The organism is Paenibacillus sp. J22P59 (genome assembly GCF_059383895.1).
In genome coordinates, this window is sequence record NZ_JBXENX010000001.1 from 1 (window position 1) to 461,373 (window position 461,373).

General features: G+C 46.1%; 415 protein-coding genes, 5 pseudogenes and 1 riboswitch (1 of these 421 only partly in view). Of the genes and pseudogenes, 364 read left to right on the top strand and 56 right to left on the bottom strand.

The features are described from left to right. From AC50YO_RS00005 to AC50YO_RS00020, 4 genes and pseudogenes are all read left to right on the top strand, one after another. Positions 1 to 291 (top strand): annotated as a pseudogene (locus tag AC50YO_RS00005) (N-acetylmuramoyl-L-alanine amidase); the annotation flags it as partial. Positions 292 to 465: 174 nt separating this feature from the next. Continuing rightward, positions 466 to 837, top strand: a complete 372-nt coding sequence (locus tag AC50YO_RS00010; RefSeq protein WP_494841791.1) for a helix-turn-helix domain-containing protein — start codon at positions 466 to 468, stop codon at positions 835 to 837. After that, the gene (locus tag AC50YO_RS00015) at positions 834 to 1,349 is read left to right on the top strand and encodes an ImmA/IrrE family metallo-endopeptidase (protein ID WP_494841793.1); all 516 of its coding nucleotides are present in this window, start codon (positions 834 to 836) and stop codon (positions 1,347 to 1,349) included. The genes AC50YO_RS00010 and AC50YO_RS00015 overlap by 4 nt, the downstream gene beginning before the upstream one ends. Before the next feature lie 221 nt (positions 1,350 to 1,570). Beyond that, a complete protein-coding gene (locus AC50YO_RS00020) occupies positions 1,571 to 1,795 on the top strand; it encodes a hypothetical protein (RefSeq protein WP_494841795.1) in 225 nt (74 codons plus the stop codon). A gap of 725 nt (positions 1,796 to 2,520) precedes the next feature. Here the strand turns inward: AC50YO_RS00020 and AC50YO_RS00025 are convergent. Then, the gene (locus tag AC50YO_RS00025) at positions 2,521 to 2,649 is read right to left on the bottom strand and encodes a hypothetical protein (protein ID WP_494841797.1); all 129 of its coding nucleotides are present in this window, start codon (positions 2,647 to 2,649) and stop codon (positions 2,521 to 2,523) included. Positions 2,650 to 2,783: 134 nt separating this feature from the next. Between AC50YO_RS00025 and AC50YO_RS00030 the strand changes: the two genes are divergently transcribed. The 5 genes from AC50YO_RS00030 (at position 2,784) to coaD (ending at position 5,014) form a co-directional block, all read left to right on the top strand. Next, the gene (locus AC50YO_RS00030; protein WP_494841799.1) at positions 2,784 to 3,002 is read left to right on the top strand and encodes a helix-turn-helix domain-containing protein; all 219 of its coding nucleotides are present in this window, start codon (positions 2,784 to 2,786) and stop codon (positions 3,000 to 3,002) included. 83 nt (positions 3,003 to 3,085) lie between these two features. Further along, a complete protein-coding gene (locus tag AC50YO_RS00035; protein ID WP_494841801.1) occupies positions 3,086 to 3,367 on the top strand; it encodes a LexA family protein in 282 nt (93 codons plus the stop codon). A 334-nt stretch (positions 3,368 to 3,701) separates the two neighbouring features. Continuing rightward, positions 3,702 to 3,911, top strand: coding sequence for a single-stranded DNA-binding protein (locus AC50YO_RS00040; protein ID WP_494841803.1), 210 nt, complete (start codon positions 3,702 to 3,704; stop codon positions 3,909 to 3,911). 13 nt (positions 3,912 to 3,924) lie between these two features. Beyond that, complete coding sequence (gene rsmD / locus AC50YO_RS00045; RefSeq protein ID WP_494841805.1) at positions 3,925 to 4,518, top strand: 16S rRNA (guanine(966)-N(2))-methyltransferase RsmD; 594 nt, start codon at positions 3,925 to 3,927, stop codon at positions 4,516 to 4,518. After that, positions 4,490 to 5,014: a pantetheine-phosphate adenylyltransferase gene (gene coaD / locus AC50YO_RS00050; protein WP_494841807.1), complete on the top strand. Its 525-nt coding sequence runs from the start codon at positions 4,490 to 4,492 to the stop codon at positions 5,012 to 5,014. The genes rsmD and coaD overlap by 29 nt, the downstream gene beginning before the upstream one ends. A gap of 8 nt (positions 5,015 to 5,022) precedes the next feature. On the opposite strand, the gene AC50YO_RS00055 is transcribed toward coaD, so the two are convergent. Beyond that, positions 5,023 to 6,273 (bottom strand): nucleoside recognition domain-containing protein, encoded by a 1,251-nt coding sequence (locus tag AC50YO_RS00055; RefSeq protein WP_494841809.1) that lies wholly within the window; start codon positions 6,271 to 6,273, stop codon positions 5,023 to 5,025. A gap of 131 nt (positions 6,274 to 6,404) precedes the next feature. Here AC50YO_RS00055 and AC50YO_RS00060 point away from each other — a divergent pair, with 131 nt between their 5' ends. Continuing rightward, positions 6,405 to 7,505, top strand: coding sequence for a YlbL family protein (locus tag AC50YO_RS00060; RefSeq protein ID WP_494841811.1), 1,101 nt, complete (start codon positions 6,405 to 6,407; stop codon positions 7,503 to 7,505). On the opposite strand, the gene AC50YO_RS00065 is transcribed toward AC50YO_RS00060, so the two are convergent. Continuing rightward, positions 7,495 to 8,739 (bottom strand): nucleotidyltransferase, encoded by a 1,245-nt coding sequence (locus tag AC50YO_RS00065; RefSeq protein ID WP_494841813.1) that lies wholly within the window; start codon positions 8,737 to 8,739, stop codon positions 7,495 to 7,497. The genes AC50YO_RS00060 and AC50YO_RS00065 overlap by 11 nt on opposite strands. A gap of 159 nt (positions 8,740 to 8,898) precedes the next feature. On the opposite strand from AC50YO_RS00065, the gene AC50YO_RS00070 reads away from it, so the two are divergent. The 10 genes from AC50YO_RS00070 to rnc all read left to right on the top strand — a co-directional run bounded on the left by AC50YO_RS00070 (position 8,899) and on the right by rnc (position 16,542). Next, on the top strand, positions 8,899 to 9,414 hold the full coding sequence (locus tag AC50YO_RS00070; protein WP_494841815.1) for a YceD family protein: 516 nt from the start codon (positions 8,899 to 8,901) through the stop codon (positions 9,412 to 9,414). A 41-nt stretch (positions 9,415 to 9,455) separates the two neighbouring features. Beyond that, entirely contained in the window at positions 9,456 to 9,629 is a 174-nt protein-coding gene (gene rpmF, locus AC50YO_RS00075; RefSeq protein ID WP_021880971.1) for a 50S ribosomal protein L32, read from the top strand. 183 nt (positions 9,630 to 9,812) lie between these two features. Beyond that, on the top strand, positions 9,813 to 10,385 hold the full coding sequence (gene fapR / locus AC50YO_RS00080; RefSeq protein WP_494843165.1) for a transcription factor FapR: 573 nt from the start codon (positions 9,813 to 9,815) through the stop codon (positions 10,383 to 10,385). A gap of 14 nt (positions 10,386 to 10,399) precedes the next feature. After that, entirely contained in the window at positions 10,400 to 11,389 is a 990-nt protein-coding gene (gene plsX, locus AC50YO_RS00085; RefSeq protein WP_494841818.1) for a phosphate acyltransferase PlsX, read from the top strand. A 10-nt stretch (positions 11,390 to 11,399) separates the two neighbouring features. Continuing rightward, on the top strand, positions 11,400 to 12,389 hold the full coding sequence (locus AC50YO_RS00090) for a beta-ketoacyl-ACP synthase III (RefSeq protein WP_494843167.1): 990 nt from the start codon (positions 11,400 to 11,402) through the stop codon (positions 12,387 to 12,389). A 13-nt stretch (positions 12,390 to 12,402) separates the two neighbouring features. Further along, positions 12,403 to 13,326 (top strand): ACP S-malonyltransferase, encoded by a 924-nt coding sequence (gene fabD / locus AC50YO_RS00095; RefSeq protein WP_494841820.1) that lies wholly within the window; start codon positions 12,403 to 12,405, stop codon positions 13,324 to 13,326. 56 nt (positions 13,327 to 13,382) lie between these two features. Then, the gene (fabG, locus tag AC50YO_RS00100; RefSeq protein ID WP_494841822.1) at positions 13,383 to 14,132 is read left to right on the top strand and encodes a 3-oxoacyl-[acyl-carrier-protein] reductase; all 750 of its coding nucleotides are present in this window, start codon (positions 13,383 to 13,385) and stop codon (positions 14,130 to 14,132) included. A 94-nt stretch (positions 14,133 to 14,226) separates the two neighbouring features. Next, on the top strand, positions 14,227 to 14,460 hold the full coding sequence (gene acpP / locus AC50YO_RS00105) for an acyl carrier protein (RefSeq protein WP_494841824.1): 234 nt from the start codon (positions 14,227 to 14,229) through the stop codon (positions 14,458 to 14,460). A gap of 152 nt (positions 14,461 to 14,612) precedes the next feature. After that, a complete protein-coding gene (gene fabF / locus AC50YO_RS00110) occupies positions 14,613 to 15,854 on the top strand; it encodes a beta-ketoacyl-ACP synthase II (protein WP_494841826.1) in 1,242 nt (413 codons plus the stop codon). Continuing rightward, the gene (rnc, locus tag AC50YO_RS00115; protein ID WP_494841828.1) at positions 15,844 to 16,542 is read left to right on the top strand and encodes a ribonuclease III; all 699 of its coding nucleotides are present in this window, start codon (positions 15,844 to 15,846) and stop codon (positions 16,540 to 16,542) included. The genes fabF and rnc overlap by 11 nt, the downstream gene beginning before the upstream one ends. 574 nt (positions 16,543 to 17,116) lie before the next feature. Here rnc and AC50YO_RS00120 read toward each other — a convergent pair. Further along, positions 17,117 to 17,647, bottom strand: coding sequence for a DoxX family membrane protein (locus tag AC50YO_RS00120; protein WP_494841834.1), 531 nt, complete (start codon positions 17,645 to 17,647; stop codon positions 17,117 to 17,119). 221 nt (positions 17,648 to 17,868) lie between these two features. Further along, positions 17,869 to 18,402: a DoxX family protein gene (locus AC50YO_RS00125; protein WP_494841837.1), complete on the bottom strand. Its 534-nt coding sequence runs from the start codon at positions 18,400 to 18,402 to the stop codon at positions 17,869 to 17,871. A gap of 164 nt (positions 18,403 to 18,566) precedes the next feature. On the opposite strand from AC50YO_RS00125, the gene smc reads away from it, so the two are divergent. From smc to AC50YO_RS00200, 15 genes are all read left to right on the top strand, one after another. Further along, complete coding sequence (gene smc, locus AC50YO_RS00130; RefSeq protein ID WP_494841839.1) at positions 18,567 to 22,157, top strand: chromosome segregation protein SMC; 3,591 nt, start codon at positions 18,567 to 18,569, stop codon at positions 22,155 to 22,157. A gap of 26 nt (positions 22,158 to 22,183) precedes the next feature. Beyond that, positions 22,184 to 23,179 carry a signal recognition particle-docking protein FtsY gene (gene ftsY, locus AC50YO_RS00135; protein WP_494841841.1) on the top strand — a complete coding sequence of 332 codons (996 nt, stop codon included), beginning with the start codon at positions 22,184 to 22,186 and terminating at the stop codon, positions 23,177 to 23,179. 112 nt (positions 23,180 to 23,291) lie between these two features. After that, entirely contained in the window at positions 23,292 to 23,693 is a 402-nt protein-coding gene (gene ylxM / locus AC50YO_RS00140; RefSeq protein WP_494841843.1) for a YlxM family DNA-binding protein, read from the top strand. Continuing rightward, the gene (ffh, locus tag AC50YO_RS00145; protein WP_494841845.1) at positions 23,680 to 25,062 is read left to right on the top strand and encodes a signal recognition particle protein; all 1,383 of its coding nucleotides are present in this window, start codon (positions 23,680 to 23,682) and stop codon (positions 25,060 to 25,062) included. The genes ylxM and ffh overlap by 14 nt, the downstream gene beginning before the upstream one ends. Positions 25,063 to 25,113: 51 nt before the next feature. After that, positions 25,114 to 25,386 carry a 30S ribosomal protein S16 gene (rpsP, locus tag AC50YO_RS00150; protein ID WP_015845058.1) on the top strand — a complete coding sequence of 91 codons (273 nt, stop codon included), beginning with the start codon at positions 25,114 to 25,116 and terminating at the stop codon, positions 25,384 to 25,386. Positions 25,387 to 25,411: 25 nt separating this feature from the next. After that, a complete protein-coding gene (locus tag AC50YO_RS00155; protein ID WP_494841847.1) occupies positions 25,412 to 25,642 on the top strand; it encodes a KH domain-containing protein in 231 nt (76 codons plus the stop codon). Between the two features lie 72 nt (positions 25,643 to 25,714). Then, positions 25,715 to 26,239: a ribosome maturation factor RimM gene (gene rimM, locus AC50YO_RS00160; RefSeq protein WP_494841849.1), complete on the top strand. Its 525-nt coding sequence runs from the start codon at positions 25,715 to 25,717 to the stop codon at positions 26,237 to 26,239. Positions 26,240 to 26,243: 4 nt separating this feature from the next. Further along, positions 26,244 to 26,978, top strand: coding sequence for a tRNA (guanosine(37)-N1)-methyltransferase TrmD (gene trmD / locus AC50YO_RS00165; RefSeq protein WP_494841851.1), 735 nt, complete (start codon positions 26,244 to 26,246; stop codon positions 26,976 to 26,978). 330 nt (positions 26,979 to 27,308) lie between these two features. Then, positions 27,309 to 27,650 (top strand): 50S ribosomal protein L19, encoded by a 342-nt coding sequence (rplS, locus tag AC50YO_RS00170; RefSeq protein ID WP_494841853.1) that lies wholly within the window; start codon positions 27,309 to 27,311, stop codon positions 27,648 to 27,650. A gap of 106 nt (positions 27,651 to 27,756) precedes the next feature. Continuing rightward, positions 27,757 to 28,428 carry a signal peptidase I gene (gene lepB, locus AC50YO_RS00175; protein ID WP_494841855.1) on the top strand — a complete coding sequence of 224 codons (672 nt, stop codon included), beginning with the start codon at positions 27,757 to 27,759 and terminating at the stop codon, positions 28,426 to 28,428. 37 nt (positions 28,429 to 28,465) lie between these two features. Next, the gene (gene ylqF / locus AC50YO_RS00180) at positions 28,466 to 29,353 is read left to right on the top strand and encodes a ribosome biogenesis GTPase YlqF (RefSeq protein WP_494841857.1); all 888 of its coding nucleotides are present in this window, start codon (positions 28,466 to 28,468) and stop codon (positions 29,351 to 29,353) included. A 26-nt stretch (positions 29,354 to 29,379) separates the two neighbouring features. Continuing rightward, positions 29,380 to 29,991, top strand: coding sequence for a ribonuclease HII (rnhB, locus tag AC50YO_RS00185; protein ID WP_494841859.1), 612 nt, complete (start codon positions 29,380 to 29,382; stop codon positions 29,989 to 29,991). A gap of 264 nt (positions 29,992 to 30,255) precedes the next feature. After that, positions 30,256 to 32,079, top strand: a complete 1,824-nt coding sequence (locus AC50YO_RS00190) for a TP0910 N-terminal domain-containing protein (protein WP_494841861.1) — start codon at positions 30,256 to 30,258, stop codon at positions 32,077 to 32,079. Further along, a complete protein-coding gene (locus AC50YO_RS00195) occupies positions 32,076 to 32,372 on the top strand; it encodes an EscU/YscU/HrcU family type III secretion system export apparatus switch protein (protein ID WP_494841863.1) in 297 nt (98 codons plus the stop codon). Before AC50YO_RS00190 ends, AC50YO_RS00195 begins: the two co-directional genes overlap by 4 nt. Beyond that, complete coding sequence (locus AC50YO_RS00200; protein ID WP_494841865.1) at positions 32,365 to 32,769, top strand: YraN family protein; 405 nt, start codon at positions 32,365 to 32,367, stop codon at positions 32,767 to 32,769. Before AC50YO_RS00195 ends, AC50YO_RS00200 begins: the two co-directional genes overlap by 8 nt. Positions 32,770 to 32,870: 101 nt before the next feature. Here the strand turns inward: AC50YO_RS00200 and AC50YO_RS00205 are convergent, their stop codons facing one another. Then, on the bottom strand, positions 32,871 to 34,436 hold the full coding sequence (locus AC50YO_RS00205; RefSeq protein ID WP_494841867.1) for a YifB family Mg chelatase-like AAA ATPase: 1,566 nt from the start codon (positions 34,434 to 34,436) through the stop codon (positions 32,871 to 32,873). A gap of 312 nt (positions 34,437 to 34,748) precedes the next feature. On the opposite strand from AC50YO_RS00205, the gene sucC reads away from it, so the two are divergent. The 100 genes from sucC to AC50YO_RS00705 all read left to right on the top strand — a co-directional run bounded on the left by sucC (position 34,749) and on the right by AC50YO_RS00705 (position 136,098). After that, the gene (sucC, locus tag AC50YO_RS00210) at positions 34,749 to 35,909 is read left to right on the top strand and encodes an ADP-forming succinate--CoA ligase subunit beta (protein WP_494841869.1); all 1,161 of its coding nucleotides are present in this window, start codon (positions 34,749 to 34,751) and stop codon (positions 35,907 to 35,909) included. Positions 35,910 to 35,943: 34 nt separating this feature from the next. Then, a complete protein-coding gene (gene sucD, locus AC50YO_RS00215) occupies positions 35,944 to 36,879 on the top strand; it encodes a succinate--CoA ligase subunit alpha (RefSeq protein WP_494841871.1) in 936 nt (311 codons plus the stop codon). 156 nt (positions 36,880 to 37,035) lie between these two features. Then, entirely contained in the window at positions 37,036 to 38,166 is a 1,131-nt protein-coding gene (gene dprA / locus AC50YO_RS00220) for a DNA-processing protein DprA (protein ID WP_494841873.1), read from the top strand. A 30-nt stretch (positions 38,167 to 38,196) separates the two neighbouring features. Further along, positions 38,197 to 40,293, top strand: a complete 2,097-nt coding sequence (topA, locus tag AC50YO_RS00225; protein ID WP_494841875.1) for a type I DNA topoisomerase — start codon at positions 38,197 to 38,199, stop codon at positions 40,291 to 40,293. 91 nt (positions 40,294 to 40,384) lie between these two features. Beyond that, entirely contained in the window at positions 40,385 to 41,716 is a 1,332-nt protein-coding gene (gene trmFO / locus AC50YO_RS00230) for an FADH(2)-oxidizing methylenetetrahydrofolate--tRNA-(uracil(54)-C(5))-methyltransferase TrmFO (RefSeq protein ID WP_494841877.1), read from the top strand. Positions 41,717 to 41,792: 76 nt separating this feature from the next. After that, positions 41,793 to 42,338, top strand: a complete 546-nt coding sequence (gene hslV, locus AC50YO_RS00235; RefSeq protein ID WP_494841879.1) for an ATP-dependent protease subunit HslV — start codon at positions 41,793 to 41,795, stop codon at positions 42,336 to 42,338. A 17-nt stretch (positions 42,339 to 42,355) separates the two neighbouring features. Continuing rightward, positions 42,356 to 43,759 carry an ATP-dependent protease ATPase subunit HslU gene (gene hslU, locus AC50YO_RS00240; RefSeq protein ID WP_494841881.1) on the top strand — a complete coding sequence of 468 codons (1,404 nt, stop codon included), beginning with the start codon at positions 42,356 to 42,358 and terminating at the stop codon, positions 43,757 to 43,759. 27 nt (positions 43,760 to 43,786) lie between these two features. After that, a complete protein-coding gene (codY, locus tag AC50YO_RS00245; RefSeq protein WP_494841882.1) occupies positions 43,787 to 44,557 on the top strand; it encodes a GTP-sensing pleiotropic transcriptional regulator CodY in 771 nt (256 codons plus the stop codon). A gap of 219 nt (positions 44,558 to 44,776) precedes the next feature. Then, the gene (flgB, locus tag AC50YO_RS00250) at positions 44,777 to 45,187 is read left to right on the top strand and encodes a flagellar basal body rod protein FlgB (RefSeq protein WP_494841884.1); all 411 of its coding nucleotides are present in this window, start codon (positions 44,777 to 44,779) and stop codon (positions 45,185 to 45,187) included. A 2-nt stretch (positions 45,188 to 45,189) separates the two neighbouring features. Beyond that, positions 45,190 to 45,648 (top strand): flagellar basal body rod protein FlgC, encoded by a 459-nt coding sequence (gene flgC / locus AC50YO_RS00255; protein WP_494841886.1) that lies wholly within the window; start codon positions 45,190 to 45,192, stop codon positions 45,646 to 45,648. Between the two features lie 21 nt (positions 45,649 to 45,669). Beyond that, a complete protein-coding gene (gene fliE / locus AC50YO_RS00260) occupies positions 45,670 to 45,978 on the top strand; it encodes a flagellar hook-basal body complex protein FliE (protein WP_494841888.1) in 309 nt (102 codons plus the stop codon). A 42-nt stretch (positions 45,979 to 46,020) separates the two neighbouring features. After that, a complete protein-coding gene (gene fliF, locus AC50YO_RS00265; protein WP_494841890.1) occupies positions 46,021 to 47,583 on the top strand; it encodes a flagellar basal-body MS-ring/collar protein FliF in 1,563 nt (520 codons plus the stop codon). A gap of 11 nt (positions 47,584 to 47,594) precedes the next feature. Next, positions 47,595 to 48,608, top strand: a complete 1,014-nt coding sequence (gene fliG / locus AC50YO_RS00270; protein WP_494841892.1) for a flagellar motor switch protein FliG — start codon at positions 47,595 to 47,597, stop codon at positions 48,606 to 48,608. Beyond that, positions 48,601 to 49,440 (top strand): FliH/SctL family protein, encoded by an 840-nt coding sequence (locus tag AC50YO_RS00275; protein ID WP_494841894.1) that lies wholly within the window; start codon positions 48,601 to 48,603, stop codon positions 49,438 to 49,440. Before fliG ends, AC50YO_RS00275 begins: the two co-directional genes overlap by 8 nt. Beyond that, positions 49,427 to 50,752 (top strand): flagellar protein export ATPase FliI, encoded by a 1,326-nt coding sequence (gene fliI / locus AC50YO_RS00280; RefSeq protein ID WP_494841896.1) that lies wholly within the window; start codon positions 49,427 to 49,429, stop codon positions 50,750 to 50,752. Before AC50YO_RS00275 ends, fliI begins: the two co-directional genes overlap by 14 nt. An 8-nt stretch (positions 50,753 to 50,760) precedes the next feature. Next, a complete protein-coding gene (gene fliJ / locus AC50YO_RS00285; RefSeq protein ID WP_494841898.1) occupies positions 50,761 to 51,207 on the top strand; it encodes a flagellar export protein FliJ in 447 nt (148 codons plus the stop codon). A 39-nt stretch (positions 51,208 to 51,246) separates the two neighbouring features. Beyond that, positions 51,247 to 52,158 carry a MotE family protein gene (locus tag AC50YO_RS00290; protein WP_494841900.1) on the top strand — a complete coding sequence of 304 codons (912 nt, stop codon included), beginning with the start codon at positions 51,247 to 51,249 and terminating at the stop codon, positions 52,156 to 52,158. A gap of 48 nt (positions 52,159 to 52,206) precedes the next feature. Beyond that, the gene (locus AC50YO_RS00295) at positions 52,207 to 53,556 is read left to right on the top strand and encodes a flagellar hook-length control protein FliK (RefSeq protein WP_494841902.1); all 1,350 of its coding nucleotides are present in this window, start codon (positions 52,207 to 52,209) and stop codon (positions 53,554 to 53,556) included. A 45-nt stretch (positions 53,557 to 53,601) separates the two neighbouring features. Continuing rightward, positions 53,602 to 54,102: a flagellar hook capping FlgD N-terminal domain-containing protein gene (locus tag AC50YO_RS00300; protein WP_494841904.1), complete on the top strand. Its 501-nt coding sequence runs from the start codon at positions 53,602 to 53,604 to the stop codon at positions 54,100 to 54,102. Next, a complete protein-coding gene (locus AC50YO_RS00305; protein WP_494841906.1) occupies positions 54,099 to 54,473 on the top strand; it encodes a TIGR02530 family flagellar biosynthesis protein in 375 nt (124 codons plus the stop codon). The genes AC50YO_RS00300 and AC50YO_RS00305 overlap by 4 nt, the downstream gene beginning before the upstream one ends. A 92-nt stretch (positions 54,474 to 54,565) precedes the next feature. Next, complete coding sequence (gene flgG / locus AC50YO_RS00310; RefSeq protein WP_494841908.1) at positions 54,566 to 55,378, top strand: flagellar basal body rod protein FlgG; 813 nt, start codon at positions 54,566 to 54,568, stop codon at positions 55,376 to 55,378. Positions 55,379 to 55,429: 51 nt separating this feature from the next. Further along, the gene (locus AC50YO_RS00315; protein WP_494841910.1) at positions 55,430 to 55,651 is read left to right on the top strand and encodes a flagellar FlbD family protein; all 222 of its coding nucleotides are present in this window, start codon (positions 55,430 to 55,432) and stop codon (positions 55,649 to 55,651) included. 2 nt (positions 55,652 to 55,653) lie between these two features. Then, the gene (locus AC50YO_RS00320) at positions 55,654 to 56,115 is read left to right on the top strand and encodes a flagellar basal body-associated FliL family protein (RefSeq protein ID WP_494841912.1); all 462 of its coding nucleotides are present in this window, start codon (positions 55,654 to 55,656) and stop codon (positions 56,113 to 56,115) included. Between the two features lie 36 nt (positions 56,116 to 56,151). Beyond that, on the top strand, positions 56,152 to 57,153 hold the full coding sequence (gene fliM / locus AC50YO_RS00325; RefSeq protein WP_494843169.1) for a flagellar motor switch protein FliM: 1,002 nt from the start codon (positions 56,152 to 56,154) through the stop codon (positions 57,151 to 57,153). Then, entirely contained in the window at positions 57,143 to 58,372 is a 1,230-nt protein-coding gene (fliY, locus tag AC50YO_RS00330) for a flagellar motor switch phosphatase FliY (RefSeq protein ID WP_494841914.1), read from the top strand. The genes fliM and fliY overlap by 11 nt, the downstream gene beginning before the upstream one ends. Before the next feature lie 21 nt (positions 58,373 to 58,393). Then, positions 58,394 to 58,756 carry a response regulator gene (locus AC50YO_RS00335; RefSeq protein ID WP_494841916.1) on the top strand — a complete coding sequence of 121 codons (363 nt, stop codon included), beginning with the start codon at positions 58,394 to 58,396 and terminating at the stop codon, positions 58,754 to 58,756. A gap of 36 nt (positions 58,757 to 58,792) precedes the next feature. Next, on the top strand, positions 58,793 to 59,398 hold the full coding sequence (locus AC50YO_RS00340; protein WP_494843171.1) for a flagellar biosynthetic protein FliO: 606 nt from the start codon (positions 58,793 to 58,795) through the stop codon (positions 59,396 to 59,398). A 22-nt stretch (positions 59,399 to 59,420) separates the two neighbouring features. Continuing rightward, positions 59,421 to 60,140: a flagellar type III secretion system pore protein FliP gene (gene fliP / locus AC50YO_RS00345; protein WP_494843173.1), complete on the top strand. Its 720-nt coding sequence runs from the start codon at positions 59,421 to 59,423 to the stop codon at positions 60,138 to 60,140. 22 nt (positions 60,141 to 60,162) lie between these two features. Next, positions 60,163 to 60,432, top strand: a complete 270-nt coding sequence (gene fliQ / locus AC50YO_RS00350) for a flagellar biosynthesis protein FliQ (protein ID WP_494841918.1) — start codon at positions 60,163 to 60,165, stop codon at positions 60,430 to 60,432. Positions 60,433 to 60,448: 16 nt separating this feature from the next. Then, positions 60,449 to 61,240: a flagellar biosynthetic protein FliR gene (gene fliR / locus AC50YO_RS00355; RefSeq protein WP_494841920.1), complete on the top strand. Its 792-nt coding sequence runs from the start codon at positions 60,449 to 60,451 to the stop codon at positions 61,238 to 61,240. A 13-nt stretch (positions 61,241 to 61,253) separates the two neighbouring features. After that, entirely contained in the window at positions 61,254 to 62,351 is a 1,098-nt protein-coding gene (gene flhB / locus AC50YO_RS00360) for a flagellar biosynthesis protein FlhB (protein ID WP_494841922.1), read from the top strand. Positions 62,352 to 62,373: 22 nt separating this feature from the next. After that, entirely contained in the window at positions 62,374 to 64,407 is a 2,034-nt protein-coding gene (flhA, locus tag AC50YO_RS00365) for a flagellar biosynthesis protein FlhA (protein WP_494841924.1), read from the top strand. Further along, positions 64,404 to 65,597 carry a flagellar biosynthesis GTPase FlhF gene (flhF, locus tag AC50YO_RS00370; RefSeq protein WP_494841926.1) on the top strand — a complete coding sequence of 398 codons (1,194 nt, stop codon included), beginning with the start codon at positions 64,404 to 64,406 and terminating at the stop codon, positions 65,595 to 65,597. The genes flhA and flhF overlap by 4 nt, the downstream gene beginning before the upstream one ends. Continuing rightward, complete coding sequence (locus AC50YO_RS00375) at positions 65,590 to 66,462, top strand: MinD/ParA family protein (protein ID WP_494841928.1); 873 nt, start codon at positions 65,590 to 65,592, stop codon at positions 66,460 to 66,462. Before flhF ends, AC50YO_RS00375 begins: the two co-directional genes overlap by 8 nt. A 29-nt stretch (positions 66,463 to 66,491) precedes the next feature. After that, entirely contained in the window at positions 66,492 to 67,760 is a 1,269-nt protein-coding gene (locus tag AC50YO_RS00380; RefSeq protein ID WP_494841930.1) for a protein-glutamate methylesterase/protein-glutamine glutaminase, read from the top strand. Between the two features lie 36 nt (positions 67,761 to 67,796). After that, a complete protein-coding gene (locus tag AC50YO_RS00385) occupies positions 67,797 to 69,863 on the top strand; it encodes a chemotaxis protein CheW (RefSeq protein ID WP_494841932.1) in 2,067 nt (688 codons plus the stop codon). Between the two features lie 13 nt (positions 69,864 to 69,876). Further along, entirely contained in the window at positions 69,877 to 70,338 is a 462-nt protein-coding gene (locus AC50YO_RS00390; RefSeq protein WP_494841936.1) for a chemotaxis protein CheW, read from the top strand. A gap of 1 nt (position 70,339) precedes the next feature. Next, positions 70,340 to 70,969: a chemotaxis protein CheC gene (locus AC50YO_RS00395; RefSeq protein WP_494841939.1), complete on the top strand. Its 630-nt coding sequence runs from the start codon at positions 70,340 to 70,342 to the stop codon at positions 70,967 to 70,969. Then, entirely contained in the window at positions 70,956 to 71,450 is a 495-nt protein-coding gene (locus AC50YO_RS00400; protein ID WP_494841942.1) for a chemotaxis protein CheD, read from the top strand. The genes AC50YO_RS00395 and AC50YO_RS00400 overlap by 14 nt, the downstream gene beginning before the upstream one ends. 5 nt (positions 71,451 to 71,455) lie before the next feature. Continuing rightward, on the top strand, positions 71,456 to 71,911 hold the full coding sequence (locus tag AC50YO_RS00405; protein WP_494841944.1) for a hypothetical protein: 456 nt from the start codon (positions 71,456 to 71,458) through the stop codon (positions 71,909 to 71,911). A gap of 4 nt (positions 71,912 to 71,915) precedes the next feature. After that, positions 71,916 to 72,686 carry a FliA/WhiG family RNA polymerase sigma factor gene (locus AC50YO_RS00410; RefSeq protein ID WP_494841946.1) on the top strand — a complete coding sequence of 257 codons (771 nt, stop codon included), beginning with the start codon at positions 71,916 to 71,918 and terminating at the stop codon, positions 72,684 to 72,686. A gap of 15 nt (positions 72,687 to 72,701) precedes the next feature. After that, positions 72,702 to 74,108: a flagellar assembly protein A gene (locus AC50YO_RS00415; RefSeq protein ID WP_494841948.1), complete on the top strand. Its 1,407-nt coding sequence runs from the start codon at positions 72,702 to 72,704 to the stop codon at positions 74,106 to 74,108. Between the two features lie 43 nt (positions 74,109 to 74,151). Continuing rightward, positions 74,152 to 74,472, top strand: a complete 321-nt coding sequence (locus AC50YO_RS00420; protein WP_494841950.1) for a hypothetical protein — start codon at positions 74,152 to 74,154, stop codon at positions 74,470 to 74,472. A 23-nt stretch (positions 74,473 to 74,495) separates the two neighbouring features. Beyond that, the gene (locus AC50YO_RS00425) at positions 74,496 to 75,056 is read left to right on the top strand and encodes a hypothetical protein (protein WP_494841952.1); all 561 of its coding nucleotides are present in this window, start codon (positions 74,496 to 74,498) and stop codon (positions 75,054 to 75,056) included. After that, positions 75,049 to 75,603 carry a hypothetical protein gene (locus AC50YO_RS00430; RefSeq protein ID WP_494841954.1) on the top strand — a complete coding sequence of 185 codons (555 nt, stop codon included), beginning with the start codon at positions 75,049 to 75,051 and terminating at the stop codon, positions 75,601 to 75,603. The genes AC50YO_RS00425 and AC50YO_RS00430 overlap by 8 nt, the downstream gene beginning before the upstream one ends. A 180-nt stretch (positions 75,604 to 75,783) precedes the next feature. Continuing rightward, positions 75,784 to 76,482: a 30S ribosomal protein S2 gene (gene rpsB / locus AC50YO_RS00435; RefSeq protein ID WP_494841956.1), complete on the top strand. Its 699-nt coding sequence runs from the start codon at positions 75,784 to 75,786 to the stop codon at positions 76,480 to 76,482. Positions 76,483 to 76,599: 117 nt separating this feature from the next. Continuing rightward, on the top strand, positions 76,600 to 77,250 hold the full coding sequence (gene tsf, locus AC50YO_RS00440; protein WP_494841958.1) for a translation elongation factor Ts: 651 nt from the start codon (positions 76,600 to 76,602) through the stop codon (positions 77,248 to 77,250). Between the two features lie 130 nt (positions 77,251 to 77,380). Further along, the gene (gene pyrH, locus AC50YO_RS00445) at positions 77,381 to 78,109 is read left to right on the top strand and encodes a UMP kinase (protein ID WP_494841960.1); all 729 of its coding nucleotides are present in this window, start codon (positions 77,381 to 77,383) and stop codon (positions 78,107 to 78,109) included. Next, positions 78,109 to 78,663 carry a ribosome recycling factor gene (frr, locus tag AC50YO_RS00450; protein WP_494841962.1) on the top strand — a complete coding sequence of 185 codons (555 nt, stop codon included), beginning with the start codon at positions 78,109 to 78,111 and terminating at the stop codon, positions 78,661 to 78,663. The genes pyrH and frr overlap by 1 nt, the downstream gene beginning before the upstream one ends. Before the next feature lie 64 nt (positions 78,664 to 78,727). Then, entirely contained in the window at positions 78,728 to 79,492 is a 765-nt protein-coding gene (uppS, locus tag AC50YO_RS00455; protein ID WP_494841964.1) for an undecaprenyl pyrophosphate synthase, read from the top strand. A 28-nt stretch (positions 79,493 to 79,520) separates the two neighbouring features. Further along, the gene (locus AC50YO_RS00460; RefSeq protein WP_494841967.1) at positions 79,521 to 80,315 is read left to right on the top strand and encodes a phosphatidate cytidylyltransferase; all 795 of its coding nucleotides are present in this window, start codon (positions 79,521 to 79,523) and stop codon (positions 80,313 to 80,315) included. Positions 80,316 to 80,397: 82 nt separating this feature from the next. Continuing rightward, entirely contained in the window at positions 80,398 to 81,534 is a 1,137-nt protein-coding gene (locus AC50YO_RS00465) for a 1-deoxy-D-xylulose-5-phosphate reductoisomerase (protein WP_494841971.1), read from the top strand. 85 nt (positions 81,535 to 81,619) lie between these two features. Continuing rightward, a complete protein-coding gene (rseP, locus tag AC50YO_RS00470) occupies positions 81,620 to 82,906 on the top strand; it encodes an RIP metalloprotease RseP (protein WP_494841975.1) in 1,287 nt (428 codons plus the stop codon). 7 nt (positions 82,907 to 82,913) lie between these two features. Continuing rightward, positions 82,914 to 84,362 (top strand): proline--tRNA ligase, encoded by a 1,449-nt coding sequence (gene proS, locus AC50YO_RS00475; RefSeq protein WP_494841977.1) that lies wholly within the window; start codon positions 82,914 to 82,916, stop codon positions 84,360 to 84,362. 48 nt (positions 84,363 to 84,410) lie between these two features. Continuing rightward, positions 84,411 to 88,733: a PolC-type DNA polymerase III gene (locus tag AC50YO_RS00480; RefSeq protein WP_494841979.1), complete on the top strand. Its 4,323-nt coding sequence runs from the start codon at positions 84,411 to 84,413 to the stop codon at positions 88,731 to 88,733. A gap of 187 nt (positions 88,734 to 88,920) precedes the next feature. After that, positions 88,921 to 89,382: a ribosome maturation factor RimP gene (rimP, locus tag AC50YO_RS00485; RefSeq protein ID WP_494841981.1), complete on the top strand. Its 462-nt coding sequence runs from the start codon at positions 88,921 to 88,923 to the stop codon at positions 89,380 to 89,382. 89 nt (positions 89,383 to 89,471) lie between these two features. Further along, positions 89,472 to 90,575, top strand: a complete 1,104-nt coding sequence (gene nusA, locus AC50YO_RS00490) for a transcription termination factor NusA (protein ID WP_494841983.1) — start codon at positions 89,472 to 89,474, stop codon at positions 90,573 to 90,575. 44 nt (positions 90,576 to 90,619) lie between these two features. Then, positions 90,620 to 90,934, top strand: a complete 315-nt coding sequence (gene rnpM / locus AC50YO_RS00495) for an RNase P modulator RnpM (protein ID WP_494841985.1) — start codon at positions 90,620 to 90,622, stop codon at positions 90,932 to 90,934. Further along, the gene (locus tag AC50YO_RS00500) at positions 90,927 to 91,274 is read left to right on the top strand and encodes a L7Ae/L30e/S12e/Gadd45 family ribosomal protein (protein ID WP_494843175.1); all 348 of its coding nucleotides are present in this window, start codon (positions 90,927 to 90,929) and stop codon (positions 91,272 to 91,274) included. The genes rnpM and AC50YO_RS00500 overlap by 8 nt, the downstream gene beginning before the upstream one ends. A 40-nt stretch (positions 91,275 to 91,314) precedes the next feature. Then, positions 91,315 to 93,954 carry a translation initiation factor IF-2 gene (gene infB / locus AC50YO_RS00505; protein ID WP_494843177.1) on the top strand — a complete coding sequence of 880 codons (2,640 nt, stop codon included), beginning with the start codon at positions 91,315 to 91,317 and terminating at the stop codon, positions 93,952 to 93,954. 7 nt (positions 93,955 to 93,961) lie between these two features. After that, positions 93,962 to 94,318 carry a 30S ribosome-binding factor RbfA gene (gene rbfA, locus AC50YO_RS00510; RefSeq protein WP_494841986.1) on the top strand — a complete coding sequence of 119 codons (357 nt, stop codon included), beginning with the start codon at positions 93,962 to 93,964 and terminating at the stop codon, positions 94,316 to 94,318. After that, positions 94,315 to 95,307 (top strand): DHH family phosphoesterase, encoded by a 993-nt coding sequence (locus AC50YO_RS00515; protein WP_494841988.1) that lies wholly within the window; start codon positions 94,315 to 94,317, stop codon positions 95,305 to 95,307. The genes rbfA and AC50YO_RS00515 overlap by 4 nt, the downstream gene beginning before the upstream one ends. Further along, complete coding sequence (gene truB, locus AC50YO_RS00520) at positions 95,308 to 96,210, top strand: tRNA pseudouridine(55) synthase TruB (RefSeq protein ID WP_494841990.1); 903 nt, start codon at positions 95,308 to 95,310, stop codon at positions 96,208 to 96,210. 67 nt (positions 96,211 to 96,277) lie between these two features. Continuing rightward, positions 96,278 to 97,210 (top strand): bifunctional riboflavin kinase/FAD synthetase, encoded by a 933-nt coding sequence (locus AC50YO_RS00525; protein WP_494841992.1) that lies wholly within the window; start codon positions 96,278 to 96,280, stop codon positions 97,208 to 97,210. Between the two features lie 157 nt (positions 97,211 to 97,367). Next, positions 97,368 to 97,637, top strand: a complete 270-nt coding sequence (gene rpsO / locus AC50YO_RS00530; protein ID WP_494841994.1) for a 30S ribosomal protein S15 — start codon at positions 97,368 to 97,370, stop codon at positions 97,635 to 97,637. A gap of 188 nt (positions 97,638 to 97,825) precedes the next feature. Beyond that, complete coding sequence (gene pnp, locus AC50YO_RS00535; RefSeq protein WP_494843179.1) at positions 97,826 to 99,907, top strand: polyribonucleotide nucleotidyltransferase; 2,082 nt, start codon at positions 97,826 to 97,828, stop codon at positions 99,905 to 99,907. Between the two features lie 195 nt (positions 99,908 to 100,102). Then, on the top strand, positions 100,103 to 101,104 hold the full coding sequence (locus tag AC50YO_RS00540) for a polysaccharide deacetylase family protein (RefSeq protein ID WP_494841996.1): 1,002 nt from the start codon (positions 100,103 to 100,105) through the stop codon (positions 101,102 to 101,104). A gap of 48 nt (positions 101,105 to 101,152) precedes the next feature. Further along, a complete protein-coding gene (locus AC50YO_RS00545) occupies positions 101,153 to 102,418 on the top strand; it encodes a M16 family metallopeptidase (RefSeq protein ID WP_494841998.1) in 1,266 nt (421 codons plus the stop codon). Beyond that, entirely contained in the window at positions 102,399 to 102,842 is a 444-nt protein-coding gene (gene dut / locus AC50YO_RS00550) for a dUTP diphosphatase (protein WP_494842000.1), read from the top strand. The genes AC50YO_RS00545 and dut overlap by 20 nt, the downstream gene beginning before the upstream one ends. Before the next feature lie 153 nt (positions 102,843 to 102,995). Beyond that, positions 102,996 to 103,895, top strand: a complete 900-nt coding sequence (gene dpsA / locus AC50YO_RS00555) for a dipicolinate synthase subunit DpsA (protein WP_494842002.1) — start codon at positions 102,996 to 102,998, stop codon at positions 103,893 to 103,895. Next, positions 103,892 to 104,485, top strand: a complete 594-nt coding sequence (locus AC50YO_RS00560; protein WP_494842004.1) for a dipicolinate synthase subunit B — start codon at positions 103,892 to 103,894, stop codon at positions 104,483 to 104,485. The genes dpsA and AC50YO_RS00560 overlap by 4 nt, the downstream gene beginning before the upstream one ends. A 50-nt stretch (positions 104,486 to 104,535) precedes the next feature. Beyond that, entirely contained in the window at positions 104,536 to 105,570 is a 1,035-nt protein-coding gene (locus AC50YO_RS00565; RefSeq protein ID WP_494842006.1) for an aspartate-semialdehyde dehydrogenase, read from the top strand. A 53-nt stretch (positions 105,571 to 105,623) separates the two neighbouring features. Beyond that, a complete protein-coding gene (gene dapG, locus AC50YO_RS00570) occupies positions 105,624 to 106,835 on the top strand; it encodes an aspartate kinase (RefSeq protein ID WP_494842008.1) in 1,212 nt (403 codons plus the stop codon). A 165-nt stretch (positions 106,836 to 107,000) separates the two neighbouring features. Then, positions 107,001 to 107,876 carry a 4-hydroxy-tetrahydrodipicolinate synthase gene (dapA, locus tag AC50YO_RS00575; protein WP_494842010.1) on the top strand — a complete coding sequence of 292 codons (876 nt, stop codon included), beginning with the start codon at positions 107,001 to 107,003 and terminating at the stop codon, positions 107,874 to 107,876. A gap of 246 nt (positions 107,877 to 108,122) precedes the next feature. Further along, on the top strand, positions 108,123 to 109,802 hold the full coding sequence (locus AC50YO_RS00580; protein ID WP_494842012.1) for a ribonuclease J: 1,680 nt from the start codon (positions 108,123 to 108,125) through the stop codon (positions 109,800 to 109,802). Between the two features lie 144 nt (positions 109,803 to 109,946). Continuing rightward, entirely contained in the window at positions 109,947 to 110,687 is a 741-nt protein-coding gene (locus AC50YO_RS00585) for a ClpP family protease (RefSeq protein WP_494842014.1), read from the top strand. Further along, positions 110,687 to 110,926, top strand: a complete 240-nt coding sequence (locus AC50YO_RS00590) for a YlzJ-like family protein (RefSeq protein ID WP_494842016.1) — start codon at positions 110,687 to 110,689, stop codon at positions 110,924 to 110,926. Before AC50YO_RS00585 ends, AC50YO_RS00590 begins: the two co-directional genes overlap by 1 nt. 60 nt (positions 110,927 to 110,986) lie before the next feature. Continuing rightward, on the top strand, positions 110,987 to 113,680 hold the full coding sequence (locus AC50YO_RS00595) for an FtsK/SpoIIIE family DNA translocase (protein WP_494842018.1): 2,694 nt from the start codon (positions 110,987 to 110,989) through the stop codon (positions 113,678 to 113,680). A 110-nt stretch (positions 113,681 to 113,790) separates the two neighbouring features. Beyond that, positions 113,791 to 114,588: a spore cortex-lytic enzyme gene (gene sleB, locus AC50YO_RS00600; protein WP_494842020.1), complete on the top strand. Its 798-nt coding sequence runs from the start codon at positions 113,791 to 113,793 to the stop codon at positions 114,586 to 114,588. Positions 114,589 to 114,733: 145 nt separating this feature from the next. After that, entirely contained in the window at positions 114,734 to 116,008 is a 1,275-nt protein-coding gene (gene yfmF, locus AC50YO_RS00605; RefSeq protein ID WP_494842023.1) for an EF-P 5-aminopentanol modification-associated protein YfmF, read from the top strand. Between the two features lie 6 nt (positions 116,009 to 116,014). After that, positions 116,015 to 117,298 carry an EF-P 5-aminopentanol modification-associated protein YfmH gene (yfmH, locus tag AC50YO_RS00610; RefSeq protein ID WP_494842025.1) on the top strand — a complete coding sequence of 428 codons (1,284 nt, stop codon included), beginning with the start codon at positions 116,015 to 116,017 and terminating at the stop codon, positions 117,296 to 117,298. Positions 117,299 to 117,316: 18 nt separating this feature from the next. Next, positions 117,317 to 118,045 carry an elongation factor P 5-aminopentanone reductase gene (ymfI, locus tag AC50YO_RS00615; RefSeq protein WP_494843181.1) on the top strand — a complete coding sequence of 243 codons (729 nt, stop codon included), beginning with the start codon at positions 117,317 to 117,319 and terminating at the stop codon, positions 118,043 to 118,045. Positions 118,046 to 118,145: 100 nt separating this feature from the next. Continuing rightward, a complete protein-coding gene (locus AC50YO_RS00620; protein ID WP_494842028.1) occupies positions 118,146 to 118,397 on the top strand; it encodes a DUF3243 domain-containing protein in 252 nt (83 codons plus the stop codon). Positions 118,398 to 118,565: 168 nt separating this feature from the next. Beyond that, on the top strand, positions 118,566 to 119,333 hold the full coding sequence (locus AC50YO_RS00625; RefSeq protein ID WP_494842031.1) for a DUF3388 domain-containing protein: 768 nt from the start codon (positions 118,566 to 118,568) through the stop codon (positions 119,331 to 119,333). Between the two features lie 18 nt (positions 119,334 to 119,351). Next, positions 119,352 to 120,251: a helix-turn-helix domain-containing protein gene (locus AC50YO_RS00630; RefSeq protein ID WP_494842033.1), complete on the top strand. Its 900-nt coding sequence runs from the start codon at positions 119,352 to 119,354 to the stop codon at positions 120,249 to 120,251. Between the two features lie 35 nt (positions 120,252 to 120,286). Then, complete coding sequence (locus AC50YO_RS00635) at positions 120,287 to 120,778, top strand: YajQ family cyclic di-GMP-binding protein (protein ID WP_494842035.1); 492 nt, start codon at positions 120,287 to 120,289, stop codon at positions 120,776 to 120,778. Positions 120,779 to 120,979: 201 nt separating this feature from the next. Beyond that, positions 120,980 to 121,555 (top strand): CDP-diacylglycerol--glycerol-3-phosphate 3-phosphatidyltransferase, encoded by a 576-nt coding sequence (pgsA, locus tag AC50YO_RS00640; RefSeq protein WP_494842037.1) that lies wholly within the window; start codon positions 120,980 to 120,982, stop codon positions 121,553 to 121,555. An 85-nt stretch (positions 121,556 to 121,640) separates the two neighbouring features. Further along, positions 121,641 to 122,903, top strand: coding sequence for a competence/damage-inducible protein A (locus AC50YO_RS00645; RefSeq protein ID WP_494842039.1), 1,263 nt, complete (start codon positions 121,641 to 121,643; stop codon positions 122,901 to 122,903). Between the two features lie 230 nt (positions 122,904 to 123,133). Then, a complete protein-coding gene (gene recA, locus AC50YO_RS00650) occupies positions 123,134 to 124,189 on the top strand; it encodes a recombinase RecA (RefSeq protein WP_494842041.1) in 1,056 nt (351 codons plus the stop codon). Positions 124,190 to 124,277: 88 nt separating this feature from the next. Further along, entirely contained in the window at positions 124,278 to 124,955 is a 678-nt protein-coding gene (locus AC50YO_RS00655; RefSeq protein ID WP_494842043.1) for a regulatory protein RecX, read from the top strand. A gap of 187 nt (positions 124,956 to 125,142) precedes the next feature. Then, entirely contained in the window at positions 125,143 to 126,684 is a 1,542-nt protein-coding gene (rny, locus tag AC50YO_RS00660) for a ribonuclease Y (protein ID WP_494842045.1), read from the top strand. A 91-nt stretch (positions 126,685 to 126,775) separates the two neighbouring features. Then, positions 126,776 to 127,573, top strand: a complete 798-nt coding sequence (locus AC50YO_RS00665) for a TIGR00282 family metallophosphoesterase (protein WP_494843183.1) — start codon at positions 126,776 to 126,778, stop codon at positions 127,571 to 127,573. A gap of 154 nt (positions 127,574 to 127,727) precedes the next feature. After that, on the top strand, positions 127,728 to 127,988 hold the full coding sequence (locus AC50YO_RS00670) for a stage V sporulation protein S (protein WP_028558349.1): 261 nt from the start codon (positions 127,728 to 127,730) through the stop codon (positions 127,986 to 127,988). A gap of 112 nt (positions 127,989 to 128,100) precedes the next feature. Next, positions 128,101 to 129,048, top strand: coding sequence for a dipeptidase (locus AC50YO_RS00675; protein WP_494842048.1), 948 nt, complete (start codon positions 128,101 to 128,103; stop codon positions 129,046 to 129,048). 173 nt (positions 129,049 to 129,221) lie between these two features. Further along, positions 129,222 to 130,991: a 2-oxoacid:acceptor oxidoreductase subunit alpha gene (locus tag AC50YO_RS00680; RefSeq protein WP_494842050.1), complete on the top strand. Its 1,770-nt coding sequence runs from the start codon at positions 129,222 to 129,224 to the stop codon at positions 130,989 to 130,991. Between the two features lies 1 nt (position 130,992). Next, positions 130,993 to 131,859 carry a 2-oxoacid:ferredoxin oxidoreductase subunit beta gene (locus tag AC50YO_RS00685; protein ID WP_494842052.1) on the top strand — a complete coding sequence of 289 codons (867 nt, stop codon included), beginning with the start codon at positions 130,993 to 130,995 and terminating at the stop codon, positions 131,857 to 131,859. Positions 131,860 to 131,954: 95 nt separating this feature from the next. Then, complete coding sequence (locus tag AC50YO_RS00690) at positions 131,955 to 132,527, top strand: phosphate propanoyltransferase (RefSeq protein ID WP_494843185.1); 573 nt, start codon at positions 131,955 to 131,957, stop codon at positions 132,525 to 132,527. A 209-nt stretch (positions 132,528 to 132,736) separates the two neighbouring features. After that, the gene (miaB, locus tag AC50YO_RS00695; protein ID WP_494842054.1) at positions 132,737 to 134,332 is read left to right on the top strand and encodes a tRNA (N6-isopentenyl adenosine(37)-C2)-methylthiotransferase MiaB; all 1,596 of its coding nucleotides are present in this window, start codon (positions 132,737 to 132,739) and stop codon (positions 134,330 to 134,332) included. Between the two features lie 24 nt (positions 134,333 to 134,356). Then, complete coding sequence (locus tag AC50YO_RS00700; protein ID WP_494842056.1) at positions 134,357 to 134,848, top strand: YlbF/YmcA family competence regulator; 492 nt, start codon at positions 134,357 to 134,359, stop codon at positions 134,846 to 134,848. Between the two features lie 86 nt (positions 134,849 to 134,934). Continuing rightward, the gene (locus tag AC50YO_RS00705; protein ID WP_494843187.1) at positions 134,935 to 136,098 is read left to right on the top strand and encodes an iron-containing alcohol dehydrogenase; all 1,164 of its coding nucleotides are present in this window, start codon (positions 134,935 to 134,937) and stop codon (positions 136,096 to 136,098) included. A gap of 205 nt (positions 136,099 to 136,303) precedes the next feature. Here AC50YO_RS00705 and AC50YO_RS00710 read toward each other — a convergent pair whose 3' ends face one another. Beyond that, complete coding sequence (locus AC50YO_RS00710; RefSeq protein ID WP_494842058.1) at positions 136,304 to 136,921, bottom strand: biotin transporter BioY; 618 nt, start codon at positions 136,919 to 136,921, stop codon at positions 136,304 to 136,306. 136 nt (positions 136,922 to 137,057) lie between these two features. Between AC50YO_RS00710 and AC50YO_RS00715 the strand changes: the two genes are divergently transcribed. From AC50YO_RS00715 to AC50YO_RS00750, 8 genes are all read left to right on the top strand, one after another. Next, positions 137,058 to 137,903 (top strand): energy-coupling factor ABC transporter ATP-binding protein, encoded by an 846-nt coding sequence (locus AC50YO_RS00715; protein WP_494842060.1) that lies wholly within the window; start codon positions 137,058 to 137,060, stop codon positions 137,901 to 137,903. Continuing rightward, on the top strand, positions 137,900 to 139,648 hold the full coding sequence (locus tag AC50YO_RS00720; protein WP_494842062.1) for an ATP-binding cassette domain-containing protein: 1,749 nt from the start codon (positions 137,900 to 137,902) through the stop codon (positions 139,646 to 139,648). Before AC50YO_RS00715 ends, AC50YO_RS00720 begins: the two co-directional genes overlap by 4 nt. A gap of 86 nt (positions 139,649 to 139,734) precedes the next feature. Then, positions 139,735 to 140,274, top strand: a complete 540-nt coding sequence (gene lepB, locus AC50YO_RS00725; RefSeq protein WP_494842064.1) for a signal peptidase I — start codon at positions 139,735 to 139,737, stop codon at positions 140,272 to 140,274. Between the two features lie 299 nt (positions 140,275 to 140,573). Next, a complete protein-coding gene (locus AC50YO_RS00730) occupies positions 140,574 to 142,022 on the top strand; it encodes a sensor histidine kinase (RefSeq protein ID WP_494842065.1) in 1,449 nt (482 codons plus the stop codon). A 9-nt stretch (positions 142,023 to 142,031) separates the two neighbouring features. Then, a complete protein-coding gene (locus AC50YO_RS00735) occupies positions 142,032 to 142,730 on the top strand; it encodes a response regulator transcription factor (protein WP_494842067.1) in 699 nt (232 codons plus the stop codon). A 25-nt stretch (positions 142,731 to 142,755) separates the two neighbouring features. Further along, positions 142,756 to 145,917, top strand: coding sequence for an efflux RND transporter permease subunit (locus AC50YO_RS00740; RefSeq protein ID WP_494842069.1), 3,162 nt, complete (start codon positions 142,756 to 142,758; stop codon positions 145,915 to 145,917). 227 nt (positions 145,918 to 146,144) lie between these two features. Next, complete coding sequence (locus AC50YO_RS00745; RefSeq protein WP_494842071.1) at positions 146,145 to 146,456, top strand: YbjQ family protein; 312 nt, start codon at positions 146,145 to 146,147, stop codon at positions 146,454 to 146,456. Between the two features lie 237 nt (positions 146,457 to 146,693). Next, positions 146,694 to 147,002: a rhodanese-like domain-containing protein gene (locus AC50YO_RS00750; protein WP_494842073.1), complete on the top strand. Its 309-nt coding sequence runs from the start codon at positions 146,694 to 146,696 to the stop codon at positions 147,000 to 147,002. Between the two features lie 59 nt (positions 147,003 to 147,061). Here AC50YO_RS00750 and AC50YO_RS00755 read toward each other — a convergent pair whose 3' ends face one another. Then, positions 147,062 to 150,349, bottom strand: a complete 3,288-nt coding sequence (locus AC50YO_RS00755; RefSeq protein WP_494842074.1) for a DEAD/DEAH box helicase — start codon at positions 150,347 to 150,349, stop codon at positions 147,062 to 147,064. Between the two features lie 286 nt (positions 150,350 to 150,635). Here AC50YO_RS00755 and AC50YO_RS00760 point away from each other — a divergent pair, with 286 nt between their 5' ends. Then, on the top strand, positions 150,636 to 151,145 hold the full coding sequence (locus tag AC50YO_RS00760; protein WP_494842076.1) for a hypothetical protein: 510 nt from the start codon (positions 150,636 to 150,638) through the stop codon (positions 151,143 to 151,145). 168 nt (positions 151,146 to 151,313) lie between these two features. Continuing rightward, positions 151,314 to 151,676 (top strand): hypothetical protein, encoded by a 363-nt coding sequence (locus tag AC50YO_RS00765; RefSeq protein WP_494842078.1) that lies wholly within the window; start codon positions 151,314 to 151,316, stop codon positions 151,674 to 151,676. Positions 151,677 to 151,770: 94 nt separating this feature from the next. Here AC50YO_RS00765 and AC50YO_RS00770 read toward each other — a convergent pair whose 3' ends face one another. Further along, positions 151,771 to 152,604: a cupin domain-containing protein gene (locus AC50YO_RS00770; protein WP_494842080.1), complete on the bottom strand. Its 834-nt coding sequence runs from the start codon at positions 152,602 to 152,604 to the stop codon at positions 151,771 to 151,773. A gap of 65 nt (positions 152,605 to 152,669) precedes the next feature. After that, a complete protein-coding gene (locus AC50YO_RS00775) occupies positions 152,670 to 152,891 on the bottom strand; it encodes a hypothetical protein (RefSeq protein ID WP_494842082.1) in 222 nt (73 codons plus the stop codon). 263 nt (positions 152,892 to 153,154) lie between these two features. Here AC50YO_RS00775 and AC50YO_RS00780 point away from each other — a divergent pair, with 263 nt between their 5' ends. From AC50YO_RS00780 to AC50YO_RS00815, 8 genes are all read left to right on the top strand, one after another. Next, positions 153,155 to 156,034 (top strand): Na+/H+ antiporter subunit A, encoded by a 2,880-nt coding sequence (locus tag AC50YO_RS00780; RefSeq protein ID WP_494842084.1) that lies wholly within the window; start codon positions 153,155 to 153,157, stop codon positions 156,032 to 156,034. A 2-nt stretch (positions 156,035 to 156,036) separates the two neighbouring features. Next, complete coding sequence (locus AC50YO_RS00785) at positions 156,037 to 156,375, top strand: Na(+)/H(+) antiporter subunit C (protein WP_494842086.1); 339 nt, start codon at positions 156,037 to 156,039, stop codon at positions 156,373 to 156,375. After that, positions 156,368 to 157,849 carry a Na+/H+ antiporter subunit D gene (locus AC50YO_RS00790; protein ID WP_494842087.1) on the top strand — a complete coding sequence of 494 codons (1,482 nt, stop codon included), beginning with the start codon at positions 156,368 to 156,370 and terminating at the stop codon, positions 157,847 to 157,849. Before AC50YO_RS00785 ends, AC50YO_RS00790 begins: the two co-directional genes overlap by 8 nt. 5 nt (positions 157,850 to 157,854) lie before the next feature. Beyond that, positions 157,855 to 158,334 (top strand): Na+/H+ antiporter subunit E, encoded by a 480-nt coding sequence (locus AC50YO_RS00795; RefSeq protein WP_494842089.1) that lies wholly within the window; start codon positions 157,855 to 157,857, stop codon positions 158,332 to 158,334. Further along, entirely contained in the window at positions 158,331 to 158,624 is a 294-nt protein-coding gene (locus AC50YO_RS00800; protein WP_494842091.1) for a Na(+)/H(+) antiporter subunit F1, read from the top strand. The genes AC50YO_RS00795 and AC50YO_RS00800 overlap by 4 nt, the downstream gene beginning before the upstream one ends. Beyond that, on the top strand, positions 158,599 to 158,991 hold the full coding sequence (gene mnhG, locus AC50YO_RS00805; protein WP_494842093.1) for a monovalent cation/H(+) antiporter subunit G: 393 nt from the start codon (positions 158,599 to 158,601) through the stop codon (positions 158,989 to 158,991). Before AC50YO_RS00800 ends, mnhG begins: the two co-directional genes overlap by 26 nt. Positions 158,992 to 159,193: 202 nt before the next feature. Next, complete coding sequence (locus AC50YO_RS00810) at positions 159,194 to 159,643, top strand: hypothetical protein (RefSeq protein ID WP_494842095.1); 450 nt, start codon at positions 159,194 to 159,196, stop codon at positions 159,641 to 159,643. 71 nt (positions 159,644 to 159,714) lie between these two features. Beyond that, on the top strand, positions 159,715 to 159,939 hold the full coding sequence (locus AC50YO_RS00815; RefSeq protein ID WP_494842097.1) for a helix-turn-helix domain-containing protein: 225 nt from the start codon (positions 159,715 to 159,717) through the stop codon (positions 159,937 to 159,939). A 132-nt stretch (positions 159,940 to 160,071) separates the two neighbouring features. On the opposite strand, the pseudogene AC50YO_RS00820 reads toward AC50YO_RS00815, so the two are convergent. Further along, a pseudogene (locus tag AC50YO_RS00820) lies at positions 160,072 to 160,233 on the bottom strand (IS1182 family transposase); the annotation flags it as partial. A gap of 1,141 nt (positions 160,234 to 161,374) precedes the next feature. Here AC50YO_RS00820 and AC50YO_RS00825 point away from each other — a divergent pair. From AC50YO_RS00825 to AC50YO_RS00915, 19 genes are all read left to right on the top strand, one after another. Further along, positions 161,375 to 162,496, top strand: coding sequence for an acyl-CoA dehydrogenase family protein (locus AC50YO_RS00825; protein ID WP_494842099.1), 1,122 nt, complete (start codon positions 161,375 to 161,377; stop codon positions 162,494 to 162,496). An 18-nt stretch (positions 162,497 to 162,514) separates the two neighbouring features. Beyond that, on the top strand, positions 162,515 to 163,687 hold the full coding sequence (locus AC50YO_RS00830; RefSeq protein WP_494843189.1) for an acetyl-CoA C-acetyltransferase: 1,173 nt from the start codon (positions 162,515 to 162,517) through the stop codon (positions 163,685 to 163,687). Between the two features lie 17 nt (positions 163,688 to 163,704). After that, entirely contained in the window at positions 163,705 to 164,565 is an 861-nt protein-coding gene (locus AC50YO_RS00835) for a 3-hydroxybutyryl-CoA dehydrogenase (RefSeq protein WP_494842101.1), read from the top strand. Positions 164,566 to 164,590: 25 nt separating this feature from the next. Further along, the gene (locus AC50YO_RS00840; protein WP_494842103.1) at positions 164,591 to 165,718 is read left to right on the top strand and encodes an acyl-CoA dehydrogenase family protein; all 1,128 of its coding nucleotides are present in this window, start codon (positions 164,591 to 164,593) and stop codon (positions 165,716 to 165,718) included. A gap of 31 nt (positions 165,719 to 165,749) precedes the next feature. Next, on the top strand, positions 165,750 to 166,634 hold the full coding sequence (gene prpB, locus AC50YO_RS00845; RefSeq protein ID WP_494842105.1) for a methylisocitrate lyase: 885 nt from the start codon (positions 165,750 to 165,752) through the stop codon (positions 166,632 to 166,634). Beyond that, positions 166,635 to 167,756 (top strand): citrate/2-methylcitrate synthase, encoded by a 1,122-nt coding sequence (locus tag AC50YO_RS00850; RefSeq protein WP_494842107.1) that lies wholly within the window; start codon positions 166,635 to 166,637, stop codon positions 167,754 to 167,756. 19 nt (positions 167,757 to 167,775) lie between these two features. Then, positions 167,776 to 169,218: a bifunctional 2-methylcitrate dehydratase/aconitate hydratase gene (locus AC50YO_RS00855; RefSeq protein WP_494842109.1), complete on the top strand. Its 1,443-nt coding sequence runs from the start codon at positions 167,776 to 167,778 to the stop codon at positions 169,216 to 169,218. Between the two features lie 194 nt (positions 169,219 to 169,412). Continuing rightward, positions 169,413 to 170,600, top strand: coding sequence for an MFS transporter (locus AC50YO_RS00860; protein ID WP_494842114.1), 1,188 nt, complete (start codon positions 169,413 to 169,415; stop codon positions 170,598 to 170,600). A 117-nt stretch (positions 170,601 to 170,717) separates the two neighbouring features. Further along, entirely contained in the window at positions 170,718 to 171,563 is an 846-nt protein-coding gene (locus tag AC50YO_RS00865; RefSeq protein ID WP_494842117.1) for an STM4015 family protein, read from the top strand. A gap of 2 nt (positions 171,564 to 171,565) precedes the next feature. Next, a complete protein-coding gene (locus AC50YO_RS00870) occupies positions 171,566 to 172,816 on the top strand; it encodes an STM4014 family protein (RefSeq protein ID WP_494842120.1) in 1,251 nt (416 codons plus the stop codon). Next, complete coding sequence (locus AC50YO_RS00875; protein ID WP_494842122.1) at positions 172,813 to 173,601, top strand: STM4013/SEN3800 family hydrolase; 789 nt, start codon at positions 172,813 to 172,815, stop codon at positions 173,599 to 173,601. Before AC50YO_RS00870 ends, AC50YO_RS00875 begins: the two co-directional genes overlap by 4 nt. A gap of 41 nt (positions 173,602 to 173,642) precedes the next feature. Beyond that, complete coding sequence (locus AC50YO_RS00880; protein ID WP_494842124.1) at positions 173,643 to 175,019, top strand: STM4012 family radical SAM protein; 1,377 nt, start codon at positions 173,643 to 173,645, stop codon at positions 175,017 to 175,019. Beyond that, the gene (locus tag AC50YO_RS00885) at positions 175,016 to 175,879 is read left to right on the top strand and encodes an STM4011 family radical SAM protein (RefSeq protein ID WP_494842126.1); all 864 of its coding nucleotides are present in this window, start codon (positions 175,016 to 175,018) and stop codon (positions 175,877 to 175,879) included. The genes AC50YO_RS00880 and AC50YO_RS00885 overlap by 4 nt, the downstream gene beginning before the upstream one ends. Before the next feature lie 74 nt (positions 175,880 to 175,953). Next, positions 175,954 to 176,283 (top strand): low molecular weight protein tyrosine phosphatase family protein, encoded by a 330-nt coding sequence (locus AC50YO_RS00890; RefSeq protein WP_494843191.1) that lies wholly within the window; start codon positions 175,954 to 175,956, stop codon positions 176,281 to 176,283. 513 nt (positions 176,284 to 176,796) lie between these two features. Then, a complete protein-coding gene (locus AC50YO_RS00895) occupies positions 176,797 to 177,231 on the top strand; it encodes a GntR family transcriptional regulator (protein WP_494842128.1) in 435 nt (144 codons plus the stop codon). Then, on the top strand, positions 177,224 to 177,913 hold the full coding sequence (locus AC50YO_RS00900; RefSeq protein ID WP_494843193.1) for an ATP-binding cassette domain-containing protein: 690 nt from the start codon (positions 177,224 to 177,226) through the stop codon (positions 177,911 to 177,913). The genes AC50YO_RS00895 and AC50YO_RS00900 overlap by 8 nt, the downstream gene beginning before the upstream one ends. Further along, complete coding sequence (locus AC50YO_RS00905) at positions 177,910 to 178,740, top strand: hypothetical protein (protein ID WP_494842130.1); 831 nt, start codon at positions 177,910 to 177,912, stop codon at positions 178,738 to 178,740. Before AC50YO_RS00900 ends, AC50YO_RS00905 begins: the two co-directional genes overlap by 4 nt. Positions 178,741 to 178,751: 11 nt before the next feature. After that, positions 178,752 to 180,020 carry a hypothetical protein gene (locus tag AC50YO_RS00910; RefSeq protein WP_494842132.1) on the top strand — a complete coding sequence of 423 codons (1,269 nt, stop codon included), beginning with the start codon at positions 178,752 to 178,754 and terminating at the stop codon, positions 180,018 to 180,020. A gap of 17 nt (positions 180,021 to 180,037) precedes the next feature. Beyond that, positions 180,038 to 180,292: a hypothetical protein gene (locus tag AC50YO_RS00915; RefSeq protein WP_494842134.1), complete on the top strand. Its 255-nt coding sequence runs from the start codon at positions 180,038 to 180,040 to the stop codon at positions 180,290 to 180,292. 60 nt (positions 180,293 to 180,352) lie between these two features. Here the strand turns inward: AC50YO_RS00915 and AC50YO_RS00920 are convergent, their stop codons facing one another. Both AC50YO_RS00920 and AC50YO_RS00925 read right to left on the bottom strand, forming a co-directional pair. After that, positions 180,353 to 181,003, bottom strand: coding sequence for a class I SAM-dependent methyltransferase (locus tag AC50YO_RS00920; protein WP_494842139.1), 651 nt, complete (start codon positions 181,001 to 181,003; stop codon positions 180,353 to 180,355). A 29-nt stretch (positions 181,004 to 181,032) separates the two neighbouring features. Next, positions 181,033 to 181,980 (bottom strand): CgeB family protein, encoded by a 948-nt coding sequence (locus AC50YO_RS00925; RefSeq protein WP_494842142.1) that lies wholly within the window; start codon positions 181,978 to 181,980, stop codon positions 181,033 to 181,035. Positions 181,981 to 182,147: 167 nt separating this feature from the next. Between AC50YO_RS00925 and AC50YO_RS00930 the strand changes: the two genes are divergently transcribed. From AC50YO_RS00930 to AC50YO_RS00940, 3 genes are read left to right on the top strand one after another with little or no spacing between them, the layout of a single operon-like run. Then, a complete protein-coding gene (locus AC50YO_RS00930) occupies positions 182,148 to 183,179 on the top strand; it encodes a glycosyltransferase family protein (protein ID WP_494842147.1) in 1,032 nt (343 codons plus the stop codon). A gap of 50 nt (positions 183,180 to 183,229) precedes the next feature. Further along, positions 183,230 to 183,763 carry a hypothetical protein gene (locus AC50YO_RS00935; RefSeq protein ID WP_494842149.1) on the top strand — a complete coding sequence of 178 codons (534 nt, stop codon included), beginning with the start codon at positions 183,230 to 183,232 and terminating at the stop codon, positions 183,761 to 183,763. Between the two features lie 35 nt (positions 183,764 to 183,798). Continuing rightward, a complete protein-coding gene (locus tag AC50YO_RS00940) occupies positions 183,799 to 183,999 on the top strand; it encodes a hypothetical protein (RefSeq protein WP_494842153.1) in 201 nt (66 codons plus the stop codon). On the opposite strand, the gene AC50YO_RS00945 is transcribed toward AC50YO_RS00940, so the two are convergent. Beyond that, positions 183,996 to 185,300, bottom strand: a complete 1,305-nt coding sequence (locus AC50YO_RS00945) for a glycosyltransferase family 2 protein (RefSeq protein WP_494842155.1) — start codon at positions 185,298 to 185,300, stop codon at positions 183,996 to 183,998. The genes AC50YO_RS00940 and AC50YO_RS00945 overlap by 4 nt on opposite strands. 179 nt (positions 185,301 to 185,479) lie before the next feature. Between AC50YO_RS00945 and AC50YO_RS00950 the strand changes: the two genes are divergently transcribed. The 7 genes from AC50YO_RS00950 (at position 185,480) to AC50YO_RS00980 (ending at position 193,158) form a co-directional block, all read left to right on the top strand. Then, positions 185,480 to 185,563: a putative holin-like toxin gene (locus tag AC50YO_RS00950; RefSeq protein ID WP_494843195.1), complete on the top strand. Its 84-nt coding sequence runs from the start codon at positions 185,480 to 185,482 to the stop codon at positions 185,561 to 185,563. A gap of 295 nt (positions 185,564 to 185,858) precedes the next feature. Beyond that, positions 185,859 to 186,800 carry a hypothetical protein gene (locus AC50YO_RS00955; RefSeq protein ID WP_494842158.1) on the top strand — a complete coding sequence of 314 codons (942 nt, stop codon included), beginning with the start codon at positions 185,859 to 185,861 and terminating at the stop codon, positions 186,798 to 186,800. A gap of 126 nt (positions 186,801 to 186,926) precedes the next feature. Beyond that, complete coding sequence (locus AC50YO_RS00960) at positions 186,927 to 188,573, top strand: M28 family peptidase (protein WP_494842160.1); 1,647 nt, start codon at positions 186,927 to 186,929, stop codon at positions 188,571 to 188,573. Between the two features lie 165 nt (positions 188,574 to 188,738). Then, positions 188,739 to 189,575, top strand: a complete 837-nt coding sequence (locus tag AC50YO_RS00965; RefSeq protein ID WP_494842162.1) for a YitT family protein — start codon at positions 188,739 to 188,741, stop codon at positions 189,573 to 189,575. Positions 189,576 to 189,604: 29 nt separating this feature from the next. Beyond that, positions 189,605 to 190,348, top strand: a complete 744-nt coding sequence (map, locus tag AC50YO_RS00970; RefSeq protein WP_494842164.1) for a type I methionyl aminopeptidase — start codon at positions 189,605 to 189,607, stop codon at positions 190,346 to 190,348. A 166-nt stretch (positions 190,349 to 190,514) separates the two neighbouring features. Further along, a complete protein-coding gene (locus AC50YO_RS00975) occupies positions 190,515 to 191,975 on the top strand; it encodes an eCIS core domain-containing protein (RefSeq protein WP_494842166.1) in 1,461 nt (486 codons plus the stop codon). A 37-nt stretch (positions 191,976 to 192,012) separates the two neighbouring features. Beyond that, on the top strand, positions 192,013 to 193,158 hold the full coding sequence (locus AC50YO_RS00980; RefSeq protein WP_494842168.1) for a hypothetical protein: 1,146 nt from the start codon (positions 192,013 to 192,015) through the stop codon (positions 193,156 to 193,158). 213 nt (positions 193,159 to 193,371) lie between these two features. On the opposite strand, the gene AC50YO_RS00985 is transcribed toward AC50YO_RS00980, so the two are convergent. Continuing rightward, a complete protein-coding gene (locus tag AC50YO_RS00985) occupies positions 193,372 to 194,073 on the bottom strand; it encodes a hypothetical protein (RefSeq protein ID WP_494842170.1) in 702 nt (233 codons plus the stop codon). A gap of 113 nt (positions 194,074 to 194,186) precedes the next feature. Between AC50YO_RS00985 and AC50YO_RS00990 the strand changes: the two genes are divergently transcribed. Both AC50YO_RS00990 and AC50YO_RS00995 read left to right on the top strand, forming a co-directional pair. Then, entirely contained in the window at positions 194,187 to 194,960 is a 774-nt protein-coding gene (locus tag AC50YO_RS00990; protein WP_494842172.1) for a gluconate 2-dehydrogenase subunit 3 family protein, read from the top strand. Between the two features lie 20 nt (positions 194,961 to 194,980). Further along, on the top strand, positions 194,981 to 196,696 hold the full coding sequence (locus AC50YO_RS00995) for a GMC family oxidoreductase (protein ID WP_494842174.1): 1,716 nt from the start codon (positions 194,981 to 194,983) through the stop codon (positions 196,694 to 196,696). A 91-nt stretch (positions 196,697 to 196,787) separates the two neighbouring features. Here AC50YO_RS00995 and AC50YO_RS01000 read toward each other — a convergent pair whose 3' ends face one another. Together AC50YO_RS01000 and tatC are read right to left on the bottom strand one after the other, a co-directional pair. Next, positions 196,788 to 196,988: a twin-arginine translocase TatA/TatE family subunit gene (locus AC50YO_RS01000; protein WP_494842176.1), complete on the bottom strand. Its 201-nt coding sequence runs from the start codon at positions 196,986 to 196,988 to the stop codon at positions 196,788 to 196,790. A gap of 18 nt (positions 196,989 to 197,006) precedes the next feature. Then, positions 197,007 to 197,744, bottom strand: a complete 738-nt coding sequence (gene tatC / locus AC50YO_RS01005) for a twin-arginine translocase subunit TatC (RefSeq protein WP_494843197.1) — start codon at positions 197,742 to 197,744, stop codon at positions 197,007 to 197,009. A gap of 172 nt (positions 197,745 to 197,916) precedes the next feature. Here tatC and AC50YO_RS01010 point away from each other — a divergent pair, with 172 nt between their 5' ends. Next, positions 197,917 to 198,315 (top strand): c-type cytochrome, encoded by a 399-nt coding sequence (locus tag AC50YO_RS01010; protein WP_494842178.1) that lies wholly within the window; start codon positions 197,917 to 197,919, stop codon positions 198,313 to 198,315. A gap of 137 nt (positions 198,316 to 198,452) precedes the next feature. After that, complete coding sequence (locus AC50YO_RS01015; RefSeq protein ID WP_494842180.1) at positions 198,453 to 199,040, top strand: hypothetical protein; 588 nt, start codon at positions 198,453 to 198,455, stop codon at positions 199,038 to 199,040. Positions 199,041 to 199,063: 23 nt separating this feature from the next. On the opposite strand, the gene AC50YO_RS01020 is transcribed toward AC50YO_RS01015, so the two are convergent. Next, the gene (locus tag AC50YO_RS01020) at positions 199,064 to 199,972 is read right to left on the bottom strand and encodes a DNA-3-methyladenine glycosylase family protein (RefSeq protein WP_494842182.1); all 909 of its coding nucleotides are present in this window, start codon (positions 199,970 to 199,972) and stop codon (positions 199,064 to 199,066) included. A gap of 151 nt (positions 199,973 to 200,123) precedes the next feature. On the opposite strand from AC50YO_RS01020, the gene AC50YO_RS01025 reads away from it, so the two are divergent. The 19 genes from AC50YO_RS01025 (at position 200,124) to serS (ending at position 225,099) form a co-directional block, all read left to right on the top strand. Beyond that, entirely contained in the window at positions 200,124 to 200,747 is a 624-nt protein-coding gene (locus AC50YO_RS01025; protein WP_494842184.1) for a bifunctional transcriptional activator/DNA repair enzyme AdaA, read from the top strand. Then, the gene (locus tag AC50YO_RS01030; protein ID WP_494842186.1) at positions 200,728 to 201,252 is read left to right on the top strand and encodes a methylated-DNA--[protein]-cysteine S-methyltransferase; all 525 of its coding nucleotides are present in this window, start codon (positions 200,728 to 200,730) and stop codon (positions 201,250 to 201,252) included. The genes AC50YO_RS01025 and AC50YO_RS01030 overlap by 20 nt, the downstream gene beginning before the upstream one ends. A 19-nt stretch (positions 201,253 to 201,271) precedes the next feature. Further along, positions 201,272 to 202,090, top strand: a complete 819-nt coding sequence (locus tag AC50YO_RS01035) for an SPL family radical SAM protein (RefSeq protein WP_494842188.1) — start codon at positions 201,272 to 201,274, stop codon at positions 202,088 to 202,090. 148 nt (positions 202,091 to 202,238) lie between these two features. Then, positions 202,239 to 202,736: a hypothetical protein gene (locus tag AC50YO_RS01040; RefSeq protein WP_494842190.1), complete on the top strand. Its 498-nt coding sequence runs from the start codon at positions 202,239 to 202,241 to the stop codon at positions 202,734 to 202,736. Continuing rightward, positions 202,733 to 203,815 carry a hypothetical protein gene (locus AC50YO_RS01045; RefSeq protein ID WP_494842192.1) on the top strand — a complete coding sequence of 361 codons (1,083 nt, stop codon included), beginning with the start codon at positions 202,733 to 202,735 and terminating at the stop codon, positions 203,813 to 203,815. The genes AC50YO_RS01040 and AC50YO_RS01045 overlap by 4 nt, the downstream gene beginning before the upstream one ends. Next, complete coding sequence (locus AC50YO_RS01050; protein WP_494842194.1) at positions 203,799 to 204,656, top strand: DUF8832 domain-containing protein; 858 nt, start codon at positions 203,799 to 203,801, stop codon at positions 204,654 to 204,656. The genes AC50YO_RS01045 and AC50YO_RS01050 overlap by 17 nt, the downstream gene beginning before the upstream one ends. A 158-nt stretch (positions 204,657 to 204,814) precedes the next feature. Continuing rightward, positions 204,815 to 205,648, top strand: a complete 834-nt coding sequence (locus AC50YO_RS01055; RefSeq protein ID WP_494842196.1) for a hypothetical protein — start codon at positions 204,815 to 204,817, stop codon at positions 205,646 to 205,648. A 148-nt stretch (positions 205,649 to 205,796) separates the two neighbouring features. Further along, entirely contained in the window at positions 205,797 to 206,222 is a 426-nt protein-coding gene (locus AC50YO_RS01060; RefSeq protein ID WP_494842198.1) for a pentapeptide repeat-containing protein, read from the top strand. Positions 206,223 to 206,279: 57 nt separating this feature from the next. Then, positions 206,280 to 207,068, top strand: coding sequence for an alpha/beta fold hydrolase (locus AC50YO_RS01065; protein ID WP_494842200.1), 789 nt, complete (start codon positions 206,280 to 206,282; stop codon positions 207,066 to 207,068). A gap of 38 nt (positions 207,069 to 207,106) precedes the next feature. Further along, positions 207,107 to 208,081: a sensor domain-containing diguanylate cyclase gene (locus tag AC50YO_RS01070; RefSeq protein WP_494842201.1), complete on the top strand. Its 975-nt coding sequence runs from the start codon at positions 207,107 to 207,109 to the stop codon at positions 208,079 to 208,081. A 158-nt stretch (positions 208,082 to 208,239) separates the two neighbouring features. Beyond that, positions 208,240 to 208,324: riboswitch (cyclic di-GMP riboswitch) on the top strand. A 158-nt stretch (positions 208,325 to 208,482) separates the two neighbouring features. Then, positions 208,483 to 213,627, top strand: a complete 5,145-nt coding sequence (locus tag AC50YO_RS01075; RefSeq protein WP_494842202.1) for an NPCBM/NEW2 domain-containing protein — start codon at positions 208,483 to 208,485, stop codon at positions 213,625 to 213,627. Positions 213,628 to 213,832: 205 nt separating this feature from the next. Next, positions 213,833 to 214,822 carry a substrate-binding domain-containing protein gene (locus tag AC50YO_RS01080; protein ID WP_494842203.1) on the top strand — a complete coding sequence of 330 codons (990 nt, stop codon included), beginning with the start codon at positions 213,833 to 213,835 and terminating at the stop codon, positions 214,820 to 214,822. Continuing rightward, positions 214,819 to 216,291 (top strand): sensor histidine kinase, encoded by a 1,473-nt coding sequence (locus AC50YO_RS01085; protein ID WP_494842204.1) that lies wholly within the window; start codon positions 214,819 to 214,821, stop codon positions 216,289 to 216,291. The genes AC50YO_RS01080 and AC50YO_RS01085 overlap by 4 nt, the downstream gene beginning before the upstream one ends. Further along, positions 216,269 to 217,624 (top strand): AraC family transcriptional regulator, encoded by a 1,356-nt coding sequence (locus AC50YO_RS01090; RefSeq protein WP_494842206.1) that lies wholly within the window; start codon positions 216,269 to 216,271, stop codon positions 217,622 to 217,624. Before AC50YO_RS01085 ends, AC50YO_RS01090 begins: the two co-directional genes overlap by 23 nt. 235 nt (positions 217,625 to 217,859) lie before the next feature. Then, positions 217,860 to 219,245 (top strand): sugar porter family MFS transporter, encoded by a 1,386-nt coding sequence (locus AC50YO_RS01095; protein ID WP_494842208.1) that lies wholly within the window; start codon positions 217,860 to 217,862, stop codon positions 219,243 to 219,245. A 257-nt stretch (positions 219,246 to 219,502) separates the two neighbouring features. Further along, positions 219,503 to 221,029: an MDR family MFS transporter gene (locus AC50YO_RS01100; protein ID WP_494842210.1), complete on the top strand. Its 1,527-nt coding sequence runs from the start codon at positions 219,503 to 219,505 to the stop codon at positions 221,027 to 221,029. Positions 221,030 to 221,169: 140 nt separating this feature from the next. Next, on the top strand, positions 221,170 to 221,835 hold the full coding sequence (locus tag AC50YO_RS01105) for an early set domain-containing protein (RefSeq protein WP_494842212.1): 666 nt from the start codon (positions 221,170 to 221,172) through the stop codon (positions 221,833 to 221,835). 146 nt (positions 221,836 to 221,981) lie between these two features. Next, positions 221,982 to 223,538: an ABC-F family ATP-binding cassette domain-containing protein gene (locus AC50YO_RS01110; RefSeq protein ID WP_494842214.1), complete on the top strand. Its 1,557-nt coding sequence runs from the start codon at positions 221,982 to 221,984 to the stop codon at positions 223,536 to 223,538. 280 nt (positions 223,539 to 223,818) lie between these two features. Further along, on the top strand, positions 223,819 to 225,099 hold the full coding sequence (serS, locus tag AC50YO_RS01115) for a serine--tRNA ligase (protein ID WP_494842216.1): 1,281 nt from the start codon (positions 223,819 to 223,821) through the stop codon (positions 225,097 to 225,099). Positions 225,100 to 225,198: 99 nt separating this feature from the next. On the opposite strand, the gene AC50YO_RS01120 is transcribed toward serS, so the two are convergent. Continuing rightward, positions 225,199 to 225,525 carry a YnfA family protein gene (locus AC50YO_RS01120; RefSeq protein ID WP_494842218.1) on the bottom strand — a complete coding sequence of 109 codons (327 nt, stop codon included), beginning with the start codon at positions 225,523 to 225,525 and terminating at the stop codon, positions 225,199 to 225,201. Positions 225,526 to 225,545: 20 nt separating this feature from the next. Continuing rightward, on the bottom strand, positions 225,546 to 226,004 hold the full coding sequence (locus tag AC50YO_RS01125) for a DinB family protein (RefSeq protein WP_494842220.1): 459 nt from the start codon (positions 226,002 to 226,004) through the stop codon (positions 225,546 to 225,548). A 165-nt stretch (positions 226,005 to 226,169) separates the two neighbouring features. Here AC50YO_RS01125 and AC50YO_RS01130 point away from each other — a divergent pair, with 165 nt between their 5' ends. The 6 genes from AC50YO_RS01130 to vanT all read left to right on the top strand — a co-directional run bounded on the left by AC50YO_RS01130 (position 226,170) and on the right by vanT (position 232,162). Next, complete coding sequence (locus AC50YO_RS01130) at positions 226,170 to 226,739, top strand: GNAT family N-acetyltransferase (RefSeq protein ID WP_494842222.1); 570 nt, start codon at positions 226,170 to 226,172, stop codon at positions 226,737 to 226,739. Beyond that, the gene (locus AC50YO_RS01135; protein ID WP_494842224.1) at positions 226,723 to 227,187 is read left to right on the top strand and encodes a GNAT family N-acetyltransferase; all 465 of its coding nucleotides are present in this window, start codon (positions 226,723 to 226,725) and stop codon (positions 227,185 to 227,187) included. The genes AC50YO_RS01130 and AC50YO_RS01135 overlap by 17 nt, the downstream gene beginning before the upstream one ends. Positions 227,188 to 227,276: 89 nt before the next feature. Further along, positions 227,277 to 227,927: an HAD family hydrolase gene (locus tag AC50YO_RS01140; RefSeq protein WP_494842226.1), complete on the top strand. Its 651-nt coding sequence runs from the start codon at positions 227,277 to 227,279 to the stop codon at positions 227,925 to 227,927. A 204-nt stretch (positions 227,928 to 228,131) separates the two neighbouring features. After that, positions 228,132 to 229,184 carry a D-alanine--D-serine ligase VanG gene (gene vanG / locus AC50YO_RS01145; RefSeq protein ID WP_494842228.1) on the top strand — a complete coding sequence of 351 codons (1,053 nt, stop codon included), beginning with the start codon at positions 228,132 to 228,134 and terminating at the stop codon, positions 229,182 to 229,184. A gap of 4 nt (positions 229,185 to 229,188) precedes the next feature. Then, the gene (locus AC50YO_RS01150; protein WP_494842230.1) at positions 229,189 to 230,028 is read left to right on the top strand and encodes a D-alanyl-D-alanine carboxypeptidase family protein; all 840 of its coding nucleotides are present in this window, start codon (positions 229,189 to 229,191) and stop codon (positions 230,026 to 230,028) included. Beyond that, on the top strand, positions 230,021 to 232,162 hold the full coding sequence (vanT, locus tag AC50YO_RS01155; RefSeq protein ID WP_494842232.1) for a serine racemase VanT catalytic subunit: 2,142 nt from the start codon (positions 230,021 to 230,023) through the stop codon (positions 232,160 to 232,162). Before AC50YO_RS01150 ends, vanT begins: the two co-directional genes overlap by 8 nt. A gap of 56 nt (positions 232,163 to 232,218) precedes the next feature. Here vanT and AC50YO_RS01160 read toward each other — a convergent pair whose 3' ends face one another. Then, the gene (locus AC50YO_RS01160; protein WP_494842234.1) at positions 232,219 to 233,028 is read right to left on the bottom strand and encodes an alpha/beta fold hydrolase; all 810 of its coding nucleotides are present in this window, start codon (positions 233,026 to 233,028) and stop codon (positions 232,219 to 232,221) included. 236 nt (positions 233,029 to 233,264) lie between these two features. Here AC50YO_RS01160 and AC50YO_RS01165 point away from each other — a divergent pair, with 236 nt between their 5' ends. The 11 genes from AC50YO_RS01165 to AC50YO_RS01215 all read left to right on the top strand — a co-directional run bounded on the left by AC50YO_RS01165 (position 233,265) and on the right by AC50YO_RS01215 (position 239,982). Further along, a complete protein-coding gene (locus AC50YO_RS01165) occupies positions 233,265 to 233,852 on the top strand; it encodes a sulfurtransferase TusA family protein (protein ID WP_494842236.1) in 588 nt (195 codons plus the stop codon). Between the two features lie 20 nt (positions 233,853 to 233,872). Next, a complete protein-coding gene (locus AC50YO_RS01170) occupies positions 233,873 to 235,027 on the top strand; it encodes an MBL fold metallo-hydrolase (protein ID WP_494843199.1) in 1,155 nt (384 codons plus the stop codon). 12 nt (positions 235,028 to 235,039) lie between these two features. Continuing rightward, positions 235,040 to 235,267, top strand: coding sequence for a sulfurtransferase TusA family protein (locus tag AC50YO_RS01175; protein WP_494842242.1), 228 nt, complete (start codon positions 235,040 to 235,042; stop codon positions 235,265 to 235,267). Positions 235,268 to 235,354: 87 nt separating this feature from the next. Then, positions 235,355 to 235,741 carry a rhodanese-like domain-containing protein gene (locus tag AC50YO_RS01180; protein WP_494842247.1) on the top strand — a complete coding sequence of 129 codons (387 nt, stop codon included), beginning with the start codon at positions 235,355 to 235,357 and terminating at the stop codon, positions 235,739 to 235,741. A 114-nt stretch (positions 235,742 to 235,855) separates the two neighbouring features. Beyond that, positions 235,856 to 236,641 (top strand): sulfite exporter TauE/SafE family protein, encoded by a 786-nt coding sequence (locus AC50YO_RS01185; protein ID WP_494842250.1) that lies wholly within the window; start codon positions 235,856 to 235,858, stop codon positions 236,639 to 236,641. Between the two features lie 34 nt (positions 236,642 to 236,675). After that, a complete protein-coding gene (locus AC50YO_RS01190) occupies positions 236,676 to 237,158 on the top strand; it encodes a DsrE/DsrF/DrsH-like family protein (protein WP_494842252.1) in 483 nt (160 codons plus the stop codon). A 72-nt stretch (positions 237,159 to 237,230) separates the two neighbouring features. After that, positions 237,231 to 237,497 carry a metal-sensitive transcriptional regulator gene (locus AC50YO_RS01195; protein ID WP_494842254.1) on the top strand — a complete coding sequence of 89 codons (267 nt, stop codon included), beginning with the start codon at positions 237,231 to 237,233 and terminating at the stop codon, positions 237,495 to 237,497. A gap of 34 nt (positions 237,498 to 237,531) precedes the next feature. Then, the gene (locus AC50YO_RS01200) at positions 237,532 to 237,849 is read left to right on the top strand and encodes a rhodanese-like domain-containing protein (protein WP_494842256.1); all 318 of its coding nucleotides are present in this window, start codon (positions 237,532 to 237,534) and stop codon (positions 237,847 to 237,849) included. A gap of 34 nt (positions 237,850 to 237,883) precedes the next feature. Next, the gene (locus AC50YO_RS01205) at positions 237,884 to 238,243 is read left to right on the top strand and encodes a rhodanese-like domain-containing protein (protein ID WP_494842258.1); all 360 of its coding nucleotides are present in this window, start codon (positions 237,884 to 237,886) and stop codon (positions 238,241 to 238,243) included. Between the two features lie 190 nt (positions 238,244 to 238,433). After that, positions 238,434 to 239,003 (top strand): sigma-70 family RNA polymerase sigma factor, encoded by a 570-nt coding sequence (locus tag AC50YO_RS01210; protein ID WP_494842260.1) that lies wholly within the window; start codon positions 238,434 to 238,436, stop codon positions 239,001 to 239,003. Beyond that, on the top strand, positions 238,993 to 239,982 hold the full coding sequence (locus tag AC50YO_RS01215; RefSeq protein WP_494842262.1) for a hypothetical protein: 990 nt from the start codon (positions 238,993 to 238,995) through the stop codon (positions 239,980 to 239,982). Before AC50YO_RS01210 ends, AC50YO_RS01215 begins: the two co-directional genes overlap by 11 nt. Before the next feature lie 126 nt (positions 239,983 to 240,108). On the opposite strand, the gene AC50YO_RS01220 is transcribed toward AC50YO_RS01215, so the two are convergent. Beyond that, a complete protein-coding gene (locus AC50YO_RS01220) occupies positions 240,109 to 240,579 on the bottom strand; it encodes a GlcG/HbpS family heme-binding protein (RefSeq protein WP_494842266.1) in 471 nt (156 codons plus the stop codon). Positions 240,580 to 240,744: 165 nt separating this feature from the next. Here AC50YO_RS01220 and AC50YO_RS01225 point away from each other — a divergent pair, with 165 nt between their 5' ends. Further along, positions 240,745 to 241,332, top strand: coding sequence for a TetR/AcrR family transcriptional regulator (locus AC50YO_RS01225; protein WP_494842269.1), 588 nt, complete (start codon positions 240,745 to 240,747; stop codon positions 241,330 to 241,332). Further along, complete coding sequence (locus AC50YO_RS01230) at positions 241,329 to 242,411, top strand: DUF418 domain-containing protein (protein ID WP_494842272.1); 1,083 nt, start codon at positions 241,329 to 241,331, stop codon at positions 242,409 to 242,411. Before AC50YO_RS01225 ends, AC50YO_RS01230 begins: the two co-directional genes overlap by 4 nt. Positions 242,412 to 242,471: 60 nt before the next feature. Here the strand turns inward: AC50YO_RS01230 and AC50YO_RS01235 are convergent, their stop codons facing one another. From AC50YO_RS01235 to AC50YO_RS01245, 3 genes are all read right to left on the bottom strand, one after another. After that, positions 242,472 to 243,347, bottom strand: coding sequence for an aminoglycoside phosphotransferase family protein (locus AC50YO_RS01235; protein ID WP_494842274.1), 876 nt, complete (start codon positions 243,345 to 243,347; stop codon positions 242,472 to 242,474). 40 nt (positions 243,348 to 243,387) lie between these two features. Further along, positions 243,388 to 245,514 (bottom strand): heavy metal translocating P-type ATPase, encoded by a 2,127-nt coding sequence (locus tag AC50YO_RS01240; RefSeq protein WP_494842276.1) that lies wholly within the window; start codon positions 245,512 to 245,514, stop codon positions 243,388 to 243,390. A gap of 245 nt (positions 245,515 to 245,759) precedes the next feature. Next, positions 245,760 to 246,521 (bottom strand): SDR family oxidoreductase, encoded by a 762-nt coding sequence (locus tag AC50YO_RS01245; RefSeq protein WP_494842278.1) that lies wholly within the window; start codon positions 246,519 to 246,521, stop codon positions 245,760 to 245,762. A 227-nt stretch (positions 246,522 to 246,748) separates the two neighbouring features. Here AC50YO_RS01245 and AC50YO_RS01250 point away from each other — a divergent pair, with 227 nt between their 5' ends. Then, positions 246,749 to 247,309 (top strand): GNAT family N-acetyltransferase, encoded by a 561-nt coding sequence (locus tag AC50YO_RS01250; protein ID WP_494842280.1) that lies wholly within the window; start codon positions 246,749 to 246,751, stop codon positions 247,307 to 247,309. 12 nt (positions 247,310 to 247,321) lie between these two features. Continuing rightward, positions 247,322 to 247,510: a hypothetical protein gene (locus tag AC50YO_RS01255; protein WP_494842285.1), complete on the top strand. Its 189-nt coding sequence runs from the start codon at positions 247,322 to 247,324 to the stop codon at positions 247,508 to 247,510. A gap of 56 nt (positions 247,511 to 247,566) precedes the next feature. Here AC50YO_RS01255 and AC50YO_RS01260 read toward each other — a convergent pair whose 3' ends face one another. Beyond that, a complete protein-coding gene (locus tag AC50YO_RS01260) occupies positions 247,567 to 248,046 on the bottom strand; it encodes a MarR family winged helix-turn-helix transcriptional regulator (RefSeq protein ID WP_494842289.1) in 480 nt (159 codons plus the stop codon). A gap of 155 nt (positions 248,047 to 248,201) precedes the next feature. Here AC50YO_RS01260 and AC50YO_RS01265 point away from each other — a divergent pair, with 155 nt between their 5' ends. The 9 genes from AC50YO_RS01265 to AC50YO_RS01305 all read left to right on the top strand — a co-directional run bounded on the left by AC50YO_RS01265 (position 248,202) and on the right by AC50YO_RS01305 (position 255,224). Then, on the top strand, positions 248,202 to 249,584 hold the full coding sequence (locus tag AC50YO_RS01265; RefSeq protein WP_494842292.1) for an MFS transporter: 1,383 nt from the start codon (positions 248,202 to 248,204) through the stop codon (positions 249,582 to 249,584). Positions 249,585 to 249,777: 193 nt separating this feature from the next. Beyond that, complete coding sequence (locus tag AC50YO_RS01270) at positions 249,778 to 250,386, top strand: YhcN/YlaJ family sporulation lipoprotein (protein WP_494842294.1); 609 nt, start codon at positions 249,778 to 249,780, stop codon at positions 250,384 to 250,386. Between the two features lie 116 nt (positions 250,387 to 250,502). Then, positions 250,503 to 251,240 carry a polysaccharide deacetylase family protein gene (locus AC50YO_RS01275; protein ID WP_494842296.1) on the top strand — a complete coding sequence of 246 codons (738 nt, stop codon included), beginning with the start codon at positions 250,503 to 250,505 and terminating at the stop codon, positions 251,238 to 251,240. 113 nt (positions 251,241 to 251,353) lie between these two features. Beyond that, positions 251,354 to 251,833 carry a GNAT family N-acetyltransferase gene (locus AC50YO_RS01280; protein ID WP_494842298.1) on the top strand — a complete coding sequence of 160 codons (480 nt, stop codon included), beginning with the start codon at positions 251,354 to 251,356 and terminating at the stop codon, positions 251,831 to 251,833. 73 nt (positions 251,834 to 251,906) lie between these two features. After that, positions 251,907 to 253,139, top strand: coding sequence for an aminopeptidase (locus AC50YO_RS01285; RefSeq protein ID WP_494842300.1), 1,233 nt, complete (start codon positions 251,907 to 251,909; stop codon positions 253,137 to 253,139). Between the two features lie 259 nt (positions 253,140 to 253,398). Next, positions 253,399 to 253,959 (top strand): P-loop nucleotide/nucleoside kinase family protein, encoded by a 561-nt coding sequence (locus tag AC50YO_RS01290; RefSeq protein WP_494842302.1) that lies wholly within the window; start codon positions 253,399 to 253,401, stop codon positions 253,957 to 253,959. A 32-nt stretch (positions 253,960 to 253,991) separates the two neighbouring features. Continuing rightward, positions 253,992 to 254,534 carry a hypothetical protein gene (locus AC50YO_RS01295; protein ID WP_494842304.1) on the top strand — a complete coding sequence of 181 codons (543 nt, stop codon included), beginning with the start codon at positions 253,992 to 253,994 and terminating at the stop codon, positions 254,532 to 254,534. 25 nt (positions 254,535 to 254,559) lie between these two features. Beyond that, the gene (locus AC50YO_RS01300) at positions 254,560 to 254,838 is read left to right on the top strand and encodes a hypothetical protein (protein WP_494842306.1); all 279 of its coding nucleotides are present in this window, start codon (positions 254,560 to 254,562) and stop codon (positions 254,836 to 254,838) included. Between the two features lie 98 nt (positions 254,839 to 254,936). Further along, positions 254,937 to 255,224, top strand: a complete 288-nt coding sequence (locus AC50YO_RS01305) for a hypothetical protein (protein WP_494842308.1) — start codon at positions 254,937 to 254,939, stop codon at positions 255,222 to 255,224. 84 nt (positions 255,225 to 255,308) lie between these two features. On the opposite strand, the gene AC50YO_RS01310 is transcribed toward AC50YO_RS01305, so the two are convergent. Next, a complete protein-coding gene (locus tag AC50YO_RS01310) occupies positions 255,309 to 257,081 on the bottom strand; it encodes a leucine-rich repeat domain-containing protein (protein ID WP_494842310.1) in 1,773 nt (590 codons plus the stop codon). Positions 257,082 to 257,290: 209 nt separating this feature from the next. On the opposite strand from AC50YO_RS01310, the gene AC50YO_RS01315 reads away from it, so the two are divergent. The 11 genes from AC50YO_RS01315 (at position 257,291) to AC50YO_RS01365 (ending at position 269,743) form a co-directional block, all read left to right on the top strand. Beyond that, on the top strand, positions 257,291 to 257,830 hold the full coding sequence (locus AC50YO_RS01315; RefSeq protein WP_494842312.1) for a TVP38/TMEM64 family protein: 540 nt from the start codon (positions 257,291 to 257,293) through the stop codon (positions 257,828 to 257,830). 81 nt (positions 257,831 to 257,911) lie between these two features. Beyond that, the gene (locus AC50YO_RS01320; RefSeq protein WP_494842314.1) at positions 257,912 to 258,604 is read left to right on the top strand and encodes a response regulator transcription factor; all 693 of its coding nucleotides are present in this window, start codon (positions 257,912 to 257,914) and stop codon (positions 258,602 to 258,604) included. Next, positions 258,601 to 259,662: a sensor histidine kinase gene (locus AC50YO_RS01325; protein WP_494842316.1), complete on the top strand. Its 1,062-nt coding sequence runs from the start codon at positions 258,601 to 258,603 to the stop codon at positions 259,660 to 259,662. Before AC50YO_RS01320 ends, AC50YO_RS01325 begins: the two co-directional genes overlap by 4 nt. 77 nt (positions 259,663 to 259,739) lie before the next feature. Continuing rightward, positions 259,740 to 261,002: a cell wall-binding repeat-containing protein gene (locus AC50YO_RS01330; protein WP_494842318.1), complete on the top strand. Its 1,263-nt coding sequence runs from the start codon at positions 259,740 to 259,742 to the stop codon at positions 261,000 to 261,002. A gap of 148 nt (positions 261,003 to 261,150) precedes the next feature. Next, positions 261,151 to 262,125: a phosphotransferase family protein gene (locus AC50YO_RS01335; protein ID WP_494842320.1), complete on the top strand. Its 975-nt coding sequence runs from the start codon at positions 261,151 to 261,153 to the stop codon at positions 262,123 to 262,125. Positions 262,126 to 262,497: 372 nt separating this feature from the next. Next, on the top strand, positions 262,498 to 263,841 hold the full coding sequence (locus tag AC50YO_RS01340; protein ID WP_494842322.1) for a lytic polysaccharide monooxygenase: 1,344 nt from the start codon (positions 262,498 to 262,500) through the stop codon (positions 263,839 to 263,841). 325 nt (positions 263,842 to 264,166) lie between these two features. Then, the gene (locus AC50YO_RS01345; RefSeq protein ID WP_494842324.1) at positions 264,167 to 264,724 is read left to right on the top strand and encodes a DUF4258 domain-containing protein; all 558 of its coding nucleotides are present in this window, start codon (positions 264,167 to 264,169) and stop codon (positions 264,722 to 264,724) included. A 22-nt stretch (positions 264,725 to 264,746) separates the two neighbouring features. Next, complete coding sequence (locus AC50YO_RS01350; RefSeq protein ID WP_494842326.1) at positions 264,747 to 265,145, top strand: hypothetical protein; 399 nt, start codon at positions 264,747 to 264,749, stop codon at positions 265,143 to 265,145. Positions 265,146 to 265,411: 266 nt separating this feature from the next. Beyond that, positions 265,412 to 266,161, top strand: a complete 750-nt coding sequence (locus tag AC50YO_RS01355) for a (S)-benzoin forming benzil reductase (RefSeq protein ID WP_494842328.1) — start codon at positions 265,412 to 265,414, stop codon at positions 266,159 to 266,161. Between the two features lie 272 nt (positions 266,162 to 266,433). Then, positions 266,434 to 268,044: a discoidin domain-containing protein gene (locus AC50YO_RS01360; RefSeq protein WP_494842330.1), complete on the top strand. Its 1,611-nt coding sequence runs from the start codon at positions 266,434 to 266,436 to the stop codon at positions 268,042 to 268,044. A 106-nt stretch (positions 268,045 to 268,150) separates the two neighbouring features. Then, a complete protein-coding gene (locus AC50YO_RS01365; protein WP_494842332.1) occupies positions 268,151 to 269,743 on the top strand; it encodes a basic secretory protein-like protein in 1,593 nt (530 codons plus the stop codon). 99 nt (positions 269,744 to 269,842) lie between these two features. On the opposite strand, the gene AC50YO_RS01370 is transcribed toward AC50YO_RS01365, so the two are convergent. After that, the gene (locus tag AC50YO_RS01370; RefSeq protein WP_494842333.1) at positions 269,843 to 270,361 is read right to left on the bottom strand and encodes a TlpA family protein disulfide reductase; all 519 of its coding nucleotides are present in this window, start codon (positions 270,359 to 270,361) and stop codon (positions 269,843 to 269,845) included. 271 nt (positions 270,362 to 270,632) lie between these two features. Here AC50YO_RS01370 and AC50YO_RS01375 point away from each other — a divergent pair, with 271 nt between their 5' ends. Then, positions 270,633 to 271,424 carry a GNAT family N-acetyltransferase gene (locus AC50YO_RS01375; protein WP_494842335.1) on the top strand — a complete coding sequence of 264 codons (792 nt, stop codon included), beginning with the start codon at positions 270,633 to 270,635 and terminating at the stop codon, positions 271,422 to 271,424. A 369-nt stretch (positions 271,425 to 271,793) separates the two neighbouring features. Beyond that, complete coding sequence (locus tag AC50YO_RS01380) at positions 271,794 to 272,861, top strand: ankyrin repeat domain-containing protein (RefSeq protein WP_494842337.1); 1,068 nt, start codon at positions 271,794 to 271,796, stop codon at positions 272,859 to 272,861. 140 nt (positions 272,862 to 273,001) lie between these two features. On the opposite strand, the gene AC50YO_RS01385 is transcribed toward AC50YO_RS01380, so the two are convergent. Further along, positions 273,002 to 273,220, bottom strand: a complete 219-nt coding sequence (locus AC50YO_RS01385; protein ID WP_494842339.1) for a YczO family protein — start codon at positions 273,218 to 273,220, stop codon at positions 273,002 to 273,004. A 485-nt stretch (positions 273,221 to 273,705) separates the two neighbouring features. Here AC50YO_RS01385 and thrS point away from each other — a divergent pair, with 485 nt between their 5' ends. The 4 genes from thrS (at position 273,706) to AC50YO_RS01405 (ending at position 280,105) form a co-directional block, all read left to right on the top strand. Then, positions 273,706 to 275,625, top strand: coding sequence for a threonine--tRNA ligase (gene thrS, locus AC50YO_RS01390; RefSeq protein WP_494842341.1), 1,920 nt, complete (start codon positions 273,706 to 273,708; stop codon positions 275,623 to 275,625). A gap of 151 nt (positions 275,626 to 275,776) precedes the next feature. Next, the gene (locus AC50YO_RS01395; RefSeq protein WP_494842343.1) at positions 275,777 to 276,253 is read left to right on the top strand and encodes a hypothetical protein; all 477 of its coding nucleotides are present in this window, start codon (positions 275,777 to 275,779) and stop codon (positions 276,251 to 276,253) included. Between the two features lie 484 nt (positions 276,254 to 276,737). After that, on the top strand, positions 276,738 to 279,146 hold the full coding sequence (gene helD, locus AC50YO_RS01400) for an RNA polymerase recycling motor HelD (RefSeq protein WP_494842345.1): 2,409 nt from the start codon (positions 276,738 to 276,740) through the stop codon (positions 279,144 to 279,146). Between the two features lie 197 nt (positions 279,147 to 279,343). After that, positions 279,344 to 280,105 carry an SDR family NAD(P)-dependent oxidoreductase gene (locus AC50YO_RS01405; RefSeq protein WP_494842347.1) on the top strand — a complete coding sequence of 254 codons (762 nt, stop codon included), beginning with the start codon at positions 279,344 to 279,346 and terminating at the stop codon, positions 280,103 to 280,105. A 72-nt stretch (positions 280,106 to 280,177) separates the two neighbouring features. Here AC50YO_RS01405 and AC50YO_RS01410 read toward each other — a convergent pair whose 3' ends face one another. Continuing rightward, positions 280,178 to 280,717, bottom strand: coding sequence for an NADPH-dependent FMN reductase (locus AC50YO_RS01410; protein ID WP_494842349.1), 540 nt, complete (start codon positions 280,715 to 280,717; stop codon positions 280,178 to 280,180). Positions 280,718 to 281,055: 338 nt separating this feature from the next. Between AC50YO_RS01410 and AC50YO_RS01415 the strand changes: the two genes are divergently transcribed. The 4 genes from AC50YO_RS01415 to AC50YO_RS01430 are packed head-to-tail and all read left to right on the top strand — an operon-like array spanning position 281,056 to position 284,150. After that, positions 281,056 to 281,499, top strand: coding sequence for a MarR family winged helix-turn-helix transcriptional regulator (locus AC50YO_RS01415; protein ID WP_494842351.1), 444 nt, complete (start codon positions 281,056 to 281,058; stop codon positions 281,497 to 281,499). A 50-nt stretch (positions 281,500 to 281,549) separates the two neighbouring features. Further along, positions 281,550 to 282,491, top strand: coding sequence for a ring-cleaving dioxygenase (locus tag AC50YO_RS01420; protein ID WP_494842353.1), 942 nt, complete (start codon positions 281,550 to 281,552; stop codon positions 282,489 to 282,491). A 21-nt stretch (positions 282,492 to 282,512) separates the two neighbouring features. Next, positions 282,513 to 283,568: an LLM class flavin-dependent oxidoreductase gene (locus AC50YO_RS01425; RefSeq protein WP_494842355.1), complete on the top strand. Its 1,056-nt coding sequence runs from the start codon at positions 282,513 to 282,515 to the stop codon at positions 283,566 to 283,568. 15 nt (positions 283,569 to 283,583) lie between these two features. Further along, positions 283,584 to 284,150 (top strand): NADPH-dependent FMN reductase, encoded by a 567-nt coding sequence (locus AC50YO_RS01430; protein ID WP_494842357.1) that lies wholly within the window; start codon positions 283,584 to 283,586, stop codon positions 284,148 to 284,150. Between the two features lie 72 nt (positions 284,151 to 284,222). On the opposite strand, the gene AC50YO_RS01435 is transcribed toward AC50YO_RS01430, so the two are convergent. The 3 genes from AC50YO_RS01435 to AC50YO_RS01445 all read right to left on the bottom strand — a co-directional run bounded on the left by AC50YO_RS01435 (position 284,223) and on the right by AC50YO_RS01445 (position 287,521). Then, positions 284,223 to 284,555, bottom strand: coding sequence for a hypothetical protein (locus AC50YO_RS01435; protein ID WP_494842359.1), 333 nt, complete (start codon positions 284,553 to 284,555; stop codon positions 284,223 to 284,225). 117 nt (positions 284,556 to 284,672) lie between these two features. Further along, entirely contained in the window at positions 284,673 to 285,689 is a 1,017-nt protein-coding gene (locus AC50YO_RS01440) for a hypothetical protein (RefSeq protein WP_494842361.1), read from the bottom strand. Next, positions 285,686 to 287,521 (bottom strand): AAA family ATPase, encoded by a 1,836-nt coding sequence (locus AC50YO_RS01445; RefSeq protein WP_494842363.1) that lies wholly within the window; start codon positions 287,519 to 287,521, stop codon positions 285,686 to 285,688. The genes AC50YO_RS01440 and AC50YO_RS01445 overlap by 4 nt, the downstream gene beginning before the upstream one ends. Positions 287,522 to 287,766: 245 nt before the next feature. On the opposite strand from AC50YO_RS01445, the gene AC50YO_RS01450 reads away from it, so the two are divergent. The 4 genes from AC50YO_RS01450 to AC50YO_RS01465 all read left to right on the top strand — a co-directional run bounded on the left by AC50YO_RS01450 (position 287,767) and on the right by AC50YO_RS01465 (position 291,713). Continuing rightward, positions 287,767 to 288,408 carry an SGNH/GDSL hydrolase family protein gene (locus AC50YO_RS01450; protein ID WP_494842365.1) on the top strand — a complete coding sequence of 214 codons (642 nt, stop codon included), beginning with the start codon at positions 287,767 to 287,769 and terminating at the stop codon, positions 288,406 to 288,408. Between the two features lie 197 nt (positions 288,409 to 288,605). Then, positions 288,606 to 290,165, top strand: a complete 1,560-nt coding sequence (locus AC50YO_RS01455; protein WP_494842367.1) for a glycine betaine uptake BCCT transporter — start codon at positions 288,606 to 288,608, stop codon at positions 290,163 to 290,165. Between the two features lie 836 nt (positions 290,166 to 291,001). Next, complete coding sequence (locus tag AC50YO_RS01460) at positions 291,002 to 291,340, top strand: VOC family protein (protein WP_494843201.1); 339 nt, start codon at positions 291,002 to 291,004, stop codon at positions 291,338 to 291,340. Positions 291,341 to 291,449: 109 nt separating this feature from the next. Further along, on the top strand, positions 291,450 to 291,713 hold the full coding sequence (locus AC50YO_RS01465) for a hypothetical protein (protein WP_494842369.1): 264 nt from the start codon (positions 291,450 to 291,452) through the stop codon (positions 291,711 to 291,713). Between the two features lie 71 nt (positions 291,714 to 291,784). Here the strand turns inward: AC50YO_RS01465 and pdxR are convergent, their stop codons facing one another. Next, positions 291,785 to 293,221, bottom strand: a complete 1,437-nt coding sequence (gene pdxR, locus AC50YO_RS01470) for a MocR-like pyridoxine biosynthesis transcription factor PdxR (RefSeq protein WP_494842371.1) — start codon at positions 293,219 to 293,221, stop codon at positions 291,785 to 291,787. 194 nt (positions 293,222 to 293,415) lie between these two features. Here pdxR and AC50YO_RS01475 point away from each other — a divergent pair, with 194 nt between their 5' ends. Together AC50YO_RS01475 and AC50YO_RS01480 are read left to right on the top strand one after the other, a co-directional pair. Continuing rightward, positions 293,416 to 294,372 (top strand): carbon-nitrogen hydrolase family protein, encoded by a 957-nt coding sequence (locus tag AC50YO_RS01475; protein ID WP_494842373.1) that lies wholly within the window; start codon positions 293,416 to 293,418, stop codon positions 294,370 to 294,372. Between the two features lies 1 nt (position 294,373). Continuing rightward, complete coding sequence (locus tag AC50YO_RS01480) at positions 294,374 to 294,511, top strand: hypothetical protein (RefSeq protein WP_494842375.1); 138 nt, start codon at positions 294,374 to 294,376, stop codon at positions 294,509 to 294,511. A gap of 86 nt (positions 294,512 to 294,597) precedes the next feature. Here AC50YO_RS01480 and AC50YO_RS01485 read toward each other — a convergent pair whose 3' ends face one another. The 3 genes from AC50YO_RS01485 to AC50YO_RS01495 form a co-directional block, all read right to left on the bottom strand. After that, positions 294,598 to 294,780 carry a hypothetical protein gene (locus AC50YO_RS01485; RefSeq protein WP_494843266.1) on the bottom strand — a complete coding sequence of 61 codons (183 nt, stop codon included), beginning with the start codon at positions 294,778 to 294,780 and terminating at the stop codon, positions 294,598 to 294,600. Continuing rightward, positions 294,740 to 295,075, bottom strand: coding sequence for a GyrI-like domain-containing protein (locus tag AC50YO_RS01490; protein WP_494842378.1), 336 nt, complete (start codon positions 295,073 to 295,075; stop codon positions 294,740 to 294,742). The genes AC50YO_RS01485 and AC50YO_RS01490 overlap by 41 nt, the downstream gene beginning before the upstream one ends. Before the next feature lie 234 nt (positions 295,076 to 295,309). Next, complete coding sequence (locus AC50YO_RS01495; RefSeq protein ID WP_494842383.1) at positions 295,310 to 295,450, bottom strand: hypothetical protein; 141 nt, start codon at positions 295,448 to 295,450, stop codon at positions 295,310 to 295,312. A gap of 261 nt (positions 295,451 to 295,711) precedes the next feature. Between AC50YO_RS01495 and AC50YO_RS01500 the strand changes: the two genes are divergently transcribed. From AC50YO_RS01500 to AC50YO_RS01580, 17 genes are all read left to right on the top strand, one after another. Continuing rightward, positions 295,712 to 296,722, top strand: a complete 1,011-nt coding sequence (locus AC50YO_RS01500; RefSeq protein ID WP_494842385.1) for an ABC transporter ATP-binding protein — start codon at positions 295,712 to 295,714, stop codon at positions 296,720 to 296,722. After that, complete coding sequence (locus AC50YO_RS01505) at positions 296,719 to 297,723, top strand: ABC transporter ATP-binding protein (RefSeq protein WP_494843203.1); 1,005 nt, start codon at positions 296,719 to 296,721, stop codon at positions 297,721 to 297,723. Before AC50YO_RS01500 ends, AC50YO_RS01505 begins: the two co-directional genes overlap by 4 nt. 21 nt (positions 297,724 to 297,744) lie before the next feature. Then, a complete protein-coding gene (locus AC50YO_RS01510) occupies positions 297,745 to 298,698 on the top strand; it encodes an ABC transporter permease (protein ID WP_494842387.1) in 954 nt (317 codons plus the stop codon). A 12-nt stretch (positions 298,699 to 298,710) separates the two neighbouring features. Then, positions 298,711 to 299,637 carry an oligopeptide ABC transporter permease gene (gene opp4C / locus AC50YO_RS01515; protein ID WP_494842389.1) on the top strand — a complete coding sequence of 309 codons (927 nt, stop codon included), beginning with the start codon at positions 298,711 to 298,713 and terminating at the stop codon, positions 299,635 to 299,637. A gap of 57 nt (positions 299,638 to 299,694) precedes the next feature. Then, the gene (locus AC50YO_RS01520; RefSeq protein WP_494842391.1) at positions 299,695 to 301,359 is read left to right on the top strand and encodes an ABC transporter substrate-binding protein; all 1,665 of its coding nucleotides are present in this window, start codon (positions 299,695 to 299,697) and stop codon (positions 301,357 to 301,359) included. 83 nt (positions 301,360 to 301,442) lie between these two features. Continuing rightward, positions 301,443 to 301,616, top strand: coding sequence for a lysine biosynthesis protein LysW (locus AC50YO_RS01525; RefSeq protein WP_494842393.1), 174 nt, complete (start codon positions 301,443 to 301,445; stop codon positions 301,614 to 301,616). A gap of 9 nt (positions 301,617 to 301,625) precedes the next feature. Continuing rightward, positions 301,626 to 302,513 (top strand): RimK family alpha-L-glutamate ligase, encoded by an 888-nt coding sequence (locus AC50YO_RS01530; protein ID WP_494842395.1) that lies wholly within the window; start codon positions 301,626 to 301,628, stop codon positions 302,511 to 302,513. A 28-nt stretch (positions 302,514 to 302,541) separates the two neighbouring features. Next, complete coding sequence (locus AC50YO_RS01535; RefSeq protein ID WP_494842397.1) at positions 302,542 to 303,204, top strand: degT/DnrJ/EryC1/StrS aminotransferase; 663 nt, start codon at positions 302,542 to 302,544, stop codon at positions 303,202 to 303,204. Next, positions 303,201 to 304,526 carry a DegT/DnrJ/EryC1/StrS aminotransferase family protein gene (locus tag AC50YO_RS01540; RefSeq protein WP_494842399.1) on the top strand — a complete coding sequence of 442 codons (1,326 nt, stop codon included), beginning with the start codon at positions 303,201 to 303,203 and terminating at the stop codon, positions 304,524 to 304,526. Before AC50YO_RS01535 ends, AC50YO_RS01540 begins: the two co-directional genes overlap by 4 nt. Beyond that, on the top strand, positions 304,523 to 305,575 hold the full coding sequence (gene argC, locus AC50YO_RS01545) for an N-acetyl-gamma-glutamyl-phosphate reductase (protein ID WP_494842401.1): 1,053 nt from the start codon (positions 304,523 to 304,525) through the stop codon (positions 305,573 to 305,575). The genes AC50YO_RS01540 and argC overlap by 4 nt, the downstream gene beginning before the upstream one ends. Next, the gene (locus tag AC50YO_RS01550) at positions 305,575 to 307,422 is read left to right on the top strand and encodes a M20/M25/M40 family metallo-hydrolase (RefSeq protein ID WP_494842403.1); all 1,848 of its coding nucleotides are present in this window, start codon (positions 305,575 to 305,577) and stop codon (positions 307,420 to 307,422) included. Before argC ends, AC50YO_RS01550 begins: the two co-directional genes overlap by 1 nt. Continuing rightward, positions 307,423 to 308,232 (top strand): thiamine pyrophosphate-binding protein, encoded by an 810-nt coding sequence (locus AC50YO_RS01555; RefSeq protein ID WP_494842405.1) that lies wholly within the window; start codon positions 307,423 to 307,425, stop codon positions 308,230 to 308,232. Next, complete coding sequence (locus tag AC50YO_RS01560; RefSeq protein ID WP_494842407.1) at positions 308,229 to 309,164, top strand: transketolase family protein; 936 nt, start codon at positions 308,229 to 308,231, stop codon at positions 309,162 to 309,164. The genes AC50YO_RS01555 and AC50YO_RS01560 overlap by 4 nt, the downstream gene beginning before the upstream one ends. Then, the gene (locus AC50YO_RS01565) at positions 309,154 to 310,368 is read left to right on the top strand and encodes an MFS transporter (protein WP_494842409.1); all 1,215 of its coding nucleotides are present in this window, start codon (positions 309,154 to 309,156) and stop codon (positions 310,366 to 310,368) included. The genes AC50YO_RS01560 and AC50YO_RS01565 overlap by 11 nt, the downstream gene beginning before the upstream one ends. Positions 310,369 to 310,400: 32 nt before the next feature. Next, complete coding sequence (locus tag AC50YO_RS01570; protein ID WP_494842411.1) at positions 310,401 to 311,675, top strand: ATP-grasp domain-containing protein; 1,275 nt, start codon at positions 310,401 to 310,403, stop codon at positions 311,673 to 311,675. Between the two features lie 36 nt (positions 311,676 to 311,711). Then, a complete protein-coding gene (locus AC50YO_RS01575) occupies positions 311,712 to 312,245 on the top strand; it encodes a flavodoxin family protein (protein ID WP_494842413.1) in 534 nt (177 codons plus the stop codon). Positions 312,246 to 312,496: 251 nt separating this feature from the next. Beyond that, entirely contained in the window at positions 312,497 to 313,474 is a 978-nt protein-coding gene (locus AC50YO_RS01580) for a LacI family DNA-binding transcriptional regulator (protein WP_494842415.1), read from the top strand. Positions 313,475 to 313,580: 106 nt separating this feature from the next. Here AC50YO_RS01580 and AC50YO_RS01585 read toward each other — a convergent pair whose 3' ends face one another. Beyond that, positions 313,581 to 315,524 carry a glycoside hydrolase family 19 protein gene (locus AC50YO_RS01585; RefSeq protein ID WP_494842417.1) on the bottom strand — a complete coding sequence of 648 codons (1,944 nt, stop codon included), beginning with the start codon at positions 315,522 to 315,524 and terminating at the stop codon, positions 313,581 to 313,583. Positions 315,525 to 315,788: 264 nt separating this feature from the next. Between AC50YO_RS01585 and AC50YO_RS01590 the strand changes: the two genes are divergently transcribed. From AC50YO_RS01590 to AC50YO_RS01630, 9 genes are all read left to right on the top strand, one after another. Beyond that, positions 315,789 to 317,321: an FAD-dependent oxidoreductase gene (locus AC50YO_RS01590; protein WP_494842419.1), complete on the top strand. Its 1,533-nt coding sequence runs from the start codon at positions 315,789 to 315,791 to the stop codon at positions 317,319 to 317,321. 112 nt (positions 317,322 to 317,433) lie between these two features. Further along, complete coding sequence (locus AC50YO_RS01595; RefSeq protein ID WP_494842421.1) at positions 317,434 to 318,690, top strand: hypothetical protein; 1,257 nt, start codon at positions 317,434 to 317,436, stop codon at positions 318,688 to 318,690. A gap of 399 nt (positions 318,691 to 319,089) precedes the next feature. Next, on the top strand, positions 319,090 to 319,827 hold the full coding sequence (locus AC50YO_RS01600) for a hypothetical protein (RefSeq protein ID WP_494842423.1): 738 nt from the start codon (positions 319,090 to 319,092) through the stop codon (positions 319,825 to 319,827). Between the two features lie 12 nt (positions 319,828 to 319,839). After that, positions 319,840 to 321,528, top strand: coding sequence for a vWA domain-containing protein (locus tag AC50YO_RS01605; RefSeq protein ID WP_494842425.1), 1,689 nt, complete (start codon positions 319,840 to 319,842; stop codon positions 321,526 to 321,528). 21 nt (positions 321,529 to 321,549) lie between these two features. Then, positions 321,550 to 322,689: a toxic anion resistance protein gene (locus tag AC50YO_RS01610; protein ID WP_494842428.1), complete on the top strand. Its 1,140-nt coding sequence runs from the start codon at positions 321,550 to 321,552 to the stop codon at positions 322,687 to 322,689. A gap of 27 nt (positions 322,690 to 322,716) precedes the next feature. Further along, entirely contained in the window at positions 322,717 to 323,175 is a 459-nt protein-coding gene (locus AC50YO_RS01615; RefSeq protein WP_494842430.1) for a ribosomal-processing cysteine protease Prp, read from the top strand. A 264-nt stretch (positions 323,176 to 323,439) separates the two neighbouring features. Continuing rightward, entirely contained in the window at positions 323,440 to 324,921 is a 1,482-nt protein-coding gene (locus tag AC50YO_RS01620) for an N-acetylmuramoyl-L-alanine amidase family protein (protein ID WP_494842432.1), read from the top strand. 156 nt (positions 324,922 to 325,077) lie between these two features. Beyond that, positions 325,078 to 326,166: a tetratricopeptide repeat-containing glycosyltransferase gene (locus tag AC50YO_RS01625; protein WP_494842434.1), complete on the top strand. Its 1,089-nt coding sequence runs from the start codon at positions 325,078 to 325,080 to the stop codon at positions 326,164 to 326,166. 119 nt (positions 326,167 to 326,285) lie between these two features. Then, positions 326,286 to 326,828 (top strand): hypothetical protein, encoded by a 543-nt coding sequence (locus AC50YO_RS01630; protein ID WP_494842436.1) that lies wholly within the window; start codon positions 326,286 to 326,288, stop codon positions 326,826 to 326,828. Between the two features lie 84 nt (positions 326,829 to 326,912). Here the strand turns inward: AC50YO_RS01630 and AC50YO_RS01635 are convergent, their stop codons facing one another. After that, the gene (locus AC50YO_RS01635; protein ID WP_494842438.1) at positions 326,913 to 328,172 is read right to left on the bottom strand and encodes a sensor histidine kinase; all 1,260 of its coding nucleotides are present in this window, start codon (positions 328,170 to 328,172) and stop codon (positions 326,913 to 326,915) included. After that, positions 328,172 to 328,849 (bottom strand): response regulator transcription factor, encoded by a 678-nt coding sequence (locus tag AC50YO_RS01640; protein ID WP_494842440.1) that lies wholly within the window; start codon positions 328,847 to 328,849, stop codon positions 328,172 to 328,174. Before AC50YO_RS01640 ends, AC50YO_RS01635 begins: the two co-directional genes overlap by 1 nt. 210 nt (positions 328,850 to 329,059) lie before the next feature. Between AC50YO_RS01640 and AC50YO_RS01645 the strand changes: the two genes are divergently transcribed. The 7 genes from AC50YO_RS01645 (at position 329,060) to csaA (ending at position 338,898) form a co-directional block, all read left to right on the top strand. Continuing rightward, entirely contained in the window at positions 329,060 to 329,800 is a 741-nt protein-coding gene (locus AC50YO_RS01645) for a polyphosphate polymerase domain-containing protein (protein WP_494842442.1), read from the top strand. Further along, positions 329,797 to 330,477, top strand: coding sequence for a DUF4956 domain-containing protein (locus AC50YO_RS01650; RefSeq protein WP_494842444.1), 681 nt, complete (start codon positions 329,797 to 329,799; stop codon positions 330,475 to 330,477). The genes AC50YO_RS01645 and AC50YO_RS01650 overlap by 4 nt, the downstream gene beginning before the upstream one ends. A gap of 18 nt (positions 330,478 to 330,495) precedes the next feature. After that, a complete protein-coding gene (locus AC50YO_RS01655; RefSeq protein WP_494842446.1) occupies positions 330,496 to 332,259 on the top strand; it encodes a carbohydrate-binding domain-containing protein in 1,764 nt (587 codons plus the stop codon). Positions 332,260 to 332,453: 194 nt separating this feature from the next. Next, a complete protein-coding gene (locus tag AC50YO_RS01660) occupies positions 332,454 to 333,365 on the top strand; it encodes a LysR family transcriptional regulator (RefSeq protein ID WP_494842448.1) in 912 nt (303 codons plus the stop codon). A 101-nt stretch (positions 333,366 to 333,466) separates the two neighbouring features. Beyond that, positions 333,467 to 335,761, top strand: coding sequence for a 5-methyltetrahydropteroyltriglutamate--homocysteine S-methyltransferase (metE, locus tag AC50YO_RS01665; RefSeq protein WP_494842450.1), 2,295 nt, complete (start codon positions 333,467 to 333,469; stop codon positions 335,759 to 335,761). Positions 335,762 to 336,482: 721 nt separating this feature from the next. Continuing rightward, positions 336,483 to 338,492, top strand: coding sequence for a Na+/H+ antiporter (locus AC50YO_RS01670; RefSeq protein WP_494843206.1), 2,010 nt, complete (start codon positions 336,483 to 336,485; stop codon positions 338,490 to 338,492). A 76-nt stretch (positions 338,493 to 338,568) separates the two neighbouring features. Continuing rightward, the gene (gene csaA / locus AC50YO_RS01675) at positions 338,569 to 338,898 is read left to right on the top strand and encodes a chaperone CsaA (RefSeq protein WP_494842452.1); all 330 of its coding nucleotides are present in this window, start codon (positions 338,569 to 338,571) and stop codon (positions 338,896 to 338,898) included. An 85-nt stretch (positions 338,899 to 338,983) separates the two neighbouring features. Here csaA and AC50YO_RS01680 read toward each other — a convergent pair whose 3' ends face one another. Beyond that, entirely contained in the window at positions 338,984 to 339,544 is a 561-nt protein-coding gene (locus AC50YO_RS01680) for a CatB-related O-acetyltransferase (protein ID WP_494843211.1), read from the bottom strand. A gap of 198 nt (positions 339,545 to 339,742) precedes the next feature. On the opposite strand from AC50YO_RS01680, the gene AC50YO_RS01685 reads away from it, so the two are divergent. Then, the gene (locus AC50YO_RS01685) at positions 339,743 to 340,354 is read left to right on the top strand and encodes a hypothetical protein (protein ID WP_494842454.1); all 612 of its coding nucleotides are present in this window, start codon (positions 339,743 to 339,745) and stop codon (positions 340,352 to 340,354) included. A 354-nt stretch (positions 340,355 to 340,708) separates the two neighbouring features. Continuing rightward, on the top strand, positions 340,709 to 341,365 hold the full coding sequence (locus AC50YO_RS01690; RefSeq protein WP_494842456.1) for a hypothetical protein: 657 nt from the start codon (positions 340,709 to 340,711) through the stop codon (positions 341,363 to 341,365). Between the two features lie 94 nt (positions 341,366 to 341,459). On the opposite strand, the gene AC50YO_RS01695 is transcribed toward AC50YO_RS01690, so the two are convergent. Then, a complete protein-coding gene (locus AC50YO_RS01695) occupies positions 341,460 to 342,218 on the bottom strand; it encodes a stalk domain-containing protein (protein ID WP_494842458.1) in 759 nt (252 codons plus the stop codon). A 211-nt stretch (positions 342,219 to 342,429) separates the two neighbouring features. Between AC50YO_RS01695 and AC50YO_RS01700 the strand changes: the two genes are divergently transcribed. The 7 genes from AC50YO_RS01700 (at position 342,430) to AC50YO_RS01730 (ending at position 347,115) form a co-directional block, all read left to right on the top strand. After that, positions 342,430 to 342,801: an iron chaperone gene (locus tag AC50YO_RS01700; protein ID WP_494843215.1), complete on the top strand. Its 372-nt coding sequence runs from the start codon at positions 342,430 to 342,432 to the stop codon at positions 342,799 to 342,801. A 255-nt stretch (positions 342,802 to 343,056) separates the two neighbouring features. Beyond that, positions 343,057 to 343,440 (top strand): hypothetical protein, encoded by a 384-nt coding sequence (locus AC50YO_RS01705; RefSeq protein ID WP_494842460.1) that lies wholly within the window; start codon positions 343,057 to 343,059, stop codon positions 343,438 to 343,440. 291 nt (positions 343,441 to 343,731) lie between these two features. Then, complete coding sequence (locus AC50YO_RS01710; protein WP_494842462.1) at positions 343,732 to 344,544, top strand: alpha/beta fold hydrolase; 813 nt, start codon at positions 343,732 to 343,734, stop codon at positions 344,542 to 344,544. A gap of 70 nt (positions 344,545 to 344,614) precedes the next feature. After that, positions 344,615 to 345,049 (top strand): YciI family protein, encoded by a 435-nt coding sequence (locus tag AC50YO_RS01715; RefSeq protein WP_494842464.1) that lies wholly within the window; start codon positions 344,615 to 344,617, stop codon positions 345,047 to 345,049. Next, positions 345,046 to 346,311 carry an RNA polymerase sigma factor gene (locus AC50YO_RS01720; protein WP_494842466.1) on the top strand — a complete coding sequence of 422 codons (1,266 nt, stop codon included), beginning with the start codon at positions 345,046 to 345,048 and terminating at the stop codon, positions 346,309 to 346,311. The genes AC50YO_RS01715 and AC50YO_RS01720 overlap by 4 nt, the downstream gene beginning before the upstream one ends. A gap of 32 nt (positions 346,312 to 346,343) precedes the next feature. Next, complete coding sequence (locus AC50YO_RS01725) at positions 346,344 to 346,703, top strand: YciI family protein (protein WP_494842468.1); 360 nt, start codon at positions 346,344 to 346,346, stop codon at positions 346,701 to 346,703. A gap of 70 nt (positions 346,704 to 346,773) precedes the next feature. Beyond that, on the top strand, positions 346,774 to 347,115 hold the full coding sequence (locus AC50YO_RS01730) for a DUF1801 domain-containing protein (RefSeq protein ID WP_494842470.1): 342 nt from the start codon (positions 346,774 to 346,776) through the stop codon (positions 347,113 to 347,115). A gap of 64 nt (positions 347,116 to 347,179) precedes the next feature. Here the strand turns inward: AC50YO_RS01730 and AC50YO_RS01735 are convergent, their stop codons facing one another. Next, complete coding sequence (locus AC50YO_RS01735) at positions 347,180 to 347,617, bottom strand: MarR family winged helix-turn-helix transcriptional regulator (protein WP_494843219.1); 438 nt, start codon at positions 347,615 to 347,617, stop codon at positions 347,180 to 347,182. Between the two features lie 297 nt (positions 347,618 to 347,914). Here AC50YO_RS01735 and uvrA point away from each other — a divergent pair, with 297 nt between their 5' ends. The 4 genes from uvrA (at position 347,915) to AC50YO_RS01755 (ending at position 354,219) form a co-directional block, all read left to right on the top strand. Beyond that, the gene (uvrA, locus tag AC50YO_RS01740) at positions 347,915 to 350,419 is read left to right on the top strand and encodes an excinuclease ABC subunit UvrA (protein ID WP_494842472.1); all 2,505 of its coding nucleotides are present in this window, start codon (positions 347,915 to 347,917) and stop codon (positions 350,417 to 350,419) included. Between the two features lie 77 nt (positions 350,420 to 350,496). Further along, positions 350,497 to 352,020: an MDR family MFS transporter gene (locus AC50YO_RS01745; protein WP_494842474.1), complete on the top strand. Its 1,524-nt coding sequence runs from the start codon at positions 350,497 to 350,499 to the stop codon at positions 352,018 to 352,020. Between the two features lie 129 nt (positions 352,021 to 352,149). Next, positions 352,150 to 352,791, top strand: a complete 642-nt coding sequence (locus AC50YO_RS01750) for a spore coat protein (protein WP_494842476.1) — start codon at positions 352,150 to 352,152, stop codon at positions 352,789 to 352,791. A gap of 120 nt (positions 352,792 to 352,911) precedes the next feature. Beyond that, positions 352,912 to 354,219: an amino acid permease gene (locus tag AC50YO_RS01755; RefSeq protein WP_494842478.1), complete on the top strand. Its 1,308-nt coding sequence runs from the start codon at positions 352,912 to 352,914 to the stop codon at positions 354,217 to 354,219. A gap of 34 nt (positions 354,220 to 354,253) precedes the next feature. Here the strand turns inward: AC50YO_RS01755 and AC50YO_RS01760 are convergent, their stop codons facing one another. From AC50YO_RS01760 to AC50YO_RS01770, 3 genes are all read right to left on the bottom strand, one after another. Next, the gene (locus tag AC50YO_RS01760) at positions 354,254 to 355,006 is read right to left on the bottom strand and encodes a YqcI/YcgG family protein (protein WP_494842480.1); all 753 of its coding nucleotides are present in this window, start codon (positions 355,004 to 355,006) and stop codon (positions 354,254 to 354,256) included. An 80-nt stretch (positions 355,007 to 355,086) separates the two neighbouring features. Continuing rightward, entirely contained in the window at positions 355,087 to 355,713 is a 627-nt protein-coding gene (locus AC50YO_RS01765; protein WP_494842482.1) for a LysE family transporter, read from the bottom strand. Between the two features lie 74 nt (positions 355,714 to 355,787). Then, positions 355,788 to 356,381, bottom strand: a complete 594-nt coding sequence (locus AC50YO_RS01770; protein ID WP_494842484.1) for a DUF1989 domain-containing protein — start codon at positions 356,379 to 356,381, stop codon at positions 355,788 to 355,790. A 134-nt stretch (positions 356,382 to 356,515) separates the two neighbouring features. On the opposite strand from AC50YO_RS01770, the gene AC50YO_RS01775 reads away from it, so the two are divergent. From AC50YO_RS01775 to AC50YO_RS01795, 5 genes are all read left to right on the top strand, one after another. Further along, positions 356,516 to 356,950 carry a DUF2383 domain-containing protein gene (locus AC50YO_RS01775; protein ID WP_494842486.1) on the top strand — a complete coding sequence of 145 codons (435 nt, stop codon included), beginning with the start codon at positions 356,516 to 356,518 and terminating at the stop codon, positions 356,948 to 356,950. Between the two features lie 317 nt (positions 356,951 to 357,267). Further along, positions 357,268 to 357,765, top strand: coding sequence for a DinB family protein (locus AC50YO_RS01780; RefSeq protein WP_494842488.1), 498 nt, complete (start codon positions 357,268 to 357,270; stop codon positions 357,763 to 357,765). A gap of 53 nt (positions 357,766 to 357,818) precedes the next feature. After that, a complete protein-coding gene (locus AC50YO_RS01785; RefSeq protein ID WP_494842490.1) occupies positions 357,819 to 358,814 on the top strand; it encodes a helix-turn-helix transcriptional regulator in 996 nt (331 codons plus the stop codon). After that, positions 358,814 to 359,116 (top strand): putative quinol monooxygenase, encoded by a 303-nt coding sequence (locus tag AC50YO_RS01790; RefSeq protein ID WP_494842492.1) that lies wholly within the window; start codon positions 358,814 to 358,816, stop codon positions 359,114 to 359,116. Before AC50YO_RS01785 ends, AC50YO_RS01790 begins: the two co-directional genes overlap by 1 nt. Positions 359,117 to 360,301: 1,185 nt before the next feature. Next, the gene (locus AC50YO_RS01795) at positions 360,302 to 361,654 is read left to right on the top strand and encodes a lytic polysaccharide monooxygenase (protein ID WP_494842494.1); all 1,353 of its coding nucleotides are present in this window, start codon (positions 360,302 to 360,304) and stop codon (positions 361,652 to 361,654) included. 648 nt (positions 361,655 to 362,302) lie between these two features. Here AC50YO_RS01795 and AC50YO_RS01800 read toward each other — a convergent pair. Continuing rightward, positions 362,303 to 363,178 (bottom strand): LysR family transcriptional regulator, encoded by an 876-nt coding sequence (locus tag AC50YO_RS01800; protein ID WP_494842496.1) that lies wholly within the window; start codon positions 363,176 to 363,178, stop codon positions 362,303 to 362,305. Positions 363,179 to 363,301: 123 nt separating this feature from the next. Between AC50YO_RS01800 and zwf the strand changes: the two genes are divergently transcribed. The 14 genes from zwf to AC50YO_RS01870 all read left to right on the top strand — a co-directional run bounded on the left by zwf (position 363,302) and on the right by AC50YO_RS01870 (position 383,573). Next, entirely contained in the window at positions 363,302 to 364,807 is a 1,506-nt protein-coding gene (gene zwf / locus AC50YO_RS01805) for a glucose-6-phosphate dehydrogenase (RefSeq protein WP_494842498.1), read from the top strand. Further along, the gene (gene tkt / locus AC50YO_RS01810) at positions 364,800 to 366,791 is read left to right on the top strand and encodes a transketolase (protein ID WP_494842500.1); all 1,992 of its coding nucleotides are present in this window, start codon (positions 364,800 to 364,802) and stop codon (positions 366,789 to 366,791) included. Before zwf ends, tkt begins: the two co-directional genes overlap by 8 nt. A 16-nt stretch (positions 366,792 to 366,807) precedes the next feature. Further along, positions 366,808 to 368,226: an NADP-dependent phosphogluconate dehydrogenase gene (gene gnd, locus AC50YO_RS01815; RefSeq protein WP_494842502.1), complete on the top strand. Its 1,419-nt coding sequence runs from the start codon at positions 366,808 to 366,810 to the stop codon at positions 368,224 to 368,226. A gap of 293 nt (positions 368,227 to 368,519) precedes the next feature. Next, positions 368,520 to 370,904, top strand: a complete 2,385-nt coding sequence (locus tag AC50YO_RS01820; RefSeq protein ID WP_494842504.1) for a polyprenyl synthetase family protein — start codon at positions 368,520 to 368,522, stop codon at positions 370,902 to 370,904. Between the two features lie 160 nt (positions 370,905 to 371,064). Next, positions 371,065 to 372,147, top strand: coding sequence for a GerAB/ArcD/ProY family transporter (locus AC50YO_RS01825; protein ID WP_494842506.1), 1,083 nt, complete (start codon positions 371,065 to 371,067; stop codon positions 372,145 to 372,147). Then, a complete protein-coding gene (locus AC50YO_RS01830; protein WP_494842509.1) occupies positions 372,144 to 373,625 on the top strand; it encodes a spore germination protein in 1,482 nt (493 codons plus the stop codon). The genes AC50YO_RS01825 and AC50YO_RS01830 overlap by 4 nt, the downstream gene beginning before the upstream one ends. Further along, positions 373,622 to 374,791 (top strand): Ger(x)C family spore germination protein, encoded by a 1,170-nt coding sequence (locus AC50YO_RS01835; protein ID WP_494842513.1) that lies wholly within the window; start codon positions 373,622 to 373,624, stop codon positions 374,789 to 374,791. The genes AC50YO_RS01830 and AC50YO_RS01835 overlap by 4 nt, the downstream gene beginning before the upstream one ends. Positions 374,792 to 374,871: 80 nt before the next feature. After that, positions 374,872 to 375,327 (top strand): hypothetical protein, encoded by a 456-nt coding sequence (locus AC50YO_RS01840; protein WP_494842516.1) that lies wholly within the window; start codon positions 374,872 to 374,874, stop codon positions 375,325 to 375,327. Between the two features lie 878 nt (positions 375,328 to 376,205). Next, positions 376,206 to 377,492 carry a condensation domain-containing protein gene (locus AC50YO_RS01845; protein WP_494843222.1) on the top strand — a complete coding sequence of 429 codons (1,287 nt, stop codon included), beginning with the start codon at positions 376,206 to 376,208 and terminating at the stop codon, positions 377,490 to 377,492. Positions 377,493 to 377,693: 201 nt separating this feature from the next. Beyond that, positions 377,694 to 378,062: a hypothetical protein gene (locus AC50YO_RS01850; RefSeq protein WP_494842518.1), complete on the top strand. Its 369-nt coding sequence runs from the start codon at positions 377,694 to 377,696 to the stop codon at positions 378,060 to 378,062. A gap of 36 nt (positions 378,063 to 378,098) precedes the next feature. Further along, on the top strand, positions 378,099 to 379,853 hold the full coding sequence (locus AC50YO_RS01855) for an ABC transporter ATP-binding protein (RefSeq protein WP_494843227.1): 1,755 nt from the start codon (positions 378,099 to 378,101) through the stop codon (positions 379,851 to 379,853). Then, positions 379,837 to 381,681: an ABC transporter ATP-binding protein gene (locus AC50YO_RS01860; RefSeq protein ID WP_494842520.1), complete on the top strand. Its 1,845-nt coding sequence runs from the start codon at positions 379,837 to 379,839 to the stop codon at positions 381,679 to 381,681. Before AC50YO_RS01855 ends, AC50YO_RS01860 begins: the two co-directional genes overlap by 17 nt. A 36-nt stretch (positions 381,682 to 381,717) precedes the next feature. Continuing rightward, entirely contained in the window at positions 381,718 to 382,044 is a 327-nt protein-coding gene (locus tag AC50YO_RS01865) for an antibiotic biosynthesis monooxygenase (protein ID WP_494842524.1), read from the top strand. A gap of 341 nt (positions 382,045 to 382,385) precedes the next feature. Continuing rightward, entirely contained in the window at positions 382,386 to 383,573 is a 1,188-nt protein-coding gene (locus AC50YO_RS01870; protein ID WP_494842528.1) for a multidrug effflux MFS transporter, read from the top strand. Between the two features lie 115 nt (positions 383,574 to 383,688). Here the strand turns inward: AC50YO_RS01870 and AC50YO_RS01875 are convergent, their stop codons facing one another. Further along, a complete protein-coding gene (locus AC50YO_RS01875) occupies positions 383,689 to 384,924 on the bottom strand; it encodes a cytochrome P450 (protein WP_494842531.1) in 1,236 nt (411 codons plus the stop codon). 281 nt (positions 384,925 to 385,205) lie between these two features. On the opposite strand from AC50YO_RS01875, the gene AC50YO_RS01880 reads away from it, so the two are divergent. The 6 genes from AC50YO_RS01880 to AC50YO_RS01905 all read left to right on the top strand — a co-directional run bounded on the left by AC50YO_RS01880 (position 385,206) and on the right by AC50YO_RS01905 (position 391,883). Beyond that, positions 385,206 to 387,065 (top strand): stalk domain-containing protein, encoded by a 1,860-nt coding sequence (locus AC50YO_RS01880; protein WP_494842534.1) that lies wholly within the window; start codon positions 385,206 to 385,208, stop codon positions 387,063 to 387,065. Positions 387,066 to 387,387: 322 nt separating this feature from the next. Next, complete coding sequence (locus AC50YO_RS01885) at positions 387,388 to 387,951, top strand: sigma-70 family RNA polymerase sigma factor (protein ID WP_494842536.1); 564 nt, start codon at positions 387,388 to 387,390, stop codon at positions 387,949 to 387,951. Continuing rightward, positions 387,917 to 389,230 (top strand): DUF4179 domain-containing protein, encoded by a 1,314-nt coding sequence (locus AC50YO_RS01890; RefSeq protein ID WP_494842538.1) that lies wholly within the window; start codon positions 387,917 to 387,919, stop codon positions 389,228 to 389,230. Before AC50YO_RS01885 ends, AC50YO_RS01890 begins: the two co-directional genes overlap by 35 nt. Before the next feature lie 789 nt (positions 389,231 to 390,019). Next, positions 390,020 to 390,781: a helix-turn-helix domain-containing protein gene (locus AC50YO_RS01895; RefSeq protein ID WP_494843229.1), complete on the top strand. Its 762-nt coding sequence runs from the start codon at positions 390,020 to 390,022 to the stop codon at positions 390,779 to 390,781. A gap of 29 nt (positions 390,782 to 390,810) precedes the next feature. Beyond that, positions 390,811 to 391,530: a transglutaminase-like domain-containing protein gene (locus AC50YO_RS01900; protein ID WP_494842540.1), complete on the top strand. Its 720-nt coding sequence runs from the start codon at positions 390,811 to 390,813 to the stop codon at positions 391,528 to 391,530. A 167-nt stretch (positions 391,531 to 391,697) separates the two neighbouring features. Next, entirely contained in the window at positions 391,698 to 391,883 is a 186-nt protein-coding gene (locus tag AC50YO_RS01905; protein ID WP_494842542.1) for a GNAT family N-acetyltransferase, read from the top strand. A gap of 137 nt (positions 391,884 to 392,020) precedes the next feature. Here AC50YO_RS01905 and AC50YO_RS01910 read toward each other — a convergent pair whose 3' ends face one another. From AC50YO_RS01910 to AC50YO_RS01920, 3 genes are read right to left on the bottom strand one after another with little or no spacing between them, the layout of a single operon-like run. Beyond that, positions 392,021 to 392,317, bottom strand: a complete 297-nt coding sequence (locus AC50YO_RS01910) for a putative quinol monooxygenase (RefSeq protein ID WP_494842544.1) — start codon at positions 392,315 to 392,317, stop codon at positions 392,021 to 392,023. A gap of 26 nt (positions 392,318 to 392,343) precedes the next feature. Next, on the bottom strand, positions 392,344 to 392,772 hold the full coding sequence (locus AC50YO_RS01915) for a MarR family winged helix-turn-helix transcriptional regulator (RefSeq protein WP_494842546.1): 429 nt from the start codon (positions 392,770 to 392,772) through the stop codon (positions 392,344 to 392,346). 48 nt (positions 392,773 to 392,820) lie between these two features. Then, positions 392,821 to 393,459, bottom strand: coding sequence for a nitroreductase family protein (locus AC50YO_RS01920; protein WP_494842548.1), 639 nt, complete (start codon positions 393,457 to 393,459; stop codon positions 392,821 to 392,823). A gap of 322 nt (positions 393,460 to 393,781) precedes the next feature. Between AC50YO_RS01920 and AC50YO_RS01925 the strand changes: the two genes are divergently transcribed. The 7 genes from AC50YO_RS01925 (at position 393,782) to serA (ending at position 400,575) form a co-directional block, all read left to right on the top strand. Beyond that, entirely contained in the window at positions 393,782 to 394,330 is a 549-nt protein-coding gene (locus AC50YO_RS01925; RefSeq protein ID WP_494842550.1) for a guanylate kinase, read from the top strand. Positions 394,331 to 394,448: 118 nt separating this feature from the next. Beyond that, on the top strand, positions 394,449 to 394,775 hold the full coding sequence (locus AC50YO_RS01930) for a metal-sensitive transcriptional regulator (protein WP_494842555.1): 327 nt from the start codon (positions 394,449 to 394,451) through the stop codon (positions 394,773 to 394,775). Positions 394,776 to 394,974: 199 nt separating this feature from the next. Then, positions 394,975 to 395,211, top strand: a complete 237-nt coding sequence (locus AC50YO_RS01935) for a glutaredoxin family protein (protein WP_494842560.1) — start codon at positions 394,975 to 394,977, stop codon at positions 395,209 to 395,211. 47 nt (positions 395,212 to 395,258) lie between these two features. Beyond that, positions 395,259 to 395,504 (top strand): YdhK family protein, encoded by a 246-nt coding sequence (locus AC50YO_RS01940; RefSeq protein WP_494842562.1) that lies wholly within the window; start codon positions 395,259 to 395,261, stop codon positions 395,502 to 395,504. Between the two features lie 30 nt (positions 395,505 to 395,534). Next, on the top strand, positions 395,535 to 397,970 hold the full coding sequence (locus AC50YO_RS01945; RefSeq protein WP_494842564.1) for a heavy metal translocating P-type ATPase: 2,436 nt from the start codon (positions 395,535 to 395,537) through the stop codon (positions 397,968 to 397,970). A gap of 46 nt (positions 397,971 to 398,016) precedes the next feature. Beyond that, positions 398,017 to 398,637 carry a nitrite reductase gene (locus AC50YO_RS01950; RefSeq protein WP_494842566.1) on the top strand — a complete coding sequence of 207 codons (621 nt, stop codon included), beginning with the start codon at positions 398,017 to 398,019 and terminating at the stop codon, positions 398,635 to 398,637. Positions 398,638 to 398,982: 345 nt separating this feature from the next. Continuing rightward, positions 398,983 to 400,575: a phosphoglycerate dehydrogenase gene (gene serA / locus AC50YO_RS01955; RefSeq protein WP_494842568.1), complete on the top strand. Its 1,593-nt coding sequence runs from the start codon at positions 398,983 to 398,985 to the stop codon at positions 400,573 to 400,575. A gap of 115 nt (positions 400,576 to 400,690) precedes the next feature. Here serA and AC50YO_RS01960 read toward each other — a convergent pair whose 3' ends face one another. After that, positions 400,691 to 401,224: a DinB family protein gene (locus AC50YO_RS01960; protein ID WP_494842570.1), complete on the bottom strand. Its 534-nt coding sequence runs from the start codon at positions 401,222 to 401,224 to the stop codon at positions 400,691 to 400,693. Between the two features lie 283 nt (positions 401,225 to 401,507). On the opposite strand from AC50YO_RS01960, the gene AC50YO_RS01965 reads away from it, so the two are divergent. Next, positions 401,508 to 402,011, top strand: coding sequence for a DinB family protein (locus tag AC50YO_RS01965; protein WP_494842572.1), 504 nt, complete (start codon positions 401,508 to 401,510; stop codon positions 402,009 to 402,011). 85 nt (positions 402,012 to 402,096) lie between these two features. Here AC50YO_RS01965 and AC50YO_RS01970 read toward each other — a convergent pair whose 3' ends face one another. Beyond that, complete coding sequence (locus AC50YO_RS01970; RefSeq protein ID WP_494842574.1) at positions 402,097 to 403,923, bottom strand: AraC family transcriptional regulator; 1,827 nt, start codon at positions 403,921 to 403,923, stop codon at positions 402,097 to 402,099. Positions 403,924 to 404,322: 399 nt separating this feature from the next. On the opposite strand from AC50YO_RS01970, the gene AC50YO_RS01975 reads away from it, so the two are divergent. Then, a complete protein-coding gene (locus tag AC50YO_RS01975) occupies positions 404,323 to 405,210 on the top strand; it encodes a glycerophosphodiester phosphodiesterase (protein WP_494842575.1) in 888 nt (295 codons plus the stop codon). A 139-nt stretch (positions 405,211 to 405,349) separates the two neighbouring features. Here AC50YO_RS01975 and AC50YO_RS01980 read toward each other — a convergent pair whose 3' ends face one another. Beyond that, positions 405,350 to 405,790, bottom strand: a complete 441-nt coding sequence (locus AC50YO_RS01980) for a hypothetical protein (RefSeq protein ID WP_494842577.1) — start codon at positions 405,788 to 405,790, stop codon at positions 405,350 to 405,352. Positions 405,791 to 406,149: 359 nt separating this feature from the next. Between AC50YO_RS01980 and AC50YO_RS01985 the strand changes: the two genes are divergently transcribed. Together AC50YO_RS01985 and AC50YO_RS01990 are read left to right on the top strand one after the other, a co-directional pair. Then, complete coding sequence (locus tag AC50YO_RS01985) at positions 406,150 to 406,581, top strand: MarR family winged helix-turn-helix transcriptional regulator (RefSeq protein WP_494842579.1); 432 nt, start codon at positions 406,150 to 406,152, stop codon at positions 406,579 to 406,581. Between the two features lie 70 nt (positions 406,582 to 406,651). Next, a complete protein-coding gene (locus AC50YO_RS01990) occupies positions 406,652 to 407,020 on the top strand; it encodes a VOC family protein (protein ID WP_494842581.1) in 369 nt (122 codons plus the stop codon). Between the two features lie 162 nt (positions 407,021 to 407,182). On the opposite strand, the gene AC50YO_RS01995 is transcribed toward AC50YO_RS01990, so the two are convergent. Then, entirely contained in the window at positions 407,183 to 408,394 is a 1,212-nt protein-coding gene (locus AC50YO_RS01995; RefSeq protein WP_494842583.1) for a sugar efflux transporter, read from the bottom strand. A gap of 195 nt (positions 408,395 to 408,589) precedes the next feature. Here AC50YO_RS01995 and AC50YO_RS02000 point away from each other — a divergent pair, with 195 nt between their 5' ends. From AC50YO_RS02000 to AC50YO_RS02030, 7 genes are all read left to right on the top strand, one after another. Beyond that, on the top strand, positions 408,590 to 409,072 hold the full coding sequence (locus AC50YO_RS02000; RefSeq protein ID WP_494842585.1) for a nucleoside deaminase: 483 nt from the start codon (positions 408,590 to 408,592) through the stop codon (positions 409,070 to 409,072). A 350-nt stretch (positions 409,073 to 409,422) separates the two neighbouring features. Next, positions 409,423 to 409,770: a VOC family protein gene (locus AC50YO_RS02005; RefSeq protein WP_494842587.1), complete on the top strand. Its 348-nt coding sequence runs from the start codon at positions 409,423 to 409,425 to the stop codon at positions 409,768 to 409,770. Between the two features lie 279 nt (positions 409,771 to 410,049). After that, on the top strand, positions 410,050 to 410,622 hold the full coding sequence (locus AC50YO_RS02010) for a hypothetical protein (RefSeq protein ID WP_494842589.1): 573 nt from the start codon (positions 410,050 to 410,052) through the stop codon (positions 410,620 to 410,622). A 44-nt stretch (positions 410,623 to 410,666) separates the two neighbouring features. Beyond that, positions 410,667 to 411,305 carry a hypothetical protein gene (locus AC50YO_RS02015; protein WP_494843231.1) on the top strand — a complete coding sequence of 213 codons (639 nt, stop codon included), beginning with the start codon at positions 410,667 to 410,669 and terminating at the stop codon, positions 411,303 to 411,305. 107 nt (positions 411,306 to 411,412) lie between these two features. Then, positions 411,413 to 411,664 (top strand): hypothetical protein, encoded by a 252-nt coding sequence (locus AC50YO_RS02020; RefSeq protein WP_494842591.1) that lies wholly within the window; start codon positions 411,413 to 411,415, stop codon positions 411,662 to 411,664. Further along, complete coding sequence (locus AC50YO_RS02025; protein ID WP_494842593.1) at positions 411,661 to 411,864, top strand: hypothetical protein; 204 nt, start codon at positions 411,661 to 411,663, stop codon at positions 411,862 to 411,864. Before AC50YO_RS02020 ends, AC50YO_RS02025 begins: the two co-directional genes overlap by 4 nt. After that, positions 411,864 to 412,100, top strand: a complete 237-nt coding sequence (locus AC50YO_RS02030; protein WP_494843233.1) for a family 16 glycosylhydrolase — start codon at positions 411,864 to 411,866, stop codon at positions 412,098 to 412,100. Before AC50YO_RS02025 ends, AC50YO_RS02030 begins: the two co-directional genes overlap by 1 nt. Positions 412,101 to 412,413: 313 nt before the next feature. Here the strand turns inward: AC50YO_RS02030 and AC50YO_RS02035 are convergent, their stop codons facing one another. Next, entirely contained in the window at positions 412,414 to 413,175 is a 762-nt protein-coding gene (locus AC50YO_RS02035) for a 4'-phosphopantetheinyl transferase family protein (RefSeq protein ID WP_494842595.1), read from the bottom strand. A 264-nt stretch (positions 413,176 to 413,439) separates the two neighbouring features. Between AC50YO_RS02035 and fabD (AC50YO_RS02040) the strand changes: the two genes are divergently transcribed. From fabD (AC50YO_RS02040) to AC50YO_RS02100, 13 genes and pseudogenes are all read left to right on the top strand, one after another. Continuing rightward, a complete protein-coding gene (fabD, locus tag AC50YO_RS02040; RefSeq protein WP_494842597.1) occupies positions 413,440 to 414,306 on the top strand; it encodes an ACP S-malonyltransferase in 867 nt (288 codons plus the stop codon). A gap of 13 nt (positions 414,307 to 414,319) precedes the next feature. Next, the gene (locus AC50YO_RS02045; protein WP_494842599.1) at positions 414,320 to 415,276 is read left to right on the top strand and encodes an acyltransferase domain-containing protein; all 957 of its coding nucleotides are present in this window, start codon (positions 414,320 to 414,322) and stop codon (positions 415,274 to 415,276) included. A gap of 32 nt (positions 415,277 to 415,308) precedes the next feature. Beyond that, complete coding sequence (fabD, locus tag AC50YO_RS02050; RefSeq protein ID WP_494842601.1) at positions 415,309 to 417,618, top strand: ACP S-malonyltransferase; 2,310 nt, start codon at positions 415,309 to 415,311, stop codon at positions 417,616 to 417,618. Between the two features lie 39 nt (positions 417,619 to 417,657). After that, positions 417,658 to 417,906 (top strand): acyl carrier protein, encoded by a 249-nt coding sequence (locus AC50YO_RS02055; protein WP_494842603.1) that lies wholly within the window; start codon positions 417,658 to 417,660, stop codon positions 417,904 to 417,906. Further along, positions 417,884 to 419,110: a beta-ketoacyl synthase N-terminal-like domain-containing protein gene (locus tag AC50YO_RS02060; protein WP_494842605.1), complete on the top strand. Its 1,227-nt coding sequence runs from the start codon at positions 417,884 to 417,886 to the stop codon at positions 419,108 to 419,110. The genes AC50YO_RS02055 and AC50YO_RS02060 overlap by 23 nt, the downstream gene beginning before the upstream one ends. Positions 419,111 to 419,136: 26 nt before the next feature. Next, positions 419,137 to 420,390, top strand: coding sequence for a hydroxymethylglutaryl-CoA synthase family protein (locus AC50YO_RS02065; RefSeq protein ID WP_494842607.1), 1,254 nt, complete (start codon positions 419,137 to 419,139; stop codon positions 420,388 to 420,390). Then, positions 420,390 to 421,157 (top strand): enoyl-CoA hydratase/isomerase, encoded by a 768-nt coding sequence (locus AC50YO_RS02070; protein ID WP_494842609.1) that lies wholly within the window; start codon positions 420,390 to 420,392, stop codon positions 421,155 to 421,157. Before AC50YO_RS02065 ends, AC50YO_RS02070 begins: the two co-directional genes overlap by 1 nt. 45 nt (positions 421,158 to 421,202) lie before the next feature. Then, complete coding sequence (locus AC50YO_RS02075) at positions 421,203 to 421,952, top strand: polyketide synthase (protein WP_494842611.1); 750 nt, start codon at positions 421,203 to 421,205, stop codon at positions 421,950 to 421,952. 33 nt (positions 421,953 to 421,985) lie between these two features. Beyond that, positions 421,986 to 435,419, top strand: a pseudogene (locus tag AC50YO_RS02080) (amino acid adenylation domain-containing protein); the annotation flags it as partial. A 186-nt stretch (positions 435,420 to 435,605) separates the two neighbouring features. After that, positions 435,606 to 436,280, top strand: a pseudogene (locus AC50YO_RS02085) (beta-ketoacyl [acyl carrier protein] synthase domain-containing protein); the annotation flags it as partial. Positions 436,281 to 436,325: 45 nt separating this feature from the next. Continuing rightward, positions 436,326 to 436,976: pseudogene (locus tag AC50YO_RS02090) on the top strand (beta-ketoacyl [acyl carrier protein] synthase domain-containing protein); the annotation flags it as partial. A gap of 1 nt (position 436,977) precedes the next feature. Then, entirely contained in the window at positions 436,978 to 450,927 is a 13,950-nt protein-coding gene (locus tag AC50YO_RS02095) for an SDR family NAD(P)-dependent oxidoreductase (RefSeq protein WP_494842613.1), read from the top strand. A gap of 19 nt (positions 450,928 to 450,946) precedes the next feature. Further along, positions 450,947 to 461,373, top strand: partial view of an SDR family NAD(P)-dependent oxidoreductase gene (locus AC50YO_RS02100; RefSeq protein WP_494842615.1) — the 5' portion only. The gene runs 2,767 nt beyond the window's last position; 10,427 of the gene's 13,194 nt are visible here — the first part of the coding sequence; its start codon is at positions 450,947 to 450,949; its stop codon lies off the right edge, out of view.

Below are 461,373 nucleotides of genomic sequence, written 5' to 3' on the forward strand. Positions count from 1 at the left end.
CGCAGATGGGGCGTAGATCGGTTACGCCGTCACTATGACTGGTCAGGCAAGATATGCCCGCGGCTAATGTATGACGGTGGCAAGTGGACTAGATGGGTGGAGTTTAAGGCGACAGTAGCTGATAAAATGGAGGGATACAAAATGAAGGCAGAGGATGCGAACAAGCTCATTGCTGCTCATCTTAGCCCGATGTGGGCAGCAGCCAAGAAGAAAAATGATGTTGCAGGAATGAAGGAAGCTAACCGGTTGGCTAATGAGCTGCGGAAGGCAAGTGGTCAAAAACTACAGTAAATTCGGAGAGTTGTTGTCAGTTTAAAGTCAGCAAGGATTTTCTCACTTTCTATTAAAGTAGAATCCAACACAACATTGTTTCCTGAATCAACAAAAAAAGTTGACTGAGGAAACAATGTTGTGCTATTATAATAGTGAAAGAAGATAATTTCAAAGTGAGAGGGGGCAGTATCCATGCTAACTCTATTTGGTAAGTTTTGTAGAAAACTCCGAATCGACAATGGAGAGTTACTTAAACATATGGCTGACTACTTAGGAGTTACATCATCCTATCTGTCTGCTGTGGAGAACGGTAAACGAAATGTTCCTCAAGAATGGTTTAACACTATTACTAACAGATACTCACTCCATGTTGAACAACAACATGAATTAAGAGTCGCTATTGAGCAATCTCAACTGCAAGTTAAAGTTGAGATGAGGGATTACAACAATGGCGATAGGAATTTGATTATGGCATTCGCGAGGGAAATAAAAAACCTAGACGAAGATAACAAGCAGAGAATCAGGGATATTTTGAATCAGAACTCGGAAGGAGGCAGTGAATGAGTGGATATCTAGCACAGCCTTTATCTAGAGTAAGCATAAGTTCTTATGTAATAGCTATAAGGGAAGCCATGGGATTGAAAGATGCGAAAGAATTTCCGGTTATGTACTTTCTTGAACACATTCTTCCGCAAGTTCATCCTGATTTCTTATATGAGATTGTTCCCTTTGAAGAAATGCCAAATCGAGAAGGGTTGGCTGTGCCAGATAAACATCTGATTCTCATAAGGGAAGATGTTTACGACAACGCTACTCTCAATAAGCCGAGGGACAGATTTACTATCGCTCATGAAATAGGTCATTATCTATTACATAAACCTGAAAGAGTTTCTTTTGCTAGAGGTAAAAAGGGGGGAGAAATCCCTGCTTATCTAAACCCTGAATGGCAAGCTAATACATTTGCTGGGGAGCTACTAGCCCCGCCAAGTGTAATCAAGGGTATGAGCCTGCTTGAAATTATGTCGCATTGTAAGGTTTCCAAAAAAGTTGCGGAAATTCAAATGAGATATGCATAGAAGTAAAATAAATAGGAGGGGTCTAGATGGTAGAGGTACATAAAAAAAACCGCGACTCTTGCAGAGAGCCCACGGTTGTGTAGCATCAATTACTGCACACGACGTCCAATGCAGTAGTGATCGGCTACATAAATATTTGTTTGTGGTGAACTAATATTAGCATGTGGACACGGCTCCTGACAAGAACCAATTTAATGGCTCGAAGCCAGGGGGTATTCATAATGAATAATAAAGAACAAATTAACACAGGTGGAAAAAAGAATAAAAGCAAGTACATTAAGAAAATGCATAACGGGCAAGAACTTACATGGAGTCTTGAATTTGGGGCATGGGGCATTTTTCGTCCATACCGTAAAGACCCCAAAACAGGAGAACTAGTGTGGGCTCGTCTTCATGGTAAAAGAGCTTGGTTCATCCCGGTTCATTACGGTCCATTACCAGATTAATAAATTAATATGAACATCGTGTAACCGATCAACATAGATGTTCTGCAAACAATAGCTCATCGGTCATTATTTATGACTGGTGAGCTATTGTTTTATTGGGCGGCGGTATCCATCTGGTGTTCGTCAGGTGGTCGGTTCATTGATACCGCGGTTCATAGCTTCCTTGTAAGCATTGGGGCGCGTACAGCGCCGCTAGCCGGGCTTTCAAGGATCCAGAGGCGTTAAGTTAAACTGCAGTGCTTTATGAATTTTACTATTCTGGATTCGGACTGCCCGAACCAAAACCAAAATGCTGAGAGCTAACACTGTGACATCTGGTAACGTTTAATGAAAAATCCGATCGGACTATGGTCGCAAGGCTTTCTTTCTGTCTGCATATACTTCGCTAAAAATCTACCGATTTTGCAACCTAGCATTTTTCTCCTCTATTCTCCTCTGTAACGCCTCTTTGTATGCAACTAATCTGATGACCCCGCCTTTCGACTGCCATGCGGTATGCTAAGCAACATAGCTGCTTTACGTGTGTAGAACAGTAAGCGATCGACGTTAGTCTTCATTACTTCTTTCTCCATAACTTTATTAGAGCCGCAACACTTATGGTCAGAGCTACAATAGAGATACTAAGCGTCAATGTGTCCATAACCTATACCTCCTAGATTTATTTTATTGTTGCGTTATGTTAAGATTGGATAGAGAGGCCGTCGTTAGCGACCTCTCAACGGAACCTATTTACGTTTGCGTGGTCCGCGGCGTTTTTTGGTTCCTTTTTTCTTTTCCTGAGTTGCCAGCCTGTAAAGCATGATTGCTGTTATAAACTGTATAGCGGCTGTCAGGAGTCCGATCCAATCTTTCATTTGTTTTCCTCACCTCCTTATATTCTTATTATACAACGAAAATAGTTGAAAGTCAACGAATATAGTTTATAAATATAACTATATATGTTGAATAATAACGGCTGTTGTTCTATAATGATATCGAGGTGATGGGGATGTTATATTTGAAGTTGCAGGAGATAATGGAGGAGAAACGCTGGAATGCTCGCCAATTAAGTGAAGCTACTGGCATACGATGGAACACTATAGATGATATGGCCAAGAATAAATCTAAAGCGTGGTCACGGGAGAACTTGGACATAATCATGAGGGTGCTTGAAATTGAGGACATCAACAAACTAATTGAATACAGAAAAGAAGGCTCTGGCACATAATGCTGGAGCTTATTTTATATCTTGATAGAGAACATTTGTTCTTATATAATAATCCTAGATAATGAATACGGAGGCGATCAGTTTTGAAGCTAACAATCAGAAATTTAGATGTTGCAATGGCAATCCTTGATTACACAGAAAAGCATGGACGGTCACCTGCAATTACGGATCTATGTAAACTGACAAAAATAGCTTCTAGATCAACTGTTCACACGCACCTAGCGAGGTTGAGGGAAATGGGAATTGTCTCATGGGGAGTTGGAGAGGTTCGTTCGTTAAAAATTCTTAATGCTCAATTTGTTAAGGATGAGCATGCTAAGCTGCTGCAGCTCGAAAAAGATAAATTGAAAGACTATATATATTAGGGGAGCCTGCGTATGATTAATCAAATGGAAACTTATATTGATAAAATCGTGCAGCTCATTTATATAGATCGTAAACGAAATATATCTATAAGGAATATTCGAGTGATTTCTGTTAAGGGAGAACAGATTAAAGCATACTGTTATTCTGCGAAGGCTGTGAGGATATTTAACCGTGTTGGGATTATAGATTTCGAGTTGGAGAATACTCCTGTTTAATTTCTCGTCATCAATTTGTCATCAAGTGAAAATCAGTTTGATAGTTTCAGGTGTGAAAATACTTGTTTTATCAGTAGTTATGCAAAAAAATCGGGGCTCCTTTTGGGAGCCCCTTTTCATGGGAGAGGAGAAACCGGACGAAGAGCTTATGGGGAAACGTAAGTCTTCTCCGCGGTTGTCTACGACATCTTCCGACGCCGATGATACTATTTTGTCCGGGATGTGGGGGATTATACATGTAGAGGCAAAAAAATCTGCCTTGCCCGTTATCGGGCGCTTTTTCTGCGGCAGAAAAATGTGGTACGATAGGCGGGACAGAAGAACATAAGGGGGAAAATGCAATGAGAGTCATTGCAGGCGAGGCCAAAGGCCGCACACTGAAGGCGGTGCCTGGCATGAATACGCGTCCTACGACGGATAAAGTAAAGGAAGCTATATTCAGCATGATCGGGCCGTTCTTTGACGGAGGCGTGGCCCTTGATTTATTCGCCGGTACAGGCGGTCTTGGCATAGAGGCTTGGAGCAGGGGGATTGAGAAGACGATTTTTATTGATCGGGAAAAGACGAGCATTGATATTATAAAGCTGAATACGGAAACGGCAGGTATGGGACGGCATGCCGAAATCTATCGTAACGATGCAGACCGGGCGGTTAAGCTTCTCGATAAACGCGATATCGTATTCTCATTAGTATTCTTGGATCCGCCTTATCGAATGGTCGGAATGGACGAGCTTATGTTAGACCTAGCGCAACGCTCTATGCTGGAAGAAGACGCAATAATCGTGGTAGAGCATGATGCGTCGCATGTCTATCCCGAGCAGATGAAAGATTTTGTCCAATTGAAAAAACAAAAGTACGGCGATACAGCTGTATCTATTTATCGATATGCACCAAACGACAGCCTTAATGGAGGAACAGACCTTGCAGAAGAATGAAAAGATACGTGTAGCGGTATATCCTGGAAGCTTTGACCCAGTAACCTACGGGCATTTGGACATTATCCGCCGTTCGGCGAAGCAGTTCGATCATTTAATCGTAGCTATATTGAATAATACGAGTAAAAACCCTTTATTCTCGGTAGAAGAACGTAAAGAAATGTTGCTGGAGGTAACTAGTGATATTCCGAATGTTACCGTTGAGAGCTTCCGCGATTTGCTCGTCCGGTTCATGAAGTCACGCCAGGCGAACGTGATCGTTCGCGGAATACGCTCGGTGACGGACTTCGAATATGAGCTCACATTGGCTTCAACGAATCAATTGCTCGATAGCGAGATTGATACGATCTTCATGATGACGAATCCGAAGTATTCTTATTTAAGCTCCAGCATCGTAAAAGAAATCGCACAATTCAACGGCTCGGTAGCCGAGTTGGTTCCCCCAGGCATTGAGCAGCGCTTGATTGCCAAATATGAATCCAAGCAGCAATCCTAACAAGCTGCTTATTTGTTGTGTGATGGCGGATGATTGGGTTGCCCGGTACGTTTCATTAGCAATAGGATCACAAATACCACGGTCAACAGGACGGCGATAGTCGTCGTATAGGGCCATAGAGAAGGCAGTTGAGCCGCTGTAAACGTTGTTGGCCATATGGGCTGCAGGGCTGACTCACTTGGTCCGACCGACATGACCGGCTCTATGCTTGAGGAAGAGCCTGGTAATAGCCGCAATACGGATTGGGCAGGCTGCCACAGCAGCAATGCGAACAAAGCAGCGTGAAGAGCATGCAGCAATCTTGCCGCAATGAAAGGCAGCAGCTTCAGGTCCGTCCCAGAGATCGCATAGCCGGCTTGGAGAATAGCGCTCAATCCGCTCCAACCTAGAACAGCGGCGACAGCGGCAACCTGAACTGCAAGGTTGATAGTTGTCCCTTGCCAGACAGCAGCAGCATAGGTGCCGATGTGGCTCTCAAGCAGTGCCGGCAGAATCAGCTCGACAGAACTATTGATTTGGGGTAGTGCTAATTGTATGAGAGGCTGAGCAAGCTTGGCGATAACCGCAGCAAAAATCATGAAGCCGCCGATTGCCATAAGCTTCTGTACACTTAAGGAGACGGAGTCGCCTAGCGCCTTGCCGAAGCTGCGGCCGTCTTGCTCTCTGCCGGTTGTAATGGCGCTATTCGTTTTATCTAGCAGACTTCCTGCAGGCTCCGCTGTGCTATGCCAAATGCTAGCAGGAGTAGGATGAATCGGCTTCTGGATGAGTCTCATGATGCCCATTGTCCATAGAGCCGAGAGCCAGACGATGATGGCAATATAGACACCAAGTTCCGGACGATGCAAGAAGCCTGCGCCGACAACAACGAGCATAAATAAAGGATTAGGCATATGAGATAGAGCGAGCAGGCGTTGCCCTTCATTCCGGTTCAGTATGCCGCTGCGTCTAAGCGCTGCAGTCGAATCTGCTCCGGCTTGAAACCCTGACATCCAGCCTAGCAGTAAGGGAAGAGCTGCTTCACCGGGAAGCTTGAACACTCTGCGCATAACCGGTCGGAGCAGGCTGCCAATTCCATGAATAAGGCCAAAGGCGGCAATAAGCTCGAAGAGAACAAGGAATGGGAGCAAGCCCGGAAACACGATATTCCACCATATTGTAAGTCCTTGCAAGGAAGCCTGAAAAGCATCGTCCGGCTGCCGGATGATGGCGACTACAAGCAAGATAGAGATTATAGCTGACAGAATCGTTCGTATCACAGGGTTGATCAACTCCACTACATACATTTTTGGACAAACAATGCTGGTATTCATTGTACGCTTGGAAGAACAGGGATAGACCAGTACGTTTCAGTAGAGAACAGCCACAAGATTAACGGAGCTATTAAGGAATGCGATGGACTCGTGAAGGAGAGAGACGAATGCAGGCGGCACGGAATAAGGAATGGACAAGAACGGTTCTCATTTGTGGAGCCACCGCTCTATTGATGTGGTTTTTGCTGTATGCGCCGACTCCCTTCTTAATCTACGAGCCGGGGCTGGCGGCATCTACGAAGCAAATGGTGACTCTTGGTCAGTCAGGGCAACAAGCTGCAAACACCGCCAATGCCAAGAAAGAAGGGGCCTTCTTCTTAACGACGATTAAGCTGACAGGAACGGATTATTTGCAAGCCTTATTTGCAACGTGGGATTCGAACAAAAATGTATATCGAAAAAAGGATATATTACGTGGATATTCTGAACAGGAATTTATAGAGCGCCAATCGGTTAGTATGTTAGGCTCTCAGAATAATGCTATTGAAGCCGCTTATAGACTGGCTGGCGTTCCTTATCAGATCGTGCCCGAATCTATCATCGTCACGGACTCCCCGGCACATCGGGCGGAAGGCCTTCATGCAGGCGACACTCTCATTCGTGTAGATGACAGAGCGGTTAAGAGCTATGCTGGCCTGATTCAAGCTCTCCAACATAAGCGGACTGACGATTCAGTAAAGATAGCTGTACAGCGTGGAGAAGCCGTGACAGAGCTCTCTGTGAGACTAGGCAAGCTTGAAGGCTTGGAGAATGAGGACAAGCTTGCAGCCGCAATTGGTACGATTAAGCTGGCGGAACAGCATCATTTGAAGGCAAATGAGGACAGCTTGCAGCTGACGATTACAGCTGGGTCCATAGGCGGACCTTCTGCCGGGTTAATATTTGCTCTGCAAAGCTATGACCTATTGAGTGAAGGGGATCTTACAGGAGGCTTGCGGATCGCAGGGACGGGAACGATTAAGCCAAATGGCGAGGTTGGGGAGATTGGCGGCATTGCTTACAAAATTGTCGCAGCTGAAGAGGAAGGGGCGCAATTGTTTCTCTCTCCAGCAGGCAATTATAAGGAGGCGGCCACCAAAGCGGCAGCGATCGGAAGCCGTATGAAGGTGGTTAGTGTACAAACGCTTGATGAGGCCGTAGACGCTATTAATCGTTTTGTCAGCATCATTACACCATGATAGGCTTATCGAAGTAATCCCGGAATAAGGCTCTGGTTGAAGCTAGGTTTGTGTTAGCGAGCATGTAAGCTCCTGTAGCCTGTACATCCAGTTCAAGATAACGGTAGCGTGCTGGAGGTCTAGCTGCACTGAGCAGAACAGGCAGCTTGGCAGTTTTGCGCATTCGGCGGAGCAGCTCCTTGCCTTTGTCAGAGAAGCCAAGGACACGAATGTATTCAATACCTGATGCTAAGCGTTCTGCAGTGAAGTCTTCTTTTTTATGCTGCAGCAAAATAGAGAGAAGAACCCGCTGCAGCTTCGTTCTTGTATAGCGTTTGGTTTTGACCTGCTCCAGCAGCAATTCGACTGCAGGCATGTCGAGCTGCGGAATGGCTTGGAGCAAGCGATGCTCCAAGCCTTCTGTGATTTCATGGAATTGTCCTAATTGAGCGGCAGAATGGGTAATTAACGTATGGAACAATGGAGCGGTGAAGCTGTCCCAAGAAACAGGGCTCCTGCCAGCGAGCCATTCCCGTTCCATAATGGCAAAGGTAGAGGAAGGCACGTAAGGCTTGCTGCCAAGCAGCTCGCCCTTATTGGATAGCAGCTTGCGTATAGCAGTAGCACTGGCGATCGTGCTGTCGGTTAAGGTGGTTTGCCCGTACTCCGACTTCTCTCGGCGGATTGTAAAGGGCTCCATGCGACCGCTAATCCGCTCCAGCGCCACCAAATAATGAAGGCCAAGTGTATGGTTCGGCAGCGCATAGGGGAAAGCAGCGGCTTCTGTCAGCCCGACTGCTTTCAAATAAGCAGCTATTGCTGAGCTGTAGGCGCTGGGATAACTGACGCCTGACTCAAGAGTCTCCTTGAGCAGCTGCTTGAAGGCAGGCGGTTCATTCGCTATTAGACGAGCCGCTTCCTGCATGGCAGTCAGTTCGCCGCTCTCAGAGCCGAAGCAGAAGGAATCGACTACACCAGTTGCCTCAAGCAGGGATATAGCTCCATAGGCAAACCATTCGGCTGCTTGGGTTGCATAGGCGACCGGCAGCTCAATGACAAGGTCGCAGCCGCCTCGCAAAGCGGCTTCTGTTCGTGCCCATTTGTCCATTATGGCTGGTTCTCCGCGCTGTAAAAAATGCCCGCTCATTACGGCGACGACTGTATCGGCCTTAGATATTTTTTGTGATTGTTGCAAATGATATTGATGTCCGTTGTGAAATGGGTTATACTCAACAATTAGCCCTACCGTACGCATTGGAACTCTCCTTGCTTGCGAGAAATATATGATTCATCATAGCACAATGCTGTTCTATTATTCATAGAGTCAGAAGAATAAAACGAATTGCCGTCCGACTATGTTGACAAAACCATAGTAAAATAGATATAATAATTTTTGTTTGTTTGGGGTGATCTAATGGAGTTTCATGTACAAGAAACAATGTCCAAAGGGTTAAAGATAACGATCGACGAAACGTTGGACGTATCCGCTCTGTTTGAAGGACGTATCGATGTCATTAGCACGGGTCCGCTTCATGTGTCTCTTCAAGTATCAGGGAACGAAGGCGGGATTACAGTCGAAGGTGAATTGACAATCGACTGGGAGCTCGGCTGCTCTCGTTGTCTTGAACCACTTAAGACACACACGACAATTCCTTTCTTCGAGCAGTTCCAACCGGCATCCCCAGAGGATGACGGAAAGAATGACGACGAGGATGATGATTTCATTTCGGTGAAGGAAGACGTACTAGATTTGAGGCCTTATGTGGAAGAAGCGCTTCAACTCTTTATGCCTTTTGCGCCATTATGCAGTGATGATTGCAAGGGACTTTGTCAATCCTGCGGACAGAACTTGAATGAACAACAATGTGGCTGTTCGAGGGAGAAGATTGATCCTCGACTTGAAGTTCTCAAGGATTTATTCAAAGATTAATAACGCAATACCCTATTGATTTTGTGAAGGAGGTGGGAAACATGGCAGTACCTCAAAGAAGAACGTCGAAAACTCGCCGCGACAAACGTCGCACGCACTTTAAGCTGGCGGTACCTGGAATGGTAAAATGCGAGCAATGCGGAGAGTTGAAATTGGCTCACCACGTATGCAAAGTGTGCGGATATTACAAAACGAAAGAGGTTATTTCCCAATAATCTCGGGGTTTCCCACAATAGCACTTCATTGCGATGAGGTGCTATTTTTTATGCCTCGTTGCTTCTGGAGGCTATTTTTTATATAATTGTTTAGTACCAGGTGATAATATCAGCCATCATTTTGGAGCGGCTGCAATAGAGTAGTTTAGATATGACTTTAAGGTGGTGCCGACAATCGAACGAATGCCCAAACGGCAGCGGCATCAGCTGCTCGCCCGATTAATTGATGAGAATCCATTTATCACGGATCGGGAGCTTACTCGTGATTTGAAGGTGAGCATCCAGACCATTCGATTAGATCGTATGGAGCTGGGTATACCTGAGCTCCGGGAGAGAATGAAGCTGATGGCAGAACGTTCATACGATTCGGTCCAGTCTCTGCCGCTGCATGAAGTGATAGGTGATATTGTTGATCTGCAGTTGGATAAGAGTGGTATTTCAATATTCGAGATACGAGAAGAGCATGTATTCTCGCGAACAGGCATCGCTAGGGGGCACCATGTTTTTGCCCAAGCGAACTCGCTCGCGGTAGCAATTATAGATGATAAAATTGCCTTGACGGTTACAGCGGATATCCGTTTTATAAGACCCGTTAAACTAGGTGAGAAATGTATTGCCAAAGCGTATGTTCGCTCCATATCGGGAGAACGGCATAAGGCTAAGGTGGAGTTATTTACTTATGTAGGCGAAGAAATGGTGTTTCAAGGGAATTTCGTTATTTATCGGTCTACGGGAGATAACGAGAATGAGGCTTAGGGAGGAAAACAAACATGCGGATCGCCATTGATGCTATGGGAGGCGACCATGCTCCTGGCCTGATTGTACAGGGAGTATTGGAAGCTGCGCGAGAGTGGCAGGATATTGAGCTGCTGCTAGTCGGGGATACAGCGGTTATTGAGCCGCTATTGGGCGGGAACAAGCCCGCCAACATCACAATATGCCATGCGGATGAAGTGATTGGTCCTGATGATGAGCCCGTTAAAGCGGTTCGTAGAAAAAAAGGCGCTTCCATGGTTGTAGCCGGACAATTAGTCAAGGATAAGCAGGCGGATGCTATGCTGTCCGCAGGCAACACTGGCGCTCTGATGACGACTGGCCTGCTTGTTGTGGGCCGCCTTGATGGAATTGAACGTCCTGCGCTTGCTCCAATGCTGCCAACGATGGATGATATCGGAGTGCTTGCTCTTGATCTTGGGGCCAATATGGATGCGAAGCCAGAGCATTTGCTTCAATACGCGATTATGGGCAGTATCTATCGCAGTAAAGTGCATGGAATGGATAAGCCTAGAGTTGGCTTGCTCAATGTTGGAACGGAAGCGAAGAAAGGCAATGAGCTGACAAAAGCCGCTTATGAGCTGATTGAACAGGCACCTGTTCATTTTATCGGCAATGTGGAGGCTCGCGATATACTTACCCGGAGCTGTGACGTACTCGTTTGTGACGGCTTTGCAGGAAATATTCTACTGAAAGCGATGGAGGGGACAGCGGGGACGCTGTTTACTTTCCTGAAGCAAGCCTTCGGAGATACATTACTTACGAAGCTGGCAGCAGCGATTATGATGCCAAAGCTTCGTACGCTGAAGAATAAAATGGATTATAAAGAGCATGGCAGCGCGCCGTTGCTTGGATTGAATGGGTTAGTCATGAAATGTCATGGGTCTTCTGATGCCACTGCGATCAAGAATGCGGTTCGTCAAGCTCGTACAGCGATTCAGTCCAAGTTAACAGAATCCATAGCAGAGGAAATTAGCGGGAAATGAGTGGAAAATGATGAATTTGCGTCCTGTTGGCATTATTGGAACGGGTAAATATGTACCCGACCGAATTTTATCCAATCAAGAGTTAGAAACAATGGTTGAAACGAATGATGAGTGGATTGTCACTCGTACAGGTATTCGTGAACGGAGAATAGCAGCTGCAGAGCAGGCTACTTCCGATCTTGCGCTGGAGGCATCTAAGCAGGCCATTGCTGCTGCTGGCCTAACTGTCGAAGATATCGATCTCATTATTGTGGCGACAATTACGCCAGATATGTTCTTCCCGTCGACAGCTTGCTTGCTGCAAGAAAAGCTTGGAGCCAAAAAAGCCGCAGCATTTGATTTGTCGGCTGCATGCTCAGGCTTCATCTATGGTCTGGCGACAGCGTCGAATATGATTGCGACAGGAATGTACAAGCATGTGCTCGTTGTAGGTGCAGAAACATTGTCCAGAATCACGGATTATACGGACCGTAACACCTGTATTTTATTCGGGGACGGGGCAGGAGCGGTCGTTCTTGGACCTGTTGCGGAAGGGCGAGGCTTCCTTTCGTTCGAGCTGGGGGCAGATGGCGCAGGAGGCGATCTTCTCAGGGTAAGCGGCGGCGGCTCACGCGTACCGTCTTCGGAAGACAGCGTTGCAGCCAAGCAGCATTTTATTCATATGGCTGGCAATGATGTATTCAAATTTGCCGTTCGTATCATGGGCAGTGCCGCAGAGGCTGCTCTTAGCAAAGCTGGCATATCAAAAGAAGATATCGATCTATTGGTTCCTCACCAAGCAAATATTCGCATTATCCAATCGGCATTGAATCGTTTGAGTTTGCCGGAAGAGAAATGTATGATCAACCTGAACAAATACGGCAACGTGTCTGCAGCCTCTATTCCAATTGCGCTTGCAGAGGCGGTTGAAGAGGGTCGTGTAAGTGAAGGGGATTGCATGGTTCTCGTTGGTTTTGGCGGCGGACTTACATGGGGCGCTTCAGTACTGATCTGGTCATAACGGAGGGACTATCATGAGTAAAACAGCATTTATATTTCCAGGTCAAGGCGCGCAAGCGGTTGGCATGGGCAAGGATGCGCATGATGCATTAGATTGCTCGCGCGCCATTTTCGAGCAGGCGGATACTGCACTAGGATTTAAGCTGAGTGACATTATATTTAACGGACCAGACGACATGCTGAAGCAGACCGCTTATACACAGCCTGCATTGTTAACCGTTAGTGTTGCACTATTAGAGGCGCTTGCAAATAAAGGATTGAAACCTGATTATGTTGCTGGTCACAGCCTAGGTGAATACAGTGCGCTTGTTGCAGCAGGTGTGCTGTCATTCGAAGATGCTGTGAGAATGGTTCGAGCGCGTGGTGAATTTATGGAGCAGGCTGTGCCAAGCGGACAAGGTGCTATGGCCGCTGTCCTCGGCGCAGAGCGCAGCGTGCTTGCTGAGCTGTGTGCTGCGATCTCAGCAGAAGGCAACGCGGTCGAGCTTGCGAACGTGAACTGCCCAGGCCAAATCGTTGTCTCTGGAACAGCAGCGGGCGTACAAGCCGTTGTTGAGCGCGGCAAAGAAGCAGCAGGAGCCAAACGGGTTATCCCGCTTGAAGTCAGCGGGCCATTCCACTCTTCTTTAATGAAGCCTGCGGCACTTAAGCTTGCTGATGTACTGGCGACAGTCACCATGCAAGAAGCTGCTGTTCCTGTTGTGGCGAATGTGACGGCGAAGTCGGTTTCTGAAGCATCAGTGATAAGAGAACTGCTTGTAGAGCAAGTCTATTCTCCGGTTCTATGGGAGGATAGTATCCTTTATTTAATCGAACAGGGCGTAGATACATTTGTCGAGATTGGATCAGGCACAGTACTTGCTGGCTTGGTGAAAAAAATCGATAAAACTGTGCGCATTGTTTCGGTAAACAGCATCGCTGCAATTGAAGCTCTGTAAGCGGGCTAGAAGTTGTAAGCTTCGCAAGTGGCTCTACTTTGATAAGGAGGGATAACATGTTTGCCAGTCTTGAAGGAAAGAAGGCGCTTGTTACAGGTGCTTCGCGCGGTATTGGGCGAGCGATTGCTATTGCCCTAGCGGAAGCAGGTGCAGACGTAGCGATAAATTACTCTGGCAGTGAGGCTGCTGCTGCGGAGACGGCGCAAGCTGTTGAAGCACTTGGGCGTCGTGCGATTATCTTGCAAGCCAATGTAGGCAAAGTGGACGAATTCGAGACGATGGTTAAGAGCGTTATCGAACAATTCGGTTCCCTTGATATTTTGGTGAATAATGCAGGTATTACAAGAGATAATCTAATTATGCGTATGAAAGAAGAAGAATTCGATCAAGTTATTGAGACGAACCTGAAGGGTGTCTTCAACGGAATCAAAGCGGTAACTCGTTCGATGATGAAGCAGCGCTCTGGACGTATCATTAATATTTCATCTGTTGTCGGTGTACTCGGTAACCCTGGACAAGCTAACTATGTCGCTGCTAAGGCAGGGGTCATTGGCTTGACCAAGGCAAGTGCTAAGGAACTGGCGTCCCGTGGCATTACGGTGAACTGTGTTGCGCCTGGATTCATACAAACGGAGATGACCGATAAATTGCCTGATGAAATGAAGGCTTCCTTATCGGGCCAGATTCCGCTTGCTCGTCTCGGTAACCCAGAGGATATCGCTGCTGCGGTTCGTTTCCTGGCATCAGATGAGGCTGCCTATATGACGGGTCAGACCGTTCATGTAGACGGTGGCATGTATATGTAAGGTTGCTGCCAGCGCGGGCAAGATGTTTTTAAAACGGTTACGTCTGGCATTTTGTCTGTAATTCTCGTATAATACCAAAGAGGAGGTGAACCGGATGTCCGAAGTAGTAGAACGTGTAACACGTATCGTCGTCGACAGACTTGGCGTGAGCGAAAATGAAGTCACATTGGAAGCCTCCTTTAAGGATGACCTCGGCGCTGACTCTCTTGATGTCGTTGAATTGGTCATGGAGTTGGAAGACGAGTTTGATATGGAAATCTCTGATGAAGATGCAGAGACCATCACCACTGTGGGAGAAGTAGTCAAATACATACAATCTCATACGTAAAGAGGAAGGGTCCCGTTGTCACAAACGGGACTTCTCTCCATGTGATGAACATTTCCATTATGACGTGATGAACTGAGCTGAACGGCTTTTTTATATATAGAGAGAAATGATGCAAGTACGCATTTAATTTGCAGTCAATAGAGGTGAGTCAAATGAAACAGAGAGTAGTCGTAACTGGCATGGGGGTCATGACCTCGTTAGGCTCCGAAGTGGAGCAATTCTGGGCTAATTTGCTGGAAGGAAAGTCGGGCGTTTCATTAATTGAGGCTTTTGACGTAAGCGAATACCCAACGCAGATTGCTGCCGAGATCAAAAATTTCAATCCTGAAGATTATAACCTGGACAAGAAAGAAGCGCGCCGTATGGATCGCTACGTTCAATTCGCCGCAGTTGCTAGTCAATCTGCAGTGAAGGATTCGGGCATCCTTATCGGAGAGAACGTTGATCCGGAGCGTATTGGCGTAATTGTCGGCTCTGGTATTGGCGGTCTAGGTACTTGGGAAGATCAGCATAATATTCTGCTTGAGAAAGGTCCGAAACGCGTTAGTCCATTCTTCATTCCAATGATGATCGCTAACATGGCTTCCGGACAAGTATCGATGCTGACGGGTGCCAAGGGCCCTAACACTGCAGCTGTAACTGCTTGTGCGACGGGAACGCATTCCATCGGAGATTCTTTCAAAATCATTCAGCGCGGCGATGCAGACGTTATGATATGCGGCGGTGCAGAAGCAACGATTCGACCAACCGGTCTAGCTGGATTCTGTGCTATGCGGGCCATGTCAACACGCAATGATGATCCTGCCAAAGCAAGCCGTCCATTCGATACAGATCGCGATGGTTTCGTTATGGGTGAAGGCGCGGGTGTGCTGATCTTGGAATCCCTTGAGCATGCACAAAAGCGCGGGGCACATATTTATGCTGAGATTATCGGCTACGGTATGAGCGGTGACGCTCATCATATGACAGAGCCTGATCCAGACGGCGCAGCTCGCTGCATGGTCAAAGCACTGAAGGACGCAGGAATCGAACCGGAGGCTATTGATTATATCAATGCTCACGGCACATCGACCTCAGTTGGTGACCGTTCTGAGACGAAGGCGATTAAGAAAGCCTTTGGCGACCACGCTTACAAAGTGGCAGTCAGCTCTACCAAATCAATGACGGGCCACCTACTCGGTGCTGCTGGCGGCGTTGAAGCAGTTATTCTTGGGTTGACGCTGCAGAATGGCATTATTGCGCCAACGATTAATCTTGAGAATCAAGATCCAGAATGTGATCTGGATTATGTTCCTAATACACCGCGTAAAGCGGAAGTGAAAACAGCGTTGTCTAACTCATTCGGCTTCGGCGGTCACAACGCTACGATCGTGATGAAAGTTTATGAGGCGTGATTCGTTTAACGAGCTGCAGACCCGTGTGCAGCTCCGTTTTAAACAACCCAAACTGCTGAAGCAAGCATTTACTCATACGTCATATGTGAATGAGCATAAGCATGGCACTATTGAACATAACGAACGTTTGGAGTTCCTTGGCGATGCCGTACTCCAACTGCTTGTTTCGGAATATTTGTTCACTTCTTACCCAAGGCGCCCGGAAGGCGAGCTTACTCGGATGCGAGCATCCGTTGTCTGTGAGCCTTCGCTTGCGCAATTCGCTGAACGTCTCGATCTAGGCTCTCATGTTCAGCTTGGACGTGGCGAGGAGCAATTGGGAGGACGTCAGAGACCAGCACTGCTCGCCGATTTATTCGAAGCGTTCGTCGGAGCCATTTATTTGGATGCCGGCATAGAACGGACGCGCGTCTTCCTTGAAACTTATATGTTTCCTTATATTGAATCGAATGATTATGGCTTGCTAGTGAAGGATTTCAAGTCCAAGCTGCAAGAACGGGCCCAGCATAATGGTCTTGGTGCTGTCGAATATCGTATTACGGAAGAACGCGGTCCAGCTCATGATCGAGAGTTCGTCGTAGCCGTCTATATCGGTGATTCGGCCTTCGGAAGCGGTAATGGCCGCACGAAGAAGGAAGCGGAGCAGCGTGCCGCTGCAGAAGCATGGCAATCACTATCGCAAGAATAGAGAAGAAGAAGCCGGTTATCCGGCTTCTTCTTTTTTATTATTACTATATCCTAAATATAACCTGATTGTTGGACGAGGCTTAGACTGTCGACAATTGAATTCCATGAAAGCATGCTATCGCCTGCAATTTTCCGAACTGAGACTGACCTTGCGGGAATTGGTTCCACTTAGTAGTTGGGATTATTTCGGCCATTGTAGGACGTTGAAGAAGTAGGGATGAGTTTTTCTCAGTGGGGTTGTTTCGTCCGAATATTGTTCATTGTACTTTAAGGAACGGCACGGTGTTCCGTTATTTTTGCTGGTGACCGACTTCAGATGAAAGTAACGGATCTCGGTTCCGGTATTTGGAGGATTTTCTGCTTTTTCTTCAAATTATTAAGAATAGAGGAATGGAATTCCGCTATTCTATCTCTTTGAACCTCAAAGTTGTGAATAGCGGATCAAGGTTCCGTTAAACGCGTTCTGTTGGGTGTTGGGTGTTGGGGTTGAGCGGACTGTTGAGGGATAGAATTAAGCAGCATCCAATGCAAAAAAGAGCATCGTCCACTTACTGGACGCTGCTCTTTTATATATACTAAGCTTGCTTCCCAGGAATATTACCTGCTGCTCTCCCGCGTTTGCGGAATTGCTCATAATATTTGTGCAGCATAGGGGTGATGAAGTAACCGAGACCGAAGCGCCCACCGTTAGCTCCTGCGACAAATACGATGAGGCCGAGAAGCAATAGCCAAGGGTTAGTGCTGATCGTTCCAGCGAATAAGAACATGAAATTCATCAATCCGCCAAAGAATGCAGCAGCTGTAGTTAAGGCTCCAAGGATCAGGCCGAGACCAACTAAAAATTCACCTAGTGGTATAACAAAATTAATTATATTCGTATTAGGCAATGCGAAATTTTCCAAAAATGTAGTAAACGTTGGGTATAGCGGTTGTTGTGTTGCTTTGTCCATCACGGGATTCGTTACGGCATTGCCCAAGTAACCAGCTGCATCGAATCCATCGGTTAATTTGTGATACCCGACTGTTATCCATTGCCACCCTAGAAAAACTCGAATGACGGTAACAATCCCAGCAGCCCATTTGTTCTCTCTCCACCATTTCATCATCTTGATCGACTCCTTATCTCTTGTCTTGTGTTGTCTTGTTCTAAGCATACGCCTGTAGAACTAGATTTAATGTGATATTTTTCACAAAACAAGAGATAGTTACGACATAATTATTACTATTTCGACAAAAGTCATTAAAATCAACATGCATTATTAAAATTTATTGAAAAGCAGGCTAGAAATAAGCCTGCTTGAATTTTCTGTGCCATCGGGAGGTCCCGTTAAGCTTGTCTGACTGCTTCACCTGATGTAGAAGCTGTGTTCTTGCGCTGACGCAGGCTGTCAAACTTTTTGCTAATGATTGGACTGACGAAACGGTCCAGACCGAAGCGTCCAGCATTGGAACCCGCAACAAAAATAACAAAAGCGATGAGCAGAAACCAAGGGTTCTTGCTTACAGATCCTGCGAACATGAACGTAAAGTTCATCAACATTCCGAAAAATGCAGCTGTAGTTGTGAAGAGGCCTACAATTAATCCAGCACCGACCAACAGCTCACCGAATGGGACGATTAGATTGAACAGCCCAATATTCGGCAAAGCAAAGTTTTCCAAAAACGCATGAAAATTCGGATAGACAAGCTCCTGTGTGGTTCTGTCGACGATTGGATTTTTAATAGCATTTCCAATAAAGCCAGAAGCATCAAAGCCATCTGTTAGTTTGCCGATACCTGACGTTAGCCATTGCCATCCCAAATACAACCGAATTACCGTGATAACTGCTGCGACCCACTTGTTTTCTCTATACCATTTCATTTGTATACGACTCCTTTATTATTAACCTCCTCGCTTGCATCAAGTTTTTACTCTCACATGAATTAGTATAACGCTTTCATTGACAGGATACCACCTATATTGTCAACATAGTTAACGGGTCGTTTAAGATGTGCTACAATGTACGATGAGGTGAAAGCCAGACTATGTTCCTGAAGCGGATAGAATTATCAGGTTTTAAATCATTTGCCGACAAAACGGAAATGGAATTCGTTACCGGCATTACCGCAGTTGTCGGGCCGAACGGCAGCGGTAAGAGCAATATTTCGGATGGCATCAGGTGGGTGCTTGGCGAGCAAAGCGCAAAGAGCCTGCGTGGCGGTAAGATGGAAGATATTATTTTTGCAGGCAGCGATGCACGTAAGGCTGTCAATTATGGTGAAGTATCACTTACGCTTAATAATGAGGATGGAGCTCTTCCATTAGAGTATAACGAAGTTACCGTAACCCGCCGCGTCCATCGCAGCGGAGATAGCGAATATATGATTAATAAGCAGCCATGCCGGCTGAAGGATATAACCGAGCTGTTCATGGATACGGGTATCGGGAAAGAAGCCTACTCGATTATCGGACAGGGTAGAATTGAAGAAATTCTAAGCACCCGGTCTGAGGATCGCAGGGGCATTTTCGAAGAGGCCTCGGGTATCGTGAAATATAAATCCCGCAAACGTGAGGCACAGAAGAAGCTGGAGGATACCGAGCAGAATTTGCTTCGGATTCATGACCTGGTGACAGAGCTGGAGGATCAGGTTATACCGCTGCGCGAGCAGTCGGAGAAGGCTATTCATTATAAGCAGCTTAGAGAACAGCTCAAGACGCAGGAAATATCCATGTACGTGCATAATATCGAGAATGTACATAGCTCATGGTCAGAGGCAAATACGAAGCTTGATCGGCTTAAAAAAGAACAGCTTGAGCTCTCTACTGTTGTCAGCAAGCATGACGCTCATTTGGAAAAGGATCGGCAAATGCTTAGAGAGCTGGAAGATGCGCTTGATCGACTGCATGAAGCGATGCTTCAGTATAGTGAAGAGTACGAGAAGTGCGAAGGCTACGGCGAGGTTCTGAAGGAACGGAAGAAGAACCTCGATCAGAACAAACATCAGCTAGAAGAGACGATTGCGGCACAGGATGAGCGCATTGCCGCCTTAACGCAAGAAGAGGCCGAATTCCACAGTCGGGCTGCTGCTCTTGAAGTAGAGATGGCGGGCCTTAAAGTTAAGCTGGCGGAAGAGGAAAATAATCTGATTGGCGTTGTCGGTGGAGCAGGCGTTGATGCAGAGGAGCTTCTGAAGGGCGAGCTGCTTGATGTACTCAGCACGATGGCACAGCTGCGCAATGAAATTCGTTATGCAGGGCAGCAGCAAGAAGCTGTTCAGCGAAGGATGGAACGGTTAACCGATGAGGAAGCGAAGTGGGCAGAGCAGCATAAGCGTCTGGCTGAGCGCCGTTCCAAGCTGGAGAAGCAACTTGAAGCTACTATGGACACTATTTCCTCAACTCGTACAAGCTATATAGATGAAGCAGAGAAAAGTAAAGAGCTTGGTCAATACGTTGAAGAAGCTTCCACTGCTATTCGCAAGTGGGAGCAGAAGCTGGACTCCAATCGTTCTCGCAGAGATACGATGAAGGAAATGCAGGATGCCTTGGATGGATTCATGCAAGGTGTGCGCGAGGTGCTGAAAGCGTCTCGTCGTTCTACTGGCGGAATTGGCGGTGTCCATGGAGCGGTGGCCGAGCTGGTACGTGTTCCTGAACGTATTGAGACCGCTGTCGAAACTGCGCTCGGTGGAGCATTGCAGCATATCGTAATGGAAGACGAGAAGTCAGCACGCACAGCGATCGCCTTCTTGAAGCAAAGACAGCTTGGACGTGCAACTTTCTTGCCGCTTGACGTCATTCGTGGACGGCAAGTGCCAGAGCATGATAAACGGCTTGCCGCAGCTGTGGATGGTTTCGTAGGGGTTGCCGCTGATCTGGTCTCATGTGAGCCGAAGTATGCAGCTATCATTAATAATTTATTAGGCAATGTGCTGTTGGCGGAGACGCTAGAGCAAGCGAATAGAATTGCATCCAAGTGCCAATACCGGTATAGAGTCGTTACATTGGAAGGCGATGTTGTAAATGCTGGCGGTTCGATGACCGGGGGCAGCCTGCAGAAGAAGGGGGCAAGCCTTCTAGGCCGTCAAAGGCAGATTGAAGCGTTGGATAAGGAAATTATTGAAGCGGATGCGCGTATCGTTCAGCTTCGAGATAGGCTAAGCGATCTTCGCAAGGAGCAGTCCATTCGCTCACAAAATATGGAGGAGCTTCGAGCAGCTTCAGAGCAGCACAGGATTAATGAGCAGCAGGTAAGAGCGGAGCTTCAGCAATTAGAGAACGAAGCGAAGCATCTGAGCGAGCAGGAGCAGCTATTCACGGCAGATCGCAGCAGTCATCAGGCGGAACAGCAGTCTATGCAGACGACGGCGGAAGCTGCTGAGATTAGATTAGAGCAGCTAACGCAAGATGAAGCGAGGCTCCAGGAAGCAATTCGTATAGCTGAGGAGAAACGCAAGGCAAGCGAGACTGCGAAGGAAGCGCTGCAGGGTCAGTTGACGGATTTGAAAATTGCGGTGGCAAAGACGGATCAAGAGAAGCTGTCCTTTGAAGATCAAGCGACACGTGTCCGTTCTGATATTCAACGGGTGAAAAAGGAGCTTGCTGGCTTCCGAACACTGCTTGCTCAGCAAGAAGAAGAGCTGGCACGCCATAGTGACGAGACGGTTAATCAGATTGAGCAGATTAACAGCTTGCGCCTTAAGAAGCAGGAATGTGCGGAGCAGACTGATCTGAAGCGTTCACAGCGAGCCGATCGTCTTCGTGAGTTGGAGCAAGGTGAGAGCGATACGAAGGAGCAGCGCGTACAGCTTCGAGAGGTAGAAGAGCAAATGCGTCAGACGGAGATTGCTGCGAATCGACTTGATGTGGAGTTGGACAATTTGCTCCGTAAGCTGAGCGAGGAGTATGAGCTTAGCTTCGAGCTTGCGAAGGAGCAGTATCCAGTGCCGGAGGATGTCATCGGTACACAGAACGCTGTCCGCGAGCTGCGGCGCCAGATTAGCGCGTTAGGCGATGTCAATTTGGGTGCAATTGACGAATATGAACGAGTACGCGAGAGATTCGAATTCCTGACTGAGCAGAAGGATGATCTGATTGAAGCGAAGACGACGCTGTATCAGGTCATCAAGGAAATGGACGATGAAATGTCGAAACGGTTCAAGACGACATTTGAGGCGATTCGTGGCCATTTTGTCGTCGTATTTGCGAAGCTGTTCGGTGGAGGACGTGCTGACCTGGTACTAGTTGAGCCGGATCGGGTACTTGATACTGGGATTGAGATTGTGGCGCAGCCGCCAGGCAAGAAGCTGCAAAATTTAATGCTGCTCTCCGGTGGAGAACGGGCCTTGACCGCTATTGCGTTGCTGTTTGCTATCTTGCAGGTTAAGCCGGTTCCATTCTGCGTGCTTGATGAGGTTGAGGCCGCACTGGACGAAGCGAACGTATCACGATTCGCGCAATATTTGCGTGAGTTCTCAGATTTGACGCAATTCATTGTCGTTACCCATCGCAAAGGTACAATGGAAGAAGCAGATGTTCTCTATGGGGTGACGATGGAGGAAGGCGGCGTATCGAAGCTGGTATCCGTCCGCTTAGAGGAAGAGCAAGACAAGGAAGAAGAGCAAGAAAGTGCTTAGATAGAGGACAGAGGGGGCAGCAAACGATGAGTTTTTTTAAGAAGCTGAAGGAAAGCATTGCTACCAAGACAGAAGCGGTCACAAATATTTTTAAAGAGGGTTTGACGAAAACCCGTGCTGCGATTGTTGAGAAGGTTGAAGATCTCATCATCCGCCGCAAGAAGATTGATGAGGAGTTCTACGAAGAGCTGGAAGAAATTCTGATCGGAGCTGATGTTGGCGTTAATACGGTCATGCAGCTCATTGATGAGCTTCGTGCAGAAGTGAAGAAGCGCAAGATCGAGGATGCAGCAGATTTGCAGCCGATCTTATCAGAGAAGCTGGTTGGGCTATTGAAGGGCGAGAACAATCCCGGTCTGCAAATGTCTGCAAGCGGCATTACGGTCATCTTGTTCGTTGGCGTTAATGGCGTCGGCAAGACAACTACAATCGGTAAGCTCGCGCATAAATTTAAAAGCGAGGGCAAAAGCGTGCTTCTGGCAGCAGGCGATACTTTCCGTGCAGGTGCAATAGAGCAGCTCGAAGTATGGGGACAACGTGTAGGAGTAGATGTCATCAAGCAGCAATCGGGCTCTGACCCTGCCGCTGTTATGTTTGATGCCGTACAAGCTGCCAAGCAGCGGGGCGTTGATATTCTGCTATGCGATACGGCAGGAAGACTTCAGAATAAGTCGAACCTGATGGAAGAGCTGAACAAAATATTCCGTGTTATCCAACGGGAAATTCCTGATGCTCCCCATGAAGTACTGCTCGTGCTGGATGCAACAACGGGCCAGAATGCATTAAGCCAAGCTAAGCTATTCGGTGAGAAAAGCGGTGTTACGGGGCTTGTGCTGACGAAGCTTGACGGCACAGCCAAGGGCGGTATCGTCATCGCTATTCGCAATGAGCTGAATTTGCCAGTGAAGCTGGTTGGATTAGGCGAGAAAATGACAGACTTGCAGGAGTTCGATTCCGAGCAATTCGTACATGCCCTTTTTGCAGGCTTGATCCAGAAGGAAGAGGAGTCCGAGGAACAATAAAGGTGACAAGGACAAAAGCTTGACAGAGGCATTTGCTATCGTGTATGATAAGAATCGTTGTAAAGGTTATTTGCTTGACAGTGTGTATAACGAATGAGGGGGCGCAATGGTGATGAGCATAAATGAGCCCGATGCCCTTGCGAAGATGACCCGAATTAATTTATTATTTGACTTCTATGAGCCGCTTCTTACCGATAAGCAGCGGACATTTCTTAAATATTATTTTCACGACGATTTCTCCTTAGGAGAGATTGCTGCTGAGTCAGGCATCAGCCGACAAGCGGTGTACGAGCATGTGAAGCGAGCAGAGCAGGTGCTGGAGAGTTATGAGAGCAAACTGAAGCTGCTCGCCAAGCATGGGGCACTACTCCAGCTAACACAGCAATTGGAGAGCAGTATTGCTTCATTGTCCATTAGCGACAGCGTTAAGAATCATTTGCTGGCGGTAATCGAACAATTAGCGACAATAGATCAAATAGAAATGACGGAGGTGATGGATCATGGCGGCATTTGAGAGCTTGACGAGCCGATTGCAAAATGTGTTCAGCAAGCTGAAAGGTAAAGGCAAGGTATCTGAGGACGATGTGAATGAAGCGATGCGCGAAGTGCGGCTTGCGCTGCTCGAGGCAGACGTTAACTTTAAAGTCGTCAAAGATTTTATCGCCAAAGTAAAAGAAAAATCCCTCGGATTAGAGGTAACCAAGAGCTTCACTCCTGGCATGGTTATTATTGATATTGTCAATAAAGAAATGACAGAGCTCATGGGTGGCACGCAGAGCAAGCTTGCTAAGGCGAACAAGCCTCCGACTGTTATTATGATGGTTGGTTTGCAAGGCGCTGGTAAGACGACCACAAGCGGCAAGCTGGCTAAGCTGCTCCAGAAGGGCAACCATAAGCCATTGTTGATTGCTTGTGATATTTATCGGCCAGCAGCCATCAAGCAGCTTCAAGTGCTTGGCGAACAGATTAATGCTCCGGTATTCTCCATGGGAGATCAGACTTCTCCAGTGGAGATAGCTAAGGCTGGTTTGCAGCACGCTAAAGAAAATCATAATGATTATGTCATTATTGATACAGCGGGTCGTCTACATATTGACGAGGCGCTGATGGATGAGCTGAAGCAGATCCATAGTCATACTCGTCCTGATGAAGTATTGCTCGTTGTAGATGCAATGACAGGACAAGATGCAGTTAATGTTGCACAAAGCTTCCACGAGCAATTGGAGCTGACGGGCGTTGTGCTTACGAAGCTCGATGGCGATACTCGCGGTGGTGCTGCCCTTTCTGTCAAAGCGGTAACGGGACAGCCAATCAAATTCGCGGCAATGGGTGAGAAGATCGACTCATTGGAGCCATTCCATCCAGATCGGATGGCTTCACGGATTCTTGGCATGGGCGATATGCTATCGCTTATTGAGAAGGCGCAAGCGAACATTGATACGGAGAAAGCGGCAGAGATGGAGCGCAAAATGCGCAATGCCGAATTCACGTTCGATGATTTCTTGGAACAGATGGAGCAGGTTCGTAATTTAGGGCCAATCGACCAGCTCATGGATATGCTGCCCGGCATGAACAAAATGAAGGGCGTCAAGGACATGAAGGTGGACGAGAAGCAGATTGGCCGAGTGGAAGCTATTGTTCGTTCGATGACGAAGGAAGAAAAGCAGAAGCCGGAGATCATGAACCATAGCCGCCGGAGACGGATCGCTACAGGCAGTGGAACATCGGTTGCCGAGGTTAATCGTCTGATCAAGCAATTCGATGATATGCGCAAGATGATGAAGCAGTTCTCGTCGATGATGGGGCCGAAGGGTCCTAAAGGCGGCATGAAGGGACTGAAAGGGCTCATGGGCAAAGCAAAAGGGATGAAGTTCCCTTTCTAAGCTTGAGAATGAGTGAATAAATCAGTTGATTAGTCGAAGGAGGTGAATTTCATGGCAGTACGTATTCGTTTGAAACGTATGGGTGCTCACAAAGCTCCATTCTATCGCGTTGTTGTTTCTAACTCCCGTTCCCCACGTGACGGTCGCTTTATCGAAGAAATCGGTACTTACAACCCGGTTGCACAACCGGCTCAAGTAACGATTGACGAAGAGAAAGCATTGAAATGGCTGCAAACTGGAGCGCAAGCTTCTGATACCGTTCGCGACTTGCTTTCCAAAGCAGGTGTCCTGAAAAAGTTCCATGAGCTTAAGCAACAGAAATAACTGTTGAACAGCGGAGGGCCTTGAAATGAAAGAATTGATTCTTGTCATAGCAAAGGCGTTAGTGGACCATCCAGAGGACGTGCGCGTGAATGTGAAGGATGATGATCGCGGCACAGTATACGAGCTTTCGGTGCATACTGAGGATATCGGTAAAATCATCGGCAAGCAAGGCCGTATCGCGAAAGCGATACGGACAGTCGTATCGTCCGCTTCCGTCAAATCACAGCAACGCGTTATCGTTGACATCATATCGTAAATGCATAAGAAGCAGGGTTAGGATTAATGTCCTAGCCCTTTTTCGTACACAAAGCAAAGGGCTGATACATAGATGAGCAAAAAATGGTTTACAGTTGGTAAAATCGTAAATACGCATGGTCTTCGCGGCGATCTCAAAATTTTGCCGCAAACGGATTTTGCTGATATTCGTTTTGCAAAGGGCAATACACTCTCCATGTGCGATGAGAAGCTTGGCAAGCGTGTTAATGTCGAAATCGTCACTGCCCGTGAGCAGAAGGGGTTGTATTACCTCAAGCTTAAAGGGTTCGATGATATTAATGAAGTGGAAAAGTATAAGAGCTGGCTGCTTCAAGTATCGGAAGAGGATCTGGAGGAGCTTGATGAAGGCGAATATTATTACCATGAAATTATCGGCTGCCAGGTCGTAACGGAAGATGGCGAAGAGCTCGGAACGATCTCTGAAATATTAAGCCCTGGAGCGAATCATGTATGGGTCGTTGACCGTCCCAAATCAAAAGGCAGCCAAGTGCTTATTCCTGTAATTGACGACGTAGTCATTGCTGTTGATGTTGCAAGCAAGATCGTGACGGTTCGTTTGATGGAAGGGCTGATCTAACCCGATGAGAATAGATGTACTGACGCTGTTCCCAGAAATGTTCGACGGCGTATTCGGCGCGAGCATTCTAGGCAAAGCCAAGGATAAAGGGATTGTCTCCCTTGAAGCGATTAACTTCCGCCAATATGCGAACAATAAGCATAATACAGTGGACGATTATCCTTATGGAGGCGGAGGAGGCATGGTCTTGAAGGCCGAGCCGGTATTTTCCGCAGTCGAGGATCTAATGAAGGATAAAGAGAGCGAGAGTCGCCCCCGTGTCATTCTAATGTGCCCCCAAGGTGAATCCTTCACCCAGCGCAAAGCGGAGGAGTTGTCCAAGGAAGAGCATATTGTTCTTATTTGCGGCCATTATGAAGGCTATGATGAACGAATCCGCGAGCATCTTGTGACCGATGAAATTTCCATAGGCGATTATGTGTTGACAGGTGGAGAGATTCCGGCAATGACGGTCATTGACAGCGTTGTACGGCTGCTGCCGGGCGTGCTGGGCAATGAAACATCCGCGGTTACGGATTCGTACAGTACAGGACTGCTCGAATACCCCCATTATACGCGTCCTGCGGTATTCAGGGACTGGGAAGTGCCAGAAGTGCTTATATCGGGGAATCATAGCCGAATTGATGCCTGGAGGCGTGAGCAGTCGCTTCTGCGGACATTGACCCGACGTCCGGATATGCTCGATAAGGCGGTGCTGACAGACAAGGAGCGGAAATGGCTAGCATCACAGCGCAAATAAAGCAGGGACCGATCCGCATGCCTTTGAGGGCAAGGCGAATACGGTCTCTTTTTCAATAGTAAGCTTATGGAATAGAGGGAAATGGGGCATAATAGAATCATATGGTTTGATTCGCCCTTATCCTAACGAATTAGGTAGTGCCTATCCTATTAACATAGAAAATCGGGCAGCTGCATTAACCTATAAAAATAGCTTGAACCTAGTTGGGTGATATGGTATAATTTCAAATGTTGTACGTATTAGTCGGGCGGTCCGCTAATAGTAATGACCCGGTTCAGAGGAACTTGGAGAGCTATTAAGAACGTCTATGGTGGAAGGAGTGAATCCAAGATGAATCTTTTACAAACAATTGCTCAAGAACAATTGCGTCAAGACCTTCCTAATTTTCGTCCAGGTGACACGTTGAAAGTCTACGTTAAAGTTATCGAGGGAACTCGTGAGCGTGTCCAGCTGTTTGAAGGCGTAGTAATTAAACGTCGTGGCGGCGGAATTAGCGAAACGTTTACTGTACGTAAAATTTCTTACGGTGTTGGTGTGGAAAGAACTTTCCCGCTGAACTCGCCTAAAATCGACAAAATCGATGTGGCTCGCCGTGGTAAAGTGCGTCGTGCGAAACTGTACTACCTTCGCGAACTTCGCGGTAAAGCTGCAAGAATTAAAGAAATTCGCTAAGAACAAACGACTAGAGGGGCTTGCGCAAACAAGCTCCTTTTCGTTATTTTTGCAGGTTGTGAGTCAAATGCAATTGGGAATAACGTAAAGAAAGAGGGCGGAATTGATGGATTCAGGGCAGCGTAATGATGTGCCGGTTAATGAGGTCAATTCGGAAGGGTTGGATAGCCAGTCATCTAACGTTCCAACGAAGAATGCCAAATCCGGCAAAAACGGCGGACGAGCCTCGAAAGAAATAGTGGAGTGGATTAAGGCGCTCGCTATTGCAGTTATTTTAGTGTTAGTCATCCGGACTTTTTTGTTCTCTCCGTTTATAGTAGATGGTTTCTCCATGCAGCCGAATTTTCAAACGGACGAGCGTCTTATTGTAAATAAAATATTGTATAAAATTCGTGAGCCTAAGCGCGGAGAAGTCGTTGTCTTCCACGTGCCAGATGAAGGCAGAGACTTTATTAAGCGCGTAATCGCTTTGCCGGGGGATACCGTCAAGGTTGATGGGGACGATGTATTCGTTAATGGAGAAAAGATCGAGGAGCCTTATATAAAAGAAGCGGTTGAAGCTGCTCATGCAGAGGGCATTCTATATAATGCATTCCGCAGCGAGCTGTCTAATTTCGCTGAAGCTACCGTGCCGGAGGGAACCATCTTTGCGATGGGAGATCACCGAGATGATAGCAAGGACAGCCGTGAAATTGGCTTCGTATCCGAAAAAGAACTAATCGGCCGTGCAGATGTCGTATTCTGGCCGCTGAGTGACTTCAGATTCGTCAAGAACTAAGAGACAAATAATGTACGGTAATGAATGAGGTGAGGAAATGACCATTCAATGGTTTCCGGGTCATATGACCCGAGCAAGACGGCAAATACAGGACAAGCTGAAACTAATCGATATTGCCATTGAGCTATTGGATGCGCGTGTTCCGCTTTCAAGCCGCAACCCTATGGTTGATGAAGTATTAGCTGGTAAACCCCGGCTTATCGTATTGAATAAATCGGATCTGGCTGATCCGAAGATGACGGAAGAGTGGATGGCTTATTTTGCTTATGAGGGTCATGAGGTCGTATCCGTTGATTCTTCGACGGGAACACGTGTCAACGAGATTCCGATTAAAGCAAAAGAGCTGCTGCATGAGAAAATCAATCGCCAGCTATCCAAGGGAATAAATCCACGCGCAGTTCGAGGTCTAATTGTCGGAATTCCCAATGTCGGCAAATCTACGTTAATTAATCGTCTCGCCGGCCGCAATATTGCGATTACAGGTGATCGCCCTGGTGTAACGAAGGGGCAGCAATGGATCAAGATTGGCACAGAGATGGAGCTTCTTGATACGCCAGGTATTTTGTGGCCCAAATTCGAGGATCAGCTTGTTGGCTATCGACTGGCGATGACGGGTGCGATCAAGGAGCAAGTACTGAATGTTGAGGATATTGCATTCTTTGCTATCCGAGAGCTTGTCGATCGCTATTGGCCTGCTATGCAGGAGCGATTCGAATTGGTAATGGATAAGCCGCAGGACTTTACGAATCCAGATGAGATTGTTCAAGTCATGGAAGCGATCGGCCGTAAGAGAGGCTGCCTGCTCAGCGGTGGACATGTGGATCTGGAGAAGGCATCCGGTATCATATTAAGAGAGCTGCGAGCTGGCAAGCTTGGCCGCATTACGCTGGAAGCGCCATACCCGGCAGCTGGAACAAGGACTTAGGATCAATAACCGGGGGAATAACATACGTGCTGGAATATGAAGAAAAGCTATGGAACGAAGGTTATGCAGCGATCGCGGGTGTCGATGAAGTAGGAAGAGGCTGCTTGTTCGGTGACGTGGTCGCAGGTGCCGTGATTTTACCTCCTCATGTTGTGCTTGAAGGAGTTAATGATTCCAAAAAGCTGTCGGAGAAGAAGCGGGATGAGCTGTACGAAGTCATCAAATCTCACAGTCTGGCTTGGTCAGTAGCTCGCGTTGATGCGGAGACGATTGATCGCATTAATATTAAACAAGCTGCTCGATTAGCCATGAAGCTAGCTGTGCAATCTTTGCAGGTCGAGGCCGATTATTTGCTGGTGGATGCGGAAAAGGTCGATCTCCCGCAGCCGCAGCTCGCTATAATCAAGGGGGACGCGACGAGTCAATCCATCGCGGCAGCCTCTATTATGGCGAAGGTAACTCGCGATCGTCTGTGCATGACGGAATGGGAGCAGCTATATCCGGAATATGGCATTGCTATACATAAGGGATATGCAACCAAGCTGCATCGGGAAAGATTGTTGGAGTACGGGGCAAGCCCGCTGCATAGGAAATCCTTTTTGGGTAAAATATTCGTGGAACAGCAGCAATTATTTTAGATCAGCGCCATTCGTTTTAATAACTTTGTTTGGACATAGAAGGACAGCAGGTCTGCATGTATGCAGGCGATATGCTCGTCCTTTTTTTGTGCGTTGCTGATAAGGGAGGCGATTTATGAGCTATCATGCATAAATTTGGTGCAGTTATAGAATGAAAATTAGTTGCTTGCTTGTTAATTGGCGGTGGAGCAAAGCCGATAAATAAGATAGCAGTGTTATAATGAATAAAGTGATATAGGTATAGTTACTTGGAAGCGGGTGTCAATGTTGAATATTGGACAAATGATGAGAAGCCTGCTTGGTGAAGCTTCTGGAGGCGAGACACGTGCGATGGAGCTGAAGGCGGGCCAAATCGTTCGTGGGATCGTCTTGCAGCTTATGGATAATAATGAAGCGCTAGTACAAATAAATGGGGTACAGGTTCGTGCTCACTTGGAGCTGCCTTTGCAGCTCGGGCAATCAGCGATGCTGCAAGTACAGTCGCAGTCGTCTGGCAGCTTGGTTATGTTGAAGCAGGTTGATCCATTAACCGTAGGGCTGCCGGAGGAAACGCTCAAGGAATGGGCGAAAATGCTAGGCCTGCCTGAACAAAAATGGGCGATGGAGCTTATTAAGGATCTGCGCAAGGAAGGTATAACTCTTAATAAAGAAACAGGGCAGCTGTTTCAGCAAGCGATGGCGTCCAAACCGGCAGGAGTGGATACCGAGCAATGGATGCAGGCAGCCGCATCAGCCTTTAAGCGGGGGCTGCCTATGACAAATACATCTATCAGCGGCCTGCAGCAGGTCATGTTCGGACGTTCTGCACATGAGCTGATAGATTCCTTGCAGCAGCAATTAGCTGCTGTCAGCTCTTCTAAGGCGCCATCAGAAGCCTCTGGAGGTGCGGATAAGTCGTTGCAACAGTTGACCGCTAAGCTGCAGGCGCTGCTGGCAGAAGGCGCTGTTCTGTTTAAAGCAGCCGCTGAAGGGAACCTATCAGGTCGAGCCCAATCAGCTGTATTGCCAGCACAAGGACAGCAGGCCGCTCCAGCCACAGTGCAAACGCAACAAGCTAATGCGCCGACCACTGTGCCGTCTCAAGCTAATCAAGCAGCCTCGCAAACTCTAGTCTCAGGGATGGGGGAGCAGCATGATGCAGGTCCGAACGCCCGGCTGATTCCAACAGCGAATAGCACATCTAACTGGTTGGGGCAGATGATGAAATGGCTTGGGGTAGATTACGAAAATCAATTATCCAAGCAGCTGTCATCTGGTCATGGAGCTTCAACGCCGACGCAAGTAGCAACGAGCAATAATTCGACTGTTGCTAGCGCAGCACATGGTACGCTGGCACAGCCTGCTGGAGCGGAGGAAACTTCTCGACAGGGGACATCGCCAACAGAGCGTAACAGCCAAGCTCAAGGCGGTCCAGCTGCTGCAACACATAGCAGCGGACTGGAGCTTCGTCAGTTAACTGAGCGCCAGGCTCTCGAACTGCCAGCGTCTCTCCCTAGGGCGGCTGGAGATGCCGTACCGGAGGACGCGAAGCCAGTGGCACAGCAGGAATCACTGAAAAGTGTCCTGTTATCCATTGCCGCTTCTTCGGACGCGCCGCCAGCGCTTCGTGAGACCGCACAGCAGCTTGTATCCCATATCACAGGGCAGCAGCTGCTGCTTACACCAGAGCGTAACGGAATGATGTTTACCCATCTTACGATGTTCGTGCCGCTGCATAGCCCGGATGGCGATCAAACGGCCTCCGTCCATATCCAGACGAGAAGAGGACGCAAGGGGGAGCTCGACGCGAGCAACTGCAGATTGTTATTCAATTTAGAGATGAAGAATCTGGGGGACACAATCGTAGATGTTAATGTAGTCGACAAGATTGTTAGTCTAACGCTCTGGAATAACCACCCGGCTATTAGCGCATTGACGGAAGCGTCTCGTTCCGAAATTACGGACAGCTTGTCTCAAGCAGGCTATCAGTTATTATCGCTTCGGACGACACCAACGATTAAGGATGTGGATGGTGAAGGGGGAGACAAGCTTCCAGACCCGCAGCAATTCGGATCAACCCGCTACAAAGGAGTGGACTTCCGTATATGAAGAACAGCAACGGCACGCCAGCTCAGACTCGTAAGGCAGTTGCCTTGAAATACGAGCCGGGAGAGAATAATGCTCCTGTTGTCATCGCTAAAGGCCAGGGTCATCTGGCGGAGCAAATTTTGGAGAAGGCAGCAGAGAACGGCATTCCTGTACAGGAGGACTCCTCTCTGGTCGAAGTATTGTCCAAGCTGGATATTGATCAGACGATACCGCCTGAGCTGTATGCCCTCGTTGCCGAAATTCTTAGCTTTGTATATCGCTCTGACCGCAAAGCGAGGGACTGGAATGAATAATGGCAAGGATGGAGTAAGGAAGAGTCAGCAAGGTGAAGATCCACGGAGGGCAATGGGCAGGGCAGGAGAAGATGCGGCTTGCGCTTATTTGGAGCAGGCCGACTATTTACTGCTGGACCGTAATTGGCGTTGCAGAATGGGCGAATTGGATATAGTAGCAGCACGTGATGGCATTCTGATTATCGTAGAGGTTCGCACTCGACGTGAGGGAGGACGCTTCGGCACAGCTGTCGAGTCGATTGACCGCCGCAAACAGCAGAAGGTAGCAGCGCTGGCGCAATATTATGTGAAGATGAAGCAGTTGGAGAATCGAACCACTCGCTTTGATGTCATTGCTGTTCAGATTGGCAAAGATGGGACCGTTCTTGAGCTAAGGCATATAGAGCGGGCATTCTAGCTATTAAGAGAAATTAGCTATTGTGAGAAAAGCTCCTTGTCAAAGCCTATAGTTGGCCTTTGACAGGGAGCTTTTCCTCATGCAAGGAGGCTTGAGGATAGTTATAGATCAAGCCTGCGATATTGGATCGCTTCAGCGACATGCTCAGACTCTACTAGTCTGCTGCCTTCAATGTCGGCGATTGTTCTTGCGAGCCGCAGAATTCGGTCATAGGCTCGCATGCTAATATTGAACGCTTGAAGCGCATTGTTAAGCAGGAGGTGCGCATCCGGCTTGATTAGGATGGAACGGCGCAGAGCTATGCCAGCTAAGCGTTGATTCGGATTTATTCCTAATTCAATCGAACGCTTGCTTTGACGGGCCTTCGCCTCCAGTACAAGTTGCCGCATAGCTGCAGAGTTCATGCCATCAGGGGTATTTTCAAGGGAGGAGGCATGCTTATCGAGCGGCCGTGGCACCTCTAACTGAATGTCGATGCGGTCGAGCAAGGGTCCCGATAGCCGCGCTCTATATCTTGCAATGACGGAATCACTGCAAATGCAGCGTTTTGCTGGCGTTTCGTGGCCCGCATAACCGCATGGGCAGGGATTGAAGGAGGCCGCCAGCATAAAGCTTGCGGGAAATTGAAATACAGCTCTTGATCTGGCGATCGTAACAATTCCATCTTCTAAAGGCTGTCTTAATACTTCCAGCACCTGTCTGGAAAACTCCGGCAGCTCATCAAGATATAAGACCCCCCTGTGGGCGAGCGTCACTTCACCTGGTTTCGGAATAGAGCCTCCTCCGATCAGTCCGCCAGAGGAGATTGTATGGTGAGGAGCGCGAAAAGGGACTGTCCGCATAAGTCCTATAGCTTTGGAAGGAAGCTTGCCAGCAGCACTGTATATTTTGGTTACTTCAAGAGCCTCCTGTTCATTAAGCGGAGGCAGTATAGTGGGGAGGCGGCGTATCATCATCGTTTTTCCTGTACCCGGAGGCCCTGAGAACAGCAGATTATGAGCGCCAGCCGCTGCTATAAGCAGTGCTCTTTTGGCTTGCTGCTGACCGATGATGTCACTATAATTTCCCCAGCTTTCATCAGGCTCGATAGGAGTTGTGTCAGCATTCCTCTCATGACAGTGGGTTTCTATATCGAAGCGAATAGAAGCCCATGAAGCCGCCGAACCATCCTTTATTATTAATTCTTTCAAATGGCTTAAGGCGAACAGCTCCATACCGGTAATCCAAGCGGCTTCCGTTGCATTGGCGAGCGGCAGCAGAACTTTACGAATACCGCTGCGCTTGGCTTGCTCCACCATCGAAAGAACACCTGGAACCGCTCTTACCTGCCCATTTAGAGATAATTCTCCAATAAGCATGGTGTCATGGAAAGGAGTCATATCGAGCTGGCCGCTTGCCGTTAATATGCCTGCTGCAATCGCCAGATCAAAGGCGGTGCCTTCCTTGCGAAGATCCGCTGGAGCCAGGTTGACGGTGATGCGATCAAGGGGAAAGGCAAACCCGCTGTTTTTGATCGCGGCTCTAACTCGTTCCACCGATTCTCTAACGGCTGGATCTGGGAGCCCAACCACATTGATTTGGGGGAGGCCACTCGCGATATCGACCTCAACGGCTATTCCCTTGGCTTCGATACCGTGAACACTGCTGCTGTGCATTAAACTAAACATAAAAAAGAGCACCTCCATTATTGGGATGAAGGTGCTTCCTCACGTCCTAGATTAGTGATTTTACTATAAATTGTAAATTCATAATAATTGATATTTATTATTTTTGTCAATTTCATGGTGGTTTTTGCATATAGAGGAAGCGTGAAAGGCCATACTAACACGCAGGATTTGTCGTTTAATCTCATTTTGAGATGAAACCCATATCAAAAAACCAAAACCCGAAGGGTCGAAATATCGGGGGAAAGATGCTACAATGATTAGGGTTTGTGTACATATGACTGAACTCAGTCTGTGAAATGGAGGATTTCAACAATGAATATCCATGAGTATCAAGGCAAAGAGGTTCTGAAACAGTACGGTGTTGCTGTTCCAGAAGGTAAAGTAGCTTTCTCTGTTGATGAAGCAGTAGAAGCGGCAAAAGCACTGGGTACCCCAGTTGTTGTCGTAAAAGCACAAATTCATGCAGGCGGACGCGGTAAAGCCGGCGGCGTTAAAGTAGCTAAAAACCTGGATGAAGTTCGCGCTTATGCAAGCGAGATTCTGGGCAAGGTGCTGGTAACGCACCAAACAGGTCCAGAGGGCAAAGAAGTTAAGCGTCTCCTTATCGAGGAAGGCTGCGACATTAAAAAAGAGTACTACGTTGGTATTGTCGTAGACCGTGATACTGGACGAGTTGTTATGATGGCTTCGGAAGAAGGCGGCACAGAGATCGAAGAAGTTGCTGAGCATTCCCCGGAGAAAATTTTCAAAGAAGTAATTGATCCAGCCGTTGGTTTGCAAGTGTTCCAAGCACGCAAATTGGCTTATGCAATTAACATTCCAAACGAGCTTATTAACAAAGCGGTTAAATTCATGGTTGCTTTGTACACAGCTTTCGTAGAAAAAGATTGCTCGATCGCTGAGATCAATCCGCTTGTCGTTACTGGCGACGGTAATGTCATGGCTCTTGACGCTAAGATGAACTTCGACTCCAACGCGTTGTACCGCCGCAAAGATATCGTGGCGCTTCGCGACCTAGAAGAAGAAGATGCAAAAGAAATCGAAGCTTCCAAATATGACCTGAGCTATATTGCCCTTGGCGGTAACATTGGCTGTATGGTTAATGGCGCAGGTCTTGCGATGGCAACGATGGACATTATTAAATATTATGGCGGCGACCCTGCCAACTTCCTAGACGTAGGGGGCGGTGCTACGAAAGAGAAAGTAACGGAAGCGTTCAAAATCATCCTGTCCGATGAGAACGTAAAAGGTATTTTCGTTAACATTTTCGGTGGCATCATGCGTTGTGACGTAATCGCTGACGGTGTTATCGCTGCTGCGAAAGAGCTTGGCCTAGATCGTCCGCTGGTTGTAAGACTGGAAGGTACGAACGTAGAGCTTGGTAAAAAAATGTTGAACGAATCGGGACTGAACATTGTAGCGGCGGACTCCATGGCTGACGGCGCACAAAAAATTGTCGCTCTCGTGCAATAATTACGCGAATTCAATAACGGGGATGTGAGATTCGATGAGCATTTTGGTCAATAAAGATACAAAAGTCATCACGCAAGGGATTACAGGCGCAACAGGTCTCTTCCATACAAAAGGCGCATTGGAATACGGTACGCAAATGGTTGGCGGTGTTACACCAGGCAAAGGCGGCACGAACGTTGATATTACGCTTGAGAATGGCAACGTCGTTTCCCTTCCGGTCTTTAATACGGTTGGACAAGCGGTTGAGGCAACTGGCGCAACAGCTTCTGTTATCTATGTACCTCCTGCATTTGCAGCAGATTCCATTATGGAAGCGGTAGATGCTGGTCTTGATCTGGTTATCTGTATTACAGAAGGTATTCCAGTTCTGGATATGGTAAAAGTAAAACGTTACATGGAAGGCAGCAAAACGACTTTGATCGGTCCTAACTGCCCTGGTGTTATTACACCTGATGAGTGCAAAATCGGCATTATGCCGGGCTACATTCATACAAAAGGCCATGTAGGCGTAGTATCTCGTTCTGGAACATTGACTTATGAAGCCGTTCACCAATTGACAACTCGCGGTATTGGTCAATCCTCCGCAGTTGGTATCGGTGGGGACCCTGTAAAAGGCTCCGAGTTCATCGACGTGCTGAACCTGTTCAATGAAGATCCAGACACTTATGCGGTTATCATGATCGGTGAGATCGGTGGTACAGCAGAAGAAGAAGCAGCGGAGTGGATCAAAGCGAACATGAAGAAGCCGGTTGTAGGCTTCATCGGCGGCGCTACAGCACCTCCGGGCAAACGTATGGGTCATGCGGGCGCAATCATCTCTGGCGGCAAAGGTACTGCAGCTGAGAAAATCGCAACGCTTGAAGCATGCGGCATCAAAGTAGCTCCGACACCTTCCGACATGGGCTCGACACTTGTCGCTGTTCTGGAAGAGCAAGGGCTGCTTGAGAAATGTACGACTGTATCTAAATAAGCAAGACCGATAAGGTAAGCAACCTTCTAACCCTCTTGGGGATTGGAAGGTTGCTTTTTTTTGTGAAAATGGGCGGCCGACTTGCATTCTTTTGCCATGTAACGCACAATAGGAAGGAATGCTGGCCGGCCCTCGCACTAAGGAGGGGGTGGTCGAATGAAGCTGGATGTGGATAAATGCAGGCAAATGACGATTATGCTGCATGAATTGGCGGGCATCGGGTGGCATACCGTCCAAAAGGCGCTTGCTGGGGAAGCCTGGCACTATAGCGATACGATGAAATCGGCAGATTGGCAGGCCATTGGCTTGCAGAAGGCTCAGGCTGAGACAGTTGTGCAGCGGATGAGAGAGCCCTTCGATTTGAAAGATACGCCTTATGATCGTGCTCAGAAGCTTGGAATTGCGGTTATAACGCTTTTTGACCCTGAGTATCCCGAATATCTGCGTCACATTCCGCAACCGCCCTGGGTGCTATATGCGCGCGGGAGAATGGAATTGCTGAACCGCCCATCTATTGCAATTGTAGGGACAAGAAATCCGACTGCTTATGGGCGCCATACCTCGGCTTTACTCTCGGAGCAATTGTCAATGAAAGGCATGACTATCGTGAGCGGATTAGCTCGTGGAATAGATAGCAAGGCGCATGAAGCAGCACTGCGCGGAGCGGGAAGTACGATTGCCGTACTTGCATGCTCTGTAAATTGTTGTTATCCTTCAGAGAATAGATCTTTATATCAGCAGATCGCAGAGCAGGGGCTATTAGTATCAGAAACGCCGATCGGGTCGCCGCTGCATCCGGGCATGTTCCCTTTGAGGAATCGCATTATTGCGGGATTAACACTTGGGACATTAGTCATCGAAGCGGCGAAGGGCAGCGGATCACTTATTACAGCAGATCAAGCGCTTGATATGTCACGTGATCTGTATGCAGTGCCTGGACCGATTTCCTCGCCGAAGAGCGAAGGGACCAACGAATTGCTTGGGCAAGGTGCCAAGCTGGTGAGCAAAGCTGATCATATAATAGAAGAATACGGCTGGCTGGAGCCTGTATTGCAATCCTTTACAGCAAGGGAAGCTGTTGAGTCCCAGAAGTCCTTGGCAGACCTTGCAGCCATGACGGATGATGAATGCAAGGTAATAAAGCTGCTTCAGGATCAAGCATTAACGATTAATGAATTACACCAGCTGACTTCTATCCCGTTTGGACTTTTAAGTGCACTTCTGATAAATTTATGTATAAAACGAAAGATAGAACAGCAGCCTGGGGCACTTTATATAGCGTTGTAACAAGAGCAGTGGAGAGAGGAGGCGCCTGACATGGCAGATTCACTAGTAATCGTCGAATCACCGGCCAAGGCCAAAACCATCGGGAAATATTTGGGCAGCAAGTACATTGTCAAAGCCTCGATGGGACATATTCGCGATTTGCCTAAGAGTCAAATTGGCGTCGAAGTGGAGAATGATTTCCATCCCAAATATATTACGATACGGGGCAAAGGCAGCGTATTGAAAGAATTAAAGGATGCTAGTAAAAAAGTAAAGAATGTCTATCTAGCAGCCGATCCGGATCGCGAAGGAGAAGCGATAGCTTGGCATTTGGCGCATTATTTGGAGCTGGATGAAACAGATACCTGCCGCGTTGTATTCAATGAGATTACGAAGCAAGCGGTTAAGGATGCTTTCAAAACGCCGCGCAAGATTAATATGGATCTGGTAAATGCCCAGCAAGCTAGACGTATTCTAGATCGGCTTGTTGGTTACAAGATCAGCCCGCTGCTGTGGAAGAAAGTGAAAAAAGGGCTGTCAGCAGGCAGAGTTCAATCCGTCTGCGTGAAGCTTATTATTGATCGGGAGAATGAGATTGACGCTTTTATTCCCGAAGAGTATTGGTCAATTACGGCTAAGCTGACGCAAAATGGCGTTCCCTTCGAAGCCAAATATCACTCGATTAATGGCGAGAAGCGCGAGCTTGGCAACGAAGAAGAAATGCAGAAGGTACTGGATGCCGTGAATGGCAATCAATTCACAGTAGCTCAAGTGAAGGAGAAGGAGCGTCTGCGCAATCCGGCACCGCCATTCATTACAAGCTCCTTGCAGCAAGAAGCAGCTCGTAAGCTTGGCTTTCGGGCTTCTAAGACCATGTCAGTAGCGCAGCAGCTGTACGAAGGTGTTGAACTGGGCAAAGAAGGCACAGTCGGTTTAATCACCTATATGAGAACAGACTCCACACGTATTTCGCCGATTGCTCAAGAAGAAGCGAAGGAATACATTATTGGAAGATATGGAGCGCCATTCGTGCCGGAACAGCCGCGTATTTATACGAAGAAGAATAGCAATGCGCAGGATGCGCATGAAGCGATTCGTCCTACTTCAATATTACGTGATCCGGAAACGATGAAGCCTTTTCTAAGCCGAGATCAAATGCGACTATACAAATTGGTATGGGAAAGGTTCGTATCGAGCCAAATGTCATCTGCCGTGCTAGATACGATGACCGTTGACCTGGAATCGGGAGAAACAATCTTCCGTGCGAATGGCTCGAAGGTCAAATTTGCCGGCTTCATGAAGGTCTATGTAGAGGGCAATGATGACGGTACGGAGGAGGAGCATAAATTCCTTCCTCCATTCGCAACGGGGGATCTCGTCCATTCGGATTCGATCGAGCCTAAGCAGCATTTCACGCAGCCTCCGCCGCGATTCTCAGAAGCGAGGCTTGTCCGTACACTAGAGGAATTAGGCATAGGACGGCCGAGTACTTATGCGCCAACATTGGAGACCATCCAAAAACGCGGTTATGTAGCTATCGAAGAGAAAAAATTCATGCCTACCGAGCTTGGTGATTTGGTTATTCAATTGATGGAGGAGTTTTTCCCGGAAATTCTGAATGCCGAATTCACAGCGCATATGGAAGGCGATCTTGACCATGTCGAGGATGGCACCCAGGATTGGGTGAAGGTACTCGCTTCCTTTTACGAATCATTCGAGAAACGACTCGAAGTTGCGGAAGAGGAAATGAAAGAGATTGAGATCCAAGATGAAGTATCCGATGAGCTCTGTGAGAAATGCGGACGTCATCTCGTATATAAGATGGGGAGATTCGGCAAGTTTTTGGCTTGCTCAGGATTCCCGGATTGTCGGAATACGAAGCCAATTGTCAAGGATATCGGCGTTGTATGTCCGAAATGTGCGACAGGTAAAATTATCGAGCGGCGCAGTAAAAAAGGTCGGATTTTCTATGGTTGCGATACTTATCCGACATGCGACTACGTCTCTTGGGATAAACCGACGAATAAGCCTTGTCCGAAATGTGAGACGATGATGGTCGAGAAGCGCAATCGGAATGGTGGAAGACTGCAATGTACGGCATGCGATCATTCGGAAGAAATTCCTGAAGATGATTTGGAACAAGCTTAAGTGAACTTACTCACTTGACCAGTCCTCCCTTCACAGGGGGGACAACTGTTTTTTTATATACAGTCTTAAACATTTATTGGAGGTCATATCATTGTCTCAACAACAGGTTACCGTCATTGGCGCAGGATTAGCTGGAAGTGAAGCAGCATGGCAGATCGCTTCCCAAGGTGTGCCAGTCGTTCTATATGAAATGCGTCCCGAAACAAAAACGCCTGCCCATCATACCAATCAATTCGCAGAGCTAGTATGCAGCAACAGTCTGCGTGCTAACGGTCTATCCAATGCAGTAGGCGTTTTGAAAGAAGAAATGCGCCAGCTTGATTCTTTGATTCTTGGCTGCGCAGACCGCAATGCAGTTCCTGCTGGAGGAGCACTGGCTGTTGACCGCGATGGCTTCTCGGGAGAGGTAACTCGTCTATTACACGAGCATCCGCTTGTAGAGGTTCGCAATGAGGAAGTAACGAGCATTCCAGAGGATGGTATTGTCGTTATTGCGACAGGCCCGCTGACTGCGCCTTCTTTATCTGCTCAAGTGAGAGACTTGCTTGGCGAAGAATATTTCTATTTCTATGATGCAGCAGCGCCGATCGTGGAGAAGGATTCCATAGATATGAGCAAGGTCTATTTGGCATCTCGTTATGATAAAGGTGAAGCAGCTTACTTGAATTGTCCAATGACCGAAGAGGAATTTGAAATTTTTCATGAAGCTTTAACGACTGCAGAGACAGCTGAATTGAAGGAATTTGAGAAGGAAGTTTATTTTGAAGGCTGTATGCCGATTGAAGTGATGGCAAGCCGCGGCAAGCAGACGGTACTATTCGGGCCAATGAAGCCAGTTGGGCTTGTTAATCCTCACACAGGCAAGCTGCCGCATGCGGTGATTCAGCTTCGTCAAGATAACGCCGCAGGTACGCTTTACAATTTAGTTGGTTTTCAAACTCACCTCAAATGGGGCGAGCAGAAGCGGGTATTCCAGCTAATACCTGGTCTGGAGAATGCAGAATTCGTTCGCTTTGGCGTCATGCACCGGAATACCTTCATTAATTCACCACGCGTCATGGAGCCGACTTATCAGTTGAAAAACCGTGATACGTTGTTTTTCGCGGGTCAGATGACTGGTGTGGAGGGCTATGTGGAGTCAGCTGCTTCCGGCCTTATTGCCGGCTTCAATGCAGGAAGATTAGCGCGAGGTCTGGAGCCGCTTGTGCTGCCTGTTGATACAACCTTAGGCAGTATGGCAAATTATATTACAACAGCGGACTTTAAGCACTTCCAGCCGATGAATGCCAACTTCGGATTATTCCCGCCGCTTGAGAAGCGGATTCGCAATAAGAAAGAGAAGAATGAAGCGATTGCCAACCGTGCTCTTGAAGGGATTGCGAAATTTAAAGAGGAACATTTCGTACATTTGTCCGTAGAGTAGCTAATAGTCGTTTTTTGAGATTAGCAACTATATAAAAAAAAGCAAGCCGTAGAATAAATTTCGGGAGGGCAAAGAGATGGATATGGAATTTCACGCTACTACGATATGCGCTGTAAGGCATGAAGGCAAAGGCGCAATCGCCGGAGATGGGCAGGTTACATTCGGGAATAGTGTTGTAATGAAGAACAAGGCAAAGAAGGTTCGCAGACTATATCGCGGGCAGGTTATTGCCGGCTTTGCTGGCTCAGTAGCAGATGCCATCACTTTGTTCGAGAAGTTTGAAGCGAAGCTCGAGGAGCATCACGGCAATCTGCAAAGAGCTGCTGTTGAGCTCGCCAAGGATTGGCGCTCCGATCGCGTCCTTCGCAAGCTGGAAGCGCTCATGCTTGTGATGGATAACACAGGACTATTGTTAATATCGGGCAATGGCGAAATTATTGAACCTGATGACGGTATTCTAGCGATTGGCTCCGGAGGCAATTATGCTCTGGCTGCTGCTAGAGCGCTGCAGAAGCATGCGCCGCAGCTTGATGCAAAGGATATGGCTCGATCTGCTTTGGAAGTAGCTGCTGACATATGTGTGTATACCAATCATAATATTATTGTGGAAGAAATCGGCTAATGAGCGGAGGAGATAATATGTTGAATGATGCACTGACCCCAAGGCAAATTGTTGCGGAACTAGATAAGTATATCGTTGGGCAAAAGCAAGCGAAACGCTCGGTAGCAATAGCCCTTCGCAATCGCTACCGCAGAAGCAAGCTGGATGAGACGCTCCGCGATGAAATCGTACCTAAAAATATCCTTATGATCGGTCCTACTGGTGTAGGTAAGACAGAGATAGCACGTAGACTGGCAAAGCTCGTAAAGGCTCCTTTCGTTAAGCTGGAGGCTACAAAGTTCACAGAGGTTGGCTATGTAGGGCGTGATGTCGAATCCATGGTTCGAGATTTGGTCGAGACGGCTATTCGTATGGTTAAGGCAGAGAAGACCGAGCAGGTTCAGGATAAGGCGGAGAAGTTGGCGAATGACCGACTGATAGCGCTTCTTGCCCCTTCTAAAGCAAAGGATAAGCCGCAAAAAAATCCGTTCGAAATGCTTTTTGGCAATCAACAAAATACGCAAGAACCAACAGAAGAGCCGGAGCAGGATCATTCGGTTATTCAAAAACGTTCCCAGATCAAAGAAGATCTCGCTGCAGGCAAGCTTGAGAATGAGATCGTGGAAGTCGAAATAGAAGATAATGCTCCAAATATGCTGGATATGCTGTCTGGTCAAGGTCCAGATGGAATGGGCGGCATGAATATGCAGGAGATGTTAGGACAATTTCTTCCTAAGAAAATGAAGAAGCGCAAGCTCCCTGTGAAAGAAGCACGCAAAGTATTGATTCAAGAGGAAGCGAATAAATTGATCAATATGGATGAGGTCATTGCCGAATCAGTGTCTCGTGCTGAGCAGTCTGGCATTATCTTTATTGATGAGATTGATAAGATTGCCAGTCCTTCGAGAGGGTCAGGCCCGGATGTGTCCAGAGAAGGCGTGCAGCGGGATATCTTGCCGATTGTAGAAGGCTCGACGGTTATGACCAAATATGGTCCTGTCAAAACGGACTATGTCTTGTTTATTGCAGCCGGTGCATTCCATATCGCGAAGCCTTCGGATCTCATTCCGGAGCTACAAGGACGTTTTCCGATTCGGGTTGAACTGACTTCGTTAAGTCTTGAAGATTTCATGAGCATTCTGAAAGAACCAAAAAATGCGCTGACCAAGCAATACGCAGCACTATTGCAGACAGAGGGAATTGCTATAGAGTTCTCTGATGATGCAATTAGAGAGATTGCGTCGATTGCAGCAGATGTAAATCGCAATACGGAGAATATCGGGGCTCGGAGGCTTCACACGATCCTTGAGAAGCTTCTTGAGGATTTATCGTTCGAAGCGCCGGATATAACGTTGGACAAAATGACAATAACACCGGAGTATGTCCGTGATAAAGTCGGGGGCATTGCGCAAAACCGGGATTTGAGTCAATATATATTGTAGTTGGGATGAGTTTTGGGAGGCTTAAGCATGACTTTACTTACAAAAACAAGAACGCTTAATCGGCTGCTTCAACGAGCGGCCGGCAAGGCGTTGAATTTCAGAGAAATGGCAGATGTTTTGAGCAGCACGATTCAGACGAATGTATTTGTTGTCAGCCGTAGAGGAAAGGTGCTTGGCTGTGCAGCGGTAAATCCGTATGATCACGATATGCTGCGTCAGATGTCGGGTAGCGAGCTGCGTTTTTCTCAAGAAAGCAATAGCTTATTTTTGGACATGCAGGAATCTATTACAAATGCATCTCCAGATACTGGGGTATACGACACATTTCCTTCACTTGGTCAGCAAGAAATTATGACCGTAGTTCCCATTATTGGTGGGGGCGATAGATTAGGGACTTTAGTCCTTACTCGGAACGTTGGAACCTTTGATGATGACGATTTAATTCTTGCAGAATATGGCTCTACCATTGTTGGAATGGAAATATTGCGGGAGCGTGCTGAGGAAATTGAGCAAGAGGTGCGCAGTCGAGCTGTAGTAGCGGTTGCAATCGGCTCCTTATCTTTTAGTGAAATGGAAGCAGTCGAGCATATTTTTGAAGAACTCGAAGGCAAAGAAGGTTTGCTAGTTGCATCCAAAATTGCCGACAGAGTGGGAATTACTCGCTCAGTAATTGTCAACGCTTTAAGAAAGCTGGAAAGCGCTGGAGTGATCGAGACAAGATCCCTTGGAATGAAAGGTACTTACATTAAGATATTGAATCATCAACTGCTGCAAGAGCTGGAGAAGCTCAAAAAATAGCTGTATGATCTATCTACTGAAAAAGCCCTATCTTCTATTAAAGATAGGGCTTTTTTCTCATTGTTATTTTTTAGGATATTGTTGAATATAAACATGTCAGCAAATATCGACAGAAGGGTCTCATTTTTTTCATAATTAAATGTCGAAAAAAGCAGGAATGCTTCCTATTCTGTTGAATACGTTTATGAAGATCTTCTAATTGAAAGTGGTGAATACTACATGAAACTTTTAAGCGGCGCATCTTTTCAGAGAATGGAAGGCGCTGTACATGCTGCTGAAATGCGGCAAGGAGTTATCTCAAACAACATTGCGAACGTCGACACTCCTCAATTTAAAAGATCCGAGCTATTGTTTGAAGAACTGCTTAAGCAGGAAATGGGCAATAATGATTCAACAAAGCTCAAGGGCAAGCGGACGAATGAACGTCATCTTCCGATAGGCAGTGCAAAAGCTGCTTCTGCACAGCTTGTAACGGATCAAGTATCCCAAATGAATAACAATGAGAATAACGTCGATATCGATCGAGAGATGTCTCTGCTGGCGAAAAATCAACTAAGTTATAACTTTTATATTGGCCAGATTAATCATGAAGTGAATATGCTACGTACTGCTATAGGAGGGAGAGGATAAAAGTGAGACTATCTAGTGGTTTTGATGCGAGCGCGTCAGCCCTTACTGCACAGCGTTTGCGGATGGACGTTATATCTTCCAACATCGCTAATGCGGAAACGACTCGCGCAGGATTCGTTAATGGTCAATTTGTACCTTACAAAAGAAAAATGGTCGTACTAGAGCCCTCTCAGCAAAACTTTTCCTCGTTGTTGAATCAACAAATGGGAGTAGGTAGTCGTACTCAGGACGTTCAAGGGGTTAGAGTTGCAAAAATAACAGAAGACCAAACACCAACAAAGCTGGTTTATAATCCTACTCATCCTGATGCGGATGCGAATGGTTATGTAAATATGCCAAATGTCGACGTACAAAAAGAGATGGTCGACATGATATCAGCCTCACGTTCGTATGAAGCTAACGTAACAGCAATCAATGCTTCTAAGGCGATGTTTCTAAAAGCACTTGAGATCGGTAAATAAAATTGAAGATGGAGGGTATCCATGATTCAACCTTTGCAGCTTAACCAGGTATTACCCACAAACAAAACAATTGAAACAGCGCAAATAAAAAAAGCTACACCAGCAGAACTAACAGATTCATTTGGACAATATTTAAAAGCAGCTTTGGATGGCGTAAGTGCCCAAGAACAAAATGTACATAAAATGAACGATAAATATTTGGTTGGCGAAGTTGATGTTACTCAGGTATTGATTGCATCGGAGCAAGCGCAGCTTGGTCTTCAATTAACCTCACAGGTCCGCAACAAAATGATCGAGGCATATCAAGAAATAATGCGGATGCAAATTTAATCGCACTTGAGATCCAGTAAAGAATTTGGGTGAGGTGACAACGTGAATGAAAAGGTCGCCCAGTACAGACAAAGGATTACGCAGTTCTGGCGTCAGATGGGCAGAAAACAGAAAATATGGTTGGGGGCGTCCGCAGGTGTCCTGTTGTTGTCCATAATTTTATTAACCATCATATTCTCAAGAACAGAGTATGAAGTGGCTTTTAAAAATTTAGATACAACGGATGCTGCGGCAATAATGACTTATCTTGATGGAAGTGGCATTCCTTATGTATTAAGCAACAATGGCAACACGATATCGGTGCCAAGCGCAGTAGCTTCACGTGTTAAGGTAGATGTGGGCTCACAAGGGCTTGTGCAGAATGGTTCGATGGGCTTCAAAGATTTCACGTCGGGATCATCCGCATTTGGCACAACCGACAATGAGTTCAATGTTAAATACATTAATGCGTTGAATGGCGAGGTTCAGCAATTACTCAATGGGATGCAAGGCGTAGAGCGGTCGAAAGTGCTGATTACGCTGCCAGAGGAAACGGTATTCCTAACCCCTGAGGAAAAGGATCAAGCATCAGCTTCGATCATGATGAACTTTACAGCAGGCTACCGGCCAAGCCAGAAGGAAATTGATGGCTATTATAACCTGGTGAAGACAGCGGTACCTAAGCTGGCGCTTGCGAATATTACTATCTCAAGCCCGCAAGGCGAGCTAACTTCTTCTGAAGCAAGCAATGCTGCGGTAGGTATGGTAGATGCCATTGAGAATCAATTCACGATCCAACGCAAATATGAAGCAGAACTGAAGAAAAACATCCAACAGTTCTTGGGTGATAATCTTGTCATTCACGTGGCAACCAGCTTTAACTTCGATAAAAAGAGAACAGAAGAGCAACTGGTACGGCCTTTGGAGAATAACAGTAACAACGGCATCATTATTAGCGAAGAGGAAAATACGAGCACGTCGACTAACGGCAGCAGCACAGCCGGCGGTGTAGCTGGTACAGGGGAAACAGATGTGCCAGGTTATACGTCAACGGATAATAGCGGACAATCGGAATCGGAGACTAGCTCCAAAATTACGAATTATGATGTGGATCGAATAAATAATTTGATCGAATCTGCACCTTATCAATTGAAAGACTTGTCCATCAGCGTCGGAGTTGAGGCAGCTGACCTAAATGAACAATATCGCACAGACATTACGAATTACTTAACAACGCTGGTTCGGGCACAGCTTGCAGATTCCGGTCAGAATGTTAATGATGACGTACTAATTGGTAAAAAAGTTTCAGTTATTTCAAGAACTTTCGCAGATAACGGCAATACTTCGTCGGCAAGCGGTCTATCATTGCCGTGGGTAATCGGCATCGGCTTAGCAGCGTTAGCATTAATCAGCGGTCTCGTATTCGTGCTTGTCCGCAGACGCAAACAGCAGCAAGTGGTTGAAGAACTCGTGGTGGATTCGTCGTCGACTAAAGTTGAATATCCAACCTTGGATTTCGAGAATGCGAATAGTGATAGTCAAGCAAGGAAAAATCTTGAAACACTTGCCAAACGCAAGCCGGAAGAATTCGTTAATCTTCTTCGCTCCTGGCTTGTGGAGGAATAGGGGTAGTTCAAATGGCGAAAATGATGAATGGATTATCTGGTCGACAAAAGGCAGCGATCCTTCTCATTACGTTGGGACCAGAGGTTTCTGCTCAAATCTTTAAACACTTGAGAGAAGAAGAAATCGAACAGCTAACGCTAGAAATTGCCAATGTACGAAAGGTAGACAGCTCTGAGAGAGAAATGATTCTAAGCGAATTTCACCAAATCTGCTTGGCACAAGAGTATATTTCACAGGGTGGCATTACCTACGCGAAAGAAATCTTGGAGAAAGCGCTTGGCGAGCAGAAGGCTGGAGAGGTTATTAGCCGCTTGACAGCGACGCTTCAAGTTAGACCTTTTGACTTTGCTAGAAAAGCAGAGCCTATGCAAATATTGAATTTTATACAAAATGAAAACTCGCAGACGATTGCTCTGGTGCTATCCTATCTGCAATCTGATCAGTCATCGCATATCCTATCTTCATTGCCACAAGAGAAGCAGGCGGATGTAGCTAGAAGAATTGCGCTGATGGACAGTACATCGCCAGAGGTTATCGGTCAAGTAGAACGTGTGTTGGAGCAGAAGCTATCATCCACTGTAACGCAGGACTATACGAATGCAGGCGGTATTGATTCTATCGTTCAAATCTTGAATGGCGTAGACCGTGGTACAGAGCGCACGATACTCGATGCACTCGAGATTCAAGATCCAGAGCTTGCTGAAGAAATCAAAAAACGGATGTTCGTATTCGAGGATATTGTTAATGTGGATAATCGCTCCATTCAACGTATCATTCGCGACATCGAGAATGCTGATCTTCAGTTGGCGCTTAAAGTGGCTAGCGAGGAAGTTCGTGAAGCTATTTTCCGCAACATGTCCAAACGGATGGCGGAATCTTTCAAAGAAGAAATGGAGTTCATGGGTCCTGTCCGGCTGCGTGATGTCGAGGAAGCTCAGACTAGAATCGTTGCTACGATTCGTAGGTTGGAGGAATCCGGCGAAATTATTATAGCCCGCGGCGGAGGAGATGATATCATTGTCTAATTTGATAAAATCTTCGAGCGTCATCTCGATTGAACAGTTGAAGCAGCTTTATTGGCTGAACCAGCATGCAGCGGTGGAAGAAAATGCCGAGCAGGCTCAGAATGCTGCTGAATTATTGCCTGATGAAGAGACTATTACGATTAGAGATCAAATCATTGCGGATGCCCAGTCTTTCGCTGAAGAGCGCATTAAAGAGGCCGGTCAGCAATGTGAGCAGATGATCGGAGATGCGGAAGCTCAAATCGATGCTTGGTGGCTTGAGAAGCGGCTGGAAGATGAAGCCATTGTGCAAGAGTCTCGTGAAGCTGGTTATTCGGCTGGCTATGCAGAAGGAACGGAGCAAGCAGCAGCACAGCTTCAGCAGGATTGGGAGCAGCGCTTGTCAGAAGCTAATGCGATTCTGCAATCTGCTTATGAGATGCGTGAGCAAATCATTCAAGAAGCAGAGCCTTTTCTCGTCGAGCTTAGCTGTTCGATATCAGAGAAAGTGATCGGGCAGCAACTGGCTGGAACACCGGAGCTTTCATTAGAGCTTATTCGCAAATCGTTAGCGAGAAGAAGAGAGCAAGGCGTCATTACCTTATGCGTAGCTCCAGGGCAGCTCTCATTCGTTCAAGCAGCAAGGGAAGAGCTGAATCTGGTCATTGATTCTCAGGCTGAGCTCCAAGTGCTGCCTGACTCAACGGTAAAAGATTTTGGCTGTGTCATCCGTTCCGCATATGGCAGTATTGATGCCCGAATCGATACGCAATTGTCAGAAATTAAGCGTGAACTTGTACAACTTGCTCATCAAAGCAGTGAAGAGCGGGGTCATGCGGATGAACAAAATTAAACTAGATGCATCCAAATATGTAGAGCACTTGGGTCCTATAGATCCGGTGCGAATTAATGGCAAGGTAACGCAAGTTATCGGATTGACGGTTGAATCCGAAGGACCAGATGCTAGTATCGGTGACGTATGCCTGATTTACTCTGCAAAAGGTGCCAAACCGATCAAAGCCGAGGTTGTCGGCTTCCGGGATAACAAAGTCATCCTTATGCCGCTGGGTGATCTTCATTCGATAAGCCCGGGCTGCGATGTGGTCGGAACAGGCAAGCCGCTTAGTGTACAAGTAGGCTCAGAGCTTCTAGGCAAAGTTCTGGATGGTCTCGGCCAGCCGCTGGATGGTTCTTTTCTGCCAAGCCGTATGCAGCATTATTCTACTCATAATGAACCTAGCAATCCGCTCAAGCGACCGCGGGTAGTAGACCCGCTCGGTATTGGCGTACGTGCGATTGATGGTCTTCTGACTGTCGGACAAGGTCAGCGTGTTGGTATATTTGCAGGCTCTGGCGTAGGGAAAAGTACTTTGTTAGGCATGATCGCTCGCAATACGACTGCTGATGTCAATGTTATTGCCCTAATCGGAGAGCGCGGACGCGAGGTTCTCGAATTTATCGAAAAGGATCTTGGTCCTGAAGGGCTAGCGCGCTCGGTCGTTATTGTAGCGACCTCCGATCAGCCTGCATTAATACGAATAAAAGGTGCGTTGATCGCCACCTCAATCGCAGAGTACTTCAGGGATCGCGGCCTGAACGTCATGCTAATGATGGATTCCGTTACGCGTTATGCTATGGCGCAGCGTGAGGTCGGACTAGCCATAGGCGAGCCGCCTGCAACACGAGGCTACACGCCTTCTGTATTTGCGAATCTGCCGAAGCTTCTAGAACGGGCTGGAACAGGGCCGACAGGGTCGATTACAGCATTCTATACCGTGCTTGTTGATGGCGATGATATGAACGAGCCAATTGCGGACGCCGTTCGCGGAATACTGGACGGTCATATTGTTCTAAGCAGGCATCTGGCGCATAAAGGCCATTTTCCAGCTATTGATGTACTTGCTTCTGTCAGTCGTGTAATGAAAGAAATTATTACAGAAGAACAGCAGGATGCGGCCAATCAATTAAAACGCCTTCTATCTATATATAAGGATTCGGAAGACTTAATTAATATTGGGGCGTACCAGCGGGGTTCTAACGAAGAAATTGATTTGGCCATGGATTATATTGATTCTATTAATCAATTTACGAGGCAGAAGACCAATGAAAAGGTCGGATTGGAAGAAGCACAGGAACGACTAATTAACGAATTCTACAGGAGATGAATTGTTGAATGGCATCCTTCCGTTACTCCTATCAGAAAATCGTCGATCTTAAGACGAGTGAAAAGACACAGGCCGAATGGCTGTTGTCATCTGCAATCGGTGCATTGCAGGCCGAGGAAATGACATTAACTGAAATTCGCGCAACTAGAGTCGAGTGGGAGCAGAAGCAGCAAGAGGCTTCTGTAGGAGCTGTAGTCCTTTCCGAGCTGCAATTAATCCAGCAATATTTGGACTTTCTGGACACGTGCATTGAGAAAAAGCTGGTAGAGGTTCGTCAGGCACAGCTTGTCGTTGATCACAAACGGACCAAGCTTGCTGACAAGATGAAAGACGAGAAGGTATGGATGAAAGCGAAGGAACATGCACAGGAACGGTTCCGATACGCCATGCAGCTAAAGGAGCAGAACGAGCTTGATGAAATGGCGACTGTTCGTTTCATGATCGCCGTTCCGTAACAAATGCCTGGGGCGTATGGCTAGAGGGAGTGAGCGATTATGGCAGATACGGATTTAGAGAAGCAGGGTTACAGCGGTCTTGAAAGGCTTATGTTTTTTATGACACCGATCTTATTTACGATTGTCCTATTATTGGCCCTATGGGTGCTGCTGGACACAGGGATGCGTAATAAGGCGCTCGAAATCGGCAATTCAGTTCCTTTTCTGAAGGAGGTTCTACCAGAACCGAAAATAGTGACAGGTCCAGGCGGCACTAACGATGACGCACTGAAGTCTGCCAATATGAGCCGGAAAGTGGAAGAGCTGCAAGCTCAGTTAACGGAGAAAGAAACAGAGCTGACACAAACTCTGGAACTCAAGACAACTCAGGAGCAAGAGATTAAAGGCTTGGAAGCAGAGATTGACCAGCTTACGATCTCAAATAATGAGAAGGCGCTTGAAGATGAGCAATATCAAGCCAAGATTCAAGAGCTTGCCAGCATGTACGGGAAGCTGTCACCGAGCAAGGCGGCTCCGATTCTGCAAAGCATGACGCTTGAAGAGATGGTTCTCGTACTGGAAGCTATGCGTCCAGATGATCGGGTCAAAATTTTGGAGAAGATGAATCCCCAGACAGCAGCCGATGCAACGATGGCATTGAAAGATACCGTGTCAGTTAAGGATCGTCAAATCGCGGCTCTTCAAGCACAGCTGAAAAAAGCGAAGCCAGCAGAATCCAAGCAGCCTGCATCTACACTTGATACGGAACAGCTGCGAGCTACGTTCACCGCAATGGATCCGAAGAGCGCAGGGGACCTGCTAATCAAGATGTCGGATATTAGCCCGAGCAAGGTTCTCCGAATTTTGAATTCAGTTGATGATACTGCTCGTTCCAAAATTATCGCTGAGATGTCATCTAGCAACGAGAAGGTAACGGCACAGTTAGTTTCCAAGCTGATGACTGGCAAATAAGGAACTAGCCATTAAATATGATTTTAATAGAAGGGAGGTGAAAAAATAATGGATATGGCTATACCTCAAGCTTCATCACCTGCAGTACCTGTCCAAGGTGCAATCGGCGGTTCTCAAACTAAAGCATCCGGCGGAGCAGTTTTTCAGCAAACGCTTGTCTATCAGATGAACGGAAGTAATGGAGCTGCTGCGGCACCATCAGGCACAACGCCTACCGATGCTGTAGCTGCCCTGCTGGCAGATGCGGGAGCTTTGCTGGAAACGGCTGAAGACACAGATCTTTTGACGCTAATTGACGGCTTGATCGATCAGCTTGATGGCGAGCAAGGAGAACTGACAGATAGCGAAGCAGCGTCTGAGCTTGCGGAACTGAATGCTATGCTGGATCAAATGAATGCTTTGCTCACGCTGTTGGGCATTCCTGCTGTAAAGGCCAACTCGATTCAAGGCTCTGACTCTGCAGCAGCTGGTGAAGGAGAAGGAGAGCAGGAACTGCTGGCAGTTAAGAGCAGTCTACAGGATTCTCTCTTGCTCTTGCAGTCGTCTATGGCAGAAGGTTCATTGAAACGCGTACAGCAGCAGGAACCAAGCAGACTGATTGGGCAGCAACTAATGGCTTTGCAGCAGCTTCTTCACAATCAGAAGGATGCAGGCTCGAAGCTTAGCTCAGAGCAAGGGAAAGAACTGGTTGATACAGATCTCGTTGTTGCAGCTCCTCAAGCATCTACATCAGTATTGCTGCAGCGATTAAGCCAACAGGCACTGCATCCAGCTGTCTTGCAAGTTGCTGTCGATAATGAAGCATCCGAAAGCTTGAATGGCAATGCATCTGCACAGACGAATGAGCAGCCAATTGTACAGCAAGCGGGTACTGGATTTGCGGATATGATTCGAATGGCTTCTCAGGCAAGCACGAAATCGGCAATTACACCTTATGTTATGGCAGATGATTTTGCGGATTCAATGAGCGGTTTTATCGTACAGAAATTCGATGTTAGTGTATTGAACGGTATATCCGAAGCCAAAATCAAGCTTTTCCCTGAACAGCTTGGTCAGGTCGATGTACGGATTACGATGCAAAATGGGATTTTGACTGCGATCTTCCAGACGGATACAGCAAGCGCAAAAGATATACTTGATAATCAAATGGCACAGCTTCGTTTGGCGCTTCAGGCGCAAGGCTTGTCAGTTGATAAATTAGAGGTTACACAAGGCCAGTCGGCTTCAGAGCTAACGAATGGTCAGCACGGGCAAGGCAATGCGCAGCAATCTTTCAGCAACCAGAACAAGTCGAAAGGCAGTCAAATAGCGGATGATTCCGGATTTGAGACGAATGTGACTGAACAGACGGCCATTCAAGATATGGGATATGGACGCGCAGTTAACGCAACAGCCTAACGCAAGCCTTGCAAACGGTGCATAAGTAGGACGGAGGTGAATGGAATGGCAACCGTGTCTTCGAAGGTCATGTGGCCTAATTACAATGCCGCAAGTGTACAAGCTGCAGCTAGCAAAACTGATGGAAATATAATGGGTAAAGATGATTTTCTGAAAATATTGGTCACGCAGCTTCAAAATCAGGACCCGATGCAGCCGCTTCAGGATCGTGAATTTATTGCTCAGATGGCTCAATTTACTTCAGTTGAGCAGCTCATGAATATGTCTGATCAGCTTGGTCTGCTGAGGCAGAACTTAGGCTCAGCTTCCAGCTTGATTGGCAAATCGGTTGAATGGTTCGAATGGGACGATCAAGGGAAATCAGAAGTCGTATCGGACATTGTCACAGGAATCGTGCTTAGCAACGGTAAGCAATTTGTGAAATTTGCTGATGATACAATGGTTCTGATTGATGATCTCGTCTCCATCTCCAAGACTGGCAGCGAATCAGAATCAGATGGAGAAGAACAACCGAAAGCAGACGGGGAAGGGGAGACGGCCCCATGAGTGACAGTGTAAGAATTGGTCATATTCTCCCTATTAAATCAGCACTTCTGCAATCCTCCAAATCGTCAACATCGAAGCAGGCTTCGACGGAGTTTCGTGATCTTTTAGACGCTAAGGTATTGAAGTTCAGCCATCATGCTGAGGTTAGAATGCAGCAGAGGGGGATAACGCTTCAGCCCGAGTCATTGACCAAAATAATGAATGCGGTAGATGAAGCGGCATCCAAAGGTGCAGTTGATTCCTTAATCGTGTATCGCGATATTGCAATGATTGTGAATGTTCCAAGCCGTACCGTCGTAACAGCGATGGATGGCAAGCAAATGCAGAGCAATGTTTTTACACAGATTGATAGTGCAGTTATATTAAGCTAGTAAAAGGGCTGGACCGAATAGGGGGCCCACAGGCTGCTGACCGATAGAAGCGGCCAACTACAATTTCACAATAACAGGAGGAATATAAATCTATGCTTAGATCTATGTATTCAGGCGTATCGGGTATGCGCGGTTTCCAAACGAAGCTTGATGTTATTGGTAACAATATCGCCAACGTTAATACAATTGGTTTCAAGGGCGGACGTGTAATGTTCAGCGATATTTTGAGCCAGACGACAGCGGGCGTAACAGGCTCGGCTGAAGGGGAAACAGGCGGTGTCAATGCTAAGCAGATCGGTCTAGGCGTTTCTATATCCGCCATTGATACGATTCACTCGCCTGGCAGTGCGATGACGACGAATAATCCGACAGATCTGCGAATTGATGGCGATGGATTTTTCGCGGTATCAGCAGGAGATGAGTCGCCTACTTATCTGACTAGAGCAGGTAATTTCACATTGGATGCAAGCAGACAATTGGTGACTGCAGATGGACTATTCGTATTGGATAGCGATGGCGCACCTATTACTATACCGGAGGATGTTACATCCTTCTCCATCGGGCAAGATGGTTCCATATTGGGCGTTACGGCTGATGAGACACTTGTCGTTGCCACGCTTGGTATTGTGAAAGTGGTTAATCCAAGCGGTTTATTGAAAATGGGAGGCAACCTGTATCAGGTTACAGCCAATGCCAATCCTGAAGGCGAGTTCGAAATCTTGACTGCAGGTGATGCGGAAATGGGAACAGGCTCGGTTATCGCAGGCCAGCTGGAAATGTCGAACGTAGACCTTACAGCTGAATTTACTGAAATGATCGTTGCGCAACGCGGCTTCCAAGCGAACTCACGTATCATTACAACTTCAGATGAAATCTTGCAAGAAGTCGTTAACTTGAAACGCTAATAGTTAACCGGCGGGGGGCTTAGGCCTCCCCAAGGTATTAGGGGGCGTAAGATGATTACTGTAACTCGATTGAATGGCACGAAGGTGATGGTCAATGCTCTTCTTATTGAACTTATAGAGGAGACGCCTGATACGATTGTTACCCTTACGACAGGCAAAAAAATAATTGTCGTAGAAGCTGCTTCTGAGCTTTTGCTGCTCATTCAAAGTTATCTTCGTACAATCGGCGTTTATGCGGCGACCCAGAAGATTGAACAAACGGAGGGTCCTTAGTTATGAAAAAAATGCTGCCATGGTTAGTTACTACTTTGCTTGCCATAACATTGATCGCAATTGTAGCTATTATTTTATTTAAATCATTATTCGGCGACACAGAAGCGAGTGACCCTAATAAGGTTGTTGTGAAGAAATTGACTGCTGATCAAAGATTGGAAGTTACATCTGAGCTGAAAGATTTCAGAAGGAATTTGAAAGATACGGAATATGTAGTTATTTTGAGCTTTGCGTTTCAACTAGATAGCAAGAAGACGAAGACTGAATTTGATAAGCTTATCGACATTGAAGTAAGACCTATTATTAATCGTATGTTAGCGGATATGACAGCAGAGGAGTTGAGCGGTTCCAAAGGCGAGGATATGCTGGAATCAAAACTTCTGAACTTGATAAATCCGATCTTGCCTGATGGTAAAAAATTGGTCAAGGTTGAAATTACAAACTTTACTTTAGCGGAGATATAAACGCTTGGTCCACATTCCTTGAAAGGGGTGAGAGAATTGGTTGATGTTTTATCGCAGAATGAGATAGACGCGCTTCTAGCTGCCTTGTCTTCCGGAGAAATGGATGCAGACGAGCTAAAAAAAGAAGAAGTAACAAAAAAGGTACGTATCTATGATTTCAAGCGCGCTGTTCGTTTTTCGAAGGATCACATTCGAAGCTTGACCCGCATACACGAAAACTTCGCGCGATATTTGACAACCTATTTCTCAGCGCAGCTACGCACGTTTGTTCAGATTAACGTTGTGCAGGTGGAACAATTGCCATATGACGAGTTTATTCGTTCCATACCAAAGATGACGATATTGAACATATTCGAAGCGGAACCGCTTGAAGGTCGCATGGTGCTAGAGGTTCATCCTAACGTTGCCTATGCTATGCTGGATCGGCTGCTAGGCGGTCCTGGTACAGCGCCTTCGAAGATCAATAATTTGACTGAGATTGAAACGATTGTCATGGAGCGTATCTTTAGCCGGACGTTTGAGAGCCTGCAAGAAGCTTGGAAGACAATCATTGATATTTCGCCAAGAATGGAAGCACTAGAGACGAATCCGCAGTTTATGCAGATCGTGTCGCCGAATGAAACGATCGCTCTTATTTCATTAAGCACGAAAATCGGCGATACAACCGGAATGATCAATCTCTGTATTCCGCATGTCGTCATTGAACCGATCATGCCGAGATTGTCCGCACATCATTGGTTCGTTTCCCAGAAGAAAGAACGCATACCTGCTGAAGTAGAAATGCTGGAGCAGCGCGTTAGCAAGGCAAGGCTGCCGATCGTAGCAGAGCTTGGAGAGTCGTCGATTACGATCCGAGAGTTTCTCGGCTTGTCAGCCGGCGATGTTATTTCATTGAACAAACCGATTAATGAAGGACTCCGAATTAAAGTGGGAGAGAAGCTTAAATTTATTGGCAGCCCAGGCTCAATAAAGGATCGTCTTGCCATACAGGTGGATGAAGTAGTTAGCGAAGGAGCGGAAGAAGAATATGACGAGTAAAGACTATTTGTCGCAAGAGGAAATTGACGCGTTGTTAAATCAATCCTCAGACGATTTGACAACGATGCAGACTTCTGCAGGAGAAGCTCAGCTATCGGACTTCTTATCGGATATGGAACAGGATGCTTTAGGCGAGATCGGGAATATCACATTTGGCAGTGCTGCTACTGCATTATCCACTTTGCTTGGGAAAAAGGTTGACATTACAACGCCTGAGGTTACCTTTATTAGACGTGAGCATTTGGCTGATGAATTTCCAAAGCCGCATGTTGCAGTTAGCGTTCAGTATGTAGATGGATTTCAAGGCATTAATTCTCTAGTAATCAAGACAAGGGATGCGCAAGTTATTGCTGACCTGATGTTAGGTGGAGAAGGTGACGTGACTCTGCAGGAGCTGAACGAGATTCATATCAGCGCGGTGCAAGAAGCAATGAACCAAATGATGGGGTCTTCCGCTACATCCATGTCGACCATCTTCAACCGTTTTGTCAACATCTCGCCGCCAGGCATTGATATTCTCGATGTAGATAACGGTGGAGGAATGGGGCAGTTGCCTCCAGAAGATGTATTTATCAAAATCTCTTTCCGTCTTACCATTGGGGATCTGATAGATTCTAGAATTATGCAGCTGCTACCCGTACCTTTTGCGAAGCAAATGGTCTCGATCCTTATGGGGGAAGTAGAGCCAGAGGCTCCAGCAGCACCAGCAGCAGTCACACCGGCACCGGCACCAGCGGCGCCAAGCCAACCAGCTATGCAAGAGGCAGCGCAAGCTCCTGTAGCAGCAGCATCACAGATGCAACAGCAGCAATATCAGCAGCCGCCAGCAGGCTATTATGAGATGCCGCCTATGCAGCCGCCGGGCCCAAATACATATGGTCAAGCAGTAAATCGCAACGTGAATGTTCAGCCTGTACAATTTGCTAATTTTAACAATACGCCTTTTGTACAAGCGGATGATACAAACCTCAATTTACTTCTCGACATTCCGCTTAAGGTTACCGTAGAATTAGGGAGGACCCAAAAGCAAATTAAGGACATTCTGGAACTATCGCAAGGATCGATTATCGAGCTGGACAAGCTGGCTGGTGAGCCTGTTGACATCTTGGTCAACAACAAACTGATCGCCAAGGGTGAGGTCGTCGTAATAGACGAGAATTTCGGTGTTCGTGTAACAGACATCGTCAGCCAATGGGACCGCATTCAAAAATTACAATAGCACCTTAGGAGGAAAAAAAAGATGGCAAACCGCATTCTAATCGTAGACGACGCAGCATTCATGCGTATGATGATCCGTGACATTTTATCCAAGAATGGTTATGAAGTCGTTGGTGAAGCACAAGATGGTGCTCAAGCAATTGAAAAGTACAAGGAATTGAAGCCTGACTTGATTACAATGGATATTACAATGCCGGAGATGGATGGTATATCCGCGCTGAAAGAAATTAAGAAGCAGGACCCAAATGCCAAAGTCATTATGTGCTCGGCAATGGGGCAGCAAGCTATGGTAATTGATGCGATTCAAGCTGGAGCAAAAGACTTTATCGTTAAGCCGTTCCAAGCGGATCGTGTTATTGAAGCAATTAAGAAGACACTTGGTTAAGGCATTACGAGTGTGTTGAAATTATATTCAAGGTTGATGATAGGATCTGGAATGGGGATGGCCCTTCTGCCGACTGCTGCAGCTGCATCAGCTATAAGCGGAGATGAAGCTCCTACCATATCAGGACCTGAGAATATGACAAGCAGCTTGATCTGGGTTGTTGTTTCTCTGCTTATTGTTATTGGTCTTATTATATTACTTATCAAATGGTTGTCTCAGCGCAACCGGGTATGGGGCACGAATCGTGCGCTCCGCTCACTCGGAGGCGTTGCGCTGGGGCAGAATAACTCGTTGCAAGTGGTTGAATTGGCAGGACGTCTATATATTGTTGGAGTAGGCGAGAATGTCACTCTGCTTGATAAAATTGATGATCCGGAAGCCGCACAGGCGATCATAGCTGCTATTGAACAGCAGCAAGCAGGAGGCATGCTGTCAGCGAGCACAGTGGCTGAATGGCTCAAACGGTTCCGCCAGCCAGGCAAAGAGCCTGATCCGAAGGAAGCGGAGTGGAATACCTCCTCTTCGTTTCAGAGTATGCTGAGTGATAATCTGAATCGGCAAGCGGACCGCAAGCAGCAATTGGAATCATTGCTCAATGACTCAAAACCTAATGAACGGTTGATGGATGACAATGAAAAATAAATGGTGGATATCAATTGTCGTAATGCAGCTAATCGCTCTGCTGCTGTCATCAACGGCATTCGCGGAGCCGCTGCCTAATATTGATATTAACTTCGGCGACGCAAGTGAGGATAAGGGGACGAGTGCATTATCCCTGTTGCTGTTAATTACGGTATTAAGCATTGCTCCTGCAATTCTAGTGTTAATGACTAGCTTTACGCGAATTGTTATCGTGCTGGGATTTGTGAGAACATCGCTTGGTACACAGCAAATGCCGCCGAATCAGGTTCTAATCGGCCTTGCTATGTTTTTAACCTTTTTCATCATGGCTCCCACATTCTCGCAAGTGAATGATGTGGCGCTTCAGCCCTATATAAAAGGGGAGCTCACTCAAACGGAAGCGTTCGAGCAAGCTACGATCCCAATGAAGAAATTCATGTTCTCTCATACAAGGGAGAAGGATCTGATGTTGTTCATGAATTATACGAAGACGGAAAAGCCGAAAACCTACGAGGATATCCCTCTGACGGTGCTTGTCCCGGCTTACGCAATAAGTGAGCTGAAGACAGCCTTCCAGATGGGCTTTATGATTTTCATTCCGTTTCTGGTTATAGACATGATCGTGGCCAGTACCTTGATGGCGATGGGGATGATGATGCTCCCGCCAGTTATGATATCCTTGCCCTTCAAGCTGCTCTTATTCGTCTTAGTAGACGGCTGGTACTTGATTGTCAAATCTTTATTATTAAGCTTCAACACGTGAGTGAAGGCGGGAGGGACGTTCAATGAGTGCTGATTTCATCATCGGATTGGCTGGACAGGCCATATACACGGTATTGAAAGCCAGCGCGCCGATGCTCGTTCTCGCTCTAGTCGTTGGATTAATCATCAGTATTTTTCAAGCGACGACACAAATTCAAGAGCAGACGCTAGCTTTTGTACCCAAAATCGTAGCGGTCTTTTTATCCATTATTGTATTTGGCCCATGGATTCTAAATACAGTTGTCGATTTCACTTTCAATCTGCTGAATAATCTACATAAATACATCGGATAGGCTGTGAGTCGCAAAGATGGATTTGATCGTAAAGAATGTTCCTATTTTTTTGCTTATCTTTTGTCGAATAACATCATTTTTCGTCGTGGCACCGTTGTTTTCCATGCGTGGTGTCCCGAATACCTTCAAGATCGGATTAGGCTTCTTCATTTCTCTTATCGTCTTTATGACCTATGGAATGAATCAGTCTATCCCGCTTGATGCGCAATATTTGATTTATGTGGTTCGTGAAGTATTGATTGGATTGCTGTTAGGCTACGTGGTGTACCTTTTTTTCACTATTGTATCGACTGCGGGTGCCTTGATAGATTTGCAGATCGGCTTCGCAATGGCGAATGTGGTAGATCCATTAACCGGGATATCCTCGCCGCTGTTCGGCAACTTCAAGTATATGCTTATGATCATGATCTTCTTGATGATGAATGGCCATCATTATTTACTTTCCGGATTAATGGACAGTTATCAATGGATGCCGCTTTCTAACGAATTTTTCAGCAGAATTTATGATGGAAGCATCACTGAGTTTCTGACGAGAACGTTCGCTACGACATTCATGGTTGCTCTTCAAGTGGCAGCGCCGGTTACAGTAGCTATGTTTTTAACGGATGTAGGACTAGGCTTTCTCGCCAAGACAGCACCGCAATATAACGTATTTGTTATCGGTATGCCATTAAAAATTATAATCGGTTTGTTCATGATCTTTTTATTAATGCCCAGCTTGGCTGTCGTTTTTGAAAGGCTTTTCTCCATGTTGTTCGAACATCTGGAGCAGTTGTTCGGCATTATTCAACAACAAGAAGGGCAATAAGGAGGCTGCAACCGTGCAAACGTATTATGTAAAGCTCGACTTGCAGCTGTTTAGCCAGGAAAAGACGGAAAAGGCTACGCCAAAGAAAACGCAAGAGGCAAGACAAAAAGGTCAGGTATCCAAATCTGCCGATTTGCCAAGCGCTTTAATTCTACTCTTCACCTTTGCCGGATTTATGATGATAGGCGGCTACTTTAAACAGCGAATTATGATCGTATTTGGTTCTTTATTTAATGATTGGCTAACCATGGATGTCACGACTGGTAACGTCATGGTTCTGTTCTACGATATTGTTGTTCAAATGCTTCTATTCTTGGCTCCGATATTTGCTATAGCGATTCTTGTAGGCATTTTTGGTAATGTGGCGCAGTTCGGCTTTCTATTGACTGGCGAGCCGCTGAAGCTGCAGCTGAAGAAGCTGAATCCAATCAATGGATTCAAAAATATTTTTTCTGCACGCTCCCTTGTGGAATTTGTGAAAAGTATATTGAAGCTTCTAATTATCGGAATATTGGTCTATCGAGCGATTGCTGCCGATTGGGACAGGATGCTCATGCTATCGAGCTTGCCGCTCCAACATATATATAGCTTTGCAGCTAGTCTGACGATACGGCTTGGCATCGAGATTGGTGCCGTCCTCGTTGTACTCGCTTTTGCAGACTATATGTATCAAAGGTATGAGCATGCGAAGAGCCTAAGAATGTCGAAGCAGGACATTAAAGATGAATTTAAAAAATCTGAGGGTGATCCTTTAATCAAAGGCCGCATTCGTGAGAGACAACGTAGAATGGCTATGCAGCGTATGATGCAGGAAGTGCCCAAAGCAGACGTCATCATAACGAATCCGACGCATTTTGCCATTGCTTTGCAATATGATGCTTCCAAGATGGAGGCACCGCTCATTATTGCCAAAGGTATGGATCATGTGGCGTTAAGGATTCGAGAAGTGGCAAAAGAGCATGGCGTCATAATGATGGAAAATAAGCCTCTTGCCAGAGCGTTGTACGAACGGGCAGATATTGGAGACTCTATACCAGCGGATCTGTTCCAAGCTGTGGCAGAAGTGTTGGCATATGTGTATAAAGTAAAGGGCCGCGCAAAATCATCTTAAAGGAAAGGGAGGAGGCAGCATCATGAAACTTAAAGATCTTGTCGTTCTAATCGGGATCATCGGCATCGTACTCATGATGGTCATCCCTATCCCTATTTTATTACTAGACTTTTTGCTCATTATTAATATATCAGTAGCATTAGTCATTTTGCTCATTGCAATGAATACGAAGGAAGCGCTTGATTTTTCGATTTTCCCAGCCCTCCTTCTGATTACCACGTTATTCCGATTAGCACTGAACGTATCGACTACTCGTAACATTCTGCAGCATGCAGAAGCGGGGGAGGTCGTAGCCACCTTCGGCTCATGGGTTGGCGGCGGTCAGGTGGCCATCGGTTTTATCGTCTTTCTTATTCTGGTTGTTGTTCAGTTCCTCGTTATTACGAAGGGCTCTGAGAGGGTAGCCGAAGTTGCAGCACGCTTCACGCTCGACGCGATGCCCGGCAAGCAGATGAGTATTGATGCTGATTTGAATGCTGGATTGATTAATGAGCAGCAAGCGAGAGATCGTCGTTCCAAAATCGAGCGGGAAGCTGATTTCTACGGTTCGATGGACGGTGCGAGTAAGTTCGTCAAGGGCGATGCCATTGCTTCGATTATTATTTTGTTCATTAACCTGATCGGCGGCTTCATTATTGGTATGGCTGTTCATGGATTTGACTTTCAAGAAGCATTAGAAACGTATTCGATCTTAACGATCGGAGACGGACTTGTCAGCCAAATACCAGCACTCCTTATCTCCACGGCGGCCGGCCTGATTGTAACAAGAGCAGCATCGGATGGGAATTTAGCAGATGATGTTACATCGCAATTGTTCAAATATCCCAAATTATTATACATAGTAGCAGGTACAATTGGATTACTCGGGTTATTCACACCGATTGGTCTTATAAGAACGTTGCCTTTCGCACTGCTTCTTGCTCTAGGCGGCTGGTTCATGCAGAAGGCATTGACCAAGCAAGCAGAACAAGAAGAAATGCTCGTCGAAGAGCAAGAAATTGAAGAGGTAAGAAGTCCAGAGAGTGTTATTAGCTTGCTGCAAGTAGATCCGATTGAATTTGAGTTCGGCTATGGGCTTATTCCTCTGGCAGATACGCAACAGGGTGGAGATTTACTTGATCGGATAATTATGATCCGGCGACAATGCGCTCTTGAGCTCGGATTAGTCGTACCCGTCATTCGAATTAGAGATAATATTCAATTAAAGCCTAACGAATATGTGATTAAGATTAAAGGGAACACGGTAGCCCGCGGGGAGCTCCTCTTGAATCATTACTTGGCGATGAGTCCTGGTTTCGAGGATGATTCGGTCATTGGTATTGAAACAACAGAGCCTGCCTTTGGATTGCCAGCAATCTGGATTGATGAGCCAATGAAAGAACGAGCCGAGTTGTCGGGCTATACGGTTGTTGATCCGCCATCTGTCGTTGCAACGCATTTGACAGAAATTATTAAACGACATGCACATGAGTTAATTGGAAGACAAGAAACGAAAGCTCTCGTTGAGAATGTGAAAGAATCCTATCCAGCTCTGGTAGACGAATTGATGCCATCTATACTATCCATTGGAGATCTTCAGAAAGTGCTTGCTAAGCTGCTCCGTGAGAAAGTATCGATTCGTGATCTGGTTACGATTTTTGAGTCATTGGCCGACCAAGGGAATTATACCAAAGACCCTGATATATTAACAGAATACGTGAGGCAGGCGTTATCACGACAAATTACGCAGCAATTCACAGCTTCTGGTGATACATTAAGAGTCATTACCGTCGGTCCATCTCTTGAGAAGAAAATTGCAGAATCGGTTCAACAGACGGAACAAGGCAGCTACATTGCTCTTGATCCGGTTGCAACGCAGCAGATCTATCAGAAGCTGAACGAACAAGTGAATCGGCAGATTCAATCCGGTCAGCAGCCCGTCGTCCTTACCTCTCCTACGATACGCATGTACTTAAGGCAAATTGTTGAACGGACGATGCAGGATGTGCCTGTACTGTCTTATAGCGAGCTAGAGCCTAACATTGAAGTGCAAAGCGTAGGGGTGGTGAACTTATGAGGGTAAAACGATATGTAGTGAACGCACTTCCGGAAGCACTGCCGATGATTCGCAGCGAGCTCGGTAAGGATGCTGTCATCCTTAACACCAAAGAGATTCGTGTCGGCGGGTTTATGGGAATGTTCCGCAAGAAGAAGATGGAGGTTATAGCAGCGATTGAATCGGATGGCGCCTTGAAGGCGCCTCAGCCGGTTCAGCAGCCTAGACCGACAACCGATCTTAATGCCGTTCTAGCGGCAATTAACGAAACGGTTCACCAGACTGCAACGGCGGTTATGGAGCCTCCTGCTCCAGCTCAAGCCTTACATCAAATTAACGACGATCTGCTCAATGAAATCAAAATGATTAAGCAATCTCTTGCTCATCTGTCATCACGCGGGCCAAGCAAAGAAGTTCCTCCTGCTATCAAAGCGCTCCAAGACAGGCTTATCGAGCAGGAGGTTGATTCGGAGCTCATCCAGAGGCTTATTCATCAGATCGAAGAGAAGCAGGCTCAGCAAGCAGCTCCGATGAGCGTCGCAGAGGTATGGACAAATGCCAGGCAGTTTGTTCGAGAGTGGATCGAGCCTTACGCATACGACACGATTAGCAAAGACGCCAAGGTTGTACATTTCGTTGGGCCTACTGGTGTCGGGAAGACAACGACGATTGCCAAGCTTGCTGCTGAGCAGACCATCAAGAATGGCAGGCAGGTCGGATTTATTACCTCGGATACTTATCGGATAGCAGCTGTTGATCAGCTTCGCACGTATGCCAATATTCTTAATGTACCGATTGAAGTCGTGTTTTCTCCAATGGATCTGCCCAAAGCATTCAAGCAATTGGAGGATCGCGAGCTGATTTATATGGATACAGCAGGCCGTAATTTTCGTAATGAGCTCCATGTATCCGAAGTATACAGCCTGCTCCAAACGGGTGGCTCAAGCGAAACGGTTCTCGTGCTAAGCTTGACAGGCAAAACAAAAGACATGATGACCGTTGCCGAACATTTCGTCAAATATGGCGTAAATAAAGTTATTTTTACCAAGCTTGATGAAACGTCAGTCTATGGTGCTATTCTGAATCTGGCGATGCTCCATCACTTGAAGCCCCTCTATGTAGCAAAAGGGCAGACGGTACCGGATGATATTTCGATCTTCCATTCAGAGAGTTATATCGAGCAACTGTTGGGGGCGCCAGTCGATGAATGATCAAGCGGAAGCGCTGCGCAACTTAGTGAAGCAAAAAAATGGGCAAAACAGCGCACGGGCATCGCGTATCGTTACCGTCACAAGCGGGAAGGGCGGAGTGGGCAAATCGAATTTTAGCTTGAATTTTGCCATTGCCCTTCAACGATTAGGCAAGAAAGTGATGGTATTCGATGCGGATATCGGGATGGCGAACATTGATGTGCTGATGGGCATTCGTTCCTCTTATCATCTCTATCACCTCTTCAAACAGGAGAAAACGATTTGGGATATTGTACAAGAAGGCCCCTCAGGGGTGCACTTCATTGCAGGAGGATCTGGCTTCAAGGATCTGCTGGAGCTGTCAGAGGATCAGCTGAATTGGTTCTCTGAGCAAGTAGGCAAGCTTCATGGGGAATACGATGTCATTTTATTTGATACAGGTGCCGGGTTATCCAAGGAGACGGTTAAGTTTATTGCAGCGGCAGAGGAAACAATTGTCGTTACAACGCCAGAGCCGACTTCGATTACGGATGCTTACGCTTTAATCAAGATGGTCAAGGCGATGGATATCGACGCACAATTCAAATTAATTGTTAATCGGGCTGCAGACCGGAAAGAAGGCAAACAGACCGCTGACAAAATTAGTTTGGTCGCCCAGCGATTCCTGAATGCCGAGCTTCCTACGCTGGGCATCGTCCCTGACGATCCTAACGTATCCAAAGCAGTAAAGCGCCAAGTTCCTTTCTCAGTAGCTTTCCCTGGTACTGACGCAACAAAAGCAATTGAAGCAATCGCTAGACGATTCGCGGAAGATGAGCAGCCTGAGCTGCTTTCATTAAGCGGTGGCGTCAGAGGGTTTTTACAAAAAATGTTCAGACTATCATAGATAATCCTTTGAATGTGAGGAGGGAAAAAATGGCTCCTTATCGCATCCTTGTTGTCGATGACTCGCCCTTCATGCGAAAAATATTCAGTGATTTAATTATGAAGGACCCGCAGTTTATGGTTGTGGGCACAGCAAGCAACGGACTTGAAGCAATCGAGGCTATTAAAAAGTGGAAACCAGATGCTGTCACCCTTGATCTGGAGATGCCGGAGATGAACGGCATAGATGCGCTGCAGGCCATTATGAAGGAATATCCAACTCCAATTATCATGTTGTCTGGCATTAGTGAAGAGAACACGAGGGAGACCATTAAGGCACTGCAGCACGGAGCTTTTGATTTTATTCGAAAGCCGTCTAATGCGTTGTCTAATGACATTGTACAGGTCGGGGAGCTTCTGATTGAGAAATTAAAAATAGCAGTGCTCACGAAGCGCTATACACCGATAGTCGAGCTGACCACAAATCCTGCACCTGATTCATCTCAGCCAAGCAATCTGCTGAAGACCAAGCGACAATTAAAATTAGGGAATCCTTTGCCGATGCCTGCGCTGCCCGAGCAAACCAAGCAGCGCAGTACTGGAGCTGCCGAGAGGCCGGAGCGACCAACAATTAAGCATGAGGCAAATGCCCCTTTACATACAGCAAGGAAGTCGGTTATACCGTCATCCGAGAATAAGCCTGGTCAGCAGAAGAAGGTTCATTCTCCTTCACGGAGCAAGACATTCCGACATCTTATCGCAATCGGAACTTCTACAGGGGGACCGCGGGCATTGCATGAAGTGATTAGTTCCTTGCCGGGTGATTTAGCAGCACCCGTGTTAGTCGTACAGCATATGCCTCCTAAGTTCACCAAATCTCTGGCACAACGGCTGGATAGCTTTAGCCAGCTCCATGTGACAGAGGCTGTGCAGGGAGAACGTCTGGAGACAGGGGTAGTCTATATTGCTCCTGGAGGATTCCATATGGGGGCAGCCAAAGATCAAAACGGCTATTATATAGAATTGACACAACAGCCAGCGAGAAACGGACATCGTCCTTCCGTAGATATTTTGTTCGAATCGTTAATTCCCTTCAAAGAGCTGAAGCGACATGCCGTTGTTATGACAGGGATGGGCAGCGATGGCGCCAAGGGACTTAAGGCATTGATTGAGAGCGGGGCTGAGCCCGCTATTGCCGAAGCAGAGGAAACCTGTATCGTATATGGGATGCCGCGCAGCGCGATCGAGAATGGCGCGGCAACAGTAGTGCTTCCTCTGCAACGCATTGCAGCACAGCTTCGCAACGCAGTTTTGAAATAACAGATTAGCCCAAGTCCCAACAGGAGGTGCAACAAAATGGATATGAATGCTTATCTGTCGATGTTTATCGACGAATCCAATGATCACCTGCAATCGTTGAATGAAAATTTAATGCGACTGGAAAGCGAGCCTGAGGATTTATCTATCGTCCAATCTATTTTCCGCTCCGCACATACGTTAAAAGGAATGTCCGCAACCATGGGTTACGAGGATCTGGCATCCTTGACACATGAAATGGAAAATGTGCTCGATCTGGTGCGCAACAGCAAGCTGAAGATGGACAGCTTTATCTTCGATACGCTCTTTAAAGGCCTAGATGCGCTGGAAGCTATGGTGCAGGATATTGTTGATGGGGGTACAGGCAAGGCCGATGTAACGAGCATCGTCGCGGCACTTGTATCCATTTTTAAAGGGGAGTATAAGCTCTCAGCCCCGTCAGCTGCAACGGGTACAGACACTGCTTCAGCTAAACCGGCTGCGGCTGAAGGCGGAGGGCTGCTGGATGAGTTCCAAACGTCTATTCTTCTTCAATCTATAGAAAGCGGTCATTTGGCCTATTATCTTCAAGTCACGATTCGTGAGGATTGTGTCCTGAAGGCCGCTCGTGCCTATATGGTGTTCGATGTGCTGGAGAGAGCCGGAGAGATTGTGAAGTCAGAGCCTTCCGTGCAGGATCTGGAACAAGAAAAATATGACCGTTCCTTTATTGTGTTTACGATATCCCGTTTGACGGCGGAGGAGCTTCAAAAGCAAATATCGTCTATTTCGGAGATCGAGTCGGTAACAGTAACGCTGCTTGATGAAGAATCACTTACGCTGCTGAATGCGACAGCTCCAGAGGAGCCGGCAGCCGAGCAACAATCGACAGTGGAAGTGAAGCAAGAGCAAGCTGTCAAAGAGGTAGCCTCTACACGTGGTCAGACGGCAGCGGCGGCACCTGCTCCTGCGACCATCTCCCGGACGATTCGGGTGGATATTGATCGCCTGGACAGCCTAATGAACTTGTTCAGCGAATTGCTTATCGACCGCGTACGATTGGAGCAGCTTTCAAGCGAAATTAAGCGGAATGATCTGACAGAGACGATTGAGCATATGACACGTGTAAGCACGGATCTGCAAAATATCGTATTGAAGCTTAGAATGGTTCCGGTAGATTCGGTATTCAACCGTTTCCCGCGGATGATTCGTGATTTGTCCAAATCATTGGATAAAAAAATCGACCTTGTCATTATCGGTGCAGAGACGGAGCTGGATCGGACTGTAATTGATGAGATTGGCGACCCGCTCGTGCACTTGCTTCGCAATTCGGTCGATCACGGGATTGAGACAGTTGGCGAGAGAATTGCAGCAGGCAAGCCAGAGACAGGAACGATTTATTTAAGAGCTTATCACAGCGGCAACCATGTCTTCATCGAAGTAGAGGAAGACGGCAAAGGGATTAACCGCGAGAAAGTATTGCAGACAGCGATTAAGAACGGCGTAGTTACTTCAGAGGAAGCGAAGACGCTGAGCAATGAAGCGATAAATATGCTGATTTTTGCAGCCGGCTTTAGTACTGCCGACAAAATTTCAGACATCTCTGGCCGCGGTGTTGGACTTGACGTTGTGCGCTCTAAGATTACATCGCTTGGGGGCAATGTAACTGTCGATTCTGTATTTGGCAAAGGAACAAAGTTTTCCGTACAGCTGCCGCTTACTCTTTCGATTATTTCGGCCATGTTAATCAAGCTCGGCTCAGAAAAATATGCGATTCCGTTGTCCTCAATAGTAGAGACTGCCATTATTCAAAGGAATCAAATTCTTAATGTGCATGGCAATCAAATGATTGAATTCCGCAATACGGTTATCCCGCTTGTATCCCTTAGCCGAGTATTGGAGTGTCCTGATTTCAATGAGTCGGATGAGGAAGAAACAGAAATTGTTGTTGTCAAAAAAGGCGAAAAGTGGGCCGCTGTAACGGTTGATGAGTTCATTGGTCAAAGTGAAATCGTATTGAAATCGCTAGGCTCGTATTTAACGAATATACAAGCGGTATCGGGCGCTACTATTTTGGGTGATGGGCAAGTTGCATTAATTATTGACCCCAATGCACTAATCAAATAGGGAGGGTTTCACGATGGGAGAAGAATTAAAAGTAATCGTATTCGCACTGGCAAATGAAGAGTATGGTATTGAAGTTGATAAGGTGCGGACGATCGAACGTCTAACAGCCATTACTAGAGTTCCCAAAACACTGGCCTTCATCAAAGGCGTCATTAATTTACGCGGCGTTGTTGTGCCTGTCATTGATCTGCGCGGTCGTTTCGGATTAAGCGAGACTGAGGCAACTGAAAATACTCGTATTATCGTTGTAGCAGCAGGAGAGCTGGAGGTTGGCTTCATTGTTGACTCTGCGAATGATGTTATTGATATTGATACGGATACGATCGACAGCCCTCCAGAAATCGTAGGCGGGGTAAAAGCGAAATATTTGCGAGGCATTGCAAAAATCGGTGATAATAGGCTGCTAATTATGTTGAATCTATCCGAAGTGTTGAATAAAAATGAAATTATTCAGCTCGAACAGCTAGAGGTTTGATGTGAGTTTATTTAGTCGATTTGAAGCCTTTGAATTAGATGTGCTAAGAGAAGTCGGCAATATTGGAGCGGGTAATGCAGCCACAGCCCTGTCACGTCTGCTGGACAAGCCAGTGGATATGGATGTGCCGAAAGTCAGCCTCCTGCCCTTCGAGCAAATCGCTGATCGAGTAGGCGGCTCAGAGCAAGTCGTTATTGCGGTGTTTCTTCGGGTGGAGGGCGAAGCGCCGGGCAATATGTTTTTTATCATACAAGAGCATTCAGCAAAGCGTTTATTAAATCAATTGCTGGCTCTGCCTGCTGTAGAGCCTGAGGGCTACTCGGAGATGGAGATGTCGGCTTTATGCGAGATCGGCAATATTTTGGCCGGCTCCTACTTGTCTTCATTGGCAGATTTCACTAGGCTATCCATGGCGCCGTCCCCACCAGCAGTTGTCATGGATATGGCGGGTGCCATACTCAGCTACGGACTTGCGGAATATGGCGAGATGGGAGATTCTGCAATGCTGATCGAGACTAAATTTTTAGAAGGCAGAGAGGATTTGGAAGGCCAGTTTTTTCTCATTCCAGATCCGCTGTCGTTTAACAAAATATTTCTTGCCCTAGGAGTATTGCCGGATGATTCAAAATAACGTAGTCCGGGTAGGTATGGCTGATCTAAACATTGCTGTAGAAGGAGCCATTCTAAGGACAACAGGTCTAGGTTCTTGTGTGGGGTTAACCTTGTTCGATCCCGTAACCAAAATAGCGGGAATGGCGCATGTTATGCTTCCTTCTTCTGATATAGCCAGAGAAACCACGTTGAATGTGGCTAAGTACGCGGATACTGCAATACCTGAGTTGATTGCAAGAATGGCAACAGCTGGAGCCCGGGCAGATCGTGTTATAGCTAAAATGGCCGGTGGCGCACAAATGTTCGCCTTCTCGGGACAGTCTGACGCTATGCGAATCGGCCCCCGAAATGTGGAATCTTGCCTGGAAATGATGATTCGTTACTCGATTCCTGTATTTGGACAGGATACGGGAGGAAATTATGGCCGCACGATTGAGATTGACAGCAGCAATGGCATTTTGACTATAAAAAGCGTGCAGCTTGGTGTAAAGGAGATTTGATTACAATGGTTGGAACTTGGCGATGGAATATGAGTCTGGGACTGGTTGGCGCTGTGCTGACGATCCTTTTCTCAATTGGTAAAAACCCGCTTTCGGTCATGCTGCTTCGCAGCGTGTATGCCTTCATCGCCTTCGTTGCCATTGCATTCGTATTACGGGCAGTGCTTGCGATGATCTTGAAGCCGCCAGTGATTGCAAGTGGTGGGGTTGAAGAGGAAGGCAAAGGTACCAAGCTGGATCTGCAAACACCGGATGAGGGCGAAGATCTTAATGAAATGCTCAAATCGCAATTAGAAAAAGACACTCGTTCTTCCGCATCCGGCTCTATTGAATTGTCGAAGCAAGATCAAAAGGAGCAGCAAGAGCTATTTCGTCCCTTGACTCCTCCGCAGCTTGTATCCGCTCAGCAAAAAGAGCCTGAAGAACTGGCGAAAGCAATTCGTCACCTGACAGGAGAGTGAATAAATGACTGCAGCTTTGAATATTCCGATGTGGAAAGCTTGGAAAGATGATGGAGACATTGAGGCTAAAAAGAGCTTGATCGAGCAATACCTGCCTTTGGTCGATTACGTAACCAATCGTATGGCGATCGGCTTGCCAAAAAATGTATCCAAAGATGATTTGGCAAGCAACGGAGTTATGGGCCTGATCGATGCGATCGAGAAATTTGATTATGAACGAGGACTGCAATTCGAAACCTATGCGTCTTGGCGTATCCGCGGTGCTATTATCGATGGTCTTCGTCAAGGAGACTGGGTGCCAAGATCAGTTCGGGAAAAGGCCAAAAAGGTTGAAGAGGCTTATCAGCAGCTGGAGCAAAAATTTCTGCGTTCGGTGACGGATGCTGAGATTAGCGAGCATTTGAATGTGAGCGAGAAAGAATTCACCACCATGCTTCATGAAATTGCAATTACTACGGTTTGTTCATTGGAAGACCCGATCAGAGAGGAAGAAGCGGAGACAAGGCTGTCTTTGCTGGTTGATGAGAGAGCAAAAAACCCGGATCATAAAGCACATGAGTTTTTTCTGAAAGATTCACTGATAAACGGGATTGAGAAGCTGACTGAGAAGGAAAGAACCGTCGTTTCTCTCTTTTATTATGAAGAATTATCCTTAAGCGAGATTGCCGAAGTAATGTCGCTATCACCATCGCGAATTTCCCAGCTTCATTCCAAAGCCATTTTACGGTTAAGAGGGGCGCTGGCTAAGCATAAAGACCAACTCTTACAGCATTAGAAAGGGGGGAGTAGGGTGGAAGATCATTTATTAGAATCTTACTTACGCATCCAGACATCAGCCGATAAACTGTCTGCCTTTCTACTTTTTAATCGAATTACCGAGGAATTTGATTGTACAACTAGCCAATTAGAGCAATTCATCACCAGAAAAGGGATTGCTCATGGCGTTCGTATCAGTCTACTGGACGAAATATGCAATAATCCTCTTGCTTATTGCAAGGAACAAACTTTGATTGCCAGCGGGAATGCTCCATCCGAGGGGAAGAATGGCTCCATTAGAATGCTTTATGATATGACAGATGAGGAGCATCGTCCGACAGAGCTGGAAGATGGCAAGATTGACTTCAAAGAAGTGTCCAAGCTGAAAAACGTCAGACGCGGTCAATTGATTGCAGAACGGGTTGCTGCGCAATACGGCGCTCCCGGGAAGACCGTAACCGGTGAGGAAATTCCCGCCAAGCTAGGCAAAGAAGCCAGATTCAAGGTTGGCAAAAATGTTGTCGTTAATGCAGAGCAGACCGGCATGTATTCCGCGATCGACGGGCTCATTACGATGACAGATAAAGACAAAATCAACGTATTTCCGGTCTATGAAGTAAATGGAGATGTTGACTATAAGGTGGGCAATATTGATTTTGTCGGAACGGTCGTCATTAGGGGCAATGTTCTGAGCGGGTTCAGGATAAAGGCTGCTGGTGATATCCGCATTGTTGGCGGAATTGAAGGTGCAGAGGTTGAAGCGGAGGGCTCGATTGAAGTGACCGGCGGCATTATGGCTGGCAACAAGGGCTTCGTGAAGGCAGGCAAAAACGTCAAGAGCTCCTTTATTCAAGACGGCAATGTGTATGCGGGGCAAGACGTCCTCGTCTCTCAAAGCATCATGCATTCCAATGTGCGTGCAGGAAGGGGCGTTATTTGTTCCGGCTCCAAGGGACTTATCGTCGGAGGCTCTATTCAAGCAGCCGAGCTTGTCTCAGCTCGCGTTATTGGCAATACAATGTCGACTACAACGGCTATTGAAGTTGGAGCGCTGCCGGAGTCTCGCTCAGAGCTTCAGGAGCTGAGGATCAAATTAAGGCAGTCGATCGATAGCTTGGATAAAACCGAGAAAGCGCTGACAATTCTTGATCAATTAGCCTTTGCAGGCCAGATCACAGAAGACAAGATGGCACTTCGTACAAAGCTCGGAGCAACCAAACGGCAAACTGTCCTTGATATTGATCGAATGAAGGAACGGATTCTTGATATCGAAAAGGCGCTAGAGGATACAGATCGAGCGAAGGTAGATGTTACTCATATTGTCTATGGCGGCATTAAAATTGTAATCGGCAGATATACGCGCTTCATAAAGGATTCCGTGCAGCGTGTTTCGTTTCAGTATTCGGAAGGCGATATCGTTCAAGTTCCTTACAAATCTTAGTTAGCTATGTCCTTGCTTAGATCATTGTGAGGGGGAATTAGAAATGGCATTCAAGCCTATTGATTTTCAGCTATCCGTTCCACGGACGCCAGAAGCGAGTGGAATACAAAGCCAAGCGAATCTGAGGCCCATGATTGAGCAGACTAGACTGGGCGAAACGATGACGAAGGAAACCGAAATCATGCGAACCAAAAATACGGAAATTGAGCATGCTGTCGGGCTTAATATACGTAAGGACCAGGAGCAGCCTCAATCGAAGCAGCCTTCTGCCAAGAAGAAAAAGAACAATGAAGCTGATTCGGATGAGCAGGATCATCCGCCTGCGCATCCATTCAAAGGGCATCATTTCGATGTAAAGCTTTAGAGCTTAGGAAGGTGTAATCAACAATGTCTAATTGGTCATACATTGTGTTGCTAGGAGCATTCGTACTCGTGTGCGCATTGCTTGTTCCAAGACAAAAACAGAATAAGCCTACTGCAGGCTCTGATCAGGGCGTACGCAATATGGAAGTTGCCTTGGAGCAATTTATGGAGAACATGGAGACGGATAATCAGCAGCTTGTGCAGCTTGTAACCGCTTCTCGTGAAGAAGCGCGAGCGCACATGGAATCCAAGGACCAGAAAATAGTTGAGCTGGAAGCAAAGCTGGCAGAGATGGAGCAATTGCTTCAGCGGCAAGAAACACATAAGGTAGAATTGCAAAAAGCAGAGCTCCAAAAGGCCGCACTTGTACCAACGTCACCGCCAGCTGCTGCTTCTGTCAGCTACGAGGAGCAATCGCCAACGCCTGCTCCTTCTTCTGCTATTCATACCCGTTATGCTAATTTGCTTGAGCAATACCAACAGGGGAAATCCATAGAAGCAATTGCGAAAAAGTCGGGGATGAATAAAGGCGAAGTTCAGCTGATACTACAGCTTGCCAAGCAAGAGGAGGCTGCTCGTGGTTAGTAAACGAAGCTTTCTTACGGGACTCGGACTGGGTATAATTGCAGGCGCTCTGTTATTGCAAATGATGTTCATAGGAGAAGAGAATACTAAGAAGCTGCAGGAAGGCTTGGATGCGCAGGAGCCCAAGCTCTATAGTCAGTCAGAGCTAGATGCCAAGCTTGCAGAGGAACGCGTCACAGCAGCGACAGAAGCGAAGAGCGAGGCGGAAGCGGAATTTAAAGCTAAGCTTGAGGAAGCCCGTAAAGAGGCTGACAATAGCAAAAAGCCTGCGAATGAGCCGGCCATTGAGCAGCAAGCCGTTAATCGGTTCGTGCAGATCGAGGGCGGTATGAATTTGACGGCAACAGCCAAGCTATTGGCAGAGAATAAAGTAATTAGCGACAAGGCCGCGTTTATCTCACAAATGAAGAAATCCAAAAAACTGGTTCGCGCCGGTTATTTTTTGTTTCCAGGCAGCCTAACGGTGGATCAGGTTATAACGATTATAACGAGCCAGCCCTTGACAAGGGAAGAATATAATAAGTTGAATCCGGCTGCGAATAATTGATTCAGGAATATCGGATTGGAATGTTGCACCAAGCATGCAGATATGTTATATTAATTGACGGTGTTAAAAACACACGCCCATTAATTTCGTTAAGGGTGCTTCCGGCTGCCGGAAGTTTTAACGAAAGATGATATAGGCGGAGGAGCACTACAAAAAAAACCATTACAGGAGGTGTTGGAGATGGCGGTTATTTCCATGAAACAGCTTTTAGAAGCTGGGGTACACTTCGGTCATCAGACTCGTCGTTGGAACCCGAAGATGGATCGTTATATCTTCACAGAAAGAAACGGAATTTACATTATTGATCTTCAAAAAACAGTGAAAAAGGTTGAGGAAGCTTACAACTTTGTTCGCTCTATCGCTGCAGATGGCGGCACTATGCTGTTCGTCGGCACAAAAAAACAAGCGCAAGATTCCGTTAAAGAGGAAGCTGAGCGTTGTGGCAACTTCTACATCAACCAACGTTGGTTGGGTGGAACTCTGACTAACTTCCAAACGATTCAAAAACGTATCGATCGTTTGCGTTTGCTTGAGAAGTGGTCGGAAGACGGTACTTTCGAAGTACTGCCTAAAAAAGAAGTTATCATTCTTAACAAAGAAAAAGATCGTCTTGAGAAATTCTTGGGCGGCATCAAAGGCATGAAAGGTTTGCCAAGCGCATTGTTCATCATTGATCCTCGCAAAGAGCGTATTGCTGTTGCAGAAGCTCGCAAATTGGGTATTCCAATCGTAGGTATCGTTGATACAAACTGCGATCCGGACGAAATTGATTATGTTATTCCAGGTAATGACGACGCGATCCGCGCAGTTAAATTGCTTACTTCCAAAATGGCTGATGCAATTGTTGAAGCTAACCAAGGCGAACAAACAACTGCTTAATCCAACAAAACAGGTAGACAACAAAGGGTGGTCAGAAGGTGAAAGCCTCTCACCGCCCTTTTTTTCAGCTAAATTGCAGTACAGAATTTAAATAGATATTTTCAGGAGGGTACAATAATGGCAGTTAGCGCTAGTGCAGTTAAAGAGCTTCGTGAAAGAACTGGAGCAGGTATGCTTGATTGTAAAAAAGCTTTGGATGAAACAAACGGTGATATTACGAAAGCAGTTGAGTTCCTTCGTGAGAAAGGCCTTTCCGCAGCAGCAAACAAAGCAGGCCGTATCGCTACTGAGGGCGTTGTTGAATCGTATATCCACGCAGGCGGCCGTATCGGCGTTCTGGTAGAAATCAACTGCGAGACTGACTTTGTTGCAAAAACAGATCAATTCCGCACATTTGCAAGAGATATCGCTATGCATATCGCTGCTGCAAACCCTAAATTCGTTCGTCGTGAGGAAGTTCCTGGCGATGAGATCGAAAAAGAGCGTGAAATTCTGAAGGCACAAGCATTGAACGAAGGCAAACCAGCTAACATCGTTGAGAAAATGGTTGATGGCCGTATCTCCAAATACTACGAAGAATATTGCTTGCTTGAGCAATCCTTCGTTAAAGACCCAGACAAAACGATCGCTGCTTTGCTTAACGAAAAAATTAGTGCAATCGGCGAGAACATCTCGATCCGTCGCTTCGTTCGTTACGAGCTTGGTGAAGGCCTTGAGAAAAAAGTTGATAACTTTGTAGAAGAAGTTATGGCACAAGCGAAACTGTAAAACCGAAGCGCCGAGACGGGGCGGGGCGTCCGCCCCGCCTCTTTTTTCAAAATTTTTTATGCATGAGATTTTAAGGCAAGATAGTATAGACAACCTCGAATAATATGAGGTTCAAGATGGGGGTAAGAACGTGGGACAGCCTGTGTTTAAACGTATAGTATTGAAGGTAAGCGGCGAATCCTTATCTGGGCAGCATGGATTTGGAATTGAAGCATCAGTCATCTCGGAAATTGCGGATCAAGTGAAAGAAGTTGTAGCACTTGGCGTAGAGGTTGCCATAGTAGTTGGCGGCGGCAACATCTGGCGGGGAATTGCAGGGACTGAGAAGGGGATAGATCGCGCTACAGCCGATTACATGGGCATGCTTGCTACGGTCATGAATTCATTGGCGCTACAGGATGCCTTAGAGCAAATTGAGGTTCCTACCCGTGTTCAGACTTCGATTGCGATGCAACAAATCGCAGAACCTTATATTAGAAGACGTGCTATTCGTCATTTGGAGAAGGGTCGCGTCGTTATTTTTGCAGCGGGGACTGGTAATCCATTCTTCTCCACAGATACGACTGCTGCATTGCGTGCTGCCGAAATTGAAGCCGAAGTTATATTGATGGCTAAAAATAAGGTTGATGGCGTATATTCTGCTGATCCGTTCAAAGATCCAACTGCCGAGAAGTTCGAAGAATTGACCTATATGGAAGTGTTGAATAAAAACCTTGGTGTAATGGACTCAACCGCTTCTTCTTTATGTATGGACAATAATATTCCACTAGTCGTGTTCGCGATCACTGAGAAAGGGAATATTAAGAGAGTCGTACAAGGTGAGAAGATCGGAACGATTGTAAGAGGGAGTGGGAAATAATGCCACAAGAAATCAAAAAACATGCTGAAGATCGTATGGAGAAAGCTATCGGCGCTTTGAAGCGCGATCTTGCTACACTGCGTGCTGGACGTGCAACTCCTGCATTGCTGGATCGTATTCAAGTTGAGTATTATGGCGCTCCAACGCCAGTATCACAATTGGCTAACGTGAATACGCCGGATTCCCGTACGTTGTTCATTCAACCGTGGGATAAGACCTCAATTGCTGCGATTGAAAAAGCAATCATGAAGTCAGATCTTGGTCTTACTCCACAAAATGACGGTGCAGCGATTCGTATTTCGATTCCGCCGCTGACAGAAGAGCGTCGTGCAGATCTGGTAAAAACAACGAAAAAATTCGGTGAAGAATCGAAGGTTGCTATTCGCAATATCCGTCGTGATGCGAATGATGATATTAAAAAGCTGGAAAAAACAACGATTTCGGAAGATGAATCTCGTCGTTATCAAGAAGATATTCAAAAAGCAACAGATCGTTTTATTGCTGAGGTAGATAAAGTGTTGGTTGCAAAAGAGAAAGAAATCATGGAAGTATAATGAACACCTTAAGCCCCTCCGTAAGGTGGGGTTTGGTTTTGAATTCCGGGTAGGAGGAACGAAGATGATCAGTCGACTTTGGGCCAAACTAGGCAAATCGTCTTCAGAAACGGCTGAACCGTCAGCGCTGGACAACGTTCCGCAGCATGTCGCTATTATAATGGACGGCAATGGGCGTTGGGCTAAAAGCCGGGGATTGCCAAGAATCGCAGGTCATCATTCCGGCATGAAAACGGTTAAGCGGATCGTAAGGGAAGCAGATCGTCTCGGTGTTAAATATTTGACTCTTTATGCTTTCTCAACGGAAAATTGGAAAAGGCCGAAGGATGAAGTTGACTTTTTGATGAAGCTGCCTCAACAGTTTCTTGAGCTGGAGCTGGAGGAACTGATCCTAAATAACGTGCAGGTACGTGTAATGGGGCATAAAGAAGAGCTGCCCTCTTATACATTAAGCGCGCTTGAGGAAGCGATCGAAAGGACGATAGATAACACGGGGCTTGTGCTGAACTTTGCGTTGAATTACGGGAGCCGTAAGGAGATACTTGAGGCTATTAAGGATATAGCCGTTCAAGTTCAGGATGGCACATTGTCTGCTGATCAAATTGACGAGAATCTTATGTCGAATCGTTTGCTTAGCGGAGACATGCCGGACCCCGATCTGTTAATTCGTACAAGCGGAGAGCTTAGATTGAGCAACTTCATGTTGTGGCAATTGGCCTATAGCGAAATGTGGTTTACTGACGTGTATTGGCCTGAGTTTAACGAAGCTCATTTTCAAGAAGCGATTCGAGAGTATCAACGTCGAGCGCGAAGATACGGGGGCCTTTAGGCTTCAATGACGGAGTGTGACCTAAATTTTGAAACAGCGAATCGTAACAGGTGTTATAGCCGGCGTATTTTTTATCGCGGTAACGCTAGCCGGTAGCTGGTTCTATGCCGGCTTGTTAGTGTTGTTGGCTACGATAGGCTTTACGGAGTATGTACGCATGAATGGACAGAGCTGGAATCATCCGGTGTCCCTTCTTGGCTATGTCGGCATGTTATTATTCGTATTGCCTTGGGAATTGTGGGGGCTCCAATCGCCGTCTGCAATGACAATTCTTTGGATATTGGCATTTTTACTCCTTACAACAACAGTGGTTACCAAAAATAAAATTACAATTGATAGCGCCGCGCTAATGCTGATGGGCGCTTTATATGTAGGCTATGGCTTTGGAGCAATGAATGCGGTCAGACAGATGGAGCAGGATGGACTGCTATGGACCTTTCTATTATTCGGCTGCATATGGTCTTCTGACATAGGCGCTTATTTTGTAGGCAAAGCAATAGGCAAACATAAATTATGGCCTTCTATTAGCCCTAACAAGACTATTGAAGGGTCTCTCGGCGGGGTAGCGCTATCCATTGTGGTAGCAATTGTATTCGCATGGGCTGCACCATCATTTATTGATTTTTCTACAGCTATTCTAATCGGATTGATTGCTGCTGTCGCAGGTCAGCTGGGGGATCTTATTCAATCGGCATACAAACGGGTGCGTGATATAAAAGATACAGGCACACTATTGCCAGGGCATGGCGGTGTACTTGATCGCTGCGATAGCTGGATCATTGTATTCCCGCTTCTCGTCTTATCAGGCTTGCTTCCACTTTAAGGAAGAGGGTGCAGCGACTTAAGAATAAAAGGGCGCTGCATCAGCCTGCACGGTTAAGGCTTCAAATGCATAGGAGGAACTTATGAAAATTACTATACTAGGTTCCACCGGTTCCATTGGCACTCAAACGTTGGATGTTATAGCTAATGATCCGGAGAGGTATCAAGTTGTCGGATTATCGGCCGGCAGCAACGTTTCTTTACTTATTGAGCAAGCACAACGGTTTCATCCGGCAATCGTCTGTTTATCATCGAAGGAGCTGGCCGATGAAGCAGCATCCTCATTGCCGCAAGGCACTCGCGTCGTATATGGCGAGGAAGGTCTGATTGAGACGGCAGCTAACGGAGACGCTGATCTCGTTGTTACCGCCATTGTAGGCAGCCGTGGGCTGCCAGCTACACTTGCAGCCATTGATGCTGGCAAGACAATTGGCTTAGCAAATAAAGAAACGTTAGTGACGGCCGGTCATATCGTGATGGAGCGTGCCAGACAAAAGGGTGTAGCTATTATACCGATCGATAGTGAGCATTCCGCGATTTTTCAATGCTTGAACGGTGAACAGCGGGAATCTCTGAGTCGCTTGACATTGACTGCTTCCGGAGGGTCGTTTCGTGACCGCACTCGCGAACAGCTGGTCGGAGTGACAGTTGACGAAGCACTTAATCATCCGAACTGGTCAATGGGCGCGAAGATCACAATAGATTCAGCGACAATGGTGAATAAGGGATTGGAAGTGATTGAGGCGAAATGGCTGTTCGGCGTTTCCTATGAACAGATCGACGTTCTCATTCATCCCGAGAGCATTATTCATTCCTTCGTGGAATTTGCCGATCATAGTGTAATTGCCCAAATGGGCTTGCCGGATATGCGAGTTCCTATCCAATATGCACTTACTTATCCCGAACGCCGGCCTACACCGACGGAACGCATGAATTTGGCGGCCATCGGCCAGCTGAACTTCCGTGCAATGGATTTTGACAGATTCCCGTGCCTGCGTTTAGCCTTTGAATGCGGCAAGGCCGGTCAATCCGCTCCTACCGTATTCAATGCTGCTAATGAAGTGGCTGTAGCGAGGTTCCTCCATGGAGAGATCGAGTTTTTGGGAATCGAACGTGTATTAGAAGAGGTATTACAGCGTCATACGGTTACAAATGTGAATGATTTGGAAACAATAGCAGAAATAGACGCATGGGCGCGTTCAATAGCAGCTAATGTATAGCTAGTGGCCAACCTGCGGTTCTCTTGTATCGAACGGGAGAATAATGATAATCTATGTACAGGCCGTTACGAACAGGAGGCTCGCTATGGAGATGATTCAGGTCGTTTTTTTGACCGTTCTCGTATTTTTTGTCATTGTGACCATCCATGAATGGGGTCATTATTATTTTGCCAAGCGTGCAGGCATATTGGTTAGAGAATTCGCTATTGGCTTCGGTCCGAAGCTGTTCTCAATCAAAAGAGGAGAGACTCGCTTTACGTTGAGACTCGTTCCAGCAGGCGGTTTTGTTAGAATGGCGGGTGAAGACCCGGAAATCGTGGATGTTAATCCCGGTCAGACGATCGCAGTGCGAGTGAAGGATGGACAGGTTACTCGCCTTTATCTTGATCGACTGGATGAACGAAGCGGTGTTGTACGCGGAGAAGTTGTAGCTATTGATTTGGAGAAGGATCTCTATGTCACGCTTGATATCGAAGGCGACAATGAACGCTACAGCATTCATCCGCAAGCTTTTATGATCAGCAAGGGCAGAGATACACAAATTGCCCCGCTTGATCGACAATTCGGCAGCAAATCTGTCGCAGCAAGGGCTATGGCTATTTTTGCCGGTCCAATGATGAACTTTGTGCTTGCATTTGTTTTATTTGCCGTTTATATTCAATTGTCGGGCATCCCGGTGGGAACGCCGGATAAAGTTTTTGTAGGGGATACGCTGCCTGATACGCCATCCGCCAAAGCTAATCTTCAGAAGGGTGATATTCTTGAATCTATTAACGGAATCAAGATTGGCGGAGACTTCATGATTATGGTGGATATTATCGGCAAGTCGCCGAATGTACCAGTGAAAATGGGTATTGTTCGGGATGGAACGCGGCAAGAGGTGACACTCACCCCTGTACCGAATGAAGAGGGCATTGGCAAAGTAGGCATAACGCCTGATTTCCCGCCTATCCCAACTCGCACGGCATCGTTTTCTGAGACGATAACGGGTGCAGCCAACTACATGAAGTCGATGACCATTAGTATATTTGATGGCTTCAAGAAACTCATTATGGGAGAATTCAAGCTGGATGATCTGGGGGGACCCGTTCGTACAGCAGAATATACCAGTCAGATTGCTCAACAGGGCATTACCAATCTAACGCTTTGGACAGGATTGCTCAGCTTGTATCTCGGGATATTTAATCTGCTGCCTATTCCAGCGCTTGATGGAAGCCGGCTTATTTTCCTTGGAATAGAGGCAGTGCGAGGACGTCCGATTGATCCGAATCGTGAGAGCATGGTTCATTTCATTGGTTTTGCATTGATTATGCTGTTGATGCTTGTTGTAACCTATAACGATATATTGCGCTTGGTAAGAGGGGAGTCTTAATTCAGCCATGTCTAAGGATAAACAGTTCGTTACAGAAATCACACCACAAGGTGAAGATTTCTCCAGATGGTATATTGATGTTATTAAAAAAGCAGAGCTCATGGATTATTCACCGGTGCGCGGATGTATCATCTTCCGTCCGGAAGGCTATGAGCTCTGGGAGAATATCCAGCGTGATCTAGACCGCCGCTTCAAAGAAACGGGTCATCGCAACGCTTATTTCCCGCTGTTTATTCCTGAGAGCTTCTTCCAGAAGGAGAAAGAGCATGTTGAGGGCTTTAATCCCGAGCTGCCTTGGGTAACAGAGGCTGCAGGCGAGAAGCTGGAGGAGCGCTTGGCGATTCGACCAACCTCAGAGACGATGTTCGGTCATATGTATGCCAAATGGATTCAATCCTACCGTGATTTGCCGCTCTTGATTAACCAATGGGCGAACGTCGTTCGTTGGGAGAAGCGGACATTGCCATTCTTGCGTACGAGCGAATTCCTATGGCAAGAAGGCCACACGGCTCACGAGACAGAAGAGGAAGCACGTCAGGAAACGATGACGATGCTTCAGGTTTATAAGGATTTTGTGGAAGAATTTCTCGCTATCCCTGTGATTGTGGGTGAAAAAACGCCTTCGGAGCGTTTCGCAGGTGCGGTAAATACGTATTCCATTGAAGCGATGATGAAGGACGGCCGTGCTGTACAAGCAGGTACTTCTCATTATTTAGGCACGAAATTCGCGGTTGCTTTTGACATCAAATATTTGGACCGCGAGAATACATTGCAATTTGCTCATACAACCTCATGGGGTGTAAGTACCCGTCTTATTGGGGCAATGATCATGGTGCATGGCGATGATCGTGGACTTGCATTGCCTCCTAAGGTGGCGCCTACGCAAGTGATTATGATACCTATTGGCCCTGCGAAGACGCGTGAGCTGGTTGTTGGACGTGTGGATGAACTACACGCGCAATTGAAGCAAGCGGGTGTCCGAGTTCGCGTCGATGACCGTTCTGATGTAAGCCCGGGCTGGAAGTTCAATGAGTACGAAATGAGAGGGGTACCTCTTCGTCTTGAGCTTGGTCCACGTGATATGGAGAACGGGCAGGTTGTACTCGTATCCCGTGTAACCGGTGAGAAGAAGATAGTGCTGCAAGAAAATCTAGTAGCTGAAGTAGAAGCGATGCTTGCTGATATTCAGCGTGAAATGTTCGAGAAAGCGAAGCAATTCAGCGAGGATAACTTCTATGATGTAGATACCCTTGACGAAATGAAAGCTTCCATGGAAGAGAAGCGCGGCTTCGTTCTGGCGGGCTGGTGCGGCTCTGCTGCATGTGAGAAGCAGGTTAAAGAGGAAACTGGGGCAACAAGCCGCAACATCCCGTTCGAGCCTGAGAAGAAGAAGCAGGATTGTCTTGTATGTGGCGAGCATGCGGAGCATACGGTGGTATTTGCCCGCGCTTATTAATTTTTAAAATTAAGGTTCGGATTGGATCGTTAGGAGTGAATAATAGCCATGAGCCAAACCGCAGATAATCGGCAGCGCTTCGAGCTGCTTATGCAGCAAGCTGAACTGCCGCAAGAACTTATACATTCCTATTACAAAGATGGTTATATTGAACAAGTCATCGTAGGGAAAAAAAACAGGAAATGGACGTTTTGCATTCGCAAAACGTCTTTAGTTCCTTATAAGGCCTATATCGGCCTAAGCCAAGCGGTTAACTTGAAGTTCTCACATATTGCTGATACATCCTTCCAGTTTTTATATGATGATGCGATTTCTTCCGAAGATATTGCTCGCGAATATTGGAATATGTTCATGGAGTGGGCTCAGAAGGAGATTGCTTCTGTTAATGGCTGGCTGTTGAAAGCTGGCATGCTGGCTTCAGGAGATATGATTACCGTTTCCTTATTGGATGGCATGGGGCTGGAGCTTGCTCGAAAGAAGAAGATAGATGAGGCCATCAGCCAATTTTATGAGCGGCATTTTGCCCGTACGTATCGGATCAAGCTTGAAGTAGGGGCGGGCGATCAATCAAGACAAGAGGTATATGACGAATTTCAGCAAAAGATCGTGCAGGAGGAGCGTGAGGCCGTACTCCAGATTATCGAGAATGCTGCCATCGAATCTTCCTCCGAGGATGGAGGCGAGCCTCCAGCACGTCTTGCTATTGGCTATGATATTCGCGACGAGCCTGTGCCTCTGATGAATATTAGGGAAGAAGAGAAGAAAGTAACGGTGCAAGGCGCGGTATTCGGGCTGGAAGTGAAGGAACTCCGTAACGGTATGACCTTGTACACGTTCAACGTCACGGATTTCTCGGATTCTATGGCGATGAAAGTGTTCGCTAAGAACAAGGAAGATGTGAAGGTGCTTAGTCTTCTTGCTAATGGCAAGTGGGTTAAGGCAAGAGGCAAGGTTGATTATGACCGCTTCATGCAGGAGCCTGAGCTGGTCATGATGCCGAATGACTTGCATGAGATCCCTTCGCCGCCTGAACGCAAGGACAATGCAGAAGAGAAGCGGGTAGAATTCCACCTTCATACGACGATGAGTGCAATGGACGCTGTAACACCTGTTGATACGTACATTAAGACTGCTGCCAAATGGGGTCATCAGGCGATCGCAATAACCGACCACAGCAATATTCATTGTTACCCAGATGCGTTCAAATCAGCGAAAAAGCACGGGATCAAGGTGTTGTTCGGCCTAGAGGCGAATGTCGTGAACGATGCAGTGCCAATGGTGCTTAACCCAAGGCATGAGCAGCTGGCTACGACCGAATATGTCGTATTTGATATTGAGACAACGGGCTTATCCGTTATTAATAATAAAATTATCGAGCTTGCCGGCGTGAAGATGCAAGGCGGCAAGGAGACTGACCGTTTTTCTACCTTTATCAATCCGCATGAGAAGATTCCTTACCATATTCAGCAGCTTACGAGCATTAATGATGAGATGGTTAAGGATGCGCCAGAGCTAGAGCCTATGCTGAAACAATTTATTGCTTTTATTGGTGATGCCGTTCTGGTTGCTCATAATGCAAAATTCGATATCGGTTTTATACAAGCCAATTGCAAGGAGCTAGGACTGCCGGAGGTAATGAATCCAGTACTGGATACACTGGAGCTGGCACGGTTTATTCATCCCACGATGAAGAATCATCGACTGAATACATTAGCTGATAAATACAAAGTCGGTCTAGAGAATCATCACCGAGCTGTAGATGACTCCCTTGCTTTAGGCGGCGTTCTATACGGGCTTATAGCTGATGCTGCACAACGTAATATTACCGGCCTTCATCAATTAAATGATTATGTAGGAATGGATTTATCCAATACACGTCCGTTTCACAGCTCTATCTATGCTTTAAACGCAGTCGGCAAAAAGAATTTGTTCAAGCTGGTATCGCTATCGCATACCGAGCATTTCAAGCGCGTGGCATGCATACCGAAAACCAAATTAGTTGACTTGCGAGAGGGATTGCTTGTGATCTCTGGTTGTGAGAAGGGCGAGTTTTTTGAAACTGTGCTTAATAAATCTTACGAAGAAGCCGTAGACGTTGCACGGTTCTATGATGTGCTGGAGATACAGCCTATAGATTTCTATATGCATCTGGTTGATAAAGGGCTCGTCGGAAGCCGTGCTGAAGTGGAACAAGCGATAAGACGGGTATGTCAGATTGGCGACGAGCTTGGAAAGCCAATCATTGCGACAGGCAACGTTCATTACTTGAATCCACGGGACAAAATATTCCGTGATATTGCCATACACGGCATTACTGGCTTTAGCCCGCTCAAAGATCGCCGCAAGCCGGATGCGCATCTTCGGACAACGGAGGAAATGCTTCGGGAATTTGCTTTTTTGGGAGAGGCTAGAGCTTATGAGGTAGTCGTTACGAATACAATTAAGCTGGCAGAGCGGTTCGAGCCTTTCGACATGTTCCCGGAGCAGCTCTTTACGCCAATTATTCCTGGTGCCGACGAAGAGATTCGTGCAACTTGCTACAATACGGCGAAGGGAATGTATGGAGAAGATTTGCCTCAGGTCGTTATTGATCGGTTGGAGAAGGAACTGGTGCCAATCATTAAGTTCGGCTTCTCTGCCAACTATTTGATCTCCGAGAGGCTCGTGAAAAAGTCGAATGCCGATGGTTATCTGGTAGGGTCCCGGGGGTCGGTAGGCTCTTCCGTAGTAGCAACTTTCCTTGGCATCTCCGAGGTTAATCCATTGCCTGCTCATTATTTATGTAAAAATTCGGATTGCCGGCACAGCCAGTGGTTTCTGGATGGCAGTGTGCCAAGCGGCTTCGATTTGCCGGAGAAGAGCTGTCCAAATTGCGATGGGCCGCTTAAAGGCGAGGGACAGGATATCCCGTTTGAGACCTTCCTAGGCTTCAAAGGCGATAAAGTCCCCGATATCGACTTGAACTTCTCAGGTGAATATCAGCCTACGGCCCATAACTATACGAAGGAACTTTTTGGCGAGAAAAATGTCTTCCGGGCCGGAACCATTGGTACGGTTGCAGAGAAGACAGGCTATGGCTTCGCCAAAAAATACGAGGAAGACCAAAACAAAAAATGGCGCGGTGCGGAGCTTTCTCGATTGGCCAGCGGCGTGACAGGCGTGAAGCGCAGCTCGGGTCAGCATCCTGGCGGTATCGTAGTTGTGCCTGATTATATTGAAGTTGAGGATGTTACGCCGGTTCAATTTCCAGCGGATGATGTGAATGCCGAATGGAAGACCACCCACTTCGACTATCATGCTTTTGAGATGAATCTGCTTAAGCTGGATATACTGGGGCATGATGATCCGACCATGATGAGGATGCTGCAGGATTTGACGGGTGTCGATCCTACAACGATTCCGATGAATGATCCCAAAGTGATGAGCATGTTCAATTCGACCAAATCGTTGAACGTTTCTCCTGAGCAGATCCGCTCACCTGTCGCTACCTTTGGAGTGCCGGAGATGGGGACGAAGTTTGTCCGACAAATGCTGCAGGAGACGCAGCCTTCTTCCTTTGCCGATCTTTTGCAAATATCGGGCTTGTCTCACGGAACAGGCGTATGGCTGGGTAACGCACAGGAATTGATTAAGAAAGGAACCTGCAACATCAAGACCGTTATTGGCTGTCGGGATGACATTATGCTGTATCTGATTTATAAAGCAGATATGGATGCAGGGCTTGCTTTCAAAATTACGGAAAGTGTGCGGAAGGGCAAGGGGCTAACGCCGGAATGGATCGAAGAGATGAAGCGTTGCAAAGTGCCGCAATGGTATATTGACTCCTGCCTTCGTATTGAGTATATGTTTCCGAAGGCGCATGCTGCCGCTTATGTTATCTCTGCGGTGCGTACAGCTTTCTTCAAATTGTATTATCCAATTGAATACTACGCCACTTACTTTACGGTAAGGGCGGAGGATTTTGATCTCGAGCTGCTATGTCAGGGGTATGAAGCCATTCTGAAGAGATTGATCGAAATTGAAGAAAAGGGCTTCCAAGCAACGACCAAAGAGAAGAACAGCATCTCGCTGCTCGAAATGGCATTGGAAATGACAGCGCGCGGCTTCACGTTCAAGCCAATTGATCTTTATCGTTCAGAGGGAACGAAGTTTATCGTTGACGGAGAGTCCCTCATTCCTCCATTCGGGGCAATCGGAGGAATTGGCGAGAATGCGGCTCGAAATATTGCAGCTTCACGTGACCAAGGAGAGTTTCTTTCTATTGAGGATTTCCAATTGAAATCCAAAGCGAGCAAGACCGTAATTGAGGTTTTGAACGGGATGGGCTGCTTCCGCGGATTGCCGGAATCCAACCAATTATCGTTGTTCTAGGGCAGGGTGTACTTGAAAACATTTCTTGTCACTCCTATGTGGTTATGTTATAATTTTTGTGGCAATGATGTTGATAGAGACTTTGAAGCAGAGAGTGGGGAAACCCACTCTTTACGTTTTGTTTTTGGGCTTTTCTCCTTATGAAGCCCAGTTTCAATCGTATGACCAAACGGGAGGTTACACCAATTTGAGCATATCCAAAATCAAAACCGTCGTTGAAGAAATGGTTACGCCCTTTCTCGACAGCAATGGATTTGAACTTGTTGATATTGAGTACGTTAAGGAAGGAAGTCATTTTTTCCTTCGTGTGTTCGTAGACAAGGAAGGCGGCATCGACATTGATGAGTGCGGCCGGATTAGTGAATTTTTAAGTGAACAGCTGGACAAGAACGATCCTGTCACCGATGCTTACTTCTTGGAAGTATCATCGCCAGGAGCAGAACGTCCGCTTAAGAAGCCAGAAGACGTTCACAAGGCCGTAGGCAAGCATGTCTACATAACGACTTATGAACCAATTGATGGCTCCAAAGAATTCGAAGGACAGCTTACCGCATTTGATGGCGAGCAAGTCAGCGTCCAAGTAGGTAAGAAAGAGCATGTCATTCCTTATGCGAAGGTTGCGGGTGCACGCCTAGCCATCGTGTTCTAAACTAGGCACGACGCTTTACCGCTAGAGGACAGTGACAGCCTTTGTTATTCTTATAGCTGTCTATTATTGAAAGGGGGAACTCGAATCCAATGAGCATGGATTTTATTGAAGCACTATCGGAAATCGAGAGAGATAAAGGAATTACTAAAGAAGTGCTGTTAGATGCGATCGAGGCTGCTCTAATATCCAGCTACAAGCGCAACTTCAATACCGCTCAGAACGTTCGTGTTGACATTAATCGTCATACGGGCGTCATTAAAGTATACGCACGCAAAACAGTCGTAGAGGAAGTTCTGGATCCTCGTCTCGAAATTACGGTTGATGCATCTCGTGAGGTTAATCCGCATTATCAGTTAGATGATATTGCCGATATCGAAGTAACTCCGAGAGACTTCGGTCGTATTGCGGCCCAAACAGCAAAGCAAGTCGTTACACAGCGTATTCGGGAAGCAGAACGCGGATTGATTTATAATGCCTTTATCGATAAGGAAGAGGATATCGTCAATGGTATCGTTCAGCGCCAGGATGTTCGCAACTTGTTCATCGATCTTGGCAAAGTCGAAGCGGTTCTTCCTTTGACAGAGCTTATGCCAACAGATAAATTTAAGCATGGCGATCGAGTCAAATCCTATATTACAAAAGTAGAGAACACGACTAAAGGACCGCAAATTATTTTATCCCGTACTCATCCAGGCTTGTTGAAACGTCTTTTCGAGCTTGAGGTTCCAGAAATTTATGATGGCGTAGTGGAGATAAGATCTGTAGCGCGCGAAGCGGGCTTCCGTTCCAAAATCGCTGTTCATTCCCGTAATGAAGAGGTTGATCCAGTCGGTTCTTGCGTTGGTCCCAAAGGCATGCGCGTACAGACAATTGTCAATGAGCTTACAGGCGAGAAAATCGATATCGTTCGCTGGTCCGAGAGTGTTGAGGAGTATGTAGCCAACGCGCTTAGCCCTTCGAAGGTGCTGGAAGTCATCGTATTCGAGCAAGAAAAGATGGCGCGGGTTATCGTGCCGGATTATCAGCTTTCGCTCGCAATCGGTATTAAAGGTCAGAATGCCCGTCTTGCAGCTAAGCTGACAGGCTGGAAGATCGATATTAAGAGTGAGACGCAAGCTGAACAGGAATATGGCCGTCCAAGAACGTTGACGGGCACGATGCATCAAGATTCCGTCTCTATTGACCTAGCATAATCGGCTTCAGCTTGCTTCCATAACGAGCAGAGGAGGGGTGTGCGATGAGACAGAGAAAAGTGCCGCTTCGCAAGTGTGTGGCATGCCAAGATATGAAGCCAAAGAAAGAACTCATCCGGGTAGTAAGGACTCCAGACGAAGAAGTGTTGATAGACTTGACGGGGAAAAAAGCCGGGCGCGGCGCCTATTTATGCGGTGAGGTCAGTTGCTTTAAACTGGCCAAGAAATCGAAGGCGCTCGACCGAGCTCTAAAGCAAGCAGTCGCCGCGGAAATTTACGACCAGCTTGAACAGGATTTCATTGCGGTAGAAGATCAATTTATGGCAAGCAAGGAGCAGATAAGCGATGAAGATGAATAAGAGCTTATCGACGCTCGGCATGGCTATGAGGGCAGGAAAACTCATTACAGGCGATGAAATTGTGCTCAAGGCGGTACGTAAAGGGGAAGCGCATCTCGTTATTATAGCGGGTGACGCTTCAACGAATACGAAGAAGAAATTTCGCGATAAATGCAGCACCTACGGGGTACAACTCGCCGAAGCGTTTGACCGCGATCAACTTGGAAAGGCTATAGGAAAGCTTGAACGAGTCGTACTGGCGGTTACTGATGCAAAGTTCGCTAAAATGATTGCGGGTCATCTGAGTCAAAATTCGGAGGTGGATCATATTGAACAAACCACAGGACAGCAAGGACAATAAGGATAAGACACGCGTATACGAATACGCCAAGTCGCTAAATATGAGCAGTAAAGAAATTATTACTATTCTTAAAAGACTTAATCTGCCCGTTAACAACCATATGAGTGTTATGGAAACCGAAATGGTGCAGAAAGTGGAAGGTTTCTTCCGCGACATCAAATCCAATGCTGCTGCTAAGCGTGCTCAGGAATCGCATGGTGCGACTGTATCGTCGGCATCACAAGCGACCAGCAAGCCGCAACAGCCGCAAGCAACGAATAAAAATTTATCTTCAGACAGACAGGGGCCTATGAATTCTATTAAAACGACAACCGAAACAAACCAATCGCAACAAGAACAACGTCCAACTCAATCTGAGCAAACAACGCCGAGCACTACGAACACTAGTGCCAGCACTAGTTCAAATACAACGAGACCAGCCGCTCAACAAAACAGCAATCGTCCAAGCGGCAGCCAAGGACAAGGAAATCGTCCAAGCGGTCAATATAACAGCCAGAACCGTGGTCCGCAAGGCGGCGGTCAAGGCAATCGTCCAGCCGGTCAAGGCGGGAACCGCCCAGCAGGTCAAGGCCAAGGCGGCAACCGTCCATCTAATGGTGCTCCTGCAGGCAACCGTCCAGCCGGTCAAGGCGGAGGCAATCGCCCTACAGGCAGCGGTCCTAGCAGCAGCCAATCTGGTCAAGGCCAGAACCGTTCATTCGAATCTCGTCCAGCGGCACCGACTTCACGTGGAACCGCGGGTGGCGATGCGAACCGCAACAAAACAGGTGCGAATAAATCATCCAGACCGGGTGCAAATAACAACAACGGTCCAAGAAGATTTGACGATGGCAAGCCAGGCGGCTACCGCGGCAATAATAATAACCGCGGCGGCAAAGGGCGCAACCAGCGCAATCAGCCACAAGAGCGTCGCGAGAAGGTGGATAACACACCTAAGAAAATTATCGTACGCGGCACAATGACCGTAGGCGATTTGGCTAAGCTGTTGCACAAGGATGCTTCCGAGGTTATCAAAAGATTGATCACTTTGGGTGTTATGGCAACGATTAACCAAGAGATTGATATGGATGCCATTATGCTTCTCTCCGGTGAATACGGTGTTGAAGTTGAAGTGAAAATTCCAGTGGAAGAGGATTCCTTCGAGACGGTTGAAGAAAGCGATGAAGAAGAGAATCTAAGCACTCGTCCACCAGTTGTAACGATTATGGGTCACGTTGACCATGGTAAAACAACGCTTCTTGATGCAATTCGCCATACGAATGTTACAGGCGGAGAAGCAGGCGGCATTACGCAGCATATTGGTGCGTATCAAGTTGAGATCAATCAAAAGAAAATTACGTTCTTGGATACACCGGGTCACGAAGCGTTTACACTTATGCGTGCCCGTGGTGCACAAGTAACGGACATTACGATTATCGTTGTAGCAGCAGATGATGGTGTTATGCCTCAAACAGTTGAAGCGGTTAACCATGCCAAAGCAGCTGGCGTTCCAATCATTGTAGCGGTTAACAAAATCGATAAACCGGATGCAGATCCTGACAAAATCAAACAAGCTCTAACCGAGTATGAGCTGGTTCCAGAAGAGTGGGGCGGAGATACGATCTTCGTTAACGTTTCTGCGAAGCAACGGCTTGGTCTTGAGGAATTGCTCGAGATGATTCTTCTCGTATCTGAGGTTAATGATTATAAAGCAAATGCAAACAAACGTGCTCGCGGTACTGTTATTGAGGCAGAGCTCGACAAAGGTAAAGGTCCAGTTGCACGCATTCTCGTTCAGCATGGCACACTCAAAATTGGAGATGCTTTCGTTGCCGGCAATTGCTTTGGCCGCGTTCGCGCCATGGTCAATGACAAAGGCCGCCGTTTAAAAGAAGCAGGTCCTTCCACACCAGTTGAAATTACTGGTTTGACTGAGGTTCCATTAGCTGGCGATCCGTTCATGGTGTTCGAAGATGAGCGCAAAGCACGGGCAATCGCTGATCGTCGCTCCATTAAGCAACGTCAATCAGAGCTGGGCGCGAATTCGCGCGTAACGCTTGAGGACTTGTATAAACACATTACAGATGGCGAGATTAAGGATTTGAATGTCATTATCAAATCTGATGTTCAAGGTTCGTCTGAAGCATTGAAAGGCTCCCTTGCCAAGATTGATATTGAAGGCGTTCGTGTCAAAATCATTCATAGCGGCGTAGGTGCCATCAATGAATCCGATATTAACCTTGCTTCCGCATCGAATGCAATCGTCATTGGCTTCAACGTTCGTCCAGAGCCGCAAGCGGATCTGGCTGCACAGCAAGAGAAGGTCGATGTTCGTATGCACCGCGTTATTTACAGCGTTATTGAAGAGATCGAGCAAGCAATGAAAGGCATGCTGGATCCAATCTTCAAAGAAGTCATTATTGGTCATGCTGAAGTACGTAACGTATTCAAAGTGAGCAAGGTGGGAGCTATCGCAGGTTCCATGATTACTTCTGGTAAGCTTACTCGCAGCGCTGAGGCAAGAGTTGTACGTGGAGGCATCGTTATATTTGAAGGCAAAATCGATACGCTGAAACGCTTCAAGGACGATGTGAAGGAAGTTGCTCAAGGCTACGAGTGCGGAATTACACTTGAGCGGTTTAGCGATTTCAAAGAAGGGGATATTATTGAAGCCTTCGTTATGGAATCGGTAGAGAGGTGATTAGAGTATGGCCAAGAATCGTGTAGGACGGGTCAGCGAGCAAATTAAAAAAGAGCTGAGCCAAATTATTCAAACCGAGCTAAAAGACCCCCGTATTGGCTTTATTACAGTAACGGCGGTTGAAGCAACGAATGACTTATCGCAAGCCAAAATTTATTTAAGCGTTCTGGGAAGCGAAGAGCAGAAGGAAGAAACGCTCAAAGCACTTGGACGGGCAAATGGCTATCTTCGTTCCGAGCTGGGCAAACGGATGCGTCTACGCCATACGCCAGTATTAATATTCAAGTTCGACAGCAGTATTGAGTACGGCAGTCGAATTGAAGGAATACTGGACGACATCAATCGTGGGAACAGCCCTTCATGATTAATGCTGTAACCTATGAAGAGCAATTAAAGGCTGCACTAACTTTCATACAAGAGGGAGACGACTTTCTAGTCGTTTCCCATGTTCAGCCTGATGGCGATGCCATCAGCTCAACAACAGTAGTCGGTTGGCTGCTCAGCAAGCTGAGCAAGTCAGCCGTTCTTATTAATGAGGGTCAGTCACCATCTCGATTGGGCTATTTACAGGGCTTTGATAAGATTATTAATTATCGGGCCGAGAAGCTGGTTCAAACCTATAAGCATGTCATATCGGTAGATTGTGCCGATTTTCGCCGGATAGGGGAGGTAGCTGCGTTGTTTGCCCCTGATGTTAAGCTCCTCAATATTGATCATCACCCTACGAATAATGGCTTTGGAACGACGAATCTTATTCGCCCGAACGCAGCTGCTACCGTGGAGATTTTATATGATCTGATTGAACAGGCAGGCCTTACTTTCGATTTGGATTGCTCAACAGGTATATATACTGGGCTGTTGACGGATACCGGAGGCTTCCGATATTCCAATACAAGTCCTCGTGTGATGGAAATTGCTTCACATATGCTTGCAGTAGGAGTGTCCGGGCATCAGCTTGCGGATCACTTGCTTGAGAAGATGACAATGCCGAAGCTGAAGCTGCTTCAGCGGAGCTTAAGCCGTCTTACCTTCAGCGATAATCAACAAATCGGTTGGTTATATGTGGCCAAAGATGATATGAAAGACACGGGAGCGGTATCGGAAGATATGGAGGGTATCGTTAATTATGCCCTTAATATTGATGGTGTCGAAGTCGGGATTCTGTTCAAAGAAACAGAAGACGGCGCTGTTAAGGCCAGCTTGCGGTCGGCAGGAAAAGTTGATGTAGCAGCGGTCGCCCAGTCCTTTGGCGGAGGCGGTCATGTTAGAGCAGCAGGATGCCGTCTGGAAGGACCATTGGCTTCTTCTATAGATAAGCTGATTGAAGCGGTAAGAAAGGCGTTGAACGAATAGATGGACGGTATTATAGCAGTATGGAAGCCTGCGGGCTGGACGTCGCATGATGTCGTGGCCAAAGTGCGGGGAATGCTCCGCATGAAGCGTATCGGCCATGCCGGCACGCTTGATCCTATGGTGACCGGCGTATTGCCGTTATGTCTTGGTCGTGCAACACGAGTTGTTGAATATTTGCAGGATCGTCCCAAAGCTTACGAAGCGGTGCTGCAACTGGGCATTTCTACGGACACAGAGGATTTGACGGGTACGGTGATTGAGGAAGCAGACGGGATTTCGGTGACGCAGGAGGATGTTCTGCGTGTCCTGAATAGCTTTGTTGGTGAAATTGATCAGGTGCCTCCTATGTTCTCTGCTGTCAAAGTGAATGGGAAGCGTCTGTACGAACTGGCTCGAGAAGGCAAGACGGTGGAGCGCAAATCCCGCAAGGTTACGATTCACCAAATCGAGCTTTTACATACAGAGCTGGAGCTGGATAAGCCCCGCTTCGCATTTTCAGTCATTTGCTCGAAGGGTACCTACATTCGGACTTTATGCGTGGATATCGGCAAAGCACTTGGCGTTCCAGCAGCAATGGCAGAACTGACGCGCACGATGTCAGGAGGCATTACGAAGGAGCAGTGCTTGACGATCGAGCAGATTGAGGCTTTGCAGCGGGATGGCGCGATTGAGGAGCATTTATTGCCTGCTGAAGCAGCGATTTCCCATTTGCTTCGTGTTGAGGTCAAGGCTTCAACGGGAGAGATGGCGCTGCGAGGGCAAAAAATCCCTTTAAGACTTGTGTCAGGCGCTATTGATAGCGATCAAATTGTACGTCTTTATGGGGAGAACGATGCTTTTATCGGCATATTCGAAGCGGATTTGGAAGCAGCCCTATTGAAGCCAGTCAAAGTATTCAATTAAGCTTGTTATTATAGGAGTCATGGAAGACTTAAAGGAATTGCAGGTGTGAGCGTTGGAAATCATCTCATTGAACTATCCCTTGATCGAATTGCCGGAAGTGCTGAAAGACAAGTCTTTTTCGATTGCCATTGGACATTTTGACGGGGTTCATCGGGGACATCAGAATGTAATACAGCAGGCGGTCAGGATGGCGAAGCAGACCGATTCTTTATCGGCAGTGATGACCTTTGTACCGCATCCTAAAGAAGTACTTGGGCAGGGCGAGCAATACTTTAGCTGCTTGACTCCGTTTGAAGTGAAGCAGGCGCTATTTCAGGAGCTGCAGGTCGATGTAGTATTCGTTATGCAGTTCGATCTAACCTTTGCAGGCATTATGCCTTTGCAATTCGTAGATGAAGTGCTTCGTCCGCTTCACGCGAAGCATATTAGTATCGGCTTTGACTTTACCTTTGGTTATAAGGGACAAGGAAATGCAGAGACGATGAAGATGATCAGCGAGCCGGATATTGAAGTTTTTGTGGTCGAGCCCTTAATTGAGAATGGTGAGAAGATCAGCAGCACTTCCGTTCGTGCGGCTATGGAGCAAGGGAATATCGAGCTCGTTACAGCTTTGCTTGGAAGGCCATATGAAGTGGAAGGAATCGTTGTTCATGGTGACGGCAGAGGGAGAACAATTGGGTTTCCTACTGCCAATATCGATTTCTCAAGTCCATATGTCATGCCCCGCTTAGGCGTTTTTTCCATTACGGTGGACGTAGTAGGCAAAACTTATTACGGCGTGCTTAATCATGGCATGAAACCAACCTTTAATAAAGAAGGTATCGTTCCTGTGATGGAGGCTCATTTATTCGACTTCCATCAAGATATTTACGGAGAGAAAATCCGAGTTCGGCTGCATTCATTTATTCGTTCCGAGAAAAAATTCGGTTCTGTTGATGAGCTGATCAAGCAAATTGGAGCAGATGCTGAGCAAGTGAAGCAATACTTCAATCTAGCGTAGCGGCATTTACTTGACCAAGCAGTTGTGTTATAATGGTTTACGTTGCGATTAGGCAGTTAATCTGTACGAACGCACATTAGAACCTTTAGCTTGGTTATCTGCTCTCACCGGCGATATCGAGGCTAATGGCGATTATAAGTATAGGAGGTGAACTAGGATGGCAATTACACAAGAGCGTAAACAAGAGCTTATTGAGACACATAAGACTCATACTAGCGACACAGGATCACCGGAAGTTCAAGTGGCTATCCTGACTGAAAACATCGTTAACTTGACGCAGCATTTGCGGGAGCACAAGAAAGATCATCATTCCCGTCGCGGCTTGCTCAAGATGGTAGGTCAACGTCGTAAATTGTTGGCATACCTGAAAAACAAAGATGTTAGACGTTATAGCGCATTGATCGAAAAACTCGGCCTTCGCCGCTAAAACATGTTTCATGAAAAGCAACCTGGTAGTCTTGCCGCCCGGGCTAACGGAGCCGGCGGAAGCGGGTTGCTTTTTGTAATATCAAAAGCTTTTGCAGGATATACCATGACTATTGGCGAAGGAACAACTACGCCATTAGCTGTTTTTACATAATTGTATAGGAGGGATTTCGTTTGCAACAAGTTGAAATGTTGTTGGGTGGCAGGCCGCTTGTACTTGAGACAGGCCGTTTAGCCAAACAAGCCAATGCTGCAGTAACCGTTCGCTATGGCGATACGGTCGTATTATGTACGGTAACGGCATCTACAGGTCCGAAGGATCTGGATTTCTTCCCGCTTACCGTTAACTATGAAGAGCGTTTGTATGCAGTAGGTAAAATCCCGGGTGGATTTATTAAACGGGAAGGCCGTCCAAGTGAAAAAGCGATCTTGTCGAGCCGATTGACAGACCGTCCAATTCGTCCGTTATTCCCAGAAGGCTTCCGGAATGATGTTCAGGTTGCTAATATCGTGATGAGCGTGGACCAAGACTGCCCACCGGAAATTGCCGCTATGATCGGTACTTCTGCTGCTCTGTCGATCTCTGATGTGCCATTCAACGGACCAATCGGGGCGGTTAGCATTGGCCGCGTTAATGGTCAATTCGTAATCAACCCTACGGTTGAACAGGAGAAAGAAACTGATATTTTCGTTGTTGTGTCGGGAACTAAAGACGCGATTATGATGGTAGAAGCAGAAGGCAATGAAGTATCTGAAGAAGTGATGCTGGAAGCGATTATGTTCGGTCATGACGAGATTAAGAAAATCGTTGCGACGATCGAAGAGCTCAAAGCAGTGGCTGGCAAGCCGAAGATGGAAGTGAAGCTTCATGCGGTTAATGCAGAAGTGAATACAGCTGTTCGTGACTTTGCATCAGCGAAGCTTGTAGAAGCTATTCGTATTGCTGAGAAGCATGCGCGTCAAGATGCGATTGATGCCGTTAATGATGAGACAGTTGCTCATTTCGAAGAGCAGTATGCAGACACACCTGAGCTTTTGGGTGACGTGAAAGAAGTTCTGTATGATATCGTCAAAGAAGAAGTCCGTCGTTTAATTTCGCATGACAAAATCCGTCCTGACGGTCGCGCTTTGGATGAAATTCGTCCAATCGACTGTGATGTTGCTATTTTGCCGCGTACGCATGGTTCAGGCCTGTTCACTCGCGGACAGACGCAAGCACTTAGCATTTGTACACTCGGACCGCTTGGCGATGTGCAGATCTTGGATGGCATTAGTCCTGAAGAAACGAAGCGCTTCATGCATCATTACAACTTTCCGCCATTCAGCGTAGGCGAAGCTCGTCCTTTGCGTCCTCCTGGTCGTCGTGAGATCGGTCATGGTGCTCTTGGCGAACGCGCTCTGTCGAAGGTTATCCCATCTGAATCGGAATTCCCATATACCATTCGTCTTGTATCTGAGGTATTGGAATCGAACGGTTCTAGCTCGCAAGCAAGTATCTGTGCAAGTTCTATGGCGATGATGGACGCTGGCGTTCCGATCAAAGCTCCTGTTGCAGGTATCGCAATGGGTCTGATTAAAGAAGGCGAGCATTTCGCTATCTTGTCTGATATTCAAGGGATGGAAGATCATCTTGGCGATATGGACTTCAAGGTTGCTGGAACGGCAGAAGGCGTAACAGCTATCCAGATGGATATCAAAATTGACGGTATCAATCGTGCTATTCTATCGCAAGCGCTGGAACAAGCTCGTGAAGGTCGCATGCATATTCTGGGCAAAATGACGGCTATTATTTCCGAATCGCGGACAAGCCTGTCACAATACGCTCCGAAAATTTTGACTCTTCGTATCCATCCAGACAAAATCCGTGACGTTATCGGTTCCGGCGGTAAAATCATCAATAAAATTATTGAAGAAACCGGCGTGAAAATCGATATCGAGCAGGATGGTATGGTTTACATTGCTTCATCCAATGAAGAGATGAATCAACGTGCCAAAGCGATTATCGAAGGCATCGTGAAGGAAGTCGTTATTGGTGAGGTATATCTTGGTACAGTTAAGCGTATCGAGAAATTCGGCGCATTCGTTGAGATTCTGCCGAACAAAGACGGCCTCGTTCATATCTCGCAATTGGCTAATGAGCGTGTTGCCAAAGTCGAGGATGTCGTTGCGATCGGTGATCAAATCATGGTCAAAGTAACAGAGGTTGATCAGCAGGGCAGAGTTAATCTATCCCGCAAAGCTGTTCTTGATCCACAAGTACCTGCGCAGTAAGCTTTGTCTTCTGCGCTTTTCATAGGAAAGCCTAAGCAAAGAGCCAGATTTGATCTGTCTCTTTTTGTTTTGATTAATAACGTGAGCAAGCAACGCTAGCATAATCTCGTCCCATTTCTCATACATATGGAGCAAAGCGTACACTGTACGTAGTAATGCAGAGTATGCGCTATCCGATGAGTGGGAGCTGGCATTATGAATATCCGAAAAAAAATAGTTTGGATAAGCGGCTGCATGGTTCTTTTGCTGGTATTCATTAGCTTGAACGGCGGGAAAGTAGCAGATTATATTGGATCGGTTAAGCCAATAGCGGAGGCACGGGAGGTTGCTGGCTCCAAAAATGCGGAACAAGAACAAGAGCTTCGGGAGAGGATTGCTGCAGAGGCAGAGCAGCATACTATAGCTCCGATTGATGCCAGAATTGATCGGGTATGGAAAGCCATTCCGGGCTATAATGGCATTGCTCTTAATTTGGATAAGACGGTAGAGGCAACCCTTGCTTCTGGTACTTTGGAGAAGATACATTATGTCTATAAGGAGATTGTTCCGAGCATAACGCTGCGTGATTTAGGTGCCTTTCCCGTATATAGGGGCAATCCTGAGAAGAAGATGATCTCTTTCATGGTGAATGTCGCTTGGGGTAACGAGTACATACCATCGATTCTGAATATACTCGATAAGGAAGAAGTGAAGGCGACGTTTTTTCTGGATGGCTCTTGGCTGAAGAAATATCCGGATGTTGCTCAGGAGATTCAAGCCAGAGGGCATGAAATGTCTAACCATGCTTATTCACATCCGAATATGAGTCAGCTTAGCCGGGAGGCTGCATATTCACAAATTTCAAAGACTGAGGATTTGTTGAAAGCTACTTTGAATGTGAACAATCAATGGTTCGCTCCTCCATCAGGGGACTTTAATCAGATGACGGTTGATGTAGCTGCTGAGCAGGGGCTAATGACTGTAATGTGGACAATCGATACCGTTGATTGGATGAAGCCAGCGCCGGATGCGATCATACGCAAAATATCTAAGAAGCTGGAGCCAGGAGCATTAATTCTGATGCATCCTACCGCTTCCTCCCGGGATGCTCTTACTGGGATGATTCGAGAAGCCAAGCGTCAAGGCTATGCAATCGGGACGGTAAGTGATACACTGTCTTCTGCTCGCATGCCTGCTGTTGTTGAGACGAAGCCTTAATTTTGATATAGTGATATCATTCATGTGTACAGGGAGGATGGAAACTAAATGAACAAATATACGCTTAGCAATGGATTGCGTGTTGTTGTGGAATATATTCCAACCTTTCGGTCGGTTGCATTCGGCATTTGGGTTAAGACAGGATCACGCAATGAGACACCAGATAATAACGGGATTTCTCATTTCGTAGAACATATGCTGTTCAAAGGAACGAAGAAACGCTCAGCCAAAGATATTGCCGATTTATTCGATGGGATTGGCGGTAACGTTAATGCATTTACTTCCAAAGAATATACATGCTACTTCGCGAAGGTGCTGGATCAGCACTTGCCGCTTGCGGTAGATGCACTGGCTGACATGTATTTCGAATCACAATTGGATGCAGGCGAATTGGCCAAAGAGAAAAATGTGATTTTGGAGGAAATCTCCATGTATGAGGATACACCTGACGACAAGGTGCATGATGAAGCATCCCGTGCAGCCTACGGAGACCATCCTCTTGCTTATTCCATTCTAGGACTGGAAGAGAAGCTGACTGCGATGACGTCGGACACTCTTCGTGCCTATATGAATGATACCTATACGATTGAGAATACGGTGATTAGTGTAGCTGGACATGTGGAAGAGGGTCCATTATTGGAGCTGCTTGAGAAGCATTTCGGCCGTTTCAATAACAAAGGACAATCCAGTATAGTGGAAGCGCCAAGCTTCCATGGTGATTACCTCTTCTTCAAGAAGAAGACCGAGCAGAATCACTTATGCCTGTCGTTTCCAGGCTGCTCGATCTCGGATTCGAATCTGTATGCGATGATTTTATTGAATAATGCACTTGGCGGCGGCATGAGCTCACGTTTATTCCAAGAAATCCGTGAGAAGCGCGGCCTTGCTTATTCGGTCTATTCGTATCACACTTCTTATGCGGACAGCGGTTTGTTCACGATTTATGCAGGCACGGCTCCTAAGCAGACGAAGGAAGTTCTCAATCTCACCATGGAGCAGCTTGAAGAGCTTTCCGTCAAAGGCCTGGCTGATGAAGAGCTTCATCGAGGCAAAGAGCAGCTCAAGGGCAGCCTGATCTTAAGTCTGGAGAGCACAAGCAGCCGGATGAACCGTTTAGGCAAAAATGAATTAATGCTGGGCCGTCACTATACGCTGGACCAATTGCTGGCTAGGATTGATTCTGTGACGATGGAAGATGTACGCACTATTACTAAGCAAATGCTGTCTGTCCCATTTGCAGTAGCCATGGTTGGAACAAACGATAAAGCGGCAGCACAACTAGGGAGGGATCGTTTTGTTTCAAGTACTATTTAAACGACTGCAGGGTAATGAGGATCTAGCGCTGCCGCAAAAAATGTCTGAATGGGCAGCGGGCTTTGATCTTCAAGCTGCAGTAAGTGAGCCAGTAGTATTGGCACCAGGTGAACGCAAGCTGATTCCAACAGGATTTGCAATGGCAATGCCTGCTCAACTGGAAGCGCAAATTCGCCCTCGAAGCGGGCTTGCTTACAAGCATGGCATTACTTGCTTGAACTCGCCAGGCACAATTGATGCGGATTATCGCGGCGAAGTAAAGGTATTGCTCATCAATCATGGACAGGAGCCGTTCACGATCATGCGCGGGGAGCGTATTGCTCAGATGGTTATATTGCAGCTGCCTGTAATTGCGATTGAAGAGGTAACTGAACTGCCCGATACCGTACGAGGCGCAGGCGGTTTTGGACATACGGGAGTTTAAAAGGAAGAGGATCTGACCTAGAGTCAGGTCCTTTTTTTATTGTAGTCGGGGCTATTGTCTATTTCCTGATAAGTGGGCAGCTTTTGTTCACCCATTCTGGGCGCTGGGCATAAGATGTTGTATAAGTAGTGCTCAGAAAGGAGTGAAGCCTGCATGCTAACAGGCATTCAAGTGCTGCTGCTAGGAGGCGATGCTCGCCAACTAGAAGTGATTCGGAAGCTGGCTGAACTAGATGCGTCCGTGACAGTAGCCGGATTCGAAGGACTGCATTCATCATTGGATGGTGCAATTCACGCGGAGTATAATGATGAATTATTTGATAATGTGGATGCGCTGCTGCTCCCTGCGGTTGGGACGGATGATCAAGGGCTGATTAACTCTGTATTCAGCGACAAAGTAATGAAGCTGATGGACCATCATATTGCGCGTCTGCCTAAGCATTGCAAAGTATATGCTGGAATGGCGAAGCCTTACTTGAGAAATTTATGTGACCAGTATCACATTGGTTTGGTAGAGCTGTTCGATCGTGATGATGTAGCTATCTATAATTCAATTCCTACTGCTGAAGGTGCCGTAATGATTGCCATTCAGAATACCGACATTACCATTCATGGATCGATTTGTATGGTGTTAGGCTTTGGCAGAACTGGATTTACGATGGCCCGTACGCTGCAAGGCCTAGGGGCAAAAGTACTGATAGGAGTTAGGCGAAGCGAGCATTATGCTAGGGCAGCAGAAATGGGTTTTGAGCCGTTTTATATTCATAAATTGCTGGAGTATACAGGCAATATTGACTTGCTTTTTAATACAATTCCGACTATGATAGTCACAGCGCAAATTATAGCAAATTTACCTTCGCGAGCCGTCATAATTGACCTGGCATCGAAGCCGGGCGGGACCGATTTCCGCTTCGCTGAGAAACGGGGAATTAAAGCGTTGCTTGCGCCCGGACTCCCCGGTATCGTCGCACCCAAAACAGCTGGACGAATCATAGCCGATTGCTTGACACAGTTGATTATGGACGATTCGATTAAGCGGGGGAATGGGTTATGAATTGGACTGGAAAAACAGTAGGATATGCTTTGTCAGGTTCGCATTGCACATTAGCTGAGATTATGCCTCAGATTAAAAGATTCGTAGATGCAGGCGCCAATGTGGTGCCGATTGTATCACAGACGATTATGACGACGGATACTCGCTTCGGGAAATCCGAGGAATGGCAGACGCAACTGAAAGCCATAACAGGCAATGATATTATCTCTACCATTGTGCAGGCAGAGCCGCTAGGCCCATCGAAGCTAATTGATGTGCTGCTTATTGCTCCATGTACGGGCAATACGACCAGCAGGCTTGCTAATGCGTTGACCGATAGCGCTGTTCTTATGGCTGCGAAGGCGCAATTACGCAATGGAAGACCTGTAGTGCTTGCAATATCAACGAATGACGGACTTGGTTTGAATGCTGCTAATATAGCTAAGCTATTAGTGGCTAAACATATTTATTTTGTGCCTTTTGGCCAAGATAATCCGCAGCAGAAGCCGAACTCGCTAGTAGCGAGAATGGACTTGACTCTTGAGGCCTGCGAAGCGGCGCTTGAAGGGAAGCAATTGCAGCCCGTATTAATAGAACGTTTTAATTATTAAGTCATTATCTATTTTATTTTTTCTAAGTATAGAGGGGAGAATTACAACAGATGTCGAACCAAAAATTGTTTAACGTTGCGGTAGTAGGAGCAACAGGCGCAGTAGGAGAACAAATACTAAACTTACTACAATCTAGAAACTTCCCAATCAACGAATTGAAGCTGTTGTCTTCGGCTCGCTCTGCCGGAACCAAATTAACATTCAAAGGCCAAGAGGTTACGGTGCAAGAAGCGACGCCGGATAGCTTCAAGGGTGTAGATATAGCATTATTCAGTGCTGGGGGCGATGTTACGAAGGCTTTGGCCCCTCACGCAATAGCGCATGGAACAGTATGTATTGACAATACGAATGCATATCGTATGGATCCTAACACACCGCTTGTTGTGCCAGAGGTTAATATTGAGAAAGTAAGCGAGCACAAAGGAATTATCGCTAATCCGAACTGTTCTACGATTCAAATGGTAGCAGCTCTCAAGCCGCTTCAAGACAAATATGGCATTTCCCGTATTATCGTATCTACTTATCAAGCTGTATCGGGTGCTGGAAGCCGTGCCATTGATGAGATGCTTCGCCAAACTCGCGCATCGCTGCAAGGGGAACCGGTTAATCCGGATATTTTACCGGTCGGTTCTTTGCCAGTGAAGCATCAAATTGCTTTCAATGCTATTCCGCAAATTGATAAGTTCCAAGATAACGGCTACACATTGGAAGAAATGAAAATGGTTCGTGAGACTAAAAAAATTATGAATGATGAGTCGATCGAAGTAACGGCGACTTGCGTTCGTATCCCAGTCGTATACGGTCATTCAGAATCGGTCTATGTAGAGCTTAAAAATAATTATGAACTGGAAGATGTCAAGCAGCTGCTGGCTAATGCTCCGGGCATCACTCTTGTGGATGATCCAGAGAATCAGCTGTACCCGCTGGCTACCGATGCGGCAGGCAAGCCTGATGTGTTTGTCGGACGCTTAAGACGTGATCTTGGACATGAGCGTGGTCTGAACATGTGGATTGTGTCTGACAACCTGATGAAAGGCGCGGCATGGAATGCTGTGCAAATTGCCGAGCATATCGCTAAAGGCTAATAAGATATAGTGCTTGTTAGGACATCTTGCATCGGTTATGGAGGAAAGAGGGCATGCGCGTCCTTGTCCAAAAATTCGGAGGCACTTCACTTTCGACCGACTATGCTAGAGAACATGTCATTGAACATATTGTGAGAGAACTCGCGAGCGGTTATCAAATCGTTGTCGTCGTGTCAGCAATGGGGCGCAAGGGTGATCCGTATGCTACGGATACTTTGCTGCAGCTGATACGAGAGAATGGCGACCGATTGCCAGCTCGCGAGCGAGATATGCTGCTGGGCTGTGGTGAGCTGATTTCTGCCACAGTTTTATGCAGCATGCTCTGTTCTCGGGGGGTTCCAGCTACTGTCATGAATGGCGGTCAAGCTGGCATCAAGACCGATGATCAATACGGGAATGCTCGAATAAAAGAACTTCGTCCCGAAAAGCTTATTGCTTGCTTGAAAGAGAGTAAGGTTGTTATTGTGACTGGCTTCCAAGGAAGCACAGAAACAGGGGATACGACTACTCTTGGCAGAGGAGGCAGTGATACCTCGGCAACGGCTCTCGGAGCTGCCCTTCGCGCTGATATGGTAGATATTTATACGGATGTGAATGGGATATTGACTGCTGATCCTCGTCTAGTGGAGGATGCGAAGCCGCTGCCAGTTGTCAGCTATGCTGAAATTTGCAATATGGCTCGTCAGGGAGCTAAGGTGATACATCCAAGAGCTGTTGAGATCGCACAGCAGGCACGTATACCTGTTCGTGTAAGATCTACCTTTTCGACGGATGAAGGCACATTAGTAACGGATCGACCTGAGCTAGCTCCCGGTTATGTTAGTGATCGGCATGTAACAGGAATCGCACATGTGTCGGGTGTCACGCAAATTTCTGTGCAAGCGATCGAAGGGAAGAATGACGTTCAGCTGCAAGTGTTTCAGTCGATGGCTCGTCATCATATTAGCGTGGATTTCATCAATGTCACGCCTAGCGGTGCCGTATATACCGTTTTTGATCAGGATGCTGATCGTGCAGTTGCTGTACTCAAGGATATCGGCTACCATCCGATTGCGGTGAATAGCTGTGCGAAAATATCGGTCATTGGCGGGGGCATGAATGGCGTACCAGGTGTTATGGCGCGTATCGTGGAGGCTTTGACGGAACAGGGCATTACGATTATGCAATCAGCCGATTCCAATACGACGATTTGGGTACTTGTGAAGGAGTCAGACATGACTGCTGCCCTGCGGGCCCTTCACATGAAGTTCGAACTTCATTTATAATGTATGAAAGGCGTTTGCTCCGCAAACTCCAGAGAGATGCTTACGAAGTCGAGTTTGTTTCACAAACTCCAGAGAGATGCTTACGAAGTCGAGTTTGTTTCACAAACTCCAGAGAGATGCTTACGAAGTCGAGTTTGTTTCACAAACTCTGTAGGAGGAAATGAAATGGAATTTGGAAGGTTAATTACTGCAATGGTCACGCCATTCGATTCAAATGGTCAGATCGACTGGGAAACAACCGGCCGATTGGTTGATTATTTAATTGAAGAACAACTCAGCGATACGCTAGTCGTATCCGGCACAACAGGTGAATCGCCTACATTAACCGAGGATGAGAAGACTGCCTTGTTCCGCTTCGTAGTTGAACGGGCCTCGGGACGGTGCAAAGTCATTGCCGGAACGGGAAGCAACAGCACAGCCCACTCCATCCATTTGACTAAGGAAGCAGAGGCATGCGGGGTGGATGGCATACTCCTTGTCGCTCCTTACTACAATAAACCTAATCAAGAAGGCTTATATCAGCATTTCAAAGCGATAGCCGAATCTACTAAGCTCCCGGTCATGCTTTATAATGTACCAGGTCGCACAGGAATTAATCTTTCAGTAGAAACAACGCTTCGTCTGGCTCAGCTGGACAATGTTATTGCAACGAAGGATTGTGCATCTTCTGATCAGCTTACCCAGATTATTGCGGCAGCACCAGAAGGCTTTAAAGTATACAGCGGTGATGATAGTGCAACGTTGCCAACACTTGCAATTGGCGGTTATGGTATCGTTAGTGTAGCCAGTCATATTGTTGGTGCAAAGATGAAACAGCTGATCAACGCCTATTTCGATGGCGATGTGAAGCAAGCTGCTTCGCTTCATCTAGAGCTGCATCCCGTATTCAAGGGATTGTTCGAATGTCCTCATCCAGTGCCTAATCCGGTAGCAGTGAAATATGCGCTTGGACTGCGCGGTTTGCCAGTAGGAAGTGTAAGATTGCCTTTGGTAGAGGTAAGTGATTCAGAGGCGGAGTTTTTACGTAATCTGGTTCAATAGAGATGAGCAGCAAGGAAGACAGATCAGAGAACCGACTCTGATCTGTCTTTTTTATTTTATTGTGTGGCTGTAATTGGTCAACAATTGGTATGAAATAGACATGATTCTAGGGAATGGCAATTGCTTGTGCTCGATCTTTTTGATCCGGTATAATGAATATAAGTACATTAGTGCGGAGAGTTGTCAGAATAGTCAAACTTAATGGAAGATAGGTACGGGCAAGCTTACTTTTAAGGAGGAAAGCCTTTGTCAAAGAAGAGCAATCGAGATGCCTTGCTGGTGTTCGCTTTAGGTGGTGTAGGCGAACTTGGTAAAAACATGTATGTCATTCAGTATGACGATGACCTTGTTGTTGTTGATTGCGGTCTTAAGTTTCCCGAACAGGATATGCTAGGTATTGATATTGTCATTCCTGATATATCCTACTTGCTCGAGAATCGAGATAAAGTTCGAGGTATACTGATTACTCATGGGCACGAGGATCATATTGGGGGCTTGCCTTTTGTTCTGAAGAAATTGAATGTTCCCGTATACGGAACGAACTTGACGCTTGGCTTGATTGAAGGGAAGCTAAAGGAAGCGGGCATGCTTGGAGAGACGACATGTATTCGAATTGACGAGTATTCGGAGATACAACTAGGCAGCCTTACAGCTTCTTTTTTCAAAACAAACCATAACATCCCGGGCTCCGTAGGTGTTGCGCTTGATACGCCGGAAGGAACAATCGTTCATACTGGGGATTTCAAGTTTGATTATACGCCAGTCAATGGGCAATATGCTGATATTCAGCGTATAGCTGAGATTGGCAAGCGAGGCGTGTTAGCGTTGTTATCCGATAGTACAAATGCGGAGCGTGAAGGCTACACTCCCTCGGAGAAGAACGTAGGAGAAGAACTGGAAGAATGGTTTCGAAGTGCAACGCAACGTATTATCGTTGCGACGTTCGCAGAAAATGTCCATAGAATTCAGCAGGTTATTGATGCTTCAAGTGCGACCAACCGTAAACTTGCCATTGTCGGAAGCAGCATGACTAAGATGGTTACTATAGCGCATGATCTCGGTTATTTGAATATCCCGGAAGGAATCGTAATCGAATCGGATGAGATTAATCAATTAGCGGCTAATCGAGTTGTTATTCTTTGTACAGGCAGCCAAGGTGAGCCCATGTCGGCATTAACCCGAATGGCCCGTGGTACTCATCGTATAGTAGAGATTATGCCAGAAGATACGGTTATTCTCTCAGCAGCTACGCTACCGGGTCATGAGCGTTATGTTGGACGAACGGTGGATGAGCTCTTCCGTCTGGGTGCCAACGTTATTTATGGTTCTGGCTCAGGCTCTGGTGTTCATGTATCTGGGCATGGCAGCCAAGAAGATTTAAAGCTTATGCTTAATCTCATTAAGCCGCGTTATTTCATTCCTATCCATGGAGAATATCGAATGCTGCATCAACATGCTCTCATAGGAGAAGCAGTCGGGATGGAACGAGATCATGTTTTCGTCATAGATAATGGCGATACCGTAGAGTTTCAAGGAGGCAATGCTCGAGAAGGCTCTAAGGTACAGGCAGGCAATATATTAATTGATGGATTGGGAGTCGGCGATGTCGGCAATGTTGTTCTTCGTGATCGCAAGTTGCTCTCCCAAGATGGCATTCTAATCATAGTGGTTACTTTAAGCAAACAGGATGGTGCGGTTGTCTCTGGACCAGAGATTCTTTCAAGGGGCTTTGTCTATGTTCGAGAGTCAGAAAAGTTACTAGATGAGGCTAATCAGCTTGTAACAGCAACATTGAACAAGCTGACGAAGGAGAAAGTAAATGATTGGTCTTCTTTAAAAATGAATATCAGGGATGCACTTGGACGTTTCTTATATGATCAAACAAAACGCAGGCCCATGATACTTCCGATTATTATGGAGGCATAATTAAGATTAGATCATCAGCTTGAGTACGTCATACTCAGCAGATGATCTTTTTTATGAAGGAAAAGAAGTATAAATTCCACCGTCCACCTCATACTATGACGAGCTAATTATTTCAATTCACGGATACAAAGAGGGGGATTCACGATGTATGATGGCACGCTGAGCAACGAACAGCCTCAACCGGAAATAGGGGAAGACAAGAAGAAGACAAGCAGTATTGTAGAAACGATTCAGCAGCTAGGACAGACCGCTACGCCTGCTTCAGAATCCAATATTTTTTGTATGACAATCATCGGACAGGTAGAAGGACATATGGTGCTTCCTCCGCAGAACAAAACGACGAAATATGAGCATCTTATTCCACAACTAGTGGCAGCTGAGCAGAATCATAAAATTGAAGGCATTCTTATCGTATTGAATACAGTGGGCGGAGATGTGGAAGCGGGTCTGGCGATTGCGGAGATGATATCATCTTTGTCCAAGCCGGTGGTGACGCTAGTTCTAGGAGGCGGGCATTCCATTGGGGTACCAATTGCCGTTGCAGGCAATAAGTCATTCATTGCAGCGACAGCAACGATGACCATTCACCCTATTCGAATGAACGGCCTTGTTATCGGCGTACCACAGACCTTTGAGTATTTGGAAAAAATGCAGGAGCGGGTCGTCCGGTTTGTTACGATGCATTCCAATGTTACGGAAGAGACGTTCAAGGAGCTTATGTTCCGTACAGGGGAATTGACAAGGGATATCGGCACGACTGTGATCGGTTCAGATGCCGTTAAGCATGGGCTGATCGATGCTGTTGGCGGGCTGGGAGATGCTCTACGGGAATTGAATCTTCGTATAGCAGAGAAGAAGCCAGCCATTCCGGAGGTGTATAACTAATGACGCTATATACCGTTGTGCCGCTTGAGGCTATATTCCATGGATACAACGAGGAGAGCGTGGCCCATCAGGAGGTTTGGGTTGCCGGAGTCTACATGCAGATTGAGCCGATTGCTCCAGGAATGGGCAAAATCATTAGACTGCTTCATTGTGCGTTGGATGATTATTTGAGGCCGGAATTGGCGCCAGGCTCTATCGTAAGCTATGGCAGCGATTCACAAGCAAGCCAGAGAAGTTGAATTGGTCAATAGGAACATTTGTCCACCTATGGTATAATGTTTAACCAGAGGTGACGTTCATTGGCAAAGAGAAAACGGAAAAAGAAATCAATAGCAGCTAATTTAAAATATGAAGTATACGGCATTTTACTCATCACGATATCTATAATAGCATTATCTGGTGAAGCGACAGTGGGCCGATCTCTATCGAAGCTGTTTGGCCTTTTTTTGGGGAAATTTTATTTTGTTCTGGCATTGATCGGCATATATGTCGGATTAGTCGTTATGGTGAAAAGAGTATGGCCCAAGGGCTGGTCCAATAAACGTACCGGTCTGTTGGTTTTCGTGCTTGCTCTAACGCTGTGGAGCTCCATAGCCGAGATTAATCAAAAGTTTCCGGAAGGTGAAATGACTGGCGGTCTTATTCTAAGCCAGCTGAGTACAGATTTGAGAGGCGAGCTATTAACCTTCGATGCATCGGATACAAGGTCACTGAATGAGAGAGAGATAAGCGGCGGTTACATAGGAGCTATCCAATATTCGATGCTCTATTCCTTATTCGGTAATATTGGCTCTAAACTAATGATGGGGGTTATGTTCGCAATCTCTCTCATGTTAATTACGGGCAAATCTTATGTAGAATTAGGCCGTCTAATTAAAGTTCGCGGAATTCGGTTGTTTAAGCTGATTCAGGCGAAGTTTGCGCAGCGTTCTGCTCTGCGTGCAGCTACAGTCTCAAGAAATTCAAGCACAGACCAGGAACAGCCTGTATTTGTGCAGGACGATACAATTGATGAAGATGATGATTACGGCGCCTTGCCCTCAAGAAAGAAAAAATCATTATTTTTCTCTTGGCGTCAGCAGGATCAGAATAAAGAGAAGGGCAACAAGGTTGAACATGAGGAATGGTCTCTTAATGATGAACCGTTCTCAAACGATTCAGAGGGTCAACCACGTTGGGCGAATGATTGGGAAGAAGATGATTGGGACAAGAATGACAAACCTTCACCTGAGATTCGCCATTATGTTGAACCTGCTGTTGTGGATAATCCAGAAGAAGATCGCTATGCTGAACCATGGAATGCGGCAGAAGCAGAGGATTCGCCCGCTATCTTTCCTGATGAAGTGGATTCGGAGGATGAGCCTTGGTCTGAAGCAGCATGGAAGTCGCGGAATGAGGATGAATTTCCTGGAGCGGATCTTCATGTCCAGGATGCTTCTCCGATTGGCAATGAAAGCTTAGAAACCTCAGAAGCGCTGGTTGCCGCTCCCCTACATATGGAACATACACCTGCAACGAATGAGGAGCAGCTAACGAAAAGTCATTCCGCTCAGTCTGAGCCAGTGGAGAAGCCTTATGCTTTGCCTCCCTTCAACTTGCTCTCTAAGCCTAGCTTGATGGTTAGGGGAGGAGATTTGGCAGACTCTATGGACTCGAAGCGTAAGCTTGAGGCGACATTAGAGAGCTTTGGCGTTAAGGCGAAGGTGCTTGATGTCGTTCGAGGACCTGCGGTTACACGCTATGAGGTTCAGCCTGCATCTGGTGTAAAGGTTAGTCGAATTGTCAGTCTGACAGACGATATAGCACTCGCCCTTGCTGCAAAGGATATTCGGATGGAAGCGCCTATACCAGGTAAATCGGCGATCGGCATTGAGGTTCCGAATATGGAAGTATCTGTCGTTACGATGCGGGAAGTTATGGAGACAACAGCCTTTCAGAATGCTCCTTCCAAGCTGTCTATCGCCTTCGGCAGAGATATATCGGGACAGCCAATTATCGGCAACCTGGCGCGTATGCCCCATTTGCTAGTGGCCGGGGCTACAGGGTCAGGTAAATCGGTATGTATTAATGGTATTATTACGAGCATTTTGTATAAAGCAACTCCTGATGAAGTGAAATTTCTGATGGTCGATCCGAAGATGGTGGAGCTCAATGTCTATAATGGCATTCCCCATTTGCTTGCTCCCGTCGTTACGGATCCAAGAAGAGCTTCGCTTGCGCTAAAAAAAATCGTAGTGGAAATGGAGAAGCGTTATGAGCTTTTCTCCAAGTCCAGTACTCGCAACATTGAAGGCTATAACACACTCATGGCAGAGAATCCCGCAGCAGTGCTGCCCTATATCGTTGTTATTGTTGATGAGCTTGCCGATCTGATGATGGTAGCAGCCAATGACGTAGAAGATTCGATTGCAAGGCTTGCCCAAATGGCTCGTGCAGCGGGAATACATTTAATTATCGCTACGCAGAGACCTTCAGTAGACGTTATCACGGGGGTTATCAAAGCGAATATTCCGTCGCGTATTGCATTTGGCGTGTCCTCACAGGTCGATTCAAGAACGATTCTGGATATGGTCGGTGCGGAGAAGCTACTAGGCAGAGGCGACATGCTATTCCTGCCAGTCGGGATGTCCAAGCCTATCCGGGTGCAAGGTGCCTTCTTGTCCGATCAAGAGGTGGAGGCGCTTGTTGATTACGCGCGAGGCCAGGCAGAGGCGGAATACAAAGAGGATCTGGTGCCTGAAGTGGAGGAAGAGTCTGCTAATCCTAATGAGATGCTAGATGAGCTGTACGAGCAGGCAGTTCAGATCGTATTGGAAGCCAAGCAAGCATCAGTATCTCTTCTGCAACGGAGAATGCGAATCGGCTATACGAGAGCGGCACGAATTATCGATCAGATGGAGGCTCATCACATTGTAGGCCCTTATGAAGGCAGCAAGCCGCGTGAAGTGCTGATGTCAATGGATCAATACCAGGCCAGCCGTATTCCTTCATAATCCATCCACGATTGTAAAGAGATGCATAGAAGGGCAACTCCTTTCTCATACTAGAGTTAAGTAACGCTGCAACAGCGAACTAACTTGCTAGAGAAAGGCAGATCCCTTACATGAGAAATCGTTTAATTGTGGTGACTACAGTAGTTATAATGCTGTTGACAGGCTCCTTCTCCCTGCAGCATTACTTGCGAAATGGCGGTGCAATCGAAACATTCAGCAAAGCGACCCTCAAGACTGGTTCATCGGGTCAAGATGTGTATGAGTTGCAAGGGAGATTGAAGCATTTGGGCTACTTCAATGGCAAAATTGATGGCCAGTTTGGGGCAAGCACTAAAAATGCAGTAACATGGTTTCAATGGAAATTCGGCATCAAGTCGGATGGCGTGGTAGGGGCCAAAACAAAGCTGAAGCTTTGGGAAGCTACCAAGAGCTGGAAGCCAACCGCAGCTGATACAGGTAAGGCTCCAACTGCAAGCAAGCCAAGCAGTCCTAGCAATAACGGAGGCTCCTCAGGTGGAGGAAGCTCGCTCTCCAAGTCTAATAAGCTGGGCTTAACGGCTAATGACTTGAAGATTATGGCTAATGCCGTATATGGCGAAGCTCGCGGAGAGCCTTATGAAGGACAGGTTGCTGTCGCTGCGGTCATCCTTAATCGTTTGAAATCAACTAGCTTTCCGAATTCGATCTCAGGAGTTATTTTTCAGCCGGGTGCTTTTACAGCTGTGGCAGATGGACAAATTTGGCTTACGCCTAATGAGAAGGCTCGTCAAGCGGTAGAGGATGCAATCAATGGGTGGGATCCTTCTGGGGGATGTCTTTACTATTTCAATCCGGTGACGGCAACTTCCAAGTGGATATGGACAAGACCACAGGTCAAGACGATTGGAAAGCATATTTTCTGTATGTAACCCATCTTGAAGAAGCAGCCGCTCTGCCTAGGCAGACTCGGTTGCTTCTTCCATTTCCTATCGGTTAGAATGGTATAGGATACTGTGAATTGGAATACATTTACTCAAACAATGCAACCATGCAAATAAGAAAGGAGCAAACGACATGACTCAATTTCAAAGAGGGCAGCTAGGGCGAATTCGATTGCATGTGCTACCGACTAAACGCTTCAAGACGTTTGCCATTTCACTATACACAGGAGTACCGCTTAAGGAATCAACCGTAACAGAGACGGCGCTCATTCCTTTTGTTTTGCGACGCGGTACGGCATCTACACCTGAGACCAAAGCTTTTCGTGAACGGTTAGATGATTTATATGGGACTGGTTTTGGATTCGATGTTTATAAAAGAGGCGATTCTCAAATCATCCAATTCCGTATGGATACCATTAATGATCAATTCGTATCTTCAAATACGCCTTTATTGGGGGCATCAATTCAATTGCTTGGTGAAGTAGTAACCGATCCTTGTACAGAGAACGGTGTCTTCAAGAGCAAATATGTGGAGGCCGAGAAACAGACTCTAACAAAGCGCCTGGAAGCTATCGTTAATGATAAAATCCGTTATGCTGCTGAACGCTGTATGGAGGTTATGTGCGCAGATGAGCCCTATAGGCTTCATCCACTTGGCAAGTTGACTGAGATATCGGGGATAACACCGGAATCCTTGTTCAGCCAATACAAGCAGTGGTTAGATACGGCTGCGTTCGATTTGTATGTCGTTGGTGATACCTCCCTTGAGGAAGTAACGCAATTGGTTAAAGGGGCATTTCGTCTGGAGGAGGGTACGCCCGCTTCTTATGCAGTACCGGATGTCCAGCATGCTGTTAACGAAGTGAAAAAGGTAGTAGAACGCATGGATGTCAGTCAAGGCAAGCTGAATCTTGGTTTGCGGACTGGTGTTGGCTATGCGGATGATGATTATGCTGCATCCCTTATGTATAACGGAATTCTCGGAGGCTATCCGCATTCCAAGCTATTCCTCAATGTGAGGGAGAAGGAAAGCTTAGCCTATTACGCTGCTTCCCGTCTGGATGGGCATAAGGGATTATGTACCATTCAATCCGGCATTGAGATTGCGAATTATGATCGGGCGGTTACGATTATACAAGAACAGCTGGAGAGCATGAGGCAAGGCGAGCTGTCTGAGCTTGAGATGAGCCAGACCAAGGCTATGATCTCGAACCATCTACGCGAGCTGCAGGATTCGGCTAACGAGATGATTGCTTATGATTTCAACGCCGTGCTGTCAGGCAAGGAAAGAAGTGCGCAGCAGCTTCTGGAACAGATTAATGGGATAACTTCTGCTGATATCGTACGGGTTGCGGAGCGGGTACAGCTCGATACGATCTATTATTTGCGTGACCGGAAGGAGGCGTAGCCGAGAATGGAGACACTCAACTATAGCAGCGTCCAAGAAACGCTGTATCGTGAAATATTGGATAATGGTCTGGAAGTGATTGTTTTGCCCAAGGAAGGCTTCCAGAAAACCTATGCGACATTCGCTACGAAATATGGTTCGGTTGATAATCGGTTTGCAGTAGGCAATTCTGAGATCATTCAAGTTCCGGATGGTATTGCTCACTTTCTGGAGCATAAGATGTTCGAGGAGCCTACTGGCGATATATTTGCTACATTTGCTTCGCAAGGAGCATCAGCTAATGCATTCACCAGTTTTGATAGAACGGTCTACTTGTTCTCAGCAACGGAACAAATTGAGGCCAATCTGGAGACTTTAATTGATTTTGTCCAGAATCCTTATTTTACGGATACGAACGTAAATAAGGAAAAGGGCATCATTGAACAAGAAATTAATATGTATAAGGATAATGCGGATTGGCGTGTCTATTTCGGCCTGATTGATGCGATGTATCATAATCACCCTGTTCACATTGATATTGCAGGGACGGTTGAGTCCATTTATCAGATTGACAAGGAAACGTTGTACCGTTGCTATGAAACCTTTTACCATCCATCCAATATGTTATTGTTCGTTGTTGGAGGGGTGAAGGCAGAAGAGGTATTTGAATTGGTACGCAAAAATCAGGAGCGCAAAACATTCGAGCCGCAAGGCATTATCCAGCGATTTTTTGAAGAAGAGCCTGCTAGCGTCAAAATTCCACGTAAAGTAACAAAGCTGCCCGTGTCTCTTCCAAAGATTATGTTAGGCTTCAAGGAGAAGCAGGTAGGCTTGGTCGAGAAAGCATTGCTGAAGCAGGAAGTAACGACAAGACTGATGCTCGATTCTTTATTTGGTGCAAGCTCGACGCTTTATCAGCAGCTATATGAGCAAAATTTAATCTCCGATTCCTTTGGAACCGAATATAATTCTAGTACGGACTATGCGTTTTCGGTTATTGGCGGAGATAGTCCTGATCCGGATGAGCTGCTTAGTCAAGTTAAGGCAGCGATAAAGGAAGCGCTGAATACCGGTATTGCACCGGAGGTTTTTGAGCGTTCCAAACGAAAAAAAATCGGCAGCTATCTTCGCATGCTTAATTCCCCCGAAGCTATTGCCAGTGAGTTTACGAGTTACCGTTTCCGTGATAGCGATATGTTCGATGTATTGCCTATGTACGAAAGCAGCACATTAGAAGAAGTGAATGAACGGCTGAGGGAGCACTTTGATTTTGAGCAGCTCGCCATTTCAATCGTTGAACAAGAAAGCTAAGTGACTAATCTCGAGCCAATGACGGTGTTGATTACTGGGGGAAGCCGCGGTATAGGGGCTGCAATTGCGCAGCGCTTTGCCGCGGAAGGTGTCAATATTGTTCTTCATTATTTGAATTCTCATGAAGCGGCTAATGAGACCGCTCGCGCGTGTATGCGGCTTGGCGCTAATGTCATGACGATCTCTGCAGATTTACGCTCCAAAGAGCAGCTTTATCGCATGCGAGAAAAGCTGGAGGCTCACCAGATGTTTCCGAATGTGCTCGTTAATAATGGAGGAATTTCCCACTATGGGATGCTGATGGACGTGACAGAGCAGGAATGGGATGATGTGATGGCAGTAAACTTGAAGGGCATGTTTCTTTGCAGCCAATTGTTTATGCCGCACATGATTGCCAATCGCTACGGTCGCATTATTAACGTATCCTCAGTATGGGGAATGTCTGGCGCTTCATGTGAAGTGCTTTATTCAACAACCAAGGGCGGCATGAACGCTTTTACGAAAGCATTGGCCAAGGAGCTTGCACCGTCAGGTGTGACTGTGAATGCAGTCGCGCCCGGAGCGGTGGATACAGTGATGATGAGTTCCTTCAATGCAGAAGAAAAGGCCGCTTTAGAGCAAGAGATTCCAATTGGGCGATTTGCTCAGCCGGATGAGATTGCTTCGCTGGTTTATTTTTTGTCTCTGCCTGAATCTTCTTACATAACGGGGCAGATTATTAGCCCTAACGGAGGCTGGCATACGTAACCGCTCGAATTGGACAAGCCGGGTCTGTATAAAAAATAGCTTGTCGAAGCAGAATAATGACTGTTGATTATTCTTCACACAATCTAGGAGGCGAAGAGACATGTCAACCGTCCTTTCTAATTTCGACACATGGAAGCAATTTTTAAAAGATCGGGTAGAGCATGCCAAAGAGTCGGGTATGTCAGAAGAAACAATTGCGAATCTCGCGTATGAAATCGGATCTTTTCTGGATGAGAAAGTTGATCCAAAAAATGAAGAGCAGCGCGTGTTGAAGCAGTTGTGGGATGTTGGCGACGAATCCGAGAAGAAGACAGTTGCTGGATTAATGGTCAAGCTTGTGGAGCATTCGTAAGCAGCAATTGAACATTGCAGAAAAGCCTCCCGTTCGGAGGCTTTTCTGCAATGTTTTCATACAAACTTGCAGGATTGTGACGAAAATTGTAGAATTAGCTTTTATAGATTATCTCTTGTATCTTGGGAATTTATCGTAGACATCAATCGGCTTGGGATGGTGAAGTACATGGAATCGAAGCAATACTACATGGAATACAAGATACATAAAAACCGACCGGGTCTGCTTGGGGATATTGCCTCATTGCTCGGTATGCTAGAAGTCAATATTATGACGATCAACGGTGTAGAAGACCGTACGCGAGGTATGCTGCTCCAAACCGATGACGAAGAAAAGATCGTCCTGCTCGGCAAGATGCTGCAAAAGGTTGATAATATTACCGTAAATAAACTTCGTACTCCAACGATTGTAGATATATTGGCTGTCCGGCATGGACGGTATATTGAACGGGATTCGGATGATCGCAAAACCTTCCGGTTCACCAGAGATGAGCTGGGCATACTGGTTGATTTTCTAGGTGAAGTGTTTAAGCGGGAAGGAAATCAGGTAATAGGTTTACGTGGTATGCCTCGTGTGGGCAAGACGGAGTCCATAATTGCAGGAAGTGTCTGTTCGAACAAGCGATGGACATTTGTATCCTCAACCTTGCTTCGCCAAACCGTAAGAAGCCAGCTGTCTGAGGATGAAATAAGCGATAATCATATTTATATCATTGATGGGATTGTTAGTACGATCCGTTCCAATGAGAAGCATTATGCTCTTTTGCAAGATATAATGGCAATGCCTTCAACTAAAGTGATTGAGCATCCGGATATCTTTATTAAGGAGTCCCAATACGATTACAGCCATTTTGACATTATTATTGAACTGCGCAATACCCCAGATGAAGAAATTTCGTATGAGACCTTTACCACAAGCTATACGGACGATTTCTAATAGAGAGGAGACGGACACATGTCTGACTTGGGAGCTTTGCTTCAGAAAGCAAGAGAAGAACGTGGGTTAAGCCTTGATGATGTTCAAGATGTAACCAAAATTCGCAAACGCTATTTGCAAGCCATTGAAAGCGGCGACCATAGCATACTGCCAGGCAGCTTTTACTTAAGAGCATTTGTTAAAAATTATTGTGAAGCCGTTGGACTAGATCCAGACGAAGTTTTGCGGTTGTATCAGCATGAAATTCCGTCATCGGTTACGGATCAAATTGTTGAGCCCGTCGCGACGAGAGCTCCACGACGTGTCCAGTCACAATCCTCTGAACGATTCAGTAAGTTAGGCTTTACAATTATGATGTGGTCCTTTCTTATTCTGATTGTTGTGGTTGTATGGATGTATGTCGTCAGCCAAAAAGACGATGGCGGAAAAACAATCGATCAAGGCAATATTACGGATAAGGCATCGCCTGCGCCAAGCCCTACCAATAGCCCAGCTACTAGTGGAGGAACTGTATCGCCAACTCCGACTCCTTCGAAGGAGCCTGTAGGAGCGACTACGGTTACATTTGTCTCTAAAGAGGGCAAGGTGGATCATTACGATGTTGGTCCAGCAGGAGCTGCACATAAGCTGGAGATCAAAATTACAGGCGGCCCGAGTTGGACGGAAGTTCGAGAAGGCGGCAGGAATGGTAAAGCGCTAATCTCGGAGAACGTTCCGGATGGATCAACATTGAGCTATGATTTGACTGGGCCTTTGTATGTCAATATGGGACGTGCGGATTTAACCGTTGTTTCGGTTGATGGTATTGTTGTGGAGGACGGTGATCGTCCAAGCACTAAAAAGATCGTATTGAATCCCGCTGCTGGCGATGCCTCGACACCGCCTTCAGAGACACCGACAGGCACGGTAGAAGATTAGCAAGAATTGATAATCGTTGAAGAGGAGAAGTTGACATGAGTTCTGAAAGTTCATTTGATATCGTATCCAAGGTTGATATGCAGGAGCTTACCAACGCCATTAACCAAGCGGAGAGAGAGATTGAGACTCGCTTCGACTTTAAAGGCAGCAAGAGCAGCATTGCCCTTGAAAAAGAAGAGCTCGTCATTATTTCAGATGATGAGTTCAAGCTTAATAGCGTAATTGACATTTTGCAGTCGAAGATGATGAAGCGCGGAGTGCCCATCAAAAACTTGGACTATGGAAAAATTGAATCTGCTTCGGTCCATACGGTTCGGCAGCGTATTAAGCTTAGACAAGGAATCGATCAAGAGCATTCCAAAAAGATCAATATTTTGATTCGCGATTCCAAGCTAAAGGTCAAAAGCTTAATTCAAGGAGATCAGATTCGTGTAACAGGCAAAAGCCGTGATGATTTGCAAGCGGTTATGGCTTTGCTGCGTGGAGCGGATTTGAAAGTTGAGCTGCAATTCACGAACTATAGGTAGTTTATACTACAATTTTAAGCTGCTCCTCGTGCGCTCGAGGAGGGCTTCTGTCTTTTGACACGATAAATAGCATGTATTATACTAGATTAGATAAAGTTTCAGGGATGATCTGGGGGAAACACAGATGACAGAACAGTTGCAATACAGGCTCGTAGAAGTTCAGCTCAACTTACATATGGTTTCGTCGGAGGGGGTCTTCAGATGAACCTGGCAAACAAAATTACGCTGGTCCGAATTCTTTTAGTGCCTATTATTATGGTTTTTTTGCTTGTTAATTTGAATGTGGCGCCGCTTGTATTCGGTGACTACTCGATTACCTATAACCAGATTATAGCGGCATTAATCTTTATTGTTGCGGCCAGTACAGATGGACTCGATGGCTATATTGCCCGGAAGAACAAGATCGTTACGAACCTCGGGAAGCTGCTTGATCCGCTTGCTGACAAGCTTCTAGTGGCAGCTGTACTCATCTCTCTCGTTCAAATGGACAAGCTTGCAGCTTGGATGGCTATCGTCATCATTAGCCGTGAGTTCGCGGTTACAGGCTTGCGTCAGATTGCCCTACTTGAAGGAAGCGTTATGGCAGCAAGCAAATGGGGCAAATGGAAGACTGCTATTCAGATTACCATGATTATCTCACTTTTACTGAACAATTTCCCGTTTTCCTTTATCGACTTTCCGTTTGACATCATTACCAGTTGGGCGGCTGTTGTCATTACCCTTTACTCGGGTATAGATTACTTCTTGAAAAACAAACATTTAATTCCTGTTCAATAAGCAAGAGAAATATAGGGCATCTTTCCATTCATATGGGAGGGTGCTTTTATTTACCGTGCAATATCTATCTAGAGGAGGACGAACAATGAAAGCAGAGATTATCGCGGTTGGTACAGAATTATTACTGGGTCAAATTGTGAATACGAATGCCCAATATTTATCGCAGGAGCTTGCTTCGATCGGCATAGATGTGTATTACCAGACGGTTGTGGGAGACAATCCGGAGCGCATTCGACAAGCTATTGAAATTGCCCGCAGCCGCGCGGATTTACTGGTCTTCACAGGGGGACTTGGACCGACACAGGATGATTTGACCAAAGATGTCTTAGGCGCTTACTTGAAGCGCAGCTTGTCCATTCATGGTCCTTCTATGAAGCAAATCGAAGACATGTTCAGCTCGCGAGGCGTACATATGGTCGAGAGTAATAAGAGACAGGCTACTATGCTGGAAGGGAGCACTCCGTTAGATAATAAGGCTGGCCTTGCCGTAGGTAATGCGCTGACGGTGGATGGGACGCACTATGTACTGCTCCCAGGACCGCCTCGTGAAATGAAGCCGATGATGGAGGGGCCGGGGAAAGAATGGATTCGGTCTATACTGGGCGGGGAACAGCCGCTCTATTCAAAGCTGCTCAAGTTTGCAGGAATTGGCGAGTCGAATCTGGAAGACAAGCTGATTGATTTAATTGAAGGGCAGACAGATCCTACGCTAGCTCCTTATGCCAAGGAAGGTGAGGTCGCTATTCGGGTATCTACCAAAGCACAGTCCGAGGCAGAGGCCCAGCAGAAAATCGATCTGACAGTGAAGGAAATTAAACAGCGCTTGGGCGAGCATCTGTACGCGCAGGAGGATATCCCGTTAGAGGCAGCGGTTATCGCTAGTCTGCGCTCTACAAGACGCAAGCTGGCGAGTGCGGAGAGCTGCAGCGGAGGCTTGTTAGCCGAGCTTATTACGAGCATACCTGGGAGCAGCGGGGAATACACCGGCGGCGTTGTTACTTATACTAACGAGATGAAGCATAAGCTGCTTGGCATTCCTATGGCACAGCTGCAAGGGGAAGGCGCTCCAGGAGCGATAAGCGAATCGACTGCAGCTCTGATGGCCGAAAGAATTATGGAGCTCTCGGATGCTGACTTTGGCGTTTCCTTAACGGGAGTAGCTGGGCCAGCAGAGGCCGAGGGCAAGCCGGTAGGCCTTGTCTATTATGCAATTGCCCAAAAGGGAAAAGCTACGGCCGTACACACTGCCAAGCTTAGAGGAAGCAGAGCGATGATCCGCCAATATGCGGTCAAAGCTGCATTGTATAAATTGTGGCGAGCTCTGCATGCCGATTCGGACAGTAACTAAATGTAATATTCTAGTTATTAATGGGTTGTCAATTTTTTTGGCGAGGTTTATAATAGACCTATTGACGGAAGAACCGTGGCGAAGATTACTTTGCTGCGGTTTTTTGTTGTCTAAATGAAGGAAGGGATGATAAGGAAAGAAAAAAACCGAATGTATGTTCGAAAAAAGACTTGGCAAGGGAACAGAAAAGAGGTATCATTAATATATAAATAACGAAGGATGTGAGTTAGTTGTCGGATCGTCGCGCTGCTTTAGAGATGGCTTTACGTCAAATCGAGAAACAATTTGGAAAAGGCTCCATCATGAAATTAGGAGAATCGACTCACATGCAAGTAGAAACCGTGCCTAGCGGTTCGCTTGCTTTAGATATTGCATTAGGTATAGGCGGATTGCCAAGAGGTCGTGTTATTGAGGTGTACGGACCAGAATCCTCTGGTAAAACAACAGTAGCTCTGCATGCCATTGCAGAAGTACAACGTGCAGGCGGACAAGCTGCTTTTATTGATGCAGAGCATGCTCTAGATCCGTTATATGCTAGTAAGCTAGGTGTTAATATTGATGAATTGCTTTTGTCTCAGCCTGACACAGGTGAGCAAGCTCTTGAGATCGCCGAGGCTCTTGTGCGCAGCGGTGCTGTTGATATCGTCGTTATCGACTCTGTTGCAGCACTCGTTCCTAAAGCCGAGATTGAGGGCGACATGGGTGATTCCCATGTCGGTTTGCAAGCGCGCCTGATGTCCCAAGCGCTGCGGAAGCTATCTGGTGCAATTAGCAAGTCCAAGACCATTGCAATCTTCATTAACCAATTGCGCGAGAAGGTCGGCGTTATGTTTGGTAACCCTGAGACGACTCCGGGTGGTCGTGCCCTGAAGTTCTACTCCAGCGTACGACTTGAAGTACGTCGTATTGAAACGATTAAGCAAGGCAATGACATGGTTGGTAACCGTACTCGTATCAAAGTTGTGAAGAACAAAGTAGCTCCACCGTTCAAGCAAGCAGAGATCGATATTATGTATGGTGAAGGCATTTCCAGAGAAGGCAGCCTTGTTGATATCGGTACGGAATTGGATATCGTGCAGAAGAGCGGCGCTTGGTTCTCTTATAATGGTGAGCGTCTAGGTCAAGGGCGTGAGAATGCCAAGCAATTTTTGAAAGACCATAAGGATATTGCTGCTGTCATCGAGAAACAAATTCGTGAAGCAAGCAATTTATCCGCATCGGCACAACCGATTGAGTCCTTATCACAGGATGACGATGATGATTTTGATGAATCAGAACTTGATTAATCGTATAAGCTAGGAAGCAGACGCCGTCCCCATGGGACGGCTTGCTGTTTTTTGCAGAACGGCCGCATAATTAGAATGGAGCGGAGCTATGACCATTGAGATAAAAGCGATAGAACGGGACCGCAAGGACCGTCATCGCTATGTGATATATGGCGAGGGAGAAGAGCCCCTATTGTCCGTCCATGAGGATCTGTTGATCAGCCATCGCTTATTGAAGGGGCAGACATTTACAGAGGATCAGCTGGAGAAGATAAGGAATGAGGATCAGCGTTACCGGGCCTATGCGCTGGCAGTTGGCTATTTGGGACTGAAAGCGAGAACGAAGAAACAAATCGAGCAATTTTTGACTCGCAAGGAGCTTGAGCCGGAACACATTGCTTATGCACTGGAACGTTTAGAAACGGAACAGATTGTGGATGATGATGAATATGCCCAGCAATTTACTAAGCAGCGCATTCGCTCTGGCCTAAAAGGGCGTAGGTGGATTAAGCAAGAGCTTCAGCAAAGAGGCGTGTCGTCTCAGGCAGCGGCTAAGGCGCTGGGAGATATTGATCGTGAGGATGAATTAGCGGCTGCTGTCCTTGCTGCTGGCAAGAAATGGCGTTCTCTTAAGGGAGAGCAGGTCGATAGAAGGCGGAAGCTTATTGGTTTTCTCATGCGACGCGGTTTTCCTGGCGATGTCATTCAGGAAGCGGTTAAAGCGACGATTGAAGATGCGAAATTGGATGAATTGGAAGATGATAATGGGCTTTTGCTTGACAATTGATTTTACCAAAAGATAAAATGAATTTGTATTCCTTCTATATCAAATCAATTTTCCTTCCAAAAGTTGATTTGAAACGATTATTTTCGTCAAATAGTTAGAAGATCATTCGGTATTAAAAACCGGCTAAAAAAAACCTAATATCATCCCAAGCGTTTGCCTTGGTGAATGCAACGAGGAGGTGAACAAGATGAACATTGTTTGGGTTGTGTTGATCTGTCTCGTTGTTGGCGTTATTTTCTTTGGGATTGGTTATTTTACACGAAAGTCGATTGCGGAAGCCAAAATTTCTAGTGCTGAGCAAGCTGCTATCCAAATCGTAGAAAATGCGAAGAAGGAAGCAGAAGCCCAGAAGAAAGAAACCGTGCTTGAGGCAAAAGATGAAGTCCACAAACTCCGTACGGAAGCTGAAAAAGAAATTCGAGAGCGACGTAATGAGGTTCAGCGTCAAGAACGACGTTTGGTCCAAAAAGAGGAGTCGCTGGATAAAAAGTTAGAGGCGCTAGAACGCAAAGAAGAAGTAGTGGCCAACAAAGAGAAACGGATCGATGATACACAAGAGCAGATCGATTCCATTTATAAGCAGCAGCTTAGCGAACTTGAGCGTATTTCCAGCTTGACAACGGAAGATGCGAAATCGATTATTTTGTCCAACGTGGAACAGGAAGTTCGCCACGAGACAGCACAAATGATCAAGGAAATCGAGCAACAAGCGAAAGAAGAAGCAGACAAGAAGGCGCGTGACATTATATCGCTTGCCATCCAGCGTTGTGCGGCTGACCATGTAGCCGAGACGACTGTATCGGTCGTATCGCTGCCTAATGAAGAAATGAAAGGCCGCATTATCGGACGTGAAGGACGCAATATCCGCGCATTGGAAACATTGACCGGTATCGATCTCATTATCGACGATACACCGGAAGCGGTCATTCTGTCCGGCTTTGACCCGATTAGACGCGAAATTGCCCGTACATCTCTTGAGAAGCTTGTCGCTGACGGTCGGATTCATCCTGCTCGTATTGAAGAAATGGTTGAGAAATCTCGTAAAGAAGTCGATGAGCGTATCCGTGAATACGGGGAGCAAGCTACTTTCGAGGTTGGCGTTCATGGCTTGCATCCGGACTTGATCAAGATACTGGGAAGGCTCAAATACCGGACAAGTTATGGTCAGAACGTGCTGAAGCACTCGATGGAGGTTGCTTACTTGACCGGTTTGATGGCAGCAGAGCTTGGCGAAGATATTACGCTAGCTAAGCGTGCAGGATTGCTGCATGACATCGGTAAAGCACTTGACCACGAAGTCGAAGGCTCACATGTCGAGATTGGCGTTGAATTGGCTAAAAAGTACAAGGAGCATCCTGTTGTCATCAATAGTATTGCTTCCCATCATGGCGATGTAGAAGCGACTTCCGTTATTGCAATGCTTGTCGGCGCAGCAGATGCATTATCAGCTGCTCGTCCAGGCGCTCGCCGCGAAACACTCGAAACCTATATCAAACGTCTGGAGAAATTGGAAGATATTTCGGAGTCGTTTGAAGGTGTTGAGAAATCGTACGCGATACAAGCGGGTCGTGAGGTTCGTGTCATGGTACAGCCAGAGAAAATCGATGATACGGAAGCGTTCAGACTTGCTCGAGACATTACGAAGAAGATCGAGAGTGAACTTGATTATCCGGGACATATTAAAGTTACGGTTATTCGTGAGACGAGAGCAGTTGAATACGCGAAGTAATAAAGATAATCAAATAGGCAACGTTGAAAAGTGGCTGCTCGTCAGCCACTTTTCCCGTCTGCAAGGGTATAAGGAAGAGGAGAATCAAGACATGAACGTTCTATTTATCGGTGACATTGTAGGAAGCGTAGGACGCAATGCGGTAAAACGTGTACTGCCTGCATTAAAAAGCAAATACAACCCGCACATCATTATCGCTAATGGCGAGAATGCTGCGGCAGGTCGAGGAATAACGTCAACCATTGCGAAGGAATTTTTCGAATGGGGCATTCATGGGATTACAATGGGCAATCATACTTGGGACAATAAGGATATATTTGAATGGATAGATGAGGAACCGAGAATCGTTAGGCCTGCCAATTATGTTGAAGGCACCCCAGGTCAAGGCATGGCGATAATCAAAGCAAACGGGAAGCAGCTGGCAATTATTAATCTACAGGGCAGAACCTTCTTGCCTCCGATTGATTGCCCATTCCGCAAGGCTGATGAACTGATTGAGCAGGCAAGCCAGCAGACAAATCATATTTTGGTTGATTTTCATGCCGAGGCTACATCAGAAAAAATCGCTATGGGCTGGCATCTTGCAGGAAGAGCCTCTATCGTAGTGGGCACGCATACGCATGTTCAGACGAATGATGATACGATTCTGCCTGGAGGAACAGCCTACTTGACAGATGTAGGCATGTCGGGTCCGAAGGATGGCGTTCTAGGTATGGATCGCGAAGCCGTACTGCATAAGTTCATTACGCAGCTGCCAACAAGATTCGTTGTCGATGAAGGAGCTTGGCATTTGCATGCGGTATCGGTACATATCGACGATGCGACAGGTGAAGCAACTAAAATTCAAAAAATCCGGCTGACAGAAGATGAGTGGCTGCTCATGCAATAAGCGGGCAGAATAGGAATGCTCTATTTCTCATCTTTGAATCTCCGAAACTTTTAGACAATTCAGAACAATCACGCAATAAAAGCAGGAATTATTTGGCCTCTCTCGAATACTATTTAATAGTGGAATCCATCATTCCCGAGGGAGGTACTTTTTTATGGATGTATTAAAAGTTTCAGCAAAGTCTAACCCAAATTCCGTTGCAGGTGCACTGGCTGGCGTTCTTCGTGAACGCGGCGCAGCTGAGCTGCAAGCCATCGGGGCAGGTGCACTGAACCAAGCGATAAAAGCAGTAGCGATTGCTCGAGGGTTCGTTGCTCCAAGCGGGGTGGATTTGATCTGTGTGCCGGCATTTACCGATATCGTTATTGACGGAGAAGACCGTACAGCCATAAAATTGATTGTTGAGCCAAGATAGCCCTCCCTCTACAGGAGCTCAGGGTTAAACTGGTTCGCTCGAGCCTGTTTACAAAGTAGACAGGTTTTTTGCTTTGTTGAGGGGTTATGTACATAGTGAGGTGACGATTCAGGTGAGACAACAGTTAACTGATTTTCATTGTGATGCCTTATGCAAATTGCTCATGAATCCAAAGTGGTCATTCACTGGCAGCGAGGTAGAAGGGCTTGATGTAAGCTACGAGCGCTTGAAGCAAGCGGGTACTCAACTGCAGGTTTTTGCAATTTATATACCAGAGACATTAAGCGGCAGAATAGAACCTATTCTGGAAAGTATAGATCGGTTCCACCAGCATGTGCTTGCCTGTCCTGATATGAGGTTCATTCAGACGAAGAAGGATTTGTCCACAAGCTTGGCTCATGGGAAGATCGGAGCTATGCTATCGCTTGAAGGGGTAGATGGATTGCAAGGCAATCTGTCGCTTCTACGCGTCCTGTATCGGCTTGGTCTTCGTGCTGTAGGCCCAACATGGAATAATGCGAACTGGGCCGCAGACGGCGCTATGGAGCTTCGTGGAGGCGGTCTCACGGCTAAAGGAAGAGATTTGGTACGGGAATGCGATCGCTTGGGTATTATAGTAGACGTATCTCATTTGTCAGAGCAAGCATTCTGGGATACAGCGGATTTAGCTGCCAAAACGATCATAGCTTCTCATTCTAATGCTAAGGCGATTATGAATCATCCCCGTAATTTAACGGATGAGCAAATAAAAGCGATTATTGCTCTGCAAGGGCTGATCGGGATCACTTTCGTACCGTGGTTCGTAGCGGGCGGGGAGCGAGTAACGATTGATGACGTATTGCGGCATGTAGAGCATATTTGCGAGCTGGGAGGCCAAGAGCATATTATGTTCGGCTCCGACTTTGACGGCATTGATCAATATGTACAAAATTTGTCGCATCCCGGAGAGTTGCATTTGCTGCAAGAGTCGCTTCTGAAGCGTTATTCTGCGGAGCACACTGAACGATTTCTTACTGGCAATGCGCTCGCTTTTCTAGCGAAGCATTTGCCAGATGAATAAGGCTCGATCTTTTATGCTTTATATAAGCGTTTACATCTTGCAATTTAGCTAATGCGGCTTTACACTTGGTTTGATTATTACTAATATTATAAAATAGAGGTTTGGATATTGAGCTTAGCGTATCATAAACATTTTTATACAGCTTAAGCCATCAAAAAGAGGAGATGGGCCTTTTGATTAGTCAATTGTCTTGGAAGATTGGGGGACAACAAGGGGAGGGCGTTGAAAGTACGGACCGGATTTTTTCCACTGCGCTCAACCGATTAGGATATTATTTATATGGGTATCGTCATTTCTCATCCCGTATTAAGGGTGGACATACGAATAATAAAATTAGGATCAGCACACAGCCGATCCGCGCGATTTCTGATGATTTGGACATCCTGGTTGCCTTTGATCAGGAGAGCATAGATTTGAATGCACATGAGCTGCGTCCAGCAGGCGTAATCGTTGCTGATGCGAAGTTTAATCCGACCATCCCAGATGGAATAGATGCAAGACTATTCGCAGTGCCTATTACAGCTATGGCGGAAGAGCTTGGAACTTCTTTGATGAAGAACATGGTGGCATCAGGTGCATCATGGGCCTTGCTCGGCTTGCCGCTGGAAGTGTTCAATAAAGCAGTAGAAGAAGAATTTGGCCGCAAAGGTGCTGCTATCGTTGAGAAAAATATCGAAGCAGTTAAACGCGGCGCTGATTTCGTACTGGCACAAGCGGGTGGACCGCTTGATGACTTTAAGCTGGATGCAGCAGATGGCGAGCAAAAGCTGTTCATGATCGGCAATGAAGCAATTGGCCTTGGCTGCGTTGCGGCAGGCTGCCGATTAATGTCTGCTTATCCGATTACCCCGGCATCTGAGATTATGGAGTATCTGATTAAGAAGCTCCCGAAATTCGGCGGTACAGTTGTGCAGACCGAGGATGAGATCGCAGCTGTAACGATGGCTATTGGAGCCAACTACGCAGGGGTACGTACGATGACTGCATCCGCAGGTCCTGGTCTTGCCCTGATGATGGAAGCAATTGGTCTGGCAGGCATGACCGAAACACCGCTCGTTATCGTAAATACACAGCGCGGGGGGCCATCAACAGGATTGCCGACGAAGCAAGAACAGTCTGACTTGAACGCGATGGTATACGGCACGCATGGTGAAATTCCCAAGATTGTTATCGCACCGGCATCAATTGAAGATTGCTTCTACGACATGATCGAAGCGTTCAACTTGGCCGAGCAGTATCAAGTGCCTGTTATCGTTATGACAGACTTGCAGCTGTCGCTTGGTAAACAATCCTGTGAGCCATTCGATTATAGCAAAATTACGATTAATCGCGGAAAGCTTGTGAATGAGGGACCTGAGCTTGAACAGCATCAATTGTTCAAGCGCTATGAGCTGACGGAGGATGGCATATCACCACGCATCTTGCCTGGTTCTAAGAATGGTATCCATCATGTAACCGGCGTTGAGCATGACGAGGGAGGACGTCCTTCCGAGAATGCAGTCAATCGTGAGAACATGATGAACAAGCGCCTTAACAAGCTGAATAATTTGCAAGTGCGGGACGGATTGCGGGTGGATGCTCCACATACAGCTCCGGATCTGCTCGTTATTGGCATGGGTTCTACTGGAGGTACAATTGATCAGGCTAGACAATGGCTGGATAAGGATGGCTTCAAGACGAATCATATTACGATTCGCCAAATTCATCCATTCCCATCCGAGCAGCTTCGCCCTTATTTGGAAGCGGCCAAAACAATTGTCGTTCTGGAGAATAACGCTACTGGACAGCTTGCGGGTCAAATTAAAATGAACGTAGGCTTTGCGGACAAAATCCGTAACCTATTGAAATATGATGGAAATCCATTCTTGCCTTCTGAAGTGTATGAAGCTTGCAAAGCAGAGCTTAAGAAGCCGGAATTCGCTGGCGCAAAGGAGTTGAGCTAAGATGGCAACATTCAAAGAATTTCGCAATAATGTAAAACCGAACTGGTGCCCGGGCTGTGGAGACTTCTCCATTCAAGCGGCCATTCAACGCGCTTCAGCAAATGTTGGTTTGGAGCCAGAAGAACTAGCTGTCATTTCGGGGATTGGCTGTTCAGGCCGGATCTCCGGTTATATTAATGCATATGGTCTTCATGGCATTCATGGTCGCGCTCTGCCAATTGCACAAGGGGTAAAGCTTGCTAACCGTGAGCTGACGGTTATCGCTTCTGGTGGGGACGGCGATGGCTTCGCTATAGGCATGGGACATACTGTTCATGCGATTCGCCGTAACTTGAACATTACGTATATCGTTATGGATAATCAAATTTATGGTTTGACGAAGGGCCAGACATCTCCGCGAAGCGCGGAAGGCTTCAAGACCAAATCAACGCCGGAAGGCTCGATTGAATCAACGCTTTCGCCGCTGGAGATTGCTTTGTCTGCTGGTGCAACATTCGTAGCGCAATCGTTCTCCAGCGATTTGAAGCAGCTGACCAGCTTGATCGAAGCGGGCATCAAGCATGAGGGCTTCTCCTTGATTAACGTATTCAGTCCTTGTGTAACCTTCAATAAAATTAATACGTATGATTGGTTCAAAGAGAATATCGTTAACCTGGAGCAATTCCCTGATTATGATCCTTCGAACCGCGTCTTAGCGATGAATAAGATAATGGAAACCAATGGTATGGTAACTGGACTAATCTATCAGAATAAAGAACGTAAATCCTATGAAGATCTCGTTACTGGCTTTGGCTCGGAAGCATTGGCGAAGCAAGATTTGACCCTGTCTACAGAAGATTTCGATAAGCTTGTAGCGGAATTCAAGTAAATGGTATGATGAGCATACAGTCTAGGTGCTGTATGCTCTTTTTTATATTAGAATGCCAAATGAACAATCCCATACGGAGAGGAAGTTGTGCAATGATGCAAAAAGTAGTGCCGGTAGGCGTCTCGGCCAGACATATTCATTTATCAGCCGAGCATGTTGCCATCTTATTCGGAGAAGGATACGAACTAACGGAGCTTAAGCCGTTATCACAGCCAGACCAATATGCGGCTAATGAAACCGTTGAGGTCATTGGACCGAAGGGTTCTTTTTCTAAAGTTAGAATATTAGGTCCCGTTAGGAAGCAGACCCAGATCGAAGTATCGCGTACCGATTCTTTCGCAATCGGCGTGACAGCTCCAGTACGGGAATCCGGTAATATTGCTGGTTCCGCTGGGGTCACATTGAGAGGGCCAGCAGGAGAAGTAACGATTGATGAAGGCTTGATCATAGCTGCGCGCCATATCCATTTCCATACAAGCGATGCAGAGCGTTGGGGAATTGCTGACAAGCAATTGCTGAAGGTTCGCTTTAGAGGGGACCGGGGCGTTGTATTTGAGCAAGTCATTGCACGCGTATCGCCAGAATTTGCTCTGGATATGCATATTGATACGGATGAAGCAAATGCGGCTGGAATTAGAAATGGCGATCAAGCGGAGATTATCGAATAGCTGCTTTTATAGGGAAATAGCGAATGGCTAGATCGCCTATTCTCATTAGCAAGCCGCCCAGTCTGAACTGGGCGGCTTATTTGATGCAGGATGAGACAGGAGCGCCTATATAGATTCAAGGTTGTTCTTATGCTATAATTTCATAATTGATGTTCAATAAAACTGCAAGAGGGTTTGCGGGCATATGGATATGAGGATGTGAAGCAAGCATGACGAAAGAGAACCGTATGACAACGGATTCTAATCCTATCAAGACGGATAAGGACTATTCGAAATACTTTGATTTTTCCGATGCCAAACTAGTAAGTGAAGAGGATGGCAAAACCACTTATCGCATTAAAGGACGCAATATTCAAATCAATGCCGCTCCTAATCATAAGAATGAGAAGCAGCGCGGCAAGGAAGATATCGAAGTGCATTACGATTTTTCCATTCCAGAGGAGTTCCAACTGCTCGGAAAAGGGAAGTTTTATCTGATACAAACCTACGGCTGCCAGATGAATGAACATGATACAGAAGTGATGAAGGGCATGTTCGAGCAAATGGGCTATACAGCAACGGAGGACAGGAAGCAAGCGGATGTTGTTTTGCTTAACACTTGTGCAATTCGAGAGAATGCAGAGGATAAAGTGTTCGGAGAGCTGGGGCATCTGAAAGTATTGAAGCAGCAAAAGCCGGACCTGATCCTTGGTGTCTGCGGATGTATGTCACAAGAGGAATCCGTTGTTGGCCGTATATTGCAGAAGCATGCTTTCGTTGATGTCATTTTCGGTACACATAATATACATAGACTTCCGCATCTGCTCCAAGACGCTTATTTCAGCAAGGAAATGGTTGTAGAGGTATGGTCCAAAGAGGGCGATATCATCGAGAATATGCCGAAGAAGCGGGAAGGCATGCGCGCTTGGGTGAACATTATGTATGGATGCGACAAGTTCTGTACGTACTGCATCGTACCTTATACGAGAGGCAAGGAGCGCAGCCGCAGACCAGAGGATGTTATTAACGAGGTTCGCGAGCTGGCGCGTCAAGGCTTCAAGGAGATCACGCTGCTTGGTCAGAACGTGAACGCTTACGGTAAAGATTTCGAGGATATACAATATCGATTTGGTGATTTGATGCAGGATATGTCGAAGATCGATATTCCTCGGGTTCGCTTTACGACAAGCCACCCTCGTGATTTTGATGATCATTTGATTGAGGTGATCGCTCAAGGCGGCAATTTGGTCGAGCATATTCATTTGCCGGTTCAGTCCGGCAGTACCGAGATCTTGAAGCGCATGAGCCGCAAGTATTCAAGAGAGATGTATTTAGAGCTTGTACGTAAAATAAAAGCAGCTATTCCCAATGCTATGCTGACATCGGATATCATTGTTGGGTTCCCGGGAGAGACCGATGAGCAGTTCGAGGATACGATGTCCCTTGTGCGTGAAGTTGGCTTTGATTCAGCTTATACGTTCCTCTATTCGCCTCGTGAAGGCACGCCTGCAGCGGTTATGGAAGATAACGTGCCTCTTGAAGTGAAGAAAGAACGTCTTCAAAGGCTTAACAGCCTAATGGCGGAGATGAGCCGTGAGAGCCATGAGCGGATGAAGGGCACTGTAATTGAAGTGCTTATCGAGGGTGAAAGCAAGAACAATCCGGACGTATTGGCAGGACGCACACGTACGAATAAGCTGGTCCATATCGAGGGTCCCAAAGAATGGATCGGACAATTCATAGAAGGTCGTGTAACGGAAGCCAAAACATGGTATATTAAAGCAGAGGCACTGGTGCCTAATACCAGCCAAGAAGCCGTATCCTAAAGCTAATAATGGGAGAGATGATAGATGTCAGAACACCAGACTGCAGTAAATCAAGAAGGATGCCATGATCATGACCATAATCATGAAGGTGGTTGCAGCGTTCCGAAATTCAATACCCGAGACTTGCTCGTAAGAGAAGACATTATGAATAAGGCTCAGGAGCTTGCTGGTCTGATTTTTACGTCCGAGGAAGTGCAGCACTATCGCCGGGCTGAACAGCAAATCAATGGCAATACCCGTATCCAAGGGCTGATTGCACAAATTAAGAAAAAACAAAAAGAGCTTGTCGCATTCGAGACTACGTTCAAGAACGAGCAAATGGTTAAAAAAATCGAAGGTGAAATGGAAGTCTTGCAGGATGAGCTGGACGGCATCCCGATTGTTACGGAATTCCAACAAAGCCAGACCGATATCAATTACTTGCTCCAATTGGTTATCTCCGTTATTCGCGATTCGGTATCGGAGAAGATTAATGTTGAAGCCGCTTCGGTAGAAGCACCTGAAGAATGTGATTAATAGTTTTTCACAGCATGAGGCGCCTGTCATAAATGATGACGAGCGCCTTTGCTTATTATAAGGAAGAGAAAGGGGATTACCATCTAATGATTCCATTCGCGTATTATAATCCAACACGTCTGTATTTCGGTGAAGGCCAATTAAAGCAGCTTCCAGCGGAAGCCAAGAAGTATGGCAAGCGTGTACTGCTTGTCTATGGGGGTGGAAGCATTAAGAGAAATGGCCTGTATGAGCAGGTTCTTGCCAAACTGGAAGAGGCAGATTGTGTCGTTACGGAGCTTAGCGGGGTAGAGCCTAATCCAAGGTTGTCGACTGTTCACCGTGGTGCTGCTCTATGCCGAAGTGAGTCTATTGATTGGGTGCTTGCAGTGGGCGGCGGCAGTACGATTGATTGCAGTAAGGCGATTGTTATTGCAGCTCAGTACGATGGCGATTTCTGGGATATCGTAAGCCGTAAGGCAGTACCAAGCGGGGCATTGCCGCTCGGGACCGTATTAACGCTGGCAGCAACAGGTTCAGAAATGAACTCAGGCTCAGTCATTACCAATGAGAATACGTTGGAGAAGCATGGCTGGGGCAGCGTGCATGCTTTTCCGGCTTTCTCTATTCTGGATCCTGCCTTCACGGTCAGTGCTCCGAAGGATCATACCGTATATGGCATAGTGGATATGATGGCGCATGTATTCGAGCAATATTTTCATCATGATGCGGCGACGCCTGTTCAAGATGGGTTCAGTGAAACGATTATGCGTACCATTATTCAGACAGCTCCTCTGCTTCTGGAAGATCTGACCAGTTTAGAGCATAGGGCAACGATATTGTATTGCGGAACGATGGCGCTCAATGGAACCTTATCAATGGGTGTGAGAGGCGACTGGGCTAATCATGACATGGAGCATGCTGTATCAGCGGTCTATGATATTCCGCATGGCGGGGGACTGGCGATTCTATTCCCGACTTGGATGAACTATGTGCTGGAAGATAACGTGGCGCGGTTCCGTCAATTTGCTGTTCGCGTATTTGATGTGGCGGAGGACGGTCGCAGTGATATCGAAATTGCTCATGAAGGCATCGCTAAGCTGCGTGCATTCTGGAACTCGCTAGGTGCACCTGCGCGATTGGCGGACTACGGCATTGATGACAGCAGGCTGGAAGAGATGGCAGAGAAGGTAACTGGCGAAGGAACGAGAGGTCACTTCCGTAAGCTTACGAAGGAAGATGTGCTTATCATTTATCAGCTGTCGCTATAAAACGCATGTGTTTGAAGATCTAGTGAGAAGCTTGCTAGGATACTGGTGGATAGAGGAACGTGGTTCCGGTATTTTCTCAGGATGCAGAGTAGAGGCAGATATAGCGGAACACGTTTCCTTTATCCCTTATTCCCTTAGTTTGAACGTGGCTAGCAAATCAAAAAAACAGCAAGCCTGAGCTGCTCAGGCTTGCTGTTTTTTGATTTTAAAGAGTAGCCTTTATATCCGACTTGCTTACTCTAGGGGAGATTGACGATTGGATGCGCAGGATGTAAGGTTTGAGAGAGAGCGTAATGATAACGGCAATAAGGGATTTAATCACATCGCCAATTAAGAATGGATAACAGCCGGCTGCTAAGGCTTTTGGCAAGCTTAGGTTGTACACATGGCCTAACCAAGGCACGCCTGCTACATAAGCCAATAATGAGCCGAATAACTCAAAGGCGATAAATAAGGCAACAAAGGTTGCAATCCGATTGCGCTTCAGCAACTCGTTAGAGAGAATAGCTCTAGTTGCAAAGCCGATCAGCATCGCACAAAAAGGGAAAACGAATATGAAACCGGCCGTAGGGCCTGTTAATACGGCAAATCCGCCCTGCCCGCCATAAAGCGGTAATCCGGTTGCAGCTAATACGATGACTACTGCAATAGATAGAAAGCCATTTCGCGGGCCTAAGAAGATGCCAGAGAGTGCGACCGCTAACGTCTGTAATGTAATCGGCACAGGCAGCCCAATTTTTAGTTGAATAGCACTCATGACAATGAATAAAGCGGCGAATAAAGCGATGAATACAATACTGCGAACATTGTTGCTGCTTTGCATTAAGAACTCGTCTCCTTCAGTTACTTTTGGTTTGGATATTGTATTTTGATTGTTAACCATATATATTTGTTATTGAGTTAACAGTTTGGATTTTAGCACAGGATGAAGCTCAGGGGAAGAGGTCAGGTGAATTTTTTTGGGAAATATTTTTTTCGACTTACAGCAAGTATCTGTGAAATCACAAACTTACGAGGATAGCGCGAAGCAAGTTGAATTGCTGAGAGAAATTGATCTTCGGATTAGTGAAGGTGAATGGATTACATTGATAGGGCGCAATGGCAGCGGCAAGAGTACATTAGCTAAGCTGCTCGCAGGATATAAAGTTGGTGTAATAACAGGAATCATACATAGAAAAACAGGTGTAACAGAAGCAAGCCATGAAATACCGGTGGTGCTGCAGCAGCCTGAGGCTTCCATGGTGGGATCATCAGCGTGGGAGGATATCATCCTTATGCTAGAGCAGCATGGGACGGAGGGCAGCTTGATTCCTTCTTTAGCTGAGAAGGCATTGGAGAAGACAGGTATGCTGGAAAGAGCTCATCAGCAGGTCATTCATTTGTCAGGAGGCCAGAAACAGCTTACGGCTATTGCAGGATGCCTGGCTGTAAAAAGCAGGCTGCTGCTGCTGGATGAGCCTACTGCTATGCTTGACCCTGAAGCTTCTTCTCGTATAGAAGCATTGGTAAGGGAGCTTCATCGTGAAGGCATTACTGTCATTTGGATTACACAGAAGCTAGAGGAGCTTAGGGCAAATGATCGTGTGGTTGCTTTGGAGAACGGTGCTATCGTATTTGATGGAGGAGCAGAGTTGTTCTACACTCGCAGCACATCAGGTAAAACGGGATCAAGTGTATGCGAGCAATTGTTTTTCGAGGCTCCCTATGTCGTCCAAACTGCTTGGGAGCTTGAGCGTCTAGGATGGAAGTTTGATCAGCTGCCTCTAACACCTGAGAGACTTGCAGAGGCGGTGCAGGAAGCATGAACGATAGTTGGAAGCTGAGAAGTGTATTCGTTCAAGCGCCGAACGACCTGACTAAGCTATTGCTAGATAATGTTGATATAACCTTTTCTTCAGAAAAAATAACGCTTTTGATCGGCAGCAATGGCGCAGGAAAGTCAACGCTGCTAGAGACGATGGCTGGTCTGCGATCACTATCTGCAGGTGAGCTTCAATTAGGCGATCGGCCATTGTGGCAGAGCAATGGAAGAAGAAAAAGAGTGAATAAAAGTGTGCTTATGGATGTTGGGATTGCGCTGCAGCAGTCGGAATCCCAATGGTTCGCAAATACGGTGCGCCAAGAATTTTATTATTCCCTTAAACCATATAAGGTGGTGAATCCGGAGCGGGACTTTGGAATCGAGCAAGCCATGACGTCGGTAGGCTTGGCATTAGAGCTACTTGATCATGATCCATGGACATTGAGCGGAGGGCAGCAGCGGCGGCTATCGCTAGCCTGCTTGCTGGCTTGCGAGCCGCAATGGCTGCTGCTGGATGAGCCGACGGCGGGGCTTGACGCCGACGGTACCCGCCGCTTATGCGCGCTGCTTGCAGCGCATAGGGCAGCGGGGCGCGGAGCGGTCGTTGCAACGCACGACCTCGACGCACTGCTGCCGCTCGCGGACGAGGTCGTCGTGCTGGCCGACGGCTCTATCCGCGAAGCGGCAGCAGCATCCTCATGGGCGCTTGCACATGCCCATGAGGATGCTGCGCCGCAGGCACAGCGCGCGATAGCTGCGCTGCGTGGAGCGGGCTGTCCGCTGCCGCAGGCAGGCAGCGGAGATACCGTATGGCTATCGCCGCAGGAGCTTGCTGCCGCGATAGCCAGGAGACAGCATTCCGCGCACCTCGGCGGCGCAGAATCAATCCCTGCAATTGCTTCTCCGTCTGTCATAGAGCAGAAGGAGTATAATAGCGAGCAAGCGGCGACTAAATGCTCACCGTTGCCATCCATGCTGCAGGCTGAACAACAAGCCAGAGCTTCAATAGCAGCTCAACAAGCTGCTTCCCGCTTTGATCCACGTGCCCTTATTGCGTCTTATCTGCTGCTTGCTTCTGTTATCATTATGCAGAATAGTTGGTTAGGCGTCGGTATTGCTTCTATTCTACTAGCCGTCTTACTGATTCCTGTCAGAGTTCATATTGCACGTTGGAGGAAAGGAATACAGCTCTATCTCTTCATGATTATAATTATTACTTTTATAGCAGGGCTGCAGCTTCAGCCTCTCGCATTTCATTGGAATGAGGGACTCCAAGCAACACTTCGGCTAAGCAAGCTGCTGCTAGTCATGCTGCTTGGCATGCCTTTGCTTGGGCTGGTTACGCCGCTGCGTGTGCAACGGGGGCTGGAGCAAACGTTCGGATGGATGAAGCCATTTAAGGTGCCCGTGTCTTCTTTTGCCCTGACGGTTACCCTCATTTTTCGTTTTATTCCGTTGCTGGCTGGAGAATGGGAGCGTTTCGCCAAAATCGCGCATGCCAGAGGAAAAACGGTGTCTTTATCCGGCTCACTTCCATTCTCTATGATTTTGTCGGTCGTTATCCCCTATGTTCGATCTATGCTGCGGATGGCAGAACAAATGGCGGATGCGCTTGAAGCAAGAGGAATCGGGCTCTCGAATGTACAGCCAACGAGAGGCTATGCCCTTCGCTTCAGGAAGCAGGATTTGGTTTTGATTAGCATAATTGCAGCTGCAGCCATCATATTGTATATGGTCAGGCTATGGTAGTTATTTTCTGAAACTTGCAGGAGTGTAGTAATGTATATGCGAATATTATGTAAAGGTTTTCTAATTCCTCAATAGGGGTGCTGCGGTTGTACCAGCCTGTTACTGGACGCATTCATTGGAAGCAGGAGATTCGTGAAGTGATCATTTCACTTCTGGTAGCAGCGCTTTTCGCTCTGCTATTCCAGAATTACGTCTATGCACAGTCAGAGGTACAAAATATTTCTATGCAGTCTACACTTGCAGATGGGCAGCGACTTATTGAAGACAAATGGTCTTATCGCTTCAAGCAACCGCAGCATGGAGACATTGTTATTATTAACGGGCCTGAGAGCTCAGCTAGACTAGTCAAACGGGTTATTGGATTGCCTGGTGATCTACTGGACATAAAGGAAGGCAACGTATACTTGAATGGAGAGCAGCTGGAGGAACCATATGCCACGGGTCATACCTTTGCTTTAGGAGTCAGCCTTCCTTATAAAATAGGAGCGGGGCAACTGTTCGTGATGGGGGACAATCGTGAGCATAGCCAGGACAGCCGAAGCATTGGCCCTATTGCCTTCACGAGTATCGAGGGGAAGATTGTTTTCCGAATTTGGCCTCTTTCTAAAGCAGGCACGGTACAATAGCAATAGTCTGTTCGGTAGTCGGATAAGCAACCATTCTAAGTAACGCCAAGGGATCGCGAGCAAGCGTCCTTTTGGCGTTATTTTTAATGTGTATAAACATTGTTATAATGGACGAGTCACTTTCAAAGGGTGCCTTATTCAACTTCTTATAAGGGAAGATCGTGAACAGGGCTATACAATTTAATCTCGCTGATAAGGATGTGTAATAAATTTGTAAGAAATGGTTTCAGTTCCGTTTATATTTACCCTTTATGATAAACGATAGAGACAATGAAATTAGAGGTTGGGCGTGATTCTGATTGTCGATACGCAGAAAGCTTTATTTATCTTATGTAACGTTGGTTGTCGTTCCCTTCATTGCAATGATAGCACTCATGCTCATTGTTTATTATTCGAGCGGTATGGAGGATGTCAGAGCTTTTTTTAAGGAAGAGGGCAATATTGGCTATTATCAATCATTCGTTGCAGGAGAATTGGATTATGTACTTCGTACTGATCCTAAGAAGATTGAGAATACAGAGTATTTAGAAATTATGGATGAAAAGCTCGGTGCTTTGAAGGCTGGGTTCGTCTTATTCCGAGATGGAAATGAGGATAAAGTATCCTCCTATGTAAACGAGGTGTCACATGATGAGGATTGGAGTCGCCTGATTGACATTTCACCTAAAAAAGTGACGTATAATCAGTACCGCTTCAATACGCATACCATAACGTTTAATTATGCAGACGGATCGAGCGGGCAATTGCTGCTTCTGCTTCGATATGATGCTGTTCCGATGTATTGGCATCCAATCTTCGGCTTGTCCGTACTAATTATTATTGGAATCACGACAGGATTGTTATCCTTCTTAGTATCCCGAAGTATTATTCGTCCGATCCAATCGCTCAAAAGAGCGGCGTTATACATGAAGGACGGCGATTTGTCCAAGCAGGTGCAGGCCTATACTAAAGGGGAGATAGGCGAGTTAACGACCGTCTTTGAAGAAATGAGAATTCGGCTTAAGCAATCTGTCGATCAAAGTCTGCAATATGAAGAGAATCGAAAAATGCTGTTGTCCCATATCTCTCATGATCTGAAGACACCTATCTCAGCGATAAAAGGCTACGTGGAGGGCATAATGGATGGGATAGCCAATACGGATGAAAAGCGGGATCGCTATATGCAGACGATCTATCGCAAAGCAACCGACATGGATCAGCTAATTGACGAGCTGTTTTTATTCTCGAAACTAGATATGCAGAAGGTAGCCTTTGATTTCACCATGATGGATTTACGTAAATACTTGCTTCATTTTCTGGAGGAGCAGCAGTTTGACATGGATAAAGCAAATATTACTTTAGTTCCGGTGAGACAAGATGATACTCCGATTATAGTTGCTGCTGATCCTGAGAAATTAAGCAGGGTATTGACGAATATTTTGAACAACAGTGTGAAATATATGGGTCAACAGTCTAATAATGCCCCTCAAATTATACGAGCAACAATCGAGGCGCATGAACACGAGGCGATAATCGTTATTGAGGATACCGGACCGGGAATTGAGGAAGAGGATCTGCCCCATATATTTGATGGATTCTATCGTGCAGAGCAATCGCGAAATTCCGAAACCGGAGGGAGCGGTCTGGGTCTTGCCATCGTAAAACAAATCATAGAAGGGCATGGCGGCCGGGTCTGGGCGGAGAATGCAGCTGGCGGAGGATCGCGATTCTGCCTGGCATTACCTCTAGCAGCAGCACTGCCAAATTAGGTGGCGAGTATGAAAAATATATTGATTATTGAGGATGAACGAGCAATTGCAGAACTGGAGCGCGATTATTTGGAAAGCCACGGCTTTAGAGCTGTTATTGAAGGGAGGGGAGACATTGGGCTCCAGAAGGCGCTGGAAGGACAATATGACCTTATTATTTTAGACCTCATGCTGCCTAAGATGGATGGTTTCGAAATATGCAGGCAAATTAGGCAGGCTAAAGATATTCCGGTACTTATGGTGACAGCCAAAAAAGAAGATATCGACAAAATCAGGGGACTTGGGTTAGGTGCGGATGATTATATGACCAAACCATTTAGTCCAAGCGAATTGGTAGCCAGGGTCAAGGCCCATTTGTCCCGTTATGAGAGATTGACTGGTTTGACCGGAGATGCAGGGCATCGTGGAGAACAGGTGCATATTCGTGGCTTGCTCATTGACAAGCCTTCACGGCGTGTGGCGATTCATGAGCAAGAGGCTGTTCTGACAGCCAAGGAATATGATCTGCTCTTGCTGCTCGCTACACATCCTAACCGCGTCTTCGAGAAAGAAGAACTGTTCCAACGCGTCTGGGGACTGGATTCCGTAGGCGATATCGCTACGGTAACCGTACACATTCGCAGGCTGCGTGAGAAGATTGAACATGATCCTTCTAATCCCCAATATATCGAAACTGTATGGGGAGTTGGATACCGCTTCAAAATATAGAGAAAAGAGAAGGAGTGGAATAATTTTGAAAAGCATTATCCGTTTTTCCCTGAATAATAAGTTTGCGCTATGGATTCTTACGTTTTTGGTGCTGTTCGCTGGATTATATTCCGGTTTGACCATGAAGATGGAAACACTCCCTGACATCACAGTTCCGATTGTAAGTGTAACGACTGTATATCCTGGTGCAGCTCCAGAAGAAATCATGGAGAAAATTACGAAGCCAATCGAGCAGCGTACTCGAAATTTGGATGGGGTAAAGGTCGTCACATCGACTTCCTATGAGAATGCCTCTTCTGTTGTTATTGAGTATAACTATGGCATTGATATGGACACGGCGACTTCTGAGGTCAAGGACATTTTGTCCGCAGTAACCTTCCCGGAAGGTGTTCAGAAGCCATCGGTATCGCGCATAAGCTTGAATGCTTTCCCGGTAATGTCGCTTAGTCTCTCCAATGATAAATTAAATCTGGAGGAACTGACGAAATTAGTCGAGGCGGATATTATGCCTTCTCTTGAATCTGTTGAGGGTGTTGCCAGCATTCAGATTTCTGGTCAAAACGTGAAGGAAGCCGAGCTTACATTTAAGCCCGAGCAACTAGCCAAATACGGCTTAACCGAAGAGACGGTTAAAGGTATTATTCAGGGCTCCGCACTAAGTGTTCCGCTGGGTGTATTTGAATTCGGCAATTCGGAAAAAACTCTTGTCATTGATGGTAACATCGTAACCGAAGAGGATTTGAACAATGTTCGAATTCCGTATAATCCTACGGCTGGTGCTGGTGCTGGTGCTGGTGCTGGTGCTGGTGCAGGTGCTGGTGCAGGTGCCGAGCTGCCGCAGATGCAAGCGGGCCAAGCTGCACAGCCTGGCGCAGGAGCTGGGATGGATATTAAGCTTCCGACTGTGAAGCTAAGCGAAATTGCGGATCTCAAAGTAATTGGAAAAGCAGAATCGGTATCCCGTACGAATGGCAAAGATGCGATTGGCGTATCTATTGTAAAAGCAGCTGGTGCTAATACAGTTGATGTTGTCAACGCTGTAAAAACCGAAATTAAAAAATGGGAAGCGGATTATGACGGCCTTGCAATTGTAACGACGCTGGACCAAGGCGAGCCAATTGAAAAATCAGTTGAGACGATGCTAAGCAAAGCGGTTATTGGCGCTATATTTGCCGTATTTATTATTCTTATTTTCTTGCGCAACATTCGTTCTACGATCATTGCGGTCGTATCAATTCCACTGTCAATCTTGATGGCGCTCCTTGTATTGAAACAACTGGATGTGACACTCAATATTATGACGCTCGGTGCTATGACGGTTGCGATCGGTCGGGTTATTGATGATTCGATTGTCGTCATAGAGAACATCTATAGGCGGATGGCACTTACCGGAGAGAAGATGAAGGGCAAAGAGCTGATGCTCGATGCAACGCGTGAGATGTTCCTGCCGATCTTGGCATCGACGATCGTTACCATCGCGGTATTCTTGCCGCTAGGACTTGTGTCCGGGATGATTGGCGAAATATTCCTGCCGTTTGCTCTGACCGTTGTATTCGCGCTGCTAGCTTCCTTGCTGGTCGCAATTACAGTTGTACCGATGCTGGCTCATATGATGTTCCGCAACGGTATCAAGTCAGGAAAGGCACATGAGGAAAAACCAAGCAAGCTGGCAGAATGGTACAAATCTGTTCTGCGCTGGTCGCTCGATCGGAAATGGGTTGCACTAGGTACTGCTGTAGTGCTTCTAGTAGGAAGCCTGTTCCTCTTGCCGGTTATCGGCTTCAGCTTCATGCCAGCTGATGAAGAGAAAATGATGATGGTCTCTTATAACCCTGCACCTGGCGAGACACGGGAGCAAGTGGAAGCTATGGCGCTTGAAGCGGAGAAAAATATACTGGAGCGCGACGGCGTTGAAGTGGTGCAATATGCAGTTGGCGGTTCAAACCCGTTCAGCCCCGGCGCATCCAAGCAAGCTTTGTTCAACTTGGTTTATGATGATAAATTTGAAGGCTTTGTAGAAGAGAAAGAAGAAGTTGTTGCCAATCTCCAGAAGCTAGGCGGCAAGGGAGAATGGAAGCAGCTTGACTTCAGCGGCGGTGCAATGGGAGGCTCATCAATCTCCATGCTCGTGTATGGTCCTGACATGAAGGCATTGGAGCCAATTGTTGAGGAATTGCAGACGAAGCTGAAAGAAAATAAAGATTTGACGAATATCGATTCTAGCCTCTCGGCGACTTATGAACAGTATCGTGTCGTTGCTAATCAAGAGAAGCTGAGCCAGTATGGCTTGGCGGCTGGCCAGATCGCAATGGCGCTTAGTCCAGTTCGGGACAATCCGGTCCTGACTAAGATTGAGAAGGACGGCGAAGAGATTAACGTATTTGTAAAAGTGGAACAAAAAACGTATAAAGATAAATCCGATTTGGAAAATGTGAAGCTGCTCTCTCCACTGGGTATGGAGGTGGCACTTAAGGATGTCGTTACTATTGAAGAGGATGAATCGCCAAATACGATTACACGGAAAAATGATCGTATCTATGCGGACGTCTCTGCAGATGTAACAGCTGCTAATGTTGGGGCTGTATCTACTAAGCTGCAAACGATGATTGACGATATGAAGCTACCATCTGGCATTGCTATTGAGATGGGAGGCGTGACAGAGCAAATGAATGAATCCTTCACGCAGCTTGGTCTCGCGATGCTGGCGGCAATCGCAGTCGTCTATCTTGTCCTTGTTATCACATTCGGCGGCGGGTTGACACCATTCGCCATTCTATTCTCGCTTCCGTTCACCGTTATCGGTGCATTAGTCGGGTTGTGGCTTGCAGGCGAGACGTTGAGTGTAACGGCAATGATTGGAGCACTCATGCTGATCGGTATCGTTGTAACGAATGCGATCGTACTCATCGACCGAGTCATTCACAAAGAAGCAGAAGGATTACCGGTACGCGAAGCATTGCTTGAAGCTGCTGGTACCCGTCTTCGTCCGATTCTGATGACAGCAATTGCAACTGTAGGCGCATTGCTTCCACTAGCATTTGGCTTAGAGTCTGGCGGATTGATCTCCAAAGGGATGGCGATCACGGTTATTGGCGGACTTATAAGCTCGACGCTGTTAACGCTGATTATCGTTCCGGTTGTGTATGAATTCCTGAATCGCAATAAGAAGCCTCGCATTACAGAATAGAGTATTGAATACAAAGCGATTGAGTTTTAAGCCTCTGCTTTATTCTTAATAAGAGGGGAAGGAAGAACCTTCGTCTCCACTCTCGCAGTGAGTGGTTTCGGAGGTTTTTTCTGTTCAATTAAGTGGCTAGGAACTATCATTCGAATACATATTCAGGAGAATACTGGAAACATTAAGTCTGTTTAATTCGATTAGATGTAGTAATATAGAATAAAGGAGCTGATGTGATGTTGATATCAACAACCCCTACAATTGAGGGAAGGCCTATTCAAGAATATGTTGGAATCGTGACAGGTGAAGCCATTATGGGGGCCAATGTGGTAAGAGACTTTTTCGCTTCTATTACAGACATTGTGGGTGGTCGCTCAGGCGCCTACGAAAGTAAGCTGAAGGAAGCTCGCGATGTCGCATTCGAAGAAATGAAGCTTCAGGCAAGTCGTCTGGGAGCTAATGCGATCGTGGCGATCGACATTGATTATGAGGTTGTTCGGGAAGGTATGCTGATGGTCGCAGTAAGCGGCACTGCTGTTCGATTATAATCTATGTCTGCTTCAGTAGACCTCCCTTGTTGGAGGTCTGTTTTTTAGCTGATTTCGATGACGCTGGCACTGGATACAAGATGGCAAAGCGAGACTTATTTGAGGCCTCACTTGAAGCAGCACGAAGTCTGATAGCTAGAAAATATGCTGCTGGACATCGGCTTGGCTGAGCGCTACAATTCAGAAGAATGCATACGACTCAATAAATATAAAAACAAAATGAAGGAGCCGATAATCATGTACCCAGAAATCACACCTGATGAGATAGAAGCACGTTTGCAGCAAGGTGAGAAGCTAAATTTGGTGGATGTGCGCGAGGCAGATGAATGGGAGTCCGGGCATATAAAAGAGGCTCGCAGCCTTCCATTATCCGAGTTGCAGCAGCGTGCTGATGAGCTGAATAAAAGTGAGGCTCTGATCTTGCTATGCCGCAGCGGCAAACGCAGCGGTAAAGCCTGTGAGTATTTGCAGGAGCAGGGATACAAAGTTACCAATATGAGCGGTGGAATGCTTGAATGGAACGGTGAAGTCGTCTACGGACAATAATAAATAAGGAAGCTCCGATGCTAGATTTGCGCACCGGAGCTTTTTTTTGTCAGAGCCAACTATTCAATCATCAGAATTTCCCGCAGTTCTTCCTCGGATAGTGCAGTAAGCTTAGTCTCTTGCCCGGGCTGAATCACTTCGTCAATCAGATTTTTTTTCCTTTGCTGCAGCTCATACATTTTATCCTCTACTGTGCCTTGGGCAACGAGACGAATGACATGTACGATCTTCTTTTGTCCAATGCGATGGGCACGGTCCGCCGCTTGAGTCTCCACAGCCGGGTTCCACCACATATCATACAAAATAACGGTATCCGCTCCGGTCAGGTTGAGTCCAGTTCCGCCAGCCTTCAATGAAATTAAGAAAATATCCTTCTCGCCATCATTATACCGCTGGCATAATTCTACACGCTCAGAAGATGGGGTCGAGCCGTCCAAATAGAAAAAAGGAATGCCTTGCTCCCCTATAGCTCTGCTGATCAGGCCAAGCATTTCGGTAAATTGAGAGAATATGAGCACACGCTTACCTGCATTCTGGCATTCCTCTATTACCTCCAGAAGCTGTTCGAATTTCGCAGAGCTTCCGCTATAGCCCTCGACGAACAGTGCAGGATGGCAGCATAGCTGTCTCAACCTTGTTATTCCAGCGAGCAGCCTGATGCGGTGGTTGGGATTATTCTTATCTCTAAGATGCTTCAGATTCTCTTCCCTTAGCTGTGCTAGATAAGCGGTATAGAGCTTCTTCTGCTCGGGCAGAAGCTCAGAAGCTTGCAGCATCTCGATCTTCTCAGGCAATTCTGTGAGTACATCGCTTTTTAATCGACGGAGTAGAAAAGGTCGAATTCGTCTCGCAACCGTTTCTCGCGATAGCTCGTTGAAGGCTTGCCGGCTTGGGAAGAGGGCAGGGAAGACGACGCTGAAAAGCGACCATAGCTCCTCCATGGAATTCTCAATAGGCGTTCCAGTAAGGGCAAAGCGATTCATCGCTTGAATTTCTTTGACCGCTTGGGCAGTCTGTGTCGTATTATTTTTAAATGCCTGCGCTTCATCAAGCACGAGAGTGTGGAAGGTGTGCTTGCTGTATAATGCAATATCCCTCCGAAGGAGAGGATAGGAAGTAATGACAATATCGGCCTGTTGCAGGCGATTAAGAGCAGATTGGCGTTCTTCCTTAGTGCCGGCAACGATGATTACCTTCATCTCTGGAGTGAATTTTAATAGCTCATTTCGCCAGTTATAGACGAGAGATGCGGGACAGATGATTATAGCAGGCCGAGATTCGCTCCTGATCTCCGGCAATGCAGAAGCGATGAACGCAATGCTCTGAATCGTCTTGCCGAGTCCCATATCGTCTGCTAGAATCCCGCCAAAGCCATAATTGGCTAGCGTCTTCATCCATTGGAAGCCATACTTCTGATAATCGCGAAGAACAGGCTCGAGTGAATCGGGAAGCGGGAATTCCAAATTGTCGGGATTGCGCATATTGTCCAGCAGCTGTCTGAAGGCTTTGCCTAGCTTTACAGCTTTGCCCTGCAGAGGCGAATCCATCAAATGGAGCCCTTGATATAGAGGAAGCTTCACGGAAGAATCCTGCCAATCCACATTATGAAGACCCATCTCATTCATAAACTGAATAATTTCGAGAAACTCTGCACTTTCCAAAGGCATAAGTGCTCCTGTAGGGAGGCGATAATAGCGGCGTTTTTCCTTTAGCGAGACAAGCAGCTTACGAATTTCCGCTTCTGGTATACCTTGCAGTTCGAATTTGTAATCCAACCAATTGGTTCTTTCCAGCACATTGATTGATATTTTCGGAGGAGCATGTCCAGTAAAAATTCTGAGCTTGACCGCTGAAGTGGCGTAGATTGTAACCAGCTTCTCCAGCTGAGGTACGATATGGACAAGAAAATGATACTCCGCTTCTTCCTCATCGAGAAAAAAGCCTTCCTCCGTACGGCTGAAGGAGCCCTCCTCCATCAGGTCCATAATGAGTCGCTCTTGAGCACCATCACGCATAAGAATGAGTAAGGAATCGCGTTTGCTGCTGCTTCCTTCTAGTGGATTGATAACAATATCGCCATATTGAAAATCAAGGCTGGCAAGAAGACGATCCTTGACTCGGTCCAAATAAAGCTTCGCCTTCAGTGGGGTCTGTACAATACGCTCAGAGACAGCCTCAGCGATATGGACGCTGCCCAGCTTCATGAGACCAGGAATAACCTTCTCCATGAAAGGCTCCATTTGATCATTCGAGATGCTGATCTCCGTGGAAGAATCTCTCGTCGAATCAAGCATAAGCTTCATATCCGCCAGTCGGGCGCATTGCTCTTCTCCGAGCTTCAGCAGCCGGCCTTCAGATAAGGCAAGCCCGTAAGGCTCCAGAAGGGTAAGCTTATCTAGACCCTCAACGACCATGCGATAATTCGTATTAGCCGATGGCTCGAACAGAAATTGCAAGGGTAGTCTTGCTTCGGAATAAGCAACCCCGTCATACATTTGATTATGATGCTCCAGCCTGATTAAGGGAGCATGGATGAGCAATGGATGCAGGGTATCCCATAGCAGTGGCGGAATCAACAGCATGCGATTTCCGCTTAAGCTATTAGCGTGGGCAGAATAAAGGCTGGTCGTCTCCCGATACATTTGTTCATGCTGTTGAATATGAAGGAGCTTCTGGATAATCTCGTCATCCTTAGGATGAAAACGGTGCAGCTCAGGCTCATAAGTAAAATAGCGGGAAACCGCGTAAGGTTTTCTTTGATCAATGTGAGCAAGCAGCTCGCAAAGCTTGGGTACAACATAGAGCTTCTTAAGCCCGATCATCAGCTCTAGTCCGAGCATATGCTTACGATTGCCATAAGAAAAGGCTGCGCAGGTGAACTCTACCGTGAGAGGCAGCCGCTGATCGAATAAATGACGGGCAGCACTAGGACGTTGTGGCTTCCGTTCAAATAATCCGAGCATCGTAGCGGCATCGTTTCTAGGTGAAGAGAGCTTCAATTCTGCTGTTTGTTCCGTAGGCTGGGACCGCTCTATAAGCTTTGCTGAAGCTGGCTTCTTCTGCTGCGCGTCCTGAATATGAAGCAGTACGGCGGCGATATGGGAGCAATATTTATTATAAGAGGACAGGGAAGGACAGGTGCATTCCGCTGTCATAGGCTCGGTAGCATGCATTTGAATAAATACTTGATAGCTGATGTTCCCTCGTACAGTAGCCGTGTAGGCAGCAGCCTCTACGTCAAACTGCGTAAAGGATACTTTACCCGCACGGAAATAGGCGTTGCCGCCCTCATAGGAGATGCGTCCGCACAGGTCTTTGATTGTTTTGAGGTTAAGTTTGGAGCTCATGTCTTCATCTATCCTTTAGCAGATATATTTAAGCATGGACGGTCATGTCTATGATAACAGAATGAACAGAAAAAAACAGAACATGCTTTCTATTTTCATGTAAGGCTGGTCTTTTCAAGAGCACTTTTGAGCAGCAAAATGTTTGCCTTGTGGATGAGGAGGGTAATAAGTAAAAAAGAAATAATTGGGTTGTCTTTATTTTGTAACTTATTTCATCCCTCAGTCGTTATATTCTATAGTTATGCGGAATAAGAATATACACAACCTTGAAGGAGCGTTAGCCATGATGAAAAAATATACCCTGACTGCAATTATTGCTATAGCTTGTTTGACAGCATTTAGTTTTGCACTTGCAAGCGGTCATGAATACAAGCCGGTTGCCAAATCTGCAAATACAGAAACAGGCTATATAGATCAAGTTAGACAGACGGAAGCTGGCTATACGCTCGCCATAGATTCTATAGATTGGTATGAAGGTGAGCAAGCGAAGGAGAAGTTTCTGGAGCGCGAAGGCGATGTTGGCCTAGATGGCCCGCCAGATGGCTACTACATTATTAATGACAGCGAAGAGCTGAAGGAGCTGCCTATTGCGAAGGATGCGGTTGTTCTTATGCAAATCTATAATCGCACCGGTCAGGCAGAAAATGCAGAATTGATATGGGATGAGCAGATTTCAGTGGAAAAGTTCATATCTCTCTTAGATTCTGATGATGTATTTGAATTGAAAGATTTTCCCTATCATTTCACGGTAACCAATGGCGAGATTACTCGGATTGTTCAGCAATATATTCCTTAATGAATAGAATCGTATAATTCTAAGATCTAAAGCTGCGATTGTTGCAGCTTTTTTTTGTTGAAGAACAGTAGATTGATAGATTTGGTTATTTGATCTGCTAGATTCGTCCATACCCTTCTATGAAATTTACATAGTATAAGATAAATCAGTCATAGGAGGTAGATTCATATGTCAAGAAGCAGAGATAACAGATCGGGAGGCAACAGATCCCGAGGTAATAGAACAGGTGGTAACAGAACGGGTGGCAACAGAACTGGAGGAAACAGAACAGGCGGCAATCGCACTGGTGGCAATCAAGAGAATCTGGGAGGCAGCTCAGCAGCTAATTTTCTTCGGACACTAGCTCCAGGAACTCTGGTCACAATTCAATTTGACGGGGGAGGAATTGGCGGGGTCTTCGTAGGGAACTTTCAAGGCACTGATGCGAGAGGCAACTTCTTGTTTACCAATCTAAGAAACCTCACAACGAACATTACGCTTCCAGGCGTAACAAGAATTGCACCATCAGAAATCAACGCAGCAAGCTTATAAGGTAAAAGCGAAACGTATCACAGTTCTTTAGCTATCTATTAAGGCGAAAAGAGCTTCCAAACCTATTCGGAATGGAGGCTCTTTTTCATTTTGTTTAATAGTTGGGGTAAGGGGCTGGGCCGTAATAGGGCTCTTCACGGTGATAGTGTCCGTACGGTTTTGTATAGTAAGTTTGATTCGGATGCGTTTGGTTTGGAAAGGCCTGATTGGATGGTGCTTGGTTAGGCAGTGCTTGGTTAGACAGTGCTTGGTTAGGCAGTGCTTGGTTAGGCAGTGCTTGGTTAGACAGTGCTTGGTTAGGCAGTGTTTGGTTTGACAGCGCTTGGTTAGGCAGTGCTTGATTAGAATATGTTTGATTCCAATAGGGCATTTTGTTGGCAGATTGTGTTTTACCTTGTTCGCAGTTGCTTGGTGGGCCAATGACAACCGTTTGGGTAATCGGAGCCAAGGTATCCTTCACCTTCGCTTTATCTAGACAGTAGGTATGAGCGAGAACGCTGGCCGGGGTTAATCGTAAAATATCTGAACCGAAAATAACCTCTGGGATCGGGGCGTCAAAAATGGCGAGCAGATGCGTATTATCGACAGAAGCCACCTCATAATGCCACCAGCCCTGTGGAACGTTGGCAACCTGACCGGGACTTATCGTGAAATTCAGCAGTTCATTGGTGAAGGGATTGATAAGGGATACGACCGCTTTGCCAGAAATACAGTAGACGAGCTCCGAGGCATTCTGATGGATATGGGGCTCAATTACGTTGCTCCTGCTTAGAAAAATATCAAGCAAGGAAGTATTGCCAAGGGTGTTCAGTTGCTTGATAGAAAGTGCATTAATGTAATTGTAGGCATTCTTGGTGTAAAATCGATTGTTGCTTAAATCATAAGTGAATTGTACGGAAGGCGACGTATAATCCATGTAGGAATTCATCTTGCTCCAGCCTCTCTAATTAGGTGAATAGTACACCTAGTTCTTGCTTTACCATATGCGTTAGCCTATGGAGAGGTGCGCTTGGAGTAAGGTTTAGGAGGTGCAATACGAATAATTCTAACATACTCCCGGGGCCTGTAAGGCTGATGCCGATCAGACAGGCTTGCTGCCTTGTAAGAAGCAGAGAATAGCTTGGGGGATGGGGAAAGCTCTCTATTCAATAACCCAGCAGCGAGGAGAAGAACAGTGAACAGGCTAGAGCAGATGATGATTTTTTTTGTTAGCAATACAATCACTCCTTCTACTGCTAAGTGATCTCCTGCTGGCTGCTGTTCTATTCACTCTCGTCATTTTTACTTTGACAAACGGGATGTAAGCCCTTTATAATTAATGGATCAAGTCACAAAATCATACTTTTTTAATGGAGGAGCCTGCCAACAGCGGGCTCTTTTTGTGTTGTTTCTGTTTATTTAAGGTAAAAATGGTACTTTATTCTCTTATTTGGAGAAGCTACTGTAAGAAGTTCAACTTGGTCGAAGGAGGCTTTCCATTGTCGCTCTTGCACACTGCCATTCTGTTTCCTTTTCTGTACGCTATTCTGATTCCTTTCTTGCACAAAGGCATGAAGCGTGTACATACGGGATGGTTCATCGTTCCTGTTCCTGCGTTATTATTCATCTATTTTTTGATGCAGATTCCTCTGGTGCAAACAGGGGAGACCTTAACCGCATCTCTACCCTGGATTCCTTCTCTAGGAGTTAATGTTACCGTGTATTTGGATGGGCTGGGGCTATTATTCTCCTTGCTTATATCGGGGATCGGTACGTTGGTTGTCTTCTACTCGATATTTTATATGGATAAGCAAAAAGAAGCGATTCAGCTGTTCTACATCTATTTGCTCTTATTTATGGGAGCGATGCTTGGCGTCGTCCTATCGGATAATACGATTGTTCTTTATGGATTCTGGGAGCTAACGAGCATTTCTTCCTTTTTGCTGATCGCTTTCTGGCATCATAAGGAAAAGTCAAAATATGGTGCGCTAAAGTCAATGCTTATTACTGTATTTGGCGGATTGGCGATGCTTGCAGGCTTGGTATTGCTATATGTCATAACGGGAACGTTCAGCATTAGAGAGACGATAGCAAGCATAGGCAGTATAGCTGACCACAGCTTGTTTATTCCTGCAATGGTGCTTGTTCTGTTAGGGGCATTTACGAAGTCGGCTCAGTTCCCCTTCCATATTTGGCTGCCCGATGCGATGGAGGCACCAACTCCAGTCAGCGCCTATTTGCACTCGGCTACGATGGTCAAAGCAGGCATTTATTTGGTTGCCCGGTTCAGCCCTGTATTCTCGGGAGAAGCATTATGGTTCTGGCTCGTCTCGGGTTTTGGTATAGTTACGCTAATCTATGGATCCTTCCGAGCGATGAAGCAGACCGATTTGAAGTCGATGCTGGCCTTCTCAACAATCAGTCAGCTCGGCCTTATTATGAGCTTGTTCGGTCTTGGCTCTGCCGCTGCATTCCTGACAGGCGGCGCAGATTCGCTATTTTATACGAAAGCGACGATGGCTGCCATCTTTCACCTGATTAATCACGCGGTGTTCAAAGGGGCATTATTCATGGTCGTGGGCATCGTGGATCATGAGACAGGCACAAGAGACATACGGAAGCTAGGCGGCTTGATGGCTTTCATGCCCATTACGTTCACCGTAGCCATTATCGGAACGTTCTCTATGGCTGGGCTGCCTCCATTCAATGGCTTCCTGAGTAAAGAAATGTTTTTTACCGCTGTCTTGAATATTACAGAGCTCAAGCTGTTCAACATGCAGACCATTGGGGTGCTATTCCCGATTATGGCTTGGATAGCTAGCGTATTCACGTTCGTATACAGCATGATCATCGTGTTCAAAACGTTCACAGGACCGAAGCAGCTGGAGAAGCTGGAGAAGGCTCCCCATGAAGCGCCAGTAGGGATGTTATTGTCTCCTGTCATTCTTGGTTCTTTGGCCGTCATATTCGGATTGTTCCCTAATCTGCTGTCTTACTCCATCATTCAGCCGGCAATGGCGGCAATCCATCCAGCCCTGCTGCTGCCTGGCGAGCAATTTGAGGTATCCATCGCATTCTGGCATGGTTGGACGACAGAAATATTCATGACGATTGGCGTTGTCGCAGTCGGTACGATTGTCTATAAGCTTCATACTCGAGCTAGTGTATTCAATCAACCGCTATTTCAACGTATCTCCCTAAATGGAACGTATGATGCTGGGCTGAGAGGCTTAGATGCGGGGGCACGCCGATTAACCGATCGTTATATGACCGGCTCGATCCGTCATTATGTGATCTATATTTTTGCTTTTCTGATCTTATCGGTAGGCTGGACATTATGGTCCCAGACGGATATGTCCTTTGACCTGTCCGAGTTCGCACCGATGTCCTTGTATGAATACGTCATTATTGCCGTCATGATCTTGGCTGTAATTGCCGTGCCGTTCGCCCGCAACCGTCTGATGGCGATTATTTTGACAGGCGCGGTAGGCTATATGGTTTCTTTTTTCTTCGTCATCTTCCGGGCTCCCGATTTGGCGCTTACCCAGTTAATTGTAGAAACAGTCTCGGTCACCTTGTTCCTCTTATGCTTCTACCACTTGCCGAAGCTGAAGAAAGAGGAGACGAAGAGACGGTTTAAGCTGGTTAATCTGCTTATTGCAGTCGGAGTTGGAGCCATTATGACCTTGGTAGCTTTGAGTGCAAGCAGCAGCCGTTCATTCGAATCGATCTCACAATATTTCGTGGACAACAGCTATAAGCTGGCTGGCGGAAAAAATATCGTTAACGTAATTCTTGTTGACTTCCGGGGCTTCGATACGATGTTCGAAATCGTCGTGTTGGGCATTGCTTCATACGGCATCTATGCGTTAATCAAGCTGAAGCTGGATACAAAGGAGGAGGCGGATGCAGCAGCTATTCTGTCTGTTCAGCCAAAGCGCGATGAACCTGTTGGTGTTCGCAGCCACGATGTTATTCTTCAAACGATCTCAAAAGTCGTGATTTTCATTATTTTAACGTTTTCTCTATATCTGTTTTTTGCCGGACATAATAATCCGGGCGGGGGATTCATTGGAGCACTTATGACCTCGTCTGCGCTGGTGCTGTTCGCGATGGCTTTTGGCTTGAAGACGGTTCGGGAGGTCATTCCGTATGATTTCCGCAAGGTAACAGCTTGTGGATTATTGGTAGCCTTGCTGACGGGCGTTGGATCATTCGTATTCGGATTGCCGTTCTTAAGTCATAGCTTCGGTTATTTCGATCTGCCGCTGCTTGGACATGTGGAGCTTGCGACCGCTATGCTGTTCGATCTGGGCGTGTATCTAACGGTTATAGGCATTACGATGACGATCATCTTGACGATAGGGAGGGATAAATAGCAATGGAACTATATATGTCTTTAACGATTGGCGTTCTTTTTGCGGTTGGGGTCTATCTCATTCTATCGAAAAGCTTGCTGCGCATCATATTGGGCACATCGCTATTAACCCATGGTATACATTTGCTGCTGCTTACGATGTCGCGGCTCAAAACGGGCGCAGCCCCGCTGCTTGGAGAGAAGGCGGAGACGTATGTCGATCCGCTGCCGCAGGCTCTTATTCTAACTTCTATTGTTATTAGCTTCGGTGTTACCTCGTTCTTCTTCGTTCTGGCCTATAAGGCCTATCAGAAGCTGGGAACAGATGATATGGAACAGCTAAGGGGGAACGAAGATGAATAATTTACTCGTACTCCCGCTTCTGATTCCGCTAAGCAGCGCAATCATCATGCTGTTCTTCAAGAACCATATCCGGTTGCAGCGCTGGATTAGTACGATTGCCGTCCTATTGAATATTACTGGAGCAAGCGTGCTACTCTATCAGGTTAGAAACGATGGTATCCAGACCCTTCAAATGGGTGGATGGGCTCCGCCGTATGGTATTGTGTTTGTCGCCGATACACTGAGTGCACTTCTTGTTCTTACAACCTCGGTCGTAAGCGCCTTTTGCCTATTGTATGCCTTCCGCACGATTGGGGAGGAGCGGGAGCGGTATTACTTCTATCCGTTTCTTCAATTCCTGCTTGTTGGCGTCAGCGGATCATTCTTGACCGGGGATTTGTTCAACCTGTTCGTCTGCTTCGAGGTCATGCTCATTTCCTCGTATGCCTTAATCGTATTAGGAGGAACCAAGCGCCAACTGCGGGAGACGCTGAAATATATTTTGATTAACATCTTATCTTCAACGTTGTTTGTCGCTGCTGTTGCGTATTTGTACGGGGTGGTCGGCACATTGAATATGGCGGATCTTTCTCTGCGAGTTGCGGAGGTGCAGCAGGAGGGCGTATTGAATGTCATCGCCATTCTATTCATGATCGTATTCGCTTTGAAAGCGGGGCTCTTCTTGTTCTTTTGGCTGCCGGGCTCTTATGGCGCTCCTCCGGCCGCAGTCGCGGCGCTATTCGGAGCTTTGCTGACAAAAGTCGGGTTATATGCTCTTATTCGAACGTTCACATTGATCTTCTATCATGAGCCGGGAATTACGCATAGCTGGCTAGGCTGGATGGCTGGCGCAACGATGATACTGGGAGCATTAGGCGCAATTGCCTATTCCGATATTCAACGAATTATGAATTATAACGTCGTGATTAGTGTGGGCTTCCTTGCCTTCGGCCTGGTTGCGGCTACAGAAGAATCGCTTAATGGCGCTGTGTTCTATCTCATTCATGACATGGTGGCGAAGGCGCTGCTCTTCATCCTTGGAGGGATGATTGTCCATGTCTCTGGCACAAACAAATTACGGGAAATGGGCGGTCTGATCAAGCGTTATCCGCTGCTGGGCTGGATGTTTTTCATCACAACATTCGCTATAGCAGGCATTCCTCCGCTGAGCGGCTTCGCAGGCAAGCTGCTGCTGGTTCGAGGCGGCTTGCAGGCCGAGCATTATTGGCTGACAGCTATCTCTCTGGCTTCCAGCCTGATCGTCCTGTACTCCTTGATTCGCCTATTCATGCACGCCTTCTGGGGAGAAGAGAAGCTGCATCAGCAGCCTGAGCAGAAGAAGCTTAGCAATAGGGCGCTGCTACCTGCGGCAGGGCTGTGTCTCCTCGTTATCGCGATGGGGATAGGCTCAGAATGGCTATATGGCATCGTTGCAGAAGCGGGAGCTACGCTGATCCATCCGGCACAATATATTGATGCAGTATTAAAGGAGTAGATGAAATGGCTTTGCAAATTTTATTAAATCTGATCATAGCCTTCGTCTGGATGTTCCTTCATAATGAGTGGTTCTTCTCTCGTTTTGTCGTTGGTTATTTGCTCGGTATGGCTTGCATCGGCCTGTTCAGACGTTTTTGGTCCCAACCGTTCTATATGCGAAAAATCGTCGCGATTATTAAGCTGCTTCTCTTGTTCAATAAAGAGCTGTTCATATCCAGCTACGACGTAATCGTTCATATTATTCGTCCAAAGCTGGCGATTCGTCCAGGCCTGTTCGCTTTTCATACGGAGCTGAAATCGGATTGGGAAATTACACTGCTGTCTTGCCTGATTTGTCTCACGCCAGGGACGCTGACCCTTGATGTATCGCCGGATCATCAGACACTGTACATTCATGCGATGGACATTCAGGATGCAGAAGCATTATCGCAACAGATCAAAGATACATTCGAAAAAGCCATTATGGAGGTGACGCGCTCATGATAACGACGATGCTTATTATTGCTTTGGCTATATTGGCATTGGCGGTGCTGGGCTGTATGTATCGTTTGCTCAAAGGACCCTCCATATCTGATCGAATTGCTGCTCTGGATACGATCGGTGTCATCCTGCTCTCTATGATTGCAATCATTTGCATGCTGCTTCGGACAAGTGCGTTTATAGATATCATATTATTAATCGGTATTTTGACTTTTATAGGAACGACTGCTTTTGCACGCTATATTGAGAGAGGAGTGGTCATTGAAGATGGCGACGATAAGCTTGATCGGTGAATTCTTAATCGGCTTGATCATCGTGCTTGGTGCCCTGATTAGTGCATTAAGCACATTCGGGCTTGTCCGCTTGCCTGATGTTTACTTACGATCACATGCCGCTACCAAAAGTGCTACGCTCGGTGTTCTGCTTATTCTGGCAGGAGCGTTTCTATATTTTATGTTCTATCTAGATCACGTGAGCGTAAAGCTGCTGCTTGGCATCGTGTTTGTATTCCTAACAGGGCCTGTAGCGGGCCATTTGAATGGTAGGGCGGCTTATCGGTCTGGCGTTCCTTTATGGAAGGGAAGTGTGCAGGATGATTTGAAGCCTGATCTATTGGCCAGAGAGAAGGCTGATCGGCAAAACAAAGAAGACAACAGCTGAATGATAGAAAGAAAGTTCGAAAGTCCAGGCGATAACGTTTGGGCTTTTTTTGTATGATTATGCCGAGAAAGCTTATTAAAGAACGATTGGAGAGAGAGGATTGTGTAAGCTTTTGACTAGTTTTCTGAAAGGGTATACAGCGTGGAAAGAGATAGATAGAGTAGGGGTGTTAGTAGATAAAGGGAGAGAAGGGATTTCTGAGATGAAGAAATGGGTAATGGCTTTAGTAGTTGTTCTAGCTTTTGCGGTTGGTAATCTATTGACAGGCAGTATTGTGCAGGCTTCTATTCCTTCAAGCGGGTACACGACTACTCACCCAATTGGCAATACATCGGTAACGTATTACAACGATTCTGTTAGCCCATGGGCTGGATCAGGGAGCCCGCAAGCGACAAAGTATCATCAATTTACGACTCATAAGTCAGGTACAGTGTATTTCACTTATTCCACATTGCCGGGTAACCCAGGCTCATCAGCCAACTTAGGAGTACAGGTGTTAGACAGTAATTATAACGTGCTTGGCTACGGAAGCACAGCCGTTCAAGTTCAAGCGAATCAAGTCTACTATATTAAAGTTTATTATATATTCCCAGCCCCTTCCAATGCTCAAACGATACCGTATGTCTACGGTGCTACTTATGTAGGAGGCTAAAGCAGGAAGTCACCGTTTCTAATTAAGCTTTGAATGCGTATTGCGCAGATTTAGATGGGGAGTCGTTGCTAATGAAATTTCATTTAGGAGGATGCTTGCTATCTGAACGGCTATCCGCTGCAAGTATATCAGTAGATGAGCTTGCTCGCTTACTGCAGTACAGACCAGAACGGATCACTGACTATCTGGAGAGTAAGCGTGTCATGCCACTGCAAGTCGCTATCTCTATAGCAGATACATTGGGCTGCGAAGTGAAGGAATTGTATGAGCTTATCCCCGCTGAGTATGAAACATAACAGGAACTGCTTAAGTATAAGTGTATTTCAAGAGGTGAAAGAGGCTGTCCCAATAGGAGATTTGCTCACTTAAAAGGACAGCTGGCTTAATGGAGATTTGGTAAAGACAATGAAATGGCGATGCTAGGGGATCTATCCCTGCACCGCCATTTCTGCTATTTGGTCTATTGCTGTCTTCTTGCCCTGGGGGGCGAGCGAAAGCCACCCGACCTCAAGGCTCACTTTCGGCAGGCCTCGAAGAAGAAAACGCCGGAATCCCCGGTTGATCTTGATTTGTTCGAATACACACTTCGGTGCCAGCCTTCCACGAACAGCTAGTATGTATCTTTTACTTCAATAGTGTTTTTTAATTTCGTACCCGTGTTCTTTCATTTCTTTGCTTTGCTTTGTTAATAGAATAGTAGTTTTCGGTCAGCCGTGCACGTCTATGAATCATCGGCTTCACTATACTATACTGCCAGCTGTCCTGCCTGCTTATCTTAATGCGGCTTCTTCGAATTTTTCCTCGTAATACGTGTTGTAATTCACCACGGCTTCCAACTGTTGGCTTCCAAGTAAGCACAATTTTCTTCCCAGCCGTAGCTGATAATGAAGGGATTTTCCGGTCCGATCTGTATAGTGTAGCTAGGCTTAAGTTGGCCTATACGTATTTGGTCTTCTTTCTTTGGTATGAAAGGGGGGGCGAGATCCTGCAGCTGTTCCAATCGCCGCCCTGAAAAAAGAAAGGCCTGGCCCAAAAGGCAATTTCCCAAGTTAGAGAAGGAATGTCATGTACAATTTAATGAATTCATTTGCTCTATCTCACTGCTCTGACAGGTAAAAAGGAGCAACAGTGAAGCTATGTTCACTAGTGGAGAAGGTCGGTTCCCGACTACTGAATATAGCTGACGTTATCTCCGATATGCCCATAGATTAAGCCTGTTTTTACGAAAAACGCTTCATAAAATAGCGTAATCTCCTCATATGTGCCATCTGCAAACGTAAGGGATAAAGCTCCTAGAGGCTTAGGAGCCTTGATCGCCTCAAGAGCCTCAAGAGCCTCAAGAGCCTCAAGAGCCTCAAGAGCCTCAAGAGCCTCAAGAGCCTCAAGAGCCTCAAGAGCCTCAAGAGCCTCAAAAGCCTTAAAAGCCTTAAGAGCCTTAAAAGCCTTAAAAGCCTTAAGAGCCTTAAGAGCTTTAAAAGCTTTAAGAGCTTTAAGAGCTTTAAGAGCTTTAAGAGCTTTAAGCTCTTCTAACTATTTGTAAAAGAAACGGTTACGTTTATAAGCTGGAGCCCATCATCAGCTAACAACCTCGAAAATCTCAGTACCGCCATGAAAGCGGTGCTGAGGTTTTTTTGCGCTGAAATTTCAGTTATTTTTGCTGAAGGTCCGCTCATATACTACTTAAAACACGGAAGGCGTCGAACTTTGTCTGCTTGGGAAGGGGGTAAGGAGATGCGCTTTCGTCTATCTGAGGAGATGGAGATGACCCGTGCTGTCGTAAGGCAGTTTGCTCAAAAAGAGGTTGCGGCCCTCGCTGGGGAACGGGATGAGAAGGGACAATTTGAACCGGAGCTTATGCGTAAAATGGCGGATTTAGGCCTAACCGGCATGCTAATTCCTGAGGAACATGGAGGGACAGGGAAGGATTGTCTGGCCTTCGTTATTGCCTTGGAGGAATTAGCCGGAGTTTGTGCTTCGACCGCGGCAGCCTTGGCTTCACATGTCACAGATGTAGCATGGCCGCTCAGCCAATATGGCACTGAAGGGCTTAGAGCGAAGCATCTGGGCAGATTGGCCGCTGGGGAGTTGGTCGGGGGATGCTGTTTTCCTGTCAATGGCGAAGGGACGGGCAAACCGCTTGTTGCCAAAGCTAAAGGAAGGGAATACAAGCTACGCGGGCAGCATCCTTTCGCAATGAATGCTGGGCTTGCCGACCTTTATTTGGTCTATGCGGAAGCGAGCAATAAGAAGCGGTATAACGCTTTTGTACTGGAAAAAGAAATGCCGGGCTTCCATATCGGTCATACCGTGCGGAAGCTGGGCTTGCGTTCCTTGATGCTAGCTGAGGTTCTGTGCCGCGATGTCAAAGTTATGAAGGAATCCCGAATCGGTCAAGAAGGACAAGGACAAGAGATTGTGCAAGCGGTCATTCAGATGAACAACATCAGTGTTGCTGCACAAGCGGTCGGCATCGCCCAGGGAGCAATGAAGGCTTCCGCTGCTTATGCGAAGGAACGCAAGCAGTTCGGGACATTCATTGGCCGCCGGCAAGGCATAGCATTCAAGCTGGCCGACATGTCCGCCAAGATTGAGGCTGCCAGATGGCTGACCTATCAGGCAGCATGGCGCTGCAATGAAGGGCTGCCGCATAGCAAGGAGGGCGCTATAGCCCGTAAATTTGCGACAGATAGTGCGGTATCGGTAGCTATTGATGCTGTGCAAGTGCTTGGCGGCTATGGTTATATGCGGGAATACCACATGGAGCGGTACCTAAGGGATGCGAAGTGCTTGCAATCTGATATGGGGACCGGCGGTATGCCTACAGGCATGCTAGAGCTCATTTTGGCAGAATAAGGGGGCGAAGCCGCGGTGATGGAAACCGTTATTGTTGGCGGAGCAAGAACGGCCTTCGGCAAAGCTGGCGGTATGTTCAAGGAAGTGAAGGCGATTGAGCTCGGAGCCGCTGCAATTCAAGAGGCTGTGCGCAGAGCAGGCTTGCCTAATGAGCGAATAGAGGCTGTAATGATGGGCATGGTGCTTCAAGCAGGCGCTGGGCAGAATCCGGCTCGGCAGGCTGCGAGGCTCGCGGGATTGGAATGGGATGTACAGACTGAAACGCTGAACAAAGTCTGTGCTTCGGGAATGCGGGCGATTACAGCTGCGGATCAAGCGATACGAACGGGCGATGTCAAGATCATAGTTGCTGGAGGTATGGAAAGCATGAGCCTTGCGCCATTCGCAGCACCCCATGTTAGATGGGGGATACGAAGAGGAGACTCCAAGCTGGTAGATCTCATGAATCTGGATGGGCTGCTTTGCCCATTTGCTAATGTTCTAATGGCTGCACATGGCGATCAGGTTGCCAAGGAATTCGGCATTAGCCGTACAGAGCAGGATGAGTGGGCTCTCCGCAGCCATAAGCGAAGCGTTCAAGCTTTTCAGCAAGGCTTGTTCGATGAAGAGATTGTCGCTTATCCATTATCGGATGGCAAGGCTGACTACAAAAAGGATGAATGCCCAAGGCCGGATACGAGCATCGTCAAGCTTACACAGCTCCGCTCTATAGTAGAGGGCGGCGGTACAGTAACAGCGGGCAATGCTCCAGGTGTCAACGACGGCAGCGCCGCCGTTGTGCTTATGTCCAAGGAAGTAGCCCTTCAAGAGGGGGTTCAGCCACTAGCTGCTATTCTGGGGCATGCTGCCGTTGGAGTGGAGCCTCCTTATTTGGCAACTGCTCCTGCATTAGCCATTCGCAAGCTGCTGCAAAAAACCGGAAAGTCGTTAGAAGATATACGCCTGTTCGAGGTGAATGAGGCGTTCGCCTCTGTCCTTCTTATTTGCGGACAGCTGCTAGGGTGGGATGAGGATAAGGTCAACGTCAACGGAGGAGCTATTGCTCTAGGCCATCCGATTGGCGCTAGCGGTGCCCGAATTGTTCTTACCTTGATTCATGAGTTAAAGCGGCAAGGCGGTGGGCTAGGAATTGCAGCGATTTGCAGCGGAGGGGCACAAGGCGATGCGATTTTGCTGCAAGTAGACGGATAAGAGCAGAGGTGGTCTTCTTGGAGAGTGCAACCATAATGGTGGCTGGTGCTGGACAGATGGGCAGCGGCATCGCGCAAACATTGGCTCAGAGCGGATATCACGTTCTGTTATATGATATCCAATCGGAGGTCGTACAGCGGGGGAAAGCTGTGATAGCTTCTTCTCTCACCCGTCTTGTTGAGAAGGGGCGATTAACGGAGGAGCTCCGCTTGCAGCAACTCGATCGTATTACACCAACGACGAGTCTAGACAATGCTGCTCTTGCCTCGGTCGTTATCGAAGCGATTCCCGAGCAACTGACATTGAAGCAAACGCTATTTCAAGAGCTGGACGGCATCTGCGCTCCTCAAGCGATCTTCGCGACGAATACTTCATCGTTGTCGATTACTGCAATCGCTGCGGCAACGAACAGGCAAGACCATGTCATCGGCATGCATTTTATGAATCCGGTTCCCGTTATGCCGCTAGTGGAGCTTATTAGAGGGCTGGCAACCTCAGACCCTACGTTTGATACAGTCAAAAAGCTGGCTCTATCCTTAGGCAAAACTCCTGTTGAGGTTAAGGATTACCCAGGCTTCATCGCGAATCGAATTCTCATGCCGATGATCAACGAAGCGATGTATGCCGTATATGAAGGGGTCGCCTCACCAGAGGCGGTCGATCAGGTGATGCTGCTTGGGATGAAGCACCCGATGGGGCCGCTTGCTCTTGCTGATTTCATCGGCTTAGACACCTGCTTGGCCATTATGGAGACACTCCATGAGGAATTTGGCGATTCCAAATATAGGCCTTGCCCATTACTTCGCAGTTATGTTCGGGCTGGGTGGCTCGGCCGCAAGTCCGGGCGAGGACTGTATCCATACGAGGGGCTAGGATAGGGGCTGGAGAAAGGAGTGCCGAATAATGGAGCTCCGTTATACGAAGGAACAAGAACGAATGCGGCAGTCGGTGCAGCAGTTTGCAGAATTGGAGATTGCTCCTGCCGTTAGCCATATGGAACAAACGGATGAGTTCCCTGAGCAGCTCGTTGCTCGAATGGGTCACCTTGGTTTCATGGGCATTCCAATAGCGAAGCAATGGGGCGGTGCCGATGCAGATTTCATCTCCTATACGCTAGCTGTTAATGAAATTTCGAAAGTAAGCGCAGCGGTAGGCGTCATCCTATCTGTTCACACTTCTGTCTGTACGTTTCCAATTCTTAACTATGGAACGGAGGAGCAGAGATCTGTCTACGTGAAGAGGCTCGCTTCGGGAAAAGCGTTAGGGGCATTTGCCTTGACGGAGCCTCATGCCGGTTCGGATGCAGCTTCTATTCGAACAACAGCGACGTTTCACGGCGATCATTATCGACTCAATGGCACGAAGGTGTTCATTACGAATGCGGGAGCAGCAGACTTTTATGTGACGTTCGCTCTTACGGGGCCGGATCGCGGCATTACTGCTTTTATTGTAGAAAAGGGCGCGGAGGGCTTCGAGATTGGAAAAAAAGAGAAGAAGATGGGACTTCACGGCTCTAATACGTGTGAACTTATCTTTAATGAATTGCAGATTCCAATTGCTCAAAGACTTGGTGCGGAAGGAGAGGGATTCGCGATTGCCATGGGTTCACTGGATGGCGGGCGAATCGGCATTGCAGCCCAAGCGCTTGGAATTGCACAAGCTGCGGTGAAATTATTGAGCGACACTCTCTATCCTTCAGCAGCACGAAGCAATAAAAGGCGAGGCAAGCTGCAGCCTCATCATGCTCGTTTGGCGGAGCTAACCGCCCATGTAGAAGCCGCTCGGCTGCTTGTCTATCATGCCGCTTATTTGCGGCAAGAGGGCCTGCCTTGTACGATGCAGGCTTCCATTGCAAAAATGTTCGCATCTGATACGGCGGTAGAAGCAGCTGGAGCAGCTGTTCAGCTATTGGGTTTGGAAGGCTGCATGAATGAAGCGGAGCGCTTATTCCGGGATGCGAAGGTCACGCAGATCTATGAAGGCACGAATGAGATTCACAGAATCGTAATCAGCAATCAGCTGCTTAGATGACAAGCTGTAATGAAGTAAAGGCGGTGAAGGGATGCGGACTAGTCCAGGCTTGCTTCTTCGTGAGGCAATTGAGACGGAGCAGCCGTTGCAAGTGGCAGGGACAATCAATGCTTACGCAGCGCTGATGGCGGAGCGGGTAGGGTTCCGTGCTTTGTACTTATCAGGAGCAGGCGTTGCAAACGCCTCTTATGGCATGCCGGATCTTGGCATGACAACGCTCAATGATTGCCTAGAGGATATTAGGCGAATTGTGAGCGCGACGGATCTGCCGCTGCTGGTTGATGCAGACACGGGATTTGGCGGCGCTTTTCAAATTGCGAGAACGGTAAAGCTTATTCATCGGGCAGGTGCGGCAGGTATCCATATAGAGGATCAGATTCAGAATAAGCGCTGTGGCCATCGTCCGAACAAAGCGATAGTGAGCAAGGGAGAAATGGTGGATCGAATAAAGGCAGCGGCAGATGCCAGAGAGGACTCGTCATTCGTCCTGATGGCGAGAACGGATGCATTGGCGATGGAGGGGCTTGAATCGGCTATTGAGCGAGCTTGTGCTTGTGTCGAAGCGGGAGCGGATATGATTTTTCCCGAAGCTATAACGAATCTTGAAGAATACAAGCGATTTGCCGAGGCTGTGAAAGTGCCTATACTCGCGAATGTGACTGAATTCGGCCAAACTCCGCTTTTTACAATAGAAGAATTGAAGAAGGCTGGCGTCCGTATGGTGTTGTATCCGTTATCTGCCTTTCGTGCGATGAATGCTGCAGCCCTTGCCGTATATCGGACTATCCGATTAGAAGGGACGCAGAGCCCAGCAGTCGGACTGATGCAGACGCGTGAGGAGCTTTATGATTTTCTGAATTATTATGATTTCGAGAAGAAGCTGGATCAGCTGTATGCGGAGAGGGGCGAGGAATAGATGACGGTGAAAAAACGAGGGGGGCTTGCTGCTGTTATAGCAGGGCAAACGGCTATATCTACGGTCGGGAAGGAAGGGGCAGGGCTTTCTTATCGGGGATATACGATTGAGGATCTGGTGGAATTCGGTTCCTTTGAGGAAACAGCCTATCTGCTTATATATGGCAAGCTGCCTAGCCGAGCTGAATTAACTCAGTATAAGCAAAAGCTGGCTGCTGCAAGAGGGCTGCCTGGCGGGCTGCGAACGATATTGGAGCAGCTTCCCGGCAGTACGCATCCGATGGATGTACTGCGGACGGGATTCTCCGCATTCGCTTCCTTCGAGCCAGAGGCTGAAGGACGAAGTCATTATGATATAGCAGACAGGCTGCTGGCTTGCTGTGCATCCCTATTAATGTATTGGCATCATTATCACAAAAGCGGCAAACGGATCAATACGGAGACTGATCAGGATAGTATTGCGGGCCATTTTTTGCAATTGTTGCATGGTAGAAAAGCAGACGAAAGTCATGAGAAGGCGCTGGATCATTCTCTTATTTTGTATGCCGAGCATGAGTTTAATGCTTCTACCTTCGCGGCTCGGGTGACAGCATCAACGCTATCTGATTTCTATTCCGCGATAACGACTGGAGTGGGGACACTTCGTGGATCTCTGCATGGAGGAGCCAATGAAGCATCCATGGCTTTAATTGAAGCGTTTGATAATCCGAATGAAGCGGAAAGTGGCGTTTCACAGATGCTGGTGCAGAAGAAACGAATTATGGGCTTTGGGCATCGTGTCTATTCCGCCTGTGATCCCAGATCCGATAGGATGAAGCGATGGTCGAGCACGCTATCAGAAGCTGCTGGCGATACGAAGCTGTATCCGATATCCGAGCGTATTGAGCAGGTTATGCAAAGGGAGAAGAGGCTTTTTCCCAATCTGGATTTCTATAGTGCCTCTGTTTATCGATTTATGAATATCCCAACGGACTTTTTCACTCCTATCTTTGTGCAATCCCGAATTAGCGGCTGGTCAGCCCATATTATCGAGCAGCGATTGAACAATCGTCTAATTCGGCCAAGTGCCGAATATACCGGTCCTGAGCTCTTAAGCTGGCCGATTCCGGATACACAATTCTGATAAGCGGGAGGAGAATGTGATGTCGAAGCCGAGCAGCAATAATAGGCCTGAGCCGGACCGACTTCTTGTAGAGCTGGCAGACTATGTCGCATGTACAGAAATTGATAGCCTTGAGGCTTACGAAACAGCAAGATACTGTTTGATGGATACGCTCGGATGTGGATTGCTTGCGCTTCGATACCCTGAATGCACGAAGCTACTTGGTCCGATTGTACCCGGTACAATTGTTCCGAACGGAGCGAGGATTCCGGGGACCTCCTTTCAGCTTGACCCGATTACTGCTGCATTCAATATTGGATGCATGATTCGTTGGCTCGATTATAATGATACCTGGCTTGCGGCAGAGTGGGGCCATCCCTCTGATAATTTAGGCGGTATACTTGCGGCTGCTGATTATCTGAGTCGCCTTCAACGGTCAGAAGGCAAATCACCTGTTACGATGCGGGATGTATTGACGGCTATGATAAAAGCGCATGAAATTCAAGGTGTGCTCGCTCTGGAGAACAGCTTCAATCGAGTGGGGCTCGATCATGTGATTCTCGTTAAGGTAGCTTCGACGGCTGTTATAACCAAACTGCTCGGCGGTACGAAGAACGAGATAATTCGAGCGGTTTCGAATGCTTGGATTGACGGACATCCTCTGCGAACATATCGCCATTCACCGAATACAGGTACTCGGAAATCTTGGGCAGCAGGGGATGCGACAAGCCGTGCCGTTCACTTAGCGTTGATGGCGCTAAAAGGCGAAATGGGCTATCCTTCTGCATTAAGCGCTCCGCAATGGGGCTTCTCCGATGTGTTATTCAAAGGAAATCCGATTGTCTTGAGTCGCCCGCTTGAATCGTATGTCATGGAAAATATATTGTTCAAAATCTCCTATCCGGCTGAATTCCACGGTCAGACGGCTGTCGAATGTGCGATCCAGCTTCATCCAAAGCTTAGGGGGAGATTGCAGGAAGTGGATCGGATTGAGCTGACAACGCATGAATCCGCATTGCGAATCATTGATAAGACAGGGCCGCTGCATAATCCTGCCGATCGCGATCATTGCTTGCAGTACATGGTGGCAATAGGGCTTGTGCAGGGCAGTCTTACCGCTGATGATTATGAGGATGCCGCTGCACAGGACTCGCGAATTGATGCGCTGCGAGAGAAGATGATTACGTTAGAGGACCCGCGTTATTCTTCGGAGTATATGGCAGAGGATACACGGTCGATTGCTAATGCGATCCAAGTGTTCTTCAAAGACGGAACAGCGACGGATAAAATTCAGCAGGAATATCCAATCGGACATCGCCGCAGACGTAAGGAGGCGATTCCGCTGCTGGAGACCAAGTTTGAGTCCAATGTAAGGAGCCGCTTCGCTGGCAAGCAAGCAGAAGCAATTGTGAAGCTATGCCAAGATCAGCGGGAACTGGAGCGAACCGCTGTGCACAGCTTTGTCGACCTGTTTGCTTTATAGCTTGAAGGGAGGACCGCTCCAAGAGAGCGGTCTTTTTTTGTTAGGCCTATGAGACGGATGGCTGGGCTCTGCTATCGGACAAACTATTAAAGTATAGCATTGGAATATAATAAATATTATCCCGCTGTGCCAAGCTATGGTAGCATTGCGTAGGTGTGTATTAAATTAATGATAGAAATTGAGGAGAATAACAAGTGTCCAATAAATCATCACTTCCATTATTACTGATGTTCATGTTTCTAGCTATGCTTGGTATGGGGCTGATTATTCCGGTAATGCCTGTCTTCTTGAAAGAATTCGGCGCAGGTGGACAAGCTGCCGGATACCTGGTCTCTGCTTTTGGCTTGACGCAATTTGTATTCTCGCCAATCGCGGGTGAGCTATCAGACAAATACGGTCGAAAGCCAATGATTGTCGTTGGTTTATGCCTTTTTGCTGTATCTAATTTACTAGCGGCAATTGCCGGAGATTTGTCGCTTCTATTCGTGTCCCGATTAGTAGGAGGGATGGGGTCGGCAGCATTGGTCCCGGCAATTATGGCGTATGTAGCGGATATTACGACAGATGTTCAGCGGGGAAAAGGCATGTCTTTACTGGGGGCGTCGATGTCTTCTGGCTTCATTATCGGACCGGGGCTAGGAGGCTTGCTTGCTGAGTTCGGTTTGCGAGCACCCTTCTACGCATCCGCTTGTATTGGTTTTCTGGCGATGTTAAGCAGCATTATCCTTTTGAAGGAATCGTTGTCGAAAGACCTTCAACTTAAACGCCAGCAATCAAAAGAGAAAAGAGTCAGTGTATTTCGCCAGCTCGTGCTCTCGTTCAAATCCCGTTATTTCGTTCTATTGCTGCTCGTCTTTGCTCTTACATTCGGGCTCACTCACTTCGAGGCGATCTTCCCGCTATTCGTTGTTCAGAGCTACGGTTTCACAACCCGTGAAATAGCGGTTCTAATTACGGTCTGTTCTTTAATCGGAACGTTCAACCAAATCGCAATGACGGGCTGGTTGACACGAAAGCTAGGCGAGAAAGTGATTATTAATTACACGCTATTGTTGTCTGCCGTATCACTTGTGCTCATGCTATTTTCTGGAAATTTTATTTATGTGATGTTCATAACGATGTTATTTTTCACATTCAACAACATTATGCGGCCGACTATCAATACTTTACTGTCCAAGGATGCTGGTGAAGAGCAGGGATTCGTAGCGGGTATGAATAACGCTTATATGAGCTTGGGTACTATTTTCGGACCAGCATTGGCAGGCATTTTATTTGATATTGATATAAATTTGCCTTACCTATTCGGTGCCTTCGTGCTCTTAATCAGCTTCGGAGTGTCGATAAAGTGGATTGTGACTAAGCGAAAAACGGCAGTTACTTAGTAAGTCTATTGCTATTCCTTGCTATAAGATCAATAGAAGATTTGAAAGCACGAACTTATCATTCTATAATTATAGTGGTAAAGTAGGAAATATTAAGTAAGCTTAGGAGGAATTCATATGTCCGAAATTAAATTATCATTGGATTATGAGCAGTATGAGGATGGCAAAAAAATAGTCGATTTAATCGAGCAACTGGCGAATGGCGCGGACGCTGCGAATCTTGAAAGTCTGATTATTGGAGACTGGGGCGGCGCTTATGAGAATGATTCCAGTGAAATCGTAGAAGCGCTTGTTCGCTTGAAGGACAGCTTCCCTAAGCTTCACAAGCTATTCATTGGCGATATGTCCTATGAAGAATGCGAAGTATCATGGATAACACAATCTAATCTGGCACCGCTGCTCGTTGCGTATCCGAACCTGACGTCCTTCACAATCAAGGGTAGTACCGAACTGGCGCTAGATCCCGCTCGTCATGAGAAATTAGAAGAGCTGACTATTATTTGTGGCGGCTTAGGCAAGGAAGTGCTTGCTAGTATCCATACAGGAAGCTTCCCGCGCTTGAAGAAGCTGGAGCTTTATTTGGGAGTTGACGAATACGGCTTTGATGGCAGTATAGAAGATGTTCTCCCATTGATCGAGCCAGGCAAATTCCCGGAGCTCGTATATTTGGGGCTGAAAGATAGTGAGATTCAAGACGAGATTGCCATTGCTGTGGCAGAAGCGCCAATTCTGGATCAACTGCACACGCTTGATCTGTCTCTTGGAACATTGACTGACGAAGGGGCAGAGGCGCTCATTAACAGCGATAAAATTAAGAAGCTGCAGCATTTGGATCTGAACTATCATTATATGTCGAATGAGATGATGAAGCGTTGGCAGGAAACGGGCCTGAACGTAACGATTACCGATCAACAGGAAAATGATGACGATGAGGACTACCGTTACCCATCCCTTACAGAATAATAATGAAGCAGATGATTCTAATCGGTAATTCGGGCAATCGCAGAACAGCAGGGCTTCAAGCAGCCAGAGCCAAGCTTGGAATGAAGCCAGCTATTGAATTAAGCTATATGGATTTGCTAGATCATAATTCTTCTTTAACGGCAGTAGTAGAACAAAATAATTTGCATAGGGGAGAGCCGCCATTGCTGCGGCTTGATGCCCCCGGCGAGCAATTTGAGGTTGAACGGGGACTTATCGCTCTTGGAGCACCGGATGCTGATCGAGTCGATAGCAACGAGAGCATGCTTCTATCAGAAGGACAGCAATGCTGGCAGCCTGTGTCGAAGAAGAATGCGATGGCTATGAAGGAGCAACGGGGCAAGCTTTATCATCCCTCACAATGGTTTCGCGGCTATAGCCGCTTATTGGCGAGTCTGGACCGCGAAGCCCGGCTGCTGTGGACAGATCCGCAATGGATGAATAGACCTGCGGATATTGCTGCGATGTTCGACAAACGCGTTACACATCAAGTATTATCAGCTGCTGGAGTTGCGGTGCCAAGGCTGCTGGCATCACCTTCAGCGATTCCAAACTACGAAGCGCTGCGCGAGATGATGCGGCTGCGACGGATGCCTCGAATTTTTCTCAAGTTGGCGACAGGCTCAGGTGCTTGCGGCGTAATTGCCTATCAGGTCAACCCGTCTACCGGAGCTGAGCTGGCTATTACTACGATCAGTGTCGAGCATTACATAGCCAGGCCGCCCAGTTACTATAATGTAAAAAAGCTTAATCGGTATACAGATTCATCGTCCATTAAGCAAATTGTTAATTGGCTGCTTCTTCATGGCGCCCACGCCGAGCAATGGGTGGCAAAAGCCTCCTATGAAGACAAATCCTTCGATATTCGCCAGCTAGTCGTTCAAGGAAAGGCCTGTCATAGTGTCGCAAGAGTCAGTTCTACACCTATTACGAATCTCCATCTGCGCAGTGAAAGAATGAGTATGGATACTGTAGGCCTTACTGCTGCTGAACAGGCTAGTGTAAGGCAATGCGCCGAAAGAACATTGGCTGCATTCCCGGGGGCAACGATTGCAGGCATTGACATCGCAGTAAGCAGCGGAACGAAGCGTCCTTTTGTACTTGATGTCAATCCATTCGGCGACCTGCTCTATCAAGTCAGCCATGATGGCTGTGATGCTTACGAGTGGGAGATGAAGCAGCTTGCCGCCTCTCAAACAGCTAGTGCGGGCATCAGGAAGGAGAGGTCTTTATGATTGATATGAATCAAGTTGTGGGCAGCCATGACATTGTAATGATTACACTAGATACGCTGCGTTATGATGCAGCCGTGCTTGAGGAAGGCAATTGCCCGAATCTTTGCGCGGACGGGGGGCGTTGGGAGAAACGGCATTCACCCGGCAGCTTTACTTACGCCGCGCATCATGCTTTTTTCGGCGGGTTCCTGCCTACTCCAGCTACTACGAATAAGGCAGAGCACGTCCGTTTGTTTCATTCCAAGCATACGGGCTTGAAGACTCATCCGAACACTTGGCTGTTCGATACGCCCGATATCGTATCAGGGCTGCAGCAGGAAGGGTACGTTACGATCTGTATAGGCGGAGTCATCTTTTTCACTAAGAAGGTTCCACTTGCGCGAGTGCTTCCCGCTTATTTTCAGGAAAGCTATTGGAGAATGACCTTCGGTGTCACGAATCCTCGCTCTACGGAGCATCAAGTCAATCATGCAATCAAACGATTAGACAAATTGGAATCAAGCGAACGGTTATTTTTATTTATGAACGTATCGGCCATTCATGGACCGAATCATTATTTTGTGCCGGGTGCAAAGAAGGATTCGGTAGAGACACAGCGGGCTGCGCTTCGTTACGTTGACGGAGAGCTTGGGCGCTTGTTTCAAGCATTGCGGGAGCGGCAGCGCCCCGTATTTTGCATGGTATTCTCCGACCATGGAACCGCTTATGGCGAGGATGGCTATGAGGGGCATCGCCTTGCCCATGAGGTTGTGTGGAATGTGCCCTATCGGGAGTTTTTTCTATAGTAATGAAGCAGAAGATCATTGGGAGAGGAAGTGCATGACGGATGGACAAGGTAGTTTCCTCTTATTCCGTTGATAGAACTGAAGATATAGCTGCCCTGCGCAGATGGAAGGAAGAGCTTACCTCAGACCCTTATCGGTCTTATTTGTATTCTTATCCACATAAAACGTCCTATCGAGAATTAGAGACGAAGCTGCCCTTAGCTGAGCTGTGGAGCAAGGAACCAGCAGAAACGTTCTTTTTATATATGCATATCCCATTTTGTGGCGCGCGCTGCGGATTTTGTAATTTATTCACCTTGCCAGACAAGCGTGCTAGCGTTCATGAGCAATACGTCGATGCATTGGAGAGACAAGCCAAGCAATGGGCGCCTTTCGTTAATGGCAAGCCGATTGCCAGATTCGCCATTGGCGGCGGTACACCGACATTACTTGCACCCCAGCAGCTCGAACGATTATTCCGTATTGCAGAAGAAACGATAGGGCTGGATCCTGACCTAGCTTCCATATCGGTAGAAACTTCTCCCGAGACCGTAACGACCGAGCGGCTCGCCATACTGAAGGATCGACAGGTGGATCGAGTAAGCATGGGCATTCAAAGCTTCGTCGAAGCGGAGGCAGCTGCAATCTATCGCCCGCAGAAGCCCTTAGAAGTAGAACGGGCACTTGCGCAATTAAAAGAATATGCGTTCCCGATCCTGAATCTGGATCTGATCTATGGGTTGCCCGGACAGTCTGTTGAATCCTGGTTATATTCATTGGATCGCGCTTTGTCCTACAGTCCAGAGGAGATCTTCCTCTATCCGCTGTATACGCGTGAGCATACGATTGTGAAGCCCGAGGAAATCAAGAAGAGCGGCACCGATCATCGTATGGTTATGTATCTTGCCGCTCGTGACCGATTGCTGGCGAGCGGATATACGCAATTTTCGATGAGAAGATTCGCCAAGCAGGATGCGGGCTCCAGCAAGAGGCTGCTTCCTTATGGCTGTCAGGAGGAAGGGATGATGGGGCTAGGCTGCGGGGCTCGATCCTATACGAAAGATGTACATTACGCGTCTCGTTATGGCGTCAGCCGCAGCGCTACAGAAAGTATCATTGCGGATTATGTCTCAACTGCTGATTACACAACAGCTGATTATGGCGTTGTCCTCAGTCAAGATGAGCAGCAGCGGCGATTTATCTTGAAGGCTATTTTGCATGCGGAGGGATTAGAGCTTCTTGCCTACACAGCTCGGTTTGGCAGCGATGTGCTGACCGACTATCCGCAGCTTAATAGGCTGCTGCTTACTGAATTGGCGACACTGGAATCGGGGCTGTTGAAATTGTCTGATGAGGGAATGGCGCATTCGGATGCCATCGGTGACTGGTTAATCTCAGCTGCTGTGCGGGGCCGGATGGAAAGCTTTGTGCTGGCATGAAGGCAACCATCTATTATCGCGGCAGCCTGACCTCCTGCAATTATGATTGTCCTTATTGCCCCTTTAGCAAGAATAAGGACAGCCTCGAAACTCTTGCAAAGGACCGAGACCAAATCGAGACCTTTGTGGCATGGGTTAAGGCACAAGGAGGGGCAGAAGGGCATCGTATCTCGGTGTTTTTTAATCCTTATGGAGAAGGGCTTACCCATCAATGGTATCATACAGCCATGATTGAGCTGTCGCATATGGAGCATGTCGATAAAGTAGCTATCCAAACGAATCTATCGCCAAAATTGACTTGGACGGCAGAGCTGAACCCGACCAAAGCAGCATTCTGGGTCACCTATCATCCGGGGCAGACGACATTAGCGAGGTTTTTGAAGCAATGTAACGAGCTGTATCGGCAAGGAATTGCGTTTAGTGTAGGCTCAGTGGGCTTGAAGAGTGTATTCGCGGCTTTGCAGGCGCTGCGGCAAGCACTGCCAGAGGATGTCTATATGTGGGTGAATGCCTATAAAGACAAGCCAGACTACTATTCTTCTGGAGATATTGCTGTACTGCAGCAGCTTGACCCCTACTTTTCTATTAATGCTGTCGACTATGATAGCATGGGGAAAGAATGCGAGGCAGGGCAGAATGTGTTCTATGTGCAGACCGATGGACGGGTGAAACGCTGCTACAAGGATCGGCAAGTGATCGGCAATCTCTACCGAGACGGATTGATTGGGTTAGCACAGCGTCGCCCATGCCGAATGAAATGCTGTGATTGTTATATTGGTTACATTCATATGCCGGAGCTGGAGCTTGGAAGCGTGTATGGAGACAGGCTGCTGGAAAGAATTGCTATAAAGCATAAGTAGAACCATATCCAGATGATTATGTGTTATCTCGCAATGAAACAGCAGAATTAAGGATAAGGTGAAGGTGAGAAGCGATTCAACTATTGTTTGTATGCAGTCGGAACAAATGGCGCAGCCTGACGGCAGAAAAAATATTTCATGGCTATAACGGCTATACCGTTCAATCTGCCGGCACAGAAGAGAATGCACGGATTAAAGTCAATGAAGGTCATATCGGATGGGCAGACTTGATCTTTGTGATGGAGAAGAAGCACAGCAGAAGGCTTAAGGAGAAGTTTTTTTATAAGCTGTCTGGCAAAAAAATCATTTGTCTGGATATCCCAGATGAGTACCTCTTCATGGATGAAGAATTAATCGAGACGTTGAAGACTCGTGTAGCCGAATATATTGACGTTCCGGTATAATGGAAGGAATGACTGGCCACATAGCGCGGTCGGGATATCGGAAAAGAATAAAAGATGTATATCTTGAGAAGGCTATCTCGTTCCAGGATTATCACGGGAAAATCCAGCTGTAGCGGAACGGTGTTCCGCTATTTGATGCATTTTTACAATAATCAATTAACTAACGGACAGCGGTTCCGTTAGTTAATTGAAACAAAGCTAAAACAAAGGAATTCCCAAAAATAACGGAACGTAGAACCTCTATTTATCCATAAAAAGCAACTAAACAAATCATAACGGAACGCAGTTCCGCTCAGGCTGTCGAGAACCACTCGGCAGCCTTTTTGCGTACAAACAAGTTAAGATGTACAAGCAGGTTCTTTTGAAAAGACGGCGCTTATACAATTTGGGCACATATAAAGGGAGAATTTTTATTGGAATCAATTGACAAATAACTGTATTACGGTGATAATACAGTTATAAAGTGTATGAACCACGCAGTACACACACTTGGCAGGAATGAGAGGTAATCAGATGAATACGAATGAAGGATGGACGGGCGTCTCCTTTAACAGCAGAGACCCGGTTTATTTGCAGGTAGTCCGTCATTTCAAAGAACAAATTGCTATGGGCCATTTGGAGGCCGGGCAGGTTATTCCCTCTCGCAGGGAGCTGGGAGCCTTGTTGAAGATCAACCCAAATACAGCACAAAAAGCCTATAAAGAACTGGAGGATCAGGAATTGATCATAACCGAAGGGAACTCCCCAAGCCGAATTACGCATGAGGACATTGTGCTGGGCAAGATCCGATCCGAATTAATTGGTGAAGCCGTAGAGTCCTTCGTAGCCTCTGTGCGGAAGATTGATGTACCGATAGAGGAATTGCTCTCTCTAGTAAAAAGAAAATATAACGAAGGCATAGCATCAGATAAAGCGGAGCGGGATGGGAGAGGCGAAGCAGATGATTGAGGTTAAGGAAATTCAGCAGCGTTATGGCAGGCGCAATGTACTGAATGGGGTTTCTTTTACAGCGGAGAAAGGACAAATTACTTGCTTGATTGGCGGGAATGGCGCAGGCAAGTCGACTATCTTAAAAGCGATCATGGGGCTGACCCCTTTGCGAAGCGGTACCATCCTTATTGATGGACAGCCATGGAGCCGCTCGATCTATGAGAAGATCGCTTTCGTACCTGATCATCTGACAATGCCTATGGGGACAAGGCTGTCCGCAGGGTTTCAATTCATGGAGGACTTCTACGAATGTTGGAATAAAGAGAGGGCTTACGAATTATTACGGTTCTTTCGCTTGGACGAGAAAGAGAAGGTAGGCAATTTGTCCAAGGGTACGGCGGCGAAATATAGCTTAGTGCTCGGCCTGGCGCAAGATACGGACTACCTGCTGCTGGATGAGCCATTCTCAGGCATTGATCTCTTTAGCCGGGAGCTGATCGCATCGGTATTTACTAGTGATCTGGTTGAGGATCGCGGAGTGCTGCTGACCACTCATGAAATCAGTGACATCGAGCAGCTGATTGATAAAGCTGTTTTGCTGCAAAATGGTGTTGTGCATCGATCTTTCTATTGTGAAGAGGTTCGCAGTGAGGAAGGGAAGTCTGTCATTGATATCATGAGGGAGGTGTATATGCCGTGAATCATTATTTGAAGCTTGTACATATGGAGATCCATCGGTTCCGGTATATGCTGGCCGCCTTAATGGCCATTACATTCGTCGTTCAGGTGAGCGCGATGGTTATGCTGCTCTCTAAGGAATTATCTAAACGGGAGGCGAATCCTCTCTATAACGGAGTGACCGGCGGATTTGTTCCTGAGGGAATGCTGTCATTCACATGGGTTGTATTCTGCACACAATTCTGGTTTTACGTTCCCATACTGCTCAGCATATCGGTAATAGGTTTATATGTGTTTCTGATCTGGTACCGAGATTGGATCGGTCGAGCTACCTTTGCCTATAGACTGCTGATGCTGCCGACAGCAAGGCGCCATATTTATTTGGCTAAAGCTACAGCTATTTTGGTGTTTGTATTCGCTTTAGTTTTCTATCAACTATTGTTGCTGTTCGTAGAAAAGGGAATTTTTAATCTAATGGTTCCTGCCGAGCTTCGCGTGGATTCTTACCTTGAAGATATTCTTCAAGCGAATGAAGCGATAGCCATACTTCTTCCGCATAGTTTGGAGCAATTCATTTATTACTATGGATTAGGTACCCTAGCTGTGGTGGCTATTTTTACGGCAATCCTTTTGGAGAGAAGCTATAGAAAACTGGGCATTGTATATGGCGTGGCCTATTTAGTTGGCTGCTCCAGTATCATTCTGCTTACACCTTTATTACTGGAGTCACCGCGTTCTTATGTATATCCGATAGAAATATTTGTGATTGAGCTTGTTTTGTGCGGATGCTTGTTTGCTATTTCGATAGGGCTGAGTTTCAGGCTGCTCTCCAAAAAGATTAGGGTGTGAGGGAGATTATTATGAAGCGTTACTTATTTTCTATCTCATTAGTTGTTTTCGGTATTTGTGGCTTAATGGCTTATTATGCAGTCGGCCCAACAGACCATTTGCCCAAATATCAATTAGTAACTTTGCAAGGGGATCCCGCAGTAGGGGAGAACATTGTGTTAAGCGGTTCCTATGGCGGGAGAAATATATCGAAACCTTTGGAGATTGATTCTACAGGAAGTCAGTATACCATCAAATGGAAATCAACCTTTAGGCAGGAAATGCTCGACTCGCGCTCCTGGTTTTATGAGCAATATGGTGTTCGAGAGCTCGTTAATGAGCATCGCTCTTTTATGAGGGGAAAATTCAATATTGATAGATTGAATGCAGATGAGAAGCAGCTTATTTATACGGATGGCTTCATTCGGAAGAATACTAAGAGTGCGGATGCTGTTCTGCGAATTGAAACGCTCGATAGAGCTTCCAATGAAGTCGATACGTATGAAATAGTTGCAGAATCACAAACGGATATCTTATCTTTAGTTGTTTTTAATATGCAGCTGGTGGGCGAGGAACTGCACATTCTAACTTCTGCTTATAAGAAGAATAACTTCCCGAAGGAAGTATATGATGATATGAATGATATTACTGATTATGTTGTCGATATGAATAAAAGGGAACTTATACGAAGTGTGAAGGTCATTCAATCGGAATTTAAGGAACCAGATACGATATTCGAGACGCATAGGACTTATACAAACGATTCTTTAGAAAACACTGATTATATTCTCATGAAAGAGATTGAATGGAAAATGTCATCTGATAAGATGAAATCCTATAGCAAGGAACAGGCAGGAGAGAAGGCGTACGCTTATTCTTACAAGACAGGTAAGCTTACAGCTCTCCCAGAAGATTATAATTGGCAGCAGCAGGTAGACAACAAGAATCCCGTTGATAGGAGTTATCGCATAGATAATGAATATGTGTGGATGAAGAAAATCGACAATGACACCATCGCATTGTCCCGGTATAACCTGCTTACAAATGAAGATGAGCCAGAATATTTAATACTGAAACTATCAGATTTAGGCATCCAGCCAAAAATGGACTATTATTCGCACCTTGCAAACCATAAGCTTTATCTGATGTATAATGACGACCATCATATTCCAACTGTAGTCGTCCTAGATGCTCAAACGGGAGAACAGCTTTATAAGGGCCAGGCAGCTTATGAAGGTCAGGCTTCCAAAGCAAAGGAAGAAATGAGCTACCTGCGTTTGATTAATATGAAGGTGAAATAAGCTAGCGAGGTATCGTCATGCCAATACCATTATGCTTAGGAGAAAAAATCAAAATATTAAAAAAGCTCGAGGCTTATGCTTATCAAGTTGCCCATTATGTGCTGCAGGATGAAGGGTTAGCCTTGGAGGCGGCGAAGAGCGCGATGCTTGAGCTCAGCAAGCATGCCGGTTTTTTCGAAGACACGCTCATCGCGCAGCGCAGCAGGATGAAGCATGCCATTATGCAGCAATCTATCCTGGTGAAGCAGAGGCGATTAACAGGAAGCATGTAATCATATGCAGGAGGCTGACCCAAAGGAGTGGGCGGCCTCTTTTTTTGATCCAAGCAAGCTTTAACTGCTGCTTTTTTTCTTCAGCACTGCGCGGAAACAATGCAGCCCGCCCCACATCTCCGTATGAATCGCATGGTCAGGCAGCTCGAAATTCGTTGCTCCTGCAAATTCCAGCCCGGCATTCTTGACGGCATATTGAAGAATGGCTAGATCAATCTGCGGATAATCAAAGGTCAGGATAAGGAGACCGTCTTTTTTCAATACCCGATTAAACTCCTCGAAGGCTTGGAACATCGCTGCGGTCGGTATCTCTTCTAATACGGATATGCAGAACACTTTGTCGAAGTAGTCGTCCTCATATGGCAATGCAGTTAAGTTTCCTATGCGGCAATCCACAGCATTCAAATAGCGTGTACGTACCAGCTCCGCGATTTGAGGACCGAACCAGCTAGTACTTATCTCGTTGATTAGTGCATCAGGCGAAGCAATGAGAGGGTTAAGATCGCAAGCATGGGCTTCTCTAGCGACCGAGCCCAAATAAAATTTGAAGGGGTGGATCGTACCTGCTGCAGCATCAAGGACAACATCTGTCGGCTTAGGGAAGGTTTTTGCCCATTCGTATTCATACAGCCTGCTCCACCATATATCAGGAAATTTATACAGCAGCTCATCGGAGCTTGGGTCCGTGTTCACAAAAAATCTTGCACTCATGTGATCTATATTCAAGGCTATCCCTCGCTTTAGTGAAGTTGCTCGATTCGGTCACGAATCTGCGCAGCCCGAAGGGCATACGTGTGATGCTTATACACGAACTCACGCCCTTGTTGGCGGATGCGGTTCATCTTGTCGGGATGGCTCTTGTAGTACTTGTACAGTTCCATTGACTCTTCCGGTGAAGAGGACCAAATGAGATGAACATGGTTTTGGAAGGTTGCTTCAATAGCTGTCGTATGCTGGGTGAAGAAGAAGCCTCCGCAGCCCAGTACCTCGAAGCTTCGCATAGATTGCATGGTCTTGGAACCATTGATACTGTGTACGCCTAGTATGAAGCGGGAGGAGGCGCATAGGTCAGGCCAGCTTATATAACTCATATAGCCTTTGTACGCGGATGTTGGAACCGTGTAAGACAGGCGGCCATTGATCCAATGCTCATCCCCATAAAAACAAATATCATCTTCGCTCGCTAGAAAGGGATCAAACAGGATGCGCGAGCCTTCCTTACGGTTAGCATGTGCCTCATAGTTATTGCCCACAAATACGAGCTCATGAGCAAGACTCGGATTAGGCTGCCCAATGGTATGGAAGTCGGGATTGCAAGCGAAGAGGATACAAAGGGCTTCAACGTGGTTCGGGCGATAAATTTCCTCCAGCCACTCCTCACAGGTTGTTAGCGTAAGTAGGGAGCGTTTGCCATAGCTGAGTGATAAATTATAAGCTACAGGGTCCTCGATAGCCCAATAAATATGGGGAATGCCGGAATCCTCAATAATAGGAAACAGAAGCGCTTCCCTTCCAACACCACCCTCCGTAAACAAATAATCCGGCTTAAACTCATCAATAGTTCGTCTAATGCCGCCCTCATTATTGTCCTCTGGCGAAAGAATAGCCGTCTCCCAACCGATCTGCCTGAAGCCTGCAGCGATTCCAAACGTAATGATAGGCGCCCAATTTAAAAAGAGAATTTTCATAAAGCTCACCCTCACTTTCAAGCTTCCTGCCTTCTTTGCCTCATCAAATCCAGAGATATCTTATCTTATGTCTCAAAGCTAGTATAGGTTTCCGCACAATCTTTCTGAGGGCGAAGTTCATATGGTGTAAAATCCAATTTTATTAAGGCCATGAGGGGGGAATGTCCGTGACAACAGAATTGACGATCGTATATCCTCCAGCCATTGACTACAAATTTATGCATCAGCGCCCTCAGCAAATGATGAAAGCATTGGCGCAAGCGGGAGCTAATGTGCTATTCATTAACCCTGCCGATCTCTTCGAGCAGGAGGTGGATGTCTATCATCCCTTTCCTGAACTGCCTAATTTCACGGTCATTCATCGTTCGGTTGATTTCAGGCCTTTTGTCAAAGGAAAGCTTGTTTTTTGGTGTGCAGTCAACCAAGGCTGGTTCATTGATACGTATGATCATGATTTGGCCGTATTCGATTCTTGTGATTTGGCTAAAGGAGAATTCTCCGCATGGAAAGATGTCGTGCCTGTGATGGAAAAGAAGACGCAGTTGACCTTTGCATCTGCGCAAGCTATCTATAATGAGCATGCCTCACGGGGAATCGCTACTGTTTTGTTGCCTAATGGAGCGGATTTCGAGCATTTCAGACCAGCAGCCGAGCGACTGGAGCGTCCGCATGATCTGCCAGATACGAAGGGCCAGCCGCTTATCGGCTACTATGGTGCAGTATCGGCGTGGATGGATATGGAGATGGTCTATGCGATAGCCGATCGCTATCCGGTTGTATTGATCGGTTCCAATCCGCTATACAATCGAGAGATTGCACATTCGAATGTGACCTCAATTCATATGAAGGCGTATGCGGAGCTGCCCTTTTACTTAAGCTGGTTCGATGTTGCGCTTATTCCATTTCAGTTGACAGAGATGATCGAGGGCTGCGATCCTGTCAAATTTTACGAGTATATATCGGCAGGTAAGCCTGTCGTGGCGAGCGCAATGTTCGAACTGCAAAAGTATCGTAATCTCGTGTATTTTGCTGATCAGACCACTGCATCTGAGGCGGTAGACAGAGCTTTGGCTGAGAACAACGAGATGAAAGTGCGATGGCGGAAAAAGCATGGACTGCGCAATTCTTGGTTATGCAGAGGCAGAATTGCTCTAGCTCATCTTGCAAGGGCTTTGAATGCCAAAACACAGCCTCACTGACGGGAAGCTTTTCTATTGCGATACTTTAATTGAAAAGGAGCTGGACTTCATTGGGTAGGAAGGTTCAAGCAGCTAGAAAGAATTGTCGGAAAAAGCATCGTCGATATGTGCTGGTCAAAACGAATAAAGGCCGTTGCGGATCAAGAAAAATATTGGTCTGTCGGCCAAAGAAATCTAGCGTAAGAAAAGGAAAGCCAAGATGGAAGCTGGGTATCCAAGCGTTAAAAAACCAGGTTCTAAAGTGGGTAGATTCACTAATAAAGGATATAGACAGACTTTCCTCAACAACGAGCGGCTTAACTGCTTCGATTAGCCAGCTTCATTCTGAAATCAATCTGATCAAAGAAGGAATTAGTGCGACGAGAGGGCAGGAATCGGTCTCACCCCCTCCCACAGTGTCCTCCACCGATAGTGCAATCATTAGCATACTTGCGACGCGCTTAGGAACGACGCTATTAGTCGAGACCGATGCGGGTCCTTTTACAGGAACATTGACTGAAGTAGGAGAAAATTATATTGCTCTATTGGAAGCAACTGGCGCTATTGTGCTTATTCCTACGGTTCAGATTAGTTCTTTTGTATAAAAGTACGTATTACTTGGAACGGAAGGGGAGTTCAAATGAATTTTTCACAAGCTTTGAGCCGGTATATTGGCCGTTCTGTGGAAGTATTCCAAACGACGCAATATGTAAGAGGGATCTTGCTTGGAGTAACGGATACTTTTTTTAACGTACAGACCAATCCTTCCGCATACGGGGCAGCAGATACGCTAACTGTACTGATTGATAAGACCGAGGTTGTACGTGTTTTTCCAAGTTAGCAGGGATCATCTGTACTTGTAAGCAGCTCCGTGCAGCACCATTCTTTCCAACGTTCATAGTTCATGCGATTGCGTCCTGTTATGCTGTCTGTTCGCATACGGCGATGGTATAAGGGCTCGTTCAGCGTATCTATCGGGAATTTCAACGAAAGCCGAATGAGAATTTGCAAGTCTTCGTAAAGCCTTCCACCGAAGGGGTCATCTATGCGCCAGCCATCGATTTCCTTCAGGGCCGCAATAAAATAGCATCGAGGAGCAAGCGGGGCCGCCGCATCCAATGCTGCGCGGGGAGAAAAGGAATTCGCTGTTGTCAGGCTCCGGTAGATGAGCTGTTTATTAGGGCGCTCCTGCCATTCATAGTGAGCAGCATAAAGGGCTCCTGGAGGAGTGGATGAATGTATGACAAGACTTAGCTGCTCCAAGCAGTGTGGAGCTAACCAATCATCAGCATCCAGCTCCACCATCCATTTGCCCCGTACTTCTTGAAGAGCTCGATTGAGTGCCGCGGATTTGCCTACGTTGTGAGGCAGATTAATGACTCTAATGGATGGATGGCCGGAAAAGGCGGATAGCACCTTAGGTGTAGCATCGTCAGAGCCATCATTGATAAGTATACATTCCCAATCCTTCACGGATTGGGCTAGTATACTGCGGATTGCCCACGCTATATCATTTGCACCATTGTGAACGCAGACAACAACACTGAATAAGGGCTGATGAATAGTCGTACTTGCAGAATCGTCCAAGGAGCGGGAGAATGCATGGATTAGTGGGCTGATGGCAGCCCATTCTCGCTCAGATTGTCTCCAGCGGGGCAGCTTTGTTCGGTATGCTAGCCAATCGCTTCTTTCCAGTATTAACCAAATCCATTCTGCGGATAGACGGAGCTGAAGCTGAGCGGGTACATATCGTTCAAAAGGTGAGTCGTCCAGCGTTAACAAGCTAGCTTCCATTGCCTGCAGGACAGCCGATCGTCTCCAAATGACAGGGCCTCGTGACGCAGATAAGGCTGTCGGCTGACTTCTATGGTCAGCAAGTGGAAGCAGATAGCCCGCTGCATGATTCGGAAGAGCATGGAGGACACTGGACAAGCAGCCAGAGAAATTAGGATGAAGGCCTTCGCCCGCATAGAGAATGAGAAAGAAAGGCTGATCATTCATTTGTAGTGCGGTGTGCATGCTAGCAGTAAGCTTTTTTTGCAAAATAAGGGTATCGGAAAAAGGCAGGCAAGCGGCAACATCGTCAGCGGTTTGCTGTGCGAGCCAATCCTGTCCTTCTAGGTTCAGAATGAAAACAAGCATGTTCAGCCATTCCTTTTTGTTATTCTATGCCGGTATGGGCAATTGAGATCGCAAAGAATGAACGATTCATTGACAATTAATGTAATCGCTTTCATAAATAAGTTCTTTTATTCTATACAAGTTGCATATTCTATATTACAATAGTCAGCTTTATAGGGTGGCAGAATGGGGGTGAGATAATGGCAGTGAATGAAGCGATAGCTTTAATGATCTCGTTCGCCACCTTGGTTGTTGCGATGCTTGCTTTTCATAATAAGAAATAGACCTTCCCTGAAGAAACGGTCTATTTCGCTGGCGTCAGCGGTCTTTAGCAACCGCCCTTACAATTTGATTATTGTGCCAAGGAGTCGGCTGCAACCGGCTCTTTTTTAATACACAAAAATAGTCTATTCCTTCTTTTCCGGATTTAGCACAGCAATTGATAAACTTCATCTTAATTGTTACATATTTCAATTCGGTGGGTAAACCTTTTGTAATAGATATTGAAACCTTTCGCTATTCCTCACCGTCTCTAGAATTGTGTGCAGGATGCAGAAAAGGAAACAAGGAGGAGTATTCATGAATGGAAAGAACAACAACGTTCAGGCATGGAAAAAAACTCTCGTTCTGGGGCTAGCTTTGACAATCACAGCAGGAGGCACTTTGATATCTGCCAACGCAGGACAAGTTACTGCAGCACCTGCAACTCAGGCATCTTCGTCGGTCGTATATAATAAATTTGAGTATTATGTGAAGAAGCCTTCGACGCTTGCTATTGCGAGAAATTATTTGATTAATCATATTGGCAAGGCTAATTTATCGGAAGCGACAATTATGACGCTTCACTTGGAGAATGCTCAAGCAGCACATCTGGATACGATGGCAGAAAAGTTTTATCCGCAAAGCATTCAGAAGGCGCTTGATAAGGCCTATCGTCAAAAAGGCATATCCTTCTCTGGACTTCTTAGCGTCGTAACGGATAAGAAGACGCGCGCACTGCTAATCGAAGCGAGAGATAAGGGCTACATGATGCGTACGAGCGAAGGACTGTATTACCCCGTGATGAATTATCAGGGATTCAAGCAGTTCAGAGCTTATATTAAAAAAGATATTGCAGCTTACATTGATATACAAGCAGCAGAATCGAATAAACCGTTGATGTCCGATGCCGCCATCGTAATCGAATTTGATGAAATCATTAAACGTGCCTTGCAATCGGAGACGTTCTTGAAGAACTATCCTCATTCCAATCGCAACGCGGCTATTAATAATTACTATAGGAGCCTGAAATTCGCTCTATTTGTTGGTTCCAGCAACACGGATATATACGAAGGCAATGGCGTTAAAGATGAGCTTGTCCTGAAAGCAAAGGTCAGAAAAGCTTACGAGGATGCTGTCGCAAACGGCAATGGCAATAGTAAGCTGCTTCAGACGATAGAGGAACTGCTCGATATTCTCGATAGCAATGATGGTGTTCGCAGTCCAGAAGCGGATCGTTTAATAGAAAAGACCGTAGAGTAATCCCTTCAAAAGCAATGAATTTTCTTTATCAAGCTGGAAAAGCCACTTTATATAGTGGCTTTTTTTGTGATTATATGGATTAATATACATAGTAATATTGATAGTGATGAGTAAAGGAGAGATTCAATGAGTGATCCTCGGATCGTACCATCTGTAACAAAGAAGCCGTTGATTCAACCAAATTGGATAGTTGGAATTATGGTTCCTCTTATCATTGTAGGGGCCATTATTATTGGGTTAATGCCTATTCAGGCTCCACGTGCGCTTGATGAGAATGCGCCTTCCGAGCAGTTCTCCGCAGCGCGTGCACTTGAGAAGCTCAAAGTAATTGCCAAGGAACCGCATTCGCTTGGAGTACCTGCCCATAATGATGTGCGCGATTATCTAGTAGCGGAGCTGGAGGCACTCGGCTTGAAGCCGGAAATCCAACAGGCTGCGGTTCGTTCATGGGATGATCAAGAATGGATCGTTGAGAATATTATCGCTCGCATTCCGGGCACGGATAATAGTAAAGCCATTATGATTGCTGCTCACTATGATTCTGTGCCTGATAGCCCGGCAGCAGCAGATGACGGCGCAGCTATTGCAGCGATGCTCGAGACGGTTCGCAGCTTGCAGGCCTCAGGTCCATTAAAGAATGATTTAATTCTATTGATGACCGATGGAGAAGAAAAAGGGCTGCTCGGGGCCAAAGCTTTTGTAGCTGAGCATCCTTGGGTGAACGATGTCGGGTTAGTTCTTAATTTCGAAGCTCGGGGGAATAAAGGTCCTTCCTTCATGTTCGAGACAAGTGAGGAGAACGGCTGGATCATGAAGGAGTTCATTAAGGCAGCGCCTCAGCCGATCGCGTATTCGTTGATCTATAGCGTATATAAGCTTATGCCTAATGATACAGACCTGACGATATTCCGTGAAAGCGGATTGCCTGGGCTGAATTTTGCTTTTGGCATGGGCTTTAACGCCTATCATGACCCTATAGATACCGTCGACAACTTAGATCCAGAAAGCTTGCAGCATCATGGTGAGTATATGCTCAGCTTGACTAAGCATTTTGGTCAATTGGATTTGAGCCAAGTGGAGCAAGGAAATCGCGTGTATTTCAATCTGCTTGGGTACTCGATGGTTAGTTATCCCGAATCATGGGCGAGCTTATTGATGGCAGCAGGCATAGTGCTCATGATTGCCACGATTTGGCATGGTTTATACAGACAGAGGATGAGCTTGAAAGGAGTATTGGGCGGATTCCTAATGGCCTTATTAAGTGTCGCAATGGTATTTGGAGTGGTTACGCTGATCTGGCAGCTCATCATACGCAGCAGTGTGTCGCCTTCCACATATCGTTCCATGATCTTCATACCTGAAGTCAGCTTCTATGTACTAATTGGCCTACTGTTATTGACGATTGCGCTGACCTCCTTGCTAGTTCGATTATTATCACGATATAATAGGTCGGAGAATATTTGGGGTGGAACATTAGTCTTCTGGACTTTTCTTAGTGTGGCTACCGCATTATATCTTCCAGGAGGCAGTTATTTATTTTTGTGGCCGCTTGTATTCAGCTTAATAGGATTAAATTTGTCCTTGCGGATGCAGCAGAGTACTTGGTCTTTATTGTTATCGCCTTTATTTGCAGTACCGGGAATTCTTCTGTTTACTCCGATTATCTATATGGTGTATTTCATGATGACTTTACAGATGGCTGGTGCTTTGATGGCCATTGTCGCAGTTGTATTCACTCTGCTTTATCCGAGTATTAGAGGAAGAAGCAAGTGAGCAACGTAAGGTTAAGGCAGGTAAGAGCTTAGAATAAACGGCGATCACTTCCCGGTATTCGATGGGGGAGTGATCGCTTCCTTTTTGGATTTTTTAATAAAGTTATATTTCACAAGCGAAGAGGGCAGCATGATTTTGACTACAACAACAGGTGGAAGGTATGTTATGAAAAAAATAGGGTTGGATATGGTTTTTCTAATAATAGGTTCGTTCTTATTCGCTCTGGCGATCAATCTCTTTGTCATTCCCAATGAATTGGGTGAAGGCGGAGTTACGGGCATAACGATCATTCTGTATTATTTATTCCAATGGTCGCCGGGACTGCTTAACTTAATTCTCAATGCTGTACTATTACTGGTCGGTTATAAGTTTCTGGATAAAACGACGACTCTGTATACAATTGTAGCGATTGCTTTCAATTCTTTATTCCTGCACATAACGAAGGATTGGAGTATTGCTTCTAATGAAATAATCGTTCAAGCGATATTCGGAGGACTCTTCACCGGCGTTGGCATCGGAATGATTGTACGGGTAGGCGGGACTACAGCGGGCACTGTTATACTTGCGAGAATGGCGAATAAATATTTGGATTGGAATATCAGCTACGCACTTTTGTTTTTTGATCTGATTGTTGCCTGCTCCGCCTTCTTCATTATTGGGGCAGAGAAGCTGATGCTGACGATTATTATGCTGTATATTGCCACGAAAGTAATGGAATTTATTATAGAGGGCGTAAATCCGAAAAAAGCGGTAACCATTATATCCAAGAAGCATGCAGAGATTGCGGAGCAAGTAAATGTGAAGATGGATCGGGGCGTAACTGTATTATCGGGATATGGATATTACACGAAAGCACCCAAAGAGGTTCTGTACATTGTCATCAGCAAGCAAGAGGTATCTATGCTCAAGAAGATCGTCAAAGCTGAGGATAAAGATGCCTTTATTACGATTCATGATGTCCGTGATGTGTTCGGAGAAGGGTTCGTCGATATCGTGAAATAGCTTTTTACCTGCAAGAGTGGAGGGACGGTATGACTGTAGAATCGCAGAAGGATGTAGATGCGCTCATAGAAATTGGGCGAATTGTCGCAATAACTAGAGACGAAATGAAAAGCCAAGCACAGATTGGCATGACAACGCAGGAGCTGGATGAGATCGGCGGACGTATTTTGAAGAGCTGTGGAGCTTCTTCTGCACCAAAGCAAGCCTTTAATTTCCCAGGCCATACGTGCATTAGTGTCAATAACGAGGTGGCGCATGGCATTCCGGGCAGTCGGAGGCTTATGCCGGGAGATCTAGTGAATATTGATGTATGCGCGCAAAAGGATGGCTATGTCGCAGATACAGGCCATTCTTTTCAATTGCCTCCCTACAAGCAATCTCTGCTTCGTCTTTGTGACGATACCTTTGCTGTAATGATGAAGGTGATCGCTTCGTTAAAGGATGGCGTGAGAATGAATGAGGTCGGTCGAATTATTGAGGCAGAAGCAAAGCAGGGCGGTTACAAAGTGATTAAAGCACTATGCAGTCATGGGGTAGGAAAGGCAGTGCATGAATGGCCGCAAATTCCACCAATTTATAATAGACAGGATCAACGGCTGCTGAAGGAAGGCTTGGTTATTACCATTGAGCCGTTTCTCTCTACTGGAGCTGAACACGTCGTTCAGCAGCAGGATGGTTGGACATTATGTACGCCGGACGGAAGCTTCGCTGCTCAGCATGAGCATACGATTATTATTACAAAGGGCAAGCCGATTATTTTGACTGTAGCCTAAATCCCCGCGAATATCGCAGGGATTTTTTTGTTGGTTTCATCACATATTTATTGTTGTAGAAAAAGATAGGATTCATTAGGTGAATATACATATTCATCCTTTTATAATAAAATAGATGTACTAGAGGTTATCGGGAACAATTGAGTGAATGGAGAGGTGAGGGTACTTGAAAGCAGGCCAACGATTACAGATCAACAAAAACTCGGAAGCGACTTCAAAGCTGCGGCATTTATCTATGCGGAAATCGGCGGTTGAGGCCAGAACGGCTCAAGGGAGGCTTGCACAAGAATCTTCTGACTCTGCATCATACCCTTCTCAAATTGCCCAGCTTCAGCAAGCCATTGGCAATCACGCAGTTGCTCAATTAATGACCGCAAGCGCTAGCTCCCTGTTGAATATGAAGAGTACCATGCCCTACCGATCCCCGATCCAGCGGAAGGAAAATAAGACAGGCATGCCGGATCAGCTCAAATCGGGTCTCGAGCATTTGTCAGGAATGGACCTATCTGATGTGAAGGTGCAATACCGATCTGCGAAGCCAGCGAAGGTGAATGCCTTGGCCTATGCCCAAGGGAATGAAATTCACGTAGGTCCTGGACAAGAACGCCATTTACCTCATGAAGGCTGGCATGTCATTCAGCAACGGCAAGGGCGGGTCAAAGCGACGACACAAACCAACGGAGTGCAAGTGAATGACGAGGCTTCCCTTGAGCAAGAAGCGGATAGAATGGGGACTAGAGCGATGCAGTTGCAAGCAGCTCCTGTTAGCCTACTGTGGATGGGAACGGGAATATCTTCGCAAACCGTACAACGAATGTTTAACGACGATGATTCTGAGGATGAACAAGAACACAAGCAAGTGCAAGTTACCGAGGACGTTAAGCTGATCAGAGAAATTGATTCCTATCGCAACCAATTCGCAGACGATCTTCAGAAGATGAGCGATAAAGAGATTGAGTCCATAATGACGTTGATTGGAACACTCCTGAGCGGGGATAATGAAGATCAATCACTGGGAGCATCTTATTTGCTAGAGACTTATGAAACCTATGCCGCAATGAAGGACGATCTTGGGATCGAACTTAGCGGAGTTCTGTTGGCTGCTATCCAAGAGGCCAAGATTGAGGCAAAGAAAGATATACCTGCATTAAAAGGGCTCAAAGCGATTATGCAAGTGATCAAAGATGGAATTCAACATTCAGGTAAAAAGCCAACTAAGCAAAAGAAGGCGGTGGAGGATGATTTTTTTGAAACACTAAGCATGTTGGAGGAAGTTTCTAAAGCGGACAAGCGCTTGGCTTCCTGTAAAGCTGTCAAAAAGCCGAATGATAAGGTGACTGTTGATGGCAAGGTTCAAAATGCTCTACTAAGTGTATTACGTAAATATAGTGATTTTGCAGACGTGGAGTGGGATACAGAAGGAACTGGCTATAAGCAAGGGATTCAAACCTTATCAAGATTCATGGAAGAGATGAAAGCGGCGTTGGAGAAGCACTGCAAGCCAGGAGATTGGGATGCCTTGAACAACTCAGGATTTCTCTATATATTCAACAACGTAGGGGACGATAAAGTCGTGCATCATTGCCATGGACAAAAAATGAAAATGCTGCAGCTCATGCTCCAATAGGAAAGAGTTTGAATAGTGGGGGTGTTATATTATTTAAATGAAAAGACTACTATATATTGCTTCATTCCTGTTTTTGCTTTGTATTGGATATTCGTTGTATTACGTGAATGAGTATCCGATTGTCAACGACACTTCAGCTATTCAGTCTAGCTTGAAGGAGTGGTTGAATAGAGGAAGCTCCGATCTGATTAATCCTACGATAATCGAAGTTGCGCATTTGGATGATTCCAGTTCTTATATTGTATTATTTCAATTAGACAATCAACAGATTGGCTATTCGCAATTGATTAGAGGACACAATGGCAAGCTCAGAATTAAAGAAGCAAGCCATGGGACGGCCATGGTTTCCTATGAAAGTATTACAACCAATAAAGGCTTATACGGAATACTGATCGGCAAAAATCCGAATTTAATAATAGACCATGTGTCGGCGCAATTGATAGAGGAGCCGTTTGGTTTTATAAGTGAGGTATCCCAGAACGAAAAGTTCTTGAGGTATAAAAAGCTGCCAAGTGATATACACAAAACGGCTCTTGCTGAAGTAACCCTGTATGATGACAAGAATAAAAGGTTTACATTGAATAGTGATCATGATGAGCCGATTACACACCGTCTTACCTCTTCTTCGGATTATGCGCTTAGTGGCAATGTGCAAGGTTCAGTCGGCTATGCTGACTTTATCGTAACGGGATATTATGAGAAGTTTCTAAAAGAGTTCGCTTTGGGTGCACAGTATAACAGTGAGGTATATTCGTTCAAGGTAGAAGAGTCACTATTAGGTGATGTTGAGGGAAGCATTAACGTTGCTATTCCAAGTTATGAGCATAGGAGCCAAACGATTGCGGGCAATGATTTTGAAGCAAATGTTGGCATACCTAACTATGTGAAGCCTGATTTTAATAAAAAATATATTTTGTTTTTAAGCTACATGAATTTTTCCGATTTATATGGTCCATCCGTTCTTCCTAACCACATTGAGCTGGATGGCAGCAGGGCAGTCACGTTGAAATATAATTTAGATGTCACTGCAGAAGATGTAAATGTAAAAGGAGATAGAGCGATATTTAGTTTCGGGGATTTGAAAATTCCGATAAATGACAAGATTACAGGAATGAATGAGGAAGAGCTATTCGAGCAGATCAAAGCTGAAGTAGCTAGGAAGAAAGCTCAATTAGTTGAATAGCGAAATTTGAAATAATAGTATGCTTCAGTACAATAATGGATGATGGAAAATGAAACAGACCTCACTAGCACACTCTTATTGTATTGAGATCTGTTTTTGCGCTTACAAAATGAAGTGGAAGCCCGATTTATTCGTCCGTCGCTTCTAAAAGAAGACTGTTCATTCAATCAGAATGAACAGTCTTCTTTTTTTCAACGATAGTGCTGACAATAACTATTTCTTGTTCTCAGCCAGTTCCAGCAGTTTCCTTAGGTCGGCTGCTTTTTGCCTTGGAGTCGCGTTGCTTGATCCTTCGCGCAGCTTCTTGATGGTTTGTACAGCAGCGGGGTTATTCAAAGCAACAACATGGACTTGATTGCCCATCACCTCTTGAATGTGCTTGGCAGCTTTGCTTAGGTTATTGTCAGAGCCATTCATCGTTCCGTAGGTGCCGACCTTATGACCAGGATCTCGTCCCTTGGCAGAGAGACCTTCCGTACTGCTCAGCAGCTTCTGCTGCAAGGGATCATATTGCGATCCGGTCAGCTCTTGTTTGTCGGACGCGATGATGACCTGATCGTCAAAGACGAAAACAGATACGCCATTGATTCCAGCGCTGCTTAGACGAGATTCCAGATGCGACGTGAAGCCATTGCTATGCAAGCTGGAGCTGCCAATTAGGCTATATACGGAGCTGCCAAGTCCGTAGCTGGTGCCGCCATGCTCATTCGTCGTATTCGTCTTGATACGATCAACGCTTGGAATAATGGCATTGGTGTTTGTGGTCATTTTTGTACGATTTTGGACATGATAAGGATCAGAGTAGGTTAAGGACTTGGCTTCCATCTGATCTTTGGTGGCGTTGTTTGCACAAGCGGTTAATCCGACAAGGCTTCCGACTATTAAGGCATAGGAGCATAATTGTTGAATTTTCATGATCATCCTCCGTTCGATAAGTTCCTCCTTAGAATCACCTTTTTCGCGCAAATGTATAATCATTAATTGATGGAAAATAATAAACGGGAATGATAGGAAGGGAGACCAAGCCGATGGATAAAAAAGAACCACAGAACGATGGTGTGAACAGTAATGTAAAAGAGCCTTCGCGCAGACAATTTCTTGTCAATACTGGTTTTGCTCTTGGCGGTGTTGTATTAGGAGGGGCAATCGGCACTTTGATCAAAGGCAAGGGCAAGGAAACTGCGCCTGCACCTACTACGCCACAAACCGAGGCTGCAGTTAATTACAACCAAGCGTTAATGTTCTTCAATCAGCAGCAATTTGCGATTGTTGAAGCTGCAACTGAGCGGATTTTTCCAAAAGACGATCAAGGTCCAGGCGCGAAGGAGCTTGGAGTCGCATTTTTCATCGATCATCAGCTGGCGGGGGAATGGGGCTTCAATGCAAGAGACTATATGTCACCACCGTTCTATACAGGTGAGAAGGTTCAAGGTTACCAAGGCCGATTGAAGCGCAGAGAGATGTATGAGATTGCTCTTCGTGAAATTGAAAACTACAGCCAAGTGAAGCTAAAGAAAGGGTTCGTTGAGCTTAGCGGGGAGGAGCAGGATCAAGTACTGAAAGCCTTTGAGTCTGATGAAGTGAAGCTAACAACGGTGTCTGCGAGCGGTTTCTTCCGAATTTTGCGCAGCAATACGCTCGAAGGGGTCTACAGCGATCCTTTATATGGCGGCAATGCGAATATGAATGGCTGGTCGATGCGTAATTATCCTGGCAACCAGATGAGCTATGCCACTATTATCGACAAAGAATTTACGAAAATGCCTCCAAGCAGCCTTCAACAGCATATGGCGGGACATTAGCACAAATAGGAGGAATAGTTATGGCAAAGAAACTGCCGAAAACAGATGTTGTTATCGTAGGGGTTGGATGGGCTGGGGGCATTATTGCAGCTGAGTTGACTCGAAGCGGGCTGAATGTCGTTGGTTTGGAGAAGGGCAAAGAGCGTAAGACAGAGGATTATTTCATGGTGCATGATGAGCTGCGTTATGCGCTTCGTTATGATTTGATGCAGGATTTATCCAAAGAAACGATAAGCTTTCGAAGCAATGAGAAAATACGCGCTTTGCCTATGCGTCAATATGGTTCCTTCTTAATTGGTGATGGATTAGGCGGCTCAGGTGTCCATTGGAACGGACAGACGTTTCGGTTTCTCCCTTATGACTTTCAAATCCGCAGCCAAACGATTGAGCGCTACGGCAAAAAGAAAATTCCTGACGGCATGTCGATTCAGGATTGGGGTATTACCTATGACCAGTTAGAGCCCTATTATGACAAGTTCGAGAAAATGGCGGGCATAGCTGGCGAGGATAATCCGCTTGGCGGAAAAAGATCTAGTGCCTACCCGGTGCCTCCTATGAAGAAGACGCCTTCTATGCAGCTCTTTATTGATGCCGCTAAAAAAATGAAGCTGAATCCCTACATGATGCCATCAGCGAATTTGACGGATACGTATACGAATCCAGACGGCATATCCCGCGCCGCTTGCCAATATTGCGGGTATTGCGAGCGATTCGGCTGTGAATATGGAGCCAAGGCGGATCCAGTCGTTACGGTTATTCCTGTTGCCAAGCAAACGGGTAAATTTGAGATTCGGACCCATTCACAGGTCCGTCGCATTTTACATAACGGGAATAAGGCAACTGGGGTGCTCTACACCGATGTGACGACTGGCGAGGAAATTGAGCAGCCGGCAGATATTGTAGTTATGACGAGCTATGTTTTCAATAACGTGCGGTTATTACTAATGTCGGACATTGGGAAGCCTTATAACCCAAGTGATGGAACAGGTGTCATCGGTAAAAACTATGCTTATCAGGTCATTAAAGGAAATGCGGCTGGTTTCTTCGATGATAAGGAATTTAACAATTTCGCAGGTGCGGGAGCACTTGGTGTCAATCTGGATGATTATAATGGCGATAACTTTGATCATTCGGACCTGAAGTTTTTACATGGCGGTTCGATCTCTATCTCACAGACGGGTCAAAGGCCGATTCAGAATAACCCGGTTCCATCTGGTACCGCAACGTGGGGAGCTGAATTCAAGGAGAAGTCTATCAAATATGCCAATCGGACCTTATCCGTCGGCGGGCAAGGCTCTTCAATGTCATTCAAGCATCATTACCTAGACCTCGATCAGACTTATAAAGATGCGTTCGGTGACCCTCTGCTCCGTATCACATTCGACTTCGAAGAGCAGGATCGTGAGCTCGCATTATATCTTGCCAAGAAGAGCGGCGAAATTCTCAAGGAAATGGGCGCAAGCCATGTCGATTATGCCAAAGAAATCGGGCCGTACGATATTATGACGTATCAGTCAACTCACAATACGGGAGGAGTTATTATGGGCGATAGCCCGGATAACTCGGCCGTGAACAACTATTCGCAAATGTGGGATGTGGACAATCTCTTTGTTGTAGGTGCCAGCTCATTCCCGCAAAATTCGGGTTATAATCCGACTGGGACGGTAGGCGCGTTAGCTTACCGAGCAGCGGAAGGGATAATCACCTATACGAAAAAGAATGGGTTGCTCGTCTAACCTGACTGGCAAATAAACAAACGAATAAGGACCGTATCCTGATGCTTCGAGGATACGGTCCTTATTCTTTCGAACAATGGATAAGCGGGGCTTACAGCAGCTTCTTAGGTTCTTCTTCCTTCACGGTCACGGTCGTATGCTCTTCTTCCATAATACCTTTAGTCGAGCTGCGGAATTCTCTTAGCGTATCTCCGAAGGCTCTTCCTAACTGAGGCAGCTTAGAAGGTCCGAATACGATGAGCGCAATCAATAAGACGATAACGAGCCCTGAGACACCAATGTTATTTAGCATGTTGACATTCTCCTTTTTCTAACTATTTGTTGATAATACCGGTTGAATGCGGCGTTTGTAATACCTCATAGCTATGAGGACACTTATTTCGAATAAAGCTAACAACGGAATGGTGACAGACAAGTGAGAGACGAAATCAGGCGGGGAAATACAAGAGCCTATAACAGCAAGCGCTACATAAGCGTATTTCCGGGTATGGCGAAGCCTCTCTGGCGTTAAGAATCCGAGTCGAGTCAGGAATAAAATGATCAACGGCATCTCGAATGCAATGCCAAGCGGCAGAACCACATTGAACATAAAGGAGAAGTAACGGTCAATCCCATAGGTCTCGACAGCTCCGATGCTCTGATTCATTGTGTTCATGAATCGGATCATCATAGGGAAGACGAGAAAATAGCTGAAGGACGTTCCGATTAGGAACAGCAAGAAAGAGATTGGAACATAAGCTAATGTGCCTTTGGCCTCCGAGTCTGTCAAGCCAGGCCTTATGAAAGCCCATGCCTGATAGAGCAGGACAGGCAGCGTGAACAAGATGGCAAATAAGAAGGCACAGCGGAGATAGATGAAGAGCCCGTCTGTGAAGCCGAATACATTCCATTCGATTGGAACGGCTGCGGGCTGGCTCTTGATATACAATAAAATTTGCGGCGAGAGATATAGGCCGCCACTTAACGTAACGACGAAGCAGCCGATTACGATAATTAGGCGTTTTCTTAGCTCGTTCAAATGTTTGATTAGATCACTATTTATGTTCATGTTATCCTCCGTCAATTCACTGTCATCCGGCCGATTGGATAAGGTTAGGATAACCATTCCTTCTGCTCTTATTCCACAAGCTGGTTTCATTTGTATTTCTTTTGAATGTTCTTGTAAGTTTGGGGGAAGCTACATTCATCCAGAAAGAGATATCATAAAGGAGGAGTTTAAGGTGAAGCTTAAATTTAGTCTGTATGCCGTCCTAATTGTGGCGGTACTATCGTTACTTGTGTCAGCATGTGGCGGGAAGAATACGAACAATGAGGGCAATACTGGCAGTACAACACCACCAAGTAATACACAAGAGCCAACTACAACCGGAGAAGCGGGCGGTGGAGGGGCGGTATCTGCGAATGCGGAAGCGGTCTACAAGCAAAACTGTATTGCCTGCCATGCGGTTGACCTTAAGGGCGGCGTCGGCCCTAACCTGGAAAAGGTAGGAGCAAAGTATAGCAAAGAAGAGCTTACTACCCTTATTACGAATGGTAAAGGCGGAATGCCTGCCTTCAAGAACACACTGAGCCAAGATGAGATAGCCTCACTTGCTACGTGGCTGTCGGAGCATAAATAAAAGCAATACAAAAACAGGCTTAGGATAAGAGGCGAAGAGGCCCTTATCCTAAGCCTGTTTTGCTTATACCGAGAAGAACACAACCTTTTTATCCTTTGAAGCGTCTTTATATAGTAGTGATTACAGGAAAATAATTAATGACTTGGATGTTAAATTGGGGGATGCAAATGAAGCGTTATTTCAGCCTGCTAACGGTTATTTTTGTTGTTTTTATTTGTTCTGTTGTGCTGTATAGTCATCAGGTCAAAGTGAACCATGGAACGAAAATGAAACTAGAGGGTATAGTAGGCAGTTCACTATTTAGAATAATTAGTGAATACCAATTAGATTCCGATTCTATATTGTCTAATCAAACGGATAAACTAACGATAGATCATCTGCAGGATGTAACGATCAGGCTTACTGCTATTCAGGCCTATTCCGAAATCGTGGATGAAGCTACCTCGACCTTTGTATTAGAGTCAATGGCTGCAAGTATGCTCGACATCACAGACAGCATCATGACAAGCTATAGCAAGAATAAGCAGTTCACTGAAGCCGATCAATTGAAATATGCCACATTGATGACAGAGATCGAAGGGCTTATTCCTTTAATCTATGAAGCGTATTATGTGCCGGAAGCGATTGAAGGAGCAGAAGCTACGTTAAAGCCCAGTCATAAAAAAGAATTAGTAGCTCTCAAAGACCGTCTAAGCCATTATGTTCAATCGCTTCAAGCAGAATAGTTCTTGGATCAAGTCAAGTAAGTTTAATACAGGAATCGCCATAAATAAAAGGTGGCATACGATTCCCAGTTGGCCCAGTTCGAGGATAGCTTTAAAATTTCCGCTTTGGTAGGCTTCATCTCAGCACCCGTTAGATGCTTGATCGCATTATGCAGCCCGACATCATCTATCGGAAAAGCGGAAGGAAATCGAAGGCAGCGCATGAGTACATAGTTAGCTGTCCAAGGTCCGATTCCACGAATGCCAACAAGCATTTTCTCAGCTTGTTTAGCATTGCCTACATGCAACAATGACGCTTTGGTAAGACTTCCTTCTACCATAAGCTTTGCTACACCAATTATATATTCGCATTTCTTCACAGTAATTTGGAGCGCTCTTAGATCTTCGACTGTTGCACATGCGATAGCATGCGGTGTAGGAAACAGCCAATAACGTTCGCCTTGCTCCTCTACCTCCTGTCCGTAGCTTTCGACGAAACGCCTCTTCAATGTATAGGCAAAGGAGAGGTTGATTTGCTGTCCGAGGATTCCCCAGCAGATCGCCTCGAATAAATCAGGAATGCCTATATTGCGAAGACCATAAAACGAATCCACCGCTTGCCCCAGCAGCGTATCGGACTCAGCTAAGAGGTAGAAGGGACGCAAATCATTGTCGAGGTCGAACCAATCCCGGACATATGAGATGATTTCGGCTCGAACCGATTGTTTGGTGGCTGACAAGGGCTGCGCATAACGAATGATAATATCCCCGCCAGCATCCTCGCTTACTTCAATTACAATTATGTTTTGCTCGATGGACAAGGCTTTGTAGATTCGATCCTTTTTGATTCGGTACATGCATTCATTAGCGGTATTAGCCATATAATTGCGATTCGCAGCGAATCGGAACTCTTTGGGCACAGGCAGATGTATTTTTTGTACATGCTGGGTCACGGGTCACATATCCTCCATTTCGTTAGTTACAGATATACTATTAGTTGTACCATAGAATGATTAATCGTGATTTCGATATCTTGCTCTTCCATTCGAAAAAGCTTACAGAGTATCGATGCCAAGGGTATACTGTGAGGGGGGGGTGAAGAGGATGAATCAGGATAGGCATAGAAGCAACGATGAGATTCGGATGACAGAAGAGATGTGGAAAGCCATTATAAGCAATGATGCCTCTTATAATTCCAGATTTTTCTACGCGGTAAAAACGACGGGGATTTTTTGCAGGCCCTCTTGCAAATCTAAACCGCCGAATAAAGGAAATATACGGATATTTAGCGATGCAGAGCAAGCACTATCCGCACAGTTCCGTCCTTGCAAACGTTGCAAACCAACGGGCGAGCGCATGCCAGATAAAGAATGGGCTGCATTCATAGCTGATTATATAGACAAGCACTATAATGAACCGTTGACGCTCAACACATTGGCAGAGCATTGTCATGGTAGTCCCTATCATCTCCAGCGCACGTTCAAACGAATTAATGGTCTTACCCCTATGGCTTATATTCAGCAGACGAGAATAAAGGCTGCCGAGCAGCAGTTGACTCATACAGAAAGAACGGTTGGGGAGATTGCATTATCAGTAGGCATCCCTAACTCCTCTTATTTTATAACCTTGTTCAAGCAGCAGACTGGCTGCACACCTACAGATTATCGTCGATTACTTATACATGCAACAAAGGAGGAGAGGGAATACAATGGGAACGAGTACGAGTGAAGTTATCTATTGGACATTGCTTGTCCATGGACAATGGACACTGCATCTTGCCGCAACGGAACAAGGCTTATGTTACGTAGGATCACAGCATAAGCCGTTCGAGGAATTATTCGAGTGGGCTAACAGGAGATTCACGAATGTAAGCTTCATTCAGGATGATGAGAAGCTGAGCCCTTATATCGTTGAAATGATCGATTATTTGGATGGACGGCTGCGGGCATTTACAATATCGTTCGATTGGAAGGGAAGCGCGTTCCAGCTTGCGGTGTGGAACGCGCTTTGTGAGATTCCTTATGGACAGACCCTATCCTACTCAGCTATTGCCGATCGAATTCAAAAGCCCGCCGCTGTACGCGCAGTTGGAACAGCTATAGGAGCTAATCCTGTTCTCATTACGGTGCCCTGCCATCGAGTCATTGGCAAGAATGGTTCGCTCACAGGCTATCGAGGCGGATTAGGAATGAAAACACAGCTGTTGGATTTGGAGCGAAGCGCATCATTGTGATGGAATAGGAGAGCGCATCATGACTACAGAATTTACTTATAAGCTTCCGAAAACATTGTTGAATAAAGGGACTGGTTATCTTGCCGGATACAGTCATTCCCTGAATCCCTATACGGGCTGTTCCTTCGGATGCTCGTATTGTTATGTTCGCCGTATGCCGGTCTCTATATTCCGCAAGGCGGAGTGGGGAACTTGGGTAGATATTAAGCAGGATGCAGCGGATTTGCTCCGCAAAGAGCTTCGAAGGTCCAAGGCGAAAGGGGAAATGACGATATTCATGTCATCCAGTACAGATCCCTATCAGCCTATTGAGCATCGGGAACAAATAACGAGATCCCTGCTGGAGGTTATGTTGGAGGACCCTCCTAATTTCTTGCTTGTCCAAACCCGAAGCCCTCTTGTTGTTCGCGATATTGATGTATTGCTGCTCTTCAAGGACAGGGTTCGAGTAAGCATGACGGTGGAAACGGATCGGGATGATATACGCAAGCATTTCACGCCATATGCGCCGCCCATTCAGGCGAGATTCAAAGCTTTGCAGCAACTGGCGGAGGCTGGTGTCCCTGTCCAAGCAACGATTGCTCCGATATTGCCGAGCAGCCTTGATTTCCCTGCAAAATTAAAGCAATGGGTCGATCGGGTCTGTATCGACGATTATTATAATGGAGATGGCAGCGGAGGCCGAAGGACCAATAGCCTGGGCATTCATTCATTATATAAGCAGCTTAATCTTGAGGAATGGTATGAGCCATCCGCTTACCGTGAGATATATGATAGATTTATTCGAGTATTTTCTGAGGAGCAAGTTTATTTGAGCCAGGAGGGGTTCGCACCCTGACTATGAGATTATAAGAAGCCACTCCATAAAAGGGGTGGCTTCTTATATTAAGAATTAACGTATCAGGATTTCCTTTTTTGAACCTTTTTGATAGATCAAGCCAATAGTGAGAGATAGGAGAGAAATAAAAGGAAAAGGGGAGAGAAGGATGAAGCTAAGATGGATCATGGTCATCATAGGGGTTGCTTTAATGCTGGGGGCCTGCAGCAATAACGACGCTATTGTTCCAACGGATGTATACGTTCATACGCAGAGTACGGATTTAGGTGCAGAAAAGGGTGGCCTAAGGACACTTGAGATAACAGCGAAGGAGGTTCGACAAGAGCGGGGCGAGCCTGTTATGGAAGCAACGACAGACAAAGGGGAGAAGGTGCTCGATTATGAAGATTATCAATATACGTTCCGAGGCAGCGAATTACAAGGTTATTCGATTAAGGCAGGACAGGAGACAGCGAAAGGGATAGGCATTGGCGCAGAGCAGAATTTAATAATGAAGCAATACGGAGAGCATGCTCTGGAGCGACAGCAAGACGGTTTTCAAGTACTGGGCTATGCCGATAAGGAGAATGAGCTTATTTTGGAGTTCGTAATACGCGAAGGGAGAGTAGCATCCATTCTTGTTTTGCGGATGGGAGCATTGACATGATGAATACGCGAATTACGATTATGGGAGAAGCAGAGAATTCACGGCATGCAACGCTAGGTCAGCACTATATAACTATTTTGTTCGGGGCTTGGCTGCTGCTAGGCATATTCGTTGATGGCTATGCTCATCGCCATGAAGTACTGGAGACGTTTTTCACGCCTTGGCATGCCATCTTATATGCAGGCTTCCTAGCCTCATCAAGCTGGATTGTATATCTGGTTTATAATAATAGAAAAAGATTTGGCGGAGCTTGGAAGGCATCCATTCCTACTGGCTATAAGCTCGGCGTTACAGGTGTGATTATCTTCCTGGTCGGAGGATTGCTCGACATGACCTGGCATAGCCTGTTTGGAATTGAGAAGGATACAGCAGCTCTTCTAAGCCCGCCGCACCTGCTGCTTCTCATTGGCGCACTTCTTCTGTTATCGAGCCCGTATCAAGCTGCATACAAGCATGAGGATTCACAGTCAATAAGCTGGAGACGCTTCTTTCCTGCCTTTTTATCGTTAACGCTTGCTGCGGCAGCCTCCGGTTTTTTTCTCATCTACGCGTGGACGTTTCATTACAACCTGCCTTCCCGCGAGAATATCGAATGGATGCAGAATGAATATGGTCTTCAGCTTATTGCTACGAATAATGAATATCGAGGACTAAGTTATATTCTGATCAATACGATACAGTTCATGCTTCCATTGCTATTGCTTATGAAACGCTGGACGCTTCCCTCTGGAACTATGATGATATTTTTCGTGATCATTACCGTATTGAACAGCTCGTTGGATGGATTTCGACATTATCCTATTATTGTAATCGCAGCAGCAGCGGGCTTGATTGGAGACTGCCTGTATCGCTGGTTACGTCCTTATGCCGGCAGGATATGGGCTTATCGCTTCATTGCAGCGGCAATCCCAATCGTACTATGGAGTCTCTATTATGGGTGGATGCAGCAAACGGTGGAAATTGGCTGGGAAATTGAAGTTTGGACGGGATCTATTGTCCAATCTGCTCTTGTCTCTATTGCGCTTAGCTTGCTAGCTATCTCTCCCCCGCGGAGGAATACGGATGAGAGCAACATATAGATTGTACAAGGCTGCTCTGCTGCTTATCGCTAGCGTGATTCTGCTGGCATCTTGCTCGCTGCCGCCAATGTATAATAAAGATATTCAACCGCCGACGAGAGGGCTGCTCGCCTATATACAGAAGGACGCGAATGCAGAAATATCTGATCGAGGTTATGTTGTGAAGATTGAGGATGTGCCAGATGGGGATGGACGTTCGGCGTTTATACTAAGGGTGCTTGACCCTAGAGGGAAGCCTGTAGAGATATTCACCGAAGAGATGACCAAGCTTATGCATCTTATAATCGTAAGCCGAGACTTGCAATTTTTTGCTCATGTGCATCCAGTATATGAAGGGAAAGGCGTTTTTCGGACGGAGCTTTCGCTGCCTCCTGAAGAGGACTTCTTGTTTGTAACTGAAATTGTTCCGGATCGGCAAGGGGTTACGGTTCATAAGCAGTGGCTGTTAGCGGAGCGTGCGCCATCACAGACATTTATGCCGCTTGTGGCAGAGGAGACATATACAAAAATAGTAGGAGGGCTTGCATTTACCTTATCCATAACTCCGAGCCTGAAGGAGCTGCGTGCCGGGGGGATGGCCATGCTGAATATGGAATATCGCGATGCAACTACGGGTCAAGCCGTTCAGCTAGAGCCTTTCCTAGGAACGAGCGGACATTGTGTGATTATAGATGCAGAAGCGAAGGAATACGTACATGTGCATGCCATGGACAGTATGAGTTCAGACAGCAATGCAATGTTTCATACGGTATTTCCGAAGGCTGGCTTATACAAGCTATGGGGGCAATTTCAATATGGGGGTGAGGTTTTGACCGTCCCCTTTGTGATTAAAGTACGATAATAATGAAATTTAGCGGAAATGGTGTTAAAGCATCGGGTACAGGCAGTAATTTAGTCTTGTCAAAAGTATGGAAAGGGGGACTACTTTTTTCCATAATTGTGATATGATAATTCGGTAGATCGTTCCTACGAAATAGATGATTACTCAGGAGGGCATATATGAAATTTTCAGAAATCCCAAAACTAACGATTGCAGAAAACAAGCTAGCAACGGATATTGATCGAATTCGAGAACATTACAATCATATAGAGTTAAATCATTATTTTGAACCGAGCCGCCTGTGGCAGAATGATAGCCAGTCACAGAATGATCAGAATGCACTTCTGATTGCTGAGCCTGAAGATATAAATTGCTGGATTCATGGGCTAAGCCAAGGCTGTATTGTCAAAATGAGAAATCTTGAAGAGTCTATTATCGTTTTAGTAAATAGCGGGGATTTGTATAGCGCTTCCATTCTGATTCGTCATCATATGGAGCTGGCGGGCCTGCTTTGCCTTTCGCTTGAAGTATTAAGAGAGCAAAATCAAGAGAAGCTGCTGCAGTATATCGCTACTACATTTTATAGTGCTGCCAATCCTAATGCCAAGCCTGGCAATTTAGAGGCACCGGCTGTCTCCGAAATGGTCAGAGCACTGGATGGTTTCTTGAAATCCAATACGAATAGCGGCTACGAAGAGGATAGCTTCATCAACGACTATGCTTTTTTAGGCCAGTTCTCACGTCCAAGCTCTAATACTTCATCGTTTTTTGTAGATGTGCAGCAAGAAGATGAGGGGAAAAACTTGCAATTCCGCTGGAAAGCAGGCTATGGGCAAGAAGGCATCCTAAGTACGCTGCAAGCGCTTAAACAAAACCTGCAAGTTGGATTAGCTTGTTATTATTTGCTTACTGCTCACGAATTTACGCCAGAGAACATCAATATTAATCGGAATAATATTGCGTTGTCGTATGAGATTCTAAGCGGCATGACTTATGCTGCTGGTACAAAATAATAGGCTCTAGCATTTGAAAGAAATTAGACCAAAAACTCCGACCCTAATGGGGCGGAGTTTTTACTTTGACAACCTGCGGGTGGACAGACTGGCAATGCTATACTAAAGTGGAAGGAAGAATAGTTCCTACATATGGGAGGTAGCAGAAATGAAAGTAGAACATGAGAAGGAAAAACTGACGATCATGAATTCTGATGTGACTGCTTCAAGCTTTAAATATACCCGTGCAGCGCAACTGACGGTTGAATGCTGTGACTTTAGCGGCATGACAATGAATGATGTGAATTTGACGGGGCTGAAAATTTCAGATGCTAATTTGAGTGAGCTTGGTATTCATGGTGCACAATGGGGCGGCGCACATTTTAGTAACATTGGATATGGTAATCCCAACCAACCGGAAGTAAGGCATAATGAAACTCCGATACAATTCTCAAATTGCAATTTACAACAAGGCCTGTTCTCCGATTGTAATTTAACGAACGTTAAGCTGGAGAATTGTAATATTAGCAGTCTAGTTATAAATGGAGTAAACATCGAAAGCTTATTGAAGAAGCATAATGAGAATAAGACTTGATATTTCCATGTTGCCCCTTCAGAATGAAGAGAACCTCATAGAGAAGGAGAGTTATAGATGATTGCAGCTCGGAATAATGTTAAGGTGTTTGGATCAGGAGAACGCACGCTTTTATTTGCCCATGGATTTGGCTGTGATCAAAGCATGTGGCAGTTCATCCTTCCTGCCTTTGAGGGAAAATATAAAATCGTTTTATTTGATTATGTTGGATCAGGAGAGTCAGATTTAACGGCGTATACGACGGAGAGATATCGTACACTGCACGGCTATAAGCAGGATCTCTTAGATGTTATAGAATCATTAGAGCTTACCAATGTAATCTTTATAGGGCATTCTGTTAGTTCTATGATCGGATTGCTTGCCTCAATCGAGCGGCCTGATTATTTCGATAGATTGATTATGATCGGACCATCTCCACGATATTTGAATGATGATGGTTATGTCGGCGGCTTCGATAAAAGCGATATTACAGAGCTGCTGGATATGATGGAGATGAATTTTGCTGGATGGGCTAGCTTCATGGCACCACTGGCGATGAATAATCCAGAGCTTCCTCAATTGTCGAAGCAATTGGAGAAAACCTTTAGCTCCGCAGATCCTGTCATTGCAAGAGAATTTGCAGAAGTGACATTCTTGTCCGATCATCGGGTGGATTTGCCTAAAGCGACTATTCCAACACTTATTATGCAATGCTCGGACGATAGTGTCGTTCCTCTAGAGGTAGGGCATTATTTGCATCAGCATATGCCAGGCAGCACGTTGCAGCTAATGAAGGCAAAGGGGCATTACCCTCATATCAGCCATCCGGAAGAAACGATAAGTTCCATCAATGAGTATCTTTATTGAAATGAGCTAGATTAGAATCTGTGAAAGGATTTATGCGAATGAATGAACGGCTGAACTATGCGCCATGTGGATTTATCTCTATTACACATGAAGGAATGATCACGATTGTGAATCAAACTTTTCTTGATAAGATGGGATATCATCGGGAGGACCTGGTGCATAAGCATTTGGAATCTATTATGTCTACGGCAAATAAGCTTATTTTTCATTCTTACTTTTATCCGTACATACAGCTTAATGGGCATGTAGAAGAGATGCTTCTAAGCTTGAAGGATCATAAAGGAGAAGCGATTCCTTTTATCGTGAATGGGCGAAGGTATGAGAATAACGGTATAGAGATGATTGATTGTGTATTGGTCCAAATGGGCAAACGAATGGACTATGAGCTGGAGCTTCGGGCTGCAAAGAAACAAATTGAAGAAGCTTATTGGGAAAAAGATCAAGCACTTGAGAAGCTGAAACAAATTCATATGGAGATTGAGCAGAAGCAAGCTGAATTGATGGAAATTAATGCGATTCTCGTGAACTTATCTATAACAGATAAGCTCACGGGACTGAAGAATCGAAGATTTTTTCAAGAGAAACTGGAAGAACAAATAGCGAAATATAGAGATGAACAGACGCCATTTTCTCTGTTTATAGTAGATATTGACCACTTCAAGCATGTGAATGATACATGGGGCCATCAGACAGGCGATCAGGTTCTGGAAAAATTGGCGCAAATCTTACAGTCCCATGCTCGTCAAGAGGATGTGGCGGCCAGGTATGGTGGAGAAGAATTTGTCCTTATCCTGTCTGGCACAGATATAGAAGAGTCAAAGGCGATAGCTGACAACTTACGGCATGCAGTAGCGGATTCTAGATGGGAAACAGGGAAGCTGACAGTGAGTATAGGCATAGCTACCGTTACCCCTATAGATTCTGACGCAACGCTCGTGAAGAAAGCAGATCAAGCACTCTATGCCTCCAAAGAAAATGGGCGCAACCTGGTTACGCACATTAATGATTTATAATCTTTTTATATAAATTGGAAGTATTCATTAATTTAATGGTAATATTTATTATAGTTTATTGAATAATTATTGAATATAATCTGAAATACCTATTTGGATATGCTACTAAATATTCATGTCAGTATACATAAAACTATGGTATTGTTTGTTTGTATTCCAAACTGAATAGGCAAACCTATGGAAATGTAGGGACGCAAAGCTAAAGGGACTAAGGTTGCAAAACGATGTCAGCCAGCTGCCAAAGAGTGTATGACGCTTTTTGTTTTTTAAAGCTGCTGAGGTAATGGAGTCTTTTTTCTATGCAGCTTTATTCACAATCAGGCTACTCTTATGGAGTAGTTTTTTTGCGCCTATTTTAAGTCAGTGGTTTGGAATTATCATTCATCAGGGGGCAGAAAAGTATGAAGAAAATGATTGCGATCGCCACATCAGCAGCGATGCTAATCAGTTTTTCCAGTGAGACAGGTTATGTGTTAGCAAGTGAGCTGCATCAAGCAAATGGAGCGAAAAACGTATTGGTAAGCCAAGCTCGTGCAACAAGCGCAGCCTCTGTAGCTCCTTTTGATTTATATGGCAAAGAAATTCTCCAAGCGTACAATGAAGTATTCAAAATGAACACTACGAATATTAAATCAATCAAAAGCAATGGCGGGAACTATCCAAACTCTGCAATAAATAAGGCTATTGATGGAAATATGGATACCCATTGGGAAACGGGCAAGCCTAACTCTGCCAGCTTTACGAACGAAGTCGTTATCCAATTGAATGAGGAGACGATCCTGAATCGCGTTATCTATGCAGCTAGGCAATCCAGTGCCAAAGGGAAAGGCTTCGCTCAGCAATTTGATATTTACAGCTCAGCTACGGATGAAGGTGACAACTTTACTCTCGTTTCTACTGGTGAATATAAAGGCTCAACGGGAGATATTGTGGCGATTCAATTCGCGCCAACTGCCTTTAAAAGATTGAAATTCGTATTCAAGCAAGCGAATCAGGATTGGGCGAGTGCAGCGGAATTTGCCTTGTACAAAGAAGATCCGGTCAGTGATCAGGTAGACAACCTGTTCACAGATGGAACGATGAGTGCTGTTACACCAGCTTATAATAGTACAGCAACAATTGCAGCGCTTGAGGACGCGGCGAAAGCCCATCCGCTATATTCTCTATTAAGAGAGCAAATAGAATTGGCTAAAAAGATCGTTAGTGGCGAAATCAATATGGAAGGGATGACTATTCAAGCCGAGCAGCATGGGGATATGAAGAAGCATGCGCAGCAAAATCTACGATTCGGCTTTGGAACTAACAATCAATCTACCGGATTCGTGGCTATGCCAGGCGATCAAATTAATGTCTATGTAGATGTGGAGTCTGCTGCGAAAGTGCCTTCTCTAGTATTCTCGCAACAGGAGGGCTCTTGGTCGAGCTGGGCAAGAGGCGTACAATTGCGTCCGGGTAAAAACACGATTACAGTACCTGAAATTCCAACCAACAGCGCTTATTCGAATGAAGTGACGAAAGGCGGAACGGTATATATCGTCAATCCCTATACGTCTGAAGAGCAAGGAAAAGCCCCTCGTATTCGTTTCGAAGGCGTCGAGAAAATTCCTTTTATGACGAAGAATACGGACCCCGAGCAATTCAAAGCCTTTTTGACTGCCTATAAACAAAGAGTAGACCAGGACAAGGCGGCGCACCCGAACATTCGAGATCGCCAATTAATAGACGTGGTCGAGATGGTCAGCGACCGGATTATCTTTACGGGAACGGCTACGGATGCCTACAACAAGTTTATTACACAAGGTCTGAGCCCAATGGATACTTTGACCGGCTATGACTACTGGATAGACAAAAACTTTGATTTCTATGGTCTGGATGGACGAAGTGAGCAGCATGATCCTAAGCTTATCCGAGAAAATGTAAGATTGATGCAGCCATACGGCTTCATGTATGCAGCGGGTGACCATACGGGTATCCAGCGTGGAGAAGTAGGGTTGATGCTAGAGGATTTCAGTAAAGTATATCCAGGCTGGGGCTTGACTCATGAGATCGGGCATCGGATGGCTGTTGGCGAGCGGGAATATGGCGAAATTACGAATAACATGGTAGCTATGCTCATGTCGATTGCCTATGATTCTATGGATAATCGGATACCGTTCGAAGAGATTTATAACTATGTGATTGAAGAAAATAAAGTGGCGATGGATCAGCAGTCGCTCAGCGCAAGGCTAGGAGCCTATTGGCAATTGGAGCTGGCGCATCCCGGCTATTGGGCGGAGCTAAATAGTCTATATCGGGAACGCAAGGTATCTTTGCCGAATGGTGATAACTCCAAGCAGCAATATTTAATTGAATTTTCTTCGGAAGTGCTAGGTTTGGATTTGAGCAGCTTCTTCGCTCGCCATGGCTTCACTGTTAATGCTGAGACAAGGGAGAAGGTTGGGAAGTATCCCGCTTCCAAGCCGCTATGGTATTTGAATAACTCGGTCATTAACTATGAAGGAACAGGCATAGAAGGCGGCAAAGCAGCCATTACGGCGGGTATTACTGCGAACGCGACTGCCAAATCGAATACGCTGAGCTTTAGCATAGATAAGGCTTTTAAGGCTGATTTATTAGGCTATGAAATCTATCGAAACAATCAATTAGTTGGCTTTACAGGTTCAGAGCAATTCATAGACAAAGGCATTGATCCTACGCAAAATTATACGTATAAAATTGTGGGCTACGATAAAAAACTGCAAGCGCTGAAGCCTGTAGAATTTAAGGCGTTCAAGCCTGCGCTGTCTGTTGAAGACCAAGTTACGCTGAAGCTGCATCAAGCTTTTGATCCAATGAATTATGTAAAGGCCACTAACTATCAAGGTAAAGATATCACGAGTCAAGTAGTGGTGAAATCGAATACTGTTGACGTTACGAAAAAAGGCAGCTACACGCTTGTCTATGAAATTAGAAGCGGTGAGACAACCGAGACCAAAACGACAAAGGTTACGGTGACGAGTGACTTTGCCTATCTGTCGGATATGGAAGCGAAATCAGCAAGTGTCGGGTGGAACCAGCTACAGAAGGATAAAGCTCCAGCAGGTGGAATCATCACATTACTTAGACAAGGTCTTCCAGCAACCTATGCCAAGGGGATAGGCGTACATGCGAATTCTGAGGTCATTTATTCGATTGAGGGTAAAGGCTATGATTTCTTTGAGAGCTATATCGGCATCGACCAAGCGATGAAAGGGAAACCTTCTTCCGCTACTTTTGAAGTATATGTAGATGGGGAGAAAAAATGGGCAAGCGATGTATTCCTGGCAAGCACGGAGCATCAATTTGTACAGATTCCTGTTACAGGTGCAAAAGAAATCAAGCTTGTAACGACAGATGCAGGCAAAGATGGAAATTCATCTGATCACACCGTATGGGCAGACGCGAAGCTCACGAAGGAGTCGAGCAAGCCTGTCATTACTGTACCAGAAGAGACGACATGGATTAAGCTCAGCAGCGAGTTTGATGTGCGGCAAAATGTACAGGCGTTTGATAAAGAGGACGGGGATTTGACCTCGCAAATGGAAGTCGAAACGAACGGTTTCCGTACGAACAAAACAGGTACTTATCAAGTGAAATTCACGGTAACCGACCGTGACGGAAATTCGGCAATCAAGACAAGAACGATCGTTGTATACAGTGCTAGTCAATATTTGAGTGATCTGAATTGGCAAACAGCAAGAACGGATTATAATGTTGTCAGAAAAGATAGATCTAGCACTAACGATACGATTAAGCTGCTGGTGAATGGTGAAAATAAGGAATTTGCAAAAGGGATCGGTACGCATGCGAACTCAGAAATCGTATATAATCTCGCCAATGCGAACTACGAATATTTTGAAACGTATGTAGGTGTCGATCGGAATATCCCGCAGCAGAACAATTCAAGCATTATATTCAAGATTGTAGCTGACGGACAAGAGGTCTATAACAGCGGGCTGATGAAATACGGCACGGAGGCGGCTCTCGTTCGAATTCCGGTTAAAGGCGTTCAACAATTACAGCTTATTGTGGACAACGCAGGCAATGGGAATGCTTCCGATCATGGAAGCTTCGGTGATGCCAAGTTTATCAGCTTGAACAATACACCAGAGCTTATTATACCGCCGTCTAGATCAACTAAGTTAGGCCAAGAAATTCAGGTGGGCGGTACCTATTCCGCAACGGATGCTGAAGATGGCGACTTGACTTCCCAAGTAAGAGTAGCAGGTGAAGAACGGGTAAACTTCAATAGAGCAGGGGAATATGCAATTACCTATACCGTAACGGATAGTGACGGAAATACGGCAACGAAGACAAGAACGATAGCCGTTGTGAACATGGAGGACGCCAAGTACCTTACCGACTATGATTGGAAGTCTACTACTAATAGCTATGCTTCACCGCTGAAGGATCTAGCCATCAGTGCGAAAGCGCTAAGGCTAACGGACGAGAATAATCGTGAGGTCAGCTATGAGCGCGGAATTGGAGCGCATTCCAACTCTACGATCGTGTATGATCTCAGCAACAAAAACTATGATTATTTCACTTCCTTCGTTGGTGTTGATCGACATATGTATGGCACTATCGGTTCGGTTACCTTTGAAGTATACGTAGACGGAGACAAGAGGTTTGATAGTGGTCTAATGAATTCCAGAGACCCGCAGAAATTTATCGAAGTCGATATTAACGGTGCGCAAGAGCTCAAGCTGGTCGTTACAGATGGAGGGAACGGCAACGGCTCTGACCATGCGACATGGGGAGATGCGAAGCTTCATTTTGCCAATGCGGACAGGCTGTATACCGTAGATCTAGCAGCAGCGCTTGAAGCTGCCAAAGCAATTAATTCAGAGATTTATACCGCAGAAAGCTTGGAAGGCTTCACAACGAGCATGAAGAGAGCTGAAGAAGTGCTGGCTAACAAGCAAGCTTCCCAACGGGAAATAGATGAAGCAGAGCTGGCATTAAAAAAGGCGATCGAAGGGTTGGTCGAAATTGATTTCAACCAAGTCATTACTGTTCAAGACAGCTATTTAAAAGATTCGATTATGAAAACATTGGGCGTAACGGGTGAATTGACACTGGGAGATATGCTCAAGCTTACCAGCTTAACTAGTGATTCACGTAGAGTGAGATCTCTTGCAGGGCTTGAGCATGCCAAAAACTTGGTTACTCTGGATGTTACGGGGAGTGAGATTACGGACTTCTCGCCACTGAAGGGCTTAACGAAATTGGCGAACCTGATCGCTGATCCACAGATGGTTGAAATGAAGGAAGTAAAGGGTCCGATTGTTACAGTGGAGAATGCGGTTAAAGGAGTAGACGGTAATAAGGTTATCCCTTATTCCGCCGGCATGAGGCATAATAAAACGTTCAAAGAAATCATATTTGATGTGAATGAATGGGCAGCGAACCCAGATACCTTTACGATAGATCTTTCTAATGAAGAAAAAGGCTTCTACATGCTCTTCATGACTTATCGAGTAGAAGGCAATCTTGTGCAATTGATTTATTTGGTTAACAATAATTAAGACGCTTCCTGAAGAAGAGCGCCAGCAGATAATCTATGACAATAGATTATTCGCAGGCGCTCTTTTTTTATTTTCAGCTCCGATGGTGTTTGTGAAAAGAATAGATAATAGGTGGACTCGGTTAATTGCATACTAAACCTGTCTCCCGTCTTAAGCAGACCAGATCAATAGGGGGGCCAATGTCTGAGCTGAAGGGTGAATGTTGATGTCGAATAAAAAATGGTCAGTAGGTCTGGTTGTGCTTGTTATTATTTTCGGATTTTTTCTAATCGAGCTGTTCTCCTCCACGAGGAGAGTAGACCATTGGATACAGCAAATTGAGCAGAGCTCAGCGAAGACGGAATCCGTTAAGCATGTGGTGCTTATCGCACAAGAGCTGGACAACCCATTCTGGCGATTAATGGAGCAAGGGGCAAAGGAAGCAGCGGACTCATTAGGAATGAAGATTGATTACACGGGGCCAATTCGAATAAATCCCACAGACCAAATCAAGCTGCTGGGCAAATCCATAGCGGCGAAGCCGGATGCGATAATGGTGCAGGGACTGTCCGATGCAAATTATGCTCTGCTTATTAATAAAGCGATAGATCTAGGTATAGCGGTATTGACTGTAGATGCCGATGAAGAGAGCAGTCGGCGGCTTGCTTACATTGGCTCTGATAATCTTGAAGCGGGCAGAAAAATGGGAAAGCTAGTGGTGAGAGATGCAGCCGGAAATGGCAGAATTGGCGTGATGATCGGCAGTGAATTAGCGGATAATCAACGGCTTCGCTTGGAGGGGTTTCGCTCTATTATTGCAAATGCTGCTGGTTTCGAGATTGTTGACGTTCGCTCGTCCAACATTTCTCGTATTGGAGCTGCAAAACAGGCTGAGGCGATGCTGAGTCAATATGAGAATATCGGAACGATGGTGGGGTTGAGCGCTTTAGATGCGGCAGGCATAGTAGAAGCAGTAAAGTCGATACATAAGGAAGGTGTGCGAGTGTATGGATTTGATGATTTGGAAGAAACTCGAACAAGCATCGGTCGGGGAGAGATTGCAGCATCTATTGTGCAGCAGCCGAAAGTGATAGGCTCCACAGCGATCTGCTTATTAGATCATTTTTTTAAGACAGGCAAGGTTTCTGGCCAGCATTTCATTCCCACTACGATTCTGGCTAACGAGCAGAAGCATGCACGTACGAACAGCAGATGAATATGCGCAGAATGCTATTGATTGTTATCCCGCTGCTGTTCATTCTGAATAATGGCGTATCGTTCTTTATCTTTCAGAGTGGAAGAACCGTACAGCAAAGCTACAATAGAATGCTTGACCGCGTCATATTATTCAAGCAAATCGATGAGCAAATGCACAATAATTTACGTGCGATCAATGTTTACTTGATGAATCGCAGCGATAGCAGCTTGAAGATTTATGAGGAACAAAGCGAGAAGCTGAGGGATTTACAGTCTAGCTTATCTGCGCTTAAGACAATTCCACCCAGTGAACTCACCGTTCGAAGCTTCCGCAATATGTTGGATACGTTCGCGGTACAAGAAGCTGGAATAATAAAGGCCCTGAATAGTCCATCGCCACTGGCTTATGCGGCTTATTATACTGAGGCGGAGCACACAGCTGCTTATATGCAGGAGGAAGCCTATCATCTCATTGATCTAGAGCTAAGCTATTACCAGCCGTTCTATAGACAAATACTGCTGCAGACGAAAGTGATGAATAATTGGGGAGTAGCTGTATTTATTCTCAATACGATCATCAGTGTATGGTTTGCTTATTGGATATCCCTTCGAATTATTGGACCGATTAAGCAGTTGGTACGAACGGCTGAGCATATTTCCGAGGGCCATTTGGAAGCTGTGCCTCCCAAACTGAATGCCCACAATGAGTTTCGCATATTAGCGGATGCTCTTGAACATATGCAGGAAAATTTAAAAAAGCTAATGAAGACAGAAAAAGAAGGGATGGAGAAGGATCGCTTGGTCAAAGAACTGGAATTGGAAGTATTGCAAAATCAGATGAATCCCCATTTTCTTTTTAATTCCCTAAATGTAATAGCGAAGCTTGCTTTGCTTGAGGGTGCAGAAAGAACGAGTGATCTTACCGTATCCATGTCTAATCTGCTCAGGTACAATCTTCGACAGCTGGATCGCCCGGTAACGCTCAGAGATGAGGTTGAGCAGGCCAAAGAATATTTTATTATTCAGCAAGCCCGATTTCGTGAGCGCATTCGGTTCGAAACCGAGATTGAGGAAGCGGGGCTGGATGTGCTTGTCCCTGTACTAACGCTGCAGCCGATATTGGAAAATATTTTTGTGCACGGAATTGAAGGGATGGAGGCAGGGGCGGTCATTAAGCTGGCAATTGCCTGCAAACCTTATGAGACATGGATCGAGATATCCGATAATGGAATCGGCATGACGGAGGAGGTTCGACAGTCGTTGCTGCATTACGATTCGACGAATGCTCCAAGAGGTGAAGCAAGCCACAGAAACGGGCATTCTACTGGTCTGGGTACACGTAATGTATTCAAAAGATTGGAATTGTTTTATAGCAAAAAGGATATGATAAGCATTCATAGTGAACCCGGCAAGGGAACGACGGTTCTCCTGCGTATTCCAACTGCAGACAAGGAGGGAGGAGGGCATGTATCGTCTACTGATAGCTGATGATGAGGCGCTGGAGCGAGAAGGCATTGAGTGGATTATTACTCGAATGATGCCCGATACTTTTGATATTAGCCATGCAGAGAATGGCCGCATTGCGATCCATAAGGCAGAACAATTTCATCCCCATATTATTATGATGGACGTTAGAATGCCAGGAATCCAAGGTCTGGAGGCGCTCAAGGAAATTAAAGCCCATAACCCGCATGTGAAGATGGTCTTGGTTACTGCCTATGAATACTTCGAGTATGCGAAGGAAGCCCTTTCTCTTGGAGTGAAAGAATATATCGTTAAGCCAGCCAAGCGAACCCAGATCGTAGAGCTGCTGCAGCGGCTTGTAATGGAGATTGATCAAGAGCATAGAAAAAGGGAGGAGCAGCTAGCAATTCGGGATACGCTCTCTCAATTGCTTCCTTTGGCAGAAACGGAAATTGCGCTGAACTTCATGTCTGATCAGGTGAATGAGCTGGAAGTGGAGCAGCTTGCTGATATTCTTGAGCTGTCTATAGAAAGAGGCTGCGCACTTGTCCTTGCCTTCCCAGAATTAGGGGAGGAGAAGAGGAGGATATATGAGACTGTAAAAAAAGTAACGCAGGACGTGACCAAGTGGAGAGGAGGGGCAGTTGTCAGCTCTATGCTCCACAGTCATATGGTGATTTTCCTCTTCGAGCAGGAGAGAGGTATAGGGGATACGGTCAAAAAACAAGTGGCGGCAATCGGTCCAGCTCTAATAGAATCTCTCCAGCAACAGTATGGCATTATCATTTGTATAGGAGTTGGTTCAGTAGGAGGGAGTATAGAGGGCATCAGGCGATCCTACTTTGAAGCTGTCTTTGCGTCTGCTTATGAGAATAAATGGGGAAGCATGCGCTCCTTTGAGGATTTGAATATAGGGACTCAAGTTGGAATAGAAGAGTATGCGGCTCCGTCATTACCCAGCTTTGCCTCAGCACATGAAGGAGCCTACGTAAAGGTAGCGATCCAACAAATACGAGAGGAGCGTGAGCAACGAACTCACCATATGGTCGATCGTGCTGTACGTTTTATTCAAGAAGGATTTCAGGAAGAGCTCTCTCTTGAGGATGTGGCTGAGCATGTTCATTTGAATCCCTATTATTTCAGTAAAGTATTCAAGCAGCAAACAGGAGAGACCTTTATCGATTATGTGACGAGTTTACGCATTGCGAAGGCGAAGGAATGGATGAAGGATAGTCAGCTCAGCATGAAGGAAGTCTGTTATTTGGTGGGGTATAAGGACCCTAACTATTTCAGCCGAGTGTTTAAAAAGGTAACCGGAGTAACGCCCTCTGAGTACCGGATACAATTACATAAATAGGGGTCCATGCAGCGCTGCATGGACTAATTTGTTTTTATAAGGAGAAAATATGCTAGGTCCCCCCCTCTAAGTAATGGGTATCGGGGCAGACGTTAATATTATGCTGGCATAACACAAATAAGTGAAGGGATTTGATCCGTTGTACGCATAACGCACATGGTACAATTAGTCTCAGTTTTCTGTTAGGAATAACACGGACTCGTTGGAAGGCAGAACAGGTCGGAAGGGACATAAGATGAACGCAAAAATAGCAAATCAAGGTGAACGACAAGTCAGTATGAAGTTCGTAACTTTGGTGTCCATGGTAGCCGCAATAGGCGGATTGTTATTCGGATTCGATACAGCTGTTGTATCGGGCGCGATTGGTTTCATGAAAGAACGCTTCGATTTGAACGAGATTCAAGTAGGCTGGGCGGTATCAAGCTTAATTATTGGTTGTATATTCGGTGCTGCAGGCGCTGGCATATTGAGCGATAAATATGGCAGGAAAAAAATATTGATCGCAGCAGCCATTCTATTCATTATCGGCTCAATAGGCTCGGCGATTCCGGATACGTTCAATGGCTATATTATTGCACGTATTATTGGCGGAATCGGTATTGGTATTACTTCGACATTATGCCCGCTGTATAACGCAGAGATCGCGCCGGCCAAATATCGGGGACGATTAGTGGCACTTAATCAGCTAGCTACAGTTACTGGGATTTTCCTAGTCTATTTCATTAACTTGTGGATTGCCGGTCTTGGTGATGATGCTTGGGATATTTCTACTGCTTGGCGGTGGATGTTCGGATTTGGTATTATTCCGGGGATATTGTTCCTGGTACTGCTGTTCTTTGTACCCGAAAGCCCAAGATGGTTGATCAAGCAAGGAAGAGCAGCAGAATCCCTGCCGATATTGGTTCGCATTCATGGGCAGACCATGGCTAAGCAGGAAGTATTGGAGATTAAAGAATCGTTCAAGCAAAAGAAGGGATCGATCCGTGAATTATTTAGTCCCACCTTGCGATTAGCACTTATTGTAGGGGTAGGGCTGGCGATCCTTCAGCAGGTTACAGGAATCAATGCGGTCATGTATTATGCGCCGGAAATTTTCAAGCAGACAGGTGCAGGTACAGATGCTGCCTTAACACAGACCATCCTTGTTGGCTTTATTAACTTTGCATTCACCTTTCTCGCTATTTGGCTGATTGATAAAGTTGGACGCAAAGTATTATTGCTCATTGGCTCTTCGGCTATGACGGTCTGTCTGGCTGTAATCGGTATCGCTTTCCAATCGGGGAATACATCAGGTCCTTTAATCTTAATCTTTATCCTCTTGTACGTAGCCGCATTTGCCGTATCGTTAGGGCCGGTTGTATGGGTCGTGATGTCTGAGATTTTCCCTAATCGCATTCGCGGTATAGCGACAGCGATAGCTTCCATGGCGCTATGGGCTGCTGACTATGTCGTGTCTCAGACCTTTCCTCCGATGCTTGCTTCTGCTGGCCCGGCTATTACGTTCTGGATATTCGGGTTCATGTCGCTTATTACGTTCCTATTCACTTGGCGCGTGATTCCAGAGACTAAAGGGAAGTCACTGGAAGAGATTGAATCTTTATGGGCACCTAAAAAAGCTTAAGGCAAAAAAGAGATGCCTCAAAATAGTTAGAGATTAGAAGAAATAGTTGTTATACCTGAATTATAGGCCGCTATAACAAAAGCAGTCCCTTCTCAAACGAGGGCGGGCTGCTTTTGTTTGAACTCTGAATAAAATTGTAAAAAAATATAAATTTACGCAAAGCTTCACTGACAGCAGCTGTCAGTGAAGCTTTGTTATTATAAGTTCATTAACGGGTTTTAAGAATCCGACCTAAATACAGAGAGGAATAAGATTCAATGAACAAAGCACAGAACAAAGTAGGAGTTGTATTAGCAGGACTATTGCTCGCTATTCTCATGGCTTCGATGGACAATACGATCGTAGCCACCGCGATGGGCTCTATTATCGGGGAGATGGGCGGACTTGATAAATTCGTCTGGGTGACGTCCGCTTATATGGTGGCAGAAATGGCCGGTATGCCGATATTCGGCAAGCTGTCGGATATGTATGGACGAAAGCGGTTTTTCGTATTCGGGCTTGTCGTTTTTATGATTGGCTCAGCCCTATGTGGCACAGCAGAATCGATTGTTCAACTCGGTTTGTACAGAGCTATTCAAGGGATTGGAGCCGGGGCAATGGTCTCTATTGCCTTCGCGATTATGTTCGATGTAGTTCCGCCTGAGAGCCGGGGCAAGTTATCTGGTTTATTCGGAGCGGTATTCGGTATGTCGAGCATTTTCGCCCCGCTGCTTGGCGGTTATATAACGGATCATCTGCATTGGCCGTGGATTTTCTATATTAATTTGCCTTTGGGCTTAGTTTCACTCGTTATAATTGTATTTTTCTATAAAGAATCGCTGGAGCATTCCAAGCAGAAGATCGACCTGCCTGGGGCGTTCTTATTAGTAGGAGCTATTATTTGCCTTATGCTAGGGCTCGAGCTCGGCGGCAAGGAATACGCATGGAGCTCTCCGCAAATATTGGGGCTTCTGGTGGGCTTCATTGCGCTAACTTCAGCGTTCGTATGGGCCGAGAAGCGCGCAGCCGAGCCGATTATTTCGTTCAAGATGTTTCAGAATCGTCTATATATGACGAGCAATTTAATTGCGATGCTGAGCGGAGCAGCGTTCATAACGGCTTCGGTCTACATACCGATATTTATACAAGGTGTGTTGGGGGGAAGCGCGACTAATGCAGGATTCGTGCTGCTGCCTATGATGGTAGGCTCCGTGGTGACGGCTACAATCGGAGGCTTCTTGATGACGAAGCTGCCCTATCGCTCTATTCTTATTCCAACGCTTCTTGTTCTGATCGTTGGATTAGCTCTTTTGACTGGATTGAAGTCCGATTCACCTCGCTTGCTTATTACGATTTATATGGTTCTGGTTGGTCTTGGCATCGGCTCTTCCTTCTCCGTGCTCGGAACCTCTGCGATTCATTCGTTCCCGGCTACACAAAGAGGCGCGGCTAGCTCCACATTGAATTTCAATCGGTCGCTTGGCATGACACTCGGCATTACTATTTTTGGAATTATTCAGAACCGTTCTCTTACGGATAAGCTATCTACGGCATTTGGTGGGAAGGAGACTTCGAATCTACCAGAAGGAGTGGACTTAGGAGACCCGCATGTATTGCTAAGCCCGGAATTCCGCCAAGCGATGGACGAGAATGTGCTGAATACGATTACTGAAGGGTTATCTTCTTCGATCGGGACTACGTTTGCCTGGAGTCTTGTTCCAGCAGTGCTCGCATTGGCCGCAGCCTTTATTATGAGCAGAGAGAAGCTAGACCCGCTTGCGGAGCAGACAGCCGTTGCCCATTAATAGAATCTATTATTCTATGGCTAATATTTAACTATACGATAGCAACCGTATATGCTATATTCTGCTAGTAGATAGATTATTTGCTATAAGTTTACAAATGATCAATCTCTATACTTCAGTTGTTGGAAGGGGATTTATTGATGAAGAAGTGGATTTTGTCTATTACGGTTGCTGTGCTATTGGTTATCGGGGGCAGTAGTGCATGGGCGAATGGACCAGCAACAAGCTCGACATTCGAAGCTAATGCAGCTTATCTGGGGAAAAATGCAAGCGGTCTGCATCAGGTGGAGATTACATGGACTGACCTGGGCAATACCGTTAACTATTATCGGGTCGTGAAGGTTCCTACGCTTTATCCTTGGGGCGGAGCCATTGTAACTGGCTGCTCATCCTTGACGGTTACGACTTGCAACGATGTATTTCTGGAGAAGGGGCAATACAAATATTATGTTTCAGCATTCTTACAAGACGGCACCGAAGTAAAAGCTCTTGAAGTCGCTCTTAATATTCATGGATATACAGGGGCACCTGCTGTCGCAGCTTTATCAGCGACTCCGGTTAGCAGCAATCTGTATAAGATTCAATTCGACATAGCAAGCGGCAATAATGCGGATATTTGGGAACTATACGAGAATGGAGTTCTCGTTAATTTGTTCCAAGGGTTTCTTAGCGAGAATGGCACCAACCCCCAATCAGGCAGCGTGTCGAGGCAATACACCCAATCAGGCACTTACGTCTATCAAGCCAAATTAAGCAATGCTTATGGGACGACCTGGTCGGATACTCTTACAGTCGTTATTCCATAAATAAAGTGTTAGCCTGGTAACAGACCGCGATTATTGGCGGTCTGTTTCTTTTTATTTTGCATGATTTGTCGATTCTTTATTGAGTTGTGCCCCTAATAACACTTATAATATAACGAGGAAAAAGTCTAAAAGAAAAGGTGTTATACATGAGCATATTAAACGTAGAACGATTAAGCCACGGCTTTGGAGATCGTGCGATCTTTAATGACGTATCTTTCCGCTTGCTGAAGGGCGAGCATATCGGACTCATCGGTGCCAACGGCGAAGGCAAGTCCACCTTTATGAATATTATTACAGGCAAGCTTCAGCCGGATGACGGCAAGGTCGAATGGTCCAAGCGTATGCGTGTTGGCTATCTGGATCAGCATGCTGTACTTAGCAAGGGACTAACGATTCGGGATGTACTGCGTGGTGCGTTCCAATATCTCTTCGATATGGAACAAGAAATGAATGATATGTATGGAAAAATGGGAGAGGTATCACCAGAAGAGCTTGAGCAGCTGCTTGAGAATGTAGGAACGATTCAGGATACGTTAACGAATCAGGATTTCTACATGATTGATGCCAAGGTCGATGAGACCGCTCGCGGTCTGGGACTTACCGATATTGGACTTGATAAGGATGTTAATGATCTAAGCGGCGGTCAGCGGACGAAGGTACTACTAGCCAAGCTGCTGCTTGAAAAACCAGATATTCTGCTGCTCGATGAGCCGACGAACTATTTGGATGAGCAGCATATTGAATGGCTGAAGCGTTACCTGCAAGAGTATGAGAATGCTTTTATACTCATCTCCCATGATATTCCTTTCCTTAACAGTGTAATTAACTTGATCTACCATATGGAGAATCAAGCGCTTCACCGTTATGTAGGCGATTATGATTACTTCCAGCAGGTCCATGAAATGAAACAACAGCAGCATGAATCTGCCTTTAAACGCCAGCAGCAAGAAATTGCTGACCTGAAGGATTTTGTAGCGCGGAACAAGGCGAGTGTTGCAACGCGTAATATGGCGATGTCCAGACAGAAGAAGCTGGATAAGATGGATGTTCTTGAGCTTGTCAAGGAAAAGCCGAAGCCGCAATTTCTCTTCAAGGATGCAAGAACATCCGGCAAGCTGATCTTTGAAGCGACAGAGCTTGTTATCGGCTATGACAGCCCTTTATCCAGGCCGCTTAATCTGCGTATGGAGCGTGGACAAAAGATTGCGCTTGTTGGTGCGAACGGCATTGGTAAAACAACGCTGCTGCGGAGCATTCTCGGCCAGATCCAGCCTCTGTCAGGCTCGGTTCAGCTTGGCGATATTCTAAGCATCGGCTACTTCGAGCAGGAGATGAAGGATGCGAATTACAATACCTGTATCGAGGAAGTTTGGAATGAATTCCCATCCTTCTCCCAATTTGAAGTGCGGGCTGCACTAGCCAAATGCGGTCTGACGACTAAGCATATCGAGAGCAAAATTGCTGTATTAAGCGGTGGAGAAAAGGCAAAGGTCCGTCTCTGCAAGCTAATTAATAATGAAACCAATTTGCTCGTGCTCGATGAGCCGACGAACCATCTGGATGTAGATGCGAAGGAAGAGCTTAAGCGTGCGCTCAAGGCTTATAAAGGAAGCATTCTGTTAATTTCCCATGAACCGGATTTCTATCGGGATGTCGTTACCGATACTTGGAATTGCGAGACATGGACGACAAAAGTATTTTAAAAGAATGGGCTTGAATGTTCCCCGTATATTCGGGTATAATACAAAGAAATTAATGACTGACATCATGCCTGTGAAGAGTATCCAACTCGGAGGCGTTCTCGTTAAGGAGATTTCATAATCTCTCTAAGTTTACCGGCCCCGCCCGTTATCGCGGACTAAAGAGGATTGAACAGGTCACACTGTTCGGTCAATTTGGGTGGCACCGCGAGTTCAAACGCTCCTCGTCCCTTATGGATGATGGGCGTTTTTTGTGTTTTTTCATAAAAAGGAGCGCGGTGCTATGCTGGACATGAAGTGGATTCGTGAAAATGGAGATCAGGTTCAAACAGTTGCAAATCAAAAAGGAATTGATCTTTCCGTAGATGAGCTATTGAAGTGGGATGAGAGGAAGCGTCAATTGCAGCAGGAATCAGACGGGCTTCGTGAAGCTCGTAACAAGCTTTCTCATCAGATTGGCCAGTTTGTTCAGCTAGGAGAGACCGTGAAGGCCGAGCAAAATAAGACCAACGTCAAAGAAATTAATCAACAATTACATGCAATAGAAAGCTTGCTTGCAGAAGCAGAGCGGCATTGCGAGGAGCTTATGCTGCTAGTCCCTAATAGGGTGTCTGCAGATACGCCGGTTGGGCTCTCGGATAGGGACAATGTCGTAATGAAGCGTGTGGGCTCAATCGTTGATTTTGATTTTGCTTATAGGGATCATCTTGCTCTCGGTGAGCTGCATGATCTCATTGATATTCCGCGAGGCGTTAAGACGGCTGGGACAAGGAATTATTATTTGAAAGGGGACGGCGTTCTGCTTCATCGGGCCGTTCAGCAGCTTGCGATTGATCTTTTGATGGCAAAAGGCTATACGCTGCTTGATGTTCCGCTGATGGTGCGAACGGCATCTATGCTGAACACTGGCTTTTTCCCGCTTGGAGAAGATCAAACCTATCGTTTGGAAGAAGAAAATAAATGGCTGGTCGGTACATCAGAAGTACCGATGGTGGCGTATTACTCGAATGAAATTATTGACCTTAATGAGCCGATCAAGCTGGCTGCGGCCTCTGTTTGTTTCAGAAGCGAGGTTGGTTCGGCAGGGAAAGATGTATCGGGTCTCTATCGTGTACATCAATTCGCCAAGGTCGAACAAGTTATTCTCTGTCAGGCTGATCCAGAGCTGTCGGAGCAGCTATTGCAGGAAATAACGGCGAATGCGGAGGAACTGCTTCAGCAGTTGGAGCTGCCTTATCGGGTCATGCAGGTATGTACAGGCGACATGTCGCAGAAGACGCATAAGCAATACGATATTGAGACATGGATGCCAAGCAGGCAAGCTTATGGAGAGACGCATTCTTCGTCCAATCTGCATGACTTTCAGGCACGCCGTTCGAATATTAGGTATCGTGATCTTAATGGGAAGCTCCAGTATTGCCACACTTTGAATAACACCGCTGTCGCAAGTCCGCGAATTCTTATTCCACTGCTTGAGAATCATCAGCAGGAGGATGGCTCAGTAAATATTCCTAAGGCTTTGCAGCCGTATATGGGAGGAAAACAGCAGCTTAAGCTTCAGTAAATGGATGCTCAAGCTGCACGAGGTATTCCACTCATAGGCAATAGGCGCAGCAGAGAAAGAGCGAAGCTTTTCTCTGCTGCGTTTCTTCTTAATACGGGCTTAGCTTCTTGGAGCCCATAATATAATGGATACGCCCACTACGCAGATCGCGGCGCCTACCCAGTCATACAGGTCAGGTATTTTTTTATCGACCAGCCATCCCCATAGAATAGCCAGTATGATAAATACTCCTCCATATGCAGCATAGACGCGGCCGAACGAAGGGAAGCTTTGCAGGGTTGGAATGATGCCGTAGAGAATAAGAATGGCGCCTCCGACTATTCCATACCATAGAGGCTTGGATTCTCTAAGCCATAGCCAGACCAAATAACCGCCGCCAATCTCGGCGAGTCCAGCAAGGACAAACAGCAATATCGTTATAAACAAAGCATAGTACTCCTTTCTAGCTATAAATCTCGATCTATGACACTCGCGGATACGGGCTGCAAGCCCAATTCTCTTACCCAGATAGATAACTGACCCATATGATGGATTTCATGAGCAATGACATGTCTAATGATGGCTCCTTTGGCGTATTGCCCTTCCATCCATGGAACGGTTATTTGCTCTGTGTCTGCTTTGCTATCCCAATTAGCAAGGAATGGCTGCAGCTCTTCCTGCCAGCTGTCAGACATTTTTTTTACTTGTTCTAAAGAGGCAAAATCTTCGAACTGTACCTGGATATCTGGCTTGCCCTGCAGACCACGAAGCCAGCTGTACTCTACATCTATAATGTGAAATAACGTGTATAGAATGCTGCCTGCTCCTCCAACACGTTGACGCAGCAATTCCTCCACAGGAAGCTTCTTGCACAGTTCAAAGTATTCATCTCTAACTTGCCAGTTATACCGGAATAGGTCGATCATAGTTGACACTCCTAATCAATAGAGGTTACTTCTTGTAGGTTCGCGTATAAGTATATCATTTCTAGAAGTTTATCTGAATCTAGGATAGAGCGTCTTATAGCCGGTTTGTGATATTATTGTAATAAATTTCATTACATTATATTGGATGCAAAGGAGTTGATGGCAATGCCTCATCTAATAGGCGACAGAATTATTTTACGGGAGTATCGATTAGAGGATTTGGACGCCATGAGAAAATGGTGCAATAACGCTGAGATTACTTATTTGTTATCCGATGTATTTTTGTACCCGCATACTTTACCGGCAACGGAAGCTTATCTTAACTCCCTACTTGAAGGCAAGTCGGAGCAGGTAGGCTTTATCATCGCACATAAAGATTCACAGGAGTATATTGGCCAAATCGATTTGGCTCATATCGACTGGAAGAACAGAAGTACGGAGATGGCGATGGTCATTGGGGACACCGAGATGCATAATCAGGGGCTCGGAACCGAGGCTATCCAATTGTTGCAGCAATTTGTGTTTCTGGAATTGAACTTGAACAGGCTTCAGCTTAGCGTTCATGACTATAATGAACGAGCGATCAGATGCTATACGAAATGTGGGTTTAAGGAAGAAGGAAGACTAAGGCAGAAGCATTATTCGAGAGGGAGGTACTCGGACTTAATCTATATGGCGATCCTTCGTGAAGAATATATGCAGGGCAAAGAAGGAGACAATGAATGTGGAACTTAATATAAAACGACTCCATCAGGATCAGGAGATACCCTATGAGCTGTTAATGCTCGCAGATCCATCGAAACGCTTGATAGACGAGTACTTGACTGAAGGCATCTGTTATTTGGCATATGCACAGGATCAGATTGTTGGTGAGTTTGTATTGCTGCATCGGTCACCTCAAACGATCGAGATTATGAATATAGCAGTGAAAGAAGAGCTGCAAGGGCAAGGGCTCGGCAGACAGCTCGTCCTCAAGGCAATAGAGGAAGCAAGACAGCTTCAAGCAGCAGCCATTGAGATAGGGACGGGCAATTCTAGTATTTATCAGCTGCGATTATATCAGCAATGCGGATTCAGAATAAAGGGAATTGACCATGATTTCTTTGTCAGAAATTATGAGGAAGAGATTTATGAGGATGGCATCCGATGCAGGGATATGATAAGGCTTAGCCTGGCTTTGTAAAAAGATTTCTTCGCTGGCTTTACAGCATTTCATGCTGAAAGCTCGAATAAGCTTGAGGATTTCATTAGATGATTCAGAGGGAGAGCCTTATGAAAATGAACTATAGCCATATTCTGTTCGATCTTGATGGAACCTTAACTGATCCGAAGGTGGGAATTACGAAAGCTGTTCAGTATGCTCTCTCACGGATGGATCGGGTAGAAGAGGATCTAGATAAGCTGGTCCCTTTTATCGGTCCGCCCTTAGCCAGCTCTTTCATGGAAACCTATCATTTCTCTGCTGCTGAAGCTAGCCAAGCTATTCAATATTATAGAGAATATTTTGTAGATAAAGGCATGTATGAGAATGAGCCATATCCAGAAATAAATGAATTGTTGGAAATGCTGGTCGCGCAGCAGCGAACCTTAATTGTAGCCACTTCCAAGCCAACGCTGTTTGCTGAGAGAATATTGGAGCATTTTAATATGAATCATTACTTTCAATGGATCGTCGGGAGCAACTTGGATGGCACGATGTCAGATAAGACTGAGATTATTAAACATATCATGGAGGCGAAGCAGCTAGAGGCAAGCTCGACCGTTATGATTGGCGACCGGAAGCATGATATTATCGGAGCGCATAATAATCGAATCGCTTCTATAGGTGTGGGCTATGGCTATGGCAGTGAGGAAGAGCTCACAGCGATAAATCCAACCTGCCAAGTAAGCAGTGTGAAGGAGCTTCTTACTATATTTGCATAGCATTCTAATTATTATTTAATGAAAATAAATAAAAGCATAACATAACTTAAGGTAAAATTTAGGTTTAGCCTACTTCTTTTTAAACTGTTTTCTCTATCCTAATGAAGTGAAGGACAAGAGCACACGGTAGGTAAAGAAGTAGGCTTTTTGGCGTGTCCTTCTATTATCGCTAACGATCTAGACCATAATAGGGGGATGAAATAAATGGAGAAGCAAAGGATTGCAGTATTGTTCGGAGGTAATTCTACTGAGTATGAGGTATCCCTAAACTCAGCCGCCTCTGTAATTGATCAGCTTGATACAAATAAATATACGGTTGTAATGGTTGGTATAACACGAGAGGGGCATTGGCTTCGATATACCGGCAGTACGCAACAGATTCGTGAGGATCAGTGGCAGAAAGATAGAGGGTGCATGCCTGCGTTCTTTTCCCCTAGCAGAGACATCAGGGGGCTGATTGAGCTCGCATCTAATGAATACCGCATTACCCCAATAGACATTGTATTCCCGATGCTTCACGGCAAATATGGTGAGGATGGCACCCTGCAAGGGCTTTTGGAACTAGCGGGTATTCCTTATGTAGGCTGCGACATGCTGTCCTCTGCGATTTGCATGGACAAGGATATTGCCCATAAGCTGGTGCAGGAGGCGGGCATTGATACAGCTCGCTCAGTTACCGTATTCGAGGGGGATGACATCGAACAAGCTATTCAGAAGACAGAGTCGCTCGGATTTCCGCTTTATGTGAAGCCAGTTAAGTCGGGCTCATCGCTCGGCATTACGAAGGCCTTCTCCAAGCAAGAGCTGCTTGCCGGCATCAAGCTCGCTTTCACCCATGACAATAAGGTCGTTATTGAAGAGAATATTGCTGGATTTGAAGTAGGCTGCGCAGTTCTAGGCCATGCAGAACCCATCATCGGAGTGATTGACGAAATCGAGCTGGCAGGTCACTTTTTCAACTTTGATGAGAAGTATTCCTTAGAAACCTCACAAATACATCTGCCCGCCAGAATTGATGAGCTTACGGCGAACAAGATAAAGGATGCGGCGCTCCTAATCTATAAAACATTAGGCTGTAAAGGGTTCGCAAGGGTTGATCTATTCCTTGCTAACGATGGGCGTATTGTCTTTAATGAGGTGAATACGATTCCCGGCTTTACTGCCAAATCCAGATACCCCAATATGCTTCGCGCTAGCGGAATTACTTATTCAGAGATTCTTGAAAGGCTGCTGCAGCTAGCTATTGCGGAGGGCTGATCAGATGAAAATACGGAACGGGGTTATAACAAGCAGACAGCCGCATCTTATACCGTATAATGAGCTTCGTATGGAACCAGCAGCCGTGCATCGCGGCCATTTAATACTGGTGAACCGTGACCATCCGATAACACAGACAGAGGAATTATTAGTCCTTGAATCAGTAAGCCATCTACAGCCTGCTGCGCAAGCAGAGCAGCAAGAGATGCTGCTGGAGCAAACTTGCTTGCAGAAGCTGTTCTTATTATGGCAAGCGTCTGGCGCAATGGACGAGATTATCATTGTAAGTGCCTACCGCTCCAGAGAGGAGCAGCAGGAGCTATACGAAACCTCGATGAAGCTTAATGGCGCTGTTTTTACAGAAAGCTATGTTGCTTATCCGAATCAAAGCGAACATCAGACAGGGCTTGCTGTTGATGTTGGAGAAAATGTGAGGGAAGTGGACTTCATTTGTCCGTCCTTCCCTGAACGAGGTGCTTGTCAGTCCTTCAGGCAGCTAGCTACTGACTATGGTTTTATCCAGAGATATAAAGAAGGCAAAGAGGCCATCACTCATATTGCTTGCGAGCCTTGGCATTTCCGCTACGTGGGCTATCCGCATTCCGTAATTATGGAGCATCATGACATGTGTTTAGAGGAGTATATGGCGTTTTTGAAGCTGCATGCTTTTCAGCAGAGGCATCTTTATTTCGAGCAGGGCGAGGGCATCGTAGAAATTTATTATATCGCAGCAGATCATAGCGATACCGTTATTCCTATTATTGCTGGCAACAAATCGCAGTGGTCAGGCAATAATCAGGACGGCTTCATTATTACGGTATTCCATAATCACTATCATGAATAATAGACAGCAGTATGGCTTAATCGATCCATTCCGGATCGCGGCAGCGATACTGGTCATTGCGATTCATACCGGTCCGTTAACGTCTTACAGTGCCTATTCTGATTTCTTGCTCACTGGTATTATTGCACGGTGTGCGGTTCCTTTTTTCTTTGTTGCTGCGGGATTTTTTCTCTTTCAGAAGCTGACAGGGGATACGCAACAGAATAGAACTATTGTTCATGGCTATGTTCGTAGAATCGGTGTTTTGTATCTCATAGCGATTGCCCTTTATGTACCGATTAATTGGTATGCAGGATATTTCAAGACAGGATTCAATCTGGCTGATTTGGTACAGGATTTGATTTTTGATGGCACGCTATATCATCTATGGTATTTTCCTGCATTGATTATTGGCGTTTATTTCGTCTATTTTCTATATGAGAAAATGTCCGCAGCATCTGTTCTATTATTAGCCATGATGCTCTACGTTATCGGCCTTCTAGGGGATAGTTATTACGGTATTACAGCACAGAATGAACTTTTATTGAGAATTTATTCCGATCTATTCCATCTGTTTGATTACACGCGCAACGGCTTGTTTTTTGCCCCGTTATTTCTCGTACTTGGAGCATGGACAGCTAAGTGCTCTGGATCTGCTCAATCAGCAAAGGCGAATAGAATAGGCTTGGCTGTATCAATCATATTGTTATTTGCAGAAGGAATTCTGCTGCATCATTACAAGCTGCCCCGGCATGACAGCATGTATATTTTTCTCGTTCCTGCAATCTATTATTTATTCCAATTGCTGGTTGGACATGGAGGGAAGGGTGCTCCCTATCTTAGGCAGTTAAGCACTTGGCTCTACATTTTGCATCCAATAGCAATTGTGGTGGTACGCGGCATCGCCAAGCTAACGGGCTGGAGCGAGGTATTGATTGATAATAGCTTGATACATTTTGTTGCGGTTACAATGTTGTCATTCGGGCTTGCAAGTATAACCGTATGGCTCATTCCTTCCGGTAAGCAATCGAGCAACAGCCATAAGGCTTGGGCAGAGGTGAACTTGGCTCATCTGAAGCATAATTTATTGGAGCTGACTAATGTCTTGTCGCCGGATTATAAGATGATGGCTGTAGTCAAAGCAGATGCTTATGGACATGGAAGTGCCCGTATAGCTCAATCTCTTCATGACGCAGGATTGAGAGAGTTTGCGGTGGCAGAGCTATCCGAGGGTATCGCGCTGCGCAGACATGGTATCAAGGGTGAAATTCTAGTGCTGGGGTACACACCTCCGCATCAATTTGGGGAGCTTTGCCGCTATAAGCTCACGCAGACCGTTATTAGCGCTTCCTATGCTAGAGCTCTTCAAGCACATGGCAAGAAAATAAATGTCCATATTAAGATTGATACCGGGATGGGGAGGCTTGGGGAGCGCTTTGAGCATCTGGACGAAATCATTCGTATGTATTCTCATTCGAATCTGCAAGTAAAAGGGACCTACAGCCATCTATCGGTGCCGGATAGCCAGCAGCAGGAGGATATCGCTTATACATGGGAGCAGATTGAGCGTTTCTATGACGTTGTGAGGAAATTAAAGTCTGAGGGCATTGATCCCGGTATTGTTCATATTCAGAGCAGCTATGGAATTCTTAACTATCCAGAGCTAGATTGCGGTATGGCTAGGCCGGGAATTGCTTTGTATGGGCTGCTTGGGAAAGAAGACGACAAGCTAAATACGAGCGTTTCTTTGCTGCCTGTCCTTTCTCTGAAAGCAAGAGTCAGCTTGGTCAAAAGCGTGCCAGCTGGAGCTGCTATCAGCTATGGGCGTCATTATCGGCTGGAGCAAGACAGCATAATTGCGACGGTTACAATAGGTTATGCTGATGGATTGCCAAGAACGGTATTCGATAATGGCGGCCATGTCCTTGTCAGAGGACAGAGAGCTAGAATCGCCGGGAATCTCTGCATGGATCAGATGATGATTGATGTGACTGCCATTGCGGGAGTGCAAGAAGGCGATGTCGTTACAATCATTGGACAAGAAGGGTTAGAGCGGATTACAGCAGGACAGGTTGCCCATCAATCGGGCACGATTACGAACGAGATTGTAAGCCGGATAGGGAATCGCGTTGCGCGAGTATACATTGACCATTAGTTAAGAAGAGCATGGAGTAAGCGGTGGTTCGCTGTCTTCATGCTCTTTTTATCATTTTAGGAAGTTAGGAACTGAAGGAGCAGCGCATTAAACTCATCTGCCTGCTCGATCAAGGAGCCATGTCCGCTGTTGGTAAGCGGGAAGAGCTTGGCATTCTTAATTCGCTGCTGTACGAGCTCGGCGCTCTTGAAGGGAATCAACTCATCATGAACACCATGGAAAATAGCGGTTGGGACTTGAATCGCCGCTAGATCTTTATTCACATTTTGCTCTGCTGCTTCACGAAAAATTTTGATGGTCGCGTAGGAGGCCGATTCAAGGCCGAGGGATACGAACCAATCGAGCATCGCTGGACCTATATTGCGATTGAAGAACATTAAAGAAATATCATGAAAAAATTTGGGGCGATTCTGGTAAATTTGACTGATAAGCAGATTAGCTTGTTCTGGGGGGGCTCCATAGGGCGAATCAGGAGTTTTAGCGAATGCGGGTGCCACGGCATCTACGAGAACTAGTTTATTAATGTGTTTGCCGCCGTACCGGGACATATAGCGGAGAGAGACAGCGCCGCCAAAGGAAAAGCCTAACAGCGTCGCGTCTTCAATCTGAAGGCTCTGAAGAACGATCGCAAGGTCGTCAGCCATCCGATCATACGTATAGCCGCCCCATGGCTTATCGGATTGTCCATTGCCTCGAATGTCCATAGAGACGATACGAATGCCATGCTCAGGCAGCACATTGAATTGATATTCGAACATCTTGTGATTTAGTGGCCACCCATGCAGCATGAATAGAGTGTGGCTGCTGGAGCCGGGATTTAAGTCTTGAACGAATACATGAACGCCGTCTTCAACCTCTACATACATAATCGATATCCCTCCTTTATCCAATGGAACAAATGCAACGTTAGCTCTTTAAGGTATATGACATGATCCATGTATTTAAGCTGTTACATTAGGTTGACAAGGGAATGATTTTTGATTATATTTATACCCATAGGGGTATACGTATACTTCATAATTGCTTTTTCTATATAGGGAGGTGATTAAAAACATAATACAACTCATTACTTTGGCTAGATAAATGGATGGAGGCAAACAAAATGTCAACAAATTTGAATATACAGGCAGATCAAATATTAGATTGCAAAGGGCTTGCGTGCCCGATGCCGATTGTAAGAACGAAAAAAGCGATAGAGATGTTAGACGAAGGCAAAGTAATAGAAGTTCAAGCGACGGATAAAGGCTCCTTGGCAGATATTCAGGGCTGGGCAAAAAATACGGGGCATCACTATTTGGGCACCGTTCAAGACGATGATGTGCTTAGACATTATCTTCGGAAGTCAAGCGCTCATGAAAGCAAAGAAGACAAGAAGTATCTCCACACGGCTACTAATGCAGAGCTTGAAACAAAGCTTGCGTCCCTTAATGGTATAACGATATTAGATGTGCGTGAGCCCGCCGAGTTTGCTTTTAATCATATTCCGAATGCCGAGTCCATTCCGCTAGGCGATCTGGAGAGACGCAGTAGAGAATTAAATCCAGACGATGAGATTTATGTGATATGCCGTACAGGAAGTCGCAGCGATATGGCAGCTCAGCTGCTGGCTGACAAGGGATTTAAGAAGGTGCTTAATGTTATTCCGGGTATGGCAGAGTGGACCGGTCCTACAGTAACAGCGAATAACTAATAGAGGGGACAATGAAGATGATGACGACAACCAAGACCACAGGCTTGCAAGGAATGACAGCGAAAGAGCTTACGCGGTTGGTCCTTCATAAAGAGGAATTATTCATTCTTGATGTTCGCAATGAGAGTGATTTTAATGATTGGAAAATTGAAGGCGATAAGATCGAGGCGATTAATGTACCTTACTTCGAGCTGATAGATGGCGTAGAGGGCATTCTGGATCAAATTCCAAGCGATAAGAAACTGCTGGTTGTATGTGCAAAAGAGGGCTCTTCTATTTTTGTTGGTGAACAGCTCGTCGAAGCTGGACGAAGCGAGGTCTACTATTTGGAAGGCGGCATGAAGGCTTGGAGCGAGCATCTGGAGCCAGTGAAGGTGGGTGATCTCAAGGCAGGAGGCTCGATCTATCAGTTCGTGAGAATCGGCAAAGGCTGTCTTTCCTATATGGTGCTCTCAGGAGGAGAAGCGGCTGTTGTTGATACCGTTCGGATGACCGATGTGTATGAAGAATTCGCTCGGCAGCATGGTGTTCAAATTAAGCATACGCTGGATACGCATCTCCATGCGGATCATATTTCAGGCGGCAGAAGGCTCGCTGAAGCGGTTGGTGGAAACTATTGGCTTCCTCCCAAGGATGCTGATGAAGTGACCTTTAATTACGCTAAGCTTGAAGATGGCAACGCCATTACTGTTGGGCATACCACGATTCATATTGAGCCTGTCTATTCACCAGGCCATACGATTGGAAGCACCTCCCTGATTATTGATGGCCAATACTTGCTTACAGGCGATATCTTGTTCGTTGAATCGATTGGCCGTCCTGACTTAGCAGGTAAAGCAGAGGATTGGGTAAGTGATCTGCGCAATACGTTGTATACCCGTTATAAAGAGCTGCCGCAGGAGCTCATTGTACTTCCCGCTCACTTCGGCAAAGTGGCTGAGCTCGGTGAGGGCGGTCTTGTCTCTGCCCGGCTGTCTGAGCTGTATAAGCATAATCGCGGCCTGAATATTACGGATGATAGCGTGTTTAGAGCTATGGTAACAACAAACTTACCGGAGCATCCGAATGCTTACCAAGAAATCCGCCAAACGAATATGGGCAGGATCGCACCAAGCAATGAAGAGCAGAGGGATATGGAGATTGGTCCAAACCGCTGTGCTGTTCACGAAAACTAAGGAGGAATTAAAATGAAAACTGATGTGACTGTAGATACGAAAGGAATGGCATGTCCGATACCGATCGTTAAGGCGAAGAAAGCTTTGGATAGCTTGCAGGAAGGCCAGACGATGGAAGTGCTATCGACCGATAAAGGCTCGATTAATGATTTTCAAGCTTGGGTGAAGCAGACGGGGCATGAGCTTCTCAAGCATGAAGTGGATAATGGTGTATATAAATTTTTTGTTAAAAAAATATAATCGCTCAAGCATAAGGGGCATCTGCATGATTGGCTGGAGTATGTCCCTTATTGATATTCAGAAGAGATGAGATGCGGGGGAATCTTGATGGACAGCAGTACATTCATTACGATTGCAATCATTATTGTAATTGGCTGGTTTATTGCTTCGCGAATGAGTGGAGCTAAAGGGTTGAAAGCATGGAATGACAGCGAATTCCAAAGGGAATTGAGCAGTTCTTCTGCACCTATGTTAATCGATGTGCGTGAGCCGCATGAATATAAGGGCGGGTACATTACGGGTGCCCGCAATATTCCTTTGTCACAGCTGAATCGAAGACTGGCGGAAATTCCTAAGGACTGTGACCTCTTCTTATATTGCCGAAGCGGAATGCGCAGTACTAATGCAGCACGAATTCTTCACAAGCACGGCTATACGAAGCTGAGTCACCTGAAGGGCGGCATCAGCGCATGGAGCGGCAAGGTGTCTAAATAGAAAACAGATGTCGAGCCATGCCTTTTTATATACTTATAGGGGTATTGGTAATACGCAAATTGAAATGACAACTAAGAATCTCCTGCTAGGCGCTATCAGGAGTAGAGGTGGCTTATGGACTTGGATTTGGGCTGGATTATTACGTTGTTCGCTATTGGCTTTATAGGCTCCTTCCTATCGGGTATGGTGGGTATTGGCGGCTCCATTATTAAATATCCGATGTTATTATATATTCCGCCAGCGCTAGGGTTTATTGCTTTCTCTGCTCAAGAGGTATCTGCGATTAGTGCTATACAAGTATTTTTTGCTTCATTCGCTGGCATTTTTGCCTACCGCAAAGGCAGCATGATTAACAAAAGGCTCGTTCTATATATGGGTATCCCTATCGTTGCAGGAAGCTTCCTCGGTGGGTACGGCTCGAAATTTCTGCCCGATTCGGCTATTAATCTGACCTATGCGATCATGGCGCTGATCGCGGCCATCATGATGTTTCTGCCTAAACAAGGAAAGGAAACGGAAGATTACGCAAAGGTTCAATTCAATGGCACCATAGCCTCAATCTCCGCGCTTGTTGTAGGTGTACTGTCAGGGATTGTAGGTGCGGCAGGAGCTTTTATTACGATTCCTATTATGCTCGTTATATTAAAAATTCCTACCCGTGTTGCAATAGCGTCTTCCTTGGCGATTACGTTTATTGCCTCAATCGGATCAACTGCGGGTAAAGTGATGGGCGGACATATGCTGCTCATACCGTCGATTGTTATGGTTATAGCCAGCATTATGGCTTCGCCTATAGGAGCCAAGCTTGGACAAAAAATGAATACTACAATTTTGCAATGGCTGCTGGCTTTACTGATTACAGCAACAGTCATTAAGATATGGCTGGATATATTATTCTAATCATTATACGAGCATACAAAGGGGAAGATTTGATATGGAGACAACGAAACAAAAAACGACAATCGTATTATTCAGCGGGGATTATGATAAGGCAATGGCGGCATTCATTATTGCGAATGGTGCTGCAGCATATGATCATGAGGTTACCATTTTCTTCACCTTCTGGGGCCTTAATACGATGCGTAAGGAAGAGGCTGTCAAGACAAACAAGGGATTATTGGAAAAAGCATTTGGCTGGATGATGCCGCGCGGAGCTAATAAGCTGGGGCTGTCCAAAATGCAAATGGCTGGAATGGGGCCGAAAATGATTAAGCATGTTATTAAAAAGCATAATGCATTAACGCTGCCTCAGTTGATTGAATTAGCACAGGAGCAGGGTGTTAAGCTGGTAGCCTGTACGATGACGATGGATTTATTGGGACTGCAGGAAGAAGAATTATTGGACGGTTTGCAGTATGGCGGGGTAGCTGCTTATTTGGGGGATGCTTCAGAGGGCAGAGTCAATCTGTTTATATAAGGATGTTGAATTTATTTTTTTTGAGCTATAATATACCCATACACGTATATGTGAAAGGTGGGCAAAGCAGCTATGGACTACAACTACTCGAATGAAATGAAAACTCGGCTGAGAAAAATTGAGGGACAGGTACGGGGTGTGCTCCGTTTGATGGAGGAAGGAAAGTCTTGCAAGGACGTTGTCAGCCAACTATCTGCCGTTCGTAATGCAGCTGATAAAGCAATGGCACAAATTGTAGCTGAGAATCTTCAGCAATGCATATTGGAAGAACAGCTAGCTGGCGGAGATACTAGCAAGCTAGTTAAAGAAGCGGTGGAATTACTGGTGAAAAGCCGTTAAGAGATAGAACAACTCAGATCAGGAGTGATAGATAATGGGTTTTCAACCAACGAAAGAAATAACACCTGAACAATTGTCAGCACGCTTGCAACAGGGTGAGCGGATCCGAATGATAGATGTGCGTGAGCCTAATGAGTGGGCAGCTGGCCATATCGCTGGCGCTGCACATATTCCGCTCGGACAATTGCTGGAGAGGCAGGATGAGCTGGATTCGCAGCAAGAGATGATTATCATATGCAGAAGCGGGGGCAGGTCTGCACTTGCATGCGAGCTGTTGAGTGAAAAGGGGTTTGATGTTGTCAATATGACGGGCGGACTGCTTGCATGGACAGGTGACCTCACTACGGACTAATTTTTTGCAAATAGGAATAGGAGGGTGGGAACTCATGTCTTTTGTTCTAGTGCTGCTTGCAGCCATCATCGGCTGGTTGGTCAGAAGAGTCTGGCCGGTCAAAGGGCTTACCTTCGTGGCGGAGGAAGTAGTCAATGACCCGCCGAATCTGCTGCCAGCACTCAAACTGCTGGACGTACGTGATGCTGCAGTGTATCAGGAATGCCATCTGGATGGGACGATTAACATATCATTGGGCAGATTGCCATTCGTGTGGCAGCAGGAATTAACGCCCAATGATCCTGTACTCATTCTGTCAAATAATCGCTATACTAGCAAAAAAGCAGCACGTATATTGAAAAGCCATGGCTTTCAGCAGTTATATGCGGTTCGTGAGCCATTATGTGTTTCATAAAAAAATAAATGGAAAGAAGCTCGCAGTATTTGCGGGCTTCTTTCCATTTATTTTGCAGCAAGGGATAGTGAAAAGATTTACAATATAAGTTATTGCCTATTATAAATAAAAATAAATTTATTTTATTTAATTTGAACCTTTTTCCAGAAACAAGCCAATAACCTGAGTAATGCATGATTGGAGGCCAGCCATGGAAGAACAGGAAATGAAGCTTTGGCTTACCCGGATGAGTCAAGGCGAGGAAGAAGCTTTTGGAAAGGTATATGAGGCAACGCGCGACCATGTCTACAAGCTAATCTATTATTTGGCACAGAACGAGCAGGACACCGCGGACATAATGAGTGAGGTTTATATAGAGCTGTTAAGAAGCATAGCTAACTATAATCAGGAGCAGAGCTTTCGCTCTTGGTTCAATGGTCTAATAGTGAGACAGGTGAAAAGCTGGAAAAGGAAAGGCTGGCGGCTTTTCCGTATCATAGAGAGGCTGAAAACTACCCGTGAGGCGCCTCTTTTTCATAATGCCCAAGAAAACATTGCTGAACGGATGGCGTTGATGCCTTTGGTGGCTGATCTGCCATACAAACTGAGAGAAGTAGTCGTACTTCGATACTATGAGGATTATGCTTTGGACGATATTGCTGAGCTGCTCGAAATTCCTTTAGGCACTGTCAAATCCAGACATCACCATGCGCTCAAGCGCTTGCGTCATTTGTTTGATCACCAGAATAGGAGAGAGGAGAAAGAAGAATATGTCTATTGAGCAGAAGCTGCAAGAAGAATACAAGCGGCATGCCCGGCATCTTGTTGTTCCAAGAGCGCTGGACTCACGCATGCTTGATGCTTACAGAAGCCAGAAGGAACGGGCAAAGGATGGAAAGCCTTCACCTCGATTTATAAAAGTGCCGCGACTTGCGACGATAGTTGTAGTCATTATGTTGGCAAGCGGGTTCGCCTATGCTGGGGGTAAGCTATTATATGAGAACACCGCAGGCAATCTATCTATTGTTGTTGAGCAGCACGAAGGATTGCAGTTCACGCAAGTAGAGTTAGCCAGCATCAAGCAGAGTCTTGATGAGGTACAGGAGCAGCTGCTGCCAGGCGAGAAGGCGATTGTTTATTTCAAATCATTCGATAATAAAGAAGCTCTGCATAAGCAGCCTTTTCTACCCGTATCGCAACCGGAGATTCTAACAGATTTCGCAGCTTGGCGTGCACGATTGGCAACTGATCAGCAATTTTACTCGATCCCTGAGCAGTTATTGGGCAGCTATCACTATAGCGGGGGGATGAACGGGTATCCTTTCGGCGCTTTTGTAGGAGTGGAGGCGCAGGATCTGCTTAAAGAAGCGAGAGTGGAGAGCAAGCGAACAGGGGAAGAGGTGGTATGGCGCAAGCTTCAAGCCTCGGACGATACGTTTATGCAATCTTATACGACGATGTATAGGAATGATAAGCAAGAGAAGCTTTATTTGACGGTAGAAAAGACGGCGGTGGATTCTTCTATAAAGCAGTTATGGAAGGTACCTAGCTCTATTGCTTATGAGGAGCTGGAGGTTAACACCCATGCAGCGCATTACACGTCTATAGATCAATTCTGGTATACGGATAGTCATTTTTTGCAGGAGCTAACCTGGCTTGTTGAGGATGAGAGCTATACCTATCAGTATCGGATGAGCTCCGACTCGACTAAGCTGACGAAAGAGCAGCTATTAGCTGCTGCTCAAAGCTTACAGGAATAGCCCAAGCCACTAGGTCTAATAGTACCTAGTGGCCGATATAAATTCAGGAAACATCACTTTTTGAGCAGCCTTGTTGAGGCTGCTCAGTCTGCTGCCTGAGCTATGGAGGGCGATTCAGCAGCCTGACTAGCTAAAGCATTGGTTAGAACCAATACGAGCAGTGGCAAACATGACATTGCTGTTACCGCTAATGCTCTCAAAGGCTTGAACCGCAGCGTTGGCTACTTCAATGTCTTGCGCACTCGTTCCTCCGCTGACCCCAATGCCTCCAACGATCTGGCCTTCGCTTACGAGAGGAATGCCTCCTCCAAGGATGACAAGCCGGCCATGGTTAGTCGTATTAATGCCGAAGGTGGGGCCTCCAGGAAGAGCTGATTGTGCAAGGTTGGCGGTAGGCATTTGCATGGCTACACTCGTCCAAGCTTTATTCTGAGAAATGTCGATGCCTGCAATTCTCGCATTGTCCATACGATAGAATGCGATCAGGTTGGCACCGTCATCAACGATTGCGATATCACTGGAAAGTCCCAATTGCCTTGCTTTTTGTTCTGCGATAGCCAATAATCGTTTGGCTGTCTCCAAACTAAGCTTAATCACATCATCCACTCCCTTAACATACTAACGCCTTTATAAGCTATGGTCATTTCCCCAGTTTGGTGAACAGGATTAGTACCGGCTCTGAAATAGCTTGCGATAGAATGATCCATTTTGTATACTGTGATTACCGAACGGTAAGTAAACTATAAGGAGTTATAACAGTCCATGAATAAAAAATCGACGTATGCTAATATTTTGGAAATTGGTTATCGCTTATTTGCTGAGCATGGCTTTGACAAGACAAGTATGGCGATGATCGCGAAGGAAGCAGGGATATCAAAGCCGGCATTGTATTACCATTTTTTATCAAAGGAGACGATGATTGATGTTTTGTTCGATGAAATAAGCAAGAGTATTGCATTTCCCAATTTTTTTAACCTTCAGGATTATGTGAAAAATAATTTTGAAGAAAAGCTGATCAATGATGGGCTAAACCTAATTCGTCAGCAGGCAGAGGACGACAATTATTCACGAATCATGAACCAATATCAAGCATTAAGCTATCGGGATTCCAAGTACTCTCAAAAATTGTTGGAAATTGTGAAGGGATTCACACTAGGGTTCGTTGAAATATTGAATTACGGAGCTTCACTGGGAGTTCTGGATCGCAAGGATAGGCTGGTTGAGGCACAACTGCTGACGATGATCATTGAGAGTATAGATAACTACATGAGCTACGAATTGGATTATCATTATGAGGATATTTGGATTCGAGCGGTGAAGCTGATTGTATCAGGGAATATGGTGAAATGAGCAAATCGTCGCAGCGGATAACCGCACTTGATTATGCAAGAGCATGGGCCATATTCGGAATGATTATGGTGAACTACAAGCTCGCGATGCAGGCAGAAGACAGCGGCGAGATATGGCTTAGAACAATTACGGGATTATTCGAAGGAAGAGCTTCCGCTTTATTTGTGCTGTTGGCAGGTATCGGAGTGTCCTTGCTGACTGCGGGGGCGAGACTGTCCATGAATAAGGAATCGATTCAGCTAAGTCGGAACGGATTGTATCGAAGGGCATTATTTCTAATTATTCTAGGCTTGTTTTTGTTGTTATTGGGCTGGAGTGCGGATATTTTACATTATTATGCAGTTTTTTTACTCGTAGGAGCTGCTTTATTCACTGTATCTGATCGTAAAATCATCGGGTTGTTCACGGTAATTCTACTAGCTTCACAACTGCTACTTATTCTGTTTGATTATAGTAAAGGCTGGGATGAGAGCTTTCATGAGTATACAGACTTTTGGACAGTTGAAGGCTTCGTCCGCAATCTGTTATTTAATGGATTTCATCCATTTTTTCCATGGGTTTGCTTTTTTCTGTTTGGGATGTGGATGGGGAGAAAACGCTGGTATGAACCGCATAATCGCCAGAAGCTGGTGCTTTACTCCCTGTCAGGCATGATTATTTTTGAAGCGATTTCTTATTTTCTAATCCACCAGTGGACTTTCCCTGTATTCGACAAAGAAGCAGCTGTCTATTTGTTCACGACTAAGCCGATGCCGCCAACAATGCTGTATGTCCTCTCTGGAACATGCTCGGCTGTAGGGATCATTGCAATCAGCCTTTATATGGTTGACAAGTGGAAGAATTCTTTATGGACACGGACATTCATTCATACAGGTCAGCTGTCATTATCCCATTATATAGGTCATATTGTATTCGGATTAGGATTTCTGGAGGCAATAGGCTATTTGGAGAACAAAAGCCTTTCTTTTGCAATAGCATATGGGATTGGCTGTTTCATTATAGCTCTGGTTTTCTCATATGGATGGAGGAAATACAAGGAAAGAGGTCCGATCGAGTTAATAATGAGAAAATATTTCTGAAAAGCTGGAAAAAGACCAAGACCAAGTCGATTGGGACGACTTGGTCTTGGTCTTCACTAGCTACTTGATTGCTGCAAATTCCTCTATAATAGCATCAATTGTACTTACAGCAAGAGCGGCAATAGCTGCATCTTGCTCATCATATGTGATTAGAGCCTTCCATAATGCCCATCCGCGGGCCCGATTCCACGTTTCGTTATCGCATGCCAGAGATTGGAAAAATGTTTCTCTGCTCTCCTTATCGAAGAATGTCCATGCCATTGCATAATCACAGGAGGGATCACCAATCCCAAGTATGCCGAAGTCGATAACGCCAGAGAGCCTTCCATTATTCACAAGAAGATTCCCTCGTGCAATATCGCCGTGTACCCATACGGGACTGCTGCTCCATTGCGATTGCATAGCCAAAGACCAAATTTCCTGTAAGAGATCTACTGGCAGATCGGATTGGTGTTTTTCAAGAGCTCTCTGTGTTTCTTCTTGATAAACAGACAGTCTGCCGCCCCGATAGAAGTTATGCTCTCCTGCTGCAGGTCCGCCAGAAGAGTCAATGGCTTGCAGTTCCTTGAGAAATCCCGCCAAATCACTAGCAAATTGATGGAGATCGGGAATCCTATTCTTATTTGCGGTATCACCTGCAAGCCATAAATTTATAGACCAGGGATAAGGAAAATCTATCGTAGGCTCTCCTTTTTCAAGCGGTGTTGATATCGGCAAAGATAAGAAGGGCTTTAGCTTGGGCAGCCAATAACATTCTTTTTCTACTTGTGGAACATAATGAGGTCCGCTAGGCAGCCGGATGCTCATCTGATCTCCCAAGTGAAAGGTATGATTATCATGTCCACTTTGCTCGACAGGAGTGATGGGTAGACTCGCCCATCTAGGAAACTGATCAAGCACGAGCTTTTGTACTAATTCGGTATGGATGTCAAACATAGCTATTCTCCCGTATAACTGATTTTTGTATCATCTTGCTTTAGGATTTAGCAGAGCGTTTTGTTTCAATGAGCAAGGTCAAGCTTACGATGGTGACGAATATAGTGGCACCCATATCTGATAGAATAGCTATCCACAGCGTCAGCAGCCCAGGTATCGTTAGCAACAAAGCGATCAGCTTAAGGCCAAGCGCTACTGCAATATTGAAACGAATGATGCGGTTCACCCGTTGCGCAACGGAAATAGCTTCAGGCAGCTTGCCCAAATGGTCTTGCATAAGGACAATATCGGCCGTCTCGATGGCACTATCCGTTCCTTTTCCCATGGCAATTCCGAGGTGAGCAGAAGCAAGGGCAGGAGCATCGTTAATGCCATCGCCGATCATGGCAACTTGACCGCTTTCGGACAGCCTTCTAATCTGATTGACTTTATCCTCGGGAAGCAGGCTTCCATAATAAGACGAGACGCCAACGAGAGCAGCTACTTTCTCAGCGGTTTTGGGATGATCACCTGTCAGCATAACCGTTCGTTTAATTCCAAGCTTATGAAGAGCAGCAATGACCTCCCGGCTTTCTTCTCTTATTTCATCAGCGATACCGAAGATACCTAAGACGTTGGAGGAATCCGCCACGATTACAAGTGTCAGGCCTTCCTCCTTAAATTGATTAATGCTCGATTGTATGTCAAGCGGAAGGGCTAGATGTGCGATACTTTGTTCGTTGCCAAGAGAATAAGCTTCTCCGTTAATAAGCGCCTTCACACCGCTCCCGGCAACTGTCTCAATATGATCTGCAGCGGAATACGATATGCCGAGGCGATCAACTTCTTTCAGGATAGCTTTGGCAAGAGGGTGAGACGATGCTTGCTCGATCGCTGCTGCGATTCTGTACAGTCTTTCTTGGTCGTACACTTCGGTTTTAGCGACATGGGGCTGTCCTTTGGTCAATGTGCCTGTCTTATCAAAAGCAAGCGTGTCTATTTTTCCTAATTGCTCTAAATAGACGCCTCCTTTTACCAGAATGCCATGGCGGGCATTACGCGTAATACCCGAAACAATGGCAATCGGTGAAGATAAGATTAACGCACAAGGACAACCGACTATTAACACCGATAAGCCCTGATACAGCCATTTCATCCAATCTCCATTGAATAGAAGCGGGGGCACCAATATAAGGACAGCTGACGCTATCATAATAAAGGGCGTGTAGTACTTGGCGAATTTATTAATAAAAAGCTCAGTCGGCGTCTTCGTTTCTTGGGCTTCCTCAACAAGATGCAAAATTTTTGCAAGGGAGGAATCTTGGTAGGCTTTGTCTATTTGAATGAGAAGCACGCCTTCATTATTAATGCTGCCTCCAAATACAGGCTCTCCTGCAGCTTTATCCACTGGCAGAGATTCACCCGTAATAGCAGCCTCATTAACCGAGCTTTTTCCTTCATAAACCACACCGTCAGATGGGATTTGCTCACCTGGCTTCACCCTAACCTTGTCTCCAGCCAGAAGAGAGGAGCTTGGAACAATGATTTCTTTCCCATCTTCGATCTTGAGAGCTTCTTTGGGTGCTGCTTGAAGCAAGGACTCCATAGAGCGCCTTGCTTTCTCCATTCCGTAGCCTTCCAGTAATTCATTGAGTCCGAAGAGAATAGCGACGAGTGTCGCTTCTCGCCATTCGCCAATCGAGACAGCGCCTATAAGAGCAATTGTCATTAACGTATCGATATTGAAGGTTAATCGAAATACATTTTTGAGCCCCCTCCAGAACGTTGTATAGCCGCTAATAGCAGCAGCCGCCAAATAGAGGAGGATCACAGCTTGGCGATCAAGCACACCATCTAACAAGAGAGCAACTGCATAAATAGCGCTTGAAGTAAGCAGTAGGCGCAGCATCTTAGAATTACCGCCTGCATCATGGGTATGATCATGCCCATGGTGATCCTCACCGGAATGATGATGTCCATGAGTGCCATCTGCTTTTGTTTCCATATATGCGCCTTCTGATTGTAATACCTTAGTCAAATCCTGTATTGAAATCTGAGGATCAACGGTAAGTTTGCCGGTATTGAAGCTAAGCTTTGCATTCTTCCCATGCTCCAATTGTTTGATCTTATGCTCCAGTTGTTGAGCGCAGCCGCCGCAAGAAAGGCCTTTTATGCGATATTCATTCATCGGTCAACCTTCTTTCCTGACAATATATGAATACTTGTTCATATGATATTCAATGTTTTTAATTATGTCAACCTAATTTATCCAATTTCCTCGAATAGTATAAATAATGGGCGGATTCATGACGGATCATACTATTTATTAGGCCAAAGCAATAAAAAACGGAAGAATTGGACGAGTAGCTCTGTCCAATTCTTCCGTTTTTATCGTATATGGCAGGATAGTCTTCTTACATCCTAATTTGACTTTTAATAAGCACTCCAACCGCCATCAGCGGTAACGATTGTTCCGTTGACGAAGCTGGAATCGTCTGAAGCCAAGAACAGGGCAACTGACGCAATTTGCTTCGGATTGCCAGCTTCTCCGCGTTGTAAGGCCATGCCTGACATCGCTTGCTCTAAACCATGCGGATCGGGAGCGCTTATGCCTACGCCTATATTGGTTGCTACAGCACCCGGAGCTATTGCATTACAGCGAATGCCTTGCTTGGCATATTGGAAGCCAACGTTCTTGGTGAGACCAATAACGGCATGCTTGGAAGCCGTATAGGCAGCACCAGCGCGTGAGCCGAACAGCCCCCCGACGGAGGCAGTATTAATAATAACTCCGTTTCCTTGCTTCGTCATAATCGGAATCGCTTTACGAATAGCTCTCATCGGGCCCGTAACATTGACATCCATGACGCGCTCCCACATTTCGTCTGTAACCGCAGTTACAGACATCATTTGGTCCATAATTCCGGCATTATTTACTAGAATATCGAGTTTGCCATATGAATCTACGGCTGTATCTATCATTCGAGCTATATCTTCTTCCTTCGTAACATTCGTGACGACTCCTTGAGCTTGTCCGCCAGCAGAAGTGATTTCCGAAACAACCAAGTTAATGGCCGCTTCATTCATATCTGCAACGACAACTTGAGCTCCCTCTTGCGCAAATAAGATAGCAATTTCTTTTCCCATACCTGAAGCAGCGCCTGTTATCACAGCAGTTTTCCCTTGTAGCTTCATTGTCATCATCCCTTCAGTGAGTAGAATCGCTTATTCATTGCTAGGCTTAGATCATGTTGTATGTCATTATAATAACTAATATTCTCCATTACTATGACATATATCTCATTTTATCATTAAGAACGACGTGATTGTACAAAATCTAACAGTTGATTGCTGATATAATCGGATTGTACTAGAGTTGATAAGAGGACAGGAATAGATGGATTAAAAGGAGGGGGACAGCAATGAAGCTGTACAGTCAAGGCAGCCTAACAGTAAGGCTGCTCAGGGAAGAGGATGCGCAAGTGCTGGTAAAGTGGTTGAGTGACGCTCGCGTACTGGAATATTATGAGGGCCGGGACCATGTGCATGATCTTGCGATGGTAAGGGAGAATTTTTATAGTCAATCCGATAGTACGAGATGCCTGATTGAGTATGAGGCTCAGCCTATCGGGTATATTCAATATTACAGATTGACTGAAGAGGACTGCCAGCATTATGGGTACGATGGATGTACGGGGCAACTATTTGGGATGGATCAATTTATCGGGGAAGTGGAGTATTGGAATAAAGGAATCGGCACAGAGCTTGTGCGATCCATGGTTCAATATTTAACAGCCGAGCAAGGAGCTGATCGGATTATTATGGACCCCCAGGCATGGAATGAACGAGCGCTGCGCGTATACGAGAAATGTGGATTTATTAAGAAACGATATTTAGCGAAGCATGAATGGCATGAAGGGGAATATAGGGATTGCTGGATTGTTGAATATATTCCAAGCTTCAAGCCAAGCAATTGTACATAGAAGAAAGCCAATATGTTTTACCAATTAACAGAGGGCTTCTTATTTAGTGAATCCAGCGTACTAGTGCTGGTGGGTGAAAAGGAAAAAGTACTATTAAAAAAATCGGCTCTTCTTATTGTCATAAGCAATAAAAAGAGCCGGGGTTATGTGGTGCCTAAGATAAGTCATGGCATTTCCCTTGCTGAACCTGCAGGATTCTAATCAAGCAGCAGTTAAAGCGTGGATGCAAGAGCGTGAGCTTTCGCAAGAAATGAACCTTATTTGAGCTCATCTTCACAAGGACTGGACATATCTTTATCGGCAATAAGCTGGATAAGAAGCTCGAAAAATTGCTCGCGTTGTTCGATAGACAAGTTTCCAAGTAATTTCTCTGCAATCTCTGCCTGAAAGGCTAGTACTTGCTCAATATTGCTTTGCGCGAGCTCGGTAAGCTCTATCAGCGTAGCTCTACGATCGGTCGGATCGGGAATACGAATAAGGAGATGCTCTTGTTCAAGGGCATCGACAAAATCGGTGACGGTACGAGCTTTAATGCCTAGCTTAGTTGCCAGCTCATTCATGCGAATCTTGCCTGATTCCGACACAACGGACAGGAGACGCAGTCTCGGTCCCGTAATGGAATAGGGCAATTCAAGAGCAGCTAGCTGGGTTGCAAATTCTCTTTGTATATATTGGGTTGTACGCACTAATACATGAATAACGTCAATTGCTGCTGAAGGATTGGAAGGGGGGAACATAAAACGCCTCCTTTGAAGATAATGAGTAATCTCATTATATTATATACTCATTAATTTGATTCAGCTATCTTGACAAAATAGTGAGCATACTCAATAATATATTTACAGAGGTGACTCACTATATACTTGTTAATCAAATAGAATGGAGGGAAATTATGAATGAACCTGCTTTGAATAACGGCGATAAGCTGCTTCGAGTTCTGGTCGTTACTCTTATATTTTCAGTAATGAATGGCACTATGTTCAATGTTGCTCTGCCAGAGATAGGTAAAGAGTTCGATTTGATTCCCTCTCAAGTGAGCTGGATGATGACTGCATATATGGTTGTATATGCGATAGGGTCAGTGGTGATGGGGAAGCTTGCGGATAAATATCGTCTTAAGGATCTTCTAACTTATGGTCTTATCCTCTTCGCAATAGGCTCCATTGTGGGGTTTGTCTCCTCCGAATATTGGATGATTATTGTCGGGCGTATACTACAAGCATCCGGTGCTTCCGTGCTTCCAGCTACCGCAATGATTATTCCCATTCGTTATTTTTCTCCAGAGAAGCGGGGACGGGCACTTGGAACTTCTGCTGTCGGATTAGCGCTCGGAAGTGCGCTCGGGCCAGTCGTCGCAGGCTTGCTTACCACTGTAGGAAGCTGGAGATTGCTATTTATTATTTCATTGCTTCCGCTCTTGACATTACCTTTCTTCCGAAAGTATTTGGACGACGCGAAGGGAAGAGTGGACAAGATTGACTATTTGGGCGGTGGATTGCTGGCCGCCACAGTTGCACTCTTCTTGCTTGCCATTACACAGACGAATGCCATTCTATTACTGGCGGGAGTGATTATGCTCGTCCTGTTCATTGTTCGCATTCGCAGTGCCGGCGTTCCTTTCATTAAACCGGTTTTATTCCGTAACAAAAGCTTCTCTATAGGATTATTGATTGCCTTTGTTACAACAGCGATGAGCTTTAGCTTAACGTTCATAACACCGCAGTTTTTGAATAAACTGAATGATCTGACACCAGGCGATATCGGCTTTGTCTTATTCCCGGCAGCAATTGCTTCCGCAATAATGGGACGCAAGGGTGGTAAATTAGCTGATGAACGAGGCAACTATACGCTTATTTTCATCGCATCTATTCTGATCTTCCTTTGCTTCGGACTTCTGAGCACCTTAATTGGTTCGTCAGCGTATATCATTGCCATTATTCTTATATTGGGCAACGTAGGACATACCTTTATGCAGATTGCGATGTCGAATACGATTTCCCGAACACTGCCGAAGGAGGAGACCGGGGTAGGCATGGGGCTACTGTCTATGGTCAATTTTATATCGGGCGCCATTGCAATGAGCGTTATCGGTAAACTGCTTGATAATGGCTCCGTGTCTTTTCATCTAAACCCATTGATTACAAATGGGGTGGCCTCTATATACAGCAATATTTTCGTCGTACTGGGCATTTTAATTATAGCGGTCGCTGCCTTGTATCGCGTTCAATTCGGCGCTGTTGCTCTTACAGCCCGAGTAAGTGAAAAGAAGCAATAAACAGCAAGCTAATGTAATGAACAGCGGAGGGTCAACCGAATGGGGTTGGCCCTTTTTGTATGTCAATATGTTCATTTATCTTCTGAAAAATCACATTAAAATAAGTAACCGTCCATAAAGCGATCCTAATGTTTGGCACTTATATTTGCCTTCATTGTGCATAACCTAAAGCCAAGAAAAAGGGGGTTGAATGATGAACAAATTAATAAAATCTTCATTATCATGTGCATTGTTAGTATCACTTGGCTTAATGTTGACGGCTTGCGGCACTCATCCGGTTGAAAAAACAGAAATGAAAGCAAAGCATGAGGTAAGACGTATTGAGAACAATATGACCCCGAACATGGCGCTTGGTGCAGGTAACCGGGTGATTACGGGAAGGGATTCCACTGTATCGCCCGAATATGCGCCGAATGTTAACCGCGTGCAAATCAAAACGAACAACAGCAACAATATGCATGTTAATGTCAATGATCACAAGGAAAAGCAAATGTCCCGGGATGCCCGCACTATTAAAGGAGTCTCGAAAGCAACCGTTGTTGTTCACAATAAAAACGCAGTAGTAGGTCTTGATCTGAATACCAACCAAAAGAAAAATAACGTTGAGCGTCAAGTGCATAATACATTGAAGAAAAAATATCCAGGGTACACGATCCATGTAACGACAGACAAGGGCATTCATCAAAGAATTCAATCCGCCTATACAAATAGAACGAATGGTCATCCTGTTCAGAACTTTGCGAATGATGTCGGCGTAATTATTACCGATATTGGCCGCACGATTACTGCACCATTCCGCTAAATGAGCAGCATCCGACAGCTTGAATAGAGCTGTCGGATCTTTCTCCTCTAAATGATTCAACAGGCATACATAACATAGGGCCGACTGCTTGGCCAGTGAAAGGAGGATACACGGGTGTGAAGAAGGCGATAATCCTATTCTTGTGCATGAGCCTTTTATGTGGATTTCAATTTCCTGTCATTAAAAGAGATAGAGATTTTTATGAAAAATCAGGAGAGGTGGTATGGGAGGTTCCTCTTGAGGAAAAAAAGATTGCCCTAACATTCGATGATGGCCCTGACCCAAGAACGACGGAGCAAATTTTAGATATTCTGCAAAGGCATAATGCGAAGGCTACCTTTTTTGTATTGGGTAATCGAGTAGATCGCTATCCGGATACAATTAAGCGGGAAGCAGCAGAGGGACATGAGGTTGCTAATCACACATACAATCATATTTATTTCAATGAAAAAATCAATTCTGCTACGATAGAGGACGAAATTGTCCGCACAGAAGAGTCGTTGGAGAAATTGACGGGGAAAAAACCGGTCTTATTTCGTCCGCCAGGCGGCTATTATAATGAGCAATCCGTTCAAATTACGAAGAGGCTCGGCTATACGACGGTATTGTGGTCATGGCATCAAGATACGAATGATTGGAAACGGCCTGGGGTACAAAATATTGCGAAAAAAATATTAAACAACGCAAGAAATGGCGATATTGTTCTTCTTCATGATCATGTCTCCAGCTCTATGCAGACCGTAAGGGCATTAGAAATTATATTGCCTGAGCTTGAAAAAAGGGGCTTCAAGATTGTAACAGTCTCCGAGCTGTTGGAGGATAAAGAGCAAAACAGTTTGCCCCTTCGTTGGTAGGCTCTCAATTAAGCACTTCAAAAGCCACACGAAAATCGTGCGGCTTTATTAGCATGTTGCCATGCTATAATTGAGTCAGTCGAGAAAAGGAAAGAAAAAGGAAGGGCTAAATAATGATTGTGAGAAAGTATCGTGATTCGGATATTCATGCCATTATTTCTTTGTTCTATACTACGGTGCATGCCGTGAACAAAAGGGATTATTCGGAGGAGCAATTGGAAGCTTGGGCTCCAAGAGAAGAAGAGATGATCAAGCTTGCAGCTTGGAAAGTGTCATTTTCTCAGAACGTCACTGTTGTTGCAGAGCAATTCGGGCAAATCGTTGGCTTTGCTGACCTGACAGAGGAAGGCCATTTGGATCGGCTGTATGTACACAAAGACTATCAGAGACAAGGGATTGCTGCTGCACTGGTTAATCAATTGGAGCTAGAAGCCAAAAGGCTGGGCTGCATGGAAATAAATACAGAAGCAAGCATAACGGCTAAGCCGTTTTTTGAACGCCAAGGGTATCTCGTCATTCAGTCTCAGGTTGTATATCGGCGCGGAGTTGAGCTTATTAATTTCAAAATGGTTAAACCGCTCCTGCTGTTTTGAGCATTTGGAATGAACGCGCTATAATAGAGGATGTGGCAAACTTATCTAAATTAAATGGAGGCGGATCGTTATTATGTATCCTACACAGCAGCACTTAGAAAAATACGCAGCGTTAGCGGTTAACGTAGGCGTTAATGTACAGCATGGGCAGACGGTTGTTGTTATGGCGCCGATTTCCTCCGCACCGCTAGTACGCTTGATTGCATCAAAAGCTTATGAAGCCGGGGCTAAAAATGTACATGTAGAATATAATGATGAGGAATTATCTCGTATTAAGTACAAGCAAGCGCCTGATGATGCATTCTCCGAATACCCCATGTGGCGTGCCAAGGGCTGGGAGGAGTTTGTGGAGAAAGGCGCTGCCTTTATTACGATCTATTCGCCGAATCCTGATCTTCTGAATGATGCAGATCCAGCACGGGTAGCGACAGCCTCCAAAGCAGCTTCTACTGCATTAATCAACTATCGAAGTTCTCTAATGAATCATACAAATGCTTGGACGCTAATTTCTTATGCAACACCTGAATGGGCAGCCAAAGTATTCCCAGAAGAGACGCCAGAGCAAGCTGTCCAGCTGCTGTGGGAGCGGATTATCGAGGCTACTCGTATTGATCTCGACAATCCTATTCAAGCTTGGAAGGATCATAATGCGAAGCTTCGCCAGATGGTAGAGGTGCTCAACACCAAGCGCTATAAGCAGCTGCAGTATGAAGCGCCAGGCACGAGCTTGACTGTTGAACTGCCCGAAGGGCATATCTGGCTTGGCGGTTCCAAAGAAAATGCGAAGGGCGTCTTCTTCAATCCGAACATGCCAACCGAGGAAGTGTTCACCATGCCTCGCAGAAATGGAGTGAACGGAACCGTGCGCAGTACGAAGCCTCTAAACTATAATGGCCAGCTCATTAACAACTTCTCCTTAACGTTCAAGGATGGAAAAGTGACGGACTATTCAGCTGAGCAGGGCTATGAGGCATTAACCAATTTGTTGAATACCGATGATGGGGCAAGGCATTTGGGTGAGGTTGCGCTTGTGCCGCATGATTCACCGATCTCGAATTCCAATGTGATCTTTTTCAACACCTTATATGATGAGAATGCCTCCTGCCATTTGGCATTAGGCCAGGCTTATCCCGTAAATCTCAGCGGCGGCACGACGATGTCTCCGGAAGAGCTTCTCGCTCATGGTGCGAACAGAAGCCTTACACATGAGGACTTCATGATTGGTTCTCCTGATATGAATATTGACGGTGTGACGCAGGATGGAACGCGCGAGCCGATCTTCCGCAATGGTAACTGGACGATCTAGCCTTATTACAAGCCTATCTTAATAGGAGACCCTGACTAAAAAGCATATGCTGCTTTAGTCAGGGTCTTTTATATAGGTACAACTGACTAACCAGTGAAGGAGTTGACAATATTTTACTGAAAGCGATATACTGATTGAAATGAAAATTGGATTTTACATATAAGGATTAGATATTATGTTCCAAACCTATTGCTTTTCTATAATAAATAGGTTTTTCTTTTATTCCATCATGCGTAATCAAAGACAGGCGGTATGATAAATGATAATTAATGATGCTTCTAGTGCTGACCATTTACAGACGGTATATGTCATATCTGGACCAGCAGGGGTAGGAAAATCTACGACTGCAAATGTGCTCGTCAGGAGATTAATAAAGAGTGCCTATATCTCTGGCGATGCAATTAGCCATATGCATATTAATGGGCGTGACAAGCCATGGGAAAGCAAAGAAGAGCTTTCCTTAATCTGGAATAACATCGCTGGACTTACGAAAAATTTCATAGCGCATGGGACAGATGTCGTGATTGATTATGTTGCCTTTCCAGATGATGTTGAATGGTTGCAAAAGCAGCTGCAGGAGCTTCCTATACGTCTGATCTATGTTGTTCTATGGTCGGATAAAGCCACCCTGCTAAGCAGAGATGCTTTGAGAAAGCCAGAGCATAGAATGGGGAAACGCTGCTTAATTCTAAGAGATGAATTTTTGGAATCAAGACTGGATCCTAAGCATTTGCTTGATACTACTTGGCTAACATCAGATGCCATGGACATGGCTCTGCAACAAATCATGAATAATTCGAATTATCGGTTAAGCATATAGCTAGAACGAATAACAAAGCCTGGAGGGACATGATGAAGAAGTTTTTATTCTCAGCAGCACTTATAGTACTCGCTATTTCTATCATTGCGATCACACAAATTATTCCCAAATCATATTCCGTTACGCTAGAAGGGGTTAAGTATCAACTGGGAGCCGATCATAAGGAGTTTACAAGTCCGGTCAAGATTCGAATTGATGGGAAGCTCAAGAAGAGTCTCACGAATGTGAAAACATTCAATGGCACGATTGAGGTAGTGGGAGAGAGCATTCCTGTTCCATCTGACCAAAGAAAGCTGGCAATTAAATTTCAAGAAAACGGTGCAGGAGATATCGTCTATGGCTATTATGATAATGGAAGTCCAGTCACCTATAATTACGGAACGCTATATGTGAATACAGATCTCAGTGAAGTGACGATTGCGGCTTCCGCCAAAGATGCTGCAGATGCTTCAAAGGGCAGTTGGACAGCAAAGGATGGCTATATGATCACTGCACCTGCTGGCGATAGGGAGGAAGCATTGAAGCTGTCTAATGAATTAATGAAGGACTTCCTGAATGGGACTACGTTAGAATAAATACTGCGTGGAGGCTCAGAACAGAATGGGAAACAGCAGAGGCTACACGACGTTTATGCCGATCGGTATTAAAACAGATTTCGTTCGAGTGGACGTTGATGAACAGGTCGTCGAAGCTATCGTGAAATATCAGGATAACATCATAATGAGCGTAATCATAGATCTTCAAGCGGAAAGTATCCATGTAGAAGGAAGCTTTGGAGAGATTGCAAATATAGTAGGACAATATGGGATTACGGAAGAAGAGACGATAGCTACCATTAGAATTCAAGCAGAATATTTTATTCAGAATAAGATCCAATGAATAGTTAAGCAAAATCATTGGCAGGTTATTTGTATGTGCTCCTGATTTTTGTTAAAATAGACTCTAATTTGTAGCGTGCATACAAGCTAGGGGGCATTATGAATTGGATAGCGGTACAGCCTTATTATAAGGTGGAGCGGGAAGTTACGAGCATCGATCAGAAAACAGTCGTACTGGATCGTCAAATGTATTTGTATGAAGAGCGTATCGTAACTAAGCATCGAGAGTTTCCGATTATAGATGTATTCGATCTATCATTCAAACGGATCGGGGATGAAGGCGGGCTCTTATATTTGCATACTCTTCAAGGGGTCTATTCGTATACGGTATCCGTAGATCCGCAGTCTTTTATTCAAGCTTACAAAGAGGTCGTCTACAAGCGCTGAAGATAGATACAAGGAATCAATCATTATACTCAAAAAAAACCTGATAAGCGTTTGCTTATCAGGTTTTTTGCTGCAGGCATGCTATTATGGAGCGGCATAAAGGAGTGTTTTACCATTCTCCTTATATTTCTTAGCTAGTGCGATGAGCTGCTCAGAAGGCTGTCCGCCAATATAAACATGCAGGCTATTTAAAGTAGAATGAGTCAATAGCTTCTCAATAGAGCCAATATCCGGTGCCAGATCAGAAGCGAACTTCGCGGACTGTATCATTGGCATCTGCAGCAGAGGGTCAATGGATGCAATCTTATTGGCAATCGCATCGAGGGATTTCAATGAAGCCAGCCCTGCGATGGGAGCGATGCTCTCCACTCGGTTGTTGCTAATATACAAATGCTGAAGAGCTTTCATATCTGCAAGAGGAGTCAAATCAGAAACCAGGTTATTGTTCAAGGAAAGCGAATTATGAATTCTTGCGCCAGCACGAAGAGCAGACAGATCCGTAATCTGATTATTATCCAGCAACAAATCTTGGACGCTGATATTTCGCAGACCTTCAAGTTTAGTTAACTGATTATTACGCAGGTCCAATCCTTTGAAGGTGAATTCTTCTAATCCAGCTAAGCTTTGAATTTCATTATCAGATGCTATGATTTCAGCATTGCGCAGTTCAGGCAAGCCCTTCAAGCTAGTTAATTTATTGGTTTGAACCATCACTTTAGTCAAGTCTTTTGCCATTGGGAAGCCAGCCAAGCTGGTTAGGGCATTATTCTCCAGATTCAGCTGCTTCAACTTGGTCAACTCTTCAAAAGTGGCAATGGAAGTGATCTGATTCCAGCTGGCATCCAGCTGTTCAAGACCAGTTAATTGGCCAAGTGCGTAGATGTCCTTAATTTGGTTACGGCTCAAATTTAATATTTCCAGGTTGTTCAAAGCGGCAAGCGGCTTAATATCAGAAACCTTACTGTTCGTGATATGAAGCTCTTTGAGTTTGGTTAAGCCCGCAAGGGGGCTAATGTCGGACATATTCCCGCTAATCTGCAGGTTCGTCAGATGAGTTAATGTGCGCAGCGGACGAATATCGTCACCCAGGAAACGAATGTTCAATTCCTGAAGCTGGGTCAGCTTCCCGATTGGAGCCAAGCTTTCCGCGGAGCCCCTCACAGTGAGCTGCTCTAACTGCGTCAAACTGCCGAGTGGCTCATAGGAGCGAATATCACCTTCTACATGCAGTGACTTTAATGACGTAAGCTGTTCAATTCCGGTTAAATCACGCGGTTCATACTGTGGCCTAGAGGGATCTGAGTCTATCATGCCGCTGGAAAGATGCGTAATACCCGCGAGATCGCTTTTCAGAATAGGGCTGGAGGCATCTGGTTTGCCTATTGCTGCTCTTATCATTTGCTCAAGAGCTTGATCGGGAAAATGAATAGAATTGGTTATTTTAATCGTTTGTGCAGATTGGTTCCAGACAACCTTCGCTCCAGAAACGGTGCCTACAAAACGTAATGGAATTAATGTGCGTCCACGAACAACGCGTGGCGGGGTATCAAGGGAAACCTTCTTCCCATTTACGGTAGCGAACTTCTCATTGATTTTCATCTGAAGCTGAAGCCCTGCCTTCGTGCCGGTGATCGTTTGTTCTTTCTGGTTCCAGCGCAAGGACACACCAAGCGATTCGAATAAAGTACGGGCTTCTACGATCGTTCTTCCTTTTTCAATGAAGGGTGGATAATTGAATGTAATCGGTTTATCATTCACATACAGAGAAATAGGCTTTTGCTGGGCAGCCTCAACCTGTGCGGCTTGCATCGCAAGCATAATACTGAGTGTAGTCGCTAATACAATACTTTTTTTCATTGCGTCTGTCTCCTCTCAACTGTAAGGGTATAATGTGTGCGATGATTGCTAGAATCGAATGGCATTGGAAAAAAACGCCACAGAATTGCTAAAAAAGACTTACCCAAGCTTATGTAAAATGAATCAACATGAGATTATTCTGGAATACAAGCCTCGTGCATCCATGGCTATTGTAAGGTAAGATGAAGTTTGAAGCGAGGGAGTTGTGGATGATCAAAAAGTGGATTTTGCTCAGTACATACGCAATAGCAATTATTATTTTAATTATTTATAGAGAGCCTATTCTGATCCTGCTGGAGAGTGGAGATAAGCGCAACATACCTTGGATTGCAGTGGCATCTGTACTGTTTGCCATTGTACCGATAATCCCTTATGGCATTATTGCCGGAATGATGGGTGTTCAATTTGGCCCCCTTATAGGTGGCGGCCTGAATGTGATTGGTTCTACTATCGGCTCTGTTCTTCTATTCCTCAGTGTGCGCTACGTATTCCAAAAGCAAGGGAGGCGGCTGCTTGCAAAGTCAGCGCGTGTAGAACGGTTTATGCTGATTATGGAGCGCAACGCTTTTCTCGCTGTAGTAATAGCTAGACTTATTCCTTTTGTACCTTCTCAGGCGGTTAATACTGCAGCAGCAATCAGTCGGATGAGCTTCGTCAGCTTTGTTCTTGCAACGTTGCTTGGCAAAGTACCCGTGATGTTCGTTTTTGCCCTATTGGGTGATCAATTCTTCTCCAGCCTGACGAAATAATCGTGATTGTCTTCTACATGATTTCTTCACAAGTCATTGCTACAATGAACTATTGGTACTCTGCTGCAGGAAAGGAATGTTATGCGAACGATATTAGTGGTTGATGATGAAGCGAAAATTCGTGATGTAGTGATATCCTATTTACATAAAGAAGGCTTTCAGACGATGGAAGCTGGAACCGGCCGTGAAGCGTTGCACCTTGTGCAGAATCAATCTATTGATTTTGTTATTCTCGATCTTATGCTTCCAGATATAGATGGGGAACGTGTATGCCAAACTATTCGACAGATGGATTCTGTGCCCATTCTTATGCTTACTGCCAGAGTATCCGAGAACAGCAGGATTAAAGGGCTTTCTCTTGGTGCTGATGATTATTTGATTAAGCCCTTCGATCCAAGAGAGGTGGTTGCCAGAGTCCGTGCTGTTCTTCGGCGAACGGAGGATATGCAATTGCTTGCAGACCGAATTAGGTTCAACGGAGGTCATTTGACCATAGACTCCTTGAAGCACCTTGTATATTGTAACGATGAGCTGGTCAATTTAACGCCAAACGAATATAAGCTTCTGCTCGCGCTGGCCAAATATCCGCAGCGTCATTTCACGCGGGATGAGCTTATTGAAAAAGTGCTTGGCTATGATTTTGACGGGGATAGGCGTACGATCGACCAGCACGTCAAAAATATTCGGCAAAAAATAGAACGAGATCCTAAAGACCCGCAATATATTGTGACGGTGTACGGCAGCGGGTATCGCTTTGCAGGTGGGGAAGGATGAAGAAGCGTCTGCATACTCGTCTGGCCCTAATCATTATAGGGATTGCTGTTGGTATCGTTCTTATTGCTACAATCAGTATTATATGGGAGACGCATTACCACTTCTCGATGTATCAGGAACAGAGTTCCAGCGAGGATATTCCACAATTGAATTATCATCTGGAGCAGGCGCTTATTCAAACGATTCTATGGACATGCCTGGCCTCTATTGTTCTTGCTGTCATCGTTGGGCTGTATGTCGCGAGGCGAATATCTGATCCATTAGTGCGGATGAAGCTTGTGGCGGAGCGAATGACAACAGGCCAATGGAATACCAGGGTCGCTGTAAGCGGAACGGATGAGTTATCCGAGCTGGGAACTTCACTCAATAAACTGGCTGAGCAGTTGCAGAAGCAAGAGCAGCTCCGAATGACGATGACAGAAGATATTGCCCATGAATTAAGAACACCGCTCGCGACATTGAAAAGCCATATGCGCGCAATGGAGGATCGCGTCTGGGATCCGACTCCAGAGCGCATTCACGCCTGCTATGAGGAGATCGAGCGATTGACGGAATTGGTTGCAGAGCTTGAAGACCTTACGCATGTTGAATCGCCAGGCTTTCAATTAGTACGAAAAGAGGAAGCGCTTGGAGCTATCATTGCCAAGGGCGTCGAGCTGGTTGCTGCTGCTTATAGGGAGAAAAAAGTACGAATACATTGGAAAGCTAATCCAACTATTCGACTTCATGTCGATCATCATCGCTTGATTCAAATTTTGGTCAATCTTTTGAGCAATGCTTTGAAGTTTACGCCAGCAGATGGCGAGGTACGAATCGAAGCTATTGAAGAAGAAGCACATGTGCATATTATTGTTCAAGATACAGGAGCTGGTATTCCTCCAGAAGATTTGCCTTATTTATTCGAAAGATTCTACCGGGCGGATAAATCCCGCAATCGAACAACTGGAGGGAGCGGACTTGGATTAACGATCGTCAAGCAATTGGTAGCTGCTCATGGAGGAGAGGTATGGGCAGAAAATAGACAAGGTGCAGCATTCCATATTCGACTCCCCAAATAGCTCTACATAAGATCTTCAAAAGTGTGGTTTACACTTATAGAAGATCTTTTTTTATTCTAAAAATGGGAGGCAAAATGATGAAAGCAATCATGAAAGCAGGAATGGCTGCACTGGCTATGACTGTTGTACTGACAGGATGCTTCAATAAATCGGACAATTCGAGGGGACATGATATGAACACCATGGGCAAGAAGACAGGTGCGAGCTCGAGTGAAATGGCTACGGGAGCAATGATCCCTTGGGTGGCCTCGAAGAATACAACCCGCATCAATACAAGTGATCCTATAGAGGCAGCCGTACTCATATCCAGAACGCTATGGATGGCAACGAGCAGCGATAATCGTCCTGGAGGGGTAGTGCTTGCGGACCCGAATGACTGGCAGACGACACTGGCTAGCAGTGATCTTATCCACCATCCGAATAACGGTCCTGTTCTATTCGTGAATAAGGACGGCATTCCAAAGCAGACTCTTCAGGAGCTGAAGCGGCTGCAGCCGCAAGGGGTAGAGCTGAACAATGGAACACAGGTTATCCTTGTAGGGGATCTTGATCCGGCAGTGGAGGAACAAGTGAAAGCACTTGGCATGAAGACGGATAGGATCGCAGGCGGTAATCCGGCTGCTGCTGCACAAGCCATTGATGCTTATTATGCAGAGGTTACAAAAGAGATTCCGGCTTCTGTTATCGTGGGGTCAATGGATAATAAGGAATTTACGCTGCCAGCTGTGAACTGGATTGCTCATATGCCCGAGCCTTTGCTCTATGTGAGGAAAGATGAAGTTCCTCAAGAAACAGTCGAGGCTTTAAAGACGAGGGATGGGAAAGCGAATATTTATATCATCGGACCTGAATCGGTCATATCCTCCCAAGTTATGGACGAGTTATCCAAGTACGGGAAAGTTGTTCGTATTGCAGGGCAAGACCCATACGAGAATGCGATTGCATTCGCGAAATACAAAGATGCTGATACGGGATTTGGGTGGGGGATTACTGCACCAGGACATAATTTCTCGTTCATTAGCCTGGCTACCCCTGAGCTGGCTCTTGCAGCCGCGCCATTCTCCCATTTAGGCAAGCATGCGCCGCTGCTCTGGACGAATAAAGAAGCAATGCCTGATTCGGTCATGTCCTATGTCATGTCCATTCAACCGAAGTATAAGCAATCTCCGACAGAAGGTCCTTACAATCATGCATGGTTAACAGGGAATGAAAACGAATTATCTGCCGTAGCACAAGGAGAAGTCGATTCCATGCTTGAGATTGTATCAGAGTCGGGAGCAGGCCACGGTGGTCACGGTGGAGATGACTCCGCAGACGATATGGCTGGGATGAAGCACTGAATCATGCTTATGCCTAGATATGGCGAGCAAGCATTAGAATGAGGCAAAGCTTCGGTTAATTATGTTACCATAAAGAGGTAGATTAGGATCGCGGAATGGTGATGATCATCTACCTCTTTATAATAATCTTTCACAGGGGTGACGGGATATGAAAGAAGGCTGGGAAAGAGCGGAGAATCCTGTATTCCTTGAGCTTAGCATGATTAATGAGGTGCTCAAGCCCGTATTTAATGGCAGACGGGTTATTACTGCTGAACGAATAGGCACAGGCTTAAGCAACTCTAACTATAAAATTGAGGTAGAAGGATATTTGAAGCCGTATGTACTTCGTCTATATAGAGGGAACGGGGAAGTCGCCAGCAAAGAGCATGCTATAGCCAAGTTTGTAAAAAAAACCGTTCCTGTTGCTAACTTCCTATATGCCGACATGAGCTGCTCCAAATTGGATAAGCCATGGGCTGTGCTGGACTGGAAGGAAGGCGTCCTTTTACGAGATTTATTAAGGGAGGGCAGCCCTGACGAAATTGCTTCAGCTGCCGTTTCAGTAGGACGTGTTCTTGCCGGCATTCATGAATATAAGTTTACTGATTCGGGATTTTTGGGAGAGGGACTAACGATTAATTATTCCTTCCCCATGAATGGTGAGAGTTTTCTTGCCTTCATGGAGCAAAGCCTATTCCAGAATGATAGCGGCAAGTGGCTGGGGGAGGAGCTCTCTCAAGCATTATGGTCATTTTGCAAGTCTAATAGCAGTTTTCTATCCGAAAGCAAGGAAGAGCCCGTCCTTATACATTCCGATTTCAACGGATTGAATATATTAATGGAGCAAGGTACAGATCATTATGAGGTGTCCGCTGTTCTAGATTGGGAATTCGCTTTTTCATGGAATCGGTATTCGGATATTGGTAATATGCTGAGGTATGAGGGACGGGGTTCACATTTTGAGCAGCATTTTATTAAGGGTTATCAGGAACACGGACACGCTCTCGCAGCTAACTGGAGACTGCTGGCCAAGCTTGAAGATCTTGTCGCTCTATGTGATCTGCTGAATAACTCCACGAGGAGTATGCCGAGGAGGATACAGGATATTAAAGGGCTGATTGCAAGAACAATTCATCCCTAATGGGGATGAATTAGTTGAATAATTGCTGTCTTAGCAAACTATTAGAAAAAACTTAAAAAAATAGTCATATAGTTTTATTGTATAATTGGTAATATGAGGTATAATATGTTTTGTGATTCCTTACTCAAGTGCTCCAGATTCATGCTACAAGCAATTATGTAACCGCTTCCTTTGATGTAATGAGGGTAAATTGTATAAGCTCCTAATGAGCTTATATTTACAAATTTGCTGGCAGAGCGGTAAGGACAACCGATACTAAGCTTCCTTATTTAGTATTGCATTCGAGATAGAAGGGGGAGGCTGCAAGATTTACATTTGGTAGATCGGCAAGGAAATTATTGCTATTCAACTATTAGAAGGAGGAAATTTATAATGACAACGTTACGTTTACCCCAAGCAGGCCTGACAAAAATGCTTATGGCTGGCGGCATGCTGCTAGTGATGGCAACTGCCATGTTATTCTTATTCGGAGGACAAGCCTCTGCCCACGGTTATGTAGATAATCCGCACAGCCGTGCAGATCTTTGTGCGACCGGAGCAAATACGAATTGTGGTGCAATTATTTATGAGCCATACAGTCTTGAGGCACTGAAAGGCTTCCCGGCTGCTGGCCCTGCTGATGGTAAAATTGCAAGCGCTAACGGAGCGTTTGCTCCGCTTGATCAACAAACTTCTACTCGCTGGACTAAGGTGAACCTGAGCCCAGGTACAACTACATTTACTTGGAATTTGAAGGTTCCACATGCAACAGCAAGCTGGAAATATTACATTACCAAACAAAACTGGAATCCGAATGCGGCACTTACTCGTGATTCCTTCGATTTGACACCTTTCTGTAACGTACTTTACAGTGGCAAGCCTTCCGGATCTTACTCCGACACTTGTAATGTTCCTAGCAGAACAGGCTATCAAGTTATTCTAGCCGTATGGGAAATTTCCGATACAGCAAATGCGTTCTATAATGTTATCGACGTGAATTTCTCAGGTTCTGCTGATAGCGTAGCTCCTACTGCTCCAACAGGCGCAGTAGTATCCAATATCGGCACTACTGGCGCAACGATCAACTGGTCGGCTGCTACAGATAATGTTGGTGTAACTGGCTACCAAATTTTCAATGGTTCGTCGCAGATTGGCACAACTACAGGCGCTCTTAGCTACAACTTGAGTGGCTTGACTTCTAACACAGCTTATAATATTACAGTAAAAGCGATTGATGCCGCTGGCAACGTATCGCCTTCGAGCAACACAGCTTCGTTCACAACACTGGCTGTAACAGGTCCTGATACTGCAGCACCTACAGCGCCTACAGCACTCCATGTAATGGGTACTGTAACCCACAATTCTGTGCCGCTGATGTGGAATGCTTCGACAGATAATGTAGCAGTAACGGGTTATCAAATTTACAGTGGCACAACACTCGTAGCTACTGTAACTGGTACGACGCTGAGCTACACGGTTCCAGCATTGAATTCCAACACGGCGTATGCTTTCACCGTAAAAGCGGTTGACGCGGCAGGCAATGTATCCGCAGCAAGCAATACTTTGAATGTAACGACTACTGCGGTTCCTACTACTTATGCAGCATGGAATGCATCGACAGCTTATGTCGGCGGCAGCAAAGTTACTTATAACGGTGTAAACTATGAAGCGAAATGGTGGACACAAGGCCAAGCACCTGGTTCTTCAGGAGCAGATGTTTGGAAAGTGATTGCTTAACATTGCAATTAAGATGGAGATGACTTCTGATTCGTCAGAAGTCATCTTTTTTTGTTTATAGATACCATGTAATGCTGCAATAATATAATTTCAATAGCTGCTGCGTTTAAGCTTAAGGTGAAAGCTTGATAGATGTATTTAAAAAGATTCCAGTTCAACCAAACAAAAATCAATTTCAAATATAAAAATAGAAAATATTTCTTTACTTTAAAAATTAATAGTATTATACTTTGAAAAGTATTTAAAACCATACTTTCACACTATAATAATAAAATTGGAATATTCGTGTCGAAAGAAATGGAAATCACATTAGAGGAGTGTTTAAGTGAGAAAGTTGTTAGCTTTATTTTTGTCCGTTACAATGATGCTAGGCATAGCTTTGCCAGTTTCGGCTTCATCATCTAGAGTTGTAGATTTACATGATATTGAAATTCAAGCTGCATACCGAGCAATGGAAAACGAAATACAGTCTGATTCAGAGGTTCAGCCTAGAAATCCAATAGTAAAATTAATACAAGTATTATTCAAAGAGCTTGTGAAAAAAGGAACGAAACAAACAGTCAAAGCAACCTCCAAAGAAATAACAACAGTATTAACTAAACATGCTATTGAAAGAGCGATAGAATGGGGTATTACTGAATTAGTAATGGATAATTTGTTAGCAGGGAAACCGAGTGGTATGTTTGTTGTACAACACTATGATGACGTTATTGAAAACTCTAGAATTATAGCAGACCCTAGTAATGGGAATGTGATAGTATTATCTAAGTATTCGAATGATATCATTACAGTTTATAGAGATACGGATGATTCAATAACAAAAAGGGTTCAAAGTGGCAGATGGAAGAAAGCAAGTTGGGTATTTGACTTTTTGTTGAATTAATCAGGAAAAGGGGTAGCTTTTGATGGTAACACTAAGGGATATTGATCCTGCCTCAGGTATTTATGCTACCTTTGAATTTATTCATCATATACCTGGTGAATATGAAGGAAGTAAACTGAAAATTATCTTTTACGATAAGAATCAAATTGTTAAAATTATTAATTTAGGCTGGGCTAATATTACATCGAATGCTTTTATTAATTTGATGAAGCAGTTTCCCGGTGAAAAGTATGATAGACATTTTACGCATTTTGATGAAAGTTTTGAGTTACAATGGTTGCATGAGTATAAGACAGACCTATATATGCTCGTATTTGAAGATCGAGGATTGTTCTTACCCCCTATTAAAACGAGCAAGAGAAATTTGCATACCTTTGGATGCGAATTTGAATGTGCAATGATAGCAGCCCCAGATCTCTAGGTTAAGCTAAACTTACTAGAATTACGCTTAAAAGATAGATAAAGTAACCCAAGAACGCTTTGCTCATTTAATGGGAACATTAAAATAGCCGTACAGGAAAGTTATTCCTGTACGGCTATTTTTCTATTCAGGTCTGGTCTATAGTTGCTTGCTTTGGGGCAGTTAATTTTTTTTATTTTTATATAAAAATTTTAAAAATGCTATAATAAGGATTAAATGCTATTTGATAATAAAGTAAGAACTGAATGATAGAGGAGGTATTCAAAATGAAATATTTTATTATAACGGGAACGTCAAGGGGTCTTGGGGAAGCTATCGCCAAGCAGTTGGATGCACCTGATCATTATTTGTTTTGTCTATCACGTGAATGTAATGATGCCTTGCTAAATAGTAATAGGAAGCATTTGGCGTTCGATCTGAATGATGTGGGTGGAATAGAGAAATTAATGGAGGATATATTCCGCTCAATAGATGGGACTAAAGTCGATGGCATCTATCTAGTGAATAATGCTGCTGTTATTGCCCCAGTAACGTTCATTGACTCGGGCCAAGTGAAAGAGATCACTACCAATATTACGGTGAATTTATTGGCTCCGATTATTCTAACCTCTCTCTTCATTCGACTTACAAGGGAATGGGATATGGATAAGAGAATCATTAATATCTCCTCTGGCTCAGCCAAAAATTTACTTCCGGGAATGAGCGTATATTCAGCATCTAAAGCTGGATTGGACGTATTCACGCAATGCGTGGGACTGGAACAGAGTATGAATGCGTCACCAGTCAAAGTAGCTTCGATATGGCCTGGAGTGATAGATACGAGTCTGCAGAAAGAAGCTAGGAGTCAAGATAAGCATGCATTCCCGGCTGCGGAGATATTCGAAGAGATCAAGAACAAAGGCATGCTGACCACAGCTGAGGATACAGCCCGACAGATTGTTGAGTATTTACTGAATGAGCAGTTTGAACATGGGGCAATCATTGATTTGTATGATTATTCCAAGGTTCAAGAATGAATAGTTAATATTTATGTTAATGAACCTATTTTATTGAATATATAGAATACTATTATCCTCTTAATGGAAAAGGTCACCTTATTGGTGGCTTTTTTGTGTCAAAATATGATGATTATATGATTCTAGAGAATCATTTACAAGAATATCACTTTGAATACTCGACATTATGTGATATCATTTTACAAATCAGGAAGGAGGTGCGTGCAAGAGGCAGAATTTATAAAAAATAAGCATTAATATTACAATTAAAGGAAAGAGGCGGATGAAGAAATATGAAAAAACTAGGAGTTCTAATTTTAGCAGGTACGATTGGTTTGGGTTTGGGAGGAAATGGATATATTCCTGTTGCATTGGCAGCCACGTCTGTTACAACGACTCTACCGGTAAATTTGGCGTTAGGCGGGACAGCAACAGCTAGTTCAGAGATTGGAGTATACGAAGGGGCGAGTAAAGCGTTCGATCAGTTTGTATTCTCCAAATGGTTAACACTAAGCTCCAGTCAAGCTTGGCTTCAATATGAGTTCACTACTGCTAAAGTCGTTACCTCATATACGATTACATCTGCAAACGATGAGCCGGATAGAGACCCAAAAAGCTGGGTGCTGAAAGGCTCAAACGACGGGATTGTTTGGTATGATCTGGACACCAGACAAGGCCAGGAGTTTAGCGCTCGCCATCAAGCGAAAACTTATTCATTCACGAATACGACTGCTTATAAATTTATAAAGTTTGATTCCATTACTAACCGAATTCAGAACGGCGGCATGCTGCAAATAGCCGAAATTAAACTGTTCGGCAACAATGTACAAACCTACCGCACAATCACGCCTACGGTTACGGCTAGCGGCGAGAATGCGCCAACTGATGTTAAAGCTAACTTGGTAGACGGAACGAGCATGACCAAATGGTTAACTTACAGCAATTCAGCATGGCTGCAGTTCGATTTCGGCGAACAAGTGACAATCGATGGCTATGCGCTGACGTCAGCTAAATCGACTAATAATTCAACTGATGGAGATCCGAAAAGCTGGGTATTGCAAGGCTCCAATGATGCGACCAACTGGACGACTCTAGATACGAAAAGCGATCAGAACTTTAAGCTTCGCCATCAACGCAAGCACTATCTTTTGAACAGCAATACGACCTCTTATCAATATTATAGACTCAATAATATGACTAATCATAGCGGTTATACCATGCAATTAGGTGAAGTGGAATTCTCCCGTACCAATGATTTGTGGCATAGCGAGACTCCGGTTATTGAGATTGTGAACAATAATGCAGCGGCCTACGCTTTATTCCAGCAGGCCTTGCCTAATGCTGAACAAGAGATCCTCGCAATCATTCGTAAAGTGAATGAACTGCTGTATAATAGTCCTGCGGATATGCCAGTTAATGTGAAGAAATTCTTGGTCAATATTGAGTATTCGCCTGGTTCCGCTGCTTCGATGGGTGGAGACAGTACGCAGAAGACTTTAACTTTTAATTCTGAACACATCATGAATATCGCGTCTGATCCAAACAACTCGTTACGTGATGAGCTTATTGGCATGTTGTATCATGAATTGGGCCATGCCTATCAATATAGTAATTTCGATGTAGAAGGAATAGCGGACAGTCTTCGCTTTATGGCGGGTTATCATAATCGCTATAACGTAAGTCAAGGCGGCGTATGGCAAAGTAATGGTACAGCGAATTTCATTCGTTGGATTGAGGATACGAAGCATCGTGGATTCATTCGCCAGCTGAACGCTTCGAGCAACATACCGTATGGTCTGAACGATACTCAGATTCTAGCGTGGAAAGAACAGCAAATTCAAACGATTACAGGTATAAGTGTTAGCACGCTCTGGTCACAGTATCAAGCATCGCTTACGAACTAACAGCTTAGGAATGCAGCAGAAGAGAGTCCTATATGTGATACACGGGACTCTCTTCTTTCTGTCTAAAGTGAGTTTAATCATTTAGAGAAAAGGAAGATGATAAACTATGAAGAAAATAGGAACCTTGTTACTAGCGGCAACGATAGGATTAGGTGCAAGTCATTACGGTTACATTCCTTCTGCTTATGCTGCTGAGTCGACAACAACTACGATACTGACAAATTTGGCTGTCGGCGGTACGATAACTGCGGGTGAGGATCATGTTCTAGGTCCCAAACAATACGCATTTGATCAATTTTTTAACACCACTTGGAGAGCGTACGAGCCGGCTAACAGTTGGCTTCAGTATGAGTTCGCTGCAGCAGCTATCGTATCCTCGTACTCTATTACATCCACGGATAGCAATCCTAATTATGATCCGACTAGCTGGGTATTAAAGGGCTCTAATGATGGTATCGTCTGGGACATTCTAGATTCGAGGCAAAATGAGAGCTTTGCTGCACGCTATCAAACGAAAACCTATTCTTTTACAAATACTACGGCTTATAAATTTGTGAAGCTGGATAATATCACGGGCGTAATAGGAGGAATGAAGCAATTAGCTGAACTTAAGCTTTTTGGGAACAGCTCACAAACATTGAGCACCATTAAGCCTACTGTTACTGCTATTGGTGACAATGCGCCAACTGATGTTAAATCTAACTTGGTGGATGGAACGAGCACAACTAAATGGTCAGCTTATGAAAATACTGCTTGGCTGCAGTTCGACTTCGGCCAGCAGGTAACGATAGACGGCTACGCTCTTACCTCGGCGAATAACAGTCCCGGAAGTGATCCGAAAAGCTGGGTCCTGCAAGGATCCAACGACAATAATACTTGGACGACTCTGGATACGAAAAGCGATGAGACCTTCAAGCTGCGCCATCAACGCAAACATTATCTTTTGAGTAGCAATACGACAGCTTATCAATATTACAGACTTAATAATATCAAAAACCAAAGTAATAGCTATCATATGCAGCTCAGTGAAGTAGAATTCTCCCGCACCAATGATTTGTGGCATGCTGTTGATCCTATCATTGAAGTTCAGAATCTTGATGCAGCCGGTTACAGTTTATTCGCACAAGCTCTCCCTAATGCAGAAGCAGAAATTCTGGCCATCGTGCGCAAAGTAAATGAGATGCTCTACAATAATCCTACAGAGGCACCTCGCCCTAAAAAAATACTAGTAACAGTTGAAGACGTTCCGAACGCACCCGGTGCTGCTTGGACTTCAGGGGGAGAAAACTCGAAGGTAGCGTTCAGCTCCCAGTATCTGCAAAACTTCGTAGCTACTCCTAGTCAATCGCTGCGGGACGAAATTATCGGCATGCTGTATCATGAATTGGGCCATGTGTATCAATTTGGCGATTTCCATGTAGAGGGAATAGCGGATAGCTTGCGTTATGCAGCCGGCTATCATGATCGTTATGGGATCACCAAGGGTGGAACATGGGATACTTACGGAACAGCGAATTTTATCCGATGGATTGAGGATAATAAAAAAAGAGGATTTATTCGTGAGTTAAATGCCAAGTCGATTCCTTATAATGTTGGGGGATCTGGAATTCAAGTTTGGAAAGAAAATCAATTCCAAGCGATTACAGGCATAGACTTGAATACGCTGTGGACGGAGTATCAAGCGACACTTCCTAATTAATGAATGATTAAACCAGAGATCCCAAAGCGGGGGCTCTGGTTTTTCGTTTTGTGCAGAGATGGCGCAAAGCCTTTGATTTTCAAGCTGTGGTCTTCTGCGCTAGTAGAAAAAGTTTTGTAATAAATATTGAAATGAATTTTCAATAGTAGCCCTATCGGTTGATCCGATGATCTGATCTATGACCTCGCCTTTTGAATTAATGAAGAATAGGGCCGGGAATCCGGTCTCGCCATAAAATTTGTGCATATCTCCTGTATCATCAAGAAGGATGGGATAATTGATTTTATATTTATCGACATAGCTCTGAACCTCAGAAAGATCATCTCGATAGAGTAAATTAATACCATAGATATTTATGTCATTACGATATTTCTGATGCAAGTAGGTGATCTTGGGGGCATCTTCATTGCAATAAGGGCACCAGGATGTGAAGAATACGAGGACCGTTGGCTTCTCTGTATAGTTAATTTGGACCTCTTCATCAAGGATGAGATCTTTCAGTTTGATATCTTCAATAAGAATAGTCTCTTTTGTAGAATTGTTAATCACGACATACAAAAAACTGCCTACTACAAGGCATAAAATAAATAATGAAATAATCGAAGAGGTTTTTTTCATAAAAAGAGGGCCGCCTTTCATAATTTAGCATATTAATTGATTATACAGGAGCGATTGATCCTTGGCATAACTATATTTTCGGTGAATTTAAATCATTAAATTGTTATATAAGCATTTGATTATATACTTTAATTTTTCAAAACAATCAGCTCAAACCGAAATCGACCCAACAGATTTACTATTATAACCACAAAATGATAATATAAGGAATAATTAAGAGAGATGATGGTTCTACAATCGGTGAATTCGATGAAAAGGCGGAAATAGGGATATGATTAGATTCAAAAAGTTGCAAAACCTATCTAGTATAAAGACTCTAAGAGATAAATATTTCAAGGATCTTTCCATTACTATGGATGGAATGTGGATCAGTATAATCAATAGTTCTGATTTTTATAAAATCTATTATAAAACTGCTGTAGTAGGATACTTTAGCAAAAATTCTGATGGAGTATTATTGCAATTTTATATGGATGATGAATATTTGTCCTTATCTCATAACATCTTCAAAAAAATTCTATACGATTATTCAATCCAGACAGCAAACACATTCACATTTGATCTATTATTCTTTTCATTATGTTTGGATTTCCACAATAAGATATCTGTTCATACTTACTTATTTCAGGATGCTAATTTTTCCGAGGTGGAAGACGACAATGAGCTTATTCAAGCTAAAGAAAAAGACTTTCAGTTTATAAGTGATTTTTATCTGAAAAATACAAATATGGATGATTTATTCTTAACTTATTATTTGAGTGATTTAATCACGCAAGGAGGATGCTATTTGCTTTGTAGTGAAAATCATGAGTTGTTGGGCATAGGTGAATTAAGGAGAAATCCTCACAGAGAATCATATGTGGATCTTGGAGTTATTGTTTCTGGTGAAAACAGAGATAAGGGAATTGGAACTGGTATACTTACAAAATTAAATAATATTAGTAAGATAAATGGATTAATATCCATTTGCTCTTGTGAAAATGATAATATTTCGTCTAAGAGAATGATTGAAAAAACAGGATTTATTATGAGTAAACATCGATTATGCTTGGTGCAGTTTTAAGATTGGAGGGACAAGTTGTGGCAAGAGTTATTGAATTATCAAAAAGTTCATTAACTTGCATCTATCTGGCTTTCTTTAGGTAAAATAAGAGAAGAAATATATTCTAATTGCTTCGTGAAGGGACACATCTGGAATTGCTATATGTATGGGTACAAAATTTTAGAAATATAAAGCAGATTGGCTTTTCTTTTTCCAACAAATTTAAGGTTTCATTTGAACAAGCGTCTAAAAAGAACAGCGGAAACTGACGATCGAGAAAAATACAGATGATGAAATTTTTTGAAGGCAAAATCGATAATGTTACGGCGATACCCGTGATATCTATATGCAGTTGAATCTACCTACTACATAACTCAGAGGGAGTAAAATATGAATCATGTAAAAAAGCTTATAAAAGAAGGCAACTTAGAAGCTGTACGGATTTTGCTTGAGGAAGGCTTGGACCCTAATATACCAATCGAATACGGAATACCTCTGGAGTATTCATTTGAATGTAGACAATATGAGATTATGAAGCTGCTTATTGCGCATGGGGCAAACATTAATAACAAACAGGTGCCTGCAATGGTTGATGCAGCTCAATATGGTAAAAGGCCTCTATTCGAATGGCTTCTGGAAAACGGTGCCGATATAAATGCAATTAATCATGTTGGACATTCCGCATTAAGCCGAGCAATTGCTTTTCAAAATTGGAAAGGAGCAATTGCTCTTATGGAATTAGGAATAGACCTTCAAATGCACGGTGGAGAGTCTCTTAGAGGTGCCGCTTGGGAAGGGAGTTTGGACATGGTCAAGCTTCTCGTTGAACGTGGAGTAAATATTAATTACAATGAGAGGGATAACGTTCATTGCTACGGAGGAACACCGTTAGCCATCGCGGCAGGAAGCAATCATCGCGAGATTGTTGAATACCTTGTTCAGCAAGGTGCGGATATAACGCTTACGGATTCGCTTGGAGAACGGGCCTATCATCTGGCGAAGAGACGAGGATATCATGAGATTGCATACTATTTACAGCAACGAGAGCCGATAGAATATCATGATTATAATAGCAAACGACAAGAGCTTATTGTGGCTGGTCTGCCAATTCAGGTTATTGAAACGCTTGGAACAAGCAATCGAAGGATGGAATTTCAAGGAGACTGTTGCGAGTTTCTCATTTTTAAAACAATATTTGAAATTACACACTTCACCTATTTCGGTTTTAGTGTATATGATTTGTTGATTGATTTGGATAAATACGATTCGAGTGGTGTCCTTACATGGTGTCCCGACAAACAATGTTTTGTCAGCATAGATACTGATCATGAATCTGTGATACTTCTTGAAGATATGACCTGGAAAGCATTTTTGGATAACCCGGGGTATTTTCTTGATCGCGTTTTGGAAGGTTGTTATGAACCAGAAGAATTAGATTTCGAAGAAGAAAATGATTAATTTTCCCAAGTTTAGAAATCCAGATATTTATAAATTTTAGGTTTTGAATGGAAAAATTAATCGGTAATGCTTCGGCAAAAAGGGACCTCACAGCCTATTTCTAGGCGGGATGAGGTCCCTTTTAAAAACAAAATTTTAAGCTATTTGTACTTTTTCTCACTTGAAGAGCTGCTCTTTGTTTCTTCTTTGTTTTGCTCATCCTTCACTTGAATGTTCAAGTCCTCTACAGGAATAGAATCCACTGTTTGCTGGCTCTTAAACTTGTCAAATAAGCTTTCTTTTTCAGTCGGGTATTGCTCGGGATGATCGCGTTTGCCGCTCTTCGTTACTTGCTCTGCATCCTTCTCGAATTCATTCATAACACGTCACCTCTTTTTGATATTTTCCATGTTTTACCCTTATAGCTAGGCGATCAAACATTGGGGGATGCAGCAGGCTAGGCGAGTATAGATGAGCAGCCCGCTTTTTTATAGCCCTCTTGACAGGCAAATAGGGAGTCTATATAATCAACTCCAAGATACACCTATTAAGCGATTATCAAAGACATGATTTCAATATTCATTCTGCACAGAGAGAGGGGCAACCGCTGCAAGCTCCTTCTGTAATGATGCTGAAGTTACCCCTTTGTAGCTGTGATGTGGAATCCGTTGGGCTTAACTATACGGTAGTAATCGTCACCGACTCATCCCCGTTAGAGGATACCAAATAAGGACCCTGATCGTATTATGGGGGTCAAATTTAGGGTGGAACCACGAGTATACAAGCACTCGTCCCTTTGCGGGATGCGTGCTTTTTTTGTGCGCATTTCGCTTGACTTGATTTCTAAAATCAGGAAGGTGAAGGTATGGTTATTTTGATCACATTGCCAGACGGAGCAGTTAGGGAGTATGAGGCAGGTATTACAATCGAAGAGGTGGCAGCTTCAATATCGTCAGGCCTGAGAAAGAATGCGATTGCCGGCAAGGTCAATGGGAAGTGGACAGATATTTATACGCCCATCCATGAAAATTCGGCAGTTGAGATTGTAACGCTGGATAGTGCCGAAGGCCTTGAGGTTTATCGCCACAGTACTGCTCATCTGATGGGTCAGGCACTGAAGCGATTGTATGGAAACACTGCTGTTAAGCTAGGAATTGGACCTGTCATCGAAGACGGCTTTTACTATGATGTCGAGATGGAGCATTCACTAACTCCTGAGGATTTACCCAAGATCGAAAAAGAGATGGAGAGAATTAGCGGCCAGAATCTGGCGATCCGCCGGAGGGAAGTCAGCCGTGAAGAAGCTCTAACGTTTTTCACGGAGCTAGGAGATGATCTGAAGCTTGAACTGATTCAGGATCTCCCGGAGGCTGCAATCATCAGCCTGTATGAGCAAGGTGAATTTGTCGATCTTTGCCGCGGGCCTCACTTGCCAAGTACAGGGATAATTAAGACATTTAAGCTGCTTACGATTGCCGGGGCTTACTGGCGCGGGGACTCCAATAATAAGGTGCTCCAACGTATTTACGGCACTTCATTTCCAAAACGGGCTCAATTGGAGGAGCATTTGTTCCTTCTTGAGGAAGCTAAGAAGCGCGATCATCGCAAGCTTGGCAAGGAGCTTGAGCTGTTTATGTTCTCGGAAGAGGCGCCAGGCATGCCATTCTATTTGAGTAAGGGCATGATCCTGCGCAACCAACTGGAGAATTTCTCACGGGAAGTCCAGATCAAGCACAATTATGAGGAAGTTCGAACACCTTTAATGATGAATCAACGTATGTGGGAGCAGTCGGGGCATTGGGATCATTATAAAGATAACATGTACTTTACTCAGGTCGATGATATCAAGTATGCTCTTAAACCGATGAACTGCCCTGGACATATGATCATATATAAAAATCAACTGCATTCCTATCGAGAACTGCCTATACGCATGTCGGAGTTCGGTCAAGTCCATCGCCATGAGTTCTCGGGAGCTCTTAATGGCATGATGCGTGTGCGGACATTTTGCCAGGATGATGCTCATATCTTTGTTCGTCCGGATCAGATTGAAGAAGAAATTGGTCAGGTTATTTCAATAATAGACCAGATTTATAGTGTCTTTGGATTTGAATATACAATTGAGCTCTCAACAAGGCCAGAAGATTATATGGGATCTGAATTGTTATGGGGTAGGGCGGAAGCTGCCTTGCAGAATGTGCTTGACAACCGTGGCATCCACTATCGAGTTAACGAAGGGGATGGAGCATTTTATGGACCCAAAATCGACTTTCATATACGGGATGCACTCAAACGCAGCTGGCAATGCGCTACCATTCAACTTGATTTCCAGATGCCAGAGAAGTTCGAATTATCCTATATTGGAGAAGACAATCAGAAGCATCGTCCGGTAGTTATCCATCGTGCTGTATATGGTTCGGTTGATCGGTTTATGGGCATGTTGACGGAGCATTTCAGCGGACAATTCCCGGTCTGGCTATCGCCTGTTCAGGTCAAAGTTCTCCCGGTATCGGATAATTATATTGGGTATGCTTGTGAAGTCAAAAGCAAATTGCTTGAGTATGGCATTCGAGTTGAAGTGGATAGCCGCAGTGAGAAGCTGGGGTACAAAATGAGAGAAGCACAGTTGTCCAAGGTGCCTTATATGCTCGTACTAGGTGAGAACGAACAAACGAATCATACTGTTTCTGTACGTAAACGAGGAGAAGGGGATCTCGGTACGACAGAGCTTCAATCCTTCGCTGATAAGATCCTTCAGGAGATTCAATTGAAAGTATTGCATTGATGATAGGAAACGTCTCTAATCTTAGAGACGTTTTTTTTGTATGAGAATAATTGCTTCGCAATAAAGGCTAATAAAGGGATCAAAGGCACAGGAGAGTACCCTTGATTGTGAATAGATTAATAGCGATCATAGAGAAAAGCGAGGAGAAAAAATGCCTTTAAAAAAAGGTTTGAAAAAAAAGTCGAAAAGAAATTTGGATACTAAAAAAATAACAAAATGGTTAGGTCAGCCTGTGGTTGTGGAGCTTCAAGACGGAAGCTATTATGTAGGTGTGGTAAATAGTGTTGAAAATAATGAATTAGTACTTTCTGGCATGCGATCAGAGAAGAAGCTATTAACCTCTGGATTGGCCAATAGAGATAAAGCGCAGGTGTCGGGAATATTAGATTTAATATTAGGTGGAGTAACAGCATTAGGAGGAGCTGGGTCTGGTGCTGCTGGCACAGGATCAGGAACGGGAACAACAGGCAATGCCGCCGCAAATACAGTGAACGCAACAAACACAGGAAACGGAGGAAATAGCGGTAACGGAATGATGGGGATGATTGGACAAATGATTCCTCACATTCGAATGGGAATGAATATGATTAAGAGCATAATGCCCATCATGGGATTATTCAAATTTTAGTAATGGAGAAAAAAAGCTAAACCCTACGGTTTTCTTATAGGTTTAGCTTTTTTGTTGAAAGAAAAACTTGCTTTTTATATGTAAGTACATAAGAATTGAGCTAATTGTTTGAATCGGAGGCGATATGTTGAGAAGTTAGCGATGGGCAATATTACGATAGTCTTGAGCTAGCGTCATTATTTAAAGATTATGCAGATTGACGAGGATAGGTTTCTAATTCTTCTTAATAAAAAAAAAGATGACCTCTGGTAAATTCAAGGGTCATCTTTTAAGTATTTAAATCTATGAAGGATTTATTTTATTGTTTCAACAAAAAAAATGATTGAACACAAAATAACGCCGTGATATAATCGTTAGCGTCATTGACAAATCAAAATAATAAATGTATTCATTTTTATCCCTACTCTAATTCTACATCCAGAACTTTGATTTGTCAATGCTCTTTTTTATCCCAAAAACCGGAAAAGGAGTGTGTTCAATAAATATGAAAGCGAAGGATTGGCATCAAGAACAAAAGCGTCTGGATTCGATCAGGAACAAACTGCAGGAGAGAATTGCTGAACTGGAGCCGGAGGTTGCCGGACTGCGCGATCAAGCTACGGACATTCGCAAGCGGTTCTGGGAAGAAGTTACAATCAACACAAGTACACAAGAGGATTTTGAGGAGACCTTCTATACGATTAATCAGCAGTCCGCGGTATTGGCCGAACGGGAGCGCCGTCACAAGCTCTTGACCCAAGCATGGAAAAGCATGAACCGTTTGCTCCCATCTCCTTATTTCGGGCGTATCGACTTTCGTGAGGATGGGCTTGGATTCAGTGAGCAAGTCTACATCGGTGTATCTTCTTTTGTAGAGAAAGACGGCATGAGCTTTTTGATCTATGACTGGCGTACGCCAATCGCGAGCCTCTACTACGACTACTCCCCAGGAGCGGCGTCTTATGTCACACCGGGTGGACGAATCGAAGGGACGATGGAGCTCAAACGGCAGTTTCAGATTCAAAATGGGCAACTCGACAGCGTATTTGACGCGAGCGTAACGATTGGAGACGACTTGCTGCAGCAAGTGCTCGGCAAAGGTGCCAACTTACAAATGAAGAGTATCGTGGCAACGATCCAGAAGGAACAAAATACGATTATTCGTAATGATAAAAGCCGGATGCTTATCGTACAGGGAGCGGCTGGCAGCGGTAAGACTTCTGCTGCGTTGCAGCGTGTGGCCTATTTGCTGTACAAACACCGCCAGACGATAAATGCCGATCAAATTATTCTTTTCTCACCTAATCCGATGTTTACCAGCTATGTTTCGACCGTCCTTCCAGAGCTCGGTGAAGAGAATATGCAGCAGACGACTTTTCAAGAATATCTCGACTATTGGCTCGGATCCTCGTTACGGCCGGAGGATGCCTTCGATCAGATTGAATATGTACTGACCGCACAAGGAATGGCAGGATATAAGGCTCGTCTTCAAGGGATGGAGTATAAAGCTTCCGAAGCCTTCCTGCAAGCCTTGCAAAACTATGGAATATGGTTAGGCAAGGGAGGCATGCGATTTCAGGGTATTCAATTCCGGGAACGTGAAGTGATTACTGCGGAGCGAATGGACGCTGAATTTTACAGGTATGACCAGTCCATGCCGCTGCACAATCGTATAATTCTCTTGCAAGAATGGCTGATGAATGAACTGAACACCTTGGAACGTATGGAAAGGAAAGCGTCTTGGGTGCATGAGGATTTGAATTATCTCGACAACGAGCAGTACGCCGAAGTATTCGAAATGCTTCATAAAGATAGGGAAGTATTCGACATTGCGGAGCAATATGCCACAGTTCGGGAGAAAATAAGCAATCAACGACGAGAAGATGAGGGTGACTTTGACTTCGGTCTGAGGGAGGAAAATCTGCTCCGACGAAAGATCGTACAAGAAAGCTTTAAACCGCTAAGAAAAAGTGTGAAGAAATTTTCGTTTGTTGATGTCAAAGGCCTCTATGACCAATTGTTTGTCGACGAAGAGGCTTATCGAGATAAAACGAATGAGGCTGCCATCCCTTCGCTTTGGCCTGAAATATGCAGGCAGACCAAGCAAATGCTTCTCCGGAACGAGCTGTTCCACGAGGATGCAACGCCGTATTTGTATCTAAAAGAATTGATTGAAGGCGTCCGAACGAATACAGAAATCCGGTATGTCTTCGTTGATGAGGGCCAGGATTATTCATCGTTTCAGTATGAATATCTGAAAAAACTGTTTCCCCGCGCCAGAATGACGGTGCTTGGCGATTTCGGGCAAGCCATTTTCATGCAATCTACAAGCCTTACCGAATCCAATTCGCCGTTAGTTCGCCTTTTCGGGGAGGACGAAACAAGCCTTGTCCGTCTTTTGCGAAGCTATCGTTCAACGAAGGAGATTGTCGAATTTACGAAAGCGATGCTCCCAGACGGGGAAGCGATTGTACCGTTCGACAGGGAAGGCCCCAAACCCCTTCTGAGTAAATTGGACAGCGGCGAGAAGCGCAATGCGCAAATTGTCGCAGATATCGCGATGCTCAGGGCGGAGAGCTTTGATTCCATCGCCGTTATTACAAAGACCGGAGCGGAAAGCCAGGAGGCCTATGAATCTTTACGGATTCAAGGAGGCGAAGGTTTGCAGCTCATTACGAAGGAGACGATTGGCTTTGAAAAGGGAGTGATGGTTATTCCTGTGTATCTCGCCAAAGGTGTCGAGTTCGATGCAGTCTTGGTGTATGATGCTTCACTCGAAGCTTACGGCCGTGACAACGAACGCAAGCTTCTGTATACGGCTTGTACGAGGGCAATGCATCGCCTTCATCTTTATACGACGGGCGATTGGTCAACGTTCGTACAGGCATTGCCGTCAAATTTATATGACTGTTGATTCTATTTGTTTGGACAGCAACGCCTTAACAAGACAATGGTAGTGTTAGTTGATGGATCGGCGCTTGCCGCAGCAGATAAATATGCTACACTAAATAATGGGAAATTTAGATGCTGCTCTCTTGAAATAGAGAGGGTTGAAAGTGATGCTATTATAAATAATCGCAGCTTTATATTAGGAGAATGGAGGAATGATGAATGCAGCCGAATTTCAGTATTCAAGGAAAGATCACTATTGTTACAGGTGCAAGTAAAGGAATTGGGTACGGACTAGCCAAGGCTTTAGCGGATGCAGGTGCCATAGTGATGGTAACGGCACGTCGTAAAGCTTCACTTGAGGGATTGGTGCAGGAAATTGCAGAGGCTGGCGGAGAGGCCAAGGCCTACGAGCTTGACGTTCGAGATGTAGCTCAGATTCGGAATGTATTCCAGCAGATTCATCAGGATTATGGACGAATTGATATTCTGGTTAACAACGCTGGAGTAGGAGAGGGCATGCTGGCAGAGGAAGTTACGGAGCAGTATTGGGATGAAATGATCGACGTGAATTTGAAGGGTGTATTTTTTTGCTGTCAGGCAGCTGGCCTCATTATGCTTGAGCAAGGCTATGGCAAGATTGTGAATGTGAGCTCTCAGGTAAGTGTGGTCGGCATACCAGAGGGCGTGGCTTATTGTGCTTCCAAGGGAGGCGTCAATCAGTTGACGAAGGTATTGGCGTTGGAGTGGTCTAGCCGCGGTGTCTGCATTAACGCAGTTGGCCCGACATTTATTTATACCCCGGGTACGGCTGAGAGACTGGATACACCTGAATTCCGAGATCAGGTATTATCGCGTATTCCAGCAGGCCGTATCGGAACTATTGAAGATGTGGCAGGAGCAGTCATTTATCTGGCTTCGCCGGCATCAGATCTCGTTACAGGTACATTGCTATTAGTTGACGGCGGATGGACCGCGCAATAAGGCGAGCAATCACAAGTGGAGGAAAATAAAAACCCTCATCTCTTAATGACAAGAGATGAGGGTTTTTACTATTTAGCGTAAGACTTTCAATGCACCGCTCCACGCGATGACCTGATCAAGCATGCCATTCACATTGGTAAGATGCAGATCAGCTGGCTTAAATTCAGTAAAGTTCTCAAAATCAGTGAATAGTGACAATGCTGGATGCACACGAACATCGGCAACAGACAGCTCGCCCAAAATGCCGCGAAGATGCTCAGCTGCACGAGCGCCGCCTACAGAGCCATAGCTGACAATACCAGCTGCTTTATCATTCCACGCTTCACGGGCATAGTCCAAAGCATTTTTCAATGAAGCGGAGATACTGTGATTATATTCTTGAACGATGAATACGAAGCCGTCCAAGCTGGCAAGCTTAGTATTCCAAGCCGTCGCTTGTTCCGTAGCATCCTCTTCACCCAAGAGCGGAAGCTTGAAGTCTGCAATATCTACGATCTCATAGTTGGCGTCTCCACGTTGATCAGCTACACTTTTAACCCATTCACCTACTTGTGGACTTAGGCGTCCTTGACGAGTACTCCCTAAAATAATACCGATATTTAATTTGGACATTGTTTGTTCCTCCTCAATAATGGTTGTTTGTAACCAATCCCATGGACCTGTAGTATTATCATACCTCGGCGCAAGGCGGGTTATTCTAAACTTCATCTTCTAAAAGCAGAATAAAACAAGTTACCTTAATTTAAAGTATCTCAAATATGAGATATCTATAGTTTATGTAATTTTATTCTCTTTGTCAAGTAACTAACAAATAATTAGTTATAATCGTTCGATACAAAAATACTATTAATGAAGAAAAACGTTGGGTTAGTTTACTGGGGATTTTCGCTTGCAATTTTATAAGTTGCGTAGTAAAGTGATAACAAGGTTAACGAGGGGAGGAAACGGAAATGCGTAATAATACGATAGGCTCTTTAATCTGGTTACGTCTAATGCGTTTCACGAACCAAAGTAACCAGCTGTCCAATGATTTTTTGAAACGATTTGATCTAACGACGGCTCAATTCGATGTGCTTATGCAAATTCGTACGTATCAGCCGCTTACCCAGATGGAGCTAGCTGAGAAAGTAACGGTTACCCAAGGGGGAATTTCTCGAATGCTTGCACGGCTTGAGAAAGAAGGCTATATTGTGCGCAAGCAAGACTGGAAATCGAAAACGATCAGCCTAACAGAAAAAGCTGAATCCATTCTAATGATCGCGATGCCGGAGCAGCTTGCTTTTCAAACCTCTTTTTTTGACGATGTATTAAATGAGGAAGAACAAAAAACACTATATACATTAATGACGAAGGTTCATAAATCTAGCCAAAAAAAAGAATTACCGCCTGAGTAATTTTTTTTACTATATCAATTGATTAGTCAAGTAATGAAGGAGGAAGCAAAATGCCAACTATTCCGGGACATCATCACATCTCCATGCTAACGAAAAACGCGCAAAGGAATAATTATTTTTACCAAACCGTATTAGGACTTCGTCGAGTGAAAAAAACCGTCAATCAAGATAATCCTGCTATGTATCACTTATTCTACGGGGATTTGACGGGCAGTGCAGGAACGGAGCTATCCTTTTTTGAAATGCCAACAGCAGGAGGAACGGTTCGAGGCACGAATGCCATCACACAAATCGGCTTGCTTGTTCCGTCATTCGAGAGCCTCTTATATTGGAAAGAACGCTTTGCTTCACTAGAGGTGCAGCATGGTGATATTACGCAATATGCGGGTAAGGATGCCCTGCATTTTGAAGATCACGAGGGTTTGCGAATGATTCTTCTCAATAATAACGGCGAGGAAATTCCGAATTATTGGGCTGGGTGGGAGCAATCTTCAGTAGAGCAGGAGCATCGCATTCTAGGAATGGGCACGGTTGAAATAACCGTACGCCGTTTGGATCGGCTAGCTGCTACTCTGCGCGACATGCTCGGTTATACAGAAGTAACTATTTCAGATACAGAGGCTATTTATCAGGCTGTGCAAGGACAGTCCTTCGGAGAGATTGTTATTAAGCAGCAAGAGGGACCAAGTGAGAAGCCTGGAAGAGGAAGTATTCATCATTTGGCTATACGTGTTAGAGATGAAGAGAAGCTTCGCCACTGGGATAAGGTTGTGAAGGAACGTGGCTTCCAATCGACAGGGGTTATCAATCGTTACTACTTCCATAGTTTATATTTCCGTGAGTCCAACGGCATTTTAATTGAAATGGCAACAGATGGCCCAGGGTTCACGGTAGATTCTTCAGTTGCTGATCTTGGAAAAGCATTGGATTTGCCGCCATTCTTAGAAGAACGCCGTGCAGAAATAGAAGCTAAATTATTGCCAATTGATTGAAACATAAAGGAGAGATGAACGATGGAACATTATCGTATAGATACTACTAAAGGGATTGAATTCGGCTTGTATTCTATTGGAGATCATCTGCCTAATCCTCATACAGGGGTAATGATCAGTGCAGAGCAGCGTATTCGAGAGCTAATTGAGACAAGTAAGCTGGCTGATGAAGCAGGTCTTGATGTATTTGCCGTTGGTGAAAGCCATCAAACACATTTTACAACGCAAGCACACACGGTCATATTAGGAGCAATCGCACAGGCAACCAGCCATATTAAAATAGCCAGTTCAGCGACGGTGCTAAGCACTTCTGATCCGGTCCGTGTATATGAAGATTTTGCGACACTGGATCTCATCTCAGGAGGCCGTGCCGAAATAGTCGCCGGACGTGGTTCCCGAGTCGGGGCATATAGTCTGCTTGGCTATGATGTAAGGGATTATGAAGAATTATTTGAGGAAAAGCTGGAGCTATTAATCAAGCTGAATCAGGAGCAAAGTGTAACCTGGGAAGGTCAGTTCCGGGCGCCGCTGCACAATGCTTCTATTCTTCCGCAGCCAAAGAATGGTCATCTGCCAATCTGGCGTGCAGTAGGCGGACCGCCTGCTAGTGCGATAAAGGCCGGGCATGCAGGTGTGCCTATGATGCTGACTACTCTTGGCGGACCAGCAAGCAGCTTCAAAATATCGGTAGATATGTATCGTGAGGCGGCGGAGGCCAGCGGTTTTGAAGCAGCGGCTTTACCGATTGCAACCACAAGCTTATTTTACACCGCAGATACTACACAGGATGCGCTACGTGAGTATTATCCGCATGCGAACTCTGGTATGCAAGCATTGCGTGGGGGAGGGTATCCGAAGCAGCAATTCGCGCAATCAACGGATTACCGGGATGCATTAATGATTGGCAGCCCCGAGCAAATTATTGAAAAAATGCTATATCAGTACGAATTATATGGTCAACAGCGCTTTATGGCCCAAATTGATTTCGGCGGTGTCCCATTCGACAAGCTTGCCAAAAATATCGAGCTGATCGCAACGAAAATTATGCCGGCGATTAAGAAGCATACCGCCAAATAAGAAGGAGTGATCAAGATGAGAATAGTTGGAATCGCAGGCTCAAATGTGGGCTCAAAGACGCGAACCGCGATGGACGCTATTGCGAAGCTGGTTAACGAAAAATATCCACAAGCAGAGTTTACCTTATTAGATCTTGCTGAATACGACATGGTATTCAGTGATGGACGGATATATACAGATTATGAAGGGGATACGAAGTATGTAACGGAAACGATCATGGCGGCTGATGCCCTTATTATTGGAACGCCAACGTTCCAAGCTTCTATTCCAGCTACATTGAAAAATATTTTTGACCTATTGCCAGTCAATGCTTTCCGGGATAAGGTTGTTAGCGTCGTTGTGACTGCGGGGACAGCCAAGCATTATTTAATGGTAGAACAGCAATTAAAACCGATATTGTCGTATATGAAGGCACATATTGTCCCGACCTACGTATTTATTGAAGAGAAGGATTTCCTCAGAAAAGAAATTATAAATGATGCTATTCATTTCCGTATGGAGCGATTAGTAGAAGATACTGTCGTTCTTGTAGAGGCTTATGCGAGCATTCGTCAGGCGAAAGATGCGGAGTATGATTTTTAATGACAAGAGACTGCCAACAATGTTGGCAGTCTCTTGCTAATTCATGCTAAGGGTTGCATGCCAAGAGTACTATTATTGAAAAGCAGCTGTAACATCTAGCGATTGAGTGAAAGGGGAACATACAACGCTGACGGTATAATCGCCATTGGGCAAATTCGCCAAAGATACGTTATTGCCATAATCTTGGTTGTAGAGCGTTTGCCCGTTACCGGAAATAGTAAGGTTCCACCAAGCAGAGCTGCCTGTCGCTTGAACGGTGACCACCAATGTACCCTCGCCAGTAACCGTTCTGCTAAGTCCGCAAGAAGGGCGTTGGGCTGAGCTTGCTGCTGAGGCTGCCATCATCGGCACCATAGCAAATACAATACAACAGAGTAATAGAATCGAGAGCGCTTTTTGTTTCATAACTTACCACTTTCCTTTCAATTTGGTATTTTTATACTGGGATTATCTTATATGAAGAAAAAACAATTGTAAATAATACACAAATATTGTTTTGTGAAAATAGAGCGCTAGAATCATTTAATACATCATCTTGAGATCAATAAGTAAATCTTGTGTAAATTTGGAGAGCGTACGTTTCGATAAATCATCGTCACTAACAGGTGCTCCCGCAGCGAGCCTGATGACTTCAGACTCATTCTGGAACAAATCAGGGAAAGCTTGCATTAAGTGTTGAACTTGATCTTTGTTATAGATTCTGGACTTTAGAATAAGGTCTGCCGCATAATCTTTGTGCGTGTTATACATCTCTAGAAGCTTGAATACCTCGCTGTTGCCTCGTGCTTTTTCCCAAAAAGGGTGATCGGTGTCGATCAAAGGATTGTCTGCGAACTCGATGGTAAAGCCTTCAACGTTACCTTCAAATATGCCTACATAATCAATATCTTCTCCTTTTTCAAACTTTACTGCAAACCTTCGGTAGCCTTCGAACCCTGTCTCATAAGGATGTAGGTGAGTGTCTAATGAGAATGCTTTAGTGCCCTTGAGATTGGAATTACAGACATAACAGGACGGAATTAAATTAAAGAAAGACACGGCGAAATACGGATAAGTAGCCTTATCGAAAAAATGGTCCAGCTGAGGACGGGTTCGTCCCGAGTCTGAATGATAGGTAGTCGTAAATTGACGGTTGCAGTATGGGCAAACAGCCACCTGCAGCTTCTCTGCTAAAAAGTAGGCCCCCCAATGGGATGAATTATACTGTTTGGTGAATTTGTTATAATTAAATATTTGCTGTAATGCTGTTCTTAAGTAGCATATTTTCGTCTTGGGATTTATTGTAACGTCAAATACGCGCCGACTCTCTTTGTATGTTGATTCGATCCTGTCTTTTAATTCAGCCAAAAGGGAAGGGCGGCCTGAAATGATCGTTTCGCAATTGGCAAGGAGGACATGCAAGAACTCTTGCTGATCCACATTCCAGAACGTCTCCTCGCTGCACTTCCGCAGTAAGTCTCTATAGCCTTCTTTCACAAAATAATCCTCATAGAGCGAACGAGCCCATTCGTCAAGTCGCGGGTGATGAATCCGTATCATGAACGGCCTCCTTTAAGCATCGCAAGCTGGTCTTCCAGCCATGACACTCGTTCCTCCAGTGACAGCAAATTAAAGACGAGTTTTTCCTGAAATAATTGCGTCAGTTTGTTTCGGATTAATGGCTCGCCTATGATCGAGATGACGGACTCTATTTCTTGTTTGCGTCTAATGATTTCTTCACGGTCCTTGTTCATAAGCAAATCGATGATTTCATTGATTTTTTGCCTAGCGAAGGTCCCCATTAATCCGTCCTGCATGAAAAAGGAGTGAGCCAGCAAAGTGTTAATGTTCGCTGCGAAGGTCTGGTGCTGGTCTTCCAATTCGCTAAGGCTCATCGTGCGATTATTTATTTTTTTCAGAAAAATAACATTAGTTTTTGGCAAATCCGATGCAATAAATGGCGAGTTGGATGTCATGATCACTTGAATGCTCTTATTCTCAAATAGCTCAGGCAAGTAATCGACCAGATTGCTTATTAGTTGCTTTTGCCATTGCGGATGGAAATAGGTCTCGCCTTCATCGATAAGCAGAAGGATGTGTTTATGCGCTGCTTTGGATGAGTTATTTATAAAAGCCCTCGTTCTATAAAGCCTCGAGAACAGATTAAGCAGAGCGACCTCACCTGAGCTAAGACTGCGCCACTTGAACTGCAAATAACGATCATGGCTTGTTGAGCGATGATATGCATCCAAAAATTGATCCAGCGTATTTCGGGAATCATCCAAAGGAAGCTCTATTAAAGTATCAAGGGATGATTCTGGTTCAAGAGTTGAAATCAATTCAATTAATCGGGTACTGTGCTGAAGAACTCGCAGAAAAGAATCATTCTTAATAACTTTTGTTTGTAACAGGCTTGCGAGATGCAGTAGCCCCTCTATTAATGATTGCAGATTATTAGCATCGGATTCAGGATACAGTGAATTTACTTCTAGCATTATTGCATCGAGAAGTCCGTTTCTTTTTCTCCGTATACCAAAGTGTGATTCGATAGTTAAATGCTCTAGAATACGCTTAATTAATAGATATTTCGATTCATGTAATTTCTTAGAATCGGAAAGAAGCTTAATATAGAAGTTCACATAGATAACAAAAAGACTTTTCTTCCTCACAGGAAGCGAGAGAGGGAGCTCAGAAGGCACTGGCATAACCGTAATTGAATCGGGCAGCTTGAACTGGATTCGATTTTTACGCTGGCCTGAACGACTTTTAATAAAACGTATTTGCTGCTCAGTCTCTTCCAGATAATAATCGTCCAGGTTACGACGTTCCGCATCATCCTCCGCTTGAAGAAAGTTGCCCATTAAGTGATTCGTAGAAACATTCATTGTCCAATGGGATGCGGGTATGCGCTTGGAATCACATACATTGGACAAATAAATCTTCGGAATATTGAACGATCCGGAAGCTTCAAGCGATCTTGGCTCAACTGTAATGTTATCAGAATGCTCAAGATCAAGAGCTAGAGAAGAGGAATAAAACAGCGTGATATAATCGGTTCCGTCCTCTTTTTTTTGCAATAGTGCGAAAATAGTTCTGATGTTCGATTGCTCGCTATTCTGATCAGAAGTGAGAATCGACATAATATATTCGAGCAAGCTGGATTTACCCGTTCCATTCTCACCAATAATGGCGGTTATATTCGAGATCTTAGAGGTGACAGTCTCTTCAACTTCAGGAGAGGTAAAGAAATCATTGATATGGAACGGCGAGCGCTTAACGGTTAACTTGCCTGAATCCGGTTCGTAGTGCAGGCGGAAAGGCCCTCCGAAGTTAAACTCTTGTGATTGGAAAATTTGTTTGTGGTGTTCGGTCCACAGATAGAGTAGCTGCATATGCTGATGCTCCTTCTTAAAGTCCTTCTTGATGGCTTGCATAAGTAGAGGAAAAGCTCAAAACTGCACCTATTTTACCATATTATGTAGTGAAATAGGACTAGTCTAGAAACTTCTCGGCGACAATTCTAATTATTTGTAAAATGACTATCACTTGGATCGACAAAAGCACTGAATTTGAGTATGGTAAAACAGAGGCAGAGGACTTATAAGAAGTCCATCATTTCTAATAAAGGGTGGTTAGGATGAAACGAACAATTGTCTGCTTCGGAGACTCCAATACATGGGGCTACGATGCGCAAAGGGGTCAACGATTTGACGAACAGACAAGATGGACAGGCTTGCTTGGCACGCTGCTTGATGATTCTTTTCGAGTAATAGAAGAAGGCCTGAGCGGGAGAACAAGTGTGTGCGAGGACCCGCTATTCGAAGGCTTGTCGGGTATTTCCTATATTTATCCTTGTCTCATGTCACATTCGCCGCTAGAGCTTGTTGTGATTATGCTCGGTACGAATGATACGAAAGAACGCTTCGGCTTAACCTCCTATAATATTGCACAAGGCATCGTTAGATTGGCTACAAAGGCAAAAGGAGTTGCAGCCGGTATCAACGGAAAGGCGCCGGAGGTTCTCGTTGTCGCTCCTGCTCATATAGGAGAAGAATATACAAATACCGATGTCGGCAAATCAATGGGGAACGGCTGCAGCGCCAAATCCGCAGAGCTCGCGGGACATCTTAAACAGCTTTTTGCTAACTCCGGGATTCACTTTGCTGACGCGCACGGGCATGTCCCAATGAATCAGATTGATTATATGCATCTTAATGAAGAAGGACATCGTCTGATGGCGGAATTTATGCATAAGCAAATTACAACTATTTTGAAATAAACCATGACTTACAGCAGCAACTTGCCAGACACAACAAACCGGTATCTCTCGGAGATACCGGTTTGTTGTGTCTGGACGTGTTTTCGAAGACGCTATAATTAAACTCTTGTCTTATTCTGCATAACAGAGAAAGTAACAACACAAAATGATAACTATGGAATCCCAACGCGAATAAATGGTCTGGATGGAGGAGCCGCATGGTTTTTGCAATAACGATTGTAGTTGTCATACTTATTGTCATGTGGGGAGCTATTGCCCCAGAGCAGTTCTCAAGCATTGCAGATCAAGCTTTTCATTCTTCAATTAAAAATTTCGGCTGGTTTTATTTGATGGCTACTCTATTTGCTCTTGTCTTCTCCTTATACCTGGCCTTCGGCAAATATGGCAATATACGCCTTGGAGATGATGATGATGAGCCTGAATATTCCAACCTGTCATGGTTCTCCATGCTGTTCAGCGCGGGAATGGGGATCGGCCTTGTATTCTGGGGTGTAGCTGAGCCACTGTCCCATTATTTGCTTCCACCGGAGGGTGCAGAAGGCGGTACAGCTGAGGCTGCGCGGCTTGCGATGCGCTACTCTTTTTTTCACTGGGGCTTGCATCCTTGGGCAATCTATACCGTCATTTCGTTAACGCTCGCTTATTTTCAATTCCGCAAAGGCTATAAAGGATTAATTAGTTTAACTTTTATCCCCTTGCTTGGTGAACGAATTGCCAGAGGGGTGGTTGGTAAAGTGATAGACATCCTAGCTGTTATTGCAACGGTATTCGGAGTCGCGACATCACTTGGACTTGGAACGCTTCAGATTAATGGAGGGCTGACCCATCTCTTTGGACTTCCCTTTAACTCCATTGTTCAGATTATTATTATTTGTGTCGTGACGGTAATGTTTATGCTGTCGGCAAGCTCTGGTCTAGATAAGGGGATTAAACTGCTAAGCAATTTGAATTTGATTATGGCAGTTATACTTATGCTCTTTGTATGGATAATGGGTCCGACTTCCTTTATATTGGATACCTTCACGACGACACTGGGGAGCTATTTGCAAAACCTGATTAATATGAGTTTGAGTCTGACTCCCTTTTCCAAAGGAACCTGGGTGGGAACCTGGACCTTATTTTACTGGGCGTGGTGGATTGCTTGGGCTCCGTTCGTCGGTACTTTTATCGCCAGAGTATCGAAAGGGAGGACAATCAAGGAGTTTGTGCTGGGTGTGCTGCTTGTCCCGAGCCTATTCGGCTTTATCTGGTTCTCGGTATTCGGTGGAACAGGGATGCAGCTTGAACTGTTCGGCGGACTGAACTTGGCAGAGGCTGTACAAAATGATGTAACGACAGCGCTCTTCTTAACCGTTGAGCAGCTGCCCTTGGGGACGATCATCGCCGGTCTCGTGACCCTGCTCATTATTGTGTTCTTCGTTACTTCGGCAGATTCAGCGACCTTTGTGCTTGGCATGCTCACAACGAAGGGGGATCTGAACCCTAAGAATAAAGTGAAGATGACGTGGGGGATTCTGCAATCCGCGATAGCCATCGTTCTGTTGATTAGCGGTGGCCTGAATGGGCTGCAATCAGCCTCGATTGTCGCCGCATTACCCTTTGCGATTATACTGGTCGGGATGTGTGCTTCTTTATTGATCGCCTTACAAGCGGAAGATAAGGATCGTCGAAGGAAAGAAAAACAGCATCGTCATCAATTAAAACAAATTCTTGAACGAGAAGAGCAGACGGCAGAGCTGTCCAAGCATAACGTTTAAAAGCTACATGAAAGCTGGAACGAGGCTGTCTCAAATGCAGGTCTGTTCATTTGAAGAGACAGCCTATTCTTTACGTTCCTGTTGAATTGCCAATTTCTGTTCCATTATACTAATCTGATAGTATCGAATGATGAATTGGTTTTTTTCTATTAAGAGATATGCTCCGCTAATTAGTGAATAACATTACGTTGTCGACTACTATATACCAGGAGAAAAGTAAAACACTGAAGCTGGGTTCACTATTGAAAAACCAAGCTTCTCGACTAGGAACCTTAGCTACGCTAATCCTCGATCAAGCTTAAAAAGTAATGCTTTTAGCGACAAGAGCCTCATTAAATAGGGAAAAGGCCTCACTAGAGAAGATCCAGCTCGTGTGCTGGCTTTATTCCCTTACCTGTTTGTCGATTGTGAGTTAAAAAGCATTTCCGAAAAACAATTCCTCAGTATGCAGCCGACATCGAAATATAGCTTTAACCTTCTTATGATACTGAGCTTGCCAAGCGTTTTTCCAGTCTGGGGATTCCCTGCTTCGGCTGTACGCCAGATCGGCTTCCTGAACTGGTGGCTGGCGCTTTGCAAGGTCGAGACTTAGAGGAACTGGCGAAAGGAATCATTTCATCGAGACAGAAGTAAGGCTAACGATCCTTATAACAGACATATCTCGCAGCATTCGTTGCGCGAGGGATGTCTGTTTTTTAACGTTCAAGTTAAGTGACGGATTTGCTCATGGAATACAGCTCCTATTCACGGTAAAGCTTATCACTTGCATGAATTTGGTATGATTGAAGAGTAAAGGTAATACAAGGAATATGAACAAAGAAAAGGGAGTGATGTCTGTGAAACTGAACCATCTCAATCTTACGGTAAACGACGTGTCAGCAGCTCAACAATTTTTGGAGAAATATTTTGGCATGCAAACCGAGCATACACGCGGGAGTTCATTCGCTCTATTATTTGACGAGGATGGATTCGTGCTTACCCTGATGAAGGGGAAGGAAGTGAGCTATCCACCTACCTTTCATATCGGCTTCATACAGGAGAGCGAAGAGCGGGTTAATGAAATTAATCAGCGTCTGAAGGAAGACGGGTTTACCGTGAAGCCGCCGCAAAGGCTCCATGGGTGGACCTTCTATGTGGAGGCTCCTGGCGGGTTTACCGTGGAGGTTCTTTGTTGAATGAGCGATTTCTAATTATGATCTATCGAAACTATAAGATACAATATAGAGTATAGGAAGAACTTTCCTGTATATTCGGTATGAGATAGTTTCTATAGGGGAGATTGGAATGGATAATTTTGAGGAGAATCAGCAGCAGATCGAACGCAGGCTGCGGCAGCAAGAGCAAGAAGAGCTTGAACGAATTGTATATGAATTGCTTAAGGAAGCAGACAGCCCTTTATCTATTGAACAAATTATGGAGAGCTTGAACTGGAATCAATTGAAGGCTCTTAGAATATTGAATAACAGGGATAAAGAGGCGATCGGTATGACGGTGTGCGTAACCGATGATACTGGTCAAACTAGTGTATGTTATATGATCAATAACTGAACCAAGCCGACAGGAGCTTGATTCAGCTACGAACCGCGCGATGCGCGGTTTTTTTTGTTGCCCCAAATAGCTTATTCCATCAGCGAACGCAGTGACTTTGCAAATAGAGAAATTCCTAATGCGATATCCTCGGCTTTTGGCCTTGCAAACGTAAAGCGCACATAGCCAGAATCTGAGCCGTATACACTACCAGGAACGAAGATAACCCCGTTCTTAATACATTCCTCCAGCAGCTTCCCATCATGGACTTGGGGGATCAGCTTACACCATAGATGCAAGCCTCCTCGTGGAGCCGTGAACTGGACGAGACCAGGCAATTCTTGTTGCAGTGCTTCAATGAGCACATCACGTTTGAAGAGCAGCTGCATGCGCAATCGTTCGAGATGTGGCTCGAAGTATGCGGATTCTAGAAACTGTGCAGCTACCTGCTGCGGCAGAATGCTTAGCCCGAAGTCCATTTGCTGGCGGGCATCGGCTAATCGCTCGACGATCGCATGAGGTCCGACCATCCAGCCAATTCGCAGGCCTGAAGCAGCGATCTTAGAGAATGAACCTATATAGAGAACTGATCCAGTCGTATCTGATGATTTGAGCGGCAGAGGGGGTGTATCCTCATAAGCGGTCAGACTAAACGGATCATCCTCGACAATCGGAAGTCCCAATTCGCTTGCGACGTTAAGCAACTCGGTACGCCGTTCAACATCGATTCTCGTCCCTGTGGGGTTCTGGAAATTCGGATTAATTAACAGCATTTTGATGCGGTTTTTTTTATATAAGGTACGAATATCCTCAGGACGGACTCCTTTGTCATCTACGGGAAGCCGGAATAACCGAAGTCCTGCCGATTGAAACATAGGGAGCGAGTAGTTGTAAGAAGGGTCTTCAATGGCAACTGCGTCTCCCGGAGACAGCAGACATTGTGTAATTAGAAACAAGGATTGCTGCGAGCCGGACGTAATTAGTATGGATGAATCTGTCGTTTGTATTCCGCGATAGTTGCCAAGATAAGAAACTAAGGCTTGTCTTAATGGAATAGACCCTTGTGGATTATCATAGCCCAAATAAGAGGTGTAATGATGCTCCCTCAGGAGAGCAGCAATCTCGTCCATTGGAGCCAAGTCGGGCGACAGTTCGCCGCTTGCGAAATCAATTAACGCTGGATTCTGCATGAGCGCTTCTCGTATACGCCGCAAAAAAGGCAGGTTGGGCAGGAAGCTGCCTCCTTCTGCATAACGGCTCCAATTCGGTGTATGCTTGGGAGTAGCGCCCCACTTAAATTTACTTACTCTCGTTCCGCTGCCTGTTTTGCTTTCTATGATCCCTAGAGAGCGAAGCTCTGAAAAAGCCAATATCACGGTGCTTCTATTGACGCTCAATTGTTCGGCTAGTTTTCTCTCGGATGGAAGCAGGCTGCCTGGAGGGAATTCTCCGTATGAAATTCGTTGTTCGAGATGGTCGGCAATCTGTTCATATAATGGCTTTTTGCTTTGGCGATCGGGCTTCCACATCATTTCCCCTCCTTTGTTAGATTGAACAAGCCTAATGGTCTTAATCATACCATTGATTTTCAAAAATGAAATCAGGATAAGCATAATTGGATGGTTCCAAATAAACCACTTTTGGATGGTTTGTTTTTATAGTTTTTCTTTTATTATATAGGTCAACATAGATATCGCTAAGCCTTATAAAGGAGAGACGTGATATGTCCAATGATTTTGTGAAAATAGCTGTTGTCCAGTCGGCACCTATTTTATTTGATAAGCAATCCGCAATTGATAAAATTATAAGCATGTCGAAGGAAGCGGCGGGACGAGGAGCCAAACTCATCGTGTTCCCGGAGGTTTTTCTGCCGGGTTATCCAAGATGCCTTAGCTTCGGTACGCGTGTCGGCAGCCGTACAGCTGAAGGAAGAAAAGATTGGGAGCGCTATTGGAAGAGCTCTATTGAACTGCCGGGTACAGAGACCGATCTATTCGGGGAGCTGGCTAAGGAACTGGGCGTGTATCTGGTTATTGGGGTAGTTGAGCGGGACCAGGACTTCAGCAGTGGCACCTTATTCAACTCCATAGTCTATATCGGTCCAGATGGACAATATTTGGGCAAGCATCGGAAGCTTGTTCCTACGGGCTCTGAACGTCTCTTATGGGGACAGGGCGATGGAAGCACACTTACTGTTATTGATACTCCGTTCGGTAGAATAGGCGGCTTAATCTGCTGGGAAAACTACATGCCGCTTGCTCGAATGGCTATGTATGCTCAAGGCATTGATATATACATTGCACCTACGGCAGATGCTCGGGATACATGGCAGTCTACGATACGCCATATCGCCTGTGAAGGGCGCTGCTATGTGATTTCCTCAAATCAATTTGTAACAAAAGCCTCCTATCCAGAGGACTTGGCTTATTATGAGGATATTCAAACGGATGCGGACATACTTAGCAGAGGAGGCAGTGCGATTGTGGGACCTCTTGGCGACTATGTCTTGGAGCCTTTGTATGACGAAGAGGGAATTTTAATCGCGACGCTGGATCTTAGCCAGGTTAGACAAAGTCGATATGATTTTGACGTGGTGGGGCATTACAGCCGTCCAGATATTTTTCAATTAACGGTTAATGATCAGAAGCAGGATATCGTAAGAAAGAAAAGGGGGGAATGACATGCAAGTGCCTATGGGGGTATGGGTTGCCTCAATCATTATCGTCATTATTCTGTCATGGATAACGTTCTGGATTACGAACAAAGCTTATTCAAGACGTTGGGAAGACCATGATGACGGCAATAGAGATCCTAAATAAATGAGTAAGATGAAGAATGGATAGCGGTTCAGAGAATATCTGACATCGCTATCCATTCTATTGTTATAGAGGAGTATCGCATCGCATTACTTCAATGCCACGAATAAATCAATCTCATTGTCGGGACTGTCCGGATTATATCGTTCATCCCAAATTTCAAAATCATAATCCTTCGGCTCATTCCCAGTCTCGTTCATCCACTGCCCATATAAATAATCATAGGAATGACTAAAGCTCTGCTTCCAACCCCTTGTGCGTAAAAGTGACATACTTGCTCTCCGTGATCGTATGACGGATCATACCGGCTGGCACTTCACCTTGATTAGTTACTGCATAACAAACAATATTAGTGAATGGGTCCACCTTGGGATTGAAATCTTCTATCATGGGATAGATCTGGATTAATAGGACATTCTCATTGTCCCTGTAAGGAATATCGTTCTTTTTTTCAACTAATGTGCGAAAGGCATCCTTGCCAAGACCAGCCTCAAATTGAGTAATGGTTGCTTCCATTCTATAGCCTACAACATAGAAAAGTGGCAAGGTTACAACAGCAGCTTCCATGAAATTTCCTCCGTTCCTTAGGGTCATTTATCGGAATATTTCCTGGGGAATACGTGTTCGTATCCTTTAATTCTATATTATGTTTTTTGCCTAGCTATGTAAATCAAATTCTAAGAATAAAGAGGCTGAGCCAAGCAGTAGGATATTTCCTGTGCTTGGCTCAGCCTCGTTTAGTTAATGTTAATTTCCTCTATAAATCTCGTAATAGATAAGCTCCGGCCTGCTTATGTTCGTTTAGTTATATTTTCGTATACGCTCTAGCATTTGGTCCTGCAGAACATTGTCATCTCTGACCACACCTGCGCCAGCCCATAAAATATAAATGATGCCGCAAACGAAGCATGCGCTTAAAGTTATGAGTGAAATCGTAATCATCGCTCATCATCCTCTCTGTTCTTGAATACTTGTATCGTACATTGTTCATCTTCCGTTGTAACCGTCCAATTCTATTTGATCTTTCCCACCCAATTTGCATGCCGCGCAAATAATAATCTATTAATGAATAGATTTATTCTATTATTCAAACTTTTCAGATTTCGGTATGCTGAGTATAGAAAAAAGATAAGAAAGCACATTGGAATTATAAGAATTAGTAAATGAAAGAGATTAATCCCTTGTAAAAGGAGGTGAGCATAAGTGGAGCAGCTGCTCGAGGTCGATCGCTTGCAGATCGCCTTTCGAACCGATCAGGGTGATCAGATTGCGGTTGATGATGTGAGTTTTGAATTAAAGCAAGGAGAGAGTACGGCTATTGTCGGTGAATCAGGCTGTGGGAAAAGCGTGACGTCATTAGCCATAATAGGCCTGCTTGGAGCGCAAGGATCAATTCGCCAAGGCGAAATCAGATTCAATGGATCTATATTGACTGCTAGCTCGGAAGAACAGCTTCGCAGGCTTCGAGGCAGTGAGATCGCGATGATTTTTCAAGAACCGATGACATCTCTTAATCCAGTTCTTCAGATCGGTAAGCAGGTGGAAGAATCGATTCGTCTGCATCTTCGCCTGTCCCCAAGGGAAGCGAAGGCAGCTTCTATAAATATGTTAAGAAAGGTTGGCATTCCTAGGCCGAAAGCAATCATGAAGGAATATCCTCATACATTGTCTGGCGGCATGCGACAACGGGTCATGATTGCGATGGCGCTGGCAGGCAATCCTAAGCTGCTCATTGCGGATGAGCCGACAACGGCCCTTGATGTTACGATTCAGGCACAAATTCTGGAGCTGCTGAGGCAATTGCAAGCGGAGAGTGGTGCAGCCATTCTGCTTGTTACTCATGATCTGGGCGTCGTAGCAGAAATGGCGGATAAAGTGATCGTCATGTATGCAGGACAAATCGTTGAAATGGCAGATGTATTCACATTGTTCCGTGCGCCGCAGCATCCCTATACACAAGGATTAATGAAGTCGATTCCACGTCTTGATCAGCATAAAAGGGAGCGTTTGCTCGCTATCCGAGGTTCGGTTCCGTCTTTACAGCAGATGCCGGCAGGTTGTCGCTTTCATCCTCGCTGTCCATATGCAGAAGAACGCTGCGAGCAGGAACAGCCGGGGCTAATAGCGGCAGAAGGCGATCATCATGTGCGATGCTGGCTGCCTTCGGGAATAAGGACAACATGGGCAGAACAGCTGCAGGGCGCCAGCCTATGAGCTTCCTGAAGAAGATAGCTGACAGGCAGACAAAGCAGCCGCTCATGCAGGTGGAACGATTAAAGACTTATTACCCTATACGAAGCGGCGTACTCTCACCTATAAAGAGTCATATCAAGGCTGTAGATGATGTTAGCCTAAATTTGTATGAGGGTGAAACGGTTGGGCTCGTTGGTGAATCGGGCTGCGGCAAATCGACGATTGGACGAACTATAGTGGGCTTAGAACGTCCGCATTCTGGGCGTATCGTATTTGAGGATGAAGAGATTACAAGCTATACCAAGCGACAGTTAAAGCCTATACGCACACGGATGCAAATGATTTTTCAGGACCCTTACAGCTCGCTTAATCCAAAGCTTCGAATCTACGATACACTCGCAGAGCCGCTAATTGCTCATAAGCTGGCAGAGCGCAGCGAAGTCCAGCGTGAGGTAGGTCGGCTCCTTGAACTGGTAGGGCTGCCTCGAACGGCGGGCAACCGATACCCGCATGAATTTTCTGGCGGGCAGCGGCAGCGGGTAGGGATTGCTAGAGCAATCTCGCTCAGGCCAAGGCTGATTGTATGTGATGAGCCCGTGTCTGCACTGGATGTGTCCATTCAAGCGCAAATACTCAATCTGCTGCAGGATCTGCAGGAGGAGCTGAAGCTAACTTATTTGTTTATCGCCCATAGCATTGGTGCCGTGAAGCAGATAAGTACAAGAATCGCAGTCATGTATTTGGGCAGAATCGTAGAGGAAGCTCAGACAGCAAATTTATTCCGCAGTCCCAAGCATCCTTATACGCAAATGCTATTGAATGCCTATCCGCCGCCAGATCCGACGCTTCGTACGTTGCGTAAGGCGATAAGCATACATGGTGAAGTGCCGGGGCAGGGGCAGGTGCTTAACGGCTGCCGATTCCATAGTCGCTGTCCTTATGCACAGCAGCTGTGTAGGCAAGTGGAGCCTGAGCTTACGGAAGATCATCATGCGGTGGCCTGCCACTATCCGCTTGAATAGTACGAAGGTGAGGAAGGTTAGATGAGGCATTACATTATACGAAGGCTGCTCATAGCCATTCCGGTATTTTTCGGAATTACGATCTTGAACTTTCTCATTATTAATATGGCTCCGGGAAATCCCGTCGATATGTTGATTAATCCGAATATTCCTCAAGAAATGCTGGAGCTGAAGAAAGAGCTGCTGGGATTGAATGATCCGCTGCATATCCAGTACGTGAAATGGCTCAGCGGCTTCTTGCAGGGGGAATGGGGTTATTCCTTTAGCAGCTTCGCCCCCGTGTCACAGTTGATTGGGGAACGAATTGGACCCACCTTGCTGCTAGCGTGCTCATCTCTGGTACTGGGATTATTAATCGCTATTCCAATAGGGGTCATCAGCGCTGTCAAACAGAACACAAAATTCGATTATGTGATGACAGGGCTCTCTTTTCTGGGAACGTCCATTCCGCCGTTTTTCCTCGGGCTGGGATTGATCTACATCGTCGGAATTCAGTTGAGCTGGCTTCCTACAGGAGGAATGTCGACGCTGGGCGGCAGCGGCGGTGCTATTGACGTCATCCTACATATGATTCTTCCTGTGTTGGTGCTTGGTGTAGCTATAGCCGGTAAAAAGGTTCGTTATGTCCGCGCCAGCATGCTAGAGGTTCTCCATCAGGATTATTTGCGAACGGCACGAGCCAAGGGTCTTAGTGAATTTGTAGTGACGAATAAGCATGCGCTCCGCAATGCTTTAATTCCGATTATTACTGTGATCGGGACTGAAATTCCATTGCTGCTCGGCGGCAGTATTATTATTGAGCAAGTATTCCAATGGCCGGGTATTGGCCAACTTACGATGGAGGCCATTCTCTCTCGTGATTATCCCATTCTTATGGGGCTCAATCTGGTAGCCGCCTGCGTTATCCTCTTGACGAATCTGCTCACAGATATTTTGTATTCAGTTGCTGATCCACGTATTAGATACAGCGGATAGGAGGGAGAGAATATGTCTGTTACAGAGCTTCCCTGGAGGAGGAACACTCTCTCTTCTTCTGGTATTAACGGCGAGGATGAACAAGCAGCACGGAATATCGAAAGCTATACGGGGCAGCTAAAACGTAAGTTTTTCAAGCATAAGCTAGCCGTGTGGGGATTAGTGACGACCTTGCTGCTCCTAAGTATTGCAGCCTTGGCACCTTGGCTAGCCCCGAATTCACCGAATGCTGTTACTGAAATATTCTCAGCTAAACCATCGTTTTCTCACTGGCTAGGGACCGATCAAGTGGGAAGGGACGCCTTAAGCCGATTGATCTATGGAACAAGGGTGTCAATCATGATTGGGTTTGCTACGGTTGCAATCTATGTCGGATTCGGTACATTCGTTGGCATGCTGGCAGGCTATTATGGCAAATGGCTTGATATGATGCTGATGCGAATTACAGATATTTTTCTTAGCTTTCCTTATATGATGGTTGCTCTTGTTATTATCAGTGTTCTCGGTGCCAATATGACAACGATTATGATTGTCCTCGCATTATTCAAATGGCCCACGATTGCGATGCTCGTTCGAGGAAGTGTTCTATCCATTAAGCAGATGGATTATATCCGGGCGGGCATTGCATTAGGCTACAGTGACTCACGGATTTTGCTGCGCCATATTCTGCCCAATGCGCTCGGGCCCATCGTAGTAAATGCTACGTTTGGCGTTGCCAGTACGATTCTTAGCGAGGCGGGCCTGAGCTTTCTCGGAATGGGGGTCAAATCTCCTCAGGCAAGCCTAGGTAATATGTTGAATGATGCGCAGTCCTTAACCGTTCTGACTGAACAGCCATGGCTCTGGATGCCTGCTGGCTTCGTCATTCTTATTACAGTGCTGGCCATTAACTTTGTAGGAGATGGCCTGAGGGATGCGCTCGATGCAAGGGCTAGCTAGTCAAGGTATAGCGACTGGTTTTGTAATAGATAAAAAATGACCCGGGGAGAGAAACGAATGATAAGAAAAATGGAATTTCAAGGCTTGTCCCTCTTAATGATCTTAATGCTGCTGTTGACGGCATGCAGCCAAGCGAATGAGAAAGATGCCGAGAAGACAGAACAGCAAGACCCGAAAGCCTCTACTGAGGTGAAGCCCGCCAGCAATGCTCCAGCCAGAAAGACGTTATTCATTGGCATCGTCAATGCTCCTGTTACCTTGAATCAGATTAATACGCAAGATAATTCAGCATCCCTCGCTCCGATCAGCTTACTCAATGATTCTCTTCTTGATGTAACAGATTCGGCTGAGTTCTCGCCGAAGCTGGCAGAATCTATCGAGACGAAGGATAACCAGACCTACCAAATCAAGCTTAAGCCTAATGCCAAATGGAATGATAATACTCCTTTTACGACAGCAGATGTAGCGTTCACGCTCAAGCTTGCCCTTCACCCAAAGGTCGATACTTCGTTCAAGCTCAATTTCATAGAAGGATTGAATGAGGCGGGTAAGCTGGAAGAAGGGCAAGCCGAAATTACAGGCCTTCGAATTATCGACCCCACTACCTTTGAGATCAGAACCAAGACGCCAATTGATCCGCTGGTGTTCAAAGAACGGTTTGGCGTAAAGGTTAATTTCTTGCCTGAGCATATTCTCAAAGATGCCAATCCCGAGCAGCTGTCTACACATGATTATTTCCAAAAACCGTCGGTCACGATAGGTCCCTATCAATTCGCAAACTATGAGAAAGGCCAGTTCGTTGAGGTGACGAAAAATCCGAATTATTATCTCGATGTGCCGAAGATAGACAGCATATTCATAAAAGTACTCCCTGCGGCTAATCTTGTCGCACAGCTGCAAACAGGAGAAATCCAGATGAATTCTTTGCCAGTCGGCCTTGTTCCTATTACGGATTATGACAAGGTAAAAGGCTTTAATAATGTCAATGTAACGTCGGCTCCTGCATCGGAGCCAGCCGAAATCTTTTTCAATACAGAGAAACTATCCGATACGAAAGTTCGTCAAGCGGTTGCACATGCCTTGAATCGTCCGCTTATTGTAGAGCAGTTGTTGAAGGGTCAAGCTGAAATTATTGATGGTGGCATTCCAAGTTCGCATCCTTACTTTAATAAAAACATCAAAAATTATGATTATGATCCCGAGAAAGCGAAGCAGCTGCTGAAAGAAGCGAATTGGGACCCCAATCGAAAAATTAAGTTCTTAATTCCAGTAGGGAATAAAGTTCGGGAGCTGGCGGCAGATATTCTTGTGCAAAACTTAGAATCCGTAGGGATCAAAGTAGATGTCCAGAAGTTCGATTTCCCTACATTAATTGATAAGGTGGAGAAAGGCGAGCATGATCTTACGATTTTTACGAGAGATTATTATATCGAGCCCAGCCTCTATTTCACCACCTATAAAAGCAATGATCCCGAAAGTGTGATTCGATATAACAATCCGTTAGTGGATGATCTGATCCAGCAAGGCGAGCAAGAAATTGTCGAGGCGAAACGTCATGAGATTTATAACCAGCTGCAAGAGGTGCTGCATGAAGAGGTTCCGACTCTAGCTATCTATTCGGAGAAACGATTGCAGGTCGTGTCGAAGCAAGTTCTCGTAGGCAAGCCGCTGAATCTGGGCACGTTCAACAACGTGAATCAGTGGGATATAGAAGCGAAGTAGCAGTCGTTATTCCAATTTGGTTATAAGGGATTTATTCCATTATAATAAGCAATTTTATAAAGATCATAGGAGGTGTAGGGAACATGGCTGATCTAAGCTGTCTGGTATGCAAATCGGAGATTGATGTGGAAGAGCAAGCAACTACAGGTGAAATTGTGGAATGCGACTCTTGCGGTCAAGAACATGAGATTCAAGTGGAATCTAATTTCGTTACGATTGCTCTTGCTCCAGAAATTGAAGAAACTTGGGGAGAGTAGGAGGCGGACATGAATCAAAATAACGCTGTTCTATTATGCGTGACGAAGCTGCGGGAGGAAGAGCAGCGAATTATTGATCAGCTCAAAAATGTTGGAGTTCATGTGCAAGTGAATCTGGATTCTATGGAATTGCCTTTGGGGGCCTCTGAGGCAGAGCCTTTTGGGCTGGCGCTGATCCGGTGCCTTTCACAGAAAAGCGCACTTAATCGGGCTCATCTGCTAGAGCTGGCTGGATTTGAAACGCTGAATTCGGTCAAGGCGATTACGATATGTACGAATAAAATTCATCAGGCGATTGTGTTTCAGAAGCATGGCGTTCCCCAGCCCCAGTTCAAGGTGGCCTTTACACCCGCGAAGCTGTTCGATGCTTTGCGGGACTTCGGGGACCTATGCGTCATTAAGCCAGCAACTTCGTCATGGGGAAGGGGAATTGCCAGAATTACAGGAAAAGAATGCTTGGACGGCTGGATTGCAGCTAGAGAATCCGTTGATCCTAGCCACCAATCCTTCCCGGTATTGGTGCAACAATTCGTAGATAAGGGGGATTATGATATACGTGTTGTCATTGTCGGCAGCACACCTATTGCAGCATTCCGCCGGGTATCGGAGGATAACTGGAAGACGAATACGCATCTGGGTGCAGAGATAGATCCGATTGTGATTAATGAAGAGATAGCCCATATTTGCAAACAGCTGACAGAGCTTTTGGGAGAAGGAATATACGGCGCTGACTTATTTTTCGATTATGAGCAACAGAGGTATGTCGTTTGCGAAGTGAATCAAAATCCTGAATTTGCGAAGTCATGGAAAGTGCATGGCATAGATGTAGCGTATCATATTGCGCAATATGTCAAAGAAGCAATCGGACGTAAAAATAAAGTGAATCTTACCGTATAATTCAGGGTAAATAGGGAGGTTAAATGGGATGAGCGGAGAGACTTTAACGAAGCCAAAAGCGCCGATACAAAAAGATAATTATTTTTCACTTTCCTTTGTATTGGCAAGAGTGCTGAATTCCGGCGTCATTATGAGCATTGAGAAGAATGATCAAGAGTTAAAGGGGCTTGAGAAAAGCATTGCCAAGCTGACCCAAACGAAGTACGTCTCCTTATTTAATACTTATACAGGAGCGATACATGGAGCGCTATGGGGACAGGATCTGGGGTATCATGCTTCGACTAGACTGAACCATCCGAGTGAGCAAGAAAAAAAGTTCGCGCATTGGTTAGGCATTACGCTCGTAGCGGATCCGAATGTGGAGCAAGCATATACCACGATTGCGGTTAATTGGGACAATCTCGATCGCTTGGATCAAATTCTTCATGGAGCTCGCGGGCTTGCTCCTGTGCTGGTTCTGGATTTCACCGGGCTCGGCTTCGGCCCCGTTGCGGCGATAGCGGCAAATGACGAGAATATATGGAAAAAGGCGGAGCGCCTGAAAATATTCGGTGCCTTCGATCTGCAAACGATGTGGACGCAGGAAGAGAGTGAGCCCGAGCTTCAGCCAGCCGTTCAGTTCAACTATAGGCTGAGCCCGCTTGTAGCAGCCTGTGTGAAAATATCTCTATTAAGGAGGAAGTCCGCTTGATAAAAACGGATTTTATACGCAAGCCGCTCGCGCTTCCATCTCAGGAGTGGACCGAGGATCCTCTTGCCTTCCTGGGCGGTCCGGCTGTCATTCCTGAGGATGTGCGGAAGACGAATTTCCCGATCATTACGAAAGAAGATGTGATCCAAATGCTCGTCTCAATTCAACAGGACGGCGAGGAGGTCGTGGATGAGTTCAAGGAAGCGTATCGCAAATATGTAGGCGCTAATTATGCGATTGCTACAGCAAGCGGCACCTCTAGCCTGCACCTTGCGTTAGCGGGTGTCGGTGTACAGCCAGGAGACGAAGTAATCGTACCTGCCTTTACTTTTATTGCAACTGCCCAAGCGGTCGTGGCTGCCAAAGCCATTCCGATATTCGTCGATATAGACCCTATTACGTATTGCTTAGACCCGTCGCAAGCAGAACGGGCGATTACGAGCAAGACCAAAGCCATTATGCCGGTACATGTACATGGCTTGCCAGCAGATTTGCCAGCATTAAGACAACTAACGGATAAGTATTCGCTCCGTCTGGTCGAGGATGCCTCCCATGCCCATTCCGCCTCAATTAATCAGCAATTGGCAGGTTCGATTGGCGATAGTGCGGGGCAAAGTCTGATGGCGGATAAAAATTTTCCGGTGGGCGGAGAAGGCGGGATCGCTTTTTTCAAAGAGAAAGAGGATTATGAGCGTGCGCTTGCCTTTCTGGAATCATCGGGCATTGATTACCGTATGTCATGGATTGCTGCGGCCTTTGGACTTAGCCAGCTCGACCGCCTTCCGTATTATGATGCGATTCGTGCACGGAATGCTGCTTATTTAACGAAGGAGCTGTCGGAGACGAAGCTGTTCAGCGGCCCTTTTGTCCCGGAAGGCTACAAGCACAGCTATAATATGTACCGGGTCAAGCTGTCTCCCGAGCGGCTTGGGCTTGAGGACTTAGAGGATTATCGGGTGAAGGATGCCGTCCAGCAGCTTATTAATCACGAAGGGGTGTATGCAAGAGAGTGGCAGAATGTTCCGATTCCGGGCCATCTTCCATTCAAGAACCGCAAAGGGTTCGGGAACGGCTACCCCTTCACGTTATCCGATCGTCAGGATTTTGGCTATGAGCTGCGTAATTTTCCTGAAACGCTCAAGCTGCTGCGCAGCAGCTTGACGATATGCCGTGAGCTGCGAACGCCAATTGAGTATGAACGAATCCAAGCCTATGCCTTAGCGTTCAAGAAGATTGATGCGAACCCGCAAATTATTAGAGAGCTCGTAGAACGGGGCGGCGATCTGAAGGTGCTTTATGAGAGGGATGCTAGATTAGGATGAGTGCAGGGGAGAATCAGAATAAACGGGTAGCCATCCTAGGCGGCAGCGGGTTCACTGGCGCAGAATTGTATCGGCTATTACGCAAGCATCCTCATTTCGAGGTCGAATTTGTATCCTCGGAATCGAAGGCCGGGTATCCGGTGGATAAGTTCTATATCGGATCGGTCCATAAAAAGAAGCTCAGCTCGTTAAAGTTCAACAAAGCAGCCGAGCTAAGCGGTCATTACGATGCTGTCTTCTCCTGCTTGCCGACAGGGGCTTTGCCTAAGATCATCCAGCATGTGGCGGCGCATACGGATTATATCTTCAATGTAAGCGGCGATTATCGAATAGCAGATAAAGAATTATTGCAGCAGCATTATCCCGAAACTTTAAAGCATGATTTCGAGGGAGGCTGGCACTACTACATTCCGGAGTTCAGCAAGCTTGAACCAGCAGCCAAAGTGATCAATCTACCCGGCTGTATGGCAGTAGCGACCCTGTATACGCTCTATCCGCTGGTGGCACATGATCTAATTGAAGGCCGAGTGGTTACGGATGCTAAGACAGGTTCGAGCGGCGGCGGAAAATCAACGACCGAGCATCATGCGGAACGCTCTCATAACTTCCGAGCCTACAAAGTTCATGGGCATCGGCATAAGCCGGAAGTGGAGCATGCCCTGACGTATCACTTGGACCGATCGGTGAATCTGCAATTTTCAGTCTATAGCCTTGATCTTCCAAGAGGAATAATGGCTACCACTTATTCCTTGCTGAAGGAGCATGTCACAGACGTAGATGTAAAAAAAGCCTTTTACAGCACCTACGCATCCAAGCCTTTTCTTCACTATTTCAACTCAGGCAATGGGTCGCCCATGATTAAGACCGTGGTCGGAACCAATTATGCGGAGATTGGCGCTTATGTGGAGGGAAGAAATTGTGTATCCATTGCGACTATAGATAATTTGATCAAAGGGGCAGCGGGACAAGCCGTTCAAGCAGCCAATCTCTATTTTGGCTTCCCTGAGGAGGCAGGGTTGCAATTTGAATTAGAAGGGGCGTGGCCTTGATGGGCAGCGGCAGTCTTTATGTGATTAAGCTGGGGAGCAGCACCATCGTGCACCAGCCTCAGATATTCGCGGAAATTGACCGGATCGTGAAGAGAGGCAATCAGGTGCTGCTCGTGGCAGGCGGAGCGGAAGCGATTCGGCAAAAATATGAATCTATTGCGCGTCCGATGCCCTTTCTTACTTTGCCTTCCGGTGATGAGGTGCGCTACTGTTCGCCTGAGGAGATGCCGATTATTCGCGCAGCTTATCATGAGATTATTCTGTCGACGATTCATACAGAGCTGCAAAGCTACGGCCTATCTGTCTATGCCCAGCTTGGTGGAGAGCAGAGGCTTGTCTATGGACAAAAGGCCAAGCCTATAAAGGCGATTCGAGATCAGAAACCGGTAATTATCCGGGATTCCTGGTTTGGTCATTTCGTAGGCAGTCATGTGGTGTTTCTGAAATCTGCGCTTGCTGCCTTTGATGTCGTCTGCCTGACACCGCCGATCTTCGATCTGGAGCTGGATGCGTACATTAATATTGATGCCGACGTGCTTGCTGCTCACTTGGCTGTCGATTTAGAGGCACATCATTTGCGATTTGTGACCGGAACCCCTGGTTTATTGCAGGATATCCAAGATCCGCATTCGACGATTCCAGACGTTTATACAGATGACGAGCTAAGCTCTGTGCAGGGACGGATGAAGCAAAAGGTGCGTGCCGCTCGATTAGCTATTCGAGAAGGCGTTTGTGATGTCAATATATCAGGGCCTCATAGCTTGGAGGAGGGAGGGAAGACGTGGTTCTGGCATGCGGAGCGAGATTTGGGTTCATTCGACTTATTGAACAAGGTCGCGCGAATTCCCTCGGTCTCACAAGATGAGCATGAGCTTGCGCAGTACTTGCTAGATTCGATTAAATATCCATCGGTTTCTGGGAGTATCGACGAAGCAGGAAACATCATATTCCGCAAAGGTAATGGCCCCCATACGCTGCTGCTGTTAGGGCATATCGATACGGTTCCCTATGTATGGCCTGTACGTACCGATCCCAACGGGATCACAGGCAGAGGAATCGTCGATGCCAAGGGCTGCTTCGTTAATTTCTTGCACATGCTGGAAGAGGTAGATGTGCCGGAGCAAGGCTCTTTATTGGTCATCGGAGCTGTCGAAGAAGAAATCTCATCCTCGAAAGGAGCTCATTATATTCGTGATCATTATCGTGCAGATGCAGTCATTATTGGGGAGCCAAGCGGGGAAGACAGCTTAACGCTGGGCTACTATGGGCTGTTCAAGCTGCAGATTACGATACACCGAGCACAGGAGCATACGGCTGCCAAGGACAGTATAAGTGTCATTGACGAGCTGTATAGTGTAGCAGCCGATATTCGCCATCGCGTAAGGGACGTCGACCCACAAGCTCTATCCTCCTTGATTGGCATTGAGCATCGTAGTAGTGGAGGCTTCTTAACGGTTGTAGGCACTCTGAATTTCAGAGTATCGCCAGCTGCAGGCAATGAGTATAAGAGTAAGATTAACCTCGAATTTGACGATGGGGTGACAGTTGAAATATTGCGTGCAACCCCGGGATTTGCCAATTCTCGCACGGGCCCTTTGGTTAAAGCATTTGTTCGCAGCTTCGCGAGGCAAGGGAAATCCATTCACTATATCAAGAAGCGCGGAACAAGCGACATGAACACGCTGGCAACAACCTGGGACTCTGTCCCGATGGTGGCCTATGGACCAGGAGATTCCAGTCTGGATCATACGAACGATGAGTATTTGCACAATAAAGAGGTGGAGTCGACCAGAATCATTCTAAAGGAAGCTGTAATCGAGTGGTTCCGGTTGCGTTTGGAGGAATAGATGGAGCGAACGATAGAGGTGGAGAAGGACCAGAGCGAAGAGATTATTCCGTTAATCGAAAAAGCTCGAGAAGCGAGAAAATTAATTATCGACATGGCGGCTACTTCAACTGGCTGCCATATCGGAGGAAGCTTGTCGGCGATTGATCTATTGATCGGTGCGTATTCGAAGTATTTGGATGATCCTAATACGCGGATCATTCTCAGCAAAGGGCATGCCGCTGCTGCTTTGTATGCCGCACTGCATGTATATGGGATCATCGAAGACAACCCTGCGGAGAGCTATGGACAGAAGGGCTCCTTATTTACTGGCCATCCTAACCACAAGCTTCCAGGCATTCCCTTCGCTACAGGGAGTCTGGGTCATGGGGTTTCCTACGCAGCAGGCTGGGCGCTGGCACAGAAGCTGAAGCAGACAGGCGGGCTAGGCATTGTGATTGGCGGAGATGGGGAGCTGCAAGAGGGGCTGTGCTGGGAGACAGCGCAGATTGTGCAGGCCCAGTCGCTGACGAATTTTATTTATATTGTTGACGTCAATGGTGGGCAGAATGATGGATATGTCGATGACATATCGCCGATTCGTCATTTGCGGCAACGGTTTGAAGCCTTTGGCTTCGTAGTCCAAGAAATTAACGGTCATCAATTCGAAGAAATTATTGCCGCGATTGTACCAGACCCAGACCGCCCGGTTGCAGTATTAGCAAGCACAATTAAAGGAAAGGGAGTGGCCGCGATCGAGGGGAATCCAGAGGCTCATTATGTGAAAATACCCGAGAAGCTGGCCCGTAAGTGGAAGGTGAGCCTAGCATGACGCAGTCGGGGAGAGACGCTTACAAAGATGAATTGACCAAGCTCGCATCGGGCAATGCCCAGATTGTATGCCTGGAGGCTGATCTTGGCGGCAAAAAACACCCTTTCCAGCAGGAGCATCCCGATCGCTTCTTTAACCTAGGAATTGCGGAATTAGCCGGTATTGATATGGCCGCAGGACTCGCTGAAGCAGGCTATGTTCCGTTCTTCTCGACCTTTGCCGCCTTTGCAGCGCTGCGTGCTTCGGAAAGCATCAAGCTGACCATGGGTTATATGGGCAAAAATGTGAAGGTTGTAGCTGCTTACGGAGGCGTATCTGGCGGATGGTTCGGGACAACGCATCATGCCTTGGAGGATATTGCCGTTGTCCAATCGTATCAGAATATTCGGATTGCTTGTCCTCATGGCGAACAAGAGACGAGAAAGGTTATTCAAGAGGCCGCAGCATCAGAGGAGCCGTATTATATCCGGCTTTCGAGGAATGATGCGTTTGAGAGCCTGCCGAGAGAGGAAGGGGCAAGCTGCAGGGAGCCCATCGTGGAAGGAGGGGAGACGAGCAGTCCTTCCCGCTTATGCTTAATCTCGGTAGGAGAGCAAGCAACAGAATTATGTAAGCAGATTGTGCAAGAAGATGATTCTATCAAGCATATTCATTTATGCTATGTCGATATTCAGAGCTTGAAATCGTATATCCCGCAATTAATAGCAGGGTCAGATCGACTGCTGGTCGTAGAGGAGCATCGCGCTACGGGCAGTACAGCGTCCTACTTGGCGCTATTATTACCGCAGCATCAGGTGTATTCCCATCATTGCGGGGAGCATTGGCCTATCTATGGGGGGACACATGCTGAGGTTCTTGATTATTTAGGATTTGGTCTTGATCAACTGAAAGAACAAATTCAAGCTGTCGCAGGAGGTACCGATGGTTTTTAGTGTACTGAAACAAAGAAACTTTCGCCATTATTTCACTGCCGATATCGTATCGGGATTTGGCGTAGGGATGAGTACGATCGGTGCGAACTGGTATCTTCTGGATCAGACAGGTTCCATTACCTCTATCGGATTCATGCTTTCTCTGAATGTGATTGCGGGATTCCTTATCTCCGCATTTGTTGGCACCTTGATAGACAAGTGGAATCGCAAGACGATTATTTTATGGGCTAATATTATCCGGGCTATCGCACTGCTTATCATTATAGGCGCGTTCTTATCGACAGGATTCCGAATTGAATACCTCTATACCTTCGCCATCATTAATGGCATGGGCTGGACCTTGTACATGTCTGCATCGCGTAGTCTAGCCCAAGAGATTCTTCCCCAAAAGGATCTAATCCATGGCAACTCATTAATTGAAATCAGCCTGCAAGTAGGCATGTTCATGGCGGGAGCGCTCTCTGGCATTTTATACAAATATGTGGGCTTCGAGGTTATTCTCCTTCTGAACGCGCTCGCCTTTATTGTGAGCAGCGTCTTTCTTAGCCGAATTCAGCATACTCCTATTCCTATCGAGAATGCAGAGGAGTCCTTTTATGAGACGTTCAAGAATGGCATACGCTACTTAGGGGAGCGCCCCTATATTTTTCTTCTGGGCATTGTATCCATTATTCCGCTCGTTTCAACGATGGTCTATAACGTGGTTCTGCCGGGCTATGTTAGCACAACGGTGCAAGGAGACTCGGTTGTTTTTGGATTATCGGATATGTTCTATGGCATTGGGGGCTTATTGTCCGGATTTATTGCGGCACCGTTGGCGAAGAAAATATCGGCTAATGGAACGATCGTATTGTTCTTTATAGTCGCCGTCCTAAATTTATTGGCGGTTGCTTTTAATACGCTGGTGCTGATCTTGTATTTCGGCAGCGTATTAATAGGCCTAACGAATTCCTCATTACGCATTCTGATCACAACGACGTTAATGGAATCAGTCTCGAAATCTTATATGGGGCGAGCAACATCGGTCTGGATGGGAATTTCCTTGCTCCTGCAGACTGTATCCGCTACGGGGCTTGGCATTGTTATTGATCGTTATTCTCCAAGCATAGGGTTTATTTGTATGAGCGGTCTGATGTTTGTTGGGCTTATAGTGTATTACATGCTGAATAGCAGGGAGACGCAAAAGAAAACGCTTGAAGCTTAAGCATTCTATTCACACTTAAGGAGGGGAAAAAGTTGACTAGAGTCCAGACAGTTGCTTTTGTTGAGCCAAGCTTCTATGGTGTCAGCTTCGCGCGAGTCGCTTATGAGCAAGGGCATAAAGTTATTGCCATCGTTTCTTCGACGGACAATCCACAGAAATATGGCTACGAAGGAATCTATCATGACCTGATTGTTGCGGATATTCGGGATGAAGAAGCCCTTTATGAGGCTATTGTGGGGTCCGAGTATGCGCAGCAATTGGATGCGCTCATTCCTGCTACGGATTATGCATCCCATCTGACGGCGAAGGTAGCTGAGCGGCTGGGCCTGCGCGGCGTTCCTTATGAAGCAGCGCTAAGGGCCCGAAATAAGGATTTGGCTAGGGAAGCTTATGCAGAGCATCAGGTTCCGAGCGCAAAATTCAAGAAAGTAAAAACATATGAGGAAGCCGCTGCGGCAGCAGATGAGATCGGGTATCCCGTTGTACTCAAGCCAACGAATGCTGCGAGCAGTCAGAACGTATACTTCATTAACAATATGGCGGAGCTGCAGCAGGCGATGGCCATTATTGTAGAGTTCAAAGTCACTTACTTGGACTTTCAAGTCCGTGAAGAGTATTTGATTGAAGAATATTTGGAGGGGCAGGAGTTTAGTGTAGAGCTATTTATAAAGGATGGGGAGGCGATTTTTTCAACAATTACCGAAAAAATAACTTCGTCGCTGCCTTATTTTGTAGAGATTGCTCATACGCTTCCTTCACCTTCACATACGGAGCGGGAAGAGGAGATCGTTCATACGGCGGTTGCTGCTGTGAGGGCGCTTGGCATTACGAATGGCCCAAGCCATGTTGAAGTGAAGCTGTCGCCTACAGGGCCGCGCATTATTGAGGTGAACGGAAGGCCAGGAGGCGATCAGATTTCTTCGGACTTATTGGTGCAGGCATTCGGAATCGACTTATTTGAAGCAACGGTAAATTATTATTTGGGCAATCCGATTGATCTTCATAAAAAACATCATCGTGCCGCTGCAATTGCTTATGTTACTGCGGATCGGGATGGAATCTTTCAAGGAATTGAAGGCTATGAAGACTCTGAAATTGTGAATCAGCATGCGAATATTGTACGCTCACAGCTAACTGTAGCTCCCGGTGATGCCGTCACGATAGCAAAAAGCTCGGATGATCGCCTCGGATATATTATTACTGTACATGATACACCTCAAGAAGCGAAAGAATTGGCCCTTGCATTAGTCGGGGGCTTGAAAGTGATCTATCAGCAGGAGGAAGCCAGCGCAGCAAAGGCTTGGTAGACAGCTAGTTAAATAATAGAGGGAGTTGTTGGATGGATGGGAATTGCAGTGATCTATGGAAGCTCGCGCAGAAACGGAAACTCGGAGCAATTGGCCGACTTATTAGTAGAGGGGTTCGAGGCTGACAAAATTCATTTGGCTGATTATACAATCCAGCCTATTATAGATTATCGCCACTCGGAGAAAGAGGCGTATCCTGATGATGATTATCAACAGGTCATCGAGCGTGTTCTTGCACAGGATGTTCTCGTATTTACGACCCCTATCTACTGGTATGGAGCATCTGGGCTGACGAAAACATTTATTGATCGGTGGTCGCAGTCGTTAAGAGACAGACCGGATTTTCTGGAAAAATTAGCGGCCAAAACAGCGTGGGTGATTGGCATTGGCGATGATGTCACTCACCTGAAAGGAATTCCGCTCGTTCAGCAATTTCAATATATTTTTGAATATACGGGTACGAATTTCGCTGGCTATATATTAGGAACGGGCAATAAGCCTGGTGATATTTTGCAAGATTCCGCAGCTGTGGCAGCTGCAGAGGAAATTCGGAAGAAATGGCGTGCCTGATGAAATATTGATGGAATGTTAAGTAGCTTTGAATGGATCGCATGCTGAATCTGATCTGCTAATGCTGCCTCCCCTTTTTCGGGAGGTTTTTTGACGTTACAATAGGGAGACCGTCACGCCCATGCGGTTACGCCAGCCTGCCCGAATGCTCTTGCAAACCTAGTGTAATTTATGAAATGCATTTCAGGTCAAGCTTCTTTTTTGAAAAATAATCTTAAATGCTTTACTGTTATATAAAAGGCGGTGAAGGAATGGCGAACATCAAGCAGATTGCCCAATTGGCAGGCGTGTCCGTGTCTACGGTATCCCGAGTGCTTAATCAGCATGCCTATGTACGCGAGGACAAGCGAATAGCCGTTCTGGAAGCTGTTGAACAGCTGAACTATTCTCGCAATATGAATGCCATACACTTAATCAAGGGGAAGACCTCGATGATTGCAGTCATGCTGCCCTATATTAATCATCCTTATTTCTCAAGACTGATGGAGGGAATTTCAAGCGAGGCGCTGCGTCATAACTATCAATTGATTTTATGCCAGACGAACTATAGCCTCGACGAAGAACTAAAGGCGATGGACATGCTGAGAATGAAGCAGGTTGATGGGGTAATTATTTGCTCCAAGACGATGCCATGGGAGCAGATTGAACGGTACAGCGCCTATGGACCGATTGTGGTATGTGAAGAGACTGACACGAAGACAATAGCAGCTATATACCATGACCATTATAGTGGGTTCGAGCTCGGCTTCTCTTACTTAATTGAGAAGGGACATACTCGATTCGGCTACTGCCTTGGGAGGCCTGAGAGCGGAGGAAGCCTCAGAAGGCGACAGGCTTATGAGGCTATGGTCGCTTCTATTCAAGGAGAGGTGAGGGAGGAGTGGGTGTTTCCCCATTGCTATAGCATAGAGAATGGCGTTGCCGTCGTGGAGAAGCTTCTGATCATGAAGGAGCGTCCTACGGCACTGCTCGTGACAGGCGACCAAGTAGCTGCCGGCATTATGATGGAAGCGCGTCGTCATGGCATGGAAATACCTGAAGACCTTGCTATTATCAGCTTTGACAATCAACCTATCGCCCAGCTGCTAGGCCTTACGACGATAGATACCCGATTGTTCGAGATGGGGAATTCGGCGTTTCGTCTTGCCCATGATCATATTACAGATCAGAATAAGCCCGTAGAACAGCATAAGCTGTCCTTCCAATTGATTGAACGTTCTACCGTTTAATTGAAGTAAGAATAGAATGATGACGAATAACAAAAGAGGACGATACAAGCAGGAGCTATTACACGGCCCTTGCTTTGTATGTCCTCTTTGTTACTTCAGCCCGTTGCTAGAACTGGCCCATGCCAAGCGTATTTAATTTCTCGCCTGTAATGTTGACACCCATTTTGGTTGTAATGTCGCGATAATGGCCTACACGACGGCCTACACGAATGTCTGTCTCGTCCAGATTGCCTTCTTGAGCGCCATTAATGATCATAATGGTAATGCCAAACCCGGCAGGCGTTAATCCTTTGGCAATCTCTGCCGCTGATGGAACCCAGTTGCCAACCATAACATCATGAGCGGATGGCTTCGGCGGCTGCGGTGTCATCCAGAATAGGATAGCAGTCATGAAGCCTATTTTGCCGTCATTGGCAACTAGCTCTGGCTGTTGAAGCAACGTGTTCTTAGTTCCATAAAGAATACCGCTAATGAGTCCATAGTTGTAATTCCAGCTCAACTGCATCGGTCCGCGTCCATGATAGGATTTGCCTGCGACGGCAGGGAAGTCAGTATTGTTGGCCTGTACATATCCGATTGTACTCGAATTGATATACGATACTTCTTCATTCCAGTACAAGCCCCAGCTAAGCTCTCCGCCCGGAGCTGTCGGCCAGCCTCCGCCTGTTTCATGGGCGATATTGGCTAAAAAGGCAGCCAATTCGCGTTTGCGGTTAACGGCAGAGCCTTCTTTGATAAAGGAGCCAAAGTCAACGGTTTTGGAAATAATCGGGAGTGACGTATAGGAAGAGTTATTGAACTCTGCTGTTTGGAAAATAAGCGTCTCTGTCTTCGTCGATTTGTCTAAGCGGAAAATACGATTGTTCCAAGTATTGCCTTGGCGATATTCAAGCTTGTACTTGATATTAGCTACATCCGTTACAGCTGCAATGAGATTGTTATACGAATAGTAATCAGTTTGACCTGGCTTATAATAAGAGGTTCCAGCAGCTGCAGTATGCCATAGGGCAGAGCCAATGCGTCTTGGGAATAGGGCTTCGTATTCCGTTTGCGGCAAGGCGCTTTGTACAGCAGAAACGGCGTTGCTTGGAGAAAACTGTGGATCTATTCCGCCCCACAGCGAGGTAACTTGAGTATCCGTTAATACTCGGCTTTGCCCTACTGTAAGGTCGCCGCCGCCTGTATTATTGGATGAGGTAGTGACGTTAATGCTGGCACTTGCAGTCTGGTTGTTCGCTGCATCCTTGGCTTTCACGTAATAGGCATACTGCGTAGCTGCTGCCAGACCTGTATCCGTGTAAGTCAGTGTGGTTGCGCTAGCTGAGGAGCCAACGAGTGTTCCATTGCGGTAAATATCATAGCCGGTGACCGCAACGTTGTCTGTTGCAGCAGTCCAAGTCAAGGTAATCGTGCTGGAGGTTTTCGCAGTTGATGCAAGCTGCGTCGGAGCGGTAGGAGCGATGGTGTCGCTGCTTTGATTCGAGGAAGTGGTTACGTTAATGCTGGCACTTGCAGTCTGGTTGTTGGCTGCGTCTTTGGCTTTCACATAATAGGTATATTGCGTAGCTGCTGCTAGACCTGTATCCGTGTAAGTCAGTGTGGTTGCGCTAGTCGAGGAACCGACAAGTGTCCCATTGCGGTAAATATCATAGCCGGTGACCGCAACGTTGTCTGTTGCAGCAGTCCAGGTTAAGGTAATCGTGCTGGAGGTTTTCGCTGACGATGCCAGCTGTGTCGGAGCAGTAGGCGCAGTAGTGTCGCCACCTGTAGCTGGACCAACTAACAACCAAGGGGAGCCTGAATTCGAGCTAGGGATTTCACCCCGAGTCCACCATTTGGCCCGATAGATGTTGCCGTTGTAGCTAACCTCATTGCCAGCAACATACACTTGAGTGGATACCCAAGGAGCGACTGCTGCCAAAGCCTGCTGATTGCTAGAATTAGCTGAAATAGGTTTTGAAACCGCTTCCAAAGGTACGGTAACTAATAAAGCTGCTAATACAGTAATACTTACGCGCATAAGCTTCTTGTTTGTACGGGTGCGTTTCATAAATAACCTCCTTATTTAATGTGGAATGTACCATTTAGTATATTAATTAACAATTCTATTATCAATAGACATATTTCACTATATTCCTCAGACTAAAGACTCCTGTCCTTTCGATTATTTGGTCGTTTTTTGTCTGAATAAGAGATAAAAGCTTTCATTGTTGCAGAAGGGCGGATTTTCCAGATGCAGGTTTTTCCACATGAAAAGATTCAAATAGCCTTAATTTGGGAAATATAAGGGTATCATGGATAAAGGAGCTATAAGATGACAGAATCCAATTCCCTTCCGCAATATCCGGAATCCTATTGGCATGATTCAACAAGCCTGCCTGCTTACCCTGCGCTGGATCAAAGCATTGAAGTCGATGCTGCTGTAGTAGGCGGCGGAATTTCCGGTATTACGACGGCTTACCTGCTGGCTAAGGAAGGACTCAAGGTTACACTCATTGAAGCTGGACGCCTATTGAATGGTACGACGGGACATACCACCGCCAAAATTACATCGCAGCATGACTTGTTCTACGATGCCTTCATCCGAAGCGCCGGATTGGATCAAGCAGAGCTCTACTACCGGGCATCCAATGAGGCGTTAGCCTTCATCAAGCGTACCGTAGAGGAGCTGAATATCAGCTGCGGCTTTCAGGAGCAGGATGCGTATTTGTATACGAATTCTGACGAATATGTCGATAAGCTGCACAAGGAGCTGGACGCCTACAGCAAGCTTGGCATACCAAGCTCTTATGCGGAGCATATTCCACTTCCTGTTCCTCATAAAGCTGCCATTGTGATGCACAAGCAGGCTCAGTTTCATCCGCTTCAATACCTGCAGGTGCTTGTTGCACAATTCATTGAAGCAGGGGGAACCATCTACGAGCATACGACTGCAGTGGACGTTGAGCAGGGTGACCGTCCCATAGTCATGACTTTGAGCGGTCATACCGTTACCTGCAAGCATGTCGTTTCCTGTACCCATTTTCCTTTCTACGAAGCACTCGGGCTCTACTTCACCAGAATGCATGCCGACCGCTCCTATGTACTGGGAATTCGCTCAGCTGAAGCTTACCCGGGCGGCATGTATCTTAGTGCGGAAGAGCCTAAGCGTTCGATTCGTTCGGTTGAAACCTCAGATGGCGGACAACTGCTTCTAATCGGAGGACAGAGCCATAAGACGGGTCAGGGCATCTGCACGATTCGGCATTACGAGGAGCTGGAGCAGTACGCAAAGCAATATTTCAAGCCGGAGCTTATCGCCTACCGTTGGTCGGCACAGGATCTGATTACCGATGATAATCTGCCTTATATCGGGCATTTGACATCGGGTACTGGCAATATATTTGTCGCAACAGGGTTTCGCAAATGGGGGATGACGACGGGGACTGCATCGGCTCTTCTTATCCGTGATCATATTATGGAGCGTGACAATCCCTTCGCTCAGCTGTTCAGCCCTACGCGTGCAATTACTCTTGCAGGAGCAGGCAAAATCATTGCGGATACTGCGGATGTCGTTAAGCATCTGATTACTGGCAAGCTTGAGCTGATTCGCAAAAGGCTTGAAGATGTCGAACCCGACGAAGGCAGTGTGGTGACCGTAGCAGGCAAACGTGCTGGCGCTTATCGGGACAAGCAAGGCAAGCTCTATCTTGTCGATACGACCTGCACCCATATGGGCTGTGAAGTTGAATGGAACAATGGGGAGCGTACGTGGGATTGCCCTTGCCATGGCTCGCGATTCTCCATCACGGGTGAAGTGATGGAAGGCCCGGCAGAGAAACCGCTCAAAAAACTAAGCATGGATTGAAAAACAGAACGAAGAGGCTCATCTTGGCGAGTGATATAGACTGCCCTGAGAAGCCTCTATTTTCCTGTGTGCGAAAAATCTATTACCTGCAAATTCGAAGGAGTTGAGAGATTTGTTTAGAAGAATAAGCTTGTTTGCAATTATGATGGCTATGCTCATTCCCAATACGATATTCGCAGGCACTGCACCGCCTTTAGGCGAAGCAGCGTATAATTCAACTGGTTTTGGAACCTCCAGCTTAATACCTTCAAGCTCTACGAATATACAATTCACGCCCACTGGCGGCATGGTATTAGCCTCTAATTCACCTGAGACGGTACACGCTAATAAGGGGCAGGTAAACAAAACATTAGTAGTAGAAAATGTAACGGGACCTTTTCGTTTTTGGGGCTCGCATTATAATAATGCAGGACAAAACCTCAAATTCTGGCTATATTTCAAGAATGCATCCTCCAAGCCTATTAAATTAACTGTAGTAAAAGAAAATAGCCATGCGGATACATCGCTTAATAGGGCTGCCTATACTGCGACTCAAAATTTTATGCAAAATGGCACAACCTCCACTAGATCTTATACCATTCAACCAAACGATTATGTGGAATATTCGTATGCAACAGCAGCTTCTGGCCAGCAAATCGTCTATATCTCTGAATTTAATGTTCAATATGCAGACGGCTCTGGTCCTGCTGCGCTTAAAGTTTCACATGTGAACACAGAGGCAGCCAAAACAAGCTCAGCGCCGTATACAGTCAGCAGTATGAGCACGATTGCCCCAACAAACTATTGCTTCAAGCCTTCAATTTGCGGACCTGCTGGAGATAAATATACGGCTGATGATTACAGAGGGGTGTTGAGCAATTGGGGGAGAACGGCTACAGGAACGGATAAAATAAACCTCAATGTAAATTCGTTGGTTACGCAAAAATTATTGCTTGCCAATAACGGAGGATATAATGGAGAACAGCAAAAGCTATATTCATCCTGGGATGTGTACGGAAACCCGATCAGTAAACAAAATGCCAGGTTTTGCCCTGACGTGAGCGTAACAAGTGACCCGCAGGCCTATCGAACCGGATGTGCAAATCCGATTAGTCGCGAGGCCTTTTGGTTAACGGAATACACGATTGATTTTGCCTTAACTAATAATTCAGGCAAGCCTTATCTTAAAACCTTTTACGGATCGAATGGTTCAAATAAAGGCTACACAGCCTATTCGCTTAATGGAGCTACGACGAAAGTTGACCATTTTGATTCAGGGTATGCAACCTTAGTTACAGCAAATCAATCCTACCGTTTTCGAACGATGATACCACCTGTTGCATCTGTGCCCTTCGGAATATGGTTCTTCCCAACAACGGTTGCACCGTAGACCCCTGATAATGATTCCTTAGAATGCATAATGGAACTTATAAGCCTGATTGAAGCCGCTTTTTCATTGCGGCTTTTTTTTGTTGATTAATTCAGCATGGATGCAAGCTATGATTTTTTCTAAATCATTTAGTTCCCCGACATTGAGACATGTGGTACAATTTTCCTACCAGTGTGTCATTACGTGGAAAATCATACAGCATATAATGAGGATGTTTTCCGTTTACAGGTGATTACTTCTAATAGAGATAGAATATAGGTGTTTTCTAACTTTATAAGGCGATATTTACTTGGACGGGACTGGAAAATCTGCTGGCACCTATCCGGGAATACGGCGTACATATAATGCTGTGATGATGAGAACTGTGTATTCCTAATGGAGATAGAGGAGGCTCAACTATTGAGGGATATCAAGTACATAAAGCTTTTAGGAATAGTTTTGGCTGTGGTGGCTTTGAATATTGTCGTACTCTCGCCGGGATTTCTAGGCGTTGTAATTGGCGGCAGCGCTTTAGCAACAGCATTCGGGGTCACTTTGCTGTTTGCTAGTGCACTTGTTTTATTTTATGGGAGCTATGTTTTATTGTTCAAGCAGCCTGTTGCTGTGCCTGTTCAGCAAATCAGATCGCATGACGACTATGTGGAGGCTTTGACTCACTACAGGCGTGTGAAAGTGCTGGAAGGTGATATTACACTGGCGCTGGAACAGCTGGAGCGGATCGTAAAAAAGAAGGATACCCTATTGAATGTTCTCAATCAGAGATTCGACCAGGCAGAGCTAAGCTATAAAAAGTTCGCATCTGTCATTCATGAGGTCGACAAGCTATTCTACCTTAATATCAGAAGTATTCTAAACAGGCTTCATGTATTCGATGAGTCAGAGTTAGAGAAGGTGATGAATCAGAAGTTTGCCGCGTTCTCTCCAGCCCTTATTCAAGAAAAAACTAATGTCTATAATGAGTATCTTACTTTTATGAAAAACTCACTAGGAACGAATGAGGAAATTCTGTTGAAGCTGGATAAATTGATGCTGGAAATATCCCGCTTGGATAGCTTCGAGGCGGGGGATATTGAAAATATGCCTTGTATGCAGGAAATTGACTCCTTGATCAAGCAAACAAAATATTATAAACAGTAAGAGGTGCATAGAATGGCAAAGAAGAGTAAGTTTTTGATGCTGTCCGGTATTATTGTTTTCGTCGTATTCGGTCTTGTCTATTTGGGCGTAACCTTAACTTCCAACTTGGGGAAAACAAAATCACAGGTTGCTGTAGAAGACGCAAGCAAGCAATTAAGCAAGCTTTACTCGAATATTTCGATAACGACACAGACGCCGGTGAAGGGACAGATTGACCTTAATCCGATTGATGTTGCGGAGTCGCTGCCCGATATTTCCAAGTTCCAGATCACCGTCGAGAATACGACGGATAATTATGTGGAAATTTTTTCTTCTATTGAGAAAGCTGGTTCAGGTATTGACGGCTGGCTGACAGAGGTCGCGACTGAGTTCAATAAGGCTAATATTACTGTCAATGGGAAAAAAGCTTCCGTTAAGATTCGTAATATCGCTTCCGGTACAGCCACTGATTATATTAAATCTGGCAAATATGTCCCAGATGCGTTCACTCCTTCTAATGAGCTGTGGGGGGAAATGGTCAAGGCAAGCGGTGTGAAGACTGAGCTTATCTCGGATCGCCTCGTCGGGAATGTTCCTGGGATTGTAATCGCAAAGGCAAAATATGATGCTCTGGTAGATCAGTATGGCTCGGTAAATGTCAAGACCGTTACTGAAGCCATAGCGAATAATGAGTTTTCTATGGGATATACCGATCCCTTCGCCAGCTCTACAGGGCTGAACTTTCTTGTAACCGCACTTAATACGTTCGACAGCAAAAATATATTGGGTGACAAAGCCGTTCAAGGCTTTGAAAAGTTTCAAGCTAATGTTCCTTTCACTGCATCTACAACGATTCAAATGCGTGATGCAGCCAAATCCGGCATGCTTGACGGGTTTGTTCTGGAGTACCAGACCTTTGTAAATGCCCCGGATTTGAAGGACAGTTATGTATTCACTCCTTTTGGAGTAAGGCATGATAGTCCATTGTATGCGGTAGGGAATTTGCCTAAAGACAAGTTGGGTATTATTAAAAAGTTTGCTGAGTTTGTCGAGCAAGACAAATATCAGAAATCAGGTAAAGAAAAAGGCTTCAATCATTTGGATGAGTATAAGTCTGAGCTTGCCGTAGTGGAGGGCAGTCTGCTATCTTCTGCACAGAAGCTGTGGAAAGAGAAGAAGAATGTCAATAAGCCGATTGCGGCTGTGTTCGTGACCGATGTCTCCGGCAGTATGGCAGGCGAGCCTTTGAACCGCTTGAAAGAGTCCTTATTGAAAGGGCAAAAGTATCTCGGCAGAGATAATAGCATTGGCCTAGTCTCGTATTCAAGCGGCGTAACGATTAATCTTCCAATTGGAAAGTACAACACGAATCAGCAGTCTATGTTCGTAGGTACAGTGAACAGCCTTCAAGCAAGCGGGGGAACAGCAACTTTTGATGGTATCGTCGTAGCTTTGAAGATGCTTGAGGATGAGCTGGCGATTAACCCGAATGTGAAGCCTATTATATTCGTATTAAGTGATGGCGAGACGAATGAGGGCTATTCACTCAAGGATATTAAAGGAGTAATTGAAAATTATAAGGTTCCGATTTATACAATAGGCTATAACGCTAATATTAAGGCGCTGCAGAGCATTTCGAGCATTAATGAAGCGGCGAGCATAAACGCAGATACCGATGATGTTGTCTATAAAATTGGCAACTTGTTCAACGTTCAAATGTAATCTAAATCAAGGAGGATTAAGATGTCATTCACAATGGAAATACCAAGTCAGGATGAGATTAAAGTTGCAATAGAGGAGCAGGTTAAGCCTGTTCCTGAGGAAGTGGCGAAGCTTAAAGAGGTAGCGGATAATAATGTCGCTGCTATTATGGCATTAGATCTCGAATCGCTCGATAAGCGGAAAGAGATACTGCAATCTATCGATATTTTCGGCATGAATACAATGAAATTGTCTTCCGCTAAAAATGCTTTGCTGCAGGTGTCGGTAGGAAGCCTGTCCAAAACAGGAGATGAGGGCGGCCAAGTAGCCAAAGGTCTCACTGAACTTCATATTCAGCTGAAGGACCTGGACCCAAGTGTGATAGACTTTGCTAAGACTGGCTTTCTCGGCAAGCTGTTCAATCCGCTCCGTGCTTACTTCCTGAAGTATGAAAAAGCCGATGTAGTCATTGGTGATATCGTCGAATCTCTGGATAAGGGCAAGACGATTCTCAAGAACGATAATACGACTCTAGAGATTGAACAGCAAACACTCCGCGACTTGACCAAGAAGCTCCAGAAAGAAATTCAGCTTGGGGTATTAATGGATGAGTCAATCGAATCTCAGATCGAGGCGGCCAAGCTGCGCAGTGAAGATCCTGATAAGATCCGATTCATTACGGAAGAGGTACTGTTCCCGCTGCGCCAGCGGGTTATGGATCTGCAACAGATGCTTGTCGTTAACCAACAGGGAATTATGGCGATCGAAGTTGTATTCCGAAACAATAAGGAACTAATTCGCGGGGTAGATAGAGCCAAAAATGTTACGATTTCAGCGCTCAAAATTTCCGTGACAGTAGCAAGTGCACTTTACAATCAAAAGATTGTGTTGAAAAAGATAGAGCTCTTAAATCAGACGACCAATAACCTGATTTCCAGCACATCCCGAATGCTCAAGAGCCAAGGGGCGGAGATTCACCAGCAATCGCTTCAAGCCGGAATTTCGGTAGATACACTCAAGCAGGCGTTTACAGAAGTATTGTCTGCGATGGATTCAATCGGTACTTATAAGCAAGAAGCGCTGCCTAGAATGCGGGAAACTATTGATCAATTCCGGGCATTGGCTGACACGGGCGAGAAGCAAATTCAGCGTTTGGAAAAAGGGCATAGATTAAATTTATAAAAGCTAAGAGCAACTGGGAGAATATACATGATGAACAGAGATAACGAGCGCAATGACAGTCAGCCGTTCACAACAGATTCCTATAATAGAGACGAGAAGATTGCGTTCCAAAGAGCTATTTTAGATGAAGATGAAAGAGATGCCTTTGTTATAACTTTTTTTATCAATGCGAGTAATGATATTTATGGTTTTGTAGCTAAAGGGACAACAGGATTTGCGCAGTACGGTCTTGACATTATAGCCGCAGCTATATCAGCGCTATCTGTGAATGCCGTCCATTCTATAAGTAGCCTCACTAATGATAAGGCCGAAGTAGAAATGACTAAAAACTATGTAAAATGCTTGATCGATGGACGATGCAGTCGAGAAACGCAAATATTGTTGAGCTCTCTGAAGCTAGGGATGGAGACCATCCAAAATTCTTATGGTGAAAAATACGTCGCGATAGAAGAAATAAAAATAGAAGGCAACTATTTGGACTTTTAAAGTATTCCTGTAGGTTTCAAAGCAGTAATGTGCTTACACATTACTGCTTTTTTTATTACAGCTGCTTGTGCACAGCCTCTTAAAAAAATGATGAAAATAAGCTCAAAATATTTTTTTCCTTTTTGCAACAATTAAGGCTCAGAATCGTCTATTATTTGACAACTTATTACATGCTTTTCAAGCTTCTATTCATATTCTATTTATTACTGTCGAATAAGATAGTAAGACGACCTTTATCTAAGGAAAGGATGATACTTCTATATCATGAACAGATGGCGTGTACGCAGCAGCTTCCTACTCGTTTTTTTCTTGCTTTTATCTTTATTCTCCCCGCAAATCGGACATGCTGCTCCGCAGACAATGCTCTACCTGAATGGAAATCTGATTCCCTTAACAGAACCAATTACGCAAGTAAACAATTCAGTAATGGTTCCCATTCGGGTTGTCTCTGAGGAGCTGGGCTATAAGGTAGATTGGAGTCAGCAGAGCCGCACGATTACTATTCAGAATAGCAGTAATAAGCTGCTGCTCACGGTTGATAAGCAAGAAGCATTGGTTAATGATACGAATGTAACTATGGATGTGCCTGCCACAGTCAAGAAGGGCAAGACACTTGTACCGCTGCGTTTTATTGGAGAGAGCATGGGACTTACGGTAGTCTGGGATGCAAAGACAAACTCTGTAAAGCTAACAACTCCTACTACTCCTGCTGTTCCTAATGAGCAGACACCAGCATCTCCGGATGCTGCAATAAATAACATTGCCTATCAGGAAAATAAACTACATATTACATTGGATCGGCATACAGAGCCCAAAGTAACAACTGTTATTAATCCGGGCCGGATTGTAATTGACATTCCAAATTCAACGTTCGCACCAAGCTTCATGCAAACCTATGATTTGGGCTCTAAGGGGCAAGGTGAAATTGCTCTTGATAATGATGCTTTTGTTACAAAGATCCGTTTTTCTAAATTTAGTACATCGCCGAATACGACACGTTTTGTAATGGATATGAAGAGCAGCACAGAATATGAGGTCAGCAATGATGGTCAAGGTCTAATCACGATTACTCTGTTAGGATCAGCTCCTCAACCAGAATCACCGACCTTACCAACGATTCCTGGGGAACCAACCACGCCGATAGATCCGATGCTTCCAGTGAAGAGCTATGCCGTTATGCTAGATGCTGGACATGGTGGGCGAACTGGGTCGAGCAGTGTCCAGAACCGGTATGAGGATGAGTTCAATCTCGCCCTTACTTTGAAAATCGCTGAATTAGCAAAAAAAGAAAAGGGCTTCCATATTCTATTAACGAGAGATGCGGATGTTAAGCTCGCGACAAATCTGAGAGCGCCTATGGCGAATAGTGCCAAAGCAGATTTATTCATCTCGATTCATGGGAATACCTCAGCGGATCGAAGCCCGATCCCAGGAGGAACCGAGACACATTATACCCGCGATGAGAGCAGGGCCTTTGCAGACATCATGCATAAATATTTGATACAGGGGACGCAATTTAGAGATCGAGGCGTCAAGAAGACGAGCTTGGATGTAACACGCAGAACGGTGATGCCTGCGGTTCTGCTCGAAATTGGGTTTATAACGAACCCGGAGGAAGAAGCAAAGATGTACAGTGATGAATTTCAATGGCGCGTAGCCGAGCAAATTATTAAAGGCATTAAAGAGCAGCTAGGACTTCTTGCACCTGTTCCAGCATCAGTTAGCGTTGCTGCTAATCCGAAGTAATGGATTATATTCTCAAAAAGCATGCGAGGACTTGTCCTTGCATGCTTTTTAGTTTGTCATTATCAAGCTATATCAAAGCTGCGCCAATGAAGTGCTATTGCGTTGTCCAATCATGGTTCAATTGTTCTCCATATAATGGCTATGGAGGTGGCGCCGGTGATAACGATTAGTTTGTGCATGATTGTGAGAAACGAAGAGCGGGTGCTGGAGAGGTGCTTGCATTCTATTCAAGATATTGTGGATGAGATCATTATTATAGATACGGGTTCAACAGATAGCACCAAAGAAATTGCAGCTAAATATACGAATCAAATCTTTCATTTTGATTGGGAGGATGATTTTTCTACTGCGAGAAATTATTCTTTCACTTGCGCTTCGCAAGACTATATTTTATGGCTGGATGCGGATGATTGGCTGGAAGAAACGGATTTGGACAAATTCCGAATGCTCAAACAAACGTTAGATCCGGAGGTAGACTGTGTGTGCATGAATTACTATTTGGCTTTCGATTCTCTTGGACAGCCTGCAGCTGTTGTACAACGCAATCGGCTTGTGAAGCGCTCCAGACAATATCAATGGTGTGACCCGGTGCATGAATATTTAGCAGTGGAGGGTATCATCTGCTTTGCTGATATAGCAGTGTATCATGGACGCGTGCATAGGAATACGGAACGCAATCTGCGAATTTATGAACGGATGCTTGAGCGGAATGCGACTCTCTCCAAAAGGCAACTATTCCATTATGCAATGGAGCTTTCTGCTAACGGTTATTATGGCAAAGCGATTGAAATCTATGTGGCCAGCATGGCTGATCCGACAAGTTATTTTGAAGAAAAATTAGAAGCATGCCAACGAATCGCTCATTGCTATCATGAGCTTGGGGATAAGGAGATGGAGCTGCACTATCTAGTAGAAGCATTTAACTGCGATATTCCACGTCCCGATTACGCTTGCCGAATCGCTTACTATTTCCAAGAAAACAAAGATTTTGATAAAGCTGTTCATTGGTATCAATGGGCGCTGAAGCTGGAGCTGCCGGCCAATCGGGTGTTCAGCATCAATAAAGCGGTATCGTCTGGATTTATCCATCTGCAGCTTACTTATTGCTATGGCAAGCTGGGGCAGTTAGAGCAAGCCTATGCACATAACGAAATGGCGCTTTCCTATGCGCCAGAGGATTCTAATCTTTTATCTAACAAGCAGTTACTAGAATCGAGGCTAGGCAGAAAAAACGAAAATGGTTAGACAAAGCCTTATCGTATCTCGTCCAGGCAAATACCGTCTCTATTAATACGAGCTTTTCATATAATACATGGCTATCGAAATTTACGTATAAGCAGGTTAACAAGGAGGAATGATCAAGCATGACTATTAAGAGAGCAGGGGTGAAGAAGCCTGTCAGCAAACAGTCCATTTGCCGAAAGCCCGTCCGTAAGAAGATCTGCAAAACGATTATTTGCAAACCGATTCCCAAAAAGAGGTGTGGAGTTAAAAAGTTTAGAAAGTCAGCGTTTATAGCGATTTCTGGAATAGACCAGACTTTGACGGATGGCGTGTTTAGCAAGGTTCAATATCAGGTTGAAGAATTGGATCTTAATAATGAATATAATTCGGCGACATCGACATTTAGGCCAAAGCAAAATGGTGTGTACTCTCTTGTAGCGAGTGCTGCCTTTGAGACGATTACGCTTACGCCAGTTACTTTTGATTTGCAGATTAGAGTAAATGGAGTCCCGAGAATATTAGACCAAGAGAACTTTACCCCTAGAACGGGCATTATTGATGCTGCTGGAATTGTACAATTGAGAGCGCGTGATCGAGTAGAGGTATTCGCTAGAGCTACTGGGGAGAATGGAGATATTCAAAGCGGAGTTGCTACCCGGTTTGAAGGCGCTAGAATTAATTAAGTGTTCGGTGCTGCAATTGGGATGGATGAAACAAAGCCGATCGCGCTGCTGCGATCGGCTTTTACAATGTCTACACGTTAAACTTTAAGGAAGCTGGACATAGAACGAAGTGGTCTCATTAAGCACACTTTTTACATAGAGATGCCCTTTATGCTGCTGGACAATGGACTTTGCGATGGCTAGGCCGAGGCCATAGCCGCCATGCTTGCGAGAACGAGAAGCATCTGCACGGTAAAAGCGGTCGAAGATTCGTTCCAGATGCTCGGCAGGAATGCCTTCACCTGTATTAGTCACGGTCAGTAGAGTCTCATTATATTGTTTCGCAAGCTTCAAGGTGATTGTTCCTGTAGGATTGACGTATTTGATCGCATTATCCAGCAGGATTATGACGACTTGCTTGATTTGTTCGCCATTGCCGCGCAGATTTATGTCAGGCTCGATCTCATATTGCAAAGTCAGATTTTTCTCGTAAATAACGGCTTCCATCGTGAGAATAACCCCTTCAACTGCCTCACTCACATTAAAGGTTGAGAAGAGCATGCTTACTCTGGAATCGTCCATTTCAGTTAAGTAGAGAAGATCATTGGTTAGTGTTCTCATTCTTTCCGTCTCAGATTGAATGCGCTGCAGCCATTTCAGATGGTCTTGAATTTTGTCCTCGGGATTGGATAACAGGACATCGGCATTCGTGTTGATGACGGAGAGAGGGGTCTTCAATTCATGGGAAGCATCAGCTATAAACTGCTTCTGTTTATTGAAGGCCTCTTTCACAGGCGCGATGGAGCGATTAGCGAAATAACGGCTCGTAAAGTAGATCACGATGAGCATGACTAGCCCAACGATTGTGAATGTATATATGAGATTGGTAATGATTTTTTGCTGGGCGGTAACATCGAGATAGACGATGGAATAGCCAGCAGCTTTTTTCTCGATACTATATGCCCACCTGTTCCCATCGAGGTTGAATTGTCCACGATTCGACTCGTTGGAAGCGGTCTTAGCTAAGGCAAGCTCATAGAAATCGGCATCCATATCGAAGCGCGAATTCGTGTTCATAAGCGCCCCTTGCTCATCTGTCTGCAATAAAAAGGATACCGACCGTTCCGGTGGAGGATTGAATTCGTCTCTAGAGCCTTGTGGGTGATTCTCTGTGTCAGGTCGAGATTCTCCTATATTCCGATCGGGCTTGTGATAGAATTCTGACATTCGATTCAGATCTCTATTAATATCATTGCGCACGTTCTGATAGGTTATCGTATAGATCGAAGCGAAGGCAATGAGCATTATTAAGGAGATGATGACTAGATTAACGATTAGAAAACGATTGCGCAGCTGATTGAACATCAGATTGTCGCCTCCAATAGATATCCGACGCCTCGAATCGTAGTGATACGAACAGAGGAATGCAAGAACAATAGCTTTTTTCTTAAAAAGGAGACATATACCTCTACGTTATTATGCTCAACCTCCGAATCGAATCCCCATAGCTTCTCGATAATCTGTTCTTTGGAAGTCACTGCGCTTTTTCTTGAAATCAGCAATTCTAAGAGCTCACTTTCCTTGAGGATCAGCTTAAGTTCTTTCCCTTTGCATGCCAGCTTAAGATTTCCTGAAATTAATTCGATATCTCCGAACTTAAGCGTATCCTCCGGGATGACCTCTCCCTTGCGTCGTAACACCGCTCTTATTCTGGCGAGCAGCTCCCCCGAAGAGAAAGGCTTGGCTACATAGTCATCTGCGCCGTAATCGAGCCCAATGATCTTATCCGTTATTTCTCCCTTGGCGGTGAGCAATATAATGGGCGTGGAAACTCCCTTGCTTCTAATTGTCTTCAATAAAGTGATTCCGTCCATCTCTGGCAGCATGATATCGAGCAATAAGAGATCATATATGCCGCTTAAGGCATTATCCAGCCCGGATTGCCCATCATGAACGAAATCGACAGAGTAATGATGCTTTTTGAGTACTTGGGTTAATGCCTCGGCTAGATGAACTTCATCCTCTACAATTAAGATTCTCATCAGCGCTCCCCCTTTTCTAGTTAGAATAATCGCACTGTGTCCCTATTATAAAGCGGGAACCTTTAATCAAGCTTAATTGCTTCATTCAAGCTTCCGCAAGAAAAAAGATTGATCGGGCTGCGAGGGCATTTAAGATTCGTTAAAGGTTGCCGTTCTAAGATACAGTCATGGAAGCGACGAGTAATCGCTGATAAGAAAGGAGAATAACCGATGGCAATCGAGGTATTCAATCGCTATGAGAATAAGTACTTAATGGATAGTAAGGCCTTCTACGAGATTTATAATAGACTACTTGCGTATATGGAGCCTGATGAATACAACAAGCACAATAACTTCTATTCCATCTGCAACATCTATTACGACACCAAGCATGATACATTGATCCGCAATAGTCTCGCAAAGCCTAAATACAGAGAAAAGCTACGAATAAGAGCCTATGGAATTCCAGAGCATGACGCTAAGGTGTACTTGGAACTGAAGAAAAAGGTGTTTGGCCTTGTGAACAAAAGAAGAACCGCACTAAAACTAAGCGAGGCTTATGATTTCGTTAGAACGGGAGAAGAGCCGCTATTCAGGGAGGGAATGAACAAGCAGGTCATTCATGAGATTCAGTACTTCTTGCAGCGATACGAGCTAGAGCCCAAGGTATATCTGGCCTATGACAGAATTGCATTGTTTTGCAAAAATAACAGGGACCTGCGAATTACGTTCGATACGAATATTCGATCGAGAAGGTACGAGGTCAAGCTCGAAAGCGGCGATTATGGCGAGCAGCTTCTCGATCGCGGGCAGTGGCTTATGGAAGTGAAGGCAGAAAAGACGATTCCGATCTGGCTATCTAGAATGCTGTCGGAACTCGGGATGTTTCGGACAAGCTTCTCCAAGTACGGCAACGAATATAAGAAAATGCTCATGCATGACAAAGCAGAGGGAGAGAAATTAAGCTTATGATTGATTCTATTCTAACTTCAGCGACGACCAGCGCCGAATTAACGTTAACGGATGCCTTGCTAACTATTTTTGTAGCAATCGCTTTAGGAGCGATTATCAGCTTTACTTATATGAAAACGCAGGTCGGCTATACACAAAATTTCGCATTAACGATGATCGTCCTGCCTGCCATTGTAGCTATTATCATACTATTAATCGGCAGCAATATCGCAAGAGCCTTTAGTCTGGCAGGAGCTTTCTCGATCATTCGGTTCCGAAGCGCGCCGGGCGATCCGAAGGATATTGCATTCGTCTTATTCACGATGGCGGCAGGGCTTGCCTGCGGCGTGGGATCATTCGGCTACGCGGTCCTATTTACGGTCATTTTGTGTGCATTGATGTTCTTCTTGAAGGTTATCCATTTCGGAGCGAAAAAAGTGACACAAAAAATGCTGAAAATAACGATACCGGAAAATCTGGCCTACGAAGAGGCCTTCCACGAGATTTTTCAACAATTCCAGATTGATTATGAGCTGAGAAAGGTCAGAACGACAGAGCTTGGAAGCTTGTACGAGCTGGTATACGCGATTACTACCTGCGATCTCACCAATCAGAAGGAGTTTCTGGATGCGATCAGATGCAGGAACGGGAATATGGATATTACTTTAACGATGAGTCCGACTGTGTCGGACTACTAGATACGAGAGGGATGATAAATGATGAAACGTTGGAGAGATAAAGGAATAACGATCATTCTAGCCAGTCTTATAATGGTAGCGGCGTGCAGCAATAACGAGACAGCTCCCACAGAAGAATCATTAGCGGCAGCCAATTCAGCCATTACGACTTCCTCAGGCGAACAAGTAACGAGCATGGACTTAATTCAGGAGGTTGAGTATGACGAGGATGACTATTATGAGGAGTGGGACAAGGAGAATACGATTGCAATAAACTTGAATCAATCAGGGGCAAGCTTAGAAGGCTCAGGTGTGGAGGTGAAGGACAGCACGATTACGATTACATCAGCCGGAACTTATGTTGTGAGTGGTAAGCTGGAGGAAGGGCAAATCGTAATAGATGTGCCAAATAAAGAAACCGTTCGCTTAATATTAAACGGAATGGAGCTTCATAATAGTACTTCTTCGTCGATCTACGTCAAGGAGGCAGGCAAGGCGATCATTAGCCTGCAGGAAGGAACGGAGAATATAATTACAGACGGAGTAACTTACGAATTCCCTGATGAAGCAACGGATGAGCCTAATGCAGCTATTTTTAGCAAAGACGATATGACAATCAATGGTACTGGCAAGCTCATCGTTGAAGGTAACTTTAACAACGGGATTACGAGCAAGGATAAGCTGAAAATAACAGGGGGGACTTTAGATATTCAGGCTATGGATGACGGTCTCATGGGACGTGATCTAGTAGCTGTCCAAGCGGGGGATATTACTATCGAATCAGGTGGACATGGTGTCAAGACGACGAACGATACAGCAGGCTCCGAAGGGCTCATCGCGATTAAGGAAGGTACCTTGACAATTAATGCAGTGGAAGACTCGCTGCATAGCAGCGGCGGCATTCATATCGCTGGAGGGGATATAGCGATCACTGCCGGCGACGATGGCATTCACGCAGAATTATGGATCGCAATTGCGGGCGGTAAGATTGATATTGCCAAGAGCAATGAGGGGATAGAAGCCCCGGCGATTCTGATCGGTGACGGCACCATTCATGTAGTTGCCAGCGACGATGGAGTAAATGCTGCAGCCGGTACTGACACCGAAGCAGCAGCAGGGCAGGAAGAGGCGCGAGGGGAAGGCCCAAGTGGTGCTTCTTCTACCAACAAGCTTACGATTAGCGGCGGATATTTAAGTGTGGATGCGCAAGGTGATGGGTTAGATGCCAATGGTTCAATTGTAATGACAGGTGGAACTGTAATCGTCAATGGGCCAACTGGCAACAACAATGGAGCACTAGATTATGATGGCACCTTCGAGATGACGGGCGGACTCCTTGTGGCTGCGGGAAGCTCGGGAATGACGCAAGCCACCTCCGAGCAATCGACCCAAGCCGGCATACTTATGACTTATTCGCAGACACAGCAAGCAGGCACGATGCTGCATCTGGAGGATAGCGATGGTAAATCTATCATTTCCTTCACACCGTCGAAAAACTATCAATCCGTCTTTGTCAGCACGCCGGATTTGAAGAAGGATGCCACGTATACGCTTTATGCAGGAGGGACGTCCAGCGGTACGGAAACTAACGGCCTGTACACTGGCGGCCTTTATCAGAACGGGACGAAAGTCATTCAGTTCGAAGCATCGAGCATCGTAACCTGGTTATCCGAATCCGGAGTGACCGAGGCACGAAGTGGCAACAGAGGCGGTGGCGGTCCCGGAGGCATGCCAGGAAAAGGCGGCGGTGGAGGCGGTATGCCGCCTCAAGGTGGAGAACGACCAGAAAAGAGACAACAATAAATCGATTTAAATGTGTAACAGAGGGCTGCTGCTTGGCAGTCCTCTATTTACGTTTCTGCTAAACCAGCACACAAGTCATTTCATGATGAGCGATCCTATATCATAACCCGATACTTGCATGAATTCATGTATAATGTAAGAAGCAATAAGCTGCCAAATAGTAAGTCTAACGAGGGTTAGAGAGGAGTATTTCATTGACTCTACAACAATTAAAATATGTAATTGAAGTTGCCAATCGCGGCTCTATTAATGAGGCTGCCAAACGATTGTTTATTTCTCAGCCTAGCCTATCCAATGCGATTAAGGATCTGGAAGACGAAATGCAGTTTGCGATTTTTGAACGATCAAATAAAGGAATCTCCCTTTCCAAAGAGGGGATCGAATTTCTAAGCTATGCCCGGCAAATCGTCGAGCAGGCAGAATTGCTGGAAAGCCGTTATCTGAATGCCAAGCCCTCACCGCAGCATTTTTCGGTATCGACTCAGCATTATGCTTTTGCGGTGAATGCCTTTGTCAATCTGGTTCAGGAATATGGACAGGATGAATATGAGCTAACCTTACGCGAGACCAAAACCTATGAAATTATCGAGGATGTCAAAACGCTGCGGAGCGAAATAGGCATATTATATTTGAACGAGTTTAACGGCAAGGTCATCAACAAGCTGCTCAAAAGCGCAAATTTGCAATTCGTCAGCTTATTTACGGCTAAGCCGCACATCTTCATCAGCATAAAAAATCCTTTGGCAGCTCAATCCATCGTAACTATTGATCAGCTGCAAAATTATCCTTACCTCTCGTTCGATCAAGGGGAATATAATTCTTTTCACTTCTCAGAAGAAATACTCAGCACCTTGCTGCACAAAAAGAGCATTCGTGTGAATGACAGGGCCACGCTGTTTAATTTATTGATCGGCTTGAACGGATACACCATATCAACAGGAATTTTAAGCTCTGACTTGAACGGCAATGAAATTATTCCTGTACCTCTAGATTGTGAGGAAACGATTAATGTAGGGTGGATTTCTCATCGAAATACGTCGCTATCCAAGCTCGGAGAGGCCTATATCGAGGCGCTTATGCGAGCAATAGCCCCTCAAAAGCACTGATATAGCTTTTGGCTATAGCTGGATATAGTTTAATTCAGTTATGCTATATCTAGCTATTCATGATATCTTTCTTGTAACAATTTGTATAGGAGTGTTGCGAGATGGTAAAGAGCAGTGTATTGGGGTATCCACGTATTGGTGCGGATCGCGAATGGAAGAAAGCACTTGAAGCATTCTGGGCAGGCAAGCTTGAGGAATCTGAGTTTCAAAGCCGTTTGCAGGAGATTCGCCTTAGCCATTTGCGCAAGCAGCAGGAGAAAGGAATCGACCTCATCGCAGTCAATGACTTCAGCTATTATGACCACATTCTTGATACAGCCGCTATGTTCGGCATTATCCCGAAACGCTTTGCGTATGAGGGCGGCGCTGTACCTTTGTCGGTATACTATGGTATCGCTCGCGGCACAAAGGATGCAGCTGCAAGTGAAATGACGAAGTGGTTCAATACAAACTATCACTATATCGTACCTGAGCTTGATGGAGCAGCACCAGTAGTGACAGAGAATAAACCGCTTATTGCTTATCGTGAAGCTAAGGAAAAGCTCGGAATAGCAGGCAAGCCTGTTATCGTAGGGCCGTTAACCTTCCTGAAGCTGTCTAAAGGCTACGCTGCATCAGAGTTTGATGCTTGGCTGCAACGCTTACTTCCACTCTATGTTCAGATCCTTCAGGAGCTAGCACAAGAAGGAGTAGAGTGGGTACAAATAGATGAACCGATTGTGGTAACGAAGCTAAGTGAAGCGGATATTCAGCGATTAAACACGATCTATGAGACGTTTGCAACAGCAGTGCCTAATCTGAATATCATGCTGCAAACCTATTTTGAATCCGTAGACAACTATAATGATATTGTGAAGCTGCCTGTTAAAGGAATCGGCCTTGATTTCGTACATGGCTTGTCCGGTAATCTACAAGCAATTAAACAAGAAGGCTTTCCTGCCGACAAAGTATTGGGCGCAGGTATCGTAGATGGCCGTGGAATTTGGAAGGCTTCCCTACGTGATAAACTGGCTTTATTAGAAGAGTTGGCCGAGCACGTGGCAACTGACCGACTACTTGTACAGACTTCATGCAGCCTGCTTCATGTTCCCGTTACGGTAGCTAATGAAGCCAAGCTCTCAACAGAGCTAAAAGGTGCTCTTGCCTTTGCCGATGAGAAGCTGGACGAGCTTGTTTTTCTGGCAAAAGCAATTTCTTCCTATAAAGGGGATGCTGAGTTCACAGCAGAATTGGAACAATGCGAGAATGCCCTTCAAGCTCTTAGACAATCCAGTGAGCTCAACCGTAATGATGTTCAGCAAGCTGTTGCTTCTATTAGTGTACAGCAGCCAGTTCGCAGCCTGCCATTCGCAGAGCGCCATATTGCACAACAGAACAAATGGCAATTGCCGCTGTTCCCGACGACGACAATCGGCAGCTTCCCGCAATCCGCAGAGGTGCGCAAAAGCCGTCAGCTATGGCGTAAAGGCGAATGGAATAATGAGCAATATGCCAGCTACATCCGTGATCAGATTGATATCTGGATTAAGCTGCAAGAGGAGATTGGGCTGGATGTCCTCGTACATGGCGAATTTGAAAGAACCGATATGGTTGAATTTTTTGGCGAGAAGCTTGCAGGCTTCGCGTTCACACAATATGGCTGGGTGCAGTCTTACGGCTCTCGCTGTGTGAAACCGCCTATTATATTCGGAGATGTAGCCTTCGAGGAAGCGATGACTGTCGAGGAAACGAAATATGCGCAATCGAAGACGAATCGTCCTGTGAAAGGCATGCTGACTGGTCCGATCACGATCATGAACTGGTCCTTCGTCCGTGAGGATATTACGCGTGAGCAGATTGCTTACCAATTGGCTTATGCTCTTAGACAAGAGGTTGAGGCATTAGAGCAAGCAGGAATCGGAATGATTCAGGTGGATGAGCCAGCAGTACGCGAAGGTCTGCCACTTAAGGAAAAGGATCAAGCAGAATACCTGGACTGGGCTGTTAAAGCATTCCGTATGACGACTTGCACCGTGTCGGAGACGACACAAATTCATACCCATATGTGTTATTGCGAATTCCATGACATGATTGATTCCATTGAAGCAATGGATGCCGATGTTATTTCAATTGAGACATCCCGCAGCCATGGCGAGCTGATTCATAGCTTTGAATTAAACACGTACAAGCTCGGTATCGGTTTAGGCGTGTATGATATCCATAGTCCACGCGTTCCACAGGTAGAGGAAATGACGAGCATGATCGAACGTGCCTTGCATGTGCTTGATCCTAGACTATTCTGGATCAACCCAGACTGCGGATTGAAGACGCGTGGATACGAAGAAACAATCGCTTCCTTGCGCAACATGGTAGAAGCGACAGAGATCGCTCGTGCCAAGCATTCCGTAAACGTATAAGCTTATATACTTTTCATATGAACAAAGAACCCGTGCTTTAAGTACGGGTTCTTTGTTTTGCTAATGGAGAGTAAAGAAGAGTGAAGTAAGTTGCATTGTGGAGTAGTTGATGCAGAGGCAAGTGCAGAACACGAGATTTAAACGCCGACTTGTGACGTAGCACCGCGTGCCGTGATGGCCGCGCACGCCGGGCGGGGTGCCCTGACCGCGCGGAAAGTCGATATGAGGCAAGCTCACAAAAGTGTGAGGAAAAGCATCTATAATTGTGGCGTTAAGGGAAGCAAAGCGGAATGTATGAGGCGAAACTCATTCGTCAGGAGGCTGGGCTCCTGAGATATGAGGCTAGCCTCATACAATGCTTGTTATGTTGGATAAGCAGGTCGTATGGATGAGGATAGCCTCACAGAAGAGTGAGGTAGTCGCGGCGCTCTCGGTTCGTGGATCGTTATTTGAGTAATGTCAGTATGGACTAAGTGAAAAGCTGGTAACAGTACAGGTTGTTGAATAACTAGCCATTGCAGTTGGTCATTAAGTCGCTGAGCAGTCGTAGGAGTATGACCACTGTATGGTTACTGTTGACTTACAACTGGGACTAAGGGAGCTGGCTGAGTTAGGTTTTGCTAAAAAATAATTTAGGATGCTACTTTTTTATCCCAGCTGGGTAAATTAACGATATCGGCCTTAAATCGGGTTGAATAGAGCAAAGGAGCTGCATAACGAAATGGAATTATTATTGATGGTACTGGTGCTGCTTGTGCTCATTGGCATTTCCAATGTCATCAATCGCTTTGTGCCTTTTATTCCGGTTCCGATCATTCAGATCGCACTTGGAGTAGCAGCCGCATATTTTCCCAACCTGCATCATGTTCCCCTAAATCCAGAGCTGTTCATGGTGCTGTTTATTGCGCCGCTGTTATTTAATGACGGCAAGATTACCCCTCGTGAGGAGCTTTGGAAGCTGAGAGCTTCTATTCTCTTGCTCGCGCTTGGATTAGTATTCACCACCGTCCTCATTGCAGGACCAATTATTAATTGGCTTATCCCGGCGATCCCTTTATCTGCTGCCTTCGCCCTTGCCGCTATTCTCTCCCCTACAGATGCGGTTGCTGTTGGTTCTTTATCGGGAAGAGTGAAGCTGCCAGGGAACATTAAACGCCTTCTTGAAGGAGAAGCTTTAATGAATGATGCCTCGGGACTCGTTGCTTTTAATTTCGCGATCGCGGCTACGGTAACCGGTCAATTCTCTTTACCCAAAGCAGTAGGCGGCTTTATCGTCATCGCTGCGGGAGGACTATTGATTGGAGCATTGCTCGGCTTTGCCGTCATCTGGCTGAGGCTGCTATTGCGAAGGCTTGGCATAGAAGATGTAACTTTACATATGCTCATCATTATTCTTACGCCATTCATCATTTATCTAGCTGCTGAAGAATTTCATGTATCAGGCATACTTGCTGTTGTAGCGGCAGGTGTTGTGCATGCGATTGAAAGAGATCGCGTAGAGACAGCCTCGGTAAGGCTGAGAATGGTGTCTGACAGCACTTGGTCGGTTATTTTGTTCTCGCTCAATGGTCTCGTCTTCTTGCTGCTGGGGTTAGAAATCCCGGGCGTTGTTGCCAAGGTATGGGAGGATCCTAAATATACAAATGGTGTTGTGGTAGGCTATATTTTTATCATAACGGCGATTCTAATAGGCTTGCGATTCACATGGGTATGGGTAACGGATCGCAAGGTGCATTCCGCCTTGTTGACGGCCTTGTCAGGCGTTCGAGGTGCTTTGACGCTTGCAGCTGCATTTTCGATTCCGTTGGTGCTTGATAATGGAAAAGACTTTCCTGAGCGGAGCCTCATTCTGTTCATTTGTTCGGGGGTCATCCTGCTAACCTTATTGTCAGCCAGCATTTTTCTGCCGCTGCTTACTCGGAGGTCAGCCGAGAGCAAGCAAAATTCCGCTAATCGGGAGGAAGAGGAGCGCAAAGCCAGAATGCGTGTGCTTGAAGCTGGTCTGCTTACGGCTCGCCAAGAACTAGGGGAGGATAATAAGCGAGAAGGGCTTAGTTTAATCGCCGATTATACCCGCCGCTTACAGCGATGTAGACTAGAAGGTACGGTTGATTTGGGAGAGGCGAAGAAAGAAATTATAGATATTCGCCTGTTTGCACTAAATATTGAACGCAGCGTTGCTGAGCAGTGGCTGGAGAAAGAACGTATTACGCCTGAGCTTGCGGCAAGGTTCCACTCTTCGCTCAGCCATATGGAGTTTGTATTAACTAATCGCTTGAAATTTCGGCATTTATTTAGTTTGTTTCGTTCTTTCTTCAGGCGCTTGCGGAGGAGGAAGAAGTCCAAAATGCCAATCATGGGCCCATCTCACCCTAATTGGGAGATGTATAAGGCATTGAAGCTCCAGGCTATCCGAACCGTCATCGAACAGATGAAGGAGAAGGAAACCGAGAGCAATCGGGAATTTGTCGATGCAGTAATTGCTGATTATCGGGCAATTGAACTGCATCTTCAAAATAATCGAAGCTGGATCGATGCCCCAGCCAAACCAAGCTCCAAAAGAAGAGAGCTTGAGCTTAAAGCGATTCAATCCGAGCGCAATGAGATTCAGACCATGTATGAGCAAGGAGATATTGATCGGATTCTAGCTGGCAAGCTCAGAATAGATGTTAATTATCGAGAAGCAAGCATTATTGCTAACCAAGCGATCCATGTGGAAGAAAGACAGTAGTTCATCTAGTTATATCTTTAATTTGAAATGGTAATCGGGTAAAATTAAGTGTAGCGGCAAAATAGAGGGGGAACTTGTGGTTACGATTGAGGACTTTATGAAATTCGATATTCGTGTCGGTACGGTTATTCATGCAGAGCCGTTCCCGGAAGCTCGAAAATCAGCAATTAAATTAGAAATTGATTTTGGGGAAATAGGTGTGAAGCGTTCCTCGGCTCAAATTACACAAAGATATGAAGCGGAGCAGCTAATTGGACGTCAAGTAATAGCGGTAATGAATTTACCTATTAGGCGTATTGCAGGCTTCAAATCTGAAGTATTAGTAATCGGAGGTGTTCCAGCAGAGGGTGATGTGGTTCTTCTAAGACCAGATGCTCCTGTTGCAAACGGTACACCTATCGCATAGATTATGTAGAACGAGCAGGCTGCTACAGCAGCTGCTCGTTTTTTATTTCCGCGACCACGGTGAACAACGAACACGATTTCCTTATTTATTTGCCAATTGATTGGGCGTATTGAAATAAGGCGAAAAAATTATTAGACATCAGCAGCGGAATTGCTTGTTCGATCTGATGCGGCTCCCAGTCCCACCATTTGATTCGGAGCAGCTTATCAATGATATTTTGCGGGAAGCGGTACTTTACGACTCGGGCCGGATTGCCAGCAACGATAGCATATGGGGGAACATCTTTGGTAACGACCGAGCTTGTTCCTACACATGCGCCATCTCCAATCGTTACCCCGGACATGACGGTGGAGCAAATGCCGATCCATACATCATTGCCGATGCTGACATTCCCTTTGGACCATGTTACGCCGGGAGTCTGACTATGCTCTGGCATGAATGCGCTGAACGGATAGGTCGTCGCCCAGTCGTAACGGTGATTGCCTCCTAGCATGACCGTAGTTCCTCCAATGGAACAGAACTTGCCGATAACCAGAATATGGCCTGAACCATAAGACAGCACCACTGGTGTCCCATAGGTATACGGCCCGATATAAGTATTCCCGTTCAGAAATCTTGGCGGATGGACCGCCAGCAATGAATCCATTCCCACTCTATCACTTCCCTCTTCCATATTCCTTGGAATCTACTTCTAGATACAATATTCAGGAACAAGCTAAAAGGGAATAGGCAGTTCGTCCTTGGGACAAATTTGGATGAGAGAAAAGCCTGATGCAAGGCAGCTATCCCTTGCCAATTGTTTCAGAGAACATATACATATATATATTTGCAGGGAGGGTAGCCATTGCACAACAGAGACCGCCTTACAATTGTTATTGAGAAAGCAGGAAAGCGGATGGTGACAGAGGCGCCAATTAGCGGAATTGATAAATTAGTATTTGTCGTGAATCATCAATTCACTAATGCACCCAACACCACTCAAATCGCAAGCGGAGCCGGTCGAAGCAGCGCAGCTGGGAACAATGCAGCGATTAAATCGCCGCATACACAGCAGCAGCAAAGTGTTGGGGCTGACGGCCTTGCCGCTAATAAAGCCAGCAAGAGAAAGGTCGATAGCTGGCGCCGAGCACAGAATAAAAGCAAGCATGTGCGCAAAGAAGTGGTCATTGTGATCAATGATCAAATCGTAAAATTGCCTGCTGGAGCGCAGAATGCGTCTGCAACCCAGGTGGCGAGCGGTGCGGGCACGTACAGTACGGGAGGGACGAACTCCGCGATTGAAAGCCCTGGAACTCGGCAGCAGCATGCAGTAGGCGAGGATGGAACCGCTATTAACAAATTTCTCGCCAGCAGGAAAAGACGATTGAGTGGTGGTATCAGCCAGCCCTTGCTTGCTAGCACCTCGAAAGTCAATCGTCCCAGTAGCTCCGCACAGAAGCGTAAGCGTTCCGTATAGTAATCAGAGCTAATGCTTAGCTATAAATGACTAACAGCCAGAGCTTATAAAGGAGTAAGGCTCTGGTTTATTTACATATTAGATGGTTGGATTACCGGAATGTAAAGCTGTATTTTATAGGGGAATGAAGCAGAATAAAGATTTGGCTGTCGTAACGTTTCTGCATCAAAAAATATAGCTGAGGAGCAATGATAGAATCTAAATAATTGGTAAATTTCTATATGGTTACTCTGTATTCTTTTGACATAAATATAAATTGTTGCTATGATGATAGAGGACGTCCAATCCTTACAATTAAATACGGGAGTATTCCTATGTCTAGCATTTATAAACGATTATTAGGAGAGAGAAACCATGAACCGTAATATGAAACTAATATTTGCTGTATGTCTATCCCTAGTTATGTCGATGTCCGTATTTGGTGCTGCTAGTGCTGAACCCACTACACCAACTACATGCACTTTGCCTGGGGATTTCACTTTAACTGCGACGCCTGGCAATCATTTAATGGGTCTTTCATGGACTCCGTCCGCAGGCGCGGATTCCTATGATGTTTACTACTCGCCAAGAGCTCCTTACGCAGCTACAAACCTTACAACAACTAGCTTTACTGTACCTAACCTCCGTAATGGTTATATTGGATATTCATTTGGCATTATCGCGAAGAACGAGTGCGGTTCCACATGGTCCAATACCATTAATCAAGTTGCAACTTCTGCAACAGGAGCACCTTCCACACCAACAGTAACGGTTAACGATAACAATTTGTATACTAAAGGCGAATTCTTCATTAATTGGACACTATGGAGCGGCAATGCTGCTACTTCGGGTCGAATTTTTGAGAATGGGACTGAAATTGCTTTGAACTTCTATGAAGAAAATGGTACTGTCAACGGTCAATCGTTCGGTTGGTTCTTCAAACGTACATCAGGAACGTATACTTACCAAATCGAGCTGAGTAACCCATTTGGTACAGTATTGACGGCTCCAATTACGGTTGTAGTTCCTTAATAGTCTACCATTGAATATCGCTTGAACGAGAACCGCCCTCTGCTTAGCCATAATGGCAAGGTAGAGGGCGGTTCTCTTACTTATCTTTTTTGAATTAAGGATTCAACGGAGTGAAAAAAATATTATCGACCATCCATTTGCCTTGGGTGTAGGTGATAATAATCTTTCTTTCATAGGAATAGTCGGCACTAGTCTGGCTTATCCAGCCTGTCTGATCATCGGAATAGCTATAGGGAATAGCCGAATAAATATCTTTCCTCACTAGTCCTTTTTGTTGAATGAGCTTGTTGATGAAGCCATCTGTGAAATAAGGCTTGAAATGCTCTCGAATCTGAGAATAGGAAGAAAGATCAGTTGCTTCATTTGCTTTTTTAATCAAAAGGTTAACTAGAGCTTGAGGCATTTTAGAGTGGTTATAGGTTAGCTCTGTTACAACACGCACTTGTTTATCTCCTACGGTGACATCAACGTATCGGTCAGCGGCATTCCAGGCGATAGTGCCTCCAAGTGATTGACTGATGAACCGAATAGGAATGTAGGTCAGTCCTTTATCTACTTGAGCGGGAACATCAATCGTAATTGTTTTACCATTGACGACAGCTTTATTCGAATCTATCTTCAGAAGAATCTTGGTATCTTCTTTGACGATACTTACCGTTTTTGCTTGCTGGTTCCATGTGACTTGCGCTCCTAATCCTGCTGATGCTTGTCGAACGGGGATAAGAGTGCGTCCCTGTACTTCTTTTCCCTCGATTACGAAGGGCTGATTCTGCGAATCAGCAAAGCTCTGGTTAGGCAATAACAGTGATGCCGACAACAGCAATCCCATTACAGTGGCGGTCATTTTCTTCATGCGGGTATCCTCCATAGCATTTCATTAGATTTGGTTTCAAAGACTTCTATATCATTAGACGCTTCTCGTACCCATAGGTTGCGAAAGTCGCGGCAGGGAATGAGGCTGGCTTGTGGAGCAAGATAAATGCTTCGTAGGATCGGAACATTTTTATTTCAATATGTATCTTGGTTTGTTTTGGGTACTTGATTATAATTTAGGAGGGAATAATATGGAAGCATTTGCACAATATTTATCAAGTATTGATAATCCGCCGCATCGGGATAGAATCGAAGAGATATTCGATTGGGTAATGAAGACATTCCCGAATTTAGAGCCGAAAATTGCTTGGAATCAGCCTATGTTTACTGATCACAATACGTTTATTATTGGCTTCAGCGTAGCCAAACAACATGTGGCTGTTGCTCCTGAAAAGGCAGGAATTAATCGTTTTTCTGATGAAATTGTGCAGGCAGGGTATGATCATACCAAGGAGTTGATACGGATCAAATGGAGTAATCCGATTGATTATTCCTTGCTTAAGAAAATAATTGAGTTCAATATTGAGGATAAGGAAGACTGTTCAACTTTTTGGCGGAAATGAAATGAAATGCGCTTGAAATTCAGAGGGACTATTACGAAACAAATCCTCTTATTGATGAAGCATACTAATCTTATTAAAATTTCGGGTCCTCATTTACCTGCTATCTAAAAAAGAAGTTGTAGAAAATAAGCCTTTCTACAAAACCTGAGTTATTATATGTTGGTTTGTCGGAGGTTACCTACTTGAGAATCATATTAAGGAAATGCATTCGATGCTAAGATATAGACGTTTCATAGTCGATGGGAGGCATGAATGATGAGTGAAAATCTAATTGCAAGAGCCGAGAACCCGGCAGAGCAAGCCAAACTATTGCAGGATCAAGCAGCACCGCTGCAGACATCCGATAGCGCTGTTTCCTATTCCGTTTCTTTGGGAGTAGATGATGGAGATTTTGTACTTAACTGGAGCGTTACGCCTGAAGTGTATGGAAAGTATGACTGGGTTGGTGTTTTCGAGAATGCGGAAAGTGCGCAAAACAACCCTGCCGGCACCTATAAATACGGCGGTTGGCAATGGGCGGAGAATGGCAGTCCTTATTCGACGAGCATCACTGCAAATAATGGTCATGTAATTGCTTATATTGTATGGAACTATAAAACGAAAGCTTATGAAGCCATTTCTATATCAGCACCTTATTAATATCAAAATTAGACTACAAAAGAACAGGGAGATGAGTCCTTCGGGATTCATCTCCCTGTTCTTTAGTGCTCTAACCATCCGAAGACATTGTTGAAGTCTTAGAGAGCAGCTATTGCATAGATTCCAGTAGTTCTGTATTCTAGTTCTATAAAATTCCAAATAATAGTTGTCACCCTTTTTAATATAAATTAAATTTTTTTTGTAGAGATGTCGATTTTGTTGTCTGTGCTTCGTCGTCTTAATTGAAGACCTGATTCAATCATCTATTAGAACAGCAAAGGGGGATCTATTATGCACTTCGTAACTTCAAAAGACGGCATCAAGCTTGCTTATGACAAAGTTGGTCAAGGACCGCCACTCCTTCTAGTAGCAGGGGCGTTCAGCTACCGGAAATTCCCCGGGCAGGTGCAATTGGCTAATCTATTAGCGGAGCAGTTCACAGTCTACAATTATGATCGACGCGGCCGGGGAGATAGTCAGGATGCAGAGTCCTATGCTATAGCCCGCGAGATAGAAGATCTTGAAGCGATGATTAATGAAGCTGGCGGCAAGGCATATGTGTGGGGTCTATCGTCGGGGGCAGCGCTTGCTCTGTATGCAGCAGCGAGTGGCGTGAATATAACAAAGCTGGCTCTGCATGAACCTCCATTTGTCGTTGATGCATCGGATAAGAAACCGCCTAATAACTTCGTAAGTAAAGTCGCAGAGCTTATTGCTGCTAATGACAGGGCCGAAGCGATCAAATATTTCATGACGAAAGGGATGGGAGCTCCTTCATTCATTGTCACTATGATGCGATTGATGCCAGGTGTATGGTCTAAACTTATGGCTGTAGCTCACACTCTCCCTTACGATGCTGCTCTACTAGAGGGCTATATGGATGGCAAGCCGCTTCCTGCAAAAGAATGGAGCATGGTAAAGATGCCAACTTTGGTGCTCGAAGGTACAGAAAGCCCAGTTGTTCTGCGTCATAGTGCCCAGGCACTGGCGAACGTACTTCCAAATGCGAAGCTTCTGAGCAAAAAAGGATTGGGCCATACGAAAAAACTTAATGCGAAAATGATTGCAGCGGAGCTTACAGCCTTCTTCAAGAATGATGTGTAAGTTAGTGGAATTAGTCAGTTTGTTTCTAGTGGTTAGAAAAGGCTTCACCATTGAATAGGGGGTATCACATATGAGATTTATGATGATTGTTAAAGCGACAACAGATTCAGAGGCGGGGACTATGCCCAGCCAAGAGCTTCTGGATGCGATGCAAAAGTATAACGAGGAAATGGTGAAAGCGGGCGTATTGCTCGCCGCCGATGGCTTACAGCCTAGCTCAAGCGGAATTCGGATATCCTATCCAGAGCCGGGAGGCAAGCCAAAGGTGATTGATGGCCCCTTCACCGAGGCCAAAGAAATGATCGCCGGTTATACATTAATTGAAGTGAAATCCAAGGCCGAAGCTATTGAATGGGCTCTTCGCATGCCGGACCCGCATGGATTCGGGCAGGGCGAGATTGAGCTTAGACAGGTATTCGAGGCGGAAGACTTAACAACTGATCCTGAATCTTTAGCCAAAGAAGCAGCGCTGCGCATACAGGTTGAGGAGCAGAAAAAAGCGTGAGCATGTCCCATACCCATCGAACCATTGATGCGATATGGCGAATGGAATCGGCCAAGCTTATCGCGAGACTGACCCGAATGGTACGGGATGTTGGTCTCGCGGAAGACCTTGCCCAGGACGCTTTAGAGATTGCTCTTAATCGTTGGCCAGAGGCAGGGATTCCGGACAATCCAGGCGCATGGCTGATGACGACAGCCAAGCGGCGTGCAATTGATCTGATGCGCAGGAGCAAGCTGCGTGATCAGAAGTATGTTGAGGTCGCTCACCGTATGGATTTATATACGGAGGATGATATAGATTCTAATCTGGATGGGGAGATCGGGGACGATCTCCTCCGCCTGATCTTCATGACGTGCCATCCCGTATTGTCACAGGATGCCAGAGTTGCCCTAACGCTGCGACTCTTATGCGGGCTTACTACAGATGAGATTGCCCGTTCCTTTCTGGCCTCCGAATCAACGATTGCGCAACGAATTGTTCGGGCTAAGAAGACGCTTAGCGCCGAGAGGGTTGCATTCGAGGTACCTGAGGGAAAAGAGCTCAATAGCCGATTGTCTGCGGTGCTTGAAGTGATTTATCTCATGTTCAATGAGGGCTACTCGGCAACCTCTGGGGATCACTGGATTCGTCCGCTGCTCTGTCGGGAAGCGCTGCGACTGGGACGCATTATTGCCGAGATCGCGCCTCATGAAACAGAGGTTCATGGTCTGGTCGCATTAATGGAAATTCAATCTTCACGGTTTAGAACCAGAGTTAATGCCAAAGGAGAGCCTGTCTTGCTGATGGATCAAAACCGAGCGCAATGGGATCAATTGCTGATTCGCCGCGGCTTGGCTGCATTAGAACGGAGTCGGAAGCTTGGACGATCGCTTGGACCTTATTCGTTGCAGGCTTCAATAACGGCCTGTCATGCGCAGGCGCCCACTGCAGCGGAGACGAATTGGACTCGGATTGCGGTACTTTATGAAGCACTGTCGAGAGTCATGCCATCTCCGATCGTCGAATTAAATCGTGCAGTAGCCATATCTATGGCGTTTGGTCCGGCATTCGGCTTGCAAATAATCGACGAGCTGCGTTCGGAGCCTTCTTTAAAGGACTATCATCTGCTGCCGAGCGTGCGCGGCGATCTCCTTGTGAAGCTGAAGCGCTTCGATGAAGCGCGTATCGAATTTGAACACGCTGCGTCGATGACTCGGAATGAGCGTGAACGTATGCTTTTACTGAACAGGGCGGCTGAATGCGATTGTGAAACAACAAAATAATTAATAATTTTTTCTGAAAGGAGGGGAACGTAATGAGATTTATGTTAATTGTTAAAGCGACGGAGTATTCGGAGGCTCGAATAAATCACAGTCGAGAGTATGACGCTGCAAGGAGCGAATATAAGAAGTCTATGGGCAATGCGCTTCTTGCTGCAGAGGAGCTTCAACCCAGTGCCTCCGCGATAAGGATATCCTATTCCTCCGAAGGCGGAGAGCCAGCGCTACAGGCCGGACCTTTTCCGGTGAATAAAGAGCTGATGGCAGAGTATTCCCTGATTGAGGTGCCGAGTGAAGAGGAGGCTGTGGATTGGGCACTCCGGATGCCAGTGCCAACGGGGCACGGCGAGTATGAGATCGAATTGCGGAGGCTGGAAGAACATACGAATGGCTAGACAGGCCTTATTCATTAAGCAATGAGAAGCTAAGGAAACGACTACATACATAAAAGGAGCGTATACGAAAATGAATCCAGAAGTCACCGATTTTATTGAAGCTTTAAAAGAACCATGGCAGAGGGAATTGTGCACTACGATGATGGAGGTTGTCCGTGAGGCGATACCCGATGCACAGGCGCGCATACAATATAAGAAGCCCCACTTTTTGAAAAATGGAAAATATGCCGCTGTGATCTCGACATCGAAGGATGCGGTCAGCTTTACGATTTTTAATGCGGCTGAGTTAGAGCTTCCAGAAGGCATGTTCGACGGCCCTCCCGAAAGAAAAACATGGAAGGCGCGTAAAGATGATCAGGTTGATAGCGGGCTGTTAGTAACCTTACTATCTCAAGCTTCAAGCACTTTATAATTGCAGCAAAAAGAACAGAGCTACCTTGGTATGTCAAAGGTAGCTCTGTTCTTTTTGTATAAGATTAATTAGAGGATTTGCCAGATGCCGAGGAGCTGAGATGACGAATCTGGTCTTCTAGCACATTGCTTGCCTTGTCCAAAAATTGTGTAATGAGTTCAAGTTCTTCATCTGAATAGGATGCAGCCAGCTGTACCATTGCGGAGTGAAGCGGAGCGTAGGTATTGCCAACCTCTTCTTTATCCTCGTATAAGGGAACAATGATTACTTTCCGGCGGTCGTTAGGATCATTCTCGCGGCGAACATAGCCATTCTTCTCAAGCCGATCGATTAATGCGGTAACGCTGCCTGTAGCAAGCCCAGTCAGCTTGGATAGTTCACCCGCTGTAATAGGTCCTTTTTCACGCAGGATATCTATGGATAAAAAATCATTATTATATAACCCTAGAGAGGAAGCGACATTTTGCTGGTATAGTACCGTCCGGCTTCCTAGGCTTCGCATGCGTAAGGTGAAATTTTCTTGCTGCTCTGTTGGCTGAGCTTGTTGATTACTTGACAAAAGTGAACCCTCCTTTTATGATATAATATGTCTCGATAATCAAGATACTTTATAAACAAGATACTAGATGGATGGATGATAAGTCAAACTTATTTTATCGAAACCTTAACTAAATTGCAAAGGGGCAAAGTATAAGCAAGCAAGGGTATTGAGCGCCTCTGAATAGTTCCGTGTACGATACGATTGAATGGTATAACAAGTCATGGACAATAGAGTTAACTGATTAGGAGGAGAATGGTTGTGAAAGATACCATCGTTATTAAGGGCGCGCGTGAGAACAACCTGAAAAATGTATCGTTGTCCATTCCCAAGTACAAGCTGGTTGTCCTTACAGGTCCATCTGGGTCCGGCAAATCGACGCTGGCGATGGATACCCTTCAACGGGAATGCCAGCGGCAGTATTTGGACTCTATGGGTTTAACATCGGATTCGATTAGCAAACCGAAGGTCGAATCCATCGAAGGGCTATCGCCATCCATTAGTGTGGGACAGCATTCCGCGAACCGCAATCCGCGCTCGACGGTCGGAACAGTGACAGATCTGTATACATTTATCCGCTTTATTTTTTCCCGATTGGGAGAGCGGATTTGCCCATCCTGCAACAGCAGCATCTCCGCTTCTTTTGAACCTGCAGGGTCCCTGCAAGAGGATGAGGAGGCTTGGGGAATCCAGACCATGAACTGTCCGCATTGCCATGCCGAGCTTGAGAAGCTGGGGATGTCGCATTTCTCCTTCAACAAACCGGAGGGAGCCTGCGAAGCCTGCAGAGGTTTAGGCCATGTCGCAAGCATCAACGAAGCGGCTGTATTCAATCAAGAGCTCAGCATACGTGATGGGGGAGTTGCGTCTCTGAATGGCGTCCATCGTGATATTCAGATCCGTATTCTAATGGCAGCTGGCAAGCATTACGGATTTGAATTCGATCCTGATCAGCCTCTGAAGGATTACGGTCAAATACAGCATGATCTGCTGTATTACGGAGTCGAGAGCGAGGCGTTCAAGCGTCATTCTCCTAACTTGAAGGCCATCCAAGGCACGAAGTTCGAAGGGGTTATACCTGGCTTGTGGCGGCGATACAAGGAGAAGGAGGGAGAGTCCGGAAGTCAGGAAAAAGACGGGGGCTTTTTTCACCAGCAGCTTTGTCCGGAATGCCATGGCGCTCGTCTGAAAAAAGAGATTCTACTTGTTCGTGTAGCGGATGCATCGATCGCGGATGTTTCGGATTGGTCACTTAGCGAGGTATACGAATGGACGAGAGGGCTGCAAGCCGTACTTCCGCAAGAAGGGCTGCATTTGCTGGAGCCTATTATGCATGATATGCCTACACGCTTAAAGCGGATTATGGATGTCGGTCTCGGCTATCTGTCGATGAATCGGCAGACTGTCACATTGTCTGGAGGAGAAGCCCAACGGCTGCGGCTCGCATCGCTGCTTGGCTCAGGCCTGACCGGCGTATTGTACATTCTTGATGAGCCAACGACTGGCCTTCATCCTCGGGATACGGTTGGCTTAATTCGCGTCCTTCAGGAGCTGCGTGATCTCGGCAATACCGTACTCGTTATCGAGCATGATATAGAGATGATGCGTGCCGCCGATCATATTATTGATATCGGTCCTGGTGCTGGATTATACGGGGGGACTGTAGTAGGGGAAGGAAGCTTGGAGGATTTGATGGCAAGCGAGCTATCGGTTACCGGGGCTTATTTGCGAGAAGAGAATCTGCCGATAGCCCCACGTGTCCGCAGGCAAGGGAATGGACAGCTAATTACAATCACGGAAGCACAGCTTCGGAATATTGACATTCCCGCCGTTTCATTTCCGCTGGGAAGTCTGGTGTCTGTAACAGGGGTTTCAGGATCAGGGAAATCGACACTCGTATTCGATATTCTTGCGCAAGGAAATGCAGAGGGGCAGGCACAGTCAGGGTGTAAGGAAATAAACGGATTGGACCAAGTCGGCAATATCATTATTTTTGACCAAACCCCGATGGGCAGGATGCAGCGATCGAATGTTGCCACCTATACCGATGTATTTACGCATCTTCGTCAGTTATTCGCGGGTTTGCCCGAGGCGAAGCAAAAGAAATTAACCTCGAAGCATTTTTCCTTTAACACACCTGGAGGCCGTTGTGAAACCTGTCAAGGTCTAGGTGTGCTGTCTGTCGATATGAATTTCCTGCCCGATCTTGAGGTGAGATGCCATGATTGCAAAGGCAGAAGGTTCACAGACGAGGTTCTGCAGGTTCAATATGAAGGCTTGTCGATATCGGATCTATTGGATATGTCCGTGCAGGAAAGCTTGCCGATTCTTCAATCGGAGAATAAGATTGCTGGTCTCATAACGATGCTGTGTGAGGTAGGCCTTGGCTACCTGAAATGGGGTCAATCTGTCAAAACCTTGTCTGGCGGCGAGGGACAGCGGATTAGATTGGCCAAAGAACTCAGCAAACCGTCTAAGAAGCATACGCTCTATCTATTGGATGAACCAACGACGGGTCTCCATCCATCAGATATTAAACGTCTGCTAGTCTTGCTTAACAAGCTGGTTGATATGGGCAATACTGTTGTCGTCGTCGAGCACAGCCTGGAGCTGATCCGGGAATCCGACTGGGTCATTGATATTGGACCGGGAGGTGGTGCCGCAGGAGGCAAGCTGGCGGCAGAAGGCACGCCGGAGCAGGTAGCTGAGGTAGCTTCTTCTTATACAGGGATATTCTTGAAACGGATTTTGGCAGAGGGGCTGTAATCGCAGAGGGCGGGAAGTAAACGATCTGCTTTAAGTATTTTTTATAAGTTAGGGATAAGTAAAGGAGACAATCGAATATGGCAAAGGAAAATAAAGTAGGCGTCATTATAGCAGCATTGTTGCTTGCCACGCTTATGGCTTCCATGGATAACACAATATTAGCGACAGCAATGGGAACTATTGTCGGTGATCTCGGCGGTTTTGACAAATTAATGTGGGTGACCTCCGCTTATATGATAGCGGAGATGGCAGGCATGCCGATATTCGGTAAACTATCGGATATGTATGGGCGCAAGCGCTTCTTCGTCTTCGGTATTATTGTATTTATGATAGGCTCTGCCTTATGCGGTACAGCAGATTCTATTGTGCAGCTAAGCATTTATCGGGCTATTCAGGGTATTGGCGGCGGTGCGCTCGTGCCTATCGCCTTCACCATTATGTTCGATGTGGTTGCTCCGGAAAAACGGGGCAAAATAGGTGGTCTATTTGGTGCCGCCTATGGTATTTCTAGTATTTTCGGTCCTCTTATCGGTGCGTATATTGCGGATTATCTTCATTGGTCCTGGATTTTTTACATCAATTTGCCTATAGGCATAATTGCATTCTTAATGATTGCATTCTTCTATAAAGAATCTGTAGAGCATTCTAAGCAAAAAATCGACTATCTTGGCGCATTTACGCTTGTCGCCTCTATCCTTTGCTTGATGTTCGGACTAGAGCTTGGCGGCAAGAGCTATGCTTGGGACTCCGGCATGATTCTAGGGTTGTTCTCAGCCTTTGTGGTGCTTATCATTAGTTTTGTTTTTATCGAACGCCGTGCAGAGGAACCCATTATTACCTTCGGCATGTTCAAGAATCGTCTATATTCTACAAGTAATATAATGGCTATATTTAGCGGTGCAGCATTTATTACTGCTTCTGTATACATTCCCATCTATATTCAAGGCGTTCTTGGCGGCTCAGCAACGAATTCGGGACTGGTACTGCTTCCTATGATGGTCGGTTCCGTTATTACGGCTGCAGGCGGCGGTGTCTTGCTTTCCAAGTTTAATTACCGTTCCATTATGATAGCGACGCTAGCATTGCTTGTTGCCGGTATTGCACTGCTGACTACGTTAACGACTGATTCTTCACGTATGATGGTTACGATCTTCATGTTCTTAGTTGGTCTAGGAATAGGCGCATCGTTCTCTGTACTCAGCAATGCAGCGATTCACGGATTTACAGCAAGACAGCGTGGATCTGCCAGCTCAACGCTCAGCTTCACGCGGGAACTGGGCATGACGCTCGGTATTACGGTGTTCGGTATTATTCAAAGCCATGTGTTTATGAACAAATTAGGGTCTATGTTCAGCAGCGGCGGTCCTGCTCCGACAGGCGTTGATCTAAGCGATCCTAGTACAATTCTGACTCCGGAGACTAGGGAACAGATTCCAGTGCAGGTGCTTGATAAGATTACTGAGGCACTTTCCTCATCCATCGTTCATACGTTTGCTTGGGCTATTATTCCTTCTGTTATTGCTCTTGTGGCAGCATTGGCCATGAGTAAAGAGAAATTTGATCCCGCATCTGAGCTAGAAGAATATACGGCCTCGCATTAACAAATTAAAGTAATGAAGGAAGCCTCGCTGCTGGCAGCGAGGCTTTTTCCATGCATAATTCGCTGTAGTTTCCATCATATTAGTGAAGCTAGAAGTTAATTATTATGAGCTTATGAGGAGGATTCAGCTATGCAGCTTCAAGAGAAACCACAGACAGGAAGTCCGCAGCAAGGCATGCAAAATTTCAATCACGGAACACATGAACTGTTTGATATGCATGAAATTCTTTCCTGTCAGATCAATGTGCTTGATCAATTCATGATGTTTAGGACATTCGTGCAGGATCAAGAGCTCCTAAGTATACTGGACCGTCAATACAATTATATGCTTTCTCTATATAACCTGACTTGTGAATGCTTTAAAACAGGGCAAAAGCCGAGTCAGGAAACAACAACCTATCTCATCCCTCATATGACACAGCCTGTCTATGGCCTCCAACCAGCAGCTCCCAAAAAGCCTAATCAGTCGCTAGCGGATGTGAAGGATGCGGGGATTAGCGGGCATATGCTCGGTTTAATTAAGACGCATACCTCGCTCTTGGCGATGGCGACACCTGAAGTAACCAATCCTGCGCTGCGTCGTGTGCTTGCTTCACAAGTGGAGAATTTCATAGAAATGGCTTATGAAATTTTCTTGTATCAGAATAAGAATGCCTTCTATCAGGTGCCTCAGCTTAATGCTACCGATATGAAGCAAATGCTGAATGCATTTGGCCCAGCAGCAGGAGCCCCGCAAATGCCGGCAAATAATGGAGCACAGGCTATACATTAAAATGAAGAACCCGCTTTGGTCGTAAGCAAGCTGATCTTAGCGGGTTTTTTATTTCTTTGACCTCCTTGGATAAGAAAGCCTCCTGAAGCAAACAGTAAGTTAGAATGTGGAGGGATCGGGATGGATAAACCAACAGGAAATTTGCCGTGGTGGCAGCTAACGTTATTCGGGGTAGGCTGCACAATCGGCACAGGCTTCTTCCTTGGCTCTAGTATCGCCATCAAGAAAAGCGGTTTATTAGTGTTGCTTATTTTTTTGCTGGCTGGCATCGCAACTTTTTTTGTCTATGATGCACTTGCTCAAATGACGATGCAAAAGCCCCAGAAAGGCTCTTTCCGAACCTATGCCAAAGAAGCCTACGGACGATGGGCAGGCTTTAGCATGGGCTGGGTCTATTGGTGCTCTGAGATTCTGATTCTCGGAAGCACATTGACCGCTTTAGGGTTGTTCTCACAATTTTGGTTCCCAGGGTTGCCGTTGTGGATCTTTTCTGCCAGCTATGCGCTGCTGGGATTGCTCATTATTATTCTTGGCAGTAAAGGCATCAACAAGGCAGAAAATATATTTGCTTTGATAAAAATCGCAGCCGTAGTCATGTTCATCGTGGTTGCAGGCTTTATGCTTCTAAAAGGAAAAGGTGATTGGAGTACTGTCCAAAGCATGGATAAGTGGTTGGATAAAGGCTGGCTGGGAGCATGGAAAGGGCTGCTCTATGCGTTTTACGCCTTTGGTGGCATTGAGGTAATGGGCTTTATGGCAATGGAGCTTCGTAATCCCAAAGATGCTCCGAAAGCAGGCAGACTAATGCTCCTTGGCGTTACGATGCTATATATTATAGCTATTGGACTTACACTGTTATTTGTTAATTATGAGAAAATAACGGCTGTCAAAAGCCCGATCATCGCTGCTCTTGAGGCGATCGGTCTGCCTATCCTCGTACATATTGTGAATGGAGTCATGATTGTAGCAGGCTTCTCCATTCTCGTAGCATCCCTCTATGCGGTTTCGACTATGCTCGTTACCTTGGCGGAAGACAAGGATGCTCCGTCATGGCTGTTGGTTACGAAAGGGAAAAAAAAGCTTCCTCTGTATGCGCTTGGTATCAACACCCTGGCATTAAGTGTGTCGATCGTTCTAGCCCTGTTTCTGCCGAAGCAGCTCTTCGAGCATATGACTACAGCAGCCGGCCTAGTTCTACTGTATACCTGGTTGTTTATTCTAACCTCCTACTTGAAGCTGTTAAAGCCACATGCAGGCGGTTGGATCAAATCCAGTATAGCTATATTTTTGATCGTCGCTGCAGTCACTGGGACATTGCTTGAGAAGATGAGCAGGCCAGGCTTCTGGTTCAGCCTCATAATCGTGATGTTTATTGGGCTGGTTACCTGCTACATGAGGCACAGATGGTCACGCAAGCAGACCGTCTGATCCAAACGAGTTATTTCCCGAAGAGCAGCGATGCTTACTTATGGGAAATCGATTTATGATTCCTATTCAAAAAGGGACATTTAGATAATGAGCTTTCATCATCGCGCAAAAAATATTGCTTCCATTCCTGATTGTCTTCCTGTCCGTACCATTTCAGGGATGGATGTGCTGCGATGTCATCATATTCGACGAGTTTTTGACGGATCAGCTTCTTGATATTACGGCCAATTGCGGTAGAATCATTGATTTCCTCAAACACCCATCGCGGCTGAAAAGCAACAATAAAGCAAGAAGCATGTCGGCTTCTTCGCAGCAAATATGCTGGAGTTGCACAGAATGCAAAGTAAGCATGGCCATCGAAGCAGAATTCCCAGGTATGGTGAGAGGGATCTGTAGAAATATGCTCGGGCCAGGGGGTTGTATCTTCTGTGCTAACACGATTCAATACAGACCAGAATAGCTGTTCATATTGTTCCATGGAGAAGGCATCTAGTTCAGTCGTATCAAAAAAAAGAACCAGTGAAGCATATTTGCCGGTTTCCCGTGAGCATTCCCCATATTGCTTTAAGTACTCCGCCACTGCCTTGATCGCCTGATCGCTTCTAGGATCAGCTGCGAATCCGAAACGCAGATTGTTCGAGAGAAATCCTTGCCGCCCCGGAATGCAAGGATATGCCCCTTCCGGATCAGCAATCATAGATGCAAATTGTTCATAAGCATCTCGCTGCCATAATGGCAGATCATCCATATGTTCCTCCAGCCAGACCTTGGTACTCAATTGAGCCATTAATCTCAAACCTCCTCGCTAATACGAAGCATAGTATGCGAGGGGGAAAGAATGGGTGAAGGCCTAATGGTGGATACAAGCTAGCCGAATAATTGTTTGTAGGTTTGATAACCGAAATAAAGTCCAAATCCGATTAGCGAGCTGCCGGCTGTTGCGGTAATGACTCGAAGGGTGAGGGGACCGGCGAACCGATGAAAGGAACTCGCGAGCAGCGCCATAATGACATCCCATAGCAGGATGCCTGCAAAGATTCCGAGACTATGCCACAGCACTTGGGCAATACCTTGATTTTGTACGCTCTTGGCTAAGATGGAGCCGTAGATGCCTAGCCAAAACAGAATGTTTAGCGGATTCATTAATGCCATTAAAAATCCGGAGCGGAAGGAGCTTAATTTATTCTCCGCACTACGAATAGCCGCTCCAGGAATGGCTTTGAAATTTTTCAAGGTGTCAATTCCGGTATAGAGCAGCACAAAGCTGCCAAACGCCCATAGAAATGTGATCATGAAGGGAGTATTCAGGAAGTGGGCTAGTCCGAAGTAGATAAGAAGCATATAGATCATATCTGCGAACATCGCACCCAGCCCAATGAGCCATGCATGCAGGAAGCCAAGTCGCGCACCTCGATCCAATTGGGCTGCATTGATAGGCCCTATAGGTGCCGATAAAGAAGTGCCAAGTACCATATACGTGAGAAAAGAATTCATTGCCATCGCTCCTTGAATGAAGAATAACTTGTACAAGTCAAGTCTATTCAAAGAGGATATTTACTAGAAGAGTGTTACACAATTTTCACTGCAATTGGCGTACATTTATATCCATTGCAGGCGCTCTCCGAACATGGACACGCAGAAATGCCGATGAACAAATCCATTTCTGCACGTAATTCAATATAATCTCCAGCTTTGGAAAGCGGCTTCTCTACGCTGATGTTCCCGGAAGAGTCAATAACTGTATTCATAAAGAGGTTGAAGGGATAATGCTGATCTGGAGCGGATAGCCCAAATTCAACCAGTGCCTCATTCAGATTGTTATAACAGCTTGCGTGATTCTTCTTATTGTAAAGAACCTCATACATCTCAGGCCGACACGCTGAATTAATGAAATCATGACGTCCGACGGTATCGGAGACGATCGTGAGGAGAGGTCTGTACTGGTTGGAGTAAAGAATATCTCCCGGCTTTACAGTCATTTTTTGCAAAGCGTCCATCGTTACTCCAGGGTCTAGCCGTTCATTCGGATTACTAACGCTATAGGCTGCAAAATCAGCTACCTGCTCACCCTCTACATCGGTCACACGGACCGTCTGCCCTTTGTCCAGCTTGAAGCCGAGTCCCTTGGTGGCGGGAATTAGCCATTGTTGGTGTGTATTCATCTAATCCTCCTGGGTATAAGCTAACCTTCATCTGCTAGTATGGCTTCCACAAGAGAAAGTCATGTAGATGGAGATGAGTTTCATACATATTACGCCACTGAATTTAAAATAATAAAGGAAAGGAGTGATTCGCTATGAAGGACAAGGACGTCATTGAAACGTTGAATGAATTTCTTAAAGGCAAATATATGGGGATTCACGCCTATGAGCAATACATCGAAAAACTAAAGGATCCCCATCTCAAAGGGGTATTTCAGCAGATCCAAATCAATCATAAGCAGCATGCTATAGAGGTCGCGAAAAGAATTCAGGATTTAGGCGGTACCCCAGTAGATGATGAAGGTCTGATAGGCACGGTAACAGGTACAATGGCACAATGGATGATTCCGGATAATCCGGATGAAATTATAGACTATGCCCGTGAAAAAGAAGATTATTATGCGGTTCATGTTGGAGCTAGAGTAGTGGAGGATCAATTGGATGCAGAAAGCCTTCGATTAATAAAGAGAGTGATTGAAGACGACAAACAGCATGTTAATCAGTTGCAGCAATTGCGCCAATTGTTATAAGCATGTGCGGGACAAAAAGGTTTAGATTAAGCATAGCGTAACCTCGTTTTAGTTTAATAGCCTAGTGTTATTTCAGAATCCATCGGCTGAAAAAGAAACTAAAGAGCCTGTTCCCTAGGAATTTCCGGGAAACAGGCTCTTTAGTTTGTAACAAATCGCAACAAATCGCGGTAATTCATTATTTGTTATGTTGAATAGAAGAAGGGATAGATTTATTTTTCGAAAAAAGCACTGGCTGTCGGAATAACTGACCGTTTCTGTCAGGGATTGAGGATTATACTCATGATGAGAGTGAAAATGATTCAGGAGGAATACACATGTTTGTAACGGTAGCAAATTTTGTCGAGGAATGGAAGAGAGAGTCAGAAATAACGAATCGGGTGTTGAATCGGCTAACAGATGAGTCATTACAACGAGAGATTGCGCCTAATCGCCGTACATTGGGACGACTAGCGTGGCATTTGGTTACTTCCATTCATTTTATGACCCCATTAGGGCTTGATTTCAAGGGAATTGAAGAAGGCTCGGAAGCTTCTCAATCAGCGGAGGGAATCGCAGAGGAGTATCGCCGCATCAGTTCGGCTTTCCTTGCAGCTGTGGAGATGCAATGGACTAGTGATGATCTGCTGGAGACAAAGCTGATTGCAGGGGGAGAGTGGCGGAATGGCGATTCCTTACGGTTTGCGCTCATGCATCAGGCCCATCATCGAGGCCAGGTGACGGTGCTTATGAGACAAGCGGGATTGCAGCCTCCTGAAATCTACGGTCCAACCTATGAGGATTGGGTTGATAAAGGAATGACGCCATTGGATTGACTGCTATATAATGGAGGCAGTTATGGAAGCTTACAGGAAAGAAGGCTGGAACTATGACGAAGGCTGACAACATGCTATCCATCCTCTGGATGCTTCGTTCTGGCAAGCGAATGACGGCGAAGCAGCTTGCAGAAGAGCTGGAGATTCATGTGCGGACCGTCTATCGCTGTATAGATTCCTTATGTGCGAGCGGGGTGCCAATCATCGCGGATTCGGGACCAAATGGCGGTTATAGTATCTTAGGCCAATTCGCGGATTCCCCGCTGCTCTTCGATGCTGATGAGCAGAAGGGCTTGATTCATGCCTCGATCTTCGCTAAGGAGTCCGGCTATCCGCATTCGGATGCTTTGTCCCGAGCAGTAGACAAGCTCAAACGCTATACAAATGAGAAGCAGCTTGATCAGCTTGAGCGCCATGGCGGCGGCTTATCAGTCATTTATCCGCCTACTGACGGGTCTTTCCAGCCCTATTTACAAGTATTGGAGCAGGCTGCTGGACAAGGGCGAACACTGGAGATGGAATACGATCGAGGCAGAGGAGAAGCTTCTTCTTCACGGTTGTTCGACCCTTACGGGATCGTCTATTGGAAAGGGAACTGGTATACGGTCGGGTATTGTGGCTATAGGAGGGAGTTGCGAAGCTTCCGGGTTGATCGCATTCGCACGCTTCGTGAGACTGAGGAATATTTCGAGCGTCCAGCAGGCTTTTCTGCCAAGGATTATTTGCTTAGTCAGCTGCTTCCTAATCCCTCCAGCCCTGAGGAGCTTGAGCATGTACGGATAAAGGGACAGGAGCAAGTTCTGAATGAGCTGTGCCAGCATTGGCTGTTCGGCCACACGCTTGTAGAACGCCAGCGCGAAGAGGCGGTATTCCATATGGATCGTTCTACATTGCAGACCTACGTTCCTTATTTTCTAATGCCTTATAGCACGGCATTGCGAATCGAGTCGAAATTGCTTGTCGAGAAAATGACGGAGGCGAGCGCTCGAATGCTGGCGCATTATGAAGCGATGTTAGCTGATCTGATAAGCGAAAAGGGAGATGTATGATGGGTAAATATGCGATGTTTGGGAAATTGACCGCTCATCCTGGGAAAAGGGAAGAGCTGGTGGAGAAAATGCTGGGTGCCAATAACACGTTGAATGATATGGATGGCTGTATTTATTATATTTTGCATGAGGCTGAAGACGATCCGGACGATCTATGGGTAACAGAGCTGTGGGAAAGCCAAGAGGCGCATGCCGCATCTCTGAAGAATGAGAAGGTGCTTGAGCTCATCGGAAGCTGCCGCCATTTGATTGCAGGAGCAAGCGCCATTAAGGTTCGACCTCTAGGAGGAAAAGGATTCTAACAACTAGAATCAGTGAAGATGCATAAGAGGGAGCAGCAAGCTAGTTCAGTGGAAGACCCGGGATTTGTAGAAAATTCCGGGTTTTTTACCATGGGGAAAGAAGGGACCAGAGGCGAAGCTGATAATTGTAATGCTTAGAAGTTTTGCTCAGGGCGAATTTGTCTACGAAGACCTTAGCTATTGGGATTATGCCAATGGTCACTGGAATTACAAGAATATTCTTGATATGGATCAGGACTTGATAAAAAGATATATATAATAATTTGGCGCTAGTAATAATCAGATGATATCGCATGCAAATTTTTACTCATCCGAAGATAAAAGCAATTATCATTTTTCAGCAAAAACATCATACACTGCATTTGTATGATGTGATGAGTCAAGGAAACGTAAATACAAATCGTTTGCGGAGGAATCATAATGAGGATATGCGTTCTATAAACGCTAACTTTGTCATGGATAAAAACTCAGTGGCCTGTACTGGCACATGCTTAGTATGCTGCTCAAACAATGCTTCACAGTTTTTTTAGAGCGTGTAGTTCTGCTCCTGCTGTTCGCAGCGTAGTTATATTCGTCTCGACATTAAGGGGAGCGAAAGAAGAGAGGAACTGCGAACTTTGTCCTATTTCTCTTAATCCAAAAAATAGCAGTATACAAATGACAGCGTTTGCATTATGATAGAATTATTCTAATTCCTCAGAAGCATTCGAACCCGGACCATACGTCTACAGTGGAATTCGGTCCATTCATCCGGATAGATTCAGCCCCAGCTTCACAACCACCCTACGAATTATAATCAGTCTCAATTCGATCCTACCTTTTGCAACTCAAAGTCTAGCAAACTAGCAGACATTAAAATGATAGCGCTTGCATTACACTAGCCCGAGTATTCTGACTTCCTTGTAAGCAATCTGGATGGTATCAGCATATCGGCTGATTTCGAGCATCCACAATACGAAATGCAATACGTCCGAGTCAAAACGTAGTTTTCCAATGCGTATATAAGCTCTTCGGAGTTTATATAAATTCAATTTGAAAGGAGTTGGTACCTTAAGCTTAAGGTATTGGTTTTGTTTTGCCACTTGGATGAGAGGAGGCAACTGACTACAGCACAACGCACTATGCATGATGTTAGGAAATGGAAATTATCTATACCAAACCTAAAATCAAGGAGGTCATGTGACGATGATTCAATTCCGTTTGAATTCAAGTCTGATGATACGCGCTCTAGTTGCTTGCGGAGGTTTGCTGCTATTGTTAGTCTGTACTCTTGCCTTCGTCCAATCTGCTTCTGCCCATGGTTATATCGATGATCCTGCGAGCCGGGCGATTCAATGTAAAAATGGTCTGAATACGAACTGTGGTCCCATTATCTATGAACCGCAAAGCCTTGAAGGCCTAAAAGGCTTTCCAGCAGCTGGTCCAGCGGATGGCAAAATTGCCAGCGCAGGTCTTGCTGGCTTCGGGAATCTTGACCAGCAAACGGCTACTCGCTGGAACAAAGTCAATATGAGCAGTGGTACGAACACTTTCACATGGAAATTTACTGCCCGTCATGCAACAACGAGCTATCGCTATTTCATAACTAAACCAGGCTGGAATCCGAATGCGCCAATCACTCGCGATCAGCTTGACCTTACGCCGTTCTGTACAGTAGCAGGTAATGGCCAACAGCCACCGGCTACTTTGTCCCACACTTGTAATGTTCCTGAGAGATCAGGCTATCATGTCATCCTTGGTGTATGGGATATTGCTGACACAGGCAACGCTTGGTATATCGTGATCGATGCCCAATTCGGCGCAACTGAAGTTGTTCCACCGACAATTCCTGCGAACTTGGTAGCAACAGCGGTTGGTACAACGACGGCTACTCTCTCATGGGGAGCTTCGACGGATAATGTCGGTGTAACAGGCTATGAGGTTTACTCCGGCACGAGCTCGACACCAATTGCTACCGTAGCGGGCAACCAGCTCAGCGCCAATCTGACAAATCTGACTCCGGGGACCACATATAACTTCACAGTCAAAGCCTTCGATGCTGCAGGCAATCGATCGCAAGCCAGCAGCAGCGTTCAGGTTATAACGAACCAGCTCCCTGTTGATACTACAGCGCCAACCAATCCAACCGGTCTTCAAGTGCTAGGTACGGTTGGATCGAACTCACTGACACTGAAGTGGAACGCATCCACAGATGCTGGTGGCATTGGGGGCTATCGCATCTACGCCGGATCTAATCTCGTTGCCACGGTAGTAGGAACGGGAACCGACAAGCTCGTAACGGGCTTGACGCCGAATACGCAATATACATTCACAGTCATCGCATATGACACTTCCAACAATGTATCCGGCAGCAGCAACGCCTTAACAGTTACGACTCCTCAAGGTCCGAGTGCTACACCATGGGCAGCTAATACAGCTTATACTGTAAATACCTTAGTTTCTTACAACGGCGCGGTATACAAATGTATCCAGCCGCACACTTCGCTAGCTGGCTGGGAGCCTAGCAATGTTCCCGCTCTATGGCAGCTGCAGCCTTAACATGAAATGATAATAGCCTTCGGCGCTCATTAGGGCGTCGGAGGCTTTTATTAGTATGTATGGATGAGGCGCATTTGAACCAATTGTTCGAGCGTTATTACCGTGGTACAGAGGCAGCTTCTCGTCAAACGGATCGGGTCTTGGAAAGGCTATATCCAAGGGATTAATTGAAGTTAGGCGGTCGAATTGCTGTTGAGACCTATCCCGGTGTAGGTATTGTTATTTTATTGCTATGGAACTGATGGTTAGGGAAGGGAATTATTCCTAAATGAAATAAAGAGGATATTGAGGAAGAATAAAAAAATTGGCCCGCATTTCTGCGGGCCATGTCCTAGCTCTATATCAACAGTGGGGTTGATGTCTCTTAGTATAGAAAAGTAACCTTAATGCAACATTAAATTTTTTTGTCGGTTTGTTCACAATCCAATTTGTTCCAACGATATAAGTTGCTTTTAATCATCCTGTATTGTTTAGGTAGTGGAGAGGGCTCCTTTTAATTAGCTCTATCATTCGCTTCCCTGCTCCCTGTTCTGCGAATAGCCGGAATTGTCCAGTTGTAAGGTGGAATTATTAATAGAGTGGAACAGCAAAAAAGCAACTCAGCCGACTTTGAATCGGCTGAGGTTGCTTTTATTTGCTTAGCAGCTGCTATTTCATCAGTTCAATAAATTGCTTTGCTGCATTCGATAACGGCATGTTCCTCATAATCATGAATCCCACTTGGGAGGGGGGCATCTTGATGTCCAATTGAATTTCAAAGAGAGAGCCTTCCTCCAGTTCCTTAGCAATGAACTCCTTCGTTACATAAGAGATCCCGAGACCCTTCCGCGCAAATTCGATAAGAAGATCCACGCTTCCCACCTCAATCTCCGGCTTGATTTGATAACCATAGGTTTCAAATAGCTCGGTAATCGCCACGCGTACTCGACTATTACGGGAGAATAGGATGATCGGGTACTGAAGCAGCTGCTCCAATGAAAGCACTCTGTTCTTAAGCTCCGCGTAACGAGCCCCCGCTACAAAACAATCCTGAAGCTCGATCCCCTTCATCACTTCAAGCTGGGAATCGACGATAGGCATACGAACAACGCCCAGATCAATTCTGCCTTCCTTCAAGAAGGAGATCGTTTCAGGCGTCGTCCCATGATTGAGATGCAGCTTGATGCCAGGATGCTTCTGAAGATAGCTCTCCAAGTAAGGAAGCATATAGTGCTTGAACAACGAATCGCTTCCGCCAATTCGGAGCTCGCCGCTGTCCAGATTTTTTAGCGCTGCCATCTTTTCTTCTGCCAATGAGATTAAGATCTGAGACTTCTCGATATAGGAATAGAGAGTCGCGCCTTCCTGCGTTAATGCTACCCCTTTGGAATTACGGTAAAACAAGGTGATGCCGAAGCTATCTTCCAACTGCTTGATGGCATGGCTGACGCTGGGCTGAGTGATAAACAACGCTTTGGCTGCATTAGACAAGCTTCCCGTCTTCGCGGCCCAATAAAAAACCTTATAAAGCTCGTAATTGATCATAGACGTGGTCTATAGCTCCTGTGAAATATATTAATTACCCGTATAGGTGATATTCGTATTATAGTGGATTAACGAAGTAGAAACCAGACCTAACAAAGTAGCCATGTTGGAAGGAGTCGGAATATGGAAGCAACCACTTTTGTCTTATTTGGAGCGACAGGGGATTTGGCAAAAAGAAAAATATACCCTGCTTTGTATAACTTATTCGTTGATCAGAAGCTCCCGCAATCCTTCTCGGTGATCGGCCTTGGAAGAAGGGAGCTGTCCGATACAGCCTTTCGGGCAAATGTCGAGCAATCCCTTCGCAAGTTTTCCAGACGACAAGCGAATGACCCTGCTTTATTGAATAAATTTTTGGGCGTGTTCCGTTATAATGTGCTCGATGTAGGCCGTAAGGAAGATTATAAGAAGCTCCTGCACCTGATTGAACAGCAGGAACAAGGCGCCGTATCGAACCGCATGTTCTATTTGTCCGTTGGACCGGAGTTTTTTGAAACGATTTCTGCCAATATTCATGACAGCGGACTAGGTACAGTGGATGGGTGGAAACGTCTGGTGATCGAAAAGCCTTTCGGCCATGATCTGCAATCTGCTCGGGAATTGAACCGTAATTTGAGCAAGGCCTTTACGGAGGAGGAAATATTCCGAATTGATCATTATCTCGGCAAGCCGATGGTACAGAAGCTTGAGGTTCTGCAGCAGAGTAATCCGGTTCTTCAGGCATTGTGGGATAAGCGTTACATTGCCAACGTTCAAATAACGGCGAATGAAATTGTCGGTGTTGAAGAGCGGGCTGGCTATTATGATCATGTGGGCGCGGTCAGAGACATGTTCCAGAACCATATGCTGCAATTGCTCATGATGCTCACGATCCATCTTCCGAACAACAGCACTTCAGAGAATGTCCGTTTCAAAAAAAAGCTGGTAATGGATTGCCTAGAGCCGCTGCAAAAAGAAGATGTCAAAGCCCATGTTGTCCGCGGGCAATACGGTGCAGGAGTGATTCAGGGGGAAGCGGTCGTCGGTTATACGGCTGAACCAAACATACCGGCAACCTCCAGCAATGATACCTTTATTGCGGCTAAGCTGCAAATCGACGATTATTTCTGGCGAGGCGTTCCTTTCTATATTCGCACAGGTAAGAGGATGAATGAAAAGTCGACCCGGATCGTGATCGAGTTCAAAGAACCTCTGCAGCAGGGTAGGGTAAGCGAGAATAATAAAGCTCCGAATCTGCTTGTGTTCGAGATTAGTCCAAGCGAAAGCATCTCACTCCAGCTCAATACGAGGGATTCTCTACATAAAGGGGATTTCATGCCAATGCATTTTGACTTTCATGAGAGCCGGGACAATGTTCCCGAGGCTTATGAGAATTTGATTAACGATGCTTTACATGGCGATTCTACGTTCTTCGCGCATTGGGATGAAGTGGAATTGTCATGGCAATGGGTTCAACCGATATTGGATGCATATGAAGAAAATCTCGTCCCGCTTCATCTTTACGCGGCTGGCACGAATGGACCTGCCCAGTCAGATGAGCTGTTGTTGCAAGACGGCTATCACTGGTGGTTCGATGAGAAATCGGAACAACAACAAAATGAACATATAAAAGGAGAACAATATGCCTAACACACAAACAATTGACCAACTATCTGTCGATACGATCCGTACTTTATCTATTGATGCGATCAACGCTGCCAACTCCGGACATCCAGGTCTGCCAATGGGTGCCGCACCTATGGCATACGCTCTATGGAGCAAACAGCTCAATCATAATCCAGCCCATGCACAATGGTTCAACCGCGATCGTTTCGTATTATCCGCAGGTCACGGCTCAGCTTTGCTATATAGCCTGCTGCATTTGTCTGGCTATAACGTTTCTATAGAAGATGTGAAGCAGTTCCGCAAGCTGAACAGCAAGACTCCAGGACATCCTGAATTTGGCCACACTGATGGCGTAGATGCAACAACCGGACCTCTTGGACAAGGTATTGCGATGGCAGTAGGCATGGCGATGGCTGAAGCGCATCTGGCTTCGAAATTTAACCAGAGCAGCTTCCCTGTCGTCGACCATTATACGTACGCGCTTGTCGGAGATGGCTGCTTGATGGAGGGTATTTCCTACGAGGCGATGTCTATGGCAGGTCATATGAAGCTGGACAAATTAATCGTCTTGTACGATTCGAATGATATTTCCTTGGATGGAGAGCTCAATCTATCCTTTGGAGAGAACATGCAAAAAAGAGCAGAATCTGTTAACTGGCAGTATTTGCGTGTAGAAGACGGTAACGATATTGAGCAAATCGTGAAAGCAATCGAAGCTGCGAAGCACAATGAATCTCAGCCGACGATGATCGAGATTCGGACCGTTATCGGCTACGGAAGCAAGGTAGCAGGAACGAATAAAGCGCATGGCAATCCGCTTGGCTTAGAAGAAGCTAAGGCGACGAAGGCAGCTTATGGCTGGAAGTATGAAGAGGAATTCACAGTTCCAGCAGAAGTGAAGGCTCATTTTGCGGAACTGAAACAAAATGGCGAAGCCAAAGAAGCAGCTTGGAAGCAATTGATTGCTGACTATAAAGCAGCGCACCCAGAACTTGGTACGGAGCTCGAACAGATTATTGATGGAACTGTCGTTATTGATACGGCAGATATCGTTACTTTCGATTCGTCCAAAACAATGTCTACTCGCGTAGCAAGCGGTCAGGCGATCAATCATTTCGTGAAGTCGGTTCCTGCGATTTTTGGCGGCAGCGCGGACCTGTCCCATTCCACGATGACCGATATAAATGGCGAGCAAATATTTGCTATTGAATCTTATGCTGGCCGCAACATTTACTTCGGCGTTCGCGAGCATGCGATGGGTGCAGCGGGCAACGGCATGGCGCTGCATGGCGGCGTGAAGCCTTTCGTAAGCACATTCTTCGTATTCAGTGATTATTTACGCCCATCTATTCGACTGGCTGCACTGCAGAAGCTGCCTGTTACTTATGTATTCACGCATGATTCAGTAGCAGTAGGCGAAGACGGTCCTACGCATGAGCCGGTAGAGCACTTGACTGCGCTGCGCACCATTCCTGGGCTTACCGTTATTCGACCTACTGATGCCAATGAAACGGCAAGCGCGTGGGCTTATGCCTTGCAGCAGCAGGAAGGTCCGGTCGCTCTCGTGCTGAGCAGACAAAACCTCCCTATCTATGAAGCTACTAAAGGCAATATTGAGGATGTAGCTAAAGGTGCTTATATCTTGACGGAGACCAACAATGAGCCGGATGTTATTCTGATCGGAACAGGCTCCGAGGTTTCCTTGGCAGTAAGCGCCAAAGCAGAGCTTGAAAAGGATAATATCTCTGTACGAGTAGTGGCGATGCCAAGTCGTGAATTATTCGATCGGCAACCCGAAGCCTATAAACAGTCGGTTCTGCCAGCAGCTATTACGAAGCGGGTAGCTATTGAAGCCGGCATATCACTCGGTTGGGAGCGTTACACAGGACTAAGCGGCAAAATAGTGTCTATTGATACATTCGGAGCTTCAGGACCAGGAACCGAGGTCTTGGAATACTTTGGCTTCTCCGTCGATAATGTCGTTCGCTCAACGAAAGAATTACTATAAGGGGAGGCAGCTATTGATGAAAAAGCAACAAATTGGCGTGGTTGGACTCGCTGTCATGGGTAAGAACCTTGCTATGAATATTGAAAGCAAGGGCTTCTCGGTTGCGGTATTTAATCGGTCGCCTGAGAAAACAAAAGAACTATTGGCAGAAGCGCAAGGCAAGAATTTCATCGGCACTTACAGCATGGAGGAATTCGTGCAGTCATTGGAGACACCGCGTAAAATTCTGATTATGGTCAAAGCGGGTGAAGCGACGGACGATACGATTAATCAGCTTGTGCCTTATCTGGATCGAGGAGATATTCTGATCGATGGCGGGAATGCCTATTTCCCTGATACACAGCGCAGAAATCGTGATCTTCAGGCTCAAGGCTTCCGGTTCATCGGGGCTGGCGTATCTGGTGGAGAAGAGGGAGCCTTGAAAGGCCCAGCCATTATGCCGGGCGGACAAAAGGATGCGTATGAGCTGGTCGAGCCTATACTGACAGCTATTTCGGCTAAAGTGAACGGCGATCCTTGCTCCACTTATATTGGAGGAGACGGGGCTGGGCATTATGTCAAAATGGTCCATAACGGCATCGAATATGGCGATATGCAGCTCATCGGCGAAGCTTATCATCTGCTCAAGGATGTGTTGAACTTAAGCACAAGCCAGCTGCATCACATTTTTACAGAATGGAATAACGGCGAGCTCGACAGCTATTTGATCGAGATTACAGCTGATATTTTCAGTAAAATCGATCCAGATACAGGCAAGCCGATGGTCGAGATCATCCTTGATTCGGCAGGACAAAAAGGAACGGGCAAATGGACGAGCCAAAGCGCATTGGATCTGGGCGTTCCGTTGTCTATTATTACGGAATCTGTCTTTGCACGGTTTATGTCTGCGATGAAAGAAGAGCGCCTGACTGCAAGCAAGCAATTGAATGGCCCAGCGGTATCCGGCTATGAAGGCGATCCTAACGAGTTCATCGAGGCGGTTCGCAAAGCTTTGTATACGAGCAAAATCGCTTCCTATGCACAAGGCTTCGCACAAATGAGAGCTGCTTCTGACGCCTACAACTGGGATTTGAACTATGGCAGCATCGCAATGATTTTCCGCGGAGGTTGTATTATTCGCGCAAGATTCCTGCAAAACATTAAGGATGCCTATGACCGGAATCCGGCTTTGAGCAACCTGTTCCTGGACGAATACTTTAGCGGGATCGTCGACAGCTATCAGGAAGCTTGGAGAAACGTTATAGCGATTGCCGTAACTAGAGGCATCCCGGTTCCTGCTTTTTCTTCCGCTTTAGCTTATTATGACAGCTACCGCTCGGAGAGGCTGCCAGCTAATTTATTGCAAGCGCAAAGAGATTATTTCGGGGCTCACACATTCCAGCGTCTTGATAAAGAAGGCAGCTTCCATTTCCAATGGATGGACAATAACGCATAAAAAGCAGTAATTGAACGTATTCTTTTCTATACAACAGGCACTCCTTATGGATACTATGAAATGTCATCTTTCATAGTATCCGTGAAGGAGTGCTTTTTATTTGGAAACTCAATAAAATGACCGCATGGATTTCGTAACCGAAAAGAGCTTGTTCGCGTATAATGATAGAAATAGGATTCGACAAATTTCTTCCATTAGGAATAATTATCCGTTTTAAGTCCATGGAGGAGCCTCTTGAACACCTAATGGATACATGCTTGTCAAAAATTAAAGAATTAGAGGTAATCCAACGTATGAATGAAAAGTTTACTGATCATGCCGATACCTGGTATCGGTTGGCGGAGCAGAGGGCAGCCCGCTATTTCGCCTCGCTTTATGAGCAAGTTAAGGAACAGGCCTACATACCTTCCCTGACGGGGGATATCCAAGTGTGGAAAAGAACCCATGTTCGTCAGCATTCCTTGTTTTCCCTTTTTTCACGAGGAAAGAGAAAGCCTGATGCGGTGAATTATGATAAATATATTCGATGGCTTAATTATTCAGGTAAATTGGATGATTATCTGGATCGCAGCATTTCTTATATTTATATGAGGGATCTAGGCAAGGCTATGGATTCCCCTGATACACAGGACAGAATACAGCGTCTCGTAGCTGATTTGAAAAACTATTTGCTTCGTTCCAATGCTGCAAGCGGCGGGGACCAACCAGCCTTTATGAATTTTGCCGGCTTGTATCGGTGGGCTCAGAAGGAAGGCATTGAAAGCACGACGATCTGGTTAATAGATAAGCTTAAGTCCGTCTCCACCAATCTTCCCAAAGAAATGAATGCGGAGCATGCCGTGCGCAAACTGATCAAAATCATTATCGGGGTTATTCTGCATGTCATAGAGGAGATGGGCGATACAACATTGCCAGAGGAGCGCTCTAGGAGACTTGCCGAAGCGATGAGGCTTGGCTACTCCTATGGTCTGACGTATCCTTTTATTGACGATTTGCTTGATTCTCAAGTCTTGAACGAACAGGAGAAAGAGCAATATTCTCATATGATACGCACCGCGCTTCTCAATGGATCTGTCCCAGATCTAGGGGAATGGAGCGGGAGCAATATGGCTATGATCCGATACGTCCATTCGGAGCTCCGGGATGCTTTTGAATGTATTAAGGGGCAGCAGGGCGCGGAAACCGAGCATAGCTTTTTCGAGCAGGCCTATGTATTTTTCCATTCTCAGCATATAGATCGTGTGAAAGATCTGGCTCATGCCGATTACACGAATGAAGAGCTTTATCTGCCCATCATCTTGAAATCTTCTTCATCCCGCTTAATCGTTCGTTCTGTTATTAGTGCTTCTGCTGATGAAGGCTTTGATAATCGAACCTTTTATTATGGCATCTATAATCAGCTAGCCGATGATTTTGCCGATTTGTTTGACGATATGAAAGACGGGGCCGTAACGCCTTACACCTATTATTTAAAACATCATCGCGAGCGCGTGGATTTGATCAATCCCTTCGAATTGTACTGGGCAGTTATCTCAAATTTGATTCATAATGTGTACCAGTCTGACAGCAAGAGCCGTGAGGTAATACTTGATCGTGCCATTAACGGTCTGAAACGCTGCAAGAAACGGATCGGTATTGAAAAATATAATGAGCTTATGGGTATACTTGCTCCGAAAGCACCCGAATTCAATCGTCTGATTCAACAAATGGTCCGAAAAGCGGATGATGTAGATTTCTTCGACAAGCTGCTTCGTGATCATATGGTGACGGTTCTAAAAAACGATAGAGAAGGAAAGGAGCAATTTTTCCATACCCTTACTAATGTTCGAGATCAGATTAATAGCTTCTTGCCAATTGCCAAGCATTATGAAATTCCGGCGCAAGCAGAGTCGATTATTGATGCCGCCAATTACAGTATCGAAGGAGCTGGCAAGCGATTGCGGCCAATACTGGCCTGGGTAATGGGGGTTAATGAATATAAGCTAAGCCCATCGGCTATTATGCCTTTATTGAAGTCCTTGGAATATATGCATACCACCTCATTAATCTTCGATGATCTGCCATCGCAGGATAATGCGTCTACCCGACGAGGACGTCCGACCTTGCATCAGGTACATAATAGCGCCACTGCAGAATTGACGGGTCTATATCTTATCCAGAAAGCGATTGAAGAGCAGTCCTCTCTTACGGGGTTCAATCCCAATAACGTGATTGCACTAATGAAATACTCATCCCAAAAGGCAGGCGATATGTGTATCGGCCAGGCGATGGATTTGCATTCCAAAGGAAAGCCTTTGACACTGGAGCAATTGAATCGCGTGTGCTTCTATAAAACAGGAATTGCATTCGAAGCGTCATTAGTGATGCCGGCCATTCTCGCTGGGGTGACGGAGGCAGAAATCGCCACTTTGAAAAAATACGCCTATCATGCAGGCATTGCCTTTCAGATTAAGGATGATCTGCTTGATACGGAAGGGGATCTGCTTGTTCTGGGTAAGCCTGTTGGCCAGGATGCCCAGAACAACAATTCGACTTTCGTGACCATCCTTGGTCAGGACGGCGCCAGAAAAGAAATGTGGGAGCACTACTGTCTGGCTATGGAAGAATTGCAGCGAGTGCCGCAGAAGACTGATTTTCTCAAGCATTTATTGAATTATTTGATTAACCGGGACAGTTAATAGATTTGTATTGGACAAAAGACTGAATGCAGGCAAATGCCTTGCGTTGAGTCTTTTTGTTTCCCCTTTAATACGACCTACGTGGATGCATAATCAGGCGGGGGAAGGGAAACTATACCAGAGGTAAAATATCCAAGCCGGGAGAGGAGGGAAGGCCATAATGGAAGTTTCCTTTTCAAGATTGCAGATCGTACTTTTGATGCTTCTATCGCTGGGGATCTCGAATCATGTGCTTATTATCCCTCATCTTCTTCAAGCAGCAGAGCGCGACGCCTGGTTCAGCATTATGATTGCTTACTTAGGCTTGATTGGCTGGAGCGTCATTCTGTATTTAATTATGAAATCGATGAATACGTTATCGTTGTCGGATTGGTTGAAAAACCGAATAGGAAAGCTCGGATTTGGGTTGATAAGTGGAGTGATCGCACTCTATTTATTGGCTGCAGGAATCATGATTGTTTTCGATACGACAAAGAACGTCAATATCTATTTTCTTCCAGATACGAATGATGTCGTTATTACGCTAAGCTTTATATTTGTAGCGTATTGCGCGGGCCGGACAGGACTCAAAACACTGGTATATTTGTCGGCTTTGCTAATGCCCGTCGTTTGGCTATTAGGTATTGGCGTATCCATGATGACGATGGGAATCAAAGACTATGGGATGCTCGAGCCCTTCCTTAAGGAAGGAGCTTCTTCTCATTTATCAGGTGGAGTGATCGTATTTGGCGGAAGCATGGATTTGCTGATGCTGCTCCTGATCCATCATAAGCTGAATAAGCCCATGAATTACGGCACGGTATTCGTATTATTATCTTTGTTAATTGGTTTAATTATGGGGCCAACGATAGGCGCTATCGCTTCGTTTGGTCCTTTTCAAGCCGAAAATTTTAGGTTTCCTGCATTTGAACAATGGAGGCTGGTCATGATCGGCAATAGCATCTCTCATATTGATTTTTTAGCAGCCTTTCAACTAATGGCTGGCAGTATTGTGAGAACGGCACTTCTTATTCATCTCTTATGTGAGCTGTCTGGGGCCAAATCTCAAAAATTTCGCCAAGTCGCTATGCTGATAAGTGCAGGTATTATGTCCACGCCATCGCTTCTAAGGGTTAGCGATATCGTCATGCAAGAGCTCATCCATCATTACTTTTATACCTTTTCTCTCTGGTTCGGTGTTGCACTGACTGTACTTCTATTTACAATCACCTTTATTCCGCAGATGAAAGGGAGCAGATCATGAATCATTCGCCAGAGCAATCGAAGCTGTTCATGAAGCAGGATACGTGGCTGCGTTCAGGCAAGCTATCGAGAGCACAAGTGGAAGAAGCATTATCCCTATATTCCGATGTCCAATTCCCCCCCCTCCCACAATTGGAATTCTCCGATCACATGACGGCCTTTTATTGTGAAGGCATGATTGAGAGGACGGAATTGAATTCTTATTTCTCAAGGGCTTGTCATTATATAAGGCATCGGCCTATCCATCTGGATGAAGCAGAGCCCGTCTATTCGGAAGAAATGCCGCTCTTCGAGAGTAATCGGACATTTGGAGAAATGATTACTAGCCTGTTCACTGGAAAATTGATCATCTATAGGGAAGGCGCTACTAACTTCTGGGCAATAGACGTTTCCAAAATTCCTCAGCGCACATTACAGGAGTCCAATACAGAGATTTCAATCAAAGGACCTAAGGATGCTTTCACGGAAGACCTATTTACAAATATATCTCTGGTAAGGAAGCGGATGCAAACGGAATTGCTGTTCAGCGAGCAGTTCCTCATTGGGAGCCTGAGCAAGACACAAGTCACCTTGCTTTATTTGAACAATAAAGCTAATCCCACAATGATTGCCGAAGTGCGCAAACGATTGGAAACCTTCCAAACCGAAAGCATTATAAGCAGCGGGCAGCTGGAGCAGTGGTTATCGGACCGAACATTTTCCTTATTTCCCTTGATCGATTATATCGGTCGCCCCGATTTTGTTGCTGAAACGTTGCTGCGAGGAAGATTTACGATTATTGTAGATGGATCGCCAATGGCTTTGATCGGCCCGAACAATTTTCTCGAACTGCTAAAGTCACCTGAAGATGTTCATTTCCCATTTCACTTCGTGATGTTTCAACGAATTCTTCGTATTTTTGGTTTATTGGTCGGTATTTTTTTGCCGGGCTTTTGGACTGCAATTGCGTCAGTTAATATCGACCAAATCCCTTTTTCCCTCCTGTCGACAGTCGTTATTTCTCGGGAAGGGGTCCCTTTGCCGTCTTTTCTGGAAGCCTTTCTGCTCATATTCCAGTTTGAGCTGCTCAGGGAAGCTGGTATTCGGTTACCGAAAGCTGTAGGCCAGACCATTGGAATCGTTGGAGGCTTGATCATCGGAGACTCGCTCATCCGCGCTGGTCTTGCTTCGCCAACCCTTCTTGTTATTGTAGCCCTTTCCACCGTATCTACATTTTGCTTGGTGAATCAGTCATTATCCGGTACAGTCAGCCTGATCCGGATTTTTATACTATTGATATCCTCCTTCTTTGGGATATACGGTTTTTTTCTCAGTATGTTCTTGATTATGATCTATCTTTGTCGGCTCGAATCCTTCGGGCTCAATTATCTCGAACCGATCTCCACCTTGCGGTTCAGGGATTGGCTGGCTGCTTTTGTCGGTGATCCTTTCCGTAGATCGCGGTTCTCATCGTCGATGTTAAATAAACGAAAGAAGTGAGCGGAATAATGCGTATCCTGCCATGCCTTCTAATTGCAACAATAGGGTTATTATTTGCATCGGGCTGTTCCACAGATGTCAAAGACATTGAAAAGCTGAACTATGCCTCAGCTATAGGCGTTGATTATAAGGATGGGAAGTACTACGGTTATATTCAATTCATTGACTTTCAGTCGGTTGCCAAGACGAGTGACGGCCAGAAACAGCCTGCAAGAGTTTGGGTCGGAGAGGGAATAGGGGATTCATTTGAGGAGTCGCTTTTTAAGCTTTATGATACGGCGCAAGAAAGAATATATTGGGGGCATGTGACCGCTATTGTGATTAGTGAATCGATATTTAAGCAAGGAATCGAAAAGGTGTACGATAGTTTTATTCGCTATTATGAGTTTCGTCTGACACCTTGGGTTTTTGGAACAAAAGAATCGGTTAAAGAGGTTTTTACTACCGCGGGATTTTTTGGACAATCTCCGCTCAGCACGATCTTGCATGAACCAGAAGGAACCTATTCTCAGGCTTCCTCAATCAAGCCGATCAAGCTTCACCGATTAATTGGGCAAATCAATGAGCCTGGCTATACATCTTGCATTCCTATGCTTTCCTTAAATAAAAAACAATGGAGTGAAAAAGATAAAAACGAGCCTAAGCTTATGATTAATGGCGCAGTATTTATCAAAAATGATACGTACAAGAGCTATATTCCACTCAAAGCGTTGAATGGGCTGCGCTGGGTTCAGAATGGAACGAAGCGATCCGGTATCCCCGTCCCGAATAAAACAGATTCCGTTGTTCAAGTCGTTGTTGAAAAACCAAAAAGCAATGTGAAATGGAATAGTAAAGAGCGTGGTTATACCATTAATATGAGAGCAACCGCCTATATTGTTAATCGAAACAATGAGCAGCTTAAGGGATTGAAGGAGTTAACTCAGCAAACGGCGGCGGTTATCGAACGAGAAATCGCAGATACGTTTCAAGTGGGGCTAGAGAAAAAGACAGACATTTTTAATTTGGAGCATGATCTATACCGACATCACTATGAGGAGTGGAAGCAAGCATCCCCAGCGGAGGATCTATTGTTAAAGAAAAACACCATTCGAGATATCCATGTTGATATCAATATTGAACAATCGAGTTCGGAGAAAAATTCAACCATACAAAGAAACGATTAATTATTGGTTTATGCAACAAATACGTCTGACCTTCGTTAATATAAGTAGGTGCATCAACTATTAATGGAGGTCAGTCAACAATGAAAAAAATAATCTATGGTTCTTTGCTGCTCTTACTCGTTCTTTCAATTAGTGCATGCGGAAAAGCAAATTCAAATCCGCCGGCAAATCCTTCTCCCGATTTACCTTCCTATTATGGTACTTGGACTGTACAAAGCATAATTGGTTCTACACCTGTCTCAACAGAGGCCGATGAGAGTTTTATAGGAATGAAAGCAGCCTACTCCGCTGAAGAAGCCTCCTTTGGCACAGAGGAATTGCTGAACCCGCAATATAAGGAGCAAGAGCTCACCAATGAACAGTTTCTTGCCGAATACCAAAACAAATTAAGTGATATCGGGATTGAATCCGACAAAGTTACAACCGTAGCTATCAGCAATTGGACGAATGCGGGCAGTTCATTCTTTATTAAAGACGATCAGACGATGATTTTCTTATGGGATGGAAACTACTATGAGATGAAGAAGGATCAGTAATTGCAGCATATCTTTATTGGAAGCCGCACAGAGTGCGGCTTTTTTTTTTTATGATTGAACAATTTATATCCAACAATCGTTGCCATATGAACCAGTTTGTAAGTTATGACAATATATAGATGAATGGCCATTCAGAAAGGAGAAGCTGCTTAGATATTAATGCGTTGATCGAGCGTAGACAAGCAGGTGAGAGAATAGAGCTAGCTCACGAGCACGATGATCCTGTAGTGAGGCATTTTCGCTAATTAGTGAGGCTATTATTGCTAAAAGAATTATTTTATGAGCTTAATCGAGGATTAGCGTCACTAAGGTTACTAGTCGAGCAGCTTGGTTCCTCACTAGTGAACCCAGTCTCACTATTTCTTCTTTCTAGCAGTTTATAAGGTGGAACAGTGTAATTAGGCTTCACTAATTAGCGAAGCCTATTCCTTAGTACAATCAGAGATACTCCTGTGCCATTGAAATTGTTTTGGGATAGTTATTGGAAGACCGATAATTTTTACGGATGCTAAAGTGTTTACGATATCGTTAGCAAATAACCTTTACAACAGTGGATGAAAGAAAGGCTGTCCCAAAAGGGTAAACGCCAGCCAGTTGCAATCCCATAATAGATGCAAAAGACCCCTCAAAGCCACTATGACAGTGAATTCGAAAGGTTCCTTTTGTGCGAACCCAATACCTATTTACAAAAAGAATGCTTCCATCTATTATTAAGTAAACGAAACATAAATTTGTTTGCTTAATAAACGAACTAAATTTTAAAATGTCTATCTTATTTTTGAGACAGCCTATCATTACATATCCACGGAAACGGAGGGCTTATGTTGAATATTCAAGCAAATGGTAATTATCAAATTCCGGCGACTTCTCAGGACCGAATGAATTATATACTTGGTATATATTCTGCTGATCAACAGATTACAATGGTACTGGAGTTTGCAGCTCAGTTGGATTATCCCCGTCTGGAGCGAGCTTTTCAATTCACAATGCAGGCCATACCGGTTTTAAGCTGCCGTTTTGTTGAATCTGAGCAGCCTTACTGGGAAAGTGTTCTAAGTGATGACCAGTATCGTGCAGCATGTACAATTGAGCTTTGTACAGATGAAGAATTAGAACGGAATGTGAGGACCTGGATTGCTGAGCCTGGCAATCGTGTGTCGGGGCCGATGGTTCAGGCGCAATTGTTCCGAGCGTCAACGGACAAACTATGCATTCGAATTTCTCACTTATGTTCAGATGGCACAGGTCTAAAGGAATACGTTAAACAGCTTGCTTTTGCGTATACGCAGCTGGAGCAAGCGGCTGCTCCGAATCTGCTTGAGGCAGAGATGCTTGCCAAGCATTGCTCAGGCTTCCGGGATCATGCTCGTGTTTTGTCGGCAGCAGGCATTACGGATAGTCGTACTGTGTTGCGCGATCAGACAAGCGATGCTTCACTATGGTCGTTTCCTTCCAACTCGGTGAACAATGAACAGCCGCAGCTATCTATGGAACGTTTGGGCAAAATGCAAACAGCACAGCTTATCCACTATGCCCGCCAAACAGGAGTGACCGTAAATGATGCTTTGATTGCAGCGTATTTTCGTTCACTCGTTCATCAAGCTGTCTATGCGGAACCGAGGACGAAGAATAAGGCGATTGGTACGACAATTGATCTTCGAAGATATTTGCCTGATCAAACTACAGGTACGATATGCAATATGTCTGGAATGGAGATGCCGGTTATCGAAATGAACGAGGAGGAGCCATTCGAGGCAACGCTATTGAAAGTGAAAGCAGCAATGGATGCTATTAAGCACAATAATCCGGGGCTTTCCTCTGCAGCTGGAATGGATCAGCTAGAGCAGATGCCCCTTTCCGCTGTGAAGGAAATATTTAGTGGACAGCAGGCCATGGCAGTGAGTATAGGCATGGCTTTGCCGCTATTAACGAATCTTGGCGTGATTTCCAAAGAAGCGATTTGTTTTGGCAGCTCAATTGCGGAGGATGGCTATATGACTGCACCCATTATGTACGCGCCGTTTTTTTCAGTTGGGGCCAGCTCTTACAACAATAGGCTTACACTAGCGGTTGGATTCCATACTCCTGCAATAACAGAGGATAACGTGCAGCGTCTTTTGAAAGATATGTTGAAGGAACTAATAGACTGGTCGAATGAGGAGTAATAGTCAATTATACATGAGCAGTATTTTATTGAAGGCCTTATTAAATAAGGCTTTTTTTGTGCGCAATTTTTGATGCAGGAGTTAAAGCTGTTTTGTAAATGTTAAGTGATTATTGACATACATTCATGATCTTGTATACAATCGTATACAAGATCATGAATGTATACAATCGTATACGATTACTATTGAGGAGGAACATAGATGCGTGACGGACATGAACATCAAGGGAAACACGGTCATAGATCGGAGCACCGGGGTCATGGACATTTCAATAAAGAGAACAGAGGGGAGATGTCGGAGCAGCATCTCAAAAAAGCGCAAACGTTTCGCCGCGGCAGAGCTATCGCATTTCTAGATAAGCTTAATATTAACCGTGCGACCTTGCAGCGGCAGTTGAATGATCCTGAGCTTGAAGCGATCAAACAAGTCATAAGCGGTGAACTCAAAGCAACCGAAGCGATTATTGAAGAGTTTATTCATATGTTCCAGCTTCATGAGATTCTATCAGAAGCCAAATCTTGTGGAGAGAATAATAATGATGGGAATGAGCTGAACAATGAGAATAGTTGATGAAGACCTTGGAGATGAGGGAGGACCATATTGAACTTGAAGCCAAACGGTATATTAAAACCATATTTTAAAGAGACGTGGCGCATCTATCTCTCGTCGATATCGCTGCATGCGGTTGCCAGTATCGTATTCGCTTTTTTTCCTAAAATACTCGGTGACTTCACCGATCGACTTAATAGTGGAAACTTGGTGACGCATGATGTCGTACGCTATAGCCTATTACTGTTGGTGATCGGTGCAGGCCACGTTCTTATCGGGGGATACGGGCAATATTTGGTCATGTATGTCGGCCGATTGTTTGAGTATATGACCCGCCGCAGATTATTCTCGCATTTCTCGGGGCTTAGTGAGCACTATTATTCAAAAAATGGTACGGGCAAAATGCTAAGTTACTTTATGAATGATGTTACCGGAGTAAGGGAATCGATCTCTATGGGTGTCAATCAGATGGCGATGGGGACGCTGCTTTTAGTTTCATGCATAGGTGCGATGATTTTAAGCGGTATTCCTCTCTACTTAATCCTTGCATCTGTCGGCCCTTTGTTCCTCATCCCTTGGATCGTCACGCGCTTCGGTCCTGCTATCCGTAAACGATCATTGAAAGTACAGGAGTCGCTTGGTGCAATGACTGAATCAGCTGAGGAGCAATTCGGTGGCATCCGGGTTACGAAGAAATTCGCGGTTGAGCCGATCATGATTGAACGGTTCGATACTCATGTCGATAGAATACGCGACAATCAGCTGTCGCTTGTCCGTATGTCATCCCTTTTCCAAGCCCTTATTCCCTTCCTAGGGTCTATGTCTTTAATTATGTCATTGGCGCTCGGCGGTTACTTAACGGTTACAGGGAAGATAACACTTGGCAATTTCGTCGCACTAACCTTATATATTCGCATGCTGATGAATCCGTTGCAGCAGATCGGCAATGTCATTAATACGGTGCAGAGATCTCGCGCATCATTGCAGCGACTGAATGAGCTGGTGGCGGTCCAGCCAGATATTGTGGAGGCAGAAGATGCCGTTCCTGTTGAGCTGGAACGAGCTTCTGTACATATACAAGGGCTGACTTTTTCTTATCCAGAGGCCTCACAGCCTGCTTTACGAGGTATTGATCTGGTTATTGAGCCGGGCATGACGCTCGGTATTGTCGGTCGTACAGGCAGCGGCAAGACAACACTTATTAAGCTGCTTCTGCGAGCCTTTGAACCACCAGAGCGGTCGATCCAGATCGGCGGAACCGATATTCGTAAAATAAAGCTTGAAAGCTTGCGCAGTCAGATTGCCTATGTACCCCAGGACGGTTTCCTCTTCAGCACAACGATTAGGGAGAATATCGCCTTCGCCAAACGGCAAGCTGGAGAGGAAGAGGTTGAATTAGCGGCTAAGCAGGCAAGGATCTACAGCAGTATCTTAGAATTCCCTAATCGCTTCGACACAAAGCTAGGGGAACGCGGTGTCACGTTGTCCGGGGGACAACGACAGCGAACGAGCCTTGCGCGGGGCTTCATCAAGCAAGCGCCGTTCATGATTCTGGACGACAGTGTCAGTGCTGTCGATACGGTCACAGAGACAGAGATTGTGCAGACGATCCAAGAGGAACGCCACGGCAAGACGACCATTATTATCGCGAACCGAATCAGTGCACTGAAGCACGCAGATCTCATTATCGTGATGGATGAAGGGAGAATCGTACAGCGAGGCAAGCATGAAGAGCTGTTAGCCGAGCCAGGGCAATACGCTGCACTCCATGCGATTCAAGAGGAGGGTGGTCAGCATGCCGCAACCCCATAATAAATCGGATAGGGCAACTCCTTCAGATCAAGGCAAAAACCCGAAATACGAGTATCGGTCGGCCTTTCGGATTCTGGGCTCCTATGTGATCCCGCATCGAATCACCTTTGCCTTGGTCGTGATTTGCACGCTAATCGCCATTGCGTCGGAATTGTTCCAGCCTTATTTGATTAAGGTTGTTATCGATGATAATTTGATGGCTGGCAAAAACGACTTCAGCGGTATTCTTGTTATCTGCATGATCTATTTCGGCTTGTCGATATCTGGATTTTTGTTCACCTATTTGCAAAATAATTTACTTCAGTTTGCAGGGCAAAGCATTGTAGCAAAAATTCGCAAACAATTGTTTGAGCATATTACAAAGCTCTCCATGTCTTATTTCGATAAAACGTCTAATGGCAGTCTGATCACGCATATCTCCAGTGATACCGAAGCAGTGAACCAATTTTTTAACCAAGTGCTGCTCACGCTGCTGCGTGATGGACTTACGCTGCTGTTCATCCTTGTCATGATGTTTCAGTTAGATTCGACACTAGGCATGTATTGTCTAGTATTACTCCCGATTATCGCAATCATTGCGGTCTCATTTCGTTCCTTCATGCGCAATACGTACCAGATGGCGCGAACACGACTGTCCCGCCTTATTGCGTTCGTAGCTGAGAATTTGTCAGGCATGAACTTGATTCAAGCCTTCCAGCAGCAGAAGGCTCAGGCCAAGCTATTCGAAGAACGGAATGACGCCTATTTCAAGGCTAATGTCCGTGAGATCCGCACGCACGTTGTATTTAATCGGTCTTTTGATCTATTAAGCAATCTTACTATCGCATTCGTAACTTGGGTGGGCGGCTATGCCGTCCTTGGCAAGACGCTCGAATTCGGCGTATTGTATGCATTCATTGCGTATATCCGCCAGTTTTTCCAGCCGATCAATGCGATTACACAGCAGTGGAATACGCTGCAATCGGCAACTGTTGCGGTCAATCGAATATGGGGCATATTCGATATTCAGCCAGCTATTAAGGATCGTCCTCAGCCAGTCCACATTGATGTGGAATCGGTGCAGGGACGTATTGATTTCAATCAAATTACATTTAGCTATGAGAGCGAATCGCCGGTGTTTCGTGAACTTGATCTTCATATCCGTCCCGGCGAGATGATCGGTATCGTCGGCACAACTGGCGCAGGAAAAAGCTCCCTCATGAGCCTGTTATGCCGATTCTACGATGTGCAGGATGGCAGCATTGTTATCGACGGCATCGATATTCGAGATTTGCAGCAGGCCCAACTGCATCGTATTGTCGGCCTAGTCCAGCAAGAGCCGTATCTGTACTCGGGCAGCATCATTGACAATGTTCGGATGTTCGACGAGACGATCACCCGTGAGGCAGTTATACATGCCTGTGAATTTGTCGGGGCCGATCCGATGATACAGCGGATGAGCAATGGCTACGATACGAGATTATCCGAGCGCGGGAGTGGGTTGTCAGCAGGTGAACGGCAGCTACTGTCTTTTGCGCGCATCCTCGTTTTCCGTCCCAAAATCCTTATTCTGGATGAAGCTACAGCGAATCTGGATTCACAGACGGAGCAGCTTATTCAGCAAGCGCTGCATGTCGTAGCTGAAGGACGAACAACGATGGTCATTGCCCATCGGTTGTCCACGATCATGCATGCAGATCGAATTATCGTCCTGCGACAGGGGGAGGTGGTTGAATCGGGTACACACATGGAACTGCTGAAGATAGAAGGGTTTTACGAGGAATTATATCGTCATTCACAAGGCGAGACGAGGAATAAAGCAACTAACGTGATGATTGATGTTAGATAAATGAACGAGTAATTAAAAATTATAGGAGGCAATTCGATGCTAATTCAAACTAGAACGATTGTTGTACAAAAAGATAAAGTGGATCTGGTGCTAGAACGCTTTACTAAGGAAAGCCCGATGGATGCAATGGAGGGATTAATAGACAAAACGGTCATGGTCAATCGCAAGAAGAAGCAGGAGTTTGAAGAGGTAGTCGTTATGATTCGCTGGAGATCTATAGAGGATTGGAAAAATTGGGAGAAAAGCGACGTCCATATTCAAGGGCATCGGCAAAAAAGAGGAACACCTGCACCGGAGTATATTATAAGCACAGAAGTTAATATGTACGAAGTTAACGCAATTAAAGAAGGCTTGAATAAATAGAGGCAGTTAGTGTCGAGTTGGTCCAGTGGACTTTCTCGACACTTTTTGTTACATCTACGTTTCTATACTTGCTTTTTTGGATTCTATCCCAAAATGGTTAAGTTACTTGCTTACTTATGTAATTACATGAGTGGGAGAGTGGAGGGAGAACAATGTTGTTAATCCACATAGTAAGAAATTCATAATCTTGCTATAATGTTTATTACCAAACCCCCTTATCACCTATTAAAAAAGGAGATCATTCATGCTCTCATTTGCCAGATTAATTAAGTGCAAGCCCCCGATACCCTAATTCCTTTGCTAGCTAACTGAGATTTTTGAACGATAAGGGGGCATTAGCTATGCAAAGAAAAATCTCTACACCTTCATTGCTGCTGTTAATTATTCTAGTAGGTTTTCCGCAGATTAGTGAAACAATCTACACACCTTCCTTGCCAGATATCGCTCGACACTTGCAAGCAAGCGGCAACATGATCCAATTAACGCTAAGTATTTACTTTCTCGGCTTCGCCTTTGGTGTATTTTGTTGGGGAAGACTCTCTGATCTGATCGGACGTCGTCCCGCAATGCTATGGGGCATAATCGTTTATGGGATAGGGAGTCTGGGATGCTATCTGTCTCATTCAGTCGAGTGGTTGCTCGTGAGTAGATTCATCCAGGCATTCGGCGCTAGTACAGGTTCAGTTGTAACCCAAACTATTCTGCGTGAAAGTATGGATGGCGCAAAGCGTCATACTGTATTTGCTCAAATATCTGCTGCACTGGCTTTCACTCCGGCTATCGGGCCGCTTGTTGGTGCATGGGTCGATCAATTGCTTGGCTTTAGGTTTGTTTTTCTGACGCTTGTTGTAATGAGTATCGGCATTTTAATCTATACATTGGCAGCCCTGCCTGAGACGAGAGTGCCGACAGTATCCAATTTGAACACCTTGTCTGTCACCAAGCTTTTGTTAAAAGACAGAAGAGTGTGGGCATTTGGTTTTCTCATTGGTGCAACGAATGGCATATTATTTAGTTACTATGCAGAAGCACCTTTTATTTTTATTTCGTTTTTCGGCATGCAGCCGGGCTGGTTTGGTTTTTTTGGCATTTTTGTAGCCTTATCGACGATAATTGGGGCAATGCTATCCAAAAAAATGCTTGGAAAATATCCAGCTGAACAAATTATCGTTATAGGCACGATTATTACGATGGCAGGAGCCGTCCTCCTTACTGGTGTCGCGATTTGTGGGATAAGCTCTTCCGTTGTATCTTTGATAGGTATGGTTAGCTGTCTCTTTATTATGCTGCTGGGGATTGGTATGGCTATTCCAAACTGCTTAAGCTTGGCACTAGTCAACTATCGTAATGTGCTTGGTACAGCGGGGGCCGTCTTTGGTCTCGGCTACTACCTTCTCGTCAGCCTAATTACTAGCGGCATGAGTTATTTCCATAATGATTCCTTACTCACTATGCCTTTGTATTTTCTGGTCTTGGCGGTCATTATGGTACTTGTCAGTACGAAGGTGCTTCGTCCTGAAGCAAGGTAACTAAATGACTGTGAATAAATAAAATCATATAGTCAAAAAAAAAAACGGCGCCACAGCTCAGTATGAGTTGTGGCGCTGTTTTTTTTGACTCACCACAATCAATTCGGTGACGCGGCTACCATCTTGTCACACGTACTGGCAATGAGGTCAACGTCTGTCCAGCAGCAGATGGAGTCAGATGCTCCTCGAGCTTGAAGCCGGGGACTGCCTCGATATGCTGAAAGTGGTCCATGAAGAGCTCTAAACCAATATTAGCCTCCAGTCGTGCGAGAGGAGCGCCGAGACAGAAATGCGGACCATTTCCGAAAGTTAAATGGCGTTTATTATTAGGACGATGAATGTTCAGCGTAAACGGATCTTCAAATACTGTCTTGTCCAGATTGGCGGCACTCATCCAAGCGACGACAACATCGCCTTTTTTGAGGTCCACGCCGAGCACATTATTATCCTGCCTCACCGTCCGGTCGATCTTTGCCATATGAAAACGATAGCGGAGCATTTCTTCTACCGTATTCGGAAGCAGCTCGCGGTTTCTCTGTACCTCGTCATAGATCTGGTCGTTATCATACAAGAAGGAGTAGAACGTATTCGCCAGCAGATGGCTTGTCGTCTCGATGCCGGCCCCCAGAATGAACATGGTCATTCGAACAATCTCATCATCTGTTAACTGCTCGCCATCTACCTCGGCCCGAATCAGGTCGGAGATGATATCATCTGTGAGATGGCTTCTTTTGTGAACAATGTGAGGGTAGAGATAGTTATAGTAATTTTTAGCGGCCTGCCGTTTCAGCTCCTGAACCTCCTCAATATTGTTGCTCGGGAGCGGAAGGAATAGATGATCTACCCATTCTTTAAAGAGGAAGCGGTCTTCAGAGGGAACGCCGAGCAGGTTAGCAATTACGATGGTAGGCAGCGCACTAGAAAAGCTTTTTACGATATCAATAATCGGCTCTTCTCCCATATCCTTAATCAGTTGGCTGACCACTTCATGGATGCGGGGTTCCCATAGTTGTAAGCTTCTCGGTGTAAAGGCGGCGGAAAGCAAGCTGCGGCTCTTGAAATGGTCCGGTGGATCTGAGCTCAGATTGACACGAGCGGAGCTATGCTGCCCTTCCTCATTGTCAGCCCCGACGCTGATCGTGGTTCGGGTTCTAACGCTGGAGAAATATTCGTGATCGCCAAGTACTCTCTCAACATCTTCATAGCGGAAAACGTTCCAGCAATCGGTCTCCTCATTATAACTAATCGGTTCATTGTCCAAGTAATGCTTGTACCATTCGAATGGATTAAATTCTTCGACAGCTGATTGGAACTGTGTGATTTTAGCTATAGAGATGATTTCGTGCTGCACAATATCCCTCCTACTGATAATAGATTAGAGTGTAAACCAACTAATATATGTTAATTTAATCATATGCTGGATTAAGTTGCTATGACCGAAACGACCCATGACTAAAGGTCAGCAGAAGGAAGGGATGGATAAGAATTTTATGTGTATATTTGTAATTTGTGATACAATTTAGCATGCGATTATTTGGCTTTGCAGGAGTAGCCATCTATGAAAAAATATACTAGGCTCTAGTGCTGAAAGGGTTTGATAATGTGGTTTTTACTCCTTCTAGGAAGATGCCATTGCTATTGTTAACGATCGTCTTAATGTGCTTCCATACACCAGCTTCAGGAGCTGCATCCTCATCGACAATTAGGGAAGGGAAGCTAACTGAGGTGCGAATAAAAGGAGAAATAATCAAGATAAATGGCAAAGAGGATGATATACTGCAAGCCTATGAAAAAAGTGGAGTGCTGATGGTTCCTCTTCATCTGTTCGAGGCGGCATTTGGTGTTACAATAAAAGAACCGAATACGGATGAATATATTGTCTATTTGCGCTATTATGACAAACGCATAAAGGTTACGGTTGGAAGTAAGAAGCTAACCGTAAATGAGGCTGTCCATATGATGCCAGCCGTTGCTGACAATGACGAAGGGTACATCATGGTTCCCATGAAGGCCATAGCGAAGGCACTAGGCCTGACAATTACCCAAGATAGCCGTACAAAGGAATTAGTTTTGAAAGGAAAAAACGCGAGCTTGCAGGAAAAGTTCCAGCTGCCGAAATCAACTGTGGCAGGGGATTCCTACTATGGATGGACGTTGAGTCTGCCCGATACGTTTCAGCTTGCTGATCAGTCAGAGGATGGCTCCCTTGTCATGTGGACCGATAATGAGAAGGGACTGACTCTTGCAGTAGCTGTTGTTCCATATGATTACGATGTGCTCTCTACTATTGATAATGACCTTTACGAAGCTTGGGATGAGGACCGCTTTGTCCTTCCTGAGGAGACGCTGGAGGCAGGTGGAGAGACCTTTATGCAGTTAATTAACGAAGCACGAAATAAGGGAAGGCTATTTAGCTATCATTCATTTACCGCGAAGAATGATAGATTATATCTGTCTTTAGGCTTTGCGCAGCCCGATACCTACTTATCAGTAAGAGAGCCTTACATTCCAGCTGTGCAAAGTTTGCAGGCCGACTATAACTATTATGACCCAGCTATAGTGGATATGGCTGTTATTAGGGATACGACTTTTGAGAATGAAAAATTCGGCCTTACGGTTACTTTGCCTAATGGCTGGCAGCCAATCAAATACGGAAATCGTGAGAGTCTATTTCCGGAATATGTACGACCAGATGAGTACTTAGGCATTTGGATTTTACCTATTGATAAACAAGAATCTGAGGATATATGGGCAGCTCGTGCAGAAAGGCTCTACAGACAAACAATAGCTGAAGGTTATTCGCGAGATTGGCAAAGAGCAAAGATCAAGCTCGGCAATATTACAGCTCATGAGCTCCGTTTTGAAATCAGTACGGATAAGAAGCATTGGTTTGAAGAGCGACGGGTACTATGGACTTCAGGTACGCATTATTATGAAATCAAATATAATTATTCAAGCACCATTGGGGCGGAAGGGGAGGAGATGTACAAGCAAGTGTTGCAATCAATTGTGCTGGATGAGGTTTACATTGAGAAGCATTTCGTTCCTCCCTATGAGAATACACTAGAGCGTTATTCCAGCGGCTTAGAAAAGCAAACGGTCACTAGCAAAAAATATGGCTACTCGATAGATATCCCCGCAAATTGGATAAACGCTGATAGTAATATGGAGAAGAGCCATGTACGTTTTAACAGTTTTCAAAGCTTGTTGAATGTATTTGTTGACGAAAAGGCTGATCTAGCTGCGATTAAAAAAGAAATTCATAATAAATCGCGAGACACGAAGATAGAGAGTTCTACTCTCATGGTCGGGAGTAAGGCAGTCCATAAGATTGTAACAACAAACGGGAATACTCCGAGCCGGATGTATTATTATTTGCTGAAGCATAGAGACAATGTTCTTCAATTTGTTTTTGTAGTCAAGGAATTTCAAGCAACGGCAACTGAGATTCAAAGCTTTGAGGATACGATAAAGTCGTTACAGCTATTCTAACAAGCTACCTCATCGTCAATTGTCATCGATGTCCCAGTCATCCGTTAAAGAAAGAATGATTAAGCTGGAAGAAAAGAAAACTCATCTATAGAAGAAGAACTTGCTGTATTTCAAGATTCCCTTATCAAGTTCGGGCCTTCAAAATCGCACATCAGCTTGAAAAATATATTGGAAAATCGGGTTTTGCTTTGAATGAATTAAGACCTCTGCACCTCATGGGGATGTAGCTTTTTCCCTGTGATTTGGATGTGGAGTTTTTTTTATATTCAAAATGAACTTTTATGGCCTTTGCAATCTCTTATTTATGAAAAGGGGTGAGAACGTGGATATAAAGCGTCTTGTCAAACAGGCTCAAAAAGGCAGCAAAGAAGCATTATTACAACTAATCATAGACGACCAGGACGCTTATTATCGTCTTGCCTACACCTATATGGGCAATGAGCATGATGCAATGGATGCCATGGAGGATATGATCGTGACGCTGTATGAAAAGATTGATCAATTGCAAAAGGGAGAGGCTTTCTACAGCTGGAGCAAAACGATTCTCGTCAATCGCTGCAAAGCCTTGCTCCGCAAAAAGGAGCGCTATCTTCCACTGGAAGATGAGAGCGGACAAGCACATTCTGCATTAACAGACGATAATCCTTATCGTTACACAGAATCAGAGATGGACATGCAGGTACTGCTCGCTTATCTGAATGACCAGCAGCGCGAAGCGATTGAGCTTCGCTACGTGCATGATCTGCCGTATCAGACCATTGCGAATATGACGGGCACACCGCTGGGCACAATCAAATCCAGAATATCGCAAGGCATACAGAAGCTAAAAGTTGTAATGGGAGGTGATCGTTATGAGAACGATCGAGGAGAAATTAGAAGAGCATAAATTGACCTTGAATAACATCCAGACACCGCCAGAGCTTGAGGACAGGCTTCGACATGCACTCCAGAGGGCCCCTGCTAGAAAAAGAAAGGGGAATAGGACTATGACATGGGCTGCATCGGCTGCTGCTGCTCTGCTTCTTATTGTTGGAACATTCCAGTACCCTGCATTTGCTTATTACGGAGGCAAGCTGCTTAATATTATTGAGCTGAATTCATTAAGCTTTGCTGAAGTGGCCGAGCAGGGCTACGGACAAACGGTTAACAAAAGCACAACGCTTAAGGACGGCACTGTTATAACCATTAACGGCGTCATAGCGGATGATAACGGACTGCTCATGTATTACACGATTGATCGGCCTACAGGTGCCGTATTTAACGAGAATGGCACATATCGTTATGACGTGGGCAAAATGAAAGGGTTCTTGACGAATTCAGCTTGGAAAGATGGAGGTGGCAAATACAGCGCGGATGAAACCTTTCACGAGGGTGTATACAAGTTTGAGCCGGTAAGTCCATTCGCAAGAAAATTAACCGTTACCTTCAGTGAGCGGCTGGATAATGGGAAGCAAGATTTCTACCCAATCTCCTTCAACTTCGAGCCTAATAAGGCAATGAAGAGCATCATTAGACAGGATATCGCACAATCCGTTCCTGTCGATCAAGGCACTATACATTACGAATCCATTACAGCTTCACCAACCTCGACCATCGTGAAAGGGTATTACGATATGAAATATGAGGGATATCCGAGATTTCCAGGCAAAACGATGCTTTATGTCAATGGAACAGAAGTGAAATCATGGGGAATGCGGTCGAATCGTTCTGAAAAGGGAATGCCGGGATTTGAACTTGAGTTTGATGTGCTTCCAACTGACAAGCTAGAGAGCATTGAGCTTGTTCTTAAAAACTTTGCCGGTTACCAGAAAGTGACGGAGCCGATCTCCCTTACTTCGCCATCGGATCAATCTATCAAAATTGGCACTGAAAAGCTTTGGATTCGAAGTGTCACAAAAACGGATAAAGGCTACGATATCGTTATTGCCAGAAAAGAATTCACATTATTGGATACAGAGCATTTATCCGTACAGGCTAACGGCAACGTAGTTCCCGTAACTTCAATTTCCACGTCGCGTCCTTGGGATCTGAAAAACGGCAATATTTTGTGGGAGCAGACTTATTCTTTCAATACAATGGATCAACCAGAGCTTCTGCTGCTTGATGGATTCAAATATATAAAAACCTATGATAAGACAATACCTATTCCTGTAGATAGTAAATAATAAAATCATTATATCGAGCAAGCCGTTATAATATAGCATGGAAAAGGGCTGTCCCAAAAGTCATGAAGTCGATTTTTGGGGCAGCCTCTTTCCTTCACAGGTAATTTTTAAACCACCAAACCACTAGGTACTCTATCCCTTTGGCTACAGATGAAACATATGAGGATCTTACCCTATTTTATGAAGCATTTTTCGTAAAAATAGGCTTGATGAGGGGGCGTCGGGGAGATAACGTCAGCTATATTCAGTAGTCGGAAACCGACCTTCTTCACTAATGAACATAGCTTCACTGTTGCACCTTTTTTCCTGTCTGCGCGGTGATTTAGAGCAAATGTATTCATAAAATTGTGCATGACATTCCTTCTCAAACTTGGGAGCCTGCCTTTTGGAACTTTTTTGGGGGCGGCGATTGGGACAGCTACAGAAAGACTGATCCCGAAGCCACCTTTCTCTTTCATGCGAATGAAAGAAAATCACAATGAGGTTTGCCGAAAGAGAGCATTAAGGTCGGGTGGCTTTCGCTCGCCCATAACGCAAGTAGTCCAAAAGCAGAAATAGCGGTGCAGGGGTAGCTTTCCTTGCTCCGCTATTTTTAAAATTTAAATCACTCTAAATCAAGGTTAGCTGCCTGTTCTATAGGTGAACCTACTTTTGGGCCAGCCCCTTTTTCTACCTCTGGCCTTCTGGCCTTCCAATGTGCGTATGTGTATTATTTTGCAAGTGTGAAGTGATAAAATGAGAACACTAGGAGGCTAATCAACTTTCATTAGGACGGAGTGATGGTAATTGATGAATCTTTACGGGGCGGATCATCATCTGATGGTTCTGACCGATAGAATAGATACCGATGTTCATAAGCATTCTTTTATACAGGTGACTCTTTCTTTACAGTCTGCTTTTGGGATTGAGATAGGAGGAGAACAGATCAATTGCACCGGCATCGTCATTGGCTCTAATGTCGTTCATCGCTTGGATGGGCAGGGACAGCCGTTACTGCTCTTGTTAATGGACAGTACCTCTAATCTGGCTGCGAGCTTCAAGAAGCTGTTTGGAGGCAATGAGTATCGTGAGCTCCCTAGTGAAATAATTGAGAAAGCTGCTAGCTATGTGCAACATAACTACAGTACTATCGTGGATAATGGGAGCTACAATCTTTTTTTGTCTGAGCTGCTGCCGTTGTTAGGCGTGGATAATGTGCAGCCGCTTGCTGCGGACGAACGAATTAATGAGCTGATTCGGCTTCTGAACAATTGTGATGGACCGGAGCATTCCGTCGATAGCTTTGCCAAGCAGGTCTGTCTATCCGGAAGCAGGCTGTCACATCTATTCAAGGCCAATACAGGCATATCGTTAAGCGGCTATCTAGTGCTGCATAAGCTACAGAAGGCAATTTATTTCATTTTTAACGGAATAAGCATTACGGAGGCTGCGCTGAGAGCGGGATTCGACAGCCCGTCCCATTTTGCCGCTGCCAGCAAGCGCTTATTAGGGATGGCCGCAAAGGATATTAGAAAAGATAGCGTCTTTTTGAAAGTTTCCTCCTTCTATTAATCGTATAGTGAAGGCAGGAGGTGCTTGAAATGAAAAATTATTTGCAAGAAACGTTGTTACTGAACTATTCTGATCCTCTTATTAAGCAGGTAATAAGTATGAACGGATGGGCTGGTTTTACTCAGAAGGAACAAATATTGGGCATCTATAATTATGTTCGCGATTCCATCTTGTTCGGCTATAACAGAGCTGATGACATTCCGGCATCAGAGGTGCTGAAGGATGGCTATGGTCAATGCAATACGAAGGGCGTTCTCTTTATGGCATTGCTAAGATCGGTAGGCGTGCCTTGCCGCATGCATGGATTCACCATCGACAAGAAGCTTCAGAAGGGCGCGATGAAGGGATGGTATTACCGCCTTTCTCCACAAGAAATCTTACATAGCTGGGTAGAAATTTATTATGAGAACAAGTGGCTTAATCTCGAAGGGTTTATATTGGATGTGCCCTATTTAACGCAACTGCAGCAGAAGTTCGGAGATTGCCAAGGCTCCTTTTGCGGTTATGGTGTTGCTACCGACAAGTTTCGAAATCCAGATATTTATTGGAACGCCAACGATACGTACATCCAGAAAGAAGGAATAGTCCGTGATTTGGGGCTGTACGACAGTTCAGACGCTTTCTTCGCCAGTCATCAACAAAGTATCAAGGGGGTCAGAAAAATGGTGTATAGACATGTCGTCCGCCATTTAATGAATAGGAATATTAGAGAAATAAGAAGCGGGCACTCCGCCCGCTCTGCTACATAGTAAGCCTCATGATAATAAGGCGAATGAGTATGAATAAGTTGGCAAAGAATAATGATTAAATGGAGCGGAATAATCTACTTTCAGAAGGGTAAACCCATGAATATTAGGATAAGACAACAGCATAATTTGGTGAACAGGCTAGGAATTCGACGAAGTTTATCTCAGAGTTGTCTCTTCTAGCTGAATACGAAGGCAAAATCGTAGGTCATATTCTTTTTATAGAAATAAACGTGGCTGATCATACTTTGATTGCTCTTGCACCTGTTGCAGTATTGCCAGAAATGCAAGACAAGGGCATAAGGGAAGCAACTTATTATGGAAGGCCACAAGATCGCCGTACAGCTCGGCTATAAAGGCTCCGTCGTTCTGGGTCATGAAAAGTAGAGATTATTCATTTGGGTTCATTTGGGTGTAAAAGGGAAGGTTACTTCTCAAAGCAAAACTCGTCCTATGCTTAGATAGCATGGGACGAGTTTCTTAATACTTGCAATTAGCGAGCTACAGCCTCGCCGCTAAATACTTGAAGATTCATAGGCGCAGCCATGAAAGAGGGAGCTTTTTGAACAAAAGCTGTAAAATGAGCACTTGTATTGTGTGAAGCCGTCGCCTCCGCATCTTTCCACAGCTCGACCATTGTGTAATGATGTTCTTTCTCCATATTTTTCATTAGATCATAGCTGATATTGCCTTCTTCTGCTCTTGTTAGGGGAAGCAGCACCTTCATTTCCTCCAAAAAGGCTTGTTCCTGATCAGGTTGTACTTGCAGATGGGCATGAATAATAATCATTGTTCATCATCCTTTATTTGTCTATTTTATAATTCACGAATATTGTTTTGCATTCTGCTGAGCATAGCAGCTGCAAGGATAAGTTCCTCTTGGGTGAAATCAGCCAGCAGTTGATTCACGAAGGCAACCTTTTCCTCCTTGTAGCCAAGGAGACGATTGCGACCATCCTCCGTTAGTCGGACGAGGGTAACGCGGTTATCTGAAGCAGGCTTGCTTCGAGTCACCATCCCATCGGATTCAAGCTGTTTTAAATGACGGGTAATGGCCGCACTATCGATATTTACAGCTTTTTGCAAAGTAGACTGATTCACTTCATCGACGTGGTAAAGATGATACAACAGTTCGTAACGAGATGAGCTAATGCCTGTACAACGTTCGAACTTAGGACTAATCTGGTTGCCGAGTCCTTTAAGCACATGTAAGATCTTTTCTTGCTCTGTGATTAGACATGTCATCATGGACCTCCGAAGTGCGTTGCTGATGGGTTCACATGTAATACGGTATTATGCCCACGTTGTTACGGTTTCAACAGGCAAACGGTACGTTTGGAATCCTTCGCTGGCTGCTTTGCCGATCGAGATGAGCATAATTGGAATGTAACGTTCCTCATCAAGACCGTACGTTCTCGCTATTTGATCCTTCTCGTAGCCGCCAATAGGGTTCGTATCATAGCCGTGTGCGCGTGCAACTAGCATGAGCTGCATAGAGACGAGGCCAGCATCTAATATGATGGTTTCTCGCATGGCTTCACTCGGCATAGCTGCATACATCGGCTTGAATGCATTTAATTGGTAATCTTTTATTTCTGCCGGCATGTATCCAAGCTCAACGGCTTTATTATAAATTTCTTCGGCATAGTCAAAGTTATTCATATCTGCAAAGACGGCAATGACCGCGGATGCGCTTAATACTTTATCTTTGTTATATTTGGCCAGGTCGCCAAGCGTTGCTTTTCCTTCTTCGCTGTCAATAACGACAAAACGCCAAGGCTGCATATTGATGGAAGACGGTGCAAGGGAGGCCTCAGCTAATATCTCCGTCATTTCCTCCCGGCTAATTTTCACACTTGGATCATAATTTTTAATGGAACGGCGTCCATAGACAATTTCGTTGAAATCATTTGTTTTTTGAAATTTACGCAATGTTTTCCCTTCTTTCTTGGTGACTGATATTTTGTTGATGCATCAATAGTTGATGACTCAATCAATATAGTGCAATAGCGAGCGTATAGCAATGGGAGAAAATTGTACAGATATACAATAAGGAAGTGATTTCCAACCCGAAATTGTAGATGGCATAAGGAAATACATGAGCAGTAAGGGGTAAGCATCTTTTATCGGATTACTTTGCAGGATACAATTACCAGAATGTCACACGAGTACTTTCTTGATCTTCCTATAAAAGTTTGAAATACTATATCTATTGGGAATATTACCATGAAATCATCAATCATCGGGGGTCGCTATGTCGTTAGCAATAGTTATTCTGCAGGGTCCAAGCGCTTCAGGGAAAAGCACGATCCAATCCATGCTGGGGTTACCACGTATTGTGACCTGGACCTCACGCCCGCCTCGCGCAGGAGAGATCAATGGGGTGGATTATTTTTTTAAATCAAGAATAGAAATGCAAGAACTATACGAGAAAGGTCAAATGATAGAGATGACGGAATACCATGAGAACTTATATGGAACGCCGATGCAGCTCATTGAAGATAGTATAAGAAAGTCGGAGCTTAGGACGATTATTTTAGATGAAACCGGAGCGACTAGAATCAAACAACTCTTTGGTGGACAGGTACTGCTAATAGGGGTTAAGGCAGAACGGCAGCAATGTGCGCGCCGTCTTGAAAGTCGGGGGCATAGCAATAAGGATATAACGACGCGTCTGAGCTCGTTCGAATCGGAAATCAAAGCGCTGTCTCAGTGCGACCTCATTTTGAACAATACGGACGAAAACAGGGGAAAGGTTGATAACATCGTAAGATACCTTAGAGAAGGGCTGGAGAACGAATAGGGCTCATGATCTTGGAAAAAGAAATACAATAGGAAGAATCGAAAGTGTAAATAGAGCGGGGACATTGTATAATAGTTGAAAAAGCAGTGAAAAAGGGATTGAGCGGAGTATGGACGATATGAATGTAGAGACAAATACCGAGCCGCACGAATCATGTAGTACGGATGATCGACAAAGCCATCATTCAGAGAAAACAAAAAAGAGTCTCATTAGTCGACTCAATCGGATTGAGGGGCAAGTAAGAGGGCTGAAAGGCTTGATAGAGAAGGATACCTATTGTGATGACGTGCTGAATCAGATTTCCTCGGTACAAGCTGCTTTGAATGGTGTAGGGAAGCTGCTTCTGGAGCATCATATGAAGAGCTGCGTTCTGGATCGTATTCAAGAGGGTGATCATCAAGTCATTGATGAATTATTGACCTCCATAAATAAACTTATGAAATAACGCAGGAGAGGATTCGGAAGAATCCTTTTTTATTTGTTTCGAAATATAGGTTAGGGGGGTACTGTAAATATAAGTTGACTAAATATACCGTAGGGGGGTATACTATTGTTAGTTCACAACAGCAAGCCGCATAGGAATCGCATAGTTCATAGGTTTTTTCAAATAATATCTATGAATCATTCTAAAAGGAGGAATAATAATGGCAAACGTTGAGGTATTCACAACACCCACATGTGAAGATTGCCGGAACTTCAAGAAATTTCTGGATGATCATCATATCCCATATACAGCATTTGATATTGCAGATGATCCCAATCATGCCGATGAGCTACGCAGACGATCGGGAAAAAATTTAGTGCCTACTATATTTATTAATGATCAAATATTTTTTGGCTTTGTGTTTAATCGTGAAGAAATTGAAAAGTTACTTCTGTAATTGACAGCAATAGATGATATAGGAGATTTTATAAGGAGATGAATAATATGAAGATGCATCATTCCAGTTCAGGGAAAGTTCCGATAGGCTTGAAAGAAGCAGAAAATCCATCCTTTAGGTTGGGAGATCAGGTAACGCTTCATACCGATCATATGGAAGGAATGGATGGAGCCAAGGCGACCATTGATTCTGCAGAACAAACAACGGTATATATGCTAGATTACACACCCACAACTGGCGGAGAGGCCGTTAAAAATCATAAATGGGTAACAGAAAGCGAGATTTCAAAATAATGAAAAGTACAGGGAAGAGGAGTGTTTACGATGAAAGCCAATAGCGCAGATATGAAGCAAACCTCCTTACAGATCACGGGTATGACCTGCGCAGCTTGTGCCAGCCGTATTGAAAAAGGGTTAAACAAACTGGAAGGCGTATCAGAAGCTAACGTGAATTTTGCAATGGAACGAGCTTCTGTGACTTATGATCCGGCTATTACAAGCACGGTGAAGATGGAAGAAAGCATTCAAAAGCTTGGTTATGGTACTGCGAAAGAGGAAGTAGACCTACAGCTTGTTGGAATGACCTGTGCAGCTTGTGCGTTGAAAATCGAGAAAACGTTAAATAAGCTGCCTGGTGTCAGCATCGCCACGGTTAATTTTGCAGTCGAAAGTGCACATGTATCATATAATCCGGTGGAAGTATCCGTAACCGATATGCTGAAACGAATAGAGAAACTCGGGTATAAAGCCGTTCCTAAACAAGAGCAAAGCAATCCTGCTGAGCATAGGGAAAAAGAAATCAAACGGCAGAAGCGAACACTGCTTGTCTCGGCTATCTTGTCCTTTCCACTTCTGTGGGCAATGGTAAGTCACTTTTCATTTACTTCATGGATATGGTTGCCTGAGCTCTTTATGAATCCTTGGTTTCAACTCATTCTTGCCACACCAGTGCAATTTTATATCGGAAGGCAATTTTATATTGGGGCTTATAAAGCGCTCCGTAATGGCAGTGCAAACATGGACGTTCTAGTATCGCTGGGAACCTCAGCCGCGTATTTCTATAGTTTATATTTGACCATCAATTGGGCTAGTGAGGGCGGCAGTACACATCATGGGCCAGAAATGTATTATGAGACAAGTGCGGTGCTCATTACACTGGTTCTAATGGGTAAGCTGTTTGAATCCTTGGCTAAAGGGAGGACCTCGGAGGCGATAAAGTCTTTGATGGGACTCCAAGCGAAAACAGCTCTCGTTGTCCGGGACGGTCAGGAAATGTCCATTCCAGTAGATGAAGTAATAGCTGGAGATATCGTACTTGTACGTCCAGGTGATAAAGTCCCTGTTGACGGTAAAGTATTGGAAGGTGTTTCGTCGATTGACGAATCCATGCTGACCGGTGAAAGCCTTCCTGTTGAGAAGAAAGCCGGTGATGCGGTCATCGGAGCTACCATTAATAAGAATGGCGTATTGCGTATTCAAGCGACGAAAGTCGGCAAAGAAACCGCATTAGCCCAAATTATAAAAGTGGTAGAAGAAGCGCAAGGATCTAAAGCACCTATCCAAAGGGTAGCTGATGTGATCTCAGGCATCTTCGTTCCTATTGTAGTCGGGGTCGCTGTACTAGCTTTCTTGGTGTGGTACTTCTTCGTAACACCGGGAGATTTTGCAGGGTCTTTGGAAAAGGCAATCGCGATTCTCGTCATTGCTTGTCCATGTGCGCTTGGTCTGGCAACACCTACCTCCATTATGGCGGGATCTGGACGTGCTGCAGAAATTGGTATTTTGTTTAAAGGTGGAGAGCACCTAGAGCAGACGCATAAAATCGATGCGATCATTTTGGATAAAACAGGTACAGTAACTAAAGGGAAGCCTGAACTTACTGATGTTTTACTGGCTGAAGGCAATGAAGCAGAATTCCTTAGACTCGTGGGCGCTGCAGAGAAAAATTCTGAGCATCCGCTTGCAGAAGCGATTGTCACTGGCATCAAGGCAAGAAATATTGAACTGCCAAACACAGAAGCCTTTGAAGCGATTCCGGGCTATGGCATTAAGGCTGTCGTTGAAGGAAACGAGCTCTTGATTGGAACACGGCGCTTAATGGATAAATTCGGAATCGATGCAAAACAGGCGTATAATGCAATGAACAAACTCGAGGAAGCGGGTAAAACGGCTATGCTCGTTGCGGTAAATAATAAGTACGCGGGTATGGTAGCTGTTGCGGATACCATCAAGGAAACCTCTCAAGCAGCAGTAAGTCGTTTGAAAGAAATGGGCATTCAAGTCATTATGATTACAGGCGATAACGAGCGGACAGCGAAGGCGATTGCGGCTCAAGTTGGCATCGATCATGTCCTTGCTGAAGTTCTTCCGGAAGGAAAAGCAGAAGAAGTGAAGAAGTTGCAAGCACAAGGCAAAAAAGTAGCCATGGTCGGTGATGGCATTAATGATGCTCCGGCATTGGCTACAGCGGATATCGGCATGGCTATCGGGACAGGTACTGACGTAGCGATGGAAGCAGCAGATGTAACGCTGATGCGCGGCGATCTATCAAGTATACCGGATGCTATATTCATGAGCCGCAAAACGATGGCTAATATCAAACAAAATCTGTTTTGGGCGCTTGGCTATAACACACTTGGTATTCCAATTGCGGCATTGGGCCTATTAGCCCCTTGGTTAGCTGGTGCAGCAATGGCGTTGAGCTCGGTTTCAGTTGTACTTAATGCTCTACGTCTGCAACGTGTCAAGATACGCAATTAATGCGAGGGATGTAGAAGTCAAGCATATGCAGAAGGAGTACGAATTCGTGGGAGAAAAGACGAAGATTGCCGTTGCTCCTCCGATTCAAGTGGGAGGAAGCCTATTTACGCCACAACAGCTAGTGAAGATTGGTACTGTTGCAAGTACGGATTCAACAATTGAAATGACGAGCTTCCAGCAGCTTTATTTGGAAGTGCCTCTAGAACGACGAGATGCCATAAAAGAAGAGCTTGAGAAATCCGGCCTGGAAGTCTATCCATCAGGATTCGTTACCAAAAGCTTGATTGCTTGTAACTTCTGCAAAGGAGCGGAGGGCGGTGGACTGGCAGCCGCTCAACTTCTGAATCAAGCTATTGCAGGGATTGAGACGCCTACGCCACTTAAAATTGGCTTTGCAGGCTGCGCCCTTGGGACAAGCGAGCCATTATTGAAAGATATTGCTGTTGTCAAAATGCTGAATTCTTATGATATTTACGTTGGAGGAGAGCCGAAAGGTATTAAAGTCTCAGCAGCTCAAGTGCTAGCAGAGGGATTATCGGAAATACAGCTTGTTCCTGTTATTATGGCAATCATTAATTATTATAAGGCTAATGCCAAAGGAAAAGAAAAGTTCAGTAAATTTGTTAAACGGATTACGATCGAGCATCTGAAGCAAATATCTTGTTAATCGCAGTAAATAAATTGATATAGGTTGAAAAAAAACCGTGCTAATGCGCGGTTTTTTTTCTGTCAGTATTTTAATTGTTTGACCTCTTAATGCGAGTGGGAAATTTAGTTGAAAAAGTGTTAGGAATCTTTACTCGCTCGGTATGGTAAATATCCAGGCCTATTCTAAACATTGGATTTTTGGATTGTTCAAAAACACTATTATTGGATGTTTTTAACCAATCCATTTATTGTTATACTAGCAAAGTGTTCTTCGACCATGAAAGATATACCAACCAAATGATCTCTAAATAATAGCCTATATGCCGTTGTCGTATAGTTTTTACATAGTGAAGGAGGAAGGCTGATGTTCAAAGTATTAGTATCGGACCCTATAAGTGATTTTGGGTTGCGGCAACTGACTCATGCTGAAGATGTGGAAGTCACCAAATTAACAGGGCTGAGTGAGGATGAGCTGATTTCCATTATTCGGTCTTATGATGCACTGCTCGTCCGTTCTCAAACAAAAGTCACTCAGCGTATCATGGAAGCCGGTGTTCATTTGAAAGTTATCGGCAGGGCAGGAGTCGGTGTGGACAACATTGATTTGGATGCTGCAACACGTCTGGGAATTATCGTAGTTCATGCACCAGACGGCAATACGGTCACGACATGCGAACATACCTTTGCGATGATGATGGCATTGGCGCGGCATATTCCGCAAGCCTATGCCAATACGGTTGCCGGATTGTGGGACCGTAAATTATTCCTTGGTGTTGAATTGCGAAACAAGGTTCTTGGTGTTCTTGGGCTTGGGCGTATCGGGATCGAAGTAGCCAGACGTGCAGCAGCATTTGGGATGACCGTTATTGGCTATGATCCTTTTTTATCGGAGGATCGGGCTAATAAATTAGGCATTAAACTGGTGACAGTAGACACAATTATACGCACAGCTGATTTTTTGACGGTGCATACGCCGTTAACGAATGAAACGCATCATATGATCGCCAAGCCGCAATTTGAAGTCATGAAACGAGGCATGCGAATTATTAACTGTGCTCGCGGGGGAATCATTGATGAGACTGCGCTTGTTGGAGCGCTTGATGAAGGGATTGTAGCAGGGGCTGCTTTCGACGTATTTGAGCAAGAGCCTCCGGCCCCAGAGCATCCTTTTCTAAAGCACCCTAAAGTGATCGTTACTCCCCACTTAGGCGCGTCTACTATGGAAGCACAAGAAAATGTAGCCCTTGATGTTTCAGAACAAGTGATTCATATCCTGAGACAGAAACCATTTAGAAATGCGGTTAATATGCCAACGATTTCACATGAGCTGCTCAACAAATTACACCCATCCTTCACATTATGCGAGCATCTGGGAAGAGCGCTTGCTCAAATGACCGATGGTACTGTACTTAAAGTTACGGTAGAGTGCGCGGGTGAGCTTGCTGACTTGGACACGTCTCCACTAATCCCTTATGTGCTGAAAGGAATACTTTCTCATCATCTCAGCACGGAGCAAGTCAATGTCGTTAATTCCACACATTTGGCGAATCATCATGGCATTCAACTTGAAGTAAGAAAACGGCTGTTACCCCAAAGATTCTCTAATGAGATTACGATTCGATTAAAAACGACGGTCGAGGAGAGATGGGTGACTGGGGCTGTATTGCCCGGTGTAGGGGAACGTCTTATCCGAATCGGTCCCTATCCGGTTGACATTTCACCTGAAGGATATGTGTTGTTAATTTCGCAGATGGATAGACCGGGCATTATTGGACATGTTGGAACATTACTTGGCGATAGCGCTATTAACATTGCCACAATGGAAGTAGGACGTACAGAAGTTGAAGGCTCGGCCGTTATGATTTTAAAAATTGATACAAAGGTATCCAAGAGCGTGAAAGAATCCTTATTAGCAATTCCAGAAATCAAACGTGTACGGCAAATATCCTTCAATTAAGAGCACCTGCAATCACCAATGTTAGCCCTACTATTAAAGCAGAGAGAGCCTAGTCTCATCACTAGATGTTATAGGCTCTTTTTAAGATAAGTCATAGCAGTAGATGGTCTTTCTTCTAATAGGACGAAGCTGTTAACGTATTAGATTCATCCCTGTACATAAAAAGTCCATATTCCGTCATGACAGAAGAGTGGCCCATTTGACGAAGTATAGCCGATAGATTGCCTCGGTGGTACGTGCCATGATTTACAACTTGGATAATAAATTCTGAATATCGGGTATTTAATATTCCAGCGTAAGGATTATCCAAAACGATCTCTTTCTCAAGATTCTCATGTCCATTTATGCATGCTTTGAATCTCACGGACAAATCATCATACAGCGCTTCCAGTTCCTCAAGACTGCTATCTTCGGCATCCTTCTGCAGCTGAAAAGAATCCTCAATAACTTCCTTCATGCTTTTTCCTCTGAAAATTTCTAACCACGCGCAATCTACACTATATATATGTGCCATAATACTTGAGACGGAAGGAAACACGCTTTGAACTTTCTGATTGTATATGTGAAGCGGCAATTCCTTTAACCGATTAAAAATGATTTGGTTTGCCCATACATGATAATCGTAAAGCCTTACAACGTGATTTGTCATTTGTACAACCTCCGGTTTCGTTATTTGCTAATATATTCATCATACAATGGCAACCCTGACAATAGTATGTCAGGATTGTATTACGGAAATAATGGAGAAATTTCACGGCAAAGATTTCACAAAGCAGAGGGCAGAAGAACTTTATAAGAAAATGTCTATAACATTCGTAGATGTTGATTATATCCCTGACATACTGTTGTCAGTAATGATGTTGTATGATGAATTTATAAGTAAACAAAACAAAAATCAGTTGTTACTTCAATGTATTAGGGAGATGATAGATATGTATAAACAGATCGAGGATTTTGCAGCAGCTTGGCAGTATGAAACGGCAGCAACGCTGCGGACACTAGAGGCGCTCACAGATGAGTCTCTTAGCCAACAGGTAACAAGCGAACATCGAACGCTTGGACGAGTTGCATGGCATATTGTACAGACGTTGCACGAAATGCCTTCGCGGACTGGATTGTCATTCGAAGGACCGGGGGAAAATACGCCGGTACCAGCTTCTGCAGCAGAAATTACGGCGGTCTACAAACGGATATCTCAAGCGTTGCTTGATGCGGTACAATCCAGTTGGAGAGATGAGAACCTTCTTGTCATGAGTGAGATGTACGGTGATCAATGGCCAAACGGCCTGACATTGGATATTATTATCAAGCATGAGATTCATCATCGCGGCCAAATGACCGTTCTGATGCGTCAGGCTGGCCTTCGTGTACCCGATCTTTACGGTCCTACGAAAGAGCAATGGGCCGAATTCGGAGCGCCGGCTCCGATCATATAGAGTAGAGCAATTGTTCAGCGAGTAGTGTTTCTTGCTTAACAATCAAAAGGAGCATGCCTAGGCATGCTCCTTTTGTCATTCTTACTTATTGTGCAGCGTTGGCTTTTGCACGCTCTTCCATCATATCGGCAATATCCTGAATTTGCTCCATTACGGAGATCGGATCGGAGAAATAGAAGCGGTAACCGTCAATTTCATACAACTCATTATTTTTGACCGCAGGTATGGTTCCCCAGAGCGGGTCATTAGCATAATCATAGGATTCCATCTTGGTGTCTACTGCCATAAAAATATGTTCACTCGTATAATTCGTGATTACTTCGCGTGAAATGTTCATCCAGCCTACCTTTGGATCGATATCTCGAATGACGTTCTCGTTCATTGGCATGCCTAACTCACCATGAATCGTTTTTCCTGTATAAGCATTTCCATACACAGTGATTTCTTTAAGGATGCCTCCATCGAATACGGTGAACGTCTCGCCCTCTTTTAGTAAGGAATTTACCCGCTTTTTGGCACCAGCTAACTTCTGTTCAAATTCCGTCAGCCAAGCGGCAGCCTCCGTCTGTTTATCCAATATTACGCCCAACTGTTTCATTTGATCACGGATATTATTATTATTTTCGAGGTAGACTGTTGGTGCAATTTTGGAATAGGCATCATACTTAAGGGCATCACCTGTAACAATAAGGTCGGGATCGAGTGCCACAATAGCCTCTAAGCTATCAGAAATATCAGAGATTCCCTCAACTTTTCCCTCCAAATAAGGGTTTTCCATAAACATACGGTTGCTGCCTACCGGCTTAACATTGAAAGCCAGCAAATAACCCAAGAAGAAATCGGTTACGACCCGTTGAGGCTTATCCGGCACCTCAATCTCTCCCATTGATGTGGATACGAGTCGTGTACCTTGAGTCAAATGATCTGATGAAGAGCCAGCAACTTCTGAAGTCGTCTGTGACTGGGCAGTACGATCAGAAGTGTTGGAGTTGGTGCTGTTAAGCGTATTAGTTTTCCCGCAAGCACCAAGCAGCAGGCCAAAAGCAAGCAGTAAGCTTACAGGCACCATTTTTGATTTTGTGAACATGTTGTCAGATCCTCCATTCTTATATTGATAATAATTATCATTATCATAATTAGCAATATAGCATGGCTGATCATGGTCAACAATGAGATTTTTCCCTGCTTCTAATGTAATATCTCCCTCTTCAAGCAGCTTCCGAAAGGATAGAGGGGACATCCCCTTATGCTTCTTGAAGGCATTACTGAAGTAGTAAACATCCCGATATCCGATTGCTGATGCGATCATATGTAACGGAAGCTTAGTTTCGCTGAGTAGATTGCAAGCCTTTCGCATACGCAAACGAATAAGGCAATCAATCGGACCACGATTCAGAACTTGCTTAAAACAATTAGAGAGATGGCCGGGGCTTCTGTTCATGGCAACAGCCAACGAATCCAGTGTATGAGGGGAGGCATAATGCTTGAGCATATACTCCAAAGCTGCAGTAACCAGTTCAGTTGGATTTAACGTTTTGGAAGCAGAAGAGGTGACATGAAATTGTTCTATGACATGGAACAGCCATTGATAGAATGCAGCTTTTAGTTGTAAGGAAATCGCTTGGGATTGGCTCAATTCGAGCATTTGGGACAACAGATCATAGAATACGATGGGCTTGCTGGGGGTCAATTGATAAACTGCCTCGAAAGGGTTAAATTTGCTCAGCAGCACTAGCTGACTTTCTGTCAACTTGGCTCCCAAATCAGCCTCATAGCAAATGATGCTGTATTCTGTTCCGTCTATGCCTGCATTTATTTCACAATAGCTCTTTTTAGGCGTGTGAATCATTTGCAGCTCATTCATCGAGTAGGTGCGCCGATGCAGCATAATTCTTGCATTGCCTTTGCTCATGCAGAAAAAGCTATTGAACTGAAAGGTAAATGCGCTGCGTTCCCCAGGCTTTAGAATATATTTTTGAATACTTATATTTTGAATATGAGCTTGATCCCACAGCTTGGTGTGTTCGTCCAGTTGCAGCATGATGATAGCATCTCCATTTTCTATGTTTAGGTCATTAATTGTTTTGTTTTTAGTTTAGCATGGATATTCATCCTGTACCTTTAGAAAAATAGCACGAATAGCCGTCCTTTGGTAGATTATATTATGACTGGAAACTTAGTCGTTAATAAGCAGGGTAGTGGCAGGTGCGATTTCTGTGGGGAATTAAGGATAGCCTTATTTGTGTTTCGTTTGCTGCTGCACGAGTTAAGTAGTAGGACTATCTGATGAAACATAAAAGGGGCTGCAACTATGAATAAACAAAATCAAACCCATGTATGGCGAAGAATCGGCATTGTAATCATGCTTCTAGCCTGCGCCACACTGTTGGTATCTGCGTCTAACTCCAGTATGACAACTGGCTTTGTAATAATCGCGCATCGCGGTGCATCCGCCCACGAGGCTGAGAATACGATGGCAGCGTTCGAAGAGGCAGAACGACTTGGCACGGACTTCATTGAGTTCGATGTGCAATTGAGCAAGGATAGGGAGCTGGTCGTCATTCATGACGATACGGTCGATCGCACGACGAATTACAAAGGTAAAGTTGATGATTACACGCTGGAGGAGCTGGAAGGAATGAAGGCAAATGCAGCGAAAGACCCGAATCAGGGAAATAATGAAGAACTGCAAAAGGAGACGGGGAAAGAAAATATCCTTTCATTCCAGGATGTTATGGATCGTTTTGCCGGGAAAATGGCGATGTTGATCGAAATTAAAGACTCTAAGCTCTATCCGGGCATCGAAAAGCAAGTGGCTGAGGTCGTGCGGAGGTATGAGCATCGCTTAAAAGCTGTAGGGATACAAGAAGATAAACTCATTTCGAGGAAGAACACCACAGGAATCATCATTCAATCTTATAATTTTGAGTCGACGCGTCTGATACACAGCCTGCTTCCGGATATCCCTATCGCTGCGCTAGTGCATGAAGATAACCATCCATTGTCGGATGAAACCTTGGATGCGCTGGCTTCTTTCTCTGAATATATTCATTATCCGCTTGAGCTGCTTGACGAGGAGATCGTCACGAAGATTCACGAGCGGGACCTCAAAGTTGTCGCATGGACGATTCAGAGCCATGAGGATATGCGGCGTATGAAGAAACTTGAGGTAGATGGGGTGATAACGGATTATTTATGAGGAGAGGAAATAATAGTAGTTCCGCGGAATGTCTATCATGTAAAGAGTAAAATATGGCGATTACCCCTTGGTTTATAAACCAAGGGGTAATCGCCAATTCTTTAAGGGTAAAAAGTAAGAATCCCACAATCAGCATATTTTAATAAACATTAATTACATAACTACCAGGATTAGATGGGGATGCTCCACTGGTCACATTGATGTTAGCAGTTGCGTATGGCTGCAAGATAATATCATAGACATAGAGCCCTGGTGTCTGCGACAAATAGTGTATTCTACCCTGACCTTCAATGTTTATACCGGATGGATAATAATTGGCTGCTACTGAGCTAGAAACAGTTACTTGATAGGCTCTTGCGTAAATAGTGCCATTATAAATTTTGAATAATTCTGTTCCACCGGGAGGCAATGTACGGTAAAAGCTTTGTCCTGAATCAATACTAGTATAGGACGAGGCGGTAACTATGCCAGTCGGTGTATTCACGGATGCGGATGCACTTGAAGAAATTAACAGTGATCCGAAGATAAGAGAAGCACTTAATAATGCAATCGAACTTTTCTTTAACCTGTCAATAATCATTATAATCCTCCTAAGCATTCCTATTAGTAGACTGGCCAGTCTCTGTTATTAAACTACCAATATTTACAATATTATGAAATGGCTCGTTGGAACTAATTTAGTTTTACAAGCTTAAGTATCTATATTGAGCTAATTCATCGAAATTGCTCGAAAAATGTCAGTCAATATACGGCTTGATTGCGGAGTACTCAGGCGGTGAATGTGAACTTAAAGTAGCAACTATGTATTCCAGTGTTGGGTGACTTGAGGGAGACGGTGAAATTAGTTGCAATAGCATCCTATAAGCTGTAGAATGAAATTAGTTGCAATAGCATTCTATTTAAGGGGGAAGTAAACTGAGCGAGCATTGGTTGCATAATGTGAAGGATGAAACAGAATCCCACGGTCCATATATCTCGGCCATTTATCGTCACATGCAGGTGTTGATATCAGCTGAGCTCGCGCCATATCGAATCGGAAGCGGCCAGTATATTTTTCTAATGGCGATTGCTAATCAACAGCCTATCACTCAGAAGAGGCTAAGCGAGAAGCTGCTCATAGATAAGACGACGACCGCCAAGGCGATTGCCAAGCTGGAAGCAGAAGGATATGTGCGGAGGGAAATCGATTCTGCCGACAACCGCTATCAGCTGCTCTATTTGACAGAATCGGGTCGTGAAGTCGTTCCCAAAGTACAGGAAGCGCTGGGCCGTGTCAAGAACAAAACACGGAAGGGCATTACCGATGAAGACTATGACTTGTTGATTGACCTTCTGAGAATCGTGCTTCGCAATCTGAGCGAGCAGGAATAGATATAAATTCAACATGTATCTCATGCCATTGAAAATGCCTTTCAAATAATAGTATAGGAGGATATGAATAATGATAGCGAGTCCTTTTATCGTAGTGGAGAACTGCAAAAACGAAATTCAATATTATCAAAGCGTCTTTGGAGGCGAGATAACGATTCTGCGCAAGCAAGGGGAAGAGGTGCTTAACGCGGACCTGCATGTAGAGGGGGCAACCCTTAAGTTTGCTGATACTCAAGCGGCAAAGCCGATACAGAAAGGCGATTACGTAAGAATCTTTTTGAGAATCGAGACGGAGGAAGCATTCCGAAGGATCTACATGGAATTTGCTGCCGAAGGGACTATTAATACGGAAGTGTACGAAGCTCCGTTTAACGGGCTGCTGGCCATCGTTACCGACCGAAACGGTGTGTGTTGGCTGCTATCCTATTATCGAGCTTAGTACTGAGGACTTGCAATGTGAACCCGTCTAACGGAATTACTTAAATAAGGAATAGCTCCTCATGTTTCCAAAAAACTCTCTACCTTCCAATATACAAAACCCATTCTATTCGCATTAGAATAGAATGGGCTAGAAGGTTAGAATTAAGCCAATAAAAGTGAATTAAACCACTAGCTTTTGTGGCTCATTGGCAGAGTGACGTCCGCTTACCACAAGCAGGATTGTAGAAATAATAATGAGTATAAAACAGAACACAAATGAGTACCGATAACCTACCAAACTGGCTAATCCCCCGCCAACAAGACTACCAATCAGCCTTCCAATCGTTGATGAATTAGAGAAGAGAGTGGATGCATACCCTGGCATGCTTGGAAGCAGATCCTGAATGTAGCTGATGCCAATTGCTGAAATAACAGCAACAAAAACGGCGAGTAGTATTTGAGCTGCAAGCATTTGCCACATCTCACCGGAGACAATAACAACGAGATAATAAGCTCCTCCTAGAATAGCTCCAACTATCATCAAAATTCGGTTACTGTACTTTGCACTCAGTAGTCCGAGCATAATCATAAAAGGAATTTCGAGTGCAGCACAAATGCTGCTGACTAGACCGACATCGCTTGTCGTTCCCCCTAGATTGATTGTAATAAAAAGGGCAGTATTAATGCTGCTCATCCAGTGAGCTATGTACATGAGTACCAGTATTATAACAGGAAGCAGAATAGTATAATTCTGTCCTAGCTTAAAGCTTTTTACTTTTGCTTTAGCATTATTGGTATATAGTACAATATCAGATTTGAGAAATAGGAAAACAAGTAAGGAAACAACCATGAAGACTCCGATTGTACCCGAGAAAATCCCCTTAAACCCAACAGCAGCGATTAGCAGGGTACCGATTAATGGACCTGTAATAAAGCCAAGAGAGAAAGCAGAACGCAAGGTAGAATTAGCAAACGCATGATCAGTAAAATTGCTCTTATTGACGGCTTCTCTCGAAATGGCGAACAATTGAGGCATCCCCGGTGCACCAAGAGCGGTTAACACAGTCATGAAGATGAATAAGATCGTAAAATCCTTAATAAGCAAGTATCCGCTATAAGCTAGAGCATTACAAAGCGTGGCGGCAATGTAAATGCTTTTTCGATTCAAGCCGAGATCAGAGCGTTTCCCGATTAGCGTACTGATCCATATCCCCGCTATTAATGTGACGGCTTGAAAAATGCCAAACATCCCGATAGATACTCCAAGCTGCTCGGTGAAATAAATGGATAAGAAAGGCACACTGAGTGAAATGCCCATCCCCTGCAGGAACATACATAAAAAGAGTAAGGAGTAGGAGGGAATTGAAAATAATGAAGTGAGTCGACTGAACATGATGTGAAGTTGCTCCTCTATATTTGTTTAGATATTGTTTAAGTATACTTGAAAAAGATAGCTATACTATAGTTTCATCTATATGAAAAACCTTGTCAAAACTTAGCTTTTATATATTTTTCATCTCCTTATCTTCATGTTAGCATAAAGGAGATGAAGAAAGCCTGAGTAATTCAAAAATGAGGAGGTTTCTTAATGATTAATAATACCGATCTGTTTCATCTACGACGTTGTATTGAACTTGCAGAGGCTGCATTGCAGGCAGACGATGAGCCGTTTGGTTCGGTTCTAGTCTCGGCCAATGATGAGGTGCTTGCAGAAGATCACAACCGGGTATCCGGCGGAGATCATACCCAGCACCCGGAATTCGCGCTGGCGCGTTGGGCGGCCGAGAACATGACGATAGAAGAAAGGCGCAAGGCGACGGTTTATACCTCGGGAGAACATTGCCCAATGTGCGCGGCAGCTCACGGTTGGGTTGGATTGGGCCGGATAGTGTATGCGAGTTCCTCTGTACAGCTGGCGCAATGGCTAAGTGAGATGGGGGTCGCCGCGTCTCGTGTCCGTAACCTTCCGATTCAAGACGTCATTCGCGATACGGAAATAGACGGTCCTGTTCCAGAACTGGCCGATCAGGTCCGAGGGCTGCATCGACAGTTTCACGCGCAAAAACGATGATTTGGAATAAACTATGAAGGCCACTGCCGGTACTTATAGGTGAAACGGTCGAATGCCATTATCCTAATCCACCAAATGGCACCCATCCGTCAAATAATGACCGGGTTATTGCCATTCTATTGTTGTAAGATTTCAGCTTAATAAACAGCGGCAGTCTACGACTTTATTTTCTCGTCCAAGGCTTACCGCTGTTTTTATGGTTGATCTCAGTCTACTACTTATTGATGAGTAATGAAGATTTTTATAATAAACTAATGGGCAGTATAGTTGAAAAGGAACTTAAATTTAAATCTCGAATATCTAGTGTAATCAGATACTACAAATTTGATAATAGATAGGAGCTAGATACAATGATAAAAGGTTTTGGAGGGATATTTTGGAGAACTAAGAATCTTGAGGTTCTAAAAAAATGGTACAGTGAAGTGTTGATGATCGAAATAGAAAATTGGAATGGGACCGTGATAAAACCCGAATTAGGAAATGAGACTATCTTTTCATTCTTTAGTGAAAATGACAGCTATTTCCCAATAGAGCAACAGGTGATGTTAAATTTCCAAGTACATAATCTAAATGAGACTATTAAGCATCTTGAACATATGGGTGTACCTCTTGCAAAGAAAAAAGAGAGTAGTGAATTTGGGCATTTCATTTGGATTGAAGATCCAGATGGCCGACTGGTCGAGCTTTGGGAGAAATAACGAGTTATAATTCATGTGTGGTATTAAGAGCTGACGGATAGGAATATTAATGGAATTATTTAACATAAGGTGCCCCGAAAATCATAAGATGATGGAGGGCACCTCTTTTATTTTTAGACCCTTTGCAAAGGACTTTTCCAAAATTCAGGTGAAAAGTCGGTAGACTCAGGACAAGCGATTAGATTACTATAATGGAAATAAGAGACATGCATAGAACCAAACTAGAGGATATATACAAGAATAAGGCTGAGTAATAAAGCGACTAGAGGAGGCTATCTCATGGGAAGATCATTCGCGAATTTGCATATCAAATCAGAAAATCTTGAGAAGACTATCGAAGCATTAAGAGAGCTAAGCGAAAGGCATGGCCAAGTATTAGGCAAGTCAAATAGTGAGGCTTCAGAGATTAAAGAGGTTATGTACGTAAGCAAAAGCAACGAGAACTGGATCAGCGTTCTCCACGACTATTTTGTATGGGGTACGGTGAAGGAGATTGGCCAAACGTTGTCCCGGCTTATCGAGGAACCAGTGATGACCGCTGGATATATGAATGAAGAAATATTTGAGTTGTCGTTTTTCGAGAGGGGAGTTATTCAAGCCGAAAGAATCTTCTGCGAACAGTGGACGAGGGATGAATATGAGCAACTCAAAGAAGAGCGTCTTAATGATGACTACTTGCGGAAAGCGTTGGATATCCCTAATGAGGATTTGGACGACATCATTAGCATAACGAGTCCGGTACAAGCTGTAGATAAGCTGTCAGAACTCGTGAAAATGTCTTTATGGAGTGATTATGAGTGGATACCGCACGAAGAAACTCTCAGAAAACGATTTGGGAAATATGAATTTTGAAAATAGATGAGCTGTATAGACGCGCTTCCTTGCTTTAGATAGTGATGATGAAGAGTGGTGGTGAACCAGAAATGGACAAATTAAAGAACAGCGGATTTTATAAACTTAAATTTTTCATAAGCCCGGAAGAGTTTAAAAGCGTTTTGAAGCTTTTTGAACGTAAGCAGACACAATTTCATCTTACCAATTATGCGCAGACTGAGCATGATCAAAAACAGGTGTATGCGGCATATGAGACATTTTATCAATATTTTACTTCAGCGGAAAAAAGGAATGATTATCACCCCTTCTTTGTTTATTCGATTTCTGTCGTATCTAATAATGAAAGCTCCGGAATGTTTGCAAGAAATGAAGGCATCCATTTTCCATATTGCGGACAATGGGCAGTGGATGAACTTCCGTGTATCTTACTTTCATTTCCTAAAGGCTTTCAAATTGATTTGGAAGATGAGAAAGGGAAGTATTATATCTATGAGGATATCCGGGACCATAGGCTGTTAACCTATACGTTTTTCGAAGAAATAACGGACTCTATTAAAAAAATGACAAAGCCGCTTCGCTTCTCGGCGCATGACGCAGATGCTATGAAGGAGCAAAAGCCTTCTGTACGTATAAGCCATAATGCGATTCACGACTTGAGCAAATCGTGGATTATAAGTAAATATGGACTTGTGATCAAATAGGAGGATTTACGAATGCGCACAGTATGGAAAAAAAGAATTTTGATCAATTATCCTGTCGCGCTGGACCGGGTTCAGATCGAGCTGGACTTGCGCGGGCAACCAAGTAATTGAGACAGTGGGCAACAGAAGGAGATGAACAGGCCCGGGCCAATTACAGCTTTGAAGATGGTGCAATTGTCCTAAAGATAGATGAAGATACTAAGCTTTGGAGCCCGCTTGACGGCAGAGTAATGACCTCAAGTATTGTATTTTATGAAAATCCAGGCTTGCATAAATTGGGAAATAATAAATACGAGGATAGCAGGAATATTTCGACCTTTAATGGAGCAGCAACGCCAAATACGGATATTTTGAGATGAGAGCCAAAATGCCTTCAGCCACGGATGGAAGCCATGTAGCATGGTGGATGGTTGGTAACCAGGAAGATCAGAATATTGATGACACGGGCACTAGCTATGTTTCCAATCAGGTCAGTGAAATTGATATTAATGAAAGTCCATTGGGACAATACAAGCAAATAAGTGGTTTTCTACGTATCATCAGTGGGGCAGTGATGTAATAGCTACAGGTTCTAATCCAGCAGATGGTTATGTCCCAACAGGTCTAGATAGCAGATCCAGACTCGATACTGAATTTCATAATTACGGCATGGAGTGGGACGAGAATGGCCTGAAATTCTACTTTAATGGCAAATTAATTATTGAACCGAATGCAAATCCAGGTGAGGTATTCTATGTTCATGCGAAGAGCGGAAACATATCGAATAACTATATCATTGAACTGGTGAAAAACTAGAATAAGCCAGATGAGAGGGATTCTATCTCTACGCTGAGAAGCTACGTTAACAGTAGGTTCTCTTTTTTATTGTCTAAGCCAAAGGTCCAGTTTTTTCTGATCCTGAAATGAATAAACTGTTCTTTATATCTCGGTATTTCCGATTCGAAGCGTATCATTATCGTTTAGTCCGATGTGACTAGGACAGTTGAACTGATAATCGTCTCGCTCTTTAGCAGATATGAAAACCGTGGTATTATATCTTTCGATGAAAGGATTGAAGAGGTTGACATGTTCGTAGTGAGAATGTGTTAATACAATGGCTGTCAAAATCTTATTCGTTTTGCGTAATCCTCCGTATGCCTTGGTTGACTAGGTTGATGTCTATTTCGATCTCTACATGTTTCGGGTACGTTATGGAGCACGCGCAATCTTCTAAGACAAACGAAATGGCGGCATACTGGGTGAAATTCGTAAATGAGCCAATCCAACACCCATCTTTTTCATAGATATCTTTAACTTCCAGTAGTTGTAAAGGAATCGTTAACCCCGTTTTGATTGCTTTGGATAAGGATTCTTTTAAAGTCCAAATGATGGTGATAAAGCTTGCATAGGAACAAGAGAGACGATCGGCGATCATCTTCTCGGAAGTGGTTAATTCGGCTTCTACCGTTCTGGTTATGCCGGTATTGATTTTCTCTATATCGATTGCTAGAATCAGCACTTCAGGAAAGGCGATCGCGGCGGCTATGTCATCGCAATGAGTTAAGCTGGCATGTATATGTTTCGGGGAGTCATGAAGGACCAGAGGTTGGTTGAACACTCCATTTTTTATTTGAATTTTGGGTAGCTGATTATGGCCGAGCAGGGCAGCGACCGCTTTTTTGGCGGCATATCTTCCCAGAAGATAGCTTCGTATCCTTCGCTCATATTTCAAGGTATTCAAATAAACCATTTCTTCTACGTGAAGATAAGCATCCGGACCATCGATCAGTTGGCTGAGGGCCATTTTGCAAAAATGCATCGAAACAGGGTAGGATTCCTTCAAGTGTTTGATTGTGAAAATATAAGAAAAATGATTATTGCCGTCAGGCATATCGAGGGTCTCCGAATTCCTAAAAAAGTATTGTTAACTGCTGTTCGCCACCTAGCTTACCATAAATGGAATGAGCAGGGAACGTTTATCACTCACATCATCGAATGTCACGTTTCGCCATTTCTATCATTTTTACAATGTCAAAAAGCACTTATTGACAGGTTCAATACCCTACTATATATTATTACGGTAGAATGGGTAAAAGTGTAAAATTAACCTCATAAAACAATAAATATCATAAAATAGGAGTTGATTTAATAACGAATGAGCACTTACGTATTTCCCGGTCAAGGCTCTCAGCACAAAGGTATGGGACGTACTCTTTTCGATGAATTTCCGGATCTGACAGATCAAGCGGATGACGTATTGGGATACTCGATTAAGAGGCTGTGTCTGGAAGATCCTTATGCCTATTTGAGTAGGACTCAGTATACTCAGCCGGCCTTGTACGTTGTGAACGCTTTATCTTATTTGAGTAAAATAATAGAAACTGGAAGGAGGCCAGATTACGTAGCGGGGCATAGTCTAGGTGAATATAATGCTCTTTTTGCCGCCGGAGCTTTCGATTTCAAAACAGGGCTCGAGCTTGTGCAAAAAAGAGGCGAGTTGATGAGTGCTGTCAGCGGAGGCGGAATGGCTGCCGTTATCGGATTAAAAGCCGAGCAAGTTGAGGATGTATTGGAGAGAAACCAATTATCCTCCATTGATGTCGCCAATTATAACACGGACACTCAGATCGTGATTTCCGGCCGCAAAGATGATATCGAGAAGGTCCGACCGATTTTCGAAAGCAACGACACGGTTCAGAAGTTCGTCTCCCTAAATGTCAGCGGTGCATTCCATTCCCGTTATATGCGGGAAGTCAAAGAAGCATTCAAGTTGTTTCTCCAGTCCTATACGTTTCAGCCATTATCCATTCCGGTCATTTCAAATGTCAGCGCCAAGCCATACAAACATGAACAGATTGCTCAGTCTTTATCTGATCAAATTAGCTTTGCCGTCAAATGGACGGAAAGCATTGACTATTTATTAGAACAAGGGGAATCAGTTTTTGAGGAAATCGGGCCAGGGCGGGTCCTGACCGGCATGATAGCCAAGATTAGAAGGGACCGGGAAACGACGGACTTATAAGACGAGGTGAGGTATGGGCAAACCGATTGTTTTCCTGTTTTCTGGACAAGGTTCTCAATACTATCACATGGGGAAGGAACTCTGGAAGCATCATCCCACATTCCGCCATTGGATGCTGCGATTAGATGCGTTAATGGTTCCCTACACGGGTATATCCGTCGCAAGCGAAATCTATCATCCGCAAAAAGGGCTCTCGGATCCATTTGATCGGCTGTTATACACTCACACCGCTATTTTTATGGTGGAGTATGCCTTGTATCAGGTTTTGCTAGAACTAGGGATCAAACCAGATTACGTACTCGGTACGAGCTTGGGGGAGTTTACCAGTGCGGCGATAGCCGGTGTTCTGCCTGTTGAAGATATAGCAGCGTGCGTGGCCCAGCAAGCCTCAGCGATAGAACAAAGCTGTGCCAAAGGCGGCATGATCGCTATTATGAACAATCCTGATTTCTATTACGAAGCCCGTCAGTTATACGAGAATTGTGAGCTGGCTTCCGTTAATTACAGCTCGCATTTCGTAGTTTCGGGCGGGGAAGAGCAGTTGGGAATGGTTGCTCAATTTCTTAAACAAGAGCAAATCCTGCACCAACGGCTGGCTGTTTCCTACGCTTTTCACTCCTCTCAGATCGAACCTGCAGAAAAAGAATTTATCTATTTGTCGCAAGCTAAGTCGTACCGGAAACCTGCAATTCCAATCATCTCCTGTCTTCATGGAGGATTGGCGAAGGAAGTCGATGCCCAGTTTTTTTGGGAAATCGTAAGGAGGCCCATTCGCTTTCAAGCGGCCATTCGCTATTTGGAGAATTTACATGAATGCGTCTATGTAGATGTGGGACCCTCGGGAACGCTCGCTAATTTTATCAAGCAACAGGACAAAGAGAAATTCGGACAGCGCTGTTTTTCAATCAGCACCCCCTTTAACCAGGAACTTAAAAGCTTGCATACACTCCAAAACTTATTCCGTCCATAACATATGTAAGAGTCGGAGAGGTGGTCCAGTTCATGCTGACGTATGTATTTCCTAGTCAAGGTTCGCAATATAAAGGAATGGGAAGTAAGCTCTTCGATGCATTCGGGGATCTGACCGCAAAGGCAGACGAAGTGCTAGGCTATTCCATCAAGCAGCTATGCACCGAAGATTCCAATTCCCAATTGAACCAAACTCAATTTACGCAACCTGCTTTATTTGTTGTGAATGCTTTGACGTATTTGAGTCATATTCAAGAAACCGGCAAAAAACCGGACTTCGTTGCCGGACACAGCCTCGGGGAATACAATGCGCTGTTTGCCGCCGGAGCCTTCGATTTTGAAACAGGGCTGCGACTTGTCAAAAAGAGAGGCGAGTTGATGGGTCTGGTGACAGGAGGAGGTATGGCTGCGATCATAGGTCTCCGGAAAGAGCAGGTAGCAAAGGTGCTGAAGGCACATAGCCTCGACGGAATCGATGTTGCCAATTACAATACCCCTTCCCAAATCGTCATCTCTGGCAGAAGCGCCGAAATCGAAAAAGCCAAAACTATTTTCGAAGCCGCTGCCGGCGTTCAGATGGTCGTCCCCCTTAAGGTCAGCGGAGCCTTTCATTCCCGATACATGAGCGAAGCTCAAAAGGAATTTGAACGGTATCTGGAATCTTTTTATTTCCTTCCTTTATCCCTTCCGGTCATTTCTAACGTTGAGGCAAGACCCTATGAATATGAAAAGCTGAGCGCAACTCTAGCTAAACAGATTAGCAGCCCTGTGCGATGGGTGGAAAGTATACGATATCTCTTGAAGCAAGGCGAGATGGAGTTTGAAGAGATCGGACCGGGTCGAGTGCTTGCCGGTATGATTCAGAAGATCATCCGAGAGTCCGATCCTGATGAGGAGTTGGAAGCTGCCTCTGAACCAGTATCCACTGCGTCTTCTGAGACGGTTGCGGATGCTAAGTTTGTGTATCCGACGTTAACTGCCTCATCTTTGGGAAGCTCCGAATTCAAGAAAGACTATAACCTGAAGTACGCCTATTTGGCGGGAGGCATGTACAGAGGGATCGCTTCGCAAGAAATGGTTGTGAAGCTGGCAAAGTCCGGTTTGATGGGTTTCCTGGGCACTGGCGGGATGAGTGTGCGACAGGTGGAAGAGAATATTTTATACATTCAAAGTCAGATTTCCCCTGGGCAGGCCTACGGTGTCAATCTGGTTCACAATTGGAAAAATGCCGAGAATGACAATAGTCTGATCGAGCTTTTTCTAAAAATGAACGTTCAGCATCTTGAGGCTGCAGCGTTTTTGAATGCGCCCTCTTCGTTAGTACGTTTTCGTGCAAAAGGCTTGTTTCGGGATGCAAGCGGAGCAGTGGTAGCCAAACACAAAATCATAGCTAAAGTTTCACGACCGGAGGTAGCGGAAGCTTTTTTGAGCCCTGCCTCAGATATCATCCTCCAAGCACTTGTGGCGGAGAATTTGATCACTCGGCAAGAAGCCGAATTGGCTAGAGAACTGCCGGTGGCAGATGACATCTGTGTGGAGGCTGATTCGGCCGGCCATACGGACAGCGGTGTTGCGTATACGCTCATGCCGGCGATGCTCCGTTTGCGGGACGATATGATGGCGAAGTACCGTTACCGGAAAAAGGTGCGCATCGGGTCGGCGGGAGGGATTGGAACGCCGGAGGCAGCACTGGCTGCTTTCATGCTGGGGGCCGACTTCATTCTGACGGGCTCTATTAACCAATGTACGGTGGAGGCCGGAACCAGCGACAGGGTGAAGGATTTGCTACAGCAGATGAACGTACAGGATACGGATTACGCACCCGCCGGAGACATGTTCGAGATGGGCAGCAAGGTGCAGGTGCTGAGAAAAGGCGTGTTTTTTCCCGCCCGTGCCAATAAACTGTACGAAATCTATCGGCGATATAATTCGTTGAATGAAATCGATTCGTCTATATCTGAGCAGATTCAGAATAAATATTTTAAACGCAGCTTTGAACAGGTCTATGAGGAACTGAAAGTCCGTTATCCGAACGAGATTGATAAGGCCGAACAAAACCCTAAGCACAAAATGGCTCTGATTTTTAAGTGGTACTTTGGATACAGTTCGCGTCTGGCCTTGAGCGGCAGCGAAGAATCAATGGTAGATTATCAGATCCACTGCGGCCCGGCATTGGGCGCTTTCAACCAGTGGGTGAAAGGGACAGAGCTCGAGAACTGGAGAAAGCGGCATGTGGATGAGATTGGAGAGAAGCTGATGATCGACACAGCAGAGCTAATCAATCGTAAACTTGTCTCGCTGCTTCTCCCTGCCGAACAGGATAAAATTCCTGCTCCCGTTTAACGGAAAGAATCAACATCATATTTCGAGGAGGAAGCATGAATGAATAAAGAAATTATTGTTGAAATATTGATCCGCAACATCCGCCAGGTTCTTCCCGGACTGGAGGAGCATTCGTTTCAATTTGGGGACAAGCTGTCGGATTTGGGAGCGGATTCGGTGGAACGCGCCGAGATTATTAGCATGGTGCTTGAAGAACTATCTCTTCGCATCCCTCGCGTAGAATTGGCTGGAGTCAGCAATATAGGCGAACTGGTCGAGGTGCTGCATGGGAAACTCCAATCGGCCTGATGTGCTTGTGACAGGAGTAGGCGTGACAGCGTCTATCGGCCAAGGAAAGAAGGATTATTGGCCGGCGCTCTTGTCTGGCCGTACAGCCTTTCATGTCATGCAGCGTCCAGGCAGGCAGAAGGAAAGCCGATTTATAGGCTCTGAAATTTCTACTTTGTCGGGTCTCGAAGCGATTTCGAGCAAGCTGCTGCGAAAGGCATCTTTCTCAGGGCAGGTGTCCCTGGTTACCTTATACGAAGCCTGGGTGGATGCAAAATTGGATTTGGCCGATCCAAGTCGCATTGGACTCATTATCGGAGGGTCAAATGTTCAACAAAGAGAGATGGTTCAAACCTTCGAGACTTACCGTGACCGTGCTGAATTCATCCCCCCTTCTTATGGGCTGTCGTTTATGGACAGCGATCTTTGCGGACTGTGTACGGAACAATTCGGGATTCAAGGACTGGCTTATACGCTGGGTGGAGCTTCGGCAAGCGGTCAGCTCGCCGTCATTCAAGCGGTGCAAGCGGTAATGTCTGGTCAGGTGGATATTTGTATTGCGCTAGGAGCTCTGATGGATCTTTCTTATCTGGAATGTCAGGCATTAAGAGCGTTAGGGGCAATGGGAACCGACCGCTATCCAGATCATCCCGCGCTGGCCTGCCGACCGTTTGACCGCAACCGAGATGGTTTCATCTATGGAGAATCGTGCGGAGCTTTGGTAATTGAGCGGGCAGAGACGGCCAAGAGCCGTCAGGTCAAGCCCTATGCGGCCGTTACGGGTTGGGCAGTGAAGATGGATGCCAATAGAAACCCGAATCCTTCTCTGAATGGAGAAGTTCAAGTCATTAAGAGCGTACTCAAGCAATCTGGACTTTCTGCCAGAGAGATTGATTATCTGAATCCTCATGGTTCGGGTTCCCTGATTGGAGACGAGACAGAACTCAAGGCGATTCGCGATTGCGGACTTTCGCATGTCAGGTTGAATACGACCAAATCTATTACCGGTCACGGCCTCACGGCGGCAGGTGCGGTAGAACTCGTCACAACCTTATTGCAAATGCGGGAATCCCGCCTGCATCCCTCTAGAAATTTGGAGGACCCCTTGGACCCCGGCCTGAACTGGGTTGGAGATCAATCCATCACTTGCGGAATAACGAATGCTTTAAACTTAAGTTTGGGCTTTGGCGGAATCAATACAGCCGTTTGTTTGCAAAACATTTGAATGTGTATGTGAAAGGAAGGTTCGCGATGGTTTCTGCGGGAATAGAAGCGATCAATATTTTTGGCGGCACGGCTTACTTGGATGTCATGCAATTGGTAAAACACCGCAATCTGGATACGGCCCGATTCGAGAATTTGTTGATGAAAGAGAAGGCCGTGGCGTTGCCTTATGAAGATCCGGTTACTTTCGGTGTTAATGCGGCAAAACCCATTCTCGATTCTTTAACCGAGGCCGAAAAGAGCCGGATCGAGCTGCTTATTACGTGTACGGAATCAGGCATTGATTTCGGAAAATCTCTTAGCACTTATATTCATCATTATCTAGAGCTTCCTCGGAACTGCCGTTTGTTTGAGATCAAACAAGCCTGCTATTCGGGAACAGCCGGCTATCAGATGGCCATTAACTTTATTTTGTCTCAAACCTCACCCGGAGCGAAGGCTCTGGTCATTGCCAGCGATATCTCGCGGTTTCTGGCAGTCGAAGGAGGCGACGCTCTAAGTGAGGATTGGTCCTATTCCGAGCCAAGCGCTGGAGCTGGCGCCGTAGCCGTATTGGTTGGCGAGAATCCCATTGTATTTCAAGCGGACGTGGGGGCGAATGGCTATTACGGCTATGAAGTTATGGATACCTGTCGGCCAGCTCCGGACAGCGAGGCTGGGGATGCGGATCTGTCCTTGATGTCCTATCTGGACTGCTGTGAGCAAACTTATATGGAATACAAGCGTCGGGTGCCTGAAGCTGATTATAGAAGCACATTTCATTATCTGGCCTTTCACACCCCTTTCGGAGGGATGGTAAAAGGGGCTCATCGGACAATGATGCGCAGGATAGCAAAAGCCAACAACGATGAAATTGAAGCCGATTTTATTAAGCGCGTAAAGCCAGGCATGACCTATTGTCAACGGGTAGGCAACATCATGGGGGCGACGTTATTGCTGTCACTGGCTAGTACGATCGATCACGCCAGAATGGATTCTCCGAAGCGCGTTGGATGTTTCTCCTACGGATCGGGCTGTTGCTCCGAATTTTTCAGCGGCGTAGTTACGCCGCAAGGATTGGAGCGCCAGCGGAGATTCGGACTGTCGCGGCATTTGGACGAACGCTATCGTCTGTCTCTGGACGAGTATGAAGATATATTCAAGGGAAATCGGGCGATTCGGTTTGGGACCCGTAACGCGAAATTAGATCTTGAATGGATCCCGGGAATTATGAATGCTTCCAGCGGGAGATTGTATCTGAACGAAATTTCCGAGTTTCATCGTAAATATATATGGATGTGATGAACTATCAAACCCTGCAAGTCCGTTTTCAGGAGTCGATCTGTTTCATTAGGTTTCATCGTCCTGAAGCCAATAACACGATCAATGATCGGTTCGTTCAAGAATGCTTGCACATTCTGACGATTTGTGACAACACGGCTAACGTCGTCGTTTTAGAAGGGTTGCCCGAAGTGTTCTGTTTCGGAGCTGATTTTCAAGAATTGCAGGAGGAATGGAGCAGCAGCCTGGACCATGTTCACGATCCGGAACCGTTGTATAGAGTATGGCTGAAGCTGGCATTGGGGCCATATGTGTCTGTCGCTCATGTTCGCGGGAAAGTGAATGCCGGAGGCGTAGGATTTGTCGCAGCCAGCGATATCGTCATTGCGGATGAAACGGCGCAGTTCAGCTTGTCTGAGATGCTGTTCGGCCTTTATCCCGCTTGCGTGCTTCCCTTTCTCACACGTCGGGTCGGGTTTCAAAGAGCCCATTATTTGACGTTAACAACTCAATCGTTCTCTGGCTCACAGGCCGCTGCCTGGGGACTGGTGGATGCATACGAAACGCAGAGCGAAGGGTTGCTGCGCAAACATTTATTGCGTCTCAGACGGCTATCCAAGACGGGAATCGCCTCGTATAAAGATTATGCCACAAGCCTGGATGATAGCCTGCAAAGTGCAAAGGTACTAGCCCTGAATGCGAATAAGGAGATGTTCTCTGTCCCCCGCAATCAAGAAGGTATCATCCGCTACGTACGCACGGGAAAGTTCCCGTGGGAGGATGAATGAGTAGGCAGTAGGAGAGGAACCGAAGATGCTTGGAAGGAGGAGGCGATGATGTTTTCTGTAGTTGAGCTGCTTGAAATTGAGCCGGAAATCGTGCAAGTAAAGATGCAGGATAGAACGCATCGAAATGCCTTTTCCAAGGAGTTGATCGAGGGGTTAAATCAATCCTTCGAGATGATCCGCTCCCATCCCCATTATAAAGCTGTGATTCTAACCGGATATGACAGTTATTTTTCAACCGGCGGAACGCAGGAAGGCTTGTTAAAAATTCAGCAAGGCTCAATAAAATTTACGGACGATAGCCTGTATTCTCTAGCCTTGGACTGTCCCATTCCCGTTATTGCCGCTATGCAGGGGCACGGAATTGGAGGAGGCTTCGTGATGGGTTTATTTGCAGATTTTGTCATATTGAGCCGGGAGAGCCTATACACGACGAACTTCATGAGGTATGGATTTACGCCCGGTATGGGAGCTACTTATATCGTCCCGCAAAAATTAGGCTTTACTCTCGCTCAGGAAATGCTTATGAATGCAGGGAATTACCGAGGGGCCGACCTCGAGAAACGCGGAATCGCCATTCCGGTTTTACCCCGCAATCAGGTCTTAAGCCATGCCTTGGAGTTGGCCCGGCAGCTGGCAGAAAAGCCAAGATACTCGTTGGTGACGTTAAAGGAACATCTCGTCGCTCCGCTTCGCGAGCAACTGTCCAAAACGATACAACAAGAGCTAGCGATGCACGAAAAAACGTTTCATCATGAAGATGTGAAAAAAAGGATATCTGAATTATACGGTTCGTAATTCGATTTCATAGCGGAGTAAATGGAGGTAGTTATGAGAAATGATCAGATTTCCATAGAACCCACAGTACATACTCACACATCAATCTCTCATGGAGAGGAACTAATATCGGAGGAACAACATCCGGTCACTCTTGCCGAGACCTTGAATAGAACGGCTCGAGCGTATGGAGAAAGTCGAGGAATCGTCTATCTGCTTTCCGATGGCTCGGAAGTGCAACAATCGTATGGCAGCCTATGGGATGACGCGAGACGTGTCGTACAGGGGCTTCTCCATTCAGGTCTGCGGCCGCAGGATGCGGTGCTGATGCAGCTTGCCGATAATGAGCAGTTCATCCCAGCGTTTTGGGGATGCGCATTGGCCGGATGTGTTCCCGCTCCTCTGGCTGTTGCTCCAACTTATGCAGAGAGGGGCAGCGCAGCCCAAAAGCTGCATGATGCTTGGGTTATTCTGGATCACCCGCCGATTCTCACCAACCGGGAGATGCTGCCTGAACTGAAGGACTGGGCAGACATGATGGGGCTGAATCAGATTCGATGGCTTGTTATCGAGGAGCTTTTGGCATTTGAAAAGGCGAACCACTGGCATCAAGCCCTGACGGAGGATCTGGCGATATTAGCCTTAACCTCTGGAAGTACAGGGGCCCCTAAGGCTGTCATGTTGAGTCACAGCAATGTTCTAAGTATGGTCAAAGGCATGATCCAGATGTATGGATTTTCCAATCAGGATGTGACCTTCAACTGGATGCCGTTCGATCATGTTGGCGGAATTTTTATGATGCATTTGCGTGATGTGTACCTCGGCTGTCAAGAGATCAACGTTACGGGCCAGAGCATCTTGCTTGATCCTTTGAGTTGGCTGGACGGGATCAACCGTTACCGGGCTTCCGTCACATGGGCACCGAATTTTGCTTTTGGACTCGTGAACGATTATTCGGAAGAAATCAGCAACCGCAAATGGGACCTTTCCTCGATGCGCTACATGTTTAACGGTGGAGAAGCCACAGTGGCTAAGGTAGGGCGTACCTTTTTGGCATTGCTGGAGCCTCAAGGACTGCCCGCGGACGCCATTCGCCCAGCTTGGGGAATGTCCGAAACTTCCTCTGGCGTCATTTTTTCAAATCGGTTTATGCGCAGCACCACTCGCGACGAAGACGATTTCGTGGAGGTCGGCTTGCCGATTCCAGGCTTATCGATTCGGATTGTTGATGATCACCATCAATTGATGTCCGAAGGCTCCATCGGTCGACTGCAAGTTAGAGGCATGTCTGTTACCAGCGGGTACTACCGACAGCCTGAGCTAAATCAAAGTGTATTTACAGAGGACGGCTGGTTTGAGACGGGAGATCTTGGCTTTATGCGCGAAGGACGTCTAACCCTGACGGGTCGGACTAAAGATGCCATTATCATTAACGGTGTCAACTATTACAGCTACGCGATCGAGTCCGCTGTCGAGGAGCTTCCGGAAATTGAAACTTCTTATACGGCCGCTTGCGCGATCCGCATGCAGGAAGATGCGACGGAGCAATTGGCGATCTTCTTCGTGCCGTCCCGTTCGTTGGACGAATTTCAAATGACGGAGCTTCTTCAAACGATTCGCACTCATGTTGCTATGACGATTGGCATAGCTCCAGAGTATGTGTTGCCATTGGATCATGACGCGATTCCCAAAACAGCGATCGGTAAAATTCAGCGTCCTCAGCTAAGAAAAGCCTTTGAAAGCGGGGAATTTGCCGGTTTGCAGGAGAATCTGGAGCGGATGTCACGGGCGGTTTTGCAGGCACGCAGCCAATTAGCTGTCAGAGAAGAGGTCAGGTGGACCCCAGAGGCCATTTGGAAAGAGCTGGTCCGCTGCTTTGAAGAGGAACTAGGGATAAGTAGGGACTGGACGGAGGCGGGTACGAATATCCTCAGCCTCGGCGTGAACTCCATTAAGATGATGAAACTCCTTCGCCTCATCGAAAAGAGTTACCGGATCAAGATGACGGCTAGGGAGCTGTATAAGCATCCGACGCTTGAATTATTGGCGGAGCGTGTATTTATGAAGACGACGGAACAGCACGCTGCAGCGCCAGGTGTCAACGGGAATGAAGTAGCCTTCAAGGAGAGCGGAGAGAAACGAGCGTCACGGGGACAGCTTTCCGAGGTGCAAAAAGGATTGTGGATTCTACAGAAAATGGATCCTGAATCTAACGTTTACCACATTCCTCTAGGCTTCCGGTTTGCCTTCAAGTTAGATATCGAGAAATTAAAGCTGGCTTTGAGATATGTACTCGAGCAGCATCCGATCTTGACAAGTGTCATTGAAGAAGTAGATGGAGTCCCACGCAGAACGATTCATCCTTCCGAATCATTGTCGATGACAATGGAGGATATCTCGATGCTGAAAGAGAGCGAAGTTATCCCTCATCTCAAAGAAAAGGCAAAAAAGCCTTTTGTTGCCGAAGGCCGTCCTTTGTTGAACATGTATATGTTCTCGCGATCTGAAGAAGAGCATTATCTGCTTGTGGTGATTCATCATCTTATATTTGACGGCATTTCTTCGATAACGTTTATGCATAGCTTGCTGGACGGTTACAAGCAGCTTGTGCAAGGAAAGATACCGATAGCTCAACCTTCAACAGAAACCTACGACGATTACGTGACATGGGAGCAGAATATGTTGTCGGGCGAAGCAGTCGAAAAACACCGATCCTACTGGTTACAGCAGTTATCCGAAACCCTGCCTAACCTACAGTTGCCCACGGATCGGTCCAAAACGTCTAGACAGAGCAGGAACGGGCAAACCAGCAGCAAACTGATTTCTGCCGAACTCGCGAACGCAATCAAATCGTTTGCTTCCAACCATTCCATAAGCATGACGACCGTACTGTTGGCTGGCTATATGATTTTATTGAACAGGTATGCGGGCCAAGAGGATGTAATTGTTGGCATGCCGGTCATGACGCGGCCCGAAGAACGTTTTGAGTCTATGATTGGGAATTTTCTGAATATGATTCCGATCAGAGAGCAGATTCAGGAACAGGCTACTTTTCTAGAGTTCCTTCAAAACTTGCAGCTTACTATGCTTGATGGGATGGATCATGCCGTCTATCCGCTGCCACGAATGGTACAGGACAGAAATAGGTTGTCCCTGGGAGCATCACCTCTGTTCCAAACGGCCTTTTACTCGCAAAACTTCTTGCAATCGACTAGCTATAAGAAGCTGATAAACGAATATGCATTGGACTTTTCCGTTGAATTCGTAGATGGCCTTCATCAGGAAGGCGAATTTGAACTGATTTTCGAGCTATGGGATGAGGAAGATCGGATGGCGTTGAACATCAAGTACGACGCAGATGTATTTGACGTTCCGACAGTTGAAAAGTTAGGCGACTCCTACATGAATCTTATGGAATCGCTGATTCGAAATCCTGCTTTAGCTTTAGATCAATACTCTTTGCTTTCAGAGAAAGAGGAATACACCGTTCTTCACCAGTGGAATGCCACCCAAGCCGTTTATCCGAATGCGTGCATCCATGAGTTGTTCGAGCGGCAAGTAGGAAAGACGCCGGACGCGATTGCAGCAGTCTGCGGTAACGAATCACTCACGTACCGTGAACTCGACGAGAAAAGCACGCTTTTGGCCATTTATTTGCAAACGCTAGATATTGTTCCCGACCGTACAGTAGCCATCTGCGTAGAGCGTTCGCTGGACATGATTGTTGGCTTGCTGGGGATTTTGAAAGCTGGTGCTGCTTATGTTCCTCTAGATCCTGATTATCCCGAAGAACGGCTCGCATACATGCTAGAAGACAGCAAGGCGTCTGTTCTGCTGACACAATCCGAACTTCGAAACAAACTGTTCGGAAGGGTAGAGAAAGTCATTTTATTAGACCAAGATGGGAGGGAAATTATACAAAGTGCTGAAGGCCGTACTCTAAAGCAAAATGTGAGACCGGATCATTTAGCATACGTGCTATATACCTCTGGAAGTACAGGAAAACCTAAAGGCGTTATGATTTCTCACAGATCGTTCGTCAATTTTTTGTTTTCCATGTCTCAAAAGCCTGGGCTAGGGGCCGAGGATCGCTTGCTTGCGGTAACCACCTATTGCTTTGATATCGCCGGCTTGGAGTTGTTTTTGCCTTTGCTGATGGGCGCTCAATGTTATCTCTGCAAGTCGGACGTAAGTAAAGATGCGGAAAAGCTGATGAAGGAAATTCAAGCGGTTCGGCCGACCATTATCCAAGCTACGCCGGCTACATGGTCGATGTTGTTTCAAACGGGCTGGAAAAATGAAGAGCGGGTCAAAGCGCTATGTGGAGGCGAAGCGCTGCCATCTAAGCTGAAACAGTATTTCGTAAGTACGGGCACGGAAGCATGGAATATGTTCGGGCCTACTGAAACGACAATCTGGTCTACGGTTCACCTCATTCAATCGGAAGAGCCTATAACGATCGGAAGGCCGATTGCGAACACGCAAGTGTATATCGTTGATAACAAACTGCGGCCGGTGCCAATCGGCAGCCCCGGCGAGCTATGCATTGCAGGCGACGGGTTGGCCAGAGGCTACTATAACCAGCCAGCGCTGACAGCAGAAAAGTTCGTCGACAACCCGTTCCAACTAGGTACGAAGCTGTACCGGACAGGCGATTTGGCACGATGGCTGCCGGACGGACACATCGAATATCTGGGACGGATCGACAATCAGGTGAAGCTGCGGGGCTTCCGCATTGAGCTCGGAGATATTGAAAGCCGGCTCGGCGAGCATTCTGGCATCGAAGACGCCGTCGCGGTCGTTAAGCAGTCCGGGGAGCATAAGACGCTCGTTGCGTATTATACCGCCCGCGAGGACAAGACCGCTCCAACAGCAGGCGAGCTGCAAAGTCACCTGAAGGTGGGTTTGCCCGACTATATGGTGCCTGCCCATGTCCTTCGCATTGACCGAATGCCGCTGACGCCGAGCGGAAAGATCGACCGCAAGGAACTCGAGGCCCGGAGGGTGACCGTACAGCGAGCGGACGCCACAAGCTTGCCGGAATCCCGAGTGGAAGAGGCTGTTCTGGCGATTTGGCAGGAAGTGCTGCAGGTCGAGGGAATTGGCAGCCGCGATGGTTTTTTCGATGTCGGCGGGGACTCGCTGCTTGCAGTCGCTGCAGCTGACCGCATTCGGAAAGAGCTGGCGTGTAAGTTCACCGCGATGGACCTGTTCGAATACCCGACCGTTCAAGCGATATCCGCCTATATTGCCCGGCAACAGAAGGGCCAAGCAGCATTAGATACGGTGAGAGAGCAAGCGCTGGAAGACGGCAGCTCCGAAGACAGCGTGCTTCAAGGGGAGCCTTCCGAAAACCAGGGTTCGGAGCTGCCCGGAGCGTATCGGGATAGCCTGGCGATTATCGGCATCTCCTGCGAGTTTCCGGGGGCGGGGAATCACTTTGAGTTCTGGAACAATTTGCTCACAGGCAAGGAGAGCCTGACGTTCTTTACGAAAGAAGAACTTCGGGAGCTGGGCGTATCGGAGGAGCTGGCGGAGAATGCGGCCTACGTGCCCGTGCAGTCTACGATTGAAGGCAAAGACCGATTCGATCCGGGTTTCTTTAACCTCTCGCCGAAGGATGCCGGTTTTATGGATCCGCAGCTGAGGCTGCTGCTGCTGCATGCCTGGAAGGCGGTAGAAGACGCCGGATACGTGGCGAGGGAGATTCCGCAAACAAGCGTGTTTATGACAGCCAGCAACAATGGGTACCGCTCTTTGCTCCCCGAGGAGTCGACGGAGAGTCTGGGAACACCGGACGGCTATGTGTCCTGGGTGCTGGCACAGAGCGGCACGATCCCGACGATGATCTCCCACAAGCTAGGCCTGAAAGGTCCGAGTTACTTTGTGAATGCCAACTGTTCCTCCTCGCTAGTCGGTCTCTATTCGGCATATCGGAGCTTGCAGTTGGGCGAGGCGAAGTATGCGCTCGTCGGCGGAGCGACCCTGCATACCGATGCAGGCATCGGCTATGTGCATCAAGCGGGCCTGAACTTCTCCAGCGACGGACATGTCAAGGCGTTCGACGAGTCGGCGGACGGCATGGCAGGAGGGGAAGGCGCAGCGGTGGTTCTGCTGAAGAAAGCCGCCGATGCGGTAGCGGACGGCGATCACATCTATGCGCTGCTCCGAGGCATCGGGCTGAATAACGACGGAGCAGATAAGGTAGGCTTCTACGCGCCGAGCGTCAAAGGCCAGGCGGACGTGATCCGTCAGGTGCTGGAGACGACCGGCATTGATCCGGAGAGCATCTCGTACATCGAAGCGCACGGAACGGGGACAAAGCTTGGCGATCCGATTGAGCTGTCGGCACTAAACACGGTGTACCGGGAGCATACGCAGCAGAAGCAGTATTGCGGAATCGGCTCGGTGAAGACGAACATCGGCCATCTGGACACGGCGGCCGGAATGGCGGGCTGTATTAAGGTCGCGATGAGCTTGTATCATGGCGAGCTGGCACCGACGATCAACTACAAGGAACCGAACCCGAATATGGATTTGGATAACTCGCCGTTCTATGTGGTGGAGAGCCGGAGAAGGCTGGAAGCAAGAGAGGATGCCCATCGGGCGGCGCTAAGCTCCTTTGGACTCGGGGGAACGAACACGCACGCGATCTTCGAGGCGTATCGGAGAGCGGAAAGGGAAGAGACGGGCAGCGGTCCGTATATCATCCCCGTGTCGGCTAAAAACCAGGAGCGGCTAAGAGCATATGTCGAGACGCTGCTGGACTTCGTGCAAGCATGCAGACTAGAGAGCGGAAGTCTGTCGGAACTGGCCTACACCTTCCAAGTGGGAAGGGAAGCGATGGACAGCCGGGTGGCGTTTGTCGCGCAGCAAGCGGAGGAGCTGAAGCGCCAGCTGCAGGCCTATCTGCAAGGGCAGGTCGGCAAACGGAGCCTTAACACCTTTGAAGGGGAAAGCAAGCAAGAAGGGGGTTCATTGCTGGAGGATGAAGAAGACAGCGCGGCGCTGGTTCGTGGCTGGATCACCAGAGGCAAATTAAGCAAGCTGGCTGAGGCGTGGAGCCGGGGAATGGCCGTCGACTGGACGCTGCTTTACCAGGGGGCGAGACCCCGCCGGATGAGCGTGCCGACGTATCCTTTTGCCCAGGAACGTTTCCCGATTCCTCGGCCCGACTCGAAGCGTGTCACAGCTTCAGCGTTGGCAGCGGCATCGGAAAAAGGACAAGTCAGCTGTCTGCATCCTTTGCTGCATCTTAATACATCAGATTTGCTGGAACAGCGGTTCAGCTCCACCTTTACGGGGAAGGAATTCTTTTTGGCCGATCACGTGGTGCGGGGAAATCCAGTTCTACCTGGGGTCGCTTATTTGGAGATGGCCCGAGCGGCCATCCAGCTGTCGCTAGGAAGGACCCAGCAGGAGCAAGCGGGAATCCGTTTGAAGCATGTAGTATGGATTCAACCAATCGTCTCAGGCGATACGCCCATCGAGGTGCATATCGGCTTATTCCCAGAAGAGGACGGGAAAATCGGCTACGAAATCTATAGTCTTTCGGCTATTGAGGATCACGCGGTTGTGCATGGTCAGGGCATGGCGGAAAGGATGGAGGCATCGCAGGCCCAGACATGGGATCTGAATGAATTGCAGAATCGCTGCAAGGCGGGCGAGCTGTCTTCCACAGCTTTTTACGAGGATGCACGTAGTCTCGGTATCTCCTTTGGTGCGGGTTTTCAAGGCATACAAAGCCTGTACGTAGGCGAGAGGCAAATACTATCGAAATTGGTTCTGCCCGCCTCGGTCGTTAAAACGCTGGATTCCTATGTGCTGCATCCCAGCATATTGGATTCGGCTCTTCAGACCGCCACGATCTGCATCATGCAAGGGGGAGCCAAGGATAAGCTATTGTTGCCTTTTGCTCTGGAGGAGTTGGAAGTGTATGGCCCATGTACCTCCCAAATGTGGGCATATGCCCGATTCAGCCAAGGAAATTTGGTTGGTGACCCGGTACAACGCGTTGATGTCGATCTGTGCGATGAATTGGGAGTGCTGCGCATCAAGATCAGAGGCTTCTCGGCTAGAGTGCTAGAAGGCGGGGGTCAGTCGTTCACGGATTCCTCGTCCAAGCTCGAACGTTTGTTGCTTGAACCGATCTGGGTGGAACGTCTGGCAGCTTCCGAGCAGCCCATATACGAGTATAACAAGCATCTACTTTTCCTGTGCGATACAGCAGCTGCTATGAGGGATCGCATAATATCCCATCTGCCGGACGCCGAGATCATCTGTTTGGATTCACGAATTGGAACGCCTTCCAAGCGCTTCGAAGCGTATGCTGACGAGGTGTTTGGTCGCATCAAGGCCATACTGCTTTCCAAGCCTGAGGGGTATCTGTTGATTCAGACGGTTGTTTGTCATCAGGGTGAGGAACAGATTTACAGTGGGCTTGCCGGACTGCTGAAAACGGCTGGACTGGAACATTCGAAGCTAAGCGGACAGTTAATTGAAATTTCCGACGATCTTCACAATGTGAACATTCCGGCGATGTTGAAGGAAAACGCAATAAATCCAGGCGATAATCATATTCGCTATGTGGACGGAACACGCTACGTAACCGAATGGCGGGAAATGGACCAAAAGCCGAGGAAGGATGCGGGCTTGCCGTGGAAAGACCGCGGGGTATATCTCATTACTGGAGGAGCGGGCAAGCTAGGACTGCTGTTCGCTAAGGAAATTGGCGAAAAAGCTCCGCATGCATCCTTGATCCTTACGGGACGCGGTTCCTTGGGAGGAGACAAGGAGCATCAGGTGGAGATGCTTCGAGCTATGGGGTTGCAGGTAGTGTACAAGCAGCTGGATGTAACCGACGCTGAAGCTGTTCGGCAGTTGATCGGGGAGATCGTGAGCGAGTACGGTCATCTCGACGGCATCATTCACGGCGCGGGAATCATACAGGACAATGTCATTGCCAAGAAGACGAGAGAAGAGCTGATCGATGTGATGGCTCCAAAGGTATCCGGCTTGGTGCACTTGGACGAGGCGAGCAGGGAGCTGGCGCTGGATTTCTTCTTTGTTTTCTCATCTATTTCAGGAATCTTAGGCAACCCCGGCCAGGCGGACTACGTCGCAGCCAATGCATTCATGGACGCTTACGCCGGGTACAGAAACGAGTTGACCAGGCAATCGCTGCGAACAGGAACAGCGCTCTCGATGAACTGGCCCCTTTGGAAAGAAGGGGGGATGCAGGTTGATGCAGAGACCGAGAAGCTGATCATGCAGAATCTTGGACTGGCTCCGATGCAAACGGAGACCGGTATCCAAGCCCTATATGACGCTTACGCGTCAGGGAAAACCCAGGTCCTTGTCGTTGAAGGCAATCGGCATAAGATCAAGCAAAAAATATTGGCAGCGCCAACGCCAAAATCAACACAAGGGAATCGGAGTAGCGAGGCAGGCAGGATTAATTCAGACGTGAAAACCGGGGACCTGCGCAACGAACTCCAAGATTCCCTTAAGCAGATGGTGTCAAATCTGCTCAAGGTTTCTTTGCAGGATCTCGATGCGGACACGGAGCTTGGCGAATATGGATTCGATTCGATTTCGTTTACCGTCTTTGCCAATCAAATTAATGAGGCTTATCCGCTCGAGCTTGCCCCGACTGTTTTTTTCGAGTATGGAACATTGAGAGATCTGACGGAGTTTCTAGTCAGCGAGTACGGGGACGTATTGAACAGCCGCAAAGCATCGTCACAGACGGAAATTGTCACTGTAGCGGCGGTGGAAAGCAGAGCCGCAGAGCCTGCTGTCTCGAATACAAGTTTAAATAAAATATTGAGCCGTCGAAGAAACCGTTTTACCCAACTAGCGGAGCCCAATAAGACGGCGGAATTCGAACCTATTGCCATTATCGGTATCAGCGGGAAATTCCCCGGTGCGGGCGACATCGACGAATTCTGGGCAAATCTCATCGAAGAAAAGGACTGCATCACTGAAATCCCTAAAGATCGCTGGGATTGGCGCGAATATGACGGAGATCCGGCCAGCGATGTCAACAAGACGAACATAAAATGGGGCGGGTTTATCGAAGGCGTGGCTGAATTCGATCCGCTGTTCTTCGGTATTTCGCCGAGGGAAGCCCAGTTTATCGATCCTCAGCAAAGACTTCTTATGACTTATGCCTGGAAAGCAATCGAAGATGCGGGAATTTCCCCACAGAGCCTTTCAGGAACATCTACGGCGGTGTTTGTCGGGACGGGGAATACGGGATATAAGGATTTGTTTCACAAAGCCGATTTGCCGATTGAAGGCCATTCCACGATGGGGAACATGATTCCTTCGGTCGGACCGAATCGATTGAGCTATTTTTTAAATGTTCACGGCCCTAGCGAGCCGGTCGAAACGGCATGTTCAAGCTCTCTTGTAGCGATACACCGCGCAGCTTCAGCCATTCAGAGCGGAGATTGCGAGATGGCGATTGTGGGCGGAGTGAATACAATTGTGACACCAGAAGCCCATATCAGCTACAGCAAAGCGGGCATGTTGAGCGCCGATGGACGCTGCAGAACCTTCTCCAACCTTGCGGATGGTTACGTGAGAGGGGAAGGCGTAGGGATGATCGTTCTCAAAAAACTAAAAGATGCAGAGCGAGACCGGAATCCAATTTATGGGGTGATTCGCGGTACCGCAGAAAATCATGGAGGACGCGCTAATACGCTGACCTCTCCGAATCCGAGAGCGCAGGCTGATTTATTGATTAGGGCCTACAAGAAAGCTGGCGTGAATCCAAGGACTGTTACGTACATCGAAGCCCATGGGACGGGAACCGAATTGGGAGATCCGATCGAGATCAACGGCTTGAAAGCGGCGTTCAAAGAGTTGTATGCCACTACTGACGATTCGGAAATGGGGGATCATCGCTGCGGCTTGGGCTCGGTGAAGAGTAATATTGGTCACCTGGAGCTAGCCGCTGGCATCTCGGGCGTTATCAAAATTTTGCTGCAAATGAAGCATAAAACCTTGGTGAAAAGCTTGCACAGCGAGACGCTGAACCCCTACCTTCAACTGAAAGACAGTCCGTTCTACATCGTGCAGAACACGGAGAATTGGCAGGCGTTACGGGACAAGCAAGGGCGCGAATTGCCCCGCCGTGCGGGCGTAAGCTCGTTTGGAATCGGAGGCGTCAATGCTCATGTTGTCATTGAGGAGTATTTTCCGCAAGAGGATGCAGCGTCAGAATGGGAAACCAGCGCGCAGGGGCCGGCAATCATCGTGCTATCCGCCAAGAATGAAAAGAGTCTTCGGGAACAGGCTGAACAACTGTTGGTAACCATCCGTATGGGGAAGGTTGGCGAAAAGGATTTACACCGCATCGCTTATACGCTGCAGGTTGGACGCAACAGTATGGAAGAACGTCTGGCACTGATCATAGGCACCGTGTCAGAGCTCGAGGAGAAGTTGAACGAGTTTGTGCAAGGCAGGAGCGGCACCGAGCAGTCCTACCGGGGCAAGGCGAACCGAAACAATGAGACACTGGCGATATTTACAGCGGATGAAGATATGGCGCTCGCTCTCGATTCATGGATCGTCAAAAGAAAATATGCAAGGCTTGCCGAGCTTTGGGTTAAGGGACTGAACATCGACTGGAGTAAGCTATATGGTGATGCGGCACCACGACTCATTTCTTTGCCTACTTACCCTTTTGCTAAGGAACGTTATTGGCTTCCTGAATACCTGCAAGCTGGGGGCGAAAAGAACAGCACTGTCCTCACCGGGAATACGAATCTGCCGGAGTCTTCCCCGGAACGACGGACTACCTGCTTTTTGACGAAAAGCTGGGTACCCTGCCCTACTGTTTCAGAAGCGAAAAGCAATCGTATCGTCGTGATCCTGACCGATCCGGAGACAGAACAATTGGCTGAACGGGTTGCCGAACATTTCCCGCAGCATCGGATTATGAATGTGCGGCAGGTAGAGCAATTGTTGGATTGCGATTGGACAAGCTTTGACGGCTTGGTCGATCTTGTCGGATGCGGATCTTCCGAAGACGAGCCGCAGTCTTGGATGAAGTGGCTTCAATTGTTGATCGAGCACGGACATAAAGAAGGAATCATGCTCCTCGGCGTTACTCGAGGCTTGGAATCCTATCTGAACCCGGCTGCCATTAATTTGACGGGAGCCGCGCGAGCCGGACTTTATCGTATGCTTCAAAGCGAGTACGGCCATTTGAGAACTAGACATATGGATGCGGATGTTTCGACCGATGATCGGGTTTTGGCGCAGCAAATTGCCGACGAATTCTTCGCCAGCAGCGAGGAGGCGGAGGTATGCTACAGGAACGGTTTGCGGTTCAAATGCCTTTTGGAAGAACAGCACGAGGGTGATGAGGCGGCTGTAGCGCCAGCAGTTTTTCCAGAGGGTCACGCTCTGTTAATTACAGGAGGGACCCGGGGCCTTGGCGCCTTATGCGCCCGGCATTTCGTACGGCATCACGGGGTGAAACGACTCGTCCTGACTGGACGCGAGGAGTTGCCTCCGCGTGAGAAGTGGGATGACTTCCTTGCGGCGGATACGTCAGTAGGGCAAAAAATTCAAGCTGTGCGGGAGCTGGAAGCGCAAGGTGTGCAGGTACAAGTGCTGGCTTTGCGTTTATCCGATCGGTCTGCGGTCCGAAGGGCACTGGATGACATCAAGCGTTCAATGGGGCCGATCGGCGGAGTTCTTCACTGTGCCGGCTTGACCGATATGACAACGCTGGCCTTCATCCGCAAGACAGAAGCGGAGATTCAGGAAGTGCTGGAGCCTAAGATTGCTGGCCTTAACGTCTTATACCACGAGCTTCGCGAAGAGCCGCTGAAATTTTTTGTCCTATTTTCCTCGGTATCGGCGATCATTCCGTCTCTCTCCGCCGGACAGGGCGATTATGCGATGGCGAATGCATATATGGATTATTTTTCCGAAGCTCATCGACATGATGGACCGATCGTGAGCATCCAATGGCCGAACTGGAAGGAAGCCGGAATGGGAGAAGTGACGAATCGCGTGTACAAGGAGAGTGGTCTGCTAAGCATTGCGAATGCAGAAGGCTTGCAGCTGTTGGAGCGCATTCTTAACGGGAAAGGTAGTTCTGTAGTTATGCCAGCCAGCGTTGATCGATCCAAGTGGGACCCTGAAAGACTCATGCGGAGAAGCCTTCGCCAAGCTGCCGAAGGGGAAGGAGCGGTTCGGCAGTCAGCAATTGCAGCGGTCTCAGACCAGATCCTCCGTCCGGAAAATGAAGGTGCAAATCTTGTTTCGGCACAAGCGGAAGCTTGGCTGCTCGGCTTGTTTGCCGAAGAATTGAGGATCGATCCCGCCCATTTGGAGATGGATGAGCCATTCCAGGAATACGGCGTTGATTCCATTATTTTGGCGCAGCTGTTACAGCGCATCAACCGGAGGATTGGGGTGAATCTTGACCCGTCCATTCTTTATGAATATCCGACTATTCAGCAATTTGCCTCATGGCTGTCGAGTTCCTATCCAGATGCCTTAGCTCTCATTGTCAAGGATGCGGCGGCAGAGGGGCCGCGCAAGCAAGAAAGGGAGATGGCCCAGTATGTCATCTCGGAGAACTCTCGTAAACAAACGAACGAATATGCACAAGATACGCCTTCTTCCTCGCCTCGTACGGAGGATATTGCAATCGTGGGGCTTTCCTGCCGCTTTCCGGGAGCCGAAACGCTCGAAGCGTACTGGAGGCTGCTGTCCGAAGGACGTTCGGCGATTGACAACGTACCACCAGAACGCTGGGGACATTCCACCTCCTTCTATGCAGGAGTGCTGGATAACGTATCCCAATTCGATCCCGCATTCTTCCTGCTTCCCGAGCAGGATGTGAAAGCGATGGATCCCCAAGCGCTGGTAGCTTTGGAGGAGTGTTTGAAGCTCTGGCATCATGCGGGGTATACCCTTGAAGAAATTAAAGGCAAAGCCGTCGGCGTCTATCTCGGTGGCCGAAGCCAGCATAAGCCGGGGGAAGAAAGTCTTCTTGAGGCGCGTAATCCGATTGTTGCTGTAGGACAAAATTATCTGGCGGCTAACCTTTCGCAATTTTTCGATCTGCGTGGACCGAGTCTGGTGCTGGATACCGCCTGTTCCTCGGCGATCGTAGGGATGAATATGGCCGTCCAGGCTTTGCGCAGCGGAGATATTGAGAGTGCCGTCGTGGGAGGAATTAGCCTTCTTGAAACGGATGCTGTTCATCGGTTATTTCAACAGCGAGGCATTTTGAGCGAAGCGCCTTTCTTCCATGTTTTTGACGAACGTGCTGACGGCGTTGTTCTGGGAGAGGGAGTGGGCATGGTGCTCTTGAAGACGGTAGATCAAGCGTTGAAAGACGGGGATACCATTTACTCCGTAATCAAGGCGGTCGCCCTCAACAATGACGGTCGAACCGCAGGACCGGCTACCCCGAATCTGCAAACTCAAAAGGATGTTATGAAAGCAGCGCTTGCGAAAGGCGCCAAAAGACCCGAAGAGATTTCCTATATCGAAGCGAACGGTTCGGGCTCGATGGTAACTGATCTTCTGGAGCTTAAGGCGATCCAATCCGTGTACCGTACCACCAACACGGCTCCGCTTGGCATAGGCTCGGTCAAGCCTAATATCGGGCATCCGTTATGCGCGGAAGGGATTGCGAGTCTGATCAAAGTGGTCCTGATGCTAAGTCACCGCCAGCTCGTTCCCTTCTTATCGGGAGAGCGGGAGATGATGCACTTTGACCGGAAAGAAGCGGGCTTCTCGTTTTGCCCCGAGCTGATCGAATGGCCGTCGCCCGTACCGATTGCTGCGATCAACTGCTTTGCGGACGGAGGCACCAACGCTCATGTGATCGTAGAAGCATGGCAGGAACCTGTAGGGCATGTCGTCAATCGCCGGCCGCTGCCGATTCCGCAACTGAACAAGCGACAGCTCTTGCGCAGAGATACGAATTCAATGATCGCGAAACCGGAAGCCCTGTCTCTGCCAGAAGGCGTGGTAAACATTTGGAACGCATACGAAGTGGAGGTATAAGGTGAAGACCATAAGCAAACAAATCGCCTTGTCACTAAAGAATCCGATTATTCAAAACCATGTGGTTTATGGGCAGGAAGTGCTGCCTGGATTGGCCTATATCGATATGCTGTATCAAATATTTAGAGAAAGCGGATATGCTTACTCCCGCCTTCAGCTGCGCAACTTGTCCATCTACCGTCCGTTGGCGGTAGGGAAAAACACGGTCACGGTACTCAGCATCCAGTGCAAGGAAGCTTCGAATGGCCACTGGCAGATTACGGTGGAAGGCCAAGAGCAGCAAAACGGCCAAGCGATTGCGGCTTCCAAGCAGTACTTAAAAGCGGAGATGCTGGAAGGACCCGAAACGAGCTTCGAAGAATCCCTCGATCTAGATGTATTGACAGGAAACGTCGGTCGAAAAGTCTTGCTGGATGAACTGTATGAACAGTGTCGGAATCAGGAACTGGTGCATACCGGCTTAATGAAAGCCGAAGGCCAGCTTCATGAAAACGAAACGGAAGTCCTGATTGATATCGCCGTCGGAGCGGAATATCAGTCACAAGCCGGGCAGTTCATGTTTCATCCTGCCCTAATCGACGGCAGCGGAGTAGGCTCTAATCGGCTGCTCTCCGCTTTGCTGGAGGAAGAACAAAGGCTGTATCTGCCTTTATTCTACGAATCCTTCAGCGCTTCAGAACTGTTGCAGGAAGGATGTTTTACACGCATTCAGCATTCTTCCTTCCGCCTTGAGAAGGAACTGATTTATCTGACTTTAGAGTTTTTCAACAGAGCGGGCAAGAAGGTCGCCGAGTTGAAGAACTTTACAAGCAAACTCGTACGAGGAGCCGAATTGATTAATCCACAACGCAAAGGAGCAGCCCTTTCGGAGCAAGAGCGTAGCCTTGAGAATAAGGATTCGCGCTTGCAAATGTCGGCTGAGAAGGCATCACAAGGCGGTACCGCAGAGTATGAGGAAATTGAACTTTTTTTGCGTCAACTGATCGCACAGCGATTGGGCACACCGGAAGATGAGATTGAAACCGATATCGGCTATTACCAAATGGGTCTGGACTCGCCGGGACTACTACAGGTGGTGGAAACGATCGGAGACCACATTGGCGCAAGCTTGTCTCCGACTTTACTATTCGAATATACAACCGTTAGCGAACTAGCCACTTATCTCAATGAGCATTACGCCCATGCGTTCCTGGCATCGCTTCCTGAAGCAAAGGGAGTCTCCGATCCATATGGCGCTGAGCCGATCACGCACACAACGCCAGCAGAAACTGCCATTCAGGGCACCCAGGAAACGGGAGGCTCATTCTCCCGCACAACCGTGGCGAGGGGAGAAAATGATATCGCCATCATTGGCATGGCGGGCCGTTATCCGCAGGCGAGCAATATTCACGAGTACTGGAGCAACCTCACAGAGGGAAAAGACTGCATTACAGAAATCCCTAAATCCCGTTGGGATTGGCGGCGGTTCGAGGATATGACCTCGCCTTCGGGAAAGAAGCTATCCAGATGGGGCGGATTCATCGATCATCCAGACTGCTTCGATCCGCATTTCTTCCGAATCACGCCGAGAGAAGCGGAAACGATGGACCCCCAGGAGCGGCTATTTCTAGAGACGTGCTGGGAAACGATCGAAGACGCCGGCTATACGCCCAAAACGCTGGTTCAGCCAAGCGGCCGTTATAACAGGCAGCACATTGGCGTGTTTGTCGGGGTGATGCATAAGGACTATACCTTGGTTGGCGCCGAGGGCATGACAGACGAGAACCGATTCCCTTTGTCGCTCAATTATGCGCAAATAGCCAACAGGGTGTCGTACTTCTGCAATTTTCATGGCCCTAGTATGGCGGTGGATACGGTCTGCTCATCCTCGTTGACGGCTGTTCATCTGGCGCTGGAGAGCATCCGTCACGGGGAGTGCGAGGTAGCCTTGGCCGGTGGCGTGAATCTGTCCTTGCATCCGAGCAAATATATGACCTACGGAATTTGGGATATGTTCTCCAGCGATGGATACTGTCACACCTTCGGCAAAGGAGGAGACGGATATGTTCCCGGCGAGGGGATAGGAGCTGTCTTGCTCAAGCCTCTTAGCAAAGCCGTGCAGGACGGAGACCGAATCTACGCGGTCATCAAAGGGAGTGCGATTAATCATGTAGGCACAGTGAGCGGAATTTCGGTGCCGAGTCCCGTGGCGCAGGCTGATGCGATTGATTCTTGTTTGGCGAAAGCCGGCATTGACCCGCGGACGATCTCTTATGTGGAAGCCCATGGCACAGGCACATCCTTGGGCGACCCGATCGAAATCCAGGGTCTGACCAAAGCTTTCGAGGCTTACACGCAAGAAAAGCAGTTCTGTTCGATCGGTTCAGTGAAATCGAACATCGGACATGCCGAGTCGGCCGCCGGCATCAGCGGACTATGTAAGATTGCGCTTCAACTTCACTATCAGACGCTCGTGCCATCCTTGCATTCAGAAGAGCTCAATCCGTATTTGCAATTGAACCAAACGCCGTTTTACGTGCAGCAGACGACAGAAAGATGGAAGCAGCCGCTAGTGAAGGTAAATGGCGAAGAGATTCGCTATCCACGTCGGGCGGGACTCAGCTCTTTTGGCGCAACAGGCTCGAATGCTCATCTCATCTTGGAAGAGTTTATTCCTGAAGCTGGCCAGAACACCGTAGAGGAGCCTCATACTCTCGAACCGACTCCGGCGATTGTCCCGCTGTCTGCCAAAACGCAAGAAAGACTTCAGGCTTATGCAATGAAATTGTCTGGCTTTCTGCATGAAGGAATTCGGCTCCGGGACTTGGCATACACGTTGCAGGTGGGCCGGGAAGCAATGGAGGCACGGGTAGCATTTCTGGCAAAGGACCTTCCCGATCTGATCGCTAAGCTTGATGCGTTTGGCGCAGGCCGGGAAACGATCCGGGATTGCTGGAGCGGACATGTCCGGAAAGGCAAAGAAAAGCTTCCCAGAGACACCTTGACCTTGTTCCCGCAGCGGGTGGCAGAAGCGAATATGTCTCAAATCGCTGAAAGCTGGGTGAAAGGCATTGAGTTGAATTGGCAGGCGTTGTACGAATCTGGTCTACCTAATCGAATCAGCCTGCCGACTTATCCCTTCGAGAAGGTGCGCTATTGGCTGCCAGAGCCTATGGCGACAGAGACTCGCACAGTCCTGCAGCCGAAAAATCCGGCAGTTGATAACAACCTTCATCCGCTACTGCAACAGAATGTTTCGGACATTTCGGGTGTCCGTTTCCGTTCGGTGTTTACAGGCAATGAATTCTTTCTTTCCGATCATACCGTAAAAGGGGATCGACTCTTGCCTGGAGCCGCTTATCTTGAAATGGCGAGGGCTGCGATTGAGCAGGCAGTACCAGCTCATGAGCAAGCGCGTATTAAGCTTCGCAGCATCGTCTGGCTTCGACCTTTTGTTGCCCGGGAACGGGAAACAGAACTGCAAATCCGTCTGTATCCTGGGGAGCAAGAAGAATTGATCTACGAAGTCTGCGGACCCTCGGAAGGTAGCGAATCGACACGAACCGTTTACAGTCAAGGAAGAGCGGTGTACTCCCTTCTTGAAGACTCCAAACCTCCGATATGGGATCTTCAAGAGCTGCTAGCACGCTGTAGTAGAGGCACTATTGCAGCTGATTCTTGTTATGAGGCTTACAACAAAATGGGAATTGTACACGGAGACGGGCACCGGGGAATCGCCGAACTGCATGTGGGAAAAAATCAGGTATTGGCCAAGCTGTCGCTGCCATCTTCCTTTGACGGCTCGACAAACCCCTATGTTTTGCATCCGAGCTTGGTAGATTCAGCCTTGCAGGCAACGATCGCTTTGAAGTGGAACGGGGAATATTTCGAGTTTGACGCCAATCGGCCTATGCTGCCCTTTGCATTAGAGGAAGCCGATATTTTCGGTCCGTGTCCATCTACGATGTGGGCGTATATTCGCTATAGCGAGGGAAGTGGAGCAGCAGACAATGTGCTCAAATTAGATATCGATTTGATAGACGATGTGGGCAACGTATTTGCAGCTCTGAAAGGATACTCGGCTCGAGTGCTGGATGATAGGGCGGGAACAAGCAATTCCTCAAACGGGTCCTTATATATGGAGCCGGTTTGGGAAGAGCGAGCGGCTTACGCAACTTCTGGGAATCCAGAGTTTGGCGTTCGCAGGGTCATCCTGTGCGACTGGGATCCGTCGGTGGAGCGCAGTGTGCGGGAGGTCGCGGACAGCGTGCTCTTGCAAGACAGAGCTACTCGAATCCATCGTCGCTTCGAACATTTCGCTGTGCAAGCGTTTGAAGACATACAGAAACTCCTGAAATCCCGGCCAAAAGAGAAGATACTTGTGCAGCTTGTAGTGCCTGTACAGGAGGGAACTCAACTGCTCAGCGGACTCGCCGGTTTGTTGAAAACCGCGCAATTGGAAAATCCGGCGTTGACCGGTCAGTTGATTGAATTGGAGCCTGTCAGCACTGCGGAGGACATCCTCCACCACTTGAAGGAAAATGAAAATTTCCCGCACGACAAGCACATCCGGTATGTGAAGAACCAGCGTTGGGTAGCCGAGTGGAAGGAATGGGAGTTTTCCGGGGGAAAAGAGCTTATTCCTTGGAGGGATCACGGCATCTATCTCATTACCGGAGGCGCAGGAGGACTGGGATTGATTTTTGCTGGCGAGATTGCCGGGAAAATCAAAGAGCCTATCCTAATCCTCACGGGACGTTCGCCGCTTACGCTCGAGAAGCGGTCTCAGCTGCAACAGCTGGAACAATTGGGAGCGAAAGTGGTTTATAAACAAATGGATCTTGCACAAGAAGCCGATACCTTCGGTCTTATCGAATCGATTCTGGCGGATTATGGACGTCTCAACGGCATTATACACAGCGCAGGTATTATTCAAGACAACTTCATTATCAAAAAAAGTACGGAAGAAGTACAAGCTGTTTTGGCTCCTAAGGTAAAGGGACTTGTCCATCTGGACGAGGCAAGCAAGGAGCTGCCGCTGGATTTTTTCATTCTCTTTTCATCCGGTGCAGGAGTGGTGGGCAGCTCGGGGCAAGCGGATTACTCCATGGCGAATGCTTTCATGAATACATACGCAGAATATCGCACGGAGCTCACGACTGCGAAGCTTCGCCAGGGCAGGACGCTGTCCGTGAGCTGGCCACTCTGGAAAGATGGGGGCATGGGGGTCGATCCCGAAACCGCTAATGCGCTTATGAAGCAAACGGGTATGACGGCTATGGCGACGGAAACAGGCATTCGGACACTGTACCAAGCATGGACAGCGGGAAAAAATCGGGTGATGGTTGTGGAAGGCGTCGTAGCACGGATACGTTCCTTTATGAACCAGGTGAATCTCACATCCGGAGCTCCTGTTAAGGAAAAACGGGTTAACCCGCAAATGGCAGAAGGGCTCTTTCGCGAAAAAGTTGAGAATTATTTTAAGAGTGTGCTTGCTTCCGTCACTAAGCTGCCGGTTAACCGAATCGAAGCGGATGCTCCTATGGAGAAATATGGCATTGATTCGATTATAATCATGCATCTTAACGGGGAATTGGAGAAAACTTTCGGATCATTGCCCAAAACTTTGTTTTTTGAGTACACGGATATCCGGTCTTTAACCGACTACTTTATGGAAACCCAGTTCCACAAGCTGACGGAATTGTTGGGGATTCCCGAACAAGCCGAACCGGCAGCCGATTTCGCGGCAGAGAGTACGAGGGAGCCGGAGCCGATTCTATTCGAATCGAGACAGCGCAGCCCTTTCTTGCATGTACAGCGACCTGTCGAAGCGCCCAATGAGATCAAAGAGTCCGTACAAGAAGACTATGGAATTGCGGTCATCGGGCTGGCGGGACGCTATCCTCAGGCGGATAACGTTCAGGAGCTTTGGAGGAATTTGACAATCGGAAAAGATTGCATCATAGAAATTCCTGATGACCGCTGGGACCACAGCTTATATTATGACGCAGAGAAGGGGAAACCGGGAAAAACCTACAGCAAATGGGGGGGATTTATTAACGACGTTGATAAATTTGATCCGCAGTTCTTTCATATCTCGCCAAGAGAAGCGGAGCTTATGGACCCTCAAGAGCGACTATTTTTGCAGTGCGTTTACGAAACGATCGAGGATGCGGGATATACGAGGGATAATCTGACCGGGTACAAAGGGACTGACATGGGAAGCCGTGTTGGCGTTTATGTCGGAGTGATGTACGAGGAATACCAACTGTATGGCGCACAGGAGCAGATTTTGGGTCGTCCGCAGGCGCTCAGCGGCAATCCTTCGTCGATCGCAAACAGGGTATCTTACTTTTTCAACTTTCAGGGTCCTAGCATCGCCTTGGACACGATGTGCTCTTCATCTTTGACTGCGATGCATCTCGCTTGCCAGAGTTTGCGGCAGGGAGAGTGCGAGGTAGCCATTGCCGGCGGCGTGAACGTCTCGATTCATCCCAATAAATATTTGCTGCTGGGACAGGGTAATTTTGTTTCGAGCAAGGGGCGGTGCGAAAGCTTCGGCCAAGGCGGAGACGGCTATGTGCCCGGCGAAGGCGTCGGGGCCGTGCTGCTTAAACCTTTGTCCAAGGCGATAGCTGACGGGGATCACATTTATGGAATCATCAAAGGAACAGCCGTCAACCATGGGGGCAAGACGAACGGGTACTCTGTACCGAATCCAGCTGCTCAAGCCGATGTTATCAGACGCTCTTGGCATGCAGCGAAGGTTGATCCGAGATCGGTGAGCTACATTGAAGCGCACGGGACAGGGACGACACTGGGAGATCCGATTGAGATTGCGGGATTGGCAAGGGTATTTGAGGAGCATACAAAAGAAAAGCAGTTTTGCTCAATCGGATCGGCCAAATCCAATATCGGTCATTGCGAAAGCGCAGCGGGAATCGCCGGGTTAACCAAGGTACTGCTTCAACTTTCATATGGTCAACTGGTGCCATCGCTTCATTCCAGTACGTTAAACGAGAATATTGATTTCACGAATACGCCATTTAAAGTCCAACAGGAAATGGCCGAATGGAATCGACCTACAATTGAGGTCGGCGGACAAAAGCGGGAATTCCCAAGAATTGCTGGCGTATCTTCGTTTGGCGCTGGAGGGGTGAACGCTCATGTGGTCGTTGAAGAATATAGAACGGACAGAAAGACTGAAGTAGAGAAAAGTACGGTTTCTCCATCCTCGCACGGACCGGTCGTGATTGTGCTGTCGGCGTGGAACGCAGAGAGACTGACGGAACAAGCAGAACGACTGCTTGCCTCCCTACAAAAGGGTAAGTACAGCGATGCTGATCTGGTACGTATCGCGTATACGCTGCAGGTTGGACGCGAAGCAATGAACGAACGCTTGGCCCTGCTGGCGGGAAGTATTAAGGAGTTGGTGGAGAAGCTGCAGCTGTTCGTCGATGGCCCTGAAGGGGTGGCGGAGTTATACCGGGGCCAAGTGAAGGCGAATAAAGATGCTTTGGCAGCCATTGCGTCGGATGAGGATATGACGGTCACGATCGAAGCATGGATCAGAAAAGGGAAATACGCCAAGCTTATGGATCTTTGGACCAAAGGGTTGAAAGTTGATTGGAGTAAGCTCTACGGGGGCATCCGTCCGATGCGCATCTCTTTGCCGACCTATCCATTCGCCAAAGAACGCTTCTGGATCGGAGAACACAGCAGGAAGGCAGGGCTCGTGAATGATGATGGAAAAACTTCTTCATTTGAGCCTTGCACTGCAGGACAGCCGATTGTTGCTGATTCTTCGCAGGTTGAACCTCTCCTTCCAGCGATGCCGGCAATCGCGCAGGCGAGCGCTATTCCGGTTCACGTAGCTTTGCGGCCCTTAAGTGATGATACTTTCCAATCGGTACAGAGGGCGGAGGAGATATCTGGCGATCTGTCAGCTGCTACGGTTTCAAAGCTAGACACTATAGTCCTTCCAGCCGTATCCATAGAAGTCTTACAGGCTGAGATGAAAGTGAGTCTGGCGGAAATTCTTTATATGCGTGAAGAAGAGGTTGATACGGATGAAGCATTTGTTGACCTTGGAATGGACTCGATTACGGGTTTGGAGTGGATCAAAGCCCTCAATAAGCAGTACGGAACCTCGATTCCGGTTACCAAGGTATATGACTATCCTACAATACGAAATTTTGCTGGATACCTGCAGACCATGATGTCGAAGCAGCGCGATGAAAAAGAAACGGTCAAGCTCTCCGGATTAGACATGTCGATCGCTGGGCCCGTTATGCCCGCTCCTATCGTTTTGCGACCTCTGCAAGACGAAGTCTGGATCAAAAGCGCCGCAAAAGTAAGCGAGGACAAATCCCTTTCGGCTGTAAGGACAACGGTCGCCATTTCTCCCGGCTCGAAGTTAATCACCGTCTCATCAGCGGAAGTATTACAGGCAGAACTGACAGCAAGCTTGGCCGAAGTCTTGTATATGAGCGAGAATGATATCGACGCTGACGAGAAATTTATTGACCTTGGGATGGACTCGATTACAGGTGTGGAATGGATTAAAGCTCTCAATAAGCAGTACGGAACTTCGATTCCGGTTACCAAGGTATATGATTATCCTACAATTCGAGATTTTGTCGGTTATTTGAGGAAGGAACTTAGCGTATCCGGCGATGCGAACAAGAATGTTGTCCGAGAATTAATATCCAATCCGATGAAACTTACGCATCCTGCGGAAGCGGAAGTACTTGCTGAAACAACGGTTATACCAAGCGGTTCTGCGCTTCAATTACCGTCAATTTCCGCCCCACCGGCCACGGAGCTCTCAAAGAAAACGTTAGAGAACGAATCGGCTGCTGCCAGAGAACCTATTGCTATCGTGGGAATGTCGGGAAGATATCCAGACGCAAGTAATCTTAGGCGGTATTGGGAGAATCTTGTGCAGGGCGCAAATTCTGTCCGAGAAATACCCGCATCCCGCTGGAACGTGAACCAGTACTACGATCCGAAGCCGAGCAAGAAGGGGAAAATTTATTGCAAATCGCTTGGAATGCTGGAGGATATCGAGTGCTTTGATCCTTTATTTTTTCAGATTTCTCCTTCGGAAGCTGAGCTGATGGATCCCCAACAGCGGATTTTCATGGAGGAGGGATACAAGGCATTTGAGGATGCGGGGTATAGTCCTTCCTCGTTGAACAATACGAAATGCGGCGTTTATTTAGGGTTGATGAGCAGTGAATACGGCAGCATGATGAACGAAAACCACACAGGTGCCAGCGCAACCGGCAGCAGCTATGCGATTGCTGCGGCGCGTATTCCGTATTATCTCAACCTGAAAGGACCGGCAATCTCCATCGACACGGCCTGTTCCTCTTCCTTAGTAGGTACGCATTTGGCTTGTCAGGCTTTGGCGAGCGGGGAAGTTGACATGGCGCTCGTGGGCGGCGTTACCTTGTACCTGACTCCGGGATCGTACATTAGCATGTGTACGGCGGGCATGTTGTCGCCCGACGGACAATGTAAAACCTTCGATAACAGCGCCAACGGTTTTGTTCCCGGAGAAGGGGTCGGCGCTCTGGTTCTCAAAAGGCTCTCAGACGCCGAAGCTGCTGGAGATCAGATCTATGGGTTAATTGTGGGGTCTGGGATTAATCAGGACGGCAGAACCAACGGCATTACAGCCCCCAGCGCGAGCAGCCAAATGGAATTAGAACGAGAAATTTATGATAAATACAACATTAACCCAGAGAGCATCAGCTATGCAGAAATGCACGGGACCGGAACGAAACAGGGTGACCCTATAGAATTGGATGCCCTGTCCACGGTGTTTAAAGAAAAGACCGAGAAGAAAAACTTTTGCGCCATCGGCTCGGTCAAAAGTAACATTGGCCATACATCGGCGGCATCGGGGATTGCAGGCGTCCAAAAAGTGCTGCTGTGCATGCAAAATAAAACGCTCGTGCCTACTCTGCACTTCCATCAACCCAACGAGAATTTTGATTTCGACAACTCACCGTTCTATGTCAATACTCAGGCGAAGCCATGGACAACTGCCACAAATTCGCCTCTGCGTGCATGTGTCAGCTCCTTTGGCTTCAGTGGAACAAACGCGCATGTGGTGATTGAGGAGTATGTTCCGAGCAAGACATCGTCCTCAGCGTTGCCGGCTTCTCGGAAATCCGGAGAGCCGCTGCTCATGGTCTTGTCCGTCAAGAAAAAGGAGCAGCTGAATGCCCAAGTCGAGGCGATGCGGGAATTCCTGATTGCTTGCCCGGATCTTGAGCTTGCAGATGTTGTCTACACGCTTCAAGTCGGACGTGAATCGATGGACTATCGCTTGGCTGTTGTTGCGGATTCACGAGAGAAGCTGCTGGAGCTGCTTGAGGCCTATCGCTCCGGTCGTCCAGCGGAAGATATCTTCACCGCCCACGTGAAAGAGAGCCGGAAGGAAATTCGAATCTTTGAAACAGACGAGGACGCCAAGGAATTGTCGGAATCTTGGATCGCGAAGAACAGGCTGCACAAGATCGCGGATTTGTGGGTAAAGGGATGGAACCTAGACTGGAACAGGCTGTATGGGGAGATCAAGCCCCGCCGTATCAGTTTGCCGACCTACTCATTTGCCAAGGAGCGGTATTGGTTGCCTAAGCACTTGCTTCAATCCGATCACGTTCCGGAACTTGCTTTAACCGTTGAAGCTGCTAGGTCCGGGATCGTAGTAAATGAACGGGTTCCTCGCTTGCTGAGAAAGCATTGGAGGCAAAGCTCTTCCGTAGAAGCAAAGAAAAGCGTTCAATCCATTGTGATCATGGCGAACTCGGAGACCGCGAGCCTGGCGGGGGAGTTATCCCGCTATTTCCCGCAGCACCAGATTGTGGATGCGGAGCGGCTCGACATCATGGTACCTGAATACAATTGGCATAATTATGACGCTATGGTGGACCTGATCGGCTGTGGAAACACAACGGGCGATTCAACTGGTTGGATGAACTGGCTACAAAAACTGGTTGAACATGGGAACAAAGAGGGACTGACACTGCTAGGCGTTACTAAAGGTTTGGAATCGTTTCAAAATGGCTTAGTGAATCTGGCAGGCGCTTACCGTTCCGGGCTGTACCGCATGCTTCAAAGCGAATACACCTATCTGCATTCAAGGCATATGGATACGGATGCTCATGTCGAAGACCCTGAATTAGCGCGGCTGATTGCAGAGGAGCTGTCCTTGGTCAGCGAGGAGCCTGAAGTGTGCTACAGGAAAGGACAACGTTATTGTTCTCTACTGGAAGAAGAGCCGTTTGCGGACGAGAGAGGAGAGTGGATGGCTGAGACGGAAGCTTTCCCAGAAGATCATGTCCTGCTCATTACAGGGGGAACACGTGGACTCGGCCTCTTGTGTGCTCAACATTTTGTTCGAAAGTATAACGTGAAGAAGCTGGTGCTTACCGGACGGGAACCATTGCCTCCAAGAGAGGAGTGGGAACGGCTCAAGCAGTTCAACGACTCTGTAGGCAAGAAAATTCAAGCCGTACAGGAACTGGAAGCCTTGGGTATCCAAGTACTTGTTCTGTCGCATCCCTTATCGGATGAGGCTGCACTCCGGCAGAGTCTGCAGGATATCGGACGCAATTGGGGGCCGATCGGCGGAGTGATTCATTGCGCGGGCATGGCAGACTGGAGAAATCCTGCCTTTATTCGGAAAGACGTCAAGGATATCCGACAGGTTCTGGAGCCCAAAGTGGAGGGACTTAAAACGTTGTATCGCCTGCTCCAGAAGGAGTCGCTGCAGTTTTTCGTCCTCTTCTCATCCGTATCGGCGGTTGTGCCTTCCCTTGCCTCAGGACAAAGCGATTATGCCATGAGCAATGCTTATATGGATTATTTTGCCGAAGCGAATCGAGAAGAAGCGCCGATCATCAGCATTCAATGGCCCAACTGGAAAGAAACCGGCATGGGCGAAACTAAAAGCAAGTCGTACGCGGAGACCGGTCTATTGAGTATGACCGATGCAGAAGGCTTGCAGTGGTTGGATCGGATATTGGCGCGGAGACTTCGATCCGTAGTCCTGCCCGCTGTTGTTCATAAGGGACACTGGAAGCCGGAGTTGCTTATGCGCCGTGACGTACGAAAAATGTTCCCGTCCGGAACGGAGAACGTACCCGTGAAATTGCCTGAAAGCGCAAGTACGCAGGCGCTGGACAATGTTTATGAGAAAACACAAGCTTGGCTGCTCGACTTATTCGCCAAGGAGCTGAAGATCCATCCCGACCACTTGGCGGTGGATGAACCTTTTCAGGAGTACGGGGTCGATTCCATCATCCTGACCCAACTGCTGCAGCAAATAAACGGGGAGATACAAGCTGAACTTGATCCGTCTATCATCTATGAGCGTCCAACCATTCAAAGCTTTGCAGCCTGGTTGGCCAAAGAATATACGGCTGCGTTGATCAGAGTGACCGGGAACTTGACGGCAGACGCTGTTGATAAGGCTTCTTCTGAGCAAAGTCCTACTGAACGGCTCCTAGACCGAAACCAGTCAGAGCTGCCCGATAAGCTAGAAAACAGGTTGAGTAATGGAGGTTCCTCTGCGAATGATATTGCCGTCGTCGGTCTTTCCTGCCGCTTTCCTGGCGCAGAGAATCTGGACGCTTTTTGGGAACTCCTGTCGCAAGGGCAGTCGGCAATTCGTCAGGTTCCTCAGGAACGATGGAATCATGAAAGCATTTGTTATGCGGGACTGTTGAACGATATTCATCAATTCGACCCGTCCTTCTTCCAGCTTTCTGAGGAAAACGCCAGGGCAATGGATCCGCAGGCGCTCGCGGTGCTGGAGCAATGCCTCAACCTTTGGTATCACGCGGGGTACGAGCATGAGGAGGTCAAGGGTAAACCTATTGGCGTATATCTGGGTGGACGAAGCCAGCATAGACCGACAGAGGAGAGCTTGCTGCACGTACGCAATCCGATCGTTGCCATGGGGCAAAATTATTTGGCAGCCAATGTCTCACAATTCTTCGATTTGCGCGGTCCGAGCGTCGTCCTCGATACCGCTTGCTCTTCCGCGCTGGTCGGCATGAATATGGCCATTCAAGCGATTCGCAGCGGCGATATCGAAGCTGCGGTCGTAGGCGGGGTCAGCCTGCTGGATACGGATGCCGCTTACAGCATGTTCCGACAACGGGGGATTTTGTCCGAAGGATCTTCCTTCCACATATTCGATAAGCGGGGCAACGGAATCGTGCTCGGCGAAGGCGTGGGCATGGTTCTGCTCAAGACAGTGGAGCAGGCGCGCCTCGATGGGGATTCGATATATGCCGTCATTAAAGCGGCAGCCGTTAATAATGATGGCCGAACTGTAGGTCCGGCAAGCCCGAATCCGCAAGCGCAAAAGGACGTCATGCTGGCGGCTTTGACCAAAAGCGGAAAACGCCCAGACGAGATCTCGTATATCGAGGCGAACGGCTCGGGCTCGACCGTGACCGACTTGCTGGAGCTAAAGGCCATACAGTCTGTCTACCGTCCCGAAGGGCCGGTTCCATTAAGAGTAGGCTCGGTGAAGCCGAACATTGGGCATCCGCTTTGTGCTGAAGGCATTGCTAGTTTTATTAAAGTCGTGCTAATGCTCCAACACCGCCGTCAGGTTCCGTTCTTGTCTGGAGAGCAGGCGATGCCTCATTTCGATCTGGGATCTGCGGGTATCCAATTCAACCGCAGAGAGGCAGAGTGGGGAGAACCTTTACCAGTGGCAGCGATCAACTGTTTCGCCGACGGAGGCACAAATGCACATGTCATCGTGGAAGCTTGGGCGGAGCAGGCCGAATATTTGACTCGTCGTCATCCATTGGCTGCTCCGGAATTGAAGAAGCGGTCCTTGTCTGCGGAAGACGCTGCGATGGCACCGACCGGGAAGATAGCGAAGGAGCTTCAAGTCGCAGAGGGTGCTAGAGGGGTATTCTGGAAAACCTTTGCATAAGAGAGGAGTTGCCACAAACGTGATCATCGAGCAGTTTAATATAACGCTGAACAATCCTGTGGTGAGCCATCACAAGGCATACGATCAAGAATTGCTGCCGGGCTTGGCTTACATTGATCTCATCTATCAAACTTTTGATACGCATGGCTACGCTTATTCGGAACTTGAGCTTCGTCAGGTAACCCTTTATCGTCCCTTGGTTGTGGCACCAGACAGCGAAATCCAGCTCACCATAGCATGTAAGGAAGCTCAGGTCGGCAAATGGCAGATTAGCATCGAGGGTCAAGTACTGCAGAACGGTGGCAGATCGGATGAGAAAGTCCGCTATGCGAGCGCGGAAATGAGCAAGAGGACGCCAAAAACATACGATGAAACGCTGGTTTTTGCACATGTCAAAGCTGCGGCAAAGCATGTAGCCGATTTAGAGGAAATGTACGGGCAGTGCCGAAGGCAAGAGTTGGTGCATACCGGTTTTATGAAGGCTGAAGGATTGGTCTGCATTACGGACATGAACAGTGTAATGGAGATTGCAGTTGGTTCAGAGGCTCGACTTCATGCCGAGCAATTTCTATTTCACCCTGTACTTCTGGATGGGAGCGGGATCGGATCATCTCTTCTGATTTCCGCCCTATTCAAAGATGAACCGAGATTGTATCTGCCTATGTATTTCGAGTCCTTTTACGCAACCGAACCATTGCGCACCGATTGTGTAACCCGAATTCAGAACGCGTCATTGCGTATCGACAAAGAATTAATCTATATGACCCTAGAATTTTTCAATGCCTCTGGCAGCAAAGTCGCCGAACTGAAAAATATCGCAAGCAAGCTCGTTAGGTCAGCGGAGCTTATCCATCCAGAGCGCAAGAATCCGGAACGGCAGACGGAGGTTGGGAAGGCGGAGGAAATCTCCTCCCTTTCCCTTGCTTCGAAGCCTCAATCCGGAAGCCGAGAAATATACAGCCACATTGAGCTGTTTCTGCGGGAACTGCTGGCAGAACAGTTAGGCAAACCACCAGAAGAGCTGTCTACTCGATTGGGTTATTACCAAATGGGGTTAGATTCCGCGGGTTTGCTGCAGGTTGTCGAAGCGATGGGAAACCGGATTGGCGTTAGCCTGCCGCCGACCTTGCTGTTCGAATATACCACCATAGCCGAATTGGCGTCCTTTCTAGCCGAGCGTTACGGTGAATATTTCCTCACGCTTCCTTCCCAGATTCGGGAAGAACAGGCACAGGCACTTCCAGATGTACCGAAATCGGATAATCCTTTAGCCTCTCAGAAGGAAGAGAAGCCTGTTGTTGAACAGTTTAAGATAGAGGAGACTGCTCCTATACAGGCTGAACTAGAGGATATTGCCATAATCGGCATGGCTGGCCGTTACCCGCAGGCAGACAACCTTCAGGAATTTTGGAATAACCTCAAAGAGGGAAAAGACTGTATTACTGAAATTCCTGCCTCTCGTTGGGACTTACGGCGGTTCGAAGGCATCTCCTCAGCATCAGGGAAAAGCGTGTCCAAATGGGGCGGATTTATCGAGGATCCGGACTGCTTTGATCCCGAGTTTTTTCGGATATCGCCAAGGGAAGCGGAAACGATGGACCCCCAGGAGCGGTTATTTCTAGAGACGTGCTGGGAAACGATCGAGGATGCCGGCTATACGCCGAAGACGCTGGCTCAGCCAAAGGGACGGCACAATAGGAATCGCGTTGGCGTGTTTGTCGGAGTGATGCATAAGGATTATGCGTTGATCGGCGCCGAGGCCGTATCAAGTGACAATCTGTTCCCTCTGTCGCTGAACTATGCGCAAATCGCCAACCGAGTGTCGTACTACTGCAATTTTCATGGCCCGAGTATGGCGGTGGATACGGTCTGCTCTTCCTCATTGACGGCTGTTCATCTGGCGCTCGAAAGCATCCGGCATGGGGAGTGCGAGATGGCCTTGGCAGGTGGAGTAAACCTGTCTTTGCATCCAAATAAATACGTAAGCTACAGCGATATGCACGCTAGTGACGGGTATTGCCGCACGTTCGGCCAAGGTGGGGACGGTTATGTCTCTGGGGAGGGAGTTGGCGCCGTTTTGCTGAAGTCCCTAAGTGCAGCTGTGCGGGACGGAGACCGGATCTATGCGGTTATGAAGGGAAGTGCGATCAACCACGTAGGCACAGTGAGCGGAATAACCGTTCCCCATCCCATCGCTCAGGCCGATGTAATTGAGGACTGTTTGGCGAAAGCTGGAATCGACCCGAGAACGATCTCCTATGTGGAAGCCCACGGTACAGGTACATCTTTGGGTGATCCGATCGAAATTCAGGGCCTAGCCAAAGCTTTCGGAGCTTACACGCAAGATAAGCAGTTCTGTTCGATTGGTTCAGTGAAATCAAACATCGGACATGCCGAGTCGGCCGCGGGCATCAGCGGGCTATGTAAGATCGCGCTTCAGTTATACTATCAGACGCTCGTGCCATCCTTGCATTCGGAAGAGCTCAATCCGTATCTGGAACTGAATCAGACCCCGTTTTACGTGCAGCAGAAAACCGAGGAATGGAAGAGCCCGACGTTTACGGAAAACGGCAAAGAAATCCGCTGTCCACGCCGGGCGGGGTTAAGCTCCTTCGGAGCGTCTGGTTCCAATGCGCATCTTCTTTTGGAAGAATATATAGCTGAAGCCGTGCAGGAGAACGCGGAACCCCATGCTCGCGGAGCGGCTCCGGTGATTATTCCATTATCTGCGAGAAATGAGGAGCGCCTTCAGGCATATGCCAAGAAGTTGTCGGCCTATCTGCACGATGGGCTCCGTATCCAGGACCTGGCGTATTCGCTGCAAGTGGGACGGGAAGCGATGGAGGAACGAGTTGTTTTTATCGTCGATAACATCCCGGAGTTGATCGCTAAGCTAGAAGCGTTCGGGGAAAAGCAAGAAGTGCTGAGCGGTTGTTGGCGTGGGCACATCAAGAACTGCAGCAAAGTGGGGACAGATTTCTCCGTCGAGGAGCTGTCTTCAGACACTCTGCAGCAGTGGGCCACGCAAGGAGACCTTATTAAATTTGCTGAGCTGTGGGTTCAGGGGCTAGAGGTTGATTGGAATGCCTTGTACATAGGCACTCGTAGGCCGAGCCGGATTAGTGCACCGACGTATCCATTCGCACGGGAGCGCTATTGGATCCCTGAAAAAGCCCAGGCGCGCAAGCCTGACACCCTTGTCACGATTCACCCGCTGCTTCATGTGAATACATCTGATTTTTCGGTGCAGCGATTCAGTTCCACCTTCACTGGAGAAGAGTTTTTCTTAGCGGATCATGTCGTGAAGGGCCAACGTATTTTACCGGGTGTAGCTTATCTGGAAATGGTTCGCGCGGCTGTCGAGCAGGCCATAGGCACTCTAGATAAGGACAAAAGTTCAATTCGTATCAAGGATGTAGTCTGGCTTCGTCCACTTCGTCACGAGAAGGGAACACTTCAAGTCCATATCGGCCTTTATCCTGAGGAGAGCGGAGAGATCGCCTGCGAGATATACAGCGAACCGATTAGCGACGCGGCAGCTCCGCTTATCCATTGCCGATGTCACCTTGAATTCGTCTCCAATACGAATAGACCGCCTTTAGATCTAAAACGATTGCGCAGCGAATGCGGCACACAACTTGCCACTTCAGACGAGTGCTACTCGGCATTAACACAGATGGGCCTAGAGTACGGTCTTGGATTCCGGGGGATTCAAGAGCTGTATGCGGGTCAGCATTATGTATTGGCCCAAATTTGTTTGCCGCCTTCCGTGCGCCATACGGAAGACGAGTTCGTTTTGCATCCTAGCCTACTAGATGCCGGATTTCATTCGTCCATCGGATTTCTGGGCGATACCATTCGGCGTTTGGCGTCAGGCAGCGAATCGTCAAGCGGTCTTGCGTTGCCGTTTGCTCTTCAGGAGCTTGACGTCATTCGTCCCTGCACATCGGTCATGTGGTCGTTTATTCAATACGCCAAAGACAACGGCACGGGCGACAAAATAACGTCCTACGATATCGACTTATGCGATGAGCAGGGGAACATTTGCGTCCGCATGAAGGGAGCGTCAATCCGTGCACTAGAGACGGTAGCAGCACCCGGTTCCAAGGAGGAAGAAAACCGCGAAGCAGCCGAGGAGCAACCCTCGATCGGACACCAACTGCTATTGCCTGTCTGGGAATCGGTCTCGATACCCGAACGGTCAACTGCTGTTTCCATAGAGGAACGAATGGTAATCGTCGGGGGAACGGACGAGCAGCGGGAGGTTCTGCAACAATGCTATCCGCATGCTGTGGTCGTGCCTCTGCCGTTATCTGACGAAATCGAAAAAGTAGCCAAAAAGCTGGGAACCTACGGTGCCATTGACCATGTCGTATGGGTGGGAGACGATGATCAACCGGATTCCTTGTCCGACGACGCTTTGATCGTCAAGCAAAATCACGGTGTGATGGAAATTTTCCGGATCATGAAAGCCCTCCTCCGTATGGGGTACGGGATGAGTGGATTCAGTTGGAGTCTTGTTACGATTCAGTCGCAAGCCGTAAATGAGCATGAATCCATTGCGCCTGCCCATGCTGGTATTCACGGCTTGGCTGGTACGATGGCCAAAGAGTACCCGCAGTGGAAAATTCGCATGATGGATATGGAGAAGGGGACGGCTTGGCCAGTAGATTCGATGTTTTCCTTGCCGGCAAGCCGTCATGGGCAGTTATTCGCCTATCGGAACGGGCAATGGTATGAAAGGCAACTGATTCCTTACCGCCCCGAACCAGCCAGACGAACGCTGTACAAGACCGGCGGTGTATACGTAGTGATTGGAGGCGCTGGGTATATCGGCGAAGTATGGAGTGAATATATGATTCGCACCTACAAAGCGCAGATCGTCTGGATCGGACGCAGCAGGATGAATGTGTCGATTCAAGCCAAAATCGATCGGTTAAAGCGCTTGGGGCCCTCTCCGGAATATCTTTCGGCGGATGCATCCGATCTGGATGCGCTGAGGCAAGCATATCAAACCATCAAGAAACGGCATCAGCGGATACATGGCATCGTTCATGCCGCAATGGTGCTGTCCGAGCAAAGCTTGGAAAATATGGAACCGGCGGAATTCCGCAGCGGACTGTCCGCTAAAGTGGATACCGGTGTGAGAATGGCTCAAGTCTTTCAGGATGAGCCTTTGGATTTCGCCCTGTTTTTCTCTTCACTCGTAACCTATATCAAGAATGTGAAGCAAAGTCATTATGCTTCCGGCTGCGCTTTTGCGGACTCTTTTGCCCATTGGATTTCCACACGGCAGACGTACCCGGTAAAAGTCATGAATTGGGGGTACTGGGGCAACGGCGAAGTGGCAAAGGACGAACAATTCGTCGGCTTGTTCGATCAGATTGGCCTCGGCTTGATTCAGCCGGAAGAAGGCATGGCGGCACTCGAAGCGCTGCTGACGGGCCCGGTCGACCAGATCGCTTTAATTCGAACGACGAAGCCGATCGTCGTGGAGGGGATGAATCTCGAAGATCGAATGGAAATTTATCCATCCGAGGAAGAAAAGCTTGTTCAGGTGAGCCAGCTTCCCATTCCAAGGAGAGAGAGTCTTCCTAGGGCTTCGAATAAGAACCAAAGCCGCGAAATGGAACAGCTTCTCTACAAGCTGCTTTTCAGTCAACTGCAGTCTCTAGACTTGTTTGCGATTTCGCATGTAACGCCTTCCGGCCTGATCTCTTCCTGCAAGCTGGTGGGGTTATATGAGAAGTGGCTAGGAGAAAGCTTGGCGATTTTGGCTCGCAATCACGTTCTGGTTCAAGAGGGAGACACCTATACGGTTGCGCATTCCGTTCTCTCCGATCGGGCGGAGCTCTGGCAAGAGTGGGAAGCGAAAACCGCAGTTTGGCGGAGCGATCCTAATACGAGAGCCATGACGGTTTTGGTGGACGCAACCGTTCGTGCTTTGCCGGCTATTTTGTCCGGTCAAATTCCGGCTACCGATATTATGTTTCCGGATTCCTCAATGGAGCTTGTGGAAGGCATCTATAAGCACAATCCCGTTGCGGACTACTTTAATGAAGTACTGGGAGATACTTTAACGGCCTATCTGCAGCAGAGGGTGAAGCAGGATTCCAAGACACAGCTGCGTATTTTGGAGATCGGAGCCGGAACAGGGGGCACGAGCGCTGGCCTTTTCCACAGGCTGAGACCTTTTCAGGAGCATGTGCGGGAATATTGTTACACGGATGTTTCGCGAGCCTTCTTACTTCATGCTGAAAAGGAATACGGCCCTGATAATTCTTATTTGACTTACCGCATTTTCAACGTAGAAGAAGCAATCGCGGGACAAGACGTGGATGCGGGTGGCTATGATGTAGTGATTGCGGCCAATGTGCTTCATGCCACCGCAAATATCCGCCGAACTCTGCGCAACGCCAAAGCCTTGCTGAAAAACGGTGGACTGCTCTTGTTGAATGAAATGGCGGACAACAGCCTTGCGACTCATCTGACGTTCGGGCTGCTTGAAGGATGGTGGCTGCCGGAAGATCCCGAGCTGCGAATTGCGGGCTGTCCCGGTTTGTATCCTGAAGCTTGGCAGCAGGTGTTAATCAGCGAGGGCTTTCCTTCGGTGATTTTCCCGGCTGGAGACGCACACGGTCTGGGCCATCAAATTATCGCGGCAGCAAGCGACGGCGTGATCCGGCAAAAGCAAGGATCTCCATCCCCAGCAGTTCCAAGGAAGAAGAGCGTAGGAGACTCGAAGAACAACCAATCGGAACAGTGGAACTCTGACGGGTCATCGGGCCAAGCAGCGGATGAGATTCTGAGGGAAAAAGGAACGGCCTATCTTGCCAAGCTGATTGGGGACACTTTGAAAATCCCAGCCCATAAGATTGATTCCTCCACTCCCTTGGAGATGTACGGGATCGATTCGATTGTCGTTGTCCAGTTGACCAATTCGCTTCGGAAGGTGTTGGATCACGTGACTAGCACGTTGTTCTTCGAGTATCAGACCATCGATGCGCTCGTGGAGCATTTCATGCAAACGCAAAGGGATGCTTTCATGAAGCTGATGGGTTTAGAAGCTCGCATGGAGCTCAATGATACAAAAGAAGTCAGCGATTATGAATCGCCACGGGAAGTCGAGCCCGTTCAACGTACGAATAGATTCCGTTTGTACGAAAGACCCGAAGACGGTGGCAGCAAGGAACCGGGAGGACTTGAAGCAGGGCTCCGTGATGTGGCAATTATCGGTGTGTCAGGCAGGTACTCCAGTGCGGGAACCGTAGGAGAATTGTGGAGGAATTTAAGAGAAGGAAACAATTGCATCAAGGAAATTCCCAAGGAGCGTTGGGACTGGAAGGAATGGTATCACAACGATAAAGGTAAAAAAGGAACAATCTATTCGAAATGGGGCGGATTTATAGACGATTATGACCGGTTCGATCCTTCCTTCTTCCAAATCTCTCCGCTAGAGGCGGAAAGAATGGATCCTCAGGAACGAGTGTTTTTGGAAACAGCCTATGCGAGCATTGAAGACGCCGGATATACGCCCGCGAACCTTTGCACAAGCAGAAGGATCGGTGTCTTTGTCGGGGTGATGAACAAAAACTATCCGACGGGCTACGGCTACTGGTCGATGGCCAACCGGATTTCGTATCTGTTGAATTTTCAGGGCCCGAGCCTGGCTGTGGATACGGCATGCTCTTCTTCGTTAACTGCCATCCATTTGGCTCTGGAGAGCCTGTACAGCGGTTCGAGTGATTGTGCTGTTGCAGGCGGCGTGAATCTGATCGTAGATCCGGTTCATTATTTGAATCTATCGACCATGAAGATGCTCTCATCCGGGGACAAATGCAAGGCATTCGGAGATCAGGCCGATGGCTTTGTAGACGGCGAAGGCGTGGGAGCCGTTGTTCTCAAGCCTCTTGAAAAAGCGGTTGCGGACGGCGATCACATTTATTGCGTCATTAAGGGCAGCATGCTCAATTCCGGCGGAAAAACGAACGGTTATACCGTGCCAAACCCCGTCGCCCAAGGCCAGTTGATCAAGCAGACTTTGGAACGTGCGAATGTCCAGGCCCGAACGATCAGCTATTTGGAAGCTCACGGCACGGGTACTGCGCTAGGAGATCCTATCGAAATCGCCGGGCTGACAAGGGCATTCGAACAGGAAACTTCGGATCGGCAGTTTTGTGCGATCGGTTCGGTTAAATCCAATATCGGGCATTGCGAAAGCGCAGCGGGAATCGCGGCGGTGACCAAAGTGCTGCTTCAATTCAAGCATGGGCAGCTGGCGCCTTCCTTGCATACGGAGGTATTGAATGCGGAAATTGATTTTGGTCGGACCCCTTTTGCCGTTCAGAGGGAGCTTGCGGAGTGGAAACGCCCGGTCATCAACGGAAGACAGATACCACGGCGTGCCGGAATCAGCAGCTTTGGAGCGGGAGGAGCGAATGCCCATCTCATCCTAGAGGAATATACGCCGCAAGCCGTAGTGATGCAACCTGTTCAGCCGAATCGTCCTCATTTGATCGTGCTCTCCGCGAAGAACAAGGAGCAGCTCGGTGATCGGGCCAAGCGGCTGTTGGCGGCAATTCTTGAGGAGAGATACGCCGCAGACGATCTGATGCGGATCGCTTATACGCTGCAAATCGGACGCGAAGCGATGGAGGAGCGGGTCGGTTTTCTGGTGGAGTCTATCGCGCAGCTTGAGGAAAAGCTGAACGATTTTGTAAAAGGTAATGGAGAGGTCGAAGGCATTTATCGGGATTCTACCAAAATGAATAAAGATGCCTTGTCGATCTTTACGGCGGATGAGGATATGGACAAGATTGTGGATGCTTGGGTTTCAAAAGGCAAATATGCCAAATTACTCGAGCTTTGGGTCAAAGGACTGTCCATCGACTGGAATAAGCTGTATGGGAACGGTAAGCCGGTTCGCATTCCACTTCCCACCTATCCCTTTGCAAGAGAACGTTATTGGTATCAGACGCCTGAGAGAACGGATGGCTCCAGAGCTCGACTCCGTTTCAAAAGGAAGGTAAGGCCAAAAGGCGAAGAGCGGCTGCCATCAGCGGCTGCGGCGGACACAGTGGAAGCGTTCGAACTGATGACTTTTGAGGAGGTATGGAGAGAAAATCCGCTGCCGCAAAATTCTGGTTCCCGTGTAAAAACGCTGGTGTGCTTTCTTTCGAATGTGGAGTTGCAAAAAACAGTTGCCCAAACTTTAAGAACATTTGATGAGGAATTGAAGGTGCTGTTTGTCTCGCAAGGCGAGAGTGATGGCGATGCATCTTCAACCGTCTATCGGATAGACCGCCACGGAGCAGATACCTACGATAAGGTTTTCAAGGAAATTCAGGATAAGCATGGAAACGTGGATGCCATTTTTTATATGTGGCCGTTAGAGGATCCTGACTGTGTTCAGGATTACTCCCGAATCGTTTTCTTGCTGCAAGCCCTTCTAGCTGCGCAGTCCAAACCTTCACGACTCCTTCTGGCAGGCCAGTTTGGACAGGAGGCAGATCTCAACCGCTGTTATCTGGAATCGTGGATCGGTTTTGAGAGGTCCCTCGGAATGATCATGCCTCAGACCAAAGTATCCGGGGTCTATAAGGCAGTTCCCGATCAGAAAAGAATCGACGACATAGCAGATTGGCTGCGGAAGCTTTGGGGTGAACTTCAGGCAGAAACCGCCGAAACCGCTTTGTATCAGGGGGAGAAACGTTTTGTAAACCGCATCGAACCTTCGTCTCTTCAAGCGGGTGATTCCGGGCTAAGGACGAATGGCACTTATCTGATTACGGGAGGCTGCGGGGGTCTTGGGTTCTTGCTGGCTAAATACTTAGCCAAGCGATATAACGCGAATTTGATCCTTACCGGAAGATCGCCTATTGATCAGAAGAAAGAGGCCAAAATTGAGCAGTTGCTGACCTTGGGCAGCCGAGCCCATTACATTCAGGCCGATGTAAGCGATGCGCAGACAATGAAAGCTGGGCTGAGCGAATCAAGGGAATACTTTGGAACCATTCACGGCGTCTTTCATGCGGCAGGCATCCAAAGCTCGCAGAGCTTGGAGCAAAAAGAGATATCGCACTTCCATGAAATCCTGTCGCCCAAAATTCAAGGGACGCTTCTGCTGGACGATCTTCTGCAAGAGGATAATCTGGACTTTATCTGTTATTTCTCTTCGTCCTCCGCCATTTTAGGCGATTTCGGCTTTTGCGATTATGCGGTCGGGAATCGATTTCAGATGGCATACGCACAATACCGCAATGACCGGCAACGAAGTGGCAGAGCCATTACGATCAACTGGCCAGTCTGGAGGGACGGAGGCATGTCGATCGGCGATGCGGAGACGACCGAAAGCTATCTCCGCTCCAGCGGCCAACGATATCTGGAAACCGAGGAGGGACTGGGCATTCTGGAAGGCATGTTGTCCCAGCCTCAGTTGCAGCAGCA

Coding starts and splice junctions, on each gene's coding strand:
- AC50YO_RS00010 (WP_494841791.1), top strand. CDS start 466: ATGCTAACTCTATTTGGTAAGTTTTGTAGAAAACTCCGAATCGACAAT.
- AC50YO_RS00015 (WP_494841793.1), top strand. CDS start 834: ATGAGTGGATATCTAGCACAGCCTTTATCTAGAGTAAGCATAAGTTCT.
- AC50YO_RS00020 (WP_494841795.1), top strand. CDS start 1,571: ATGAATAATAAAGAACAAATTAACACAGGTGGAAAAAAGAATAAAAGC.
- AC50YO_RS00025 (WP_494841797.1), bottom strand. CDS start 2,649: ATGAAAGATTGGATCGGACTCCTGACAGCCGCTATACAGTTTATAACA.
- AC50YO_RS00030 (WP_494841799.1), top strand. CDS start 2,784: ATGTTATATTTGAAGTTGCAGGAGATAATGGAGGAGAAACGCTGGAAT.
- AC50YO_RS00040 (WP_494841803.1), top strand. CDS start 3,702: ATGGGAGAGGAGAAACCGGACGAAGAGCTTATGGGGAAACGTAAGTCT.
- rsmD (WP_494841805.1), top strand. CDS start 3,925: ATGAGAGTCATTGCAGGCGAGGCCAAAGGCCGCACACTGAAGGCGGTG.
- coaD (WP_494841807.1), top strand. CDS start 4,490: ATGGAGGAACAGACCTTGCAGAAGAATGAAAAGATACGTGTAGCGGTA.
- AC50YO_RS00060 (WP_494841811.1), top strand. CDS start 6,405: ATGCGATGGACTCGTGAAGGAGAGAGACGAATGCAGGCGGCACGGAAT.
- AC50YO_RS00065 (WP_494841813.1), bottom strand. CDS start 8,739: ATGCGTACGGTAGGGCTAATTGTTGAGTATAACCCATTTCACAACGGA.
- AC50YO_RS00070 (WP_494841815.1), top strand. CDS start 8,899: ATGGAGTTTCATGTACAAGAAACAATGTCCAAAGGGTTAAAGATAACG.
- rpmF (WP_021880971.1), top strand. CDS start 9,456: ATGGCAGTACCTCAAAGAAGAACGTCGAAAACTCGCCGCGACAAACGT.
- fapR (WP_494843165.1), top strand. CDS start 9,813: ATGCCCAAACGGCAGCGGCATCAGCTGCTCGCCCGATTAATTGATGAG.
- plsX (WP_494841818.1), top strand. CDS start 10,400: ATGCGGATCGCCATTGATGCTATGGGAGGCGACCATGCTCCTGGCCTG.
- AC50YO_RS00090 (WP_494843167.1), top strand. CDS start 11,400: ATGAATTTGCGTCCTGTTGGCATTATTGGAACGGGTAAATATGTACCC.
- fabD (WP_494841820.1), top strand. CDS start 12,403: ATGAGTAAAACAGCATTTATATTTCCAGGTCAAGGCGCGCAAGCGGTT.
- fabG (WP_494841822.1), top strand. CDS start 13,383: ATGTTTGCCAGTCTTGAAGGAAAGAAGGCGCTTGTTACAGGTGCTTCG.
- acpP (WP_494841824.1), top strand. CDS start 14,227: ATGTCCGAAGTAGTAGAACGTGTAACACGTATCGTCGTCGACAGACTT.
- fabF (WP_494841826.1), top strand. CDS start 14,613: ATGAAACAGAGAGTAGTCGTAACTGGCATGGGGGTCATGACCTCGTTA.
- rnc (WP_494841828.1), top strand. CDS start 15,844: ATGAGGCGTGATTCGTTTAACGAGCTGCAGACCCGTGTGCAGCTCCGT.
- AC50YO_RS00120 (WP_494841834.1), bottom strand. CDS start 17,647: ATGATGAAATGGTGGAGAGAGAACAAATGGGCTGCTGGGATTGTTACC.
- AC50YO_RS00125 (WP_494841837.1), bottom strand. CDS start 18,402: ATGAAATGGTATAGAGAAAACAAGTGGGTCGCAGCAGTTATCACGGTA.
- smc (WP_494841839.1), top strand. CDS start 18,567: ATGTTCCTGAAGCGGATAGAATTATCAGGTTTTAAATCATTTGCCGAC.
- ftsY (WP_494841841.1), top strand. CDS start 22,184: ATGAGTTTTTTTAAGAAGCTGAAGGAAAGCATTGCTACCAAGACAGAA.
- ylxM (WP_494841843.1), top strand. CDS start 23,292: ATGAGCATAAATGAGCCCGATGCCCTTGCGAAGATGACCCGAATTAAT.
- ffh (WP_494841845.1), top strand. CDS start 23,680: ATGGCGGCATTTGAGAGCTTGACGAGCCGATTGCAAAATGTGTTCAGC.
- rpsP (WP_015845058.1), top strand. CDS start 25,114: ATGGCAGTACGTATTCGTTTGAAACGTATGGGTGCTCACAAAGCTCCA.
- AC50YO_RS00155 (WP_494841847.1), top strand. CDS start 25,412: ATGAAAGAATTGATTCTTGTCATAGCAAAGGCGTTAGTGGACCATCCA.
- rimM (WP_494841849.1), top strand. CDS start 25,715: ATGAGCAAAAAATGGTTTACAGTTGGTAAAATCGTAAATACGCATGGT.
- trmD (WP_494841851.1), top strand. CDS start 26,244: ATGAGAATAGATGTACTGACGCTGTTCCCAGAAATGTTCGACGGCGTA.
- rplS (WP_494841853.1), top strand. CDS start 27,309: ATGAATCTTTTACAAACAATTGCTCAAGAACAATTGCGTCAAGACCTT.
- lepB (WP_494841855.1), top strand. CDS start 27,757: ATGGATTCAGGGCAGCGTAATGATGTGCCGGTTAATGAGGTCAATTCG.
- ylqF (WP_494841857.1), top strand. CDS start 28,466: ATGACCATTCAATGGTTTCCGGGTCATATGACCCGAGCAAGACGGCAA.
- AC50YO_RS00190 (WP_494841861.1), top strand. CDS start 30,256: ATGTTGAATATTGGACAAATGATGAGAAGCCTGCTTGGTGAAGCTTCT.
- AC50YO_RS00195 (WP_494841863.1), top strand. CDS start 32,076: ATGAAGAACAGCAACGGCACGCCAGCTCAGACTCGTAAGGCAGTTGCC.
- AC50YO_RS00200 (WP_494841865.1), top strand. CDS start 32,365: ATGAATAATGGCAAGGATGGAGTAAGGAAGAGTCAGCAAGGTGAAGAT.
- AC50YO_RS00205 (WP_494841867.1), bottom strand. CDS start 34,436: ATGTTTAGTTTAATGCACAGCAGCAGTGTTCACGGTATCGAAGCCAAG.
- sucC (WP_494841869.1), top strand. CDS start 34,749: ATGAATATCCATGAGTATCAAGGCAAAGAGGTTCTGAAACAGTACGGT.
- sucD (WP_494841871.1), top strand. CDS start 35,944: ATGAGCATTTTGGTCAATAAAGATACAAAAGTCATCACGCAAGGGATT.
- dprA (WP_494841873.1), top strand. CDS start 37,036: ATGAAGCTGGATGTGGATAAATGCAGGCAAATGACGATTATGCTGCAT.
- topA (WP_494841875.1), top strand. CDS start 38,197: ATGGCAGATTCACTAGTAATCGTCGAATCACCGGCCAAGGCCAAAACC.
- hslV (WP_494841879.1), top strand. CDS start 41,793: ATGGATATGGAATTTCACGCTACTACGATATGCGCTGTAAGGCATGAA.
- hslU (WP_494841881.1), top strand. CDS start 42,356: ATGTTGAATGATGCACTGACCCCAAGGCAAATTGTTGCGGAACTAGAT.
- codY (WP_494841882.1), top strand. CDS start 43,787: ATGACTTTACTTACAAAAACAAGAACGCTTAATCGGCTGCTTCAACGA.
- flgB (WP_494841884.1), top strand. CDS start 44,777: ATGAAACTTTTAAGCGGCGCATCTTTTCAGAGAATGGAAGGCGCTGTA.
- fliE (WP_494841888.1), top strand. CDS start 45,670: ATGATTCAACCTTTGCAGCTTAACCAGGTATTACCCACAAACAAAACA.
- fliG (WP_494841892.1), top strand. CDS start 47,595: ATGGCGAAAATGATGAATGGATTATCTGGTCGACAAAAGGCAGCGATC.
- fliI (WP_494841896.1), top strand. CDS start 49,427: ATGAACAAAATTAAACTAGATGCATCCAAATATGTAGAGCACTTGGGT.
- fliJ (WP_494841898.1), top strand. CDS start 50,761: ATGGCATCCTTCCGTTACTCCTATCAGAAAATCGTCGATCTTAAGACG.
- AC50YO_RS00290 (WP_494841900.1), top strand. CDS start 51,247: ATGGCAGATACGGATTTAGAGAAGCAGGGTTACAGCGGTCTTGAAAGG.
- AC50YO_RS00295 (WP_494841902.1), top strand. CDS start 52,207: ATGGATATGGCTATACCTCAAGCTTCATCACCTGCAGTACCTGTCCAA.
- AC50YO_RS00300 (WP_494841904.1), top strand. CDS start 53,602: ATGGCAACCGTGTCTTCGAAGGTCATGTGGCCTAATTACAATGCCGCA.
- AC50YO_RS00305 (WP_494841906.1), top strand. CDS start 54,099: ATGAGTGACAGTGTAAGAATTGGTCATATTCTCCCTATTAAATCAGCA.
- flgG (WP_494841908.1), top strand. CDS start 54,566: ATGCTTAGATCTATGTATTCAGGCGTATCGGGTATGCGCGGTTTCCAA.
- AC50YO_RS00315 (WP_494841910.1), top strand. CDS start 55,430: ATGATTACTGTAACTCGATTGAATGGCACGAAGGTGATGGTCAATGCT.
- AC50YO_RS00320 (WP_494841912.1), top strand. CDS start 55,654: ATGAAAAAAATGCTGCCATGGTTAGTTACTACTTTGCTTGCCATAACA.
- fliY (WP_494841914.1), top strand. CDS start 57,143: ATGACGAGTAAAGACTATTTGTCGCAAGAGGAAATTGACGCGTTGTTA.
- AC50YO_RS00335 (WP_494841916.1), top strand. CDS start 58,394: ATGGCAAACCGCATTCTAATCGTAGACGACGCAGCATTCATGCGTATG.
- AC50YO_RS00340 (WP_494843171.1), top strand. CDS start 58,793: ATGATAGGATCTGGAATGGGGATGGCCCTTCTGCCGACTGCTGCAGCT.
- fliP (WP_494843173.1), top strand. CDS start 59,421: ATGCAGCTAATCGCTCTGCTGCTGTCATCAACGGCATTCGCGGAGCCG.
- fliQ (WP_494841918.1), top strand. CDS start 60,163: ATGAGTGCTGATTTCATCATCGGATTGGCTGGACAGGCCATATACACG.
- fliR (WP_494841920.1), top strand. CDS start 60,449: ATGGATTTGATCGTAAAGAATGTTCCTATTTTTTTGCTTATCTTTTGT.
- flhA (WP_494841924.1), top strand. CDS start 62,374: ATGAAACTTAAAGATCTTGTCGTTCTAATCGGGATCATCGGCATCGTA.
- flhF (WP_494841926.1), top strand. CDS start 64,404: ATGAGGGTAAAACGATATGTAGTGAACGCACTTCCGGAAGCACTGCCG.
- AC50YO_RS00375 (WP_494841928.1), top strand. CDS start 65,590: ATGAATGATCAAGCGGAAGCGCTGCGCAACTTAGTGAAGCAAAAAAAT.
- AC50YO_RS00380 (WP_494841930.1), top strand. CDS start 66,492: ATGGCTCCTTATCGCATCCTTGTTGTCGATGACTCGCCCTTCATGCGA.
- AC50YO_RS00385 (WP_494841932.1), top strand. CDS start 67,797: ATGGATATGAATGCTTATCTGTCGATGTTTATCGACGAATCCAATGAT.
- AC50YO_RS00390 (WP_494841936.1), top strand. CDS start 69,877: ATGGGAGAAGAATTAAAAGTAATCGTATTCGCACTGGCAAATGAAGAG.
- AC50YO_RS00400 (WP_494841942.1), top strand. CDS start 70,956: ATGATTCAAAATAACGTAGTCCGGGTAGGTATGGCTGATCTAAACATT.
- AC50YO_RS00405 (WP_494841944.1), top strand. CDS start 71,456: ATGGTTGGAACTTGGCGATGGAATATGAGTCTGGGACTGGTTGGCGCT.
- AC50YO_RS00410 (WP_494841946.1), top strand. CDS start 71,916: ATGACTGCAGCTTTGAATATTCCGATGTGGAAAGCTTGGAAAGATGAT.
- AC50YO_RS00420 (WP_494841950.1), top strand. CDS start 74,152: ATGGCATTCAAGCCTATTGATTTTCAGCTATCCGTTCCACGGACGCCA.
- AC50YO_RS00425 (WP_494841952.1), top strand. CDS start 74,496: ATGTCTAATTGGTCATACATTGTGTTGCTAGGAGCATTCGTACTCGTG.
- rpsB (WP_494841956.1), top strand. CDS start 75,784: ATGGCGGTTATTTCCATGAAACAGCTTTTAGAAGCTGGGGTACACTTC.
- tsf (WP_494841958.1), top strand. CDS start 76,600: ATGGCAGTTAGCGCTAGTGCAGTTAAAGAGCTTCGTGAAAGAACTGGA.
- frr (WP_494841962.1), top strand. CDS start 78,109: ATGCCACAAGAAATCAAAAAACATGCTGAAGATCGTATGGAGAAAGCT.
- uppS (WP_494841964.1), top strand. CDS start 78,728: ATGATCAGTCGACTTTGGGCCAAACTAGGCAAATCGTCTTCAGAAACG.
- AC50YO_RS00465 (WP_494841971.1), top strand. CDS start 80,398: ATGAAAATTACTATACTAGGTTCCACCGGTTCCATTGGCACTCAAACG.
- rseP (WP_494841975.1), top strand. CDS start 81,620: ATGGAGATGATTCAGGTCGTTTTTTTGACCGTTCTCGTATTTTTTGTC.
- proS (WP_494841977.1), top strand. CDS start 82,914: ATGTCTAAGGATAAACAGTTCGTTACAGAAATCACACCACAAGGTGAA.
- AC50YO_RS00480 (WP_494841979.1), top strand. CDS start 84,411: ATGAGCCAAACCGCAGATAATCGGCAGCGCTTCGAGCTGCTTATGCAG.
- nusA (WP_494841983.1), top strand. CDS start 89,472: ATGAGCATGGATTTTATTGAAGCACTATCGGAAATCGAGAGAGATAAA.
- rnpM (WP_494841985.1), top strand. CDS start 90,620: ATGAGACAGAGAAAAGTGCCGCTTCGCAAGTGTGTGGCATGCCAAGAT.
- AC50YO_RS00500 (WP_494843175.1), top strand. CDS start 90,927: ATGAATAAGAGCTTATCGACGCTCGGCATGGCTATGAGGGCAGGAAAA.
- infB (WP_494843177.1), top strand. CDS start 91,315: ATGAGCAGTAAAGAAATTATTACTATTCTTAAAAGACTTAATCTGCCC.
- rbfA (WP_494841986.1), top strand. CDS start 93,962: ATGGCCAAGAATCGTGTAGGACGGGTCAGCGAGCAAATTAAAAAAGAG.
- AC50YO_RS00515 (WP_494841988.1), top strand. CDS start 94,315: ATGATTAATGCTGTAACCTATGAAGAGCAATTAAAGGCTGCACTAACT.
- truB (WP_494841990.1), top strand. CDS start 95,308: ATGGACGGTATTATAGCAGTATGGAAGCCTGCGGGCTGGACGTCGCAT.
- rpsO (WP_494841994.1), top strand. CDS start 97,368: ATGGCAATTACACAAGAGCGTAAACAAGAGCTTATTGAGACACATAAG.
- pnp (WP_494843179.1), top strand. CDS start 97,826: ATGTTGTTGGGTGGCAGGCCGCTTGTACTTGAGACAGGCCGTTTAGCC.
- AC50YO_RS00540 (WP_494841996.1), top strand. CDS start 100,103: ATGAATATCCGAAAAAAAATAGTTTGGATAAGCGGCTGCATGGTTCTT.
- AC50YO_RS00545 (WP_494841998.1), top strand. CDS start 101,153: ATGAACAAATATACGCTTAGCAATGGATTGCGTGTTGTTGTGGAATAT.
- dpsA (WP_494842002.1), top strand. CDS start 102,996: ATGCTAACAGGCATTCAAGTGCTGCTGCTAGGAGGCGATGCTCGCCAA.
- AC50YO_RS00560 (WP_494842004.1), top strand. CDS start 103,892: ATGAATTGGACTGGAAAAACAGTAGGATATGCTTTGTCAGGTTCGCAT.
- AC50YO_RS00565 (WP_494842006.1), top strand. CDS start 104,536: ATGTCGAACCAAAAATTGTTTAACGTTGCGGTAGTAGGAGCAACAGGC.
- dapG (WP_494842008.1), top strand. CDS start 105,624: ATGCGCGTCCTTGTCCAAAAATTCGGAGGCACTTCACTTTCGACCGAC.
- dapA (WP_494842010.1), top strand. CDS start 107,001: ATGGAATTTGGAAGGTTAATTACTGCAATGGTCACGCCATTCGATTCA.
- AC50YO_RS00585 (WP_494842014.1), top strand. CDS start 109,947: ATGTATGATGGCACGCTGAGCAACGAACAGCCTCAACCGGAAATAGGG.
- AC50YO_RS00590 (WP_494842016.1), top strand. CDS start 110,687: ATGACGCTATATACCGTTGTGCCGCTTGAGGCTATATTCCATGGATAC.
- sleB (WP_494842020.1), top strand. CDS start 113,791: ATGAGAAATCGTTTAATTGTGGTGACTACAGTAGTTATAATGCTGTTG.
- yfmF (WP_494842023.1), top strand. CDS start 114,734: ATGACTCAATTTCAAAGAGGGCAGCTAGGGCGAATTCGATTGCATGTG.
- yfmH (WP_494842025.1), top strand. CDS start 116,015: ATGGAGACACTCAACTATAGCAGCGTCCAAGAAACGCTGTATCGTGAA.
- ymfI (WP_494843181.1), top strand. CDS start 117,317: ATGACGGTGTTGATTACTGGGGGAAGCCGCGGTATAGGGGCTGCAATT.
- AC50YO_RS00620 (WP_494842028.1), top strand. CDS start 118,146: ATGTCAACCGTCCTTTCTAATTTCGACACATGGAAGCAATTTTTAAAA.
- AC50YO_RS00625 (WP_494842031.1), top strand. CDS start 118,566: ATGGAATCGAAGCAATACTACATGGAATACAAGATACATAAAAACCGA.
- AC50YO_RS00630 (WP_494842033.1), top strand. CDS start 119,352: ATGTCTGACTTGGGAGCTTTGCTTCAGAAAGCAAGAGAAGAACGTGGG.
- AC50YO_RS00635 (WP_494842035.1), top strand. CDS start 120,287: ATGAGTTCTGAAAGTTCATTTGATATCGTATCCAAGGTTGATATGCAG.
- pgsA (WP_494842037.1), top strand. CDS start 120,980: ATGAACCTGGCAAACAAAATTACGCTGGTCCGAATTCTTTTAGTGCCT.
- AC50YO_RS00645 (WP_494842039.1), top strand. CDS start 121,641: ATGAAAGCAGAGATTATCGCGGTTGGTACAGAATTATTACTGGGTCAA.
- AC50YO_RS00655 (WP_494842043.1), top strand. CDS start 124,278: ATGACCATTGAGATAAAAGCGATAGAACGGGACCGCAAGGACCGTCAT.
- rny (WP_494842045.1), top strand. CDS start 125,143: ATGAACATTGTTTGGGTTGTGTTGATCTGTCTCGTTGTTGGCGTTATT.
- AC50YO_RS00665 (WP_494843183.1), top strand. CDS start 126,776: ATGAACGTTCTATTTATCGGTGACATTGTAGGAAGCGTAGGACGCAAT.
- AC50YO_RS00670 (WP_028558349.1), top strand. CDS start 127,728: ATGGATGTATTAAAAGTTTCAGCAAAGTCTAACCCAAATTCCGTTGCA.
- AC50YO_RS00685 (WP_494842052.1), top strand. CDS start 130,993: ATGGCAACATTCAAAGAATTTCGCAATAATGTAAAACCGAACTGGTGC.
- AC50YO_RS00690 (WP_494843185.1), top strand. CDS start 131,955: ATGCAAAAAGTAGTGCCGGTAGGCGTCTCGGCCAGACATATTCATTTA.
- miaB (WP_494842054.1), top strand. CDS start 132,737: ATGACGAAAGAGAACCGTATGACAACGGATTCTAATCCTATCAAGACG.
- AC50YO_RS00700 (WP_494842056.1), top strand. CDS start 134,357: ATGTCAGAACACCAGACTGCAGTAAATCAAGAAGGATGCCATGATCAT.
- AC50YO_RS00705 (WP_494843187.1), top strand. CDS start 134,935: ATGATTCCATTCGCGTATTATAATCCAACACGTCTGTATTTCGGTGAA.
- AC50YO_RS00710 (WP_494842058.1), bottom strand. CDS start 136,921: ATGCAAAGCAGCAACAATGTTCGCAGTATTGTATTCATCGCTTTATTC.
- AC50YO_RS00720 (WP_494842062.1), top strand. CDS start 137,900: ATGAACGATAGTTGGAAGCTGAGAAGTGTATTCGTTCAAGCGCCGAAC.
- AC50YO_RS00735 (WP_494842067.1), top strand. CDS start 142,032: ATGAAAAATATATTGATTATTGAGGATGAACGAGCAATTGCAGAACTG.
- AC50YO_RS00745 (WP_494842071.1), top strand. CDS start 146,145: ATGTTGATATCAACAACCCCTACAATTGAGGGAAGGCCTATTCAAGAA.
- AC50YO_RS00750 (WP_494842073.1), top strand. CDS start 146,694: ATGTACCCAGAAATCACACCTGATGAGATAGAAGCACGTTTGCAGCAA.
- AC50YO_RS00755 (WP_494842074.1), bottom strand. CDS start 150,349: ATGAGCTCCAAACTTAACCTCAAAACAATCAAAGACCTGTGCGGACGC.
- AC50YO_RS00760 (WP_494842076.1), top strand. CDS start 150,636: ATGAAAAAATATACCCTGACTGCAATTATTGCTATAGCTTGTTTGACA.
- AC50YO_RS00765 (WP_494842078.1), top strand. CDS start 151,314: ATGTCAAGAAGCAGAGATAACAGATCGGGAGGCAACAGATCCCGAGGT.
- AC50YO_RS00770 (WP_494842080.1), bottom strand. CDS start 152,604: ATGAATTCCTACATGGATTATACGTCGCCTTCCGTACAATTCACTTAT.
- AC50YO_RS00785 (WP_494842086.1), top strand. CDS start 156,037: ATGGAACTATATATGTCTTTAACGATTGGCGTTCTTTTTGCGGTTGGG.
- AC50YO_RS00790 (WP_494842087.1), top strand. CDS start 156,368: ATGAATAATTTACTCGTACTCCCGCTTCTGATTCCGCTAAGCAGCGCA.
- AC50YO_RS00795 (WP_494842089.1), top strand. CDS start 157,855: ATGGCTTTGCAAATTTTATTAAATCTGATCATAGCCTTCGTCTGGATG.
- AC50YO_RS00800 (WP_494842091.1), top strand. CDS start 158,331: ATGATAACGACGATGCTTATTATTGCTTTGGCTATATTGGCATTGGCG.
- mnhG (WP_494842093.1), top strand. CDS start 158,599: ATGGCGACGATAAGCTTGATCGGTGAATTCTTAATCGGCTTGATCATC.
- AC50YO_RS00810 (WP_494842095.1), top strand. CDS start 159,194: ATGAAGAAATGGGTAATGGCTTTAGTAGTTGTTCTAGCTTTTGCGGTT.
- AC50YO_RS00815 (WP_494842097.1), top strand. CDS start 159,715: ATGAAATTTCATTTAGGAGGATGCTTGCTATCTGAACGGCTATCCGCT.
- AC50YO_RS00825 (WP_494842099.1), top strand. CDS start 161,375: ATGCGCTTTCGTCTATCTGAGGAGATGGAGATGACCCGTGCTGTCGTA.
- AC50YO_RS00830 (WP_494843189.1), top strand. CDS start 162,515: ATGGAAACCGTTATTGTTGGCGGAGCAAGAACGGCCTTCGGCAAAGCT.
- AC50YO_RS00840 (WP_494842103.1), top strand. CDS start 164,591: ATGGAGCTCCGTTATACGAAGGAACAAGAACGAATGCGGCAGTCGGTG.
- prpB (WP_494842105.1), top strand. CDS start 165,750: ATGCGGACTAGTCCAGGCTTGCTTCTTCGTGAGGCAATTGAGACGGAG.
- AC50YO_RS00850 (WP_494842107.1), top strand. CDS start 166,635: ATGACGGTGAAAAAACGAGGGGGGCTTGCTGCTGTTATAGCAGGGCAA.
- AC50YO_RS00855 (WP_494842109.1), top strand. CDS start 167,776: ATGTCGAAGCCGAGCAGCAATAATAGGCCTGAGCCGGACCGACTTCTT.
- AC50YO_RS00865 (WP_494842117.1), top strand. CDS start 170,718: ATGTCCGAAATTAAATTATCATTGGATTATGAGCAGTATGAGGATGGC.
- AC50YO_RS00870 (WP_494842120.1), top strand. CDS start 171,566: ATGAAGCAGATGATTCTAATCGGTAATTCGGGCAATCGCAGAACAGCA.
- AC50YO_RS00875 (WP_494842122.1), top strand. CDS start 172,813: ATGATTGATATGAATCAAGTTGTGGGCAGCCATGACATTGTAATGATT.
- AC50YO_RS00880 (WP_494842124.1), top strand. CDS start 173,643: ATGGACAAGGTAGTTTCCTCTTATTCCGTTGATAGAACTGAAGATATA.
- AC50YO_RS00885 (WP_494842126.1), top strand. CDS start 175,016: ATGAAGGCAACCATCTATTATCGCGGCAGCCTGACCTCCTGCAATTAT.
- AC50YO_RS00895 (WP_494842128.1), top strand. CDS start 176,797: ATGAATACGAATGAAGGATGGACGGGCGTCTCCTTTAACAGCAGAGAC.
- AC50YO_RS00900 (WP_494843193.1), top strand. CDS start 177,224: ATGATTGAGGTTAAGGAAATTCAGCAGCGTTATGGCAGGCGCAATGTA.
- AC50YO_RS00910 (WP_494842132.1), top strand. CDS start 178,752: ATGAAGCGTTACTTATTTTCTATCTCATTAGTTGTTTTCGGTATTTGT.
- AC50YO_RS00915 (WP_494842134.1), top strand. CDS start 180,038: ATGCCAATACCATTATGCTTAGGAGAAAAAATCAAAATATTAAAAAAG.
- AC50YO_RS00920 (WP_494842139.1), bottom strand. CDS start 181,003: ATGAGTGCAAGATTTTTTGTGAACACGGACCCAAGCTCCGATGAGCTG.
- AC50YO_RS00925 (WP_494842142.1), bottom strand. CDS start 181,980: ATGAAAATTCTCTTTTTAAATTGGGCGCCTATCATTACGTTTGGAATC.
- AC50YO_RS00940 (WP_494842153.1), top strand. CDS start 183,799: ATGAATTTTTCACAAGCTTTGAGCCGGTATATTGGCCGTTCTGTGGAA.
- AC50YO_RS00945 (WP_494842155.1), bottom strand. CDS start 185,300: ATGCTTGTTTTCATTCTGAACCTAGAAGGACAGGATTGGCTCGCACAG.
- AC50YO_RS00950 (WP_494843195.1), top strand. CDS start 185,480: ATGGCAGTGAATGAAGCGATAGCTTTAATGATCTCGTTCGCCACCTTG.
- AC50YO_RS00955 (WP_494842158.1), top strand. CDS start 185,859: ATGAATGGAAAGAACAACAACGTTCAGGCATGGAAAAAAACTCTCGTT.
- AC50YO_RS00960 (WP_494842160.1), top strand. CDS start 186,927: ATGAGTGATCCTCGGATCGTACCATCTGTAACAAAGAAGCCGTTGATT.
- AC50YO_RS00965 (WP_494842162.1), top strand. CDS start 188,739: ATGAAAAAAATAGGGTTGGATATGGTTTTTCTAATAATAGGTTCGTTC.
- map (WP_494842164.1), top strand. CDS start 189,605: ATGACTGTAGAATCGCAGAAGGATGTAGATGCGCTCATAGAAATTGGG.
- AC50YO_RS00980 (WP_494842168.1), top strand. CDS start 192,013: ATGAAAAGACTACTATATATTGCTTCATTCCTGTTTTTGCTTTGTATT.
- AC50YO_RS00985 (WP_494842170.1), bottom strand. CDS start 194,073: ATGAAAATTCAACAATTATGCTCCTATGCCTTAATAGTCGGAAGCCTT.
- AC50YO_RS00990 (WP_494842172.1), top strand. CDS start 194,187: ATGGATAAAAAAGAACCACAGAACGATGGTGTGAACAGTAATGTAAAA.
- AC50YO_RS00995 (WP_494842174.1), top strand. CDS start 194,981: ATGGCAAAGAAACTGCCGAAAACAGATGTTGTTATCGTAGGGGTTGGA.
- AC50YO_RS01000 (WP_494842176.1), bottom strand. CDS start 196,988: ATGCTAAATAACATTGGTGTCTCAGGGCTCGTTATCGTCTTATTGATT.
- tatC (WP_494843197.1), bottom strand. CDS start 197,744: ATGAACATAAATAGTGATCTAATCAAACATTTGAACGAGCTAAGAAAA.
- AC50YO_RS01015 (WP_494842180.1), top strand. CDS start 198,453: ATGACTTGGATGTTAAATTGGGGGATGCAAATGAAGCGTTATTTCAGC.
- AC50YO_RS01025 (WP_494842184.1), top strand. CDS start 200,124: ATGAATCAGGATAGGCATAGAAGCAACGATGAGATTCGGATGACAGAA.
- AC50YO_RS01030 (WP_494842186.1), top strand. CDS start 200,728: ATGGGAACGAGTACGAGTGAAGTTATCTATTGGACATTGCTTGTCCAT.
- AC50YO_RS01035 (WP_494842188.1), top strand. CDS start 201,272: ATGACTACAGAATTTACTTATAAGCTTCCGAAAACATTGTTGAATAAA.
- AC50YO_RS01040 (WP_494842190.1), top strand. CDS start 202,239: ATGAAGCTAAGATGGATCATGGTCATCATAGGGGTTGCTTTAATGCTG.
- AC50YO_RS01045 (WP_494842192.1), top strand. CDS start 202,733: ATGATGAATACGCGAATTACGATTATGGGAGAAGCAGAGAATTCACGG.
- AC50YO_RS01050 (WP_494842194.1), top strand. CDS start 203,799: ATGAGAGCAACATATAGATTGTACAAGGCTGCTCTGCTGCTTATCGCT.
- AC50YO_RS01055 (WP_494842196.1), top strand. CDS start 204,815: ATGAAATTTTCAGAAATCCCAAAACTAACGATTGCAGAAAACAAGCTA.
- AC50YO_RS01060 (WP_494842198.1), top strand. CDS start 205,797: ATGAAAGTAGAACATGAGAAGGAAAAACTGACGATCATGAATTCTGAT.
- AC50YO_RS01065 (WP_494842200.1), top strand. CDS start 206,280: ATGATTGCAGCTCGGAATAATGTTAAGGTGTTTGGATCAGGAGAACGC.
- AC50YO_RS01070 (WP_494842201.1), top strand. CDS start 207,107: ATGAATGAACGGCTGAACTATGCGCCATGTGGATTTATCTCTATTACA.
- AC50YO_RS01075 (WP_494842202.1), top strand. CDS start 208,483: ATGAAGAAAATGATTGCGATCGCCACATCAGCAGCGATGCTAATCAGT.
- AC50YO_RS01080 (WP_494842203.1), top strand. CDS start 213,833: ATGTCGAATAAAAAATGGTCAGTAGGTCTGGTTGTGCTTGTTATTATT.
- AC50YO_RS01085 (WP_494842204.1), top strand. CDS start 214,819: ATGAATATGCGCAGAATGCTATTGATTGTTATCCCGCTGCTGTTCATT.
- AC50YO_RS01090 (WP_494842206.1), top strand. CDS start 216,269: ATGTATCGTCTACTGATAGCTGATGATGAGGCGCTGGAGCGAGAAGGC.
- AC50YO_RS01095 (WP_494842208.1), top strand. CDS start 217,860: ATGAACGCAAAAATAGCAAATCAAGGTGAACGACAAGTCAGTATGAAG.
- AC50YO_RS01100 (WP_494842210.1), top strand. CDS start 219,503: ATGAACAAAGCACAGAACAAAGTAGGAGTTGTATTAGCAGGACTATTG.
- AC50YO_RS01105 (WP_494842212.1), top strand. CDS start 221,170: ATGAAGAAGTGGATTTTGTCTATTACGGTTGCTGTGCTATTGGTTATC.
- AC50YO_RS01110 (WP_494842214.1), top strand. CDS start 221,982: ATGAGCATATTAAACGTAGAACGATTAAGCCACGGCTTTGGAGATCGT.
- serS (WP_494842216.1), top strand. CDS start 223,819: ATGCTGGACATGAAGTGGATTCGTGAAAATGGAGATCAGGTTCAAACA.
- AC50YO_RS01125 (WP_494842220.1), bottom strand. CDS start 226,004: ATGATCGACCTATTCCGGTATAACTGGCAAGTTAGAGATGAATACTTT.
- AC50YO_RS01130 (WP_494842222.1), top strand. CDS start 226,170: ATGCCTCATCTAATAGGCGACAGAATTATTTTACGGGAGTATCGATTA.
- AC50YO_RS01135 (WP_494842224.1), top strand. CDS start 226,723: ATGAATGTGGAACTTAATATAAAACGACTCCATCAGGATCAGGAGATA.
- AC50YO_RS01140 (WP_494842226.1), top strand. CDS start 227,277: ATGAAAATGAACTATAGCCATATTCTGTTCGATCTTGATGGAACCTTA.
- vanG (WP_494842228.1), top strand. CDS start 228,132: ATGGAGAAGCAAAGGATTGCAGTATTGTTCGGAGGTAATTCTACTGAG.
- AC50YO_RS01150 (WP_494842230.1), top strand. CDS start 229,189: ATGAAAATACGGAACGGGGTTATAACAAGCAGACAGCCGCATCTTATA.
- vanT (WP_494842232.1), top strand. CDS start 230,021: ATGAATAATAGACAGCAGTATGGCTTAATCGATCCATTCCGGATCGCG.
- AC50YO_RS01160 (WP_494842234.1), bottom strand. CDS start 233,028: ATGTATGTAGAGGTTGAAGACGGCGTTCATGTATTCGTTCAAGACTTA.
- AC50YO_RS01165 (WP_494842236.1), top strand. CDS start 233,265: ATGTCAACAAATTTGAATATACAGGCAGATCAAATATTAGATTGCAAA.
- AC50YO_RS01170 (WP_494843199.1), top strand. CDS start 233,873: ATGACGACAACCAAGACCACAGGCTTGCAAGGAATGACAGCGAAAGAG.
- AC50YO_RS01175 (WP_494842242.1), top strand. CDS start 235,040: ATGAAAACTGATGTGACTGTAGATACGAAAGGAATGGCATGTCCGATA.
- AC50YO_RS01180 (WP_494842247.1), top strand. CDS start 235,355: ATGGACAGCAGTACATTCATTACGATTGCAATCATTATTGTAATTGGC.
- AC50YO_RS01185 (WP_494842250.1), top strand. CDS start 235,856: ATGGACTTGGATTTGGGCTGGATTATTACGTTGTTCGCTATTGGCTTT.
- AC50YO_RS01190 (WP_494842252.1), top strand. CDS start 236,676: ATGGAGACAACGAAACAAAAAACGACAATCGTATTATTCAGCGGGGAT.
- AC50YO_RS01195 (WP_494842254.1), top strand. CDS start 237,231: ATGGACTACAACTACTCGAATGAAATGAAAACTCGGCTGAGAAAAATT.
- AC50YO_RS01200 (WP_494842256.1), top strand. CDS start 237,532: ATGGGTTTTCAACCAACGAAAGAAATAACACCTGAACAATTGTCAGCA.
- AC50YO_RS01205 (WP_494842258.1), top strand. CDS start 237,884: ATGTCTTTTGTTCTAGTGCTGCTTGCAGCCATCATCGGCTGGTTGGTC.
- AC50YO_RS01210 (WP_494842260.1), top strand. CDS start 238,434: ATGGAAGAACAGGAAATGAAGCTTTGGCTTACCCGGATGAGTCAAGGC.
- AC50YO_RS01215 (WP_494842262.1), top strand. CDS start 238,993: ATGTCTATTGAGCAGAAGCTGCAAGAAGAATACAAGCGGCATGCCCGG.
- AC50YO_RS01225 (WP_494842269.1), top strand. CDS start 240,745: ATGAATAAAAAATCGACGTATGCTAATATTTTGGAAATTGGTTATCGC.
- AC50YO_RS01230 (WP_494842272.1), top strand. CDS start 241,329: ATGAGCAAATCGTCGCAGCGGATAACCGCACTTGATTATGCAAGAGCA.
- AC50YO_RS01235 (WP_494842274.1), bottom strand. CDS start 243,347: ATGTTTGACATCCATACCGAATTAGTACAAAAGCTCGTGCTTGATCAG.
- AC50YO_RS01240 (WP_494842276.1), bottom strand. CDS start 245,514: ATGAATGAATATCGCATAAAAGGCCTTTCTTGCGGCGGCTGCGCTCAA.
- AC50YO_RS01245 (WP_494842278.1), bottom strand. CDS start 246,521: ATGAAGCTACAAGGGAAAACTGCTGTGATAACAGGCGCTGCTTCAGGT.
- AC50YO_RS01250 (WP_494842280.1), top strand. CDS start 246,749: ATGAAGCTGTACAGTCAAGGCAGCCTAACAGTAAGGCTGCTCAGGGAA.
- AC50YO_RS01255 (WP_494842285.1), top strand. CDS start 247,322: ATGTTTTACCAATTAACAGAGGGCTTCTTATTTAGTGAATCCAGCGTA.
- AC50YO_RS01260 (WP_494842289.1), bottom strand. CDS start 248,046: ATGTTCCCCCCTTCCAATCCTTCAGCAGCAATTGACGTTATTCATGTA.
- AC50YO_RS01265 (WP_494842292.1), top strand. CDS start 248,202: ATGAATGAACCTGCTTTGAATAACGGCGATAAGCTGCTTCGAGTTCTG.
- AC50YO_RS01270 (WP_494842294.1), top strand. CDS start 249,778: ATGAACAAATTAATAAAATCTTCATTATCATGTGCATTGTTAGTATCA.
- AC50YO_RS01280 (WP_494842298.1), top strand. CDS start 251,354: ATGATTGTGAGAAAGTATCGTGATTCGGATATTCATGCCATTATTTCT.
- AC50YO_RS01285 (WP_494842300.1), top strand. CDS start 251,907: ATGTATCCTACACAGCAGCACTTAGAAAAATACGCAGCGTTAGCGGTT.
- AC50YO_RS01290 (WP_494842302.1), top strand. CDS start 253,399: ATGATAATTAATGATGCTTCTAGTGCTGACCATTTACAGACGGTATAT.
- AC50YO_RS01295 (WP_494842304.1), top strand. CDS start 253,992: ATGAAGAAGTTTTTATTCTCAGCAGCACTTATAGTACTCGCTATTTCT.
- AC50YO_RS01300 (WP_494842306.1), top strand. CDS start 254,560: ATGGGAAACAGCAGAGGCTACACGACGTTTATGCCGATCGGTATTAAA.
- AC50YO_RS01305 (WP_494842308.1), top strand. CDS start 254,937: ATGAATTGGATAGCGGTACAGCCTTATTATAAGGTGGAGCGGGAAGTT.
- AC50YO_RS01310 (WP_494842310.1), bottom strand. CDS start 257,081: ATGAAAAAAAGTATTGTATTAGCGACTACACTCAGTATTATGCTTGCG.
- AC50YO_RS01315 (WP_494842312.1), top strand. CDS start 257,291: ATGATCAAAAAGTGGATTTTGCTCAGTACATACGCAATAGCAATTATT.
- AC50YO_RS01320 (WP_494842314.1), top strand. CDS start 257,912: ATGCGAACGATATTAGTGGTTGATGATGAAGCGAAAATTCGTGATGTA.
- AC50YO_RS01325 (WP_494842316.1), top strand. CDS start 258,601: ATGAAGAAGCGTCTGCATACTCGTCTGGCCCTAATCATTATAGGGATT.
- AC50YO_RS01330 (WP_494842318.1), top strand. CDS start 259,740: ATGAAAGCAATCATGAAAGCAGGAATGGCTGCACTGGCTATGACTGTT.
- AC50YO_RS01335 (WP_494842320.1), top strand. CDS start 261,151: ATGAAAGAAGGCTGGGAAAGAGCGGAGAATCCTGTATTCCTTGAGCTT.
- AC50YO_RS01340 (WP_494842322.1), top strand. CDS start 262,498: ATGACAACGTTACGTTTACCCCAAGCAGGCCTGACAAAAATGCTTATG.
- AC50YO_RS01350 (WP_494842326.1), top strand. CDS start 264,747: ATGGTAACACTAAGGGATATTGATCCTGCCTCAGGTATTTATGCTACC.
- AC50YO_RS01355 (WP_494842328.1), top strand. CDS start 265,412: ATGAAATATTTTATTATAACGGGAACGTCAAGGGGTCTTGGGGAAGCT.
- AC50YO_RS01360 (WP_494842330.1), top strand. CDS start 266,434: ATGAAAAAACTAGGAGTTCTAATTTTAGCAGGTACGATTGGTTTGGGT.
- AC50YO_RS01365 (WP_494842332.1), top strand. CDS start 268,151: ATGAAGAAAATAGGAACCTTGTTACTAGCGGCAACGATAGGATTAGGT.
- AC50YO_RS01370 (WP_494842333.1), bottom strand. CDS start 270,361: ATGAAAAAAACCTCTTCGATTATTTCATTATTTATTTTATGCCTTGTA.
- AC50YO_RS01375 (WP_494842335.1), top strand. CDS start 270,633: ATGATTAGATTCAAAAAGTTGCAAAACCTATCTAGTATAAAGACTCTA.
- AC50YO_RS01380 (WP_494842337.1), top strand. CDS start 271,794: ATGAATCATGTAAAAAAGCTTATAAAAGAAGGCAACTTAGAAGCTGTA.
- AC50YO_RS01385 (WP_494842339.1), bottom strand. CDS start 273,220: ATGAATGAATTCGAGAAGGATGCAGAGCAAGTAACGAAGAGCGGCAAA.
- thrS (WP_494842341.1), top strand. CDS start 273,706: ATGGTTATTTTGATCACATTGCCAGACGGAGCAGTTAGGGAGTATGAG.
- AC50YO_RS01395 (WP_494842343.1), top strand. CDS start 275,777: ATGCCTTTAAAAAAAGGTTTGAAAAAAAAGTCGAAAAGAAATTTGGAT.
- helD (WP_494842345.1), top strand. CDS start 276,738: ATGAAAGCGAAGGATTGGCATCAAGAACAAAAGCGTCTGGATTCGATC.
- AC50YO_RS01405 (WP_494842347.1), top strand. CDS start 279,344: ATGCAGCCGAATTTCAGTATTCAAGGAAAGATCACTATTGTTACAGGT.
- AC50YO_RS01410 (WP_494842349.1), bottom strand. CDS start 280,717: ATGTCCAAATTAAATATCGGTATTATTTTAGGGAGTACTCGTCAAGGA.
- AC50YO_RS01415 (WP_494842351.1), top strand. CDS start 281,056: ATGCGTAATAATACGATAGGCTCTTTAATCTGGTTACGTCTAATGCGT.
- AC50YO_RS01420 (WP_494842353.1), top strand. CDS start 281,550: ATGCCAACTATTCCGGGACATCATCACATCTCCATGCTAACGAAAAAC.
- AC50YO_RS01425 (WP_494842355.1), top strand. CDS start 282,513: ATGGAACATTATCGTATAGATACTACTAAAGGGATTGAATTCGGCTTG.
- AC50YO_RS01430 (WP_494842357.1), top strand. CDS start 283,584: ATGAGAATAGTTGGAATCGCAGGCTCAAATGTGGGCTCAAAGACGCGA.
- AC50YO_RS01435 (WP_494842359.1), bottom strand. CDS start 284,555: ATGAAACAAAAAGCGCTCTCGATTCTATTACTCTGTTGTATTGTATTT.
- AC50YO_RS01440 (WP_494842361.1), bottom strand. CDS start 285,689: ATGATACGGATTCATCACCCGCGACTTGACGAATGGGCTCGTTCGCTC.
- AC50YO_RS01445 (WP_494842363.1), bottom strand. CDS start 287,521: ATGCAGCTACTCTATCTGTGGACCGAACACCACAAACAAATTTTCCAA.
- AC50YO_RS01450 (WP_494842365.1), top strand. CDS start 287,767: ATGAAACGAACAATTGTCTGCTTCGGAGACTCCAATACATGGGGCTAC.
- AC50YO_RS01455 (WP_494842367.1), top strand. CDS start 288,606: ATGGTTTTTGCAATAACGATTGTAGTTGTCATACTTATTGTCATGTGG.
- AC50YO_RS01465 (WP_494842369.1), top strand. CDS start 291,450: ATGGATAATTTTGAGGAGAATCAGCAGCAGATCGAACGCAGGCTGCGG.
- pdxR (WP_494842371.1), bottom strand. CDS start 293,221: ATGTGGAAGCCCGATCGCCAAAGCAAAAAGCCATTATATGAACAGATT.
- AC50YO_RS01475 (WP_494842373.1), top strand. CDS start 293,416: ATGTCCAATGATTTTGTGAAAATAGCTGTTGTCCAGTCGGCACCTATT.
- AC50YO_RS01480 (WP_494842375.1), top strand. CDS start 294,374: ATGCAAGTGCCTATGGGGGTATGGGTTGCCTCAATCATTATCGTCATT.
- AC50YO_RS01485 (WP_494843266.1), bottom strand. CDS start 294,780: ATGTCACTTTTACGCACAAGGGGTTGGAAGCAGAGCTTTAGTCATTCC.
- AC50YO_RS01490 (WP_494842378.1), bottom strand. CDS start 295,075: ATGGAAGCTGCTGTTGTAACCTTGCCACTTTTCTATGTTGTAGGCTAT.
- AC50YO_RS01495 (WP_494842383.1), bottom strand. CDS start 295,450: ATGATTACGATTTCACTCATAACTTTAAGCGCATGCTTCGTTTGCGGC.
- AC50YO_RS01505 (WP_494843203.1), top strand. CDS start 296,719: ATGAGCTTCCTGAAGAAGATAGCTGACAGGCAGACAAAGCAGCCGCTC.
- AC50YO_RS01510 (WP_494842387.1), top strand. CDS start 297,745: ATGAGGCATTACATTATACGAAGGCTGCTCATAGCCATTCCGGTATTT.
- opp4C (WP_494842389.1), top strand. CDS start 298,711: ATGTCTGTTACAGAGCTTCCCTGGAGGAGGAACACTCTCTCTTCTTCT.
- AC50YO_RS01520 (WP_494842391.1), top strand. CDS start 299,695: ATGATAAGAAAAATGGAATTTCAAGGCTTGTCCCTCTTAATGATCTTA.
- AC50YO_RS01525 (WP_494842393.1), top strand. CDS start 301,443: ATGGCTGATCTAAGCTGTCTGGTATGCAAATCGGAGATTGATGTGGAA.
- AC50YO_RS01530 (WP_494842395.1), top strand. CDS start 301,626: ATGAATCAAAATAACGCTGTTCTATTATGCGTGACGAAGCTGCGGGAG.
- AC50YO_RS01535 (WP_494842397.1), top strand. CDS start 302,542: ATGAGCGGAGAGACTTTAACGAAGCCAAAAGCGCCGATACAAAAAGAT.
- argC (WP_494842401.1), top strand. CDS start 304,523: ATGAGTGCAGGGGAGAATCAGAATAAACGGGTAGCCATCCTAGGCGGC.
- AC50YO_RS01550 (WP_494842403.1), top strand. CDS start 305,575: ATGGGCAGCGGCAGTCTTTATGTGATTAAGCTGGGGAGCAGCACCATC.
- AC50YO_RS01555 (WP_494842405.1), top strand. CDS start 307,423: ATGGAGCGAACGATAGAGGTGGAGAAGGACCAGAGCGAAGAGATTATT.
- AC50YO_RS01560 (WP_494842407.1), top strand. CDS start 308,229: ATGACGCAGTCGGGGAGAGACGCTTACAAAGATGAATTGACCAAGCTC.
- AC50YO_RS01565 (WP_494842409.1), top strand. CDS start 309,154: ATGGTTTTTAGTGTACTGAAACAAAGAAACTTTCGCCATTATTTCACT.
- AC50YO_RS01575 (WP_494842413.1), top strand. CDS start 311,712: ATGGGAATTGCAGTGATCTATGGAAGCTCGCGCAGAAACGGAAACTCG.
- AC50YO_RS01580 (WP_494842415.1), top strand. CDS start 312,497: ATGGCGAACATCAAGCAGATTGCCCAATTGGCAGGCGTGTCCGTGTCT.
- AC50YO_RS01585 (WP_494842417.1), bottom strand. CDS start 315,524: ATGAAACGCACCCGTACAAACAAGAAGCTTATGCGCGTAAGTATTACT.
- AC50YO_RS01590 (WP_494842419.1), top strand. CDS start 315,789: ATGACAGAATCCAATTCCCTTCCGCAATATCCGGAATCCTATTGGCAT.
- AC50YO_RS01605 (WP_494842425.1), top strand. CDS start 319,840: ATGGCAAAGAAGAGTAAGTTTTTGATGCTGTCCGGTATTATTGTTTTC.
- AC50YO_RS01610 (WP_494842428.1), top strand. CDS start 321,550: ATGTCATTCACAATGGAAATACCAAGTCAGGATGAGATTAAAGTTGCA.
- AC50YO_RS01615 (WP_494842430.1), top strand. CDS start 322,717: ATGATGAACAGAGATAACGAGCGCAATGACAGTCAGCCGTTCACAACA.
- AC50YO_RS01620 (WP_494842432.1), top strand. CDS start 323,440: ATGAACAGATGGCGTGTACGCAGCAGCTTCCTACTCGTTTTTTTCTTG.
- AC50YO_RS01630 (WP_494842436.1), top strand. CDS start 326,286: ATGACTATTAAGAGAGCAGGGGTGAAGAAGCCTGTCAGCAAACAGTCC.
- AC50YO_RS01635 (WP_494842438.1), bottom strand. CDS start 328,172: ATGTTCAATCAGCTGCGCAATCGTTTTCTAATCGTTAATCTAGTCATC.
- AC50YO_RS01640 (WP_494842440.1), bottom strand. CDS start 328,849: ATGAGAATCTTAATTGTAGAGGATGAAGTTCATCTAGCCGAGGCATTA.
- AC50YO_RS01645 (WP_494842442.1), top strand. CDS start 329,060: ATGGCAATCGAGGTATTCAATCGCTATGAGAATAAGTACTTAATGGAT.
- AC50YO_RS01650 (WP_494842444.1), top strand. CDS start 329,797: ATGATTGATTCTATTCTAACTTCAGCGACGACCAGCGCCGAATTAACG.
- AC50YO_RS01655 (WP_494842446.1), top strand. CDS start 330,496: ATGATGAAACGTTGGAGAGATAAAGGAATAACGATCATTCTAGCCAGT.
- metE (WP_494842450.1), top strand. CDS start 333,467: ATGGTAAAGAGCAGTGTATTGGGGTATCCACGTATTGGTGCGGATCGC.
- AC50YO_RS01670 (WP_494843206.1), top strand. CDS start 336,483: ATGGAATTATTATTGATGGTACTGGTGCTGCTTGTGCTCATTGGCATT.
- AC50YO_RS01680 (WP_494843211.1), bottom strand. CDS start 339,544: ATGGATTCATTGCTGGCGGTCCATCCGCCAAGATTTCTGAACGGGAAT.
- AC50YO_RS01690 (WP_494842456.1), top strand. CDS start 340,709: ATGAACCGTAATATGAAACTAATATTTGCTGTATGTCTATCCCTAGTT.
- AC50YO_RS01695 (WP_494842458.1), bottom strand. CDS start 342,218: ATGAAGAAAATGACCGCCACTGTAATGGGATTGCTGTTGTCGGCATCA.
- AC50YO_RS01700 (WP_494843215.1), top strand. CDS start 342,430: ATGGAAGCATTTGCACAATATTTATCAAGTATTGATAATCCGCCGCAT.
- AC50YO_RS01705 (WP_494842460.1), top strand. CDS start 343,057: ATGAGTGAAAATCTAATTGCAAGAGCCGAGAACCCGGCAGAGCAAGCC.
- AC50YO_RS01710 (WP_494842462.1), top strand. CDS start 343,732: ATGCACTTCGTAACTTCAAAAGACGGCATCAAGCTTGCTTATGACAAA.
- AC50YO_RS01715 (WP_494842464.1), top strand. CDS start 344,615: ATGAGATTTATGATGATTGTTAAAGCGACAACAGATTCAGAGGCGGGG.
- AC50YO_RS01725 (WP_494842468.1), top strand. CDS start 346,344: ATGAGATTTATGTTAATTGTTAAAGCGACGGAGTATTCGGAGGCTCGA.
- AC50YO_RS01730 (WP_494842470.1), top strand. CDS start 346,774: ATGAATCCAGAAGTCACCGATTTTATTGAAGCTTTAAAAGAACCATGG.
- AC50YO_RS01735 (WP_494843219.1), bottom strand. CDS start 347,617: ATGCGAAGCCTAGGAAGCCGGACGGTACTATACCAGCAAAATGTCGCT.
- AC50YO_RS01745 (WP_494842474.1), top strand. CDS start 350,497: ATGGCAAAGGAAAATAAAGTAGGCGTCATTATAGCAGCATTGTTGCTT.
- AC50YO_RS01750 (WP_494842476.1), top strand. CDS start 352,150: ATGCAGCTTCAAGAGAAACCACAGACAGGAAGTCCGCAGCAAGGCATG.
- AC50YO_RS01755 (WP_494842478.1), top strand. CDS start 352,912: ATGGATAAACCAACAGGAAATTTGCCGTGGTGGCAGCTAACGTTATTC.
- AC50YO_RS01760 (WP_494842480.1), bottom strand. CDS start 355,006: ATGGCTCAATTGAGTACCAAGGTCTGGCTGGAGGAACATATGGATGAT.
- AC50YO_RS01765 (WP_494842482.1), bottom strand. CDS start 355,713: ATGAATTCTTTTCTCACGTATATGGTACTTGGCACTTCTTTATCGGCA.
- AC50YO_RS01770 (WP_494842484.1), bottom strand. CDS start 356,381: ATGAATACACACCAACAATGGCTAATTCCCGCCACCAAGGGACTCGGC.
- AC50YO_RS01775 (WP_494842486.1), top strand. CDS start 356,516: ATGAAGGACAAGGACGTCATTGAAACGTTGAATGAATTTCTTAAAGGC.
- AC50YO_RS01780 (WP_494842488.1), top strand. CDS start 357,268: ATGTTTGTAACGGTAGCAAATTTTGTCGAGGAATGGAAGAGAGAGTCA.
- AC50YO_RS01785 (WP_494842490.1), top strand. CDS start 357,819: ATGACGAAGGCTGACAACATGCTATCCATCCTCTGGATGCTTCGTTCT.
- AC50YO_RS01790 (WP_494842492.1), top strand. CDS start 358,814: ATGGGTAAATATGCGATGTTTGGGAAATTGACCGCTCATCCTGGGAAA.
- AC50YO_RS01795 (WP_494842494.1), top strand. CDS start 360,302: ATGATTCAATTCCGTTTGAATTCAAGTCTGATGATACGCGCTCTAGTT.
- AC50YO_RS01800 (WP_494842496.1), bottom strand. CDS start 363,178: ATGATCAATTACGAGCTTTATAAGGTTTTTTATTGGGCCGCGAAGACG.
- zwf (WP_494842498.1), top strand. CDS start 363,302: ATGGAAGCAACCACTTTTGTCTTATTTGGAGCGACAGGGGATTTGGCA.
- tkt (WP_494842500.1), top strand. CDS start 364,800: ATGCCTAACACACAAACAATTGACCAACTATCTGTCGATACGATCCGT.
- gnd (WP_494842502.1), top strand. CDS start 366,808: ATGAAAAAGCAACAAATTGGCGTGGTTGGACTCGCTGTCATGGGTAAG.
- AC50YO_RS01820 (WP_494842504.1), top strand. CDS start 368,520: ATGAATGAAAAGTTTACTGATCATGCCGATACCTGGTATCGGTTGGCG.
- AC50YO_RS01825 (WP_494842506.1), top strand. CDS start 371,065: ATGGAAGTTTCCTTTTCAAGATTGCAGATCGTACTTTTGATGCTTCTA.
- AC50YO_RS01830 (WP_494842509.1), top strand. CDS start 372,144: ATGAATCATTCGCCAGAGCAATCGAAGCTGTTCATGAAGCAGGATACG.
- AC50YO_RS01840 (WP_494842516.1), top strand. CDS start 374,872: ATGAAAAAAATAATCTATGGTTCTTTGCTGCTCTTACTCGTTCTTTCA.
- AC50YO_RS01845 (WP_494843222.1), top strand. CDS start 376,206: ATGAATTATATACTTGGTATATATTCTGCTGATCAACAGATTACAATG.
- AC50YO_RS01850 (WP_494842518.1), top strand. CDS start 377,694: ATGCGTGACGGACATGAACATCAAGGGAAACACGGTCATAGATCGGAG.
- AC50YO_RS01860 (WP_494842520.1), top strand. CDS start 379,837: ATGCCGCAACCCCATAATAAATCGGATAGGGCAACTCCTTCAGATCAA.
- AC50YO_RS01865 (WP_494842524.1), top strand. CDS start 381,718: ATGCTAATTCAAACTAGAACGATTGTTGTACAAAAAGATAAAGTGGAT.
- AC50YO_RS01870 (WP_494842528.1), top strand. CDS start 382,386: ATGCAAAGAAAAATCTCTACACCTTCATTGCTGCTGTTAATTATTCTA.
- AC50YO_RS01890 (WP_494842538.1), top strand. CDS start 387,917: ATGAGAACGATCGAGGAGAAATTAGAAGAGCATAAATTGACCTTGAAT.
- AC50YO_RS01895 (WP_494843229.1), top strand. CDS start 390,020: ATGAATCTTTACGGGGCGGATCATCATCTGATGGTTCTGACCGATAGA.
- AC50YO_RS01900 (WP_494842540.1), top strand. CDS start 390,811: ATGAAAAATTATTTGCAAGAAACGTTGTTACTGAACTATTCTGATCCT.
- AC50YO_RS01910 (WP_494842544.1), bottom strand. CDS start 392,317: ATGATTATTATTCATGCCCATCTGCAAGTACAACCTGATCAGGAACAA.
- AC50YO_RS01915 (WP_494842546.1), bottom strand. CDS start 392,772: ATGACATGTCTAATCACAGAGCAAGAAAAGATCTTACATGTGCTTAAA.
- AC50YO_RS01925 (WP_494842550.1), top strand. CDS start 393,782: ATGTCGTTAGCAATAGTTATTCTGCAGGGTCCAAGCGCTTCAGGGAAA.
- AC50YO_RS01930 (WP_494842555.1), top strand. CDS start 394,449: ATGAATGTAGAGACAAATACCGAGCCGCACGAATCATGTAGTACGGAT.
- AC50YO_RS01935 (WP_494842560.1), top strand. CDS start 394,975: ATGGCAAACGTTGAGGTATTCACAACACCCACATGTGAAGATTGCCGG.
- AC50YO_RS01940 (WP_494842562.1), top strand. CDS start 395,259: ATGAAGATGCATCATTCCAGTTCAGGGAAAGTTCCGATAGGCTTGAAA.
- AC50YO_RS01945 (WP_494842564.1), top strand. CDS start 395,535: ATGAAAGCCAATAGCGCAGATATGAAGCAAACCTCCTTACAGATCACG.
- serA (WP_494842568.1), top strand. CDS start 398,983: ATGTTCAAAGTATTAGTATCGGACCCTATAAGTGATTTTGGGTTGCGG.
- AC50YO_RS01960 (WP_494842570.1), bottom strand. CDS start 401,224: ATGACAAATCACGTTGTAAGGCTTTACGATTATCATGTATGGGCAAAC.
- AC50YO_RS01965 (WP_494842572.1), top strand. CDS start 401,508: ATGTATAAACAGATCGAGGATTTTGCAGCAGCTTGGCAGTATGAAACG.
- AC50YO_RS01970 (WP_494842574.1), bottom strand. CDS start 403,923: ATGAGCAAAGGCAATGCAAGAATTATGCTGCATCGGCGCACCTACTCG.
- AC50YO_RS01975 (WP_494842575.1), top strand. CDS start 404,323: ATGAATAAACAAAATCAAACCCATGTATGGCGAAGAATCGGCATTGTA.
- AC50YO_RS01980 (WP_494842577.1), bottom strand. CDS start 405,790: ATGATTATTGACAGGTTAAAGAAAAGTTCGATTGCATTATTAAGTGCT.
- AC50YO_RS01990 (WP_494842581.1), top strand. CDS start 406,652: ATGATAGCGAGTCCTTTTATCGTAGTGGAGAACTGCAAAAACGAAATT.
- AC50YO_RS01995 (WP_494842583.1), bottom strand. CDS start 408,394: ATGTTCAGTCGACTCACTTCATTATTTTCAATTCCCTCCTACTCCTTA.
- AC50YO_RS02000 (WP_494842585.1), top strand. CDS start 408,590: ATGATTAATAATACCGATCTGTTTCATCTACGACGTTGTATTGAACTT.
- AC50YO_RS02005 (WP_494842587.1), top strand. CDS start 409,423: ATGATAAAAGGTTTTGGAGGGATATTTTGGAGAACTAAGAATCTTGAG.
- AC50YO_RS02010 (WP_494842589.1), top strand. CDS start 410,050: ATGGGAAGATCATTCGCGAATTTGCATATCAAATCAGAAAATCTTGAG.
- AC50YO_RS02015 (WP_494843231.1), top strand. CDS start 410,667: ATGATGAAGAGTGGTGGTGAACCAGAAATGGACAAATTAAAGAACAGC.
- AC50YO_RS02025 (WP_494842593.1), top strand. CDS start 411,661: ATGAGAGCCAAAATGCCTTCAGCCACGGATGGAAGCCATGTAGCATGG.
- AC50YO_RS02035 (WP_494842595.1), bottom strand. CDS start 413,175: ATGCCTGACGGCAATAATCATTTTTCTTATATTTTCACAATCAAACAC.
- fabD (WP_494842597.1), top strand. CDS start 413,440: ATGAGCACTTACGTATTTCCCGGTCAAGGCTCTCAGCACAAAGGTATG.
- AC50YO_RS02045 (WP_494842599.1), top strand. CDS start 414,320: ATGGGCAAACCGATTGTTTTCCTGTTTTCTGGACAAGGTTCTCAATAC.
- fabD (WP_494842601.1), top strand. CDS start 415,309: ATGCTGACGTATGTATTTCCTAGTCAAGGTTCGCAATATAAAGGAATG.
- AC50YO_RS02055 (WP_494842603.1), top strand. CDS start 417,658: ATGAATAAAGAAATTATTGTTGAAATATTGATCCGCAACATCCGCCAG.
- AC50YO_RS02060 (WP_494842605.1), top strand. CDS start 417,884: ATGGGAAACTCCAATCGGCCTGATGTGCTTGTGACAGGAGTAGGCGTG.
- AC50YO_RS02065 (WP_494842607.1), top strand. CDS start 419,137: ATGGTTTCTGCGGGAATAGAAGCGATCAATATTTTTGGCGGCACGGCT.
- AC50YO_RS02070 (WP_494842609.1), top strand. CDS start 420,390: ATGAACTATCAAACCCTGCAAGTCCGTTTTCAGGAGTCGATCTGTTTC.
- AC50YO_RS02075 (WP_494842611.1), top strand. CDS start 421,203: ATGATGTTTTCTGTAGTTGAGCTGCTTGAAATTGAGCCGGAAATCGTG.